393 protein-coding genes, 2 tRNA genes, 2 other RNA genes and 2 riboswitches (1 of these 399 only partly in view) are annotated in these 461,373 nt (G+C 58.2%); of the genes, 180 read left to right on the top strand and 217 right to left on the bottom strand.

All coding sequences use genetic code 11. From position 1 onward, the window contains the following. The 4 genes in view from G5193_RS01985 to G5193_RS01970 are tightly spaced (at most 18 nt apart) and all read right to left on the bottom strand, a layout consistent with a single transcriptional unit that may run on beyond the window. Positions 1 to 583 carry the 5' portion of a tyrosine-protein kinase family protein gene (locus G5193_RS01985; RefSeq protein ID WP_005360129.1) on the bottom strand. It extends 86 nt beyond the left edge of the window, so only the first 583 of its 669 coding nucleotides appear in the window; its start codon is at positions 581 to 583; its stop codon lies beyond the left edge, outside the window. 1 nt (position 584) lies between these two features. Beyond that, the gene (locus G5193_RS01980; protein WP_042052831.1) at positions 585 to 2,690 is read right to left on the bottom strand and encodes an SLBB domain-containing protein; all 2,106 of its coding nucleotides are present in this window, start codon (positions 2,688 to 2,690) and stop codon (positions 585 to 587) included. Positions 2,691 to 2,708: 18 nt separating this feature from the next. Next, on the bottom strand, positions 2,709 to 3,125 hold the full coding sequence (locus G5193_RS01975) for a hypothetical protein (protein WP_005351415.1): 417 nt from the start codon (positions 3,123 to 3,125) through the stop codon (positions 2,709 to 2,711). Continuing rightward, positions 3,122 to 3,472, bottom strand: coding sequence for an STAS domain-containing protein (locus tag G5193_RS01970; RefSeq protein ID WP_005333409.1), 351 nt, complete (start codon positions 3,470 to 3,472; stop codon positions 3,122 to 3,124). Before G5193_RS01970 ends, G5193_RS01975 begins: the two co-directional genes overlap by 4 nt. Positions 3,473 to 3,810: 338 nt before the next feature. Here G5193_RS01970 and G5193_RS01965 point away from each other — a divergent pair, with 338 nt between their 5' ends. Together G5193_RS01965 and G5193_RS01960 are read left to right on the top strand one after the other, a co-directional pair. Beyond that, on the top strand, positions 3,811 to 4,302 hold the full coding sequence (locus G5193_RS01965) for a molybdopterin-dependent oxidoreductase (protein ID WP_164536933.1): 492 nt from the start codon (positions 3,811 to 3,813) through the stop codon (positions 4,300 to 4,302). Between the two features lie 8 nt (positions 4,303 to 4,310). Further along, positions 4,311 to 6,137, top strand: a complete 1,827-nt coding sequence (locus G5193_RS01960; protein ID WP_100653888.1) for an ATP-binding protein — start codon at positions 4,311 to 4,313, stop codon at positions 6,135 to 6,137. A gap of 419 nt (positions 6,138 to 6,556) precedes the next feature. Here G5193_RS01960 and G5193_RS01955 read toward each other — a convergent pair whose 3' ends face one another. The 23 genes from G5193_RS01955 to G5193_RS01845 form a co-directional block, all read right to left on the bottom strand. Further along, positions 6,557 to 6,952 (bottom strand): DUF2513 domain-containing protein, encoded by a 396-nt coding sequence (locus tag G5193_RS01955; RefSeq protein ID WP_421204817.1) that lies wholly within the window; start codon positions 6,950 to 6,952, stop codon positions 6,557 to 6,559. Positions 6,953 to 6,998: 46 nt separating this feature from the next. Then, a complete protein-coding gene (locus tag G5193_RS01950; RefSeq protein ID WP_421204816.1) occupies positions 6,999 to 7,232 on the bottom strand; it encodes a hypothetical protein in 234 nt (77 codons plus the stop codon). Between the two features lie 1,041 nt (positions 7,233 to 8,273). Beyond that, positions 8,274 to 8,753 carry a hypothetical protein gene (locus tag G5193_RS01945; protein WP_376901131.1) on the bottom strand — a complete coding sequence of 160 codons (480 nt, stop codon included), beginning with the start codon at positions 8,751 to 8,753 and terminating at the stop codon, positions 8,274 to 8,276. Between the two features lie 648 nt (positions 8,754 to 9,401). Next, a complete protein-coding gene (locus G5193_RS01940) occupies positions 9,402 to 10,427 on the bottom strand; it encodes a major capsid protein (RefSeq protein WP_421204815.1) in 1,026 nt (341 codons plus the stop codon). Positions 10,428 to 10,628: 201 nt separating this feature from the next. Then, positions 10,629 to 10,820 (bottom strand): hypothetical protein, encoded by a 192-nt coding sequence (locus G5193_RS01935; RefSeq protein ID WP_421204814.1) that lies wholly within the window; start codon positions 10,818 to 10,820, stop codon positions 10,629 to 10,631. Next, a complete protein-coding gene (locus tag G5193_RS01930) occupies positions 10,817 to 11,179 on the bottom strand; it encodes a hypothetical protein (protein ID WP_323583709.1) in 363 nt (120 codons plus the stop codon). The genes G5193_RS01935 and G5193_RS01930 overlap by 4 nt, the downstream gene beginning before the upstream one ends. Before the next feature lie 479 nt (positions 11,180 to 11,658). Beyond that, positions 11,659 to 13,443, bottom strand: a complete 1,785-nt coding sequence (locus G5193_RS01925) for a hypothetical protein (RefSeq protein WP_421204813.1) — start codon at positions 13,441 to 13,443, stop codon at positions 11,659 to 11,661. A gap of 287 nt (positions 13,444 to 13,730) precedes the next feature. Further along, positions 13,731 to 14,117, bottom strand: a complete 387-nt coding sequence (locus G5193_RS01920) for a hypothetical protein (protein ID WP_376901137.1) — start codon at positions 14,115 to 14,117, stop codon at positions 13,731 to 13,733. 205 nt (positions 14,118 to 14,322) lie between these two features. Then, on the bottom strand, positions 14,323 to 14,694 hold the full coding sequence (locus tag G5193_RS01915) for a GIY-YIG nuclease family protein (protein WP_376901138.1): 372 nt from the start codon (positions 14,692 to 14,694) through the stop codon (positions 14,323 to 14,325). An 8-nt stretch (positions 14,695 to 14,702) separates the two neighbouring features. Then, a complete protein-coding gene (locus tag G5193_RS01910) occupies positions 14,703 to 14,918 on the bottom strand; it encodes a hypothetical protein (protein ID WP_376901139.1) in 216 nt (71 codons plus the stop codon). A gap of 76 nt (positions 14,919 to 14,994) precedes the next feature. Next, a complete protein-coding gene (locus tag G5193_RS01905; protein ID WP_421204812.1) occupies positions 14,995 to 15,753 on the bottom strand; it encodes a winged helix-turn-helix transcriptional regulator in 759 nt (252 codons plus the stop codon). Beyond that, positions 15,731 to 15,895, bottom strand: a complete 165-nt coding sequence (locus tag G5193_RS01900; RefSeq protein ID WP_214003556.1) for a hypothetical protein — start codon at positions 15,893 to 15,895, stop codon at positions 15,731 to 15,733. Before G5193_RS01900 ends, G5193_RS01905 begins: the two co-directional genes overlap by 23 nt. Positions 15,896 to 15,898: 3 nt before the next feature. After that, positions 15,899 to 16,099 (bottom strand): hypothetical protein, encoded by a 201-nt coding sequence (locus G5193_RS01895; RefSeq protein WP_421204811.1) that lies wholly within the window; start codon positions 16,097 to 16,099, stop codon positions 15,899 to 15,901. A gap of 888 nt (positions 16,100 to 16,987) precedes the next feature. Further along, positions 16,988 to 17,512, bottom strand: a complete 525-nt coding sequence (locus tag G5193_RS01890; protein ID WP_421204810.1) for a hypothetical protein — start codon at positions 17,510 to 17,512, stop codon at positions 16,988 to 16,990. A gap of 368 nt (positions 17,513 to 17,880) precedes the next feature. Further along, a complete protein-coding gene (locus tag G5193_RS01885; protein WP_421204809.1) occupies positions 17,881 to 19,110 on the bottom strand; it encodes a tyrosine-type recombinase/integrase in 1,230 nt (409 codons plus the stop codon). Positions 19,111 to 19,223: 113 nt separating this feature from the next. Beyond that, positions 19,224 to 19,320: signal recognition particle sRNA small type (gene ffs / locus G5193_RS01880), an RNA gene on the bottom strand. A 102-nt stretch (positions 19,321 to 19,422) separates the two neighbouring features. Further along, positions 19,423 to 20,211, bottom strand: coding sequence for a sulfite exporter TauE/SafE family protein (locus G5193_RS01875; protein ID WP_421204808.1), 789 nt, complete (start codon positions 20,209 to 20,211; stop codon positions 19,423 to 19,425). 105 nt (positions 20,212 to 20,316) lie between these two features. Next, the gene (gene arcD / locus G5193_RS01870) at positions 20,317 to 21,753 is read right to left on the bottom strand and encodes an arginine-ornithine antiporter (RefSeq protein ID WP_005336921.1); all 1,437 of its coding nucleotides are present in this window, start codon (positions 21,751 to 21,753) and stop codon (positions 20,317 to 20,319) included. Positions 21,754 to 22,111: 358 nt separating this feature from the next. Then, positions 22,112 to 22,891, bottom strand: a complete 780-nt coding sequence (locus G5193_RS01865) for an SDR family oxidoreductase (RefSeq protein ID WP_421204807.1) — start codon at positions 22,889 to 22,891, stop codon at positions 22,112 to 22,114. 52 nt (positions 22,892 to 22,943) lie between these two features. Beyond that, positions 22,944 to 23,864, bottom strand: a complete 921-nt coding sequence (mmsB, locus tag G5193_RS01860) for a 3-hydroxyisobutyrate dehydrogenase (RefSeq protein ID WP_421204806.1) — start codon at positions 23,862 to 23,864, stop codon at positions 22,944 to 22,946. A 51-nt stretch (positions 23,865 to 23,915) separates the two neighbouring features. Next, the gene (locus G5193_RS01855) at positions 23,916 to 25,028 is read right to left on the bottom strand and encodes an enoyl-CoA hydratase/isomerase family protein (protein ID WP_421204805.1); all 1,113 of its coding nucleotides are present in this window, start codon (positions 25,026 to 25,028) and stop codon (positions 23,916 to 23,918) included. Positions 25,029 to 25,046: 18 nt separating this feature from the next. After that, positions 25,047 to 25,829, bottom strand: a complete 783-nt coding sequence (locus G5193_RS01850) for an enoyl-CoA hydratase (RefSeq protein WP_159163453.1) — start codon at positions 25,827 to 25,829, stop codon at positions 25,047 to 25,049. Positions 25,830 to 25,964: 135 nt separating this feature from the next. Next, positions 25,965 to 27,122 (bottom strand): acyl-CoA dehydrogenase family protein, encoded by a 1,158-nt coding sequence (locus G5193_RS01845; RefSeq protein ID WP_421204804.1) that lies wholly within the window; start codon positions 27,120 to 27,122, stop codon positions 25,965 to 25,967. A gap of 305 nt (positions 27,123 to 27,427) precedes the next feature. Between G5193_RS01845 and G5193_RS01840 the strand changes: the two genes are divergently transcribed. The 9 genes from G5193_RS01840 to G5193_RS01800 all read left to right on the top strand — a co-directional run bounded on the left by G5193_RS01840 (position 27,428) and on the right by G5193_RS01800 (position 39,148). After that, entirely contained in the window at positions 27,428 to 28,570 is a 1,143-nt protein-coding gene (locus G5193_RS01840; protein ID WP_421204803.1) for an isovaleryl-CoA dehydrogenase, read from the top strand. Further along, a complete protein-coding gene (locus tag G5193_RS01835; protein WP_421204802.1) occupies positions 28,567 to 30,168 on the top strand; it encodes a carboxyl transferase domain-containing protein in 1,602 nt (533 codons plus the stop codon). Before G5193_RS01840 ends, G5193_RS01835 begins: the two co-directional genes overlap by 4 nt. An 11-nt stretch (positions 30,169 to 30,179) precedes the next feature. Further along, positions 30,180 to 31,016 (top strand): enoyl-CoA hydratase-related protein, encoded by an 837-nt coding sequence (locus tag G5193_RS01830; protein ID WP_421204801.1) that lies wholly within the window; start codon positions 30,180 to 30,182, stop codon positions 31,014 to 31,016. 109 nt (positions 31,017 to 31,125) lie between these two features. Further along, positions 31,126 to 33,096 carry an acetyl/propionyl/methylcrotonyl-CoA carboxylase subunit alpha gene (locus G5193_RS01825; RefSeq protein ID WP_421204800.1) on the top strand — a complete coding sequence of 657 codons (1,971 nt, stop codon included), beginning with the start codon at positions 31,126 to 31,128 and terminating at the stop codon, positions 33,094 to 33,096. Continuing rightward, positions 33,093 to 34,061, top strand: a complete 969-nt coding sequence (locus G5193_RS01820) for a hydroxymethylglutaryl-CoA lyase (protein WP_421204799.1) — start codon at positions 33,093 to 33,095, stop codon at positions 34,059 to 34,061. Before G5193_RS01825 ends, G5193_RS01820 begins: the two co-directional genes overlap by 4 nt. A gap of 2 nt (positions 34,062 to 34,063) precedes the next feature. After that, positions 34,064 to 34,474, top strand: coding sequence for a MerR family transcriptional regulator (locus tag G5193_RS01815; RefSeq protein WP_157160929.1), 411 nt, complete (start codon positions 34,064 to 34,066; stop codon positions 34,472 to 34,474). A gap of 36 nt (positions 34,475 to 34,510) precedes the next feature. Further along, positions 34,511 to 35,272: a substrate-binding periplasmic protein gene (locus tag G5193_RS01810; RefSeq protein ID WP_421204798.1), complete on the top strand. Its 762-nt coding sequence runs from the start codon at positions 34,511 to 34,513 to the stop codon at positions 35,270 to 35,272. Between the two features lie 52 nt (positions 35,273 to 35,324). After that, positions 35,325 to 38,327, top strand: a complete 3,003-nt coding sequence (locus G5193_RS01805) for a DUF748 domain-containing protein (RefSeq protein ID WP_421204797.1) — start codon at positions 35,325 to 35,327, stop codon at positions 38,325 to 38,327. A gap of 224 nt (positions 38,328 to 38,551) precedes the next feature. Then, entirely contained in the window at positions 38,552 to 39,148 is a 597-nt protein-coding gene (locus G5193_RS01800; RefSeq protein WP_005336948.1) for an acetate uptake transporter, read from the top strand. Positions 39,149 to 39,229: 81 nt separating this feature from the next. Here G5193_RS01800 and G5193_RS01795 read toward each other — a convergent pair whose 3' ends face one another. Both G5193_RS01795 and G5193_RS01790 read right to left on the bottom strand, forming a co-directional pair. Next, positions 39,230 to 39,994 (bottom strand): zinc-dependent peptidase, encoded by a 765-nt coding sequence (locus tag G5193_RS01795; protein ID WP_421204984.1) that lies wholly within the window; start codon positions 39,992 to 39,994, stop codon positions 39,230 to 39,232. 76 nt (positions 39,995 to 40,070) lie between these two features. Further along, positions 40,071 to 40,508, bottom strand: a complete 438-nt coding sequence (locus tag G5193_RS01790; protein WP_421204796.1) for a GNAT family N-acetyltransferase — start codon at positions 40,506 to 40,508, stop codon at positions 40,071 to 40,073. Between the two features lie 348 nt (positions 40,509 to 40,856). On the opposite strand from G5193_RS01790, the gene G5193_RS01785 reads away from it, so the two are divergent. Next, positions 40,857 to 42,356, top strand: a complete 1,500-nt coding sequence (locus G5193_RS01785) for an alanine/glycine:cation symporter family protein (protein WP_266133921.1) — start codon at positions 40,857 to 40,859, stop codon at positions 42,354 to 42,356. 70 nt (positions 42,357 to 42,426) lie between these two features. On the opposite strand, the gene G5193_RS01780 is transcribed toward G5193_RS01785, so the two are convergent. Next, a complete protein-coding gene (locus G5193_RS01780; RefSeq protein ID WP_216953774.1) occupies positions 42,427 to 43,233 on the bottom strand; it encodes a crotonase/enoyl-CoA hydratase family protein in 807 nt (268 codons plus the stop codon). A gap of 168 nt (positions 43,234 to 43,401) precedes the next feature. On the opposite strand from G5193_RS01780, the gene G5193_RS01775 reads away from it, so the two are divergent. The 5 genes from G5193_RS01775 (at position 43,402) to G5193_RS01755 (ending at position 49,644) form a co-directional block, all read left to right on the top strand. Further along, positions 43,402 to 45,189, top strand: coding sequence for a putative nucleotidyltransferase substrate binding domain-containing protein (locus tag G5193_RS01775; protein ID WP_421204795.1), 1,788 nt, complete (start codon positions 43,402 to 43,404; stop codon positions 45,187 to 45,189). Positions 45,190 to 45,191: 2 nt separating this feature from the next. Beyond that, entirely contained in the window at positions 45,192 to 45,818 is a 627-nt protein-coding gene (locus G5193_RS01770) for a 3'-5' exonuclease (protein WP_421204794.1), read from the top strand. A 105-nt stretch (positions 45,819 to 45,923) separates the two neighbouring features. After that, positions 45,924 to 46,235 (top strand): DUF485 domain-containing protein, encoded by a 312-nt coding sequence (locus G5193_RS01765; protein WP_040068110.1) that lies wholly within the window; start codon positions 45,924 to 45,926, stop codon positions 46,233 to 46,235. Continuing rightward, positions 46,232 to 47,884 (top strand): cation acetate symporter, encoded by a 1,653-nt coding sequence (locus G5193_RS01760; RefSeq protein ID WP_421204793.1) that lies wholly within the window; start codon positions 46,232 to 46,234, stop codon positions 47,882 to 47,884. The genes G5193_RS01765 and G5193_RS01760 overlap by 4 nt, the downstream gene beginning before the upstream one ends. 167 nt (positions 47,885 to 48,051) lie before the next feature. Continuing rightward, positions 48,052 to 49,644, top strand: a complete 1,593-nt coding sequence (locus G5193_RS01755) for an ABC-F family ATPase (protein WP_058057478.1) — start codon at positions 48,052 to 48,054, stop codon at positions 49,642 to 49,644. A 228-nt stretch (positions 49,645 to 49,872) separates the two neighbouring features. Here the strand turns inward: G5193_RS01755 and ppiD are convergent, their stop codons facing one another. The 6 genes from ppiD to tig all read right to left on the bottom strand — a co-directional run bounded on the left by ppiD (position 49,873) and on the right by tig (position 58,311). Beyond that, entirely contained in the window at positions 49,873 to 51,786 is a 1,914-nt protein-coding gene (ppiD, locus tag G5193_RS01750; RefSeq protein ID WP_202005989.1) for a peptidylprolyl isomerase, read from the bottom strand. A 150-nt stretch (positions 51,787 to 51,936) separates the two neighbouring features. Beyond that, positions 51,937 to 52,209 carry a nucleoid-associated protein HU-beta gene (gene hupB, locus G5193_RS01745; RefSeq protein WP_005315375.1) on the bottom strand — a complete coding sequence of 91 codons (273 nt, stop codon included), beginning with the start codon at positions 52,207 to 52,209 and terminating at the stop codon, positions 51,937 to 51,939. Positions 52,210 to 52,449: 240 nt separating this feature from the next. Next, entirely contained in the window at positions 52,450 to 54,804 is a 2,355-nt protein-coding gene (gene lon, locus G5193_RS01740) for an endopeptidase La (protein WP_421204792.1), read from the bottom strand. Positions 54,805 to 54,945: 141 nt separating this feature from the next. After that, positions 54,946 to 56,220 (bottom strand): ATP-dependent protease ATP-binding subunit ClpX, encoded by a 1,275-nt coding sequence (gene clpX, locus G5193_RS01735; RefSeq protein ID WP_005336977.1) that lies wholly within the window; start codon positions 56,218 to 56,220, stop codon positions 54,946 to 54,948. Positions 56,221 to 56,290: 70 nt separating this feature from the next. Next, positions 56,291 to 56,914 carry an ATP-dependent Clp endopeptidase proteolytic subunit ClpP gene (gene clpP, locus G5193_RS01730; RefSeq protein ID WP_005336979.1) on the bottom strand — a complete coding sequence of 208 codons (624 nt, stop codon included), beginning with the start codon at positions 56,912 to 56,914 and terminating at the stop codon, positions 56,291 to 56,293. Positions 56,915 to 57,000: 86 nt separating this feature from the next. Continuing rightward, on the bottom strand, positions 57,001 to 58,311 hold the full coding sequence (gene tig, locus G5193_RS01725; protein ID WP_005345092.1) for a trigger factor: 1,311 nt from the start codon (positions 58,309 to 58,311) through the stop codon (positions 57,001 to 57,003). Between the two features lie 441 nt (positions 58,312 to 58,752). Here tig and G5193_RS01720 point away from each other — a divergent pair, with 441 nt between their 5' ends. After that, positions 58,753 to 59,187 carry a YccF domain-containing protein gene (locus tag G5193_RS01720; protein WP_076495751.1) on the top strand — a complete coding sequence of 145 codons (435 nt, stop codon included), beginning with the start codon at positions 58,753 to 58,755 and terminating at the stop codon, positions 59,185 to 59,187. A 92-nt stretch (positions 59,188 to 59,279) separates the two neighbouring features. Continuing rightward, positions 59,280 to 59,870: a 5'-deoxynucleotidase gene (gene yfbR, locus G5193_RS01715; RefSeq protein WP_421172170.1), complete on the top strand. Its 591-nt coding sequence runs from the start codon at positions 59,280 to 59,282 to the stop codon at positions 59,868 to 59,870. 88 nt (positions 59,871 to 59,958) lie between these two features. Here the strand turns inward: yfbR and lolE are convergent, their stop codons facing one another. The 3 genes from lolE to G5193_RS01700 all read right to left on the bottom strand — a co-directional run bounded on the left by lolE (position 59,959) and on the right by G5193_RS01700 (position 63,222). Next, complete coding sequence (gene lolE, locus G5193_RS01710) at positions 59,959 to 61,200, bottom strand: lipoprotein-releasing ABC transporter permease subunit LolE (RefSeq protein ID WP_421172171.1); 1,242 nt, start codon at positions 61,198 to 61,200, stop codon at positions 59,959 to 59,961. Continuing rightward, positions 61,200 to 61,898 (bottom strand): lipoprotein-releasing ABC transporter ATP-binding protein LolD, encoded by a 699-nt coding sequence (lolD, locus tag G5193_RS01705; RefSeq protein WP_005336988.1) that lies wholly within the window; start codon positions 61,896 to 61,898, stop codon positions 61,200 to 61,202. The genes lolE and lolD overlap by 1 nt, the downstream gene beginning before the upstream one ends. Before the next feature lie 88 nt (positions 61,899 to 61,986). Then, complete coding sequence (locus G5193_RS01700) at positions 61,987 to 63,222, bottom strand: lipoprotein-releasing ABC transporter permease subunit (RefSeq protein ID WP_421204791.1); 1,236 nt, start codon at positions 63,220 to 63,222, stop codon at positions 61,987 to 61,989. A gap of 76 nt (positions 63,223 to 63,298) precedes the next feature. Here G5193_RS01700 and G5193_RS01695 point away from each other — a divergent pair, with 76 nt between their 5' ends. Next, complete coding sequence (locus tag G5193_RS01695) at positions 63,299 to 63,874, top strand: hypothetical protein (protein ID WP_064336238.1); 576 nt, start codon at positions 63,299 to 63,301, stop codon at positions 63,872 to 63,874. Positions 63,875 to 63,930: 56 nt separating this feature from the next. Further along, a complete protein-coding gene (mfd, locus tag G5193_RS01690) occupies positions 63,931 to 67,413 on the top strand; it encodes a transcription-repair coupling factor (protein ID WP_227343063.1) in 3,483 nt (1,160 codons plus the stop codon). Between the two features lie 245 nt (positions 67,414 to 67,658). Here mfd and fbp read toward each other — a convergent pair whose 3' ends face one another. Next, positions 67,659 to 68,693, bottom strand: a complete 1,035-nt coding sequence (fbp, locus tag G5193_RS01685) for a class 1 fructose-bisphosphatase (RefSeq protein WP_236341877.1) — start codon at positions 68,691 to 68,693, stop codon at positions 67,659 to 67,661. A 382-nt stretch (positions 68,694 to 69,075) separates the two neighbouring features. On the opposite strand from fbp, the gene G5193_RS01680 reads away from it, so the two are divergent. Then, entirely contained in the window at positions 69,076 to 70,692 is a 1,617-nt protein-coding gene (locus G5193_RS01680; protein ID WP_064336240.1) for a peptide ABC transporter substrate-binding protein, read from the top strand. A 104-nt stretch (positions 70,693 to 70,796) separates the two neighbouring features. On the opposite strand, the gene G5193_RS01675 is transcribed toward G5193_RS01680, so the two are convergent. From G5193_RS01675 to sixA, 3 genes are all read right to left on the bottom strand, one after another. Continuing rightward, complete coding sequence (locus G5193_RS01675) at positions 70,797 to 71,714, bottom strand: DMT family transporter (protein WP_421204790.1); 918 nt, start codon at positions 71,712 to 71,714, stop codon at positions 70,797 to 70,799. Between the two features lie 164 nt (positions 71,715 to 71,878). Then, a complete protein-coding gene (locus tag G5193_RS01670) occupies positions 71,879 to 72,085 on the bottom strand; it encodes a DUF1107 domain-containing protein (RefSeq protein ID WP_421204789.1) in 207 nt (68 codons plus the stop codon). 133 nt (positions 72,086 to 72,218) lie between these two features. Continuing rightward, a complete protein-coding gene (gene sixA, locus G5193_RS01665; RefSeq protein WP_021230584.1) occupies positions 72,219 to 72,686 on the bottom strand; it encodes a phosphohistidine phosphatase SixA in 468 nt (155 codons plus the stop codon). A gap of 162 nt (positions 72,687 to 72,848) precedes the next feature. On the opposite strand from sixA, the gene G5193_RS01660 reads away from it, so the two are divergent. Beyond that, the gene (locus G5193_RS01660) at positions 72,849 to 75,635 is read left to right on the top strand and encodes an insulinase family protein (protein ID WP_421204788.1); all 2,787 of its coding nucleotides are present in this window, start codon (positions 72,849 to 72,851) and stop codon (positions 75,633 to 75,635) included. Between the two features lie 332 nt (positions 75,636 to 75,967). On the opposite strand, the gene G5193_RS01655 is transcribed toward G5193_RS01660, so the two are convergent. The 3 genes from G5193_RS01655 to G5193_RS01645 all read right to left on the bottom strand — a co-directional run bounded on the left by G5193_RS01655 (position 75,968) and on the right by G5193_RS01645 (position 79,227). Then, complete coding sequence (locus G5193_RS01655) at positions 75,968 to 76,615, bottom strand: thiopurine S-methyltransferase (RefSeq protein ID WP_421204787.1); 648 nt, start codon at positions 76,613 to 76,615, stop codon at positions 75,968 to 75,970. Between the two features lie 198 nt (positions 76,616 to 76,813). After that, positions 76,814 to 78,184 carry a leucine-rich repeat-containing protein kinase family protein gene (locus G5193_RS01650; RefSeq protein WP_421204786.1) on the bottom strand — a complete coding sequence of 457 codons (1,371 nt, stop codon included), beginning with the start codon at positions 78,182 to 78,184 and terminating at the stop codon, positions 76,814 to 76,816. A gap of 251 nt (positions 78,185 to 78,435) precedes the next feature. Further along, complete coding sequence (locus G5193_RS01645) at positions 78,436 to 79,227, bottom strand: alpha/beta fold hydrolase (protein ID WP_005333728.1); 792 nt, start codon at positions 79,225 to 79,227, stop codon at positions 78,436 to 78,438. Between the two features lie 118 nt (positions 79,228 to 79,345). Here G5193_RS01645 and G5193_RS01640 point away from each other — a divergent pair, with 118 nt between their 5' ends. The 3 genes from G5193_RS01640 to G5193_RS01630 are packed head-to-tail and all read left to right on the top strand — an operon-like array spanning position 79,346 to position 80,607. Continuing rightward, on the top strand, positions 79,346 to 79,729 hold the full coding sequence (locus G5193_RS01640) for an MmcQ/YjbR family DNA-binding protein (RefSeq protein WP_201983749.1): 384 nt from the start codon (positions 79,346 to 79,348) through the stop codon (positions 79,727 to 79,729). Further along, the gene (locus G5193_RS01635; RefSeq protein WP_216953801.1) at positions 79,726 to 80,214 is read left to right on the top strand and encodes a GNAT family N-acetyltransferase; all 489 of its coding nucleotides are present in this window, start codon (positions 79,726 to 79,728) and stop codon (positions 80,212 to 80,214) included. The genes G5193_RS01640 and G5193_RS01635 overlap by 4 nt, the downstream gene beginning before the upstream one ends. Before the next feature lie 57 nt (positions 80,215 to 80,271). Further along, a complete protein-coding gene (locus tag G5193_RS01630; RefSeq protein WP_411240392.1) occupies positions 80,272 to 80,607 on the top strand; it encodes a DUF3802 family protein in 336 nt (111 codons plus the stop codon). A gap of 261 nt (positions 80,608 to 80,868) precedes the next feature. On the opposite strand, the gene msrA is transcribed toward G5193_RS01630, so the two are convergent. Then, on the bottom strand, positions 80,869 to 81,501 hold the full coding sequence (gene msrA, locus G5193_RS01625) for a peptide-methionine (S)-S-oxide reductase MsrA (RefSeq protein ID WP_421204785.1): 633 nt from the start codon (positions 81,499 to 81,501) through the stop codon (positions 80,869 to 80,871). A 268-nt stretch (positions 81,502 to 81,769) separates the two neighbouring features. Here msrA and argA point away from each other — a divergent pair, with 268 nt between their 5' ends. Further along, a complete protein-coding gene (gene argA, locus G5193_RS01620; protein ID WP_005345063.1) occupies positions 81,770 to 83,098 on the top strand; it encodes an amino-acid N-acetyltransferase in 1,329 nt (442 codons plus the stop codon). 107 nt (positions 83,099 to 83,205) lie between these two features. Further along, positions 83,206 to 83,429: riboswitch (Lysine riboswitch) on the top strand. Between the two features lie 90 nt (positions 83,430 to 83,519). Then, positions 83,520 to 84,872, top strand: coding sequence for a lysine-sensitive aspartokinase 3 (gene lysC, locus G5193_RS01615; RefSeq protein WP_216953808.1), 1,353 nt, complete (start codon positions 83,520 to 83,522; stop codon positions 84,870 to 84,872). Positions 84,873 to 84,954: 82 nt separating this feature from the next. On the opposite strand, the gene G5193_RS01610 is transcribed toward lysC, so the two are convergent. Then, positions 84,955 to 86,040 carry a hypothetical protein gene (locus G5193_RS01610; protein WP_266133911.1) on the bottom strand — a complete coding sequence of 362 codons (1,086 nt, stop codon included), beginning with the start codon at positions 86,038 to 86,040 and terminating at the stop codon, positions 84,955 to 84,957. A 255-nt stretch (positions 86,041 to 86,295) separates the two neighbouring features. Here G5193_RS01610 and G5193_RS01605 point away from each other — a divergent pair, with 255 nt between their 5' ends. Beyond that, the gene (locus G5193_RS01605) at positions 86,296 to 88,551 is read left to right on the top strand and encodes an LTA synthase family protein (protein WP_421204784.1); all 2,256 of its coding nucleotides are present in this window, start codon (positions 86,296 to 86,298) and stop codon (positions 88,549 to 88,551) included. Between the two features lie 92 nt (positions 88,552 to 88,643). Here G5193_RS01605 and aroG read toward each other — a convergent pair whose 3' ends face one another. The 5 genes from aroG to G5193_RS01580 form a co-directional block, all read right to left on the bottom strand. Further along, entirely contained in the window at positions 88,644 to 89,699 is a 1,056-nt protein-coding gene (gene aroG, locus G5193_RS01600) for a 3-deoxy-7-phosphoheptulonate synthase AroG (RefSeq protein WP_144713523.1), read from the bottom strand. A 220-nt stretch (positions 89,700 to 89,919) separates the two neighbouring features. After that, positions 89,920 to 91,203: a 3-phosphoshikimate 1-carboxyvinyltransferase gene (gene aroA / locus G5193_RS01595; protein ID WP_005351267.1), complete on the bottom strand. Its 1,284-nt coding sequence runs from the start codon at positions 91,201 to 91,203 to the stop codon at positions 89,920 to 89,922. 227 nt (positions 91,204 to 91,430) lie between these two features. After that, on the bottom strand, positions 91,431 to 92,519 hold the full coding sequence (serC, locus tag G5193_RS01590) for a 3-phosphoserine/phosphohydroxythreonine transaminase (protein ID WP_120414429.1): 1,089 nt from the start codon (positions 92,517 to 92,519) through the stop codon (positions 91,431 to 91,433). A 225-nt stretch (positions 92,520 to 92,744) separates the two neighbouring features. Then, positions 92,745 to 93,671 (bottom strand): electron transfer flavoprotein subunit alpha/FixB family protein, encoded by a 927-nt coding sequence (locus G5193_RS01585; RefSeq protein ID WP_421204783.1) that lies wholly within the window; start codon positions 93,669 to 93,671, stop codon positions 92,745 to 92,747. Beyond that, positions 93,668 to 94,420, bottom strand: a complete 753-nt coding sequence (locus tag G5193_RS01580) for an electron transfer flavoprotein subunit beta/FixA family protein (RefSeq protein ID WP_421204782.1) — start codon at positions 94,418 to 94,420, stop codon at positions 93,668 to 93,670. The genes G5193_RS01585 and G5193_RS01580 overlap by 4 nt, the downstream gene beginning before the upstream one ends. A gap of 169 nt (positions 94,421 to 94,589) precedes the next feature. Between G5193_RS01580 and G5193_RS01575 the strand changes: the two genes are divergently transcribed. The 11 genes from G5193_RS01575 to G5193_RS01525 all read left to right on the top strand — a co-directional run bounded on the left by G5193_RS01575 (position 94,590) and on the right by G5193_RS01525 (position 109,543). Beyond that, positions 94,590 to 96,233 (top strand): electron transfer flavoprotein-ubiquinone oxidoreductase, encoded by a 1,644-nt coding sequence (locus G5193_RS01575; protein ID WP_421204781.1) that lies wholly within the window; start codon positions 94,590 to 94,592, stop codon positions 96,231 to 96,233. Positions 96,234 to 96,737: 504 nt separating this feature from the next. Continuing rightward, the gene (gene corA, locus G5193_RS01570; protein ID WP_266133904.1) at positions 96,738 to 97,685 is read left to right on the top strand and encodes a magnesium/cobalt transporter CorA; all 948 of its coding nucleotides are present in this window, start codon (positions 96,738 to 96,740) and stop codon (positions 97,683 to 97,685) included. Between the two features lie 150 nt (positions 97,686 to 97,835). Then, a complete protein-coding gene (locus G5193_RS01565; RefSeq protein ID WP_216953818.1) occupies positions 97,836 to 98,312 on the top strand; it encodes a DUF2919 domain-containing protein in 477 nt (158 codons plus the stop codon). Between the two features lie 310 nt (positions 98,313 to 98,622). Next, positions 98,623 to 99,072: a hypothetical protein gene (locus G5193_RS01560; RefSeq protein WP_421204780.1), complete on the top strand. Its 450-nt coding sequence runs from the start codon at positions 98,623 to 98,625 to the stop codon at positions 99,070 to 99,072. Between the two features lie 4 nt (positions 99,073 to 99,076). Then, positions 99,077 to 102,067 (top strand): YncE family protein, encoded by a 2,991-nt coding sequence (locus G5193_RS01555; RefSeq protein WP_421204779.1) that lies wholly within the window; start codon positions 99,077 to 99,079, stop codon positions 102,065 to 102,067. Beyond that, positions 102,067 to 102,906: an FTR1 family iron permease gene (locus tag G5193_RS01550; RefSeq protein WP_421204778.1), complete on the top strand. Its 840-nt coding sequence runs from the start codon at positions 102,067 to 102,069 to the stop codon at positions 102,904 to 102,906. Before G5193_RS01555 ends, G5193_RS01550 begins: the two co-directional genes overlap by 1 nt. Before the next feature lie 102 nt (positions 102,907 to 103,008). Then, positions 103,009 to 104,433 (top strand): NAD(P)/FAD-dependent oxidoreductase, encoded by a 1,425-nt coding sequence (locus tag G5193_RS01545; RefSeq protein WP_270656758.1) that lies wholly within the window; start codon positions 103,009 to 103,011, stop codon positions 104,431 to 104,433. Between the two features lie 34 nt (positions 104,434 to 104,467). Further along, a complete protein-coding gene (locus G5193_RS01540; RefSeq protein WP_421204777.1) occupies positions 104,468 to 105,028 on the top strand; it encodes a hypothetical protein in 561 nt (186 codons plus the stop codon). 13 nt (positions 105,029 to 105,041) lie between these two features. Next, positions 105,042 to 106,463 (top strand): hypothetical protein, encoded by a 1,422-nt coding sequence (locus G5193_RS01535; protein ID WP_421204776.1) that lies wholly within the window; start codon positions 105,042 to 105,044, stop codon positions 106,461 to 106,463. 58 nt (positions 106,464 to 106,521) lie between these two features. Then, positions 106,522 to 108,216 carry a hypothetical protein gene (locus G5193_RS01530; protein WP_421204775.1) on the top strand — a complete coding sequence of 565 codons (1,695 nt, stop codon included), beginning with the start codon at positions 106,522 to 106,524 and terminating at the stop codon, positions 108,214 to 108,216. A 115-nt stretch (positions 108,217 to 108,331) separates the two neighbouring features. Continuing rightward, positions 108,332 to 109,543, top strand: coding sequence for a Bcr/CflA family multidrug efflux MFS transporter (locus G5193_RS01525; RefSeq protein ID WP_421204774.1), 1,212 nt, complete (start codon positions 108,332 to 108,334; stop codon positions 109,541 to 109,543). A gap of 80 nt (positions 109,544 to 109,623) precedes the next feature. Here G5193_RS01525 and nhaD read toward each other — a convergent pair whose 3' ends face one another. Further along, positions 109,624 to 111,048, bottom strand: coding sequence for a sodium:proton antiporter NhaD (gene nhaD / locus G5193_RS01520; protein ID WP_421204773.1), 1,425 nt, complete (start codon positions 111,046 to 111,048; stop codon positions 109,624 to 109,626). Positions 111,049 to 111,155: 107 nt separating this feature from the next. Continuing rightward, the gene (locus G5193_RS01515; RefSeq protein ID WP_005333716.1) at positions 111,156 to 111,623 is read right to left on the bottom strand and encodes a DUF4357 domain-containing protein; all 468 of its coding nucleotides are present in this window, start codon (positions 111,621 to 111,623) and stop codon (positions 111,156 to 111,158) included. A gap of 197 nt (positions 111,624 to 111,820) precedes the next feature. Between G5193_RS01515 and G5193_RS01510 the strand changes: the two genes are divergently transcribed. From G5193_RS01510 to G5193_RS01490, 5 genes are all read left to right on the top strand, one after another. After that, complete coding sequence (locus G5193_RS01510; protein ID WP_421204772.1) at positions 111,821 to 112,501, top strand: ABC transporter ATP-binding protein; 681 nt, start codon at positions 111,821 to 111,823, stop codon at positions 112,499 to 112,501. A gap of 30 nt (positions 112,502 to 112,531) precedes the next feature. Continuing rightward, positions 112,532 to 114,961, top strand: coding sequence for an FtsX-like permease family protein (locus tag G5193_RS01505; RefSeq protein WP_421204771.1), 2,430 nt, complete (start codon positions 112,532 to 112,534; stop codon positions 114,959 to 114,961). After that, positions 114,958 to 116,043 carry a lipocalin-like domain-containing protein gene (locus tag G5193_RS01500; protein ID WP_421204770.1) on the top strand — a complete coding sequence of 362 codons (1,086 nt, stop codon included), beginning with the start codon at positions 114,958 to 114,960 and terminating at the stop codon, positions 116,041 to 116,043. The genes G5193_RS01505 and G5193_RS01500 overlap by 4 nt, the downstream gene beginning before the upstream one ends. Positions 116,044 to 116,428: 385 nt before the next feature. After that, positions 116,429 to 117,193, top strand: a complete 765-nt coding sequence (locus tag G5193_RS01495) for an SDR family oxidoreductase (RefSeq protein WP_421204769.1) — start codon at positions 116,429 to 116,431, stop codon at positions 117,191 to 117,193. A 51-nt stretch (positions 117,194 to 117,244) separates the two neighbouring features. Next, positions 117,245 to 118,072, top strand: coding sequence for a bifunctional transcriptional activator/DNA repair enzyme AdaA (locus G5193_RS01490; RefSeq protein WP_216978599.1), 828 nt, complete (start codon positions 117,245 to 117,247; stop codon positions 118,070 to 118,072). Between the two features lie 282 nt (positions 118,073 to 118,354). On the opposite strand, the gene G5193_RS01485 is transcribed toward G5193_RS01490, so the two are convergent. The 7 genes from G5193_RS01485 to G5193_RS01455 form a co-directional block, all read right to left on the bottom strand. Beyond that, entirely contained in the window at positions 118,355 to 118,828 is a 474-nt protein-coding gene (locus G5193_RS01485) for a hypothetical protein (protein ID WP_216978598.1), read from the bottom strand. Next, positions 118,807 to 119,628: a hypothetical protein gene (locus G5193_RS01480; protein ID WP_216978597.1), complete on the bottom strand. Its 822-nt coding sequence runs from the start codon at positions 119,626 to 119,628 to the stop codon at positions 118,807 to 118,809. Before G5193_RS01480 ends, G5193_RS01485 begins: the two co-directional genes overlap by 22 nt. A gap of 350 nt (positions 119,629 to 119,978) precedes the next feature. Continuing rightward, on the bottom strand, positions 119,979 to 120,251 hold the full coding sequence (locus G5193_RS01475) for a hypothetical protein (RefSeq protein WP_421204768.1): 273 nt from the start codon (positions 120,249 to 120,251) through the stop codon (positions 119,979 to 119,981). A gap of 380 nt (positions 120,252 to 120,631) precedes the next feature. Further along, positions 120,632 to 122,221: a glutamine-hydrolyzing GMP synthase gene (gene guaA, locus G5193_RS01470; protein WP_421204767.1), complete on the bottom strand. Its 1,590-nt coding sequence runs from the start codon at positions 122,219 to 122,221 to the stop codon at positions 120,632 to 120,634. Between the two features lie 84 nt (positions 122,222 to 122,305). Then, a complete protein-coding gene (gene guaB / locus G5193_RS01465) occupies positions 122,306 to 123,769 on the bottom strand; it encodes an IMP dehydrogenase (RefSeq protein ID WP_005360033.1) in 1,464 nt (487 codons plus the stop codon). 264 nt (positions 123,770 to 124,033) lie between these two features. Then, entirely contained in the window at positions 124,034 to 124,669 is a 636-nt protein-coding gene (locus tag G5193_RS01460) for a YitT family protein (protein WP_216953846.1), read from the bottom strand. 610 nt (positions 124,670 to 125,279) lie between these two features. Then, positions 125,280 to 128,486, bottom strand: a complete 3,207-nt coding sequence (locus G5193_RS01455) for an alpha-amylase family glycosyl hydrolase (protein WP_421204766.1) — start codon at positions 128,484 to 128,486, stop codon at positions 125,280 to 125,282. Positions 128,487 to 128,816: 330 nt separating this feature from the next. Between G5193_RS01455 and xseA the strand changes: the two genes are divergently transcribed. Continuing rightward, on the top strand, positions 128,817 to 130,187 hold the full coding sequence (gene xseA / locus G5193_RS01450; RefSeq protein WP_421204983.1) for an exodeoxyribonuclease VII large subunit: 1,371 nt from the start codon (positions 128,817 to 128,819) through the stop codon (positions 130,185 to 130,187). Positions 130,188 to 130,306: 119 nt separating this feature from the next. Here xseA and G5193_RS01445 read toward each other — a convergent pair whose 3' ends face one another. After that, positions 130,307 to 131,026 (bottom strand): GntR family transcriptional regulator, encoded by a 720-nt coding sequence (locus tag G5193_RS01445; RefSeq protein WP_058057460.1) that lies wholly within the window; start codon positions 131,024 to 131,026, stop codon positions 130,307 to 130,309. Between the two features lie 247 nt (positions 131,027 to 131,273). On the opposite strand from G5193_RS01445, the gene mngA reads away from it, so the two are divergent. Next, positions 131,274 to 133,220, top strand: coding sequence for a PTS 2-O-a-mannosyl-D-glycerate transporter subunit IIABC (gene mngA / locus G5193_RS01440; protein ID WP_421204765.1), 1,947 nt, complete (start codon positions 131,274 to 131,276; stop codon positions 133,218 to 133,220). 86 nt (positions 133,221 to 133,306) lie between these two features. Then, complete coding sequence (gene mngB, locus G5193_RS01435; RefSeq protein WP_421204764.1) at positions 133,307 to 135,961, top strand: mannosylglycerate hydrolase; 2,655 nt, start codon at positions 133,307 to 133,309, stop codon at positions 135,959 to 135,961. Between the two features lie 171 nt (positions 135,962 to 136,132). Here the strand turns inward: mngB and G5193_RS01430 are convergent, their stop codons facing one another. Next, positions 136,133 to 137,122, bottom strand: coding sequence for a D-alanine--D-alanine ligase (locus G5193_RS01430; protein ID WP_421204763.1), 990 nt, complete (start codon positions 137,120 to 137,122; stop codon positions 136,133 to 136,135). 204 nt (positions 137,123 to 137,326) lie between these two features. Beyond that, positions 137,327 to 137,935, bottom strand: a complete 609-nt coding sequence (locus G5193_RS01425) for a 2OG-Fe(II) oxygenase (RefSeq protein WP_265783640.1) — start codon at positions 137,933 to 137,935, stop codon at positions 137,327 to 137,329. A gap of 338 nt (positions 137,936 to 138,273) precedes the next feature. On the opposite strand from G5193_RS01425, the gene G5193_RS01420 reads away from it, so the two are divergent. Beyond that, positions 138,274 to 138,750: a glutathione peroxidase gene (locus G5193_RS01420; RefSeq protein ID WP_040066373.1), complete on the top strand. Its 477-nt coding sequence runs from the start codon at positions 138,274 to 138,276 to the stop codon at positions 138,748 to 138,750. A gap of 161 nt (positions 138,751 to 138,911) precedes the next feature. Next, the gene (locus G5193_RS01415; protein ID WP_421204762.1) at positions 138,912 to 140,315 is read left to right on the top strand and encodes a DEAD/DEAH box helicase; all 1,404 of its coding nucleotides are present in this window, start codon (positions 138,912 to 138,914) and stop codon (positions 140,313 to 140,315) included. Between the two features lie 111 nt (positions 140,316 to 140,426). On the opposite strand, the gene hutW is transcribed toward G5193_RS01415, so the two are convergent. Continuing rightward, positions 140,427 to 141,788: a heme anaerobic degradation radical SAM methyltransferase ChuW/HutW gene (gene hutW / locus G5193_RS01410; RefSeq protein ID WP_227340727.1), complete on the bottom strand. Its 1,362-nt coding sequence runs from the start codon at positions 141,786 to 141,788 to the stop codon at positions 140,427 to 140,429. A 253-nt stretch (positions 141,789 to 142,041) separates the two neighbouring features. On the opposite strand from hutW, the gene G5193_RS01405 reads away from it, so the two are divergent. Continuing rightward, positions 142,042 to 143,637, top strand: a complete 1,596-nt coding sequence (locus tag G5193_RS01405) for a methyl-accepting chemotaxis protein (protein ID WP_421204761.1) — start codon at positions 142,042 to 142,044, stop codon at positions 143,635 to 143,637. A 134-nt stretch (positions 143,638 to 143,771) separates the two neighbouring features. On the opposite strand, the gene G5193_RS01400 is transcribed toward G5193_RS01405, so the two are convergent. After that, positions 143,772 to 144,788, bottom strand: coding sequence for a S66 family peptidase (locus G5193_RS01400; RefSeq protein WP_421204760.1), 1,017 nt, complete (start codon positions 144,786 to 144,788; stop codon positions 143,772 to 143,774). A 265-nt stretch (positions 144,789 to 145,053) separates the two neighbouring features. Here G5193_RS01400 and G5193_RS01395 point away from each other — a divergent pair, with 265 nt between their 5' ends. The 5 genes from G5193_RS01395 (at position 145,054) to cysG (ending at position 150,595) form a co-directional block, all read left to right on the top strand. Next, complete coding sequence (locus G5193_RS01395) at positions 145,054 to 145,896, top strand: patatin-like phospholipase family protein (RefSeq protein WP_193860433.1); 843 nt, start codon at positions 145,054 to 145,056, stop codon at positions 145,894 to 145,896. 200 nt (positions 145,897 to 146,096) lie between these two features. Continuing rightward, on the top strand, positions 146,097 to 147,155 hold the full coding sequence (gene asrA / locus G5193_RS01390) for an anaerobic sulfite reductase subunit AsrA (protein ID WP_421204759.1): 1,059 nt from the start codon (positions 146,097 to 146,099) through the stop codon (positions 147,153 to 147,155). 1 nt (position 147,156) lies between these two features. Beyond that, positions 147,157 to 147,996 carry an anaerobic sulfite reductase subunit AsrB gene (asrB, locus tag G5193_RS01385; RefSeq protein WP_021229668.1) on the top strand — a complete coding sequence of 280 codons (840 nt, stop codon included), beginning with the start codon at positions 147,157 to 147,159 and terminating at the stop codon, positions 147,994 to 147,996. Between the two features lie 11 nt (positions 147,997 to 148,007). Then, the gene (gene asrC / locus G5193_RS01380; protein WP_040066440.1) at positions 148,008 to 149,018 is read left to right on the top strand and encodes a sulfite reductase subunit C; all 1,011 of its coding nucleotides are present in this window, start codon (positions 148,008 to 148,010) and stop codon (positions 149,016 to 149,018) included. Between the two features lie 197 nt (positions 149,019 to 149,215). Beyond that, positions 149,216 to 150,595 (top strand): siroheme synthase CysG, encoded by a 1,380-nt coding sequence (cysG, locus tag G5193_RS01375; RefSeq protein ID WP_421204758.1) that lies wholly within the window; start codon positions 149,216 to 149,218, stop codon positions 150,593 to 150,595. A 116-nt stretch (positions 150,596 to 150,711) separates the two neighbouring features. Here cysG and G5193_RS01370 read toward each other — a convergent pair whose 3' ends face one another. The 8 genes from G5193_RS01370 to G5193_RS01335 form a co-directional block, all read right to left on the bottom strand. Continuing rightward, positions 150,712 to 151,029 (bottom strand): heavy metal-binding domain-containing protein, encoded by a 318-nt coding sequence (locus G5193_RS01370; RefSeq protein WP_216953896.1) that lies wholly within the window; start codon positions 151,027 to 151,029, stop codon positions 150,712 to 150,714. A gap of 171 nt (positions 151,030 to 151,200) precedes the next feature. After that, positions 151,201 to 151,989 (bottom strand): cell division protein DedD, encoded by a 789-nt coding sequence (gene dedD, locus G5193_RS01365; RefSeq protein WP_421204757.1) that lies wholly within the window; start codon positions 151,987 to 151,989, stop codon positions 151,201 to 151,203. 74 nt (positions 151,990 to 152,063) lie between these two features. Continuing rightward, on the bottom strand, positions 152,064 to 153,323 hold the full coding sequence (gene folC, locus G5193_RS01360) for a bifunctional tetrahydrofolate synthase/dihydrofolate synthase (RefSeq protein WP_421204756.1): 1,260 nt from the start codon (positions 153,321 to 153,323) through the stop codon (positions 152,064 to 152,066). A 2-nt stretch (positions 153,324 to 153,325) separates the two neighbouring features. Then, positions 153,326 to 154,189: an acetyl-CoA carboxylase, carboxyltransferase subunit beta gene (gene accD / locus G5193_RS01355; RefSeq protein ID WP_005344944.1), complete on the bottom strand. Its 864-nt coding sequence runs from the start codon at positions 154,187 to 154,189 to the stop codon at positions 153,326 to 153,328. A 119-nt stretch (positions 154,190 to 154,308) separates the two neighbouring features. Next, positions 154,309 to 155,118: a tRNA pseudouridine(38-40) synthase TruA gene (gene truA / locus G5193_RS01350; protein WP_421204755.1), complete on the bottom strand. Its 810-nt coding sequence runs from the start codon at positions 155,116 to 155,118 to the stop codon at positions 154,309 to 154,311. 188 nt (positions 155,119 to 155,306) lie between these two features. Then, on the bottom strand, positions 155,307 to 157,505 hold the full coding sequence (locus G5193_RS01345; RefSeq protein WP_421204754.1) for a FimV/HubP family polar landmark protein: 2,199 nt from the start codon (positions 157,503 to 157,505) through the stop codon (positions 155,307 to 155,309). A gap of 271 nt (positions 157,506 to 157,776) precedes the next feature. Next, entirely contained in the window at positions 157,777 to 158,793 is a 1,017-nt protein-coding gene (locus G5193_RS01340) for an aspartate-semialdehyde dehydrogenase (RefSeq protein ID WP_421204753.1), read from the bottom strand. A 193-nt stretch (positions 158,794 to 158,986) separates the two neighbouring features. Beyond that, complete coding sequence (locus G5193_RS01335; protein ID WP_421204752.1) at positions 158,987 to 160,108, bottom strand: 4-phosphoerythronate dehydrogenase; 1,122 nt, start codon at positions 160,106 to 160,108, stop codon at positions 158,987 to 158,989. A 247-nt stretch (positions 160,109 to 160,355) separates the two neighbouring features. On the opposite strand from G5193_RS01335, the gene G5193_RS01330 reads away from it, so the two are divergent. The 27 genes from G5193_RS01330 to G5193_RS01200 all read left to right on the top strand — a co-directional run bounded on the left by G5193_RS01330 (position 160,356) and on the right by G5193_RS01200 (position 194,007). Beyond that, positions 160,356 to 161,099, top strand: coding sequence for a phosphatase PAP2 family protein (locus G5193_RS01330; protein WP_421204751.1), 744 nt, complete (start codon positions 160,356 to 160,358; stop codon positions 161,097 to 161,099). A 99-nt stretch (positions 161,100 to 161,198) separates the two neighbouring features. Then, positions 161,199 to 161,876, top strand: coding sequence for a ribonuclease T (gene rnt, locus G5193_RS01325; protein ID WP_005333780.1), 678 nt, complete (start codon positions 161,199 to 161,201; stop codon positions 161,874 to 161,876). A 272-nt stretch (positions 161,877 to 162,148) separates the two neighbouring features. Next, positions 162,149 to 163,471 (top strand): Na+/H+ antiporter family protein, encoded by a 1,323-nt coding sequence (locus G5193_RS01320; protein ID WP_421204750.1) that lies wholly within the window; start codon positions 162,149 to 162,151, stop codon positions 163,469 to 163,471. A gap of 364 nt (positions 163,472 to 163,835) precedes the next feature. After that, positions 163,836 to 164,594, top strand: coding sequence for a flagellar motor protein (locus tag G5193_RS01315; protein ID WP_335843154.1), 759 nt, complete (start codon positions 163,836 to 163,838; stop codon positions 164,592 to 164,594). Then, the gene (locus tag G5193_RS01310) at positions 164,569 to 165,447 is read left to right on the top strand and encodes a flagellar motor protein MotB (protein WP_421204749.1); all 879 of its coding nucleotides are present in this window, start codon (positions 164,569 to 164,571) and stop codon (positions 165,445 to 165,447) included. The genes G5193_RS01315 and G5193_RS01310 overlap by 26 nt, the downstream gene beginning before the upstream one ends. Before the next feature lie 162 nt (positions 165,448 to 165,609). Further along, positions 165,610 to 167,748 carry a TonB-dependent hemoglobin/transferrin/lactoferrin family receptor gene (locus G5193_RS01305; RefSeq protein ID WP_421204748.1) on the top strand — a complete coding sequence of 713 codons (2,139 nt, stop codon included), beginning with the start codon at positions 165,610 to 165,612 and terminating at the stop codon, positions 167,746 to 167,748. Then, entirely contained in the window at positions 167,748 to 169,754 is a 2,007-nt protein-coding gene (locus G5193_RS01300) for a prolyl oligopeptidase family serine peptidase (RefSeq protein ID WP_421204747.1), read from the top strand. The genes G5193_RS01305 and G5193_RS01300 overlap by 1 nt, the downstream gene beginning before the upstream one ends. Beyond that, a complete protein-coding gene (locus G5193_RS01295; protein ID WP_421204746.1) occupies positions 169,751 to 172,198 on the top strand; it encodes a proprotein convertase P-domain-containing protein in 2,448 nt (815 codons plus the stop codon). The genes G5193_RS01300 and G5193_RS01295 overlap by 4 nt, the downstream gene beginning before the upstream one ends. A gap of 59 nt (positions 172,199 to 172,257) precedes the next feature. Next, the gene (locus tag G5193_RS01290; RefSeq protein WP_421204745.1) at positions 172,258 to 173,697 is read left to right on the top strand and encodes a DUF1566 domain-containing protein; all 1,440 of its coding nucleotides are present in this window, start codon (positions 172,258 to 172,260) and stop codon (positions 173,695 to 173,697) included. 13 nt (positions 173,698 to 173,710) lie between these two features. Continuing rightward, entirely contained in the window at positions 173,711 to 174,280 is a 570-nt protein-coding gene (locus G5193_RS01285) for a DUF1566 domain-containing protein (protein WP_421204744.1), read from the top strand. 41 nt (positions 174,281 to 174,321) lie between these two features. Then, positions 174,322 to 174,558: a hypothetical protein gene (locus tag G5193_RS01280; RefSeq protein WP_421204743.1), complete on the top strand. Its 237-nt coding sequence runs from the start codon at positions 174,322 to 174,324 to the stop codon at positions 174,556 to 174,558. Positions 174,559 to 174,658: 100 nt separating this feature from the next. Further along, positions 174,659 to 175,063 carry an NADH-quinone oxidoreductase subunit A gene (locus G5193_RS01275; RefSeq protein WP_005344919.1) on the top strand — a complete coding sequence of 135 codons (405 nt, stop codon included), beginning with the start codon at positions 174,659 to 174,661 and terminating at the stop codon, positions 175,061 to 175,063. Positions 175,064 to 175,092: 29 nt separating this feature from the next. Continuing rightward, positions 175,093 to 175,767: a NuoB/complex I 20 kDa subunit family protein gene (locus G5193_RS01270; protein ID WP_005344917.1), complete on the top strand. Its 675-nt coding sequence runs from the start codon at positions 175,093 to 175,095 to the stop codon at positions 175,765 to 175,767. Positions 175,768 to 175,769: 2 nt separating this feature from the next. Then, on the top strand, positions 175,770 to 177,575 hold the full coding sequence (nuoC, locus tag G5193_RS01265; protein ID WP_421204742.1) for an NADH-quinone oxidoreductase subunit C/D: 1,806 nt from the start codon (positions 175,770 to 175,772) through the stop codon (positions 177,573 to 177,575). Positions 177,576 to 177,655: 80 nt separating this feature from the next. Beyond that, the gene (nuoE, locus tag G5193_RS01260) at positions 177,656 to 178,198 is read left to right on the top strand and encodes an NADH-quinone oxidoreductase subunit NuoE (protein WP_108612019.1); all 543 of its coding nucleotides are present in this window, start codon (positions 177,656 to 177,658) and stop codon (positions 178,196 to 178,198) included. Next, positions 178,195 to 179,580 (top strand): NADH-quinone oxidoreductase subunit NuoF, encoded by a 1,386-nt coding sequence (nuoF, locus tag G5193_RS01255; protein WP_204483752.1) that lies wholly within the window; start codon positions 178,195 to 178,197, stop codon positions 179,578 to 179,580. Before nuoE ends, nuoF begins: the two co-directional genes overlap by 4 nt. Positions 179,581 to 179,621: 41 nt before the next feature. After that, a complete protein-coding gene (nuoG, locus tag G5193_RS01250) occupies positions 179,622 to 182,378 on the top strand; it encodes an NADH-quinone oxidoreductase subunit NuoG (RefSeq protein WP_421204741.1) in 2,757 nt (918 codons plus the stop codon). Further along, positions 182,375 to 183,343: an NADH-quinone oxidoreductase subunit NuoH gene (gene nuoH / locus G5193_RS01245; protein ID WP_042019045.1), complete on the top strand. Its 969-nt coding sequence runs from the start codon at positions 182,375 to 182,377 to the stop codon at positions 183,341 to 183,343. Before nuoG ends, nuoH begins: the two co-directional genes overlap by 4 nt. A gap of 10 nt (positions 183,344 to 183,353) precedes the next feature. Beyond that, positions 183,354 to 183,896 (top strand): NADH-quinone oxidoreductase subunit NuoI, encoded by a 543-nt coding sequence (gene nuoI / locus G5193_RS01240; RefSeq protein ID WP_058053340.1) that lies wholly within the window; start codon positions 183,354 to 183,356, stop codon positions 183,894 to 183,896. Positions 183,897 to 183,906: 10 nt separating this feature from the next. Continuing rightward, positions 183,907 to 184,458 carry an NADH-quinone oxidoreductase subunit J gene (gene nuoJ / locus G5193_RS01235; protein WP_245130678.1) on the top strand — a complete coding sequence of 184 codons (552 nt, stop codon included), beginning with the start codon at positions 183,907 to 183,909 and terminating at the stop codon, positions 184,456 to 184,458. Continuing rightward, positions 184,455 to 184,763 carry an NADH-quinone oxidoreductase subunit NuoK gene (nuoK, locus tag G5193_RS01230; RefSeq protein ID WP_005337247.1) on the top strand — a complete coding sequence of 103 codons (309 nt, stop codon included), beginning with the start codon at positions 184,455 to 184,457 and terminating at the stop codon, positions 184,761 to 184,763. Before nuoJ ends, nuoK begins: the two co-directional genes overlap by 4 nt. Further along, positions 184,760 to 186,607 carry an NADH-quinone oxidoreductase subunit L gene (gene nuoL, locus G5193_RS01225; RefSeq protein WP_421204740.1) on the top strand — a complete coding sequence of 616 codons (1,848 nt, stop codon included), beginning with the start codon at positions 184,760 to 184,762 and terminating at the stop codon, positions 186,605 to 186,607. The genes nuoK and nuoL overlap by 4 nt, the downstream gene beginning before the upstream one ends. A gap of 98 nt (positions 186,608 to 186,705) precedes the next feature. Beyond that, entirely contained in the window at positions 186,706 to 188,250 is a 1,545-nt protein-coding gene (nuoM, locus tag G5193_RS01220) for an NADH-quinone oxidoreductase subunit M (protein ID WP_421204739.1), read from the top strand. Then, on the top strand, positions 188,247 to 189,710 hold the full coding sequence (gene nuoN / locus G5193_RS01215; protein ID WP_421204738.1) for an NADH-quinone oxidoreductase subunit NuoN: 1,464 nt from the start codon (positions 188,247 to 188,249) through the stop codon (positions 189,708 to 189,710). Before nuoM ends, nuoN begins: the two co-directional genes overlap by 4 nt. 181 nt (positions 189,711 to 189,891) lie before the next feature. Next, positions 189,892 to 191,016 (top strand): FIST signal transduction protein, encoded by a 1,125-nt coding sequence (locus tag G5193_RS01210; RefSeq protein WP_421204737.1) that lies wholly within the window; start codon positions 189,892 to 189,894, stop codon positions 191,014 to 191,016. 2 nt (positions 191,017 to 191,018) lie between these two features. Continuing rightward, entirely contained in the window at positions 191,019 to 192,449 is a 1,431-nt protein-coding gene (locus G5193_RS01205; protein ID WP_421204736.1) for an HD domain-containing phosphohydrolase, read from the top strand. A 16-nt stretch (positions 192,450 to 192,465) separates the two neighbouring features. Next, positions 192,466 to 194,007: an HD domain-containing phosphohydrolase gene (locus tag G5193_RS01200; protein WP_421204735.1), complete on the top strand. Its 1,542-nt coding sequence runs from the start codon at positions 192,466 to 192,468 to the stop codon at positions 194,005 to 194,007. Positions 194,008 to 194,079: 72 nt separating this feature from the next. Here G5193_RS01200 and purL read toward each other — a convergent pair whose 3' ends face one another. Continuing rightward, a complete protein-coding gene (purL, locus tag G5193_RS01195; RefSeq protein WP_421204734.1) occupies positions 194,080 to 197,991 on the bottom strand; it encodes a phosphoribosylformylglycinamidine synthase in 3,912 nt (1,303 codons plus the stop codon). Between the two features lie 149 nt (positions 197,992 to 198,140). Between purL and mltF the strand changes: the two genes are divergently transcribed. Then, positions 198,141 to 199,625 carry a membrane-bound lytic murein transglycosylase MltF gene (mltF, locus tag G5193_RS01190; protein ID WP_421204733.1) on the top strand — a complete coding sequence of 495 codons (1,485 nt, stop codon included), beginning with the start codon at positions 198,141 to 198,143 and terminating at the stop codon, positions 199,623 to 199,625. A gap of 373 nt (positions 199,626 to 199,998) precedes the next feature. Here mltF and G5193_RS01185 read toward each other — a convergent pair whose 3' ends face one another. The 11 genes from G5193_RS01185 to G5193_RS01135 form a co-directional block, all read right to left on the bottom strand. Then, entirely contained in the window at positions 199,999 to 200,223 is a 225-nt protein-coding gene (locus G5193_RS01185; protein WP_005344872.1) for a zinc ribbon domain-containing protein, read from the bottom strand. A gap of 123 nt (positions 200,224 to 200,346) precedes the next feature. Further along, complete coding sequence (gene der / locus G5193_RS01180) at positions 200,347 to 201,843, bottom strand: ribosome biogenesis GTPase Der (RefSeq protein WP_043823902.1); 1,497 nt, start codon at positions 201,841 to 201,843, stop codon at positions 200,347 to 200,349. Positions 201,844 to 201,917: 74 nt separating this feature from the next. Next, positions 201,918 to 203,102 carry an outer membrane protein assembly factor BamB gene (gene bamB / locus G5193_RS01175; protein ID WP_005333796.1) on the bottom strand — a complete coding sequence of 395 codons (1,185 nt, stop codon included), beginning with the start codon at positions 203,100 to 203,102 and terminating at the stop codon, positions 201,918 to 201,920. Next, on the bottom strand, positions 203,095 to 203,745 hold the full coding sequence (locus G5193_RS01170; RefSeq protein WP_021229680.1) for a YfgM family protein: 651 nt from the start codon (positions 203,743 to 203,745) through the stop codon (positions 203,095 to 203,097). Before G5193_RS01170 ends, bamB begins: the two co-directional genes overlap by 8 nt. Positions 203,746 to 203,748: 3 nt before the next feature. Continuing rightward, positions 203,749 to 205,026 carry a histidine--tRNA ligase gene (gene hisS, locus G5193_RS01165; RefSeq protein WP_005351051.1) on the bottom strand — a complete coding sequence of 426 codons (1,278 nt, stop codon included), beginning with the start codon at positions 205,024 to 205,026 and terminating at the stop codon, positions 203,749 to 203,751. 138 nt (positions 205,027 to 205,164) lie between these two features. Further along, positions 205,165 to 206,280, bottom strand: a complete 1,116-nt coding sequence (ispG, locus tag G5193_RS01160) for a flavodoxin-dependent (E)-4-hydroxy-3-methylbut-2-enyl-diphosphate synthase (RefSeq protein ID WP_005333801.1) — start codon at positions 206,278 to 206,280, stop codon at positions 205,165 to 205,167. Positions 206,281 to 206,290: 10 nt separating this feature from the next. Then, on the bottom strand, positions 206,291 to 207,262 hold the full coding sequence (rodZ, locus tag G5193_RS01155) for a cytoskeleton protein RodZ (protein WP_227340755.1): 972 nt from the start codon (positions 207,260 to 207,262) through the stop codon (positions 206,291 to 206,293). Beyond that, the gene (gene tapF, locus G5193_RS01150; RefSeq protein ID WP_216953941.1) at positions 207,252 to 208,043 is read right to left on the bottom strand and encodes a type IV pilus biogenesis/stability protein PilW; all 792 of its coding nucleotides are present in this window, start codon (positions 208,041 to 208,043) and stop codon (positions 207,252 to 207,254) included. The genes rodZ and tapF overlap by 11 nt, the downstream gene beginning before the upstream one ends. An 11-nt stretch (positions 208,044 to 208,054) precedes the next feature. Continuing rightward, a complete protein-coding gene (locus G5193_RS01145; RefSeq protein WP_005344856.1) occupies positions 208,055 to 209,158 on the bottom strand; it encodes a bifunctional tRNA (adenosine(37)-C2)-methyltransferase TrmG/ribosomal RNA large subunit methyltransferase RlmN in 1,104 nt (367 codons plus the stop codon). A gap of 167 nt (positions 209,159 to 209,325) precedes the next feature. Next, positions 209,326 to 209,754 (bottom strand): nucleoside-diphosphate kinase, encoded by a 429-nt coding sequence (ndk, locus tag G5193_RS01140; RefSeq protein ID WP_005333805.1) that lies wholly within the window; start codon positions 209,752 to 209,754, stop codon positions 209,326 to 209,328. A gap of 365 nt (positions 209,755 to 210,119) precedes the next feature. Then, positions 210,120 to 211,106: a phage integrase gene (locus G5193_RS01135; RefSeq protein ID WP_421204732.1), complete on the bottom strand. Its 987-nt coding sequence runs from the start codon at positions 211,104 to 211,106 to the stop codon at positions 210,120 to 210,122. Between the two features lie 482 nt (positions 211,107 to 211,588). Between G5193_RS01135 and G5193_RS01130 the strand changes: the two genes are divergently transcribed. The 11 genes from G5193_RS01130 (at position 211,589) to G5193_RS01080 (ending at position 220,253) form a co-directional block, all read left to right on the top strand. Further along, a complete protein-coding gene (locus tag G5193_RS01130) occupies positions 211,589 to 211,918 on the top strand; it encodes a Cox family DNA-binding protein (protein WP_206665087.1) in 330 nt (109 codons plus the stop codon). After that, positions 211,915 to 212,160, top strand: a complete 246-nt coding sequence (locus G5193_RS01125; RefSeq protein WP_139463340.1) for a hypothetical protein — start codon at positions 211,915 to 211,917, stop codon at positions 212,158 to 212,160. The genes G5193_RS01130 and G5193_RS01125 overlap by 4 nt, the downstream gene beginning before the upstream one ends. Continuing rightward, positions 212,157 to 212,357 carry a hypothetical protein gene (locus tag G5193_RS01120; RefSeq protein ID WP_058057189.1) on the top strand — a complete coding sequence of 67 codons (201 nt, stop codon included), beginning with the start codon at positions 212,157 to 212,159 and terminating at the stop codon, positions 212,355 to 212,357. Before G5193_RS01125 ends, G5193_RS01120 begins: the two co-directional genes overlap by 4 nt. Further along, complete coding sequence (locus G5193_RS01115; RefSeq protein WP_421204731.1) at positions 212,348 to 212,668, top strand: ogr/Delta-like zinc finger family protein; 321 nt, start codon at positions 212,348 to 212,350, stop codon at positions 212,666 to 212,668. The genes G5193_RS01120 and G5193_RS01115 overlap by 10 nt, the downstream gene beginning before the upstream one ends. Next, positions 212,665 to 213,294, top strand: a complete 630-nt coding sequence (locus G5193_RS01110) for a GPO family capsid scaffolding protein (RefSeq protein WP_421204730.1) — start codon at positions 212,665 to 212,667, stop codon at positions 213,292 to 213,294. Before G5193_RS01115 ends, G5193_RS01110 begins: the two co-directional genes overlap by 4 nt. Positions 213,295 to 213,306: 12 nt before the next feature. Continuing rightward, positions 213,307 to 214,272 carry a P2 family phage major capsid protein gene (locus tag G5193_RS01105; RefSeq protein WP_421204729.1) on the top strand — a complete coding sequence of 322 codons (966 nt, stop codon included), beginning with the start codon at positions 213,307 to 213,309 and terminating at the stop codon, positions 214,270 to 214,272. Positions 214,273 to 214,276: 4 nt separating this feature from the next. After that, positions 214,277 to 214,990, top strand: a complete 714-nt coding sequence (locus G5193_RS01100) for a hypothetical protein (RefSeq protein ID WP_421204728.1) — start codon at positions 214,277 to 214,279, stop codon at positions 214,988 to 214,990. 245 nt (positions 214,991 to 215,235) lie between these two features. Continuing rightward, positions 215,236 to 215,499 carry a hypothetical protein gene (locus G5193_RS01095; protein WP_421204727.1) on the top strand — a complete coding sequence of 88 codons (264 nt, stop codon included), beginning with the start codon at positions 215,236 to 215,238 and terminating at the stop codon, positions 215,497 to 215,499. After that, positions 215,496 to 217,529: a replication endonuclease gene (locus tag G5193_RS01090; RefSeq protein ID WP_421204726.1), complete on the top strand. Its 2,034-nt coding sequence runs from the start codon at positions 215,496 to 215,498 to the stop codon at positions 217,527 to 217,529. The genes G5193_RS01095 and G5193_RS01090 overlap by 4 nt, the downstream gene beginning before the upstream one ends. A gap of 331 nt (positions 217,530 to 217,860) precedes the next feature. Continuing rightward, on the top strand, positions 217,861 to 219,141 hold the full coding sequence (locus G5193_RS01085) for a hypothetical protein (protein WP_408831729.1): 1,281 nt from the start codon (positions 217,861 to 217,863) through the stop codon (positions 219,139 to 219,141). 2 nt (positions 219,142 to 219,143) lie between these two features. Then, complete coding sequence (locus G5193_RS01080) at positions 219,144 to 220,253, top strand: hypothetical protein (RefSeq protein WP_421204725.1); 1,110 nt, start codon at positions 219,144 to 219,146, stop codon at positions 220,251 to 220,253. 1,006 nt (positions 220,254 to 221,259) lie between these two features. Here the strand turns inward: G5193_RS01080 and G5193_RS01075 are convergent. Beyond that, positions 221,260 to 221,667, bottom strand: a complete 408-nt coding sequence (locus G5193_RS01075) for an H-NS family nucleoid-associated regulatory protein (RefSeq protein WP_421204724.1) — start codon at positions 221,665 to 221,667, stop codon at positions 221,260 to 221,262. A 282-nt stretch (positions 221,668 to 221,949) separates the two neighbouring features. On the opposite strand from G5193_RS01075, the gene G5193_RS01070 reads away from it, so the two are divergent. Next, positions 221,950 to 222,141: a YegP family protein gene (locus tag G5193_RS01070; protein ID WP_139433608.1), complete on the top strand. Its 192-nt coding sequence runs from the start codon at positions 221,950 to 221,952 to the stop codon at positions 222,139 to 222,141. 145 nt (positions 222,142 to 222,286) lie between these two features. Here G5193_RS01070 and pepB (G5193_RS01065) read toward each other — a convergent pair whose 3' ends face one another. From pepB (G5193_RS01065) to trmJ, 10 genes are all read right to left on the bottom strand, one after another. Then, on the bottom strand, positions 222,287 to 223,570 hold the full coding sequence (gene pepB / locus G5193_RS01065; protein WP_421204723.1) for an aminopeptidase PepB: 1,284 nt from the start codon (positions 223,568 to 223,570) through the stop codon (positions 222,287 to 222,289). Then, a complete protein-coding gene (pepB, locus tag G5193_RS01060; RefSeq protein ID WP_421204722.1) occupies positions 223,567 to 224,871 on the bottom strand; it encodes an aminopeptidase PepB in 1,305 nt (434 codons plus the stop codon). Before pepB (G5193_RS01060) ends, pepB (G5193_RS01065) begins: the two co-directional genes overlap by 4 nt. A 173-nt stretch (positions 224,872 to 225,044) precedes the next feature. Beyond that, a complete protein-coding gene (gene fdx / locus G5193_RS01055) occupies positions 225,045 to 225,383 on the bottom strand; it encodes an ISC system 2Fe-2S type ferredoxin (RefSeq protein WP_005333808.1) in 339 nt (112 codons plus the stop codon). A 1-nt stretch (position 225,384) separates the two neighbouring features. Continuing rightward, positions 225,385 to 227,232, bottom strand: a complete 1,848-nt coding sequence (gene hscA, locus G5193_RS01050) for a Fe-S protein assembly chaperone HscA (protein WP_149153151.1) — start codon at positions 227,230 to 227,232, stop codon at positions 225,385 to 225,387. A gap of 28 nt (positions 227,233 to 227,260) precedes the next feature. Further along, positions 227,261 to 227,779, bottom strand: coding sequence for a co-chaperone HscB (gene hscB / locus G5193_RS01045; RefSeq protein WP_005351031.1), 519 nt, complete (start codon positions 227,777 to 227,779; stop codon positions 227,261 to 227,263). 236 nt (positions 227,780 to 228,015) lie between these two features. Further along, a complete protein-coding gene (gene iscA / locus G5193_RS01040; RefSeq protein WP_005333812.1) occupies positions 228,016 to 228,339 on the bottom strand; it encodes an iron-sulfur cluster assembly protein IscA in 324 nt (107 codons plus the stop codon). A gap of 15 nt (positions 228,340 to 228,354) precedes the next feature. After that, positions 228,355 to 228,738 carry a Fe-S cluster assembly scaffold IscU gene (gene iscU / locus G5193_RS01035; RefSeq protein ID WP_005333813.1) on the bottom strand — a complete coding sequence of 128 codons (384 nt, stop codon included), beginning with the start codon at positions 228,736 to 228,738 and terminating at the stop codon, positions 228,355 to 228,357. Positions 228,739 to 228,779: 41 nt separating this feature from the next. Beyond that, positions 228,780 to 229,994 (bottom strand): IscS subfamily cysteine desulfurase, encoded by a 1,215-nt coding sequence (locus G5193_RS01030; RefSeq protein ID WP_013723838.1) that lies wholly within the window; start codon positions 229,992 to 229,994, stop codon positions 228,780 to 228,782. A gap of 53 nt (positions 229,995 to 230,047) precedes the next feature. Continuing rightward, complete coding sequence (gene iscR / locus G5193_RS01025; protein WP_026035025.1) at positions 230,048 to 230,551, bottom strand: Fe-S cluster assembly transcriptional regulator IscR; 504 nt, start codon at positions 230,549 to 230,551, stop codon at positions 230,048 to 230,050. Positions 230,552 to 230,643: 92 nt separating this feature from the next. Further along, positions 230,644 to 231,366 (bottom strand): tRNA (cytosine(32)/uridine(32)-2'-O)-methyltransferase TrmJ, encoded by a 723-nt coding sequence (trmJ, locus tag G5193_RS01020; RefSeq protein ID WP_421204721.1) that lies wholly within the window; start codon positions 231,364 to 231,366, stop codon positions 230,644 to 230,646. Between the two features lie 187 nt (positions 231,367 to 231,553). Here trmJ and G5193_RS01015 point away from each other — a divergent pair, with 187 nt between their 5' ends. Further along, on the top strand, positions 231,554 to 231,970 hold the full coding sequence (locus tag G5193_RS01015; protein ID WP_236289354.1) for a hypothetical protein: 417 nt from the start codon (positions 231,554 to 231,556) through the stop codon (positions 231,968 to 231,970). Here the strand turns inward: G5193_RS01015 and ubiT are convergent. Next, positions 231,923 to 232,456 carry a ubiquinone anaerobic biosynthesis accessory factor UbiT gene (gene ubiT / locus G5193_RS01010; RefSeq protein WP_421204720.1) on the bottom strand — a complete coding sequence of 178 codons (534 nt, stop codon included), beginning with the start codon at positions 232,454 to 232,456 and terminating at the stop codon, positions 231,923 to 231,925. The genes G5193_RS01015 and ubiT overlap by 48 nt on opposite strands. A 189-nt stretch (positions 232,457 to 232,645) precedes the next feature. On the opposite strand from ubiT, the gene ubiU reads away from it, so the two are divergent. Next, the gene (gene ubiU, locus G5193_RS01005) at positions 232,646 to 233,641 is read left to right on the top strand and encodes a ubiquinone anaerobic biosynthesis protein UbiU (protein ID WP_005344835.1); all 996 of its coding nucleotides are present in this window, start codon (positions 232,646 to 232,648) and stop codon (positions 233,639 to 233,641) included. A gap of 11 nt (positions 233,642 to 233,652) precedes the next feature. Next, positions 233,653 to 234,525, top strand: a complete 873-nt coding sequence (locus G5193_RS01000; protein WP_421204719.1) for a U32 family peptidase — start codon at positions 233,653 to 233,655, stop codon at positions 234,523 to 234,525. Between the two features lie 82 nt (positions 234,526 to 234,607). On the opposite strand, the gene ppsA is transcribed toward G5193_RS01000, so the two are convergent. Next, a complete protein-coding gene (gene ppsA / locus G5193_RS00995) occupies positions 234,608 to 236,980 on the bottom strand; it encodes a phosphoenolpyruvate synthase (RefSeq protein WP_421204718.1) in 2,373 nt (790 codons plus the stop codon). A 347-nt stretch (positions 236,981 to 237,327) separates the two neighbouring features. Here ppsA and ppsR point away from each other — a divergent pair, with 347 nt between their 5' ends. Further along, a complete protein-coding gene (gene ppsR, locus G5193_RS00990) occupies positions 237,328 to 238,140 on the top strand; it encodes a posphoenolpyruvate synthetase regulatory kinase/phosphorylase PpsR (RefSeq protein ID WP_005333888.1) in 813 nt (270 codons plus the stop codon). Positions 238,141 to 238,379: 239 nt separating this feature from the next. Here ppsR and G5193_RS00985 read toward each other — a convergent pair whose 3' ends face one another. Further along, positions 238,380 to 238,718 (bottom strand): hypothetical protein, encoded by a 339-nt coding sequence (locus G5193_RS00985; RefSeq protein WP_235671494.1) that lies wholly within the window; start codon positions 238,716 to 238,718, stop codon positions 238,380 to 238,382. 344 nt (positions 238,719 to 239,062) lie between these two features. On the opposite strand from G5193_RS00985, the gene G5193_RS00980 reads away from it, so the two are divergent. Continuing rightward, entirely contained in the window at positions 239,063 to 240,445 is a 1,383-nt protein-coding gene (locus G5193_RS00980; protein WP_421204717.1) for an amino acid permease, read from the top strand. Between the two features lie 88 nt (positions 240,446 to 240,533). On the opposite strand, the gene G5193_RS00975 is transcribed toward G5193_RS00980, so the two are convergent. Further along, positions 240,534 to 240,860, bottom strand: coding sequence for an ArsR/SmtB family transcription factor (locus G5193_RS00975; protein WP_128815807.1), 327 nt, complete (start codon positions 240,858 to 240,860; stop codon positions 240,534 to 240,536). Positions 240,861 to 240,966: 106 nt separating this feature from the next. Between G5193_RS00975 and G5193_RS00970 the strand changes: the two genes are divergently transcribed. Further along, a complete protein-coding gene (locus G5193_RS00970; RefSeq protein ID WP_323905664.1) occupies positions 240,967 to 242,037 on the top strand; it encodes a permease in 1,071 nt (356 codons plus the stop codon). A gap of 97 nt (positions 242,038 to 242,134) precedes the next feature. Here the strand turns inward: G5193_RS00970 and G5193_RS00965 are convergent, their stop codons facing one another. Both G5193_RS00965 and G5193_RS00960 read right to left on the bottom strand, forming a co-directional pair. Then, complete coding sequence (locus G5193_RS00965; RefSeq protein WP_421204716.1) at positions 242,135 to 242,326, bottom strand: hypothetical protein; 192 nt, start codon at positions 242,324 to 242,326, stop codon at positions 242,135 to 242,137. A 291-nt stretch (positions 242,327 to 242,617) separates the two neighbouring features. Then, complete coding sequence (locus G5193_RS00960; protein ID WP_216953957.1) at positions 242,618 to 242,860, bottom strand: HAD family hydrolase; 243 nt, start codon at positions 242,858 to 242,860, stop codon at positions 242,618 to 242,620. A 204-nt stretch (positions 242,861 to 243,064) separates the two neighbouring features. Here G5193_RS00960 and G5193_RS00955 point away from each other — a divergent pair, with 204 nt between their 5' ends. Further along, the gene (locus G5193_RS00955; protein ID WP_421204715.1) at positions 243,065 to 244,618 is read left to right on the top strand and encodes a methyl-accepting chemotaxis protein; all 1,554 of its coding nucleotides are present in this window, start codon (positions 243,065 to 243,067) and stop codon (positions 244,616 to 244,618) included. A 91-nt stretch (positions 244,619 to 244,709) separates the two neighbouring features. On the opposite strand, the gene gcvP is transcribed toward G5193_RS00955, so the two are convergent. The 6 genes from gcvP to G5193_RS00925 form a co-directional block, all read right to left on the bottom strand. Continuing rightward, positions 244,710 to 247,586 (bottom strand): aminomethyl-transferring glycine dehydrogenase, encoded by a 2,877-nt coding sequence (gene gcvP / locus G5193_RS00950; RefSeq protein ID WP_421204714.1) that lies wholly within the window; start codon positions 247,584 to 247,586, stop codon positions 244,710 to 244,712. Between the two features lie 298 nt (positions 247,587 to 247,884). Further along, positions 247,885 to 248,274, bottom strand: a complete 390-nt coding sequence (gene gcvH / locus G5193_RS00945; RefSeq protein WP_005333898.1) for a glycine cleavage system protein GcvH — start codon at positions 248,272 to 248,274, stop codon at positions 247,885 to 247,887. A gap of 86 nt (positions 248,275 to 248,360) precedes the next feature. After that, positions 248,361 to 249,458 carry a glycine cleavage system aminomethyltransferase GcvT gene (gcvT, locus tag G5193_RS00940; protein ID WP_005346577.1) on the bottom strand — a complete coding sequence of 366 codons (1,098 nt, stop codon included), beginning with the start codon at positions 249,456 to 249,458 and terminating at the stop codon, positions 248,361 to 248,363. A gap of 417 nt (positions 249,459 to 249,875) precedes the next feature. After that, positions 249,876 to 251,144, bottom strand: coding sequence for an FAD-dependent 2-octaprenylphenol hydroxylase (locus G5193_RS00935; RefSeq protein WP_421204982.1), 1,269 nt, complete (start codon positions 251,142 to 251,144; stop codon positions 249,876 to 249,878). A 136-nt stretch (positions 251,145 to 251,280) separates the two neighbouring features. Continuing rightward, on the bottom strand, positions 251,281 to 252,504 hold the full coding sequence (gene ubiH, locus G5193_RS00930; RefSeq protein WP_421204713.1) for a 2-octaprenyl-6-methoxyphenyl hydroxylase: 1,224 nt from the start codon (positions 252,502 to 252,504) through the stop codon (positions 251,281 to 251,283). Between the two features lie 177 nt (positions 252,505 to 252,681). Beyond that, positions 252,682 to 253,251 (bottom strand): UPF0149 family protein, encoded by a 570-nt coding sequence (locus G5193_RS00925; protein WP_005346580.1) that lies wholly within the window; start codon positions 253,249 to 253,251, stop codon positions 252,682 to 252,684. Between the two features lie 173 nt (positions 253,252 to 253,424). Between G5193_RS00925 and zapA the strand changes: the two genes are divergently transcribed. Both zapA and ssrS read left to right on the top strand, forming a co-directional pair. Further along, entirely contained in the window at positions 253,425 to 253,757 is a 333-nt protein-coding gene (gene zapA, locus G5193_RS00920; RefSeq protein WP_005333910.1) for a cell division protein ZapA, read from the top strand. A 16-nt stretch (positions 253,758 to 253,773) separates the two neighbouring features. Next, a non-coding RNA gene (ssrS, locus tag G5193_RS00915) (6S RNA) lies at positions 253,774 to 253,955 on the top strand. A 165-nt stretch (positions 253,956 to 254,120) separates the two neighbouring features. Here ssrS and emrD read toward each other — a convergent pair. From emrD to G5193_RS00900, 3 genes are all read right to left on the bottom strand, one after another. Then, a complete protein-coding gene (emrD, locus tag G5193_RS00910; protein ID WP_076492248.1) occupies positions 254,121 to 255,317 on the bottom strand; it encodes a multidrug efflux MFS transporter EmrD in 1,197 nt (398 codons plus the stop codon). Positions 255,318 to 255,580: 263 nt separating this feature from the next. Next, positions 255,581 to 256,243 carry a glutathione S-transferase family protein gene (locus G5193_RS00905; protein WP_319920559.1) on the bottom strand — a complete coding sequence of 221 codons (663 nt, stop codon included), beginning with the start codon at positions 256,241 to 256,243 and terminating at the stop codon, positions 255,581 to 255,583. 168 nt (positions 256,244 to 256,411) lie between these two features. Next, positions 256,412 to 256,867: a hypothetical protein gene (locus G5193_RS00900; RefSeq protein ID WP_005352991.1), complete on the bottom strand. Its 456-nt coding sequence runs from the start codon at positions 256,865 to 256,867 to the stop codon at positions 256,412 to 256,414. Positions 256,868 to 257,066: 199 nt separating this feature from the next. Here G5193_RS00900 and suhB point away from each other — a divergent pair, with 199 nt between their 5' ends. From suhB to pseC, 7 genes are all read left to right on the top strand, one after another. Further along, complete coding sequence (suhB, locus tag G5193_RS00895) at positions 257,067 to 257,870, top strand: inositol-1-monophosphatase (RefSeq protein ID WP_005352992.1); 804 nt, start codon at positions 257,067 to 257,069, stop codon at positions 257,868 to 257,870. Between the two features lie 322 nt (positions 257,871 to 258,192). Then, a complete protein-coding gene (locus tag G5193_RS00890; RefSeq protein WP_005361496.1) occupies positions 258,193 to 259,125 on the top strand; it encodes a ZIP family metal transporter in 933 nt (310 codons plus the stop codon). Positions 259,126 to 259,293: 168 nt separating this feature from the next. After that, on the top strand, positions 259,294 to 259,986 hold the full coding sequence (mtnN, locus tag G5193_RS00885; protein WP_021230869.1) for a 5'-methylthioadenosine/S-adenosylhomocysteine nucleosidase: 693 nt from the start codon (positions 259,294 to 259,296) through the stop codon (positions 259,984 to 259,986). Continuing rightward, complete coding sequence (locus tag G5193_RS00880; protein WP_421204712.1) at positions 259,983 to 260,945, top strand: cobalamin biosynthesis protein CobD/CbiB; 963 nt, start codon at positions 259,983 to 259,985, stop codon at positions 260,943 to 260,945. The genes mtnN and G5193_RS00880 overlap by 4 nt, the downstream gene beginning before the upstream one ends. Next, positions 260,938 to 261,783, top strand: coding sequence for a cobalamin-binding protein (locus tag G5193_RS00875; protein ID WP_421204711.1), 846 nt, complete (start codon positions 260,938 to 260,940; stop codon positions 261,781 to 261,783). The genes G5193_RS00880 and G5193_RS00875 overlap by 8 nt, the downstream gene beginning before the upstream one ends. A 156-nt stretch (positions 261,784 to 261,939) precedes the next feature. After that, positions 261,940 to 262,944 carry a UDP-N-acetylglucosamine 4,6-dehydratase (inverting) gene (gene pseB, locus G5193_RS00870; RefSeq protein WP_227340774.1) on the top strand — a complete coding sequence of 335 codons (1,005 nt, stop codon included), beginning with the start codon at positions 261,940 to 261,942 and terminating at the stop codon, positions 262,942 to 262,944. After that, positions 262,941 to 264,062: a UDP-4-amino-4,6-dideoxy-N-acetyl-beta-L-altrosamine transaminase gene (gene pseC, locus G5193_RS00865; protein WP_421204710.1), complete on the top strand. Its 1,122-nt coding sequence runs from the start codon at positions 262,941 to 262,943 to the stop codon at positions 264,060 to 264,062. Before pseB ends, pseC begins: the two co-directional genes overlap by 4 nt. Here pseC and G5193_RS00860 read toward each other — a convergent pair. The 19 genes from G5193_RS00860 to G5193_RS00770 all read right to left on the bottom strand — a co-directional run bounded on the left by G5193_RS00860 (position 264,059) and on the right by G5193_RS00770 (position 286,870). After that, positions 264,059 to 265,225 (bottom strand): nucleotide sugar dehydrogenase, encoded by a 1,167-nt coding sequence (locus G5193_RS00860; protein WP_216953971.1) that lies wholly within the window; start codon positions 265,223 to 265,225, stop codon positions 264,059 to 264,061. The two genes, pseC and G5193_RS00860, sit on opposite strands and share 4 nt — an antisense overlap. Further along, positions 265,225 to 266,250, bottom strand: a complete 1,026-nt coding sequence (locus G5193_RS00855) for an NAD-dependent epimerase (RefSeq protein ID WP_421204709.1) — start codon at positions 266,248 to 266,250, stop codon at positions 265,225 to 265,227. The genes G5193_RS00860 and G5193_RS00855 overlap by 1 nt, the downstream gene beginning before the upstream one ends. A gap of 161 nt (positions 266,251 to 266,411) precedes the next feature. After that, on the bottom strand, positions 266,412 to 267,551 hold the full coding sequence (gene rffA / locus G5193_RS00850; protein ID WP_421204708.1) for a dTDP-4-amino-4,6-dideoxygalactose transaminase: 1,140 nt from the start codon (positions 267,549 to 267,551) through the stop codon (positions 266,412 to 266,414). Continuing rightward, positions 267,548 to 268,501, bottom strand: coding sequence for a radical SAM/SPASM domain-containing protein (locus G5193_RS00845; RefSeq protein WP_421204707.1), 954 nt, complete (start codon positions 268,499 to 268,501; stop codon positions 267,548 to 267,550). The genes rffA and G5193_RS00845 overlap by 4 nt, the downstream gene beginning before the upstream one ends. Positions 268,502 to 268,512: 11 nt before the next feature. After that, positions 268,513 to 269,214 (bottom strand): WbqC family protein, encoded by a 702-nt coding sequence (locus G5193_RS00840; protein ID WP_421204706.1) that lies wholly within the window; start codon positions 269,212 to 269,214, stop codon positions 268,513 to 268,515. 1 nt (position 269,215) lies between these two features. Then, positions 269,216 to 270,805 (bottom strand): glycosyltransferase, encoded by a 1,590-nt coding sequence (locus G5193_RS00835; protein ID WP_129503724.1) that lies wholly within the window; start codon positions 270,803 to 270,805, stop codon positions 269,216 to 269,218. 257 nt (positions 270,806 to 271,062) lie between these two features. Further along, positions 271,063 to 272,058 carry a hypothetical protein gene (locus tag G5193_RS00830; RefSeq protein WP_216953979.1) on the bottom strand — a complete coding sequence of 332 codons (996 nt, stop codon included), beginning with the start codon at positions 272,056 to 272,058 and terminating at the stop codon, positions 271,063 to 271,065. A 223-nt stretch (positions 272,059 to 272,281) separates the two neighbouring features. Then, the gene (asnB, locus tag G5193_RS00825) at positions 272,282 to 274,090 is read right to left on the bottom strand and encodes an asparagine synthase (glutamine-hydrolyzing) (RefSeq protein WP_421204705.1); all 1,809 of its coding nucleotides are present in this window, start codon (positions 274,088 to 274,090) and stop codon (positions 272,282 to 272,284) included. A gap of 60 nt (positions 274,091 to 274,150) precedes the next feature. Beyond that, positions 274,151 to 275,314 (bottom strand): hypothetical protein, encoded by a 1,164-nt coding sequence (locus tag G5193_RS00820; RefSeq protein WP_421204704.1) that lies wholly within the window; start codon positions 275,312 to 275,314, stop codon positions 274,151 to 274,153. 14 nt (positions 275,315 to 275,328) lie between these two features. Continuing rightward, the gene (locus G5193_RS00815) at positions 275,329 to 276,951 is read right to left on the bottom strand and encodes a glycosyltransferase (RefSeq protein WP_421204703.1); all 1,623 of its coding nucleotides are present in this window, start codon (positions 276,949 to 276,951) and stop codon (positions 275,329 to 275,331) included. Between the two features lie 19 nt (positions 276,952 to 276,970). Continuing rightward, entirely contained in the window at positions 276,971 to 279,331 is a 2,361-nt protein-coding gene (locus G5193_RS00810) for an HAD family hydrolase (protein WP_421204702.1), read from the bottom strand. A 113-nt stretch (positions 279,332 to 279,444) separates the two neighbouring features. Next, entirely contained in the window at positions 279,445 to 280,626 is a 1,182-nt protein-coding gene (glf, locus tag G5193_RS00805) for a UDP-galactopyranose mutase (protein ID WP_227340782.1), read from the bottom strand. Further along, positions 280,623 to 281,594, bottom strand: coding sequence for a glycosyltransferase family 2 protein (locus G5193_RS00800; protein ID WP_421173049.1), 972 nt, complete (start codon positions 281,592 to 281,594; stop codon positions 280,623 to 280,625). Before G5193_RS00800 ends, glf begins: the two co-directional genes overlap by 4 nt. 169 nt (positions 281,595 to 281,763) lie before the next feature. Next, positions 281,764 to 282,969 (bottom strand): acyl-CoA reductase, encoded by a 1,206-nt coding sequence (locus G5193_RS00795; RefSeq protein WP_323912156.1) that lies wholly within the window; start codon positions 282,967 to 282,969, stop codon positions 281,764 to 281,766. After that, on the bottom strand, positions 282,948 to 284,003 hold the full coding sequence (locus tag G5193_RS00790) for an acyl-protein synthetase (protein ID WP_421204701.1): 1,056 nt from the start codon (positions 284,001 to 284,003) through the stop codon (positions 282,948 to 282,950). Before G5193_RS00790 ends, G5193_RS00795 begins: the two co-directional genes overlap by 22 nt. Continuing rightward, positions 284,000 to 285,358, bottom strand: a complete 1,359-nt coding sequence (locus tag G5193_RS00785; RefSeq protein WP_421204700.1) for an AMP-binding protein — start codon at positions 285,356 to 285,358, stop codon at positions 284,000 to 284,002. The genes G5193_RS00790 and G5193_RS00785 overlap by 4 nt, the downstream gene beginning before the upstream one ends. Further along, positions 285,355 to 286,104 carry an SDR family NAD(P)-dependent oxidoreductase gene (locus tag G5193_RS00780; RefSeq protein ID WP_227340787.1) on the bottom strand — a complete coding sequence of 250 codons (750 nt, stop codon included), beginning with the start codon at positions 286,102 to 286,104 and terminating at the stop codon, positions 285,355 to 285,357. The genes G5193_RS00785 and G5193_RS00780 overlap by 4 nt, the downstream gene beginning before the upstream one ends. Next, complete coding sequence (locus G5193_RS00775) at positions 286,104 to 286,337, bottom strand: acyl carrier protein (RefSeq protein WP_144715547.1); 234 nt, start codon at positions 286,335 to 286,337, stop codon at positions 286,104 to 286,106. Before G5193_RS00775 ends, G5193_RS00780 begins: the two co-directional genes overlap by 1 nt. Continuing rightward, positions 286,334 to 286,870, bottom strand: a complete 537-nt coding sequence (locus G5193_RS00770; protein ID WP_421204699.1) for a GNAT family N-acetyltransferase — start codon at positions 286,868 to 286,870, stop codon at positions 286,334 to 286,336. Before G5193_RS00770 ends, G5193_RS00775 begins: the two co-directional genes overlap by 4 nt. Before the next feature lie 164 nt (positions 286,871 to 287,034). Here G5193_RS00770 and pseF point away from each other — a divergent pair, with 164 nt between their 5' ends. From pseF to G5193_RS00740, 6 genes are read left to right on the top strand one after another with little or no spacing between them, the layout of a single operon-like run. After that, positions 287,035 to 287,730, top strand: coding sequence for a pseudaminic acid cytidylyltransferase (gene pseF, locus G5193_RS00765; RefSeq protein WP_421204698.1), 696 nt, complete (start codon positions 287,035 to 287,037; stop codon positions 287,728 to 287,730). Continuing rightward, a complete protein-coding gene (gene pseG / locus G5193_RS00760; RefSeq protein WP_216954003.1) occupies positions 287,720 to 288,976 on the top strand; it encodes a UDP-2,4-diacetamido-2,4,6-trideoxy-beta-L-altropyranose hydrolase in 1,257 nt (418 codons plus the stop codon). The genes pseF and pseG overlap by 11 nt, the downstream gene beginning before the upstream one ends. Positions 288,977 to 288,982: 6 nt before the next feature. Beyond that, a complete protein-coding gene (pseI, locus tag G5193_RS00755; protein ID WP_421204697.1) occupies positions 288,983 to 290,029 on the top strand; it encodes a pseudaminic acid synthase in 1,047 nt (348 codons plus the stop codon). Next, positions 290,022 to 291,317: a motility associated factor glycosyltransferase family protein gene (locus G5193_RS00750; RefSeq protein WP_421204696.1), complete on the top strand. Its 1,296-nt coding sequence runs from the start codon at positions 290,022 to 290,024 to the stop codon at positions 291,315 to 291,317. Before pseI ends, G5193_RS00750 begins: the two co-directional genes overlap by 8 nt. Continuing rightward, complete coding sequence (locus G5193_RS00745) at positions 291,314 to 291,574, top strand: hypothetical protein (RefSeq protein ID WP_010635733.1); 261 nt, start codon at positions 291,314 to 291,316, stop codon at positions 291,572 to 291,574. Before G5193_RS00750 ends, G5193_RS00745 begins: the two co-directional genes overlap by 4 nt. After that, the gene (locus G5193_RS00740) at positions 291,574 to 292,320 is read left to right on the top strand and encodes a class I SAM-dependent methyltransferase (protein WP_421204695.1); all 747 of its coding nucleotides are present in this window, start codon (positions 291,574 to 291,576) and stop codon (positions 292,318 to 292,320) included. The genes G5193_RS00745 and G5193_RS00740 overlap by 1 nt, the downstream gene beginning before the upstream one ends. Here G5193_RS00740 and G5193_RS00735 read toward each other — a convergent pair. The 12 genes from G5193_RS00735 to flaA all read right to left on the bottom strand — a co-directional run bounded on the left by G5193_RS00735 (position 292,302) and on the right by flaA (position 303,903). After that, on the bottom strand, positions 292,302 to 293,663 hold the full coding sequence (locus tag G5193_RS00735; protein WP_421204694.1) for a DUF4910 domain-containing protein: 1,362 nt from the start codon (positions 293,661 to 293,663) through the stop codon (positions 292,302 to 292,304). The two genes, G5193_RS00740 and G5193_RS00735, sit on opposite strands and share 19 nt — an antisense overlap. Continuing rightward, on the bottom strand, positions 293,660 to 294,064 hold the full coding sequence (locus G5193_RS00730) for a VOC family protein (RefSeq protein ID WP_005346679.1): 405 nt from the start codon (positions 294,062 to 294,064) through the stop codon (positions 293,660 to 293,662). Before G5193_RS00730 ends, G5193_RS00735 begins: the two co-directional genes overlap by 4 nt. Next, positions 294,061 to 294,816: an AAC(3) family N-acetyltransferase gene (locus tag G5193_RS00725; RefSeq protein ID WP_408082949.1), complete on the bottom strand. Its 756-nt coding sequence runs from the start codon at positions 294,814 to 294,816 to the stop codon at positions 294,061 to 294,063. The genes G5193_RS00730 and G5193_RS00725 overlap by 4 nt, the downstream gene beginning before the upstream one ends. Then, positions 294,813 to 295,046 (bottom strand): acyl carrier protein, encoded by a 234-nt coding sequence (locus tag G5193_RS00720; RefSeq protein ID WP_227340795.1) that lies wholly within the window; start codon positions 295,044 to 295,046, stop codon positions 294,813 to 294,815. The genes G5193_RS00725 and G5193_RS00720 overlap by 4 nt, the downstream gene beginning before the upstream one ends. Then, the gene (locus tag G5193_RS00715) at positions 295,039 to 296,658 is read right to left on the bottom strand and encodes an HAD-IIIC family phosphatase (RefSeq protein ID WP_227340796.1); all 1,620 of its coding nucleotides are present in this window, start codon (positions 296,656 to 296,658) and stop codon (positions 295,039 to 295,041) included. The genes G5193_RS00720 and G5193_RS00715 overlap by 8 nt, the downstream gene beginning before the upstream one ends. Before the next feature lie 85 nt (positions 296,659 to 296,743). Next, positions 296,744 to 298,828: a 6-hydroxymethylpterin diphosphokinase MptE-like protein gene (locus G5193_RS00710; RefSeq protein ID WP_421173043.1), complete on the bottom strand. Its 2,085-nt coding sequence runs from the start codon at positions 298,826 to 298,828 to the stop codon at positions 296,744 to 296,746. Positions 298,829 to 298,834: 6 nt separating this feature from the next. Further along, positions 298,835 to 299,143, bottom strand: a complete 309-nt coding sequence (locus G5193_RS00705; RefSeq protein ID WP_129503714.1) for a hypothetical protein — start codon at positions 299,141 to 299,143, stop codon at positions 298,835 to 298,837. Further along, positions 299,140 to 299,562 carry a flagellar export chaperone FliS gene (fliS, locus tag G5193_RS00700; protein WP_005346697.1) on the bottom strand — a complete coding sequence of 141 codons (423 nt, stop codon included), beginning with the start codon at positions 299,560 to 299,562 and terminating at the stop codon, positions 299,140 to 299,142. Before fliS ends, G5193_RS00705 begins: the two co-directional genes overlap by 4 nt. 25 nt (positions 299,563 to 299,587) lie before the next feature. Further along, the gene (fliD, locus tag G5193_RS00695; protein WP_216954022.1) at positions 299,588 to 301,006 is read right to left on the bottom strand and encodes a flagellar filament capping protein FliD; all 1,419 of its coding nucleotides are present in this window, start codon (positions 301,004 to 301,006) and stop codon (positions 299,588 to 299,590) included. A 26-nt stretch (positions 301,007 to 301,032) separates the two neighbouring features. Continuing rightward, positions 301,033 to 301,473, bottom strand: a complete 441-nt coding sequence (locus G5193_RS00690) for a flagellar protein FlaG (RefSeq protein ID WP_129503712.1) — start codon at positions 301,471 to 301,473, stop codon at positions 301,033 to 301,035. Between the two features lie 33 nt (positions 301,474 to 301,506). Then, positions 301,507 to 302,412: a flagellin B gene (gene flaB, locus G5193_RS00685; protein WP_129503711.1), complete on the bottom strand. Its 906-nt coding sequence runs from the start codon at positions 302,410 to 302,412 to the stop codon at positions 301,507 to 301,509. 579 nt (positions 302,413 to 302,991) lie between these two features. Further along, positions 302,992 to 303,903 carry a flagellin A gene (flaA, locus tag G5193_RS00680; protein WP_129503710.1) on the bottom strand — a complete coding sequence of 304 codons (912 nt, stop codon included), beginning with the start codon at positions 303,901 to 303,903 and terminating at the stop codon, positions 302,992 to 302,994. Positions 303,904 to 304,276: 373 nt separating this feature from the next. Between flaA and G5193_RS00675 the strand changes: the two genes are divergently transcribed. Both G5193_RS00675 and G5193_RS00670 read left to right on the top strand, forming a co-directional pair. Next, the gene (locus tag G5193_RS00675) at positions 304,277 to 304,909 is read left to right on the top strand and encodes a trimeric intracellular cation channel family protein (protein WP_129503709.1); all 633 of its coding nucleotides are present in this window, start codon (positions 304,277 to 304,279) and stop codon (positions 304,907 to 304,909) included. Positions 304,910 to 305,008: 99 nt separating this feature from the next. After that, entirely contained in the window at positions 305,009 to 305,401 is a 393-nt protein-coding gene (locus G5193_RS00670; RefSeq protein ID WP_042053183.1) for a hypothetical protein, read from the top strand. A 72-nt stretch (positions 305,402 to 305,473) separates the two neighbouring features. Here the strand turns inward: G5193_RS00670 and thiI are convergent, their stop codons facing one another. Continuing rightward, a complete protein-coding gene (gene thiI, locus G5193_RS00665; protein ID WP_421204693.1) occupies positions 305,474 to 306,922 on the bottom strand; it encodes a tRNA uracil 4-sulfurtransferase ThiI in 1,449 nt (482 codons plus the stop codon). Positions 306,923 to 307,099: 177 nt separating this feature from the next. Between thiI and G5193_RS00660 the strand changes: the two genes are divergently transcribed. After that, positions 307,100 to 308,065, top strand: coding sequence for a hypothetical protein (locus G5193_RS00660; protein ID WP_421204692.1), 966 nt, complete (start codon positions 307,100 to 307,102; stop codon positions 308,063 to 308,065). Between the two features lie 426 nt (positions 308,066 to 308,491). Here G5193_RS00660 and pbpC read toward each other — a convergent pair whose 3' ends face one another. The 4 genes from pbpC to G5193_RS00640 form a co-directional block, all read right to left on the bottom strand. Continuing rightward, positions 308,492 to 310,915 (bottom strand): penicillin-binding protein 1C, encoded by a 2,424-nt coding sequence (gene pbpC / locus G5193_RS00655; RefSeq protein WP_421204691.1) that lies wholly within the window; start codon positions 310,913 to 310,915, stop codon positions 308,492 to 308,494. Between the two features lie 10 nt (positions 310,916 to 310,925). Continuing rightward, positions 310,926 to 315,815: an alpha-2-macroglobulin family protein gene (locus tag G5193_RS00650; RefSeq protein ID WP_421204690.1), complete on the bottom strand. Its 4,890-nt coding sequence runs from the start codon at positions 315,813 to 315,815 to the stop codon at positions 310,926 to 310,928. A 165-nt stretch (positions 315,816 to 315,980) separates the two neighbouring features. Further along, positions 315,981 to 316,640: a DedA family protein gene (locus G5193_RS00645; RefSeq protein ID WP_005333990.1), complete on the bottom strand. Its 660-nt coding sequence runs from the start codon at positions 316,638 to 316,640 to the stop codon at positions 315,981 to 315,983. A gap of 214 nt (positions 316,641 to 316,854) precedes the next feature. Next, complete coding sequence (locus G5193_RS00640) at positions 316,855 to 318,543, bottom strand: FAD-dependent oxidoreductase (RefSeq protein WP_421204689.1); 1,689 nt, start codon at positions 318,541 to 318,543, stop codon at positions 316,855 to 316,857. Positions 318,544 to 318,678: 135 nt separating this feature from the next. Here G5193_RS00640 and G5193_RS00635 point away from each other — a divergent pair, with 135 nt between their 5' ends. The 3 genes from G5193_RS00635 (at position 318,679) to G5193_RS00625 (ending at position 323,207) form a co-directional block, all read left to right on the top strand. Next, positions 318,679 to 321,615 (top strand): sensor domain-containing phosphodiesterase, encoded by a 2,937-nt coding sequence (locus G5193_RS00635; protein ID WP_245133507.1) that lies wholly within the window; start codon positions 318,679 to 318,681, stop codon positions 321,613 to 321,615. A 65-nt stretch (positions 321,616 to 321,680) separates the two neighbouring features. Further along, positions 321,681 to 322,478, top strand: coding sequence for a pyruvate formate lyase 1-activating protein (gene pflA / locus G5193_RS00630; RefSeq protein ID WP_005333994.1), 798 nt, complete (start codon positions 321,681 to 321,683; stop codon positions 322,476 to 322,478). Positions 322,479 to 322,565: 87 nt separating this feature from the next. Beyond that, on the top strand, positions 322,566 to 323,207 hold the full coding sequence (locus G5193_RS00625) for an energy-coupling factor ABC transporter permease (protein ID WP_257699128.1): 642 nt from the start codon (positions 322,566 to 322,568) through the stop codon (positions 323,205 to 323,207). Positions 323,208 to 323,291: 84 nt separating this feature from the next. On the opposite strand, the gene G5193_RS00620 is transcribed toward G5193_RS00625, so the two are convergent. Together G5193_RS00620 and ycfP are read right to left on the bottom strand one after the other, a co-directional pair. Further along, the gene (locus G5193_RS00620; RefSeq protein ID WP_421173037.1) at positions 323,292 to 324,584 is read right to left on the bottom strand and encodes an NAD(P)/FAD-dependent oxidoreductase; all 1,293 of its coding nucleotides are present in this window, start codon (positions 324,582 to 324,584) and stop codon (positions 323,292 to 323,294) included. A 74-nt stretch (positions 324,585 to 324,658) separates the two neighbouring features. Then, a complete protein-coding gene (gene ycfP, locus G5193_RS00615) occupies positions 324,659 to 325,198 on the bottom strand; it encodes an alpha/beta hydrolase YcfP (protein ID WP_005334000.1) in 540 nt (179 codons plus the stop codon). A 504-nt stretch (positions 325,199 to 325,702) separates the two neighbouring features. Here ycfP and G5193_RS00610 point away from each other — a divergent pair. Then, positions 325,703 to 327,109: a nucleobase:cation symporter-2 family protein gene (locus tag G5193_RS00610; protein WP_421204688.1), complete on the top strand. Its 1,407-nt coding sequence runs from the start codon at positions 325,703 to 325,705 to the stop codon at positions 327,107 to 327,109. A gap of 63 nt (positions 327,110 to 327,172) precedes the next feature. On the opposite strand, the gene G5193_RS00605 is transcribed toward G5193_RS00610, so the two are convergent. The 3 genes from G5193_RS00605 to G5193_RS00595 all read right to left on the bottom strand — a co-directional run bounded on the left by G5193_RS00605 (position 327,173) and on the right by G5193_RS00595 (position 330,154). Continuing rightward, positions 327,173 to 328,969, bottom strand: coding sequence for a M3 family oligoendopeptidase (locus G5193_RS00605; RefSeq protein ID WP_421204687.1), 1,797 nt, complete (start codon positions 328,967 to 328,969; stop codon positions 327,173 to 327,175). 122 nt (positions 328,970 to 329,091) lie between these two features. Then, positions 329,092 to 330,012, bottom strand: a complete 921-nt coding sequence (locus G5193_RS00600) for a DUF808 domain-containing protein (RefSeq protein WP_421204686.1) — start codon at positions 330,010 to 330,012, stop codon at positions 329,092 to 329,094. A gap of 1 nt (position 330,013) precedes the next feature. Continuing rightward, positions 330,014 to 330,154 (bottom strand): hypothetical protein, encoded by a 141-nt coding sequence (locus G5193_RS00595; protein ID WP_216979039.1) that lies wholly within the window; start codon positions 330,152 to 330,154, stop codon positions 330,014 to 330,016. A gap of 251 nt (positions 330,155 to 330,405) precedes the next feature. Between G5193_RS00595 and G5193_RS00590 the strand changes: the two genes are divergently transcribed. Next, complete coding sequence (locus G5193_RS00590) at positions 330,406 to 331,008, top strand: DUF924 family protein (protein ID WP_421204685.1); 603 nt, start codon at positions 330,406 to 330,408, stop codon at positions 331,006 to 331,008. 63 nt (positions 331,009 to 331,071) lie between these two features. On the opposite strand, the gene G5193_RS00585 is transcribed toward G5193_RS00590, so the two are convergent. The 5 genes from G5193_RS00585 to G5193_RS00565 form a co-directional block, all read right to left on the bottom strand. Beyond that, entirely contained in the window at positions 331,072 to 332,691 is a 1,620-nt protein-coding gene (locus G5193_RS00585; protein ID WP_421204684.1) for a methyl-accepting chemotaxis protein, read from the bottom strand. Between the two features lie 104 nt (positions 332,692 to 332,795). After that, the gene (locus tag G5193_RS00580) at positions 332,796 to 334,055 is read right to left on the bottom strand and encodes a dicarboxylate/amino acid:cation symporter (RefSeq protein WP_005334018.1); all 1,260 of its coding nucleotides are present in this window, start codon (positions 334,053 to 334,055) and stop codon (positions 332,796 to 332,798) included. Positions 334,056 to 334,259: 204 nt separating this feature from the next. Further along, positions 334,260 to 334,691 (bottom strand): CC0125/CC1285 family lipoprotein, encoded by a 432-nt coding sequence (locus tag G5193_RS00575; RefSeq protein WP_216980324.1) that lies wholly within the window; start codon positions 334,689 to 334,691, stop codon positions 334,260 to 334,262. A 216-nt stretch (positions 334,692 to 334,907) separates the two neighbouring features. Beyond that, positions 334,908 to 334,984, bottom strand: a tRNA-Pro gene (locus G5193_RS00570). 112 nt (positions 334,985 to 335,096) lie between these two features. Continuing rightward, on the bottom strand, positions 335,097 to 336,440 hold the full coding sequence (locus G5193_RS00565) for a dihydroorotase (RefSeq protein ID WP_075115531.1): 1,344 nt from the start codon (positions 336,438 to 336,440) through the stop codon (positions 335,097 to 335,099). A gap of 80 nt (positions 336,441 to 336,520) precedes the next feature. Between G5193_RS00565 and G5193_RS00560 the strand changes: the two genes are divergently transcribed. After that, positions 336,521 to 337,396 carry a 6-pyruvoyl trahydropterin synthase family protein gene (locus tag G5193_RS00560; protein WP_421204683.1) on the top strand — a complete coding sequence of 292 codons (876 nt, stop codon included), beginning with the start codon at positions 336,521 to 336,523 and terminating at the stop codon, positions 337,394 to 337,396. 71 nt (positions 337,397 to 337,467) lie between these two features. Here the strand turns inward: G5193_RS00560 and G5193_RS00555 are convergent, their stop codons facing one another. Next, the gene (locus tag G5193_RS00555) at positions 337,468 to 339,480 is read right to left on the bottom strand and encodes a methyl-accepting chemotaxis protein (protein WP_421204682.1); all 2,013 of its coding nucleotides are present in this window, start codon (positions 339,478 to 339,480) and stop codon (positions 337,468 to 337,470) included. A 249-nt stretch (positions 339,481 to 339,729) separates the two neighbouring features. Here G5193_RS00555 and hinT point away from each other — a divergent pair, with 249 nt between their 5' ends. The 12 genes from hinT (at position 339,730) to tyrA (ending at position 352,139) form a co-directional block, all read left to right on the top strand. Further along, a complete protein-coding gene (gene hinT / locus G5193_RS00550; RefSeq protein WP_167558071.1) occupies positions 339,730 to 340,080 on the top strand; it encodes a purine nucleoside phosphoramidase in 351 nt (116 codons plus the stop codon). Then, entirely contained in the window at positions 340,080 to 341,516 is a 1,437-nt protein-coding gene (locus G5193_RS00545; RefSeq protein WP_421204681.1) for a COG3014 family protein, read from the top strand. Before hinT ends, G5193_RS00545 begins: the two co-directional genes overlap by 1 nt. 83 nt (positions 341,517 to 341,599) lie before the next feature. Then, complete coding sequence (locus G5193_RS00540) at positions 341,600 to 341,998, top strand: YcfL family protein (RefSeq protein ID WP_231719680.1); 399 nt, start codon at positions 341,600 to 341,602, stop codon at positions 341,996 to 341,998. Further along, positions 341,998 to 342,594 (top strand): penicillin-binding protein activator LpoB, encoded by a 597-nt coding sequence (lpoB, locus tag G5193_RS00535; protein WP_005334041.1) that lies wholly within the window; start codon positions 341,998 to 342,000, stop codon positions 342,592 to 342,594. The genes G5193_RS00540 and lpoB overlap by 1 nt, the downstream gene beginning before the upstream one ends. A gap of 10 nt (positions 342,595 to 342,604) precedes the next feature. Continuing rightward, positions 342,605 to 343,429: a phosphotransferase gene (locus G5193_RS00530; RefSeq protein WP_421204680.1), complete on the top strand. Its 825-nt coding sequence runs from the start codon at positions 342,605 to 342,607 to the stop codon at positions 343,427 to 343,429. 3 nt (positions 343,430 to 343,432) lie between these two features. Continuing rightward, positions 343,433 to 344,290: a DUF6279 family lipoprotein gene (locus G5193_RS00525; RefSeq protein WP_005361577.1), complete on the top strand. Its 858-nt coding sequence runs from the start codon at positions 343,433 to 343,435 to the stop codon at positions 344,288 to 344,290. 96 nt (positions 344,291 to 344,386) lie between these two features. Continuing rightward, on the top strand, positions 344,387 to 344,821 hold the full coding sequence (locus tag G5193_RS00520; protein ID WP_005334044.1) for a hypothetical protein: 435 nt from the start codon (positions 344,387 to 344,389) through the stop codon (positions 344,819 to 344,821). A 158-nt stretch (positions 344,822 to 344,979) separates the two neighbouring features. Continuing rightward, positions 344,980 to 346,782 (top strand): protein translocase subunit SecD, encoded by a 1,803-nt coding sequence (secD, locus tag G5193_RS00515; protein ID WP_421204679.1) that lies wholly within the window; start codon positions 344,980 to 344,982, stop codon positions 346,780 to 346,782. A 150-nt stretch (positions 346,783 to 346,932) separates the two neighbouring features. After that, positions 346,933 to 347,850: a protein translocase subunit SecF gene (secF, locus tag G5193_RS00510; RefSeq protein WP_257690224.1), complete on the top strand. Its 918-nt coding sequence runs from the start codon at positions 346,933 to 346,935 to the stop codon at positions 347,848 to 347,850. Between the two features lie 289 nt (positions 347,851 to 348,139). Further along, positions 348,140 to 349,456 carry a glucose-1-phosphate adenylyltransferase gene (gene glgC / locus G5193_RS00505; RefSeq protein WP_216954048.1) on the top strand — a complete coding sequence of 439 codons (1,317 nt, stop codon included), beginning with the start codon at positions 348,140 to 348,142 and terminating at the stop codon, positions 349,454 to 349,456. 346 nt (positions 349,457 to 349,802) lie between these two features. After that, complete coding sequence (locus G5193_RS00500; RefSeq protein WP_421204678.1) at positions 349,803 to 350,876, top strand: 3-deoxy-7-phosphoheptulonate synthase; 1,074 nt, start codon at positions 349,803 to 349,805, stop codon at positions 350,874 to 350,876. Positions 350,877 to 351,011: 135 nt separating this feature from the next. Further along, positions 351,012 to 352,139, top strand: a complete 1,128-nt coding sequence (gene tyrA / locus G5193_RS00495; RefSeq protein WP_421204677.1) for a bifunctional chorismate mutase/prephenate dehydrogenase — start codon at positions 351,012 to 351,014, stop codon at positions 352,137 to 352,139. Between the two features lie 546 nt (positions 352,140 to 352,685). On the opposite strand, the gene G5193_RS00490 is transcribed toward tyrA, so the two are convergent. After that, positions 352,686 to 353,735, bottom strand: coding sequence for a porin (locus G5193_RS00490; RefSeq protein ID WP_088869706.1), 1,050 nt, complete (start codon positions 353,733 to 353,735; stop codon positions 352,686 to 352,688). A 395-nt stretch (positions 353,736 to 354,130) separates the two neighbouring features. On the opposite strand from G5193_RS00490, the gene dinG reads away from it, so the two are divergent. The 3 genes from dinG (at position 354,131) to G5193_RS00475 (ending at position 358,001) form a co-directional block, all read left to right on the top strand. Beyond that, positions 354,131 to 356,203 carry an ATP-dependent DNA helicase DinG gene (gene dinG / locus G5193_RS00485; RefSeq protein WP_421204676.1) on the top strand — a complete coding sequence of 691 codons (2,073 nt, stop codon included), beginning with the start codon at positions 354,131 to 354,133 and terminating at the stop codon, positions 356,201 to 356,203. Between the two features lie 142 nt (positions 356,204 to 356,345). Further along, a complete protein-coding gene (locus G5193_RS00480; RefSeq protein WP_216954052.1) occupies positions 356,346 to 357,005 on the top strand; it encodes a DUF2057 domain-containing protein in 660 nt (219 codons plus the stop codon). 99 nt (positions 357,006 to 357,104) lie between these two features. Beyond that, the gene (locus G5193_RS00475) at positions 357,105 to 358,001 is read left to right on the top strand and encodes a histone deacetylase (protein ID WP_227340820.1); all 897 of its coding nucleotides are present in this window, start codon (positions 357,105 to 357,107) and stop codon (positions 357,999 to 358,001) included. 159 nt (positions 358,002 to 358,160) lie between these two features. On the opposite strand, the gene ylqF is transcribed toward G5193_RS00475, so the two are convergent. Beyond that, positions 358,161 to 359,111 (bottom strand): ribosome biogenesis GTPase YlqF, encoded by a 951-nt coding sequence (gene ylqF, locus G5193_RS00470; protein ID WP_005334061.1) that lies wholly within the window; start codon positions 359,109 to 359,111, stop codon positions 358,161 to 358,163. A 323-nt stretch (positions 359,112 to 359,434) separates the two neighbouring features. Here ylqF and G5193_RS00465 point away from each other — a divergent pair, with 323 nt between their 5' ends. The 8 genes from G5193_RS00465 (at position 359,435) to G5193_RS00430 (ending at position 368,117) form a co-directional block, all read left to right on the top strand. Beyond that, positions 359,435 to 360,832, top strand: a complete 1,398-nt coding sequence (locus tag G5193_RS00465; protein ID WP_005334065.1) for an alkaline phosphatase — start codon at positions 359,435 to 359,437, stop codon at positions 360,830 to 360,832. Positions 360,833 to 360,843: 11 nt separating this feature from the next. After that, a complete protein-coding gene (locus G5193_RS00460; RefSeq protein ID WP_421204675.1) occupies positions 360,844 to 362,235 on the top strand; it encodes an alkaline phosphatase in 1,392 nt (463 codons plus the stop codon). 72 nt (positions 362,236 to 362,307) lie between these two features. Further along, on the top strand, positions 362,308 to 362,994 hold the full coding sequence (locus tag G5193_RS00455) for a hypothetical protein (RefSeq protein WP_201906334.1): 687 nt from the start codon (positions 362,308 to 362,310) through the stop codon (positions 362,992 to 362,994). 82 nt (positions 362,995 to 363,076) lie between these two features. After that, positions 363,077 to 363,814, top strand: coding sequence for a substrate-binding periplasmic protein (locus tag G5193_RS00450; RefSeq protein ID WP_421204674.1), 738 nt, complete (start codon positions 363,077 to 363,079; stop codon positions 363,812 to 363,814). A gap of 245 nt (positions 363,815 to 364,059) precedes the next feature. Next, a complete protein-coding gene (gene rnk, locus G5193_RS00445; protein WP_005334070.1) occupies positions 364,060 to 364,455 on the top strand; it encodes a nucleoside diphosphate kinase regulator in 396 nt (131 codons plus the stop codon). A 192-nt stretch (positions 364,456 to 364,647) separates the two neighbouring features. Beyond that, positions 364,648 to 365,238, top strand: a complete 591-nt coding sequence (gene uhpA / locus G5193_RS00440; RefSeq protein ID WP_005334071.1) for a transcriptional regulator UhpA — start codon at positions 364,648 to 364,650, stop codon at positions 365,236 to 365,238. Then, a complete protein-coding gene (gene uhpB / locus G5193_RS00435) occupies positions 365,235 to 366,755 on the top strand; it encodes a signal transduction histidine-protein kinase/phosphatase UhpB (protein WP_227340821.1) in 1,521 nt (506 codons plus the stop codon). Before uhpA ends, uhpB begins: the two co-directional genes overlap by 4 nt. Positions 366,756 to 366,782: 27 nt before the next feature. Further along, on the top strand, positions 366,783 to 368,117 hold the full coding sequence (locus tag G5193_RS00430) for an MFS transporter (RefSeq protein ID WP_421204673.1): 1,335 nt from the start codon (positions 366,783 to 366,785) through the stop codon (positions 368,115 to 368,117). A gap of 92 nt (positions 368,118 to 368,209) precedes the next feature. Here the strand turns inward: G5193_RS00430 and G5193_RS00425 are convergent, their stop codons facing one another. Further along, positions 368,210 to 369,343, bottom strand: coding sequence for a GGDEF domain-containing protein (locus G5193_RS00425; protein ID WP_421204672.1), 1,134 nt, complete (start codon positions 369,341 to 369,343; stop codon positions 368,210 to 368,212). Between the two features lie 521 nt (positions 369,344 to 369,864). Here G5193_RS00425 and G5193_RS00420 point away from each other — a divergent pair. The 5 genes from G5193_RS00420 (at position 369,865) to G5193_RS00400 (ending at position 372,663) form a co-directional block, all read left to right on the top strand. Beyond that, on the top strand, positions 369,865 to 370,665 hold the full coding sequence (locus tag G5193_RS00420; RefSeq protein WP_005334079.1) for a transporter substrate-binding domain-containing protein: 801 nt from the start codon (positions 369,865 to 369,867) through the stop codon (positions 370,663 to 370,665). A gap of 99 nt (positions 370,666 to 370,764) precedes the next feature. Beyond that, on the top strand, positions 370,765 to 371,724 hold the full coding sequence (locus G5193_RS00415) for an amino acid ABC transporter permease (protein ID WP_019445267.1): 960 nt from the start codon (positions 370,765 to 370,767) through the stop codon (positions 371,722 to 371,724). Further along, a complete protein-coding gene (locus G5193_RS00410; protein ID WP_005334083.1) occupies positions 371,708 to 371,830 on the top strand; it encodes a hypothetical protein in 123 nt (40 codons plus the stop codon). Before G5193_RS00415 ends, G5193_RS00410 begins: the two co-directional genes overlap by 17 nt. Beyond that, the gene (locus tag G5193_RS00405; RefSeq protein WP_421204671.1) at positions 371,814 to 371,936 is read left to right on the top strand and encodes a hypothetical protein; all 123 of its coding nucleotides are present in this window, start codon (positions 371,814 to 371,816) and stop codon (positions 371,934 to 371,936) included. Before G5193_RS00410 ends, G5193_RS00405 begins: the two co-directional genes overlap by 17 nt. Beyond that, on the top strand, positions 371,920 to 372,663 hold the full coding sequence (locus G5193_RS00400) for an amino acid ABC transporter ATP-binding protein (RefSeq protein ID WP_005350722.1): 744 nt from the start codon (positions 371,920 to 371,922) through the stop codon (positions 372,661 to 372,663). The genes G5193_RS00405 and G5193_RS00400 overlap by 17 nt, the downstream gene beginning before the upstream one ends. Positions 372,664 to 372,770: 107 nt before the next feature. Here the strand turns inward: G5193_RS00400 and G5193_RS00395 are convergent, their stop codons facing one another. Then, the gene (locus G5193_RS00395; RefSeq protein WP_421204670.1) at positions 372,771 to 373,562 is read right to left on the bottom strand and encodes a substrate-binding periplasmic protein; all 792 of its coding nucleotides are present in this window, start codon (positions 373,560 to 373,562) and stop codon (positions 372,771 to 372,773) included. A gap of 168 nt (positions 373,563 to 373,730) precedes the next feature. Between G5193_RS00395 and G5193_RS00390 the strand changes: the two genes are divergently transcribed. Continuing rightward, positions 373,731 to 374,570: a sterol desaturase family protein gene (locus tag G5193_RS00390; protein ID WP_421204669.1), complete on the top strand. Its 840-nt coding sequence runs from the start codon at positions 373,731 to 373,733 to the stop codon at positions 374,568 to 374,570. A gap of 111 nt (positions 374,571 to 374,681) precedes the next feature. Here G5193_RS00390 and G5193_RS00385 read toward each other — a convergent pair whose 3' ends face one another. The 9 genes from G5193_RS00385 to tadA all read right to left on the bottom strand — a co-directional run bounded on the left by G5193_RS00385 (position 374,682) and on the right by tadA (position 385,799). After that, positions 374,682 to 376,097, bottom strand: a complete 1,416-nt coding sequence (locus G5193_RS00385) for a basic amino acid/polyamine antiporter (protein ID WP_421204668.1) — start codon at positions 376,095 to 376,097, stop codon at positions 374,682 to 374,684. A 9-nt stretch (positions 376,098 to 376,106) separates the two neighbouring features. Beyond that, on the bottom strand, positions 376,107 to 377,009 hold the full coding sequence (locus G5193_RS00380; protein WP_421204667.1) for a homocysteine S-methyltransferase family protein: 903 nt from the start codon (positions 377,007 to 377,009) through the stop codon (positions 376,107 to 376,109). Between the two features lie 293 nt (positions 377,010 to 377,302). Further along, positions 377,303 to 377,845, bottom strand: a complete 543-nt coding sequence (locus G5193_RS00375) for a hypothetical protein (protein WP_041202118.1) — start codon at positions 377,843 to 377,845, stop codon at positions 377,303 to 377,305. Positions 377,846 to 377,864: 19 nt separating this feature from the next. Then, positions 377,865 to 379,184 (bottom strand): hemolysin family protein, encoded by a 1,320-nt coding sequence (locus G5193_RS00370; protein WP_270904540.1) that lies wholly within the window; start codon positions 379,182 to 379,184, stop codon positions 377,865 to 377,867. A 191-nt stretch (positions 379,185 to 379,375) separates the two neighbouring features. After that, a complete protein-coding gene (phoU, locus tag G5193_RS00365) occupies positions 379,376 to 380,086 on the bottom strand; it encodes a phosphate signaling complex protein PhoU (RefSeq protein ID WP_236346667.1) in 711 nt (236 codons plus the stop codon). A gap of 85 nt (positions 380,087 to 380,171) precedes the next feature. Then, positions 380,172 to 380,990 carry a phosphate ABC transporter ATP-binding protein PstB gene (gene pstB, locus G5193_RS00360; protein WP_005334102.1) on the bottom strand — a complete coding sequence of 273 codons (819 nt, stop codon included), beginning with the start codon at positions 380,988 to 380,990 and terminating at the stop codon, positions 380,172 to 380,174. Positions 380,991 to 381,123: 133 nt separating this feature from the next. Then, complete coding sequence (pstA, locus tag G5193_RS00355; RefSeq protein ID WP_042012620.1) at positions 381,124 to 382,773, bottom strand: phosphate ABC transporter permease PstA; 1,650 nt, start codon at positions 382,771 to 382,773, stop codon at positions 381,124 to 381,126. A 32-nt stretch (positions 382,774 to 382,805) separates the two neighbouring features. Continuing rightward, positions 382,806 to 385,043 carry an ABC transporter permease subunit gene (locus G5193_RS00350; RefSeq protein WP_266133795.1) on the bottom strand — a complete coding sequence of 746 codons (2,238 nt, stop codon included), beginning with the start codon at positions 385,041 to 385,043 and terminating at the stop codon, positions 382,806 to 382,808. A gap of 204 nt (positions 385,044 to 385,247) precedes the next feature. Further along, positions 385,248 to 385,799 (bottom strand): tRNA adenosine(34) deaminase TadA, encoded by a 552-nt coding sequence (gene tadA, locus G5193_RS00345; protein ID WP_421204666.1) that lies wholly within the window; start codon positions 385,797 to 385,799, stop codon positions 385,248 to 385,250. A 255-nt stretch (positions 385,800 to 386,054) separates the two neighbouring features. Between tadA and G5193_RS00340 the strand changes: the two genes are divergently transcribed. The 4 genes from G5193_RS00340 (at position 386,055) to aceA (ending at position 390,178) form a co-directional block, all read left to right on the top strand. Next, positions 386,055 to 386,131, top strand: a tRNA-Pro gene (locus G5193_RS00340). A gap of 223 nt (positions 386,132 to 386,354) precedes the next feature. Then, positions 386,355 to 386,495: a hypothetical protein gene (locus tag G5193_RS00335; protein WP_421204665.1), complete on the top strand. Its 141-nt coding sequence runs from the start codon at positions 386,355 to 386,357 to the stop codon at positions 386,493 to 386,495. Between the two features lie 688 nt (positions 386,496 to 387,183). After that, complete coding sequence (aceB, locus tag G5193_RS00330) at positions 387,184 to 388,791, top strand: malate synthase A (protein ID WP_421204664.1); 1,608 nt, start codon at positions 387,184 to 387,186, stop codon at positions 388,789 to 388,791. Between the two features lie 73 nt (positions 388,792 to 388,864). Further along, on the top strand, positions 388,865 to 390,178 hold the full coding sequence (gene aceA, locus G5193_RS00325; protein ID WP_421204663.1) for an isocitrate lyase: 1,314 nt from the start codon (positions 388,865 to 388,867) through the stop codon (positions 390,176 to 390,178). A gap of 204 nt (positions 390,179 to 390,382) precedes the next feature. Here aceA and hda read toward each other — a convergent pair whose 3' ends face one another. From hda to upp, 3 genes are all read right to left on the bottom strand, one after another. Then, positions 390,383 to 391,084, bottom strand: coding sequence for a DnaA inactivator Hda (gene hda / locus G5193_RS00320; protein WP_021231044.1), 702 nt, complete (start codon positions 391,082 to 391,084; stop codon positions 390,383 to 390,385). A 102-nt stretch (positions 391,085 to 391,186) separates the two neighbouring features. Further along, positions 391,187 to 392,206, bottom strand: coding sequence for a DUF2066 domain-containing protein (locus tag G5193_RS00315; protein ID WP_421204662.1), 1,020 nt, complete (start codon positions 392,204 to 392,206; stop codon positions 391,187 to 391,189). Between the two features lie 150 nt (positions 392,207 to 392,356). Next, positions 392,357 to 392,983 (bottom strand): uracil phosphoribosyltransferase, encoded by a 627-nt coding sequence (gene upp, locus G5193_RS00310; protein ID WP_005334115.1) that lies wholly within the window; start codon positions 392,981 to 392,983, stop codon positions 392,357 to 392,359. 176 nt (positions 392,984 to 393,159) lie between these two features. Between upp and purM the strand changes: the two genes are divergently transcribed. After that, entirely contained in the window at positions 393,160 to 394,197 is a 1,038-nt protein-coding gene (gene purM / locus G5193_RS00305; protein ID WP_335836776.1) for a phosphoribosylformylglycinamidine cyclo-ligase, read from the top strand. Beyond that, positions 394,194 to 394,832 (top strand): phosphoribosylglycinamide formyltransferase, encoded by a 639-nt coding sequence (purN, locus tag G5193_RS00300; RefSeq protein WP_421204661.1) that lies wholly within the window; start codon positions 394,194 to 394,196, stop codon positions 394,830 to 394,832. The genes purM and purN overlap by 4 nt, the downstream gene beginning before the upstream one ends. 109 nt (positions 394,833 to 394,941) lie before the next feature. Here the strand turns inward: purN and G5193_RS00295 are convergent, their stop codons facing one another. From G5193_RS00295 to G5193_RS00275, 5 genes are all read right to left on the bottom strand, one after another. Beyond that, positions 394,942 to 395,703: a Nif3-like dinuclear metal center hexameric protein gene (locus tag G5193_RS00295; protein ID WP_216954095.1), complete on the bottom strand. Its 762-nt coding sequence runs from the start codon at positions 395,701 to 395,703 to the stop codon at positions 394,942 to 394,944. Between the two features lie 141 nt (positions 395,704 to 395,844). After that, positions 395,845 to 397,188 (bottom strand): sigma-54-dependent transcriptional regulator, encoded by a 1,344-nt coding sequence (locus tag G5193_RS00290; RefSeq protein ID WP_108614389.1) that lies wholly within the window; start codon positions 397,186 to 397,188, stop codon positions 395,845 to 395,847. 76 nt (positions 397,189 to 397,264) lie between these two features. Further along, positions 397,265 to 398,299 carry a sensor histidine kinase gene (locus tag G5193_RS00285; protein WP_216954098.1) on the bottom strand — a complete coding sequence of 345 codons (1,035 nt, stop codon included), beginning with the start codon at positions 398,297 to 398,299 and terminating at the stop codon, positions 397,265 to 397,267. Between the two features lie 106 nt (positions 398,300 to 398,405). Beyond that, entirely contained in the window at positions 398,406 to 399,827 is a 1,422-nt protein-coding gene (locus tag G5193_RS00280; RefSeq protein ID WP_266133996.1) for a sigma-54 dependent transcriptional regulator, read from the bottom strand. 268 nt (positions 399,828 to 400,095) lie between these two features. After that, complete coding sequence (locus tag G5193_RS00275) at positions 400,096 to 400,974, bottom strand: DUF2726 domain-containing protein (RefSeq protein ID WP_421204660.1); 879 nt, start codon at positions 400,972 to 400,974, stop codon at positions 400,096 to 400,098. 196 nt (positions 400,975 to 401,170) lie between these two features. On the opposite strand from G5193_RS00275, the gene G5193_RS00270 reads away from it, so the two are divergent. From G5193_RS00270 to ppx, 3 genes are all read left to right on the top strand, one after another. Next, positions 401,171 to 401,686, top strand: coding sequence for a glycine cleavage system protein R (locus G5193_RS00270; RefSeq protein ID WP_047437655.1), 516 nt, complete (start codon positions 401,171 to 401,173; stop codon positions 401,684 to 401,686). A 74-nt stretch (positions 401,687 to 401,760) separates the two neighbouring features. Further along, on the top strand, positions 401,761 to 403,830 hold the full coding sequence (gene ppk1, locus G5193_RS00265) for a polyphosphate kinase 1 (protein WP_005350671.1): 2,070 nt from the start codon (positions 401,761 to 401,763) through the stop codon (positions 403,828 to 403,830). Beyond that, positions 403,820 to 405,310, top strand: a complete 1,491-nt coding sequence (gene ppx, locus G5193_RS00260; RefSeq protein WP_042052939.1) for an exopolyphosphatase — start codon at positions 403,820 to 403,822, stop codon at positions 405,308 to 405,310. The genes ppk1 and ppx overlap by 11 nt, the downstream gene beginning before the upstream one ends. 60 nt (positions 405,311 to 405,370) lie before the next feature. On the opposite strand, the gene mgtE is transcribed toward ppx, so the two are convergent. From mgtE to G5193_RS00190, 14 genes are all read right to left on the bottom strand, one after another. Continuing rightward, positions 405,371 to 406,714 carry a magnesium transporter gene (gene mgtE, locus G5193_RS00255; RefSeq protein WP_421204981.1) on the bottom strand — a complete coding sequence of 448 codons (1,344 nt, stop codon included), beginning with the start codon at positions 406,712 to 406,714 and terminating at the stop codon, positions 405,371 to 405,373. Between the two features lie 120 nt (positions 406,715 to 406,834). Further along, positions 406,835 to 407,004: riboswitch (M-box (ykoK) riboswitch) on the bottom strand. 176 nt (positions 407,005 to 407,180) lie between these two features. Then, positions 407,181 to 408,389, bottom strand: coding sequence for a flagellar hook-associated protein FlgL (gene flgL / locus G5193_RS00250; RefSeq protein ID WP_216954104.1), 1,209 nt, complete (start codon positions 408,387 to 408,389; stop codon positions 407,181 to 407,183). Between the two features lie 4 nt (positions 408,390 to 408,393). Further along, positions 408,394 to 410,397: a FlgK family flagellar hook-associated protein gene (locus G5193_RS00245; RefSeq protein ID WP_421204659.1), complete on the bottom strand. Its 2,004-nt coding sequence runs from the start codon at positions 410,395 to 410,397 to the stop codon at positions 408,394 to 408,396. 3 nt (positions 410,398 to 410,400) lie between these two features. Further along, complete coding sequence (flgJ, locus tag G5193_RS00240) at positions 410,401 to 411,474, bottom strand: flagellar assembly peptidoglycan hydrolase FlgJ (protein ID WP_421204658.1); 1,074 nt, start codon at positions 411,472 to 411,474, stop codon at positions 410,401 to 410,403. Between the two features lie 43 nt (positions 411,475 to 411,517). Further along, positions 411,518 to 412,615: a flagellar basal body P-ring protein FlgI gene (locus G5193_RS00235; protein ID WP_421204657.1), complete on the bottom strand. Its 1,098-nt coding sequence runs from the start codon at positions 412,613 to 412,615 to the stop codon at positions 411,518 to 411,520. Between the two features lie 8 nt (positions 412,616 to 412,623). Continuing rightward, positions 412,624 to 413,295, bottom strand: coding sequence for a flagellar basal body L-ring protein FlgH (gene flgH / locus G5193_RS00230; protein WP_216954403.1), 672 nt, complete (start codon positions 413,293 to 413,295; stop codon positions 412,624 to 412,626). 14 nt (positions 413,296 to 413,309) lie between these two features. Then, on the bottom strand, positions 413,310 to 414,098 hold the full coding sequence (gene flgG, locus G5193_RS00225) for a flagellar basal-body rod protein FlgG (RefSeq protein WP_216954109.1): 789 nt from the start codon (positions 414,096 to 414,098) through the stop codon (positions 413,310 to 413,312). A 14-nt stretch (positions 414,099 to 414,112) separates the two neighbouring features. Next, complete coding sequence (gene flgF / locus G5193_RS00220; protein WP_005344530.1) at positions 414,113 to 414,859, bottom strand: flagellar basal-body rod protein FlgF; 747 nt, start codon at positions 414,857 to 414,859, stop codon at positions 414,113 to 414,115. Positions 414,860 to 414,996: 137 nt separating this feature from the next. Then, positions 414,997 to 416,355 carry a flagellar hook protein FlgE gene (gene flgE / locus G5193_RS00215; protein ID WP_227340839.1) on the bottom strand — a complete coding sequence of 453 codons (1,359 nt, stop codon included), beginning with the start codon at positions 416,353 to 416,355 and terminating at the stop codon, positions 414,997 to 414,999. 10 nt (positions 416,356 to 416,365) lie between these two features. After that, positions 416,366 to 417,106: a flagellar hook assembly protein FlgD gene (locus G5193_RS00210; RefSeq protein ID WP_216954111.1), complete on the bottom strand. Its 741-nt coding sequence runs from the start codon at positions 417,104 to 417,106 to the stop codon at positions 416,366 to 416,368. Between the two features lie 15 nt (positions 417,107 to 417,121). Continuing rightward, a complete protein-coding gene (gene flgC / locus G5193_RS00205) occupies positions 417,122 to 417,541 on the bottom strand; it encodes a flagellar basal body rod protein FlgC (protein ID WP_005344527.1) in 420 nt (139 codons plus the stop codon). After that, on the bottom strand, positions 417,541 to 417,939 hold the full coding sequence (gene flgB, locus G5193_RS00200) for a flagellar basal body rod protein FlgB (protein ID WP_005344526.1): 399 nt from the start codon (positions 417,937 to 417,939) through the stop codon (positions 417,541 to 417,543). Before flgB ends, flgC begins: the two co-directional genes overlap by 1 nt. A gap of 262 nt (positions 417,940 to 418,201) precedes the next feature. Beyond that, the gene (locus G5193_RS00195) at positions 418,202 to 419,026 is read right to left on the bottom strand and encodes a CheR family methyltransferase (protein WP_005344525.1); all 825 of its coding nucleotides are present in this window, start codon (positions 419,024 to 419,026) and stop codon (positions 418,202 to 418,204) included. Between the two features lie 19 nt (positions 419,027 to 419,045). After that, positions 419,046 to 419,957, bottom strand: a complete 912-nt coding sequence (locus G5193_RS00190) for a chemotaxis protein CheV (protein ID WP_005344523.1) — start codon at positions 419,955 to 419,957, stop codon at positions 419,046 to 419,048. Between the two features lie 144 nt (positions 419,958 to 420,101). On the opposite strand from G5193_RS00190, the gene flgA reads away from it, so the two are divergent. The 3 genes from flgA (at position 420,102) to G5193_RS00175 (ending at position 421,612) form a co-directional block, all read left to right on the top strand. Further along, positions 420,102 to 420,785: a flagellar basal body P-ring formation chaperone FlgA gene (gene flgA / locus G5193_RS00185; RefSeq protein WP_421204980.1), complete on the top strand. Its 684-nt coding sequence runs from the start codon at positions 420,102 to 420,104 to the stop codon at positions 420,783 to 420,785. Positions 420,786 to 420,878: 93 nt separating this feature from the next. After that, positions 420,879 to 421,199, top strand: a complete 321-nt coding sequence (gene flgM, locus G5193_RS00180; RefSeq protein ID WP_005344518.1) for a flagellar biosynthesis anti-sigma factor FlgM — start codon at positions 420,879 to 420,881, stop codon at positions 421,197 to 421,199. Beyond that, on the top strand, positions 421,196 to 421,612 hold the full coding sequence (locus tag G5193_RS00175) for a flagella synthesis protein FlgN (RefSeq protein WP_040066163.1): 417 nt from the start codon (positions 421,196 to 421,198) through the stop codon (positions 421,610 to 421,612). Before flgM ends, G5193_RS00175 begins: the two co-directional genes overlap by 4 nt. 36 nt (positions 421,613 to 421,648) lie before the next feature. On the opposite strand, the gene yfcE is transcribed toward G5193_RS00175, so the two are convergent. Beyond that, positions 421,649 to 422,191, bottom strand: coding sequence for a phosphodiesterase (gene yfcE / locus G5193_RS00170; protein ID WP_227340840.1), 543 nt, complete (start codon positions 422,189 to 422,191; stop codon positions 421,649 to 421,651). A 10-nt stretch (positions 422,192 to 422,201) separates the two neighbouring features. Further along, positions 422,202 to 423,839 carry a peptide ABC transporter substrate-binding protein gene (locus G5193_RS00165; protein ID WP_421204656.1) on the bottom strand — a complete coding sequence of 546 codons (1,638 nt, stop codon included), beginning with the start codon at positions 423,837 to 423,839 and terminating at the stop codon, positions 422,202 to 422,204. A 156-nt stretch (positions 423,840 to 423,995) separates the two neighbouring features. Between G5193_RS00165 and G5193_RS00160 the strand changes: the two genes are divergently transcribed. Then, positions 423,996 to 424,895, top strand: a complete 900-nt coding sequence (locus G5193_RS00160) for a DMT family transporter (RefSeq protein ID WP_421204655.1) — start codon at positions 423,996 to 423,998, stop codon at positions 424,893 to 424,895. Between the two features lie 19 nt (positions 424,896 to 424,914). On the opposite strand, the gene rsuA is transcribed toward G5193_RS00160, so the two are convergent. Continuing rightward, positions 424,915 to 425,607 (bottom strand): 16S rRNA pseudouridine(516) synthase RsuA, encoded by a 693-nt coding sequence (gene rsuA, locus G5193_RS00155; RefSeq protein WP_108542280.1) that lies wholly within the window; start codon positions 425,605 to 425,607, stop codon positions 424,915 to 424,917. A gap of 168 nt (positions 425,608 to 425,775) precedes the next feature. On the opposite strand from rsuA, the gene G5193_RS00150 reads away from it, so the two are divergent. Continuing rightward, entirely contained in the window at positions 425,776 to 426,975 is a 1,200-nt protein-coding gene (locus G5193_RS00150) for an HD-GYP domain-containing protein (protein WP_421204654.1), read from the top strand. A gap of 8 nt (positions 426,976 to 426,983) precedes the next feature. On the opposite strand, the gene G5193_RS00145 is transcribed toward G5193_RS00150, so the two are convergent. Both G5193_RS00145 and fsa read right to left on the bottom strand, forming a co-directional pair. Beyond that, complete coding sequence (locus G5193_RS00145; RefSeq protein WP_227340845.1) at positions 426,984 to 427,163, bottom strand: hypothetical protein; 180 nt, start codon at positions 427,161 to 427,163, stop codon at positions 426,984 to 426,986. 125 nt (positions 427,164 to 427,288) lie between these two features. After that, positions 427,289 to 427,942, bottom strand: a complete 654-nt coding sequence (fsa, locus tag G5193_RS00140; protein WP_421204653.1) for a fructose-6-phosphate aldolase — start codon at positions 427,940 to 427,942, stop codon at positions 427,289 to 427,291. 128 nt (positions 427,943 to 428,070) lie between these two features. On the opposite strand from fsa, the gene G5193_RS00135 reads away from it, so the two are divergent. The 5 genes from G5193_RS00135 (at position 428,071) to G5193_RS00115 (ending at position 435,257) form a co-directional block, all read left to right on the top strand. After that, the gene (locus G5193_RS00135) at positions 428,071 to 428,967 is read left to right on the top strand and encodes a glycyl-radical enzyme activating protein (protein WP_421204652.1); all 897 of its coding nucleotides are present in this window, start codon (positions 428,071 to 428,073) and stop codon (positions 428,965 to 428,967) included. Between the two features lie 4 nt (positions 428,968 to 428,971). Then, positions 428,972 to 431,416, top strand: coding sequence for a formate C-acetyltransferase/glycerol dehydratase family glycyl radical enzyme (locus G5193_RS00130; protein WP_421204651.1), 2,445 nt, complete (start codon positions 428,972 to 428,974; stop codon positions 431,414 to 431,416). A 94-nt stretch (positions 431,417 to 431,510) separates the two neighbouring features. Then, entirely contained in the window at positions 431,511 to 432,257 is a 747-nt protein-coding gene (locus tag G5193_RS00125; RefSeq protein ID WP_421204650.1) for a DNA-binding transcriptional regulator YciT, read from the top strand. Between the two features lie 126 nt (positions 432,258 to 432,383). Further along, a complete protein-coding gene (locus G5193_RS00120; protein WP_216954125.1) occupies positions 432,384 to 433,277 on the top strand; it encodes an EamA family transporter in 894 nt (297 codons plus the stop codon). Between the two features lie 129 nt (positions 433,278 to 433,406). Continuing rightward, complete coding sequence (locus G5193_RS00115; RefSeq protein ID WP_216979081.1) at positions 433,407 to 435,257, top strand: extracellular solute-binding protein; 1,851 nt, start codon at positions 433,407 to 433,409, stop codon at positions 435,255 to 435,257. Positions 435,258 to 435,351: 94 nt separating this feature from the next. Here the strand turns inward: G5193_RS00115 and G5193_RS00110 are convergent, their stop codons facing one another. Continuing rightward, complete coding sequence (locus G5193_RS00110; protein ID WP_227340849.1) at positions 435,352 to 435,744, bottom strand: DUF2750 domain-containing protein; 393 nt, start codon at positions 435,742 to 435,744, stop codon at positions 435,352 to 435,354. 156 nt (positions 435,745 to 435,900) lie between these two features. Further along, on the bottom strand, positions 435,901 to 436,455 hold the full coding sequence (locus tag G5193_RS00105) for a hypothetical protein (protein ID WP_227340850.1): 555 nt from the start codon (positions 436,453 to 436,455) through the stop codon (positions 435,901 to 435,903). Here G5193_RS00105 and G5193_RS00100 point away from each other — a divergent pair. Both G5193_RS00100 and G5193_RS00095 read left to right on the top strand, forming a co-directional pair. Next, positions 436,454 to 436,627 carry a hypothetical protein gene (locus tag G5193_RS00100; RefSeq protein ID WP_421204649.1) on the top strand — a complete coding sequence of 58 codons (174 nt, stop codon included), beginning with the start codon at positions 436,454 to 436,456 and terminating at the stop codon, positions 436,625 to 436,627. The genes G5193_RS00105 and G5193_RS00100 overlap by 2 nt on opposite strands. Before the next feature lie 73 nt (positions 436,628 to 436,700). Next, positions 436,701 to 436,949: a TIGR02647 family protein gene (locus G5193_RS00095; protein WP_005334209.1), complete on the top strand. Its 249-nt coding sequence runs from the start codon at positions 436,701 to 436,703 to the stop codon at positions 436,947 to 436,949. On the opposite strand, the gene G5193_RS00090 is transcribed toward G5193_RS00095, so the two are convergent. The 11 genes from G5193_RS00090 to G5193_RS00040 all read right to left on the bottom strand — a co-directional run bounded on the left by G5193_RS00090 (position 436,936) and on the right by G5193_RS00040 (position 450,678). Then, positions 436,936 to 437,241: a hypothetical protein gene (locus G5193_RS00090; protein ID WP_421204648.1), complete on the bottom strand. Its 306-nt coding sequence runs from the start codon at positions 437,239 to 437,241 to the stop codon at positions 436,936 to 436,938. The two genes, G5193_RS00095 and G5193_RS00090, sit on opposite strands and share 14 nt — an antisense overlap. Positions 437,242 to 437,331: 90 nt before the next feature. Further along, entirely contained in the window at positions 437,332 to 437,541 is a 210-nt protein-coding gene (locus G5193_RS00085) for a cold-shock protein (RefSeq protein WP_005302803.1), read from the bottom strand. 208 nt (positions 437,542 to 437,749) lie between these two features. Beyond that, positions 437,750 to 438,850, bottom strand: coding sequence for a dihydrolipoamide acetyltransferase family protein (locus tag G5193_RS00080; protein ID WP_421204647.1), 1,101 nt, complete (start codon positions 438,848 to 438,850; stop codon positions 437,750 to 437,752). Beyond that, on the bottom strand, positions 438,847 to 439,833 hold the full coding sequence (locus G5193_RS00075; RefSeq protein ID WP_021231077.1) for an alpha-ketoacid dehydrogenase subunit beta: 987 nt from the start codon (positions 439,831 to 439,833) through the stop codon (positions 438,847 to 438,849). Before G5193_RS00075 ends, G5193_RS00080 begins: the two co-directional genes overlap by 4 nt. After that, positions 439,826 to 440,914 carry a pyruvate dehydrogenase (acetyl-transferring) E1 component subunit alpha gene (gene pdhA / locus G5193_RS00070; RefSeq protein ID WP_064338306.1) on the bottom strand — a complete coding sequence of 363 codons (1,089 nt, stop codon included), beginning with the start codon at positions 440,912 to 440,914 and terminating at the stop codon, positions 439,826 to 439,828. The genes G5193_RS00075 and pdhA overlap by 8 nt, the downstream gene beginning before the upstream one ends. A 267-nt stretch (positions 440,915 to 441,181) precedes the next feature. Continuing rightward, on the bottom strand, positions 441,182 to 442,051 hold the full coding sequence (locus G5193_RS00065; protein ID WP_421204646.1) for a hypothetical protein: 870 nt from the start codon (positions 442,049 to 442,051) through the stop codon (positions 441,182 to 441,184). Further along, a complete protein-coding gene (locus G5193_RS00060) occupies positions 442,048 to 446,037 on the bottom strand; it encodes an amino acid adenylation domain-containing protein (RefSeq protein ID WP_421204645.1) in 3,990 nt (1,329 codons plus the stop codon). Before G5193_RS00060 ends, G5193_RS00065 begins: the two co-directional genes overlap by 4 nt. Before the next feature lie 126 nt (positions 446,038 to 446,163). Then, the gene (gene dhbA, locus G5193_RS00055; RefSeq protein ID WP_421204644.1) at positions 446,164 to 446,931 is read right to left on the bottom strand and encodes a 2,3-dihydro-2,3-dihydroxybenzoate dehydrogenase; all 768 of its coding nucleotides are present in this window, start codon (positions 446,929 to 446,931) and stop codon (positions 446,164 to 446,166) included. Then, positions 446,928 to 447,890, bottom strand: coding sequence for an isochorismatase family protein (locus G5193_RS00050; protein ID WP_421204643.1), 963 nt, complete (start codon positions 447,888 to 447,890; stop codon positions 446,928 to 446,930). The genes dhbA and G5193_RS00050 overlap by 4 nt, the downstream gene beginning before the upstream one ends. Beyond that, positions 447,887 to 449,533: a (2,3-dihydroxybenzoyl)adenylate synthase gene (locus tag G5193_RS00045; protein ID WP_421204642.1), complete on the bottom strand. Its 1,647-nt coding sequence runs from the start codon at positions 449,531 to 449,533 to the stop codon at positions 447,887 to 447,889. The genes G5193_RS00050 and G5193_RS00045 overlap by 4 nt, the downstream gene beginning before the upstream one ends. Continuing rightward, positions 449,530 to 450,678 (bottom strand): isochorismate synthase, encoded by a 1,149-nt coding sequence (locus tag G5193_RS00040; RefSeq protein ID WP_160881811.1) that lies wholly within the window; start codon positions 450,676 to 450,678, stop codon positions 449,530 to 449,532. The genes G5193_RS00045 and G5193_RS00040 overlap by 4 nt, the downstream gene beginning before the upstream one ends. A gap of 266 nt (positions 450,679 to 450,944) precedes the next feature. Here G5193_RS00040 and G5193_RS00035 point away from each other — a divergent pair, with 266 nt between their 5' ends. Further along, entirely contained in the window at positions 450,945 to 452,897 is a 1,953-nt protein-coding gene (locus G5193_RS00035; RefSeq protein ID WP_337072978.1) for a TonB-dependent receptor domain-containing protein, read from the top strand. 125 nt (positions 452,898 to 453,022) lie between these two features. Continuing rightward, the gene (locus G5193_RS00030) at positions 453,023 to 454,087 is read left to right on the top strand and encodes a 3-deoxy-7-phosphoheptulonate synthase (protein ID WP_163128275.1); all 1,065 of its coding nucleotides are present in this window, start codon (positions 453,023 to 453,025) and stop codon (positions 454,085 to 454,087) included. Positions 454,088 to 454,164: 77 nt separating this feature from the next. Here the strand turns inward: G5193_RS00030 and G5193_RS00025 are convergent, their stop codons facing one another. The 3 genes from G5193_RS00025 to G5193_RS00015 form a co-directional block, all read right to left on the bottom strand. Continuing rightward, on the bottom strand, positions 454,165 to 455,163 hold the full coding sequence (locus G5193_RS00025) for a LacI family DNA-binding transcriptional regulator (RefSeq protein ID WP_040066127.1): 999 nt from the start codon (positions 455,161 to 455,163) through the stop codon (positions 454,165 to 454,167). A gap of 177 nt (positions 455,164 to 455,340) precedes the next feature. Continuing rightward, the gene (locus tag G5193_RS00020; RefSeq protein ID WP_040066126.1) at positions 455,341 to 457,242 is read right to left on the bottom strand and encodes a transglycosylase SLT domain-containing protein; all 1,902 of its coding nucleotides are present in this window, start codon (positions 457,240 to 457,242) and stop codon (positions 455,341 to 455,343) included. 99 nt (positions 457,243 to 457,341) lie between these two features. After that, on the bottom strand, positions 457,342 to 459,846 hold the full coding sequence (locus G5193_RS00015; RefSeq protein WP_421204641.1) for a putative bifunctional diguanylate cyclase/phosphodiesterase: 2,505 nt from the start codon (positions 459,844 to 459,846) through the stop codon (positions 457,342 to 457,344). Between the two features lie 368 nt (positions 459,847 to 460,214). On the opposite strand from G5193_RS00015, the gene hpf reads away from it, so the two are divergent. Beyond that, positions 460,215 to 460,553, top strand: a complete 339-nt coding sequence (gene hpf / locus G5193_RS00010; RefSeq protein ID WP_005334257.1) for a ribosome hibernation-promoting factor, HPF/YfiA family — start codon at positions 460,215 to 460,217, stop codon at positions 460,551 to 460,553. A 111-nt stretch (positions 460,554 to 460,664) separates the two neighbouring features. Here the strand turns inward: hpf and G5193_RS00005 are convergent, their stop codons facing one another. Continuing rightward, entirely contained in the window at positions 460,665 to 461,174 is a 510-nt protein-coding gene (locus G5193_RS00005; RefSeq protein WP_216977409.1) for a VC2046/SO_2500 family protein, read from the bottom strand. Between the last annotated feature and the right edge of the window lie 199 nt (positions 461,175 to 461,373).

Raw genomic sequence — 461,373 nt, 5'->3', positions numbered from 1 at the left:
CGCGCAGGATCTCGCTGGCCAGCCCCGGGTTGAGTTTGTCGTTATAGACAGCGCCAATCAGATTGGCCTCGGCACGGGTCAGTTTATCCACCGCACTTTGTACCACCGTCGTCGGCGTCACTCCCGCCAGCACCACCAGCAGTGCCCCTTCACAGGCCCCACACACCTGATCGGCCGGAATATTACCCCGATTGAGGGCAGTGAGCGGTGAGGTATCGAAGATCACCACGTCGTAATGCTCCAGCCAGCGAACCAGCAGCTGACGCAAGGTATCCTTGTTACGAAAAGCCATCAGATCCTTGCCCGGAGCCGGGAGCAGCGACAACGACCGACCAGTGGCCACCGGCTCGGGCACATCATTGGGCCCCCAGGCAACCGCCGTGGCGCGGCCGGGATGATAGAGGTTGAGATCCACCAGCAGGGTGCGCAGCCCATCCGCCTCCGAGCGCCTTGCCAGCGCATCGCAGATGGAGCTCACCCCCTCCCCCCCTTCCGACGAGGTGACCGCCAGAGAGCGGATCCCCCGGGCGACCGTCGCCGCGTAGAGGGATTCGAGCTCCAGATATTGAATGGGGATGCTCATATCAAAGCGTCCCGACCAGGGCCACCACCGAGATCGTGGTCAGGATGTCGCGCATGCCATCCATGAAGATGGCCCAGTTGCTGCTTTTGCTGTCAGGGATAAAGACGGTGTCCCCTGCACGCAGCACCGGCAACTGGCTAAAGTCGGGCTCTTTGGCAAAGCCGTCGAGATCGAAGCTGCGGGCCTGATCCCCCTGACCACTGGTGGCCATGTTGATCACCACAATCTTCTTGATATAGGCGCTGCTGGTCGGGCCCCCCGCCTCGGCCAGCAGATCCAGCAGGGTCATGGAGGAGTCAAAGCGGTAGCGCCCAGGGCGGGCAATCGCCCCCAACACCCGAATGGTGTTCTCCTTGGGCTCATCGAGCCAGGGACGATTCTTCTCCGGCAGGTAGATGGAGTCGCCGGGCAGCACCTTGGGCAGCAAGGTTTCATCGCCGGTTTCAAAGTAGAGGGCAAGGTCGAGCTTGCTGACCCGCGCCGTGCTGCCACTGCGATGGGCGATGCGCACATTGCGCAGATCCGCCGCCGCAGTCGGACCATCGGCGGCCGACAGGATGTCGATAAAGCCCATCTGCTCATTGAAGGCATAGCGACCGGGGGCCCCGACCTGACCGAAGATATAGATGGAACTGTCCGGTGACTGGCGCACCCACTGGGATTTGTTGTCACTGGGATCGGTGGGCAGCTCGGGGATCATGATGGTGAATCCGGCCCGGATCTTCGGCAGGCTGGCCAGCGCCCCGCCCTGATGAAGGAACTTGTCGAGATCAAACAGGGTTGGCGTGGCCTGCCCCCCTTCGGCGGTCAGGATCTGCACCTTGGCGATATCGGCCCGCTCGCTGGGGCCACCGGCGTGGGCGATCAGATCCAGCAGCGACATTTCGTCAGACCATTCATAACGGCCCGGGATCCGCACCGCCCCCATCACCATCACCGCCCGCCCGGGGGCCACCTTCAACCAGGACTTCTCGTTGATATCGGTCTTTTCCGGCACAAAGATGGCATCACCGGGTTTGACTTGGGGCAGCGCCTTTTGCATCCCCTCGGTATAGGCCTGCAAGTCGATGGGTTCGATCGTGCCATCGGTGCGCAGCAAACGGATCTGGCGACTCTCGGCATAGCGGGTCGGGCCGCCGGCATTGGCCAGAATATCGAGGAAGGAGTCCCCTTCCCGCCCCTCATAGGCGCCGGGTTTGAACACCTCGCCCATGATGTAGATGGTACGTGCCCCCCGTTTTATCTGCTCTTCATCCTTGGGCACGAAGATGGTGGCGCCCGGCGCCAGATTGGGCAGCAGCTTGTTGTTGCCGGAGTCGAGATAGGCTTTGAGATCGAACAGTTCGGGGGCATCACCATTGATCACCCGGATCCGCTCCACCCCGGCAAAACGGGTCACCCCACCGGCTCGCATCAGCAGATCCACGATGGAGTTGCCACTCTTGAAACTGAAGGCGCCGGGGCTGTTGACCTCGCCAAACACCTTGATCGCCTTGCCGGTATCCCCATCCCCGCCTGCCGCCAGGGTTGCCGCATCAAAATCAATCTGCACGTTGCCGATCAAAGGGGATGCTGGCACGAACACCACATCGAGGGATTGCAATGGCGGCAACACGCTGGCATCGCCGGTATCGAGATAACGCTTGTAGTCGAAGCTAGATACCGTGCTGCCGCGCCGCACCTGCATGTTGTTGAGCTGGGCACCGGGCACCAGACCGCCAGCGGCATCGAGGGCCATCTGCACGTTGCCATCGGGCGCCAGATCATAACTGCCGGGTTTTTTGACATAGCCCATCACGCTGATCAGCAGCCGCTTCTCCAGCAAGGTGACGGTCAATTGAGAGAGGTTGTTGTAAACAGGTTTGAGGGCGGTGCGGATCAGCTCATCCGCCTGTTGCAGGGTCTTCCCCCCCACCACGACGTTGCCAACTTCAGGCAGTGCAATCTCCCCCTGCTTGTTGATCTGGAAAGGCTGATCAAAAGCAGGCTCACCGGGTTGCACTATGGCCAACCGATCACCGGGAGCCAACAAGGTGGAGGCCAGTAACGGGCAGGTGAACAACAGCAAGAGAACACAGATCAATCCTTCGAGAGCGCCCCGTTTCATAGACATCCTTTTCGTCTGTTACGTCTGCCCCCATTGGCGTAAGGGGAGCCCTGACCAATCAGCACGACAGCCATCCGCTGTTGTCTGTTGCAGCCGCAAACGTACTTGTTGTAGTGATTGTGCCAACACGGTCTGACGCCAGGCTACATCCGACCAGAGCCGTCCGTGCATATCCCGTTCGATATCAATACGTTGAGATTGTAGTCGTTTCAACTCGGCAGGCATACACCCCTGCAGACTCGCTTGCTTTAATTCCGTCAGCTGCAAGTCGAGTTCCTTCTGACGCTCATCATAACGAGACCAGACCCGCCGTTCATCCTCATTGACCGGAATACGGGTGGGTCTTGCCTCGGCCATGCCGCCATATCCCTCCGGCGGCCACTGCGCGCAACCCGACAGCAGAATGGACGAGAGCAGGATACCAAAGCGTTTCATGATGCAGCGGCCATCATGCCACGGGAACGCATATAGGCCTTGATGCTCTCATGGCAGGGGATCACCCGGTCGATATGCAGCATTTCCAGCAGGTCATGGGGTTGACCGGGTCCGCAGACAAGGGCCATCTGATGCCCGTTCATAATCAATCTTTTATAGAGAAATACCAAGGCTCCGATCCCCGATGAGTCGATAAAATGAACATCGCTGATATCGGCCAGGATATCTCCCGGGTGGGTCGAGAGGGTTTCAAACAACGGGCGGAGCTCACTGACGGCCATCGCGTCAAACTCGTTTTCCAGTACCACTACCTGGATATCATTAAGGGTGTAAGTCATGCTTTCCATCGCTAGCTCCTTGTCGATTCTCAGACTATTTGCTGTCACGGCATTCAGCACGTTGCAAATGTTATGCCGGGCAGTGCCACGGCTCTTGTTCTCCAAATGATACTCTTTGCGCCTTATTCACCGACACCCACTCCTCGTTTTGATTGCCAAATTGCAATTAACCTCCCCCGCACGTTGCAAACTGCAATTCACCTGGGCCGAGATCGCCCGATAACAGGCTAAATGACTGATAATTCAAGCCCATTACACCGGGCCCGATTATTGCTTGCCCTTAGACACAGCTCACAAGCCACCGTTGGCCCGGCACCCATGCCGCCATTTTCCAGGAAGGAGAGATCATGAAAGCAGGCCTTTACATCGCACCACTGCTGGTAGCCCTTTGCGGCACCGCATACGCAGCCCCCACCCCTGACAGTGCCGTATTGAAGGTTGAAGGCGCCATCAGCAGCCCCACTCATCAGGCTCTGGCCCTGTGGGACAGCGCCATGCTGGATCAACTACCGGTACACGAAATCAAAACCCATACCCCCTGGTATGACGAAGCCAAGACCTTTCGCGGCCCGCTGCTGCAAGATGTATTGGCCAAGGTCGGGGCAACCGGCAAACAGCTCACCATTACCGCGCTCAATGACTACTCGGTACAGGTGCCGACAAGCGATGCCGAGCAGTATCGGGTCATCCTCGCCCGCACGATCAATGGCAAGCCACTGTCGGTGCGTGACAAAGGGCCGCTGTTCCTTGTCTATCCGTTCGATCAATATCCCGAACTGCAAAACAAGCTCTATTACGGTCGGGCTATCTGGCAGATCAGTGCGATAAAAGTGGAGTAGATCCCATCATGCGTTCCATGGCGGCCAGTCAACGTTTCTTGTTTGTGGTGCTTTGTGTGCTGCTCCTAGCCTTTGCCGGTATTGGTACCATTCAGTACCGGCAATTTCAGGATCTGCAGCGCAGTACCAGCCAGGGCGAAGACAACGTGATGTGGAACTATTTCCAGCTCTATAACGAAGCGCTGCGTTTTCAAAGCTCGCTGCTCCATGAGTCGCAACCGACCTTCCAGCTCAGATACGATATTCTGGTCAGCCGCATGGATCTGGTGCTGGAGAGCAAGGATCGCAGCCTGCTTCAGCAAACAGAGATCTACCAGCAGGCAAGCAAAGCCATTCGATCCTACATCTCTCTGGCGGATATCTGGCTCGGCCCGGAAGCCACCAAGCCGCTCGACAATCTTGCCCATCAGGAGCTGCGCCAACAGCTTGCCTCCCTGCTCCCCCTGCTCCATCAGCTGACTCTGGAGGTGAACCAGCAGGCGACCCTGTTTGATGTGGCGCGTCGCGACAGCGTGAGGGAGCAGATCATCACGACGACACTCATCGCGACCCTGCAATTTGCGCTGCTCTTTGTGCTCGCCCTGCTGATCTGGCGGCAAATGAATATCTCGTTTCTGCAACACAAACTGATGCAGCAGCTCAATGACAAACTGCTGCGGGCAAATCAGGCGGCAGAGGCAGGCACAAGAGCCAAAAGCAGCTTTTTGGCCAACATGAGCCATGAAATTCGCACCCCCATGAATGGCATTCTCGGCATGCTCTCACTGCTGGCCGACCGGGATATGGATCCGAGGGAGCGAGACTATCTGGAGACGGCGCGCGAATCGGCAAACCATCTGCTCGGTCTGCTTAACGACATTCTGGATGTATCCAAGCTGGAAGAGGGCAAGATCGAGCTGCAACTGGCCCCCCATCACTTGCCCCAGTTGCTGGAGGATATCCGGGCCCTGATGCAGAGCAACTGCGATGCAAAAGGGATCAAACTGACCCTGGCTGTTGCCCCCGATACGCCGGAGTGGTTGATGATCGACCCGCTGAGGGTGCGCCAAATTCTCTTCAACCTGGTGAGCAATGCCATCAAGTTCACCCATCAGGGGGAAGTAAAGATCCATGTTGATAGCACCCTGTTGGAGCAGGATCGCCACTCGATACGCATCTCGATCCAGGACACCGGTATCGGCATGAGCAAAAGTCAGCTAAAGAACCTGTTTCAACGTTTCGCCCAGGCGGATGTCTCGATCACCCGCCAATATGGCGGATCGGGCCTGGGACTTGAAATATCCCGTAACCTCGCACGCCTGATGGGCGGCGATATCTCGGTAGAGAGCAGCGAGGGACATGGTAGTACCTTTACCTATATCTGGCCCGCCAGAGCCACGACCCCCTCGATTGTTTGCCTGCCGTCCAAGCCGCTGGATCAGGAGAGCTATCGCATCTTGCTGGTTGATGACAATGCCACCAACCGCAAGGTGATCGGCGCCATGCTCGACTCCGTGGGCCATCAGGTCACACTGGCCGTTCAGGGAGAAGAGGCGCTGGAGAAACTGGGTCACACCGAATTTGATCTGGTGTTGATGGATGTCCAGATGCCAGTGATGGATGGCCTGGTGGCCACCACCCGGATCCGCACCTCCCAGATGCCTTGGGCAGATATCCCCATCATCGCCCTGACGGCGGATGCGATGCCGGAATCCAAGCAATACTATCTTTCCCATGGCATGAACGGGTATATCACCAAGCCCATCAATAAAGAGACGCTGCTAAGCGAGATAAACAGACATATTTCCCATGGGCGGCTCAAATACAACGCAGCCATGCGTGTCACCAAACAATAAAACCTTGGATTCCGGGCTATTGATTGCTCATGTGGGGCAACATTGACGCCTGCAGGCAACTGAATGGGCTTGGGTCTGGAACCCACGCAGGCAAGCCGCTTCGCAACAGCTGCACGGGCCGTCGGCTTGTCTCGGGTATGCAGGGATTTTTGGATCTCTTTGCGGCGACCACAGGGGAGCATGGTGACTTTCCGGTAATACCGGATGCCGTGGGGACTGAGCCAGAGATTCATCGATGAGCTCCTCGTCGTCCACACAAAGTGGATGACCAAGGGCTTTAGGAAGCTAACTTATTGAATTGCAGAAACAAGTGGTGGCCCTACCAGCTTGCTTATTCCACTATAAGACGAACTTAGTGCCTTCAACATGGATAAAATCAACACGTTACAGAGCCACTATACCACATTGTGTGACAGTTTTCAGGCTAAAACTGAGCCAACAAAGGCACCAAAAACAGCCTTTATAGTATCAATCGTTAACTCTACACCACGTTCATTAGCAAACTTAGTCAGCTTTTGTGGCATCCCAACAGGTCTGAGAGTGTCGAGTAGGTCGTGCCCTTGCATGGTTAGCATTGGCCTCTTACAGCTATACAACCAATGCCCATGCGAATGTGATACAGATACCCCCTCAATCAAGTCTGCATCAATTAGCAATTTAATGTGTCCACATAGCAGATCGTCACTAAGCAATTGGCCTTGAGATGTCTGTATTCTCTGTTCATTTGCTCCTCTACCTGAAATGAGTGCAAGTAGATCCTTTTCCTCTTCTACTGCCAATAAAACAGACCTGATTACGTCCCAATCTCGCTTCATGCAACTCCCCTTGTAAAAGTGCCCCGCCGAAGCGGGACATAGTTCTTCACTTTTTGCTCTGAGACAGTACCGAACCTGCAAGGATCTTAGTCAGCTCACTGTACTTATCACTTTCAAGTACCTTCGCTGCCTTTGTCTCCATAGTAGAACCAGTATCTTTGCTAGTCCCTGTCTGAGACAACGCTGACCCAGCAAGCTGTTTCTGAACCTTTGACGCATTAGGATCACGCAAGACACTAGCGGCCAATGAGCCTACATCAGGAGAAGTTTTCTTCGTCATGTTTAAATCCTCAAAAAATCCAGACAAACCACTACATATTGTGCCAATAATCGACACAAGCACAACATATAGCATCCAGATGCATTTAGCAAACGTTTTGCTGGTGGTTTTATCATCAGCGCCATCACACCCCTGCAAGCCTTACGTGGTGCGACTTGAGCCAACAATGGCTAAACACGGTCAATTTATGTGGTGTTAGACAATATCCACTTTTCAACCCCCTAATGGTTTCACAAGTTACAAAAGTACCCTCTCATGGGGGAATTGACGTGCCACAAGCGAGCTACAGACGTGCTACAAAACCGAATAGTTATTGAATGAACAATATGGTTGTACCCCACAACTTTATGAGGTATTCACTTGTTAGAGATAACAAGAAGAAGCAAGGACATTGCTGGATGTATAGTGGCTCATTGAGCCACCCTGATTGCACTGTGTCACACATAGACAGACAAACAGCAATAACAACAATGGTTTACAGTATGTTTAGTGGCACACATGGATTGATAGAGGGATCGTGCAGGAGAAGAAGCAGGACAGAACAGGCTGAAAGCCATGAATGATGGGTGATTGTGGATAAGTCTGTTGTTGTGGATAACAATTGCCGTAAGGCGCTATTGCATAATTTATTGATTATTTATGCTTATGATATTTTAAAGTCATTCGAGCAAATTGTTTTGGGGAGGGTTCCACTGTCAAATAGATAAAATCAATAGCTGAATTAAAATCTTTTTTTCGGTATATAAAAGGCTTACAGAGGCCATATTTAACACCAATTTATAATTTGCTGTATCGCCAGAAGGATATTTATTGTTACAACCATATTTGGCTCAAGCCTTATATATCAAGGGTTACAGAGGGGTTTGGGGTGTATTGTGTAAATATGGTATGTGCTAAATCAACACAAACAGACTCAATTGGAAATTTCATAATAAATCGAATTTAATTGATAATATTGGCTTTTTAAAGTTTTAATAGACATAAACCATAATAATAAAAAGCCATCCAAGCGAATGGCTCTAACACAAAAACCTAGCTGCATCACTGCATGAAACTGTAGTGTTGGCTATTTTGAATTACCATGGCGTTATATTTTTCAAGCACGGAAATATAATTTAAAAACAAAGTGTCTTTAGGGAGAAGTTTAGTCTCTGATTCAAGACTCAAAGTAAACATAGGCTGATACTCTGATTCGTAAACTATATTTGATGTCAGTTTTAGTTCCATGTCCTTCGTAAAGGATAATTTTTCCAAAGTTAATTTTTTATTTTCATCCGTTATGGATTTGTTTTCCTTATCAATCATCCCCTGAACTTTTTCTTTTACTAAAGAAACGATATCAGATGTAGACCCCTCGACTTGGAAAAATGTTTCTCCATCAGAAACTACAGTAAAAATAACAGTTGTTCGTTCTGAGTTCACTTGTCCCAGCCGTACAAATCCCTTACTTGTTCCAAGAACATTTGTACTTTGTATTAATGAATTTATGTCTTTAGCATTCAGTATTACTGAGGCTAACACTATGCATCCACCTATAACATAACTCGATCTCATAAATCCCCCTATAAAAGTGATACAATAATATCATTGCTCCAAAAGGTGTCAATTGGGTTTAAAAGTAAAAGGCCACCTTTCGGCAGCCTTTAAGAGAGATTTTGTTACTGATTATTTTTCGTATTTATATCTGAACTGGCCTCGTGTTAAGCCGAGAAGTTTAGCTAGAGCTGACAGACTTAGAACATTCTTTATGTCATCTAACCGTGTGGTTTTCTGCCTTACTTCCCAACCCGTTGGACCCAACTCTTCAATTGTGACTCTTATCATCCTGACCCCACATAAAATTTAGATAGATAAGGGAGGCCAGCAACTCCCTATTTATTAATGATCATTGTTACTTTAGCCATAAAGGCACATAGACTTAGGTCTCAATTATCACTAACCCACATACTATAAATTATCCATATTGTTACAGGTGGCAATATAAAACCAAATATCTTAAAGATACCTAACCACAACCATATGCAGAATAAAATTGTTGTGACATAAAGGGAAAGCTTGAATAAAAGCAATAACCCTCCCTTTAAATTTTGTTAGTGAATAATGGAAACGATTGTGCCGACTGCACAGAGGGCTTTACGCCCTCAATAACCATGCAGATATCAATAGATATTAGGCTTTATTCTCGGAGTGAACAATAACAGAAGGCAACGCGTTGATTGCAAGAGCACACCATTCAGTAATAGCAAATAGATCACCAAACTTACTATCCTTGATTTGATAGTGATGAACGGGTGCACCACTACTACGCGCAGCCAGTTCTTGGTGCTTACTAACAGGGCCACAATGCCACTTAAACACACCAGAACCTTTAAATAGCAGTGGCAGGAATACCGCCTTATTAGCTGCAATACCAATGTCCGCATCATCGACCATAATAAATGTTACGTTATTATAGAAGAATGTTTGAATAGATGGATACTCGTTCTTATAGTCAATCAGGTTTTCAATGTTATATGCGCTTTGACCCTGAGAATATTTGAAAGTGTCACGTACAGACTGATTGCTCTTAACCGCTCGGAAGTATTCAGGAGAGCACAGGGCAACAAAACCTTTCAGATAATCAACCTTGCTACCAAGATTTTTGCGAATGGTTGTTTGAATGCTATCAAGTTCAATGTCTACAAGAGTAGCAGCATTGTTTAGATCAATGTTTTTAGTAACAGCAGCAGAACCAAACTCATCGGCCATTACAATATTTTGTTGAGAACCATGTTTGTTAAATTGCAGACCACGAACAATACAATCAGCAAGCTGTTTATTCATTGTGCGGTCATATTTCTTGCGTTGCTCAAAAAGAAGGTCGGTCACGACATCTTCAGCAGTCATAGGAGCGTCTTTGCTTCCTGGCTTACGAAGACCTTTCCAATCTTGTGTTGTAACAGCATCTTCAAGGGCATAGCCAATCAGCTCGTATTGCATATTGGATGCTTTTGGCTTGATAGTGCCGCCGAATTCACGAGCATTGATTGCTACTTGTTCAGCTAGGTCTTGATCGCCAGAAACCAGATAATCAAAGTTGACCTTAAATTCACTGGTGGGGGCAATATCGAAGATGCCAAGAGACAGCATCAGACGATTCAGAGGGAAGGCATGTTGTTCAAACGCTTCAGTATAATTGATGTAATTAAAATCCATTGTGTTCCTCGTTATTATTGTTAATTGAGCCATGGGGCTCGGTGCTTTGCACTATTTGTTATTTAGAGAATTGAATAAAGGGATCAGCTTCAATCAGTTCAATAGCTTTGGTGACACCTGCCCCACTGGCAGCAGTCAGGGAGTTTTTAAAGAGAATTACGTGCTTATTGAAGACTACTACAGTCTTAGAGCCCTTCAATGTCAGGTCTCAACTACGGCAACATCGGTTGCAGTGCCAGTAAGCAAAGCACCAGTTGCAGGGTCGATACAGTCGCCTGCTTTAAGATCAGCAGTCAGTGCGCTGGGGAGTTCAATTGTTTTGACAGCAAACTGACCATCAATGCAGTATTGCATTACATCATTGCGGGTTTTCTGTTGTGTTCCGAGTTTCATTTGCTTTTACCTTTTTCCATAATTTTAGTAAGGAGTGTGTGTTGCTGAGATTGCATTATCTGAAAGAGTTCAAGGAGGATAACAGGATCAGTCATTCCCTTTGTAAACATTTCAAAATTACAGTCAGCAGTCCCTTGTTTAGTAATCTCTACTTGATTTTCAATCGGTATACTTTTGGTTTTCAATAGCAATGAAGTATGTCGATTATTAGCACTGGGATTGCTGTTGTGGCACAAGGCCAAATGCGGTGTCTTCTCAGACTTTTTTGTAATCTCTGGTTTAACAGAGTTATTGTTGCTTTGAATGCCCTGAGATTTTCGCTCAGTCTCCATAGCTTCAATTATTTTATTTTTATTCATTTTTGATTCCTGAATTATTAAAATAAATATGTGTGCTAGACCCTTGTGTATCAAGGATTCAGCCAGATAATAAATTTAATTACATATTTAATTGATAATTAACTATTGAAATTAGCCAACATTGGTTGTTAGCAAATAAAAATAAAGCCGAGGTTTTACGCTCGGCCTTACAGAGGCTAATTACTAAAATCGCAACTCGCAATCACAACAAAAGCAATTAGTTTTATCGGAGGAACAAAGGGACTCAATCTCTATTCTTCTTTAAATATTCTAAAACTAAAACATTTAAAGAAACATATGGCTATCTTGCTGAAGGATAGCCACTATTAATTATTTCGGAGTTATAAATGAATCGTAAGATAATGGCGTCTTGAGTTCCATTACTTAATTCACTTTACAATATACATATTACCATAAAAATATAAAAAATTCAATACTCAACAGCCAAATTTGGCTTATTTTTTAAATTATTATATAATTTATTGGCTGAGTAAATTTAATTGCATCACATTATTATCATGAATCTTAAAATCAACAAAATTATTAAATTCGTCTTTATTGACCTGAGCGTCGATTTTAAGATTTAATTTCCCTGAAAAATTAGATGAAATACCACCACCATTAATCCCTGCACTCCGAGCATTGAAAGATATAGCACTTTGTGGAATAGTAGGTTGTGGGATCTTTAGTGCTTGTTGCAATGCAAATTGTTCTGCTTGTCTTGCTGCAATGCTGGGCTCAAGACCACTATTCAATAGCTCTTTTTCCTTCTGCACATAAAGCTTACCATACTTATCAGCATCATAATTTTTACGTTGGGATTCAGGTACAGATGTAGATTGTTTGTTGGAAACAAAGCGATCAGGTAAAACGTCATTAATGAATGCAGCTAATGATTTAAGCGCCTGCAAAAACTCAGAGACACTTGACTTCATATCTTTAAAATAGTTTTTAATATCTTCCGCTGTCAGCTCTTGAAGCCACTTAGAAAGATCTTCAAAACCCTGCTTGCTTAACTCACCAACAATATTATATAAATTGCCGAATATTTCTCCAATTTTTGAGGCATTTGACTCTAATAGTTTTGCCCAATCTGAAACAATTTTAGCTCCTGCTTGCAGGGCAGTTTTAAAACCTGAAGATTCAAAGATTCTGTAAATAGCAATGCTTAGCTCATTTCCAACTCGTGCATCATTAGCCATGCTTGAAGATTTAAATTTGGCTGACATCTGTGCGTATTTTGGTGCTGTAGCTTCAACAAACTTTAGCCAAATATCTTTAAAATTATATTTTCCGTTTGTGAGGTTTCCCATGAACTCTTTTTGTGAAATTCCCATGGTATCTTTTACAAACCTCAACAGATCGGCTTTTATTTGCGGTGTCCAGTCCATAGCCTGTTTAAAATCTTCAAGGGTATTAGATGCCAGTGTTTGCATAAGGCCATACTGGAAACCAGCAACCTGATCTTTCGACATGCCATAAGAGGCTGTCATATTACTTTGTTTTTTATACAGTTCGATGGCCCGATCTGTCTCTATCCCTAACGATTTAACAATGCTGACATAGTTCGTTAGAGCTTTACCAGTCTCTAAAATATCGGCGCCAGCGTCATCAGCGATCTTGCGAGCAATCGAGCTAATTTCGATCCAGCGGTCTCCGAATGTATTTTGAAAACTAATTTTCATCCCTTCAAAATCTTGGCCTTGTTCCTTGATTTTGTTGTACTGGTTCTGTGCAACGAATCCACCGCCGACGACCCCAGCAGCCGTAGCAGCTACGCCGAGGCGGGTCACGGCACCTAGGCCCCTGCTAACCCCTTTGATCGCGCCCATGCTTCGACTGTGCTTGTTGTACTGGCCTGCGGCGCTATTAAGTTGCCTATATTGTTTCGTCAACTGCCTGATAGTTGCAACCTGCTCTTTGGTGCTGAGATTGCCTTTCAAAAAATCCATATTGATCTTCTGGAGTTGCTTGCGAAAATCAATGTTATTTTTAATTTGTTCTTGGAATCTAATATTATCCGCTTTTAATGTGTTCTTGCGGGTACGATATGCTCGCAACTCTGCCCGTGTTTGTTGTTGAGTGGATTTGGCCTGCAATGAGCTGGCGCGTCTCCCTTGCTCCATCGCTTTACTAAATTGATTGGATGATTTATGCCACATACCAGCTAGGCGCTTGATCTTATTCTGTGCGTCTTTATATGACTTATTATCAACCTTGAATTGCACAAGGTTTACTAATTTTGAAATTACTTGGTCTGTCATTTATTCCTCTTGTTAAATTCTAATTTCTTTTAATTTTTTTATAATGCTTGCAGACCGTCCAAGATAAGCAGCCTTTCCCGAGAGAAGCCGAAACAAACTAATCTTTAGTTTTTGGCGTTGTTGTTTTTAATCGTCTATCGAATGCCATGCATCCCAACAGTGATCATAAAATTCATCCATTGACGCTAACATCAAATCATTCCCAAACCATTTAGTCCCGAACTCGATAAGCATAACAAAGGTCGGGGATAACATATCCTGTTCACGTTTAGTTAATTCTTTATCACTCATTTATTCTTAGCTCTGCTTTTGCGTTTATTATTAATTTTCTCTTGAAGTGCTGAATCTAAGGGTTTATACGAACCGAGATAATAGGAATTGAAATTCAGCTTTCCAGAACTAACAAGACGTTTAGCGATCAAGCTATATTTATGGTGTGCTGGTAACACAATCCCTGTTTCTAAACATATAACTTCACACGCTAAATAAGTGTTGACACTCCTATTCTTATTAACTGTATAACTATAAATTCCTATAACGATTGGTAACTCTCGGTGTACGTAGTAATCCAAGGGTTTATCAAGGTGCCCCGATTGTCGAGGGATTACCGCCTTGCCACCTGACTTTGTTGTAACCTCTGGCAAACCGTCGTTTTCTTGGTAAAATGTTGTCATATTGTTTCTCTTTAATTGAGCCTTGGGGCTCCAGCACCTTCGATGCTATAATTAATAGGATTTATAAAACCTCCTAGAATGCGTTATTTTAAATAGTTCACCATAAGCAATAGGGTTGCTTTGGCAATATCAAAGAAATGCAATATAGAGCGATACAGGAGGTTTTAAGGCTATATTTAAGGGGGATTTGAGACTGTATTGGATTTTAGGATTCGATTATAATTTTTGTATTCTTGTAGACCCGAGAAAAACCAGAATGCAACATGTATTCTTGAAGAGAGCGGTAAGCGCCACGCCTAAAACTCTCACGCTTCCAATAACCACCGACAAGAGAATATTCTTTAAGAGCTTGATGGATTTCATATTCCATAGCTTTAGCAGCTTGTTGGCTTTGTGCTTCCCAAACGTCCAATAACTTGCAGGATAGCTTGGAGTTTGATTCTAGTTGCTCGGCTCGCTGGTCAGGCTGACAGGAATAACCAATCTTGAGATATGGGGCTGATTCTGATGGAGACACTAAACAGCAGTACACATAACCTTTATTATTTTTATGGAATTCTTTAGTTTTAAATGACATTACACCTCTTATTTAAATACAAATTTGCGACATTCTAAACCCATCTCTTGCATGTCGTTTTGATCGAACATGGTTGCCAAAGTCAGAATAAAGTGATCTTTATGCTTTTCTGCATGAATCAAATTATCAAGAAATTCCAATATTTCATATTTAGATTCTTGATTGATATCACTGTGGGTAATCATACTTCCGAGATGTGTTAATTGTTCAGTTGTGATGCTCATTGTTTATTCTTCCTCTTTGTTTTTCTTGTTTATAAAGAACCATAGGCGCAGTCGATTTTTCATATGTTCAATCCTTTTAAAATGGTATGCAATTATCACAATAACTATCACGACAATCCCAATCGCCCTTGGAGTCCTTAAAGCATTTATCACACAATCTTCCAGGTTCGTGATGGGGTGATTGCTTGACGGATTTTATGGGTTTGGGCTGGGTGTGCTCCTCGAATGCGGAATCATGGGACACAATGCAATCATCAAGAAATGGATCAGGCAAGTCGTCTTGTTTATTTTTCGGCTTTACATCAACAACTTGAGTTTGGTTATCTCGATATCCTTGTGCATTTTCATTATTTGCAACTTCAACAGAATAAACCTTAGCTTCATATCCAGATTCATAACCCCAACCTTTATTTTTTTGTTTTTCTGCTCTGTATTCTTTGCGGTTCTCCATGAACTGATCAACTTTGATTGCTACGTTTGTTGATTCAACATCTGAGAATTTACGCACATCATATTCATTAGAAAAACCAAAACCACCGTTTTTAATAACTATGAGGCCCATTTTCTCAAGAGTTTTTAGACTGGTCTCGATGGTGCCCTTGCTAACACCAAGCTCTTGCTGTAATTCACGAACGGAGCTATTAACCTTGGTTACTTTCTTGTTGTTGGGGTCGTCTTTGGAGACTTGCCATCCAAGTAGATAGCTATATAAAAGTTTGTCAATTGCCTTGAATTGAAGTCCGTTTACTGTCTTTGCACGGCGGACTGAATCCCAAACTGTGGTAAAATTTTCTACTTGTTTTTCATTGTTATTATTGTTTGCTTTGTTGCTCATGTTGTTCCTCATTATCATTAATATCATTGGATTTTTTGTGTTGGTCAATCATTCGGATGATTACTGTCTGTGCGCTAACTTGTTGCTTTTGGCTTTCTGTCATAACATATCGCAATAGTTCACGCGGGATATTTAGTTGCATGCCTTATTCCTCTTTGTATCGTGTTTTGAGTTGTTTGATGGGCTTTAGCTCTTTCAATGCGAGCTCGACAGATAACCAGAAATCAGAGCGTTTCTTTGTTCGTGAAGTTAGTTTAAGTGTCTGAGCTCTTTGAATCGCGGTCTTCAAATCTTTATATTTTTCGATGTATTCCTGAACGGCTTCATCGACTATCCAATATGCCATAAATATCCTCTTGTAAAATTTAAACGCAAAAAGGCCAAGCCTGTCGATAAGGTGACAGGAGGCCAGTAATAAAGTTTGGATATAAAGTGATAGAAGTAACTTAATATTTCACTTTATAATATACAGTTTATCATTATTTCCCAAATTATTCAATACTTTTTAAAAATAAATTTGACTTTTGTTTGTTTGTGTGAAACGCCATGTAAATATATGCGACACAAACCAACACAATACAACAATTGTTTTCATGTTGGGTTATGAGTTTAGTATTATCATATAGGCAAGTGTGATTGTTTGGCACACGAAGCATATAGGTAGACTGTCATAATAAGTGAGCATTAGCAAACGTTTATGACTGTCTATTAATCTACATAAACACATATAATAATATTAGACACAACCCAATCATTCATGTTCATTCATTTTTAGTGCTGGTCTTTAAACACATACAGTTAATGAACGAATGTGAATGGGCTGTTTGTGTTCATAGTTTTATATATACATATGTTATATTAATAACCAATACATAAATTTCATATTCATTCAATTTATATACTGGTTGTGTTAAGAGCGACCACAGGCGAAGCGGTGACGACATTGGATGTTGTGTAGCGTAAGCGACAACAGACAAGGGCGAGCCCTAATTTAAAGAATAGTTTTATATATTATTATCTATTCTAATATAATATTATAAGTCCCAGTTTCTAGGACACCCCCTCCCTAATTATTAGGACACCCTGTCTTAAACTCTAGGACACCCCTACCTAGAAATTAGGACACCTACTGTCCCAGTTTCTAGGACACCCTATTTATTATAAGGGGGCGAGTCACCCCTTTTTATTTGTGTTGGAAGATAGGCGACCATTGAGACCGCCCTGTTAAAATTGCTTAGGCTAATCTGTAAATTTCTCCCTGGGTGTACTCGCCTCGTTCAAAATTATCCCTCAGTGCACTTTCTATTTCGTGCAGGTTTTTGCCCATAGAGAAGGTTGAGACCAAATGGAACTCGTAGTTTTTAGATTTGAATATAAATACCCGAACCCCCTCCTTCTTAAAGGTTTCAAATTTCTCATTGAATACACGCTCAAACATGGGGCGGTAATCTATATCTAATGTGCCTGAAATATCGATCCCTAGGGCATACTCACCACATACTTTCGTAAAAACATAAACATTTTCTTCGTTTATATTGATATTGCGCATTGCACCGTCAATTCTATTTTCGATGGGGATGCTTTTATCTGAAAAATTAATTGGACTAATAAAACAGGCGTCAAATCTAAACAACTTATCTTTACCTGTTAGTATGAAGTATTCATGTGAATTATGCACTGACACTACCGTATCTTCTTTAATGATGTTGTCAATGTGGGCTTTAATATCTGATATTACTTTATCAATATTCTCGTACATCTATTACCTCTTGTGTTGTGTTCCCTATCTCACATGAAATAAGGAGCCCCGAAGGACACCAGCAGAATATTAAAGAGATAATCGTTTGTCAAAGTCCGGGGGAAATATATTTTTTACCTATATAAACAGGGAGTTACCAGAATTAATTTTTAATATTTAAAATAATTAGTCTCTATCTGTGTTGATGTACTTTGCACACTGCTTTTTAGGTTTGTGTGTTCTGGTGATGATCTGCCCACGTGCATTCTCATACGTACAGACAGTTTGATTGTTGATCACCTCCTGTTTTATGAGCCTGTATTGTGAATATGCAGAGGCAAAGGCTACAGAACAGAATGTGAGAGATAACAACAAAAGTGATTTTGTGTTCATAGTGCAATCTCCAAGGCTTCTTTGAGTTTGTCTAAGGGAACATCACCGCCGTACCTGTCGTAACTGATGGCCTTGTTTGTGTGTCCGAGTATGGCAGCCGCATACTGCAACGGAATGCCAGCAGCTTTTAGCTTGCTTGCTACTGTGTGGCGTAGGCTATGGAAATCTTTGTTAACTGGTCTGTTGCGGCTAAACCACTGCCCAAACAGATGGCTATAGCAGTTGCTCCGATAGGGTAGCTCCTTGAACAACCTACCCCCTTTCCTGCTTGCTACAAAGTCCAGGAATCCACCATCGATCAACTTGCTGTGTATGGGCACAAGCCGTTGGCTTGCCTCTGTCTTGAGGCTCTGATCATCACGTGTAGCTCTGATGTTGAAGCACCAGACAGCATTAACTTGCTCTATATCATCGCTGTAGAGCTGGCAGGCTTCATTAGAACGCAATCCATGGTATCGCCCTATCATAGCGATGAACATGCGCCATGGCTCTTGCTCCTTGGCCCATGAATCGAACAGTTTCAACTCTGGATCTGTGTAGCCAGTTCTAACATTGACCTCTTTGACCCGCTTGAGCTTCAGCCCCTTGAATATGTCCGTTGTTTGCTCAGTGTGATCTGATAGCCAACTAAACAACAAACTCAGTTTCTGAATATATTTATTGATCGTGGTCGGTGACTTGCCAGAACCCAACAGCCAAGTTTTGAACGATACAGCATCGGCCTTTGTGTACTCAGACAGACACTTATCGCCAACGTGTTCAATAAAAGTGTTGATGTAGTTTTGTTGGTTCTTGGTCTCTTTAGGAGCCCATGACAATTGCTTTTCAGCAATGTATGACTCGACGTGACCGGAAAGCTTTTCTTCTTGGTCTGGTGATGTGTTTTCGGAAGGTACAGCGGGGGGCTCGACCCCAGAGGGGCATACAGCTTCGCTGCTGGTGCTTGTAGGGGTGTGAACGTGCCCGTTTAGCGGGGGATGTTGTGTCGTTAAGGCTTCAGCTTCAAACCCTACGGGTTTAGACATGACATCACGGCAAGCAGCATCGGAGATGCATACAGCTTGCTGCACATCAGGGCTGGAATGATTGAAGTGAATTTGTAGTGCCAAGAGCTGGGCTTGTGCCTTGTCTCTTGTTTTGAGGGATTTACGGAAGGTCTGACGACGACCATTGCACATGGTCACTCGTTGGTAGTAGTAAATTCCGTTTCTATTCAGTAAGTACATGGCACCTCCTATGAGGATTGTGTGCCAGTTTGTGTGACAGTGATACACAAACAGCTTGCCTTCAACAAGCTAAGTTACTGATCTTAAACGGGAATGGCAGAAACAAGTGGTGGCCCTACCAGCCACATCCCGGCACTCGAGTCCCCCGCCTTGGCTGCTACCTTCCGGTCCTGACCAGGTCGACGGGTTATCAATGCGAGAGGACCAATAGGACCACCGGCGAGGAGAATAGGCAAACTGGGCGTTCAATGCAACGGCTTTCTACCCTCCAACAGATCGTTTGCCTTATTTTTCAACAAACTGGCCAAGGGTTCAGCTAAACAGCATAAATTTCGCCCCCACCAGCAGCATCAGCAGAGCAAATGCCTGCTTGAGGCGTCTTGGTGACAATCGGTGTGCCAGCTTGGCACCAAGGCGGGCAAACTGGGTACTGGTCAGCACAATGCCCAGCAGGGCGGGCAGATAGATGTAGCCCACACTCCACTCGGGCAGATCGGCATGATCCCAACCCGCATAGAGGTAGCTGAGGCTCCCCGCCAGCGCGATGGGCATGCTGCAGGCTGCAGAGGCCGCTACCGCATTGCGCATCGGCACCGAGTTCCAGCTCAGGTAAGGGACGGTGAGCGAGCCACCGCCAATGCCAAACAGCGCGGACATCCAGCCTATCACTGTGCCAGCAATGCCGGTGCCGAACGCTCCTGGCAGGTGTCTTTCCGCCTTGGGCTTGAGGTTAAGCCCCATCTGCAGCGCCATAGTCCAGGCGAAGCAGCCGATAATGATATTGAGGGTGCTGGTACTGAGCAGATTGGCCGTCATACCACCGAGCCAGGCACCAACCAGCATGCCCGCCCCCAATCTGCGGATCATCACCCAGTCGACGGCGCCCGCCTCCCGGTGGGCCCGCAGCGAGCTGAATCCGGTAAAGATCATGGTGGGTAACGAGGTGCCGAGGGCCAGATGGGTAATGATTTCAGGGTCGATGCCCTGGGCGCGAAAGGTCATGACCAGCACGGGGACAATGATAAGACCGCCGCCGATCCCGAACAGTCCCGCCAGCATACCGGCAAAGGCGCCCAGCAGGAGGTAACCCATAAACAGCATAAAAATTCCTGTGTTAAACAAAAACTGGCCAACACGGCCGGGCAACAGTGGATATCTGCATGAAAAAAAAGAGATGGCGCGAGGGCCATCTCTTCATTGTGCCGGTTAGTGCAGTGGAATGGTACCGTCCATCACCTTGTAGAAGGCCAGCACGGCGCAGCCGAGCAGGGCCGCCGTCATCCCCTGCTCCAATCGGTTAAGGCCGCGCAGACCGTGATGCTGACGCGCCTTCCAGTAGATGAAGATGCCCGGGCTGTAGAGCAGCGCCACCAGCAACAGGTACTCCACACCGGCTGCGTAGACCAGCCAGCAGCCGTAAACCGTCGCCACCAGGGCCAGCAGCAGGTCACGCTTTCGCTGATGGGGTTGACCCTGATAGGTCTCCCCTTTCAATGCCAGCTTCAGACCATAAGCGCCAGAGAAGACATACGGCACCAGCGCCGCCGAGGTGGCGATGTTGACCAGCGCCAGATAGGTGCTGCTCTGGAAGTAGATGATGATCAGGAAGATCTGCACCAGACAGGTAGAGCACCAGAGGGACACCTGCGGCGAGCCGTTCTTGTTCTCCTTGGCAAACCAGCCCGGGAACACACCGGTCTTGCCCGCGATATAGGGCACTTCAGCGGCCAGCACGGTCCAGCTGAGCAGAGCTCCCATCACCGACACCACCAGACCGATGTTGATAAGCCAGGCCCCCCAGGGGCCGACTACGGCTTCAAGGATCATGGCGGTAGAAGGGTTCTTGAGCGCCGCCAGTTGCGGCTGGCTCATGACACCCAGCGAGAACAGTGTCACCATCACGTAAAGCGTCAGGGCGCCGAGCAGCGCCAGCACTGTGGCACGGCCCACATCCTTGCGATGACGGGCACGGGCAGAGACCACCACGGCCCCTTCAATCCCGATAAAGACCCAAAGGGTCACCTTCATGGTGGACTTGACCTGATCCATCACGGAGCCCAGCTCCATGTTGTTCTGGCCCCAGATATCCAGAGTGAAGGTATCCATGTTGAAGGCCAGCAGGATCGCGACACAGAAGACGATGAGCGGCACCATCTTGGCGATGGTGGTGACGATATTCACCAGCGCAGCGACCTGCACCCCGCGCAGCACCAGCGCATGCACCGACCAGATCAGGATGGAGGCCAGAGTGATGGCCACCGGCGTATTGCCGTCACCGAAGATGACGTTGTCAGGCGTATCGAAGAAGTAGCTCAGGGCGCTGAACACTACGATGGCGTAAGAGACGTTGGCCAGCAGTTGGCAGAGCCAGTAACCCCAGGCGGCGTTGAAACCGATGAAATCGCCGAAACCGGCCTTGGCATAGCTGAAGATACCGCCATCGAGATCGGGGCGGCGCATGGAGAGGTTCTGATAGACCAGCGCGAGACAGATCATGCCAAGACCGGTGATGGCCCAACCCAGGGCGACCGCCCCGGCACTGGCATGCGCAGCAATGTTTTGTGGCAGACTGAAGACCCCGGCGCCGACCATGGAGCCGATCACCAGCGAAATGAGGGCGCCCAGCCCTAGTTTCTTGTCCATTTCAATCCTGTTTATTTAGGCGGCGGCAGAGCGTCCGTATTCATACTGCGCGCAATATGGGAGGGGCTGGGAATCCTGACCCCGTGAAAAAGGCGGCAACTATATTGCATGACTATTCCGACCGCAATCCCTCGTCCCGTCAATCATGCACCGCCTTGACCGCGCGCAATTTTACAGCACTGACCCATATGGCCTGTGAGCTGGCTCAAATTAACCAAGACCCATTGATATTTCTCATTTTTCTGCCAACACAACATGACTCGCATGGTTCCTATGCATCGCCATTCAGGCACTCTCTGTATAAATAATCTGCATAAAAAAGCCCCGGTGGAAACACCGGGGCCCATTATGTAAATCCCTATAAACGCAAACCGCCATCCAGTTCTATCATCCTTCCCGACAGATAGTCGTTGGCAAAAATAAAGCTCACCGTCTCGGCCAGCTGTTGCGCCTCGCCAAGGGTGCCGACCGGAATGGCCTGCTGCATCCGCGCCATCGCCTCCGGCTTCATCGCCGCCGTCATGTCGGTGGCAAACACCCCGGGGGCAATCCCCATCACCCGAATGCCATGGCGCGCCAGCTCCCGCGCCCAGCTCACCACCAGCGAGGCGACCCCCGCCTTGCTGGCGGCATAGTTGCTCTGGCCAATATTGCCGGCGCGGGCGATAGAGGAGATGTTGATGATGACGCCCCCCAGCCCCCCTTGGGCCATCAGCGCCGCCCCCTCGCGACCGCAGAGGAAGGTACCTGTGAGGTTGACGTCAATCACGCTCTGCCACTGGGCCAGCGTCATCTTCTCCACCAGCTCACCCTCTTTCACCTTGATCAGCATGCCATCGCGCAGAATGCCGGCGCAGTTGATAAGACCGTGCAGCACGCCAAAACGCTCCTTGATGCCAGCAAAAACCGACTCAACCTCGGCTTCGCTCGCCACATTGCAGACAAACAGCTCGCACTGGCTATCTTGATCGCACTGATCATTCTGACTGCTCACCAGGGCTGCGGTCGCCTCCAGATCGGCGCGATTGATGTCGAGCAGCGCCAGCGTCGCCCCCTGTGCGCCCAGGGCCAGCGCAATGGCACGTCCCAAGCCACGTCCGGCACCGGTAATAACGATGACCTTATCTTTGATATCCATCAATGCTCCTTGTAGCTGGTCGAAGAGAGATGCCGTGAAGAGAGGTGGCCCGTCAGGCGGGATCCTGTTTATCCAGATAGAGTTCGACGATGCTGGAGAAATCGCGGCTCCCCTGCCCCTGAGCGGCATGCAGGTTGAACAGGTTACGGGCGAGCGCCCCCATCGGCACAGCGCTGTGGCCATGCTCGGCCAGCGCCATGGCCAATCCCAAATCTTTCACCATCAAACGGGTCATAAAGCCCCCCTGATAGTTGCGGGCGGCAGGGACATTCTCCATCACTCCGGGCCAGGGGTTGTAGCGCTCCAGACTCCAGTTGTTGCCGGAGCTCTTGCCCATGATGGTGGAGAGCACGGCGGGATCCAGCCCCTCCTTCACCCCGAGGGCCAGCGCTTCGGCAGTACCCGCCATATGGATCGCAAGCAGCATGTTATTGCACATCTTGGCGATCTGCCCGGCACCCAGCGCCCCGGCGTGAAACAGGTTCTGCCCCATGCAGACGAGCAAGGGTTTTGCCGCCTCGAAATCTGCCGCGTCGCCGCCAACGATAAAGGTGAGCGTCCCGGCGGCCGCACCGGCGACACCGCCCGAGACAGGGGCATCGATAAAGCGCAAACCGCGTGCGCGGGCCGCCTCCCCGACCTGACGGGCAGAGTCGACATCGATAGTGGAGCAGTCGATCACCAGTGCACCAACCGGCAGGGCCGCCAGCAGATCCTGCCCGCCTCGCTCACCGGCGCTCTCGCCCAGCCAAAGATCGCGCACATGTTCCCCCGCAGGCAACATGCTAATCACCACCTCGCAGCCGGTCACCGCCTCACGGGCATCCCCCGCGGCTATGCAGCCAGCGGCGATAGCGCGCTCAATGTTTTGGGCAACCAGATCAAACACCTGCACCGTGTGCCCGGCCCTGGCCAGATTGGCCGCCATGGGCCCCCCCATGTTGCCGAGCCCGATAAATCCTATCCTTGTCATCCCGCTTGCTCCTTGCGTTGCTGATGGCGGCGTGCGCCGGTTGCCAAGATGTTATTCCTTGCAGGCCAACGGATTGCTCCCCTGCGGCCAGCGATAGAACTCGTCCAGCCACTCCCCCTCCGATGGCAACTGTTGCCAGCGGGGATTTTTATCCTTGTCGATCAGCAGTGCCCGCACCCCTTCCACAAAATCCCCCTTGAGTACGCAGTTGACCGAGAGGGTCAGCTCCTCGGCAAATACCTCGGCCAGGGAGTAGCGGCGAGCCTGCCAATATTGACGCCACAAAATGGCGCGGCTGATGGGGCTGCCGGTGCGGCAGAGCTGCTGCGCCTGCCGGAGTACCGTCTCCTGTTCATCGAACTGAGCCTCGAACAACCGCGCCAATACCCCTTGCAACGTGCGCCCCGCCAGCAGGGTATCGATCCTCTGTTGATGGGGTAGCAGCACAGGCGCAGGCAAGCGGGCCACCACCTCACGGTGCAACCCCCTGAACAACTGATCGATCTGCTCACGGGGATCACCACTAGCAGCCCAGTCGAGTACGGCGAGGCGTGACAACAGCGCACTGCGCTCGCCACTGGCGATGGCGTGATCCGCCAACCCCACCCCAAGGGCATCTGCGCCATTAAAGCGGGCGCCAGTCAGACCGAGCCAGAGCCCCAACCGCCCCGGCATCCGGCTTAAAAACCAGCTTGCCCCCACGTCGGGGTAGAGTCCTATAGTCACCTCCGGCATGGCGAACAGGCTTCTTTCAGTGACAACCCGAAAATCGGCTCCGGCAAACAGGCCAATGCCGCCCCCCATACAAATACCGTCCGCCACGCAAATAAGGGGCTTGCGGTAAGAGTGGATGTGGTGGTCGAGCCGGTATTCCTGCTCGAAAAAGTCGCGGGCATATTCGAACAGTTCCGATCCGCTCGCCTCCTGCTTGCGGTAATAGAAGGAGCGAATATCACCACCGGCACAGAACGCCTTCTCGCCAGCCCCCAGCAGCAGCACGCAAGCGATGGCGGGATCCTGCTCCCAACGGGTCAGCGTCTGTTGCAGGATCTGGATCATCGGCAGGCTCAATGCGTTGAGAGACGCAGGGCTATCAAGGGTCAACACCCCGATCTGATGGCCATCTTCGGTGGGATAACAGCTAACCTTGACCGGCTCACTCATAAACGGCTCCGTATGGATTTATTCTGTTGGGCCATATTGCCAGCGCGGTAAGCGTTTCTCCAGGAAGGCGGCCACCCCTTCACGCTGATTGGCATCGCTAAAGAGATCGAGAAACAGCGACCGCTCAAGGGGCAAGGCGGCATCCCGCGGGCCACTGCGGCCCTGATTGATCAGGGTTTTGCAGGCGCGCAGGGCGCTCGGGCTCTGGCGCTCCACCAGATGGGCCATCTGGTGCGCCGCCTCCCACGCCTGACCGGTTTTCACCACCTCCTCCACCAGCCCCATCTCGTAGGCCAGCGAGGCACTCACCTTCTCACCGCAGAGGATCATCCGCTTGGCCCAGCCCGGCCCCACCAGCTCGGTCAGACGCTGGGTGCCACCGGCACAGGGAAGCAAGCCCACCGAGGCTTCCGGCAGTCCCAGCAACGCCTGCTGCTCGGCGATGCGGATATCACAAGCCAGCGCCACTTCCAGGCCACCGCCCATGGCATAACCATTGATGGCGGCGATACTGACGCCGTGAAAACGGGCCAGCGCCTCGAAGGCCTTGCCAAAGGCCTCGGCTACTTCGCGGGCCAGCTCGATATTCCCCTCGACAAACATATTGAGGTCGGCACCAGCGCAGAAAAATTTGTCGCCCGCACCACGGATCACCAGCGCCACCACATCGGGACGACTGTCGAGCTCCACCATCATCTGCAAAAAGGCCTGCAGGCTGGCGAGGGTCCAGGTGTTGGCAGGGGGATGGTCGAGGGTGATATAGGCCACGTGGCCATGATATTCGAGTCTGATCCTTGTCATAACATTGTCCTTGTCGATGAAGCTGCCGCCATGATGACAGGCTTGAATGACACCAACCTGTGGCTGGCTCACAAAGCCGAAACCGGCATGGTGCAAATCGGGTGGCAGGCAACACACCCTTGATGCGACCACCGGTTAGCCCAGCGACAAACCGGGATCGGCCAGCAGGCGGCGCGCGATGATGAGTCGCATCACCTCGTTGGTGCCCTCCAGAATGCGGTGTACCCGGGTATCGCGCAGATAGCGCTCGAGCGGATACTCGCGGATATAACCATAGCCGCCAAAGAGTTGCAGAGCCTCATCACAAATTCGATAACCCACATCGGTAGCATAACGTTTGGCCATGGCACACCAGGCACTCTTGTCGGGTGCCCCGCGATCCAGCTTGTCGGCGGCCTGACGTACAAGCAGGCGGGCGGCAGCCAGCTCGGTCGCCATATCGGCCAGGCGAAACTGCACGCTCTGGAATTCGCTGATCGGGTGACCAAATTGCTGGCGCTGCTGCACATAAGCCAGCGCATCGTCCAGCGCCTGCTGGGCGGTGCCCACCGAACAGGTGGCAATATTGATGCGCCCACCATCGAGGGCCTGCATGGCGAACTTGAATCCTTCCCCCTCTTCGCCCAACCGATAACAGGCAGGAATGCGCACCCCGTTGAAAACAACCTCCCGGGTCGGCTGGCTGTTCCAGCCCATCTTCTCTTCTGCCTTGCCATAGCTCACGCCGGGGGCATTAGCCGGCACCATAAAGGCAGAGATCCCCTTCGCCCCTTCACCACCGGTACGGGCCATCACCACCAGCACATCGCTGCTGCCTGCTCCCGAGATAAAGACCTTGGTCCCCTCGATGAGGTAGCTGTCACCCTCGCGCACCGCCCGGGTCTTGAGTGCCGCCGCATCGGAGCCCGCCCCCGGCTCGGTGAGGCAATAGGAGCCCAGCAATTCGCCGCTGGCCAGTTTGGGCACCCACTCTTTGGCAACCTCGGTGGGCAACCAGCTGCCCAGCATCCAGCTCACCATGTTGTGAATGGTCAGATACGCCGTGGTCGAGGTACACCCCATGGCGAGGCGCTCGAAGATGAGGCTCGCATCGAGGCGAGGTAGCCCCAATCCGCCAAACTGCTCCGGGGTATAGAGGCCACAAAAACCTAGCCCGGCCGCCTGCTTGATGGTCGGGATCGGAAACTCATGCTCCTTGTCCCAGCGCGCGGCATGGGGTTTGAGCGCCTCATCGGCAAAGGCGGCGGCCGCCTCCACATACGCCTGTTGATCATCGGTCAGGGTAAAATCCATCTTGTCGTTCGCTCCCTTGTTGCCCCGCGCTTCTTTTCCTGAGTTAGTGCTTTATAACGCGGCGCCCACACGCTGCGTCTGTCGGATCTGCCACTATGGCGCTGTTGTCGTGGCAGCTGATGACTCTTTCACTACCACCGCTTTATCAACACACAACAGATTAACAATTGATTTACGTTTACGCTAACGTAAACTTGTGGCAGAAGTGAAGTACAAAATGGACCGACCACTGCCAGCCGTAACGCCGAGTCAGCCGGTCGAACCAACCTTCCTACCCGACTGTCATATCCGCAAGGAGAGCATGGATGCAGATGGATGAGACCCTGAATGCCCTGACCGAACAAGTTGCGGCCTTCTGCCAGAAAGTGATCGCCCCGCGCGCCAGCGAGATCGATCAAAGCAACGCCTTTCCCCGTGATCTCTGGCCCCGGATGGGTGAACTGGGGCTGCACGGCATCACGGTAGCGGAGGAGTATGATGGGGTGAACCTCGGCTATCTGGCCCACGTGCTGGTGATGGAACAGGTAAGCCGCGCCAGCGCCTCGGTCGGCCTCTCCTATGGCGCCCACTCCAATCTCTGCATCAACCAGATCCACCGCCACGGCACGGCGGAACAGAAAGCGCGCTACCTGCCACCACTGGTGAGTGGCGAGCATGTGGGGGCGCTGGCCATGAGCGAGCCGAGTGCCGGCTCCGATGTGGTCAGCATGCGCCTCACCGCGGAGCGCGAGGGCGATCACTTCGTGCTGAACGGCAACAAGATGTGGATCACCAACGGTCCGGATGCCGACACCTTCGTCATTTATGCCAAGACGGATGCCAGTGCGGGCCCCAAAGGGATTTCCGCTTTTATCGTCGAGACGGGCACTCCCGGTTTTTCTACCGCCCAGAAGCTCGACAAGTTGGGGATGCGCGGCTCCAGCACTTGCGAGCTGGTGTTCGACAACTGCCGAGTGCCGCAGGAAAACCTGCTAGGCACCCTGCACGGCGGGGTCAAGGTGCTGATGAGCGGGCTCGATTACGAGCGGGTGGTGCTGGCTGCGGGCCCCCTTGGCATCATGCAGGCCTGTATGGATGTAGTGCTGCCCTATGTGCGTGAGCGCAAGCAGTTTGGTCAAGCCATCGGCGAGTTCCAGCTGGTGCAGGGCAAGCTCGCTGACATGTATACCCGCCAAGCCAGCAGCCGGGCGCTGGTCTACTCGGTGGCGAGCGCCTGCGATCAGGGTCGCACCAGCCGTAAAGATTGCGCCGCAGCCATCCTGTTTGCCGCCGAAAACGCCACCCAGATGGCCCTCGACGCTATCCAGCTGCTCGGCGGCAACGGTTACATCAACGAATACCCCACTGGCCGCCTACTGCGGGACGCCAAACTCTACGAGATCGGCGCCGGTACCTCGGAGATCCGCCGCTGGCTCATCGGCCGCGAGCTGATGGGAGAAAATGCATGAGTCGTATCCACTCCCACCTTGACACGGCGAGCCCGGAATATGCGGCTAATCGGACCGCCATGCAGGGGCTGGTCGACGATCTCCATATCCGCATTGCCGAGATCGCGCAAGGGGGCGGCGCGGCCAACAACGCCCGCCATCAGGCCCGTGGCAAGCTGCTGCCCCGCGAGCGCATCAATCAGCTGCTGGACCCGGGCTCCCCGTTTCTCGAACTGTCGGCGCTGGCTGGCTGGCAGGTCTATGACGAGCCGGTGCCCGCCGCCGGCATCATCACCGGCATCGGCCGGGTTTCGGGCCGGCTCTGCATGCTGGTGGTGAACGACGCCACCGTGAAGGGCGGCACCTACTACCCGCTCACGGTGAAAAAGCACCTGCGCGCCCAGGCCATCGCCGAGCGGCTGCGCCTCCCCTGCCTCTATCTGGTGGATTCCGGCGGCGCCTTTCTGCCGATGCAGGATGAGGTGTTCCCCGACCGGGATCACTTTGGCCGCATCTTCTACAACCAGGCCCGCATGTCGGCCCAGAACATTCCCCAGCTGGCAGTGGTGATGGGGCTCTGCACAGCTGGCGGCGCCTACGTGCCCGCCATGGCTGATGAATCCATCATGGTCAGGGAGCAAGCCACCATCTTTCTGGCGGGCCCACCGCTGGTCAAGGCCGCCACCGGCGAGGAGATCAGCGCCGAGGCCCTGGGCGGCGCCGAAGTACACTGCGCCCACTCGGGCGTTGCTGATCATATGGCCCGTGACGATGCCCATGCGCTGGCCATCGCCCGCACGCTGGTTACTCATCTGGGTAACGAGCCGATAGAGAGCAGCCCCGGCTACGAACCCCCCTGCTACCCGATCGAGGAGCTCTACGGTCTGGTGGGCACCAGCCTCAAACGCCCTTACGATGCCCGCGAACTGATTGCACGACTGGTGGATGGTTCTGACTTTGACGAATTCAAGGCGCTGTTCGGCACCACTCTGGTGACCGGCTTTGCCCGTATTTGCGGCATGGAAGTGGGGATCCTCGCCAACAACGGCGTGCTGCACAGCGACAGTGCCCAGAAGGGGGCCCACTTTATCCAGCTCTGTAACCGGCGTGCCATCCCGCTGCTCTTTTTGCAGAACATCACCGGCTTTATGGTGGGGAGTAGTGCAGAAAAGGAGGGGATCGCCAAGCACGGCGCCAAGCTGGTGACCGCAGTGGCCTGCAGCCGGGTGCCAAAGATCACCCTGATCGTCGGCGGCAGCTTTGGTGCCGGCAACTACGGCATGTGTGGCCGCGCCTATGAACCCGATTTTCTCTTTAGCTGGCCCAACAGCCGCATCTCGGTCATGGGAGGCGAACAAGCTGCCGGAGTGCTGGTGCAGGTGCGTCGGGACAAGCTGACTGCCGAGGGCAAAGATTTGAGTGAGCAGGAGGCGGCCGCCATCCGCGCACCGGTGATCGAGCAGTATGAGCGGCAGGGTCACCCCTACTACGCCAGCGCTCGCCTGTGGGATGACGGCGTCATCGACCCGGCCCAGAGCCGCACCGTGCTGGCGCTGGCGCTCGCCGCTTGTCAGGGTGCGCGTATTGAACCCGAGCAGTACGGCATCTTTCGGATGTAAGGAGCAAAACGATGTCAGATCCGCTTACTTCCTCCCAGAACCCGTTTCGGCTGGAGCGGCACGGCCCACTGGCCGAGCTGGTGCTGTCGCGTCCGGCCCGCCACAACGCCTTTGATGCCGACCTGATGCTGGGGCTGCTCGACTGCCTCGATGATCTGGCCCATCTCCATGGTCATGATCTTGCCGAGCGCCCCCACGCCCTGCTGCTGCGGGCAGAGGGCAAACACTTTTGCGCGGGCGCCGATCTCAACTGGATGCGCAATCTGGCCCACGCCGATTTCGAGCACAATCGCGAAGACGCCCGGGTATTGGCGCGGCTGATGCAGACCCTCGACGAGCTCCCCTTCCCCACGGTGGCACTGGTACAAGGGGCCGCCTATGGCGGGGCGCTGGGGCTCATCTGCGCCTGCGATCTGGTGCTGGCCAGCGATGATGCCCGCTTCTGCCTCTCCGAGGTGAGCCTGGGTCTGGTGGCTGCGGTGATCAGCCCCTACGTGGTGCGCACCATGGGAATGCGTCAGGCGCGCCGCTACATGCTCAGTGCCGAGCCGTTCGATGCCATCACCGCCTGTCGGCTCAATGTGGCACATCAACTCTGCAAGCCGGATCAACTGCTGGCGGAGGGACGGGCACAGGCCCTTCGTCTGTGCCGCAACGGGCCAGAGGCAATGAAAGAGACCAAACGGCTGCTGGCGGCGATAGAAGCCCATCCTTCCCGCCTGCACGAAGAAAAAACCGTCGAGACCATCGCCCGGGTTCGGGTGGGGCTCGAAGCCCAGGAGGGGATGCAAGCCTTCTTCGACAAACGTCCTCCCGCCTGGCGTCCCCGTTTCAAGGATGAGACATGAACTATCACACCCCGATTAAACGTCTGCTGATCGCCAACTGTGGTGAATATCACTGTCGTGTGGCTCAACACGCTTCGTACTTGTGCGCCTTGAGCAGCAGGGAGCCCAAATGACCCATCACACTCAAATTAAGCGCCTGCTGATCGCCAATCGCGGCGAAATCGCCGTGCGTATCATCAAGACGGCGAAACGCCTCGGCATCCACACCATCGCCCTCTACTCCGATGCCGACGCCCATGCCATGCACACCCGTCTGGCCGATGAGGCCTGGCATCTAGGGCCCGCACCGGCCAGAGAGAGCTATCTCGACACCAGCAAGGTGCTGAAGATTGCCAAAGAGGCGCGTGCCGATGCCATCCATCCCGGTTACGGCTTTCTGTCGGAAAACAGCGATTTTGCCACCGCCTGCGAACAGCGCGGCCTGCGCTTTGTCGGCCCAAGCGGCGCCGCCATTCTCGCCATGGGCGACAAATCAGGCGCCAAGGCGCTGATGCAGGCTGCCGGCGTACCTGTGCTGCCCGGCTATCACGGCACGGATCAGCGGCCGGACTTCTTGCGCGATCAGGCGAGCCAGATTGGCTTCCCGCTACTTATCAAGGCCGCCAGTGGCGGCGGTGGCAAGGGGATGCGCCGGGTCGATCAGCTGGCCGACTTTGACGAGTCGCTGGCGGCAGTCAAACGGGAAGCCAAGGCTGCCTTTGGTGACGATCTGGTACTGCTCGAGCGCTATCTGCCCCTGGCTCGCCACGTGGAAGTACAGGTCTTTGCCGATAGCCTCGGCAACGCCATCTATCTGGGGGACAGGGACTGCTCCTTGCAGCGACGCCATCAGAAGGTGATCGAAGAGGCACCCGCCCCCGACATCCCTCCGGCTCTGCGCCGCGCCATGGGGGAGGCAGCCGTGGCCGCAGCCAAGGCCATCCATTATCAGGGGGCTGGCACCATCGAGTTCCTGCTCTGCAAGGATGAGTTCTTCTTTATGGAGATGAACACCCGGCTGCAGGTAGAGCATCCGGTCACCGAAGCGGTGACCGGGCAGGATCTGGTGGCCTGGCAGCTGGCCGTGGCCGAAGGCAAGCCACTGCCACTCTCTCAGGAGGAAGTGGTGCTGCGCGGCCATGCGGTGGAGGCGCGCCTCTACGCCGAGGATGTTGCGGCCGGTTTTCTGCCTGCCAGCGGGCCTATCCACTGGCTCCACTGGCCCGTTGGCGTGCGCATCGACACCGGCGTGACCGCTGGCGATGAGGTCAGCCCCTATTACGATCCCATGATCGCCAAGCTGATCGCCCACGGCCAGAACCGCGCCGAGGCGTTCGCCAAACTGGCCGATGCGCTGGCGGCACTGGAGCTCGGCCCACTGGTGCATAACGGCCCGCTACTGCTGCGCCTGTGTGAAGAGCCCGACGTCTTGGCTATGCGCCACCATACCCAGTGGCCCATACCCACCACAGCACGGCCCATTCCTGAGCTCGCCTGGCCGCTGGCCGCCTTCTGGCTGGCGAGCCGCCCTGCGGGCACCTCCCCCTGGCAGCAAGCCTGCGGATTTCGGCTGGGGCCGGATCGCTGCTGGGCAGCGGCGGTGCGCATCGGTGATGAGCACCGGGTATTGACCCTTAACGATCATGGCGGCCAGTTTGAGTGGCAAGCGGAGACTCATTGCTACCAGAGAGGTGACGATAATATCCGGCTGCAGCAGGGTGGCTGCTGGCAACAGATCCCAATTCAGACGGTCACAGGCCCGGAGGCAACCTTCATCATGACCCTGGAGGGCCAGCGCATCCGCTTCGCGGCCGATGATCAGCAGCACAGCCACCACCATGAGCAAGCAAACGAGAAGGTGCAGGGCGCCATCGCCCCCATGCACGGCATAGTGGTAGCCGTGCTGATCGAGCAGGGGCAAACAGTCAGCAAGGGGCAACCCCTGCTGGTGCTGGAGGCGATGAAGATGGAACACCAGTTGCGCGCAGAGCGGGACGGGGTAATTGAAGCCCTGCAGTGCAAGCAGGGTGAGCAGGTGAGCCAGGGGGCCGTGCTGGTGCGCTTTGCCGAAGAGACTGCTTCACAGGAGGAACATCCATGAACCGATCACAGGACGTCCGTGACGACAGGGTCAGTTTGGTGGAGATGGGGCCGCGAGATGGCCTGCAAAATGAAGCTGCGCCCCTCTCTCTGGTACAGCGGCTGGAGCTGATCCAGCGCCTTACCGACAGCGGCCTGCAACGCATCGAGGTGGGTGCCTTTGTCTCTGCCAAAAAAGTGCCGCAGATGGCGGACTCCGCAGCGCTGTTCGAGGCACTGCCGCGCAAGGGCTCAACCCGTTACGGCGCACTGGTGCCCAATCTGCAAGGCTTGCAGGCAGCCATTGCCGCCCGCGCCGACGAGATTGGCCTCTTCACCGCCTGCTCTGACGGTTTTAACCGCGCCAATATCGGCATCAGCGTGGAGGAGTCGCTGGTGCGCTTCGCCCCGCTGGTGCAGGAGGCGCGCCGCCTCGGCATCAAGGTGCGTGGCTACCTCTCCACCGTCATCGCCTGCCCGTTCGATGGCCCGACCCGCCCGAAACGGGTCGCCGCCATGGCCGAACAGTTGCTGGATCTTGGCTGCCACGAAATTTCGCTGGGGGACACCATAGGCGTTGGCACCCCGGGCACGGTGGCGCCCATGCTGGATGCGGTGCTGCACGAGATCCCGGCGGGTCGACTCGCGGTCCATTTTCACGACACCTACGGCCAGGGCTTGGCCAACCTGCTACCCGCGCTGGAGCGCGGCATTCGCACCATCGACTGCTCGGTGGCGGGGCTTGGCGGCTGCCCCTATGCCCCGGGCGCCTCCGGCAATGTGGCGTCAGAAGAGGTGGTCTACCTGCTGCACGGCCTTGGCATGACGACCGGGGTGGATCTCGACAAACTGGCGGCCACCGGCCAGTGGGTCAGCGAGCAGCTCGCTCGCCCCAACGGCTCGCGGGTCGGTCAGGCCCTGCACGCCAATGCCGAGCGGCTGCGTGCCCGCCTCTGCCAGCCACACGCCCAGCAACAGGAGTCATGACCATGCCCCGTTCCCTGCCCGGCAAGGAGATCACCTACAGCATTTCGGAGCTGGCCCACGAGTTCGATGTCACGCCGCGCACCATCCGCTACTACGAGGATGAGGGGCTGCTCACCCCGCTGCGGGAGGGGCAAACCCGCATCTACAGCCATCGGGACAAGATCCGGCTCAAGTTGACCCTGCGCGGCAAACGGCTGGGGTTTAGCCTGGCCGAGATCCGCGAGCTGTTCGATATGTACGACACCGACAAATCGAGCAAAACCCAGCTCCACTCCATGATCCAGCTGATCGAGGCAAAACGCGGCGCCCTGCGCCAGCAACTGGAGGATATCCAGATGGTGATGGCCGAGCTGGAAGCCGCCGAACAGCGCTGTGTTAATTCCCTTAACAGCTTGAAAACTGGCGCAGATTAACCGAATCTGGGAGCAAGCTATTGCCCTGGGGATCCCATGAGATATTGGTGCTGGTTTTTGCTCTTGTTCAGCCTCTCTGGCTGGAGCCATCCCCTCATCAAGGTTGGCGGATACCCCTATGCCCCCTTTGTGGTCAAACTCCCCGATTCCCGCTATGAAGGGCTGACGCTGGACCTCATCGCCAAGCTAAACGAGATCCAGCAAGAGGTAAGATTCGTGTTTGTTCCCACCTCGGCCGCCAACCGTTACAAGGCGCTCGATCTGGGCCGTTTCTCGCTGATGCTGTTTGAAGACACCAAGTGGGGCTGGGACACAGATAAATTCAAGATGACAGCACCCTTCCTCGGTGGTGGCGAGGTCTATGTGGCCCTGAACAAAACGGGTCGGGATCAGCGCTTTTTCGATGACCCCTCTCGGCATCATCTTATCGGGGTGACCGGCTACCACTACGGCGTCGGCCAGTTCAATGCTGATCCCCTCTACCTGCAGCGCAAGCTCAATATCACCCTGGTCAAGGACAACATCAGCGCCCTGCAAGCCCTGCTCAAAGGGCGTGGCGAGGTAGCCATTCTCAACGTTTCCTACCTTAACCAGTATCTGCTGGCCCATCCCGACACCGCCGACCAGCTGCTGATCTCGCAAAAATGGGATCAACAGTATCAGCACCGCGCCATCCTTCACCCTGCGGCCCCCATTACCCCTGCCCAGCTGGAACAGTGGCTCGCAGCGCTGCAAAAAAAGGGGGAACTGGATCGCCTTTGGACAAAGTACGGCGTACAACAGCACGCAACCCCATGATTACTATCCAGCTTTTCTGTACCATGGTGGGAACCAAATGGGAGTGCACCAAATGAACACCACCGAGCCCGCGTCCCCCAAGCTCCGCTTGCTGCGCTACCTTGCCTACGCTTTCCTGCTGCTTCTTATCCTGATCACCCTGCTGCTGTGGCAAACCCCCCGTCTGGTCCAGCGCTATCTGCCCGGCTGGCTGGCCGAGCACTACGGCCTGCAACTGACGCTGGGTGAGATTGACGTAGGGCTGCGCAACCCTTCTCTCACCCTCGGCGCGACTGCCCTGCTCGATGCCAAACAGCAGCCTATCATCCGTTTTGAGCAGCTCTTTATCACCCCAAACCTGCAAGCCAGCTGGCAGCAGAAAGGGGTCGTGCTTTCCGCCGTCACCCTGACCAACCCCGTGGCGCTGCTGCAACGGCTGACAGACAAAAAAGGGGAGGTTCGACTCAATCTGACCGATGCGCTGGCGCCCCTGCTCGCCCCTGCGCCCTCCCCCGAGCCCGAAACAGCCAGCGCCCCGCTGCTGGTCGATATTGCCAGCGTCAATGTCACTGACGGGCATGTGCGCTATCAGGATCAACGCAAGGAGAGCGAACCCGGCTGGTTGCCGCCTCTCAATCTGGAGAAAGTGACCCTCAAACTCGATAACCTGCGTACCGAGGCAAACCATCCGACCGCCTATCAGCTGAGCGCCGCCATCAACGGCAAAAGCAGCCTCGCCGCTCACGGCAAACTCGATGTGATGAGCGGCATGGGTCAGGGTAAGGTGAGCCTCAAGCAGGTCGAGCTGAAACCCTTCGCCCCGCTCTGGGCACCCTATCTCAAGCTGGATCTGGCCAAGGGCCACGCCAATACAGAGGTGGAGTACCAGCTTAAAGAGGGCAAGCAAGGGGTACTGTGGCAATTGTCCAAAGGCAAGCTGACGCTGGACAACTGGCAGCTTAAAAAACACAAGGGCGACGAATTTGCCCGCTTCGGCCAGCTGGCCCTGAGCGAATTGGCTGTTGATGGCCAGAAACAGTCGCTCCAGATCGGCAAGGTGACCCTGCAACAGCCCCTGCTCAAGGCCACCCTCAACCCACAGCAGGAGCTTGATCTGGCTGGCTTGCTGATTGAACAGGCCCCCGCCAAACCCGCCAAAGGGGCCCACGCCGCAAACGAGGTGGCCAACAATGCGGCGCCCAAGTCGGCACAACAAGCAAAGACAGCCGGTAACGGCAAGAAACATACGCCAGACAAACCCTGGCAGTGGCAGATCAAGCAGATCCTTATCGACAAGGGCGATCTCACCCTCACCGAATCGAGCAGCGGCAAACCGCAGGCGCGCCAGTTCTCCGGCCTCAAGCTGGCGCTGGGGCCACTGGGCAGCAAGGGGGAGCAACCGAGCAAACTGACTCTGGCCACCCAGTTCAACCAGAGCAGCCCCCTCGCCTTTGATGGCCAACTGACCCTGACTCCTTTCACCTTAAGCGGCGACATCAACCAGCAGGGGCTGCCCCTGACACTGGCACAGCCCTATCTGGCCGATCTGGTACGCATTAAGGTGCAAAACGGGCTGCTGAGCAGCAAGACCCGCCTCGATCTCGCCACCACCGCCCAAGGAGATCTGAGCAAGCTGACCCTGCAGGGGGGGCTCGATGTCAACGGGCTCAAAGTAGTCGATCGGGCAGACAATCAGCGGCTGCTGGAGTTCAACACCCTGGCTCTCACCGGTCTGACGTACGACGGCATTAGCCAGCAGATGCGGATCAAGGAGATTGCCCTGAACAAGCCCTTCGCCCGCATCGAGATCAACGAAGATGGCACCACCAACCTGCAACAGCTGCTGTTGCCGCAACCGGCGGCAACCAAAAGTACTCAAGCGGCGGCAGGCAGCAAGACTCCCGACTTTCGTTTTACCATTGACCAACTGCGCACAGAGCAGGGCAACCTGCGCTTTGCCGACCGCAGCCTGAGTCAGGATTTTGTGGCCGATATCGCCTCGCTGGGCGGCCAGAGTCGCCATATCAGCAATATTCCGGGGCAACGCTCCGATCTCGCCTTCAACGGCAAGGTGGATCGCTATGCGCCAGTGACCATTCGCGGCGGTACCAACTTGCTGGTGGCCAACCCAATCCTCGACATCGCGGTCGCTTTCCACAATCTGGAGCTCACCACCTTCACCCCCTATTCGGGCACCTATGCCGGTTATGCCATCGACAAGGGGCAGCTCTCCATGAAGCTGCACTACAAGCTGGAGGGCAATCGGCTGGAGGGGGATAACGACATCACAATCAAGAAGCTGCAACTGGGCGAGAAGATCAAGAGCGATCAGGCCAAGGATCTGCCGCTGGGGCTGGCCATCGCCCTGCTAAGCGATGCCAACGGGGTGATACAGATGAACCTCAAGGTGAAGGGGGATCTCGATCAACCGGACTTCAGCATCGGCAATATCTTCTGGGATGTGCTGGGCAACACCCTGAGCAAGGCGATCACCTCCCCCTTCTCCCTGCTCGCCTCGCTGGCCGATGGCACCGAAGATCTCGACGAACTTCCCTTCCTGCCGGGGGATCCCGATCTCACCCCCACCCAGCAGGAGAAACTGGTCAAGCTGGCGCAGGCCCTCAAGGATAGACCCAAGCTCAGCATGAACATTCGCGGCAAGGTCAACTTCAACGAGGAGCGCCCCATCCTGCAACGGCAAAAGCTGGAGCGGGTACTGGCCAAGCTCACCGGCAATCAGGCGGATCTCGACCTGCTGGAACAGGACCCCGCCCTGCAAGAGGCGCTGGCCCAAGCCTATGAAGAGCGCTTTGGCGAAGATCTGGATGATCTGGCCGATCGCCTCCATCTGGATGAAGAGAACGCAGCACTGCGGGCCCAGGCGGTGATCCTGCTGCGGGATCAGCAGCTCATCACCGCCAAATCCCTGCGCAATCTTGCCATGCGCCGGGCGCAAAATACCAAGGAGTTTCTGGTCGACAGCCAGGGGATCGCCCCGGAGCGGCTGTTCGTGCTCGACAGCCAGGTCAAGGAAGAGGACAAGGAAGCCAAAGTGATCCTGACACTGGATCAGTAAGGCCGCCGCACTGCGCAAATGCGTAATAAAAATACAACCCCTCAACTATTTTGACACCTTTTGCTCACCAAACAGCCTGTCTTGGTGAGCATTTGGCCTCTGATGCAAATAATCACGTAGTTTTTTTACGATTTATCCCCCTTGCCCCCTTGCGGGCGCGCCGCAGCCTGCCTAAAATCGCGCGTCTTTTGTTAACCCCCACCTCTATTTTTGGAGAACGCCACGTGAGCGAAAAATTGGCCAACCCTGCCCCTCTGGGTCTGATGGGTTTCGGTATGACCACAATCCTGCTGAACATCCATAACGCAGGTTTCTTCCCCATCAGCGCCATGATCCTGGCCATGGGCCTGTGCTACGGCGGCATCGCCCAGATCATCGCTGGCATCATGGAGTACAAGCGTGGCAACACCTTCGGTGTGACCGCGTTCACCTCCTACGGCCTGTTCTGGCTGAGCCTGGTGTTCCTGCTGATCATGCCGACCATGGGTCTGGCCGAAGCCACTCCGCACGCCTACATGGGCTGGTATCTGCTGATGTGGGGCATGTTCACCCTGTTCATGCTGGTTGGCACCATCAACTACCCGCGCGCCAAGCAGTTCGTGTTCGCCTCCCTGACCGTGCTGTTCTTCCTGCTGGCCGCCCGTGACTTCACCGGCAGCACCCTGATCGGCACCATCGCCGGTTTCGAAGGCATCATCTGTGGCGCCAGCGCCATCTACCTGGCCATGGCCACCGTGATCAACGAGCAGTTCGGCCGCACCGTGATGCCGATCGGCGATCACAAGAAAGCCGCCGCCGTACAGCTGAAAGCCGCTGCCTGATAGGCAAGCCACTCAGATTGTGAAAAAGGCACCCTCGGGTGCCTTTTTGCTATTTCGAATAACCATTCAACCGATCGGTTATCAGGTAAGTGACCCGGCGTCCGCTTCTCCCGCCAGCAAGCGGGTCGCGGGAAAACGCTGCGCGGGATCCTGGCTAAAGAACTGGCTTAGTTGCCGGTATACCGCGGAATAGACCTGCTGCAGCCGCAGCGGATCGGTAAAGAAACATTCGCAGCTGACGGCAAAAAATTCGGCGGGATGTTCGGCCGCATAGGGATCGATATCGGTCACTTCGTCCCGGTCGAGTTGTTGGCAGAGCGCATCGAAGGCAGCCTGAAAGGCCTGTTGCCACAGCTGGCTGCTCATCTGCCCCGGCAACGGCGGCGCACCGTCCGCCTCACCACCCAGCATATCGAGTTTGTGGGCCAGCTCGTGGATCACCAGATTAAAGCCGTCCCAGTCACCATCCTGCTGCAGCTCGCTCCAGGCCAGCACCAGCGGCCCTTGCGGCCAGGATTCACCGGCGTTCTCCTCTTCAAACTCGCTCACCAGCCCGAACTCATCCTGCACCTCCTGGCGCCGGGTGACGGGTTCGGGAATGATGATGATTTCGTGAAAGCCGCGATACCAGTCAAGGCCGAGATGAAGAATGGGCAACGCCGCCTGCAGCGCCAGCACCGCCTGTTGACGGCGGCTGAGCTCGACCCCGATCAGGGTCAGGGTCTTGCGCTTGAGTAGCTGTTGCCCCAAGCCGATAAGCGTTGTCTGCTCGGTGTCGCTGAGCCCTTGCAAGATGGGCACAGCCGCCAGCGCCTGACGCCACAATGCCAACTCATCCTCACTCATGGACGTTTGCGGGCGACCACCCAGCCATTTGAACCATCCCAGCACGCCTACTCCTTCTTTTGATGCAAAAAACAGGTTACAGCAGTTTGACGAACCGTTTCGGCCGCTCCTGATAATCCTGCGCCAGATAGAAACGGTGGGCCGCCTCGCGCTTGAGACTGCTGGATAGCTCCAGCTGGGCGCAACCTGCGGCCCGCGCCATCGCTTCTGCTCCTTTGAGCAAGGCTGCGCCCACTCCCGCCCCTCTTGCCCCTTCATCGACAACCAGCGCCGAGATCAGGCCCCAAGCTGGTGCAACATGCAGCGGTGCCAGCTTGTGCCACACCAGCACGCCGACCACCTTGTCGGCCAGGGATGCGAGCAGCACAACGCTCGCGGGATCCGGCGCCAACAGGCGCGCCGTGACGTCAGCGTCTTCGGCAGGATACCCCAATTGGGTGAACAGGTGGGCGATGGCGCTCCCGTCGTCGGCCTCGGGGGGACGGATCGTCAACGGCTCAGGGTCATTTTTCATTGTTGGCCTCATGTTTGCTTTCCATTGTGTTACGCCCGTCACATTGTCTGGCGCAGATCAACAAGGAGGATCTCATCTTTACTCATAGAAAACGCTGCATGCCATTATCCCCCCACCCTTGTCAATTCACAAATTTGCAACAAGGCAACATTTTTCGCTGGGAAGCACCGATACAACTCGATATGTTACAAGCCATGCATGGCGCGTGTTTGCGCTCTGCTTAACCCCTCAACCTCGCGCTCATTTGTTAACTGGATTGTTAACAAACAGAGCCGAAAACAGTGACAGAGAGCGAGGCCAAGATCTCGCCAAGACAGCGCCACAAACACAACAAAGGAGTTGTTGTACATGAATGAAATCGTCAATGCCATCAATGGTGTAATCTGGAGCCCTGCGCTCATCTACCTGTGTCTGGGGGTCGGTCTTTACTTCTCCCTGCGCACCCGTTTTTTGCAACTGCGTCATATCAAAGAGATGGTGCGCCTGATGTTTGATGGCAAGAGCACCGATGCCGGTGTCTCCTCCTTCCAGGCGCTGGCCATGACCCTGGCCGGTCGCGTGGGTACCGGTAACATCGCCGGTGTGGCCACCGCCATCACCTTCGGTGGCCCGGGCGCCCTGTTCTGGATGTGGATGGTTGCCTTCCTCGGCGCCAGCTCCGCCTTCGTGGAGTCCACTCTGGGTCAAGTTTACAAAGAGAAGATCAACGGTGAATACCGCGGCGGCCCGGCCTTCTACATCGAGAAAGGGCTTGGCATGAAGTGGTACGCCTGGACCTTCGCCATCGCGACCGTCTTCGCCTGCGGCGTGCTGCTGCCGGGCGTGCAGGCCAACTCCATCGGTTCAAGCCTGCAGACCGCCTTTAATATCGATCCGAACGTCACAGCCGCCGGTCTGGCGCTGCTGCTCGGCTTTATTATCTTCGGTGGCGTCAAGCGCATCGCCAACTTCGCCAGTACCGTAGTACCCTTTATGGCGCTGGGCTACATCATCGTGGCTTGCGTCATCATCGCCCTCAATATCGGCCAGCTGCCGGGCGTGATCCTGCTGATCTGGAAGAGCGCCTTCGGTCTGGATGCCGGTTTCGGTGCCATTCTGGGTCTGGCCATCATGTGGGGGGTAAAACGCGGGGTCTACTCCAACGAAGCGGGTCAGGGTACCGGGCCGCATGCCTCCTCTGCTGCGGCAGTGAGTCACCCGGCGAAGCAGGGTCTGGTGCAGGCGTTCTCCGTCTATATCGACACCCTGTTCGTCTGCTCCGCCACCGGCTTTATGCTGCTGATCACCGGCCTCTATAACGTACAAGGGCCGGACGGCGCCGCCATCTACACGGGTATTGCCGGTATCGCAGCAGGCCCGGGCTATGTGCAGACCGCCATGGAGAGCATGATGCCGGGCTTTGGCAGCATTTTCGTGGCCATCGCGCTGTTCTTCTTCGCGTTCACCACCATCGTTGCCTACTACTACATCGCCGAAACCAACATCGCCTACATCAACCGCAAGATAAATCGCCCCTGGCTCACCTTCTTGCTGAAGATTGCGCTGATGGCTGCCACTGTCTACGGCACCGTCAAGACGGCAGATCTGGCGTGGGGCATGGGTGATATCGGGGTCGGCCTGATGGCATGGCTCAACATCATCGCCATCCTGCTGCTGCAAAAAACCGCCTTCACCTGTCTGAAGGATTATGAAGCGCAGCAGGCACAAGGGATTGACCCCGTATTCCACCCGGAGAAGCTCGGCATCAAGAACGCCGATTACTGGGTGGGCAAACGCTCCGAAGAGAACTTGGAGCGGGAGAAATCGGGCCATCAGTTCGAGCCGGATCAGGATCGCAAGATCTCCTAAACCGACACGAAATAACCGTTCGATAAAAATGGCAGCCTCGGCTGCCATTTCTTTTTCCTGTCACCTCATCTCAGAGCGGATTGCGGCGCGGCCCGAAGGGCAGGCGCCAGCGAAACAGGCTGTTAAGGGTGGCCCGCCACTGATTGGGTCGCCCCAGGATCTGCTTTTGCAAGCGGGTCTCTTCCTTCAGCATCGCCTCATCGCTGCGGGCCCAGGCCTGACTGTAGAGCTGCTTGATCCCCGCCAGTGCATCCGGCGACTTGGTGATAAGAGTGCGGGCAAACTCCCGCGCCTCCACCAGCGGATCGGCGCAGACCCGACTCACCAGCCCGAGGGATTTGGCCTCGATGGCATCCAGCTCGCGCCCGCTCATGGCCAGCTCCATGGCGGTATCCACTCCCATCAGGTTGCGCATGGTGACGCTACCGCTCATATCGGGAATGATGCCCCACTTGATCTCCATCACCGAGAAGCGGCAATCGGGGGTGCTGAAGCGAAAATCGGCGCCGAGCGCAATCTGCAAGCCACCGCCAAAACAGACTCCCTGGGTCACCGCAATCACCGGCACCGGCAGCTGGTGCCAGCCATAGGCAACCCGCTGGGCCAGATTGGTCGCCTCGTCTGCTTCACGCTTGAGAATATCGAGCGCCGCTACCGGCTGTCTCAGCATGGATTTCACATCCAGCCCGGCGCAGAAGGCTCGCCCCTCGCCATGCAGGATCACCGCCCGCAGCCCCTTGTGCCGGGCGAGCTGCGTCAATGTCTCATCGATGGCGCTGAACATGGCGCGGTCCAGCGCATTGAGTTTGTCCCCCCGCGTCAGCATCACTTCGGCAATCCCGTCGTGGATCTCGCACTTGATCCTTGGTTTTTCCATCTCCCTTGTCCTCCCCTTGATCCCTGAAACTGACTCACTGGTCATACCACCACGTTATCAGAGTGTGAACAGGCGGTACAGCTGAGACTAAAGTCGGCTGGTCGCCTCCCCCTCCCTTTGTCACACTGGGAGCTGCATGAGTGCCGCAAGCCAGCAGAGGACGCTGTCATGTCAACCCTGTTCAATTTTGCCAGACCACCGTTCGACCGACTGGGCGAGGAGGCGCGCGAGCGGCTCTCCCGTCACCTCTCGCTCTGCTATTTTCGGGCTGGGGATCTGCTGCTCCAGGAGGGGAACGAGCCTCCCGGCCTCTATCTCATCATCAAGGGGGCGGTGGAAGAGTCGGCCCCTCACCACCAGTTTGGTGATTACGGGGTCGATGACCTGTTCGATGTGCGCGCCCAGTTTGATGGCCGCTGCCGCCACCGCTTCACCGCGCTGGAAGATAGCCTCTGTCAGCTCATTCCTCGCCACACCTTTCTGTCGCTCTGTGAGCAGGATCCGCAGTTTGCCAGCTACTTCACCGCCAATCTGGCCGAGCGTCAGCGCCAGCAAGAGCAGCGCGAACAGCTGGGTCAGAAGAATCTGGCGGAATTTATCCTGACCCGCATCGAACCCGGCCACCTGCAGGCACCGCTTATCGTCGACAGCAAACTGTCACTGCTGGCGGCGACCGAAACCATGGTGAGCAAGGGAACCGATTGCCTGCTCTACCCGGCCCACGACGGCTCCCTCACGCTGGCAACCCGCAAGACCTTGCTCCACGCCCTGACCCTCAAGGGATTGCCGCTGACGGCGCCCCTCTCGGTGCTGACCCCCACGCCCCTGATTGGTCTGCCGCTGGAGAGTTATCTGTTTGATGCCCTGCTGCTGATGACCCGCCATCGCATCAAGCGACTGGTGGTGTGGCGCGGCAACGAGGTGACGGGGATCCTGCAACTGACTCAGGTGCTGGGGCTCTTCTCTACCCACTCCCACGTGTTGACGTTGCGTATCGCACGTGCCGACAGCCTGCCCGCGCTGGAGGCGGTGGCCCGCGAACAGCAACAATTGACCCGCTCGCTGTTTGCCCAAGGGATCCACACCGCCTTTTTGATGAAACTGATCGCCACCATCAACGAACAGCTGATCGCCAAAGCCTTTGCGCTGGTGCTTCCCCCCGAGGTGCAGGATAAGGTCTGCCTGCTGATGCTGGGCTCGGAGGGGCGCGGCGAGCAGATCCTCAAAACCGATCAGGACAACGCCCTGATCCTGCCAGAAGGGCTGGCATGGCCCACCCAGGCAGCCGATCTGGCCGAATTCAGCGCCCTGCTGGAGCGACTCGGCTACCCGCTGTGCCCCGGGCAGGTGATGGTGAACAATCCGGCCTGGGTAAAAACAGGCAGCGAGTGGCAAAGCGCCATTGCCAGCGCCTGCACCACGGCCAGTGAGGAGGAGCTGCTCTGGCTGGCTACTCTCGCGGATGCTCACCCCATATCAGGGGATCGTCAGCTCCATCTGCCGATTGCCAGAGCGCTGCGCGAGCAGCTGGCCGACAGGCGGGATCTGCTGGCGGAGATGGTGCGACCGGCAGTGGCCTTTCATGCCCCCCTCACCCTGTTTGGCCGGCTGGAGCAGCCACCGGAAGGGCTGGATCTGAAGCGGGGCGGCTTGTTCCCGCTGGTGCACGGTATCCGCATGCTGGCCATTGAGGCAGGCATTCTGGAGACCTCGACCCTGGGACGCATCGATGCGCTGGTGGCTGCCGAGCGGCTCAGTGCCGACTATGGCAGCAATCTGGCAGAGGCGTTTCGGCTCTTTATCCGGCTGAGGCTGCGCAGCCAGCTCAAGGGGGGCAATAGTCGGGTGCTGACAAGCGAGCTTAGCCACAGTGAGCGGGATCTGTTGCGTCAGGCGCTGCATCAGGTTAAGAAGTTCCAGCAGTGGCTCACCTTGCACTTTCGTCTGAGACAATAGTCATGTTGAGCCGCGCTCGACGCTACTGGTATGGCCGCGGGTTCCGAACGGGCGAGTTCGCGCCGCTCTTTGCCACCACACCGAAAGATGAACGGATCGCTCTCGATTTCGAGACCACCAGTCTCGATCCCGAGCAGGCCGAGATCGTCTCCATCGGGGCGGTGCGCATTCAGGGGAACCGGCTGCTGACCGGCGAGGCCCTCGCCATCAAAGTACAGCCACCGGCCAGCCTGACCGGCCAATCTGTGGTGATCCATGGTCTGCGCCATCAGGATCTGCAACAGGGGATGACGCTGGAAGCCGCGCTGCACCTGCTGCTCGACTTTATCGGCCCGCGTGAACTGGTGGGCTATCACATCGCCTACGACCTGCGCATTCTCAATCTTGCCTGCCAGAAATTGTGGGGATTGACCCTGCCCCAGCGAGGGATCGAGGTGAGCCAGCTCTATCACGACCACCTCTATCGCCGCTATCCCGATGCGGCCATTGACCTCCACTTAAGTGCCATCTGCAGCCACCTTGAACTCCCATCCCTGCCCGCCCACGACGCCCTTGCCGATGCCACCACGGCCGCGCTCATCTACCTGCGCCTGACCTGCGGCTCGCCGCTCACTTATCCCAAAGTCTAATTGTCGAGAAATAACATTTAATTCACATTTTGCTTACATGAGCAGATTACCTGCTCGTCGGGGTTACCCCATCCACCGCTGACACTCATGTCATGGAGAACTGCAATGGAACAGCAAAGCTATCTGAGGATCCAGCAAGATCCCAACTTCCAGGAGCTGGTCGCCAAGCGCCAGCGTTTTGCCTGGGCCCTCTCGGCTCTGATGCTGGGACTCTACCTGGCGTTTATTCTGCTCATCGCCTTTGCCCCCGGTTGGCTCGGCACCCCCTTGAGCGAAGGGTCGACCATTACTCGCGGCATTCCTGTCGGGGTAGGATTGATCCTCTCCTCCTTCGTGTTGACCGGCGTCTATGTGTTTCGCGCCAACGGCGAGTTTGATGAACTGAACCAGAAGATCCTCAAAGGGGTGCAATCATGAAAGGCAAGTTGCTGCTGTTGACCTCACTGGCCTCCTCTCCCCTGCTGGCGGCCGATGCAATCTCTGGCGCCGTGGAGCGTCAGCCCCTTAATGTCGCCGCCATCGTGATGTTTCTGGTGTTTGTGGCCGCTACCCTGTTCATCACCTACTGGGCCTCCAAGCGCAACCGCTCGGCTTCCGACTACTATGCTGCCGGTGGCCGTATCACCGGCTTCCAGAACGGTCTGGCCATCGCCGGTGACTATATGTCCGCCGCCTCTTTCCTCGGGATCTCCGCGCTGGTCTACACCTCCGGCTATGACGGCCTCATCTACTCCATCGGCTTTCTGGTGGGCTGGCCCATCATTCTGTTCCTGATCGCCGAACGGCTGCGCAATCTCGGCAAATACACCTTCGCCGATGTTGCCTCCTATCGTCTGAAGCAGACTGAAGTGCGTACCCTCTCCGCCTGCGGCTCGCTGGTGGTGGTCGCCCTCTACCTGATCGCCCAGATGGTCGGTGCCGGCAAACTGATCGAGCTGCTGTTTGGCCTGCAATACCATGTGGCCGTGGTGCTGGTCGGTATCCTGATGGTGCTCTACGTGCTGTTTGGCGGCATGCTGGCCACTACCTGGGTGCAGATCATCAAGGCAGTGATGCTGCTCTCCGGTGCCAGCTTCATGGCCATCATGGTCATGAAATCGGTCAACTTCGATATCGGTGCCCTGTTTAGCGAAGCGGTCAAGGTGCACGAGAAAGGGATCGCCATCATGAGCCCGGGTGGCCTGGTTGCTGACCCCATCTCCGCCATCTCGCTCGGGCTGGCATTGATGTTCGGTACCGCCGGTCTGCCACATATCCTGATGCGTTTCTTCACCGTGAGCGATGCCAAGGAAGCGCGTAAATCTGTGTTCTACGCCACCGGCTTTATCGGCTACTTCTACATCCTCACTTTTATCATCGGCTTTGGCGCCATCTTGCTGGTGAGCACCAACCCGGCCTTCAAGGACGCCACCGGCGCCCTGCTGGGCGGCACCAACATGGCGGCAGTCCATCTGGCCAATGCGGTCGGTGGCAGCCTGTTCCTCGGCTTCATCTCCGCCGTGGCATTTGCCACCATTCTGGCGGTAGTTGCCGGATTGACCCTGGCCGGAGCCTCTGCGGTCTCCCATGACCTCTATGCCAGTGTGCTGAAGAAGGGCAAGGCCAACGAGAGCGATGAACTGCGTGTCTCCAAGATGACGACTCTGGTGCTGGGTGTGGTTGCCATTGGTCTGGGGATCCTGTTCGAGAAGCAGAACATCGCCTTCATGGTCGGTCTGGCCTTCTCCATCGCCGCCAGCTGCAACTTCCCGGTGCTGTTCCTCTCCATGTTCTGGTCACGCCTGACCACCCGTGGCGCCGTCTATGGTGGCTGGCTGGGGCTGGTGAGCGCAGTGACCCTGATGATCCTGGGCCCGACCGTGTGGGTGAAAGTACTGGGCCATGCCCAGGCTATCTTCCCCTACGAATACCCTGCCCTCTTCTCCATGGGTTTGGCCTTCATCGGGATCTGGTTCTTCTCCATCACCGACAGCTCCCAGAACGCCGCCGACGAGCATGCCAAGTTCCTGCCGCAGTTCGTTCGCTCCCAAACTGGGCTGGGTGCCTCTGGCGCCACCTCCCACTAACAGATCAAGTTCATCCTTCCAAGCCGGCTTCGCGCCGGCTTTTTTTATTGCCCATCAATCGGCTGCACGCCCCGCTTGCCCCGATCAAGATCACACTTCTCGCTAAAACTTTCGGGGGATCTGTGCCATAATGCGCGCCATTTGACAGACCAATCGGGACACATACCTTGTTAAGCAGCAACAACATCACCATGCAGTTCGGCGCCAAGCCGCTGTTTGAGAACATCAACGTCAAGTTTGGCGGCGGCAACCGCTATGGCCTTATCGGCGCCAACGGCTGTGGCAAGTCCACCTTTATGAAGATCCTCGGTGGTGATCTGGAGCCCACTGGCGGTAATGTGAGCCTGGATGTCAACGAGCGCATCGGTAAGCTGCGTCAGGATCAGTTCGCCTACGAAGATATGCGCGTACTGGACGTGGTCATGATGGGTCACACCGAGCTGTGGGCGGCTATCGCCGAGCGCGATGCCATCTACGCCAACCTCGAAGCCACCGACGAAGACTATATGAAGGCCGCCGAGCTGGAAGGTCTGGTTGCCGAGTATGACGGCTACACCGCCGAAGCGCGCGCAGGCGAGCTGCTGCTGGGTGTCGGCATTCCGCTCGAGCAGCACAACGGCCCGATGAGCGAAGTGGCGCCGGGCTGGAAACTGCGGGTGCTGCTGGCACAGGCGCTGTTCTCCAACCCCGATATCCTGCTGCTGGACGAACCGACCAACAACCTGGATATCAACACCATTCGCTGGCTGGAGCAGGTGCTCAACGATCGTGAAAGCACCATGATCATCATCTCTCACGACCGTCACTTCCTGAACTCCGTCTGTACCCACATGGCGGATCTGGACTACGGCGAGCTGCGCGTTTACCCGGGCAACTACGACGACTACATGCTGGCCGCCACCCAGGCGCGCGAGCGTCTGCTGGCCGACAACGCCAAGAAGAAGGCCCAGATCGCCGATCTGCAATCCTTCGTCTCCCGTTTCAGCGCCAACGCCTCCAAGTCCCGTCAGGCGACCTCCCGTCTCAAGCAGATCGACAAGATCAAGATTGAGGACGTCAAGGTCTCCAGCCGCCAGAACCCCTTCATCCGCTTCGAGCAGGACAAAAAGCTCTATCGCAACATCCTGGAAGTGGAAGGTGTATCCAAGGGTTATGGCGACGGTCCCCTGTTCAAGGGCCTCAACATGATGATGGAAGTGGGCGAGAAGGTCGCCATTCTGGGTACCAACGGTATCGGTAAATCGACTCTGATCAAGACCCTGGTCGGCGCACTGGCTCCGGATACCGGCACCATCAAGTGGTCCGAGAACGCCCAGATCGGTTACTACGCTCAGGATCACGCCGAAGACTTCGACACTGATCTCAACGTGTTCGACTGGATGGCCCAGTGGAAACAGGAGAACGAAGACGAGCAGGCTGTACGCTCCATACTGGGCCGTCTGCTGTTCTCTCAGGACGACATCAAGAAGCCGGTCAAGGTGCTCTCCGGTGGTGAACAGGGTCGCATGCTGTTCGGCAAGCTGATGATGCAGCGCCCCAACATCCTGATCATGGATGAGCCGACCAACCACCTGGACATGGAATCCATCGAATCCTTGAACATGGCGCTGGAGCTCTACCAGGGGACCCTGATCTTCGTCTCCCACGACCGCGAATTCGTCTCCTCTCTGGCGACCCGCATCCTGGAGCTGACTGAAGATGGTATCCGCGACTTCGGCGGCACCTACGAGGATTACCTGCGCACCCAGGGCGTGGTGTAACCCCCGCCTTGCAAGCTCGCAATGAAAAACCGGCACACACGTGCCGGTTTTTTTATATTCCGTATTTAGACGACTGAGATGGCGTATAGCAGTGGTGTGACTACACGCCACAGAGCAGAGGGCAGAGAGCAGAGAGCAGAGAGCAGAGCTTGAATATCCCCCCTCTTGCCCACAGATAAAAAAACGGCTCCATCACGGAGCCGTTTTCAATGGGTTGCGCAGTGCCGATTACTCGACGGTCGCTTCCACACTGGTGAAGTACTCGATCTTGGCCGCTTTGCGCAACTCGTCGATCAGAGACTTGTAATCCACTTGGGCTTTGCCCTGACCCAGCTGAGCTTGCAGCATGGCGGCCATGCCGGATGCGGCGGCAGGTACGTTGACCTTGTCCAGCGCAACTACAACGCGGTCACCATTGGTCTCGGCAACCAGAGCAACGCTCGGCTTGCCGTCGATCGGATGGGGCAGCGTGAACGCCTGGGCAATCAGGTTCTGATCCAGCTCGCGATCGAAACGGGCAACCCCTTTGTGGGTCTCCACTTTCAGACCGAGTGCAGTCAGATCGGCGGTGATGCTCTCACCGACTTTCAGCTTGTCCAGCAGACCCTGGGCCTTGCCACGGGCCACTTCGCTAGCCTTGTCATGCTTGATGGCGGCAATCACCTGCTCTTTCACCTCGGCCAGCGGCTTGACCGCTTTGGGCTTGTGACCAGTGATGTGCAGCACCAGCGCCTTGCCGTCAGCCAGCTCGATCACGTCGGAGTTTGTGTTGTCATCGCGCAGCTGTTCGGAGAACGCAACAGAGAGTACCTTGGGATCGTTCAGCGGAGCCGGAGCAGTCGCCTGGGTGAAGAAATCGGAAGATTGAACCTTCATTCCCATGGCGTCAGCGGTCAGATCCAGCGAGTCCGGGTTTTCGAAGCTGTTGTCAGCCATCTTCTGCTGCTCGGCGAAGAACTTCTCCTTGGCCTTGTCAGCTTGCAGACGAGTGATGGTCTCTTCTTTCACATCGGCAAACGGCTTGGTCTGGGCTGCTTCAACCCCCAGCAGCTTGATGATGTGGAAACCGAACGGGCTCTTCACCACGCCGGAGAGATCGCCAGCCTTGTTCAGGGCGAACGCGGCTTTCTCGAAGGCCGGATCCATCACCCCTTTCTCGAACCAGTCCAGCTCGCCGCCTTTTTTGGCAGAGAAGGTATCGGAAGAGTCAGCCTTGGCCAGCGCAGCGAAATCATCGCCCGCCTTGGCTTTGGCCAGCACGGCTTCTGCTTTCTGCTCGGCCGCTTTCTCATCCTTGCCAAACGGGATCAGGATGTGAGCCACGTGGCGACGCTCGGCACGCTGGAACAGATCCTGGTGCTGATCGTAGTAATCCTGGGCATCCTGCTCGGTGACCTTGATATCCTTGGCGAGGTTGGCAGCGTCCAGCAGCAGATAGTCGACCTTGACCTGCTCGTCGTTCATGAAACGGGCGCCATTGGTCTTGTAGTACTGCTCGAGCTCGTTGTCGGAGACCTGAACGTCAGCCATGTAGTTGGCGGCAGCCAGACGCACCAGACGCAGATCGCGAGTCTGGTTGTAGAGCTTGTCGAGCTGCTCCGCTTCGCCCTTGAGGGAGAATTCGGTGCCCAGCAGGGCGCTCATCAACTGTTGACGCACCATGTCCTGACGCAGGGAGTCACGGAACATTTCGGGAGTCATGCCGGCACGACGGATCAGCTGCAGATAACGGTCATTGTTGAACTTGCCGTTCTCGGCAAATTCCGGCATGGCCACGATGGCTTGCTTGATCTGCTCATCGCTGACGCGCAGACCCAGTTCACGGGCCTTGCTGTCCAGCAGCGCCTGATCGATCAGGCGATCCAGCACACCGCGGCGGAACTGTTTCATGTAATCGGGGTTCGCGGCCAGCTGGCTGAATGCCTCTCCCATCTGGGATTCCATGCGGGCGCGCTCGTTACGGTAGGCATTTTCCAGTGCGGTTGCACTGATTTCTGTGCCGTTGACAGTGGCGGGGGCGGTACGGGCCGGGCCGTTCAGGTAACTACCTACACCAGCCAAGGCAAAGGAGAGGATGATCAGGCCCAAGATAACCTTGGCTACCTTGCCCTGCGCCCCTTCGCGTAGTTTATCCAACATCATGTTTGTACTTATGCTCCCGAACTCGATGGGCGTAAACAATAAAAAGGCGCACCGATTGCGATGCGCCTTGGTCAATCAGTATGAGAGAAGACTCTCTAACTTGTCTGGTCTGCGACCAAGGACGGTAGCCGACGGATATCAGCGACCGACTTAGTTAACAGCGTCTTTCAGGGCCTTACCGGCTTTGAAGGCAGGAACTTTACCAGCAGCGATTTCGATGGTCGCGCCAGTCTGCGGGTTACGGCCTGAACGGGCAGCACGCTCGCGTACAGCGAAAGTACCGAAACCAACCAGAGCAACCTGGTCACCCTCTTTCAGCGCTTCACCAACAGCATCAATGAAGGCATCCAACGCACGGCCAGCGGCAGCTTTGGAGATATCGGCACCGTCTGCAATCTTGTCAATCAGTTGAGATTTATTCACTCTTATATTCCCCTTTTATCGAACACCGCTGCGGCGCTGATTTCCCTGGCCACAACAAGTGGAGGTTTTATAGCAAGCCTCCTGATCAGTTGCAAGTGACAATCTGGCGCAAACCCGCGCCACACAACGCATTGCGACTCATCACGAGTACCCGATCGGTGGTCAAGGCTACTTCCGTTATCGGGCGCATGCAAGCCTTAACCACCCGTCGAATGCGCCAAATTTGCGGCGCATCAACATTTACACGACAGAAACGCGCTCAAACCCCTGCGGATTGTCCTGCAACGCCAATTCCAGCACCTCGTCAATCCAGCGAACCGGATAAATTTCAAGGTCTTGTTTGACGTTTGCCGGGATCTCCTCAAGGTCACGCTCGTTCTCTTTCGGAATAAGCACTCGCTTGATGCCGCCACGATGGGCTGCCAGCAACTTCTCCTTGAGACCGCCGATGGGCAGCACTTCGCCGCGCAAGGTGATCTCCCCTGTCATCGCCACATCAGCACGAACCGGATTACCGGTCAAGCTGGAGACCAGGGCAGTACACATGGCGATACCGGCGCTCGGACCATCTTTGGGGGTGGCCCCTTCCGGTACGTGCACGTGGATATCGCGCTTCTCGTAGAAGTCAGCATTGATCCGCAACTTCTCGGCACGGGTACGCACCACCGTCATGGCCGCCTGAATGGACTCCTGCATCACTTCACCGAGAGAACCGGTATAAGTGAGCTTGCCTTTGCCCGGCATGTTGGTGGTCTCGATGGTAAGCAGATCGCCCCCCACTTCGGTCCACGCCAGACCACATACCTGACCAATCTGGTTCTGGTCGGTGGCTTTGCCGTAATCGAAACGCTGTACCCCGAGGAACTCCTTGAGGTTGGCCTGATTGACCTGAACATGCTTGATGCTCTTGTCCAGCAGGATGCGCTTGACCGCTTTGCGACAAATCTTGGAGATCTCGCGCTCCAGACCACGAACCCCCGCCTCGCGGGTGTAGTAACGGATCACCCCGACCAAAGCAGAATCCTCGATGGTGATCTCGGACTCTTTCAGGCCGTTGCGCTGGATCTGCTTGGCAACCAGATGCTGCTTGGCAATGTTGAGCTTCTCATCTTCGGTGTAACCGGAGAGACGGATCACCTCCATCCGGTCCAGCAAGGGGCCCGGGATGTTCATGGAGTTGGAGGTAGCCACGAACATAACGTCCGACAGGTCATAATCCACTTCCAGATAGTGATCGTTGAAGCTGTTGTTCTGCTCCGGATCCAGCACTTCCAGCAAGGCAGAGGCGGGATCGCCGCGCATGTCCGAGCTCATCTTGTCGATCTCGTCGAGCAGGAACAGCGGGTTCTTCACGCCGACTTTCGCCATCTTCTGGATGAGTTTGCCGGGCATGGAACCGATATAAGTACGGCGGTGACCGCGGATCTCCGCTTCGTCACGCACCCCACCCAGAGCCATCCGCACATATTTGCGGCCTGTCGCCTTGGCGATGGATTGGCCCAACGAGGTCTTGCCCACACCGGGAGGCCCAACCAGACAGAGGATAGGGCCCTTGAGCTTGTTAACCCGTGCCTGTACCGCCAGATATTCGAGGATGCGATCCTTGACCTTCTCGAGGCCATAGTGATCGGCATCCAGCACCTCTTGCGCCTTGCCAAGGTCTTTCTTGACCTTGGATCGCGCCTTCCACGGCACCTGTACCATCCAGTCCACATAGCTGCGCACCACGGTAGCCTCGGCGGACATGGGAGACATCATCTTCAACTTGGAAAGCTCGGCCTGGGCCTTTTCACGGGCATCTTCCGGCATGCCAGCCTCTTCAATCTTGCGATTGAGGGCTTCAAACTCATCCGGGCTATCTTCCAGCTCACCCAGCTCTTTCTGGATGGCCTTCATCTGCTCGTTGAGGTAATACTCGCGCTGACTCTTTTCCATCTGCTTCTTGACGCGAGTACGGATGCGCTTCTCGACCTGCAGCAGGTCAATTTCCGACTCCATCATCGCCATCAGGAATTCGATGCGCTCGGAAACCGAGACGATCTCCAGCACCTTCTGCTTGTCTTCCAGCTTGAGCGGCATGTGGGCCGCCATGGTATCTGCCAGACGCGCAGCATCGTCGATCGCCGAGATCGAGGTCAGTACCTCGGGCGGGATCTTCTTGTTGAGCTTGATATAGCCTTCAAACTGGCCGATGGCGGAGCGAACCAGCACTTCCTGATCCTTCTCCTCAATGGCTTGGGAGGGGATGTATTGGGCCTCGCAGACAAAGAAATCCTTGTCGTCGATCATCCGCTCCAGGCGGGCACGCTGTCCCCCCTCTACCAGCACCTTGACGGTGCCGTCCGGCAGCTTGAGCATCTGCAGAATATTGGCCACTGTCCCGACGGTGAAGATCTCCTCCACAGTCGGCTCATCGGTTGACGCATCCTTCTGGGCCACCAGCAGAACTTTCTTGTCCTGCTCCATGGCCGCTTCCAGACAGCGAATGGATTTTTCCCGCCCCACAAAGAGTGGAATGACCATGTGGGGATAAACCACCACGTCACGAAGAGGCAGGACGGGAATCTCGATGCGTTCTGAACGCTCTAGGTTCATATATGTCCTCTCGGCTTGTTATACCGTTGGCAAAGCGCTTGGCTGAGTATATGGGGGCGCTGAGATGAGATTCAATCGCCGAAACCGCAAAAAGCATGAAAGGGGCAAAAAGCCCCTTCCATTCGATTAAAAATCAGACATTTACTCTGATGCAGCAGCCTGGGTTTCGGGATTTTCGTAGATCATCAAGGGCGCGGAGTCCCCTTTGATCACGGTCTCGTCGATCACCACCTTGCTGACCCCTTCCAGAGAAGGCAGGTCATACATGGTATCCAGCAGCACGGCTTCCACGATGGAACGCAGACCACGAGCACCGGTTTTACGCTCCATCGCCTTGCGAGCAATGGCGTTGAGTGCGTCGTCACGGAACTCCAGCTCGACCCCTTCCAGGTCGAACAACGCAGCGTACTGTTTGGTCAGCGCGTTTTTCGGCTCTTTCAGGATCTGGATAAGGGCTGACTCGTCCAGCTCGGTCAGGGTCGCGACCACCGGCAAACGGCCGATGAACTCGGGGATCAGACCATACTTGATCAGATCTTCCGGCTCTACCTTGGCGAAGGTCTCGCTCAGGGTGGCCTTGGCATCCTTGGATTTCACCTCGGCGCCAAAACCGATACCGGTTCCCTTCACGGAACGCTGCTCGATCACCTTGTCCAGACCGGCAAAGGCACCGCCACAGATGAAGAGGATCTTGGAGGTATCAACCTGCAAGAACTCCTGCTGCGGATGCTTGCGACCACCTTGCGGCGGCACGGAAGCGATGGTCCCTTCGATCAGCTTGAGCAGTGCCTGCTGTACCCCTTCCCCGGAGACATCGCGGGTGATGGAGGGGTTGTCCGACTTGCGGGAGATCTTGTCGATCTCGTCGATATAGACGATGCCACGCTGGGCTTTCTCTACGTCGTAGTCGCACTTTTGCAGCAGCTTCTGGATGATGTTCTCCACGTCCTCGCCCACATAACCGGCTTCGGTCAGGGTGGTCGCATCGGCCATGGTGAACGGCACATCCAGCAGACGAGCCAGAGTCTCGGCCAGCAGGGTTTTACCGCTACCGGTCGGGCCAATCAGCAGGATGTTGGATTTGCCGAGCTCCACACCACTGTTTTCGCCGCTGTTGCGCAGACGCTTGTAGTGGTTGTAGACGGCAACGGCCAACACCTTCTTGGCGTACTCCTGCCCGATCACATAGTCATCGAGATGAGCGCGGATCTGATGAGGGGTCGGCAGCTCGTTACCATCGCGCTTGGGCGAGATCTCGCGGATCTCTTCGCGGATGATGTCGTTGCACAGCTCGACGCACTCATCACATATGTAGACGGAAGGGCCAGCGATCAGCTTGCGCACTTCATGCTGGCTTTTGCCGCAAAAAGAGCAGTAGAGCAGCTTATCACCCTCACCCTTGCGTTTCTCTGTCATTCAGCAACCTCGTTTTATCAATAGAGGATGGATCGGCCTGTTGAGTTTACAACAGACCGGGACACCCTGCTCAGCTACGCTGGCTCAGGACACCGTCTACCAGACCATAGGCCACGGCCTGCTCGGCGGACATGAAGTTGTCACGATCGGTGTCACGCTCGATGGTAGCCATGTCCTGACCGGTGTGGAACGCCAGGCGCTCGTTCAGGGTATTTTTAATCTTCAGGATCTCCTGGGCGTGGATCTGGATATCAGATGCCTGACCCTGGAAGCCACCCAGCGGCTGGTGGATCATCACACGGGCATTAGGCAGGCAGAAACGCTTGCCCTTGGCGCCACCGGCCAGCAGGAAGGCACCCATGGAGCAGGCCTGCCCCATGCAGACGGTGCTGACATCCGGCTTGATGAACTGCATGGTGTCGTAGATGGACATGCCCGCAGTCACCGAACCACCCGGCGAGTTGATGTAGATATAGATGTCCTTGTCCGGATTCTCGGACTCGAGGAACAGCAGCTGGGCAACCACCAGATTAGCCATGTGATCTTCAACCTGACCAGTCAGGAAGATCACCCGCTCTTTCAGCAGACGGGAGTAAATATCGTAGGAACGTTCACCCTTGGCAGTCTGTTCGACCACGATGGGGACCAGCGCATTGCTGGGAGAATCGGTCATATCGTTATAGTTCTTGTACATAAGGCATTGTCCCTAAAATAAAATGGCCCGAGTGGAGATCACACGAGCCATTATACTTAACAGTCTTGACCTTAAGTCAAATGTTCTTAGGCAGCGGCGCCAGACTTGTTGATCACTTCGTCAAAGGCAACTTCTTTTTCGGTCACTTGCGCTTTGGACAGGATCAGGTCGATGGCTTGATCTTCTACTGCCAGGTTACGAACGCCGTTCAGCATCTGTTCGTTCTTCTGATAGTACTCGATCACTTCCTTCGGATCTTCGTAGGCAGTCGCCATGGACTCGATGATGCTGTTTACACGGGCATCGTCAGCCTTGATCTCGTTGGTGCGGATCACGTCTCCCAGCAGCAGGCCTACGCGTACACGACGCTCGGCTTGAGCCTGGAACAGTTCAGCCGGCAGCTCGGGAGCGTTACCGCCCTGGAAACCACCGAAGCGCTGCAGAGCCTGCTGACGCAGAGCATCGATCTCTTGAGCAACAGCTGCTTTCGGCAGGTCGATTTGGTTGGCTTCAACCAGACCGTTCAGAACCTGCTCTTTCACGCTGTTTTTCAGGGCTTGAGCCAGTTCGCGCTCCATGTTCTTGCGCACTTCGGCTTTCAGCTCTTCAACAGAACCGCTCTCGATACCGAAACGCTTGACGAACTCTTCGGTCAGCTCAGGCAGGATCTGCTCTTCAACCTTGATCAGCTTGGAAGCGAACTTGGCTTCTTTGCCTTTCAGGTTTTCAGCGTGGTAGTCAGCCGGGAAGGTCACTTCAATGGTGAACTCGTCGCCCGCTTTCTTGCCCAGGATGGCGTCTTCAAAGCCCGGGATCATGCGGCCAGCGCCCAGCACCAGGTTGAAGCCTTCAGCTTTGCCGCCGTCGAACTCTTCACCGTCGATGGAACCGACGAAGTCCATGGTCACACGCATGCCATTGGCAGCGGCAACATCGGCATCAGCCCAGGTAGCGTGCTGCTTGCGCAGGGTGTCGATCATGTTGGCCAGATCTTCATCCTTCACGGTCGCAACCGGCTTCTCGACCTTGATGGTCTCGAGACCTGCAACTTCGAACTCCGGGTACACTTCGAAAGTGGCGGTGAACTCGAAATCCTGACCTTCTTTGATCTCTTTCGGATCCATGGTCGGGGCACCGGCCGGGCTCAGTTTGTTTTCGATGATGGCTTTGATGAAGTTGCTCTGCATCATTTCATCAGCAACGCGGGCGTGAGCCATGGCGCCGAACATCTTCTTGATGATGGCAACCGGAGCCTTGCCAGGACGGAAACCGTCGATGCGACGAGTTTTGGCCAGGCCATTCAATTCTTTACGCACAGCGGCGTCTACGGTAGCAGCCGGTACAGTGATGGTAAGACGGCGTTCCAGACCCTGGGTTGTCTCTACAGAAACTTGCATTCTTCTACCTCGTTCAACTCAGCACTGTGTGCTGACCCTTTATTGCCCCTGGGCAAAGCCCGGAGTCTTCCTGTTTATAAAGACAACGATATGTCTTTGTGATGAGAAAATATGACGCGGCATTATAGCGGCGCACTTTGGTCGAGTCGAGCCACACATCCCCCACATTGAGCGGCGTGCAAGCACAATTCGTGCAAAACTGCCCTTTATATGGGGAGAGAGGTGCCCGACTTCAACTATCCGATGGCAATAATTTTGCGTTTGTTCACCTTTTTTCATCCGAACGCCGCTTTATTGCCCATTTTTCACCGAAAAACAGCCCACCGTTGCGGGCGGCGACTCAATTTGTCCAGCCAAATGGCGATTGGGCCAATCAACCATTGCGTCCCTACCCCTCCCTCGTTATGGTGGCAACCAAATTGATGATCTGGAGTCACTCACATGGCCTTTTTCCGCTTCTTGTTCAATCTGCTCTGGTTTGTACTGGGAGGTGTCTTTATGGGCCTGGCCTGGTGGCTGGCCGGTCTTATCTGCTTTATCTCGCTGGTCGGCATCCCCTGGGGACGTGCCTGCTTCGTGATCGGCACCTTTACCTTCTTCCCGTTTGGCAAGCAGGCCGTCAATCGCAAGACCATGACTGGCCAGAGCGATATCGGCACCGGCACTCTGGGGCTGATTGGCAATATCCTCTGGTTCGTGCTGATCGGTGTCTGGCTCGCCATCGGCCACATCGCTTCCGCGCTGGCCTGCTTCGTGACCATTATCGGTATCCCGTTCGGTATCCAGCATCTCAAGCTGGCACTCATCAGTCTGGCGCCTATCGGCCAGATGATTGTGACCAATCAGGAGGCTGAATCGGGCCGCTATATCCGCTAAACACGGGAAATGCGCGGGCAGACGCTGCCCTGCAACGAAAAAAAGGGCAGACTAGGGTCTGCCCTTTTCTATTCTCTTTTGTTGAGGCCGTCATGTTACCCAGCCACTTTTTCGCCAATCTCGCCCGCATGAAACTCATCTACCGCTGGCCCCTGATGCGCAACATCCAGCCGGAAAACATTGCCGAGCACAGCCTTCAAGTGGCCATGGTGGCCCATGCCCTCGGCATCATCAAAAATCGACTGTTTGGCGGCAGCGTGAATGCCGACCGCGCCGCCGTGATGGCCCTCTACCACGATAGCAGCGAGGTGCTGACCGGCGATCTGCCCACCCCGGTCAAATACTTCAACCCCGAAATTGCCCGCGAGTACAAGAAGATAGAGCTGGCCGCCGAGCAGCGTCTGCTTGGCATGCTGCCGCCGGAACTGGTAGAGGATTTTCGCCCGCTGCTCGATTCGGCAGCCCAAGATGGCGAGCTGGTCAGGCTGGTCAAGGATGCCGATACCCTCTGCGCCTATACCAAGTGCCTCGAAGAGATTAATGCTGGCAACCGGGAGTTCGAACCGGCTCGCAAGCGCCTTGAAGCCATGCTGGCAGCCCGGATGAGCAATGAGATGCGCTACTTTATCGACACCTTTGTGGCCAGCTTCTCCCTGCCGCTCGATGAGCTGAACGCTCACTAAGCCAGTCTACATGACCTGAAAACAGAAGAGCCCGCCGGTTTAACACCGGCGGGCTCTTCGTCTTTATCAGCGGATTAGATGCAACCCATCAGTGACCCAGCTCGCGGGACGGTACCAGACCGCTCGCCCGCCAGGCGGGATAGAGGGTCGCCACCAGACTCATCAGGATGGCGGCACCCGTCACGATGAGCAGATCCTGCATATGCAACTCAGTCGGCAAAAAGTCGATGAAATAGATATCCGGATTGAGGAAGCGATGGCCGATGAGCTTTTCGACAACGCTCAGGATCTGGGTCAGCTTGCTCGAAAGCAGCCCACCCAGCAGGGCGCCGAGCAGGGCACCGGCCATGCCGTTGACCATCCCCTGAATGACGAAGGTGAGCCGGATCTGGCCGGGGCTCGCCCCCATGGTTTTCAGGATGGCGATTTCGCTGCGCTTCTCGTTCACCGCCATCACCAGGGTGGAGACAATGTTGAAGCAGGCGACGGCCACCACCATCAGCATCACCACATACATGACGGTACGCACCATCTGGATGTCCTGATAGAGATAACCCTGGCTGTTCATCCAGCTGCGGATGTAAACATGATGAGGGAACTGCTGCGCGGCGGCGATCGTAATATTTTGTGCATTAAGCACATCGCTCACCCGCAGGCTGAAGCCCTCCACGCCGCTGCCCATGCCGGTGATCGCTTGCGCATCGGCCAGATGCATAAAGCCGAGCAGACCGTCGAGCTGACCACCGATCTCCAGCAGCCCCACCACGGTCAGGGCTTCGCGCCGAGGATTCTTGATCCCCGCCTGATCACCCCCTTGCGGCAGCAGCAGGGCGACCGAATCCCCCACCTTGACCCCCAGCTTGTCGGCGATGGTCTTGCCAAGGATCACCCCACGTTCACCCGGTTGCAGCTCACGCAGACCACGGCCCGTCATGTATTTGCCGGCATCCGACAGATTGGCTTCCAGATCGGGCAGCACGGCGCGCAGTTGCACCCCCTTGAGGGCAGAGCCATGCTCCAGCAGGCCATTGAGGCGAATGACCGGCGCGGCCGCCTCAACGCCCGGCTGGGCCAGCAGGTAGTCGCGCAGACGCGGCCAATCCGGCAGCGGCCGCTCGACGGCGTCCAGCTCACCTTGCGGCACGACCGAGAGCACCCGATCTTTAAGCTCCCGCTCGAAACCGTTCATGGCGGAGAGGCCCAGGATCAGCGCCATCACCCCGAGGGCAATACCGATCAGGGAAGAGGCAGAGATAAAGGCGATAAACCCGTTGCGACGGCGGGAGCGGCTGTAACGCAGGCCCAGAAAGAGGGGCAGCGGTTTGAACATCAGGCAACCTCCGCCATCACGCCGCTCACCAGGGTCACCCGGCGATGGAGCTTGGCCGCGAGGCTCAAGTCGTGAGTCACTACCACAAACGCAGTGCCCAGTTCACGATTCAGTTCACACAGCAGTTCGTACACCGCCGTGGCACTGGCGTGATCCAGATTGCCGGTAGGCTCATCCGCCAGCACCAAGCTCGGTTCGTTGACCAGCGCCCGGGCGATCGCCACCCGCTGACGTTCGCCACCAGAAAGCTCGGAGGGACGGTGGTTCAAGCGATGGGAGAGCCCTACCCTACCCAACATTTTGGTCGCCTTTTCGGTGGCAACCGCCACCGACTCACCGGCGATCAGCAGCGGCATGGCCGCATTTTCCAGCGCACTAAACTCGGAGAGCAGGTGGTGGAACTGGTAGACAAAGCCCAGCTCGCGGTTGCGAAAACGGGCTTGGGTACGGCTGTCCCAATGGTGGATATCCTCCCCTTTGAACAGCACGGCGCCGCTGGAGGGGTTGTCCAGCGCCCCCATCAGATGCAGCAGAGTGGTCTTGCCGGAGCCGGAGCTCCCCACCACCGCCAGCATTTCACCGGGCGCGACGCAGAGATCGATCCCCTTGAGCACCTGAGTCTCCAGCTCCCCCTCTTTATAGACATGATTGAGCGCCTGGCAGCGCAGCAGAGGTTCACGGGATACGGCTTCATTCATAACAGGGGCTCCACTTGCCTCGGTAACAACGCTGGCACCCGCAACTACGGGGGCACCAGTCACAACAGAAGATGCATTATTCACGGCATTACTCATAACGCAGCGCCTCGGCCGGTTTCACCCGTGCGGCGCGTGCCGCCGGGTAAAGGGTGGCACTGAAGCTCAGCAGCACGGCGCCCAGCAAGATGGTGATGACCTGAGCCGGCTCGACAATCACCGGCAGGCCACTGCCGCCCGCCGCCATATAGAGGTTGAGCCCCACCGCATTGAGCAGAGGGTTGAGACCCAGGGAGAGCGCCAGGCCCGTCAGTCCGCCAAACAGGGCGCCAATCACCCCGCTGGAGGCGCCAAGCACCATGAAGATTTTGACGATCCCCGATTCACTCATGCCCATGGTGCGCAGGATGGCCACTTCACCCTCCTTGTCCGTCACCACCATCACCAGCGCGGAGAGGATGTTGAAAGTAGCGACGGCGATGATCAGCACCAGCATCAGCCCCATCATCCGTTTTTCCATGGCGACCGCCTGGAACAGCTCGCCCCGCTCGCGGCGCCAATCCTGCCATAGCAAGCCATCCGGCAGCGGCGTCTTGATCACTTCGTCAGCCGCAAAGGGATCATCGAGCCAGAGGCGAATGCCACCGACGGTTTCTGTCGGCAGACGCAGCAAGCGCTGGGCATCTCCCAGTGCGATCAGCGCAATCTGGTTATCCACATCGGCGCCGACCCCGAAGATACCGGAGACGGTAAAGAGGCGCTGGGCCGGTACCCGACCAAAGGGAGTGAAGCGGGTCCCCTCGGTCAGGATCAGGCGAACCTGATCGCCGATGGAGACATTGAGGCGACGTGCCACCCCCTGCCCCAGCACGATGCGGTAGTGGCCGGCCTGCAGGGTATCGAGGCGCCCCCCCAGCATCTGGCTGTGGAGGATGTCATCCTTGGGCCACTTTGCAGGGTCGATCCCCTGCACACTCACCCCGGTCAGCTGGCCGGGGCTTTGCAGCATCCCTTCGCTGTCGAGCATGGGGGCCGAGGCGACCACATGGGGTAATTTGGCCAGATCCGGCAAGCCTTGCGGGTCTGCATCAATACGGCCAGCCTGATTGGTCACCACCACATGGGGGATCACCCCGAGGATGCGCCCTTTGAGCTGCCCTTCGAAACCGTTCATCACCGAAATGACCACCATCAGGGCGGCGACCCCGATGGCGATGCCAAAGGTAGAGAACAGGGAGATAAATGAGACGAAGCGATTGCTGCGCTTCGAGCCTGCATAACGCAGGCCGATGGCCAGCGAAAGGGGCTGAAAAAGTCCGGTCTTCAAGGATATGTACGTTGCCAACAAAATAAGATACCGGATAATAAAGGGAAACCGTCCATGACAACAAGGGATAGCCTCCATGCAGGAACAGTTCTTCAGCGTCACTCATGCCACGCCGGTCAATGTGATCCCCATGCCGGCCGACTTCCACCTCCCCTCGCTGGAGGAGCTGGACGCTGAGCTGCCGGAGCCCTTTCGGATCTCTTCGGCCATTACCTCCATCGATCTGGTGACCACTCGCCTGCTGCGCAACCAGAACGAGTCGATGCACGATCTGATCGAGATCGTCAATCAGCAGTCCCGCAAGATCGACATGATCATGGGCTATGTGCTCTCCCTGCAGGACCATCCGGAGCAGCGCTTTCACACCCTGCGCTTCGGGGCTGGCCAACTCACCTACCTGCACCCCTATCATGGTCACGGGGATGCGCCGCACCTGCACCAGATCGTGCGCCTCAAGATTTTCCTGCGGGAAGAGGCGGCCGCCATCTACTGCTATGGCCAGGTCAAACAGCTTGACGGCGGTGAACATGGCACCCATGTGCAGCTCGACTATGTGCGGATCCGCGAAGATGACCGTGAACTGCTGGTTCGTGCCAGCCTCCACGTGCAATCGAAGCAGCTCAAGCTGCGCGCCCAAGAACGTCAGCGCTAACCAGAGCGAACGTCAGCGATAGATAACGTCAACGTTAAAAGAATCGAACCATGCCAATGACACTCCCCGCCTTGCCCGCCAAAGCGGGCCAAAAGATCACGCTCGGCCAGCTGGTCGGCAGCAGCCTCTCGCTGATTGCAGCTCGTCTCACCAATGAAGCCAAAGGGCCGGTACTGCTTATCACCGCCGATACCCCGAGCGCCCTGCGCCTGGAGCAGGAGCTACAGTATTTGCTGACAGGCAAGCTGCTGGCAGACAAGCAGCTAGCCGATCAGTCCGCCCCCGTATTGCTGTTCCCCGATTGGGAGACCCTGCCCTACGACACCTTCTCCCCCCATCAGGACATCATCTCCCAGCGGCTCGAGACTCTCTACAAGCTGCCGCAGATGAGCAAGGGGGTACTCATTGTCCCCATCTCCACCCTGATGTTGCGCTGCGCCCCCCGGGTCTATCTCGACAAATACAGCCTGATGGTTAAGGCCGGCCAGCGCCTCAATCTGCAACAGTTGCGCGGCCGCCTGGCCGAGGCGGGTTACGTGGCGGTGGATCAGGTGCTGGAGCACGGCGAGTTTGCCGCCCGCGGCTCCCTGCTCGATCTCTTCCCCATGGGCAGCAGCAGCCCCTATCGCATCGACTTCTTCGACGATGAAGTGGACTCCATCCGCCCATTCGATCCCGAGACTCAGCGCTCCAGCGAACCGGTCAAGACGGTCAGCCTGCTGCCCGCCCGGGAATACCCTACCGACGAGGCGGCCATCGAACTGTTTCGCGGCCAGTTCCGCGAGCAGTTCGAGCTGTCGCGGGCCGAGGGTTCCGTCTATCAGGAGGTGAGCAAGGGACGCTGGCCCGCCGGCATCGAGTATTATCTGCCGCTCTTCTTCAACCAGACCGCCAGCCTGTTTGACTATCTGCCGGAAGAGACCCTGCTGCTCACCGTGGGGGATATCTACCCCGCCGCCCAGCGCTTCTGGAACGACATCGGCCAGCGCTATGAAGACAGACGCTGGGACAACACCCGCCCACTGCTGCCACCGGCCCAGCTCTATCTGCCGGTGGAGCAGCTCTTTGCCTCCCTCGGCCAATATGGCGCGGTGCGGCTGCAAGAGGCCGCCACCGCCGGTGATGCCGGTCAGCACGATCTGCCCATCTCCGCGCTGCCCGATCTGCAACTCGATCACAGCAAGGAGCAACCTCTGCTGGCGCTTAACCAGTTCCTGCAAGGCTTTGCCGGGCGCACCCTGTTTGCGGTGGAATCCGAAGGGCGACGGGAGGTGCTCGGCGATCTGCTGGCGCGTATCTCGCTGCAACCTAAAGAGTTCCCCTCCCTCGACGCCTTTATGGCAAGCCAGGATCGCCACGGCCTCTTGGTTGCACCGCTTGAGCGTGGCTTCCTGTGGCAGGAGGTCGGTCAGGATCCACTGGCGCTGATCACCGAGACCGAACTGCTGGGCGGCAAAGTGCGCAGCAAGCGGGCGCGGGAGAAGAGCAAAAACTTAAGCTCCGATGCGGTGATCAGAAACCTGGGCGAGCTGACCCAGGGTCAGCCGGTGGTCCATCTGGATCATGGGGTCGGCCGCTATCTGGGGCTCGAAACCATCGACGCCGGTGGTCTGCCCACCGAGTTTTTGACCCTCGAATATGCCGGCGGCGACAAGCTGTTCGTGCCGGTCACCAGTTTGCACCTTATCAGCCGCTACACCGGCTCTGATAACCCGCCCAGCCACAAGCTGGGTGGCGAGGCCTGGAGCAAGGCGCGGCGCAAGGCGGCGGAGAAGGTGCGCGACGTGGCAGCCGAGTTGCTGGATGTCTACGCTCATCGCGCCGCTCGCGCCGGCTTTGCCTTCAAGCACGACAAAGAGGCCTATCGCCAATTTGCTGCAAGCTTCCCGTTCGAGGAGACCGACGATCAGCTCAACGCCATCAATGCGGTGCTGGGGGACATGTGTCAGGCCAAGAGCATGGACCGACTGGTGTGCGGCGACGTGGGTTTCGGCAAGACCGAAGTGGCGATGCGGGCGGCATTTGTGGCGGTGCACGGCGGCAAGCAGGTTGCCGTGCTGGTGCCCACCACCCTGCTGGCGCAACAGCACTACGACAACTTCCGCGACCGCTTCGCCAACTGGCCGGTGCGGGTCGAGGTACTGAGCCGCTTCCGCTCCGCCAAGGAGCAGAGCGCTGTGATGAAGGAATTGGCTGAAGGCAAGGTGGACATCATCATCGGCACCCACAAGCTGCTCGGCTCCGAACTCACCTTCAAGGATCTGGGACTGCTCATCGTCGATGAGGAGCACAGATTCGGGGTACGCCAGAAGGAGAAGATCAAGGCGCTGCGGGCCGATGTGGATATCCTCACCCTCACCGCCACTCCTATTCCACGCACTCTCAATATGGCGATGTCCGGCATGCGGGATCTCTCCATCATCGCCACCCCGCCCGCCAAGCGGCTCGCCATCAAAACCTTTGTCCGCCAGCACGAACCGGCGGTGGTGCGCGAGGCGGTGCTGCGGGAACTCAAGCGCGGCGGTCAGGTCTACTACCTGCACAACGACGTCGAGAGCATCGAGAAGTGCGCCGCCGATCTGGCGGAACTGGTGCCGGAGGCCCGCATCGGCATCGCCCACGGCCAGATGCGCGAACGTGACCTTGAGCGGATCATGTCCGACTTCTACCACCAGCGCTTCAACCTCTTGGTCTGCACCACCATCATCGAGACCGGCATCGATGTGCCAAGCGCCAACACCATCATCATGGATCGGGCGGATCACCTCGGTCTGGCCCAGCTGCACCAGTTGCGGGGCCGGGTTGGCCGCTCCCACCATCAGGCCTATGCCTATCTGCTCACCCCCCATCCCAAGCTGATGACCAAGGATGCAGCCAAGCGGCTGGAGGCGATTGCCTCGCTGGAAGATCTCGGTGCCGGCTTTGCGCTGGCGACCCACGATCTGGAGATCCGTGGCGCGGGCGAACTGCTCGGCGACGATCAGAGCGGCCAGATCGAATCGGTCGGCTTCACCCTCTACATGGAAATGCTGGAGCAGGCGGTCGAGGCACTGAAAAATGGCAAGGAGCCGTCGCTGGAGCAACTGATGAGCCAGCACACCGAGGTGGAGCTGCGCCTGCCTGCGCTGCTGCCGGATGACTACATCCCGGACGTCAATATGCGTCTCTCCATGTACAAGCGGATTGCCAGTGCGGCGGACGAGCAGGAGCTTCGCGAGCTAAAAGTGGAGCTGATCGACCGGTTCGGCCTCTTGCCGGAGGCGACCAAAACCCTGCTGGAGCTGGCTGCCTTCCGTCAGCGTGCCACTGCCCTTGGCATTCGCCGGGTGGAGATGAGCGAGCGCGGCGGCTATCTCGACTTCACGCAAGAGACCAAGGTCAATCCGGCCTATCTGGTCAAACTGCTCTCCAGCCAGCCACGGGTCTACAAGATGGACGGGCCGACCCGGCTGCGCTTCCAGGTGCCGACCCAGGATCGCGCCATGCGCCTGAAACTGGTAGATGGTTTGCTGGCTGATCTGGCCAGCAACAGCCTGTGAGTCTCTGCAACGCTGGCGGCGAGCCAGAAAGAGAATGCCAACAAAAACGGGAGCCAAATTGGCTCCCGTTTTGCTTATGTTGGCTGGCTACTAGCGTCTCCCTTCTCCCCTTGTGGGAGAAGGGTCGGGGATGAGGGGGGCAGTGAAAACCATTCCTCTCACCCTGCCCTATCCCTGGGGAGAGGGAATCGCATCGGTAAATGTTGGGCTTCGCTGCGCTCAGCACCAACCTACACCTCTGACGATCAGCCCTGGTTGGCTGGATCCTCATGGGCGGAGAACTCGCGCATAAAGGCCTCGGCCCGCTCCACCATCTTGGTCGAGCCAACAAAGTAAGGGGTACGCTGGTGCAACGCGGTGGGCTGGATATCCATGATGCGGCCAAAGCCATCGGATGCCTTGCCACCGGCCTGCTCCACCAGAAACGCCATCGGGTTGCACTCATAGAGCAGGCGCAGCTTGCCGTTCGGCGAGTTGGTGCCGGACGGATAGATGTAGATGCCACCCTTGAGCAGGTTGCGATGGAAATCGGAAACCAAGGAGCCGATATAACGTGAGGTGTAAGGTCTGTGGGTCGCCTCGTCGCGCTCCTGACAATATTTGAGGTACTTCTTCACCCCATCCGGGAACTTGATGTAGTTGCCCTCGTTGATGGAGTAGATCTTGCCCTCGTCCGGAATGCGGATGTTCTCGTGGGAGAGGCAGAAACAACCGATGGAGGGGTCGTAGGTAAAGCCGTTGACGCCAAAGCCGGTGGTGTAGACCAGCATGGTGGAGGAGCCGTAGACCACATAACCGGCGGCGACCTGACGGTTGCCCGGTTGCAGGAAGTCCTCCAGCGTCACCGGCGAACCTTGCGGGCTCAAACGGCGGTAGATGGAGAAGATGGTTCCGACCGAGACGTTGACGTCGATATTGGAGGAGCCATCGAGCGGGTCGATCAGCACCACATACTTGGAGTTTTTGGAGAGCGGTGAGTCAAAGGCGACAAAGTCCTCTTCCTCTTCCGAAGCCATGCCGCACACCTCGCCGCGCGCTTCCAACGCCGCCTTGAAGCGTTCGTTGGCGTAGACATCCAGCTTCTGCTGCACCTCGCCCTGTACGTTTTCAGCGCCCATGGAACCGATGATATCCGCCAGTCCCGCCTTGTTGATCTCCCGGTTCACCACCTTGGCAGCAAGGCGGATCGAGCTCAGCAACGAGGTCAGCTCGCCGGTCGCGGTAGGATAATCCGCCTGCTTTTTGACGATGAACTCACCCATGGTGATCATGTTTCGCATTTTTGTTCCTTTAGATCGCATCCGTTGGCATTGAAAACGTTTGCAGGCATCGGCAAAAAAAATGCCGATCACCGGCGGCCTTGATTTGTAACCTAATGTAACGTCTGTTTTTTGTTTTTGCAGCGAATTAAGCGGCCTATTAAATAGGCTATTTCGCCTCACGTTATGGTAAAAGGCGCTTTTTATTCGGTTTCAATCGATAACTTTTCGCCTCTTAATTCGTGGCAATAACCTGCGGCAAGCCATGAGCTGACTGGCCTTTGGCCATTAAAAATGGAGTCTGATGGGCCTGCCGTTCCCTCAGCCATTACCTCTTGAGATCCGATCGCCAATCCAGCACACTGATTTCGCTTTGGAAGCAAATAAAACTCAAGGATTATCAATGAACAAGACTCTCATTGCCGGCATGGTAGCCGGACTGTTTGCCCTTCCCGCCTGGGCTGCCCAGGTGCCTGCCGGTACCAAGCTGCTGCCGGATGCCCAACAAATCTACGTGACCAATATCGGCACCGAACCCACCACCATCGACCCCCAGCTGGTAGAAGAGACCGCCGGTAGTGCCATCGTCAACGATCTGTTTGAAGGGCTCTATGAGCTGGATAATACCGGCAAGATCAAACCAGCAGGCGCCGTCAGCTACGACGTCGACAAGACAGGTACCGTCTACACCTTCAAGCTGAGGCCCGAGGCCAAGTGGTCAAACGGTGAACCGGTCACCGCCGCCGATTATGTCTACGGCTGGCAACGGGCGGCCGATCCCAAGACGGCCTCCAACTACGCCTGGTTTATCGAGTTGACCGGAGTGGTCAATGCAAGCGAGGTGACACAGGGCAAGAAGAGCCCGTCAGAGCTCGGGATCAAGGCGCTCGATGACCACACCCTGCAGGTCACCCTGAAAAATCCGGTTCCCTTCTTCCTAAAAACGCTGGCCCACTACACCACGTTCCCGGCCCCCAAGGCCACCATTGAAAAATTCGGCAAGGATTGGGTCAAACCGGGCAATATCGTCTCCAACGGCGCCTTTGTACTCAAGGAGTGGACCCCCAACGAGCGGCTGAGCGCCGAGCGCAATACCCACTACTGGAACAACCAGCACACCGTCCTGAACAAGGTGATCTATCTGGAGATCGTCTCGGAAACCGCCGCCTACAACCGCTATCGCACCGGTGAACTGCACTACACCACTTATCCGCTGGAGCAATACAAACAGCTCAAGAGCAAGAGCCCGGAAGAACTGGTCAGCGTCCCCACGCTGGCCAGCTATTACTATGTCTTCAATACCCAGCGCAAACCGTTCGATGACCCGAAAGTACGCAAGGCGCTCTCGCTCGCCATCGACCGGGAGACTATCACCGACAAGATCCTGGGGCAGGGACAAATTGCCGCATATAGCTTCACGCCCCCCATTGTGGACGGTTTTGAATTGAAAAAACCGGCCAGCCAGCTGCAGAGCAAAGAGGAGCGGATCAAGCAAGCCAAAGCCCTGTTGGCCGAAGCGGGTTATGGTCCGGACAAGCCACTCACAGTGGACATTCTCTACAACACCAACGAGAGCCACAAAAAGATTGCGCTGGCCGTCTCCTCCATGTGGAAACACAACCTAGGGGTCACTGCCACCCTCAACAACATGGAGTGGAAGACCATGGTCTCGGCGCTGAACGAGGGGGATTTCGGGGTTAGCCGCTATGGCTGGAACGGGGATTATAACGACGCCTCCACCTTTCTCGACATCATGACCTCCAGCAGCAGCGCCAACAGCGGCAAGTGGTTCAACAAGGAGTACGACGCCCTGCTGGCCAAGGCCCACGACTCGCTGGATCCCGCTGAACGCAATGCCCTGTATCAGCAGGCAGAGGCTCTCATTGATGCGGATGCCCCCATCGCCCCCATCTATTTCTCGGTCAAATCAAGGTTGCTCAAACCTTTCGTGAAAGGCTATCCCCACCTTAACCCGCAGGATGTGGTCTACAGCAAGGAGCTCTATCTGGTTGCCCAGTAACCGGCTCGGCAAGATGTGACCATAAAAAAGCGCCTGCATTGCTGCAGGCGCTTTTCATTGGCGGCCAAGCGGGCCATTGGGCCCATCTACGCTTTCACGCAAGATTACTCTTCGGGACAAGGAGCCAACACCTCCCGGCGACGACCCATCACCACCGGACGCACCAGCAACTGAGCCAGCAAAACCCCCAGCAGAGTCAGACCGCCCCCGATCAGGTGATAGCTGGTCAGCCGCTCTCCCAGCAGGGTGATGGCAAGGCCAGCCGTCATCACTGGCAGCAGATTCATAAAGATGGCGGTACGATTGGCACCAAGCAGGGTGATCCCCTGCATCCAGAGCCAGGGACAGAGGGCCGACGCGGGGATCCCCGCATAGAAGATCAGCCAGATCGCACGCCCCTCTGGCAGCTGACCATCCACCAGCAGAAAGAAGGGGGTCAGGATCAGCACACTGCAGAGCACCTGACCGTAGAGCAGCGACCAGTTGTCGAGCCCCAAATCCCACTTCTTGAGCAGCACGCTATAAAGGGCATAAGTGCCCGCCGAGAGCTGCATGTAGACAGAGCCGATATGAATACCCTGGGTAAACAGTCGGGTCGGATCCCCCTGCCCCAGCAAGATAGACAAGCCAAAGATGGAGAGCAGCGCCCCCAGCACGGCGCCCCAGGTGGGCCGCTCGCGCAGCAGCCAGATACTGAACAGCACGGTCAGCAGCGGCGTCAGTCCCATCATCAACCCCATCTCGGTAGCCCCCAGCGTTTGCGCCGCGTAGTACCCAAAAGTCTGGTTGAGCACCATGCCCAGCGAGGCCAGCATGGCGATCTGCCAAAGGCCGGCACGAATGCGGGCACGCGCACGCCATACTCGACGGGCCAGAAACGGGCTTAATACCAGCGCAGCCACCACCCAGCGCGACCAGGCCAAGGCTGTCGGGGACAACACACCAACCGCCAGTTTGCTGACGATGCCATTGCCAGCCCAGATGGCAATGCAGGAGAAAGGAAACAGAAAGGCAAAGGGCATGAGAGGATCCAGACCGAAGAGACAACAGCGGGCCAGTATAGGGGGCGATGGAAGATAAACAAAGGTGTGGGCCTGAACAGCCACATGGTGAACGCCAGTAGCCAGAAACAAATATGCCCGCAAAAGTGCGGGCATATCAGTGCAGAAACAGGTTCAGAAGCGCATCACGCGGCATTCATGTGCAGTCTGGAGATCAGCTCGTTGACCTCGGTGACTGTCTGGCGATGGGGAATATCCGCCGGATTCGGCATCAGCAACAAACCGGATTGGAAATCAAACCGCCCCCGACCATGAATGTAAATCCGACCTTTAAAGAAGGTTTTGACATGCTTTGCCACCATCAGTGGCAGGTACTTCTTGAACACTCTCATCGTTTGCAACCTCTTGCAGTTGTATCCGTATGACAGCAGCTTCTGCGAATTAATTCCGTAAAATATTTATAAAAATCCGGAAAACTCGCCCATCTCTTCCCAAAAAATTCAATCTATAACTTTTTATTAACTTTTAGCCTATTGTATGCGGCCCTTCGAGCCAGAGCAAGGCTCCTTTGCCATCGTGCCACTCGATACAGGCGATCCCCGAGGTGGCAAACATGGGTGCTCCTGCGGCCGGACAGAGGCTTTGCACCAGATAACCCACTAGCGGCAGATGGCTGACCATCAGGATCTGGTCATGTTGTTCAGCCAAAGTGGTAAGGTAGCTGGCCACGAAAGCGGGATCACCGTAAGGGGTAATGTCGCCACTCTCTTCAACGGCTGCTGCGTCAGGCAATTCACTGCATATGGCTTGCCAGGTCTGGCGTGCCCGCAGATAGTTGCTGTGGATCACCCGATCCAGCGGGCCAATCAGCTGAGGCGCCAGCCAGCGAGCCATCTGGATAGACTCTTCAATACCCTGCTCGGTCAATGGACGCTGTTCATCTGTTTTCGCATTCATGCCAGCCTGGCCATGACGCATGATATAGATCTTCATTACAACCTCGCCCAAAGGGCCTGTTTTGATAGCCGGGGGATCTTACCCCGCTACGGGTGTGGAAACAATTGCGCTACCTCTCAGAAAAGGGTTTGCCTGACGGGATAGCGGGGTCGATAATCATGTTTAAATTCAAATAAATCCAACGTGAGTCACACGCCAATGAGCCCATATGCCAGTCCCAATGACCATCGGCAATACCATTTTCTGGAGCTGGCCAACCGGCTCAGGGTCTTGTTGATTTGTGATCCCGACACCGACAAATCGGCCGCCTCGCTGGCGGTCAATACCGGCCATTTTGACGATCCTGTCGACCGGCAGGGGATGGCCCATTTTCTGGAACACATGCTGTTTCTCGGCACCGCCACTTACCCCAAGCCTGGTGAGTACCAGCAATTTATGAGCCGTCATGGCGGCAGCAACAACGCCTGGACCGGCACCGAATTCACCAACTTCTTCTTCGAGATCGACAACGGCTTCTTCGAAGCAGGGCTGGATCGCTTCTCCCAGTTCTTTATCTGCCCCACCTTTGATCCGGAGTGGGTGGACAAGGAGCGCAATGCGGTCGACTCCGAGTATCGCCTCAAGCTGCAGGACGACATGCGCCGCAGCTATCAGGTGCATAAAGAGACGGTCAACCCGGCGCACCCCTTCGCCAAGTTCTCGGTGGGCAACCTTGATACCCTGGCCGATCTGCCGGGACGGGATCTGCGCTCCGACCTTATCCGTTTTTACGAAAGCCACTACAGCGCGGATCGCATGGCGCTGGTGATGATCTCGCCGGAATCCATCGATACCCAGTTGCAGTGGTGCTGTCGCTACTTTGCTCCCATTTTGAATCGCAATTTGGGAACCCCGACTCTCACCATGCCGCTCTACCGGCTCGACGATCTCGGCGTGCGCATCCACATCAATCCGGTCAAGGAGACCCGCAAGCTGTCGCTCTGCTTCCCCCTGCCCAATGTGGACGAGTTTTACGACAAAAAGCCCCTCACCTTCCTGAGCCATCTGATTGGCTACGAGGGGGATGGCAGCCTGCTCTCCCTGCTCAAGGCGAAAGGCTGGGTCAATCAGCTCTCGGCGGGCGGTGGCATAAGCGGCGTCAACTTCAAGGATTTTGGCGTCAACTTCGGCCTCACACCTCTGGGCCTTGAGCATGTGGACGACATCCTCGCCGCCCTGTTTGGCTATCTGAAACTGATTGGCCGCGAAGGGCTGCAGAGCTGGCGCTACGACGAAAAACGGACCGTGCTCGAATCGGCGTTCCGTTTTCAGGAGCGCGGCCGCCCCCTCGATACGGTGTCGGGGCTGGTGCTCAACCTCTTTAGCTACAAACCTGAGGATCTGCTCTACGGCGACTACATGATGCGCGAATATGACGAGGGGCTGATCCGCCGCTTCCTCGCCAAGCTCACCCCGCACAACCTGCGTATCACCATCACTGCGCCGGAAGTGGCAACCGATCGGCTGGCCCGCTGGTATCAGACCCCCTACAGCGTGGCAACCATTACCGAGGCCGAGAAAATTCGCTGGCAGCAGAGCGAACCGGATCCGGCGCTGGCGCTACCCAAGCCCAACCCCTTTATCAGCAGTAGGCTCGATCCGCGCACGCCAGAGCTTGCCGCCGACATGCCCGCCTGCCTTATCGATCGCCCCGGTTTTCGCCTCTGGCACCTCCATGAGCACCTGTTCAGCGTGCCCAAGGGCAATCTCTATATCTCCATCGACAGCGAACATGCGGTCAAAAATCCGCGTAATATCGCCATGGCGCGCCTCGCCGTGGAGCTGTTGGCAGACCACCTCAACGCCCTCACCTATCCGGCGGAGCTGGCGGGGCTGGGCTACCAGATCTATGCCCATCAGGGGGGCTTTACCATCAACCTGAGCGGTTTTGCCGACAAGCAGCCGCTGTTGCTCGACATGATCCTCGGCAACCGCACGCTGGGGTATCCGGATCCGGGCCGCTTCGCCGAGATCAAAGAGCAGCTCATCCGCAACTGGGACAACCAGTCCAAGGCGCGCCCCATCTCCCAGCTCTTTAACCAGCTCACCAGTTTGCTGCAACCGAACAACCCGCCGTTCGAGCAGTTGCTGCGCCACCTGCGCACCGTCGAGCTGGAGGAGATGCCCGGCTTCGTGGCCCAGCTGTTTGGCGAGGTGCATGTCGAGGCATTGGTGCATGGCGACTGGACTGCCGCCGAAGCGCTGGAGCTGGCCGCCCTGATGGAGCGCCACCTGAGCGATATCAATGGCACCAGCAGCAAGCCGAGCGGCGAGACCCGTCGTCCGCTCATCTCCATTCAGGACAGGGGCACCCTTATTCGCGAGCAGGGTTGCGATCACGAAGACTCGGCACTGCTGGTCTACTACCAGTCCCGTACCACCCGGGCGCGGGATCTCGCCTGCTTTACCCTGGCGAACCACATCATGTCCTCTACTTTCTTCCACGAGCTGCGCACCCGCCAGCAACTGGGGTATGTGGTGGGTGCCGGCAACCTGCCCCTCAATCGCCATCCGGGGCTGATCTTCTATATCCAGTCGCCGGTGGCGGGGCCGCAGATCCTGCTCGATGCGGTGGAGGAGTTTATCGACCTCTTCCCGCTGGCCATGCTCGAATTTACCGAGCAGCAGTGGCAAGAGAGCAAGGCGGGGCTGCAAGCCCAGCTGAGCGAGCGGGATGCCAACCTGCGCAGTCGCGGCCAGCGGTTGTGGGTCAGCATCGGCAACAAGGACCTGGGGTTCGATCAGCGGGAACGGGTCTGCGATGAGGTGGGCAAGTTGAGCCGCGCCGATCTGGTGCGCTTTATCACCCAGCTGCGCTCGCGCACCTCCGATCGGCTGATCCTCTGCAGCTATGGTCAGGGGCACGAACATGACGAGCGGATCACCGGCCAGTTTATCGATGATCCACGGGCATTTCGGCTCAATGCCGCCACCTTCGAGGCCTGATCAGGCCTCGCACGCCCCCGTTTTTCCATTCCCACGGCAAATCACAGGCAATAAAAAGCCGACCCATCAGGGTCGGCTGGAAAAACCATAACAATTGCGACCAAAGCCGCCAAAAGTGAACATGAGCGTGAAAATCAGACACTGAGTTGCTGATCAGCAAGCGGGAAAGACCCGATACTCGCTTTGCAATGCCAACAGTGATTGAGAAACAGCCTCATATTAGGCACTCCCCCCGCCAGTCACGTTGATCTACGTCAAAGGAGGTAGCAAAGAGCGCATAGCCCGATGATTTGTCGGCGCAGATCACCCTTTGCTCGCCCGTTAGCTGCCCGTTAACCCCGGCGAACCAGCCGGTAGGCTACCTCATCGAAGTAGGAGAGCTGGCCCGACAACACCCGCGGGTGATCCACCTCGGCGGCGCGCCCCAGCACCTCGATACGAAAATCGCGCTCAAACAGGGCTCGCACCCCCATCTCACCCACCGAGAAGGGGGGCTGACTCTGCTGCTCCGGCTGATATTCAAGGGTCACCAGCAGGATCTGGCCGCCGGTCTCGACCAGCGAACTGATCAGGGCTGCATACTGGCGGCGCATCGCGGTCGGCAGGGCGATCAGCGCCGCGCGATCATAGACCAGCCGGTAACGGCGACCCAGACTGGGGGCGGCGAAAAAATCCCCCTGAAAAATGCGCAGGCTGTCCACCTGATGACACTGATAAGGGCCTACTTCGCTCACGGTCGCGGCGAGCTGGTTTTCACTGAAGAACTGGCTGACGGCAAGGCTCGATAGCTCGAAACCGTCGACCGGATGGCCCTGAGCGCTCAGCCAGAGCATGTCACGGGACTTGCCGCACAGGGGAACCAGCACCGGCTCGTCCGCTTGCTGGGCTGACCACCAGGATTGCAGCCAGTGGTTGAAGTCCGCCTGATGAAAGCCAATCCGGTTCTCTTCCCAACGCTGATGCCAAAACGCAGCTTCCATCGTTATTACCCTTCTGTACTAAAGATGCCTCAATATCACAACTTAACCGGCACCGCGCAACCCTCTGCCCTCCCCTTTTTGCCGCGCAGCCTCGGCGTGTTATCGGGAGAATGGCGGGACGTCACCTTGCCGTGCGCCTCGCTGTCGCAATGAGCGCTATTGGCTGCGTTTATAACGTGCCTGCCAACGTCAATTAGATCACGACAGCGTGGCGCGAGCGGCCGCCAGCTGACGCTCTATATAAGCAAAATCGGGGCGTTCGGCGGGGAGTTCCGAGAGGCAGGCCGCTTTGAGCTGATGCAACCCATCAAGCGGTGAGTCTTGCGTATCGCAATGGGCCAGCAGCTCCTCCAGCAGGCAACCAAAGGCGTGCACTTCCAGTCGCTCAAGGCCCATGGCCCGCTCGCGGTCGCAGCGGTCATATAAGGAAGCGGCGCCAAAATCCCCCAGCAGGGCGCGAGCCGGGGCGTCAGGCCCGCGGGCAAACAGAATATTGTGGCCGTAGAGATCCCCGTGCATGATGCCCGCGCGATGCAGATGGCCCTCCACCGAGGCGATGCCGTGGGCCATCGCCAGCGCATCCGGCACACTCAGATGCAGCCCCTCTGGATAGACATCCCGGGTGCAGGAGTCCAGGCTCGGCGGCCCGGCCAGATTGACAAAGGCCGGGTCGATCAGCTCCATCACCAGCGCCGGAATACCGGAGGGGTGATCAGCCACCTTGCCTATCACCTTGATAAGGTTGGGATGAGTGCCCGCCGCCAGCGATGCCGCCATCTCGCAGCGGGGCAACCCGTCGCTGGTCACCGCCCCCTTGAACAGCTTGACCGCCACCTGACTGGCATCGGCTCCGCCGCTGGCCTGAGTCACTTCATCAGCAGGATTACCCACAAGGGTGGCGCGATGGATAACGCCGGATGCTCCCTGCCCCAGCAGCTCGCCCAGCGCCAGCGTCTCCCAAGCAATCGGCGTGACATGGGCATCATCGATGGCCCGCGCCTCCGCCCCTTCGCTAAAGGGGTTGCCGGAGTAGGCGAGCCATGCAAGGCGCGGCAGCGACAGCAGCCACTCGGGGAAGCGTTCGATGCGGTTGGCGGCGATGCGCAGCAACTCCAGATTGCGGCAGTTGGCAAGGCTCCTCGGCAGCTCGCGCAGGCGGTTGCCCGCCAGCATCAACTTTTGCAGGGCGTCGCACTGGCCCAGCTCATCAGGCAGCTGCTCAATTGCGTTATCGGTCAGGATCAGCCAGCGCAAACCGGCGGGCAACGCCCTGGCCGAGACGGTAACAATCCGGTTGGCCTTAAAACCCACCATGGTGAGCGCCGGACAACGTCCCAGCACCTCGGGCAGCTCGGTAAAGCGGTTCTCAGAGCAGAAGATAATGCGCAGTTTGCCAAACCCGGCCAGCTCGTCCGGCAGCGTGCTCAGCTGGTTGCCGGTCAAATCCAGCACCTCCAACGTCTCTTTCAGGCTCAAAATCTCGGTGGGGAACTCCGTCAGGTTTTCACAAAGCTTCAGATGGCGGGCACCGCACAGTTCACCCGCACGCAGCTGTTCCAGAGTATGCATAACCGTTTCTCAATCCTGATGACCTGCATGATGACATAGCAAGCCATCTGCGCGCGCCGAACCTGGGTCCAGCGGTTTTAAAGGGGGGCATTATAAAGAATCAGGGGGGCAGATCACCCCTGGTAGCTTGAAAGTATGCGGCTTATACGATCGCCAAGACAGCGACATCTATTGCACGTTGGCAGCGCTTTGCTCGCGGCCAGCTTGCAATGCCGCTGTAGCATGACCTGAATGCACAGCGTAATGAATCCTTATTTCCGTCCGCCCCCCAGCGATTGAATGAACGCCAGCGTACGACGATTAAACTGTTCCGGCTGCTCCACATTGCAGACATGGCCGCACTGTTCGATCACCGCTAATGAGGAGCTGGCATCGCGGGCCACCTGTTCGCGCACCGGTGCCAGAAACATATGATCCTCCTCTCCCATCACATAGAGGGTGGGAATGGGCAGGGAGCGTTCGCGGAAGTAACGCATCAGCGGGTTCACCTCGGTGGCGAGGCGGAACCAGCGTTTGAACTCTTTCTGGCAGAGCTTGCGGGCCTCGCGCACAAAGAGGTTGCGCGACTCCTGATGGTGCTGGCGCGGCATGATGATGAAGGCAAACAGCCGGTAGAGCCACATATAGGGCAGGAAGTGCTGGCCGAGTCGGCCCAGCTGCACCAGCACCCGCGAGCGGATATCGAGCCGCAAAATGGCGCCCCCCAGTACCATGCTTTTCACCCGCTCCGGGCAGAGCTCGGCCAGATGACGAATCAGGATGGTACCAAGGGAGATGCCGACAAAGTGGGCGCGGCGGATATCGAGATGATCGAGCAGCCGAACGATATCTTCGGTCACTTCCCGAAAGCTGTAGTGACCCTTGACCACCTGTTGCAGCTGGTGGGACTGGCCGTGGCCGCGCAAGTCCAGCAGCAGCACATTGAAGTGCTCGCGATAGGCGCGCAGCTGTTTGAACCAGATGGAGGAGCTGCCACCGGCGCCGTGGACAAACACCACCCAATCCCGCTCGGGACCCAGTTCGAAAGTCTTGTGATACAACATCCAATAGGCTCCCTTGGTGATGGGGGGTATACTCGGCTGCGCGCATATTAACAGAACAGGCCCGCCGATAGATATGCGCCTGACATGACCCGGATCACCCCTTGCGCGAGAACTTTCCATGGATTTGACCCGTTTGCGCCACTTTCTGCTGACCCTGCCGGGCGCCACCGAAGATACCCCGTTTGGCCCGGAGACCCTGGTCTACCGCATCGCGGGCAAGATGTTCGCGCTGGTGGATTGGCAGGCCGAGCCGCTTACCATCAACCTCAAATGCGAGCCCGAGCTGGCGTTGCTGCTGCGCGAGATCCACCCCGAGGTCAAACCGGGTTGGCATATGAACAAGCAACACTGGAACACAGTGACCCTGAACAGCACCTTGCCAGATGATCTGTGGCAGGGCTGGGTGCATCACTCCTATGAGCGGGTTGTCGCGGGTCTGCCCAAAGCCAAACGGCCACAGGCGCCGCGTCCCCTCTCCCCCACTGACGACCCAACCTTATGACCCCAGCACTTAGTCCAGCACTTTGCATTGTCCCCCTTGGTGAGGCACATATCCCCGCCCTCGTGAGCCTGTTTGAGCAGGCGGTGCGACGCTGCGGCCCCGAGCACTACAGCGCCGAACAGGTGGAGCAGTGGGCCCTCGGTTCACAACATCCGGGCTTTGTCAGCCAGCTGCGCGAACACCACGGCTGGGTGGCGGAGCTGGCAAATGTGCCCCTCGGTTTTGTCACCCTGAGCCCCGATGGCCATCTCAGTCTGCTCTATGTCAGCGCCGACCATCAGCGCCAGGGACTGGGCAATCTGCTGCTCACCACGGCGCTCGCGGGGGCCAGAGGGCTCGGTATGACCCTCATCACCACCGAGGCCAGCGCCTTCAGTTATGAGCTATTTTTACGACATGGCTTTACGTTGACCGGGCTGGAGTCCGTGGAGCGGGGCGGAGTCAGTTTTACTCGCCATCGCATGCACTGCTGCTTGCCAAGCTAGGGCAAGCCACTAAAATACGCTTAATTTTCGTATTGTTACTGTATTGAGGCAGCAACCATGGTGGTAGAAAGTGAAGGCTATATCTCGCTGATCGAGTATCTGGTGGAGAGTTTGGGATTGTTTGAATCCCAGCAGCAGAACGATGGTGAAGATACCATCGAAGATCTGGTCAGTGGCCGAGTTGCCAGCAACCTGATGGCCATTTGCGAGCAAAACCCCCAGCTCGATCCCAAGGTGCGTTTCGCCATCATGCAGGAGGCCGACGCCGTGGTCGCCGATCTGGAAGAGGTGCTCTCTGCCGTCTGGCTGCGCGCCCCGACCCCTGAACAGAAAACCTTCCTCATCGAGTTTATCGATCTCATCAAGAACCTGTTCGACAGCGCCATCGGCTGATCTGCCGTCCGGTTTTCCCGCCCAACGCAAAATTTCAGAACAGCAGATAAGGAAAAGGGCCGCCTTGGTGGGCAGCCCTGCTTGCTATCATTTTCAACCCGCCAGTGCGTTCATTCATCAGGCGGTTATCAAGGCAAGAAATGTGTCTGGACTTTGCATCCGATCCCTGGACGCTACCTAGTTAGTCCCGACTGGTCGCAATAAGTTCCCTCCTCCGACCATTTATTTTCACTTTTATTAAGAAATCGACTACAAACCTGTTCAGCGGTTCAGGCTTGGCGGCAAACAGACTCCAATGCCACCCAATCCGCAGTAACCATCCGGGTTTTTCTCCAGATATTGCTGATGGTAATCCTCGGCGTAGTAGAAGGGCGCCAGCGGCAGAATGCGGGTGGTAATGGCACGGCTGTCGCCGCTTGCCGCCATCGCCTGCTGATAGGCCGCCATGCTCTGCTGGGCAATGATCTGCTGACTCTCGTCGCCATAGAAGATCACCGAGCGGTACTGGGTGCCAATGTCCCCGCCCTGACGCATCCCCTGCGCCGGATCGTGCTGCTCCCAGAACAGTCTGAGCAGATCGCCGTAGCTGATCATTGCCGGATCAAACACCACCTGCACCGTCTCGGCATGACCGGTCAGGCCGCTGCACACCTCTTTGTAGGTGGGATTCTGGGTCACGCCGCCCTGATATCCGGCCGCGGTGGAGTAGACGCCCGGCTGCTGCCAGAACAGGCGCTCCACGCCCCAGAAGCAACCCATGCCAAACCAGGCGATCTCCATGTTCTCGGGCCAGGGACCCTGAGTCGGGTTGCCATTCACCGCATGCTGCTGACCAATCACCATCGCTTCGCGTCGTCCCGGCAGGGCATCTGCCGGTGAAATAATCTGTTCCATGAATTCTGTCCTTGTATAAAACCCTGTGAAATCACACAGCTGACGAAAAGGAGCATCGAAGATAGCAGTTTATCGCGCCGGATCAACCGGCGGGCCCCTCCCCGCTCGCCCCGGCGGCCGTCTGCACCGTCCGTCACCCTTTCCCGATCCGCACGGCCAACCCGCCCCTCGTAGACCAGAAACGGCCAAAATCAATATTTAGTCTTGATTTGTGAATTAATTTTCATATATTGAGCCAATCGCTGTTTTTTTATGGAAGAAATATCAAGTGCGTGAACGCGAACCCAGTCTGGTCAATGCCTTCCGGCAATCCACCCCCTATGTCAATGTGCATCGGGGTGCCACCTTTGTGCTGATGATGGGGGGAGAAGCCATCTGCCACCCCAACTTCGCCAATATCGTCAGCGATATCGCCCTGCTGCAGACACTGGGCATACGCCTGGTGCTGGTGTTTGGTTCACGTCCGCAAAACGATGAAGCGCTGGCCCGCGCCGGTATCGAGGCCCAGTATCACAAGCGGATCCGGGTCACCGATGACGAGAGTTTCACCATCATCAAACAGGTGTGTGGCGGCCTGCAATACGACATAACCGCCCAGCTCTCCATGGGGCTCGCCAACACCCCCATGCAGGGAGCGCGGATCAGCGTGGTGAGCGGCAACTTCGTCACCGCCCAGCCGCTGGGTGTGGATGATGGCATCGACTTTTGCCACAGCGGCCGGGTGCGCCGCATCGACGTGGAGGGGATCACCCGCCAGCTCGATCAGAAGAGTCTGGTGCTGATCTCCCCCATCGGCTGCTCGGTCACCGGCGAGAGCTTTAACCTGAGCTCGGAAGAGGTGGCCCGCCGGGTGGCGGTCGACCTCAAGGCGGACAAGCTCATCTGCTTTAGCAGCACCCAGGGGGTAATGGACAGACGCGGCGAAGCCATCTCAGAGCTCTTCCCCGAACAGGCCGAAGAGCTGCTGGTGGAGCTGGAGCAGGCGGGCGAAGAGATGTCCGGCACCGCCCGCTATCTGCGCGCGGCCATTGCCTCTTGCCGTGGCGGCGTGCCCCGCTCCCATCTGGTGAGCTATCAGGATGATGGCGCCATGCTGCAGGAGCTGTTCAGTCGCGACGGCCTCGGCACCCAGATCGTGCGGGAAAGTGCCGAGCAGGCCCGCGCCGCTACCATCGAGGATATCGGCGGCATTCTTGATTTGATCCGCCCGCTGGAGGAGGAAGGCATTCTGGTGCGCCGCTCCCGCGAGCAGCTGGAGATGGAGATCGACAAGTTCACCATCATCGAGCGCGATGGCCTCATCATCGGCTGCGCGGCACTCTACTGCTTTATGGAAGAGGCGATGGCGGAGATGGCCTGCGTCGCCATCCACCCCGACTATCGCAACTCAAACCGGGGGGATCAGCTGGTGGCCAAGGTGGCCGAGCGGGCCAAACGGCTCGGCATTCGCCGCCTGTTCGTGCTCACCACCCGCTCCATCCACTGGTTCCGGGAGCGGGGCTTCGATCCGCTGGAAGTGGAAGATCTGCCGGTGGCGCGCCAGCGTCTCTACAACTGGCAGCGCCGTTCCAAGGTTTTGTCAAAGACCATTGCCTAAGCCATTGATTCTGTGTTGAGTTAGCTGACAATTTGAACTTTTTCACAAACTCGATTGACAGTGCAATCCAACGCAGGGTATTTCTAAATGCACTCCACCGCCCTGGTGGAGCCAGAAGAGGAGCGCTGCCCAGGCAGCCCAAGGGAGGACGCCAGCGTCCGGTGAACTTGGGTCAGGGGGAGCAGCGCCGAGACGAGTGAGGAGACTGGTGACCTCAACGTCGGCTGCGGGGGCTGAATCCCCCGGGTTGTCATCGGTAGTGATCATCCCCCACCGCGCCCTGTCAGGGGCGGTACGGGATGGGCTCTGCAGGTGGAGTGCTTCTGGCCGGGATAGTTTCGTTCATTCCTGCCATTTTCAGCCTCCTCCTCTCTTTTTTGCCCGATGGAACCGGAATCTTAAAATAAGACAGGAGTAAGCAATGAGCCCGATCAATGTCGCCAAGTTTGGCGGAACCAGTGTCGCCAACTTCCCGGCCATGAATCACTGCGCCGATATCGTGCTGGCCAATCCCGCCACCCGGGTGGTGGTACTGAGCGCCAGCGCCGGTGTCACCAACCTGCTGGTCGCCCTGGCACAAGGGGAGCTGGACGAAGCGGGCCGCGACGAGCAGCTGGCCAAACTGGCCGGGATCCAGCAGGCCATTCTGGCAGATCTCGGCAACCCCGTTGATGTGAGCGCCCTCATTCATGGCCAGCTGGACGAAATTCGCCTCATGGCCCAGCAAGCTCACCAGCATACCGATGCGGAGCTGGCCGATCGCCTCATTGCCTGCGGCGAGCTGATGTCTACCCGCCTCTTTACCGAGCTGCTGCGCCAGCGCGGCGTCAAGGCCCACTGGCAGGATGTGCGCCAGCTGATGCGCACCGACAGCCGCTTTGGCAAGGCCACCGTCGATCTGGCCACCACCCGTACCCTCTGCCAGCAGACGCTGGGCCCGCAGCTTGGCGACAGCCTCATCATCACCCAGGGCTTTATCGGTGCCGATGGCGATGGCCGCACCACCACGCTGGGGCGCGGCGGCTCTGACTACAGTGCGGCCCTGCTCGCCGAAGCGCTCGATGCCGCCAGTATCGAGATTTGGACCGATGTGCCCGGCATCTACACCACGGATCCGCGCCTCGTCACCCGCGCCCGCCCCATTCCTGAAATCAGCTTTGTCGAAGCAGCCGAGATGGCCACTTTCGGCGCCAAGGTGCTGCACCCCGCCACCCTGCAACCGGCGGTGCGCCAGAACATTCCGGTGTTTGTCGGCTCCGCCAAGGATCCTGCCGCCGGTGGTACCTGGATCCGCGCCAGCACAGATTCAAGCCCGCTGTTTCGCGCCATCGCCCTGCGCCGCCAGCAGGTGCTGGTGACCCTGCACAGCCTCAACATGTTCCACGCCTACGGCTTTCTGGCCGAAGTGTTCGGCATTCTGGCCCGTCACCGCATCTCGGTCGATCTCATCACCACATCGGAGGTGAGCGTGTCACTGACGCTGGATCACACCGGCAGCCAGAGTAACGGCGAACCGATCCTGAGCGACAAGGTACTGGCCGAGCTGGGCCAGCTCTGCAAGGTGGAGGTGGAAACCGGTCTGGCACTGGTGGCGCTCATCGGCAACCGGATGAGCGAAGTGAACGGGGTGGGCAGTCAGGTCTTTGACGCCCTGCGCGAGCACAACATCCGGATGATCTGCTACGGCGCCAGCGCCCACAACCTCTGCTTCCTGGTCAAGGAGAGCGAGGCGGGCAATATCGTCAACCGCCTCCATCAGGAGTTGCTGGACTGACCCTCACCGCGAGGCAATTCCGGCCATGCAACAGGGCGCCAACACGGCGCCCTGTTCATTTGTACTCCGCAAAGGTATTGGCTCAGGCAAGGCTGGTGGCTGGCAACTGACAGGCGACGGCTTCCCGGCGCAGCTGCTGTAAGCGGGCCAGCAGCCCGGTCTGGCCCAGCTCCGTCTCCTGAGGCGAGAGATTGTCCACCAGCAGCGAATAGTGATCCGTCACCGCCTGCATCAGCCAGTCGAGGCGACGCAGGGTGAGCGGGCCGCAGCTCTGGCCGCTCAGATCATCGGCCACATCGAGCCGGTGGCTGCGATACATGTCCCGCCACCAGTTGGCAACCAGCGCCTCGTCGCTCACCAGCGCGGCGCTCCACTCCCCCTGCAGGGCGTGCAGGCGGGCCAGCACGGGCGCGCTGGCCCCTTCGCGGATCAGGTGGTGGATCTCCCGTTTGACCCACTTGAGGCAGAGTTCACGCCAGTAGCGAAATTGCGGCAGAGGATCGGCCTCATCGAGCCAGAGTCCAGAGAGGGTGCGGGTCTCCAGCCGCTCCGGTACATGGAACTGCGGATCGACCAGACCGTTGGAGTTGTATTCAAAGCGGGGATCGAAGGTCCACATATAGCCAAAGTCGAACACGCAGATCTGCTCGCCATCATCGAGCAGGTTGCCCGGACTCGGGTCCCAGTCAAACCAGCCCCAGCGGGCCAGCTCACCCTGCACCTCCAGCATCTGGGCCAGATTGCGTTCGTTGAGCTGATGGACCGGCACACCCCGCAACCAGGGGGAGACCAGTACCCCGGCCCGCGCCGAGCCGAAACTGGTGCAAACCACGTGGGAGAGGACGGTGGGATGCAGCTCGCGCAGCGCCTCGATTTCACGCCGCCGCTCCAGCTCGGTCAGAAAGGCGGTCTTGCCATCGAGGTTGGCCACCAGTGAATCCTGACGTCGCCGCTTGAGGCACCAGTGATGCCCCTCCACCTTGAGGTGAAACACCTCGGCGGTGAGACCGTGGCGATAGACCTTGACCACTGCGGGATGAGTATCCTTCAGCTTGACCAGTTGGGCCAGCGGCAGCGGGCAGTCGCGCTCGCGTCCGATCCGGATCTCTTCCTTGCTCTCCAGCATGCGCAGCAATCTGGCCTGACGTGCCATCACTTTGGGATTCATACATGTACCTCCAGTCGCTATCGAGAGACTAAACAGCAGCTCCCTCCCAAGCCAGTGGCAAAACCCCATGATGACGCTTTCATCACATATTCCGAACAACCCCTCGATCGGGATCACAATTTGCAAGGTTGAGCTGTAACCAAATATTCATTAAGTGGTCATTAAATTGACAAGCTGAAACAAGGCCCGCACCATCGGGTCAAACTCTATACGGATGAACGATCTCTCCCTTACTCGCTCAAAGGATGAGCTTATATGAATCGCCCCTCCTCAGGCCGCCCCCGTGCCCTGAGTCTGCCCTCTGGGCTACTGGCCCTGCTGGGCGGATTGCTGCTGCTGACTCTGTTATTACCGCTGATCAATCCCGGCAGCTGGCTGGGCCGTGCCCAGCCGCTGGTGCTGGGCCCCGCCGACAATCCGCTGGCCACCCTCACCCGCCACGCCCTGCTCTATAAAAGCGACAGCCGCGGCCTCTATCTGGTGGTGCGCAGCCAGTGGCTGTTGCGGGGGCCGCTGCAAGCAGGGGACAAGGTGCGAGTGGAGCTGCTCAACGACAAGGGGGAGCGGATTGACCAGCTGAGTCAAGCGGTGGATAAGCGTCAGGTGTGCCGCAATAACCGCTGCTCGCTGGATCTCAACAGTACCCTGCGGGCCCCGGACGATGCGCTGGCCAGCCGTTATCAGCTGCGCATCGGTCTGCTGCTCAAAGATCGCCCCGAGAGCGGCGACTTCAGCCAGATCCTGCAAACCCTGCCGGAGCAGGGCTTCAACCTCACCTATCTGGTGGTGAGCCTGACCCTGGTGCTGGCCCTGAGCGCCGCCGTGCTCAAAACGGTGCTGCCAAAGCTGCGCCGCAGCCTGCGCTGGCGGATCATCGGCAGCCTGCTGCTCGGCAACCTCACCTTCGTGCTGCTGCACGGCTTCGTGGTGTTCAAGCTGGGGGAGTTTCTGCTCTGGTCAGGCTTTCGCCCGGAGCACTACTATCTCGCCTGGGGCAGCATGGTGCTGGGCTGGAGCCTCTGCGCGCTGGCGGGCTTCAACCTCTATATGGGGCTGGTCTTTACCGCGCTGTCAGGCATAGGGCTGCTGGCCAACTTTATGAAGATCGCCATCTACGGCGTGCCGCTCGGCGGGGACGATTTTGGCAACCTGCTGGCGCTGCTGCGGATCCTGCTCGACCAGCACCCCATCCTGCCCATCTTCACCGTGTTGCTGGCACTGTTTCTCTGCTGGCGCTTTGCCCTGTCGCGCTGGGTGTTGCGCACAGCCGCCGCCACCGTCGCCTTCTTTGCCCTGTGCGTCTTTGCCACCCAGACCGGCAACAAGCTGCTGGGGGCCAACATTCGCTACGTGGACCGTGCGGTCAACTACCACAGGGACATCATCCGCTCAGGTCCTGGCCTCTATCTGTTCAATCTGGTGGACGAGATGCTGCAAAGCGGCAGCGTGTTTCGCTACCCCTTGCAGATCAACGAGCTGGCCCCGCAGCTGAGCTATCCGCCCCAGGGCATAGCGCCGCGCTGGGATCTGGTGATCGTACTGCAATATGAGTCGCTCTGGCTCGACTGGAAGGGGCGGATCTGCGCCCCGGCTCCCACCCTCTCCCTGCCCGCCAGCGTGCAGCAGTGGCAAAAAACCATCCACTCCCCCACCACCGGCGGCATGACGGTGCTGGCGGAGTTCGAGATGAACACCGGCCTGCCGGTGGGCTTGCTCAAGCAAGGGGTGGTGCCCTACTACTACCTCTCGCAGCAGGTGCCGGGGCTGGCCCAGAGCGCCAGACAGAGCGGCTACCAGACCCTGTTCGCCCACCCTTATGTGGAAAAATTCTGGGGCCGCGCCAAGGCGATCCCGGCGCTCGGCTATGAGGAGCGCTGGTTCGACACACGCTTCACCACCCTTGAGCACAAGGGACTCTATATCTCCGATGATGCGCTGATCGACCACCTGCTCAAGCGCAGCGAACAGGATGACAAACCGCTGTTTGCCTATGCGGTCACCATGCAGGGGCACGGCCCCTTCGATGGCCCCCGCTATCAGGGGCAGGAGCGCAGCGGCGCCTGCCCGAACCAGAGCGAGAGTGACACCCAGCTGCTCAACACCTACTACACCGGGGTGGTGGATGCCATGGCCTCGCTGGAGCGGCTGCTCAAGACCCTCGACCAGTCGGACAAGCACTATCTGGTGGTGGCCTTTGGCGATCACCAGCCGTTTTTGATGTCCGCCGGCAAGGGGATTCACGGTGACAAGCCGGCACGCGATGCCACCTACCAGATCCCCATGATGGCCTTCACCCGCGCCGATGATCCCCTCAATCTGGCGACCCAGTTTGCGCCGGTGCGCCAGCTCTACCAGATGGGTCAGGCCACCCGCCAGCTGCTGGCGGGGGATATCACCCCCATCGAAGAGAAGCCCCTGCTCCATCCGGTGCTGGGCGAGGAGAAAGGGTTCGACCCATCAAGCCTGGTGCCGCAGATCCGCGCCAGCTTCCGGCCCGATGCCCTGCCCTGAGCCTTAAGCCCCGCAACACGAATAGATGAGGCCGCAATAGCGGCCTCTGGTTATCACTTTCTCTTTGTCACTGCGACTGCGAAATCCGGTCTTTAGCGGGCGTTACGGGTTGCAACGGCATCCGCCAGGTTGCGCAGCAGCACTTCGGTATCGGCCCAACCGATGCAGGCATCGGTGATGCTCTGGCCGACGGTGAGTTCACACCCTTCCACCAGATCCTGACGGCCTTCCACCAGATGGCTCTCCACCATTACACCAAACACCGCCTTGCTGCCGGCACGCAGTTGGCCGGCCACATCCTCGGCCACCAGCATCTGGTTCTTGAACTGCTTGCTGCTGTTGGCATGACTAAAGTCGATCATCACCTTCTGGGGCAGACCGGCCTTCTCCAGCCCCTTCACCACCTCGTCCACGTGGGCGGCGCTGTAGTTCGGCTCACGACCACCACGCAGAATGATGTGACAGTCCGGGTTGCCGCGGGTCGCCACGATGGCGGAGTGACCGTATTTGGTGACCGACAGGAAGTGGTGCGGCGCACTGGCGGCACCGATGGCATCGATGGCAACCTTGATGGTGCCGTCAGTGCCGTTCTTGAAGCCCACCGGACAGGAGAGACCGGAGGCCAGCTCGCGGTGTACCTGGGATTCGGTAGTACGGGCACCGATCGCGCCCCAGCTCATCAGATCCGCCACATATTGCGGGGTGATCATGTCAAGGAACTCGGAGGCAGTCGGCAGCCCCATGTCGTTGAGATCCAGCAACAGCTTGCGACCAATGCGCAGACCGTCGTTGATCTTGCAGCTGTTATCGAGGTACGGATCGTTGATCAGCCCCTTCCAGCCCACTGTGGTGCGCGGTTTTTCGAAGTAGACCCGCATCACGATCTCCAGCTGACCTTTCAGCTCGTCGCGCAACGCCTTGAGGCGCTTGCCGTACTCCAGCGCGGCAACCGGATCATGGATGGAGCAAGGACCAATCACCACCAGCAGACGATCATCTTCGCCAGCCAGGATATTGTGAATGGCCTGACGGGATTCAAAAACGGTGGACGAGGCCACCTCGGTAGCCGGAAACTTCTCAAGCACCGCAACCGGAGGTAATAACTCTTTGATTTCACTGATACGAACGTCGTCGGTTTGATGCTGCATGACAAGGCTTCCTGCTAGATGACTGCGATTAGGAAATCTCAACATAGCCCGCGACAGGGCATGTGTAAATAGGAAATTACAGCAATCACAAAACTATTTTATATGGCAATCTTGCAAGTTATTGAAATGATGCTAGGAGAAATGACGATGCTGGTGAGGAAGGCAAAAAGGCCCGCTCAGCGCGGGCCCGAAGCGTCGGTGATGACGGGTTTGTCAGTGATCAGCCACGCTGGCTGATACTGGCCAGCTTGTCGAAGTAATCCGGGAAGGTCTTCGAGGTGCACTTGGGATCATTGATGGTGACCGGGGTATCCGACAGCGCCACCAGCGAGAAGCACATGGCGATACGGTGATCGTTGTAGGTATCGATCTCGGCATGCTTGAGCTGGGTCGGCGGGGTCACGGTGATAAAGTCATGCCCCTCCTCCACTTCGACGCCCAGCTTGCGCAGCTCGGTCGCCATGGCGTGCAGACGATCGGTCTCCTTCACCCGCCAGTTGTAGATATTGCGAATGGAGGTCGGCCCCTCGGCAAACAGCGCGGCAACCGCGATGGTCATGGCCGCATCGGGAATATGGTTCATATCCATATCCACTCCGTGCAGCGGCGCCTGCTCCGCCTCGATGAAATCATCACCCCAGGTGATGCGCGCGCCCATCTTCTCCAGCACATCGGCAAAGTGAATATCACCCTGAATGCTGTGCTTGCCGATACCGGTGACCCGTACCTTGCCCTTGATGGCACCCGCCGCGAGGAAGTAGGAGGCGCTGGAGGCATCTCCTTCCACCAGAAAGTCACCCGGGCTGATGTAGGTCTGGTTGCCCTTGATGTAGAACAGCTTGTAGTTGTCGTGCTCGATGACCACCCCGAACTGCTTCATGATGTGCAGAGTGATGTCGATGTAAGGCTTGGAGACCAGCTCCCCCTTGATGTGGATCCGGGTATCACCGGCCGCCATCGGCGCCGCCATCAAAAACGCGGTCAGGAACTGGCTGGAGACGGAGCCATCGACGTGCACATCGCCGCCCCACAGCCCCTTGGCATCCACCACCAGCGGCGGATAACCATCGTGTTTCAGGTACTGGATATGGGCACCCGCTTCACGCAGGGCATCCACCAGATGGCCGATGGGACGCTCTTCCATGCGCGGCTCGCCGCCCAGAGTATATTCACCGGAGCCCAAGCACAGCGCGGCGCAGAGCGGTCGCATGGCGGTACCGGCGTTGCCAAGGAACAGATTGACCGGCTCTTTTACCGCAAAGCTGCGGCCCAGACCCTGCACGGTACACTCGGTCTTGTCGGCGGAGAGCTTGTACTTGACCCCGAGCTGGGTCAGCGCAGCCAGCATATGACGAATGTCATCGCTGTCGAGCAGGTTGGTCAGACGGGTGGTGCCACGAGCCAGCGCCGCCAGCAGCAGCGCACGGTTAGAGACACTCTTGGAGCCGGGCAGATTGACCTCTCCGGCCACACGAGAAATGGGTTCCAAACGCAACGAATTCATAGACTTCCTGTGCTATCTCAAAAATAAACGCCTGTCCGGACGTTAACAGCCTGCGTCCCGCTCGGCAAGGGCACTTTCAGCGGAAATCACACGGCAAACGCCAGCGCGCTGGTTCTGTTGAAAAAAAGACGCCGGGGTATCCCCGGCGTCTTGAATCACTGCAATAGCTGGAAGCGGCTCACGGGTTGTCACGAGAGGCCACCAGCAAACACATAGGGGCACTGTTCTCAGCCGTTGCGCTTGGCAAAGCCATCCATAAAGCTCACCAGGGCCTTCACCCCCTCCAGCGGCATGGCGTTGTAGATGCTGGCGCGCATGCCACCAACAATGCGGTGTCCTTTGAGGGCCAGCAGGCCAGCGGCTTCCGATTCGGCAAGGAACTGCTTGTCCAGCTCGGCATTTTTCAGCTGGAACGGGATGTTCATGCGCGAACGGCAGCTGACATCCACCTGATTGCCGTAGAAGCTCGACTGATCGAGATAGTCATAGAGGAAGTCGGCCTTCTCCTTGTTACGCGCTTCCATCGCCTCGAGGCCACCCTGTTCTTTCAGCCACTCGAACACCAGACCGGCCAGATACCAGGCGTAGGTGGGCGGCGTGTTGAACATGGAGTCGTTCTTGGCAGTGAGTTTGTAGTCGAAAATCGAGGGGACATCGGCTCTGGCCTGATCCAGCAGATCATCGCGCACGATGGCGATGGCGAGCCCGGACGGCCCGATATTTTTCTGTGCACCGGCATAGATGATGCCAAAGCGGCTCACGTCGAGAGGACGGGAGAGAATGGTGGAGGAGAGATCTGCTACCAGCGGCACCTCGCCGGTGGCCGGGATGTCGAACATCTCGATGCCATCAATGGTTTCGTTCGGGCAGTAGTGAACATAAGCCGCATCGGCGCGAAACGCCGGGGTCGGCAGCAGGTGAGAGATCCCCTGCTCGTTCTTGGCAACCCCCTGGAAGGTCTGGATATCGCCATACTTTTTGGCTTCATCCACCGCGCTCTGGGACCAGACGCCGGTCAGCAGGAAGTCCGCCTTCTTGTTGGCGCCGCCCAGCAGGTTCATGGGCACGGCGGAGAACTGACCGCGGCCGCCACCATGCATGAAGAGCACCTTGTAGTTGTCCGGCACCGCCAGCAGCTCGCGCAGATCCGCTTCGGCCTTCTCGGCAACCGCCATGTAGGGCTTGCCGCGATGGGAAAGCTCCATGACCGAGGCTCCCAGCCCCTGAAAATTACAAAATTCGCGCTGGGCGCGCTCCATGACTTCAACCGGCAGCATGGCGGGGCCGGCGCAGAAGTTGTAAATCTGTTTGCTCATGACGCTTTCCGTGAGTGGATGAGAGTAATCGATGACTTGTCAGGTTTTACACAAGAGCAGCCAGCGGATCAAAGGCTTTTTGGGCGCTGGCTCAACCTTTTACCGTCACTCTGCCTCCCACTTGCAGTAGAAAAAGCCCTGAACGGGTCAGGGCTTGCAGGGAACATGCACAGAAATGGCGGGCAGAGCGCATAAACGACCACAGCTCAGCCATTTCTGACAAATTTACAGTTTGGCGGTGAGCTCCGGCAGCAGGGTGAAGAGATCCCCCACCAGCCCGTAGTCCGCCACCTGAAAGATGGGGGCATCGCTGTCCTTGTTGATGGCCACGATCACCTTCGACTCCTTCATCCCCGCCAGATGCTGGATGGCCCCCGAAATGCCGACCGCGATATAGAGCTCGGGCGCCACCACCTTGCCGGTCTGACCCACCTGCAGATCGTTGGCGACATATCCTGCATCAACGGCGGCCCGCGATGCCCCCACAGCACCGCCCAGCTTGTCGGCCAGCGCCTCAATCAGGGCAAATTCCGCCTTGGAACCAAGGGCTCGGCCACCGGAGACCACCACCCGAGCGGCGGTCAGTTCGGGCCTGCTGGAGCGCACCGCGCGGCGCTCGACCAGCCGGGTACGACCAGCGAATTCGGGCACGGCCAAGTGCTCGATGGGAGCCTGCCCGCCTGTCGCCGCCTTGGCAAACGCGGTGGCCCGCACTGTCATCACCTTGACGGGTGCCGAGCTTGCCACTCTGGCGATGGCATTGCCTGCATAGATGGGGCGCAGGAAGGTGTCGCTACTCTCGATAGCCGTCACCTCGGAGAGCATCTCCACCCCGAGCCGAGCCGCTACTTGTGGCAGCAGCGCCTTGCCCATGGCACTCGCCGCCATCAGGCAGTGGCTGTAACCTTCGCACCAGCTGGCCAGCAGCTTGTCCACCCCATCCAGCAGCCCGTCGGCCAGCAGGGGATGTTCGGCAAGCAACACCTTGTCGACGCCGCTGAGGGCTGCCGCCTGTTCACCCGCCTCGGTCAGCCCCTGACCCAGCAACAGCAGGTCAACCTGACCGCCGATGGCTCCGGCGGCGGTGACCAGTTGTGCCACGTTGTCGGCCAGATGGCCCTGATGATGTTCGGCAATGATCAGCACGCTCATGGCAGCACCTTCGCTTCGTGTTTGAGTTTGTCCACCAGCTCGTCCACCGAGCCCACCTTGATCCCGGCGCTGCGGGCTGGCGGCGCCATCACCCCGAGCAAACGGGTCTGGTTGGCCGCCTCAACGGCGAGTGTCGAGAACGGAGCGCTATCAAGCGGCTTGCGCTTGGCCTTCATGATGTTCGGCAGCGAGGCAAAACGCGGTTCATTCAAACGCAGATCGGCGCTTACCACCGCAGGCAACGGCATGCCCAGGGTCTCGAGGCCACCGTCGATTTCGCGGGTCACCAGCAGTTCTCCCGCTTCCACCTTGAGGGCTGACGCGCAGGTCGCCAGCGGCCAATCATTGAGGGCAGCCAGCATCTGGGCCACCTGATTGTTGTCTGAATCGATGGATTGCTTGCCGAGCAGCACCAGATCTGGCTGTTCCTGCTCACACACCTTGTGCAAGGCGCGGGCGACAGTCAGCGGGGCGAGCGTCTCATCGGTGACATAATGCAGCGCCCGATCCGCCCCCAGCGCCAGCCCATGGCGCAGTTGCTCGGCGGCAGCGTCAGGGCCAAAGGTCACCACCACCAGCTCGCTGGCAACCCCGGCTTCCCGCAGCCTGACCCCCTCCTCCACCGCAATTTCACAAAAGGGGTTGATCCCCATCTTCACATTGGCGAGCTCCACGTCGGAGCCGTCTCCCTTCACCCGGATCTTGACGTTGTAGTCGACTACCCGTTTGATTGCGACCAGCAGCTTCATGGGGTCATGCCTCGTCTCTTTGGATTGAATTCATTAGTGTGCCTCTGCGTTTGTTGCAGTACGCTCTTCCCTGATTTTTTGCTTTTTCTTGCTCAGTTTTGCTTACAACTGCTTTACGTTTACGTAAACTACCAGCATTACCCTAGGCCAACCAGAGCGCAGAGGCAAGATGGAACGGGAAGCAATGGAATTTGATGTCGTCATCGTCGGCGGCGGTCCGGCGGGGCTCAGTGCAGCCATCGCCCTGAAACAGCAGGATGCCACTCTCTCTGTCTGTCTGCTGGAGAAGGGGGCCGAAATTGGCGCCCATCTGCTCTCCGGCGCCCTGTTTGATCCCGTCGCCTTGCAAGAGCTGCTGCCGGATGGCTGGCAGCAAGCGCCGCTCGGCGTGCCGGTCAGCGACGATCAGGTTCATCTGCTGCAAAGCGAGCAACGCTCCCTGCAACTCCCCGCTTGGGCGGTGCCACCCCGGATGCACAATGAGGGTTGCCATGTGGTCAGTCTGGGCAATCTCTGCCGCTGGCTTGGCCAACAGGCGGAAAAACTGGGAGTCGAAATATACCCGGGATTTACCGCCAGCGAACTTATCATGGACGCGGGCCGGGTCAAGGGGGTCATCACCGGCGATCTGGGGCTGGATCGCGCGGGCAATCCAAAAGCTGATCATGTGCCCGGCATGGCGCTGCTCGGCCGCTACACCCTCTTTGCCGAGGGTGCCCGCGGTCATCTCGGCAAGCAGCTGATCGCCGACTTCAACCTGGCAAGCCCTGCCCAGCCCCAGCACTATGCCATCGGCTTCAAGGAGCTGTGGCAACTGCCTGCAGGGCAAGGCAAAACGGGACAGGTGCTGCACGGTAGTGGCTGGCCCCTTGGCAAGCAGGGGGGCGGCAATAGCCACGGTGGCTTCTATCTCTATCACATGGAGGGGGATCAGGTGGCAGTCGGGCTGATTGTCGATCTCAACTACCAGAATCCCTGGCTCAGCCCGTTCGACGAATTCCAGCGCCTCAAGCATCACCCGCTTATCGCCGACGTGTTGCAAGGGAGTGAGCGCATCAGTTACGGCGCCCGCGCCATCACCAAGGGGGGCTGGCACGCCCTGCCCCGCATGCACTTCCCGGGTGGACTGCTGATCGGTTGTGATGCGGGCACCCTCGACTTTTCCCGCATCAAGGGGATCCACACCGCAATGAAATCGGGGATGCTGGCGGCAAAAACCGTCGCGATGGCGCTGCGGGGGTGCGATGAAGGGGGCCGGGATCTGGCCCAGTATGGTGACGAGCTGCACCAGAGCTGGCTGGCCCGCGAGCTCAAGGCGGCGCGCAACTTCGGCGCGGCGCTTCACCGCTATGGTCCCTGGTTGGGCGGTGCCTTCAACTGGCTGGAGCAACGGCTGTTTGGCGCAAACTCGCCCTTCAGGCTGCTCGATAAGGCTCACGACTACCGTCAGCTGCGCGTGGCCAGCCGCTGCGAGCCCATCCATTATCCCAAACCCGATGGCAAGCTGAGCTTTGACAAGCTCTCGTCTGTGTATCTGGCCAACACCAGTCACGACGAGGATCAACCTTGCCACCTCAAGCTGCAGGACGAGCGCATTCCGGTCGAGGTCAATCTGCCCACCTGGGCCGAACCTGCCCAACGCTACTGCCCGGCCGGGGTATTTGAAGTGCTGGAAATGGAAGGCGCGGCCAAACTGCAGATCAACGCCGCCAACTGCATCCACTGCAAAACCTGCGATATCAAGGACCCCAGTCAAAACATTATCTGGACGCCGCCACAGGGGGGCTCCGGGCCCAATTATCCGAATATGTGATGGAATGGCGATGCCAAGATGCGGTGACATCAAAGATACCCAGTCCCAAAACATCGTCTGGACACCACCACAGGGGGCTCCGGGCCCAACTATCCGAATATGTGATCGAACGGCGATGCCAAGATGCGGTGACATCAAAGATACTCAGTCCCAAAACATCGTCTGGACGCCGCCACAGGGGGGCTCCGGGCCCAATTATCCGAATATGTGATGAAGCGGGGCAGCGGCAACAAGCAGCCCCAGCTAGCCCTCCCCCAGCCAAAGGCTGGGTTCTACCCCGCATAGCCGCTCAGGTGATCCGACCTCGCTGTTTTTTTGAACAAACAGGCTGAATCCCTGATGAATAGCCCCTGACAAGCGGGGCCCACCCCTGTATAGTTCGCCGCATTCAGGTTTTCCATCGGCCCGATCTGCTTATCCACGGGATCGCCTTCTGCAGCGATCTAAGGCCGCATGACCTGTGCAACCATCCCTGATTACCCATGACTTTTTAAGGGGGGACAGATGATCACCGCCTACATTCTCAATAACAAGGTGCTGGACATAGTCACGCTCGGGCCTGACGACATAGTACCTGACAACACGGTCTGGCTGGATGCCTACAAGCCGGACACGGCAGAGCGAGAATGGTTGACGGGCCTGTTCCTGGAAGAGGTTCCCGACAAGGAAGAGCTCGACGACATCGAAGCATCCGCCCGTTTTTACTGGGATACCGATGGTCTGCACATTCACTCCCTGTTTCCCCAACGGATCGGTCGTGACACCAAGGGTGTCCACGTCTCTTTTACCCTGCGCAACAACCTGCTGATCAGCATTCGTGAAGATGACATCGGGCTGGTGCGCCTGCTGCGCCACTATATGCGCCAGGATCGGCTGGAGGTGGAGGATGCCCTCGATATCCTGCTGGAGGTACAAAACCTCAAGGTGGAGTACCTCTCCGATCTTATCGAAGATGGTTACAAGACGTTGGAAAACACCGCCGATCAGATCTTCGAGCCGGATCAGATCAACCCTATGCTCAAGGAGCTGTTGGCACAGGAAGAGGCCAACGGCCAGATCCGTCTCTCCCTGCACGATACCCGCCGCGCCCTGCGTTTCCTCAAACGCAGCCTGCGCCAGCGCATGAGCCTGGAGCAGAACAAGTGGATCGACGAGATGCTGCACGACGTGGAGTCACTACTGCCTCACACCCAGTTCCTGTTCGACAAGATCAACTTCCAGCTGGAGGCCTCCATGGGGGTGACCAATCTGGAGCAGAACAAGGTGATCAAGATCTTCTCGGTTGCCGCCGTGATCTTCCTGCCGCCGACCCTGATCGCCAGTATTTATGGCATGAACTTTGGCCGCATGCCTGAGCTCGCCTGGGAGTATGGCTATCCCCTCTCGCTGGTGCTGATGGTGATGTCATCGCTGGGCACCGGGCTCTTCTTCAAGCGCAAGGGGTGGCTGTAACGCCAGCCGCTCGGCACAAGACAACTTTTCGCGGATTGGGGGGCATGGCCCCCCGATTAATTCCCGCTCTCTCCCGCGCCTTGCAAAGGGCTCGCCTTCGCCCCATATCCCTTGCATCACTTGCACTCTATGAATGGATATCGGGCAACCATGACCCTCTACCCCGAACATCGATATGACGATCACGGCCAGTTGCGCCCTCCCCTCTGGTTCTGGCCCATCGCCCTGTTGCTGACCCGCTCGGTCTGGCTGTTTCTGATGGCCGGCGTCACCCGCGAGAGCGGCAGCGAGATCCTGACCCTCTTTTATCCGGACAAAATCACCCTCTACATCAGCCTGCTGACCGACGTACCCGCCATGCTGGCGTTGCTCGCCTGCGGGGGCACCTATCAGCAGACCCAGAGCATTCGCGCCAGACTCCGGCGCCACAGCCCGCTGCTGCTGCTCTGCTCTGCCGTCAGCGGCCTGCTGATGCAGTTGCACAGCCTCAATCTGCAGAAGTGGTCATTCAGCTGGCCCACCGCACTGGTGCTGGTCGCCAGCCTCTGGTCACTCTGGTATCTGCTGCGCAGTCGCCAGCTACGGGAATATGCTGCTGATGATCCTCATCAGGAGTCGAACATCTAGCCAAGCTTTAGCTGCAATCAATTGAAATAAATATAAAAAGCCTCTTGGTGAGCTGAACACCCACAACAAGCCAGACGCGCGATCATAACCCCGAGCCGCAAGCGGCCCCGTTGTCGAGGAACGGCTGCGCCCGCACTCTCGCCCCATAGGTGGCGGCCAAGCGGATAAGGGATTATCAATAGCCGTGTTCGGTCACCCCGTTCATTCAGGCTTGATTCATTATCAATGGAATTGATAACACTTTTCATTACTCTTACTGCGTTATAAACTTGCTCCCCCCGGGCGGCCCCGCCCGGGTGCTGGAGCCTTTATGACAAGCCTTTCTCTCTCACCCCGACAATTCTGGCAGTGGCTGGCCTACCACCATCAGGCCGCCGAGGGCACCCTCTATCTGATGTTCTTCTCCGGCCTGCTGCTGTGGGAACCGCTGACCCCGCTCTGGTCGCTGGCACGCTGGAATCTGTTTTTCCATGTGATGCTCTCGCTCACCCTGTTCCCGCTGCTGTTTGGCGCCTTCTGGCTCTCCCATCGCAGCTTGTTGAACCGCAGCAACAAACCCTTTTTACGCGCCACGGGGCGGATTATTGAAGCCCTGCTGCTGATCTGTCTGGCCAGCGGCCTGCTGCTGGTGCTGCACGGCACTCCGGGCGATGCCACGGGCAACCTCGCCAGCTGGGCCCACTGGCTGAGCGCATTGGCGTTAACTCCTCTGGTGCTGCGCCACGCCTGGCGCTGGACCATCTTGAAATGGCGCTCCTGATCCCATGTTGAAGTCATCTCTTTGTGCATGTTTGTCACCCCTGTTGACACTCGTCCTGCTGCTGGCCAGCCCTTTCGCGTTTGCCCAGCAGATGAGTTCAGGGATGATCGCCTATGAGGAGGGGCAAAGCCCGCGCCTCGTCACCGCCAACCTGAGCGCAGGTTCCGTCACCCTGCTTGAGCGCGATAGCGGCAAGCGGCTCAAAGAGGTGCAGCTGGGGGGCGATCTACGCCAGCTTGCCCGCGCCGATGACGCCACCCTGCTGGTCACCGACTACAGCGGTGATCGCCTGTTGCTGCTGGATGATGATCTCGATCTGGAAAAGGCGATCCCCACCGGCCATAGACCCTATGGGGTCATCTTCGATGCCAAACGGCAGTGGTTCTGGGTCACGCTGTTCGAATCCGCTCGCCTGCAAGCCTACGACACCGCGGGCAACCTCAAGCTGGATGCAGAAACCGCCGAGACACCCCGCGGGCTGGCATTGACCGACGATGATCGCCTGCTGCTGACCCACGCCATGACCGGCCAGCTCGCCATCTATGATCTCGCCAAACTTGGCCATGGCGCCAAGGGAGCTTCGCTTCCCAAGCCCAGGCTCATCACCCTGGCCGAGACCCACAGCGATACGCCGAGCGACTCGCAAGGGTTGCCACGCCTGCTCGACGGCATCGCCCTCTCCCCTGATGGCAGCGAGGCCTGGTTGCCCCACGTGCTGTGGAGCTTCGATCACCCCTTCCAGTTTCAGAGCACCGTCTTTCCGGCCGTCTCCATCATCGATCTCGATGAGGAGAAAGAGCGGGTCGATGAAAGAAAGCAGCTCTTTTTGCAGATCAACCTACCAAGCGTCGGCAATCGCAGCCAGATCGTCTCCAACCCGTTTGCTGCGCGCTTCGCCGCCGACGGCAAGCGGGTCTACCTGACCCTGGCCGGCTCGGAAGATCTGCTGGTGTTCGACCTGTCGCGCAGCGGCAAATCCAACAACAACCGCCACCGCCGCAAGAAATTTCAGGGGGGCGCCAAAGCAACCCAGCTCTTGCGTCACCTGCCGGGCCAGAATCCGCGGGACCTGCTGATCGACGGTGACCATATTCTGGTGCACAACGCCATGGGGCAGGATCTCACCCGCCTCAATAGCGGCGGCAGCGGCCCGTTTGCCCGGGTCACGGTTGATGCGCCCCACTTCGCCAAGCTGGTGGAGATGGATCCCCGCCCCAAGTCGCTTCAGCGCGGCGAGCGGCTGTTCAACTTGGGCAACACTGCGGCTAATAGCCGCTTCCCCATGGCGGGGGACAACTGGATGAGCTGCAACTCCTGCCATCTGGACGGGTTCAACTTCACCAACCGCTATCTGATGGCGGCCCATCGCCAGAAGAGCAGCGACAACGCCATCAACGGCCACGCCAACCTTGCCAATATGGTGGCCGGGGACTTTATCGGCGAATACCTGCGCATGACCCAGCAGACCCAAGGCGGCATGGGCCATGACATCCGCGATGGGGCCGAGGCGGTTGACCCCGCGAGGCCCCAACCGGAAGTGAAAGCGATGATGGAGGACTTGCACGCCTTCGTCACCGCCGATGACAACCTCCCCTATCTCGCCAACTGGCTGCGACTCGATGCTCCACGCACGGATCCCGCCAAGGCGCCAACCACTCATCCGAAGGCGTGGCTCAACTCCGCCTCCTGCCAGAACTGCCACCAACAGGCCTTCAAGGATTGGAGCGAGAGCAACCACCGGCTGATGGGCAACTCCCACCCCTACTACAAGGTGGTGCAGGCATTGGCCCGCGAAACCGAAGGGGAAGCGTTCGGTCAATGGTGTCAGGGCTGCCATATGCCCCAGCAGGTGATGACAGGCCAGCTGGATCTGCCCAAGGGCTCCCATATGTTCGAGCAGGGCGGCGCCTCGCTGATTGCCGCCCACAAGGCGGGCGAACCTGTGGTTGAGGAAGGGACCGGCTGCGTGCTCTGTCATCGCATCACCAAGGTGGAAGATGCGGGCGGCAACAGCGCCTTTACCGTGAATTTGAAAGACCGCGAGAGCTATGTGTTCGAGGATGCCCCGGGCGGCAGCCTCAAGCACTGGCTGGCCGAGCGGCAGATCAACGCCCGTCCGGCGGCCCACAAAGCCTCCTATCAGAAGGATTTCTACCGCGATGCGGCTCTGTGCAAGTCGTGCCACAACGAGTTTGCCCCGGGCACCGGCGCCAATATCGTCAACACCTGGGACGAGTGGGAAAAATCCAGCTTCGCAAACGCGGAGGAGCCCGCCAAGCGGCGCACCTGCATCGACTGCCATATGAACCCGGAGCCGGGTAACGGCGGTGCGCCGGTCGCGGGCCAATCCACCGAAAACGGCACCATGAAGGCGCGGCTCTATCGCCACAACTTTACCGGTGCCCAGCACCAGCTGGTGGGGCTGCGCAATCCCGACCTTGAGCAGGAGAGTCTGGCGCTCTTGCGCTCCAGCGCTACCCTTTCGGCCCGTATCGAACAGGCTGCCGATAGTCAGCATCTGGTGGTGCGGGTCGCCAATACCGGCGCAGGCCATGCCCTGCCCACCGGAGTGGCCGATTTCCGTGAACTCTGGCTGGAGCTGACCGTCACCGACGCCGCTGGCAAGGTGGTGCTTGCCAGCGGCCAGCCGGTGGATGGTGCGGTCCCAGAAGATGCGCGACTGTTCAGAAAAGTGTTCGGCGATGCCGAGGGCAAGCCGGTGGGGCTCAAGTTCTGGCGCTACGCCAAACTGCTGGAAGATACCCGCATTCCGGCCGATGGCTGGCGGGATGAAGTCTGGCCGCTGCCCGCAAAAGCCCAAGGGCCCTTCAAGGCCGATATCAAACTCAATTTCCGCACCTACCCCAAGTGGGTCAATGATGCGGTGCGCGCCGCCGAGCCGAGCTTACCGGAGCCACCCATAGTGCAGCTAAATCGGTTGCAACTTACATTGCAGCCTCTCCCCGTCACGCCCGCTACGGAGCCTCAATCCTGATGTTTGCAAGTTTTCTCATTACCCTGCGCGAGGGGCTGGAAGCCTTCCTGCTGGTCGGCATCTGCCTCTCCTACCTCGCCAAGCTGGGGGCGAGTCGCTACAACAAGTTCATCTATCTGGGTGTCGGGCTTGGCCTTGTCGCTTCCCTGATCGTCGCCTTCCTGTTCCAGGTGGTGGTGAGCCAGTTCGAGAGCGAGCGTTACAACCACCTCTTGATGGCGGGGATCCTCATCTTCGCCACTCTGGTGCTCACCTATATGGCGATCTGGATGCAAAAACAGGCCAAATCCCAGGTGGGAGCCATGACAGCGCGCATCGATGCGGCCATCGATGGCGGCAACCTGTTTGGTCTGGTGCTGCTCGCCTTCCTTGCTGTGATGCGCGAGGGGTTTGAAACCGTGCTCTTCTTCTCCGCCCTGCTCTACTCCGGGCAAGGGGTCGATCTGCAATCTGGCCTGATGGGCGCGCTGGCGGGGCTGCTGGTCTCCATCGCGCTGGTGTGGGGGCTGCTGCGCTCCACCCGCAAGGTGGCGCTGGCTCCCTTCTTCCGCTGGACTGGCCTGCTTATCATCATCATCGCCGCGGGTCTGCTGTCGTCTGCCGTCAACATGCTGCAGGCGGCAGATATCATCACCTTCTGGACCACGCCGGTGTTCGACATCAGCCACATTCTCGACGATCAGGGGGTATTTGGCACCTTCCTGCGCGCCCTGTTTGGCTACAATGCCTCACCCGCTGGCTTGCAGCTGCTGACCTGGGCCCTCTATCTGGCGATCTTCGTTACCCTCTGGCAGCGCAGCTATCACCCGCAGGTAAGTGCCGCGACTGGCAAGGGCTGAGCCAACACGCCCTGTGGCAACAAGGCCACGGGGTAACAACACTATTCGGGGGCCGCGCCTTGGCGCGGTTTCCTGATCTATCAAGTAGTTTTGGAATAGGTCATGAGCGATAACAACAAGAAAAGCATTGCAGTGCTGGGCGCTGGCCCCGCCGGTTTGATGGCGGCCTGGCGCCTGCGCTGCGCCGGTTTTGCAGTCACCCTGTTCGAGCAGGAGCCGGTGGTCGGCGGCATGTGCGCCACCCAGACCTTCAAGGGGCGCGACGGCGAGTATCGCTTCGACTACGGCGGGCACCGCTTTATCACCAAGAACCCCGAGCTGCTCGCCTTTATCGACGAGCTGATGGGGGACGACCTGCTCCACGCCGAGCGCAAGAGCGTTATCCGCTTTGGCGGGCGCACCTATGACTACCCATTGAACCTGCCCAACCTGCTCAAGACGGCGCCGCTCGCCCTGATGGCCGGGGCGGTAAAAGACTTGCTGCTGTTGCCCTTTAGCAAGAAGCCGGATGATTTTGCCAAGGCGAGCTTTGCCGAGTGGATCCAGAGTCACTTCGGCCGCACCCTCTATCGCCAGTTCTTCGAGGGCTACACCGGCAAGCTGTGGGGTATCAACCCGGACAAGCTCTCCGCCGACTGGGCCGGTCAGCGCATCAGCCTCATCGATTTGAAAGACGTGGCGCGCCGCCTGCTGCCAAGACGCAACGGCAGTATCTCGGTGCGCACCTATGCCCGCAAATACCGCTACCCCAAATATGGCTTCGGCCAGATCTTCACCACTCTGGGGGAGCGGCTGGTGGCAGAGGGCGTTGAGCTCAAAACCGGCGCAACCATCACCCGCCTTGAGCAGGCTGATGACCGCATCGAGCGGGTGTATTGGAAACAAGATGACATTGAGCAGAGCGAGCGCTTTGATCAGGTGATCTCCACCCTGCCGCTGCCGCTCACCTGCCAGCATCTGGGCTTACCGTGCGATCTGCACTACCGGTCGCTTCGCTTCGTCAATATGCCGTTGAAACAGGAGAACCTGTCGGACAACACCTGGCAGTACCTCTCCGACCCCCATATTCTGGCCACCCGCCTGCAGGAGCCGCGCCGCCGCAGCCCCTTTATGGCGCCCCAGGGCCAGACCTCGGTGATGCTGGAGATCCCCTGCAATCCGGGGGATGCCACCTGGCAGGCGCCGCTCTCTGATCTGCGCGGTCGGGTTACCGCTGATCTCGCGAGCCTCGGCGTCGATACCGCCAAGCTTGGCGATGAAACTTTTGAAGCGCGTAGCGAATACGCCTATCCGCTGATGGATCTCGGCTATCAGGCGCGCCGCAACGAAGCCATCAAGGCGCTGATGCCCATCACAAACCTCATCATGACCGGCCGTCAGGGGACATTCCGCTACATCTTCACCGACACCGCCATGGAGATGGGTATGATGGCCGCCGACATGGTGATCGACGGGGTGGACAGACGTCACGCCATCTTTAACCATCGCAACGAAAATACCGTGATCGAAACCCAGAGCGTGGCCTGAGTGCCGCGCCATTGGCATAAGTAAGGAGAACAGGATGACCATCCGCCCGGGTTTACTCGCCCTCACCCTGCTGCTGACACTCAGCGGGCAGGCGCAGGCTTACTCCTACGCCGCCGCCGGCAAGGAGCCACTGATCGACGCCCGCGAAGCGCTGCTGGGCGCCGCCACTGACGGCAAGGATGCCAGCGCTACCTTGAGCGAGATTGCCGAGGAGCTGACCTATCTGGAACAGCACCACAAGGTGGAATTGCAAGCACCGCTGGCCGCCGCCATCAAGGCCAAAGACGCCGCGGCTACCGCGGCCCTGCTCAACCGGGCCTACAAGGCGGAGATCGAGCGCCGCCTCGAAGGGGCCAGCCAGAATCTTGGCGACTACCAGACCGCCAAGGTGCTGGTGGTCAAGAGCAAGCGCTTCCTCGATCTGATCCTCCCCTCCCTTAGCGAGGGGGATCGCAAGGCGGCCGAACAGGCGTTGGCCAAGGTGCTGGATGCCATCGGCAACCCGGGGGTATTCGGGGTGGGCGCCAAGCCCGCCGACGCCGCCGCCTTTGCCGCAGCGGAAAAAGCGCTGATGGCCGTGCTGGCGCCGCTTTGATGGCCTCTCATCGATGATGACAGCCCCCCTCATCCCCAACCCTTCTCCCGCAAGGGGAGAAGGGGGGCGTCACCACGGCCGATTACGCTTCGCTAATCGACCCTACTTGCTGATCCTGCTGCAACTGGCCTGGCTCGGCTGGCTGCTAGCCTTCCCTGTGGCGCTCGATTCCGATGATGCCCTCAATTTCGCCCACGGGGTGACGCGCTTTAGCGTACTGGAATTCTCCCCCCACTTTCCGGGCTACCCCGCCTTTATCTGGCTGGCGCGGCTGATCAATCTGCTGGTGGACGATCCGGCCCGTGCGGTGCAGTGGGCAAGCCTGCTCGGTAGCAGTTTGCTGGCGCCGCTCGCCGCCTTGCTGGCGGTAAGGCTGTGGCAACGGCCAAACCTTTTGGCACCCGTCTGGCTACTGGTGCTGGCACTGCCGCTCACCCCGACGCTGGCGCTCTCCGGCCTTTCGGACGGGCCAGCGCTCGCCGCCTGGCTCGGGTCGCTGCTGGCCTTGCAGCAGCGCAGAATTGCGCTGGCGGGTCTGCTGCTGGGCCTTATGCTGGCACTGCGCCCCTCCTATTTTGTGCTGGCGCTGCTGCCGCTGTGGCTCGGGCTGGCGCAGCAGGGCACGCGCGTCAGGTTTGTGCTCCCCATCGCACTGGTTGGACTTATCAGCCTGCTGTTTGTCTGGCAGGCCGATGGCTGGGCCTACTTCAGCGAAGGGCGGCGCTTTACCGATGGCCACTTTACCCTGTGGGGCAACACGGCGGCGGCCCATGGCGATCGGCTGCTGAGCTGGGCGCGCACCTTCAACGATCAGCTCACCCCGCTTTGGCCCTTGGCTGTTGGGGCGCTGCTGGTACTGCCGCTTTGGCAAAGATCAAAAAACCACACTGCCGCCCTCTCGCCGCTCTGGACGATCTACTGGCTCGCCCTGCTGCTCTGGACCCTGTTTGGCCAGAACCCTGACAATCCCCGCCATCTGGCCCCCGTCACCCTGCTCGGTATCGTGCTGCTGGCAGGTTGGCTGCCGCGCCGTGGCGAGGGGGTGGTCGCGGTGGCCGGATTGCTGCTGCTCGGCGTAACCTTTACCCTGCCCCGTCCACCCGCCATGGTGCAGGCAGCAAGGCTCGCAGAAAAAGCGTGTCCGGCATTGGTGACCCAGTGGGGAGTGCGGCTGCTGCGGGAGACCACAGCCTTGGCCGTCACCGATGGCTGGTACAAGGGGGATGCGGCGCTGGCACTCTCTCAGGGAGCCTGCCGCCTCAGTCGCCGCCCCATCGCCGCGAACGAAATGCCCAGCGCGGTGCGCCAGCACTGGTTTGCCCCACGCTTTGCCGCCGAGCCCGGACTCTGGCTCGCCATTCCCTCGCTGCAGACACCCCATAGGAAAAGTGACAAGAGACATATAAAGAGCACAAAAATCCACCAAGGCAACTAAAAAAGAGGGGAACAACTCGGGTACACTCACAGCGAATCCATAACAGACGAGTCTCCTTATGCGTGTAACCAGAGAGTGGCTGTGGGTTTTGTCGGTGCTGACCGGGGCCTGTGCCCTCCTGTTGCTACCATTCTGGCTGCGCGGCGGCAGTCAGGGCCATGATCTGTTTCACCACCTGCTCTCCGGTCACTTCTTTGCCGTGCAACTGTGGCAAGGTGAACTCTATCCGCGCTGGTTGATGGAGATGAACGGCGCCTTCGGCAGCCCGGTCTTTTTCTTCTATCCCCCCCTGCCCTACTATGTGAGCGCACTGTTCGCCGGCCCCACCCCACTGGCCCACGAGGCGATGACGCCGCTGCTCTGGAGCAGCAGCGTGGCACTCTGGCTCTCCGGCCTGTTTGCCTATCTCTGGTTGCGCCCCTTTGCCGGCCACGGACGGGCGCTGGCCGCCAGTCTGCTCTATATGGCGCTGCCCTATCATCTGGCCATCGATATCTACGCCCGCTTTGCCCTGGCGGAGAGCTGGGCCTTCGTCTGGGCGCCGCTGGCACTACTGGCGCAGGATCGCCTCTGCCGCGGCGCCCCCTTTGCACTACTGCTGCTCGCACTGGCCGTCTCCATGCTGACGCTTTCCCATCTACCAAGCACCCTGCTCATTCTGGGCTTGCTCACCCTGCGCAGCCTGCTGCTGGTCTGGCGCTACAAGGGGAGCACAGCGCTTGTCAGTGTCCCTGTCACCGCCTCCCCGCTTATCGGCACCCTGCTGGGCCAGCTCTGGGGGTTGGCGATGGCCAGCCTGTTGCTGCTGCCCGCTCTGCTGGATCAGGGGGGGATCTCCATGGAGCAGATGCGCACCGGCATGTTCGAGTTTCAGCGCAACTTTCTCGATCGTTTGCCCCAAAGCCGTGATGACTGGCGCTTTCGCGGCCATCTCGCCTGGCTGACGCTGCTCACCCTGGCTCTGCTGCTGGTAGCTTGGGCGGCCGCCCGCGAGCCGCGCCATCCCGAGTTGCTGCTCTGGGGGGGCATTGGCACCCTGAGCTTTCTGATGATGCTGCCACCAAGCGAGCCCCTGTGGCGCCTGCTCACTCCGTTGCAACTGGTGCAATTTCCCTGGCGCCTCAATCTGCTGCTGGTCATCGCTACCGTCGCCGTAGTGGCGCTGGGTACCCCCACCTATCGCCCGTGGCAGTGGGTCTGGTGGCTACTACTTGCCCTCACCCTGCTCTCGCAGGGACTCTATGTACGCGAGGCGCCGCTCACCCAGGCTCCCGTAAAGAGTCAGCTCGACGGGGAGTTCGACAGCAAGCGCAGCGCCCGCGAATACCGACCAAAGCAGGTGCCACGCGGCATGTTTGCCCCCACCCTGCTGGCCTGGAAAGAGGAATTCCAGCCCGCCATCACCAGCGACCATCAGGGGGTGAACTGGCAGATCCAGCGCTGGCAGCCTCGTCATATCGAATTGACGGTGGATGCCCCGGCACCCGCCAAGCTGGTCCTGCACCAGTTTGATTACCCGGGCTGGCAGGCAAGGCTCGACCAGCGCCTGCCGCTGAACGTCAGCAGCACCCGCAACGGGTTGGTGCAGGTCTGGGTGCCCGCCGGACAACACAGCCTCACCTTCACCCTCACCGCCCGCTGGCCGGAGCGGCTCGGTTACGCCATCTCGTTGCTGGCCTGGCTGCTCTGGCTGGGGGGAGTGATCCGCGCAGCGCGCCGACATGACCGCAAGCGTGATCCCCAAGGTGCCTGAGCGATCGGACCCCCCCCCCCCTTTTGAGGGGGTAGGAACGTCATGCCGAGCGGGGGCAAACCTGATAGACTCGCCCTTCTCCCTTTTTCAACCAAGGTTCACCAGCGGATACCCTATGCCCCACGCACAGTCCCCCCAGGCCACCATGCTCTCTCCCCGTTTCCTGTTTATCCTGCTCGGCGCTCTGGCGGGTCTGACCCCGCTGGCGGTGGATATGTATCTGCCCGCCATTCCGGCCATCGCTCGGGATCTAGCCACCAGCATCGACGGTGCCCAGCTCACCATCAGCGCCTTTCTGGGCGGTTTTGCCATCGGCCAACTCTTCTACGGCCCGCTGGCCGACAGCTATGGCCGCAAGCCGGTGATCTTGGCGGGGCTGGTGATGTTTGCCATCGCCTCGGTGGGCTGCGCCATGGCGGACTCCCTGCCCGAATTGCTGGCCTATCGGATGTTGCAGGCAGCGGGCGGTGCGGCGGGCTCGGTGGTGGTCAATGCCCTGCTGCGCGATCTGTTCGAGAAGGATGCGTTTTCTCGCGCCATGTCGTTCGTCATTCTGGTGATGACCTTGGCGCCGCTGGTAGCCCCTGTGGTGGGCGGCTATATCAGCGCCCACGCCGATTGGCGGGTGATCTTCTGGCTGCTGGTGGGGATCAGCCTGCTGATCTGTCTGGTGATGCAGTGGAAAATTCAGGAGACCCTGAAACCCGAGCACCGTCAGCCCCTTAATCTGGGCCAGATCCTCAAGAACTACTGGGGGGTACTCTCCCATCGCGGCGCCATGGGCTACGTGCTGTGCGGCTCCCTCTCCAGCTCCGGCATGTTCGCCTTCCTGAGTGGCTCCCCTTATGTCTATATCGAGTATTTCAAGGTGCCGACCGAGCACTACGGCTGGCTGTTTGGTCTCAATATTTTGCTGATGATGGTGGTCACTTTCGTCAATAGCCGACTGGTAAAAGGGGTGGGTGCCGAGCGGATGCTGCAATACGGCCTGCTGGTGCTGCCCTGCGCTGGCGCCCTGCTGATCTACAACGCCTGGAGCCAGACCGGCGGTCTGTGGGGCATCGTCATTCCGGTGGTACTCTTTATCGGCCATATCAGTCTGGTGGGGGCCAACGCCATGACCGGTCTGATGGGCCACTTCCCGCAATCTGCGGGTACCGCCTCGGCACTGGCGGGTACCCTGCGCTTTGGCATCGGCGCCCTGGTCGGGATTCTGGTCAACCTCAATCCGCCCCAATCGCCGCTGCCCATGGCCATCGCCATCACATGCTGTGGCGTGGGTTCCACCCTGAGTTACTGGCTGCTGGCGGGCAAGCGGGGCGATTGACCCCCCCTATCCCCCTCGGCCAGGAAAACGAAAGAGGCTTCCATCAACGGAAGCCTCTTTTCGTACTTGCGGGCAGACGTTCAGAACTGGGCACTGTTGAGCCAGAGGTGCGCCCCTATGCTCACCAGATAGCCGAGCAAGATAGCCGGCGACCATTTCAGGTGGCCAAAGAAGGTATACATGCCATGGGCCTGCCCCATCAGGGCAACACCGGCGGCAGAGCCGATGGAGAGCAGGCTGCCGCCCACTCCGGCGGTCAGGGTCACCAGCAGCCACTGCCCCAGCGCCATATCCGGGTTCATCGACAGCACGGCAAACATCACGGGAATGTTGTCGATGACAGAGGACAAGACCCCGATGAAGACGTTGGCCATGGTGGGATCCCCAGCGTCATACAACCAGTGTGACACCAGCTCCAGATAGCCCATAAAGCCCAGCCCACCGACACACATCACCACCCCGTAGAAGAAGAGCAGGGTATCCCACTCCGCCTTGGCCACCTTGTTGAACACGTCAAATGGCACCACAGAACCCAGACTGCGCAACCGCACCTCATCACCATTGCGTTCATAGAGCGCCCGTTTGCGTGCCAGCGAGCGCGGTAACGACTTGCGCAGATAAAACCCGAAAAACTGCAGATAACCGAGCCCCAGCATCATGCCCAGTACGGGTGGCAGATGGAGGAAACTGTGGCATAGCACCGCCGTGATGATGGTCAGCAAGAACAGCGCGACGATGCGGCGGGCCCCCCGCTTGAGATCGACCACCTCGTTATCAGCCTCCGGCACATGACGCGGCACCATCTGGCTCATCAGGATGGCTGGCACCAGAAAATTGAGCAGAGAGGGAATAAGCAGGGTGAAGAACTGGCCAAATTGCACCTTGCCCGCCTGCCACACCATCAGGGTGGTGATATCGCCAAAGGGACTGAACGCCCCTCCGGCGTTGGCGGCGATCACTATGTTGATGCAGGCAAGATTGACAAAACGCCGATCACCGTTGGCCACCTTCAACACCACGGCGCACATCAAGAGCGCAGTGGTCAGGTTGTCTGCCACCGGCGAAATACAAAAAGCAAGCCCGCCGGTCAACCAGAACAGGGTGCGCAAGTGAAAGCCGGATCGCACCAGCCAGGCGCGCAGGGCATCGAACAGCCGCCGATCCTCCATGGCGTTGATATAGGTCATCGCCACCAGCAGGAACAGCATCAACTCGGCATATTCCAGCAAGGTATGGCGGAAGGCCTGCTCGGCGACAGGGCTCATCCCTTGCTGTGCATAGGCGATACCAATCAGGATCCAGATCACCCCGGCGGCCACCAGCACGGGTTTGGACTTGCGCAGTTGCAGATACTCTTCAGCCATCACCAGGGCGTAGGCCAACACAAACAATCCGACACAAAAAAGACCGATTGAGGAGGATGTCAACAGAACAGGGCCACTACTGGCATGGGCGGGAAGGATAAACAGGGACAGCAGCAAAATAACTGGGGTAAGCGCAGACATGGTCTCTTCCTTTTAGAACCATCTGGCAATGATGCTAACACCTGGATGAAAAGAAAAATTCATCCAGGTCAATTAACGCTTAATTGGTTTGCTGTCGAAACGCGGGATTATTTCTTGCCGAAACCCGACTGCTTGAGGGTATAGCCTGCGCTGTTCTGCCAGGCATCCAGACCGCTGCGGTTATTGCCCGCCACCAGACTGGCGGCCAGACTCGGGCTGTTGAACAGCTGATCGGCGGTAAAGACAAAGCCGCCCTGACTGCGGGGCACTATGACCCCCTTTTCCAGCAGCTCGTGACGCAGCTCGATCACCGCTTCACGCAAAGAGGCGGCATCCTCGCCATTGGCGGTGGAACCGGCCAGCACCATAAAGCCCGGATTTTGCCGCTTGCCCACCGGATAACCGTGGGCCTCGGCCCCCTTGCCGTTGAAGTGGTAGAGCTCGCGCTCCCCCGGCCGGTTGTCGGAGAGTGCCTTTTGCAGGGTCATCAGCTCGTTGTAGATCTCGATGGGGACGACGGCAGCCTGCTTGTTGCCCTTGCTATCGATGATAAAACTGACTTGCTTGTGTAACATCCTTGCTCATCCTGTGACCCATGGAAGCCCCTATTCTAACCACCTCGGGCAAGCGGGATCCAGCGAGGATCCACTGCTCTTTTGCCGCCTTGATCACTAACTGGCACTCTTGATCAACCGTAAGGGGTGTTGATCAATGCTGGCCGTGCTAGCGTACCAAGCATGATGAAAGCCATTGACCATCAAACGGTTATCCCATGCTGACCCTGCGCAACCTCTGCAAGAGCTTCGATAACGGCAGTGAACGACTGCCGCTGTTCCACCATCTCGATCTCGCCCTCCCCGCTGGCGAGATCACCCTGCTGCTGGGCCAAAGCGGCTGCGGCAAGTCCACCCTGCTCAATCTGATCGCCGGCCTGATTGCACCGGACGAAGGGGAAATCTGGCTGGGGGAGACCCGGATCGACACCCGCTCCCCCGACGAGCGGGCGCGCCTGCGGGGCCGCCATTTCGGCATCGTCTATCAGGATTTCAACCTGCTGCCGACCCTCAACGTGGCCGAGAATCTGGCCCTGCCGCTGGCCATCAACGCTCTGCCACCGGATGAGGCCAGGATTGACCAGTTGCTGCAACGGCTCGATATGAGCCACAAGCGCCATGCCTGGCCGGAGCAACTCTCCGGCGGTCAGCGACAGCGGGTGGCGCTGGCCCGCGCCCTTATCCATCAGCCCGGTTGGCTGCTCGCCGACGAGCCCACCGGCAGCCTCGATGAGCACAATGCCGAACAGGTGATGGCGTTGATGGTGGCGGCGATACGCGATACCGGTGCTGGCTTGCTGCTGGTGAGCCACAACCCGGCCTATGCCGCCCTGGCCGACAGGGTGCTGCGCCTCGAAGGGGGGCAACTTATCGAGCTCAAGGGGCCCCGCCATGACTAAACAGCGACTGCGCCTGCCGGAGTCACGCTGATGCTGCCACTCAAAGCGCTGCTGCGCCTCTATCGCAGCCACCCCTGGTTGCTGCTGATGAGTCTGGCCGGGCTGGTATTGGGGGTGTCGCTGGTGGTGGCCATCGAGCTGCTCAATCACAGTGCCCGCACCAATTTTGTCGCTGCCCGCAGCCAGCTGGCGGGGGAAGCCAACTACCGGCTGGCCCCTGCTGGCGGGCTGGATGAGCAGCTTTATGTGCAGCTGGTGACCAGCCAGCCCGCCCTCGATGCCATGCCCCAGCTCCATGGCTGGCTCAAGGATGAAGAGGGGCGCAGCTTTCAACTGCTGGGAATGGATCTCTTCAACCCCGGCCCGCTGCGCCAGCTGTTTGGCGCCACTCGGGAGAGCGAGCCCGCGTTCTCCTTAAACCGCGCCGACAGCATCTGGCTGGCTACCCCCGAGGCAGAGCGCCTTGGCTGGCAAGCGGGCCAGAGCCGACGCTTTGTGCTGGGCGGCAGCGATGGCGCCAGCGCCCGCCCCCTGACCCTGACGCTGGCAGGCACCTTTGAACCGGGCGCCGTGCCCATGGAGCGGCTGCTGATAACCGATATCGGCCTCGCCCAGCCGCTGCTGGGCAAAGCGGGTCGGCTCGATCGCATCGTTTTCAAGCTAAGCGACGCCGAGGCTCGCACCCTGCAGGCCACCCTGCAGACCCGTTACCCCAACCAGCCCTTGTGGCTTGAGCCCATCAGCCCGGCGCTCGATGCCAGCCAGCTTGGCGATGCACTGGCCCTCAATCTGACGGCGCTCTCATTGCTCGCCATGGCGGTGGGATTGTTTCTGGTGTTCAACGCCCAGCGATTTGTCCAGAGCGTACGCCGCCCCCAGCTGGCCCAGTTGATCATACTGGGGATGGGGCCGAGTCGGGTGCTGCGCTGGCTCATTCTGGAGCTACTTATTCTCGCCACCATCGGCACCCTGCTCGGGGTGCTGCTCGGCAGCCTGTTGGCGCTCGCCTTGATGGGGCAACTGACCCAGGCGCTGGCCGATCTCTATGGGCCCAACCCCATCGACCTGTTGCGCCTCTCCCCTGTGAGCCTGCTCAAGGCACTGTTGATCGGGCTGCTCGGCACACTGGCCGCCAACCTGCCCGGCTGGTGGCAACTGCTGCGCCAATCCCCCCTCGAACTGCGGGCGGGAAGCAGCCGCCCCCCCGATCACCCGTGGCGACGGCGCGTGCTGGCCATCGCCATCCTGCTGCTGTGCGCCCTCTGCCTGTGGCTGCCACAAACAGGTCTGAGTGGCGCCCTCTTTATCGCCGGCGGCTGGCTGCTGGCCATGGCACTCTGGCTGCCCGATGCCCTGCGCGGCCTGCTTGGCTGGTTGCGACGGCGTGCGGGCGGCCCCCTCACCGCACGGCTCGGGGTGGCCGAGACCCTCTATCACCTCGATCGCACCGCCATCGCGGTGATGGCGTTGCAGCTGGCCATCGCGGCGGCCATCGGCATCGGGGTCATGGTGTCGAGCTTTCGCTCCAGCGTGGAGATCTGGCTCGGCCAGCGTCTGGCCGCCGATCTCTATGTCACCGCCCCCAAGGGGGTGGCGGGCAACAAGGGCACCTTGAGCGACGCCACCCTTAAGACTCTGCTCGCCAATCCGCTGGTGAGCGCGGCCTCGCGCCGCTCGGTTCACCCCGCCCGCTGGCAGGGGCAGCCCATCGAGTGGGCGCAGATGGACTTTATCCCCCAGCTTAAAGCGGCCTATCCGCTGCTGGCCGGACGCTGGCCGACCCGCCCTGACGAGGTACTGGCGAGCGAACCGCTGACGGTGCGCCTCGGGGTCAAGGTAGGCCAGACATTGGCGATCAGCGGCGAGCAGGGGCCACGGCAGTTCACCGTCACCGGCGTCTATCAGGATTACGGCAGCGACAAGGGACAGATCCTGCACGCCTTCGAGGCGGGAGCGGTGCAATCCCTCGCCCTCTTTAGCAACGACCCCGAACAGCTGGCCGACCGCCTGCGCGAGCGCTTTGGCGAGCAGCTCAATCTGCTCTCCGCCCCCGCCATTCACAGCGCGGCGCTCAAGGTGTTTGACCAGACCTTTGTGGTGACCGAGCTATTGAAACTGCTGATCCTCGGCATCGCCTTTGTCGGGATCGACTCGGCCTTTATGGTGCTGGGTCTGGCACGCCGTGGCGAGCTGCAGACCTTGCAGAGTCTGGGTTTGAGCCCCCGCCACTGCCGCCAGCTGCTGGTGTGGCAAGGAGCGGGATTGGGGCTGCTCACCGCCCTGCTGGCCATGCCGGTGGGGTATGGCCTCGCCTGGGTGCTGATCGAGGTGGTCAACCCACGCGCCTTTGGCTGGCGCCTCGCCTTCGAGGCCGCCCCTCTTCATGCGGTCACCGCCCTGTTGCTGGCACCGGTGTGTGGGGCACTGGCCTCCTGGTATGCGGCAAGGAGAGTGGTATGAAACAGATCAAAGGGTGGCCGCTGGCGCTGGGTATGCTCTGGACGCTCTATAGCGGGGCTATCGCTGCCAGCGATCTGGGCGCCCTGCTCGGCGGTGGCAGCGACAGCTTTAAAAAGGTGCTGCCGGGGCAAACCATCCAATTGCCGGAGGATCACGCGGCCCACCCCGATTACCGCTCAGAGTGGTGGTATCTCACCGGCAACCTCAAGGATGAGCAGGGGCGCGAATATGGCATGCAGTGGACCCTGTTTCGCCAAGGGATCGAACAAGCACTCCGCACCAGCAACCCCTGGCTCACCCCCCAGCTCTGGCTGGCCCAGTTTGCCATCACGGATCTCGACCGTGGCAGCCACCAGCAAGATGAACGGGCCAGTCGGCAGGGGCCGGGGCTGGCGGGGGCCAGCGGCGGCCAATATTGGCTCAGGGAGTGGCGGCTTGCCTCGCAAGGGGCGGCGCTCTTCCCCGCCACCCTCAAGGTGCAGAGCAAGATTGGCGAGCTGAACCTCACCGTCACTGCCGCCAAGCCGCTGGTGCTGCAAGGCAAGGCCGGTTACAGCGAGAAGAGCCCGGGCAACGCCTCCTTTTACTACTCCTACCCGCGCCTGCATTTAAGCGGCACGCTGATCCGCGATGGCGAAACCCGCACCGTCAGCGGACAAGGGTGGTTTGATCACGAGTGGAGCAGCTCGGTATTGGCCGAATGGCAATCGGGCTGGGACTGGTTTTCGCTCCAGTTGAACGATGGCCGCGAGCTGATGCTGTTTCGCCTGCGCACCAAGGCGGGCCGCGCTAATCCCGAAAACCAGCCAGAAAACCGCTACGGTATTTTGATTGAGCGGGACGGCAGCAGCCGGGTGCTCGCCCCCGACGCGCTTCGCCTCACCCCGGGCAACACCTGGCGCGGCCCCAAGGGGCAGTCCTACCCCGTCGAGTGGCAGCTAAACGCCGCCGGTATGAGCCTCACCATCAAAGCCCGTCAGCCCAATCAGGCCATGACAGGTCGCTTTGACTACTGGGAGGGAGCTGTCTCTGTCTCGGGAGATGCTCAAGGTGTCGGCTATCTGGAGATGACGGGCTATTGATCCAGGAGCGTGGCTGTTGATTGCAACGGCCATAAGCCGCCGTCAATGCCCTGCCAGACGGATTTGATGATGCACGCAGCCACCATGACGCCGGGGCTCTCGCCCCTCACTGCGGCACACAGGGCGCGCCGAACCTAGGTCCGGCGATTTTAAAGGGGGGCATGATAAAGAATTCGGGGCGCAGTTCTCCCCTTTTGTTGCCGCAAAGGACTGTTTCGACATGTAGCAAAACGAGTTGGAGAGAAAGAGAGCAAGATTCGGGTCGTCCCGGCGAGGAGTGGTTGCCATAGTGGGGACCAAACCCAAGTCGGTTGGAACCTCCAACCCACAGCCAACCCTGTGTACCACTGATTTGGCGCACAACACACTCAGCGAGGGAACTGCCATGTCATTACTGTCCAACAAGGTCGCCATCATCACCGGCGCCAGCTCCGGCATCGGTCGCGCCAGCGCCATCCTGTTTGCCCGCGAAGGAGCCAGAGTCGTCGTCGGCGCCCGCCGCCAGCCCGAACTGGATCTGCTGGTGGAGGAGATCCGCCACAAGGGGGGCCAGGCGGTGAGTCTGGCGGGAGATGTGAAAAGCGAGAGTTACGCCCGCGACCTTGTTGATCTCGCGCTAACCCGTTTCGGCGGGCTCGATATCGCCTTCAACAACGCAGGTACCACTGGCACGCCGGGCAGCGTAGAGCAGCTTGAGCTGACGCAGTGGCAAGAAACGCTGGATACCAACCTCACCAGCGCCTATGTGGGAGCCAAGTACCAGATCCCCGCCATGCTGGCGCGTGGCGGCGGCTCGCTTATTTTTACCTCTACCTTCGTCGGCCATACCCTGGGGCTGCCCGGCATGGCGGCCTATGCCGCGAGCAAGGCAGGCCTCATTGGCCTGACCCGGGTGCTGGCCGCCGAGTATGGGGCACAAGGGGTGCGGGTCAACGCCCTGCTGCCGGGGGGTACCGACACACCCATGGGGCGGACTTTTGCCAATACGCCAGAGAGCCTCGCCTTTGTGCAGAATATGCATGCCCTCAAACGGCTGGCCCAACCGGAGGAGATCGCCCGCTCGGCCCTTTATCTCGCGTCCGATGCATCCAGCTTTACCACCGGCATTGCCCTGCTGGCCGATGGTGGGGTATCAATTTGTCGTACATGACCTTGTCGCCCCCAAGATCCTGCGACCGAAACCTTATCGTGAGAGCGCCTTATGTCTGATTACGCCCGCATCGCCGATGCCATCCGTTTTATCGCAAGTCAGGTGGAGCGCCAGCCCACTCTGGACGAGATAGCGGCGCACGTGCACTTAAGTCCCTTTCACTTCCAGCGGCTGTTCAGCCGCTGGGCCGGGGTGACGCCCAAACGCTATCTGCAGGTGCTGACCCTGGAGCGGGCCAAGGCACTGCTGCAGGAGTCGCGCCCGCTGCTGGAGGTGGCCGATACCCTGGGCCTTAGCAGCGGCTCGCGGCTCTATGATCACTTCGTGCAACTCGAAGCGGTGACGCCGGGCGAGTACAAGCAGCGCGGGGCCGGGCTGGTTATCGATCACGGGGTGCACGACACCCCCTTTGGTCAGGCATTCGTCGCCCTGACCCCGCGGGGGGTGTGCAACTTCTCGTTTCTCGATGACAAGGCCCCAGAGGCGCCGCTGGCCACCCTCGCCCGCAGCTGGCCTGAGGCAAGGCTGCAAGAAGCCCCATCACGCACCCAAGGGGTCATCAACACCATGTTCGATGGCAGCAAGGCACCGGATCGCCCCATATCCTTGTACGTGAGCGGCACCAACTTTCAGATCAGCGTCTGGCGGGCGCTGCTGCATATCCCGCCCGCCAAGGTGGTGAGCTACGCCCAGGTGGCGAGCGCCATCGGCAATCCCAAGGCCGCCCGCGCCGTGGGTCTGGCGGTGGGCGCCAACCCCGTCGCCTTGATGATCCCCTGCCACAGAGTCATCCAGCAAAACGGCAGACTCGGCGGCTATCACTGGGGCGAGACCCGCAAACAGGCGATACACGCCTGGGAAGCGGCGAGGTATGAGTGAAGGTGGCCTTTTTCTGTCCGGCCTAATGAGGAAAACAGGCATCTTGGTAGTGAGTCAGCAGACAATCAGGCCGCGCCGAACGAGCATTCACGGTCTAAAGCGAGGGCATTAGCAGAGTAGGGGCGCAGATCGCCCCTTTTGTTGCTTTGGCGAGGCTCAGCACTCAGCCGCCCCACCTCAGCGAATTGACGAAACAGGTAGGGTGCAATAAGCGCAGCGCATTGCACCGCTTGCCGAGCGGCTTTTGTGCAAAACAGCAGAAACCAAATTAGCGGTGCAATTTCATTGCACCCTACGGCACTTGTCTTCAAAGTCGTAAATAGAACTCCCGATACAAATAAAACTATCTTTATAATCAGTTAAATATGCTATTTGGTCTTCGATATACTCTTTTGTTAAATACAGGCAAGATAGTATTTCTTCATAGGCAAGACGCTTAGTATCCCAAACTTGCTGCTTTACCCAGTATTTTTCATCAAACTGCCTTTTTATGCTTTCCACCGCTTCCGTATTCTTTTTTAGCTGTTCAATAGCTTTCAAAAAGTCATTGCTATGCGCAAGATTTTTTAACCGTGTTTGTAGATAAATACCGATAGGAACAACAATTAACGTTGTAATCAAAGTCGGCAAATATGGCAAAAATTCTTTCGAATTTACTCCTAGATTTAACTTATTCGCAAAAGCACGTAACTCCAAGCTTCTGACGACCGTAGGAAGTGAATTTAATGGCATTGTTACATGAACAATGACAGCCATTCCAAAATCTTACCTAGATCAATCCACACCGGTGACTTAATTAAGCCAGACTGAAAGGCAGCAAAAAATGCTAATATAGCCGTAAGTCTAAGCATCCAAGAGTTTGCGGACTTGGCAGATTTCGCCCTTGCAGTCTCAATTTGATATTGCTCTAAAGTGGCTATAGCTTTACCTGTGATTATAAACTCGAAGCTACTACCATTATTTTTCAACTCTCCTGATGCTACGAATGATGATAAATACAGATCCATTTTTTTACGCAATTCTGTTTTCTGTGGATGCAAATACCACCTAATTGAATATATGTAACTCATTAGGTCAAGCGACGAAAATGATTTGTGAGGCTCTTCTGATTGCCTGGAAACTATACTTTCTAGAATCTTCATTCTCTTTGGTAGTTGTAAGTTTCTCTTGTTGAAAAAATATTGTGGGACAGAATGTTTTGCTAAAATATATATTGACTGTAGCTTATATAACCCAGTCCATTCATGAAGGATATAATCTAGCACGCCGTTATATGTATGTGTCACCAGCCCATGATAATGATCAACTCGTAAACTCAAGCCAGAATAAAGCGAAAAAGGAATTACAGCCTCTGTACAGAATCCCCCACCTTCAAAATGATTGCCATTTAACCCATTTTCTTCAATAGAGTTAACGAGCATGATTGGGACATCGCCATTATAAATACTTATGGAATAGCAGTTAACCTGCTTTCCTAACTCTCCACTTCGAGGAATTTGAATAGGGCATGGCTGATTTAACAACTTGCTCAAAATATATTTAGTGATTTTATTCATGCCACCTCAAAAAAATAATTTTAAATCATTGCATTACTATTACTGGGATCTGAAAGTGTTTGCTTGATTTCTCCCCTACGCAATATATCTGTTCTGATTCATTGGTAACTCCAAAGAGGTCATATCCAGACGGATATCCTAGCGAGCAAGACAGATAAGCAAAAGCAGATGATGATAGTTTCCTGAGCAAGATCAACAAATTAATCAATAAGTACAAATACTGTACCATGCATCAGAGATAACTGGTGGTGGAAATAAGAAAGACGCCCTAAGGCGTCTTTCTTATTTTAAGGACTTTGAGCAAAAAGGTTGGAGGTTATTCCCCCTCCCCACCTTGCCCCACCACCCAATCAGATCGGGGTGATGGAGGTGATATGGGCCGAGCCATCCAGAGACTGGAAGATCTGCACCACGGCTTCGCCATGGATCGGCTGGGCGAGCGGCACAGTGCTCTTGCACTTGAAGCGGTAGTTGGTGCCAGCCACCACCTGGGTGGAGACTTCAAAGGGGGTGTACTGTACCCCGACAAATCCTTTCAGCGCCTGATCAAATACCGCCTGATCCTCGGCGGTCAGCTTGTGATATGCGGTCCATCCACCCACCAACACTGCTTGTTCTGACATATCAAACTCTCCGTGCTCTATGATCCCGACTCGTTTGGCCGTTCGGGCTGCGCCCCGTTGATTCAAGTGGTTTCTGGTCTCCACCGGGGGGTCATCACTGCCGGTTGGCGCGATAACGATGGGCAAATTTGCGCAGCTATCTGCAACTGGATCAGCCCTCCCCCCCAGCCACAAGCCGCTGTTGACAGCGGGCTCAATTGGCATGAGAGAGCCTAGTGCGGGATGGCAAAAATGCCCCTGTCACATATGACAGGGGCAAGGTGGCGAAAAAGCTGCTCGAAAAAAGAAGATGTGTTGCGCAAACGATTGAGAAAAGAAAAGACGCCTCAAGGGCGTCTTTTTGCATTTTTATGCTCGAAGGGTAGAAGGGCGCGAGCCGCTTATTCCCATTCGATAGTTGCGGGCGGCTTGCCGGAGACGTCGTACACCACACGGGAGATACCATTGATCTCGTTGATGATGCGGTTCGATACGTGACCGAGGAAGTCGTACGGCAGGTGAGCCCAGTGGGCGGTCATAAAGTCGATGGTTTCGACGGCGCGAAGCGCAATGACCCAGTCATATTTGCGACCATCGCCCATCACGCCAACGGAGCGCACCGGCAGGAACACGGCGAACGCCTGGCTGACCTGGTTGTAGAGGTCGGCTTTGCGCAGCTCTTCGATAAAGACCGCATCGGCGCGGCGCAAGATATCGCAGTACTCTTTCTTCACTTCGCCAAGGACGCGCACACCCAGACCCGGGCCCGGGAACGGGTGACGGTAGAGCATGTCGTAGGGCAGACCCAGCTCGAGGCCAACGCGGCGCACTTCGTCTTTGAACAGCTCGCGCAGCGGCTCGACCAGACCCATCTTCATCTCTTCCGGCAGGCCGCCGACGTTGTGGTGAGACTTGATGACGTGGGCCTTGCCGGTCTTGCTGGCAGCGGATTCGATAACGTCCGGATAGATGGTGCCTTGCGCCAGCCATTTGGCGTTTTTCAGCTTTTTCGCTTCATCATCAAACACTTCGACGAAGACGCGGCCGATGATCTTGCGCTTGGCTTCCGGCTCGTCAACACCGGCCAGGGCAGAGAGGAAGCGATCTTCGGCTTCAACCTTGATGATGTTCAGACCAAAGTGGTCACCAAACATCTCCATCACCTGCTCGCCTTCGTTCAGACGCAGCAGACCGTTGTCCACGAAGACGCAGGTCAGGCGATCGCCGATGGCGCGATGTACCAGCATGGCGACCACGGAGGAGTCGACACCGCCGGAGAGACCGAGGATCACTTCATCGTCACCTACCTGCTCGCGGATGCGGGCAACGGCGTCGTCGATGATAGTGGCCGGCGTCCAGAGGCACTCGCAGCCGCAGATGTCTTTGACGAAGTGCTCCAGCATGCGGGCACCCTGACGGGTGTGGGTCACTTCCGGGTGGAACTGCACGCCGTAGAAACGCTTGGCCTCACACGCCATGGCCGCGTGGGGGCAGGTCGGGGTCCGGGCGATGGTGGTGAAGTCGGCCGGAATGGTAGTGACCTTGTCACCGTGGCTCATCCAGACATCCAGCAGGGCATTGCCGTTGTCGGCGATGGCATCTTCGATGTTGCGCAAGAGGGCGCTGCTCTTGCCAGCTTCGCCGAGCACTTCCACCTTGGCGTAACCGAATTCACGCTCGGTGGAGGATTGCACCTTGCCACCCAGCTGCTCGGCCATGGTCTGCATGCCGTAGCAGATACCGAACACAGGGACACCGGCGTTGAACACATACTCGGGGGCACGCGGGCTGCCCGCTTCGGTGACAGACTCGGGGCCGCCGGAGAGGATGATGCCGCTCGGATTGAATTCGCGGATCTGCTCTTCGGTTACGTCCCAGGCCCACAGTTCGCAGTAAACGCCGATTTCGCGCACGCGGCGGGCGATCAGCTGGGTGTACTGGGAACCGAAGTCGAGGATAAGGATACGGTGCTGGTGAATGTCTTTAGTCATTTTATTCCTGCATCAGGCTGATGTTGTCACAAAGGGCACGGGATAAAAAAAGGGTGGAAAAACGGGGCGCAGGGCCCCGTTTTATCAGCCCATCCGATAGTTGGGGGCTTCTTTGGTAATGGTCACATCGTGGACGTGGGACTCTTTCATCCCGGCGCCGGAGATGCGCACGAATTCAGCTTTGGTGCGCATATCGTCGATGGTGGCGCTGCCGGTCAGGCCCATGGAGGAGCGCAGGCCGCCCATCTGCTGATGGATGATCTCTTTAAGGCGCCCCTTGTACGGCACGCGGCCTTCGATGCCTTCCGGCACCAGCTTGTCGGCGGCGTTGTCGGTCTGGAAGTAGCGGTCGCTGGAGCCTTTGGACATGGCGCCCAGGGAACCCATACCACGGTAGGATTTGAAGGAGCGACCCTGATAGAGCTCGATCTCGCCCGGCGCTTCTTCAGTACCTGCGAACATGGAACCTACCATGACGCAGCTGGCGCCCGCGGCAATGGCCTTGGCGATGTCGCCGGAGAAGCGGATACCACCATCGGCAATCACCGGAATACCGGTGCCTTCCAGCGCGTCAACGGCGTCGGAGATGGCGGTGATCTGGGGCACGCCCACGCCGGTCACGATACGGGTAGTACAGATGGAGCCCGGGCCGATACCGACCTTGACGGCGTTGACACCGGCAGCAGCCAGCGCCTTGGCGCCCGCGGCGGTCGCGACGTTGCCACCGATGATCTGAAGATCCGGATAGGCGTCACGAGTGGCCTTGATGCGATCCAGCACGCCCTGGGAGTGGCCGTGGGAGGAGTCGATCAGCAGCACGTCAACACCGGCTTCCACCAGCGCGGCGACGCGCTCTTCGTTGCCGGCACCGGCACCAACGGCAGCACCGACCCGCAGACGACCCTTGTCATCCTTACAGGCGTGGGGCTTACGCTCGGCTTTCTGGAAATCTTTAACGGTGATCATGCCCTTGAGTTTGAAGTCGGCGTTCACCACCAGCACTTTTTCGATACGGTGCTTTTGCATCAGGGCAACCACCTCTTCACGAGGGGCCCCTTCACGCACGGTGACCAGACGATCTTTCTGGGTCATGATCTGTTCAACGGTCTGGGAGAGGTCAATCACGAAGCGCACGTCACGGCCGGTGATGATACCGACCAGCTGATTGCCGTCAGTCACCACAGGGTAACCGGCGAAGCCATTCTTGTGGCTCAGCTCCTTGATTTGGGCGATGGTCATGTCAGGGCGCACGGTGACGGGGTCGGTGACCACGCCGCTCTCGTACTTCTTGACCTTGCGCACTTCGGCAGCCTGCTGCTCGATGGACATGTTCTTGTGGATAAAGCCGATACCGCCTTCCTGGGCCAGTGCGATAGCCAGACGGGCTTCGGTCACTGTGTCCATGGCAGCGGAGATCATCGGGATGTTCAAGCTGATGGCGGAGGTCAGCTTGGTACGCAGATCGGCAGTATTGGGAAGAACTTCGGAGTGGGCGGGAACCAACAGTACATCGTCGAAGGTTAACGCTTCTTTGGCAATCCTGAGCATGGCAATATCTCACCGTTGAGGAAGTGGGGGTGTAAAATATTGCCGACGAAGTTTACTCACGCATTGGTCACTGGTAAAGAAGTTTTTTGAATTTTTTATGGCGTAGCCCGATTTAACGCGGCCAACGGCGCAAAAAACTAATAAATTCAGCTGTAATCATGCCTTTTTTCACGACAAGATGATCTTTTTTGTCGTTGAGCCCCTTTCTCCCTCCAACCTCCCGGAACAGCATTTTCCATGATCCAATTATGTGCAGCCGGGTGTTCAGTTTCCCTGATAGCGACCTGGCTTGTGCCAATTCATCAGCATGGCGTTCATCGCCAGCGCACTCAGGGTGGACCAGAGCAGCAAGGGCAGTGGCAAGGTGAGCAGGGAGAGTGCAAACACCAGCACATCAAGCACCATCTGGCTCTTTCCCGCGTTGATGCCAACGCGCCGTTGCAGCCAGAGCGTTACCACCCCGGTGCCACCTACGGAGGCATTGTGGCGCGCCAGAGACAACACCCCCATGCCGAGAAAGGTCCCCCCTACCAAGGCGGCAAACAGTGGGTGGACATAGCTCACCGTCAGCAGCAGCGGTACCGCCTGGGTGGCCGCCGAGAGGGTAACGTTGACGATCAGCGTCTTGATGGTGAAGGCGCGCCCCATGGTGTAGTAACAAAACACCATGAAGGGCATGTTGACCATGAAGAACAGAACCCCGATGGGCAAACTGCTGACATGGGCGAGCAACAGGGCGATGCCCGCGATGCCACCGGTGATCATGCCGGAACACTTGAGCAAGTTGAGACCGACCGCGATAAACATGACCCCGAGCACCATGCCGTAAACATCGTCCTTGAGGGTGTGGGCCAGGGCTTTGGTCGCCGGCACGGGCGACATGGTCATTTCACCTTCCATATGACTCCTTTCCATGTTTGCTGTGACATCAGGGCACCAGTCACTGGGCCGAAGGGGTCGGCATACTCGGGCGCCCTGGCCATTTCCCCTGCCGGTCCCCCTGCCGACATCACAAGACTCAGCAAAAAAAGCGCCAATCAACACAAGCATCCAGGATAAGCTGAAAAATCAAATTTAAATTCCGACATTCTGCCTATGACAGGAGCAACACACCCATTCATGGGACAAACATCAGGCTGCATCAGCATGTTTGACCAGCCACACTGAAGGCAGCTCACCATCTCCCCTTTTAAAGCCCGTTATTAAGTGGATCATGTTGATATGCTGCCACATGGCAGCATGAATCATGCTCGTCACAGGAGGGGCATAGGGTGGATACGGCATATTTCTCCAAGGTGGGTTCCTGCTGCCAATGTCGATGATGCGCACCACTTTGGGGCGAAAGCACCATAACAGAGCAAGCCACCCTCGGATGCCGCTTGCTCCCAAGCGATGTCGACGCTACTGCTTATTGCCTTCCCCGTCTGGTCCATCTCCCTCGATCCCTTGATATGCGGCATAAAAAAGTCGGCCCCAAGGCCGACTCGCTGCACACTGTGACAGACTTTCCTTATTTGAGATATTTACCGTCAACGCCCACCTTGCCCGGGCCGTTCAGTACCCAGACCCGTGCCGAATAGGCGGGCACCGCAAAGCTCAGACTGCCGTTGCTGACGTTCTGACTCGCGCCGGTCACCGCATCCGTATAGGTGCCGTTCTTCAGGCCACTCAGGTTTATTTGCTGGGCCGAACTGGCCGCGAGGCCCACGGCAGCGTAGCTGCCTTGAGCGCTCAGGTCACGCACGAAGCTGATGCCGCTGCTCCACTCGTTCACCTGGCTCATGGGCGCCTTCTGCAGGGCGGGCACCGCCTTGCGGATCTGGTTCAGGCGCTTGATGTGCTGGTAGAGCGGGTGGCTCGGAGTGGCCGGGTTGTCCAGCACCTCCCCGTAGTAGGCACGACCAGTCTGATCCACCGTCATGGTGGCCCCGTCGATATCCTGAGGCTTGCCCGCCTGGAACATCACCTCCTCCCCGTAGTAGAGGGTCGGGATGCCCCGCGCCGTCCAGAGCAGGTTGTAGGTCATGGCCGCATTGCCCTCTTCCCCGCCGTAGCGGTACTTGAAGTCGTTGTCCGGCCCCACGTCATGGTTCTGGAAGAAGGTGATGAGCTTGGTGGCATCCCCATAGACCCAGTCCATGGCAAAGATCCCGCCCACCCCGCCAAAGCTCCCCCGGGTAACGTTGTCACGGAAGGTGGAGAAGAGGGAGAAGTCCAGCACAGAGAGGCCGGAATCGCCCCCTGCCCGGGGATCCGCCGGGTTCGGCGTGGTGCGGGTATACCACCAGGGACGGATCACCGCCGAGGCATTGTCGTTGGCCAGCTCAGAGCCCCAGCCGGTGCCCTTGACCAGGTTCTCGCCAAAGACGAACAACCCCGGCTTGTGGGCCTGCCAGTCGTGGACATAGGTCAGCAGCTCGTCCCGCTCGATGTGCTTCAAGGTATCGATGCGAATGGCGTCAACCCCCATGTCGAGGTACTGGCGGATGGCGCCGTTGAGGTAGTCCTTGACGTTCTGGTTGCCGGTGGCGAGATCGATGCAATCCCCCGCCATGTGTTTGCGCTGCAGGGCGAGCGGGCTCTCCCAGTCACCGCCTGACATGAAACCGTCTAGGTGATACCAGGCGGGATCCAGGGTCTGGGCGTCGATGCCGAAGAAGCGGTTGGGGTTGTAGCCAGCACTCGGCACGGTGGCGCCTGTCTTGGGGTCCACCAGAGGCTGGGTGCCCGCCGGATCGGACTGGCAGCGGGCCTTGTACCAGTCGGGAGCAACCGGGTTGTCGTCGTCACAGCGGTTGGCGCTGGCGTAGTCCCCGAGGTTGCCCTGATAGGGGCCGTTGTTGATGAGCCCCTGGCTCGACCCCGCCGGTACGTAGTATTTGACGGGCAGGCGATCGATCCAGGTCTTGCCGCGCAGGCCGTACTGGCTCGAGTGGTTGAGCACCACATCCTGGATCACCTTGAGCCCCTTGGCGTGGGCCGCCTGGATGAACTCCCGGTAACCCGCCCCCGGCGACTCCAGACGGGGATCGACCCGGTAGAAGTCGTAGGCGTGGTAGCCGTGGTAGTCGAGGCCGGAGCGGTTCTCCACCGGTGGCGTCACCCAGATGGCGGTGAAGCCGAGATCCTTGATGTAGTCGATCTTGGCGATCAAGCCCTTGAAGTCGCCGCGCCAATGGGGATCCCCCGCCTTGTAGCGATCCCGGTTATGGTAGTTGTTGCTGGGATCGCCATCATAGAAGCGGGCGGTCAGCAGGAAGTAGATGCTCTCGGCACGAAAATCGCCGCTCGCCACACCCTGCTCGCCGATACGGTACTCGAAGCGCTGCTCGCGCTGATTGCCGCTGGCGTCAATGGCAAGGGTGCGGATCACCAGATCGGTGCCGCTCCCCTTGTCGCTCGCCACCAAGGGCTGGCCTGTATAGCGGGCCGACGCAGTGGTGGGCTGGCTGCCGTCCGTGGTGAAATGCACGGCGGGGGCGCTGTCCTGATCGTCGCTCACCCCCAGGGTGATGGACTGGCTGTCCAGATAACTCCCCGGGGCCGGGGTGGCCGTCACCGTGGGGGCCTGCAGATCGGCCCCGGCCAGCGTCTCCACCTCGATGGCCTTGCGCAGGCTGTCAAAGCAGATGCGATAGCGGGTGTTGGCGCTAACCAGGTAATCCTGGGCCGGATACGCCTCGGTCCAGTCCCCCTTGTGGTCAATCTTGAAGCGGGGGTTGTTACTGCCAAAGGCCTGCTCGGTGCAGAAGGTGGTACCATCCTCGATGGTCATGGGGGTGAGCCCCCAGTTGTTGGTCGTGCCCCGGAAGTACCAGCTGTCGCTGCTCTGTCCTGCCCCAACCACCACGCTCACGCTGCTGCTGCCCTTGGCGCCCTGATCGTCGGTGACCGTGAGGCCATAGGTGAAGGTGCCGGTCTGGGTGGTGCTGACGACGATGCTCTCCGTGGTCTCGCCGCTGCTCCACAGATAGCTCGTGATCTGGCCGTCGGGATCCGTAGAGTCGCTGCCGCTCAAGGTCAGTGACGCCCCCTGGGTCACATTCACCGTGCTCCCCGGGGTGATGACCGCGAGCGGCGGCTGGTTGTCATCCCCAAGGGGGGTGATGCTGTAGACCAGGGTCTGGTCGTTGACCTGGATGCGCACCGTACCCACGGCGTTCCAGAAGATGTCGCCGCCACTTTTCTCCAGCACGCCGTCGCCGTTGCTGTCGCCAAAGTTGACGGCCCAGTCGCCAGCCTGATCAAACTTGAGGCGCTGGCTCGCCTTGCCATCCATGTAGGCTTCCACCTGCCACAGGTGATCCCCTACCAGAGTCATGGGGAGGCTTGCCCAGCCGTTGAAGGTGCCGCGTACGTTGAGTTGCGGCAAGGTGCTGGCAAACCCCGAGGCCTCGCAACTGGCCACCGCTGTCGCGCTCACCGCCTGAGTGCTGGCGTTGATGCGGATCTGGTACGCCGTGTTGGCATTGACCCCGTAGTCGGCCGCCGGGTAGCTCTGCTGCCAGTTGCCGTACCTGTCTATCTTGAAGCGCGGTCCGCCGCTGGCATCCCCGCTCACGAAGCGCTGGCAGGTATCAAAATTGACGCCGTCCGTCGACGTCATGGCGGTCGCCGCCCATCCATTCGCGGTGCCCCGGAAGAACCACTCCGCCGCCGACGTCGGCGCCGTGATCAGGGTTCCCAACAATCCGGCCGCGAGTATCCATCTAGCCATTGATAGTCCTTTATTTTCATTGTTTTGTGTGTGATGCCGGTGTGCCCCGGCATTCCCCCATCCGCTACAGTCCCGCCTTCGGATGAGCCCGATCAGTCTAGAGTTCCCCATAACCAATTCATGGCGAATACGCGCAAAATGTGACCACCATCGACTTCGCTATTGGCTGTATGTGATTGATAGCGCTTTCATTTCCATGCAACACCGATTTGCAGGGAGGAGTGACCAACCTGATCCATTGACTCGGCGGACGAGGTGAAGTGGGGTAAGATGGCGACATTGTTTCTCTCCTCCGCCTTCGCTGGCGAGGAACCGTGCGCAGGAACCGCCTTGAACTATCGCAACGAATCCGGCCAAAACAGGCAACAGCAGGTCTTTACTGTCACCCGCCTCAACAGCGCCGTGCGCATGATCCTGGAGCAGGATCTGGGGCTGGTGTGGCTGACCGGCGAGCTCTCCAATCTGGCGATGCCAAGCTCCGGCCACTGGTATTTCTCGCTTAAGGACATGTCGGCGCAGGTACGCTGCGCCATGTTCAAGGGCAACAACCGGCGGGTGGCCTTCCGCCCGCAGGATGGCATGCAGGTGCTGGTGCAGGCGCGGGTCTCCCTCTATGAGCCGCGCGGCGACTACCAGCTGATCATCGAATCGATGCAACCCGCAGGCGATGGCGTGCTGGCGCTGCGTTTTGAAGAGCTCAAGCGCCGCCTCGGCGCCGAGGGGCTGTTTGACGAGAGCCGCAAGCGGCCGCTGCCCCGTGAGCCGCGCGCGGTAGGTCTTATCACCTCCGCCACCGGCGCCGCCCTGCACGATATGCTGACGGTGCTTAAACGGCGCGCGCCGGATCTGCCGGTCTTTATCTACCCGACTCAGGTACAGGGGAGCGCCGCCATCAGCCAGATCGTCGCGGCGATCGCCAAAGCGAACCAGCGCGCCGAGGTGGATGTGCTGATCGTTGGCCGTGGTGGCGGATCCCTCGAAGATCTCTGGTGCTTTAACGAAGAGGCGGTAGCCCGCGCCATTGCCCACTCCGCCATACCTGTGGTGAGCGCGGTGGGCCACGAGGTGGATGTCACCATCAGCGACTTTGCCGCCGACTTGCGCGCACCTACCCCATCGGCCGCCGCCGAGCTGGTGGCGCCGGATCAGAGCGCCCGTGCCCAGCGTCTGGTTCACCTCAAGCAGCGACTGCTGCAGGCGATGAGCCGCCAGCAGAGCGCCGCCCGCCACGATTTCATCCTGCTGCAAAAGCGGCTCGACCATCAGGATCCGAAGCGGCGGCTGGAGCAGCAGTCCCAGCGCCTCGACGAACTCTCCACCCGTTTGCAACAGCTATTGCGCCAACGGCTGCATCAGGGTGAGCGGCGCCTCACCAACCTTGAGCTACGCCTGCAAGGCAAGAGCCCGGAGCGCCTCTTGGCAGCTGGCAAGCGCCGCCATCAGCTGGCCGAGGAGCGACTCTATGCCCTGATTGCCAAGCGGCAAGACCTTGCGAGCCACCGCCTCGCCATGCTCAGCGCCCGCCTCGACGGGGTGAGCCCGCTCGCCACCCTGGGGCGCGGCTACTCCATCACCCGCACTCCACGCGGCAAAGTCATCAGCCGCGCCGATCAGGTCAACAGTGGCGACCAGCTCCTCACCACCCTGGCGCAAGGTAGCCTGCAGGTGCGGGTCGAGGAAGTTATCAAAGACTCTGCGTAGTAGATCGGCTGCATCAAACCACCAGCCAATCTGCCATTCAGCCCGGCAATCTGCCAAAAACAAAGGCCACCACCGCATACAGGGTCGTGGCCTTTTTAATCTCGGGTGCTTGCGCCTGCTCACCCCTTGGCGCGGCGGGCGACCAGGGTGAACTTGTAATCATCGCTCTTGAAGAAGTTGCGACTGAACTCGAACACAGTGCCATCTTGCAAAAAGCCGCGGGAGACCTTCTCGATAATGGGCTTGGCAGGATCGATACCGAGCGCCTCCACCACCTGCGCCGAGGGGAGTACGGGAATGATCTCCTGCTCGCTGCGGTCAATCACCAACTTTTTCACCTCTTCGATGTAGTGGTACTTGGAGCCCTGCATCACCGCATAGCTGAGGTCAGGGAAGAGGGCGAGCGGCATCCAGGTCTCCTCCAGCGTTACCGCGATCTGGCGAATAAAACGCACCCGCTTGACGTAGTAGACCAGCGCCCCTTCCAGCAGATTAAGTCGCTCGGCCAGCTCGCTGCTTGCCTTGATCACCTCGAAAGCGAGAATGTCGCTGTGGGTCTCGGCCGCCGGATCAGTCACCTTCTCATAGAGGCTGGTGAGCTGATAGATGTCGTAGTTCACCTTCTCCTGCCGCACATAGCTGCCGCTGCCCTGAATGCTCTCGATAACATTGAGTTCGGTCAGCTGCTTGAGGGCCTGGCGCACCGTCACCCGGCTCACCCCGAACTGCTCGCGCAGCTCGGCTTCGGTGGGCAGGGCATCGCCGGGGGCCAGCTCCCCTTGCGCAATCCACTGCTGGATGGTGTCGGCTATCTGGCGATACATGGGTTTTTTCGACACGAAAGGCCACCTCGTCGGCTCTGCGCCATGATAAATGGAAGAGGCGCCATTCTACCCCAGTTGCCCGGCAGACAAAACGGCTCGGCCTCATTTGACCTAACAAATCACCTTGAACAAACAATACAAAAACAATACAAATAATGAATTGTATGATACCACTCACAAAAATCAGTCGGCCGGTTTGTTAGCATCGCTGTCACTTTCACCATGACGGCTTGCTGGCAAGCCAACCTGACAGAGGATCATCATGAATCTGACCAGTCTTACCGGCCCCCATCTCATCACGTTGCAAACCCGGTTTGCCGATCGGGATGCGGCCATTCATGCCCTGGCTGATCGGCTCGATCAGGCCGGCAAGCTGCACGACAAGGCTGCCTTTCTGGCTGCGGTCATGGCCCGCGAGGCACAGGGCCCCACCGCCCTTGGCGAAGGGCTGGCGGTGCCACACGGCAAGTGCGATGCGGTGCGTGAAGCAGCCTTTGCCGTCGCTACCCTGAGCGAGGAGCTGGGCTGGGAGGGGATCGACGGCCCCGAGCCGGTCAACCTGATCTTCATGCTGGCGATCCCGACCGATCAGGCGGGCTCCACCCATATGCAGCTGCTCACCACCCTCACCACAGCCCTGGTGGATGACGATACCCGCGAGGCGGTGCTGGCGGCCCAGAGTGCCGAGCAACTGATGGCACTGCTCGATGGTGAGGGGGATAGTGGCAAGAAACCAGAAAAAGAAGACAACTTAAATACAAATAAACCCACTGTGGTCTGTGTCACCGCCTGTCCGGCGGGGATCGCCCACACCTATATGGCTGCCGAGTATCTGGAAAAGGCGGGGCGCAAGCTGGGTATTCGGGTACTGGTCGAGAAGCAGGGTGCCAACGGCATCGAGGATCGCCTGCCGCAAGAGGCGCTCGATGCTGCGGTGGCCTGCATCTTCGCCGCCGAGGTGGCCATCAAGGAGCAGGAACGTTTTGCTGGCATCCCCCGGATCGAGACGCCGGTGGCCGAGCCCATCCGCCATGCCGAGCGGATCCTGAATGAGGCGCTGGAAGCGGCCAAGGCCGGTCGCACCGCCCCGACGCCAAACCCCAGCCAGAGCGACGCGCCGACCGGCAAGAAGGTGAGCCTCAAGACCGAGCTCAAACAGGCGCTGCTGAGCGGCATCTCCTTTGCCGTACCGCTCATCGTGGCAGGCGGTACCGTGCTTGCCGTCTCTGTGCTGCTGGCCCAGATCTTCGGCCTGCAACATCTGTTTGATACCGAGAACTCCTGGCTCTGGATGTACCGAAAACTCGGCGGTGGCATGCTGGGCACCCTGATGGTGCCGGTGCTGGCGGCCTATACCGCCTATTCGCTGGCGGACAAACCGGCGCTGGGCCCGGGCTTTGCGGCGGGACTGGCCGCCAACATGATTGGCTCCGGTTTTCTCGGCGGCGTGGTCGGTGGTCTTATCGCCGGTTACCTGATGCGCTGGGTCAAGCAGCATGTGCGCCTTAGCCCCAACTTCAACGGCTTTCTCACCTTTTACCTCTATCCGGTGATCGGCACTCTGGTGGCGGGCAGCCTGATGCTGTTTGTCATCGGCCAGCCGGTGGCCTGGCTCAACAACAGCCTCACCGAGTGGCTCAACGGCCTCTCCGGCACCAATGCGCTGGTGCTGGGTGCCCTGCTCGGCTTTATGTGTTCGTTTGACCTGGGTGGCCCGGTCAACAAGGCGGCCTACGCCTTCTGCCTCGGCGCCATGGCCAACGGGGTCTACGGCCCTTACGCCATCTTCGGCGCGGTCAAGATGGTCTCGGCCTTTACCGTCACCTTCTCCACCCTGCTGGCGCCACGCCTGTTCCAGACCTTCGAGATCGAGACCGGCAAATCGACCTGGCTGCTGGGGCTGGCGGGGATCACAGAGGGCGCCATTCCGATGGCCATCGAAGATCCGATCCGGGTGATCGGCTCCTTCCTCGCAGGCTCTGTCGTTACCGGCGCCATGGTGGGTGCCATGGGGATTGGTCTCTCCACCCCGGGGGCCGGCATCTTCTCCCTGTTCCTGCTCCACGATGGCGGCCACGGTGCCCTGATGGCTGCCGCCCTCTGGCTCGGTGCGGCGCTGGTGGGCACCCTTATCTCCACTGTGGTGCTGATCGGCTGGCGCCGTCACGCCATGCAGCGCGGCACCTATCAGGTGGTTGCCGCTGAGTAAGGCTCATCTTCACAACCGATTTTTCAACAGACTATTTTTCCGCACGGCAGGCAAGGGCCGCCGTGCGTCAGCAAAGGATCATTGTCATGACAGTTTCACGAGTTCACATCACGCCGCACATGCACTGGGATCGGGAGTGGTACTTCACCACTGAGGAGTCCCGCATCCTGCTGGTCAACAACATGGCGGAGATCCTGGCGCGTCTTGAATCCGACCCTGACTACAAGTTCTATGTGCTGGACGGCCAGACCGCAGTGCTGGAGGATTACTTCGCCATCCAGCCCGAGAACAAGGCCCGGGTGAAGGCGCTGGTGGAGGCGGGCAAGCTCATCATCGGCCCCTGGTACACCCAGACCGACACCATGCAGGTGAGCGGCGAATCTATCCTGCGCAACCTGCTCTACGGGATGCGCGACTGCCTCAGCCTTGGCGAGCCGATGAAGATCGGTTACCTGCCCGACTCGTTCGGTATGTCCTCCCAACTGCCCCACATCTTCAACGGCTTCGGGATCGATCGTGCCATGTTCTGGCGCGGCTGCTCCGAGCGCCACGGTACCGACAAGACCGAGTTCCTCTGGCAGAGCAACGATGGCAGCGAGGTGACCGCCCAGGTACTGCCGCTCGGCTACGCCATCGGCAAGTACCTGCCGGAAGATGAGGCGGGCCTGCGCAAGCGGCTCGAATCCTACTTCGAGGTGCTGGAGAAGGCCTCGGTGACCAAGGATATCCTGCTGCCCAACGGCCACGATCAGATGCCGCTGCAACAGAACATCTTCGCCATCATCGACAAGCTGCGGGAGATCTACCCCCAGCGTGAATTCCACATGAGCCGCTTCGAGCAGGTATTCGAGCGCATTGAAGAATGCCGCGACCAGCTGGCCACCCTCAAGGGGGAGTTCAACGACGGCAAATACATGCGGGTACACCGCACCATCTCGTCCACCCGGATGGACATCAAGCTGGCCCACGCCGCCATCGAGAACAAGATCGTCAACATCCTCGAGCCGCTGGCAAGCATCGCCTGGGCACTCGGCTTCGAGTACCACCATGGGCTGCTTGAGAAGATGTGGAAGGAGATCATGAAGAACCACGCCCACGACAGCATCGGCTGCTGCTGCAGCGACAAGGTGCATCAGGAGGTGATGACCCGCTTCATTCTGGCCGACGACATGGCCGAGAACCTGATCCGCTTCTACATGCGCAAGATTGTCGACAACATGCCGGTGGCGCTCTGTGAAGACGGGGTACAGGTGGCTGACAAGCTCTGCCTGTTCAACCTGATGCCCTTCCCTCGTCAGGAGGTGATCAACACCAGCATCCGCATTCGCGCCCAATCCTTTGCCCTGCGCGATGAAGCGGGCCAGCCGGTCCCCTACTTCATCCGCGCCAAACGCGAGATTGATCCGGGACTGGTGGACAGGCAGATCGTGCACTATGGCAACTACGACCCCTTTATGGAGTACGACATCCAGCTCTGTCATCCGCTGCCGGCCATGGGCTACTGCACTCTCCATATCGAGGGCAACCAGCCGGGACTGGAGCAGCCGGTGACGGCCAGCGGCGAGCTGCTGGAGAACGATTTTTACCGCATCGCCCTCAACGACAACGGCACCTTGCAGATCCTGGACAAGCTGCGCGGCACTCGCTTTGATCAGGTGCTCACGCTGGAAGAGGGCTCCGATGATGGCGACGAGTATGACTACTCGCCGTCGCGGGACGAGTGGCTGCGCTACTCCACCGAGTTTGCGGTGACCCGCGAGGTCACCCATCAGGCGTGGCAGAGCATTGCGACCCTCAAACTGCGTATGGCCTTGCCTGCCAACCTCGCCGAGCGTGCCAACCGCCAGTGCAGCGGCCACCTCGATGTCACCTGCCGCATCACCCTAGCGCATCAGAGCCCGCGTATCGATATCGAGCTGGAGCTCGACAATCAGGCCGATGATCACCGGGTGCGGGTGCTGATCCCCACCCCCTTCCCGAGCGACACTGTGGTCTCTGACAACCAGTTTGGCTGCATCACCCGCCCCACACGCGACAGCGCCATGGCCGACTGGGAAGCGGAGGGGTGGAAAGAGGCTCCCATTCCGGTCTGGCAGCTGATGAACTTCGTCGCCCTGCAAGATGGCAAGCAGGGGCTGGCGGTGCTGAGTGACGGTCTGCGCGAGTTTGAAGTGATCGGTGAGCAGTGCGACACCCTGGCACTCACCCTGCTGCGCGGGGTCGGCGTACTCGGCAAAGAGGAGCTGCTGCTGCGCCCGGGTCGCCCCTCCGGCATCAAGCTGCCCACCCCGGACTCCCAGGTGCGTGGCAAACTCAGCTGCCGTTTCAGCCTGCTGGCGTTTGCTGGCGATCACATCAGCGCCAACGTGATGCAGGCGGCGCGCAGCTACCTCACCCCGGTGCGCTGCTACAACAAGATCCCGTTCGATGCCATGAAGCTCAACAAGGCAAGCTTCACCACCCCGCTCCACTTCAGCCTGCTCACCATGGACCCCTCCGGTCCGGTGCTGAGCGCCCTGAAAAAGGCAGAGGATGAAGAGGCGCTGGTGATCCGGGTCTACAACCCGAGCGAGCAGGTGGTACTAAAGGGTGGCAAAGTGAGCTGCGAACACGCCCTGAACGACTGGCAAGCGGTGCGGATGGACGAGCAGTCCTTGCCCCTTGAACTGGCCGCTGGCGAATTTGGCGAGCTGGCGCCGTGCCACTCCCGCAGCGTACGCTTTCGGGTGGCTCGCGGCTAACCGCCGGTAACCCCCACAGCTAGCAACAGGCGGGGAAGAGTCATCCCCTCCCCGCCTGTTTATCCCTTCAAGCTGGCCTGCCCCGCTTGATAAAGGCATAAAAAAATCCCCGCCGATTGGCGGGGATTTTTTTATTGGGTTCTGCTTCATCCCGCGAGCGGGAGAGCACGCTTAGCTGGCCTTGCGCAGGATCTGCTCAAGGTAGTCGGCGAAGCGGTGACCGTGATGCTCCAGCAGTTTCGGGAACATGGAGATGGAGGTCATACCCGGGAAGGTATTGATTTCATTCAGCAGGATCTCCCCCTCCTCAGTCAGGAAGAAGTCGATGCGCGAGAGATGGGTCAGTTTCAGCTGACGGAACGCCTTGAGGGCATACTCGTGGATCGCATCGGCCTGCGCCTGGGTCAACCCCTCGGCACGCAGTGCAGTCTCGGTATGGCTGGCGCTGCTGTACTTCTCTTCATAGGTGTAGAACTTGTCCTGCGGCACGCAGATCTCGCCCGGATAAGTCGCCACCAGCTCGTCACCATACTGGTAAACCGCCACTTCCAGCTCGCGCGGCTTGACCGCTTTCTCGATCAGAACCTGTTCGGAGTAACCGAAAGCATCGGCAATGCCCTTCACCAGATCCGCTTCGTTGCTGGCGGAGTAGCAGCCAACGGAAGAGCCCTGGGAGGCGGCCTTGATAAAGACCTTGCCCCACTTGGCCAGTGCCACTTTCGCCTCAGCCAGAGCCGCATCGCCCTGCTCGGTCAGGAACAGATAAGGGGTGTTGGGGATACCGATGGCGGAGAGCCACAGCTTGGTGGTGATCTTGTTGAAGCAGATCTTGCTCGCTTCGGCGTCGCAGCCCAGATAAGGCAGGCCAGCCAGCTCGAGGAAGGATTGCAGATCGCCGGTCTCACCCGGGTAACCGTGGATGCAGGGCACCACGTAGTCTACCGGACGGGCCACGCTGTCAAACGAGAGCAGCTTGTCCAGCCCCAGTTTGCACTCGCGACCATCGGCGCTGAGCCAGCGGTCGGCAAACATCTCGACGCGGGTCACTTCGACGCCGGGCAGGAGAGCGAGTTGTTTTTCGAGGAAATTGGCGCTGCGCAGAGAAACCTCGTGCTCGGAGCCACCGCCGCCGCACAGCAGCAAGACATGCATGTTCTTCATTAGATGTGATCCCTTGGGAAAAGCGGCCTCGTCATGACCATTTGATAAGCCAACCACCATAAAAACCGGACGAAGCCAGATACGAACATAAGTGCGCGCCAGTGTAGCAAGGGAGATCAACCCTTGTCAGCTGATGGGAGACCCATGACCCCACTTCTTGCAGTGAAAAGTCTCCCCGGTGTCAAAATCGGGACACATTGCCCCTCAGCGCGGGGGATCGACCCTTCCCATGCCGTTGCCATTGACCCGAAACCAGCCGGCAATGCTGTAGCGCTCCTGATTGGCAGGCAGCACCTCGTGGGGAAACTCCTCGGAGAGAAACATGACCAGCCGCCCCCCCTTGGGGCTGACATCCATCAGAAACTGCTCCTTGTCGTCATACATGCGCAGCACTCCACCCGCTTCGGGCAGCCAGTCGTTGTTGAGGTAAAATACGGTGGTAAGACGGCGGTTGGAGCGACCGGCAAAGGCATCCCGATGGGTGGCGTAAAAATCCCCGCTGCGATAGCGGGCGAAGTGTGCCTCGTAGTCGAACAATCCCAGCATCAGCATCCGGTTGGCGGCAAGACGCAGGGACTCCATCCGGGCGAGGTAGTCAGCCACCGGCGCACCGAGGGAGGGCTCCAGCCAGTGGATCTGGTCACGGCGAATGTCGGGATTGCCCTGGTGCAGGGCGTCACGGCCGATCCCGGCCGGTTGCCATTCGCTTGGCAAACAGGCTTTGAGGGCATCCACCTCGGTGGCGGTCAAAAAATCATCCACTATCACCCATCCCCGGGTGTAAATGGCATCCATGGCAGCTTGATAGTCCAAGATTGGCTCACAATGAGTAGAAAGAGGGCGCTTTGTAGCGACTTACCGGCAAAGTCACAAACCGGTTTGCTTCTCTTGAGAAGTCCCAACATCAATACGCGAGTTGCTGCCCGCCGCCCCGCGTTTTTGTCGACAGTTGTGATCCCGCTCTGCCAAGGATCGTATTGGCTGTCGAAACTGTGATGGCCCTTGCAATCAAGGGGACGGATCCTTGCTCTCACCTTGCCGTTAAAAGAGCCAACCGATACCGTAGCCACATCACCATCATGTCGTTAGGCCGGCGCTCATCGCCACAACCGACCTGACACCCCACGGATAACCACGAGAAGGATCTGCTTATGCCTCTGCCCGACCTTATTTTGCAACAACTGGATGGAAGCCCCTACCCGCTGACTCAACTGGCGGGCAAGGTGGTACTGGTGGTCAATGTGGCTAGCCGATGTGGCTTTACTCCTCAATACGAGGGGCTGGAAGCCCTCTATCGCGAGCTGGGGCCAGAGGGGTTGGTGATCCTGGGCTTCCCCTGCAACCAGTTCGGCAATCAGGAGCCGGGGGATGCGGACGAGATCGCTCGCTTCTGCTCTCTCGATTATCCGGTCAGCTTCCCCATCATGGCCAAGTGCGATGTCAACGGTGAACAGGCCCACCCCCTCTATCAATGGCTCAAGAAAGAGAAACCGGGGCTGCTGGGGCTCGAAAACGTCAAGTGGAACTTCACCAAGTTCCTGATCGACCGTGATGGCAAGGTGGTTGACCGCTTTGCTCCCACCACCAAGCCGGAGAGTCTGGTCACCCCCATCCGCGACCTGCTCTGATTGCTTTTCGCGATACAAAAGAGCGGCCGGTACAACAGCTACTGCGCAGCGGCCGCTCTTTTGCTATATTACGCCCCCGTTATCATTTCCATATCGTGGCTGGCCCCAACGCGCTGGCCACCGGTTGAGCCAAAGGCTCATCTCAGGAGTTTCTCTCGAACATGTCATTCAACGAACTGGGTCTGTCCCCGCACATCCTGCGGGCCGTCAAGGAGCTGGGTTACGAACAGCCAACCCCCATCCAGCAGCAAGCCATTCCGGCTATTCTGGCTGGTCAGGATGTGCTCGGCGGTGCCCAGACAGGCACAGGCAAAACGGCCGGTTTCACCCTGCCGATGTTGCAGCGTCTGCTGGCCAACCACGGTCGTGGCCGTCGTCAGGTACGCGCACTGGTACTGACCCCGACCCGCGAACTGGCGGCACAGGTGGGAGAGAGCATCATCAAGTATGCCCACCACCTGCCGTTCAAGACTCTGATCGCCTATGGCGGTGTCAGCATCAAGCCCAATCTGGACGCCATCAAGCTGGGGGTGGACATTCTGGTCGCCACCCCGGGCCGTCTGCTGGATCTGCTGACCCAGGGCGCCCTGACCCTGAGCCAGCTGGAAGTGCTGGTGCTGGATGAAGCGGATCGCATGCTCGACATGGGCTTTATCGTCGACATCCGCCGCATCATGAAGGCGCTGCCTGCAGAGCGGCAAACCCTGCTCTTCTCTGCCACCTTCTCAAACGACATCAAGGCGCTGGCGGATGATCTGCTGAACGACCCCACCCTGATCGAGGTTGACCCCAGCAATACTGCTGCCGAGCAGGTAACCCAACGCATCATTCAGGTGGATCGGGAACGCCGCCGCGAGCTGCTCTCCCACATGATTGGCCGTGGCAACTGGCAGCGGGTGCTGGTGTTTGTTCGCACCAAGCAGATCGCCGACCGCCTCGCACAGCAGATGCAAAAAGATGGTCTCAATACCGTGGCGATCCATGGTGACAAGAGCCAGGGTGCCCGCAACCGGGCGCTGGCCGATTTTCGCAGTGGCGAGGTGCGGGTGCTGGTAGCGACCGATATCGCCGCCCGCGGTCTCGATATCGATCAACTGCCCTACGTGATCAACTTTGAACTGCCCCAGATGGCGGAGGATTACATCCACCGTATCGGCCGTACCGGCCGCGCCGGTCGTGGCGGCGAGGCCATCTCGCTGGTCAGTCAGGACGAGCTGGGTCAGCTCAAGGCGATCGAAGCCCTGATCGGCCAATCCCTGTCCGTGGAGATCTTGGAAGGGTATGAGCCAAGCGGCAAGCCGAGTCGCCAGACTCTGCCGGGCAGCAAGCCGGTGCAGAACCCGCCTCGGGCTCGCGGTCATGCCAACGCCAAGAGCAGCAATGCCAAGGGCAAGCCAGCCGCGGGCAAGGGCAAAGCCAAGGGTGACGCCAGCAAAAAACCCGCCCAGTCTGCTCAAAACAAGTCCCGCAAGCGGGAAGTAGTGGGCGAGGATATCGGCTTTGCGCCAATGCGCCGCTTGCCCAAAGCAATGCGCGACAGCTATCAGGAGAGCAGCGACGAGTAAGCTCGCGCGACGCTAACTGCCAAGCCAAAAGAGGGAGCCACTAAGGCTCCCTCTTTCGTTATGGATCGCACGGAGTCGTGCAAGTGCTCCGTGCAAATGCTCCGCTCGGGCTCAAACCAGCGAATGGCGCACCGCGGCGGTACCATGGCTGGGCGGCGCTGAACCATCGAGCGGATTGTGCTGCAAGAACTCGAACAAGCCAGCCTGCATATTGACGTTCCAGAAGCGTCCGGCAAGGGTGAGTTGCAGTCGCTCATGGCTTATCTCGGCCAAGCCATGCTGCTGCCAGGCCGAGAAGAGCGACATCAGATGAGCACGCAAGGAGACCGGCAGACGATCCAGCGCCAGCACGCCACTGTCGAGGGCACCGCGCAGCAGACCGTCCATCCTTGCATTGGGATTGCGCCCCATCACCATCCCGGGCGCCCGCTTGCCGCTGGCCAGCGCGTCGTGCCAGGGGGCCAGATCCCGTCCATACATCAAGCCGTGGCCAAGAATGCTGCCCCCCGCACCGGCGCCAAAGGGGAGGATCTCCGCACCGCGCTTGGCCATCTGGTTATAACGACTCTGCTCGGCCGGACTGCGCCGCCAGTGACTGCAAGAGAGACGCTCCCAGCCGTGGGCTTCCAGTTGCGCCCCGCCATAGGCATACATGGCCGCCCGCTGCTGGCCATCGGCGAGCCAATCCAGGGTGCCCTTCTCCTGCGCCCGCTCCAGATTGGTGCCCTGCATGGCGATGAGCTGATAGAGATCGACCCCATGTACACCGCTCGCCATCACATCGCGGATATCCTGCTGCCACACGGCATCATCCTGACCGGGCAGACCAAAGATGAGATCCGCCACGATCACAGCCGCATCATCCCGGGTCAGCTCACCCAGACGGGTCAGCAGCGTCTCCCTGTCATCGAAACGGGCCGCCTGCTGACGCACCCGGGTATCAAAGCTCTGCACCCCGAATGAGAAGCGGTTGAAGCCCCCGGCCAGCGCCACCTGCCATTTCTCATCATCAAAGCCGTTGAGCCGCCCCTCCAGCGTCACCTCGGCATCGGCCAACAACGGAAAACGGCGGATCACGGCGGCCAGCATGGCCAGCTCGTCGGCGCTCATGTCGGTCGGCGTACCGCCCCCCACATAGACGGCTGAAAATGGCAGGCTCTGCGCCAGCGGGGTGTCAGCCGCCTGCGCAAGGGAGGCGCACAGAGCGTTGACATAGCGGTTGATCCGCGCCGGGTTGGCGCCATTTTCAAAGAAATTGCAGAAGCTGCAGCGCTTGCGGCAAAACGGAATATGGATGTAGAGGGCGCGCTCCTCAGCTTCACTCTCTCGCTGCCACCAGCTCTGCCAGCCAGCCTCATCCAGCGGGAAGGGGCGCATCCCTCCCCGACTGGCGTGGGCCGAGGTCTTGGCGCTAAAGGCAAACTTGAGGGGATCCGGCGAGGAGATACCGGTCATGGAAGGGGTCAGATTCATGGTGGTCACTATTTAGCAAATAATGACAATGATAACGATTATCGTTACCAGCATTTTGTTCTGGATCAACCCGCAGAGCCGTGCAGCTCGTCGAAGTCATTTTGGCAACCAGCATTACCGATCTGCTTAACAGATTATTTACTAAAGAGCGGTTATGGTGTGCCGATAGAGAACCATCATTCTTGCTCTCCTCGCCTACGCTCAGATGAAGCTGGAACAGATAAAACACAACAACGCATGGAACGCCCCGACTATGCATAACCTCTCCCTGAACTGGAAAATCTTTCTCCCTCTTGCGCTGGTCATCAGCACCACCTTTGGCCTCAGCTTCGAGCTCTCTGCCTGGCTGCAACGGGATCTCGCCATCCGGCTGGCAGAGGAGAAGGTTGAGAGCATGGCCAACACCTATATGGATCAGGTCAACGTGCTGATGATGACAGGTGGCATGGCCAACCGGCAGATAGTGCAGACCAAACTCAAGAGTGAAGCGGGCATTGTCGAGGCTCGTCTGGTTCGAGCCCCGGCCGTCAGCAACCTGTTTGGCCTGGGTTTCCCGGACCAGAAAGCCCAGGACAGCTTCGACGAACGCGCCATCAATCAGGGGGAAACCATCCTGCAGCAACAGGGTAACCAGCTCACCCTGATCAAACCGTTCAAAGCCTACAAGGAGTATCGCGGCACCCAATGTCTCACCTGTCACCAGGTCAATGAAGGGACCGTAATGGGGGCAGTGCGGATCAGTTATGACCTCAGCCACACCTTCGGCGAGATCCGCCACAACAACCTGATCCTGAGCGGCAGTCTGGCCCTTGTCTTCAGCCTCGGTTTCGGCCTGCTGTGGTGGGTATTGCAACGCTATGTAAAACACCCGCTGCGGCAACTGCAACGTACCATGCTCCAGATGGCCAAAGAGCGTAACCTCGCTATCCCCCTGCTCAACCAGAGTCAGGATGAGCTGGGCCAGATGACCCGTGCCGTCAATGAGATGGTGCAGGGCTTCAGGCACAGCCTGCAGGAAGTAGAAGGGGCGACCCATCAGCTCTATCAGGAGTCGAGCCAGATCCGTCAGGTGGCGACCCAGACAGAAAACTCGGCCCGTCAGCAAGAGTCGATGACCACTCAGGTTGCCGCCGCTGTAAGCGAGCTTGCGGCAAGCTCCCACGAAGTGCGCGAACATGCCCGCAAGAGCGCCGAGCTCTCCGCCCTAACCAATCAGGATGCCGCCAATACCAGCCGCCTCGCCCAGCACTCCATCATAGATATGGGCGAGATGTCGGCAGAAATTGATCGGGTGGATCAGGTGATCCAGCAACTCGATAGCCGCTGCCTCGCCGTTGACGGTGTGCTTGAGGTGATCAAGGGGATTGCCGATCAGACCAACCTGCTGGCCCTCAACGCCGCCATTGAAGCGGCCAGGGCCGGCGAGCAAGGCCGTGGCTTTGCGGTGGTAGCCGATGAAGTGCGGGCCCTCTCCAACCGTAGCCGCGCCGCCAGCGAGGAGATCTCCCTGATGATCGCCGCCCTGCAAAACGAGGCCCAAAGCGCCGTTGTGGTGATCGGGGATGCAAAAAGCAAAGCCGGTGAGAGCATCAGCAAGACAGAGGCAACCCTGGCGGCCATGCAAAACATCATTGGACGCATCGCCAGCATCAATGACCTCAACGCCCAGATGGCACAATCAGCAGAAGAGCAGGACAGGGTCTGCAGCGAAGTGGATCACGCGGTCAGCGACATTCGCAATACGTCCAATGACACTCTGGGTCAGGCCCATGCCGCCAACCTCGCCAGTATCCAGCTGGTCGAGCAGTGTCAAAAACTGGAGGCCTTGCTGAAAACCTACCGCTGGTAATCCAGCCAATGGCAACAAGCGCGCTCCCGAGTCGCGCTTGTTGCCGCAAACTACCCTTGATGGGCGGTGTCGAGCATTCATCAATCCTCTTCAGCACATAGCATGTGTGCTTCATCTCCCTTGGCAACATAGCCTCAACAGTCATCCCACCAGGGATCCAGCAAGGTGAGCTGCTGGCGGTCGAGATCGAGCGCCACCTCGATACCCAGCGGCAACGTCAGCATGGGGTGGGTATGGGCGCAGTCAAACTCCGCCAGAATGGGGAAGTTCGGCTCCCCCACCACCTCCAGCAGGATATCGAGGGGGCGCTTGCCGCTGCCCTGATCGTTGAACAACTCGTGCTTGCCGAGGATAAGCGCGCCGATCCGCTCAAACACCCCGCACAGCTTGAGGTGGGCGAAGGAGCGCTCCAGCGTCTCGGCAGATTTCAGGCTGTCTTCCAGCAGCAGAATGTCACCAGACTCGATGGCTGGCATATAGGGGGAGCCCCAGATCCCCGCCATGGTGTTGAGGTTGCCACCCATCAGCCGCCCCTCAACCCGGCCAGAACCCACCGAGCTCAGCCGATTGGGCTGGCAGCGCTTGGCCCGGGTCTGATTCTCCCAGTCCAGCCGTTCATCGCTCCACTGCGCTGGCGTAGGCAGCGTGCAGGGGACGCCAGCTTCATCGGCCAACGCAATCTGTAAAAAACTGGCCAGCGTCTCATCCACCAGCGGCGGCAACTCGCCAAAGGAGGCCACCAGCGCCGGGCCATAAAAGGTAACCAGGCCAGTTTGGGCGTGGATGCCGAGCAGCAGGGCCGTCACATCGGAGTAGCCAACGATGATCTTGGGATCGCGCCTCAGCGCATCAAAATCGAGGTAGGGCAGCAGGGAGTTGGAGTTGCTGCCGCCAATCACCGACATGATGCAGCGCACTTCTGGGTCGCGAATAAGGGCGTTGAGCTCCTCGGCCCGCGCGGCAATGGAGCCGGATCGCCAGTGATCCTGCTGGCCGGTGAGGCTGCCCGCCTTGAGCCTAAAGCCCTGCCCCTCAAGAAAGGCTTTTGCGCGGGCAAAACGGTTGGGTGCCCAAGCGGTCGCCGCGCTGGAGGGGGAGAAAAAAGCGATGGTATCGCCACGTTTAAGCAGCGGGGGAACCAATAACGTCATGACACACTCATCCTTGCCAATATCCAGCCATCACAGAGTCGTTGAGACTCCTACACAACCCCTTTGATCACAACGGGTTTATCACCATCGTTTAGAAATACAAAACACTTGATTCATTATTAACAGATATTCTAAACACCATCCCCTTCCTAGAATGACCTCATTGCGATGGCCAACCCCGGTTGGTTGTCAGAACGGTCGGCCTGACAGCCCGGACGTTCTCTTTCCCACTTTTTCTCTCTGACTTATCAATGAGGTGCCTGTCATGAACAAAAACGCATCCCCCAGCGCATTGGTTGTAGAAGGCGGCGCCATGCGCGGCATATTTGCCAGCGGCGTACTGGATGCGTTTATCGAGCATGACTATCGCCCCTTTGACTTCGCCATCGGCGTCTCGGCGGGGGCCACCAACTTGCTGGCTTATCTCGCCAGCCAGCATGGCCGCAGCCACGACATCCTGACCAAACTGGCGTGCAGCCAGCAGTTTATGGATCCCCTGCGCTTTGCCAAGGGGGGCAATCTGGTGGATATCCACTGGCTGTGGAACACCAGCTGCCGCAAGTATCCCCTCGACATTCACGCCTACCGGGAGACCGGCATCCCCTTCTATGCGGTGGTGACCAATACCCTGACCGGCAAGGCGGAGTACATCCGGGTCAAGCCGGAGAACATGAACGAAGTACTGCCCGCCAGCTGCGCCATTCCCCTCGCCTCCCACGAATACCCGGAGGTGCACGGGGTGCCGATGACAGATGGCGGGGTGGCCGACTCCATCCCGGTGATCGAGGCCTACCGCCGCGGTGCCCGTCACCTGACGGTGATCCTCTCCGAGCCCCTTGGCTATCGGCTCAAGCCGATGCCTTTCCCCTGGATGATCCGCACTCTGCTCAAGACCCGCCCCGCGCTGGCACAGGCACTGGAGCAGCGGGATCGCAGCTACAACGAGGCGCTCGATTTTATCGCCAATCCGCCGGAGGACTGCCAGATCGAGGTGATCGCCCCGGCCGACTACTTCCCCGTTTCCCGTTTCACCCGCGATATCAACAAGCTGGAGATGGGATACGTGATGGGCAAGTGCGCAGGCTATCAGGCCGCCCTGCTCAATTGATAAGGGTTTTACAGGCATGACCCGACCTGCCGCGACGCACGCGCCGCCAACACAATAACAATCGGGTCAGTTGAGCAACATGAGTCATAAAAACAGACCGTGGCGAGGCAAGCGCGGCCAGAACCGGTGTCAGACACCCAGACCGGCCCGCGCCTCATCCCTATGCCAGGGCATCTCACCCTCATACAAGGTGTTTATTTATGTCGTTTCTTCTCACCCATCCCGCGCTGGCGCAGCTGTTCGAGCGGCTGCTGCCCGATTACCGGATCATGGCGCCCGCGGCCGAATATCGGGGCGGCCGCTTCTCCGACACCGACAACGTCACCTATCACAGCATCCGTCATCCGGCCGATCTGGTATGGCAGGAGAAGTCCCACTTCTCCCCAAAAGAGGTGGTGCTCCCCATCACCCAGACCCTGTTCTACTTCGACAATCTGGAGCTGCGCGAATCAAAGGTGGAGGCCAAGCCCACCCTGCTGTTCTTGCGCAGCTGTGATATCCACGCTCTGCGCCGGCTGGATCAGGTCTACCTGAAAAACGGCCAGAACAGCGACGTCTACTACGCCCGGCTGCGCAGCAAGCTCAAGCTGGTGCTGCTGGAGTGCCGCGAGAGCTTCGAGAACTGCTTCTGCGTCTCCATGGGCAGCAACGAGACCCGGGACTACGCCGCCGCCATTCGTCTGAGCGATGAGGGTGCCCGCATCGAGGTGAAGGATCCCGAGCTACTCGGCTACTTTGCCGAGCTCGGTGAATCCGATGACTTCACCCCGGAGTTTGTCCAGAGCAATCCGGTCAAGGTTCGCACCCCGGACAGCGTCTGTGACGACCCCCAGCGGATCCGCCAGATCCTCACCGCCCATCCGGTCTGGGCCGAGTACGACAGCCGCTGCATCGGCTGCGGCCGCTGTACCACCTCCTGCCCGACCTGCAGCTGCTACAGCGTGCATGACCTCACCTATGCGGAGAACCCCCAGCAGGGCGAGCGCCGTCGCCAGTGGGCCAGCTGCATGGTGGATGGCTTCAGCGACATGGCCGGTGGCCACGGTTTTCGCGCAAAGCATGGCGAGCGCCTGCGTTATCGCGCCCTGCACAAGGTCAACGACTACAAGGCCCGTCAGGGAGAGGAGCACATGTGCGTCGGCTGTGGCCGCTGCGACGATCGCTGCCCTCACTACATCTCCTTTAGCAACATCATCAACAAGATGACCGATGTGGTCGAACAGACCATCGCAGCCGACAACGCGCAGGGGGCGAACTGATATGTGCCAGTGCCAGCAAACCGCAACAGCAGAACCGCAGCAGGACGTGGTCGAAAACCGCCTGCTGCCCAAGGCCTACACCATTCTGGCCATCGAGCGCCACACCGAGCTGGAGTGGAACTTTCGGGTCTCCCGCGACTTTGATGTCCACTACGGCCAGTTTGTGGAGATCTCCCTGCCCACCGTCGGCGAAGCGCCCATCTCGGTCTCCGACTATGGCGATGGCTATGTGGATCTGTTGATCCGCAAGGTCGGCAAGGTAACCGATGCGCTGTTTGCCCTCGATGTGGGCGACAAGGTGTGGATGCGCGGCGTCCACGGCAACGGCTACCCGCTGGAAACCTACCGCAACCAGCACCTCATCGTGGTGGCGGGCGGTACCGGCGTCGCCCCGGTCAAGGGGCTGCTGCGCCGCTTCAGCAAACATCCGGAAGAGGTGAAATCCCTCGACATGATCCTCGGCTTCAAGAACGAGCAGGCGGTGCTCTATCGCCACGAGATGCCGCTCTGGGCCGAGCAGCAGAACCTCATCGTCACCCTGGACGAGGGCAAGGAGAGCGAGCAGTTTCGCATCGGCCGGGTCACCGACTACATCGACCAGCTGGATCTCGCTGACAAGGAGGATATCCAGGTGATCGTGGTCGGCCCCCCCATCATGATCCGCTTCGTGGTGCTCGCCTTCCTCGAGCGGGGCATCCCCAAGGATCGCATCTGGGTCGACTACGAACGCCGCATGGCCTGCGCCGTGGGCAAGTGTGGCCACTGCCGGATGGGCGACACCTATATCTGCGTGGATGGACCGGTCTTTCGTTTTGACCAGGCCCAGCATCTGATCGACTGAGGGAGAACACCATGAGTCTCGATATCGACATCATCAAAGCCCGCGCCAAGAACGAATACCGCCTCTCCAAGGTGCGCGGCGAAGCGATGATCAGCGTACGCATTCCCGGCGGGATCATGCCCGCCCACCTGCTGGCGGTGGCCCAGCAGATCGCCGAACAGTATGGCAACGGCCTGATCCACCTCACCACCCGCCAGAAGCTGGCGATGCCCGGCATCAAGTATCAGGACATGGACAAGGTCAACGCCGCCCTCGAGCCCTTTATCAAGGAGATCGAGGTGGAGACCTGCGGCATCGAGGTTGAGGACACCACAGCCGGTTACCAGACCATCGGCGGGCGTAACATCGTCGCCTGTCAAGGCAACACCATCTGCCAGAAGGGCAATATCGACTGCACCGGGCTGGCCCAGCGGATGGAGAAACACCTCTACCCCAATCCCTATCACCTCAAGATGGTGATCGCTGGCTGCCCCAACGACTGCGCCAAGGCCAACATGGCCGACTTCGGCATCCTCGGCATCGCCAAGATCCACTTCAATGCCGAGCGCTGCATCGGCTGCGGCGCCTGCGTCAAGGCGTGCAGCCACCACGCTGTGGATTGCCTCGCCATCAAGCATGGCAAGGCGGTCAAGGAGGAGAGCAAGTGCATCGGCTGTGGCGAGTGCGTGCTGGCCTGCCCGACCCTCGCCTGGCAGCGGGATCCCAAGCAGCTCTACATGGTCAAGCTGGGGGGACGCACCAGCAAGAAGACCCCCCGTACCGGCAAGCTGTTCCTCAACTGGGTGACCGAAGAGGTGCTGCATGCGGTGATCAAGAACCTGTTCGAGTTCGAAGCCGAGATGCTGGATGGCAAGCCCATCTACCTGCACATGGGCCATCTCATCGACCGGGCCGGTTATCACAAGTTCAAGGAGCGGGTGCTGCGCGGCGTCACCCTCAACCCGGAAGCCATGGTCGCTGACCGCATCTTCTGGGCCGAAGATCAGTACGTCGCCAACATGCACGTCAAAGCGGTGCAATAGGAAAAACCTCGTTTGGGGAAGCGTGATCAAGTGGCCGACACCGGTGGGGATCTGTCGTTGGCCCGGGCGTAGATCACCCTTCCCCTTTTTTATTCCCGTCGGGGGATCTTTCCCCCGACCATCCGGGGTGCGTCACGGCGCGCCCTGCTATCTCGCCCGGCGCGGCATTGCGAGCGGGCCAGCATCCGGAGCCTGTTATGGACTTTCTCCCTCTCTTCTGTCAGCTGCAAAACAAGCCGGTCCTGATCGTCGGCGGCGGTGAGGTGGCGGTGCGCAAGGCGCGCCTGCTGCTCGATGCCAAGGCGAAGATCACCATCAATGCCCCGCACCTGGAACCCCAGCTGATGAGCTGGGCCGAGCAGGGTCGCCTGACCGTCTGCGCCGCCGGCTTTCATCCCGAACTGCTCGATGGCAAGTGGCTGGTGATCGCCGCCACCAACCAGCAAGAGGTCAACCAGCAGGTCTTCAACGAAGCAAACCTGCGCCAGATCTTCTGCAATGTGGTTGACTCTCCGGCCCACTGCAGCGCCATCATGCCCGCCATCATCGACCGCTCGCCGCTGATGGTGGCCATCTCCAGCGCAGGCGCGGCCCCGGTTCTAAGCCGCCAGCTGCGGGAAAAACTTGAAGCCATGCTGCCGCAACACCTCGGCCAGCTCGCGGCGCTGGCAGGCAAGCTGCGCGAGCGGGTCAAACTCATTCCGGACAAGCTGGCCCGCCGCCGCTTCTGGGAGCGACTCTTTAGCCATGAGCGACTGGCATGCCAGCTGGCCCGCGGCCAGCAGCAAGCTGCCGAGCAGAGCGTCGCAGAGCTATTGAATGAGCCACTGCAGAGCAAGGGAAGCGTAACCCTGGTGGGCGCCGGCCCTGGCGATGCGGGACTGCTTACCCTAAGCGGTCTGCAGCAGTTGCAGCAGGCGGATGTAGTGGTCTATGACCGGCTGGTGTCGCAGGAGGTGCTGGCACTTGTGCGCCGGGATGCCGAGCGGATCTTTGTTGGCAAGGAGGCGGGCCGCCACTGTGTGCCCCAGCAGGCGATCAACCAGCTATTGCTGGAGCAGGCCCGCCTCGGCAAACAGGTGGTGCGGCTCAAGGGGGGCGATCCCTTTATCTTTGGCCGGGGTGGCGAGGAGCTGGAAACCCTGGCCGAGGCGGGCATCCCCTTCTCGGTAGTACCGGGCATTACGGCTGCGTCGGGCTGCGCCGCCTACAGCGGCATTCCCCTCACCCACCGCGATCATGCCCAGCGGGTGCAGTTCATCACCGGCCACGACAAGGAGGGCAATATCGCCCAGGAGTGGTCGGCGCTGGCGGCCCGCCGCCAGACTCTGGTCTTCTACATGGGGCTGGCCCACGCCGCCCGCATTCAGGATGAGCTGCAAACCCACGGCATGCCCGGTCATACCCCGGTGGCGCTGGTGGAGCAAGGCACCCAGCTCAGTCAGCGGGTGGTGCGCGGCGAGCTGCAGCAGTTGGCCGAACTGGCCCGTCAGGTGAAGAGCCCGAGCCTCATCATCATCGGCTCGGTGGTCACTCTGGCCGACCAGCTCGACTGGTATGGCAACGACAGAAATTGATCAATAAACGAGAAGGGCCGACAACCGGGTTGTCGGCCCTTGGGCAGCCAGCAGTTATCCACTTTATCCGTGACCCTGCCTGCGACGGCAGTTGTCGGCAACCCTTGCGTGGCGCATCACACCAGCACGGCAGTACCACTGATGCTGACCATCAGCATGCTGCCGTTTTGCCCCACCACTTCGTAGTCGATATCGATACCGACCACCGCATTGGCGCCAAGGGCGGCAGCGCGCTCTTTCAGCTCATCGAAGGCGATGTCGCGGGCACGGGCCAGCTCTTTTTCATAGGCGCCGGAGCGGCCGCCGATGATGTCGCGGATCCCGGCAAAGAGATCCTTGAAAATGTTGGCGCCGAGAATGGCTTCGCCAACCACGATGCCGCGGTATTCACGAATGGTTTTGCCTTCCAGCGTGGGGGTCGTCGAGAGGATCATCTTGAACTCCTGTGAGTAGCAGAAGGCCCCAGACTACCCCAACTGACAGCAAATCCCAACCGGGTGGTGGCCTGTACGACGCCGTCATTAAAAATCACGACGGTCAGATAAAAAACACCGCGCACGGGGCGCGGTGTTTGTTTCAGAGGGCCATTGCAAACGGCAACGCCATTACGGGTTGTAGGAGACCACCGAGCCACTGAGGCCGGTCATCTGGGAGATCCGTCCCTGCATCCCCTGCAGTTTGGCCTTGGAGACATCCGGCCCGATAAAGACACGGTTGAGCTGACCCTGCACCGGTGTGCGCGGCGAGGTGTGGGCAGAGTAGCCCGCCGCCCGCAGCTTGCTCACCAGCGCGTTGACGCTGTCGACGTTCTTGAAGGCACCAAGCTGGAGGATCCAGCTACCCTGCGCGGCCGCGGGTGCAGGTGTGGTCGACTGATTCATCTTGCTTTCAATCAGATCATCGAGGGACTTGATCTGACCCGCCTGTGGTTTGGCTGGCGCAGGTGCCTTGGCCACTTCAACCGGTTTGGCTGGCGTCGGCTTGGGTGCTGGCTTGGGCGGTTCGACCGGTTTTTTGGCCACCACTTCTGGCTTGGGCTGTGGCTTGGGTTGGGCATTCTGTTGCGACTGGACCGGTGCGGCAGGGGTTGTCGCCGGCTGCGCGCCGTTGCCCTGACCGGCGAGGGTCATGGGGTCAGCCACCTCTTCCACTTGCCACTGCTGGGCCGCAGAGGCCTGTTGCTGGCTGGCCAGATGATCGGCGGGCAGGCTGCTGGCTGCCGAGACCTGCAGCGCAGGCTTGGCAGGCTCCAGCTCGGGGCGCAGCGGGATCTTGGCAAAGGCCTCCTCCTTTTGTGCCAGCTTGTGACCATCCAGCAAGTCCGGCAGGAAAATAACAACCAGGGCCACCAGGATGACGGTGCCCACCAGACGGTTTTGAAACTTCGAGGCCAAGTTGAATCCTACCTTTACGTAACTCAATATGCGATTTGGCTCCCCGCCAAAGGGCTGGGGAGCCGGGGTGTGGCCTAGACGGCGACACCCGCCAGAATGTCGGCGACAGTGTAAAACGAACCAAACACAATGACCATATCGTCCGGACTCGATGCGGCCAACGCTGCCTGATAAGCGGCGCTGACATCATCAAACTCCCTGGCAGGCCCCTTGCCCTCTCCCAACGCCGCAGCCAGTTGCGCAGCGGTGGCGGCGCGCGGGCCGGTGAGGCTGGCCAGATACCACTCGCCGATCAGACCGTCGAGCTCAGCAAGTGACCCCGTCATGTCCTTGTCTTTGAGCATGCCGACCACGGCACGGCGCACACCCGTGCAGGGCATCTTGCGCAATTGCGCGGCCAGATAGGCTGCCGAATGGGGGTTATGGGCCACATCGACGATCACCAGCGGCGCACTTTGCAACTGCTGCATCCGGCCAGCCAGCCGGGCATTGGCAAGCCCGTCACGAATGGCGGACTCCGGCAGCGGCAAGCCGAGGGATTCCAGCGCCGCCAGCACGGTCACCGCGTTCATCAGCGGCAGCGCCGGTTTTGGCAGATCCCGCCACTGGTTGAGGCCGTGATAATCCCAACCGCTCTCGTGCTCATCGCCACGAAAATCGAGACCGACCTGACGCAGGTTGGCGCCAAGACGCTGTGCTTCGCTCGCGATAGTCGCAGGTGGATTGGGCTCACCGCTGATGGCGGGTTTGCCGGCGCGATAGACCCCAGCCTTCTCCACCGCCACGGCTTCACGGGTATCACCCAGCCAGTCGCAGTGATCGAGGGCAATGGAGGTGATCATCGCCACATCGGACTCCACCACATTGGTGGCGTCGAGCCGACCACCCAGCCCCACCTCCAGCAGCAGCACATCGGGCGCGGCGCGGCGAAACAGCCACAGCCCAGCCAGTGTCGCGAACTCGAAGAAAGTGAGGGCAATCTCGCCGCGAGCCGCTTCCACCTCGGCAAAAGCGGCGCAGTGATCGCTGTCGGCCAGTTCGGCCCCGTTGATCCGCACCCGCTCGGTAAAGCGCAGCAGATGGGGCGAGGAGTAAACGCCGACCTTATAGCCTGCGGCCATCAGAATGCTGGCCGCCATGGCACAGCTGGAGCCCTTGCCGTTGGTGCCCGCCACCGTGACCACCTTGAACGGCAGTTGGGTCAGCCCCATACGCCGGGCAACGGCACCGACCCGATCCAGACCCATGTCGATATTGACCGGATGGATCTGCTCCAAATAAGAAAGCCAGTCGACAAGCGACCGGCTTTGGGATTGTTGCATGTTTGAACTCATCTTCACTCTTCGATGACGTGAGTATTCAGCATTTTGGCGAGCAGGCTGGCCAGACGGTTACGCATGTCGCGACGATCGATAATCAGGTCGATGGCCCCCTTCTCCAGCAGGAATTCGGAGCGCTGGAAGCCTTCCGGCAGTTTCTCGCGTACGGTCTGCTCGATAACGCGCGGGCCGGCAAAACCGATCAGCGCCTTGGGCTCGCCCACGTTGATGTCACCCAGCATCGCCAGACTGGCGGAAACGCCCCCCATGGTGGGGTCGGTCAGCACAGAGATAAAGGGCAGGCCAGCCTTGGAGAGTCGGTCTAGCGCCGCGCTGGTCTTGGCCATCTGCATCAGGGAGAAGAGGGCCTCCTGCATGCGGGCACCACCAGAAGTGGAGAAACAGACCAGACCGCGGCCCTCCTTGATGCACTCCTCGACGGCGCGCACGAAGCGGGCACCGACCACGGAGGACATGGAGCCACCAATAAAGGAGAACTCAAAGGAACAGGCGACAACCGGCACCCCTTTGAGGGTCCCTTTCATGACCACCAGCGCATCTTTTTCTCCTGTCGCTTTCTGGGCGGCAGACAAACGATCCTTGTAGCGCTTGGAATCCTTGAATTTCAGTACATCCTGCGGCTCCAGCTCGGCACCGATCTCGGTACGACCCTGCTCGTCGAGGAAACTCTCGAGACGGGCGCGAGCGCTGATGCGCATATGATGATCACACTTGGGGCACACTTCGAGGTTGCGCTCCAACTCTGCCCGGTAGAGCACCTGTTCACAAGCACTGCACTTGGTCCACACCCCTTCCGGAATGTTGTGACGACGGGGTGCAGTGATCTTGCTCTTGGGAAGAATCTTCTCAAGCCAGCTCATGGAATTCCTTAATGCTTTTGTGCCTGACAAAACGCATCGAGCCTAGATTGTTCAATGACTTAATAGCTCGATGGCAACAAATGACGGGTCATTAAACCACAATTTTTCGGGCGCAGTTACTAAAAACTGGTCGTACCCGGTGCCGAGTCCGGCAGCCACAGCGGGCCGAGCGGCAACTGCGGCAGAGCAAACTCGGCCGGGTAATCCACGTCGACCAGATAGAGGCCACCGGCCTTGGCGGTCGGCCCGGCCAGATTGCGATCCTTGGCCGCCAGCACCTCGGCAATCCACTCCACCGGTTTGAGCCCCTGGCCCACCAGCAGCAGGGAGCCGGTGATATTGCGCACCATGTGGTGCAGGAAGGCGTTGGCCTTGATGTCGAGCACGATGTAGGGCCCCTGACGACTGACGCACAGATGGGTCACATTGCGCCACGGGGTGTTGGATTGGCAGGCAACGGCACGGAAGGTGCTGAAGTCGTGCTCCCCCAGCAGGCTCTGGCCCGCCTGGTGCATCAACTCGGCATCGATGGTCTCGTGGTAGTGACTGACGCCACTGCCGAGGATCGCCGGACGGAAGTTGTGGTTGTAGATGACGTAGCGGTAGCGACGGGCGGTGGCGCTGAAGCGGGCGTGGAACGTTTCGTCCACCTCCTTGACCCAGCGCACGGCGATATCCGGCGGCAGGTTGGAGTTGAGACCCAGGGTCCAGGCCCCTTCGGCACGGTTCGCCTCGGTATCGAAGTGGATCACCTGGCCGGTCGCATGGACGCCGGCATCGGTGCGCCCGGCACACTGGATGGAGACAGGGTGGTTGGCGATCCGGCTGATGGCCTTCTCCAACTCCTCCTGCACGCTGATCACTTCACGCTGACGCTGCCAACCGAAATACCGGCTGCCGTCATATTCAATACCTAGGGCAATTCGCATGGATAAACTTGTCTTGTTGTGAAACGCAGTGAAAGAAACGGGGCGGATTATACGCGCTCAACTCGAAAAGTCCCACAAACCGCCTGATTGGCTTGCATGGGCGGAGAATTCACCCTGTGCAAATTGCCATGAAGAAGGGGGCAGCCAATGGCTGCCCCCTTCTTGCTGATCCCGCGACAGGGACAATTTTACCCCAACCGCTTGAGCAGTTTTTCTGCCTCGGCACGCTGATGCTCAGTGCCCTGCTCTGCCGCTTCTTGCAGCAGCTCGCGGGCGCTATCCTTGTCGTCGATCTCGAGGTAAGCGCGGGCCAGATCCAGCTTGGCCCCCACACCGCCGTCATCGGCATCCACATCAAAGCCGGTGGATTCAGGCAACACCTCGGGGAAGCCATCGAGCCCCACATCCAGCGAGAAGCCCTGATAAGGCTCCTGCTCTGGCGCGGTGGCATCTGCTTCGGCCAGCAGCTTGTCGATCTCGACGTAACCGCTTGCCTGGGCCTGTTCCCTTGGCTGCAATTCTGCCGGATGAGACTCCACTTCGGTAAAGGCATCCTCGAAATCGGAGAGCGCCAGTTCGTTGGGATCCCACTCAAGATCGAGCTCGGTCTCCTTGCCTTTGGTTGGCTCAAGCCCCAACTCGGCCAACATATCATCAGCCGAACCATCCACGCTCAAGTCGATGGCATTATTGCCCTCGCCCGCAGCCGGTTTATCCAGCTCATTTTCAAAATCACCCAGATCAAAACTGGCCAGATCATCAGCAGCCGTACTCTTGCTGCTTGCACTCAACTCCGGTTCCAGATCAGCCGAAAGATCCGCATCCAGTTCGGCAAACAGGGCTGCCTGCAGCTCCTCTTCGCTCATGAGCTCATCAGCATCCCTGGACTTGGGATTGAACTCGCTGGCCAGATCCATGTCGGGTTCATTGGCCAACGCGACAGGCTCATCCAGCGAGAGATCGAGATCCGGCACCAGATCCGGGTCACGACTGGCTGACTGGGCAGCCATTCGCTCCGGCTCGAAACCTTGCAGATCGATCTCGCCATCGTCGCTGAAAACCAGATCAACATCCGGCTTTTTAGCCGATTCATCTGGCTCGACCGGCATAAAGCCATCAGGGGTATTGAGATCCGGCACCGGGCGTACCGGCTCGTTGTCGGTCACATCGACACTCAGCAGATCGTCAAACTCGCTCTGCTCCTGATCCATCATCATGGCGGTGGACTCGGAGAGGCTCTTCTCCTGCTCCTCCAGCTCGCGACGGGCACGGGCCCGCAGCCACAGGGTCACCAGCGCCAATACCAGCAGCACCGGCAGCAGGATGATCATGGCAAGGTTGAGCGGTGAGGAGAGCAGCTCCATCAGCCAGTGCTGCTTGGGTTCAGGCTCTGCCACCACGGGGGGGACAGGTCTGGCCTTCAGCTCGGCGAGCTCTTTTTGCAGCGCGGTCTGATCCTGCAACTGGGCCTTGAGGGTCTCGACCTCTTCGGTGAGAGATTGCAGGCGCAGTTTGAGCCTGTGGTTCATCTCGGTCACCTGACCGAGCTGGGCATTGGCATCTTCCAGTGCCAGCGCCATCTCGGTGGCCGGTTTGCCCACCGGTTTTTCCAGATCGGAAGGCAGAGGCGCCGGTGTGGTGCTTGCTGCGGCGCTCGTCGCTGGGACTGGGACTGGGGCCACCGCCTCTTTTGGCGCAGGCTCGCTCGCCTTGACAACATCTTTGGTTTCAGCAGACGGTTGCGGTGCTACGACAGGAGCAGGAATGGGTGCCGCTTTTGCCGCAGGCAAGGGAGCTGGCGCGGTTTTCACCGGTTCGGCTTTGGCAGTCTCAACCTTCACGGGCTTGGCCGCCGGTTTGGCGCCATGGGCCTGCTTCTCGGCGAGATACTTGGGACTCAGCCCCTTCCAGCTGGCGTTGTCACTGCGGAATCTGGCTCGCGCCTGGGCATCGGTGATGACGCTCGCCTCGGCCACGGTCGGCAGCAGGATGCGTGACCCCACCAGAATGTGGTTGATATTGCCATCGGCAAAACTGCGGGGGTTTTTCTCGTAGATCGCCACCATGGTCTGGTAGACGCTGACACTACTGGAGGGACGGTATTTGCTCGCCAGACTCCAGAGAGTATCGGTTGGACGAACAGGGCCATAACTACCGGCATTGGCCGTGACCTGACGTACCACCGGCTGGGCGGTTGCACGTACCGGTTGCGCCACGGGTCTGGCGACCGGTTGCGCCAGCGGCTGGGAATTGACGGCTGGAGGTGCGGGCTCGTCAGGGCCTTTTAGCTCGACAAAAAAAGGCTCCCGCGCAGCGTCTTCAGCCTGGACGGAGCCCAGCAGACCCAATGCGAGTAGCGTTGCCAATGTTATGCGGGAATGTCCCATATTCGTTCCTTCGTATGACGGCCCTATCACATTGAAAAATCTGGATAGTTACCCCAAAACAGTCGGTTCAATATAAATCAGGCTCGCGTCGCAAGCCAGTAGTCCGACACATTTAGCACCCGACTTGACTCTGAGTGTAGGAAAAAACTTAATCAGTTGATATCGCAACAGAATCTTGAAGTGACGGAGTGCGGCATGGGTCACACCCCCGATTTATCACAGGCCGGATGCGCAGCACTCCCTGCTGCCCATCTGTGGCATCTGACCAGCCTTACAGATAGTCGCGAACCAGCAGCTCGGCAATCTGTACACTGTTGGTTGCCGCGCCCTTACGAACGTTATCGGCCACGATCCACATATTGATACCACTCGGGTGAGAAATATCCTGGCGCACCCGACCCACCAGCACCTCATCCTTGCCGGTTGCGTCACGCACCGGGGTCGGATAGTCCCCTTCGTCATCAAACAGGGTCACACCCGGCGCATTGCGCAGCAGGTCCTTGACCTGTTCGGCATCGAGCGGCTGGTGCAGCTCGACGTGTACCGCCTCGGCGTGGCCGTAGAAGACCGGCACCCGCACGCAGGTGGGGTTCACGGCAATGTTGGCATCGCCGAGGATCTTCTGGGTTTCCCACACCATCTTCATCTCTTCACGGGTGTAGCCGTTGTCGGTGAAGCTGTCGATCTGCGGGATCAGGTTAAAGGCGATCTGTTGCGGATAGAGGGTCGGTTCCACCGGACGACCGTTGAGCAGATGAGCGGTCTGACCCGCCAGCTCGCTGACCCCCTCTTTGCCGGAGCCTGACACGGATTGATAGGTGGCCACGTTGATGCGGGCAATGCCCACTTCGTCGTGCAGCGGCTTCAGGGCCACCAGCATCTGGATGGTGGAGCAGTTGGGATTGGCGATGATGTTGCGATTGCGAAAATCGGCCAGCGCATCCGGGTTCACTTCCGGGATCACCAGCGGGATATCTTCGTCGTAACGGAAGCAGGAGGTGTTGTCGATGACGATACAACCGTGCTCGGCAGCAATCGGCGCCCACTTGGCAGATACCTCGGCACCGGCGGAGAAGAGTGCGATCTGCACCTGGCTCCAGTCAAACTCCTCCACATCGAGGATCTCGAGGTTCTTGCCGCCAAAGCGCACTGTATCACCGGCGCTGCGGCTGGAAGCCAGCGGATAGAGGGTCGCTACCGGAAATTCGCGCTCTTCCAGGATCTCGATCATCGCCTGACCCACGGCGCCGCTGGCACCCAATACCGCTACGTTAAACTGCTGGCTCATTCTGTTCTCCTCTGATAATGCTGCAATGGCGCCGGGTGGCACCATGGTCGGCAGGCTCCCGCACGGCGAGATGACGCTGCCTGATATGGCTGAGCTGGCGCAGTAGCATCTGCGCCAGCTCAGTAAAAAATGGGTTCGAGGTAGCCAGTACGGCTCACCCCTTCCGGTTATCTTCCAACTCCTAGTCCCCAACTCAGGGGCGTGACAGCGCAAATCCCAGCTCGCCCAGCGCCTGGTCGGCAAACGCCCCCTCAACCTGCAGGGAGGATAGTTCACGGCGCTCTGGATAGTGTTTGCGCTGCTCGTCAAAGCTGCCGGGCAAGCCGAGTCGGGCCCGGAAACGGGCATCATCGCGGCGCACATCATAGACCAGATGCACCAGCTGCTTGATCAGCGCCTGATCCGGTGCGCGGCCCGGCACCAGCGCCTGCACATCGGGGGCAGGCAACAGCTGACTCAAATCCTGACGAGGCTGGCGTCCCAACTGCTGGCAGAGCGCCTGATAGAGCATCCAGGTACCGCGGGCCTTCCCCTCCAGGCTGTAACCAGCGATATGGGGGGTGGCAATCTCGGTATGGGGCACCAGCGCAGACAGTGGCTCGGGCTCGTTCTCCCACACATCCATCACCAGTCGCAATGGCTTATCGCTCAACTGGCGCGCCAGCAGGGCCCGGTTATCCCACACCTCGCCACGGGATGCGTTGATCAGGATCTGTCCGGCAGGGCGCGCGGCAATCTGTTCGGCATCGAGCAGATGGTAGGTGGCATCCACTCCTTCGCGTGTGATGGGCACGTGGAAGCTGACAATATCGGCGCCAAGGGCGGCCTGATAATCGACAAAGCCCGCATCGGGGGTATTACGCGCCTTGGGCGGATCGCAGCGCAGCACCCGCATGCCGAGCGCTTTGGCCTTGCCAGCCACACACTCGCCAGTATTGCCCGCGCCAATCACCGCCAGCGTCATGGCCGAGAGGTCAAGTTCGTAGCGCTCCGCCAGCACCAGCAGGGCTGAGAGTACATAGTCCCCCACCGAATACTTGTTGCAACCGGGGGCGCTGAAGAAGGGAATATTGCGGCTTGCCAGCAACGCCTTGTCCACATGGTCGGTGCCTATGGTGGCGGTGCCGACAAACCCGAGTTTGGGGCTGGTCGCCAGCAAATCGCCGTTGACGCGGGTGACCGAACGCACCAGCAGCACATCGGCATCGAGCAGATCGCGGGCCTGCATCTGCCGTCCGGGCAAGGGGATCACCTCGCCAAATTCGGCAAACAGCTCCACGGCATGGGGCATATTCTCATCAACGACTATCTTCATCGGGCTCTCTTTGGTCACAACCGCCACGGGGGCGCCATTCTAGCGCAAAGCCGCCCGAGATTTCAGCCTGTGATGCAATCCGGCGCGAAACGGGCCCACATTGCGCGGCAGCCGCTCCATCCGCCCGCTCAAACAGAGGATGTCGCCACAAATGTGTAAGCAGAGGTAACAAACGTGCTGCTCGGCTTTGTCCGGGCATATCACGGTGGCACAATGCCCCTCTTTTTCGCGATCGCCCATACCCACCATGCCGCCACACGCTCCATCGCACTCAGCGTCAACCGCTTCACTCACCCGCAGTCAGGTGCTTGGCTTCACTGCCCTGTTGATCCTGCCCCTGCTGATGCTCGCCACCCTGCCCTGGCAGCCTTTTCTGACCGGTTCACTGCAGTCAGGCTGGCTATGGTGGTTATACGCCCTTACCCGCATGGTCGATATTCCCGGGATCGGGGTCAGTGGCGCCCTCTTGCTGCTACTGACCCGCTACAAACTCAAACTGGAGCTGGCGCCCTTCATTGCGCTGGGGTGTGTACTGGCTGCCCTGCTTGCCAGCGACTGGGTGATCAAGAGCCTGGTCAAACACCTGACCGAAGAGCCCAGACCCTACCTGCTCTGGCTGGAGAGTCAGGGGCTGATCCCGGCCATCAAGCACTTCTACGCCAGTAGCATCAATGTGCGCAGTGAACAGGTTCATGCCGCCAGCCAGTTGCTGGCCCTTCCAGAATGGCTCGGCCACCACTGGCAGGCCGAGGTGAACTACGCCTTCCCCTCCGGCCACAGCATCGCCGCCATCAGCCTGGCCCAGTTCTTTGGCCTTATCTGGCTGGCCCGAGCCCCCACAGGCGCCTGGCTGCTACCGTTGTGGGCGCTGGGGATTGGTCTGTCGCGCATGGTGATGGGTATGCACTGGCCGGTGGATGTGCTGGCCAGCGCCCTGTTGGGCACGCTCACGGCGCTGATTGCCGCCCGCTGGTGGCTGCACAGATATTAAATCGAGCGCCACCTTGCCGCAGCCGACTGCGTGGGATGGGGGGACAAGCCTGTGCTTTTTTGCCATAATGCCGCCTCATTTTATCCCGACCGAGATCCCATGACCGACGCAGTTCATACCCTCAAGGGCCGTTTCCGTGGTTTTTACCCTGTCGTCATCGATGTTGAAACTGCCGGGTTCAACGCCAAGACCGATGCCCTGCTCGAAATCGCGGCCTACACCCTGAAAATGGATGAGCAGGGCTGGCTCGTTCCCGATCAGGTATTCCACTTTCATGTCGAGCCCTTCGAAGGGGCCAACCTGGAAAAGGCCGCGCTGGAGTTCACCGGCATCGACCCCTACAACCCGTTGCGTGGCGCTGTCTCGGAAAAAGAGGCGCTGACCGAGATCTTCAAGGGGATCCGCAAGGGGATGAAGGAGCAGGATTGCGGCCGCGCCATCATAGTGGCCCACAACGCCACCTTCGATCACGGCTTCGTGATGGCTGCCGCCGAGCGCGCTGGCCTCAAGCGCAATCCGTTCCACCCGTTTGCGACCTTCGACACCGCTGCTCTCTCCGGATTGGCGCTGGGTCAGACCGTGCTGGCCAAAGCGTGCCAGAGTGCCCGCATCCCGTTTGACAATAAAGAGGCGCACTCTGCCCTCTATGACACCGAACGCACCACAGAGCTGTTCTGTCATATCGTTAACCGCTGGAAGAGCATGGGGGGTTGGCCGCCAGCGCATCCGGATGATGACACAACCGATGCTCCTGCCGATGATGAGGGGCAAGAATAAACGGACGAAGGCTGCCAGTGGCAGCCTTCGCTTTTTGGGGAAATGATTGATTGCACGGCGCACCGGAATCTCCATCAATGTCACTATCAACCGCTGCACACGCGATGAACGGAGACAAACAGGTCACAAGCCCTCATGTTGAGCAACCTTGTGCCACATGCTGCTGCGATATGAGAGGTTTGACTGATTTTTTACTCGACATTTGTCACATTTTTCGCAAACTAACTCCCCTTCACATGACAGACAGCAATAACAAACTATAAGGAAATCAAATGAATCCAGTTGTTATCGCAGTCGGGCTGATGCTGGTGCTCAGTCTGCTGCGGATCAATGTGGTGGTCTCGCTGGCGCTGGGGGCCATTGCTGGCGGCCTGGTCGGTGGGCTGTCGTTGACCGATACCCTCACCACCTTCAGCGGTGGCCTGGGCGGTGGCGCCGAGATTGCTCTCTCCTACGCCATGCTGGGCGCCTTTGCGGTTGCCATCTCCCGCTCCGGGATCACCGACCTGCTGGCCCGCAAGGTGATCAACCAATTGGGCAAGGATGCCAGCTCGACCCGCATCATGTGGGTCAAAACCCTGCTGCTCTCTTCCGTGCTGGCCGTGGCTATCTCCTCCCAGAACCTGATCCCGGTTCACATCGCCTTTATTCCCATCCTGATCCCGCCGCTGCTGCATGTGATGGCGCAGATGCAGATCGACCGTCGTCAGGTGGCCTGTGTCATCACCTTTGGTCTGACAGCTACCTATATGGTGCTGCCGGTCGGCTTTGGTGGCATCTTCCTGAACAATATTCTGGCCAAGAACCTGATCGATAACGGCGTGCCCATCACCACCAGCCAGATCCCGCTGGCGATGGCCATTCCGGTTGCCGGTATGGTACTGGGCCTGCTGATTGCGGTATTCATCAGCTATCGCAAACCGCGCCAGTACGATCTGGCCAAGATCCTGGATGCCGAGCCCGAAGCGGTCGAGCTCAACCTCACCCACATCTGGGTGGCTCTGCTGGCCATTGGCGTAGCGCTGGGGCTGCAACTGATGACCAACAGCATCGTACTGGGTGCGCTGGCCGGTTTTGTCATCTTCACCTGCGGCGGCGTCATCAAGTTTCGCGAAAGCCAGGATGCCTTCACTCAGGGGGTGCGGATGATGTCGCTGATCGGCTTCATCATGATCTCCGCCGCCGGTTTTGCCGCGGTGATGAAGGCAACCCACGGGGTCGACTCTCTGGTACAGGTGGTCGCCTCCGGCATCGGCCAGCACAAGGGGATCGCCGCCTTCCTGATGCTGCTGGTGGGCCTGCTCATCACCATGGGGATCGGCTCTTCCTTCTCCACCGTGCCCATCATCGCCACCATCTATGTGCCGCTCTGTCTGCAGCTCGGCTTCTCACCGATGGCGATCATCGCGCTGGTCGGTACCGCTGGCGCGCTGGGGGATGCGGGGTCACCGGCCTCCGACTCTACCCTGGGCCCGACATCCGGCCTCAACACCGATGGCCAGCACGACCATATCTGGGACAGCGTGGTGCCCACCTTTATTCACTACAACATCCCGCTAGTGATCTTCGGCTGGATTGCAGCCATGGTGCTCTGATCGCCCCTCTGACATCGAGCCATATACTGCAAAATACGAAACAAGAAGGCGACCTGATGGTCGCCTTCTTGATGATGACGTCACCTAATCACCAGGATATGGTCCCGAGAGGAGAAGATCTTTATTGTGCTTCATGGATTCCCGGCTCTGGATGATTGCGCACTATAGTAGCCGCAGACTGTTTCGCTCTTAGTCAGTCTCTCGCCACTGATGCCATAACAACGTTTGCCTCTCCCCGCTTTGTGCGCGACACCCGCTGCCACATACCACGCCGATTAATTGCTCAGCGATTGGATATCATTTTGAAAAACTGATACTTAACTAGCTACACTAGCCATTATCAACATACAGGGACGTGTAAAAAATGAGCTTGATTGGCTTGGTGCTGGCGTTGATCGCCATCCTTGGCGGCAACATGATCGAGGGTGGTCACCCCAGTGCACTGCTCGATCTGCCCGCATTCCTCATCGTGATCGGCGGCACCATAGGCGCTGCGCTGACCCAGTTCCCCTTCTCTGTCGTCGGCAGCACCATGAAGCGTTTCAAATGGCTGCTCTCTCCCCTCAAACTCGACATGCTGGAACAGGCCCAGTTGCTGGAGACCCTGGCAGGCAATGCTCGCCGCAGCGGCATGCTGGCGCTGGAAGGGATGATCGAGGAGATCAAGGATCCCTTCCTGAAGAAGGGGGTGCAGATGATGGTCGATGGCTACGAGAAGAACAAAATCCACGAGGTGCTGGAGAACGAGATCGAATTTGAACAGGAAGATCTCGAACAGACGGTCAAATTCTATGAAGCCATGGGCGGCTACTGCCCGACCATGGGGATCGTCGGCGCGGTATTTGGCCTGATCCACGCCATGGGTCTGCTGGATGCCCCCGACAAGCTGGGTGGCGCCATTGCGGTGGCTTTTATCGCCACCATCTACGGGGTATCCGCCGCCAACCTGATCTTCTTGCCGTTCGGCAACCGCTACAAGGGGTTTGCCCACCAGATCCGCCACTACAAGGAGATGACTCTGACCGGCATTCTCTGCATCGTGGATGGCGAGTCCCAAGCACGCCTGCAAGTGACCCTCGAACCTTATCTGGGAGGCCATGGTGGCGAAAAAGAAAAAGGCTGAAGCGCCGGAGAACCACGAACGCTGGCTGGTCTCCTATGCCGACTTCATGACATTGCTGTTCGCCCTGTTTGTGGTGCTCTACTCCTTTGCCATGGCCAAGCAGTCCGAAACCCGGGTGCTTATCCAGGGCTTTATCGAGTCGCTGGGTAAAATCGGCCTCATCTCCCCGCCTGCCGGCTCACCCTTGATGCAGGGGGGCACAGGGATTCTTGAACCGGAATCGAAGACCACGCCAAGCAGCCCGAAAGAAGAGACTGTGCTGGAGAAAGATGCCCCCATGGCGGCATCGGATCCCTTCAACGAGACCATAGGTGCCTCGGAAAAGCCGAGCGCCACCGAATCCTGGCCCCATAAGACCCAGGAGCAGGAGTGGGTGCAGGTGACCAAGCAGAAGCTTGAGCAACAGCTCAAGGCCCAGATTGAATCGAAAGATCTCGAGGTCGAGCAACTCGGCAGTCAATTGGTGATCCGCATCGGCGAGAAGGCGCTGTTCCCCTCCGATTCGGCGTTCCTGCAACCCCAGTTCATCCCGCTGGTCCATAAGATCGCCGGCATTCTGGCCAATATCCCGGGGCAGGTAGTGGTCACCGGTCATACCGACAACTCCCAAGCGCCGGTGGAGCTTTATCGCAATAACTGGGAGCTCTCGGTGCTGCGGGCCTCTTCCATCGTGCAAACCATGCTGGCTAACCCCCAGCTGGATGCCAGACGAGTCATCGCTCAGGGTGTTGCCGACACCCAACCCCGCTTTGCCAATGACACCCCCGAACATCGCCAGGCGAATCGCCGGGTCGATATAACCCTCTCTCAAGGCAAGGCAGCAGAAGAGTCGCTGCAACTGCTCAAGCCCTGATCCCCCTGCTCCCGCCTCGCGCGGGAGCCTCTTTTTAAAAACAAATAACTCAATAATATCAACACCATAAGATCTTAATGATAATGATTTCTATTTATTGTCAAGTGGTCAGGCCTCTGCAATAATGCCGCCCTTCAGGCTTAAATAAAAACAATTATCATTATGAACAAACTGCTTCAGGCATGGCCGGCACTCCTTTGTGCCTCCGCAGGCGCGGCCGATCTTCCCCCTGTGGAGAAGGCTCGCAGCGACGACACCATCATTGTCACCGGGCAACGGGTACCACAGAAACTCTCCGATGTTTCCGGCTCCATCACCGTCATCACCCAGGAAGAGCTGGACCGTCAGGTCGCCAGCGAGCTGACTCATGTGTTTCGCAAGATCCCCGGTGTCTCGGTCACCGGCTCTGCCGGGCGACCGCAAAACATCAGCGTGCGCGGCATCGGGGGCAACCGCATCCTGCTGATCAAGGATGGGGTGCGCGTCAGCGACGGCTTTGGCGCCGACAACATCAATGACAAGGTGGGTCGCTTCAACTTCGACCTTGATGACATCAAGCAGATTGAGGTGGCCAAGGGGGCCGGATCCTCCTTGCATGGCTCCGATGCCATCGGCGGCACCGTGGTGATGAATACCAAGCAGCCGGAAGATTATCTGCAACAGCAAGATAGCTATCTGGCGGCCAAGACTCTCTACGGTGGCGACAGCAACAAGAAGAAGCTCAGCATGACCGGCGCGGTGCGGGCACTGGAGAGCGAACATCTGTTGCGTCTCTCCGGCTGGCGCGGCAACGAAACCGCCAACTTTGAGGAGAACCGCATTCCGGCTGATTTGGATGGCATGAGTGCCTCCACCAGCAGCCGCCTCCCCCTCAATGCCCATCACGCTCTGCGGCTGGAGCTGGACTACTACGAGGATCACGCCAAACGCCAGATGGGGCCCAAAGCGGTGCCCCAACCCGATGGCAGCTGGGACGTGGTCGGTTTTCAGGAAGATGGCGATCAGCGCACCCAGGGCGGCAAGTTCAGTTGGGAAACCAACGATCTGGGCATGGTCGATACCCTCAACTGGAGCCTGTTTGGCAACCAGTCACGCAACGAAGCCAACCAGCGCCAGCTGCTGCGCAACGATGCCCTGAGCGGCTATCCCAGATATCGCAGCCAGCGCACCCTCTCCACGTTCGAGGAGCTGCGCCTTGGCAGCGAGCTGGAGCTGCAGAGCAAGCTGAGCACCGGCTCGCTGGATCACACCTTCAGCTACGGTGTGGAGCTGGAGCAGGCCAACCACGAGCGGCCGGTCAGCAATCTGACCCTGGAAGATGGCATCACCACCCAGGGACAGAAAGCCCCCTTCAGCAAGGCCGAGACCCGCCGCGATGGCATCTGGCTGAGCGATGTGATCGATCTGGGCAGCTGGCAGTTTACCCCGACCCTGCGCTTTGACCGCCAGCGCCTGCGCGCACCGGACAGTAATCTGGCCGAGAACCACAGCGACCACATCTCCCCCAGTGTGGCGGCCAGTTACCGCTTCAACGAAACATGGCGCAGCTGGCTCAGCTATGCCAACGGCTTCCGCGCCCCCGCTTACGATCAGGTTTACGGCAACATTCCTCACTACTTTGCCATGCCGCCGTTCGAGATCATTGCCAACCCCAACCTCAAGGAGGAGACCAGCCACAGTCTGGAGTGGGGAGTGAATGGGCAAAGCGACAACTGGAGCGTCAAACCGGCCGTTTTCTACAACCGCTACTACAACTTCATCGACTGGCGCCAGACCGGTTTTCGCCTCGATGACGGTGTCTTCCTGCGCCAATATCGCAACGTTGCCAAAGCAGAAACCTGGGGCGCCGAGCTGGCCGCCAGCCTCTGGCTGAGCGACAAGTGGGAGCTTTCGACCAATCTGGCCTGGATGGATGGCAAGGATCACCGCGGTGAGCCGCTGCGAACCCAGACACCGCTGGAAGGCAACACCACCCTGCGCTGGCAACAGCTCGACTGGGGGGTTGAGCTCAGTGGCAACTATGCCGCCGCCATGACCAAGGTGCCCCAGTGCGCCAATGCGCAGACTGGCTACAACGGTGCCTGCCAGAGCAGCGCAGGCTGGTTCAGTCTGGATCTCACCGGCGACTGGCAGATCACCGAGGCGCTCAAGGTCAATGCCACCATCGGCAACCTGCTCGATACCCGCTACGTCCGCTATCAGGATGTGGCCGGACTTCCGGCTGGCAGCGATACCTCCCTCTACAGCCAGAGCGGCCGCTACCTGTCAGCCAGCCTCAGCTACCGTTTCGTGGGGATGTGATGAAACATCATGCAATCATGGCGGCCCTGTTGGCCGCCCCGTTGGCGTGGGCGCAAGAGACTCTGCCACCGCCGATCCCGTCCCAATCGCACCTGATTTCAGGCAATCCCGTACGCCAGGATCCCTACTTCTGGTTGCGGGACGAGAGCCGTAGCAACCCGGCCATTCTCGCCCTGCTCAAGCAGCAAAATCGCTGGAGCGAGCAGCAACTCGCCGCGCAGCAGCCGCTGGAAGCAACCTTGCGCGCCGAGTTTGCCCGCCATCCGGCGGGGGAACCCGTACCGGACAACTGGCTTGTCCGCGGCGATCAGGCATGGCAGCTGCGCCCGGATGGCTCACTCTGGCAACGCCACGGGGGCAAGGTGCTGCAGCGGCTTCCCGCCAGAGCGGGTGAGGGCTATTACGAAGCGGGCGGCTGGGCACTGAGCCCGGATAACCTCACACTGGCCATCGCCGAAGACAGGCGCGGCGATCTCGACTATCAGGTCACCCTGCTCGATCTCCAGAGCGGCAAGGTGCTGGCCAGTTTGGCGCAGCGCAGCGCTGATCTCGCCTGGTCACAAGATGGTCGCACCCTCTACACCATCGCCAACGAGCGCTACACCCTGCGCCCCTGGCAGCTGCGCGGCTGGCAGGATGGCCAGGAGCAGACTCTCTATGAGGAGCAGGATCCCGCCTGGCTGCTCAGCCTCTATCGCACCACGGATGGCCAGCATCTGGTGTTGCAGGGCAACAACCACGACAGCTCGGAGCAATACCTGCTCGACTCGGGCAAGCCGCAGCAGATAAAACCCCGCCAGCGCGGGGTGGAATACTATCTGGACAGTCAATCCGGCTGGGTGATCAAGAGCAACCGGGAAGGGGCGTTTGCCCTCTATTCAGCCAGCACGCCGCTCGATGAGTGGCAGCGCCTGTGGCCCGCCAAAGGGGAAGATCTCGGCGATCCCGAGAAGTGGCGACTGTTTGATCGCCATCTGGTGGTGCAGTTTCGCCAGCAGGGGGAGGATTGGCTCGCCCTGCTCGATCGCAACGGCTATGAACGCCAGCGCCTGCCGCTGGCCAGTGGCGCAGGAACCGGCTGGCTGCAAGGAGAACATGACCCGGCCAGCGACCGCATTCTGGTGCGCAGTCAGGGCTTGAGCCAGCCCCCCGGCCAGCGCTGGCTGGATTTGACCAGCGGCCAGTGGATCAACGACCAGCACACCGCAGGCAATAAAGCATTGCCCTATCAGAGCGAGCGGCGCTGGATCACCTCTGCCGATGGCACCCGGGTGCCTGTCTCGCTGGTGTGGCGCAAGGATCTGGCCCCCCGCGCTGTACTGCTCTACGGCTATGGCGCCTATGGCACGCCGATGCGCCCCTACTACCAGAAAGAGCTGTTGAGCCTGCTGGATCGGGGTTTTGTCTACGCCATCGCCCATGTGCGCGGCGGCGGCATGCTGGGGGAGCAGTGGACCCGCGACGGGCGGGGCATCCACAAGCAGAACGGCATCAGCGACTTTATCGCTGCCGGCAACACCCTGCGCCACTGGTCGCCCGACTCAGCCCCTCTGCCCCTGTTTGCCATGGGGGGCAGCGCGGGGGGCACGCTGGTTGCTGCGGCCCTCAACCAGCAACCGACACTCTTTAGCGGCGCCGTGTTGCAGGTTCCCTTCGTCGATATGCTCGGCACCATGAGCGATCCTGCCCTCCCCTTGACCCGTCAGGAGTACCAGGAGTGGGGCAACCCGGCCAAGCCCGCAGAGTATCAGGCGATGCGCCGCATCAGCCCCTACGACAACCTGCACCGCGCCCCCTACCCGCCCCTGCTGGTCACTACCGCCCTGCACGATAGCCAGGTCCCCTACTGGGAGCCGGTCAAGTGGCTGGCCCGCCTGCGGGAGCACAGCACGGGCTCCGGCCCCTACCTGCTGCTGACCGAACTGGAGGGAGGCCACCGCGCCGGTGGTGGCGATCGGGCTCGTGAATTTGCCTTCTTGTTGCATCTGGCGGGGATCAATCAATGACCCTGCCGCTGATTGGGAGTACCACTATGAAACCCCTGTTGCCCGCCCTCTTGCTGGGGCTGGCTGGCTTTTCCACTCAGGCCGCCGAACTGCGTTTTGTCGAACAGGACGCCCCGGCCGATACCCACCTCTGGCTCGAACAGCAGCTCGGCGTCACCCTGAGTGATGCCCCGGCCTATCAGCGCCAAGGCAAGCTGGGCCACTATCTGCATTATCGCCAGCAGCTCAATGGCGCACCGATCGCCGGCCTGATGGCCGCCGTCAGTCTCGATGAGCAGGGTCGCCCGTGGCGCCTTTATCACAATACCCGGCTGATGCAGGCACAGGCGACGCCATGTGATGAAGCAAGCCGCGCCGGGGTGGATGCCTATACCGCCACGCTGGATGGTACGGTGTGGCAATTCGCTAGCCGTGACGAGGCCCAGCTCTGGTACTGGCAGGATGGCAACACACTGACCCCCGCTTGGCGCCTGCTGGCGGTGGAAAGCCAGCCGGGCAACAGCAAAAGCAGCCACTGGCAACTGTTTGTCACCTGCGATGGCAGCGCCCTGCTGGGGCGCACGCTGCAAGAGGCCAGCACCCGTGCCGAAGCGGCCCCGCTGGCAGGGGAAGCGGCCACGGTGCAGGCCCGCATCTTTGCCCTCGACCCACGCACCCAACTGCAAGATGGCAATTTGCTATGGCGCCACGATCTGGTGCTGGACAACGGGGCCTATCGCACCGTCCCGCTCACGGTACAAAAGGTGGATGACACCTACCAGCTGAGTGGCCCACGCGCCCGGGTCGTGGATGGCACGGAACCGGAAACTGCCCCCTTTAGCAGCCCTGATGCCGATGGCTTCCAGCTGGATCACCAGCAGCCCGCCTTCCTCGATATCAATGGCTACTACCATCTGGATCTGGCCCAGCGCCATGTGGAATCCCTTGGCTACCCGACGCTGATGGGCGGCCCCCTGGCCATCGATACCGATGCCGGGGAGCAGGACAACTCCCTCTATGACCCCTTCCTGCGCCGGTTGGAAATTGGCCGGATCGGGGTACCCGATGCGGAAGATCCCATGGTGATCTGGCACGAGTTTGGCCATGCGGTGCAGCACCATATCCTGCCCGACATGGGAGAAGAGGGTGACTGGGGCGCCATCGGCGAGGGCTTTAGCGACTATCTGGCCGCCAGCTGGCGCCAGCGTAGTCCAGAGGCTCGCCAGTTCGAGCCTTTCATGGTCTTCAACTGGGATGCCAGGATCATCGGCCGGACACCCCGTCAGCTCGACGATCTGCGGGCGCGCTATCATCCGGGCTTCCTCTATCCGGCTCACCTCACCATCAACGGCAGCAACGGCGACCAGCTGTGGGGCACTCCGCTCTTCACCGCGCTGCGCCAGGCCGTTGAACAGTATGGCGAGGTAGCCCGTGACGAGTTCGATACCCTGCTGATTGAATCCCACTTCGGCCTCGGCCCGCAGGTGCGGATGCCCCAGCTGGCGCGGGTCACCGTGGATACCGCCAACCGCCTCTATCCGGATCGCAGTTATGGCAAGCTGCTGGAGCAGGCCTTCCGCCACCACGCCCTGCTGCCCACCCCCATCGCGGCCCGCCTTGCCGATGACAGCTACCTGTTGCCCGGGGAGAAAAAGAGCCTCGCCATCGAATTGACCAACCAGAGCGGCCGCCCCCTGACCGTGGCTGACGCCAGCCTGCTCCCGAGCAAGGGGCTCATGGGTGACGATCACTGGCAAGGAGAGCTCAACGCCGATGGCACCGCCCGCTGGACCCTGCCGCTGGAAGCGGCGAGCAACTTGACCTGTGGCGAGGCAGTCACCTTGCCGCTGCAGTTCCAGCTCACCCTGCCCAGCCCCACCGAGCGCCAGACCCGCCTTGACCTGCAACTGCCGATCGGTGAACCGCTCTGGCAGCGGGCCATCGGCCAGGGTGGCCAGATCAAGGATGCGGTGAGCGATGAACGGCACGGCCTGTCCCGCTTCACTCTCACCCTGCCCGAGAGCAAGGCCCGCATCGAAAGCGGATTCGTGGTTGCCCTCGATCTGGAGCACAGCAAGCTGGAGCAGCTGGAGATCTGGCTCACCTCCCCTTACGGTACCCGGATCAGCCTGTGGAACAAGGGTTACGCCAGCCATACCCGGCTCAAGGGGGAGTTCCCCCGTGAACTGGTACCGTTCGAATCGCTGGATAAGCTGCACGGCGAACCGCTCGCTGGCCGCTGGCTGCTGGAGATCAACGACACCAGCGCCGGTGACACCGGTCAGTTGCGCAACTGGCGTGTAGCCCAGCAAGTCGGCGCCCGCTGCGACAAGGATGAAGCCCTGCCCAACACCGGCATCATTCCCCTTGAGCAGGATGAAGGGGGTGGCGGCACGGCTTCCCCCCTGCTGCTGTTGCTGGCCCTCTGGCCCCGCCTCTGGCGCCGGAGCACCCCGCGCCGTTGAATCCTGTACCACGGGGGTTACCGCCCCCGTGAACCTGTGACCGAATCAAGGAATGTGAAGTGAAACCATCCGTACTGGTTATTGCAACCCTCTCAGCCCTGCTCAGCGCCTGTGGCGGCGGGGAAGATAACGCACCACTGGCGATCCCGGACTACCGGGTCGATGTCGCTCTGCCGACTGCCGGTACCCTGTGCGCCGATCTGGATCAGAACTGGCAATGTGATCCCGCCGATCCTGCCGTCAGCGGCGAAGGAGCTGTGGCCCTGGTCAGCCGTTCGGCCAACATCGTCAACTCGCCCCTGCTGTTCGTACCGAGGAGCGGAGGCCTGCTACTGGCACATCCGGCCGCCAAAGGGGATCCACAACGGCTGCAACCGACCCTGCTCAGTACCCTGTGGCAGAGCCGCATTGCCGAAGGGGTGGCCGCCGATCGCGCACTGGCGCAGCTGCTGGCCGATCTCGCGCCGCTGCAACCGGGCAGCGATCGCGCGGCCCTCGCGGGTCTCGGCCAGTTTGATCAGGCGCTGCAGCAGGTGGCGATCAGCTTGCAACAACAGGCCCGCACACACCTTGCCACCGCCAAGGAGACCCAGTTGCTTACCACCAGCTATCGCGCCATCAGCCTGATGCTGGCGCAATTGGCTCAGGAGTGGCAACGCAACGGCCAGTTCGCTGAAGATACCCAAAGCAAGCTGCTGACCCTGCTGGTGCAGCAGCAGCCACGCAACCTGCTAACCGTCACCGGCGTCACCACCTTCAGCGATGGCAACGACCCGCTGCTGGAGCAGGAACCCGCCGACTATCCGGGACAAGATGCCAGCTGGAATCGCACTCGTCCCCAGCTTGCCTATCGCAAACTCGATGATCGCGGTCAGGTGCTCCCCGACAACGCGCCGAGCTGGCAGTGCGTCAAGGATCTCAATACCGGTCTGGTGTGGGAGGTCAAATCGGACGATCCCTTGAGCCCGGCCTGGAAAAGCAGACCCTTTGCCTATGAGGATGAGCAGTTCAAGGCGACCGCAGGCGAGCAGCAAGAGGCCTACCAGCATATTCATAAGAGGATCGAACAGCTCACCGCCGAAGGAGATCTGGCGGCCCTAGCCCGGGCACAGGCGCTGACCACCATGCTGACCACACGCGCGTATCAGCAGTGGCTCAATGGCAAGCAACGCTGCGGCATCAGCCAGTGGCGGCTGCCCACCATGGGTGAGCTGATGTCACTGATGCACTACGGCAGCCTGGCCAAGGACCCGCTGGGTCAACGCATCATCGTGGATACCCGTTACTTCCCGGATATCGCCCCCTCGGAAGATGACACCTACCATGGCTACTACTGGAGCGCCACCAGCAACACAGCTCAGCGCTTCTCCGGTGGCCCCATCAGCAAACGCACAGTCCTGCTCCTGGGAGAAGATGCGGGCACCACCTATCCCGCGCTGGTGCAGCAAGATACCTATATCGAGCTGATGCAGGTACGACTGGTCGCCACTCCCCAATAACCCGAGGAATATCATGAGCCTTTATCGCTTTTCGTTCGCCATGCTGGCACTGCTGGCCCCCCTGGCCCACTGTGCTGCCATTTGTGATGACACCATGGATCGCACCGCCCCCTCTGCCCGTTTTCTTGACCATGGCAACGGCACCGTCACGGATCAACACACCGGCCTCACCTGGATGCGCTGCAAACTGGGGCAGACATGGAGTGGCAGCAGTTGCCTGGGGGAACCGACCGTTTACTACTGGCAGCAGGGGCTGCAAGTGGCGGAGCGGATCCGCAGTGACAGCAGCCATGCTCTCTATCACTTCGGCGGTATCAGCCAGTGGCGCCTGCCCGACATCAAGGAGCTGGCGACCCTGGTCGAGCATGCCTGCTACAAGCCCTCTCTCAATGAAGCCATTTTCCCGCGCGCCATGGCGGGGGGCGGTAAAGAGGTCAATGAGGGCTATGTCTATCTGATGAGCAGCACGGTAACCTCCGCCAATGGTCAGCGGGCGTATCTGGATATTACCTCGGGAGATATCGGTCTTCGCGCCATTGGCGCCTACCCGGATCAGGTCTTGCTGGTCGCCAATAAACCCTGACCGCCCCACGCTCGAAACCGGAACGCGATGACAGGAGAGGCTTGAAAGCCTCTCTTTTTAATGCTCTTGCCACCCCCTATCTCACCCGCCATCACGCTCTTCTCCCACCTGTGCCCCCTGCCCGCGATACCGACCTGATCCGGCTTCGCCCGCGGCATTTACCCCTTTCAGGTGATAACGAGGAGCAGCTCTCTGCGCTTTACAGGCCTTTCCCGCCCGCCATAACCAACAAAAAAGTGCGCTTCTTAACAAAATTTAATTACCGGTTAACCGATTAATAATTAACCCGTAAAAATGACATGTAAATCAGTGCGAAAGTGTCATAATGCGTAACATTAATGTTAAGTCGCTTGATTAATTTGGTTAGGAAAAACCTCTATGTTTGCTGATATTTCTGCTCAACATTGGGCTTTTGCCATTTATGTCATCGGTGCCATCACCATCTGTCTGGTGATGATAGGCCTCGCCGCCCTGCTGGGAGGTCGCGCCTACGGCCGCACCAAGAACAAGCCATTTGAATCTGGTGTCGACTCGGTCGGCAGTGCCCGCCTGCGTTTTTCCGCCAAGTTCTATCTGGTCGCCATGTTCTTCGTCATCTTCGACGTCGAGGCGCTCTACCTGTTTGCCTGGTCTGTCTCCGTGCGGGAGAGCGGCTGGGTCGGCTTTATTGAAGCCACCATTTTCATCGGACTGCTGCTTATCGGCCTGATCTACCTCTGGCGCATCGGCGCACTGGACTGGTCACCGCGCAAACCGCAGCTGAACAACAAAAACAGTGATTGAACCACAGACCCTTTCCTTGAGGTTGCACCATGAAGTACACCCTGACCCGGATTGACCCGGATGCCCCCGTTGAGCGCTACCCCCAGGAGCAGCGCCAGACCGTCGATGACCCACTGGCGCAAGAAGCGACGCGCGGCATCATGATGGGCCGTCTCGAGGAGGTGCTGCAAGACACAGTCAACTGGGGCCGCAAAAACTCCCTCTGGCCTTACAACTTCGGCATCTCCTGCTGCTACGTGGAGATGTGTACCGCCTTCACCTCCCCCCACGATGTGGCCCGCTTCGGCGCCGAAGTTATCCGCGCTTCGCCCCGTCAGGCCGACTTCATGGTGATTGCAGGGACCCCCTTCATCAAGATGGCGCCAGTCATCCAGCGCCTGTATGAACAGCTGCTCGAACCCAAGTGGGTGATCTCCATGGGGGCCTGTGCCAACTCAGGCGGCATGTATGACATCTATTCAGTGGTGCAGGGGGTAGACAAGTTCCTGCCGGTCGACGTCTACATTCCGGGTTGCCCGCCCCGTCCCGAAGCCTTTTTGCAAGCCCTGATGCTGCTGCAGGACTCCATCGGCAAAGAGCGCCGTCCCCTCTCCTGGGTAGTGGGCGATCAGGGGATCTACCGTCCCCAGATGCAGGCCGAAAAAGAGCGCAAGCGCGGCGAACGGATCAATGTGACCAACCTGCGCACGCCGGATGAGATCTGACCATGAAACTGACTCGTGATTTTCCCAGCAATTACGCCATGGCCCAGTGGCAGCCCAGCGACCACAAGGATGCCAAAGTCATTGGCGAACTGTTTGCCCACTTCGGGGCCGAGCACTTCACCGTGCAGACCACGCGTACCGGCGTACCGGTGGTCTGGCTTCCCCGCGAACTGCTGCAGGATGTGATGAGCTTCTTGCGCAAGGTGCCCTCCCCGTTTGTGATGCTGTTTGATCTCAGCGCCACCGATGAGCGGCTGCGCAGCCATCGCGACGGTCTGCCCCAGAGCGATTTCACCGTCTTCTATCACCTCATCTCCATCGACCGTAACGCCGATGTGATGTTGAAAGTGGCGCTGGCCGAAAGTGACCTGCATCTGCCCACCATCACCAACCACTTCCCCAATGCCAACTGGTACGAGCGGGAAGTGTGGGATCTGATGGGCATCACCTTCGATGGCCATCCCCATCTGACCCGCATCATGATGCCCAAGAGCTGGCAGGGTCACCCGCTGCGCAAGGATTACCCGGCGCGCGCCACCGAATTCGATCCCTTCATGCTCGATGCCGCCAAACAGGACATGGAGCAGGAGAACCTGCTGTTCAAACCGGAAGAGTGGGGGCTGGCCCGCGGCAACGAGAATGAGGACTACATGTTCTTGAACCTCGGCCCCAACCACCCCTCGGCTCACGGCGCCTTCCGGTTGGTGTTGCAGCTCGATGGCGAAGAGATCCGCAACTGTGTGCCCGATATCGGCTATCACCATCGCGGTGCCGAGAAGATGGGCGAGCGCCAATCCTGGCACAGCTACATCCCCTATACCGACCGGGTCGAGTATCTGGGCGGGGTGATGAACAACCTCCCCTATGTGCTGGCGGTCGAGAAGCTGGCTGGCATCAAGGTGCCGCAGCGGGTCGATATGATCCGGGTGATGATGGCGGAGCTGTTCCGCATCCAGAGCCATCTCTTGTTCCTCGGTACCTATATCCAGGACGTGGGGGCCATGACCCCGGTCTTCTTCACCTTCACCGACCGGCAGAAGATCTACACCATCATCGAAGCGATCACCGGTGCCCGCATGCACCCGGCCTGGTTCCGTATCGGCGGTGTGGCCCACGACCTGCCGAAGGGATGGCAACGGCTGGTGCAGGACAACCTGCTGAGCTGGCTGCCCAAACGTCTGATGGATTACGAAAAAGCGGCGATGCGTAACAGCATTCTGCGCGGTCGAACCATAGGCGTATCTGCCTACACCACCGAGCAGGCGTTGTCCTGGGGCACCACGGGGGCCGGATTGCGCGCCACCGGCCTTAACTTCGACATACGCAAGTGGCGCCCCTACTCCGGTTACGATCAGTTCGACTTTGAAGTGCCGGTCGGCAGCAATGGCGATGCCTACGACAGAGCTACCGTGCGGATCGAGGAGATCCGCCAGAGCATGTCGATCATCGAGCAGTGCATGAAGAACATGCCGGAGGGTCCCTTCAAGGCGGATCACCCCCTCACCACGCCGCCGCCCAAAGAGCGCACGCTGCAGCACATCGAGACCCTGATCAACCACTTCCTGCAAGTGTCGTGGGGCCCGGTCATGCCGGCAGCCGAGTCGTTCCAGATGATTGAGGCGACCAAGGGCGTCAACAGTTACTACCTGACCAGCGATGGCTCCACCATGAGCTACCGGACCCGGATCCGCACCCCGAGCTTTGCTCACCTGCAGCAGATCCCCTCGGTGATCAAAGGCAGCATGGTGTCGGACCTCATCGTCTATCTGGGCAGTATCGATTTTGTTATGTCGGATGTGGACCGTTAAGTGATCCGCCCTCCCGGCCATGGCCGGGAATCGGGATCGCCGGACGAGCAGTAAAAGGACAAGCCACCAAAGGTCAAGTCATGAGCCAGCAATGTCAGTGTCACAATAATCAGACCCCACAGGGGCAAGGGGCATGCAGCAGCAAACAGGACGACTTCGTTCTGAGCCAGGCTGAACGCGATGCCATCGAACACGAGAAACACCACTACGAAGATCCCCGCGCCGCCAGCATCGAAGCGCTCAAGATCGTGCAGCAGGCCAGAGGCTGGGTACCCGACGGCGCCATTCACGCCATCGCGGCCGAGCTCGGCATTCCCGCCAGCGACGTGGAGGGGGTTGCCACCTTCTATAGCCAGATCTTCCGCCAGCCGGTGGGACGTCACATCATCCGCGTCTGCGACAGCATGGTCTGCTACATCAATGGCCATGAAGATCTGCTGGCCGGTCTCAAGGAGGTGATAAACCTCGGCCCCGGTCAAACCACCCCGGATGGCCGCTTCACCCTGCTGCCGGTCTGCTGCCTTGGCAACTGCGACAAGGGGCCAGCCATCATGATCGATGACGACACCTATGGCGGCCTCGATCCGGTGACCTTGCTGAAAACGCTGGAGGCTTACCCATGAGCCTGCCGCAGAACAAAATCCTCGCCTCTCTTGGCACCGCCAATCGCACCCCGCGTGCCCCCGAGACCCACCCGCTCACCTGGCGGCTACGTGATGACGGCCAGCCGGTGTGGCTGGAGGAGTATCAGGCCAAGCAGGGTTATGAAGCGGTGCGTAAAGCACTCAGCCAGATGAGTCCGGACGAGATCGTCAGTACCGTCAAGGATGCCGGTCTCAAGGGGCGTGGCGGCGCGGGCTTCCCCACTGGTGTGAAGTGGGGGCTGATGCCCAAAGACGAGAGCATGAACACCCGTTACCTGCTCTGCAACGCCGACGAGATGGAACCCAACACCTGGAAAGATCGCCTGCTGATGGAGCAACTGCCCCACCTGCTGATCGAGGGGATGATCATCTCGGCCCGAGCGCTCAAAGCCTATCGCGGCTATATCTTCCTGCGCGGCGAGTATGTAGATGCTGCCATCCACCTGCGCCGTGCGGTGGAAGAGGCCAAGGCCGCCGGTCTACTGGGCAAGAACATTCTGGGATCCGGTTTTGACTTCGAGCTGTTCGTCCACACCGGCGCCGGCCGCTACATCTGTGGTGAAGAGACGGCGTTGATCAATTCGCTGGAAGGGCGCCGCGCCAACCCGCGTGCCAAACCCCCCTTCCCCGCCGTTTCCGGCGTCTGGGGCAAACCCACCTGCGTCAACAACGTCGAGACCCTCTGCAACGTCCCCGCCATTATCGGCAACGGGGTCGCCTGGTATCACGGGCTGGCGCTGCCGGGCTCGGAAGATCACGGCACCAAGCTGATGGGCTTCTCCGGCAAGGTGAACAACCCCGGGGTCTGGGAGCTGCCCTTTGGCATCACCGCCCGCGAGCTGTTTGAAAATTACGCCGGCGGGATGAAGAGCGGCTATCGCCTGAAAGCCTGGCAACCGGGCGGCGCGGGCACCGGCTTCCTGCTGCCGGAGCACCTCGATGCCCAGATGTATACCGCCGGTATCGGCAAGGTAGGTACCCGGATGGGGACTGGCCTCGCCATGGCGGTGGATGACTCCATCAGCATGGTCTCCCTGCTGCGCAACATGGAGGAGTTCTTCGCCCGCGAGTCGTGTGGCTGGTGCACGCCCTGCCGCGACGGCCTGCCCTGGAGCGTCAAGCTGCTGCGGGCCTTGGAGCGTGGCGAAGGGCAATCCGGCGATCTGGCGACCCTGGAGCAACTCTGCGGTTTCCTTGGCCCGGGCAAGACCTTCTGCGCCCACGCTCCGGGCGCCGTCGAGCCGCTGGCCAGCGCCATCAAATATTTCCGCTCCGAATTCGAGGCCGGGATCAAAGGCAGCGGCGACAACCGCAAGCCGGTCAAAGGGATCCAGCCCAATCTGCTGGGCGAGCGCTGGTAACGACACCACAGATTTCACAAAACAGGTTTCAGGGAAGTTGTATGGCAACCATTTATGTAGACGGCAAAGAGTACGAGGTAGACGGAGCAGATAACCTGCTGCAAGCCTGTCTGTCGCTGGGTCTGGACGTCCCCTATTTCTGCTGGCATCCGGCGCTGGGTAGCGTTGGCGCCTGCCGCCAGTGTGCGGTCAAACAGTATCAGAATGCCGATGACAAACGCGGTCGTCTGGTCATGTCCTGCATGACCCCGGCCACCGATGGCAGCTACATCGCCATCGAGGATGAAGAGGCTAAAGAATTTCGCAAGAGCGTGGTGGAATGGCTGATGACCAACCACCCCCACGACTGCCCGGTGTGTGAAGAGGGCGGCGCCTGCCACCTGCAGGACATGACGGTGATGACCGGCCACAACAGCCGTCGCTACCGCTTTACCAAGCGCACCCACCAGAATCAGGAGCTGGGCCCCTTCATCGGTCACGAGATGAACCGCTGCATCGCCTGCTACCGCTGCGTCCGTTACTACAAGGATTATGCCGGTGGCGAGGATCTCGGGGTCTACGGTGCCCACGACAACGTCTATTTCGGGCGGGTCGAGGATGGCACCCTGGAGAGCGAATTTTCCGGCAACCTGGTGGAGGTCTGCCCCACCGGCGTATTCACCGACAAGACCCACTCCGAACGTTACAACCGCAAGTGGGACATGCAATTTGCCCCCAGCATCTGCCAGCAATGCTCCGTGGGCTGCAACATCAGTCCGGGTGAGCGTTATGGCGAGCTGCGCCGCATCGAAAACCGCTTCCACGGCAGCGTCAACCACTACTTCCTCTGTGACCGTGGCCGCTTTGGCTATGGCTACGTCAATCTGGCGGACCGCCCGCGCCAACCGCTGCTCAAAGATGGCAACGACCAGCTGACCATCACAGTCGATGGCGCCCTCAACCGAGCCGCCGATGCGCTGCGCACGGCCCGCGGCCTCATCGGCATCGGCTCGCCCCGCGCCTCGCTGGAGAGCAACTTTGCCCTGCGCGAGCTGGTGGGTGCAGACAACTTCTACGCAGGCGTCGAGCAGGCCGAGTGGGCCTGTCAGCTGAAGATGCTGCAGATCCTGCAACAGGGCGGCGTGCCGACTCCGAGCCTGCGGGACATGGAAGAGGCTGACGCCATTCTGCTGCTCGGCGAAGATGTCACCATGAGCGCCGCCCGTATCGCGTTGGCGCTGCGTCAAGCCGTCAAGGGCAAGGCTCGCGAGCTGGCCCGCAAGATGAAGGTGGATCTGTGGCAAGTCGCCGCCGTACAGACCCTGGGTCAGAACGAACGCTACCCGCTGCTCATCACCAGCCTCGACACCACCCGTCTGGACGATGTGGCGGCCGACAAGCTGCACGCCCCCTATGCCGATCAGGCGCGCCTTGGCTTTGCCATCGCCAACCTGCTCGACCCGAGTGCACCGGCCGTGGCCGATCTCGGCCCCGAGCTGCAGGCACAAGCGACTCGCTGGGCCGAGCTGCTCGGCAACGCCAGGAAGCCGCTCATCATTGCTGGCTCCAGTGCCCGCGATGTGGCGCTGCTTGAGGCGGCCAGCAACATTGCCCGCGCCCTGAAAGGTCGAGGACTGGAAGCCAGCATCGCGCTGGTTGGCCAGGAGGCCAACTCGCAGGGTCTGGCCATGCTGGGCGCTCAAACCTTGTCAGACAAGCCACTCGAAGCAGCCCTTGCGCGTATCGAGTCCGAAGAGGGGTTGGCGCTGATCACCCTGGAGAACGATCTCTACCGCCGCGCGCCGCGCAACCGGGTGGATGCTGCACTGGCACGGCTGCAGCACCTGCTGGTCATCGACCATCAGGCGACCCCGACCGCCAACAAGGCTGATCTGGTGCTGCCAGCGGCCAGTTTTGCCGAAGCCGATGGCACGCTGGTGAACATGGAAGGGCGCGCCCAGCGCTTCTTCCAGGTCTATGCACCCGCCTTCTACAACGCCGATATTCAGGTGCGTGAAGGGTGGCGCTGGCTGACGGCGCTGCAAGGGGCGATCGAACGCAAGCCGCTGCGCTGGCAGAACTTCGACCAGGTCAACCATGACTGCGCCACCAGCAATCCGCTGCTGGCTACCATGCTGGAAGCGGCGCCCAACGCAGGCTTGCGGATCCATGGCATGCGACTGGCCCGTGAGCCGCATCGTTACAGCGGTCGTACCTCCATGCTGGCGGATCAGAACGTCAGCGAACCGCGGGTAGCGCAAGATCCCGACTCCCCCTTCAACTTCTCCATGGAAGGGTATGCCGGAGCCCGTCAGCCGCTGCCGCAAGTGCCCTTTGCCTGGGCGCCCGGCTGGAACTCCCCCTCCGCCTGGAACAAGTTCCAGGATGAAGTGGGTGGCAAACTGCGTGCTGGCGATCCGGGTCGCCGTCTGCTGGAAGCAACAGACCCGCAGGCAGAAGGCAAGGAGCTGCTCGGCTGGTTCACCACCATCCCCGCCCCCTTCAAGGCCGCAGAGGCGCTGCAAGTGGTCAATTATGCCCAGCTGTTTGGCGGCGAGGAGCTCTCCGCTCGCAGCCCGGTCATTCAGGCCCGGATGAACGAACCCGAGCTGGTGCTCAATCCCCTTGATGCGCAGCGTCTGGCCCTCCATGCAGGCAATCAGGTCTCCTTCTCCTGGGGCGGTAGCCACTGGCAACTGCGCCTGCGCCTGAGCGAACAGCTGAGCGCCGGTCTGGTGGGGCTGCCCCTTGGGGTGAACGGCCTGCCGACGGCCATGCAACAAGCCTCAATCACTAACCTGCAGGAGGTGATCGCATGAGCGAGTCGCTGATCGATCTGTTGCTGGAGGTGGGCAAGGCACTGATCGTGCTGGTGGGGATCGTGGGGGCTGGCGCCTTCATGAGCTTCATCGAGCGCCGTCTGCTGGCCCTGTGGCAGGATCGCTACGGCCCCAACCGGGTGGGGCCGTTTGGTCTGCTCCAGCTGGCCGCCGACATGATCAAGATGTTCTTCAAGGAGGACTGGATCCCGCCGTTCGCCGATCGGCGGATCTTTATCCTGGCCCCCATCATCGCCTTCACCGCCTTTATTCTGGCGTTTGCGGTGGTGCCCATCACCCCCACCTGGGGCGTGGCGGATCTCAATGTGGGGCTGCTCTACATCCTGGCCATCGCGGGGCTGGCGGTCTATGCGGTGCTGTTCGCCGGCTGGTCGAGCAACAACAAATACTCATTGCTCGGCAGCTTGCGCGCCTCGGCCCAGACCCTCTCCTACGAGGTGTTTCTCGGGCTATCCCTGATGGGGATTGTGATCCAGACCGGCAGTTTCAACCTGCGGGATATCGTCGAGGCACAGGCAGACTTGTGGAACGTGGTGCCCCAGATCCTGGGCTTTGTCACCTTCCTGTTTGCCGGCGTTGCCGTCACCCACCGTCACCCGTTTGACCAGCCGGAGGCCGAGCAGGAGCTCGCCGATGGCTATCACATCGAGTATGCGGGGATGAAGTGGGGTCTCTTCTTCGTGGGCGAATATATCGGCATCGTGCTGATCTCCTCGCTCATCGTGACCCTCTTCTTCGGTGGCTGGCACGGCCCTTGGCTGCCCCCCTTCATCTGGTTTGCCCTGAAGACCGCCTGTTTCATGGTGTTCTTCATCCTGCTGCGGGCTTCCCTGCCTCGCCCGCGCTTTGACCAGGTAATGTCGTTTGGCTGGAAAGTCTGCTTGCCGCTGACCCTGATCAATATGCTGATCACCGCGGCAGTTGTACTGATAAGTACGCAGTGAGGCACTCATTATGAAAATTGTTAGCATCATTAAGGGTGTCGGCACCCAGTTACGCAGCCTGGCCATGGTCTTCTCCCATGCCTGGCGGCCCCGTGAAACCCTCAACTATCCGGAGCAGGCGGTCTATGCGGCCCCCCGCTACCGCGGTCGCATCGTGCTGACCCGTGACCCCGACGGGGACGAGCGCTGCGTGGCCTGCAACCTCTGCGCGGTCGCCTGCCCGGTCGGCTGCATCTCGCTGCAAAAATCCGAGCGGGAAGATGGTCGCTGGTATCCGGAGTTCTTTCGCATCAACTTCTCTCGCTGCATCTTCTGCGGCCTGTGTGAAGAGGCTTGCCCCACCACCGCCATACAGCTGACACCGGATTTCGAGATGGGTGAGTATCGCCGCCAGGATCTGGTGTACGAGAAGGAAGATCTGCTGATCAGCGGGCCCGGCAAATACCCGGACTACAACTTCTATCGCATGAGCGGGATGGCTATCGACGGCAAGCCGAAAGGGGATGCCGAAAACGAAGCCAAGCCCATCGATGTCAAGAGCCTGCTGCCCTGAGGAGTCAATCATGGAACTGGCATTTTATGCCTCGGCCCTGGTGGCCATTTACAGCACGCTGCGGGTGATCAGCACCAGCAATCCCATGCATGCGCTGCTCAATCTCATCATCTCCCTCATCGCCGTGGCCATGATCTTCTTCTGCCTGGGTGCCGCCTTTGCGGGCGCCCTGCAGGTGATCGTCTACGCCGGCGCCATCATGGTGCTGTTCGTGTTCGTGGTGATGATGCTGAACCTGGGGAGTGCCCAGGCACAGGAGAAAAAGTGGCTCACCCCCATGACCTGGGGGGGCCCAGCCCTGCTCTCGCTGATCCTGCTGGGCTTTCTGGCCCACGGCATTCTCGGAGTGACCGGGGGCCTGACCGGAGTGACCGAGGTGACCGCCAAGCAGGTGGGTGTCGAGCTCTTTGGCCCCTATGTGCTGGCGGTGGAGCTTGCCTCCATCCTGCTGCTGGCGGGTCTGGTAACCGCCTATCACCTGGGTCGGGAAGAGAAGAGCGGTGAAGTGCTCTCCGTCCCCCGCACAGCATCCCGCTCTGCACAAGAAGGAGGTCAGCAATGAATGGAATCCCTATGGAGCACGGCCTCCTGCTGGCCGCGGTGCTCTTCTGCATCGGCTTGTGCGGTCTGCTGATCCGCCGCAACCTGCTCTACATCCTGATGAGTATCGAGATCATGATGAATGCCTCGGCACTGGCGTTTGTGGTGGCGGGTAGCCGCTGGGCCCAAGCCGATGGCCAGATCATGTATATCCTGGTGATTTCTCTGGCGGCAGCGGAGGCCAGTATCGGCCTTGCCCTGTTACTGCTGCTCTATCGTCGTTACCACACCCTGAACGTGGACACTGTGAGCGAGATGCGCGGATGAGCCTCTTATATCTGACTTTTCTATTTCCGCTGCTGGGATGGCTGGTGTTGGCCTTCTCCCTCGGCCGGTTTGGCGAGCGTACCTCTGCGCTGATCGGGGTAGGCTCCATTGGCCTGTCGGCCCTCACTACCCTGTGGGTGGGCATCGACTTTCTGGGCAACCCGCCAGAGGGGGGCGTCTATATCCAGCGCCTGTGGCAATGGATGGCGGTGGGCAACTTTACCCCGAGCTTCTCGCTGGCACTGGATGGCCTGTCGCTGACCATGCTGGGGGTGGTGACCGGAGTCGGTTTCTTTATCCACCTGTTCGCCTCCTGGTATATGCGCGGTGAAGAGGGCTACTCCCGCTTCTTTACCTACACCAACCTCTTTATCGCCAGCATGCTGTTTCTGGTGCTGGCTGATGACCTGCTGTTTGTCTACCTCGGCTGGGAAGGGGTAGGGCTGTGCAGCTATCTGCTGATCGGCTTCTACTACAAGGATCGCAAGAACGGCGCGGCGGCCCTCAAGGCATTTGTCGTGACCCGGGTGGGTGATGTCTTCCTCGCCATCGGCCTGTTTATCCTCTATCGGGAGCTGGGCACCCTCAATATCCACGAGCTGCTGGTTCGTGCCCCGACCCTGTTTGCCGAGGGCTCCCCTGCCCTGTCGCTGGCCTGCCTGATGCTCCTGGGTGGCGCGGTCGGCAAATCGGCACAGCTGCCGCTGCAAACCTGGCTGGCGGATGCGATGGCAGGCCCGACCCCTGTCTCAGCGCTGATCCACGCCGCCACCATGGTGACCGCCGGTGTCTACCTGATTGCCCGTACCCACGGCCTGTTCCTGCTGGCGCCAGAGATCCTCCATCTGGTCGGGCTGGTTGGCGCCATCACGCTAGTGCTGGCAGGCTTTGCGGCGCTGGTTCAGACCGATATCAAGCGGATCCTCGCCTACTCCACCATGAGCCAGATTGGCTACATGTTTCTGGCTCTCGGTGTCGGCGCATGGGAAGGGGCCATCTTCCACCTGATGACCCACGCCTTCTTCAAGGCGCTGCTGTTCCTCTCCGCCGGTGCCGTTATCGTTGCCTGCCACCATGAGCAGAACATTTTCAAGATGGGCGGCCTGCGCAAGAGCCTGCCGCTGGTCTACGCCTGCTTCCTGGTAGGTGGCTCGGCGCTGGCGGCGTTGCCGCTGGTCACTTCCGGTTTCTACAGTAAGGATGCCATCCTGTGGCAAGTGGAAGCATCGGGCCAAAGCACGCTGCTGTGGGCAGGTCTGGCGGGGGCATTCCTCACGTCGCTTTATACCTTCCGGCTGATCTTTATCGCCTTCCATGGCAAAGAGCAGACCAAAGCCCATGCGGGCCACGGTCTGGCTCACCATCTGCCGCTGCTGGTGCTGCTGGTGCTTTCTACCGGCATCGGCGCGCTGATCTCCCCGCCACTGGCAGGTGTACTGCCCGCAGGCCCGGGAGACCATATCGAAGAGGGTCGCCATGCACTGGAGGTAGCCTCCGGCATCATCGCCATTGCTGGCATCGCGCTGGCCGCGTTTCTGTTCCTTGGTGAGCGCCGTCTGGCCACCTCCATTGCCAACAGCGCGCCAGGCCGGCTGCTCAGCACCCTCTGGTTCAACGCCTGGGGCTTTGACTGGCTCTATGACCAGCTGTGGGTCAAACCCTATCTGCTGGCGACCCGTCTGGTCGGGCAGGATCCGCTGGACTGGATGATGGGCCTGCCCGCCTGGCTTGCCCTGCGTGGCAACCAGCTGCTGGCCTGGACCGTGACCGGCAAGTTGCGCTGGTATGCCGCCTCCATGGGGATCGGCGCCGTGCTGGTGCTGGCGCTGTTGCTGCTGGGATAACGCGATGAACAACACGAAGATCGTACAGCCGGGCTGTTTGCTCTCCCTGATGGAACAGGGAGCGCAATCTCATATGAACTTGAACGAGAGCTGATACCGTGACCTTACTCTGGATCTTGCTAATTCCTTTTATCGGCGGCTTGCTCTGCTGGCAGATGGAGCGTCTCGGCGGGCAGTTTGTCCGCTGGGTAGCCCTGCTCTCCATGAGCGCCAGCCTGCTGCTCTCCTGTGCCATCTGGCTAAGTGGTGACTTCTCCCTTGCCACCACGGGTCTCGACAGCGCGGGCGTCTCCGGTGCTGCCTCAGCCTGGGCCGCCGAGTGGCGCCTGCCGTGGATCCCCCGCTTCGGCATCTCTTTGCATCTGGCGGTGGATGGCCTGTCGCTCTTGATGGTGATCCTCACCAGCTTTATCGGGGTACTGGCCATTCTCTGTTCGTGGAAAGAGATCGTGCAGCGCATCGGCTTCTTCCATCTGAACCTGCTCTGGATCCTGGGTGGCGTGCTCGGGGTCTTTATGGCGCTGGACCTGTTCCTCTTCTTCTTCTTCTGGGAGATGATGCTGGTTCCCATGTACTTCCTGATTGCGCTCTGGGGCCATTCGGTCACTGACGGCAAATCACGGATCAACGCGGCGACCAAGTTCTTCATCTACACCCAGGTGAGCGGCCTGATCATGCTGGTGGCTATCATCGGGCTGGTGCTGACCCACCAGCATGCTACCGGTGTCTTCACCTTCAACTATCTGGATCTGCTCAATACCCCGATGAGCAAGGGTGTACAGTGGCTGCTGATGCTGGGCTTCTTCATCGCCTTCGCGGTCAAGATGCCGCTGGTGCCGCTGCACGGCTGGCTGCCGGATGCCCATAGTCAGGCGCCGACCGCAGGCTCCGTGGACCTCGCCGGTATTTTGCTCAAAACCGCGGCCTACGGTCTGCTGCGCTTCGCCCTGCCGCTCTTCCCGGAGGCCTCAGCCGAATTTGCCCCCTACGCCATGGTGCTGGGTCTTGTCGGCATCGTGTATGGCGCCATCGTGGCCTTTGCCCAGACTGACATCAAACGGCTGGTGGCCTACACCAGCATCTCCCACATGGGTTTTGTGATGATCGCCATCTACTCGGGTAGCGAAGTGGCCCTGCAGGGTGCCGTTGTGCAGATGATCGCCCACGGTCTCTCCGCCGCCGGCCTCTTCATCCTCTGCGGTCAGCTCTATGAGCGGCTGCACACCCGCGACCTGCGCCAGATGGGTGGTCTGTGGGGACGCCTGCGCTATCTGCCGGGTGTGATGCTCTTCTTCTCGGTGGCGTCGCTCGGCATGCCGGGCACCGGCAACTTTGTCGGCGAGTTCCTGATCCTGGTTGGCAGCTTCCAGGTTGCCCCTGTCATCACGGCGGTCGCCACCTTCGGTCTGGTACTGGCCTCGGTCTACTCCCTCATCATGTTGCAGCGCGCCTGCTTTGGCCCCGCCAAAGATGAGCGCGTGCTCAAGGGACTGGATCGCCGCGAGCTGACCATGATGATGGTGATTGCGGGCCTGCTGGTTCTGCTTGGCCTCTATCCCCAACCCGTGATTGACACCGCCAGCAGCAGTCTTATCAACGTGCTGCACTGGTATCTGCTGCCGACTGCTGGAGCCCTGCAATGACTTTCTCCGCTTCCCAACTGCTGGCACTGCTTCCCCTGCTGCTGACCACCGGGGCCATGGCGGCCCTGATGCTGGCCATCGCGTGGCGCCGCTGTGTCACCACCGCCTTTACCGTCACCATCATTGGTCTCAACCTGGCGCTCTTCTCCCTGCCCATCGTCATGGCGCAAGGAGATCAGGGGGTCACCCCGCTGCTGCAAGTGGACAGTTACGCCGTCTTCTACATGGGACTGGTGCTCATCGGCGCCCTGGCCACCTGCACCTTCGGTCAATTGTGGCTGAAAGCCTACCCGGACAACCGGGAGGAGTTCTTCCTGCTGCTGCTGATCGCCACCGCTGGTGGTCTGGTGCTGGCCTGCTCCCGTCACCTCGCCTCTCTCTTTATCGGGATCGAGATGCTGACCCTGCCGATGTTCGGTCTGGTGGGTTACGCCTACCGCGAGCGCCACTCGCTGGAAGCCGCGGTGAAATACATGGTGCTCTCTGCCGCAGCCACCGCCTTCCTGCTGTTTGGCATGGCGCTGCTCTATGCACAGGCAGGCAACCTGAGCTTTGCCGCCCTGGGGCAGACCCTGGCCGAGAGCCCGGCTCACCACCCGCTGCTGATGGGCGGTTTGGGGCTGATGCTGGTCGGCTTTGCCTTTAAACTCTCCCTGGCCCCCTTCCACCTCTGGACCCCGGATGTCTACGAAGGTGCCCCGGCACCGGTCGCCACCTTCCTCGCCACCGTCAGCAAGGTGGCGGTCTTTGCCGTGCTGCTGCGCTTCTATCTGGCGGTACCGGCGGCGAGCGATCCCATGATCCACTGGCTGCTGGCAGCCATGGCGGTCATCTCCATCATGGTCGGCAACCTGCTGGCCCTGGTGCAGACCAACGTCAAACGGATGCTGGGTTACTCCTCCATCTCCCACTTCGGTTACCTGCTGGCGGTGATCGTGGCGAGCCGATTCGGCCAGATGCCGGTGGAAGCAGCCGGGGTCTACCTGCTGATGTATCTGTTCACCAGCCTCGGCGCCTTTGGCGTCGTCAGCATGATGTCGAGCCCCTATCGCGGCAAGGATGCCGACTCCCTGCACAGCTATCGCGGTCTGTTCTGGAAGCGTCCTTACCTCACAGCAGTGCTGACGGTGATGATGTTGTCACTCGCGGGCATCCCGATGACCCTCGGCTTTATCGGCAAGTTCTACCTCATCGGCGTCACCGTCGAGGCGCAGCTTTGGTGGCTCTCCGGTGCCATCGTGCTCGGCAGCGCACTGGGTCTCTACTACTACCTCAAGGTGATGGTGACCCTCTATCTGCGCGAACCGGGCATGCAGCAGCGCGATGCCAGCGCCGACTGGGCGCTCTCCTCCGGTGGTGTGGTGGTGCTGCTCTCTGCAGCGCTGGTGGTGTTGCTGGGGCTCTATCCCCAGCCGGTCATCAGTCTGGTACAAGGGTTCCAGCAGGTGGTGTTGCAGTAACCCGGCTCATTTCCCTTCAAAACCGGCCCATGTGGCCGGTTTCTTTTTTATGTGGATTGCCTGCTGGCAGAGACCCTTTTGTGTTGGCATCTCACACCCCGTGCAGCCGTTGGTCTCGTCCGGTATTCATCCAACCCCCTTGCTGATATATTGATGACTGGCAGGAATGGAGTTCCGAGCGATGATGCAGCCTACTTTTCATCAATTTGATGCGCATCCACTGGCCGATGCATTGCTTCCCTATGAGGGGCAACGACTCGATGTGTTGCTAGCCGAGCGGGATGCCGCACGCGTTGCCGATCTGCAGCAGCAGTGTCAGCGCCTCAACATTCAACTCTGCGGCGCCATCTTTCCACGCCTTGTCAGTCGGCACGGTTTCCACGAAAGGGGGGCTTGGCTGTTGCCCCGACCAGCATCCCACAATCCTCTGCTGCTCTCGCTCTCCCCTACAGCCAGTGCCGATACACTGGCCGATATCATCTGCGATCAGTTGGCGTCCCGACTGGCAGAATGGCCGGACACCGAGAAGGTTCCCACCCTCTTTCTCACCTTTGACGCCATGCTCCCCAATATTGCAACCCTGCTCGAGGGGATCTATCTAAGGCTGGCGGACAGGGTCAACTATGCGGGTGTCAATGCAGGTAGCGGCCAGTTCACAGCCATGCCCTGCCTGTTTGACACCCAGAGATTGCTGGGGCATGGGGTCAGCTGTGCACTGCTCTCCCCCCACAGTCCCCCCTTGCTGGAGCACGGCTATCAACTCACTGCCCAGCCCATGCTCGCCACCAGCAGTGAAGGCAACAAGATCTCCTTTATCGACTGGGAGCCGGCTTTTAGCCGCTATCAATCCCTGATCCGGCAACAGTTCCAGCAAAACCTCACACCAGAGCAGTTCTATCGGTACGGTGTACATTTGCCCTTGGGGTTGCTGCGAGCCAATGGCGATGTGATCGTGCGGATCCCGGTCGCCGTTACCGACGACGGTGCCCTGCTCTGCGTCGGAGAGGTGCCTGACCACAGTATTCTCACCCTGCTGAAAGCCCCGGAAAGCCCCACAGAGCACGCTGTCGAACTGGCCGAAAAGCTCGGCCGGCACGGTACACCCGAGCGCCTCGAGATCTATTACTGCGCCGGCCGTCAGCAGCACTTCGGCGAACAGAGCACCCTGGAGCTGGAGACCCTCTTTAGCCACAGCGGAGCCCACGAGCTGGTCGGGGCCCTCTCTCTTGGCGAGATAGGAAGTGTAAGGCCGGGGGATTACCCGCTCTTTCACAACGGTGCCATCCTCTGTCTCAGCGAGGGTTAGCAATGAATAACGATCACGCCATGGCCATTGTCTGCGATCTCGCCCTCTGCATCGGTCGGGAGGTCACACTCGATGCCCTGCTCACCAAGGTGGTGCAGCGCTTTATGTTTCACTGTGCCACACCGGTTGGTGTGGTATTGCAGCAGCAACGGGAAGGATATGAGCTGCTCAAGGTCATTGGTGATGATCAGCTATCCCGGCACAGTGGCTCGCTGCTCTCCTTGCCTGCCTGGATTGTTGAAGGTGACCAATGTGCGCTGCAAACGACCTTGCCTCTCCCCGGTGGCCGACCGTACCACTTTGCCTATCGGCTCAGGGTTGACGGGGGATATCTCATCTTGCTGCTGGCCCCCCAACCCCAGCAGCACACAGTGCCGGTCTGCCATCTGTTCAGCCCGGTGCTCGGTAATCTGGCGCGCGCCATCCAGTTGTGCAAGGACAGCGAACAGCTCGCTAGGCGCCAGCAAGCCGAGCTGGTCGACATGCAGCGCCTCAACGAATCCCTGCTCAAGGCCATTCCCATCCCGGTGTTCTACAAGGATGTCGAAGGGCGCTTTCTCAGCTGCAACCCGGCCTTTACCCAGGTCACCGGGATCAGCAAGGCCGAGCTGCAGGGGAAGCGGGTGGACGAAATCCTGCCCCCGGAGATGGCGGACGAATATACCCAAAGGGACATGGAGGTGCTGCGCAGCAGGCAGCCGCAATATTTTGAACACACGCTGTTTGATCGCAGCGGCCACCGCTACCAGGTGCTCAACTTCAAGGATCTCTTCTATGACCATCAGGGCGAGGTGGCCGGAATCATAGGGGCACTGGTCGACATCACCCATATCAAGGAAAGCGAGCAGCGCCAGCGCACCCTGCTGTTTCAGACCATCGCGGCCCTCTCCTCCGCGATTGCCCACAAAGATCCGGTCACGGCAGGACACGAACGGCGCGTGCATGATCTCGCGCTGGCTATAGGTCAACAGCTGCAACTGCCGCAAGAGCAGCTGGATGGATTGGGTCTTGCGGCCATGGTGCATAACATCGGCCTACTGCAGATCCCGGCGGAGATCCTCACACGCCCGCGGGAACTGAGGCCGGTTGAGTTCGAACTGATCAAACAGCATCCGGACACTGGCCGCGAGATCCTGCAACAGATTGACTTCCCCTGGCCCATCACCACCATAGTGATGCAGCACCATGAAAATCTCGATGGTAGCGGCTACCCACAAGGGCTACAGGGGGATGCGATCTCGCTGGAGGCGAGGATTATACGGGTCGCCGACTCCCTGGCCGCCATGACGGCCCACCGTCCGTTCCGGCGCGCCCTCTCTCTCACCGATGCGTTCGCCGAGCTGACGCGCTATGCCGGTGTGCATTACGACGAACAGGTGGTCGATGCCTGTTTCGCCGTCTGGCAAGCGGGCTACCGCTTTACTACCACCTGACTCTGGTTGCACCAAGATGATGTTAAAAGATCTACCGCCATCCATTCAGCCACCGGGCGTCAGCTCTCACCCCACCGCAGCCCTGCTCCATCAGGTGATGGAACAGCTGCCCTATCGCGTCCTGTTGAAAGATACCCGTTCACACTTCATCGCCTGCAACCGACTGCTGGCCGACGATCTGGCCCTCACCCCGGCCGAACTGGTTGGCAAGTGCGATGCCGATTTTTTCCCGGCCGAGCTGGCCCAACGCTACCGGGATGACGATCTCCAGGTCATGGCCAGCGGCACAACCCGGCATCACGAAGAACCCTATCTGAAAGGGGGTGAAGACCGCTGGCTCAGTACCACCAAGTTTCCCCTGTACGATGAGCTGGGCAAGGTGATCGGTGTCGCTGTCTTTTTCGAAGATATCACCGACCAGAAACAGCAGCAGGAGCGTCTCCAGCAATATACCTGGACGCTGGAAGCAATAACCCGCGCCCACCATGCCATGCTCAAGCAGGGGGATGAACAGACACTACTGCAGGAGATCTGTGATGCCATCACTTTCGATGGCCGTTTTCCCCTGGTGACCGTACTGCAGACCGCTGATCAGAACAGAGTACAGATCCTGGCGCAGGCAGGTCAGGCCGTCTGGTTTGCCAGCGATAACTGGCTCACCCGGGACGCAGCCCTGACCAGTGCAATCAGTTCAGGCGAGATGCGCAACGAAGCACTTGGCACCGAACTGGTCCACCACTCCGCCACCTTGAGGGGACGGCTGCTGCTGCCATTGCAGTGGCAAGCCACTGTGCCAGGCGGACTGCTTATTCACAGCACGCAGGCCAGAGCCTTCACCGATGAGGAGGTGCATCTCTTCAACGGACTGGCCGACTACCTGACCTATGGCCTGCAGGCACGTCGAACCCAGCAGGCCTATCTTGCCGCCCAGCGTGAAAAAGCCATGCATGCCCGCCAACTGGAGCTGGCCCTGGAGGATGCGCTGGGAGCCATCGCTGCCGTGCTGGAACAACGCGATCCCTACACCGCCGGACACCAGAAGCATGTCGCTACCCTGGCGCTGGCCATCGGCCGAGAACTGGGGTTGGGTGATAAACCGCTACGCGGTCTCTATCTGGGCGCCATGGTGCACGATATCGGCAAAATCCAGGTCCCTGTCGAGATCCTCACCAAACCGGGCAAACTGACCCCCCAGGAGTTCAATCTGGTCAAGGAGCATCCGACAGCGGGTTATCTGGTGCTCAAGGATATCGCCCTGCCCTGGCCCATAGCCCGGATGATCCACCAGCACCACGAGTATCTCGACGGTTCCGGCTATCCATCAGGGTTAAAAGGCGAGCAGATCCTGCTGGAAGCGCGCATTCTCACGGTCGCCGATATAGTGGAGTCCATGTCATCGGATCGTCCCTACCGTGCTGCCCTGGGGATTGCGCAGGCCCGAACCCATATCATGGCCATGCGGGGAGTCCAGCTGGATGAAGCCGTGGTCGATGCCTGTCTGCGTATTCTGGATCGGGGAGAGTTTACCCCTCATGAACTTGGCCACGGCCAAACCTGATCGACAGAGCCCATATTGAAAAACCGGCCAAATTTGGCCGGTTTCTGTTTTTATGCGCTGGCGCAGTCGCGATTAACCCAGACGAACCCGGGCGTTGCGGAACATCCGCATCCAGGCCCCATCCTCGCCCCAGTTGTCGGGGTGCCAGGAGTTGGCCACGGTGCGGAACACCCGCTCCGGGTGCGGCATCATGATGGTGGCGCGGCCATCGGTGGTGGTCACGGCGGTGATACCATCCTGCGAGCCGTTCGGGTTGGCCGGGTACTGCTCGGTCACGCTGCCGCGGTTGTCGACAAAGCGCAGTCCTACCAGACCGCTCTGCTGCAGTGCGTTCAGGTGAGCGGCATCGCGCACCTCGACACGCCCTTCCCCGTGGGAAACGGCAATCGGCATCACCGAGCCTGCCATGCCGGCGAAGAAGGCCGACGGGGACTCCTGTACCTGCACCAGACTGAAGCGGGCCTCGAAGCGCTCGGAGCGGTTGCGTACAAAGCGCGGCCAGAGATCGGCACCCGGGATGAGTTCTCGCAGGTTGGACATCATCTGACAACCGTTGCAGACGCCCAGCGACAAGGTGTCACCACGCTCGAAGAAGCGCTGGAACTGCTCGCGGGCGTTGTCGTTGAACAGGATGGACTTGGCCCAGCCTTCCCCCGCCCCCAAAACGTCACCGTAGGAGAAACCGCCACAGGCCACCAGGGTCTGGAACTCCTCCAGCTTGATGCGACCGGAGAGAATGTCGCTCATATGGACGTCCACAGCGGCGAAACCGGCACGATCGAACGCCGCCGCCATCTCTACATGAGAGTTGACCCCCTGCTCGCGCAGCACCGCCAGACGGGGGGAGACCCCGCGGGCAATGTAAGGTGCAGCCACATCCTCGGACGGGTTGTAAGTCAGCTTGGCATGCAGACCCGGATCGGTGGCGTCCTGACGGGCCGCGTGCTCACTGTCGGCGCACTCGGGGTTGTCGCGCAGGCGCTGCATCTGCCAGCTGGTCTCGCCCCAGATGGTGCGAAGGGCGGTGCGGCTGGCACGATAGACCTCCTGACCGCCCCGCTGCAGGGTGATGAGGTCCCCTTCGCGCACGGTGCCGAGCACATGGGAGCAGGCTGCCAGACCGTGACCGGCCAGCAGGGTCATCACCGCCTCTTTATCTTCACGACGCACCTGAATGACGGCGCCCAGCTCTTCGTTGAACAGTGCAGGCAGCAGCTCGCCGCCGATGCGATCGAGCTGGATGTCGAGGCCGCAGTGACCGGCAAACGCCATCTCGGTCAGGGTGACGAACAGGCCACCGTCAGAGCGGTCGTGATAGGCGATCAGTTTGCGATCGGCCACCAGCGTCTGAATGGCGTTGAAGAAGCCCTTGAGCTGGACCGGGTTGTCGAGATCCGGCGCCTTGTCACCCAACTGGCGATAGACCTGCGCCAGTGCGGAGGCACCGAGGCGCTGCTTGCCATTGCCAAGGTCGATGAGGATAAGGTCGGTTTCACCGAGATCGGTACGCAGTTGCGGAGTAACCGTGTTGCGCACATCCTCGACCCGGGCAAAGGCGGAGATGAGTAGGGAGAGCGGCGAGGTGACGCTGTGCTCCTTGCCATCCTGCTGCCAGCGGGTCTTCATGGACATGGAGTCCTTGCCCACCGGAATGGTGATGCCCAAGGCCGGGCAGAGCTCCTCACCTACCGCTTTGACCGCCTCATAGAGACCGGCATCTTCACCCGGGTGACCGGCAGCGGCCATCCAGTTGGCGGAGAGCTTGACCCGCTTCAGCGACCCGATATGAGCCGGAGCCAGGTTGGTGAGCGCTTCCGCTACCGCCATGCGAGCGGAGGCGGCGTGGGAGAGCAGCGCCACCGGGGTACGCTCGCCCATGGACATGGCTTCGCCGTGATAGCTGTCGTAGGTGGCAGCGGTGACGGCGCAATCGGCCACCGGGATCTGCCAGGGGCCAACCATCTGGTCGCGATTGACCAGACCGGTCACGCTGCGATCGCCGATGGTGATAAGGAAGGACTTCTCCGCCACGGTCGGCAGGCGCAGTACCCGCTCGGCCGCGTCACTCAAAGTGATGCCATCGAGCTGGAGCGCTTTGCCTTGCGCAGGCAGAGTCACCACGTCGCGGTGCATCTTGGGCGCCTTGCCGAGCAGCACGTCCAGCGGCAGATCGATGGGCTGATTGTCAAAGTGGCTGTCAGAGAGGGTCAGATGCTTCTCTTCGGTCGCGGTGCCGATGACGGCATAGGGTGCGCGCTCACGCTCGCACAGGGCCTTGAACAGCGGCAGCTTATCTTGTGCTACCGCCAGCACGTAACGCTCCTGGGATTCGTTGCACCAGATCTCCAGCGGGCTCATGCCCGGCTCGTCGTTCGGGATGGCGCGCAGATCGAAACGGCCGCCACGCTCACCGTCGTTGACCAGCTCCGGCATGGCGTTGGAGAGACCGCCCGCCCCCACGTCATGGATAAAGACGATAGGGTTGTCGTCACCCAGCTGCCAGCAGCGATCGATCACCTCCTGGCAACGGCGCTCCATCTCGGGGTTGTCACGCTGCACCGAGGCAAAGTCGAGATCTTCGGCCGACTGGCCGGAGGCCATGGAGGATGCGGCACCACCGCCCAGACCGATGTTCATCGCCGGGCCGCCCAGCACGATCAGCGCCGCGCCGACCGGGATATCCCCTTTCTGGACATGTTCGGTGCGGATGTTGCCGATGCCGCCAGCCAGCATGATGGGCTTGTGGTAGCCACGCACCTCGACGCCATTGTGGCTCGGCACCTCCTCTTCGAAGGTACGGAAGTAACCCAGAATAGCCGGACGGCCGAACTCGTTGTTAAACGCGGCGCCGCCGAGCGGCCCCTCCTGCATGATGTCGAAGGCACTGACGATACGGCTCGGCTTGCCGAAATCCTGCTCCCAGGGCTGTTCGAAACCTGGGATGCGCAGGTTGGAGACGGAGAAACCGACCAGACCCGCCTTGGGCTTGGCACCGCGACCGGTGGCTCCCTCATCGCGGATTTCGCCGCCGGAGCCGGTGGCTGCGCCCGGGAATGGGGAGATGGCGGTCGGGTGGTTGTGGGTCTCCACCTTCATCAGGATGTCGACCTGTTCCTGGTGATACTGGTATTCGCCGTTGGCCGGGCTCGGGAAGAAGCGGCCACCCTGGCTCCCTTCCATCACGGCGGCGTTGTCTTTATAGGCAGAGAGGACATGATCCGGCGTCTGCTCGAAGGTGTTCTTGATCATCTTGAACAGCGACTTGGGCTGCTGTTCGCCATCGATGGTCCAGTCGGCATTGAAGATCTTGTGACGGCAGTGTTCGGAGTTCGCCTGGGCGAACATGTAGAGCTCGATGTCGTTGGGGTTGCGACCCAACTTGGTGAAGTTCTCCACCAGATAGTCGATTTCGTCGTCGGCCAGCGCCAGACCGAGCGCCACGTTGGCTTCGGCCAGGGCTGCGCGACCACCGCCCAGCACATCCACCTGGGTGAAGGGGCGCGGCTCGTGGTTAGCAAACAGGGCGGCAGCTTCGCTCATCTCGGCAAACACCACTTCCATCATCCGATCATGGAGCACGGCGGCAATGGCGCTGCGCTGGGCGGCACTCAACTCACCCTGCCCCTTGATGGTCAGGTAATAGGCAATACCACGCTCCAGCCGCTTGACCTGTTTCAGGCCGCAGTTGTGGGCGATGTCGGTTGCTTTGGAAGACCAGGGGGAGATAGTGCCGGGGCGGGGGGTAACAAGAAACAGCTGACCGCTGGGGGTGTGTTCGGGGATGGTCGGGCCGTAGCGCAAGAGCTGGCCCAAGGTCGCTCGCTCGGGGGGAGAGAGGGGGCTTGTCAGCTCGGCAAAGTGCACATACTCGGCATAGACATCCTCTATCTCTACTCCACTCTCGTTTCTCATCTGTGCGAAGCGTTGCAGCAGTTTTTGGACACGAAAATCAGACAGTGCTGGGGCACCACGCAAGATATCCATATGACCTTTCTCACCAAGTTTTAAAGTGGGGGGGAATTGAGACGCGCGTATTATAGGGATCTGGCTCACAGCGGACAAACGTTTTTCTCACTTCGAGCAGTGTGACTCTGCGCACACTCTCTGGTATAAAGGTGCCTCTTTTTTGACAAATGCCGATTTTTTCAACAAAGGTACTCACCTACTTGCGCTGCATTTTTCGACTGTTTATCGGGCTGTTGTTGACGCTGACGCTGGTTGGCTGCGACTTCTATAGCCCCTCCAGCCAGCTGGAGCAGATCCGCCAGCGAGGCGAGATCCGGGTTGGCACCATCTATGGTCCCACCTCTTATTACCAGCGTGACGACCTCGCCCAGGGGTTCGATTACGAGCTGGCACAAAATTATGCCGACTGGCTGGGGGTGACACTCACCATCATCCCGGTCAACACCACTGACGAACTGGTCACCCTGCTGAAAAAGGGCAAAGTCGATCTGGCGGCAGCCGCCATCATGGTCACCCCCGAACGGCGCGAGCTGTTTCGCTTCGGTCCGGGCTTCTACCAGGTCTCCCCCAAGCTGGTCTACCGTAACGGCAAGCCCAAGCCGGCCTCGTTGAACGACATAAAAGGCAAGCTGATGGTGGCCGCAGGCTCCACCGGGGAAGACCTACTCAAAGAGATGAGCAAAGAGAATCCGAAACTAGCCTGGAGCACCAGCCACAACGCCGATGTGGAGGAGCTGCTCAAGCAGGTGGTGGATGGCAAGATTGACTACACGGTGGTGCAGGATACCGTGCTGGCCCGTACCCAGCGCTACTACCCGGAGCTCACCGAGGGGCTGACCCTGGCCCAGAAGCAGACCGTTGCCTGGGCCATGAGCAAGCTGCCCGATGACAGCCTCTATGCCAGCGTGATCGACTTCTTCGGTCAGCGCTTTATGGATGGTGCCATCGCCAAGCTGGACGAGAAGTACTTCGGCCACGTGCAGAACTTCGACTTTGTCGATACCCGCACCTTCCTCAAGCGCGCCAAGAGCCTGCTGCCCAAGTACCAGCCGCTGTTCCAGACTCACGCTAAGAATATCGACTGGCGTCTGCTCGCCGCCATCAGCTATCAGGAGTCCCATTGGGACCCGCAGGCCCGCTCCTACACCGGCGTGCGCGGCATGATGATGCTGACCGAGCCCACCGCCAAGGCGATGGGAGTCAACGACCGGCTTCATCCGGAAGAGAGCATCAAAGGTGGCTCCCTCTATCTGCAACAGATGATGGAGAAGGTGCCGGATTCTGTGCCCGATGACGAGAAGGTGTGGTTTGCCCTCACCGCCTACAACATCGGTTACGGCCACATGATGGACGCCCGCCGCCTGACCAAAGAGCTCGGCAAGAATCCCGACGCCTGGAGCGACGTGAAAGAGGTGCTGCCGCTGCTGCAGCAAGCGCGCTGGCACCGCAAGGTGCGTTATGGCTATGCCCGTGGCAGCGAGGCGCGCAACTATGTTAACAACGTGCGCCAGTATTACCAGAGTCTGCTCTGGCTCGACAACGAGCAGCAGAAGGCACATCAGCGGGAGAGTCTCGACAACGACAGCGAGCCCGAGCTGGCCGAGCGCCCCACCGCCATCGCCGAAGTGGTCAATCAGATCACCATGCGCTAACCAGCCATTATTCGGCTGTTTTCACACAAACTTCTCTGTTACCATCGATTCACATCGGAGCCTATCCGAAATCGCATTGTTTTCATTATGTTGAGAGATTAAATAACAGCAATTTCGGATGGGCTCCATCAATGACCCAAGGCCGGGATGGCCACCTGAGTTGGGAGGAGACCAAGATGCAAAAACGTAGAAAAATCAGTCTGGTCAGAAAAGCGAAGTGCAGCTGGAGCCCCAGACGCAAACTCAAGCTTAATGACATCAAGCGCAACCTGTGGCGCAGAAATCGATCCTATACCCTGCTTATTGCAGAGCACACAGCATAAACCCGGCATTCGCCGGGTTTTTTTATCTTCTTTCTCACCTGATTATCGTCTTACACCAGCGCCGCCTTGAACTGTACCGTCCGCTTGGAGATCAGCGAGTTGCAGTGGTTGCAGAAGTAATCCACCGCGCCGCACGCCTTGAGACGCTCCAGCTCCTGCTGGCAGGTGGGGCAAATGGCAGTAACCCGAACAGGGGCCTGGCACTGGCCACAGGTTTGCTCCTTGCTGCGGGTATCCAGTTCAGCCTGGCATGATGGACAAAGCAGGGCTTCCATAATCAACTCCTCGAAAGTGGATCTGCCATGGTCTTGTTCCATGGCAGATCCCCCTCCCCTTATTCCTCACCTTAACATGGCGAGGATAACAAAGCGGCTGCCGGTGAGGGCAGCCGCAAGGGCTTATTTCTTCTTCATCTTCAGCAGGCGTTTGCGCTGACGTTCCTGACTCAGGGTCATGGTGTTCTTCTTCCCTTCAAACGGGTTGACCGACTCCTGGAACTCGACTCGGATCGGCGAGCCCATGATCTTGAGGGACTTGCGGAAATAATTGATCAGATACCGCTTGTAGGAGTCCGGCAAGTCGTTCAGCTGGTTGCCGTGGATCACGATGCGCGGCGGGTTGTAGCCACCGGCGTGAGCATACTTGAGCTTGACGCGGCGACCGTTGACCATCGGCGGCTGGTGATCTTCCTGCGCCATCTGCATGATGCGGGTCAGCATGGCCGTGCTGGTACGACGGGTGGCGGACTGGTAAGCCTCCTGAATGGATTCAAACAGGTGGCCGACGCCGCTACCGTGCAGGGCGGAGATGAAGTGGACGCGAGCGAAGTCGATGAAGCCCAAGCGACGATCCAGCTCGTTCTTCACATCCTCTTTCACCTTCTGATCCAGACCATCCCACTTGTTCACCACCAGCACCACGGAGCGACCGGCGTGAAGCACATAGCCAAGGATGCTCAAGTCCTGATCGGTGATGGTCTCCTGGGCGTCGATCACCAGCAGGCAGACGTTGGCATCTTCGATGGCTTTCAGGGTCTTGATAACGGAGAACTTCTCCACCGTCTCGTGCACCTTGCCACGACGACGTACACCGGCGGTGTCGATGACCACATACTTCTGCTCGTCACGCTCCATTGGAATGTAAACGGAGTCACGGGTGGTGCCGGGCATGTCATAGACGATGACCCGATCTTCACCCAGCATGCGGTTGGTCAGGGTAGATTTACCGACGTTGGGACGACCAACGATGGCGAACTTGATAGGCAGGTCGGCGAACGGGGTCTCCTTGGTGTCCTCTTTGGTATCGAGTTCACCGGCAGCCACCATGCGCAGCAGGGCTTCTTCGTCGAAGTCCTCCTCTTCCTCATCCTGCGCATCTTCATCGGTAGCGGCGTCGACCAGGGTCTCCAGATGGGGAGCCAGGGCCAGTTCCAGCAGGCTCAGCACGCCACGACCGTGGGCGGCCGCGATCTGGTAGACCTCACCCAGCGCCAGACCGTAGAACTCGGAGACCGCGGAATCACCGTCGATACCGTCGGTCTTGTTGGCCACCAGAAATACCTTCTTGTGGGCCTTGCGCAGGTGCTCGGCAATGGCTTGATCCGCCGCGGTCAGACCGGCACGGGCATCCACCATGAACAGCACGACGTCCGCTTCTTCGATGGCCAGCAGGGATTGCTCGGCCATCTTCAGCTCGATCCCCTCTTCGGTGCCATCGATACCGCCGGTATCGACCACGATAAATTCCAGCTCGCCCAACTTCGCCTGACCGTATTTACGGTCCCGGGTCAGACCGGGAAAATCGGCAACCAGGGCATCCCGAGTACGGGTCAAGCGGTTAAACAGGGTGGATTTCCCCACGTTGGGGCGGCCCACCAGGGCTACTACAGGAGTCATAAAAGCCTCATTCTCAAGACGACAAAGGCTCCGGGTCCGAAGACCAGGAGCCGGATATTCACATTATCGGACGATCAAGGACGCTTGAGGGCGTACAACTTGCCGTCACGGCTCTGCACATACAGGGTCTCGCCATCCACCAGCGGGGCGGCATAGAGACCACTGCTATCGAGCTGCTGCATCGCCTTGATGGTACCGTCGGTACGATCAAGCCAATACAGGTATCCTTCCACATCACCCACCACCACATAGTCACCGAAGATGACAGGTGCAGTGACGGTACGATTTTCCAGCTGGGTGTTTGACCACAGCTCCAGACCGTTGCGACGGTCGATGGCAAACAGATGGCTGCGACTGTCGGTCAGCACGATGGCATTGCCGGTCATAGCCAGATCGCGATAGCCGGAATACTTGCGCTTCCACACTTCATCGCCGGTCATCAGTTTGCGCGCCATCAGCTGACCGTTGTAGGCGATGGCGTAGAGCTCATCACCGGCAATCAGCGGGCTGGCATCGACGTCAACCATACGGTCCAGCTCGGTGGCACCGCGCGGATCAGCCACCTTGGACTGGCGCACAGGCTGGCCGTTGCTCAGCAGGGCGATGCCCACCTTGCCATCGGCACGACCGTAAATCACGGCGCCGTTGGTGATCACCGGTGCACCGGCACTGCGCAGGGTCAGCGGCGGCTGCTCTTCGGAGAGCGACCACTGCATCTTGCCTTCATCAGTGTCGAGGGCGATCAGGCGACCGGAGGTGGTCAACACCACCACGCGGCCATCTTCCACCGCGGGGCTTGCCACCACTTCGCCGGGCACATTGGTCTGCCACAGCACTTCACCATTCTCTTCGTTCAGGGCGTAGACCACCCCGTTCTCGGAGCCGAGGAACAGCTTGCCGTAACGGGAGACCAGGCCACCGGAGAGGCGGGCACTGCGTTTGTCGGCGTTGACCGGCAGGTCGGCCAGATCGACGGTCCAGAGGCGATCGCCACTGGCACGGTCAAAGGCGCTGACATCGCCGTCGCGGGCCGCCGCGTAGATGCGATCCTCTTCCACCACCGGCTTGAGCTGGGAGTAGAAGTCACCGATACCATCACCCACAGTAGATGACCATGCGGTGTCGGCAGTGAAGGCAGATTCAACCTTGGGCAGCGGCGCCATCGGGTTGAGATCCTCTTCGGAACTGAACAGGGAGCACCCCTGCAGAGCGAAGGAGACCGCAGCCCCCAGCGCCACCATCTTGAATAGATTACGCATCCGGTGCCTCACCAGTCGCAACGGCCGGCAGGGCCAGATCGTCCATTTTCAGCTTGAGCTCGGCGCTACCCTGCAGGCCGCCAGCATCCGCCGCCGCCTGATAGGCATCACGAGCCTCTTCGGTCTTGCCCTGCTTTTGCAGCACATCACCACGGGCTTCTGCTACCTGCGCCTTGAAGGCCTCATTCTGGATGGTCGCCAGCTTGGCCAGCGCTTCATCTGCCTTGCCCTGATCATTCAACACACGGGCCAGACGCAGCGCCGCGATGGGACGAATGCTCTCGTCACCCGTGGTCGCCACCAGCTCCAGCTGCTCGGCAGCCAGATCCAGCTTGCCCGCCTTGACGGCAGCGGCAGCCAGTTGCAACGCGGCCAGTTCACCGTAGGAGTCACCCTTGTTGGCAGTGACAAACTGCTGTGCCTGCTCGAAACCGGCGGCATCGCCCTTGGCCAGCTGCTCAATCACCTGGTTGTAAGAGTGGGAGGAGGCCTCCATGGTCTCTTGCTGGTGCTGGTTGTAATAGCGCCAACCGAACAGACCGACCAGACCGATCACGGTCCCGGCAATCACCGAGGTTCCGTTCTCTTTCCACCACTCCTTGATAACCTCAACCTGTTGTTCTTCGGTGGTATAGACTTCCACAGCTTACTCTCCTTTGGCTGCCAGCAGGGCAATGGCGGCGTCAACCTTGACGGTCTGTTGCTCGGCCTGACCACGCAGATATTTGATAGTGATCTCCCCGTTTTGCACCTCGGTCTCACCAAGGATCAGGGCGATTGCCGCGCCGCTCTTGTCGGCACGTTTGAGTTGTTTCTTGAAGTTGCCACCACCGCAGTGGCTCATCAGACGCAGGTCCGGCAGGGCATCGCGCAGACGCTCGGCCAGCTGGAAGCCAGCCTGTTCGGTCCCCTCGCCCACCATCGCCAGATAGACATCCACCGCCGGGCGGATATCGGCGTTGAGCTCGAGAGTTTCCAGCATCAGCACCAGACGCTCCATGCCCATGGCAAAGCCCACGGCCGGGGTCGGTTGACCGCCCAGCTGCTCTACCAGACCATCGTAGCGGCCACCGGCACAGACGGTGCCCTGGGCACCCAGACTGCTGGTGACCCACTCGAACACGGTCAGGTTGTAGTAGTCAAGACCACGCACCAGACGCTCGTTCACTTCGTATTTGATACCGGCAGACTCGAGCAGGCGCTTGAGCCCCTCGAAGTGGGCCAGGCTCTCTTCGCCCAGATGGTCGAACAGACGCGGGGCACCCGCCAAAATGGCCTGCACCTTTTCATCCTTGGAGTCGAGCACCCGCAGCGGGTTACTGTACATGCGGCGCTGGCTCTCTTCGTCCAGCTGCTCCTTGTACTGCTCCAGATAGGCCACCAGCGCATCGCGGTAAGCGGCGCGCTCGGCGCTCTGACCCAGGGTGTTGAGCTGCAGGGTGACATGCTCGCTGATGCCAAACAGACGCCACAGACGGTGGGTCAGCATGATCAGCTCAGCGTCGATGTCCGGCCCGTTGATGCCAAACAGCTCGACACCGAACTGGTGGAACTGGCGATAACGGCCCTTCTGGGGACGCTCGTGACGGAACATGGGGCCCATGTACCACATCCGGCGTTCCTGGTTGTAGAGCAGACCGTGTTCGATACCGGCACGGACGCAGCTGGCGGTCCCTTCCGGACGCAGGCTCAGGCTGTCGCCGTTACGGTCTTCAAAGGTGTACATCTCTTTTTCGACCACGTCGGTCACTTCACCGATGGCGCGCTTGAACAGATGAGTCTGCTCGACAATCGGCATGCGCACTTCGCTGTAGCCATAGCTGGCAACGACCTGGCGCAGGATCTGTTCAACCTTCTGCCATACCGGGCTCTGCTCCGGCAGGCAATCATTCATACCGCGAATAGCTTGGATCTGTTTTGCCACGTTGATACTCGAGAAAAAGAGGTAAAATTTGGCCGCATTATAGGGATTTTCCCCCCCAAGGTAAAATCAGGGAATCCGGATGCGGGATTTAAAATCAGTCACCTGGAAAAAGGGCCACCCAATGTGGCCCTGTTTCGCTCACTCCTTGTCCATCGGGATCCGGTTGGCGGGATCCAGCATGGCGGCGCGGGCGCGAATGCGGCGCTCCAAAGTTGGAATGAGATCCTTGTTGTCGAGCCGATCGACCCGCTGGCCCCCCTCATAGAAGGCACTCTTGTTGGCGGCACCCGCCAGACCAAGGTCGGAGACCAGCGCTTCACCCGGGCCGTTCACCACACAGCCGATGATGGAAACATCCATCGGTGTGATGATGTCTTCGAGCCGCTCTTCCAGTGCATTGACGGTAGCGATCACATCGAACTCCTGCCGTGAGCAGGATGGGCAAGCGATAAAGTTGATGCCACGGGAGCGAATACGGAGGGATTTGAGGATATCGAAACCGACCTTCACCTCCTCCACAGGATCCGCCGCCAGCGAGATACGCAGGGTATCGCCGATGCCGTCGGTAAGCAGCATACCCAGACCGATGGCAGACTTCACCGCACCGGCACGGAAACCGCCCGCTTCGGTGATGCCAAGGTGCAGCGGCTGTTCAATCTGCTTGGCCAGCAGGCGATAGGCACCGACTGCCAGGAACACATCGGAAGCCTTGACGCTCACCTTGAAATCCTGGAAATCGAGGCGATCGAGATAGTCCACGTGACGCATGGCGGACTCTACCAGCGCTTCTGGGGTCGGCTCGCCGTACTTCTCCTGGATATCTTTCTCCAGCGACCCGCCATTGACCCCGATACGGATCGGGATATTGAGGTCGCGCGCGCAATCGACCACCGAGCGCACCCGCTGCTCATTGCCGATGTTGCCCGGGTTGATACGCAGGCAGTCGGCACCGTACTCGGCCACTTTCAGGGCGATGCGATAGTCGAAGTGGATATCGGCAACGATGGGGATGCGGGTCTGCTGCTTGATCAGCCGGAAGGCTTCCGCCGCTTCCATGGTGGGCACGGAGACACGGACGATATCGGCGCCGACCCGCTCGATCCGCTGGATCTGCTCGATGGTGGCGGCGACATCTGTGGTCTTGGTGTTGGTCATGGTCTGCACGGTAATGGGGGCATCGCCCCCAACCGGTACATTACCAACCATGATCTGTCTGGATTTACGACGAATGATGGGTGATTCGTGAGAAGACATGGGAAACAGATTACTCCTGCGGCAGTGAGAAGCGGGCTGTACGACCGTTGTTGTAACGGCTCATATCAAACGACTGACCCTTGTAGTCAAGCTTGACGGCCATGGGCGCGCCAATGATGAACTTCAGGGGCTCGGCGCCTTCCAGCACCAGCTCGTCGTTGGCCTTCTTCAGACCACTGAACAGGGTCTTGCCGTTGGCATCCTTCACATCCAGCCAGCAATCGGCGGTGAAGCTCATCTTCAGTTGCGGCGCAGTCGCCGGATCAACGACAGCCTCTTCAGATTCGGTGCCATTGGCGCCGGATACCGCAGCATCGGTCGCAGTGCCGACAGCCGCGCTGACATCGGTCGGGGCAACAGCCGCAGAAGCAGGCGCCAGGGTAGCAGTCGCATCGGAGACCACCGCGGGGGCAGTCACGTCAGTGGCGGCAGGTGCGATGGCAGCGCCTTCCACCGGGGCGGTGTTGATCGCATCGGGCTGCGTGATAGCCGGTTCAGCCGGAGTCGAACCGGTTGCACTCATCTCGGTAGCTGCCAGGGCTTCATCACCGGCGGAGCGGCGTGAAGTACTCTGCCACCACCAGGCGACCGAGAGCGCAATCAACACCAGAATAACCAGCCAGGTGGCTACCTTGAGCCGATTGTCGTTGGCTTGCTGGCGAGAGCGACGGGAGAAGCTCTGCATGTCGATATTGTCGGGAGGAGTCAGACCCAGCTTGTCGTAAGCGGCCAGAATGGTCTCTTCCGGGATCCCGACCAACTTGGCATAGGTACGCAGATAGCCCCGAATAAAGGTATGGGACGTATGTTTGTCGTAGGTATCCGATTCGATGGCGGCGATCAGGGTCAGACGAAGGTGAATGCGGGACGCAACCTGTTCTCGTGTCCAGCCAAGCTGTTCACGGGCATTGCGCAGCAGCTGGCCTGGACCTGCTGCCTGGGAATCGTCTTGTTGGAAATCGTGTGGCTGTTCAATAGTCATTGGCTAAATAACGCTTGGCTTGTTGCGAAGTGGGATATTGCCTTACCAGCTCAGTCCCGAATTGGTGAAGTAATGCCGGCTTGTCCATTGCCTGTGCCAATCTGAGTCTCAACCAGAGACTCTCCTCATTCTCGTCTGACACATCGGCAAAACGGGCGAGGTAGGACTGCACATCAGGCAGCTTGCCATCTTTCATGGAAAGCTCGGCCAAGTCCAGCAATAACCTTGGATTGCCCGGATTATACCCCAAGGCCAGGAGATAGTACTCGGTTGCTTTATCATTTCTGCGATTTTGCAGGGCACAAAGTGCCGCATTTTCATAGGTATCGGCAATCTTCACATAGCCTGGTTGAATAACAGCCTGGTTGAATGCCTTGTCTGCCTCATCATAACGGCCACGATCACAGAGGAAGGCGCCATAGTTGTTCATTGCGTCAGCATTGGACGGATCCATGGCAAGGGCGTTCTTGTAATGCTCTTCAGCCGCCTTGAAATCCCCCACCCTCTGGTAGAAGTAGGCAAAACCGATCTGCACTTGAGGATTGGAGGGGTCATACTGGAGGGCGCGATCAAGATTGAACTTGGCCTGCTCGGCATTGCCCTGACGCAGGTACTGGATACCCAGGTCGAGGCGGGTTTGGGCAGCCGCCTTGAGGTCAGGACCCACTTCACGCTGGGTCGAGTTCTGGCCAGCGTAAGTGGTCTCGGTCACACAGCCTGGCAGCGCGCAGAGCGCTGCCACTACGATCAATGTACGTGTATCCATTCCCTGTCTATACAATGGCTTAGCATTTAAACCATTTTGACGGAAATCCCATCCTGTTGCATCCGATTTTTGATAGTTCGCTTGGTACGGTCAATCACGTCACCCACCAGCTGACCACAGGCGGCATCAATGTCATCACCACGGGTCTTGCGGACAATCACGGTGAAACCGTACTCCATCAGCACCTTGGAGAAGCGATCGATACGGCTATTGCTCGGCTTGCCATAAGGGTTGCCCGGGAAGGGGTTGAACGGGATCAGGTTGATCTTGCTCGGGGTATCCTTGAGCACCTTGGCCAGCTCGTGAGCATGCTGCATATCGTCATTGATATGATCGAGCAGCACATATTCGACGGTCACCCGACCACCGTTGGCATTGGATTTGGCCAGGTAACGACGGACACCGGCGAGGAACTCCTCGATGTTGTACTTGTCGTTGATCGGCATGATCTCTGAACGCAACTTGTCGTTCGGGGCGTGCAGGGAGATAGCCAGCGCCACGTCGATCTGGTCACCCAGCTTGTCCAGCGCAGGTACCACGCCAGAGGTGGAGATGGTCACCCGGCGCTTGGAGATGCCAAAGCCGTAGTCATCCATCATCAGACGCATGGCGGGCACCACGTTGGCGAGGTTGAGCAGCGGCTCGCCCATCCCCATCATCACCACGTTGGTGATGGGACGCTTGCCACCGACCACGCGGGCCGCACGCCACACCTGACCGATGATCTCGGAGACTTTCAGATTGCGGTTGAAGCCTTGTTGAGCCGTGGAGCAGAACTTGCACTCCAGCGCACAGCCAACTTGAGAGGAGACGCAGAGGGTCGCGCGGTCATCTTCCGGGATGTAGACGGTCTCTACCTCCTGATCGCCCACCTGCAGAGCCCACTTGATGGTGCCATCCGCGGAGCGCTGCTCGCGGCTGATCTCGGGCGCCTTGATCTCGGCGATCGCCTTGAGGCGCTCTTTGAGCACCTTGTTGACGTTGGTCATCTGATCGAAATCATCACACCCAAAGTGATAGATCCACTTCATGACCTGATCTGCCCGGAATGGCTTCTCGCCCAGTTCGACGAAAAAGGCACGCATGGCATCCCGATCAAGATCCAGCAGGTTGATTTTTGTTTCGCTCATCAATGGCCTCAGTTCAAACACTTCATCAATTATTGGCTGACGACGTCAGGGGGCGGCATTGTACAAATAATGGGTCTGGCTTTCCACCTGGAGAATAGAGGGATATTGCGTAAACGGCGAAAACAACAAAGGGAGCCGAGGCTCCCTTGGGTCATCATCCACAAAAATCAGCCGCGCGGGCAGATCTCGTTGTCAGAGAAGAAGTAGGCAATTTCGCGGGCAGCGGATGCAGGTGCATCAGAGCCATGCACTGCGTTGCGATCGATGCTCTCGGCATAACAGGCACGCAAGGTACCAGCCAGCGCCTCTTTCGGGTTGGTAGCACCCATGATCTCGCGATTGCGACGGATGGCGTCTTCCCCTTCCAGCACCTGCACCATGACAGGGCCAGAGGTCATGAAGCTGACCAGATTGTCATAAAAAGGCTTGCCCTGATGCTCGGCATAGAAACCGGCAGCCTGTTCACTGCTCATGTGCAGCATTTTGGATGCCACCACTTTCAAGCCTGCGCTTTCGAAACGGCTATAGATGGCACCGATCAGGTTCTTGCTGACAGCATCCGGTTTAACGATAGAGAAGGTACGTTCGATGGCCATTGATATCTTTCCTTAACTACAGAGTTTTATTGTTAGAATCCATGTTCGCTGGCGATTATACGTAAACAAAAACCGGAAAAACACACAAACAAGCAACTTTTTATTAAACATCACTCCCTTGCAATCAACATCCACACTCATCTTGACCGAGCAGAGCCGGAAAATATGTGCGCTTGCGCACGATAGTTACCTTAAGCCGCCAAAACCCCATCTTTTGTTCACAATTCGAACAGCATGAAAAAGGCACCCGAAGGTGATTTGGTCGCCCCCGCGCCGCTTGGCGTGCGCGGGGGAATCAATCACTTAGGTGCTACTGAGACAAGCTCAAGGCATTCAAAACAAACCTAGGTGTGGACACTCTGTGGTCAATCAATTCCAGCCCCTCCTCGCAATGGGTTGAAAGTAATAGCATCCTGCAAATAGTCCGGCGCAAAGTGCGCGTAAGCCATTGTTTGCTGTATGGTGCTATGCCCCAAAATGCGCTGTAGGGTAATGATGTTTCCTCCATTGATCATGAAGTGAGTAGCAAAACTGTGCCTAAGAACATGCGATGCTTGCCCTTGTGGCAAGTCAGGTTTTATTTCTCTCAGTACTTGGCGGACAGCTAGGTAATCTGCGTTTGGAAAGAGACGCCCTGACTTTTTGTTCACCAGCCTTTCCGACACCTCCTCAGAGATTGGCACGACCCGAGTTTTGCCATTCTTAGTTGCCACAAACATGACTCGTTGGTTGATGACATGTTCCGCCCTCAGTTCTGCGGCCTCACTCCACCTTGCTCCAGTGCTCAAACACAAAACGGCCAATTCTCTGTTATCGCCATCCAGTCTTTTCAACAGTGCTTTAATCTCACTTTGGGAGAGATAGCTCATAGCTGTTGGCTGAGCTTTGAGCTTTTTCATACCCTTGAGTGGATTTGCGGCGTAATACATACCTGCATCAATCAAGAAACTGAACATGCCACTGAGTGACATGAGACGCCGATTAATGGTTGATGCTTTGATGCCTTCACTGAGTGAGCGAGACTTAAAAACGGTGAGTGCATGGTTATCAATCTGGAACGCACATGGATAACCCATCTTCCGATCAACTAGCTCCAGCGCCTTGAGAGTGGGAGCCCCCCATTTCATGTTTTGTCCATGGTACAGCCACCACAGGTTGATAAGTTCAGTTAGTGGTCGAGCATCCTTTGGTTTTTCCAACCAAGCCTTGTCATGCTGATTTGCCAGCACATAGCGCTCAAACGCTGTTGCTTCATGCTTCTTGTCAAACTTCCGCCGGATACGCTTTCCGTTGCGCCCCTGCGGTCTCATGTCCACTTCATAACGACCATCATCGAGCTTCTTAATCGACATTGCGAAGCCCTCCGATGTAACCCAAACAAGACCTTTCTATTTCGTTAAGAAATGCCTCATGCAGCGTTAGCCAATTTTCTGGTCGGAGAGGGATGAGTCCCCGTTTTCTTGCCCAAAGTGTGCGAGCGCCGGTGCTATTTGACCGGATTCGGGAGCGACCCTGTCAGACATAAACCAAAGCATGTATTTGGCAAATTGAGGCTGATTTAGCATTTTCATTGAGACGTCTGTAGGGGGTACCGAACGCCCTGTTTCATAGAAACGAAGAGTCCCCAAAGGAACCCCTGTCACATCTGAAAACTGCTGCCTCGTCATATATTCAGACTTCCTAATTAACACCAACTTCTCACCAATGCTCATTGACATGTTGCGTAAATCTCCAATAGCATAACGTCTAGATGTAGCCACCAAGCGGTCTACATTAAGCCACTGACCACTATGAGCCACTGTGGCCCATTGGGGCCAACAAGGGAGAATATCAGATGACAGCAACAAGCCAAACCAAGCAGCCATTTGAAGCAGACCCGCGCGTCTCGCTGGTGCTCGAACCCATCATTAACTCCTCCGATGCGGTGCCCGTGGAGGTCTTCGCCAAGATGATAGGCAAGACCAAGGGCGCAGTGCGGGGGATGATTGAGAAAGGCAAGGTGCCCGTGGTGCCGATGCGCAATCCCCTTAACCCCACCGCCCCCGCCGAGTACTGGATCTATCTGCCTGCATGGAATGAGGGCATGAAACTGGCCTTCGAGAGTCGCCCCCGTGAAATCCGTGACGGCTGGTTGTCATGGCTGGGGCTGGGGAATCCGGCATGAGCCAGAAATGGGATGAACAGGCGGCCCTGAACATGGCGGGCGCGCAATTGCTGCGCGAGACCGTTGAGCAGGTCAACAGCCGCCAACAACAGGCCAGCCATGACCTGCGGGCGCAACGCCTGTCACGCAGGCTGGCCCTCTTGCAAACCCTTGGCAACGGGCAAAGAAAAACCCCGCTTAACGGTGCTGTCACACCAAGCGGGGTTAGTGAATTCGCTTTTAGGAAAGGAAGAATTCAATGAGCATCTTATCTATCCCCTGCGCATTGCGCAATCTGCGGCTCCAGCGCCGCAAGCTGGCCAGCCCTGCCTGCCAGCGTTTCCTGCACCTGCCTGATTATCTCGTTGCCGTTGAGCAGCCCAACGCCTTGGCGTGGGCCGCCCTCTGGCAGCACCTGCCACAACCCGTCCAGCCACTTCGGGGGAACCTATGCGCGTGATGTGCACCGAGTGCGGCCAGCTGGGCCGCATTACCAAGACCAACCGCCTGACGGCGGGTGTCGCCAATCTCTATTGCCAGTGTACCGATGCCGAGTGTGGTCACTCTTGGGTGTCCACGCTGGCCTATAGCCACACCTTGAGCCCCTCGGCCAAGAAAGCCACTACGATGGCCATCACGCTGGCGCAAGGACTGTCGCCCGAGGCGCACGGCTCCCTTTGCAAGAGCGTGAACGAGCGGCAGCAGCAACTCGACATACTGGCCGCGCAAGAGCGCGAAAAGCCGGTGGTTACACTGCGGAGGGTGGTATGAGTAGCCAAGTCAAAACTGGCTGGGTGTGCATCGCCACGGCGGGGCCAACACTGGATGGCCGCACCATTACCCCCGAGTGTCTGCGCCAGATGGCCGAGGTATACGACCCGCGTTTCTATACCGCGAGGCTCTGGCCGGAGGGGGTGCGCACTCGCCCGCTTGGGTCAGTGGATGCGTTGAAGGTGCAGGAAGAAGCGGGCCAGCTCAAGCTGATGGCGATACTTTGCCCGACCCTTGAGCTGATTGACCTCAACATCAGCGGCAGTCACGGCTTTTGTACCATTGAGGCGGCCAAGAACTTTGCAGGCACCAGCCAGTGGTATCTGGCGGGGGTCTCTGTCACCGACCAGCCGACCATCACAGGGCTGACCCAACTGCAATTTAGTGCCAAGCGGCCCGAGGCGCGCCCGCTCTTGGTGCCTGCCTCTTTGCCTGTGCCCGTCCCCACCAAGCAGGTGAACCGGACACCCGACCCTGACCGCATGTTCAAGCAGATGGAAACCTTGGCGTCAGGGCTTGAGCGCCTAAACCAAAAGCTAGACAGCATGATGCCCTGCCCACCAGACCCGCCCACTGCTGGCCGCCGTGATAACCCCGACTCTGCCAACACCTACCGCCTCTACTAAGGAGCCTTTCTGATGACCTTATCTGACCTGCTGCGCGATGTGCGCATGAGCTTTGCCCCCGCGCCGCAACCCAGTTTCGGCAACCTTGACAACGTCACCAGTATGGCCCTGACGGCGGCCATTTTGCAGGCCGTCCCGTTCCTGTGGATGGTCTCTATCTTGGGGGTGGATGACCCGCACGCCCCGCGCTTTGACCCGCTCAAGCCAACCCTGCGCAGTGGCCGCAAGGCGCAAGCGCGTTTCATGGTTCCGGCCAAGCCGAGCAAACGGGCTCACCAATACGAAGAGATGGACAGCAGCGTTATCTGGACATGGCAACAGCTGGCCCAGATGCTGGAAGGGCTCGACCAGCGCCAAGCCAACAACCTGCTCGAAGAGCTGGCCTTGGCGGCCTTTGGTGATGACCTGATACGGGTCGGTTTCCATGGCCAGTCTGCTGCCGTCAATACCGACCCTGTCGCCAACCCCAACGGGGAGGATGTGATGGTGGGCTGGCCCTCCTTGGCCAAGGCGGCTGACCCCGAGGGGCTGCGGGTGCTGCGCGATGCGGTCACCTTCTCAACCAGCGGCAAGGGCGATTTCTCCGACCTCGACAGCATGGTCTATGCCCTGATTAAGAAGCTGCCCGAGGCGTACCGCCAAGACCCGCGCTTGGTAGTGATGGTCGGCGGCGACCTGCTGCGCGCTCACCAGAAAGCCCACCTCAAGGCCGGACAGGTGCGAGATAAAACCCAGCGCATGAAGATTGCGGACTTGGGCTTTGTCTCGCATCAACACATGCCGAGCACCTATCTGGCCATCACGCTGGTCGAGAACCTGCAAGTGCTCACCGTCAACCACACCCACCGACTCACGGCGGGCGACATTGACGACTTGGCCAGCTGGGGCATTCGCTACAACCGCGCCCAGACCTACGCCTTGGGCGAGCCGACCGCCTACGCCGCTTTTGATGCCATCACCCTTGCTACCGAGGAGTAACCCCATGCAACAGACCCCCACCTTGCAGGCCGTGCCGACTGCCCCCGCTGCGACCCGAGCCAGCCGACTGGATGAACACGTGGCCCTGTTTCAAAGCGAACACCGCAAGCTGATGGAGCTCGACCAAGAGATATTGACCTTGCGCGAGCAGCGCAAAAACCTGATGGCGCAAATCCCGCCCGCCAAGGCGCGCCGCGAGGAGCTGCGCCAAGGGCGGATTAACCAGCTGATGGGCGGGGTGGTGTCACTGGAAGCAGCGCGAGAGTACCGCGAGCTGACCGAACTGCTGGAGGATGCCAAGGCGGCAGCCAGCTTGTCGGAGTGTCAGGAGAAGCGCTTGGCATTACCGCTCTATCAGACCCAGCTGGCGGTGAACAGCGCCCAGAGCATGGTCGCCGGATGTTATGAAAGCTACCTCGACCACAAACTGGCCCCCGCCATCTTGCCCAACCTAAAGCAGCAGCTGGCCGAACTGGCGGCCCTGACCCACGCCAAGGGCTGCATCATCGGGCTGGAAGGTGCGCGCCGCTGGGCGCTGAACGAATTGGGTTCGGCCCTCAAAGAGGCAATGAACGGCGAGCAGGTGGCGCTGGAGGGTGACAGCCCCGCCGCCCGTCAGGCGCTCGTCACCTCAACCCGCCCCCAGTGCGCCGACCTGCTGGCCCTGTGTGACAGTCCGGGCAAACGCCAATGCCTGCAACGGGAGCTGGAGGAGTAACCCCGCCAAATGAAGAAGGGAGCCGATTCCGGCTCCCCCCTGTGCTCACACGCTTATCACAACAGAGCGAGCGGGCGCACTGTAGCAAAGCCGAACACGCCGGACAAATAGCCAGATAGCGCCGTCAGGCGAGACAAGGAGACGCGAAGGGAAAAACAGAGGAGGACTAAACGCCAGAAAAGACAAAGGGAGCCGTGGAGGGCTCCCCTTAGCTAACCCATATCAAGCACGACAAGAGATAGCCTATGAACACTATCAAATTCAATGCCGCCCAGCAAGCGGAGGGACTCGCTTTTTCCGCATTCTGGGCCGAGTCCCAACGCCAAGATTATCTTCGCCTCTATCGCCTGCAAGCCCGCCTTGCCCGCCTGCGCATCGTGCGCCGCGTCAGTGGCACCCATGACCGCCACCTTGCGCGGACGCTGTTGGCACAATGCCGCTTGGCCCGCGCCACCTTGCACCATGCCCACACGCACGCCCAGCAGACATACGCAGGGGGTCAGGCATGAAAACCCCCTCCCCATTTGCCAGCAAGGGCCAGCGCCGCCGCCAGCCCTCTGCCGCCCTCCTGCGCGCCAACCTCAAACGGATGGTCGCCATCCTTCGCCAGCAGCGCCAGCCCTTCTATCCCCTCGACATGGCCCGCACACCCGCCAGCCAGCGCACCATCACCACGCCCGCCGATGAAGAGTGCATCCGCTCCTACTTCAAGACGGGGCGCGGTGTGTACGACCTTGATTGGTCGCTCGACCTCTTGATGTTCTCTATCCAGCGCGGCCAAGGTGGCGCGGTACAGCTGCCCGATGAACTGATTAGCGAGCTGTTCGCGGGGTACTGCGCCCGCCGTGTCCCCGATGTGCTCAAGGGGGTCAGCTGCAAAGCGGCCAACCTCTGGCTCTCGGACAGGGTAAAAGTCTTTCGGCAGGTACAAGCCGACCTGCCCGAGCGGCTGGAACTGTTGCAGCGCAAAGAGCGCCGCGAGCAGCTGGCCATGAACTACGTGGAGCGGGTGCAGCGCCTGCTCGACATCGCTACCAACGGCAATACAAACCAAGTCCCCGCGACCTACCTCTGGCGGGTCTGTGGTCAGCCCCTCAAGCCGTGGGGCTTCCTGCCCCTCCTGCCCAGCTTCAAAAGCGCCGAGCGGCGCGACACCTTCATCGCGGCCCACCTTATCCGCTGGTTAGACCCGCAGTGGTGGGAGCGCAAACTGCGCAAGCTCTGGGAGCAGTATCGGGAGCACTGCGCCATCCTGCTGGGCAAGGTGCGGCGCGGGGTCTCGCCCTACGTCTCCAGCTTTGCCCTGCGCGCCTTCAATGAGCGGCTGCGGGCTGCCGAACAGTGGCTTAACAGCATGGAGGTTTACAACGAAGAGCACGATATCACCCTGTCATTGGCCGATGCCGTGGCCAGCTCCATCGCCAACCCCGCCAACCGCCGTGATGAACTGGTGGTCAGGGCGCGGGGCTTTTCCGATGCAGCGGACGAAATGGGTTATATCGGCCTCTTTTTCACATGGACGGCCCCAAGCCAATACCATCCATGGAAAACCACCCCGCAAGGCCACGGCAAAGCAGCCCGCACTACGGAAAATCCCAAGTACCTTGGCCACACCCCACGCGATACCAACAACTATTTAGGCACCCTCTGGAAGCGCTGCCGCGCCGCTCTGGCGCGCCGTGATATCGAGTATTTCGGCTTTCGGGTGGTCGAGCCCCATCACGATGGCACCCCGCACTGGCACCTGTTGCTGTTTGTGCGCCCTGACCAGCAGCATGAGCTGATAAGCACCATGCAACGCTATGCCCTGAGCCATGACCGAGCAGACCTTGAGCGCAAGCGCCACCCCCAGACCAAACGACCCTATAGCGACATCACGCCCCGCTTTGACTGGAAAGTGATGGATCCAGCCAAAGGGGGCGCGGTGGGCTACATCGTGAAATACATCGCCAAGAACATTGACGGCCACCAGATAGGTGATGAAGGCGACCTAGAGGCCGAGACCACGGCCAGCGAAGGGGCAAGACGTGTCAGGGCGTGGGCCTCGCTGTGGGGCATTCGCCAGTTTCAGCAGTTGGGCGGGCCGCCAGTCAGTGTGTGGCGGGAACTGCGCCGACTGCCCGGGCGAGCACAAGAGCAGGAAGGCCGGACGGTTTCACCGCTGGCCAGCGAGATCATGGAAGAGTGCCGCCGCTATGCCGATGCCGCGAACTGGAAAGAGTTTACCTACTCCATGGGCGGCCCAGTCTGTCCACGGGATGCGCGGCCTGTGCGGCTGCATCACCTGATAGACCACGCAAAGAACAAGTACGGGGAAGATGTGATCCGGCTGGTCGGTGTGGCCGCTGGCGAGACCATCAAGGCAACCCGACTTGATGGTTGGGTGCTGCGCCGCAAGGTGGCAGAGACGCCCGCTGCGGGCACGGTGGAGGGGTTGAGCGAGCGCAGCGAAGCAGGGTTAGGCGAGCCTAGCGAGTTGCCCTCAAGCAGCGCCAGCTGCGCTCCTTGGAGCTCTGGCAATAACTGTACGGGCACTTAAGATATGCACAGAGTGAAACAAAACATGAGTACTTTTCTAGATTAAAGGATGATGCATCCCATCTGGGATTCGAAGCATCATTATCATTAGTCATGACGGTAGCTTTATACAGTTAAAATACATAATACACAGCATATAAAACAGCACCTCTCACCTACATAGCCAACACAAATGACTTGCTTATGTGCATGCAAAACAATATTAATAACTATCGAGAGTGAAGGATTCTCATGACAACACACATGAGCTTTGTGATCTCAATCACAACATTTATGCAGTGTAAATAGAATCCTTTTCATATTTATGAAATTGGGCTGGGATGTGGATAAAAATGAATAAAACCAAGATCGCTGAATTTTCCTATGATTTACATAGTGCTTTAGGTGATTATGAAACTCCAGAACTTGACTTCCTTAAAACTCTTGGCATGGCAGCCACACTAGCAGTTCATATTAGAGGGCTTGGAGAAATACCATATGAAACGTTAAAGCTTGCATCGTTTCATTATTTTAAAGTTCCATCCATGGCCTTAGACAAGGTAATAGATATTTTGGACGAATTGGGTTTTATTGATGTCATGGGAACAAAACGAAGAATAAAATCAATAATCCCTAAAATACCCCACTTTGGAAGCATATATGAAAGAATTGGTGAATTCGCAGATAATGATGATTTAAATGAAAGTGAAATGGCAATGTTAGGTATTTTAAATCAGGTCTACAACAAACCAGAAAGTAAACAAAAAATCATAAATGAAATTTCAGCTGACAAATCTATAATTGAGCATTGTTTTAAATACAGTGAGGTCGGTGGGTTAATTAGAACTCACAAGGCCAGAGGAAAAGAAATAATATTAAGCCCATACTATTTTGCTGACAATTTAGATGGGTTAGCAGACTTAACGGCTAAATCAGGTTCGGGAAACATATCAAAGGTTTTAAAAAAGTTAAAAGCAAACCAAGGATGGCCACTCTCTATGGTTGTTAAAAACCAAGAAATAGGTGGTCAGAAATTGGATTTAGTTGAACTATCCCTTATTGATGCAATGGCATCTGAAGGTATATTAAAACCGCCATCAATTAACTTTGGAAAAAATCGATCAGAACAGTTTATTTTCACTCCTAACCCCGGGTCGGTCAGATTAAATGCCACAAATAGAGAAATTTATGAGAGGGCTATGGCTTTGGTATCCTGTGTTCGAAAAGGACAATTAATGCCCGAGCAATTCAGAATTCATTCTCCTTTAGCAATATTGAGGAGTCTGAGAGGAAAGGGCTATCTAAATAGTAACTCAGAAGCAAGTGAACAGTATAAAAATCTTGTGTTCATGAAAGTTGCCTTCCTTGACCCAACCGGTAATGGTCGATGTAAACTAGTTTTAATTCAATCAGCAGAAAACATCCAAGCTTTAGACATTGCAATTAAACTATTAGAAACTGGTGAACTTGCCAACCTAGAGGTTAATAAAGAAGCGAAAATTGCTTTCTCAAAAGATGAAACATATGTTCAATCTATAATTTCCGCTGCTGAAATGAGGAAGAGGAAACAAGTTCAAATAGCAGAAGAGGCAAAACATGATATGGATCAACTTCTCTTGAACCTGGATTTTTAAATATGGCAGCTTTAGATAAAGACACAGTTCAGAAAGAAAAAGCTATTCGATATTGCATGTCAAATGGAATACTCCCTTATCTTGAAGTCATTGTAAATAATGTCAGAGAAATAACAGACATTAAAACCGTTATAACTGACCTTGATGTTCTTGGTGTGGAAGTTTCACGTCGTGGGGTAATTAGGAAAACACTGTTTGACTGTAAAACTGTAGGAAAAATGAGTGCTATAAACCGCGCATTCTGGGCTGCCGGCGTCATGGCATTTACTGGATGTGATGAAGCATATGTAATACTAGGTAAAAAGGCATCTGAAGCTCATCGAGTTAGCGCAAAATCGCTAAAGGTTCATTTGTTTCAAGAGCAAGATTTTGATTCATACGCGCAAACATCCAACATCAATTACTTGGATACCCTATCATATTCCTCAAAAATTTCAACTTGGCATCTTCTTTATTCATCCTTTGAAAAAAATGATAATTTAAAAAACTTAGGTGAATATATTAACTCCAAACTTCCCTTAGAAAAGGATAACGCGAAGTCTCTTAGAGAGTTAATTGGCATTATAAGAGCACATAAAGGTGAGATCGACCCTGCTAAAGCAGAACATATGGCAATTTATTTCTCTCTCATCCTAAGTTTTATTTTAGTCATGAGCCCAGTGTCATCCCAAATGTCAGATGTGTATGATCAAGACATGTCTTTAGCATCTTACGAAAAAACTCTCCGTTATTATATATGGGGTGGACGCGAAAGCTATATTCAGAGAAGGGATTTAAAAAATGCTGTCTTAGATATATCAGGGGTCAAAAGAGGTGAGTTAGAGTTACCCGGTTGGACTGACTTTGTTCAGGTATCAAGAGGCTTTATTGATGCACACTCTGAGTTAAGAGAAGCATTGCTTCCATGTAGAGAGCTTTCACTACGCTGTCTCTCTACAATAGAATATGAAATTGATGTTCGTTTGCGACAAAAAATAAATCAATCGAATAGAATCAAACAGTTTATAATCGCATCATCAAATTATCTTCACCGAGCTACAGGTTTGCCAAAAGATTTACATGAAAATGTGAAGGAAATATTGATGACAATTGATGACTCAGTTACTGAGTAAACTAAAGCAGGTGCCAGATTAATCTAGCACCTGCTTTATAATTTCTAGTTATCACCTGCATGCCTTCATCTTGCCTACCCTAAGCAACATTCAACGACACAGTACCATCACGAAATCCGCGCTCATCCGCTCCCGCCTACGTGTTGTAAAAATCATCCATTTTGCAAAGACCTAGCTCTTGAAAAATAGGGCGGTATGAATGTGCGAAGTAGTTGAATCTGTATCATCAACAACACCCTGCAGAGCTACTCAGAGACCCCACAGCCGAACCCAGAGCATACATACCTCCACACAGCGTCTAGGCCAGCAGTAAGAGCCACGGACGGAGTTACGTCACGGAATCCGCGCTCATCCGCTCCCGCCTGCGGGCCTCGTGTAGCAAATTTTTTGCAAAAATAGAGTACAGCAAAACCATAGGCCCAGAGCCCGCCAGCTCTGGGCCTTACGGTTAAAAATCAAACTGAAATTAGTGAAATTTTTTTCAGTGAATTACAGTTTTTAGCTCACCCGAATGAGCAACACAAAACTCGCAACGCATTGTTTTAAAAGACTTTTGTCAGTTTTCCGTGGGAATCTCACTGTGGTGATGTGCTTAGGGCATGGTTTTTCAAACCGAAAATTTCACTTAGCTTTCAATGCATTGCAAGCAATCAAAGCAAAATGAAAAACTGTAAAATTGAAACACTCATGTCGATAGAGGTAGTATCGAATCTATAGAATTCAAACACTGGAAGGCATCATGATGACTCGTGCGCTTATCACCTTAGCTCTGTTTGGCATGGTGGTTTCGCTAGCAATAATCACAGTTGCAAAACCATTATTTTCAATATATTCAGAGTATATCTTAGCAGGAAGCTATGTAGGTGAAACCTATGCGGCGCACTTTATCGACTTCATTCTCTATTGCCTATCACCCTGTTGCATGGTTCTATCAATAATGTTTGTGACGCTATATTATAAACACCGACGAAATAGATAGAAAAAAACCGCCTTTCGGCGGTTTCTTTTAGATGGCGAACTGTTCTAGGCTTTTGCCTTGTGCTATCTGCTCGGCGATTGCTTTAGGCATGCGCCCCTGACCAGTCCAAGTCTTTTCCTGCCCATCTTCTTGATACTTGTACTTTGGTGGGCGTGGTGCTCGCTTGCTCTTACCCTTCTCCGCACTGGTAGATTGGGCTGCATTACCTACCAAGTCACGAGGGTCTATTCCTGCGACCTTCAACATTTCAGAAAATTCTGCCAACTTACGTTGATGCTCCGCTTGTGCAGCTCGCTCTTGTTCAGTTGCGGCAAAAAACTCCGCATATACTTGGTCAAATTTACCTTTAACTTCCTCCAGCTGCTCAAATGACAAGTCACGTAAAGCTACACGGAGGCTACGGATGTTCAGTAATGTTTTAAGAAATTCGTTCATGGCGTCCTCATTAAATGACAGGTATGGAACATCAACTCCACGAGGAACATATCACAAAGAGATCTGAGGTATAAAACTAATTCATTCGGATAAATAAATGGCCCAAAGAATAGGAAAGATGATGACTTTCCATCTTGCCTATTCGTTGGGAGGCAAGCGAAGCGCGGCAGTAGGCATACCTTTGAACCTCAACTGGCGCCCATTTCTTGTTGAATAATCAACCAGCAAGAGTATGTTATTTAGCAACCATGTAATCCCGCATGGTAATCAAAGGAGTTGAGCATGGGTTATTACGTAATTCACAAATCTAAAAAAGCGACAGATCAACCATTTTACTTTGTGCTGCATGCTGCGAATGGCGAGCCTATCGCTACAAGTGAAATGTATGCTTCCAAAGATGGCGCCAAGAACGGCATCAAGTCCGTGCAAACCAATGGCACCACTACGGATATTCGCGATAAAACGGATGTCTGAGCTTGCAAGATATGAACGTGAAAGCCCCAGCAAGCTGGGGCTTTTTAGTCGATGTGGTCAACGTGTGGACACTGAATGAAACAAATCCTTTTGTTTCATATGCTTACATCATTTTTTAAACGCACCCGAAGGTGCCTTGTCTCGCCTATTTGGCTTCCGCCAGCAAGGCCCGCGCTATTGTGCGCATCCCCAGAGTATTGGCTCCCGGCGCCCAGAGGGCATCGCCGTTGTCACTGAAGCAGGCGGCCAGATCGATATGCAACCAGCCCATCCCTTCGTTGGCAACGAAACGGGAGAGGAAACCCGCCGCGTTGGAGGCGCCACCCGGCCCGCCCCCCTTCACCGGACGGCTGTTGGCCGTGTCGGCGTAATGGGAAGGGCACTGCTGGCGGTGCCAGGGCTCCAGCGGCAGCGGCCAGGCTGGCTCATGCTCGGCATCGGCATAGGTCATGGCCCGGCTTACCAGCCCTTTGTCGAGGCCAAACAGGGCATTGTAGCGCCCACCCAGCGCCATCACGGCTGCGCCGGTCAGGGTCGCGGCATCGATGATCAGCGGTGCACCGGACTCGCTCGCCAGTTGCAGGCCGTCGGCCAGCACCAGCCGTCCCTCGGCATCGGTATTCACAATCTCGACCGTGGTGCCGTTCTTGTAGGTGAGGATGTCGCCCAGCTTGTAGGCGTGGCCGGAGACCAGGTTCTCGGCGCAGCAGAGGATCAGCTTCACCCGCTTGTCGAGCCCGCGCAGCATGGCCAGCGCCAGCGCACCGGTGACAATCGCCGCCCCCCCCATGTCGCACTTCATGGTGAGCATCCCCTCGGAGCTCTTCATGGAGTAGCCGCCGGAGTCAAAGGTGATCCCCTTGCCCACCAGCGCTGCCGCTACCGGCGCCTTGGGGTCACGCACCGGGTTGAAGTCGAGCTCCAGCAATACCGGTTCGCGCGCACTGCCGCGGCCCACCTGATAGAGGCCGACCCAGCCCGCCTGTTGCAGCGCTTCGCCTTTCAAAATGCGATGACTCACCTTGTCCGGCGCCAGCTCGGTAATAAAGGAGGCCGCTTCCACCGCCAGCTCCAGCGGGCCCAACTGCTCCGGGGTGGCATTGGTCATCTCGCGCACCCAGCGGCCGCAGAGCCAACGCGCTTCCAGCTCCTCTCTGTCCTCTTCCGAGGACATGGCCCACTGCAGTTGCACCTCCGCCTTGGGGGTTTGCAGCCCTTGGGCAAAAGCCCACTGCTGTTCACGCTCCCAGTGACCAGCCAGGGTCACTTTCTGGATCCCCTGCTGGCAGAGGCGACGGGCCGCCTGCTGGATATCGAGCAGCGGATTGGCCGTCACCAGATGGATCACCATGCCGTCGGCGCGGTGAGAGAGCAGCGCCCCCTCCCCCCACTCGGCCGGTGCAAATTCACGACTCAGCCAGACATTCATGCGGTCACCTCCTGCAGCCAGCGGGCGATGGTACGCAGACCGTGCCCCTTGGCGCCGGTCGCCCAGAGATCATTGCCCGATTTCTGATAGGAGGCCGCCAGATCCAGGTGCACCCAACCCCTGCCCTCATCACGTACGAAACGGGAGAGAAACGCAGCAGCCGTGGTGGCACCGGCCGTGCCTTCTGCCGAGGCGACGTTGCCCAGATCGGCAAAGGCCGAGGTGAGCTGGCTGGCATGCCAGGGTTCCAGCGGCAGCGCCCACGCCTGTTCGTTTTCCACCTTGGCGGCGGCCAGCGCACGCAGTTGTTCGGTCTCATCGAGGGCAAACACCGCATTGTAGTCGCGCCCCAGCGCCATCTTGGCGGCGCCGGTCAGGGTGGCTGCGTCAAGGATATAAGCCGCACCGCTGTCGGAGGCCGCCATCAGGCCATCGGCCAGCACCAGACGCCCTTCCGCATCGGTGTTCTGGATCTCGACCGAAACCCCGTTCTTGTAGGTAAGGATGTCGCCCAGCTTGAAGGCGTGGCCGGAGACCAGGTTCTCGGCGCAGCAGAGAATGAGCTTCACCCGCTGGTTCAGACCGCGGCTGATAGCCAGCGCCAGCGCACCGGTCACCATGGCCGCGCCGCCCATGTCGGACTTCATCGGCAGCATGTTGTCAGAGGACTTCATGGAGTAGCCGCCAGAATCAAAAGTGATCCCCTTGCCCACCAGCGCCGCCACCACGGGCGCATTGCGATCACCGGTCGGGTTGTAGTCAAGCTCAAGCAGCACCGGCTCGCGCTCGCTACCACGGCCAACCGACCAGATCCCGATATGGCCGGACTCGCGCAGCGCTTCACCGGCGGTGATGCGGGCTGTAACCTGATCCCCGGCCAGACCACGAATGAGCAACAGGGCCGATTCCGCCAGACTCATGGGGTAGATCTCTTCCGGACAGCCATTGGTGATGTCACGTACCCAGCGAGCCGCCTTGAGCAGCGCATCCAGTTCACGGGCTTCCGCGTCGCTCTGCTGGCCAAAATCCAGTTCACGCGCTCCCTTGGCGGCGTAGAACCCCTGGGCGAACGCATAGCGACGCTCCAGATCCCAGCCTTTACCGACCAGCGTCACCCGCTTGATCCCGCTCGATTCGAGGCGACGGGCGGCACGCTGAACGGTGCGCAGAACATCCTTCTCCTGACCGGCGGCACCGAGATGGATCAGTGCCTCGTCGCCATTGAAACTGAGCTGGGCGCCCTCGCCCCAATAGGTGGCCGCAGCCTGGGTGGATAACGCTACCTTCATCATGTCAGCCATCGTGTTTGCTTCCTTTTTACTGGCACTATGTATAAGCACTCTTTATGGGAAAGAGCTTATTGGCAAAGAGAGAATAACGAATACAAAAAAGGCCGTGCCCCCGAGGGTCACGGCCTTCCACCATATCACTGAAGCACCACAGGATGCTGCACGTGCAATTCACTCATGTGTAATTAATGGCGTTCAGAGGCAAGGTTCAGGGTGTACTTGGGCAGTTCCACCACCAGATCCTCGTCCGCCAGTTTTGCCTGGCAGCTGAGGCGCGATTCCGGCTCCAACCCCCACGCCTTGTCCAGCATGTCGTCTTCCAGCTCGTCACTTGGCTCGAGCGAGTCAAAGCCCTCGCGCACCACGCAGTGGCAGGTGGTGCAGGCACAGGATTTCTCGCAGGCGTGCTCGATTTCGATACCGTTGCGCAGCGCCACATCCAGAATGGTCTCGCCGCTTTGCCCCTCGAGGGCGGCGCCATCCGGACAGAGTACGGGATGAGGAAGAATGATCAGTTTTGGCATATTACACCTTGTTGACGTTTTGTCCGGTCAGCACCTTGCGGATGGAGGCGTCCATCCGGCGGGCTGCAAACTCGCCACTGACAGCATCGGCTGCCTCAATGGCTTCTTTGATTTGATGGGTTGCGCCGCTGTTGCGCATGGTCAGCAGATGGGCGATGGCGGCATCAATCTCGGCACGCTCGGCAGCATTGAGCAGGGCATCGCCATCGGCGGCCAGCGCGGCATTGAGACTCTCGACCACCCGGTCGGCTTCAACCTGCTGCTCGGCCAGCATGCGGGCATCCATATCCTGCTGGGCGTTCTCGATGGAGGCGCTCAGCATGTTGAGGATATCCTGCTCCGCCAGCCCGTAAGAGGGCTTAACCTGGATCTCGGCCTGCACGCCGGAGGATTTCTCCATGGCGCTGACCGAGAGCAGACCATCCGCATCCACCTGGAAGGTGACGCGAATATGGGCGGCGCCGGCGGCCATCGGCGGAATGCCGGTCAGGGTAAAGCGGGCCAGGGAGCGGCAATCGGCCACCAGTTCGCGTTCACCCTGTACCACGTGAATGGCCATGGCGGTCTGACCATCCTTGAAGGTGGTGAACTCCTGGGCACGGGCCACCGGAATGGTGGTGTTGCGCGGGATCACTTTCTCGGCGAGGCCACCCATGGTCTCCAGACCCAGCGACAAGGGGATAACGTCCAGCAGCAGCATCTCGGCATCAGGCTTGTTGCCCACCAGAATGTCGGCCTGGATGGCGGCGCCGATGGCGACCACTTTATCCGGATCGATGCTGGTCAGCGGCGTACGTTGGAAGAACTCGCCCACCAGTTCACGCACCAACGGCACCCGGGTGGAGCCACCGACCATCACCACTTCCAGCACTTCCACCTGCTCAAGGCCCGCATCGCGCAGGGCGCGGCGACAGGCCAGCAAGGTCCGTTTCACCAGCGGGGTGATGAGTTCATCAAACTGGCTGCGGCTCACTGAACCCTGCCAGCCGGCAAAAGTGCAGGGAACGCTGTCGGTATCGGTGAGGCCGTGCTTGACGGCCGCGGCCACATCCAGCAATTCGCGCTGCAGATGGGCATCCAGCTCACCGGAGAGGCCCGCCTGCTCCTTGATCCAGTCTGCCAGCAGGTGATCGAAGTCATCGCCGCCGAGAGCGGAATCGCCGCCGGTCGCCATCACTTCAAATACACCGCGGTGCAGACGCAGGATGGAGATATCGAAGGTGCCGCCCCCCAGATCGTAAACCGCGATCACCCCTTCCTGACCGGAGTCGAGGCCATAGGCAATCGCGGCCGCAGTCGGCTCGTTGAGCAGGCGCAACACGTGCAGACCGGCCAGACGGGCCGCGTCCTTGGTGCCCTGACGCTGGGCATCATCGAAATAGGCGGGCACGGTAATGACCACGCCATCGAGATCGCCCCCGAGAGTCTGGGCGCCACGCTCGGCCAGCTTTTTGAGAATTTCGGCCGAGACCTGCACCGGATTGACCAGCCCCTGACGGGTTTGCAGTTGCGGCATGCCATTGTCGGCGGCAACAAACTGGTAAGGTTGCTGGCGGGTATCGATATCGGCCAGCGCCTTGCCCATCATCCGTTTGACCGAGACGATGGTGTTGTGAGGATCGAGCGCCGCTTCGCGCTTGGCATCAATCCCGACCCGAATGGTGTCGCTCTGATAGTGCACCACTGACGGAAGCAGGTCGCGCCCTTGCTCATCGCAAAGGGTATCGGCGTGACCACTGCGAACCGCAGCGACGAGAGAGTTGGTGGTGCCGAGATCGATGCCGACGGCACGTTTGTGCTGATGAGGAACAGCGCTCTGGCCGGGTTCGGCGATTTGCAGTAATGCCATGGGTAATGAAACTTCCAGCGTTAAAGGATCAAGACTCGAGAAGCGAGTCTTCGAATCGTTCCAGCTCTTCGAGGAGCTTGTCGACAAACTTGAGTTTGCGAACGCAATCAGCGGCAACGAGATCTCTGCCGGCGGCAAGAGACTCGGTCAGCTGCTGCATCAACATCTGGTGATCATGCCTGATCTCGCTGCGAAAATCCTTGATGGCGCGCTCAGGGTCTGCGTCATCTTTCAGATCGGCTAGACGCTCGCGCCACTCCAGCTGCTGCATCAGAAACGCGGTATCTTGCAGGGTCTGCTGTTCACCACGGATATCGGTGCCACGCAGGGAGAGCAGATATTCGGCACGGCGCAGCGGCGCCTTGAGGGTGGTGAATGCTTCGTTGATCTGGGCGGCACGTTGCACCGCAGCCAGCTGCTCCCGTTCGGGGGCGGTGGCAAAACGATCAGGATGGAATTGGGTTTGCAGCTGGCGGTAGGTATCAGCCAACTGACGGGTATCGAGCTCGAAGCCTTCAACCAGCCCAAACAGCTCGAAATGATTCATGCAAACCTCTTGGAAACGTTCGCCACAACCTCACTCGCCCTTGGCAAATGAGATGTGGTTGAACGGGTCATGGACAACCCGCTCAACCACAGACGAAGGATCATTGACGTCAAAAAACTCAGACACTGAAGCTTTCGCCGCAACCACACTCGCCTTTGGCGCATGAGAAGGTATTGTTGAACTACGCATATCTGACCCGTTCAACAACAGACGAAAGATCATTCACGTCAAACATCTCAGACACTGAAGCTTTCGCCACAACCACACTCGCCTTTGGCATTGGGATTGTTGAATTGGAAGCCCTCGTTGAGGCCCTCCTTGACGAAATCCAGCTCGGTGCCATCCAGATGGATCAGGCTCTTGGCATCAACAATGATCTTGACGCCCTGCTGCTCGAACACCTGATCCTCATCGGTCAGTTCATCAACGAACTCAAGCACGTAGGCCAGACCGGAGCAGCCGGTGGTTTTGACGCCGAGGCGCAGGCCAATGCCCTTGCCCCGGTTAGCCAGAAAAGAGGAAACCCGTGCCGCGGCGGCATCTGTCATGGTAATAGCCATACTGCTCTCCGGCGCTTAGAGACCTTTCTTCTGCTTGTAATCGGCGATGGCGGCCTTGATGGCGTCCTCAGCCAGAATGGAGCAGTGGATCTTCACCGGTGGCAGGGCCAGCTCTTCAGCGATATCGGTGTTCTTGATGCCAGCCGCTTCGTCCAGGGTCTTGCCCTTGACCCATTCGGTCACCAAGGAGCTGGAGGCGATGGCAGAACCGCAACCGTAGGTCTTGAACTTGGCATCTTCGATGATGCCTTCGTCGCTGATCTTCAATTGCAGCTTCATCACGTCACCACAGGCGGGCGCACCGACCATGCCGGTTGCAACGCTGGGATCATTCTTGTCGAAACCACCGACGTTGCGAGGATTCTCGTAGTGGTCGATTACTTTTTCACTGTAAGCCATATCTCACTCCTGCTAATTCTGTTGCTCACTGACCCGGTGGATCAGTGATGAGCCCATTCGACCGTGTTCAGATCGACGCCGTCTTTGTACATCTCCCACAGTGGGGACATCTCGCGCAGACGACCGATGGAGTCACGAATAAGCTTGACCGCGTAGTCAATCTCTTCCTCGGTGGTGAAGCGACCCATGCTGAAACGGATGGAGCTGTGTGCCAGCTCGTCGTTCAGACCCAGTGCGCGCAGCACATAGGAGGGTTCCAGGCTGGCGGAGGTACAGGCCGAACCGGAAGAGACCGCCAAATCTTTCAGCGCCATGATGAGGGATTCCCCTTCCACATAGGCAAAGCTGACGTTGAGGTTGCCCGGAACACGTTGCTCCAGATCGCCATTGATGTAGACGGCTTCAATATCCTTGATGCCATTCCACAGACGCTGGCGCAGAGCCAAGATGCGCTCGCCTTCACTCACCATCTCTTCTTTGGCGATGCGGAAAGCTTCGCCCATCCCGACGATCTGGTGGGTCGGCAGAGTACCGGAACGCATGCCGCGCTCGTGGCCGCCACCGTGCATCTGGGCTTCCAGACGAACGCGGGGTTTACGGCGAACAAACAGTGCACCGATCCCTTTCGGACCATACACCTTGTGCGCAGAGACGGAGAGCAGATCCACTTTCAGTGCCTCCACATCTACCGGGATCTTGCCCACACTCTGAACGGCATCCACGTGCAGCAGGATCTTGCGGGAACGGCACAACTCGCCGATGGCGGCAATGTTCTGAACCACGCCGATTTCGTTGTTCACATGCATGATGCTGACCAGGATGGTGTCATCACGCATGGCATTCTCAATCATCTCGATAGTGAACAGGCCGTTGGGCATCGGCTCAAGATAGGTCACCTCGAACCCTTCACGCTCCAGCTGGCGACAGGTATCGAGCACCGCCTTGTGTTCGGTCTTGGAAGTGATGATGTGCTTGCCCTTGCTGGCATAGAAGTGGGCAACACCCTTGATGGCCAGGTTATTGGATTCGGTCGCACCGGAAGTGAAGACGATCTCGCGGGGATCGGCACCGATCAGATCTGCCACTTGATTACGGGCCAGATCCACCGCCTCTTCGGCTTGCCAGCCAAAGCGGTGAGAACGGGAAGCCGGATTGCCGAACAGGCCATCCATGGTGAGACACTGCATCATTTTTTCTGCGACACGCGGGTCCACCGGACAGGTTGCCGAATAATCAAGGTAAATAGGCAGTTTCATGTTTTTCTCCGTCACAGTCCGGGTCATACAGAGTCCCGCTGTGGAAAGCACGTTTATAGTTGGACTTTCAAGCTCACATCGCCGTGTTCTGCCCGATCAACCAGGGACAACACGGTCTTCATTTGTTCATCTTGCTTGCCGGCAATGCGGCGCACATCGGCCTGGCGTACCAGCTCGGCCAGGGTGATATCCCCGAGGAAGCTGGAGATCCGCTCACTCAGGTCACGCCACAGGGAGTGAGTCAGGCACTGGGTACCGCCGTGGCAGCCGCCCTTGCCGAGGCACTTGGTAGCATCGACCGACTCATCGACCGCAGTGATCACCTGACCAACCGAAATCTCGCCTGGGGCCAAACCGAGGCGATAACCACCGCCCGGGCCACGTACACTGCTCACCAGACCATGTTTGCGCAGGCGGGCAAAGAGCTGCTCGAGATAGGACAACGAGATGCCCTGGCGCTCGGAAATATCGGCAAGGGGGACGGGCCCCTGCTCTGCATGCAGCGCCACGTCGAGCATGGCGGTTACAGCGTAACGTCCTTTTGAAGTCAGTCTCATGTGCCTTACCGTCTTGCGAAGCAATTTAATGGGGCACATGGTCACATACCCGACCAAATCAGTCAAGTATATGGTTGAGTAAATCAGTCGGATTAATCCGGTACGCGCGCTTTCTGCACCGAGGTCAGAATACCGCGCAGAATGTTGAGCTCAGCCGCTTCCGGCCGAGCCCGATTGAACAGGCGACGCAGCTTGCTCATCACATGACCCGGATGGTCATCGGCAATAAAACCGGTCTTCATCAGGGTTTGTTCCAAGTGCTTATAAAACCCTTCCAGCTGGGCGGCACTCGGATAGGCCATCTCCTCTTCAGGCTCGGCGGCCTGCCCCTGCAGCCAGCGCATCCGCACTTCGTAACAGAGGGTCTGCACCGCCATGGCCAGATTGAGAGAGCTGTAATCAGGATTGGCCGGAATGGCCACGTGGTAGTGGCACTTTTGCAATTCGTCGTTGGTGAGACCGGCGCGCTCACGACCAAACACCAACGCAACCGGGTGCTGCATCCCCTCAACCACCGACTTTTCGCCGGCCTCACGGGGATCGAGCATGGGCCAGCTCAGGGTTCGAGAGCGGGCGCTGGAGCCAATCACCAGACCACAATCGGCGATCGCGTCGTCCAGTGTCGGGACGATACGGGCATTGGCAAGCACATCGCTGGCACCAGCCGCCAGGGCGAAGGCATTGTCATCCGGCAAGGCTTGCGGATCAACCAATACCAGCTGGGTCAAACCCATGGTCTTCATGGCACGCGCCGCAGACCCCATGTTGCCGGTATGAGAGGTGTTTACCAAAACGATACGAATCTGATCCAACATGCCCAGTCAATCTTCAGTCAAAAATGGCGCGCAATTGTAACATAAGAGAACACGATGTTGGCACCGTAAAAGCCGAGCCATTTCAGAACAAAACTACCCGTTTGTATAACAAACCAGCATGAGGGAAGTGAGAGGGGGGGGCTAAACTTGATGGATATCCGATAAACGGCACAGGAGACACCGCGCCATGCTTCCTCCCTTTATCTATGAGAGATTGCCCAGCCTCTACCTGCTGGCAGCCATTGCCATTATTACGTTGAGTGAACAGCCCCTGCTCTGGTTTGCAGGCGCCCTGCTGTTTATCGCCGGAGCGGTGACCTGGATGATGCGCTCCAGCTACCGGCGTACCGATCTGATTATCTTTCCGAGCAAACGCTGGCTGCAGCCGGAGTGGCTGTATGAAGCGCAGCCCTTCATCTGGCTGGCTGCGGGGCTGGCCATGTCACAGCTGCCCGCCCCTGCGGCACTCATCGCCTTGGTGCCCTGTCTGTGGGCCTGTCGTTGCCTCTGGGCACGGCACCATTATCGTCGCCATGCCCATGGGGTGATTCTCCACCTAAGACGGGATCCCGCCCGGCGCCGTCTGCACCGGAGCCTGCGCTGACGCGGTACGGGCGCGTTCGATAAACGTCGCCAGATCCATCAGGGGATACTTCATCAGGCTTGGCAAGCCATCGAGATCCAGACTGTCCATCAGGTTTTTCACCTCAAGACCCAGTTCGGTATCCCCTTCTATCTTCAGCTTGCGCTGGAAAAAGAGCGAATCAGGATCCTCTTTGCGACCGGCAATCAGGATCAGGTCGTTGGCGGTACCGCTGAAGCAGACATCGGCCTTGTTACACTCGCGAGCCACCACCAGCTGGCCATTCTGCTCACTGATAAACCAGCACAGCTCCAGATCAGAGACTTCGACTTTCAGCCACTTGTCTGCCAGAAACTCGAAATCGCCATCTTCGATAGCCTCTTTGAAAACCCGGGCCAGCAAACTCTCCATCAGCTGCTTTTGCAGATTGAAGGGAACCAGCTTGAGGGGATGGCGCAAGAAGCGCGGAGCCTGTTCGACCAGGCGGCGTTGCAGTTGTTGAAACACGATAGACTCCCTTTTTTGCGCATTCAAACACAGGGAGAGTGGCAAGATCCTGTTGGAAATCAAACTTGTGCAGGGTTACCTCAAGAAGGGTAAAGCCACACAAAGCTGCCTCAGGTCAAAAAGCGGGAGTGCATGGCTGCATACAATCAGGGCTCGTTTGCCCTTCATATGCACTCTCGGAGCGTACCAATGGAATTACTCTGTCCGGCAGGCAGTTTGCCGGCACTGAAAACCGCCGTGGATAACGGGGCCGATGCCGTTTATATCGGTTTCAAGGATGACACCAATGCCCGCCACTTTGCCGGTCTCAACTTTACCGACAGCAAACTGGAGAAGGCGGTAGATTATGTGCATCAACATGGTCGCAAGCTGCATATTGCCATCAATACCTTTGCCCATCCCGGGGCCGATGCGCGTTGGAAACAGGCGGTTGATCGCGGGGTGGCCCTCGGCGCCGATGCGTTAATCATCGCCGATCTCGCCGTGCTGGAATATGCCAGCCGCCACTACCCCGAGATGGAACTCCATGTCTCGGTGCAGGCCAGCGCCACCAATGCCGCCGCCATTCGCTTCTATCAGCAGCAATTCAATGTCACACGGGTGGTGCTGCCCCGGGTGCTCTCCATGCATCAGGTCAAGCAGCTGGCCCGCGAGACCGATGTTGGCCTTGAGGTATTCGCTTTTGGCAGCCTCTGCATCATGGCCGAGGGGCGCTGCTATCTCTCCTCCTACATGACTGGCGAGAGTCCCAACACCGTCGGCGCCTGCTCACCGGCCAAGTTCGTCCGTTGGGAAGAGACCCCGAACGGTCTCGAGTCGCGGCTCAACGAGGTGCTGATCGACCGCTATGGCCCGGGCGAAAATGCTGGCTATCCGACCCTGTGCAAGGGGCGTTTCGACGTGGATGGGCAGACCTACCACGCGCTGGAAGAGCCCACCAGTCTCAATACCCTGGGTCTGTTGCCCGAGCTGTTCAAGACCGGGATCCAGTCGGTCAAGATTGAAGGACGCCAACGCAGCCCAGCTTATGTGGAGCAAGTGACCCGGGTCTGGCGTGCGGCCATCGATGCCTATCAGGCCAATCCCGAGGCCTATCAGGTTAAAGCTGAGTGGGATGCCCAGCTCGCCCGCGTCTCCGAAGGTAGCCAGACTACCCTCGGCGCCTATCATCGTCAGTGGCAATAAGGAGTCCACCCATGCAATTCTCTCTCGGGCCTCTGCTCTTCTACTGGCCCAAAGCCGATACCGAGGCCTTTTACCATGCCGCGGCCGACAGTCAGGCCGACATCATCTATCTGGGGGAGACCGTCTGCAGCAAGCGGCGCGAACTCAAAGTCGATGACTGGATTGCGCTGGCCCGTCAGGTCGCAAACTCCGGCAAGCAGGTAGTGCTCTCGACCCTCGCCCTTATCTCCGCCCCTTCCGAGCTCAAGGAGGTGAAGCGGCTGGTCGACAATGGCGATCTTATGGTCGAAGCCAACGATCTCGGTACGGTACAACTCGCCTGGGAGGCAGGGATCCCCTTCGTCTGTGGTCCCGCCATCAACGCCTATAACGCCGATGTGCTGCGCATGTTGCTCAAACAGGGGATGAAACGCTGGGTCATGCCGGTGGAGCTCTCCCGTGACTGGCTGATCCAGCTCAATCAGGATCTGGGCTCCCTGCGCAACCAATTTGAGGTGGAGGTGTTTGCCTACGGCCATCTGCCGCTCGCCTACTCGGCGCGCTGCTTCACCGCCCGCTCCCTCGACAAACCGAAAGACAACTGCGAGCTCGCCTGCATCAACTACCCCACCGGACGACTGGCCAACAGCCGCGAGGGGCAGCGGGTGTTCAATCTCAACGGGATCCAGACCCAGTCCGGTTACTGCTACAACCTGGGTAACGAGCTGGCTGGTATGGAAGGTCTGGTAGATGTGGTCAGGCTTTCGCCGCAAGGGATGGAGACGCTGGAGATGCTGGCCCGCTTCAAAGCCAACCGGCAGGGCAATCAGCCCCTCGTTCTGCAGCAGGATCGCGATTGCAACGGCTACTGGCGCCAGATCCCCGGTATGAGCCTGGTGGAATAAGCCCAAGGGCAAAACATAAGATAATAGCGATCAAAAGGGGGCCATTAGGCCCCCCTTTCTAATCACTCATGTCGATAGTGACTTACTTGGCGCCATGCTGCTCCGCCAGATAGAGCCAGGTATCGACCACTGTATCGGGGTTGAGCGACACCGAGTCAATCCCCTGCTCCACCAGCCAGGCGGCAAAGTCAGGGTGATCGGATGGCCCCTGACCGCAGATCCCCACGTACTTGCCCGCCTTGCGCGCGGCCTGAATCGCCATCGACAGCAGTGCCTTGACCGCCTCGTTGCGCTCGTCGAACAGGTGGGCAATCAGCCCCGAGTCCCGATCCAGCCCAAGGGTGAGCTGGGTCATGTCATTGGAGCCGATGGAGAAGCCATCCACGTGCTCGAGGAACTTGTTTGCCAAGAGGGCATTGCTCGGGATCTCGCACATCATGATCACCTTGAGCCCCCGCTCGCCGCGGCGCAGACCGTTCTCGGCCAGGATGTCGATCACCTGCTCCGCCTCGCCCACGGTGCGCACGAAGGGGATCATCACCTCGACGTTGGTCAACCCCATCACATCGCGTACCCGCTTGATCGCCTCGCACTCGAGGGCAAAGCAGGGGCGGAAGCTGTCGGCGATGTAGCGGGATGCGCCACGAAAACCGATCATCGGGTTCTCCTCGTGGGGCTCGTAGCCACGACCGCCCACCAGATTGGCGTACTCGTTGGACTTGAAGTCCGACATCCGCACGATCACCCGCTCCGGCCAGAAGGCGGCCCCCAGAGTGGCGATCCCCTCGGTCAGCTTGGCCACATAGAACTCCCGCGGGCTGTCGTAACCGGCGATCATCTTGCCGATGGTGGCCTGCAGCTCTGGGGTTTGCAGGTCAAACTCCAGCAAGGCCTTGGGGTGCACGCCGATCATCCGGTTGATGATGAATTCAAGGCGCGCCAGCCCTACCCCGGCATTGGGCAACTGGGCAAAGTCGAAAGCGCGGTCCGGGTTGCCGACGTTCATCATGATCTTGATGGGCAGGCGCGGCATATTGCCCACCTCGGTCACCGCCACGTCGAAGTCCAGCTCGCCGTCATAGATAAAACCGGTATCCCCTTCCGCACAGGAGACGGTGATCCGCTGGCCCGGCTGAATATGATCGGTAGCGTTGCCACAGCCTACCACTGCCGGAATGCCCAGCTCGCGGGCGATAATGGCGGCGTGACAGGTGCGGCCACCCCGGTTGGTGACGATGGCGGAAGCCCGCTTCATGATGGGCTCCCAGTCCGGGTCGGTCATGTCGGTGACCAGCACATCGCCGGGCTGCACTTCGTCCATCTGGCTGATGCAGGAGATGACCCGCGCCGGGCCCGCGCCAATCTTGTGACCGATAGCACGCCCCTCGATCAACACCTTGCCCGCTTGCTTGAGGGCAAAACGCTCGAGGGTGTTGGCCTCCTGACGGCTGCGCACGGTTTCCGGGCGGGCCTGCACGATATAGAGCTGGCCATCCTGACCATCCTTGGCCCACTCGATATCCATCGGGCGGCCATAGTGCTGCTCAATGATGAGGGCCTGTTTCGCCAGCGCCATCACCTCCTCATCGCTGATGCAGAAGCGGCTACGCTCGGCCTCATTGGTGTCGACAATCTTCACCTGACGGCCGTGACCGGCATCGTCCGAGTAGGTCATCTTGATAAGCTTGGAGCCGAGGGTCTTGCGCACCACCGCCGGGCGGCCCCCCTTGAGGGTCGGCTTGTGCACATAGAATTCATCCGGGTTGACCGCGCCCTGCACCACCATCTCGCCAAGACCATGGGCACCGGTGATAAAGACCACGTCGTTGAAACCGGACTCGGTATCCAGGGTAAACATGACGCCGGAGGCGGCGAGATCCGAGCGCACCATCCGCTGTACCCCGGCCGAGAGGGCAACGCCCTTGTGGTCGTAGCCCTGATGCACCCGATAGGAGATGGCGCGATCGTTGAACAGGGAAGCAAACACATGCTTGACCGCCGTCATGACGGCATCGATGCCACGTACGTTGAGGAAGGTCTCCTGCTGACCGGCAAAGGAGGCGTCTGGCATATCCTCGGCGGTGGCGGAGGAGCGCACCGCAAACGAGGCCTCGACACCGGCACTCAACTTTTCATAGGCAACCCGGATAGCCTGCTCCAGTTCGGGCTGGAACGGGGCTTCGATCACCCAGTCGCGGATCTGCTGACCGGCCCGGTTGAGGGCGGCGATATCGTCCACGTCCAGATTGTCGAGCAGATGGTGGATCTTGCCGTTGAGGCCGCTTGACTCCAGAAACTCGTTAAACGCAAAGGCGGTGGTGGCAAAGCCCCCCGGCACGGATACGCCGGCGCCAGAGAGGTTGCTGATCATCTCGCCAAGGGATGCGTTCTTGCCGCCAACTCGTTCTACGTCCTGCATTCCGAGTTGTTCGTACCAGAGCACGTACTGTTGCACTTGGATGTCTCCAGGTTGGTGGGCACCGATGCCATAGCACCTCGTGCGCCCGATTTAATCGATGAGGTTATGGGTAAGTCAGGTGCGTTATTGTCTGTTTCTTTTGTTGCCAACGACAATGAAAACGTTTTCTACTGATTTTCAAAAAAATCCCCGGGCAAGCGTTGGGGATGGTCGAATGACCGGAACATTCTACAATGGCGACACAAAAAGATAACGATTCAGGTTTGCAAGCCACTTCACAACTTGGGCACAGCAGACCGGTTGACAAAACTGGTATGGTTTCGGGAGATACTTCTCACCCCTTACCCCATGCGACCCCACCCGCGGTATCACAGGAGCCCTACGTGCACACCGTATTTTATGTTTCAGACGGAACCGCCATCACCGCCGAAGTGTTCGGCCACGCGGTACTGAGCCAGTTTCCGCTGGCCTTCGAGCAGATCACTATCCCCTTTGTGGAGACACTGGAGAAAGCCCGTCAGGTACGGATGCGGATCGACGAGCAGTTTCGCCAGACCGGGGTACGCCCCATTCTGTTTCACACCATCGTCGACCCGCTGGTACGGGAAGAGGTACTGAAATCGGAGGCGTGCGGCCACGACTTTCTCAATACCTTCGTCAGCCCGCTGGAGCAGGAGCTGGGGGTCAAAGCCGAGCCCCGCCTCCACCGCACCCACGGCATGGAGAACCGCAAGCTCTATGACGATCGCATCGAGGCGGTCAACTTCGCACTTGCCAACGACGATGGCATCACCACCAGGGAGTACGATGAGGCGGACATCATCCTGATCGGGGTCTCCCGCTGCGGCAAGACCCCCACCAGCCTCTATCTGGCGCTGCAGTTTGGCATTCGCGCCGCCAACTACCCCTTTATCGAGCAGGACATGGGGATGCTGGAGCTGCCCGCCCCCCTCAAGGCCAACCGTCACAAGCTGTTTGGCCTCACCATAGCGCCGCAGCGGCTGCACGAGATCCGTAACCAGCGCCGTGCCAACAGCCGCTACTCCTCCATCGAACAGTGCGAGCAGGAGCTGGCCTGCGTGGAGCGACTGTTTCGCCAGGAGGCGATCCGCTTCCTGGATACCAGCTCCCACTCGGTGGAGGAGATCAGCGCCAAGGTCCTCGAGGCGACCGGTCTGCGCCGCCAGCTCTGTTAAGCCAGCTTGACAGCTATCGGCATCAACAAAAGATAAAAATTACAGTGTCGCGGCGAAAGTCAGCTGTGGCGAACTGCAATTCACATCGATGACAGTGAAAAGCGTGGATAAAAAAGGGATAAGCACCACAAATGCTTATCCCTCTTCTTGTCGACCTTGGCGTTGTGCCCTTGTCACCCGCTGCCAGTTAGCCGCTATTCGATTCCGTTCTGCTGCGCTCGGCAAACAGCCAGCGTTCACTAACGATTGAGTTCAGGGTTGTTCATCAACCGGGCATAGAAGGCCAGCAAACCGTGGCGCAGGCGAACCCGCTCCGCCAACCAGCCGCCAACGAGCGCCCCCGTTACCCCACCAACCAGCAACAGCGGCTGCCAGTAGTGCAGCAACTCCTGATCACCGAGTAACAGCCAACCCAGCAACATAATCGCGGCCACCAGCAACAACAGCGGACTGGCGGCAATCCCTAACCAGAGCGCCACCAGCACACTCCGGGCAACCCCTTGTTGCAGCACGCTTTCGCGTTCCCTGTGCTCCAACTCCCTGCACTCTTCCTTGCACTCCCGCTTGTTTGGCATCATTTGCATCCATTTGTGGCTCGGCACCACAAAAGCACACCAACAAGACAAAATGTCAACAAAACAGAATTCGATTGCACAAACATCAACCAAAAACTACCAGCGTGCCTCTTCAGATCATGAAAAAGCTGCCATTGGTACAAAATACGGCCATTCGAGATGGAAAACAGGTGCATTCATGGCGGATTATCACTATTCTGCTTCGGTTGCCAGCCAACACTAAAAATTGAAAACGGCATGTCGTAACGAAATAAATACAGATTTCGTCAGGTTTTGGCTACGCACTGCGGCCTGCTCAGGATGAGCCCAACACCGACCAGAGACAACAGAGACGTAAGGACAGACCCATGGATTTGAAACAAGACTGTGAGGAGCTGAAGCGCGGCCTTAAAAACCGCCACATTCAGTTGATTGCTTTAGGCGGCGCCATCGGCACCGGCCTCTTTCTGGGCATTGCCCAAACCATCAAGATGGCAGGCCCCTCGGTCCTGCTGGGGTATGCCATCGGCGGCTTTATCGCCTTCCTGATCATGCGCCAGCTCGGTGAAATGGTGGTGGAAGAGCCGGTAGCCGGTTCATTCAGCCACTTTGCCTACAAATACTGGGGCGAGTTTGCCGGTTTTGCATCCGGCTGGAACTACTGGGTGCTCTACGTGCTGGTGAGCATGGCCGAGTTAACCGCAGTGGGCATTTATGTCCAATACTGGTGGCCCGAGATCCCGACCTGGATGTCGGCCGCCTTCTTCTTCGTGCTGATCAACGCCATCAACCTCTCCAACGTCAAAGCGTTTGGCGAGATGGAGTTCTGGTTCGCCATTATCAAGGTGGTTGCCATCATCGGCATGATTGGCTTTGGCGGCTATCTGCTCCTCTCCGGTGCCGGCGGACCCGAGGCCAGCGTCACCAACCTGTGGGCTCATGGCGGCTTCTTCCCCAACGGCATCAGCGGTCTGGTGATGGCGATGGCGGTGATCATGTTCTCCTTCGGCGGTCTGGAGCTGGTGGGCATTACCGCCGCGGAAGCGGACAACCCCGAGAAGAGCATTCCCAAGGCCACCAATCAGGTGATCTACCGCATCCTCATCTTCTACATCGGCGCCCTGGCTATCCTGATGTCCCTCTATCCCTGGGGTAAAGTGGTGGAAGGCGGCAGCCCGTTCGTGATGATTTTCCACGCTCTGGACAGCAATCTCGTCGCCACCGTACTCAACATCGTGGTACTGACGGCAGCACTCTCGGTCTACAACAGTTGCGTCTACTGCAACAGCCGGATGCTGTTCGGGCTGGCCAAACAGGGCAACGGCCCGAAAGCCCTGCTCAAGACCAACAAGAGCGGCGTGCCACTGGTGGCCCTCTCGGTCTCGGCCATCGCCACCCTGCTCTGCGTGCTGATCAACTACCTGATGCCGGGCAAGGCGTTCGGCCTGCTGATGGCGCTGGTGGTCTCCGCACTGGTGATCAACTGGGCGATGATCAGCCTCGCGCACCTCAAGTTCCGCAAGGCCAAGGTCGCAGAGGGTGTCCAGCCCAAGTTCAAGGCGTTCTGGTACCCCTTCGGCAACTATCTCTGCCTCGCGTTCATGGCCGGTATTCTGGTGATCATGTATATGACCCCCGATTTCCGCATCTCGGTCGAACTGATCCCCGCCTGGCTGGTGGTACTGGGCATTGGCTTTGTCATCAAGCGCAAGGGACAAGCTCAAAGCAAGGTTGCAGCCAATCTGGGTTAATGCCCGCAGTTGAGAAAAACAATGCAAAACGCCGATCGCATGATCGGCGTTTTTTTATTACGCGCAGCACTACTAGCAGCCATAGCCCTCAGGAAGGCAGCTCTTGCCTTTGATCTTGCCGATGCTCCGGGCTGTTGACGCAACACTCATCGCGGAAAAAGGCGATGATCTCCTCCAGCACCGCGTATTGAGAGACGCACAGCAGGGTGCGACTCTCCCGGTTTTGCTTCACCAGCCCCACCGAGACCAGCGCCGCGATATGGTGGCTGAGGGTGGAAGCGGGGATCACCAGCTGCTTTTGCAGCTCCCCCACCGGCAACCCCTGCTCTCCCGCCTTGACCAGATGCTTGAAGATAAACAGCCGGGTCGGATGACCCAGCTCTTTCAATGCCTTGGCGACCTCTTCCAGTTGCATCTCTGCGCCCTCCACGAATTTGATATTTCGATAATACCAGAAATATCTTGATCGACCATTAATTTCGATTATTTTGGAAATATAGAAACCAAGTGAGGATACGACAATGAATGAGTGGTTAACCATGCTGACCGATGCAGCCCAGATGTTCCTGTTTCTGGCTGTCGAGCTGTCGGTGCTGTTTCTGGTCATTAGCGCCGGGGTCAGCCTGATCCGTCAGAAGATCCCCGACGAGAAGATCCAGCGGATGCTGGGGGCCCGCCACGGCAAGGGCTATCTGCTCTCTGCCCTGCTCGGCGCCGTCACCCCCTTTTGCAGCTGCTCCACCATCCCCATGCTGAGAGGGCTGCTCTCGGCCAAGGCTGGCTTTGGCCCCACCCTCACCTTCCTGTTTATCTCGCCACTGCTGAACCCCATCATCGTCGGCTTGATGTGGGCCACCTTTGGCTGGAAAGTGACCCTGCTCTACGCCGTGATCGCTGCCAGCGTCTCCGTCATGGCGAGCATGCTGCTCGACAGATTGGGGTTCGAGCGCCATGTCATCGACCCCAAAGAGGCCACCCCCTCTTGCGGTAGCGGCTGTGGCCCGGCGACCCGCACCACCACTCAAGCACATTGCAGTGACAACCAACGCGGCGTCATTCGCGCAATCAAACCCCTCAACGGGGCAGCGTGCTGCCCGGCACCTCAACCAGAGATGGCAGAACAGGCCACCCTCTCCTGCTGCGGCGATGGCACGGCAGTCCTGACCAGAGCACCACAGCTCCCCACCGCCTGGGGCAAAGCTCGCATTGATGCCTGGCAGCAGTTCAAAGCGGTATTGCCCTTCCTGCTGCTGGGGGTGCTCATCGGCTCGTTTATTTACGGTTTTATTCCGGCCGAGTGGATCGCCGCCCATGCTGGCGCCGACAACCCGCTGGCCATCCCCTTCAGCGCCATCGTCGGGATCCCGCTCTACATCCGTGCCGAGGCCGTGATCCCGCTGGCATCGGTACTGCTGGGCAAAGGGATGGGAATGGGCGCCGTCATGGCGCTGATCATCGGCAGTGCCGGTGCCAGCCTGACCGAGGTGATCCTGCTCAAATCGATGTTCAAAACCCCGATGATTGCGGCCTTCCTTACCGTGATCCTCGGCATGGCGATCCTGATGGGCTACCTGACGCAACTGCTGTTTTAAGTCGCCCATCATTAAACAGACAGGGTGTTAAGCCAGCTGAGTGTGAAACCATCAGGCTTCCCATAGACAAAACGCCGATCAACTGATCGGCGTTTGTCTATTCCGTACGGCAATCTGCAACCGGCGTTACAGATATTGCCCGACGATGGAGCAGATCCTCGACGTCACGGGCGATATGGTCGGGTTGGTGTTCCCAGCGCTCCGGGGTCGCGCGGCTATAGGCGACAGCCACCGAGATCACACGGCTCTGCTCGCCAAGCGCCCCTTGCAAATGACGAGCAAACTGCACATCCGCTTCATGATCACCGATATAGATGAGCGACGGACACCTGGATGGGCCGAAGATAGACTCCAGACATTTGAGGCCGCCGAAAGGGTGTTTTTTGCTACTGTGCGGGCACGTCATCGTAGCCAGCCACGGCCTTGAACTGGCTGTTCACACCATGCAGTTCAAGCACACGGAGAAGGGTTTTTAGGCGTTTTTCGAACAAATGCCATGGGAAATGGCAGAGAAATGGTCAATCACCACCTCCAGCTCCTAAAAAATGCACCTAAGTCCCTGTCTCTCCTGATGTTTGGCTCACAGACTGCCAGCCTGCACCATCTCGTCCCGCGACAAACCGTAGTAATCCCTATAGAGATCCTGCCAGTTCTTGGCGGCGTGATTGGCATGGTGATACTCCGCTTCGCTGCGCAGATAACGAGGTAACTGATCGCCGGTCAGATGGGGGGCGACCTCAGCCAGGATCTGCTTGGCGATATCGATATTCTGCGGCACCGAATTGACCAGGGTGCCGTCATAATTCCATAAAATCGCCCCCAACTTAATTGCCTTACCTGTATCGCTGCGTGGCTATAAGTCATGCGATGTTACTTGGCTTGCGTCCCCCGCCAAACCGTTGCGATGGAAGATGTGTAGATGCCCCTGCTAGGCGCAGAACAGTTAATGAGCAACAACACAATAAAATGAGCAGCCTCTGCCATACTCAGACGATGCATTCCGTTATGGCAAAACCGGAGCCTGATCATGGTAACCAACACACCTCACACTACAGATACCGAAGTTGAATTTACCGACAACGTCCAGTTGGTATCGACCACCGATCTCAAAGGGGACATCACCTACGCCAATCCGGCGTTTTGTCAGGTGGCAGGCTATCGCCTTGAAGAGATGCTGGGACAACATCACAACCTGGTACGCCACCCAGACATGCCCAAGGCGGCATTCGCCGATCTCTGGGCCCATCTAAAAGCGGGCAAGCCGTGGCGGGGCATAGTCAAAAACCGCTGCAAGGATGGTAGCTATTACTGGGTTGATGCCTATGTCACCCCGATCTATGAAGATGGCAAGATGGTGGGTTACCAATCCGTTCGTTGCCGACCCTCCGCAGAGCACAAAGCGCGTGCCAACAAGATGTACAAAACCCTTAAGGCACGCGAAACCGGCTCCGCCATTCACATGGGGCAGCGCCTGCTCACTCCGGCCATCATGACCATCCCCCTGCTGCTGCTCAGCGTGATCAGCGCGCTCTGGCTGCTCACACCACTGCAGGCGCTCTGGATCATCATTCCCCTATTGGCCACCCTCTGGTTCAACCGTAATGCGCTCTTCCTCACACCGCGATTCTTGCAACAGCTTGAGCAGGACTACGACAGCATCAGCCGCCTGATCTTCTCGGGGGATGCCCCCCACAGCATTGCCGATTTCCATATCAAGCTCTGGCAAGCCAGAATCCGTACCGTGCTGGGAAGAGTCGATGACACCACACTCTCGCTCAATGCCATGGCCAACAATTTGAGTGGTTCGGCCGCACTGGCCAGCAGGGATATCTCCTCACAGGATATGCAAATTCAGCAAGTCGCCACCGCAGTTACCCAGATGGCATCAGCTGCCGAAGAGATCAGCCGCAATATTCAGGACAGCAACCAGCAGATCGAAGAGGCGCGCAACCATTGCATCACCACCAGCAATCAGCTTTCCGATGCGGGAGAAGAGATGTCGGCACTGGCTACCCAGGCAGAGCAGGCCTTCCAGTCAGCCGTCGAGCTGGCAAGCGAGTCCGAACGGATCGGCAGCATCATGAGTGAAATTCGCGGGATTGCGGATCAAACCAACCTGCTGGCACTCAATGCCTCCATTGAAGCAGCGCGGGCGGGCGATCAGGGACGCGGCTTTGCAGTGGTGGCTGACGAGGTACGCAGCCTGTCGACCAGAACCCATAGAGCAACAGAGCAGATCCAGAGCAGCATTGGTCATATCCAGCAAACCCTCGGGGGATGGAAAGAGATGATGCATCTCAATGTGACCAGAACCAATGATTGCCTCGCAACCACTCGGGCAAGCACCGGCAACCTGAATCAGGTCGTGATCGAAATAGACAAGGTCTCTGATTTTTCCAATCAAGTTTCCGCTGCAGCGACCCAGCAGCAAGCGGTGATCGAGGAGATCTGTCGTAATATCAATCAGATATCCTCACTTTCTCACGATAACAGCCTCAAAATCGATCAGGTCAGTAAAACCAGTGCCAACTTGCAGAGCAAAGCGAGCCAGCTCAAGGACCTAAGCCGGACATTCGGATAGCAGCATGCAGATAAAGTCCATGTAAACGAAGGGCCACCCGTCTGGGTGGCCCTGTTGTTTATACGGCTTAACTGTTGCTCCTAAACGCCACTTACTTGGCGTAATCCTCAGTCGGGATACAGGAGCAGAACAGGTTGCGATCGCCGTAGACGTCGTCGATGCGGTTCACAGAGGGCCACAACTTGGCGGCGCGCACGGCGTCGGACGGGAAGACCGCCTCGGCGCGGCTGTAGCCACGGGACCACTCTGCATCCATCACATCATCCTGCGTGTGCGGCGCATGGACCAGCGGGTTGTCGGCGAGGCTCCACTGCCCCTCCTGCACCTTGGCAATCTCGGCGCGGATGGACGTCATCGCCTCGACGAAGCGATCCAGTTCGCGCTTGGATTCCGACTCGGTCGGCTCGACCATCAGGGTGCCCGCTACCGGGAAGCTCATGGTCGGCGCGTGGAAGCCGTAGTCCATCAGCCGCTTGGCCACGTCCATCTCGCTAATGCCGGAAGCTTCTTTGAGCGGGCGGATATCCAGAATGCACTCGTGGGCCACCCGACCGTTGCGGCCAGAGTAGAGCACCGGGAAGGATTCACCCAGCTTCTTGGCCAGATAGTTGGCGTTGAGGATGGCGACCTGAGTGGATCTCTTTAGCCCCTCGTCACCCAGCATGGCGATATACATCCAGCTGATGGGCAGGATGCTGGCCGAACCGAATGGTGCAGCCGACACGGCGCCATTGTCACGGCTCTCCTTGTCGGTCTTGACCACGGCATGACCAGCCACGAACGGTGCCAGATGTTTCTTCACGCCGATGGGGCCCATGCCCGGGCCGCCACCGCCGTGAGGAATGGCGAAGGTCTTGTGCAGGTTGAGGTGAGAGACGTCTGCCCCGATAAAGCCCGGTGCCGTCAATCCAACTTGCGCGTTCATGTTGGCGCCGTCCAGATAGACCTGACCACCGTGCTGGTGAACGATGTCGCACACCTCCTTGATGGTCTCCTCATACACCCCGTGGGTGGAGGGGTAGGTCACCATCAGACAGGAGAGTTGATCCCCCGCCTCGGCCGCCTTGGCGCGCAGGTCGTCGAGATCCACGTTGCCGGACTTGTCACAGGCGGTGACGATCACCTTGAGCCCCGCCATCTGGGCAGAGGCCGGGTTGGTACCGTGGGCAGAAGCTGGGATCAGGCAGATGTCGCGATGCCCCTCGCCGCGGGATTCGTGGTACTTCTTGATGGCGAGCAGACCTGCGTATTCACCCTGCGCACCTGAGTTGGGCTGCATGCAGACCGCATCGTAACCGGTCACTTTCACCAGCCAGTTTTCGAGGTCGGCCAGCAGCAGTTGGTAGCCCTTGGCCTGTGCCAGCGGGGCGAACGGGTGCAACTTGCCGAACTCGGGCCAGGTCACCGGGATCATCTCGGCGGTGGCGTTGAGCTTCATGGTGCAGGAGCCGAGTGAAATCATGGCGTAGTTGAGCGCCAGATCTTTGGCTTCGAGACGGTGGATATAACGCAGCATCTCGGTTTCGGAGTGGTACTTGTTGAACACCTCGTGGGTCAACACGGCATCGGTGCGCAGCAGATCCTGCGGGATGGCGTGATGGGTCTGCGCCGCCTTGTCGAGGGCCTCGATGTCGAGGCCATGGCCTTGGCCGAGGAAGAGATCGAACAGCTCGGCCACATCGCCGCGAGTGGTGGTTTCAGAGAGGGAGATCCCTACCGCACCGTCGAGGTCTGCACGCAGGTTGATGCCATTAGCTTCAGCCTTGGCAATAAGTGCTGCTTTATCTGCCGTCAGCACGGTCAGGGTATCGAACCAGCTGGCATGCTTGAGGGCAACCCCCTTAGCCTTGAGGCCAAGCGCCAGAATGGTAGTGAGACGGTGCACGCGGGAGGCGATGGTTTTCAGTCCTACCGGGCCGTGATAGACGGCGTAGAAGCTCGCCATGTTGGCCAGCAGCACCTGAGCGGTACAGATGTTGGAGTTGGCCTTTTCGCGGCGGATATGCTGCTCGCGGGTCTGCATCGCCATACGCAGCGCGGCCTTGCCACGGGCATCCTTGGAGACGCCGATAATGCGGCCCGGCATCGAACGCTTGTAGGCATCGCGGGTGGCGAAGAAGGCGGCGTGGGGGCCACCGTAACCCATGGGCACACCAAAGCGCTGGGCGGAGCCCAACACCACGTCGGCACCCAGCTCGCCCGGGGATTTGAGCAGCAGCAGGGAGAGCAGATCGGCGCTGACGCAGGCCAGCCCTTTCTGGGCCTGTACCGCGGCGATGAGGGCACGCAGATCTTTCACCTCACCTGTGGTGGTGGGGTACTGGAACAGGGCCCCGAACACCTCTTCGCTCACTGCATCGCTCGCAGCGCCAACCGCCACGTCGAAACCGAAGTGAACCGCGCGCTCCTTGACCACGTCGATCACCTGCGGGTGCACGTCATCGGCAACAAAGAAGAGGTTGGATTTGGACTTGGCCATCCGTTTGGCCAGCGCCATCGCCTCGGCGGCGGCGGTCGCTTCATCCAGCAGGGAGGCGCTTGCCAGATCCATGCCTGTGAGATCCAGCGTCAGCTGCTGGAAGTTGAGCAGGGCTTCGAGACGGCCCTGTGCCAGCTCGGGCTGATAGGGGGTGTAGGCGGTATACCAGCCCGGATTTTCCAGCACATTGCGCAAAATGACGTGGGGCACATGGGTATCGTGATAACCCATGCCGATATAGCTCTTGGCAATCTTGTTCTGGGCGGCATAGCCCTTGAGCTTTGCCAGCGCCTCCACTTCGGTCATGCCGGCACCGATCCCCAGCGGACCCGGCAGGCGAATGGCGGCGGGCACGGTCTGTTCAATCAAATCGTCCAGGCTTTCGGCCCCAACGGTCGCCAGCAGCAGGCGCAGCTCTTCCTCGCATGGGCCGATATGGCGGCGGACAAAATCGGTTTTTTGCTCGAGTTCAAACAGTGACTGGGTCATTTCCCTATTTCCTGATAAATAAGTCCTGGCATGACATCCTGATAACCAAGACCTGATGTTCCTGATCGTCGGCTGATACCGACTCCACTCATGTTCTGGGTCCCGCAGACAGGGCGCGGCACCGGATGCTGCGGCAGCATCGAGAGGGGATCGCCTTGTTGCGAACCGGCCTGTTTGCCCCTAGGCTCCCAGGCTGGCAAACGGCAGGCGCGGACGACTTCACCCTTCCACCGGCCGGTGCTTGCCCGGCTGGCGGTCATACAAAGGGGCCCTGCTGTGTTGGCAGGGCCCGGGGGCATTACTCTTCGTCCACTACGTTCTGGTAGCCTTCGGCATCCAGCAGGTTGGCCAGCTCGCTCTCGTCATCGAGCTTGATGCGGAACAGCCAGCCAGCGCTGTAGGGGTCGGAGTTGACCAGCTCGGGGCTCCCTTCCAGCTCTTCGTTAACGGCAATGATCTCGCCGCTCACCGGGCTGTAGATGTCGGAGGCCGCCTTGACCGACTCGGCCACGGCGCAGTCGTCACCGGCACTGACCTGCTTGCCCACTTCCGGCAGCTCGACAAACACCATGTCACCCAGCAGCTCCTGGGCGTGCTCGGTGATACCGACCACGGCCTCGCCGTTGGCTTCAACACGGATCCACTCGTGGGAAGTGGCATATTTCAGTTCGCTCGGGATATGGCTCATTTGTGCTTCCTTTGATCTTTGAGTCGCGTTTAAAAACGAATATGAAAAGGGATGGGGGGGAGGCACAGCCCTCCCCCAAGACGATGTTAAACCAGCTTCTGGCCGTTACGGACGAAAGCGGGCTTGGTGACCTTCACGGTGACCAGCTTTTTGCGGATCTCCACCTCGGCCAATTCACCGATATCGCGGGGCACCCGTGCCAGGGCAATACTGTAGCCCAGGGTGGGGGAGAATGAGCCGGAGGTGATCACACCTTCCCGCTTCTCACCGTTTGCCGCGGTGAAGGTGACCGGCATACCGGCACGCAGCACCCCTTTCTCTTCCATCACCAGACCCACCAGCTTGGGCTGGTTGCCCGCCGCTTTCTGTGCTTCCAGCACGTCGCGGCCGATGAAGTTGCGATCGCTCGGCTCCCAGGCGATGGTCCAGGCCATGTTGGCGGCCAGCGGAGAGACTGACTCGTCCATATCCTGACCGTAGAGGTTCATCCCCGCTTCGAGGCGCAGGGTATCGCGGGCACCGAGGCCGCAGGGGGCGACGCCGTTATCCAGCAGTGCCTGCCACAGCTCGCAGGCTTTCTCTTGCGGCACCACGATTTCATAACCATCTTCGCCGGTGTAGCCGGTAGTGGCGATAAAGAGATCGCCAGCCTGCACGCCGAAGAAGGGTTTCATCCCCACCACGGCGGTACGCTGAGCGGCGCTCAGCACAGCAGCAGCCTTGACCTTGGCGTTGGGGCCCTGCACCGCAATCATCGCAAGCTCGGGACGCTCGGTCACTGTGATGTCGAAATCGATGGCGTGATGGCGGATCCAGGCCAGATCCTTCTCGCGGGTAGCGGAGTTGACCACCAGCCGGTAGAAGGTATCGGTCAGGTAATAGGTGATGAGGTCATCGATCACGCCGCCTTCCGGATTGAGCATGCCGCTGTAGAGGGCCTTGCCGGGGGCAGTGAGTTTGGCCACATCGTTGGCCAGCAGGTGTTGCAGAAAGGCTTTGACCCGTTCGCCGGTCAAATCGACGATGGTCATGTGGGAGACATCGAACATACCGGCATCGCTGCGCACCGCGTGGTGCTCTTCCAGCTGGGAGCCGTAGTTGATGGGCATTTCCCAACCGTGGAAGTCCACCATCTTGGCGCCGGCTTCCAGGTGTTTGGGATGCAGTACAGTAGTCTGGATCATCGCATTCTTTCCTTAGCAAAAAGCCTTTTCGCTTTGGCGACCACCCTTGCGACCCGCGCCACCGCTCTGACTGCACTTCGTGCAACAAAAAGCGACCGGATCCAAAAGTGTGTGCTCGCTCCTGCCCTTGCCAGGCAAGAGGGATTCCTTGAACGGAGCGGATTATATGACAAGCAGGCGAGCGTGCCGCTCAAAAAAAACTAATCCCCCTCCCGTAAAACTGACTCCAGACACTAAGATAAATGCAGTGATAAAAACAGCCATAAGCCGACTCAGGCGAGATTAAATTTTAATTTTTACCGTTTCGTCACAATTTGCAGAAAAACGTTTCGCTCCAGAGCAAAATTAAAGGCTGACACCCAAAACGGGTCATCAGCCTTGTCGGATTACTTTTGTTGTCAAAAACGGCAAGTAATATTAGTTTTTTTCACCCTTGGCCTGCATGGCACTGCCCTTGGTCGCAGCAACAGCCCAGTCAGGACGGGCCAATGCGGGTAACTCGCCCTCCAGCCCCATGGCGGCGCGGATCACCCCCTCCTTGAAGGGCGTCAGCAGGTTGGCCGCGCGCAATCCCACGCCCCGCACCAGCTTCTTGAGCGGGTTGGCCCCGCTGAACAGCCGCTTGAGCCCTTCCATCGCCGCCAGCATGCGAGCCGCCTCGCTCTTGCGCCAGCGCTCGTAGCTGCGCAGGTTGGCGAGCAGGCCGATATCCTCGCCCGCGGCATGATTTTGCAAGATCTGCTCCGCCAGCGCGGCAGCATCCAGCAGGCCAAGGTTGACCCCCTGCCCCGCCAGGGGGTGGATGGTGTGGGCGGCATCTCCCACCAGCACCAGCCGCTCGCGAGCAAAGTCGCGGGCATAGCGGGCAGTGAGGGGAATGGCGCTGCGCGCCCCCTCCACCTTGCACAGACCGAGCCGGGCATCGAAGGCGGCGGTAAGCTGGCGATTGAACTGCTCGTCATCGCAGGCGCAGAGCGCCTCGGCGCGGGCCGCAGGCAGCGACCAGACGATGGAACAGAGGTTCTCCTGCCACAGCGGCAAAAAGGCGAGCGGGCCATCCGGGGTGAAGATCTGGCGAGCAACAGCTTCATGGGGTTCGGCGCAGCGCACCGTCGCCACCAGCGCGTGGTGGCCATAATCCCAGCTGGTGAGCGGGATATCAGCCTGACGGCGCACCCAGGAGTGGGCGCCATCGGCAGCCACCACCAATTTGGCCGAGATGGCCTGACCATCTTCAAGGAGCAGCAGGGCGCCCGCCGGGCCGCTCTGCAGGCTCTTGGCTCTGGCGGGGGTCAGCAGCTGGATATTGCTGGCACCTTCAATCGCCTCAAGCAGCGCCAGCTGGATCACCCGATTCTCGACGATGTGGCCGAGGTTGGCCTGACGCAGGCTGGCGGCATCAAAGTCGATATGGCCAAAACTGTCCTGCTCCCACACCGCCATCTTGGCGTAGGCCTGCAGGCGGCGCGCTTCAATGCCGTCCCAGGCGCCGACATGACGCAGGATCTGCTGGCTGGCCAGACTCAGGGCGCTGACCCGGTTATCGGCCACCTCCCCCAGCTGCGGGTCGGGCAGTTGCCCCTCCACCACCAGCACCTTGAGGGCGCTATGTTTCAGGGCCGCAGCGAGCCCCAGCCCCACCATGCCGCCACCGACAATCACCACATCCACATTTTGCATCTGCATCATCTCATCCTTTCTGGGCTGACCGGCTGGCCAGCGAGGGGACGCCCGCAGGCATCACCTCTTTATTCAATAGGTTTTGATCAACGAATGGCGGTCACCATCTTCCGGTCAACAGGTTCCACTCAACAAGTGCTGGCTAGTTGCCGCACACATCAGCGACAAAGCCCAGGGTGCGCGAGGCAAGCGGCGCCTTGAGGCACGGGAATCGCCCCATCAGGGTGAGCGCCAGATTGCGCCCCGCCACCAGCGGATCGTGACCATTGGAGAAGAGCTGGGCCAGCGAAGAGGTGAGCCAGACGGTCTGATCCTGATCGCGCTGACGCTGCTGCCAGTAACCGTTCAGCACCTTGAAGCTGCCGATATCCTCCCCCTCTGCCAACGCCTTGGCTACGGCGCCGGTAAGCAGGTCCAGATCCCGCATCCCGAGGTTGAAGCCCTGCCCGGCGATAGGGTGCAGGGCATGAGCAGCATTGCCCACCAGCACGGTACGCTGGGCCAGCGGGTAGTCGCAGGCGGTCAGAATGAGCGGATAGACGTGACGCACGCCACATCGCTCGAAGCGGCCGAGCCGCCAGCCAAAGGCCTGCTGCAGACGAGCAAGAAACGCCACCTCATCGAGGGCCATCAGCTCATCCACCTCATGCTGCCCGACGCTCCATACCAGCGAGGAGAGCCCATCCTGCATCGGCAGCAGGGCCAGCGGCCCCCCTTCGGTAAAACGCTCGAAGGCGCGTCCCTCAGGGTCTTGCGCCGTTTTGACCGTGGCGATGATGGCGTGCTGCTCAAAGTCGTGGCGGGTCACCGGCAACTTGAAGTGCTGACGCACAAAGGAGTTGCCGCCGTCTGCCGCCACCAGCAGGCGGGTCTCAATCTGTTCACCGCTCTCGAGGGTGAGGGTCACCTTCTCCTCATCGGGCACAATCTCGCTCACCCGTGCCGGACAACAGACCCGGATATTGGGAGAGGCCGCCATCGCCCGTTGCAGTTCCTTGCCGGCGGATGCAAGCTCAATCACTTGGCCCAGCGCGGGCAGGTCGTATTCGGCAGCCGACAGGCGAGCCTGACCGAAGTGGCCCCGATCCGAGACATGGATCTGGGTAATGGGGGCGCAATGGGGGGCAAACAGCGGCCAGAGTCCGCGTCGCAACAGCGCATCGCAGGTACCGGCCGAGAGCGCAATGGCGCGTGCGTCGAACCCTGAATGGGTGTGCTGTTTGGGGACGCTTGCCTCCAGCAGCAGGATCTCGAGGGGGGAGCCATCGGATCGAAGCAGGGCTGCCAGCGAGAGGGCCAGCACGGCGCCGCTCATTCCACCGCCGACTAGGGTGACATCGACCTGTCGCACATCAGATTGAGACATAAGCAGAGAGGAAGAAGTGAAAAAGGTGGCCTCATGCTATCACAAAGCCGCAGGCCGAATGCGAGGTCACCGGCAAAAAACCGGTTGTGCCTCACAGGGTTAGCCACAACAGCGCCATAAAAAAGAGCGCCATCAGGCGCTCTTGCAGATTCAGTAAGGGTCGCATTGACCCGCACCTCAATGAAGGGTCGGCGGCGCGCTCGGGGTATCGGGGCGCTTGCCAAACTCTTCGAAGGCCATCATGACCCCCAGCTTGACGTGTTCGTAGAGCACCAGGAAGGAGGCTTCGTTCTCGTCATCTTCCTGATCGAACTCGGCAGAGACCTGAGTGATGCTGGCGATATCCTGGATCATCTCCTGCAGCTCTTCCGACGCGCGGGAGAGCTCCTGCTGCACCACGCCGAAACCGGCCAGAAACGCCTGTGACCAGTCCACCAGCGAATCGATGCGCTCGTCGAGGGGGGCATCATCACTTGGCAGCAGCAGCTCGACGCCTTTCTGGGCCATCAAGCTCTCGACTACATTGTGATAAAGATCGGTCATCACCTGGCGCACCGGGGCCGGCAGGCCGAAACCGTCGTTCACCAGATCGTTGAAATGGGGCACCCAACTCTTGTCGTCCAGTGCCACACCGCCGCACACCAGACCGCAGATCACACCATGGGCCTCTACTGCGCTGGCCATCAGCTCATGTTGTTCCATGATGTCGGCCACTGCCGCATATTTAAGGGGGTTCGTTTTGCTCATCGAGGATCCGCTCAAAGTTCAGTCAAATTTGCAGAATTAATGGTCAGGATCCTAGCATTCTCCCTCTTGCAGAGCCAGCAAGGCCTTGAAACTTATGCATCTGCGCTATATAGTCCCGCCCAGTTGTCCACGTGGATAAAGGCGGAAATCAGCTCCGCCGTATTGAGGAAGGCATGAGCACAGAGGCCGTAGAAATCGTCATTTTGGGACGTCCCTACAAGGTATCCTGTCCCTTGGGACAGCAGGATGCCCTGCGCCAGGCCGCCGAGCAGCTGACCGACAAGTTGATCGACCTGCGTCAACGCTCCAAAGTCTCCAGCAACGAGCAATTGGCTATCATGGCAGCGCTCAATTTCTGTCATGAGCTCTGCCTTGAAAAAGAGAAGAACCACCAATACTCTGAGACCATGGACAAGCGGATCAAGATGCTGCAACGCACCATCGAAGCAGCCCTGATCGAGCACGGACAATATGGTGATTCCAGCGAAGAGGGGCAGCAGCCCTAATCGCAAACCGTTTTAAAATTCCCTGGGATGTTTGTCAGCCGGTTCAAGTCCCCGAGCCGATATTCATACCAAACAGGGGATCTGCCTTCTGGCTATTGCGCATGCTCGGCACGACCGAGAAGCCTGCGGTCAGATCCGATCCCCGCCTTGAACCGACGGTTCAAGGGCCCAAACCGGCAACGGCATCTCGGGGTACCAACAGCAAAAGCCCGTCACCAGCGTGACGGGTTTTTTCTTTTCCGGAATTAACCTCACAACATCGATCACTACATCAAGCTAATGCGATCTCCTAGCCCGTTCTCCGGATAAAACAAAGCCCACCGCTGAGGGTGGGCTTGCTCCAGATGCAAAGAGAGCGGCAGATCAAATTGCCATCTGCTCGTGGGGGGAGCCATGGTGGCGTAACCAGACAAAACTCAGCGCCACGATCAGCACCATCAGGGTCATGATGGCACCCAGAGTCACCTGACCGGTCATCGGGAAACCGGCCGCCAGCAGGGTCACCACACCGGCACCCAGATTCTGCATCCCGCCGAGAATGGCACCCGCGGTACCGGCCTGACCCGGGAAGGGCTCGATGGCACAGGAAGTGGCGGTCGGGTAGAGAATACCGCTACCGATGAAGTAGACAGCCGCACCACCGACCAGCGAGGCGGCACTCACCACCCCGAACAGCCCCGGCACCAGAATGATGAGGGAGCCGAGCGCCAGAAAGGCGATGCCAAGGCGCATCAGCTTGCCCTGGCTCAGGCGAAAGCTCAGCTTGGCAGAAAGCCAGGCCCCGAACAGATAGCCGGGCAGCGGCAGCACGAACAGCACGCTCACGGTGCGGGCGCTCAGTTTCAGCACATCGCCGAGCAGCACACCGGCCGCAGCCTCGAACACTGCCAAACCGGCAAAGGTCGCCATCAGGCAGAGCAGGTTGCCCTGAAACTTGGGGTTGCCCAGCACATGGCGATAGGCAGCACCGACGCGCAGTGGCTGACGGGCAGCAGCAGGCAGGGTCTCGCCAAACCAGGCCATGATCGCCAGGGTGGCTACGGCACCAAAACCGAACAGGAACCAGTAACCGGCGCGCCAGTTGAACAGCTCGGTCAGCCATCCCCCCAGCACCGGTGCCAGCAGCGGGGAGAAGATCACCCCCATGCTCACCAGACTGTTGGCGCGGTTGAGCTCGGCGCCGTTGTAGCGATCGCGCATCACGGTACGGCTCATGGCGCCACCGGCACCGGTACCCAGCCCCTGAATAAAGCTGCCCACCAGCAGGGCGGCAAAATGGGGGATGACCTGAATGATCAGGGTGCCTACCAGAAACACCATCATGCCGACGATCAGCACCGGGCGACGGCCGATGCGATCCGACAACGGCCCGTAGACAAACTGGGAGAGGCCATAGGGGATCAGGTAACAGGCCATCACCGCCTGTAACTGGCCCGAGGCCACATTGAAGTCCCCCGCCATCATGGGAATGGAGGGAACATAAAGGGTCTGGGTCATCTGGCCCACAGCGACCATCAGAATGGTCAATAAAAACAACGGATAAAAACTGTGCCGATCCATATCAGTCCCAAAAAAATCGAAAAAATGCTGCCGCACCTCTGGCACAAAATGGCCCAGAGGAATCTGATCACAGAGGCTGTGATGCAATCAAAAACAGTGTTGGAAACAGTAGGCGGGGAGCCCGCCAAGCCACCGCACAGGACGCTTGGTGGTATGGGGGCATCATAGTGATTCAGCTCACAAAAAACGAACGAATCTTTATAATCGGCTTGCCTTAGTTTTTCTAATATTACGGGGCAACACGCCCCGTCAGCAGTTAAAAATCAACGTGTTACCATCTGCTGCGCCTGCTTGATCAGCTCATCGGGCTGCTCCTTGCGTGGCGGTATGGTGATCCCCTTCTGGCAGGCAGGTTTCTCTGCCATGCGACCCATCCAGGCTTGCAGATGGGGCAATCCCTCGATGGAGATGCCGCTCCAGTCATAAATACGCACCCAGGGCCAGGTGGCAATGTCGGCGATGCTGTACTCGTCCGCCAGATATTCGTGATGGGCCAGATGGCTGTCGAGTACCTCGAACAGGCGGCGCCCCTCCTTCTGGTAGCGTTCGATGGCGGCGGGGATCTTCTCGGGGAAATAGCGGTAGAAGACATTGGCCTGCCCCATCATGGGTCCTACCCCGCCCATCTGGAACATCAGCCACTGGATGGCCTGAGAGCGGCGTTTGGGATCAACGGGCAGCAACTTGCCCGCTTTCTCCGCCAGATAAATGAGGATGGCGCCCGACTCGAATACGGCGAAATCGTCGTTATCCCGATCGACGATAGCCGGAATACGGCCATTTGGGTTGATGGCGAGAAACTCGGGCTTCTTCTGATCCAGTGCAGACAAATCGAGAGGAATGACCCGATAGGGCAAACCCAGCTCTTCGAGGGCGATCGCCACTTTGAAACCATTGGGGGTCGCGGCGGTGTAAAAGTCGATCATGATTCACTCCTTGTTGGTCATAGCCAGATTGCACGGTTGGAACAGGGTGCAACACCATAGCCGCCTCATCTTGCAACAAGTGACCGGCTCCAGACCATTAAAAAGCGGCGCACCGTAGGCCAAACAAGGCCACGGTGCGCCGCTGGTGCTCTCTGGCAATAGTAGATATTAGTTAATCACGGCGACCGGCTTGCGCTGGCGCAGCATGATCAGGCGGGAAAGCAGCGGGAAGTAGGACTCCAGCTTGCGCAACAGCACCCGGCTGCAGGCAGGCTCGGCCAGCTCCGACTCATCCAGCACGATGCCGTTTGAGACAAAATAGAAACGGGGGTCACGCACATCCGGCCCGCAGACCGTCAGCTCCTTGTCTCCCTTACGGATCAGCAGCGGCAAGACCGGCAAACCGATCGTCTCATCCTCTCCCCGGGCAAATCCGGCATCCTGCCAGGGCGCATCGCCGTCGATCAGCAGGATCGCCGCCTCCGTCTTGGCCGGTTGCCACTGGGCCAGGGGGGTCACGGTGATGTGGGCAAAGTGATCACCATACTCGGGTGATGACCGCAAGATGGCCAACAGTCCCTCGCTGGCTGCTGACACGTTCTGACTCACTAATGACAAATTCATGGCTCATATCCCTATGCTCATGACAGCCTGTATCCGGCTGCTGGGATAAGACTAGCGCAGATCTGGTCTATATTGGAGCCGTCAGATCTGGCAGTCGCAATCAATTAGTCGTAGGGGGATAACAGTTGCCATCGCACAAAATACTGGTATCATACAGCGTCCTGTTATCCCCCGTTCTTTAACATCCAGTGGTGAACCTATGCATCCGATGCTGAATATCGCCGTGCGCGCTGCGCGCAACGCCGGTCAAGTTGTAGTAAAAGCCTTCTCCCAGCCCGAGAACATTGAGGCTATCCAAAAAGGCAGCAATGACTTCGTGACCAACGTTGACCGTGAAGCCGAAGCGGCCATCATTCACACCATCAAAAAATCTTACCCGGAGCACAGCATTGTTGCTGAAGAGTCTGGTGAGATTGCCGGTACCAATCCGGACTATCAATGGATCATTGACCCACTGGATGGCACGACCAACCTGGTCAAAGGCATTCCGCACTTTGCCGTCTCCATCGCCCTGCGTGTCAAGGGCAAGACTGAACAAGCCGTTGTTTACGATCCCATCCGTGACGAGCTGTTTACTGCTACCCGTGGTAGCGGCGCCCAGCTGAACGGCTACCGCATTCGTGTCGGCAAAGCCAAAGAGCTGGCTGGCACCGTGCTGGCGACCGGTTTCCCCTACAAGCAAAAGCACCACATCGAGTCCTACCTGAAGATGTTCCAGAGCATGTTCATCGAATGTGCCGACATCCGTCGCTCCGGCTCTGCCGCACTGGATCTGGCCTACGTGGCTGCCGGTCGCGTCGACGGTTTCTGGGAAATCGGCCTCAAGCCCTGGGACACCGCTGCCGGTGAACTGCTGGCCAAAGAAGCTGGCGCCATCGTCACCGACTTCGTAGGTGGTCACAACTACGAAAACTCCGGCAACATCGTGGTTGCCAACCCGCGTGTCCTGAAAGAGATGCTCGGCAAGATCCGTGAAGAGCTGCCGGAGTCCCTGGCGAAATAAGCCAGCCTTCGAGCAGACAGATAACAAAACCGGCGCAAGCCGGTTTTCTTGTATCTGTTATCCGAACACCAAGGCAGACATCTACAGCTGATTTAAAAGAGTTCGCGATGCATCCCCACTTGCCTCTCAACATCCACTTCAGCCATTTGCAGACAACCCCTCTTGCCCCCCGCCTTTGGCTACCGATAAGAGTTCCCATGTGGTTGCCTGGATAAACTCTTTCCAGATTTTCAGATAGCGGCAATCGCCCTGCAGACATGGACAAGGGGCGGCCGAATCGATGTAATGCCACCATCCACTTTGCACACCTTGAGGTCATGCCATGGACCATCTCTCAGCTCTTCCTCCGTTATCCTGGTCACAGCAACTGCGCAGCCAGATGCAAAGCCGCCCGCTCACCGCTCTCGGCCTCTTTATCGCGCTGGCTGCCGTCTTGTTGCTGCTGTTGCAGAGTCTCATCATGCTCGCTACCGGCGAGGTGACCAGCGGCGTGCGCTATGGCCTGATAGGTGGTGCCGCCGGGTTTGCCGCCACCGCCATCGGCGCCCTGCCCGCTCTGTTTCTACGCTCGGTACCGCAAAAAGTGGAGGACACCATGCTCGGCTTTGCCGCAGGCATGATGCTGGCGGCCAGCGCCTTCTCCCTGCTGCTGCCGGGGCTAGAGGCTGCCGAGGGGATCACCGGCAACGGCTTTAGCGCCGCCGCCGTGGTGGTTGTCGGCATGACCCTCGGGGTGCTGTTGATGCTGGGGCTGGATCAGTTCACCCCGCACGAGCATGACAAAACCGGCCCCTGCGGCCCCGGCCACGAGAGCTGCTCCCGGGTCTGGCTGTTCGTCTTTGCCATCGCCCTGCACAACCTGCCGGAGGGGATGGCCATCGGGGTGAGCTTCTCGCAGGGGGATATGTCGGTGGGGCTGCCGCTTACCACTGCCATCGCACTACAGGATATTCCGGAAGGATTGGCGGTGGCGCTGGCCATGTGCGCCGCCGGTTTTCGCCCCTCTGTCGCGGTGCTGGTTGCCATCGCCAGCGGCCTGCTCGAACCGGTTGGCGCCCTGCTCGGAGTGGGGCTCTCCAGTGGCCTTGCCATCGCCTACCCCATCGGACTTGGGCTCGCCGCCGGCGCCATGCTGTTTGTGGTCTCGCACGAGGTGATCCCGGAGACTCACCGCAACGGTCACCAGACCTATGCCACCCTCGGTCTGATGGCAGGCTTTGCCCTGATGATGACCCTCGATACTGCGCTCGGCTAAAGGCACTCTCCCCTCCTCATCAATGCTTTTTGTCACCTGCGGCGCTCCCATATGGAGCGCCGCGCTTCATCTCTCCTTTCGCTTGTGCCTCTCGGCGCCGACGCCATCTTTTGTTATGATCTACAGCAACTTAAATTCAGCCACACGGCTATCAAGACGAGGTCAGCAATGAAAGTAGGTATTATCGGCGCCATGGAGCAAGAAGTGGCCCTGCTGCGCAGCCAGATGAGCAACCCCACCACCCTGCAACTGGGCGGCTGCGAGTTCTATCAAGGGGAGCTGGCAGGCAAAGAGGTGATCCTGACCCGCTCCGGTATCGGTAAGGTCGCCGCCAGCGTGGCCACCAGCCTGCTGCTGGAAAAGTTTGCCCCCGACTGCGTCATCAATACCGGCTCTGCGGGCGGCTTTGCCCAGGACCTGCATATCGGTGATGTGGTGATCGCCAGCGAGATGCGTTTCCACGATGTCGACGTGACCGCCTTTGGTTACGAGATGGGCCAGATGGCGCAACAACCCGCCGCCTTCCCCTGCGACGAGAAGCTCATCGCGGTCGCTCAGGATTGCATCGCCGAGCAGGGCAAGCACCAGACCAAGGTCGGCCTAATCTGCACCGGCGATCAGTTCATGTGCAAACCGGACGCCATCGCCAAGGCTCGCGCCGACTTCCCGCAGATGCTGGCGGTCGAGATGGAAGGTGCCGCCATCGGTCAGGTGTGCCACATGTTCAAAGTGCCCTATCTGGTGGTGCGCGCCATGTCCGATATCGCTGGCAAGGAACAGGTTGAATCCTTCGATGCCTTTATCGAAGTGGCCGGCAAGCACTCCGCCGAAGTGATCATCAAGATGCTCGGCAAGCTGTGATCGAGACCGGCTCGCTTGATTTGATGGCCGACGCCCTCCTCTCGACGACGGCGGCCATTCTGGTAGGCGCTGCCCTGCTGGAGGCGGTGATCCCGTGGCCATCCCATCTGCGTCTTTCGGCCGTCACGCCCCTGCTGACCCGGCTGGGGCACAAGGTACACAGACCCGATGGCTCACCCGGCCAGCAAATGCAGGCCGGCCTGCTGGCAATGCTGGTAGTCTGGCTCCCCTGCGCAACCGGGCTCTGGTCGCTTCGCAATCTGGCCCTGAGCGAGCCGCTCTTCGACCTGCTGTTCTTGCTGCTGATGCTCGAATCCCGTCCGCTGCGCGAACTCTCCCATGCCACCCGCTCGCTCGCCACCCAGGAGACCCTGCCGCTGGCGAGATTGCAGTCTGCCCCCTGGCTTAAGCGGGAGACCGGCAAACTCTCGACCATGGGGCTCGCCAAAGCAGTGACGGAGAGCTGCGCCCTGCGTCTGGTCGGCCAATGGGCTGGCCCGCTGCTGGGATTTGCCTTGGCTGGCGTACAGGGCGCCTTGCTCTGGCGGCTGGTGCAGCTGATGAGCCAGGGCTGGAGCATGAAGGATCCCGCGTTTGGCTATTTTGGCCGAGCCTCCAGTACCCTCTATAAGGGGCTCAATGCTCCCACCATCCTGCTACTGGGGCTACCGCTCCTGCTACCGCGGCTCAAACAGGCCGCACAGCTGGTGCGAAGTGGCGCGCTCTGGCCCTATCCAGTCATGGGGATGCTGCTCACCCTGCTGGTAGACAAGTGCCGGATCCGCCTTGGTGGCCCTCGCTACTATCAGGGGGCTCTCCAGCGCTGGCCAGTCATCGGCACAGGTGCTGAGCCAGATAGCGAGACTCCGCGCAAGGTGCTCAACATTCTGCAAGGATGCGGCTGGGGCTGGTTGATACTGGCGCTGGTTGTCACGATAGCGGGGTTATTTCATGGATAGATGGCTGCGATTGCCGACTTGGCTGCCCTGCGCGCTGCTGGCCTGGTTGCCCGGCGTACTGTTTGCCGCGACTCCGAGCCGGGTGGTGAGCGTGGTACCCCATCTTACCGAACTGCTTTACGACATCGGTGCCGGTGACAAACTGGTGGCCGTTGATGATGCCTCAGACTATCCCGCCGAGGTGAAAAACAAACCCAAGGTGGCCAATTATCGCAGCATCAATGTCGAGGCCCTGCTGGCACAAAAACCGGACCTGATCCTGGGCTGGCGCTCGGCCCAGTCACGAATGCTGGCACCGCTGGAACAGCTGGGTATCTCGGTGTTCTACTCTGAACCCACCGATTTTGCCTCGCTGGCGACCGAGATGCGGGCGCTGGGCAAATTGCTGGGTGTTGAGAAAAGTGCCAACGAAGCCGCCGATCGCTATCTGGCGCGCCTGCATGAGCTGCAACAGCGTTATGGACAATCAACCGGCGTCAAGGTGTTCTACCAGCTCTGGTACCCACCGCTCACCAGCGTCAGTGGCAATGCCTGGCCGGCTCAGGCCATCGAACTCTGCGGCGGGGTCAACGTCATGGCAAATGCCAAGACCCCCTACCCTCAAGTGGACATGGAACAGGTGATCAAAGCGAACCCCGCGCTGATCCTGGCGGGGAGTCAAGATCCTGACGCCCTGAATCACTGGCAAAAGTGGCCCAATCTCGATGCGGTGCAGCACCAGCGACTCGATTTGATCAACTCGGATGAACTACACCGCTTCACCCCGAGAGCCCTCAATGGGGTTGAAGAGGTTTGCCAGGCTATTCAGCTAAGCGCGCAGAGCTCCAGCACATCTTGATAAAGCTCTACTGATGCGAGCCAATCCGAGGTGGTCTGGGTGCGCCCAAATCTTTAAAACTGTTTTTGTGAATGGATCACACTCTTTGCCAAAAAAGCTGGTACTTTATTTGCTAGCATATGATTCATCTACTGTTTTTATGACGAGATGCCCACAATGTTCAACGATAAAACGCTACTGATCACAGGTGGCACCGGCTCGTTTGGCCAACGATTGGTCAAGACAGTACTGGAACGTTATAAGCCGAAACGGCTCATCATCTATTCTCGTGACGAACTGAAACAGTTCGAGATGCAGCAGGAGTTTAACGACCCCTGCATGCGCTATTTTATCGGTGATGTCCGAGACGCCAACCGGCTTACCATGGCAATGCGTGGCGTCGATTACGTGGTTCATGCAGCAGCACTGAAACAGGTTCCAGCCGCTGAATACAACCCCATGGAGTGTATTAAAACCAATATCCATGGTGCAGAGAACGTGATCCAGGCCGCTTTGCTCAATCAAGTCAAAAAAGTTATTGCCCTCTCCACTGACAAAGCTGCCAATCCAATCAATCTCTACGGTGCCACCAAACTGGCATCAGACAAGCTCTTCGTGGCAGCAAACAACATCGCGGGGCAGGATCCCACCCGTTTTGCAGTGGTTCGTTACGGTAACGTGGTGGGTTCTCGCGGCTCTGTCGTCCCCTTCTTCCAAAAGCTGATTGACCAGGGGGCGGATGCGTTACCCATCACCCATGAGGAGATGACGCGTTTCTGGATCACCTTGCAGCAAGGGGTTGATTTTGTCCTGGACAATTTTGGGCGGATGAAGGGGGGGGAAATATTTGTTCCCAAGTTGCCATCCGTCCGAATTACCGAGCTCGCCAGCGCCATGGCCCCTCACCTGCCACACAAGATCATCGGCATTCGCCCGGGAGAAAAGCTCCATGAAGTGATGTGTCCTGCCGATGACTCTTATCACACCTTCGAGTTTGATGACTTCTTCGTGATTGGCCCAACCATCAACTTCAATAATCGCAACAACGATTTCTCCAAAACAGCGGCGGGCGAAAAAGGAAAAATGGTAGAACAGGGCTTCGAATATAACTCTCGCAGCAACCCTCACTTTTTTACCATTGAACAGCTTTTGAAAATGAACCAAAAGGGGAGAACTGAATGATCCCTTATGGCCGCCAATCCATCAGCCAGGCAGATATCGATGCTGTTGTGGACGTTCTCAAGTCCGACTTCCTGACCCAGGGACCCGTAGTCCCCCGCTTCGAGCAAGCAGTAGCCGATTACTGTGGAGCCAAATTCGGGGTGGCAGTCAATTCAGGTACCGCAGCACTCCATGTAGCCTGTCTGGCACTTGGCGTTGGCCCCGGCGACTGGGTCTGGACATCCCCCATCAGCTTTGTTGCATCCGCCAACTGTGCTCTCTACTGCGGTGCACAAGTCGATTTTGTCGATATTGAACCAGATACCGGTAACATGTGCGCTTTGGAGCTGGAGAGGAAGCTGATTGCAGCCAAGGCGGAAGGAAAGCTACCCAAAGTAGTCATACCGGTGCACTTTGCCGGCCTCCCCTGCGACATGCAGGAGATCCACCGCCTGGGACAAAAGTACGGTTTCAAGATCATCGAAGATGCCTGCCACGCCCTTGGTGCCCGTTATCATGGTGAGCCTACCGGCAATGGCCGCTATAGCGACATCACAGTATTCAGCTTCCACCCGGTGAAGATCATCACCACTGGCGAGGGTGGCATGGCCATGACCAACGACCCTGCGCTTGCCAAGACGATGCGCGTGCTCCGCAGCCATGGCATCACCCGTGAACCGGAAGACTTTATCAATGAGCCGGACGGCCCTTGGTACTATGAGCAGCAGATGCTCGGCTTCAACTACCGCATGACCGACATTCAGGCTGCGCTGGGGTTGAGCCAGATGGCCAATCTGGAGACATGGATTCACACGCGTAACGAGATTGCCCAGTACTACTTCGAAAGACTGGCACCACACCAGCTACCTCGTCATTTCAACACCGAGCGGCGTAGTGCCTTCCATCTCTATGTTCACCATGTAGCCCCTGAACAACGCAGTGCGCTCTTCCAAAAAGTACGTGCACAGGATATCGGCGCCAACGTGCACTATATACCTATTTACAAACAACCTTGGCATCAAAAGCGGACTCATACTAACCTGCCCTCTACTGAGCAATTTTACGCAGGCGCAATGACCTTGCCACTCTTTCCTGGTTTGACAAAAGCACAGCAATTGAAAATATGCAGTCTGCTTTAGTCGTAGCCAAAAATGTCTCGTGTATAGACCTTATCAATCACATCGGCTAAATCAGGACTCATTCGGTTGGCAAGTATAATGTCACACATACCTTTAAATACGGATACTTCAGTGATGACTTTTGACCTAAAGAAATAAGGTTCCATTAAGGATGGCTCATAAACAACAACCTCAATACCCTTCGCCTTGATTCTTTTCATGACTCCCTGTATTGCCGATGCTCTAAAATTATCCGAACCAGCCTTCATAACTAGTCGATAAATACCTACTCGTTTAGGATTAGTCGCGATAACTGTATCGGCAATAAAATCTTTTCTCGTTGTATTAGCATCAACAATAGCTCTAATCAGGTTGCTGGGCACTTGGTTGAAATTTGCCAGAAGCTGCTTGGTGTCTTTTGGCAGACAATAACCTCCATAACCAAAAGATGGATTGTTGTAATAGTGGCCAATACGAGGGTCCAGGCAAACACCATCAATAATATCCTTTGTTTCTAGATTATTTTTTTGGGCATATGTATCCAACTCATTAAAAAATGCGATTCGCATCGCCAGATATGTGTTAGCAAATAATTTTACAGCCTCTGCTTCCGTACTTTCAGTAAAAATGACTGGCACATTTTTTTCTATTGCCCCATCAATCATAAGTCTAGAAAATGTTCGTGCATATTCACTTGTTGCCCCGACTATAACACGTGATGGATAAAGGTTATCATATAATGCTCTCCCTTCACGTAAAAACTCGGGGGAAAAGAAAATATTCTCGTAATTATGAGTCATCCGCATTTTAGAGGTAAAACCAACAGGAACAGTAGACTTGATTACAATTACTGCCTCAGGATTAATTTCCATAATATCAAAAATAACTGACTCTACCGACGCAGTATCAAAGCAATTTGTATCAGGATCATAATTAGTGGGCGTCGCAATTATAATATAGTCAGCATGTTGGTAAGCGGTTGATTTATTCAAGGTTGCGGTAAGATCCAAAGTCCGTTGTTTAAAGAACAGATCGATATCAGAATCAATAATTGGAGATTGTCGCCTGTTAATCATGGACACTTTTTCTGGATTAACATCAAATGCAACAACATGATGGTTCTGAGCTAACAATATTGCATTAGACAAACCTACGTAACCTATACCGACAACGGCAATTTTCATTATTGAACCTTCACATCCAAAAATTGATAATAAGAGCGATACCATTCAACAAAATTCTGTATGCCCTGTTCTATCTTCATTGATGGGCGATATGAAATAGTAGCAAATAAATCCTCAGTATCCGCCCATGTCGCATAAACATCACCCGACTGCATGGGCATCATATTTTTTATAGCTTTAACCCCCAGCGCTTGCTCGAGAGATTGAATAAAATCAACTATTTTAATCGGCCTACCATTACCAATGTTAAATAGACGATAAGGGGCACTGCTATCAGCTGGAGAACCAGTTGCGCAACGCCAGGCAGAATTTTCAACCGGTATCACGTCCGCTACCCGGATCACACCTTCAGCAATGTCATCTATATATGTGAAATCTCGGCTTAACAGACCATTGTTATATACATCTATTGGCTGTCCAGACAGCATACATTTAGTAAATTTAAATAATGCCATATCCGGCCGTCCCCACGGGCCATAAACTGTGAAAAAACGCAATCCTGTGGTTGGGATACCATACAAATGAGAATATGTGTGCGCCATCAGCTCATTCATTTTTTTTGTCGCTGCATATAACGAAATAGGATGGTCAGTGGGTTCACTCACTCTAAATGGCATTTCCTCATTCATTCCATATACGGAGCTAGAAGATGCATAAACAAGATGCTCAATATGATGATGACGACAACCTTCCAGAATTGTCAAAAATCCGTCTACGTTGCTATCAATATAAGAAAAGGGAGATTCCATTGAATGGCGAACACCGGCTTGAGCGGCAAGATGAATTACTCTGTCAAACTTCTCTTTGGAAAAAAGAGTCAGGATAGATTTTCTATCAGAGACATCCATTTTTACAAACTTGAAGTTAGAAAATGGAGTTAACTGTTCAAGTCTACTTAATTTAAGAGATACCTCATAGTAATCATTTAGGTTATCAATACCTATAACCTGATACCCTTTCAAGCACAGTAGTTCGCACACCTTCGCACCGATAAATCCCGCTGCACCAGTTACAAAATATTTCATACGACATACCTGTTAAAAATTGCTTTTGGTTATACGCTAAGGTGAAATCATTATCTTACTGAGTGCCAATATCCATATGTATATTACAAATATTATAGCTTATGAATATTTATAAGATCATTAATAAAATGCATCTAATTCATTTAAATTTATGATTAGCTTTAATTATTGACTACAAAAAAGTGTCTGACCGCATCAATAATGAATACTTGCTCCGACTCAGTCAGGCTTGCATGTAAAGGTAAACGTAACAGCATTCTAGAAACCGCTGTGGTATTTATATCATCGCCATGAAATCTACCATATCGAATACCAGCCGGACTAGAATGCAGAGGTACAAAGTGTGAGGTAACTTCCACATTAAGATTGCGCATGAATTTAAATAATCCCTGTTGTTCGTCAGGGGATCTTGTTCTTATATGATATATATGAGCATTATGCTCAACATGTGCCGGAACGGCAGGAAGTGTGAGCACTCCAGTATTAGCCAACTCAGATAAACATGTATGATAAAAAAGCCATTTTTTTAATCTAGCATTCGTAATTTCTCTCGCGTTTTGTAATTGCTGCAACAAGACTACAGCTTGAACCTCTGACATTACATAACTAGATGATAAAATTTGCCATGTATATCTATCAACCTCTCCACGCAAAAACATTGAACGATCAGTTCCTTTCTCCTGAATGATTTCACATATACCATGGTACTTATCTTCGTTTACTAAAAAAGCCCCGCCCTCACCACCGGCATGAATATTTTTAGTATGATGAAAGCTGACGCAGCCAAATTGACCAATTGAACCAAGTGGCCGTCCTTTATATGTTGACATGATACTTTGTGCAGCATCTTCAACCAATACAAGATTATAGCGATTGCATATATCGACTATAGAAGACATTTCTGATGCAACACCGGCATAGTGAACAACCACTACGGCTTTCGTTCTAACTGTAATAGCCTCTTCAATAAGCTGCTCATTTATATTCAAAGTGTCTGGCCTGATATCGACAAATACTAATTTTGCGCCCCTTAAGGCAAAAGCACTTGCAGAGGTAACAAATGTAAAGCTTGGCAGTATTACCTCATCCCCTGGCTGCAAATCCATAGCTAAAGCTGCCATCTCCAAAGATGCACTACAGGATGGCGTTAAAAAAACTCGCCTTGCATTATATATATCGTGTAATAGTTCCTCACATTTTTTTTTATTAACACCGATACCTAAACATTCTCCATCACTTTCAGTGATATGGCCAATATTATTGGGGCGATTATATGGTATCCAATTGTGATATGATTTCATTTCATAATAACCTTAATGTCACTGACAAGATTTGCATAACTTCTTCCTGAATCAGGCCATGTTGTCAGCCTCCAATCAGGACATTGCCCACAAAAAGTATGGCATTTGAAATCGTTATTAAGATGAGCCTCTCGCAGTTCGTTTAAAAATGCTCCCTGCCAAGCAGTTTTTAGCGTTGTCTTCCTGTAATCAATGAAACTGGATGCATACGCCCAATCTGTCGGGCAAAAAGAAAGCTCACCTTTTGGATCCAGGGTCAAACGCTCCCATGGATATAAGCATGGGCGCCTTGACTCATGGGAATGAGCTTCCCCTTGAGCCAACATACCTGCCGCCGAATGTAAATTCCTGATCAGCACTTCATCAGCTCCCTGATTTTTCCAAAAAAGAGAAAAATCATCTACCTCATCTTCATTTCCTGCCTGACGAATAAAACTCACAACAATACGAGTTCTGTATTGCCCTGTCTTGATATGTTCGATCATTCTAATTATATTACGTCGCACTTGCTCAAGACGCCCGCCACGAATATTCGCATAAGTCTCATCTTTAAAGGCATCAATGCTGACATCAATCATATGAAGGCCACTTTCTAATAACTGTTTTAGTTTTTTCTCATTAAGAACTGTACCATTAGTGGTTAACGTGACAAACGTGCCACTATGCTCGACAGCATACTGGATCATTTCATGTGCATGTGGATGCATAAGTGGCTCACCATTGCTGGTATATCGTATATACTGGCAATGTCCGTCGCTATTGTCTCTTATATCATCGATCAGCTTCTTGTTTAGTTCAGGGTCTAACAATCTTGCGGAATAATGTTCAGACTCTTTAAATTGAGGGTGTGGACAATGTATGCATCTTAAATTACAAATTTCAGCAATATCTACAATGACCTGTGATGGAAACTCCGATGACAGTCGATCATAGAAACCATATTTAGCCATGAGTCCTCCTACTAATAATTTAGTTCGCTATGAACAAAATCACCGCCAGCACATAATAAAGCATCGATAATACTGACGCGGCAATCAAAACCAGGTCCGTTCTGGGGATAGCGAGCATATTCAGGATATTCCATCCAGGCAACACCGATACCCCTTTCTTCAAAGCGCCCGATATCTAAATAATTTTTTGCCGCCGGCCCAGAAAAATAAATACTTGCATCAGCTCTTTCAGCAATGACGATCAGTCTTTCCGTTGCATCGCTAACCCCCCCCCCATTCAAGTAATGACTATCCGTAAAGATGGGGGTGGTGATCCCTAATAAATGCATGATTTTTTTAATAAACATGATATTTATATCAGAGATATACTCAAATTCACGTGCATCTTCATACCATGATTTAATTTCATCTATATATCTATCAAAAAAAAGCGCCTTTTTGTATCGCTCTTTAATTATAGCAAAATGCTTCTGACACCATAGATTATCGACAACTTTTGTGGATGATATTTTCTGATTTCTATCAACATGACATACGGGTATTGTTAACCATACAGCACCCTGTGTGGTCATAATCCTATTGCGGTTACGCCAATCTCTTGTTGTATACTGGACAGAATCAAGAAATATAAATTCGTCCACCCTGTTTATAATATCAAAGTAGCCTATCCAAGGAATATAATTAGATTGAATGATTGCTATCTTTTTATGCAAGTTAGTATGCTCTTAATATTTTTGAACGTGTTAAACCACATGAAATCATCTGTGCTTTAATCTCGGGCCAGTAATCAGAAGCAATAATAACCACATCAAGTTCATTGGTGGCCTCCAGTGTAAACTTTTCTATTGGGGCATTACAAAATATAGCGCCAAATTTACTATCGTCATTATCAAAAAAACACTTCACCTTTATTTCCCTGTCAGAAAAAACAAGATCAGAATGAAGTTTTCCATAGAATTTTTTTGCGCCAGAGCCAGTGCCAAAAATAGCTATTTTAATATTTCTTTTTCTTCCAAATCGATAGTAAAACTCATCTGGCAAATTTCGTTTAAATCGATACGTGAATTTCTCTGAAAATGAACTTTCAAGTAAAAAACCTCTGATTTTCGGCAAAATAACGTCAATATTATGAAACTGTTCAACATAGTTGCAGCAGCTTCTTGATTTATTTTCGAGAAAACCATATTGGAATACATCTTCAAGCATAACATGAATATCATTTCGCTGTGGGGAAGGCTCCCCAATTAGCGAGAGATAAAGACTTGAGCCTTCATCAAACTCGTCTGAAGCTTCATCAAGCCACACCCCTTTCACTAGACGACGGTATCCTTTAACACAAGAGTCTATGGCAATCACAGGTAATCCGATCATTGCAAGATGATATGCTGAGGAGCCCATTGCAACACCGAAATGATATTTTTCAGATTCAATTAGGCTGTATATATCAGATTCATTTCTCTTTCCTAAGATACGAATTTCAAGGCGTTCATGCGCAAGCTTTTTATATGATTCAACTTCATCCTCATAGAGAGCATATCCATATCCTATCAAATCAAAAAGTATATGCAGCTGAGGTTTATTGTTAAGAACAACATTCAAGCTGTCAATAAAACTCAAGATGCTTTCATTCTTGAAAAAGTCAAATCTCCCGAGCCAGAGCACCTTCATAAACTCTTCTGGAGCAGAAATATTGTACCGTATCTTTTGTGTTACGGGCTCAACAGGAACAGTGGCAGATGAGTGATGATTAAGTGGAACAGAAAAATACTCAGAATTATATTTACGATATATGTCATTGGGATACCAGATTGCATGTGCTCGATCCAACTTTAATAATAATTGGCGCTGGTAGTGCCAAGTTTCATTAATTAACTTTGGTTTGAATGCACGAGATGCGTTAAATCCAATCCCTGGCTCCCAGATACTCCAAGCTTCTGGATGCAACATCCCAGTCAATATATGAACTCTTTTATTTCCATTGAAGACATGCATAGCCCTATGCAAAACTTCAAAATATGAAGCGAGAACATATATATCTTCCCCAAAAAAATCATCAATAATTTTCTGTCCAAGTGCCCCCAGATACGATTGATTTGAAATAGAAACAAAGAAATCATCCATTTCTGGAATGATATACTTTTTTATCTTTACACTCTTGTTATCCAATAGCCCAAAAAGTGCAGAATCCTCGTATCCAACTACGGCAACGGAATCACCTAATCCAACAAGATAGTCAATAAATCTACAGTTAAATGTCTCCGCACCACCGACACTCTTATTGAAATCAAAAACAACAATGTTCACGCCGCCCCCACAACCCTGTGTTAATAATACGCCGAATAAAATTACCAGCCTTAAATAATAACTGATGCGATTAATACCATTTTTTCAAAAAATGAACAATCTATAACATATAGGAATCTCTAAAAATCAATACACTAGCTCGAACTGGTTCGTCAAGGAAGAATCAAAGGATAAATTTAAAGAGTAATTCATAAAAAATTGGAGACTAAAAACAAAAGGAAAGTAATAAAATAACTTATAATTTCTATAGCTATTTATCAGTTTAAAAAAACAACTCTCCCATCAAATTTCATCAATAAAGCACGTCTAATTTCCTCTCGATAGAAATCCGATGCTATATAGACTGGTGAATTAATAGCATCTAAATCCCCCAACGTGTTAACCTTGAAGTCATTCATAGCATGCGAGTGTTCATCAACAATAATATTAATTTTTTTCCTGTGCTTGGAAAATTTTAAAATGGCCTGTCCGATATGACCAGCACCATATAGAAGTACTTCAGAATAACTATTGCTTACCTCATCGAAGATGAGCGTATGATTTAGAACATTATCCGTGAAAGGATATTGAACAACTTGGCTCAACAAATAGATGTCATCAGAGCACAACGCTATCACTTTATCAATAGAAATCAAAGGGTTATATATTATCTGCTGCGGAGAAACAAATTTATCTTCCAGACATTTTCTAGCCACTAGGAAAGCATATTGTTCAGTTGTCTGATGCTCAACGACGTCTGACAATGAGCCAAATGTATACTCACCATCAGTACCTCTCCAACCAAATACTAACTCAACGACTTCATAGTTGTTTGAAAAACAAAGTGAAATGAAAAAATCAACATTATATGTAAAAAGTCCATGTGGGGAATGCTTCATAGGCAAACAATGAATCATTAATCCATTTTTCTTTGTAATGTTATGTATTGACGCAAAAACATTATATTGATTAAAAACATGTTCACTAGTTCCAAGATTAGTTACCACATCATACTGATGAGATAACTCGAGCATCTGACTATTAAAATCGCAAAATATTGTCCCATCATAAACATCCACAGAATCATATTTTAAACCTAGGTTTTCATACATAGATTTTGTAAAATCACCATCCTGATAATTCTTTAATTCTTCATCAATTATCTCTGCCGAGTTTAATGAATAAAACTGCTGGCACCCTAACTCAATTATCGAATTAAAGTTTTCAGGAAAGTGATTCTTCATTTTATTAAACATAGCTGGCGTCATACCCATCACAGAACTCCCGTAACATATAATATGAAGTTATAAGAAAGACTTATCAATTCACGAATGAATTATATTTCACAAACAATGTAAACAAGGCTATAATTTCAACCGCAGTTATAAACTTCAAAAATTCTTCGCCTTTATTATATAGCCATAAAATATATTCATAATAGTGGGCTCGGTCATTATAATTAATATTATTTAATAACTTTTAGCCCAAAGCGTTATCTCACAAATTGAACTCATGGGACTGCAACCAGATCTCAAGCACCAATAAACCCCAAACATGATAGAAGGTCATACCGTCAAACTGGTTATCCAGCAACATCCGCAACCGGTCGGGAGCGATAAACTGATGCAGACAGAGCTGGCCTGAAGAGGCCTGCTGACGCAGTTGCGTAATCGCACTCTGTTTGGCCTGTTGATTGAACGGATCTATGCTGAAACCCTTTTTCGGCCTGTCGATCCATTCCGCCGGCAAGTAGCGTTTGGCCAACTGGCGCAACAGGAACTTACCCTGTCCTTGTGCAATCAGCTCTGACTGTGCCAAACCTGCGGCAAACTGAGCTACTTCGGTCGACAGGTAGGGCGTGCGGCACTCAAGGCTGTGCAGCATGCTCATTCGATCTACCTTGGCCAATACCAACGGCAGATAATTGGCAATATCGGCCTCACGGAGGCGATTAAGATACGGGCGGCTATCCATATCGATACGCCTGCGCAGCGCCATCAAGTGATCACCAGTACCGGACGGAATGCGACCGAACAACTGTTCCAACTGGCGATCGGCATACAGCAAGATGCGACCAGAGTAGTACTCCCGCCCAAGATGCCAGCTACGCGCCTGCATCTGTTGCTCTCTGCCCTCGGCGGCGACCAGTGTCTGCAGGTAACGGCCATAACCGCCAAACAGCTCATCCCCCCCGTCACCCGTAATCGCGACGGTGACCTGCTGACGAGCAAGCTGCGAGACCATATAGGTCGGTACACAGGAGGTGTCGGCATTGGGCTCATCCATGCGCCGCGCCAGATCACCAACCTGTTCAACAAAAGCCTCGGGACGCAGCAGTTGCTCAGTGTGTTCGGTTCCGAGAAAGTCGGCAAAAGCCCGAGCCTCCTCATGTTCGCTCTCCGGCGCCTGTTCAAAACCGATGGAGAAGGTGCGGATCGGCCGTTGCAAACGACGGGTGATCAGGGCCACCGCCGTCGAGGAGTCGACACCACCGGAGAGAAAAGCCCCCACCGGCACATCGGCGACCAAGCGGCGCGATAACGAACACAGCAACAGATCCTCAAGCTGGTCAACCTGCTCCTCCAGCGGGCGTGACGGCATATGGTCACCGGCACAGATAAAGTGGAAGTAACGCTCTGCCTGTGAGACCGCTCCTGTCACGGCACGCATCAAGTGCCCCGGCAGCAACTTTCTGGCGTGTTGATACAGGGTGCGTTCCCCGACGGGGTGCTGGAAAGCCAGATAATGGGCGACTGTATCAACCGTAATGCGGGCAGGGAATCCTGGCACCAGGGTCAAAGCCGCCAGCTCGGAGGCAAAGACCAACAAACCGTCAAACTCGGCATAATAGAGTGGCTTCTCGCCAAACGGATCACGCGCCAGCAGCAACTCCCTGCGCTCACGATCATAGTAGGCAAGTGCAAACATCCCCTCGAGCCGGGTCAGAAAGTCAGCACCTTCCCGTACCAGGCCATTGACCAATACCTCGGTATCAGAATGGCCAGTAAATGATATGCCGGCGTCTTTAAGACGCCCCCCCAACTGAAGATGGTTGTAGATCTCCCCATTAAATACGATACAGGCTCGTTGCTGTGCATCATGCATTGGTTGATGCCCGGCAGGCGATACATCCAGAATACTCAATCGACAATGTGCCAGAACACAGCGTCCGTCATCCGACTCCCAAAGACCCCGGTCGTCAGGCCCTCGATAGGTCATCGCCTCCGCCATTCTATTAGCCTGCTGTTTCAACCACGCAGGATCATGTTGACCATGAATACTCATTATTCCGGCTATACCGCACATTTTATAACTCCCTAAAGGTAAGCCAACACATGATGTCACGCATGAGACATCATAGAATAATCAACTATCATGCGATGGCTTTTCCAGAACGAATAGCACACCAGCGACTTCCAAATCCTCCCATCCCAGTGATGCATACTCATCTGCGAAATCGACAGAGACTTCCTGAATATGCTCTCTATCATTCTTCATATATTTATCTTCAGCAACAATCCTGAAGCCACATTGTAAAAATATCTGTCGATAATCACTATAACGCAGCTGATTACCATGTAAAAAGTGGCCAGCATCACCATAATGGTCACGCCACTCTGACTTGCCTATTGTCAGGAAATCAAGTGGTCGTGAAAAATCCCGGTGGTCTCGGAGGTCAATCCAGTGAAAAGCAAAACCACCTGATGCTAATAGCTCAAATGTCTTGGCTACGAATGAATGAATATCTACAACATGCTCCATTACGGCACACGAATAGCATACATCATATTTTTCATCATCATTGAAATCTTCAAGCTTTATCTCAGGAAAGTAATTTAGTCTAGTGCCATGATGATCATGAAGATGGAATGATTCAACATCATCATTAAATACAATGTCATCATTTACCTTACATGGGACATTGAAAAGCCCCATTAAATCTTTAATCATTGAAACATGATCATTGAAAGGATATTTCCCGCTTAGTCCCGGGAATGGCTCGATCGCGGTCCACTCCCCTCCCCATCGTAATAGACTATATATCTCCACCCCAAGGGAATGACCAGAACCTATATGTAAAAATCGATTTACCGGCTTTGAAATATATTGTTTACGGCATTTCTCGAAATGATTACCAAGTGATATGTGATAAAAAACACTGCCACTGGTGTTTTTACTTCCTATTATCTCATCCACGAGCTCACGTCCAATTAGCCCTTTCACTTCCTGCTTCTCTCGATCTTTTTTTTCACTTTCCTCATCATAAGGAAAGGGTAAATATAAATCATCCAACCCCAATTTGACGAGTTGAGCACAGATATCTGAGACATGCCTCTGAAGACAAGAGAGAATAATAAAACTTGGCTTATATAGATGAATTTCATCAGGAGAGATAATAGGAAGCTCACCCTTAAACTGACCATGTAAATTTTCGTTATTATCAGCAATAGCCAATATTGAAAATCGTTTAGGAAGTCTTTTTATAAATGAATCACAAACTTCACCAGCACCGAACAAGATAACATCCATATTCCGTCTCCGATTTATTTTTTAATAGTCAGTGCCAGTGTTTTTTCAGCAAGTATACGTGGTGAATAATGCTCACTCATCTTTTCCACCAAACCAACTGGTGTTTTCTCTCCACTCCCCATTAATAATGACACTATCTTTTCAACCATCAAACCCCATTCCCCATAGGGAATCAAGTCACAAGAAAACTCTGTCAGTACAGTTTCTCTATTTCCTGGAATATCTGTCGCTACAACAGGACAACCAAGTGCCTGTGCTTCCAAAATAACATTAGACATTCCCTCATGACTGGAGGTGGAAATGAGCAGGCTGGCACAACTTAACCATTCAAAAATATTATCTTTCACACCCACGACATGAATGTTATCGCGGCACGGCTGCTGCGCAATGCAAGCAAGGACCTCTGAGCGCAATGGTCCATCACCGATTAAAATTGCATGGGTTTGAGGAAGTTTGGCAATGACAGAAGCGACAACCTCTATAAAGCGACATGGGGACTTTTCCGGAGACAGTCGCATTATCCCCATCAATATTGGGGCCGATAAATGAATATCTAACAGCTGTAAAGGCTCTTGTCCCTCAACCCGCTTGGCCATGACCGCATTTTTCACTACGGGGATGCTCGATTCAGGCAAATTTAGCCAGCGAGCATACGACTGCGCCCCTGCCATGGAGTTAACACTCAAAACGATTCCTGGCAACTCGGTCATCAGACGATAGTAAGCTGCCAACCTCGACTCATCATAAACGGCCAGGTATTCAGGAAACTCTGAGGGTGCAACACTCCTTCCAGAGATAATGATCTGTTCTACTCCCGCGAAAATTGCGGCCATAGAAGCAATGACATTACCGTCTTCTAGATAGGCGATAACCAGTTTGGGCTGAACACGTTGCATATAGTCATAGGCAGTGAGAATGCCGTGAAGCAGTCCGGGCTCAAAGAAGGGGGCCAATTGATTAGCCAACTGGTAGCTATTTTCCTCCTGCTCCAAGTTCGGCCAGCACTCACGGGCAGAAGGCACGAAGTAGAGCTCTACACCATGAGTACGCAAAAGCGCCTCCCAGTTATTAACCTCCAACCCCTTATTCTTCACCGAGATCAAATGCACTTCCCATCCCTGCTGGCGCAATCCGATGGCCAGCAATACCATCTGCCGCTCAGCACCGCCTTTGACCAAGGAGTGGATATATAGCACGACACGCTGCACTACTTGGGGCAGCCGATGTGCTCGACGCTCGCGGATCAACCGCTCAAGCTTTTGCTGCAACATCGCCGATGGCTGGCAGGTTGCCTCAACATAGGGAGTGATATAGGGATAGTCGCCATAATGACCTAGTTGCTCGATAATCTGCCCACCGAATTGCTGTAAATCTGAAAAGATGACAATGACCACCTCCTCTGCTGGGTAATTATTAAGCAGTTCTGGCCCTACAATCGGAATGCCACAGGCGAACTGACCGACTTGAGGACCGTTAAGACCATCGATGATGGCGACGAATGGATAAGGGGATTGGAGCACATGATAATAAAGATTTCCCGCTACCCCCCAGGCAATCGCCTTGCGTTTCCCGGACAGCAGTTCCTGATGCAATAACGCATCAAAAGGCAGGGCATGTTTCATCGACAGATCCAGCATGTGTCGGTTTCCTTGGAATTCAATTCAATGACAATATGGTCACATCTTGGCTGGATATAGTCGCAAAGATGTCTCGTTTTATTTCGTCCACAAAGGAGGCGGACGCGACAATCAGTACAGAACCAGATGGAATTGAGCACTCGGATAATGATATAACGTCATATCCCATCACTTGGTAGTGTCCAAAGTTGGCTTTTTTATCGATCACGGTACGGATACGGATGCTTTTTTTAATCAGTTCAGGTGCCAGACACTCAAAGAATTCTCCCGCCCCATACACTATGACTTCGGTGGCATGTTGACTTTGCATCAATTCCAGAAGTCTATCGATCGCTTGGGCATGCTTATAACGTGCATCGCGTAAGCCGACAAAATCCATCATCAAATCAGGATCCAGCCGACTCAGGGAACCTTGTGGCCAAGCCAACCAACGCTCACCATAAGACATGTTTTTACTGAACTTGCGATAGAAGGTTTCTATTCCTTCTGAGTGGATCCGCGCCAACCCGGAGGAATTAATAACCTTGTAACTACGCTCCGAGCCAAAGTTGTCTTCATGAACCAGATTACCAAGATAGTGCACCTCGCTCGATACCGGACACTCGACCAGACGCTCCATCATGCGTAAAAAAGAGATGCGCTCACTCAAATCGGATTCGGCGATGCCCAGCGACTGGTCCCATAACTGATAGGCATTAACTCCAGCCTCAAAACTCCGGATATTTTGCTGATGCTGGACACTGTAGCGAACCTCTGCCTGTCGCGGCACAACTTTCCCTTCCGCTGTGCGCCGATACCCCAGTGTGCTCCCTTCCAAACCAACGAGAACAATTTCAAAAATCTCTGGTGAACGGGCAATCTTCTTGATCCCCTTTATGGTATCGTTACGCACCGGAATAAAGGCACTGATCGGCGTGATAACGGAGTTTTTGCTGCCTCTATGGTTACAGTAGAGCAACAGACTGCTCATTGGCTGTTGCAACATGGCCTTGCTAATTTGAGAGGGAATCGTCCCACCGCCACCCAAGTCGACTAGCAGATAGGGAGCATCTCCCGTCAAGCCAACAAAATAATCTCGCATGTCCAGCCTGCTTTGCTGAATACTGCTCTTGATCTGCTCGATATTTTGCTCAAACACTTCAGCCATCAGTTGCAGACCATCTTGCCCATCGATGGCAATTTGATCCAAAAGCGCCAGTGGCGTGTCAAGAAAGGATGCCAACCTGACATCCTGAACACCAAATTCATTGAAAAAGTCACGAACGGTGTAATTGCGGCGCATCAAGGTCTGGGAAACAGCCTCTTCCACTTGGCTATCATCTATCGCGGGCAAATAGGTTGCCTTGCGTGAGGCATAACAGGTCTGACAGCGTATATCTGGGTACTGCTGTGATTGAAAATCGACCTGGCGGTTGATACAGGCAGCAAAGATCCCGCCCTCTCGCATCAGCGACAAAATGTTTTTTACCTGCAGTCGTTTGGCTGACTGCAGAACCCACTTGGCAAATGCCGTCAGGACGGGTCCAAGGATGAAGGCGCCATATGTGTAGAAAAATTGCTCCTCCTCGGAAAGCTGTTGTGGCATCGACAGGACGGCCAGCTTCCTGGCATGTTGCATGGTCGATGGCACATTTACCCGATAAACTTTCTCGTTTTCCAACACCTCAGACAGATTCTCTGGGATATCAAAATGCAATGAAGCCAAACCATGTTGCCGTGCCGACTGCACATCAGCCCTGGGATTGTCACCGATATGCAAAACTTGCTCTGGTTTCAGCTTTATCTGAGTAATTACATGGCTAAAGAGAGCGCCACTCTGCTTGGTCAACCCAACACTTGATGAAACAAACAGATAATTATAAGAAATTTCAGGGCATTTTTCTGAAATACAGTCGCGCAAAAAAACTTCTGGCAAATACATGTCGGAAATAAAAACAATCAGTTTATTTTTACGTTGTGCACGTACCAAAACTTCTTGAATAATCGGGTCTGGATAAAGAACTTCTCGTTCTACTTTCAGCTCTTCAACTTTAAGCACCGCCTTAATTTCATCACTAAAAGGCAGCTGTTCAAAAATATCGTCAAAACTAATTTCTTCACCTGAAATTAGTTTGCGAGCACGAGCTTCAGCCTCGAGGCGGCAAAATCTATAATCTTCTGCCTCTATTGGCAGATTAAGACCTCTATTTAGCAACCGTCTCGCTGCTTCCTCAAAAACCCACGAGGGTTCATCACATGCACGACGCAATAATGTATCAAAAACATCCAATGAAATATGTGTTATTTTATCAATGCAAAGATACTGATCAAGAGCAGTTAGAAACTGGCTATTTTCTAGTAAATCACGCAACTCGGGAGACATCACCGCATAATGACTCATATATACCTACACATGCATCAAAATAAAAGAAATCACATAAAAAACATTCACACTCAAAAACTCGAATACTTTTGCGGAATGAAAATATCTATCTCTGCAATAGATTATATTCATTACTTATTTAAAACGGCAAAACAGGCATCGGAAACCAATCGAGAGAAATTGTTCAGCGCGTTATCCACTGCATCATCCATATCGAAATAGCGATACTCGGCAAGGCGGCCCAAAGCAATCAGTTGCGGGAACTCGGCCAATTCATCGCGGCAAGTCTGATAATGCTGTTTGGCTGCATCGGTAAACAGCGGGTAGTAAGGCTCCAGCCCCTGCCCGGCCACATAGGTGCAGGGGTATTCATAAACGATGCTGGTGCCGGGATGTTGCTGCCCCGTCAGATGCTTGAATTCAGTGATGCGGGTATAGGCCTCTTCATTCGGATAATTGACCGTGGTCACCGGCTGAAATTGAGCTTGCGGCAGATGACAGTGCTCAAAGCGCAGTGAACGGTACGGCAAGCCGTCGTGCCCCGCCGGCATCAGCTGATCCAGCATCCCCGTATAGACCAAGGGCCCGGCAAAGGGCACGCCATCCAGCAGTATCCGTTTCTGTTGCCAATCCAGACAGACGCGGGACCCCATGGGAATGGATAGCCTCACCTCAATCAAGGGGTTCGCCAAGATGCGCTCGAACATGGCGGTATAACCCTGCGCGGGCACCGCCTGCCAGGGATCAATAAAGTAACGGTCATCACGATTGACGACAACCGGCACGCGCGCAGTGACCTCGGGCGAGACCTGCTCTGGCGATACACCCCACTGCTTGCTGGTGTAGTTGACGAAGGCTCGCTCATAGATGAACTGGGCCAGCTCAGCCAGCAGAGGCTCAGCTTCCTGCCGCAGTGCCATGATGGGCACTCTGGCCCCCTCACCAAATCTGGCCTGAAGGGCCTCAATCATGGCCGCTGCCTTCTCCGCCGGAAAGCAGCGTTCAATGCTGGTCAGGTTGAACGGGATGGGCACCAACTGACCATCTATCCGTGACAGCACGCGATGCTCATAAGACAACCACTCGGTGAACTGCGACAGGTAATCCCAGACTTCCTGCTTGTCGGTATGGAACAGGTGTGGCCCATAACGATGGATCAGCACGCCGTGCTCGTCATACGCGTCGAAGCAGTTGCCACCGATATGATCGCGCTGTTCCAGCACCAGCACCTTCCAGCCAAGCTGGCTGGCCATTCGTTCAGCCATGACGGCACCCGAAAGCCCAGCGCCGATGACGATCGCCTGATAGCTCACGCTCTATCTCCAAACAGTTGCTGCATGACACGCGCGGGATGGGCCCGCTCTGCCCATGCCAACTGATGTCGTTCGTCGAAGAACCAACCCGGGGCTAGCCTTGCCACAGCATCGACCGACTGCTCGATAAGCTGAGTGAAGCGCACGACATCATCCTGCCGCAAAAAGTAGAGCGCGGCAGAGTAGTAGTGATGGGCACGCCCCTGAGCAATGATCACGGGATCAGCACCGAATGCCGCCGCATTGTCACAGGCACGCAGCAAATCGCGCAGCGACTGTTCACGACGTTCAGCCGATTTGCGGGTTTGCCCGCCAAAGCTCTGGGTATGGAAGCGATAGCGGCCCAATAATTCGGGGATAAAATCCAGCGTCCCCGGATTGTGGGAGAGGTTCAAGATATGCCAGGGATAATCGAGGATGATCTTGCACCCCTCATCGATGGCGTTCTCCATCCCTTCATAACGGCGAAACATAATGGAACTGGCATTGACGAACACCCCGAAGCGGATTAATGCCTCCCGCGTCATCACTAGTTCGAGATAGCGAGCATTGTAATAATCGCGGGTGAAGAGCTTGATCCGAGCATCGGTCTCATCATCAAACATCTCCGCTTCGTGGTAGCAAAGGGTGCAACCGGAATGCGCGTCCAGATAATCGGCCTGACGCTGCAGCTTGCCCGGCAGGGCCAGATCATCCCCGTCGACATAGGCGATATATTCGCCGTTCGCCTCTCTCAACAAGCGTTTCTGGGTTTTAGCCAACCCCATATTTTGCGCGTTCTGTAGTGCCCGTAGCCGAGGCCACTGTGACGCCAACCGCTGCATAATGGCCCAGGAGTCATCGCTCGAGCCGTCATCAATGGCGATCACCTCGAATTCGAAATCCGTTTTTTGTTCCAGCAGGCTAAGCAGGCAAGGTTCAATGAAGCGCCCGAGGTTGTATACCGGCACCAGTATGCTGATTTTCATAAGGAAACCCAGGGTTTGAGTAAAAAAGAAGCAAAACAAAGAAAATGGACAAGGCTACCGCACGGTCTCTGTCAACCTTTCCTGCCCTTCATCACAATAATTACTGCAAGAGCTGTGCCTGACCAAGCTAATTGATTGATATGACTTGATTTATGTGACCTGGCATCCACTATTCAATGCGGGCAAGCCGACGGCTACAGGCGGCTAGCATGTCGATGCCGTCCCAGAGCCATTCGAATGCCAGCGCCTGTCCCGGACTTGCCACCCTATCGATACGACAACCTGGCGATACCAGGAGCGCATGCTCAAGCTGCGTTTTATCCGGGCCAGCCCAGACAGAGGTCTGCATATCCCAAGGCTGTAGCAGCAACTCATCAAGGTTATCGGCAACAAATTCGGCGACTGTACCTCCTCCGATGTGTGCAAGCCGCAAAGAGGCGGTGGGAGTCAATAAGGTGACGCCAGAAAAGGTGTCCAGCTGCATCTGGCCATCATGGGCGGCATTTTGTTGACTATTGATAAGGCGTTCCATCATCAGGGAGGGATTATCTGCAAATGGGGCGAAGATCCCTTCGAGCAGACGACGGCGCAACGTGCTGGCGGGAGTGCCCAACCAGCAAATCGTAGTGGGTGAGGCGCAGGCTTGTTGATTGAAACGGGTAAAGTCTTGTTGCAAAGCCGCGACCACTTGCCGCCACGCAGCAGCATCCAGGTTGGCGAGCCATTGGCTATCCAACACCGCCATGGAGCGGCGATCCGGAAACACGATTTCCTGAGCGCGGGGTGAGAGCGGAATAGCCCGTACCCGGCTGATGGTTTCATCACCTCCCCAGATAATGCGAAGCCGACACCGGGCCGACAGCCAGGCGGTGATGCCCTCGTCGTGGTCATAGCGGATAAAACGGGTACGGGAGGCAATCTCTTGCCACTCGGGCAGAGAGAAGAGCTCGTTCAGGATGGCCAGCATGGCCTCTTGCACCGGGTCGATGCGCGATGAGAGACGTACCACGGACCCATTGCCCATCAGCAGCGCCATGATCCAGGAGTAGAACGCGACGGTCGGCACGTTGGAGGGGACCAGATGAAAAACCATCCCCAAGGGTGCACGCCCTGCCATGCGTTTGCGCTGTACCTCAATCTGGCGCGGCCGCAACAAAAAGCCAAAGGCGGCCAGATCAGGGTTCTCTCGCCCCTCCTTCAGCAGACGTGCAGAGAGCGCAGCCACAAAGTCGCAGATGACGGGCGCAAAGCTTGGCAACGGGCGAATGACAAAACCTTGCCAACCGCTGACGGGAGCTACGAAAGCGACTTCTGGCCCCGCTTGCCAGATGGCATCTTCTACATCTGATCGGCTCACTGGAAAGTGTCGCTGCATCCCCTCACCTCGGCGCCTTGCTGACGTCCTGATACATGGAAATAACGGCCACGACGGCCGCAGGGGCAATCATCCTCCCCCAGCAGCACGCCGAGATCCTCGGTCAGCAGGCTGTGGCCAGGATAACTTTGGGGAATGGCAGAGATCACCTGCAGCAAGCCGGGTTGGCCGACCCCGAGCGGTCGATGAGTCAGCGGATCCCGCACCAGCAGATCGGCAAAGAGGGGAGCATGAAGATGGCCATGCTCACACTCGACAAATACCGACCCCACCTGCTCCACCATGCCATAGAAGTTGTGCACCCGACTCAGCCCCAGCTGTTCATGGCAACGTTGCTTGAAAGCCGGATTATCCACCGCGAGGTGTTGCAGCTTCTTCCAGCCACCGCTGTGAAAAAGCGTGCCGTGCGTCAACGGCAGTTGCAGACCTCGCTCACGCAGCGGCTCCAGCAAACATTGCCAGACCATGAAGGTGAAGCCGAACAGCAGGACCGGCTGGCCCGCATATTTGTCACAAAACGCCTCGATGACAGGCCAGTTGGGCCGCATCTGCTCATCGAGGGCATAGGTATGGTCACGGCCAAGGAAGGAGAGCCCCAGCGCACCGGCTCCCCGAGCGGAAAAACCGCTGCGGTTTTGAATCAGGGCGGGTTGCTCCACCAGCAGCATAGGCAGCCGTTGCTTGCCGACGAACTCTTGCAGGATCTTCACCAGCACCTTGCTCTGCAACGCGGCGGTCTCCCTGTCCAGCACGATCCGTGACGGCGTTCCGGTAGTGCCAGAGGAGGTGAGCACCTTGAACACTTCTTCTTGCGGCACACTCTGCCATTGGGCCAATTTGAACAGGCGAGCGGCCAGATAGGGAAGCTCTTGATAGGTCGAGGCCTGACCCCAGCCAAACGCCGTCAGAATATTGGCAAAGGCTGGGCACCCCTGCCCATGCCGCTGCGTCAATTTATTCAGACGAGCAAGGAGCAGCCCACTTTTTTCCTGTTGGGACAGCCCGAAAACCGGCGCATCAAACAGCCTGTTCATAGCTGCTCCAGCTCTGTTAACAGGGCCGGATAATCAATCTTCATATTGCTGCGTCGTGGCAAATGATGTTGGTAGATACGCACGCTTGATGGTGGCACCATCAGCCAGCGGGCCACCTCCAGCTGTAGTGCGTCACAGGGGCACGCGTCTGCCTCGATGGCTACCAGCAGGCGATCATCGCAGCCGGTCGCGGCGCAGGAATAGCCCCTCCCCTGCAACCAGGTTTCCACTTCAGCCAAGCTCACCCGCTTGCCAAACAGCTTCAGGAAACGGTTGAGTCGCCCGGTCAGATAGAAGCGGCCCGCCTCATCACAACGAGCCAGATCTCCGGTAAAGAGCGCATCCATATCACGCCCACGCGCCAGATCTTCAGGGCACTCGGCATAGCCAAGCATCACGTTTGGCCCTTCGTAGACCAGCTCCCCCTCCCCGTCAGGAAAGCCGGGCTCATGACGCAGAGAGAGATGCCCGCCCGGTACAGCACGGCCGATGGCATCGGGGGCAATCATCACTTCATCGTGCGCCAACCAGGCGATGCGCGGCGCCGCTTCGGTCTGGCCATACATCACGAAAAAACGACGTCCCAGTGCAGTTGCCTGCTCGGCAAACTGTCTTGCCAGTGCCGGCTCAAGTCGTCCTCCGGCCTGGGTCAGTGTCATCAGGCTGGGATAACGCGCCCAGTCAAAACGCAAGCGGTTTAGCATCTGAAAGGTAAAGGGTACCCCCGCCACGCTGGTGACCTGATAGCGATTGACCTCATCCCAGAATTGGCGCTCAAGGGGGCTGGCAGTGCATGAAACCAGAGAGGCGCCAGCCAAAAGATGGCTGTTGAGCACCGACATACCGAAGGAGTAAAAAAGTGGCAACGAGGTGATGGCACGCTCACCCCCGTTCAGCGCCAGGTATTCGGCGATGGCCGCGGCATTGGCATCAAGATTGGTTCGCGACAATCGCACCCATTTGCTGGAACCGGTGCTGCCCGATGTCGGCAGCAGCATGGCCAGCTCAGGGTGAAGTGAAGGCGCATCGCCAAGATGCGCAACTGCCCCATCCTCTAATACCCGCAGACTAACACCAAAGCGCTGGCACTGTTCACTGTGCAACCGGGCATCCTGTGCAGGATCGGCCAGCATGATGGCGTGGCCATCACGCAGGGCCAGCAAGTAGTGCAGCAGATGCAGGGTAGACGTCACAAATGGCAGGTAGACCAAATGGCGGCCAGCAGGATAGGTGGTGGCCAACTGCGCCACACGCCGAGCCAGCTCACCATAACTGAGCCACCCCTCTTGCGGGTCTCGCCAGGCGGGCTCGTCATTGTCGTCAACCAGATGGGTCAGCAAATCAGGCCGGTTCAAATCACCATCCCCCCATCGACCCCAATCACCTGCCCGGTCACATAGCTCGACAAGTCGGACGCGAGAAACAGGGCCACTTTGGCCACTTCATCTGGCGTGCCAATCCGTCCCATGGCGATGCTGGCCACCCGCTCGGCAAACTTCTCTTGCGGGATGGCATGCGCCATATCGGTATCAATAAAACCGGGAGCAATGGCATTGACACGGATCTGGCTGGCAGCCAGCTCCTTGGCCAGTGACTGGGTAATACCGATCACCGCCGCCTTGCTGCCGGCATAGCAACTGAGCCCGGCTGCCCCCACCAGCCCCATCAGGGAGGCGAGATTGATGATGCTACCGCCACCACTGCGCTGCATCATGCGGGCGGCATACTGGCTGCAGTAGATCACGCTAAAGGTATTGTTGCTGAATGTCTTTTGCAGATGGGTCTGGTTCGCCATTCCCAATAACGCCTCTTCCAGCATGCCGGCATTGTTGACCAACACGTCCAGCTGACGAGTCTGAGCAAACAGCTGCTGAAAAGCCTGCTTGACCGCCGACGGATCAGCCACATCAAAACAGAGAGGCTGGCAAGGCACGCCAAACTCGGTACCAATCGCGGTCACCAGCTGGCTCATGGTCACCTCATCACGGCCTCCCAGCCACAGTTCAGCCCCCTGAGAGGCAAACTGGCGGGCGATGGCAAGACCGATGCCACGCCCGGCACCGGTGATCAACACCCGCTTGCCCTGCAACAGCCCCAGCATCAGAAAGCGACCCCGTACTTGGCTAGGATCTCGCGCGCCTTGCCGACCGAACTCATGTCGATAATGTCATCGGTGTCGAGCAGCACGCCGTAGTTATCCTCCAACTGGGCAATCAGCCCCATGTGGGCGACAGAATCCCACTGCGGGATACTGTTGTAGGCCAGCTCATCGCTGACGCTGCCGATATCGAGACCCAGCGCCTCGGCAAAAACCTGTTCCAATGCGATTGTCATCTGAAAAATCTCCGTAGCCGCTCACGGGCGGCATAGTAATTCGCCGGCAGCAGTTCCAATGCAAAAAATCCGTTCTCTTGTCTTATCTGGCTATAACCCAGTTGTTCATTCAAGCGCAGGGCAGAGCGATTGTTCTCCCGAACCAGGGTGCGGATACAACCGATGTGCAACTCATCAAAACCCTGATCAAGCTGAGATAAGGCAGCAGCGACAGCCAGCATGGGATGCCGCACGGTTGAGTTGCCCAGATAGAGTCCCGCATCGGCGATCGCCTGACCCAGCAACTCGCCCTGAGACTCACCTTTAAGATTGACGTAGCCCGCTCGCACGTCTTTGCACCAGAGCACCCAGTGCTGCTGATCCCGCCGCTCACTGGTGGCGGTGAACCATTGGCGCTGTTGCCGTGGCGAAATACGCGTCTGGGATACCATCTGCATTCGCACCTCATCCTTATTGCGCCAACGTCGCAAGGCAGGAAGATCCCACGGCTCTATCGGGCGTAACTCAACGCCATAGCTCATCTTAAACGCCATCCACTTTTCATGACCTGTCTCTCTTATCGACCACACTGCTGCCATTCCGTAGCAAAAATCGATAATACAAGGAGAAAAACCAGTATAATATCAAAAATAATCAAAGAGTTGTCATCGATTATCCTGGCTTTGGCCAGTCATTAATCCAGCAGAGAGAACCCATCATGGCCATCGCCATTATCCCGGCCCGGGGTGGCAGCAAACGCATTCCACGCAAGAATATCCGTCCCTTCTGCGGCCAGCCCATGCTCGCCTATGCCATCCTAGCGGCGCAAAAATCTGGCTGTTTCAGCAAGGTGGTGGTCTCCACCGATGATGAGGAGATTGCCGAAGTTGCTCGTCAACTGGGCGCGGAAGTACCATTTCTGCGGCCAGCCAACCTCGCCGATGATCACACAGGTACCACCCCTGTGGTGATCGACACCATCCAGCGGCTCGACCAGCTCGGCATCCAGGCAGAGCACTACTGCTGCATCTATGCCACGGTCCCGCTTATTCAAGCCGATGACTTGAAGGCCGCCCATCAGCGACTGATCGCAAGTAATGCTCCCTTTGTCTATACCGTGGCCGAGTTTGGCTTCCCTATTCAGCGCGCCGTGCGCATGGACGAGCAGGGCCGGGTCACCCCCTTCTGGCCGGAGCAGATGGCGAAACGCTCTCAGGATCTGGAGCCTGCCTATCAGGATGCCGGCCAGTTCTACTGGGGCAGCCGTGCGGCCTGGCTGGGAGGGATCAGCCCGGTAGGGGGAGAAGGGATTGGCCATATTCTGCCAAGACACAGGGTGGTCGACATCGACACGCCGGAAGATTGGCACCTGGCCGAACTGCTCTATCAAGTGCTGGCCCAAGATGACGTTTAAGGTTGCCTTCCGGCTCGACGCCGGCACCGAGATTGGGCTGGGTCATCTGATGCGCTGTCTGGCCATCGCCGATCGGCTGAAAACGGCTGGCGCCGAGTGCCACTTCCTCTGCCATCAGCTACCTATGCACCTGTTGCCACTGCTGCACTCCCACCAGCATCACGCTCTCTGTGATCTGGACGATGCAGGCCCCTTGCCCACCTTGCGCCCGGAGTGGCTGGTGTGTGATCACTACCAGATTGATCGGCAAATCGAGCAGACACTGGCAAGTCACTGTGGTCAGTTGCTGGTGATCGACGATCTGGCCGATCGCCCTCATCATGGTCAGTTGCTGCTGGATCAGGGGCCACAGCGCAGCACAGCCGATTACCAGTCACTCGTCCCTGCCGACTGTCGGCTGCTGCTGGGCACCGACTATGCCCTGCTGCGCCCTGCCTATCGCCAGCTAGCACGCCAAAAGGCCAGCCGGTGGCGACATGGCCTCATCTGCTTTGGTGGTGCCGATCCGGCCGGAGCCTGCCTCATCACCCTCAATACGCTGGCTCGACTGCCATGGGCTAAAACCGTCAGCTGGACTCTGGTAGCCGGTGGGGCCAATCCTTTCTGGCCCGAGCTGCAACAAAGGGTTGCCGAACTGCCCGATCTGCCGCTCACCTTGCTGCGTCAGAGCGACCAGATGGCCGACCTGATGAGCCGACACGACTTCGCCATTGGCGCTGCGGGCGGCATGACCTGGGAGCGAGCCTGTCTCGGCCTGCCGACCCTGGCGGTGCCCATCGTCGACAACCAACAGTTTAACGATGAGGTGATCGCCCGCTTCCAGTTGGCAGAGCGGCTGACCCTGAGCGAACTGGATGAGCCTGAGCGGCTGATGCATGCCCTGCAACAACTTGAATTGCAAGCAGATGACTATCGCCGCCGTGGCCAGCTGCAGGTGGACGGGCTGGGGCTGGATCGGCTCACCGCCCGGTTGCTGCAACAATCGGATTATCAGCTGTTACCAGATGGCCAACTGTGGCAACTACGCCATGATGGCAAACTGCTGCTCACCCTGACGCTGGACGGTCAGCACCTGACATGGCAGGCCACCCGGTCACTTCAGCCCACGGAGTGGCAAGAGCTGGCACATCGCTTGCAGACAATTTTCTCCCAATTTCCCCTCTATCTTGCCGAGCCACCGCAGATAGCGCCCCCTGCCCCTTGGCAGCCGGCGCCGCAAGGCTGGCAACTTGGCACAGGAATCTGAACACAGATGCAGATCGATCATCGCCCCATCAACCAGGAACAGGCCCCCTATGTGATTGCCGAACTGTCGGCCAACCACAATGGCAATCTGGACCGCGCCCTGGCCATTATGACCGCCGCCAAAGCAGCGGGTGCCAGCGCCGTCAAACTGCAAACCTACCGCCCGGATACCATCACCCTCAAAAGTGATCGACCGGAATTTCAGATCCACGGCGGTTTGTGGGATGGCCACAGCCTCTACGATCTTTATGAGTGGGCACATACCCCGTGGGAGTGGCACCAGGCGCTGTTTGCCAAGGGGCGCGAGCTGGGCCTAACGGTCTTTAGCAGTCCGTTCGACTTCAGCGCGGTAGATCTGCTGGAATCCCTCGACTGTCCTGCCTACAAGATCGCCTCCTTCGAGCTGGTGGATCTTCCCCTGATTCGCTACGCCGCCCAGACCGGCAAGCCGCTTATCATGTCCACCGGCATGGCGAACGAGGCAGAGATCGCCGCCGCGGTCGATATTGCGCTCAAGCATGGCAACGGCCAGCCGGCCCTGCTGCACTGTGTCAGCGGCTATCCGGCGCCGGCAGCCGAGTACAACCTGCGTACCATCCCCATGTTGCGCCAGCGCTTCGGGGTCGAGGTGGGGCTCTCCGATCACACCCTCGGCTCTGTCACCGCCATCGCCGCCACCGCGCTCGGGGCCACCCTGATCGAGAAACACTTCACCCTGGCCCGCGCCGACGGCGGACCGGATTGCGCCTTCTCCATGGAACCGGCCGAGCTCACCGAGCTGGTGGCCTCGGTCAATACCGCCCATGCCGCCCTTGGGGTGGCTGACTACCAGCTCACCGCCAGTGAACAGGGTAACCGTGCATTTCGCCGCTCCCTCTATCTGGTCAAGGAGATAGCCGCCGGCGAGCAGCTCACCGCAGAGCATATCAAGTCGGTGCGCCCCGCCCTCGGCCTGCCCCCGGCCGATTACGATCGGCTCATCGGCAAGCGGGTCAACCGCAGCCTGAGTGCCAATCAACCGCTGAGCTGGGAGTGGATAGACAACGATGAGTGATGATCTCTTCAACCAGCACGGTAGGCTCATCAGCCAGCGCTGGCCCGCCCTCTGGCCCCGCTTGCTGGCACAGGACGTTGAAAGCCTGCCGGCCGAGCTGACCGAGGGGCTCGGCTCCACCCTAAGCCTCCACGGCATACAGCTCACCAGCCGGCACGACCGGGTGAAGGAAGCCGAGCTGCAGGCCGCCAGCCTGCCCGAGCAGCCGGTGCTGCACCTCTACGGCACCGGGCTCGGCGATCTGCCGCGCACCCTGCTGGGGCGCAGCAGCCTCAAGCGGCTGGAAGTGAAGATCATGAATGGCGCCCTGTTTGCCCTGGTGCTGCGGCTGCTAGACCAGCAGGACTGGCTGACGGACCCCAGGGTCGAGCTGATGATGGCCGGCGACGAGGGGGAGGTGCGGCTGCCTTTCTTCGCCCTGCCGCCCGAGCTGCTGCTGGTGGAAGATGCTGCCGCCCGCATCCGCGACCGGCTGGTGAGTGAAATCGATTTGCCGTTCGCCCGGGCCAGGTTCGACGCCGAGCACCCCGACATCACCCGGCGGCTGGCGGAAAACCGCGATCTGCTGGCCGGCGACGGCGATGTGGCCTCCCTGTTCGGTCTGGCTCAGGGCAAGCAGGCGCTGATCGTGGCGAGTGGCCCAACCCTGCAGCACAACCTGGCCACCCTGCAGGCCCAGTTGCAGCGCCGTCGGCAGGACTATCTTCTGATTAGCGTCGATACCGCGCTGGCGTTTTTGCTCAGCCACGGTATCCGGCCCGACATCGTCGTCACCATAGATGACGCCATCCACGGCAACCGGCTGCCCGCCGCCCAGTCGGCCCAGACCACCCTGGTCTATTACCCCACGGTTCCCACGGCAGCCCTGCTGGCCTGGCAGGGGCCACGCATGACCGCCTACTCCAGCAGCCCCATGTATCAGCAGCTGCGACAGACGCTCCCCAAGGGCGTGCTGCACTCGGGCGGCAGCGTCATTCATCCCGCCGTGGATCTCGCCGTGCAGATGGGTTGCCGCCAGGTCATCCTGCTGGGCACTGACTTCGCCTTTCCCGGCGAGCTCACCCACTCGGGCTGGGCCGACGGTGCGCTCGGCCCCAGCGCCGCGCTGGCCCTCAGCTGGGCCCTCGACGGCCATGGCCGGCGGGTCAAGACCAATCCAAACTTTTCCGCCTACCGCACCGAGCTCGAGCGCTACATAGCGCTCCACACCGATGTGCAGTTCTGGAACTGCAGCCGGGAAGGGGCGGAAATCGCCGGCTGCCGCTATCACCCGGAGTACGTGCAATGAAAAACGGCCAGATCACCCGCCTCACCGCCCTGGCGCACCAGTTTCGGCTGGGGCAGTCGGTTGCAGCGAGTCAGGCATTGCCGGAACTGCTGCAAGAGGTGCTCACCGAGCAGGGCAACCTGCCACCCGGACTGGTAGCCGCACTGCTGCAGTGCCAGGAGCGCCAGGACTGGCTGGGGCTGGCCGACTACCTCGAATATGAAGTGGTGCACTGCCTGTCGACCCCGGCCGGCGACACCACCACAGGAGACCACTGATGATCAAGGCCATTTCCAACGCCTCCGAGCAGGAGCTGTCACGCCGCCAGACCTTCAGCGAGTTGCTGCACGCCAGCCCGCTGCCCGCGGCCGAGCTGCAGAACAACCTGGGCCTCTACCTCAAGCGCCAGTCGCTCTCCCGCATCCTGTTCATGCACGAGCTGTATCAGAAGATCGTGCCGGTCCACGGCGTCATCATGGATTTCGGTACCCGCTGGGGTCAGAACCTGGCGCTTTTCTCCTCGTTTCGCGGCATGTATGAGCCCTACAACTACAACCGCAAGTTGGTGGGATTCGATACCTTCAGCGGCTTCCCTTCCCACGCTCCGCAAGATGGCAGTGATGCCGCAATCCAGCCCGGTGCCTACGGGGTGACGCCGGGCTATGAGCAGCATCTGGCCCAACTGCTCGCCGCCCATGAGGCGGAAAGCCCGCTGGACCATATCGTCAAGCATGAGCTGGTGAAGGGGGATGTGACCGAGACGCTGCCGGCCTATCTGGCTCGTCAGCCGGAAACAATGATAGCGCTGGCCTATTTTGACTTTGATCTCTACGAGCCGACCCGCCGCTGTCTCGAGCTCATCAAGCCGCACCTGACCAAGGGATCGGTGCTGGCATTCGATGAGCTCAACTGGCCCGCCTTTCCGGGGGAGACCCTGGCCCTCAAGGAGATGCTGGGGCTGGATCGCTACGCCATCCGTCGCACCCCGCACAACCCGGGACCAGCCTATCTGGTGATCGAGTAGTCCGGTTGCGGGCTGAGGCGACGCAGCAGCCCGGCATCCAGCAGCATCCGCGCCAGCGGCTCCACCCGCCAGAACGGCGCCCCTATGGTCTCGGCAATCTCGAACAGGGTCAGCTTGCCGTCGCTGTAGGCCAGCAGATTCATCATCTCCCGTACCTGCCAGCCCGAATAGCGGGTCGACAAATCCGGGTAGAGCCCCCGCTTGCCGAGCTGGGGTTCGCCCAGCACAGTGACCTCGCAGCGCTCGTCCAGCTCCAGACACTCGATGGCACGGCGCAGCGCCATGAAGCCGCCGGCCAGACCGGCCGACGTCACCAGCGAGAGGTCATCGAGCGAGGTGTGGTACTCGGCATAACAGCCGTATCGACTGCGCATCACAGAAGTGACCGGCAGATCGATGCCGGGCGCGCACAGCTGCCGCTCGTTGGATCCCCGCTCCAGGAAGCTGTAAGCCTTGTAGCCCGGCGCCAGATGACCCAGCACATGGCGACCGATGCGATCCGCCAACGTGTTGCCCTGGCGTGAGGGCAGGAAGGAGTAGCTGCGGTCATCGCCAAGACAGGTCAGGTTGAAGCCGGCCAAGGTGCGCTGCTTGAGCTGGTCCAGATGACGGGAGAGATAGACGATGGCCCCCAGGGTTTCAGGCACCAGCATCAGCCGGTAGCTGTAGCGACGTGTGGGCAGTGACGCAAGCCAGGCCATCAGGAATACACCGACACAGGGGCCGGAGAGCTCGTTGTTGGCCATGGAGGGGTGGCAGGTGTAGCTCGACAGCAGGATCTCCTGCTCGCTCTCCCCCGGCAGCACCCAGTCACCATAGGTGAGCGAGCCCGGGGCCAGGGTGGCATCGATCACCACCTGATATTCTCCCTCCGGCAGCGCTTCACGCAGCCGATGGGGCAGACAGAAGCCCCAGCGGCGCTTGTAGTAGGAGGTCACATAGGGAATGGCATCCGGCTGCTCGGGCAGAGAGTGGAGATGGGGCTGCAGCTCGGCAAGCGAGAGGGTGCAGCGCACCGGCTCCGAGTAACCGACCAGATGCAGGTTGTGATCCTGGAAGTCCACCACTCTGCGTCCATCCGGCCCCACTATGTAGGCTTCCCGCACGTTCCACTCGTCAGGCACTGTCCAGTCGAAGCACTCGGTGCCGCTGGCCACTTCATGGATCCGCAGCTCGGGCAGGCAGTGCTCGCGCCACAGGGCCAGCGACTGCCGAACCCCGTCCCCGGTCAGGCTGCGATTGAGCGGAAACAGCAGGGTGAGCAGCCGATGCAGCTGTTCACCGACTTGTGCCTGGTCGTCCCAGTCGGTGGGCAGATAGCCGCTCTTGGGTGAAAAACTCATGGGGTGGGTGCCTCGATCAATTCGACAATGTGGCCAAGGGGGCTCAGGAAAAACTGGACGTGGGCGCCGCCAAACGCGATGGCTGGCTGGCTGGGCCCGAGGGGAAGATGACGCTGGGCCCGCAGTTTTTCGGCAGCCATTGCCAGGTCTGCCACCTCATAGGCCAGATGATTGAGCAGGTTATGACGGGTTCGTAGCGCCTGACTGACGGGGCTATCATCACTGGCAGGTGCAATCAGTTCATAGCAAATCCCCGCATCATCATAGGCAAAACAGATATGCACCCGCTGCAACGGATCGAGCACCGGCTCGCTAAAGCGGGAAAGCCCGAGGGTCTCGCAACAATAACGTACGCCAAGATCCAGTTCGGCCACCACCAGTCCAATATGGTGCAGTTTCATCTCCCCTCCCTGATGAGCGCATGGGGATGGACAGCGATCAGCTCTTTTGCCACCGCGGCAAAGTCGGCGCAGCGAACGGCCCAGACTGGTAAACGGCCAAATAACCCCTGGTGCCATTTGTCCTGATTTTTAAGGGCTTCAACCAGACGGGAAAGATCTATCTCGCTGGCCAGATCGAGTCTTCGCACAAAGTAGTCACAATGCCAGGGGCGCACCATTCCCTGCTCGCGGACATCACCCTCAAAGCGTTTCATAAAGCGATAATCGACACCTAGTTGCTGCTCGACATAGTGGGTGAAGGTAATGCGATCGGGATGACAGGCAAAACCGGCAATCCAGCCATCGTGAGCCGCCAACCAGGCGAAGGGGCTCTCTTCACCAAAGCAGTCATGACCCCCTGCTGCAACCACCTGGTCACGCCCCGCGCCCCATACCGCAACGCTGAAGATGGGATCGCGGGTCCGCGCAACCCCTGGCAGAGTGCGAAACTGCTCCGTCATCAACCCGACTTCACTGGGGGATGTCGCCCTGTCGAAACAGCTCTGGCGAGTCAGGCTATACGTGAATGTTGGCACCAGCAGAGTGCCCTCGTTTCCAAGCCACTCCTGCATCCCCAACCAAAAAGCATGCATGCCGGCTTCATTGCCCCGCCCAGGAAACTGGGCCACAGCCATGGCGTCAGTGTGAACCATGATAGCGCTCCCTCGTGCGATCCCAAGGGAGCCAAGAACATGAGAGAGAGCTTCAATCACAGCACAAGACCACGCCGCAACAGCGCATCACGAATGTCCTGAAGTTGCTTCATCTTCGCCAGCTCTTCAGGCTCGAAGCGTACCGAGAACGTCTGCTCAACCAGCAGCAGAAAATTGAAATGACCAAGCGAATCCCATTCCGGAAAGGCCCCAAGTCCCAACTGATAGTCGCCTCGCGTGACGGTTGCAGAAGGAAACTGCTGTTCCAACAAAGTGAAGAGATCAGTCATGGTGATAAAACTCCAAAAAAGGCAAATTCAGCTGTTCGAGCGCCAGACTATGGTAATGCTCATGGGAAAAACGGGCGGGATCCGGATTATCACAGGGGGTCAACGGCAGGGATGCCAACCATGTCAGCGCAGGTTCATTACGTGCACAACGATTCGAGCCAATAACCAGACGCTCGATCCCCGCCTCGCGCAATGCAGCCGAGACGCTATCCAGTAACCAATATTCGAGTCCTCTGGACAACACTCTGCAACTCAGAGCCAGCGTATCGAGCAATGCCAGTTTGGGCGTGATGTTTATGATCAGCACCAAGCCAACCAAGCCATGATCGGCAAAGCGATCCTGCAACGACACTAGCCAGCACCAGCCAGACTGCGCCAGCCGTTTGAGCTCGCTCGCCTCATATCGCAGACAGGAGAGATTAAACTGGTTGGTTTTATGGATGATCTGCTCGGCACGAGCAAGGTTATCCACCGCCAACGGCTGTATCGCCGCACGCAACGACAAGGAGGCGAGAAAATGTTGTTCACTGCCAACCTCGCTACGTAACCGGGCGGCGTCTGCCAATGCCAGATAGGAGGCTTGACGAAGAGCATCATCACCACTGAATATGCGCGAGAACCCCCCATAAGTGAGCAAGGTTGTAGGCCATGCCCAAATATCTACTGGTGGTTCAATGACATCGACTTGTGGCAGGGCATGGCGAACTTCAGCCCTTTCCAGGGGGGAATCATCCCAGAAGACCAAGGCCTCAAGCCCCAGATTGAGGCTGGCAGCAATATGTCGCAAACCTTGAGATTTAGAGCCCCAACCAATGGCAGATGCTGCAATATTTCGCCTTTTGAGTCTCATGGCGCCATGCTGCTCAAACACCAGCCAAACATCTGCAGGCTCGTTTTTAGAGCACAATGCCAACAACACGCCGCGCTGATACCAGTAGAGCGCCGCATCCTGAAACGACTGATAGAGTTTGCCGAGACCGTCCTGACCAAGGTAAAGGCCAGTCAACCCCTCTTCACCCACTACCCCCCCCCACAGGGTATTGTCACAATCGAGCACCAGCACCTTGCGTATTGGCGCCTGATCAAGCATCCAACGCGCGGCAATCCAGTCGGCAAGGCTGGTCAAGCCGTGCATCGAGAGAGGACAAGAAAGAAGGTAACGATTACGCTCGTCCACACAATGGGCTCGCCCCTGCTCAGAGAGCCAGCGACCCAGCCCCAAATCCCTAATGTGGTGACGTGCAAGCGCTCGGGTAAAGCAGACATCCAGCTGCATCATCCAGGGATGAAGAGCGCTACTCACACCACCGCCTTGCAGTGAACAGGCACCAAGATAAAGATGAGGGAGCCCCCGCAGTGGCGAGAGCAATGCTTCCAACCAGGTGTCGATGGTCTCGGACAATGCGGGTTCAGCCAAGGTGTACCAATGCTGGCATTCGCTGTCGGTCAGCAGTTGCTCCCAAAACCAGAGCACCAGATGTCCGTCACAAGCGGCCATCGGCTGCCATTGACCTTGAGGGCAAAATTGCAACTGTGCATGTCGGGCCAAAGGAGCCCATGCCACATTACCGGGCATGAGAAATGCGGTGGATGCCAGGGAAAGGGTGGCCATATATGCACCTGAAAGGATTAAATACTTCTATATCATACTGTTAGGGAATGGAGATGAACAGAGTCATCCCCATCCGATTCAAGGACTAGCGCTTGAACACATCCAGGCCGGTAAAATAGGTGGTATCATGGCCATCGAACGCATCGGCATACATCACTTTGCTATCCTCGAAGAATAACTCCAGAATTGCCTGCGCCTCTTTTATCTTGCCCGCCAGCACCTCGGGTTCTGCTGTCACCTGCGCCATCATTAGGCTGATGATATTGGCGTAGAAATAGTTAATTGAACCAATCAACACACGATAGAGATGTGATTCGCGGCTCATCAGCAGATAGAGCAGATAGTCGTGATGGCGTTGCATCATGGCCAATACCGCATTGTGTTCACAGGCTACCTGGCGCCAGTCATCGCGCAACTTGTCTACCAGCTCAACGAACAGCGGCACCTGCAATGCAGCAGCGAAATCAACGCTGCTCATGTCAAAGGACTGGAAACAAGTGGCCATCACTTCATCCATGAGCGGGATTTTGTCGAGTACCGGCCATTCAGGTTGCAACGATTCAACACGACGAGGGATTGCCCCTTCTATATAAGCGCCGTCACTACTGTTGACGCACTGCATCTCGGGATAATCACGCAATACACTGGCCATATTGTGAATGGCTAGCCCAAACAGATGATTGATACGCACTTCGTCGCCAAAGTTACCCGGTGCCGGGAAAGTATCCTTTAAATTTTCCTCGTATTTCGCCTCTTGCTTGTCGTTGTAATAGAGACTCAGGCTGGAGTGATGCTGTCCGGCTGTTTTATAGCCATTGTCGATACCAAACAAATACACCTGCTTGAAACCAAGCAAGGCCGCATAATTGAGGCCGGTATTGCCGACGAACGGGTTGGAAAATTCAATGGTATCGTACTCAAATGCCTGACCAAACGCGCTAATCAGCATGGAGAACATCGGCTCGTTGGGCTTGAACGCCAACCCTGTTTTACGAAAGAAGCGCTTGCATTCAGGGTGAATGACATCAACGCTCAGAAACACGGTGTCCTTGATAAAGTCATCGGCATTGAGAATGCTCAGAAAATCGGCTGAGCTCTTGGTGCGCTCCACTGCAACGTAGATATCCGGTTTTACGCCAGCTTTGTAGAGTGCACTGACCGCAGTACCGCAGGCGATAATGATTGCCTGCTGCTGATGCTGCCGGATGAACTCGATGCTCTGATCCAGCGAGGGGCCATTGCCAACCACAAAGACAGGGATCTGCTCGAAGGCACGGCTATCGCGCCACCGTTTCAGAAAGGGGGTGCCGTCTTGCAGATGGGTGTGGCTATGGGCAAGTGCATAGATGTTGTCATCAAAGAACCCCCACCCCGTTTTGAGCAGATAGAACTCCCTTTCCACCTGTGTTATCAAGGCGTGCAGCTTGGGGGAATGGTAATGACAGAACGAGAAATAGCTTGCCGACCAGAATGCCCCCTTGCGATGCAGCGCCTCCATCATGTCAGCGACCAGCAATCGCTCGTCAACACCGATAAAGAGGTGCAGACTGATCGACTCCTCCTCCATGTAGGCGAGCAGCTGATGCCAATCAAAACAGAAGAGCGAGGCGTAAAACATGTCAAGATCAGGCTCGAAAGCAAACAGATTCTTGATCTTGCACTGTTCATACAAGCAACCGAGCTGGTAGCCCAAACCAATGCCATACATCAGTGCCAGAGGAATATCGGTATGTAATGCTGCCTTTAGACGCAACCCTTCCAGAGCTGACTTCTCTTTTAATTTGGAGATTTCATTGTTGTATTTGATATGGATTTGGCCATCGATATACCACTGGGGCACAAAATCGATGCACTGCAAGACACTGTGTTCAATGACCTCGGCAATCTGCGACTGAACCTCGCTAAATGGATCATCCCCATAAAGCGAGATACCCTCGTCGAGCCACAGAATATTGGGAACGCCGTTTTCATTACAGAAGAAACGAAAAGGCCTGGCAGGCTGGTACTCCTTGAAAAAGTCATGAATGGCGGGCATGTATTTGGCAAACGCAGCCATATTGAGTTCATAACGAACGGGGAGTACTTCCAGCATGGCGGCCTCCTGCTGCTTTTGCAGAGCCAGGCGTGCCAGTTCACTTTCTACATCATGAATCTTGTGATGGATATCCATGTCAGACTAACCTGCATTCAGCTTGTAAAGACCGGATGCACGTCCGGCCTGGGAGAATTGTCGTAATTGTGCTTCAGCCTGCTGCTTTTCCTGACCCACCCAATCATAAATAAGCTGGAACTGCATCAGTGCCTGCCGCTGTTCCACATTGAGAGTCTCTCCCCAAGGCAGTGACCCGAATACCTCTTCCAGAGCATGCAGATAAAGTTCAGCCAGCTGTTCTGCTGCAACCAGCTCACCTTGCACCAGTAGAGACTGCAACTGCTCGCCCTGTCTCATCAAGGCAGACACAGAAGTACTATTGACCTCATTCATGCCGGTCTGCCTACCTTTTGCTGTGCCAGCGCCTTGTCTCGCTCATCGACAGGGATGGCATCCCAACCGCTCTTGACCGTCAGCATCAGGTTCATCACTTCATCAATGGCGCCTACATCCATGTCACGGCTGGCATCCATCATGCGCACTTTCATATAGTCATAAAGTGCGAACAGGTCTTCGGGGACCTTGCCATAAGAGAGATCAAGTGAATCTTGCAGACCATTGATAATGGCCAGCGTCTTGGAGATAGATTGGGACTTACCCTCGAAATCGCGACGCTCGACTGCACCGCGAGCCTGAGCGAGACGTTCGAGACACCCTTGCATCAATAACTGGATCACGCGATAGGGATCCGCCACTGCCAGCTCAGACTGCAAACTCTGGGTTGTATAGGCCTTGATCGTTTTTCGATACATACGAGACTCAGCTCCTGACTACAAATTAACTGGTTTTGTTGTTGGTATTGAGCAGGTTGAGATAGGAGGCAGATTTGTTCATCTTGGCCAGCAAGGTATCCAGACTGCCGTAGCGTGCCCTCAACGTCTCTTCATACTTGGTGAGCTGCGCCGCGACATCTGCTTGTTTGCGGTTGACATCACGCAGATCAGAATTGAGTGTCTCTTCCCGCTTGGCAAGCAGTCCCCCTGTCTTGGAGTAGGTCTCAAGCTGGCTGGCCAACTTGCCAGCAACACCGTCCTTGCCACCAAATACAGCCACTACCTGGTCGAAGTTCTTCTCGACCGCTTCATCGAATTTCGTCGAATCAAGTGAGAGCACTCCCTTGTTGTCCATCTTGACCCCCAACTGAAAGATGGTAGAGAAGGTCGAAGAGTTGTTAGAAGGCTCGGTGACGGTGCCACTCATCAGGTTGGTCACAGCCTTGGTCGTCGCATCCCCCGCCAGGGCTCCACCATCATTCTGGCTGACACCGGCCACGATAGAGCTGCGTTTGCCCAGATCGGTGCTCTTCTTCACCAGAGCGTTATAGCCATCGATGAAGCTCTGCACCATGGTCTTGATGCCAGCCTTGTCTGTCGTCACATCCACTCTGTTTGGCTTGTAAGTGGTCGTCACGGTACCATCACTCGGGTTCGTGGTAGTGGTGCTCTCCGACTCTTTCAACACCGTAATCTTGAGACCCACAATGGTGCCATCAAAGGTGTTGGTCGCACTGGTCAATTTATTGCCATCCACGCTTATCTCGGCATCACGGGCTTGTTGCTTCTGGGTCAGCTTGGAGATGAAATTGTCAGTCAGTTCAGGTGTACTGCCGGTTATCTGCAGATCTTTACCTGTTCCACTGACACCGGAGTCAATCACAAGGGCCGCCTTGCCATCGGAGGTATTCATGATATTGACGCTAAGACCAAAGTTGTCACTATCATTGTTGATCCGCTTGCGAATGGACTGGAGTGAATCCCCTGCTTTAACATCCACATCAAAGGTCTTGTCACCTGCCTTGAATGTCAGGGTGCCATCTTGAGTGATCATGGGCGTGGTCGAAGAGGCGAAACTACCTTCAAATTTGCTGGTCTTCGCCAATTTTTCGACACTGATGTCATATTGCCCGTTGGAAGCGCCACTCTTGCTCTCCACCTTGAGAACCGGATTATCTTTATCCTGGGTGATGTTTATCGCACGTTTGTTAAACGCGTCATCCTTTGACATAGCCTGCAGAGTGGTGACAAAAGTCGCGATCGCTGACTTCAGCTGGCCTACCCCTGAGAGAGTGATCTGGGCGTTGGTCTTTTTGGTGGTAATTGGCTGCAACAGCTGCGCCTTCTTGGCATCAACACTTGCAGCAATGACAGACTCCAAGTCCAGTCCAGAGCCCGCACCAGCAGACGTAATTGTGGCCATACTCACTCTCCTCGCAAACGTAACTATTAAATCTCTTTATCAAGCAATAACCCGACTCGAGAGCCACCGCCAATCACATCACCTTCGCGCAGAGCCTGGATTCGTTTGCTGATAGCCAGCAACTCTTCGCTTGGTATCTGACGGATCATTGATTTGGTATCGGCATCCATTACCTTGATAACAACCTGCTCCAGTTCCTTTTCAACACTGAAATTGACGGTCCATCCTTGCAACTGACTGAACTCTTGCAAGTTTTGTACCCCTTTCTCAATTTCCTTGTCTGAAATCTTCGGCTTGCCAGCCCTCTCCTGCTCAGGCAGCCCCTGTTGCTTTTCCATGTCCTTTGCCGTCCCCCGCTGCTCTTCTGCTGTGCCAGATAGCACTTGAGCGGCCGACTGGCCGCTCTTGCTACTTGACTGAAGAGAAGAAGGAGTGACCGATGACGGAATTCCAATTTCATTGGCCATATCGTCGCTCCTTTTTTATCTCATCACAGCCTGTTAACCCAGCAGGGACAGGGCTGATTGCGGTCTTTGGTTGGCTTGAGCCAGGATGCTGGAAGCAGCCTGTTGCAGAATGTTCTGCTTGGTCAGATTAGCGGTCTCGGTTGCAAAGTCTGCGTCACGGATACGAGAACGTGCTGCGCTCAGGTTTTCAGAGACGTTGGACTGGTTGCGAATGGTGGAGTCAAACCGGTTCTGCACCGCACCCAGCTCTGCCCGCTTGCTGTCGACCGCCTTGATCATGAAATCAAGGTTGGCCATGGCCAGCTGGGCGGCACTGGCAGAGCTGATGCTGCTGACGCTGGTAGAGGTTACTGCAGATGTTCCCTTGGTCACGGTATAGGGCTCGCCAGAGGCACTGGTAGCAACGGTCGCGCTTCCCTTGGTTGATGCCGCAATCCCACTGATGGTAAAGGCGGAAGTCATCTTGAAGGTGATAGTCTGACCAGCATCCGCCCCCACCTGGAACGACCCCTTGTAGTTGCCATCCAGCAGCTTCTGGCCACCGAAAGTGGTGTCGTTGGAGATACGGTTGATCTCTGTAGTCAGTTGGTCAAACTCTTGCTGCAATGCAGTACGGTCATCGGTGTTGTTGGAACCGTTAGCAGATTGCTGTGCCAGCGTGCGCATACGCTGCAGCATACTGGTCACTTCATCCATGGCCCCTTCAGCCGTTTGAGCAACCGAGATACCATCGTTGGCGTTGCGGTTACCTTGATCCAAACCGTTGATCTGGGAAGTCAAACGGTTGGAGATCTGCAAACCGGCAGCATCATCTTTGGCAGTGTTGATACGAAGTCCCGATGCCAGTCTGGTGTAAGAGGTATCCAGAGACTTGTTGGTATTCATCAGGTTACGCTGGGCGTTCAGTGATGAAGTATTCGTGTTGATATACATGGCCATAAAATATTCTCCCGAAGAACATGCGACTGCGGGTTGCGCCGTCAAAGCGGCGTCCCACCGTTAGAAGAACAGGTTGAACGAGCCTGAGTCTTCTGGCGGGTGTCTGTTTGAACGGACAGGTCACCCGCAGTAGTGCAAACGTTGGATTCCGAACACCCCTCGATTGCTTCACCTTGTTTAACGGCAGTGCAGAGGCAAGCTTTAGGAAAATTGTTGCCTAACGCGGCAATTTTTCTCCGGTACATGGCAAGGAAAGCCAGATGGCAAACATAGTGCAAGACGTAATAGAGGGGTTGCAAGATGGTGTAACAGGATTATTTTTGTGGCACGGTTTGTGCTTAGATTGGGTAGAGTGACGTCGATTTGACGACACAATAAAAAGAGGCCGGTAAACCGGCCTAAAGATGAGCATATGCTCAGGAGAATATGACCAAGCGTGACAGAACTGAACAGCTGGACAACACTTGGCATTACTAGTAGAGAATTATATCTCTCCCGATAGAACAGAGTGCGAACCGAACACCCCTTTGTTCCATCTCTTGACCAGGGCGGCCTGAACAACCGCCCTGTTTTCTTTTGTTAGCCTTGCAGCAGCGAAAGAGCTGACTGGGGGCGCTGGTTCGCCTGGGCCAGTATGGTTGATGCGGCCTGTTGCAAGATATTCTGCTTGGTCAAGTTTGCAGTCTCGGTGGCGAAGTCTGCATCACGGATACGTGAGCGTGCAGCACTAACGTTTTCGGAGACGTTCGCCTGGTTGCGAATGGTCGAGTCAAACCGGTTTTGTACCGCCCCCAATTCAGCACGCTTGCTGTCCACCACCTTTATCATGTAATCCAGGTTGGCCATAGCCGACTGGGCCGAGCTTGCAGCTGTAATGGTCGACATACTGGTAGATGTGACCGGCGTTCCTGCTGTCTTCGTGATGTTATACGGCTCGCCCGAGGTCGTGGTTGCCACTGTCGCACTACCACTGGTGGCAGAGGCCATGCCCGAGATAGTAAAGGCGGTCGTCATCCGGAAGGTGATGGTCTGCCCTGCGTCTGCCCCCACCTGGAAGGTGCCCACATAGCCGCCATTGAGCAGGTTCTGGCCACCGAAGGTGGTATCTTTGGCTACCCGGTCGATCTCAGTCATCAGCTGAGTGTACTCTTGCTGCAGCGCGGTACGGTCATCTGTGTTGTTGGAGCCGTTGGCTGACTGTTGAGCCAGCGTACGCATCCGTTGCAGCATGGAAGTAATTTCATCCATTGCCCCTTCGGCAGTTTGGGCAACAGAGATACCGTCATTGGCATTACGATTACCTTGATCCAGACCGTTGATCTGGGAGGTCAAACGGTTGGCAATTTGCAGGCCGGCGGCATCGTCTTTGGCGCTGTTGATACGCAGACCGGATGCCAGTCGAGTGTAGGATGTATCCAGTGATTTGGTCGTGTTCATCAGGTTACGCTGAGCGTTGAGTGATGAAACGTTAGTGTTGATATAAAGGCCCATGACTATTCTCCTAAGCTATTAAATTTACTCTTCTATTTGCTCTGGCTTTATTATTTTCTGTGCCCGATGCGTCTTATTTAACGGCCCGTTTTTCGATGTCTTTAGCATTTTTTTCAACGCTTCATCGCATTAACGCCGCTTACCTTATATATCGGCGGGTCGGGGGGATACTTAAGGAAAAAATCGGGCCAAAACCAGTGACAAACTCAACATTCTGAAGCTCGCCAACGGCAGGGGGCAAACGAGACACTACCGTTCGTGCTGCGAGAAAAAATCCGTCCCGACTCTCAATTTTGTCGAGCACAGTTGGCGATTGGGCTCTCCAGCCCCTAAAATCGCGGCCCCATCAACAATTTGGCGTGAGTTGTTTTCCATGCAGACACTGGTTGAGCAGATTGTTTACATCAGCGATATGTTTGGTACTGCGGTATTCGCGTTTTCAGGGGTTCTGGTGGCGGGCCGGCTCAGAATGGACGGATTTGGCGTCATGGTTTTGGCGGCAGTCACCGCCATCGGCGGTGGTACCATCCGCGACATGATCCTGGGAGCAACCCCGGTGTTCTGGGTTCGCGATCCTCTCTATATCTGGGTGGTCATTGCAACGGCGCTGATCGGTATGTGGATGGTCAAACTGCCCCGCAGGATGCCCTGGTATGTACTGCCCGTCGCGGATGCCTTCGGGTTGGCCCTCTTTACGGTGATTGGGGCGCAAAAAGCCCTCAACTTCGGTACCCCGGGACTGATCGCCGTGCTGATGGGGACCATGACCGGGGTAGCAGGCGGTATGATCCGTGATGTACTGGCTAGGGAAGTGCCTATGGTGTTGCAAAAAGAGATCTATGCAACAGCCTGCATTTTGGGCGGAATCCTCTACACCCTGGCACTGGAGGCGAACATGGACAGAGTAACCGCCATGCTCATCTGTATGACAGCCGTGTTCGGTTTGCGGGTAGCTGCTATCTACTGGCACCTGTCGCTACCAACCTTCTCGCTGCAACGCAACTGAAAGCACACCCGCAGTGGAATATGGCTCTGTGGGTTGTGCGTTGAACCAAATGGGCTTTTCTGTTGTCATAGAAGCAGTCGTTGTTAGCCGGATATTCTCATGCACAAAATCGGTATGCTTACCACTCTCCTCCTTGCGAACGTGACAGCAGCACATGCCGAAGCACAAGCCGTTTTTGGACGACTGGCATCGGCGCCAGTGCAGCAGTTCAACCAGCAGATACGTCAGGCGAACGAGCTACATCAGAAATGGGTCAATGACTACCGTGAGGTAGCACTTCGTTTTGTCGGTCATAGCGACATCCCCAGTCGCATCCATGCACAGCAACTGGATAATGATCTGGTACTCTCGGTTGCCCTCGATGGCAGCAAGAACGACATGCTCTATATCCTGACTCTCTATCGCAGCGATAACCTTTGGCAAATGAGGGGAGCGGAAATGGGTTGGCGTTGCCTGGGGGAGCACTCCTTCACTCCCGTTCCCTGTCCATAAATCCAAGCTCCGAGCTATAAAACAAAAATCCGGCACATTGGCCGGATTTTTTATGGGAGATTGAGCGTCAAATTACGGACGGTAAACTTTGACGTTGGCAAAGCCTTTCTCTTTCAGGTAAAGCGCCTGCAGCTTGCTCATCACGCCGCGATCGCAGTAGAGCAGGTAGGTCTTCTCCTTGGGCAGATCGCCAAAGGCGGTAGCCAGCTTGAAGAAGGGGATATGCAGTACTTCACGACCTTCCACCACCAGCGGCTTCTCGTCGTGTTCGTCGGCAGAGCGGATATCCAGGATCACCTCGTCAGCGCCCAGCACCTGAGTCGTTTCCACCTCTTGCACTTCAGCGGCAGTCTCTTCACCGATACGGCGGATATCGAGGTAACGGGCCTCGGAGACCACCTTGTCCAGAATGGAGAAGTCAAAATTGGCCTCTTCCTCTTCAATGCGGGAGAGCTCGGCCTTCACAGTCGGCTTTTTGGAGATGACCCCACAATACTCCGGCATGGTCTCGGCGAACTCCAGGGTGCCGATGCGGCGGGCTTCACTGATGATATCCGGCTTGTCCCAGGTGATAAGCGGGCGCAGGATCACCTTGTCGGTCACCCGGTCGATCACGTTCAGGTTGGTGAGAGTCTGGCTGGATACCTGACCCACACACTCACCGGTCACCAGCGCCGGGATCTGGAATTCATCGGCCACCTTGGCGGCAGCACGCATCATCATCCGCTTGAGCACCACGCCCATCTGACCGTTGTCGATCTTCTCGAGGATCTCGGCGACCACCGGCTCGAAGTCCACAGCAGTGAAACGTACCCGGTGGGATGAACCGAAGCGGTTCCACAGGTGATAGGCCACCTGCTTGACGCCGATCTCGTGGGCCGCACCGCCCAGATTGAAGAAGCAGTAGTGCACCCGGCAGCCGCGCTTGATGAACTGGAACGAAGCCACACCGGAGTCAAAACCGCCGGAGAGCAGACTCAGCACATCTTCCTGGGTCGCGATGGGCATGCCGCTCAGGCCCTGATGAATAGCACTGACGATAAAGAGCTCCTCGCCGTCGATCTCGAGGTTGATCTTCACATCCGGGTTCTTGAGGCGCACACCATTGCTTTCGCAGTGCTGGTTCAGTCCACCGCCCACATAGCGCTCAACCTCGAGGGAGGAGAACTCATGCTTGCCGTGGCGCTTGGCGCGCACGCAGAAGGTTTTGCCCTTGAGCTGGTCGCCCCAAACGGCTTTCACCTGCTCGAAGATGTCGTGCAGATCGGTAAACTTGCTGGCTTGTACCTCGAGGAAGGCCTGAATGCCGGGAATACAGGCCAAAGCTTCGATTGCCTGCTCGCGGAACTGGTCATTGCGGGAGCTCACGATCAGCTTGTCCCAATCCATCCGTACGCGGGCATCGTCGTCGAAGCGGCGCAGGACATTGCGGATATTGCCCTGCAGGATCTTGATAAAGCGCTGGCGAACCGACTTGCTCTTGATGGTGATTTCCGGGAACAGCTTGATAATGAACTTCATGGTAATGACTCGGGTGACCTTGATTTAAGGGCGCGAATTATATCAGAACTTTGTGGCCAGCGCCTACTGGATGAGCGTTTGCTCACATTACCCCACGCAGTGTTTGCCGTGCAGCGCGAATCTTGCGTATATTCCCGACCCTGCGCCTCGCCAGATTTTTGACAACAGACTGATCCGATGAAGACCTATATCTACTACCCCGGCATGGAGGTACGCGACGAGCTCTGGCTCAAATTTGCCCTGCTCTATCTGGAGCGGCTTGCCTTTGTCTTCACCGTCAGCGAAAAGAGCGGGCTCACCGCCCTGCTCGATACCCTTCAACAGCAGACCGACCTGCTGGCCGAGCGGCCCGATGCCGCCTTCTTTGCCGCCATTACCCCGCAACTGGAGTGCCAGATAAGCGGCCTGGTGGCCCCCGATTTCGTCCGCCACAAGGTGTTTGGCAACAAGGAGCTGATTGGTCGCTGGCGTCAGGAGGCCAACCACGACTGCTTCTGCCCGGAACAGGCGGGGCTGGAGCGGCTGCACGGCTTTTGCCTGACTCACAGCTTTGCGACCCGGGATGAAGGGGGGATCAGAATGGCGCGGCGCTTTGCCAACCTGCTCTCCATGCGTCTTGCCCGTGAGTGGGCACTCGCCAATGACGGGGCGCTTATTACCGATCACGACTATCTGGACCGCCTGCTCCACCTGCTCGAATCCCGCTACCACAATCGCGGCGGCCAGGATTGCTTCCACCTCGAGATCCCGTTGCAAGTGCCCACTCACCTGGCCGACATTCCGTTGGCAGAGCTGATTGCACTGCGCGGGCGCAGCGGCTTTCGCCAACAGCTGGCCGAATTTCATCTGGCCATCGACAACCTGCTCGCCATGCTGGGTAGCGGCTATGCCGACCCGGCGGCCCTGACCCGCTTTGAGCAGGCTCAGCAAGGGCTCAATCAACTGCTGGGGCCCGAGACCCTCAGCATACCACTCACCACCCTGGTCAGCACCAGCCTGCCCGCCGTAGCCATGCTCCACCAGTTAAAAGCGAGCCACCCCGAAAGCAACCTTATCTTCCATCCCATCAAGAAGAGCCACTTTCACCAGCGCAAGAGCCAGCACTTCTTCACCCGGCTCGGTCATCTGCGCCAACCGGGCTGAATGGGCGGAATGAGAAAGGGGTTGGCATCTGCCAACCCCTCTCGTTTTCTGCGGCCTACCAATCATCACCCCGGTGATTGGCCCGCTCTTGCGCCTGCCTGCGCGCCTCCATCGCCCTGTCACGGCGGATATTGGCAGGGGTACAGGCAAACTGTTTCTGATAGCAACGCGCAAAACTCTCGGAAGCAGGTTCGAAAGGTGAATAGAACCCGGTTCGTTCAGGAGAAACATGGTGATCACCATGATTGGTTGTGGCACAACCCGAACTAATCAGCACCAGCAAGGGACACAGAACACGCAGCAAAAGAGAACTCCCGATTGGATTTGAATGAACTCGTAATTATTCACAAATTAATTCATCCAATCAAATATTGATGCATTTCAAATGGTTAATTACATTCACCTCAATGGCTGTCGGCAAAACGATCAACGGGTGATGGTGCTGGCATCACTGTCAGGATGCACCACACGAAACTCGATGCGATCGCTGTTGCCCGCCTCATCCACTACCACCAGCTGATAACGACCCGCCTCGCTCAGCACCTGATCGCCATCCCAACGCAGCCGCTGGCCGTTGAGAAACCAGGCCGGCTTGCCGACACCGCCCAGCACTTTGGGCTGCAGCCGATAGCGCTGGCTGCGGATAAGGTTGCCCTCCCCCAGCGCCACGATGCGAATGGGGGCCTGCAGCTCGGCGCTCTGCCCCTCTCCTGCACAACCGCTGGCGAGCAGCGCCTGGCGCCGCTCGCCGGGCACCCGCCAAGGCTCCAGCGACAATGGCCAGAGCGCCCTAAAACCGGATTGCGCCGCATCGGGACAACGGGTCAGCGTCGGCTTGCCCCCGACAGTGAGAGCAACCTGTCGTAGCGGCGAGGGCCAATCCATGGGATCCGGCAAGGTGGGAGGATCACGCCCTTCCAGCAACCAGGCACTCTGGTGCTGCAAACAGGCCTCAGGCAGGGTCGTGTTGGCCTTGCGCCCCAGCGGCCAGCAAACTTCGGCCTCGCTCACCGTGTTGGGTTGTATCGGCAGAGGGCTGTTGTCAGCCAACCGCGAGTAGACCGAGAGCAGCAGCGGCACCGCCGCACTCTGGCCGTAGAAACCGGGCATGGGGGTGCCGTCGGGGCGCCCCAGCCAGACGCCGATGGTCCAGCGACCGGAGACCCCCATCGCCCAGCTGTCGCGATAGCCATAGCTGGTGCCGGTCTTCCAGGCCAGCCGGTTGACCCGGCCGGTCGCCTCGCTAGCAAAGGGCTGATCCGCCCGTCCCTGCGCGCTCAATATCTGCCAGATGATCCAGGCTGCCCCCGGGCTCAGCAAGGGACGTGACACCGCCTGCTGCCCTGCCAGCCAGACCGGCATCGCCACCTGCCCCTGCCGGGTCAGTGCGCTGTAGAGCGCCACCAACTGCTCGAGCCGAATGCCTGCCGCCCCCAGCGCGATGGCCGGATTGGGCTTGTCGGAAAGGGCCAGCCTCACCCCGGCGTTGTCGAGGCGGCTGACCAGCTTGTCCGGCCCAAGCGCCTCCAACACCTGCACCGCCGGCACGTTGAGGGATTGCTGCAGCGCTTGGGCGAGGGTCACCGGCCCCTGAAAGGCGCCGGAGAAGTTGGCGGGGCGATAGTCAGATCCCAGCCTTGGCGCATCGGAGAGCAGGGAGGCCGAGTGCACCAATCCTTCGTCCATCGCCAGACCGTAGATAAAGGGCTTGAGCGTAGAGCCGGGGGAGCGGATCGCTTGCACCATGTCGAGATAACCGTGGCGGCGCAAATTGCCATACTCGGCGCTGCCCACATAGGCGCGTACCGCCATGGTTTTGTTGTCTACCAAGAGCAACGCCGCTGAGGTCTGCTCGGGGAAGCGACGGATATAACTCGCCACCCGCCCCTCCAGCCAGCGCTGCAGATCGCCGTCTATGGTGGTGTGCACCAGCGCCCCCGCCTGATTGTCGGCGGCGAGGCGGGCAAAGAGCGGCGCCTCCATCGGCGTGAAGTGACCGCGAGCCAGCACCGGCTCGATGCGCCCCTCCAGCCACGCCTGTTCGGGCCAGACCCCCTGCGCCACCAGCCGCTGCATCACCTTGTCGCGAGCCGCGCGAGCCCGCTCGGGATGCCGGTCCGGCCGGTTGCGGCTGGGGGCCTGCGGCAGCACCGCCAACAGCGCAGCCTCGGCATGGGTCAGCCTGGCGGCGCTCTTGCCAAGGTAGGCAAAACTTGCCGCCTGCACCCCCTCCAGATTGCCGCCAAACGGCGCCCGGTTCAGATAGACCGTGAGCAGGGTGCGCTTGTCATAGTGCCACTCCAGCTGCAGCGCGCGCGCCATCTGGCGCAGCTTGCCGGGCACGCTCCTGTGGTAGGGCTCGATAAGACGCGCCACCTGCATGGTGAGGGTCGAGCCCCCCGACACAGCCCGCCCGTAGCGCAGCCACTGCCAGACCCCGCGCACCATGGCCACCGGATTGACCCCGGGATGACGCCAGAAGTAGCGATCCTCGTAGCCCAGCAACGCCTCGATATAGCGGGGGGAGACCTGCTCCAGAGTCACGGGGTAGCGCCACACCCCGCTGGTATCGGCAAAGGCGCGCAGCGGCCGCCCCTTCATGTCGAGCACCACCCGTGCGTAGGCAGGGTCGAGTGGCGGCGGCGGAAAGAGTCGATCCAGCGCTAGTAGCGACAGGCATAGGGTGATGACGCCCAATACCGAGAAACGCAGCCAGCGTGGCAAACGACCAAGCCAGCGCCAGCCAGCGCGGCCACTGCAACCTAATTTCAGCCAACCACGCTGCCAGAAAGTGAGCGGGCGAACCCGCTCACTGGAAGGAACGTTGCTCAGAGAGCGTCTGCGACCCATCAAGCGCCAGCTACTCAGAGATAGTTACCTCGTGGATATCCTCACCCACAGCCCGCAGCTCGGGCCGGTACATATCCTCCACCTGGGTCGGCGGCACCTGATAGCGACCCGGCGTCACCGCCCGCATCAGGTAGACCAGTTGCTGGTTGCTCCCCTCGCTCAGATCCAGCGCCGCCGTGTAGCGGTCGTCGCGAAACTCCTGATGCTTGAGGTAGTCATTCCATTCGCTCTGCCACGCCGGTTTCCCCTCGATGGAGAGCTCTTCGAGCTTGATGCTGTTGCCAAGAGCCGGGTTCTCCAGCTCGAAGCCAGCGGGCACCATCTCCACCAGCAGGGCATCGGGCACCGCCGATTCACTGCTGACGTTGAGCCGCACCACCACCAGATCACCCACCTTCACTTTGGCGGGATCAAACGGCTGACCATCGCTGTTGAACCAGCTGCGGGTCACGCTCATCCCCTTGCTGACCCGTGCCGGTGCCTGTTCGGGGTAGCCAATCAGGGTACGCTGCACATAGAGGGAGCCCTTGCCCTCGTTGGTGATGGTGCTCGCGGCCAGTGCCTCGGGGGTGCCCTGCTGCAACGGGGCCGAACCGCTCAGGGATCCGCTGCCAAGAGAGGAGGTCACCTTGGCCTGCCAGTCGACGGCCGGATCGAAGCGGGCAAGTCGCAACAGGGCGAGCCGCTCCTGGGTGCTGAGCCACTGACTGTGAGCCAGGGTATCGGCCACCTTGGCACTGAGGGCTGGCCAGCGATCCGCAGCCAGCTTGTGCTGGCGCAGCAGGGAGAGCTCAAGGGCTTCATCACGCAGCGGTGAGCCGTAATCCCCCAGATAGTCGTCCCCGCGCTCGGTCGCCAACGCCCGATTGAGGGCCTTGGCGGCGTTCTGCTCATCCCCCATGGCCGAGAGGGCCAGCGAGAGGTGGAGCAGCGGCAAACCGGAGCGAGCGTGATCGGCCTGCTGCTCCCAGATAAGGCGCAGGGTAGCGAGCGGTGCCTTGCCCACCCGGGCCAGCACATAGGCACTGTAGGCCTGATAGGCCAGCCGGCTGTGCTCGGGTGCACTGCTCCAGCGCTCGCCATACTGACTGTCGGTGAGATAGCTTTGCAACCGGTTCAGCGCCTGATTGAGCATTGCCTCCGGCACTGCGTCGCCCGCCTCCTTGCGCGCCAGCAGGTAGTCGGCAGCATAGGCGGTGAGCCACTGCTCCTCGTCGGAGCGGCCATCCCAGAGGCCAAAGCCACCGCTTGGCAGTTGCAACCGCTGCAGCCGTTGCAGCAGGGCGCGTTGCACATCCGCCTCACTCGCCGCCTTCTTGCCCTCTGCGGTTTTGCGCCAGGCGGCCCGCTCATCCGCCGTGGTCAGCAAGTAAGGCCAGGCACGGGACAGGGTCTGCTCCAGACAGGCGTAGGGGTAGTCGGCCAGCGCCTGCCACTGGGCAGCCGGATCCCAGGGCGGGGTGCCGGAGAGGCTGAGCAGCCCCTGCAGGTTAGCGCGATCCAGCCCAGCCAGCTCAGCTGGCGCAAAGCTCATCTGCTGGCCGGGGGCCAGCATCTGGTAGCGCTGGCGCGTCTCGGCCGGCCAGGGGGAGCGTAGCGGCAGATACCAGTCGCGGCTGATGGCAAAATCCTTGCCGCTGGCCGCCAACTGCAGGCTTGCCACGCCGCTTGCTCCGGTCACGGTGAGCGGCAGGGTCAGCCACTGCTCCTCGCCGTTTTTCAGGGCCAGGGTGCCGGGCAGTTCGCCATTTGCCTTGAGCCCACCGTTGAGGGTCCAGACAAGGGAGAGGGTCTGATCCTCACCGCTCATGTTGCGCAGCTGTACCAGCGCCCGGGTCTCATCCCCTCTGGCGCCAAAGCGCGGCCAGCCAATTTCGGCCACCAAGGGCGCTACTACCTTGACGGCGCGCTCAGCCTCACCCACTTGCTGTTCGTTCCAGGCAAGCGCCATCAGCGCCAGCTCGCCGTTGAAGTTGGGCAGATCGAGCGGGATCATCGCCTTGCCGCTCTCATCAAAACTCACCTCGCCGCTCCAGAGTGCGGCGATCTCGACCCGGCTCTCCAGCGCGCCGCCCTTTTTCAGCGGCGCCCGGTCACCCCCGTAGTTGAGGCGGGCCAGCTTGCCATCCTGCGGCGGGATCACCTGACCGTAGTTGTCGAACAAATCCTGGGCGAAGCGCTTGCGACCAAAGAAGATCTCGAACGGGTCGAGCGGCTGGTAGTCGCTGATGTTGAGCACGCCCCGATCCACCGCGGCCAGCACCACGCGGCCCTGACTGTTGGGGGTGGAGGTGGCGGTCACTTCCAGCCGGGTGAGCGGCACCGCTTTGTCCGGCGCACTCAGGGTGAGCGGCAGACGGCGCGCTTCCCGATCCAGGGTGAGCGGCACCAGACCGACCGAGCGCAGGCTCTGCCCCTGTTGCTTGCCGGACGGTTTGGAGGCACTGTCTGGCGCGGCGATCTGGGCCGAGATATGCAGGTCATGACGCTCCCACTCGGGGCTGACCGGGATCTCGAACTCGCCGCGGGCATCCTTGGCATCGCCACCGGCGCCCTTGAGCTCGATGCGCTGCCACCAGCGCAGGCCGTCGCCATCTTCCACCAGCAGCAAGCCCTTGCCGGGGCGCGGCGCCACCAGGGTCACTTTGGCCTTGTCACCCGCCTGATAGGCACGCTTGTCGAGGGTGATGGCAATCTTGTCAGGCCGTGCCTGCTCGCCACCGCCGCCCCAGGCGTAACTGCCGATCTCCACCCGCAGGCTCGATTGATGGCCCTGACTGTTCTCCACCTCCAACCGATACCAGCCCGCCGCCAGTTGCAGCGTGAGCGGGGTCGGCCCCTTGCCATCCAGCTGCAGGGTCTGCTCCTGCTCCAGATAGGGCTGGCTGTTGAACTCGTACTTCCACCCCTCCCCATCGGCGTAGTGCCAGTAGTAGTCGCGGTACTCGTTGATGAGCCGCACCTTCACCGCCCCCGCCACCGGCTGGCCCTTGTCATCGAGGTTGAGGATCTGGAAGGGGAGCGGCTTGCCCCCCTCTACCCGATCCGCCACGAAGTCGGCCTTGAGTGCCGGCCACTGGCTGCCTGCAGGCCAGCCATACTGGGTGCGGCTGCGATTGACGGCGCGGCCACCAGGCTCGGCGAGCGACACCCGATAGGCCACCTCCAGCGGCCCAAGACCGCGCACCCCATCGAGTTCATCAGCCAGCGAAAAAGCCCCCCGCCCCTGCGCATCGAGGGTGAGACTCCGCGCCTCGAGATCCTTGGCCTGCTCGGCGAGCAGCACATCCCCCAGGGTGAACTCCTGCCACTGGGTAAAGGGCATGGTGGCGCGGCTTAACTTCACCTCCGCCTTCGCCTTGGTGGCACTGGCCGGCGCGCCATAGAGATAGTCCCCTTGCAGCGGCAGAGTGAGGGCCGCGTCCAAATCAGTGACTTCGCCATCCGGCCCCTTGCCAAGCTGCAGTTTCAGCCGCTCCGGCAAGAACTCCTCCACCAGAAAGGGCCACTCGAAGCGACTGCCGGCGGCGGTCTTGAGGTTGATGGTCCAGCGCCCCAGCGGCGCATCATCCGGCAATCGCAGACCGTAGTGGGCGGCGCCAAGGCTATCCGGTAGCAGCCGCTTCTGTTCGAGCAGCTGACCGTCCGGTTGTTTCACCTCCAGCTCCACCGCCATGCCGGGCAACAGCTGGCCATCCTGCCCCTTGAGCAGGATCTCGCTGTCGAGCCGCTCGCCGGGGCGATAGAGGTCGCGCCCGCTGAACAGATAGAGCTGCTGGGCCTGCCAGGGCTGGGTGCCGAGATCGAAGGTGGAAAGATCGAGCGCCGCCCCGTCGAGGCGCAGCACCGCCAGATGGTTGCCCTGCTCGGCCAGCAGCAGGCGGGCTCCCTGCACCTGATCGAAGCGGCGATGGCCCTGCGGATCGGTGGTTTGCACCTGCAACCTGTTGCCCTTCTCATCGAGCAGAGAGAGCTGCACATCCTTGAGCGGCTCGGCGCTGGCCAGGGAGCTGACGAATACCTCCAGCTGATCGCGGTAGCGGCGGGCGCTGAGCCCCATGTCGCTCACCGCAAAATAGGTGGTCTCCTTGCGCCAGTCGTAGTTGCCAAGGGGCGACATCACCGCAAAGTAGACGCCAGCTTCGGCCAGCTGCGGCTCCTTCACATTGATGAGGCGGGTCTCGCGCCGGTTGGCATCGAGCTCCAGCGCATAGCGGCCGCTGAACACCCGCTTGGCCCGCTTGGTGATCTGCTCGAGCTCCCAGTTGCCCATGCCGGCGCCGGGGCGATATTCCGCCAGGAAACGGGGCAGATATTCCGCATCGACCCGGAAGAAGTCGATATTGACCTCATCCACGTTGACCGCGCTGATGGGCAGGCGAAGTTCCTGACGCAGCGGCAATACCATACCGCTGGCGGTAAAAGAGGCTCCCGCCTCCAGCGGCCGGGTCTTGAGGGTCCAACTCTGGGGGGATGGGCCCAGCCCCGCCTTGAGACTCACCTCATAGCTCTTGTCGGGCTGCACGTTCGGGAAGTAGAGGGTGCGGCCATCGTCGGCGAGGATCCACTCCCCCTGCACCTGCTTGCCCCCTTCACTGACCCCGAGCCAGCTCTGCCAGTTTGCCTTGGGCGCCAATTGGCCGGAGAAGACCAGCGCCAGCGCCGGCGCATCCCGATATTGACGGGCATTCGCCTGCACCACGGCGCTTGGGGCGCCCGCTTCCTGCTGCGCGGCAGCCGCTTGCGTGGTCGGCTCATTGGCGACAGGCTTGTCGGGGCCACAGCCGCTCAGCAGCAGCGCAGTGAGCCCCGCCAGCAGCAGGGCCGGCCAGCGGCGGCGCAGAGCGCCGGTTCCGGCGGTAGAGCGGTGAGAAGCAGAGGGAGAGTCGAAGAGGCGCATAGGTTCCATCCCGAGTTGGAGCGCTGCAAACGCAGCGTGGCTGGAAACAGGATAAGGCATCCTGCTCACCCGACACAAAGCTCATTACCCGAATGGGCACAATTCCGCGCCCCTGCAGCACGAGAACCCCCTTGCCCACTGATCCAGTGCGGCAAGGGTTGTCATCTAGTCGTGGCTGGTCTCGTTTTTTGCTCCGCCTTTGAACCAGCGAAACAGGATGGCCATGACGGCCGCCAGAAACAGCACCAGCGAGGTAATCAGCAGGGCCCGGGTCAACAGTTCGCTGTGGTGGAGGAAGAAGGGGGTATTCATCGCCAGCTTGCCCACCAAACTGAGGCAGAGCGCCCACATAAAGGCACTGGCAAAGCTGGCCACGCACATCCGCAGCACGCTCAGGCGGCCAATCCCCATCAGCATGGGGGTCAGCACCCGCACGAACGGGATAAAACGGGAGGAGAACATCGCCAGAAAACCGTACTTTTTCAGCAGCCGGGTCGCCTTGGGCAGGCTGTCGGGAGGCAGCATCCGCTCGATATGATCCATAAAGCGGGTACGCTGCAGGGCCCGTCCCTGCCAATAGGCGAGCACAGAACCTATGCCAGCAGCCAACGGCAGATAAATAAGTGTTACTTCAGGGCCAAACACCCCCATGCCCACCAATCCACCGGCCAGCAGTACCAGGCTGTCCCCCGGCAGGGGCAGGAAGACGAATGCGGACTCCAGCAGCAGTACCAGCATCAGGCAACTGATCAGCAGGGGTACCGCCTGCATCTGAACCAGGGCGTCAAAATCCTGATGCCAAATGGCCATCAGCATATCCAGCATGTCACTCTCCCTACTACACGGTTCATCATGAACGAGGCAGGGGTTATAGCACCCATCCCCTGAACAAAACGTTAATTTTGTCCGGCACAGGAAATAAAGTGTGTCGAAATATTGCTGCAATTAGGGGATGCAAGGAGGGCAAACAGCAGAGATAAAAAGCCCCTCATCTTGCACGCACAAGGGAGAGGGGCAAACAGGCACAGAAATAAAACGGTTACTCGGCGGTGGCCATCAGCCAGGTTTTGAAGCCGCCGGAGAGGTTTTTCACCTTGAAGCCGTGCTGGCTCAGCAAGCGGCAGGCGACATGGCCGCGCAGCCCGACCTGACAGCTGATCAGCAGCTCTTTCTCTTTGGGCAACTCATGGAGGCGGCTGCGCAACTCGTCGAGGGGAATATGCAGCGCCCCCGGAATGCGGCCCAGCTTGTCGAGCTCCGGGCCATTGCGCACATCCACCACCAGCTGATGGGGGTTACGAGCCTGCACCTCGGCCACGTGGCAGAGTAGGGTGTCCCCCTTCAGGTGGTTGCTCGCCACAAAGCCCGCCATGTTGATCACATCCTTGGCTGAGCCGAACGGCGGCGCATAGGTGAGCTCCAGATCCTGCAGGTCAAACACGGTGAGACCGGCGCGCTGGGCCACCGCCAGCACGTCGATGCGCTTGTCGATGCCATCCTTGCCGATGGCCTGGGCACCGTAAATCTTGCCATCCGGGGCAAACAGCAGCTTGAGGCTGACCGGATGTGCGCCCGGGTAGTAACCGGCGTGGCTGCCCGGATGGACATAAACCTTCTCGAACGGCAATCCCAGTTGCACCAGTCGCTTCTCGTTGAGGCCAGTGCTGGCCACCGCCAGATCGAACAGCTTGCAGATGGCGGTCCCTTGCGTCTTCTTGTAGGTTTCGCTTCGGCCCAGCATGTTGTCGGCGGCGATGCGCCCCTGCCGGTTGGCCGGGCCCGCCAGCGGGATCAGCACAGATTCGCCGGTGACGAAGTCTATCTCTTCCACCGCATCCCCCACCGCGTAGATGAAGGGATCCGAGGTACGCATCCCGGCATCGACCTTGATGCCGCCGCGTGGGCCCAGCTCCAGCCCTGCCTTGGCGGCGAGCAGGGTTTCCGGCTTGACGCCGATGGCGAGGATCAAAAGACCGGTATCAAGATGGGAACCGTCATTGAGGGTCAGGCGCAGGCCACCGCTTTTGGCGGTCGGCACGGCGGAGGTCTTCTCGGCAGGCAGATCCAGACTCTCGATGGCGGTGAGGCCGGTGCGCAGGCGAAGGTCGATCCCCTCTTCCCGGATGCGGGCATGGAGCATGTTGGCCATCTCCTTGTCCACCGGCGCCATCACCTGATCGGCCAGCTCCAGCAATGTGACATCCAGCTTGCGCTGGTGCAGCGCCTCCATCATCTCCAGCCCGATAAAGCCGGCGCCCACCACGGTGACGTGGCGTGGCTGATCGTGATGCAGGGCCGCCAGAATGCGATCCATGTCCGAGATGTTGCGCAGGGTATAGACATGGGGGCTGTCGATACCGGGGAAGGGAGGACGGATCGGCGCCGCCCCCGGGCTCAGCAGCAGCACATCGTAATGCTCGCGCTGCTCTTCACCGGTTTGCAGGTTGCGCACCAGCAAGGTCTTGCCCGCCTTGTCGATCTCAATCACATCGTGGAAGACCCGCACATCGACGTTGAAACGGCGCTTGAAACTCTGGGGAGTCTGCAGCAGCAAGGCATCCCGGTCGGGGATATCGCCCCCGATGTGATAGGGCAGACCGCAGTTGGCGAAGCTGACAAACTCGCCCCGCTCGAACATCACGATCTCTGCCTCTTCACTCAAACGACGAGCACGAGCCGCCGCCGATGCGCCCCCCGCGACACCACCGATAATCAGGATCCGTTTCATCTGCAAGACTCCTCATACATGATAATGGGCAATAAATTAGACTTTTCTAATTTAGAATTCAATGAAATTTTGTTTCACACCATTTTGCAGTATTCTTGCAACCCCGACGGTTGCTTAACAGGATGTTGTTTGTTCATGTCGTCTACCGCACTCAGTCATCTTCCTCCTGCCCTCCAGACGCCGCTCTTTTTCCGTCTGGACCTGCGCAGTCAACGGCTGGTCGCCCTGACCGACGTGATGCAAACCCCGCTCTACTGGCTCGACGAGCCGCGTGCTCCCTGGCCTGCCCAGCTGCCCGATGCCCTGCGCCTGCCCATCGAACAACTGCTGGCCAACGGCCATGGCGGCAAGATCACCGTGCGCTTTGCCAGCCAGCTCTGGCACATCGCCCTCGCTCACGAGCAGGATGGCTTCTGGCTCATCTGTCTGCAGAACCTTCGTCAGGAGCCCATCGCCGATCTGGCATTGCAACTGCCGCGCCTCAGCCAGATGGCGAGCCAGCAACAGTATGCGCCCCTGCTCGAGGCCCTTAAAGAGAGTTTGGGGGCCGATCGGCTCATCCTCTGGCACTATCAGGCCAACGGCGATCTCGGCAGCGAGCAACTCACCCCGGTGTTCACCCTGGGGGTCGAAGCGCTCTACCCCATTCGTGGTGACAGCCGCTATATCCGCGCCCTGCGTACCCGCAAAGCGTTGAGTTTCTCGGAGGCCGCCCACCAGCCGATGCTGAGCAATCACCTCTATCTGACCAGTGCCGGTGTGCGCTCACGCCTTGATGGTGCCCTGCTGGAGCAGGACAAGCTGTTCGGGGTGCTGAGTCTGGAGTATCTCGATCCCACCCCGCTTAGCGAGGAGATGTTGCAACTGGTGCGCAGCAGCGCCCAGCTGCTCGGCCACTGGCAACCGCAACCGGAAGAGCACCGCGCCGAGCTGGCCCTCCCGCCCGAACTGCACCAGCAGACCGGCATCGACTACTGCAAGACGCTGGTAAGCTGGGCCATGAGCGCCAGCGGTGCCCGGGTGGGCTGGATCGGCGAGTTCCAACCCCGCGGTCAGGATCTCTGGATCATCCCCCGCTGCGTCATCAACGAGGAGATCTGCTCCACCCTCAAGCCCATCCAGCTCGACCCCGGCCCCGCTCAGGAGCTGTTCCAGCATGGTCAGGCCATCTATGTGGAAGATCTGCCCGTGCGCTATCCCAAGGCGACCCGGCTGCTGGCCCTCAACGCCAGCGCCTACATCGGCATTCCACTCCATGGCCAGAGCGGCGCCCCCATTGGCCAGATCACCCTGCTGCTCGATACCCCCCTCGAGGAGCCCGAACAGCTTCTGGATCTATTGAGCAGCCAGCACGAGCGGGCCGCCATCGAGCTCAAGCGCCTCGCCACCGACGATGCCCTGCGGCTGGCTGAGGTAGCCTTTAATACCCACGATGGGCTGATCGTGATGGATCACAACGGCATCATCCTCAAGGTCAACCACTCCTTCAGCCGGATCACCGGATTTGGCGAGGTAGAGGTGATCGGTCACTCCATTCGCAAGCTGCGCCCCACCTACTACGGGGATCATCTCAAGGAAGATGTCAGCCGCACCGTCAACGAGCAGGAGTTCTGGCTCGGGGAAGAGCGCTGCCTGCACAAGGATGGTCACCTCTTTCCGGTGCGCTTGATGGTGAACGGCGTCAAGGATGAGCAGGGGGAGCTCAGCCACTTTATCTGCAGCTTCTACGACATCACCCAGGAACAAGAGGCAGCCAGACATATCGAGCAGCTCGCCTACTACGACGATCTCTGCGGTCTGCACAACCGCCGCAGCCTCAACCATATTTTGCAGCAGACCCTGAGCGCCCCCAACGGCCAGTGGGGCGCCCTGCTGCTGGTGGATCTCGACAACTTCAAGTCGATCAACGACTCCCTCGGTCATGCCTGCGGCGATCTGCTGCTGCAGGCCGTGGTGCAGCGTTTCAGGGAGCTGCCCCAGGACAATCTGGTGCAGGCGCGCATCTCGGGGGATGAGTTTGCCCTGCTCTTTACCCAGCTCGGACAAGGCGAGGTCACCGCCAAAATTCTGGCAGAGCACTTCGCCCGCGAGCTGATGGGGCTGTTTCGCACCCCGTTCGACATCGGTGATCACAAACTGCACTGCAGCGCCTCGGTGGGGATCAGCCTCTTCTCCGGCAACGAGACGGATCATCTGGTCCTGATGCAACAGGCCGACACCGCGACCCACATGGCCAAGCGCGCCGGTCAGGGCCACTACGTCTTCTTTACCGAGGCGATGGCCCAGCACGAGAAAAATCGGCTGACCCTCACCAATGAGCTGCGCGATGCCCTGCGTCATCACGAGCTGCAGCTCCACTATCAACCTCAATACCGGGTCGACAATGGCTCGCTGTCGGGTATCGAGGCGCTGCTGCGCTGGCAGCGCAGCGACGGCACCATGGTGCCACCCGGGGAGTTTATCCCCATCGCCGAAGAGACCAGCCTGATCCTCGAAATCGGTTACTGGGTGATGAAGACCGCCTGCGCCCAATACAGCTTCTGGCTCAACCGTGGCCTGCAGATCCCCCATCTGTCGGTCAACGTCAGTGCCCGCCAGTTCCACACCCAGGGCTTCGTACAACAGGTGGAGTACATCTTGCGCGACACCGGTGTGCCCCCTTCCCGCCTGCTGCTGGAGGTGACCGAATCGGTAGTCTTGGAGAATCGGCAGGAGAGTATCGCCAGAATGCGCCAGCTCAAGGAGCTCGGCATCCTCATCTCCATCGACGACTTCGGCACAGGCTACTCGTCGCTGGCCTATCTGCGGGATCTGCCCGCCGATGAGGTAAAGCTGGACAGAAGCTTCATTCAGACCCTGGTACACAGCGAACAGGACAGAGCCATCGTCAAGGCGATACTCGATCTGGCCCAGGTCTTTCGTTTTACCGTCACCGCCGAAGGGGTGGAAGAGGAGGCGCAGCTGGCCATCCTCAAAGCGCTGGGATGCCAGCATTATCAAGGGTTTCTCACCAGTCGGCCGCTCACCGTCAAGGGGCTGGAGCAGCTGCTTGGCAGCCGGGCGCCGGACTAAAGGTGTAGGATCAATAGGGGTTTATGTAATAAAATAACGGCCTGCTCGAATCGTTGGAGTTGTTTATGTCTGTCATTAATCGGATCCCTGCCGTTGAAATCAGCCAGCCAGCCGGAGCTCACGGCACCGTTGGCCGGATCCATTCCGTCGAAACCTGCGGCACTGTCGATGGCCCGGGAATACGCTTTATCGTATTCATGCAAGGCTGCCTGATGCGCTGCAAGTACTGCCACAACCGCGATACCTGGGATACCGAAGGTGGCCGCGAAGTGACCGTACCGGAGTTGATGAGTGACATCACCAGCTATCGCCACTTCATGAATGCCTCCGGCGGTGGCGTGACAGCGTCCGGCGGTGAAGCCATGCTGCAACCGGCTTTCATTACCGAACTTTTTACCGCCTGCAAAGAGAAAGGGATCCACACCTGTCTCGACACCAACGGCTTCGTCCGTCATCTCGACGAACAGGTGGACAAGCTGCTCGACCAGACCGATCTGGTGCTGCTCGACATCAAACAGATCAATGACGAGAAACACATTCCGCTGACTCACGTCAGCAACAGATACACCCTGGAGTTTGCCCGCTATCTGGCGGCCAAAGGCAAGACCATGTGGATCCGCTACGTGGTGGTACCGACCTGGAGCGATGACGACGAGAGCGCCGAAGGGCTGGGCCAGTTCATCGCCGAGCTGGGCGAGAGCGTGGAGAAGGTGGAGCTGCTCCCCTACCATGAGCTGGGCAAACACAAGTGGGACGTGCTGGGCGATCCGTACGAGCTGAGCGGGATCAAGCCCCCCAGCAAGGAGACCATGGAACGGGTCAAGGGCATCCTCGGCAAGTACCACAACAACGTCAAATATTGATGGTAAAAGCAGGCTGACTCGTCAGCCTGCTCTGCTATGGGCGGTCGGGAAGACCGCCCGGACTCTACTGCATAAATGGACGACAAGATGAGTGAAGGACAACTCGCCGCCCTCCTGATCTGGCTGGTACTGCTGGCCTTCAGCCTGCGCCGCTCCCTGTGGCAAACCCTCTATGACAACCCCCTCTATCAGCACCTGCTGCTGGGGAGTGCCATCGCGCTGGTGCCGCTCTGGTATCTAAGGGCCGGTCTGCATGAGGGGCTGGAGGTCCATTTTCTCGGGCTCACCTCCCTCACCCTGCTGCTGGGCTGGCGACTGGCGTTGCTCGCCCCCTGCCTGACCCTGCTGGTGCTCGGTTACTTCGGTGTCACCAATCTGGCCGATTTTGGCTGGCAGGCACTGGTTGGCATCGCCCTGCCGGTAGCCACCAGCTGGCTGCTGTTTCTGGCCAGCTGGGCCTGGCTGCCGCGCCATCTCTTTGTCTATATCTTCGTGGCCGCCTTTCTCGGCGGCGCCATCACCATCTCGGTCAAGGTGGCCGCCAGTGCGTTGCTGATGGGGCTGAGTGACAGCTACCCCTGGCACACCATCACGGCGGATTACCTCTCCATCTGGCCACTGCTGTTGTTCCCCGAAGCCCTGCTCAACGGCATGGCGATGACGGTGCTGGCCATCTACCGCCCTCACTGGGTCAATACCTTCTTCGACCGTACCTATCTGGGCAAGTAACGCTCTCTTTCCTGATCTGCGCCCATAAAAAAGGAGAGGCCATCGCCTCTCCTTTTGGTATTCCGAATTCTGTCAAACCTTGGCTTAGTGCAGCTTCAGGGTCGGACGCAGCACACGGTTGATGCGACCCACCAGCATGATGAGGCCGGTCTTGACATAGCCGTGCAGGGCGATCTGGTGCATCCGGTAGAGGGAGATGTAGACCAGACGGGCAATGTAGCCCTCGACCATCATGGATCCACGCATCAGGTTGCCCATCAGGCTGCCCACGGTGGAGAAGCGGCTGAGGGAGACCAGCGAACCGTGGTCGTGGTAGAGGTAGGGCTTCATCTCGCCGCCGTTCATCTTGGCCAGAATGTTCTTGAACGCCTGGCTGGCCATCTGGTGGGCAGACTGGGCGCGCGGCGGCACAAACTTGCCATCCGGCTGCGGGCAGGCAGCGCAGTCACCGATAACGAAGATGCTCTCGTCACGGGTAGTCTGCAGGGTCTCTTTCACCACCAGCTGGTTGATGCGGTTCGTCTCAAGACCAGCGATATCCTTCATGAAGTCAGGTGCCTTGATACCGGCCGCCCACACCATCAGATCCGCTTCAATCAGCTCGCCATCCTTGGTGTGCAGACCGTCGCTGGTCGCTTCGGTGATCATGGTGGCGGTACGCACGTCCACACCCAGCTTGACCAGCTCCTGATGGGCGGCGCCGCTGATGCGCTCCGGCAGAGCCGGCAGAATGCGCGGGCCCGCTTCCACCAGGGTCACCTTCAGGCTGTCGGTGGTGAGGTTCTTGAAGCCGTAGGCGTAGAGCTGCTCGACCGCATTGTAGAGCTCGGCAGAGAGCTCGACGCCGGTTGCGCCGCCGCCGACGATGGCAATCTTCACCTTGTCGCCCGGCTTATATTCGGTGGCGAACTGCAGGAAGCGGTTCATCATGCTGTTGTGGAAACGGTGCGCCTGGGAGGGGCTATCGAGGAAAATACAGTGATCCTTGATGCCCTTGGTGTTGAAGTCGTTGGAGACAGAACCGATGGCCATCACCAGATAGTCGTAGGGCAGTTCGCGCTCGTTGACCACGATGTCGCCATTGTCGTCGTGGATCGGGGCCAGCACGATGCGTTTATCGTCACGCTTGATGTCGGTCAGGGTGCCGAGCTGGAAGTCGAAACCGTGGTTCTTGGCGTGAGACTGGTAGCTCAGGGCATCGATGCCCGCGTCCATGGAGCCGGTGGCCACTTCGTGCAGCAGGGGTTTCCACAGGTGGGTGCGGTTGCGATCGACCAGAGTGATCTTGGCCTTGTTCTTCTTGCCAAGCTTGCGACCCAGACTGGTGGCCAGCTCCAGGCCACCGGCGCCGCCGCCTACAACGACAATATTCATCATGATGATTTTCCTCGGTTCCTCAAAACGAAAGGGAGCCATTGGCTCCCTAAAACGAAATCGGTCGACGTGATGGATCAGGCTTCTTTGAAGGCCTTCATCCGCTGCAGATGATGCGAGATATTTTTGAACTTATGAGTCTCGCGCTCATCCCACACGATGTCGTAATAGTTCTTCAATTCACGTTCAGTGTCCCGATTATCGCGCACTTCATCCTGAACGGAAAGGATACACAGGCAGTTTCCTGAATTTTTCTTACGAAATTCAGTTACACACTTGGTACCGATATCGTCATATTCTTCCGGCCGGTCGATCTTGCCCTGCATGTTCTCTTCAGGATGGAGGTTGGGGTTGAAGATCACCTGGCGAATGCCGCACAGAAAGCCGATCCGCTCGCTCCAGTAGCCACCAAGACCCACGCCGCAGATCAGCGGTTTGGGATCGGTACTCATATCGAGCTGTTTTTTCACTTCTTTGAGCAGATGGCTCATATCATGACGGGGGTGAACCGTGCTGTAGTGCACGAAACGCACATCATCATCAATAAACTGCAACTGCAGCACTTTCTCGTGATTGCCTGGGCTGGTGGCATCAAAGCCATGCAGATAGATGATCATGGATAAGACCTCAGGATCTGTGTCGGTTTTATCGAAACTACCCCAGCGGCGGCCCCGTGCGCCACCAAAACATCCAACTTTCTTGCTTTGGATCACGCCCCGCCCCTGTTTGCGCCCAGCAGCCCGCGAGCGCCGTCACATGCAGAGAGGCGCATTGCGAGCAACCCTCTGGTGCCCGGCTATCAAAGTGAGATCGCCAGACCGATAATGATAAATCCCTTACCAATCTGAGATGCCCCCACCTCCTTCCCCTGCCAGCAGCCGGGCACTTATCTGGCCGGTATGTGACTCATCCCGCAAAAACAAGGCGTTATCGCCAAACGTTTTCGCTCGTGAGCGGCGTTGTGCATGTTTTGTGCACTGACCCGTGCTGCACCGGCTCCCTCTCACTACTGCCGAGGGATCTGGCTCCTCTGTCAATACACGAGATCAATGACCGGGAAAGCTGCGGCTTTCACTATCTTGCCTGTAGCAGTTGCGCGGGCTTCAAGGAGTGATCTGTTCATGAACGAGACCAATCCCCCCTCCCCCCGACCGGGTGCGCGCAAGCGCCCGGTGAATGAAGTGGAGCGCATGCTCCCCATGGGCCAACTATTTACCCTGGGCCTGCAACATGTGCTGGTGATGTACGCCGGCGCCGTGGCGGTGCCACTGGTGATTGGCGGCAGTCTGGGGCTGCCCAAGGAGCAGATCTCCTACCTCATCAGTTCGGATCTCTTCTGCTGCGGCATCGTCACCCTGCTGCAATGTGTCGGGATTGGCCGCTTTGCCGGGATCCGGCTGCCGGTCATCATGTCGGTCACCTTTGCCGCCGTGATGCCCATGCTGGCCATCGGAGCCAACCCGGATCTGGGGCTGACGGGCATCTTCGGCGCCACCATAGCCGCTGGCATCATCTCGACCCTGCTGGTGCCCCTGATAGGCCGGCTGATGCCGCTCTTCCCCACCGTCGTCACCGGGGTGGTTATCACCTCCATCGGGATCAGCATCATGCAGGTGGGGATCGACTGGATGGCGGGGGGCAAGGGTAATCCGGAATATGGCAGCCTGCGCTATATCGGCACCAGCTTTCTGGTGCTCGTCTTTATCCTGCTGGTGACCCGCTTCACCAAGGGCTTTTTCAGCAATATCTCGGTGCTGCTCGGGATCATCTTCGGTTTCGCGGTGGCCATCGCCATGGGCGAAGTAAGCCTCGATGGCCTCGGCGAGGCAGCCTGGTTTGCCCCCATAGTGCCGTTTGCGTTTGGTTGGCCCACCTTCGATCCCATCTCCATCGCCACCCTGACGGTGATCATGCTGATCACCTTTATCGAGTCGATGGGGATGTTTCTGGCCCTTGGCGACATCGTCGGCCATCCGGCCAGGCGCGGTGATATCGTGCGCGGGCTGCGGGTGGATGGCATCGGCACCATTATTGGTGGGATATTCAACAGCTTCCCCCACACCTCCTTCTCCCAGAATATCGGTCTGGTGAGCGTGACCGGAGTATCTAGTCGCTGGGTCTGCGTGATGTCGGGGGGGATCCTGCTCGCCTTTGGCCTCATCCCCAAGATGTCGGTGCTGGTCGCCTCCATCCCGCCCTTCGTGCTGGGGGGCGCCGGTATCGTGATGTTCGGTATGGTGCTGGCCACCGGCATTCGCATCCTGGCGCGCACCGATTACAACAGCAACCGTCACAACCTCTATATCGTCGCCATCAGTCTCGGAATTGGCATGATCCCGACGGTCTCCGGGAATTTTTTCCAGCAGCTTCCGGCGCAGCTACAACCGCTTTTTCATAGCGGTATCCTGCTGGCCACCATCAGCTCGGTGCTGCTCAACCTCTTCTTCAACGGCTATCAGCCGGATCTGACTCACCAGACCCGCCCCCTGTTCGTTGGCCCCATCAAACCGCAGCAAGAGCAGGCATAACAAACAGGCCCCCGGACAGCGAGACTGTCCGGGGGCCTGTTGTTCATATCACCGCTGACCCAATCAGGCAGGCAACTGCGTGAAGCGCTCTACCGCCTGCGCTACTTGTGCCAGACTCCCCTGCCAGAAGGCGGCCTCACGGATATCCTGCCCCAGATGCTTGGCTACCAGATCTTCGGCGCTCATCCGGCCGGTATCGCGCAGCAAGGCGCGATACGCCTCGGCCACTCCCGCTTCCCCCGCCGCTTTGCGGCTCGTCAACTGCTGATAGACCCCGAGGCTGAACAGGTAACCGAACAGATAGGGGTAGTTGTAAAAACCCAGCCCCGCGATGGAGAAGTGCGCCTTGGCCGCCCAGAACATGGGGTGATAGCGGCAGAGGCTCTTCTCATACCAGCGTCCCCACGCCTCATCGGTCAGCTCCTTGAGGCGGGCCGGCGCAACATAGCCATGCTCCCGCTCGGCCACCAGCGCCCGCTCGAAGTCGAAACGGGCTGGGATATTGACCAGGAAGGTAGCTGCGCCATCGGCCTCGGCCCAAGCGATCGCCAACTGCTCTTCGGGACTTTCTGCCTGCTCGAACAGGGCGCTGCGCACCAGAGTCTCGGCAAAGATGGAGGCCGTTTCGGCCAGCGTCATGGGATAGCTGCGCTGACTCATCGGCAGATCGCGGATCAACCAGTTGTGCCAGGCGTGGCCCAGCTCATGGGCCAGCGTAATGACGTTGTCCATGGTGCCGGCATAGGTGACGAAGACCCGCGGCTCGACCGGTTCGGCAAACTTGGTGCAATAGGCGCCGGTGCGGCGATTTTGCGTGGGCGCCGCATCAATCCACCCCTTCTCGGCCATCATACGGGCAAATGCACCCATCTCGTGATCGAATCGGCTAAAGGCATCGGCAATCAGCGCGATCGCCTCATCAAAAGGAATGTCGCGGCTGCTGGAAGCCGGCGGCGGCGCAAAGAGATCCTCCGGCCCCAGATCGTCGAGACCAAGGCGCTCGGCCATCAGCCCCAGGGCGCGCTGACCCAACCCACGGGCTCGCCAGGTTTCGCTCATCAGGGCATCGAGGGTGGCACGCTCGATATGGCTCTGGTGGCAAGAGAGATCCAGCGCATCGAGCAACCGGGTGTTGCCACGCTGGCGGGCCAGCTCCAGCCGCCAGCCGTTGAGGGCATTGAGGATGGCGGCCACCGTCTCCTGCTCTCCCTCCCAGCCAGCACTGATGGCATCAAAGGCTTCTAAACGCAGCGCACGTATCGGGCTGGAGAGCAGATTGCTCGCCTCGGCCAGCCCCATCTCGCGGCCATCAATGGTCAAACGGATCTTGCCCACCAGATCGTTATAGAGGTTGCCCCAGGCGTGCAGACCATCGGTGCCCAGACCGATCACCAGCTGCTCCGCCGCCACCGGCAAGCGCTGATCCTGCAAACGACGCTCATGGCCCAAGCGGTACGCCTCCTCACCGAGCAGCGGATCACTCATCAGCGCGGCGAATTTCTCTTCCGGCAACGCCAGCATCAGATCTTCCACCGGCGCCAGCGTCTTGAACAGATCGGCATTAAGGGCGCGGGCACGGGACGCCAGCTGTTTGGCCTGCGGATCCCGCGCATCCTGACTGCCGCGGCACGCGGCCAGAATGGCGACGTTCCAGCCGATATGGCGAATATCACGGGCGCGCAACCGCACTTCCCGCAAGAAATCCAGCAGCGCTGCGTCATCATCGCGCACCCCGTCCAGACCCACCATATAGCTGGCCAGCTCTTCCAGCGCGTGGCGGGCTGCGCGCATGTCCGCTTCCAGCTCGGTGCTGTCGAGGCCCGGGTAGATATGGTCGTTATTCCACTGTTGTTGATACATAGCTTCTCGCAAAGGCCTTTATCGGGAGGCGCAACAGACCTGCGGGCAGCAAGTCAGAGACCGGGCAACCCGAAGGCCAAAAAATGAAGAGAGGAAAAAGAGAACATGGCCCGCAAGCTCGCTTATCCCTTGGCCGGGGCAAGACGGCTCACCAGCGTCATCAAGACAACCAGCAGCAGACCCGCCACCACACCGGCCACGGCGTTGAGCAGGGTCGGCGTCACCGCCGCCAGTACGGCCCCTACTGTGGGCAGGGTGGCGACAACAGCGGCTGCGCCTTCAATCAGGTGATGGGCAAAAGGCCAGCCATGCACCAGAATGCCACCACCCACCATAAACATGGCAATGGTGCCGACCAGTGCCAGCAGGTGCATCAGACGAGGAGCCGTCACCAACAGTCCCTGCCCCACCGCGCGGCGCAGGACGCTGCCATCGGGCTTTTGCAGCAGATGCAGACCGATGTCATCGAGCTTGACGATCAGCCCCACCAACCCGTAGACCCCGATGGTCATCAGCAGGGCGATGCCCGCCACTACCGAGAGCTGCAGCGCGAGGCTTGCTCCCTGTACCGTGCCAAGGGCGATGACGATGATCTCGGCAGAGAGAATAAAATCGGTGCGGATCGCCCCTTTTACCTTCTGCTGCTCGAAGGCGACCAGATCATCGGGAATGGGGGCTGTATGTGCCTCACCCTCGCTCACTTCATGAGGCAGGAACTTGTGGGCCAGCTTCTCGCCCCCCTCAAAGCAGAGGTAGGCACCTCCCAACATCAAGAGCGGCGTGATAAGCCAGGGCACCAGCGCACTGATGGCGATGGCGGCGGGCACCAGAATCAGCTTGTTGCGAAATGACCCCTTGGCCACCGCCCACACCACCGGCAGCTCCCGCTCGGCACGCACCCCGGAGACCTGCTCCGCGTTGAGGGCCAGATCATCCCCCAACACCCCGGCGGTCTTCTTCGCCGCCATCTTGGTCATCAGCGCCACGTCATCAAGCACGCTGGCGATATCGTCGAGCAGGGCCAACAAACTGGTTCCAGCCATATCAAAGATCCCTTATATCAGTGAGAAACGTCTTCCCGAAAAATGTCTCGCGCTCGTTCACCACGACCTTGGTCATCAGCGTCACGTCATCTAGCACGCTGGCGATATCATCGAGCAGGGCCAACAAACTGGTTCCGGCCATATCAAAGATTCCTTATATCAGTGAGAACACCCCCGGGAGAGAGGTGTACGTCCCGATAACCACCAGGGTCAAGAGGGCCACCTCATGGCGATCGCAGGCCATCATCGGCCGCGCCAAGAATTCGGCGCTCGCCATCGGGGGGTTACGTCTTTCGGGCAAAAGATGGCACAGTGTAACGAGAAGCCGCCGTTTCGGCAGCCCCCCTGAGCCATTTGTTCCTGGTTCCCTCTGAATCACCTCAAGGAGTTCCCATGCAACCCTGGCAACCTCTGCTCGATCTCTGGTTTGGCGACGAAGCCGATGATGACCTGCGGGCCACACGGCAAGCCCCCCTCTGGTGGGGGAAAAGCAGCGAAACGGATGCCCTGCTGGCCAAGCAGTTTGGCGCGCAAGCAGAGGCGGCCGCCAACGGGGAGCTGGCCGACTGGGCCGATACTCCCAGCGGTCGGCTGGCGCTGATCCTGCTGCTCGACCAACTGCCCCGCAATATCCATCGCGGCACGCCTGCGGCCTTTGCCCAGGATCCGCTGGCAAGGGATCTCTGCCTGAAAGGGCTGTCCATCGGGGCTGACAAATCCCTCTCGCCACTGGAGCGGGTCTTCTTCTATCTGCCGCTGGAACATGCCGAATCCCGCGAACAACAGGCCAGAAGTGTGGCGCTGTTCGAGGCACTCGCTGCCGAGCAGGCTGGCACACCGGCGCAGGCGACCTTTGCCGGATTTGCCGACTTTGCCCGCCGCCATCAGGTGATCATCGAACGCTTTGGCCGCTTCCCCCACCGCAACGACATACTCGGTCGCACCAGCACACCGGAAGAGGCGGCATTTTTGCAGCAACCGGGCTCAGGTTTCTAAGCAGGCCATATAAAAAATCCCCGCCAGCTGGCGGGGATAGCAGATGGATAACAACCGTCGGCGTTACTGAATGCGGTAGCGGGATATTTGCTGGTGGATGCTCTCGGTGGTGACATTGAGCTCCTCGGCGGCGGCTGAGGTCTCCTCCGCTGTGCTGCTGGTTTGCTGCACGACCTGAGCAATCTGCTCTACCTGATGAGCGATCGACTCGGCGGCCGAACTCTGCTCGCGGATGGCATTGGTGATCTCGCCCACCTGCTCCATCACCCGGTGCGACGCACTGCGGATCTCGGCAATAATGGCGCCACTCTCGGTCGCCATGGTGACCCCCTGGCTCACCTTCTCCTCCACCAGATGCATGCGTGAGACCGTATTGTTCGACTCCTGCTGGATCGCCTCTACAGTGGCAGATATCTCCTGAGTGGATTGGGCTGTGCGCTCCGCCAGTTTGCGCACCTCATCCGCCACCACCGCAAAGCCACGGCCGGACTCCCCGGCCCTCGCCGCTTCAATGGCCGCGTTCAAGGCCAGCAAGTTGGTCTGCCCCGCCACATCACGGATCACGTTGACCACACCGCCAATGCGCGAAATGCCCTCACCCAGCGCAATGACCTCGGCCGAGGCCTGCCGAATGGAGTCGGCGATCTCGTTGATGGCATGAACGGTACGATCTATGGTTCTGCTTCCTTCGCTAGCCAGCTGCCCTGACTCATTGGTGATACGGCTCGTCTCCTGGGTACGCTGGGAGATATCTGTGATGCTGACCGTCATCTCTTCCACACCGGCGGCGATCAGACTGGTAGCATCATTGGCCTGACTGGCCGAGCTGGCGAGGTGCTGCGCCGCTTGAGAGAGGGATTCGGCAGTGCTCTTGATCTGCAAGCTGCCGACGGAAAATTCGGTAAATGTCTGTTGCAGCGTATCGAGCAACCGGTTGACCGCATTGAGGGTCAGACCAATCTCATCCTGCTGTTTCACATCCGCTCTGAGGGTAAAGTTGAGGTCGCGCTGGATCCGGGTCAGGGTATCCATGGCGGTGCGAAGAGGATTGGCCACCTGATTGAACAACCAGACAAACAGCCCCATCGTCAGCACAATGGTGCCACCGGCGATAAACAGCAGGGTTTGCAGGCTGTTGTCGTAGTTCTCCTGGCCCTGCTTCTTGAGCGCCAGTCCCAAATCCATATTGAAGTTGACGTGAAGCTCGATTGCCTTGGCAAACTGCTGGAACACTCTGGTGGCTTCTCCCGCCAGCATGTCTCGCGCTTCATCGTTCTTGTTTTGTCTGGAGAGCTGCAGAACCTTGTCTATCTCCTGATAATATTGCGCGACAATACGTTGATCATCGTCGGTCAGGCGCCGATCTTCATCATTGGAGAGCATCTCAGCTTTGTATTTGTCGAGCAGTGAAGTGATCTGTCCCTGTATCTCGGTGATACCCGTTTCGATCTGCTGCATCTTGCCGGTGTCGGTATTGAGCACATGTGTCTGCACCAGCGAGTGCAATTCATAGAAATCGGCCTGCACTTGCTTAATCAGCGAAATACTGGGCACCGTATTGTCCGTCACATAGCCTAAATCCCGGTTGGCCGAATCGAGGCGGTTGATACTGAACCAACTGAGAAAAATGAGCGTCAGCATCACCAGCAGCGCGATCAGTTGCAGTCGACGAGCAATATTCATAACCGTACACTCCAGATGAAAACTATCTAGCAGTGTAGACGAGCCATAAACAACAACGGCCCGCATTGGCGGGCCGTTGTTGTTTATTTTTCATGGCGTTGTGATCAGGCTTTGGCTGGCTCACTCTCGCCCAGCGCGACGGTTTCACCCAGACTGTCTTCGGTCTTGGCCACCACGCTGGCGGCGATGGCGTTGCCCAGCACGTTGGTGGCAGAGCGGCCCATGTCGAGGAAGTGATCGATCCCCAGCAGCAGCAGGATGCCCGCTTCCGGAATATGGAATTGGTTCAGGGTGGCGGCAATCACCACCAGAGAGGCGCGCGGTACCCCGGCCATCCCCTTGGAGGTGACCATCAGCAGCAGCAGCATGGTGATCTGCTGGGCCATGGAGAGCTCGATTCCATACGCTTGGGCAATGAACATCACCGCGAAGGTGCAGTACATCATGGAGCCGTCGAGGTTGAAGGAGTAACCCATCGGCAGCACGAAGCTGGCAATGCGCTTGTCACAACCGAACTTCTCCAGACGATCCAGGGTCTTCGGATAGGCGGCTTCAGAGCTGGCGGTCGAGAAGGCGAGCAGGATGGGTTCGCGGATCATCGCCAGCAGCTTGATGACACGACCACGCAGGAAGACGCTGCCCATGGCGATCAGCAGCAGCCAGAGGCAGGCCAGCGCGATGTAGAACTGGGCCATAAAGCTGCCGTAGGTAACCAGAATACCCAGCCCCTCTTTGGCCACCATGGCGGCGATGGCGCCAAATACCGCGAACGGCGCAAAGTTCATCACGTAACCGGTCACTTTCAGCATGATCTCGGCAGCGCTGGCCATCAGCACCACCACCGGCTTGGCCAGATCGCCGAGCGCAGCGGCGGCCAGACCGAAGAAGAGTGAGAAGACCACGATCTGCAGGATCTCGTTGGTGGCCATTGCCTCTACCACGCTTTTGGGGATGGCGTGGGTCACGAAATCTTTCAGGGTAATGGCACCGGCAGCAATGCCCGAGCTGGCGGTGTCATTGGGCAGGGAGAGCGAAAGCCCCACACCCGGCTGCATCAGGGTCACCATCACCAGACCCAGGCTCAGGGACATCAGGGAGGCCAGCATAAACCAGCCGAGGGTCTTGGCACCGATACGCCCCACGGTGCGGGTGTCGCCCATCTTGGCGATACCGACCACCAGGGTGGTGAAGACCAGGGGAGCGATGATCATCTTGATCAGTCGCAGGAAGATATCGGTCAGGATCGTGATGTTATTGGCAAAATCCGCAGCCTGATCTGCGGCAAACATGCGATAGCCCTGGCCGGTGAGGATGCCAAACATCATGGAGATGAGGATGGCGACCGTCAGTTTATTCATTTTCATGGGGGAGTCCCGGTTTTGATTGGTGCAAGCCGTAAACGGTGGCATGGGAGCCACAACAGTCCGTTTTTGTGATCCGAGCCGTTGATTCCTGGCGGCTGGTATGCTGGGAGAATGCCTAAAAGCAGGGGGTAAATCTAGAGGCTTTCTCCAGAATTTTATCCTGCCATTAGGTGTATGTGATATAGATCTTGCAAACCACCAATATTAATCACTGTTTATTTTGATTTCAGCGAGATATTTCGCATCCAGAGTTCGCTCATCGAGTGCCCGTGGCAACAGGCGAAAAGTGAGCAGCGCCGAGATGGTATGCTGCACCTGCATCTGGGCCATAAAGAGATCCGGCTCATCCTCGTCAAAGCCGAAGATCGGCCGTGATGGGGTCACCCTGACGGCATCGCGGTTAATGGTCAGCTCATCGACCTTGAGCCAGGAGTAACCCTCTGCCAGTGCCAGCTCCCCTGCCCGCTTGAGCACATATTTGCGGGCGGTCTCCCTGTCCACCAGATCGTTGCCGACAAACTCCAGCTGCCACTTGTCCGGGCCAAGCCGGGTCTGGGAAAAACCGGTCTGGCCGTTCCAGAATGACTTTTCACTCTGGTAAGGGGTGGCGCAGCCCACCAGCAGCAGGGTGAGCATCAGCAGACAACAGGGTTTAGATACGGATGCAGACACGAGAGGCCTCGCCAGGCAAATGAGCAACAGAGTTGTTACTACACCATAAAGCGCGGTGACTGCACAATCTGCTCACGCCAGCAGCGACCAGCGTGCATCACCACAGGCTTCACGCCTGTGCGGCGAATCGCAGGCAAAAGAAAAGGCCTTGTCGTTTGACAAGGCCTTTACCGGGGAATTTGGTCGGTGTGAGAGGATTCGAACCTCCGACCCTCTACACCCCATGCAGATGCGCTACCTGGCTGCGCTACACACCGACGGAGTCAGCTCGGCTGACGGGGGCAGAGTTTATGGAGATGACCCCGCCCTGTCAACAGGGAAACGCCGCCAATTCCTCGGCCACGGTGCGTTCGCCTGCTTTGCGAACAATCAGCGGTTAAAGGTCAGCCGCTTGCCCAGGATCTGGTCAGTCACCTGCCCGTTTTGCCAGGCGATCTGGCCATTCACCAGCGTCATCTCCACCGTGCTGTGGAAGCGGTAGCCGTTGAAGGGTGACCAGCCACAGTGGTAGAGGATGTTGTCGTCGTTGACCACATAGGGCTTGCCCAGATCCAACAGCACCAGATCGGCGAAGTAGCCCTCGCGGATATAACCGCGATCCTGCACCTGGAAGCGCTCGGCTACCGCGTGGGAGGTCTTCTTGACGATAGTCTCCAGGGTAAACACGCCGTTGTGGTAGAGCTCCAGCAGCGCCTGCAAAGAGTGCTGCACCAGCGGTACGCCGGACGGCGCCTTGAAGTAGCTGTTCTGCTTCTCTTCCCAGGTGTGGGGCGCGTGGTCGGTGGCGATGATGTCGAGCACGTCGTTGCGTACCGCATCCAGCAGTGCCTGCTGGTCGGCGGCACTCTTCACCGCAGGGTTGCACTTGATCAGGCTGCCCTGGGTCTCGTAATCGGCTTCATTGAAGAAGAGGTGGTGAACGCACACCTCGGCGGTGATGTTCTTGTCCTTCAGCTCGCTCAGGTCGTGGCTGGCGGTAAACAGCGACAGCTCCTTGGCCGAGGTCAGATGCAGCACATGCAGCTTGGCACCGTATTTTTTCGCCAGCGCCACCGCCATGCTGGAGGATTTGTAGCACGCCTCGTCACTGCGAATGCGACCGTGCTCGCCCATCGGCACATTCTCGCCCCACTTGGCTCGCGCCGCCTCTTCGGCCTTGGCGATGGTCGGGGTGTCTTCGCAGTGGGTGACGATCATCACCGGACTTTCGCGGAAGATGGCCGCCAGGGTCTCCTGATTGTCCACCAGCATGTTGCCGGTCGAGGAGCCCATAAACACCTTGACCCCGCAGGACTGCTTGGGGTCGAGACGCTTGATCTCTGCAAGGTTGTCGTTGGTGGCGCCGAGATAGAAGCTGTAGTTGGCGACGGAGGAGTTGGCGGCGATCTGGTATTTGGCTTCGAGGGCGTCGAGGGTGGTGGTCTGGGGATTGACGTTGGGCATTTCCATGAAACTGGTGGTGCCACCGGCGACGGCGGCGCGGGATTCGCTGGCGATGGTCCCCTTGTGGGTCAATCCCGGCTCCCGGAAGTGGACCTGATCATCGATCATTCCGGGGATGAGGTGGCGACCTGCCGCATCGATAACCAGCGCATCGGGCGCCTCGATATCCGGGGCAATGCGGGCAATCCGTTCCCCCTCGATCAACACATCGGAGGCATAGATGCGGCCTTCGTTGACCAGGGTGGCATTTTTGATAAGCAGTTTGTTCATGGGGGGTTCCAGTTCCTTTGCCGATAATCGCGGGTCATAATAGCGCAAAACTGCCCTTTCTCTGTAGCAAGGCCTGACTGATGAAGTTATTTGTAAGAGATTTGACCGTGATCGACTCCAGCTACCTCTGCGAACGCCGCGGCATGGTGGGCGAGAGCTGGCTGGTAGATATCGAAATGAGCGGTGAGCTCAACGAAATGAGCATGCTGCTGGACTTTGGCCGGGTAAAGAAGCTGATCAAGTCGATCATCGATGAAGAGGTGGACCACAAGCTGCTGGTGCCGACCGAGTGCCCGCTGATCCACGTCGAGACACTGGATGGTGACGAAAGCACAGTGGATCTGCTGCGCCCGGGTCGCTCCATCCATCTGCGCTGCCCATCCCAGGGCTTTGCCTTTATCCCTGCCCCGCAAGTTGATAAAGAGTCGGTGACCCGCTACCTGCTGGCGGTGCTGGCCAAACGGCTGCCGGGCAACATCAAGGATCTGTCGCTGACCCTGCGTCAGGAGGCGATCACCGGTGCCTTCTACCACTACAGCCACGGCCTGAAAAAGCACGATGGCAACTGCCAGCGCATCGCCCACGGCCACCGCTCTCCCATCGAGATCCACATCGATGGCGAGCGCGACCAGGAGCTTGAGCTCAACTGGGCCGAGCGCTGGGGCGATATCTACCTCGGCACCGAGGAGGACAAGGTGGCGCTGACCGAGCTCGCTTTGAGCCCTCGCGCCAATGCCCAGCTTGGCGAGCATCACACCGGCTTCAAATATATGGCGCCGCAAGGGCTGTTCCAGCTGGCCATCCCCACCGCCGAGGTAGAGATGATCGACACCGACACCACAGTCGAGCTGCTGGCCTGCTACATCGCCCGCGAAGTGAAGAAGATGGTGGGCGACAAGTTCGTCAAGATTGTCGCCTATGAAGGGGTCGGCAAGGGCGCCATTGCCTACGCCTGATCCCCTTGTCACGGCCGCAATAAAGAGAAGGCCCCGCATCTGCGGGGCCTTGTTGTTTCAACTCTCGACCATCAGGCGCTCAGGCGGAAGCGCTTGACCAGGCTCTCCTGCTGCTCGGCAAGGGAGTCCAGCTGCTGGCTGGTCTCGGCTACCCGCTCAATCCCCTGATAGTTGAGATCCGAGATATCGGAGATGCGGTTGAGGTTGGTGGCGATATCGGCGCTGGTGGCCTGCTGCTGCTCGGCGGCGGAGGCGATCTGGCTCGACATGTCGCTGATCAGCACCACAATCCCCTGCACTTCCTCCATGGCGTTGTTGGCGTGAGAGCTCTGATCCACGCAACTGTCCATCTCGCGAGAGCACTCCTGCATCACGGTCACCGCCTTGGCTACCCCCTGCTGCAGGTTCTCGATCATGGTCTGGATTTCGCTGGTGGACTGGGCGGTGCGGCCCGCCAGACTGCGCACCTCATCCGCCACCACCGCAAATCCGCGCCCCTGCTCGCCGGCCCGCGCCGCTTCGATGGCGGCGTTGAGGGCCAGCAGATTGGTCTGCTCGGCGATGCCGCGAATGACATCGAGGATATTGCCGATCTGGCTGCTCATGGCGCTCACATCACCAATCACCTTGCCGGTCTGTTGCAGTTTGCCCGCCAGTTGATGAGTGGTGGTGATATTGCCTGCCATCACCTTGCGTCCCATCTCGGAGGCCTTCTCCACATCCTGCACCCGCTCCAGTGTCTGGTTGGCAGCCTGCGCCACCTCCCGCACCGAGGCCTCCATCTGGGTCATGGCGGCGGCGACCGAGGCGGTCTCCTGCCGCTGTTTCTCCAGATCCGCCCGCACCGATTCGGTGGTGCGACGGTTGCCGTGGGCGGCATCGTTAAGCTGGGCCGATGCTTGTGAAAGCTGCGCCAGTACCTCCCCCATCTGGGCGATCAGCAGGTTGATCTGGCTGCCCAGCTGACCAAATTCATTCTTGCTCTGAAAACCGATGCGCTGAGTCATGTCACCCTGGGTTACTTCGGTCAGCACCAGCAGCAACTCCCTGAGCGGACGGCGAATGGCCTTGCCCAGGGTATAAGCCACCAGCATGGCAATCAGGATGGCGACGACGATGCTGGCTCCCTGAGTCAGGGTGCTCTGGCTCTGTGCGGCTTTGGCATGCTGAATGCTCTGGTTCATCAGTTGCTGGCTCTGAGAGGTGACCCGCTCAAGCCGATCCTGAATTGCCACGATGAGCGCACTCGCCTGCTTGCTCTTCTCCCGCATCTGCTCCTGCTGTTGCATCAGCGTCAGATACTGGGCGAGTACACCTTCATTACCGGTCGTATCGCGCACGAAACCGTGGACGTAGTGACCCATGTTGTTGTCGAAATCCTTGAGCTCACCCTGCAGATCCTTGATGGTGCTGTTGAACCCCTCCATCTGCATCCTGTTGCGCTTGAGCGCGGCTTCAATGGGGGCCGGAATGCTCTGATTGAGGGCATCCATGGTGGAGAGTTCGATAGCGGAGAGCTTGGTGGTCAGGGTCTCGGAGAGCATCTTGATGAAGCTGTCGTCGATGGTGATCATCATGTCCCCCAGACTCTTCTTGAACTGGGGCAAGCTGACCTGAAACTGCCCCTTGGCCAGATTGACCTTGTGCAATCGGGTGAGCAGCGCCTCGTGTTCGCCCGGCAGGGTATCGGTCAGTTGCAGGTAGCTGTCGACCTGCTGGCTCAGAGTGCCCATCTCCCCTTGCAGTTCGGGGTGGTGGGCGACCTGCTGGCGCAAGGCATCGAGGCTCTTGCCCACCGCGGCCTTGGCCTGTTTCAGTTCGGCCACTTCGGCAGGCAGCTGTTTGGGGTCCTGCTCGGTGAGCACATCCCCCAGCCACTTGTTGGCACTGAGCAGGGTGATCTGGGTCTGGCTGCTGGCAATCACCAGCGGCATAGACTGCCGGGTCACCTGTTCCAGCGCTCCCCCCAGAGTATTCTGACTACGAAATGTGAGTAGTGAACTGGCCACCATCACGGCCACCAGGATCGCGAAGCCAAGGTAGACTCGCTGCAAGATGGAGAGATCCGACATTGTTTGTTTCATTATTGTCCCGCTGTATATGCAAAAGTCCCTTGCCTGAGTACCCCGTCCTTTTGATACCCTGCAGACCCCTGAACAGGCGCTGCAGATGACGTCCCTCTGGCTATCGGTATTCTTAACAATAACTGAAGGGAATGGGACATCAGCTGTGTCAAATCTCGGCTTGTGTCACACTTGACGCGCTGCTCGCCTTCTTTCGGGAGCCGCTTGGGATGCAAGTTCAATTTTCTTTTTCATATAAGGGAGTTAGCCATGGCGCAAGAAACCATTTTCAGCAAAATCATCCGTAAAGAGATCCCTGCCGACATCCTTTATCAAGACGATCTGGTCACCGCATTCCGGGATATCCAGCCCAAGGCCAAGACCCATATCCTGATCATCCCGAATGTGCTGATCCCCACCGTCAATGACGTGGAAGCCGAACATGAACTGGCCCTTGGCCGGATGTTCACCGTGGCCCGCAAGCTGGCAAGCGATGCGGGCATCGCCGAAGATGGCTACCGCCTCATTATGAACTGCAACCGCCACGGCGGGCAGGAGGTCTACCACATCCACATGCATCTGGTCGGCGGCGAGCCGTTGGGACCGCTGCTCAGCCTGTAATGAATCGCAACGCCTCAACCTGCCGCAGCGCCCTGTTGCTCTGCGGCGCCCTGCTGTTGCTGGGGGGCTGCGCCTCCCGCTGGCAAGACATGTTCGTCTCCTACTCCGATCAGATGGTGCCGCTGCGCAACCAGCTGCTGCTGGGCCATGCCGCCGAAGCGCTGCCCGAGGTGCGCGACTCCACCCTAGGCGATGACACCTTTATCCTCGATCGCCTTGAAGAGGGGCGCATCGCCTGGCTGGCGGGTCAGGATGCGGGCAGCAAGCAGGCGTTCACCGCCGCCGACAGCCGCCTTCAGTGGGAAGACAATCAGGCCGAATACCGGCTGAGCCACGGTCTGGATCAGGTGGGCAGTCTGCTCACTAACGATCAGTCGATGGCCTATCGTACTCCCGATTACGAACGCACCATGCTGCATCACTATCTGGCACTCAACTATCTGCAACGGGGTGATGCCAATGGCGCCCTGGTGGAGGTGCGTCGGGCCAATCAGGTGCAGGAACAGGCCCTGAAACGGCGAGCCGATGAGGTGCGCAAGGCGAAGGATGAGAGCGAAGAGGTCGAAGCAGAAGGCGAGATGCGCCAGCTGATGTCGCGCGGCGCACCGGATCTCGACCGGTTGATCGGCAAGGTCAAAAACGGTTTTCAGAACGCCTACACCTTCTATTTTTCCGCCGTGCTCTATGAGGCGGCCGGGGATCTCAACGATGCCTGGGTCGACTATCAGCGCGGCTACCAGATAGCACCGGACAACCGCAGCCTGCAAGATGCCTTGCTGCGTCTGGCGCGGCTGCGTGGCTCACCGGACGAGATCCGCGAGACCGAGAAAAAGATAGGCCGCAAAGCGCCGCCGCTTGCAAAAGATCAAGGCCAGCTGGTGGTGCTGTTTGAAGATGGTTTGATCCCGGCACGGCGCGAACTGTTCCTGCCGCTCCCCATCTCCACCTCCCGCGGCGATTTTCGCACCTTTACCGTCGCCATCCCCTATTACGATAATCGGGCCAGCGACACCGGCCCGCTGACGGTGGAAGTCGGCAAGCGGGTCGAGCAGACCAGCGAGCTGGTCAGGCTGGAAGCGCTGGCCGCCAAAGATCTGCAGGAGCGGCTGCCCGGCATGCTGACCCGCCAGGCGCTGCGACTGGTGGCCAAGGAGCAGATGCGCCGCACCGCCGCCAAAGAGGGAGGGGATGTGGGCAATATTCTGGTGGGGATCTTCAACACCCTCTCGGAGCGGGCCGATACCCGCAGTTGGCTGACGCTGCCAGCGCAGGCATCGAGCTGGCAGGGGATGGTGCCGGCAGGTGAAATCAATCTCACCCTGGGCGCGGGGGCAGCGCAGCGGCAATTGCCGCTCACCATCCACAAGGGCCGCACAACCCTGGTCTGGGTACAGCGCCTCGGCGCCGGTCTGACCACCAGGGTGATGCCGCTCTGAGCAGACGGCGAAGAGAGATGAGCAAGACAATTAACCGGGCAGGCACACTCGCGGCCCCACTCACCCCGATTAAGGAGAGCAAGATGAAAGCATACGGGTTGGCCCTCGGGCTCGCGCTGCTGCTGACCGGCTGCGCCACCAACACCTCCGGCGTGGCGCTCTATGGCCCGGCGGGCGGTGCACCAGTGGCAGAGCAGCATCAAAACGTCAACGTCACCCTGACCGAGCTGAGCCGCCGCCAGCAAAATGGCCTGCTGCAGGTCAATGTGGCCGCTGCCAGCACCCAGCGCAGCGATAACAAGCTGCAATATATCTTCTATTGGTATGATGAGGCCGGTCAGGAGGTCGCCAGCGATGGCCGCGGCTGGACCCCCATCAAGCTGCATGGCTATCAGACCCGCACCCTCTCGGCCCTGGCGCCCAGCCCGGCGGCGCAAGGTTACCGGATTTACGTACGCGAAGTGATTGAGGAATCCTACTGATGAAAATGAATCATGCCCTGCTGATCCTGACCTCTGCATTGCTCTTGGGCGGCTGCTCCAGCACTACCGTCAGCTATGGCGATCCCACTGAAACCGAAACCGTCACCGTCGATTACGGCTCAAGCGACCTGCAGGCCATCGCCGACAAGATGGCGGACTCCATGCTCGCCTCCCCTGCCACCAGCGAGATCACCGCAGGCGGTCGTCCGGTGATGTTTATGGACTCTATCCGCAACAAGACCTCCGAGCACATCGATACCGAAGCCATCACCGACACCATCCGCACCAAGCTGCTGCGGGCCGGCAAGTTCCGCTTCGTCGACATGAGCAAGGTGGCCGCCGTCAAGCAGCAGCTCGAATACCAGCAGAGCAGCGGCATGGTGGATCCTGCCTCCATGGTGCGGCTTGGCAAGCAGACTGGTGCCCGCTACATGGTCTATGGCAACCTCGCCAGCATCGTCAAGGACAATGGCAAGGTGAAGGATGTCTACTACCAGATGACCATGAACCTGATGGACCTGCAAAACGGCGAACTGCTATGGGCCGATCAGAAAGAGATCCGCAAACAGGCGAAGAAATCCACCTTTGGCTGGTAACAGGCTCCTGGTGACAGGCAACTGTGATCCGCTACTGGCCAGCCTGCCCGCCCCCTGGCGGGAGGGGCAGTTGGAACCACTCGGGTTAGGCCTGACCAACTGCAACTATCGACTGCGCCTCCCCTCGGGGCGCAGTTACTTTTTGCGTCAAGGGCACCCCGATCCGCTGCGCCTTGGCATCGACCGCTCCACCGAGTGGCAGCTTTATCAGGGGGCAATGGCCGAAGGGCTGGCGCTGCCTTGCCACTATGGCGATCCCGCCAGCGGTCTGATGCTGCTCGAATGGTGCGATGAGCCAAACTGGGTGCTCGCGGCACCACCGGAAGCCGATCAGCCCCGTCTGCTGGCTGAGGTGCTGCGCAAGCTCCATCGCCTGCCGCTGCCTGAGGTGGTGATGGCGGTGCGAGCCCACGCCGCGGGCTATCGCGCCCGACTGGCCCACATTCCCTCCTGGCTGCCCGCCCTGGAGCGGGGCTTGCTCGCCAGCAGTGAGCCAAATGATTGCTGGCGCCCTTGCCACCATGATCTCAATCCGGCTAACTTGTTGGGAAGCAAACCCTGGGTCATCGACTGGGAGTATGGCGCGGCAGGTCACCCCGGCTTTGAGCTCGCCAGCATCCAGCGCACCCATGAGTGGCCCGCCGAGCGGCGCGACGAGCTGGAAGCGCACTATCTGCAGGCCCTGCCGCGCCACCAGTGGCCCGATTTTCAGAGCGAGGCATTTTTACCCTGGGTCGACTATATCGGCCTGCTCTGGGCCCTGCTGATGACAGAGCAACAGCCCTCACTCGACTATGACACCCTGATCGCCATCAACCGGCAACGACTGGAGTAACAGATGATAAACAAGGTGCGCTGGCACAAGCCGAAAACCTGGGGTCTGCTGCTGATCGGCCTGCTGCTGACCGGCTGCTCCACCCGGGTGATCTACTACTGGCTCGATACCGCCATCATCTGGCAGCTGGATGACTACTTTGCCCTCTCCTATTCGCAGAAGGATCTGCTCAGCCGCGAAGTGAAGGGGCTGATGGCTTGGCACCGCCAGCACGAGCTGCCGCGCTACGCCAGGGATCTCGATGCACTGGCCAAGGCGGTGGCCAGCCCCATGACGCCGGAGCAGATCTCGACCAACCTAGATGCGGTGCAGCAGAGCCTGACCCGCACGCTGGAAAACACTATCCCCCGTGCCGTCAGGCTGGCGCGCACCCTGACCGACGAGCAGGTGGCCCGCTTTATGACCGATCGGGTCAAGCGGCAACAGGAACGGCAAAAGGACTTTGCCACTGAGCCCAAAGAGCAGATGCTGGCGGAGTTTCGCGACAAGATGAACAAGCGGCTCGAGTTCTGGATTGGTGAGGTGAAACCGGCACAGGCGCCACTGGTGGCCCAGTGGGCCGAATGGCAATACGAGCTAATGCCCCCCTGGCTCGAGTTTCAGGAGTCCTGGACCCAGGAGCTGGACAGGCTGATGAAGCAGCGCCAGAGTCCCGACTTTACCCGCGAGCTGACTGACCTGCTGGCCGAAGGGGATGGGCTGATGGATGGCCGCTTTACCGGCTATACCGAACAGTCGCGCCAGCGTACCGTCAACTGGCTGAGCGCCATGAGCCAGTCGCTGGATATCTCCCAGCGGGCCCATCTCTACTCCCTGCTCAAGGGTTATGCCCGCGACTTCAAGCAGATGAGCGGCAGCTGACAGCCAGCACCGAATGGTGCCATGTGCCCGGGGCAACCTTGTTCAAACCGGGCGCTTATGGTAGTTTGCCCTTCCTATTTATCGGGAATTAACTTTTTGCGCCTTATCGACAAAGTAAAACTGGTGCTGGTCACTCTGGTTATCGCCCTCACCCTGCTTTGTTCCATCGCCCGAATGGAAGGCCCGCTGCTACCCGCATCTCCCCAGAGTGAACAGCAGCAGACTCAGGTGTTCAATCAGCTTAGCGACAGCGATGATGGCATCATCAAGTTTGTTGGCAGCCATCAGAATCACCTGCTGCGTCTCGAACAATCCCTGCGCAGTGACAACCAGCCCAAGAGTGTGGTCTACGAGCTGATCCAGAGCTGGTCGGCCCAGGCCATCCTGCTGTTGCTGCTTGGCTGGCTGATGCTGGCCCCCGAGCTCTATCACAAACAGAGTTTTCGCGATCGCTTTGGCGCGATCCACCGGCGCCATCTACAGCGCCAACATCTGCAATACCGCTTCACCCAGAGCTATCTGAGCGCCTGACCCCGGAGGGGCTGGCACATCCACTGTTTGCTCATCTCCTCTTCCTTACGGATCCGGCAACTGCCTGATCCGCATTTGATGCATCCCATTTTTTGCGCCTTGCCGAGCCTTGTTGCTATCGGCCCGGGCACCATTCTCCTGACAGAGGCTTGTTTGCCATGAGAAAGAGCAATCGCACCGTTCTCAACCACATGAGCAAGTGGCAGTACGCACTGCTGCTGTTGATGCTGTTGACCTTTACCTTTTACTCCCTGCCCACCTTTTTTGGTGAGCAGCCCTCCCTCGGCCTGCACGGACAGCAGCGCCTGACCCCCCAGCAACAGATGTTGCTGAGCGACAAGCACCTGACCCCGCTCAAGGTCATTGAGCAACCTGAGCGGGTCGAGCTGGTCTTTGCCAGCCAGGGCGAGCAGCAGCGCGCAAAGCAGTTGCTGGAGCAGCAAGGGGTCGACAGTGCCGCCCTGACCCTGGAGTTTCACTCCAACGCGCCGACCTGGATCACCCGCCTCGGCGCCGATCCCATCAAGCTGGGACTGGACCTGCGTGGCGGCTCCCAGCTGCTTATCGGGGTGGACGTGGACTTTGTCATCGACAATCAGACCAAGAATCTGGTGGATACCCTGCGCACCCGCTTCCGTGAAGCCAACCTGCGCGGCGCCAGCGTCACGCGCAGCGCACAGGGCGCCGTAGCCGTCACCCTGCCGGAGGTGGCCGAACAGGAGAGCTGGCTCGCCATCATCAAGGAGAGTGCCGGTACCCGTCAGGATCAGTGGAAGCTGACCCGCTCCGGCAATGATCTGAAACTGGTGCTGAGCGAGGCGGAGCGTACCCTGCTGGTCAACAACGCCGTGACCCAGAACCTGTCGATCCTGAAAAAACGGATCAACGAGCTCGGCATCGTCGAGGCCTCGGTGGTGCGTCAGGGGCAGGATGGTATCCGTATCGAACTGCCCGGGGTACATAACCCCAAACAGGCGAAAGAGGTGATCGGGGCCACCGCCTCGCTGGCCTTCTACGAGGCCAAAGCCGACAGCCACTTCTACATCGCCGATCGCAACGGTCAGGCCGTCGGCATGGCGCGCAAGCCGGTACTCACCGGCGAGCACATCGTCGATGCCCGCGCCAATATGGGCGAGATGGGCCAGCCCCAGGTCAATATCGTGCTTGACACCCTGGGTGGCAGCAAGATGAACCAGTTCAGCCGCCTGCATGTGGGCAAGCCGATGGCGACCGTCTTCACCGAGTACAAGACCAATGCCCAGGGCAAACTGCGCGCCCAGAGCGAGGTGATCAACGTCGCCACCATCCAGACCGCCCTTGGCAACCAGTTCCGCATCACCGGCATTGGCAGTCTGCCGGAAGCACAAGAGCTGGCCATGCTGCTGCGCGCCGGTGCCCTCACCGCCCCTCTCAAGATCCTGGAAGAACGCAGCATAGGCCCGACGCTGGGGATGCAGAATATCGAGGCGGGTTTCACCGCGCTGGCCTTCGGCATGGCAGGCATGATGCTGTTTATGATGGCCTGGTACCGCAAATTCGGCTGGGTTGCCATCACGGCGCTGGTCGCCAACCTGTTGATGCAGGTCGGCATGCTGGCAGTGCTGCCGGGCGCCGTGCTGACCCTGCCGGGGATCGCCGGTCTGGTGCTGACGGTGGGCATGGCGGTGGATACCCATGTGCTGATCTTCGAGCGGATCAGGGACCGTCTGCGAGAAGGGGGCTCATTGGCCAACGCCATCGACTTTGGCTATCGCTCGGCCTTCCACACCATTTTCGATGCCAACATCACCACCCTCATCTGCGCCGTGGTGCTCTACTCCATCGGCTCCGGGCCGCTGCAGGGCTTCTCCATCACCCTCATTCTGGGTCTGCTCTCCAGCATGATCACCGGGATCTGGGGAACGCGCGCCATCATCAATCCCCTGTGGGGACGCAGCAACGAGCGCACGCTGAAGGTGTAACGGGACAGCAATCCCTCTGATGAGCGGCTTTGGCTGCGCCATCGGCCATGGATATGGCCGGAGCGGCCAAAGCAGAACACTATTTCCCGGCGTGTCGCGACACGTCGTGATGGGCCAACAGCCTGATGCTGGCTGGCCAAGGAGAGAATTATGTTGAGAATGATCGTTGCCATGGGGCTGACCCGTTGGCGTTATATCGGCCTGTGGGCTTCCATCCTGCTGACCGTGGCCAGCGTCGCCATCTTGCTGGTGAACGGCCTGACACTGGGGCTCGATTTTACCGGCGGGATCCTGCTGGAGTTTCATATCCAGACCCTGAAAGAGGCCCATGAGCTCAATGCCATGCTGGTCTCCCCGCTGGCGGGAGCCGTTGAGCTGAGCTCGGCCGGTATTCCCGGCGAGTGGCTGATCAAGTTGCCTCCCCACGAACTGCCCTGGCCCGCGGCAGATCTCGCCACCATGCTGACCCAGCAGTTGGGGATGCCGGTCGAGTTGCTGCGCACCACCATCGTCGGTCCTCAGGTGGGTGCCGAGCTGTTCCAGCAGGGTATGCTGGCCGTGCTGGTCGCTTCGCTGGCGATGTCGGCCTATCTGGCGTTTCGCTTCGAGTGGCGTCAGGCCATCGGCATCCTGCTCTCGGTGGTCCATGACGCTATCGTAGCGCTGGGGCTGCTGTCACTCTTTCAGATCGAATTCGATCTGAACATCATCGCCGGTCTGATGGCGGTGATCGGCTACTCCCTCAACGACAGCATCGTCATCTCGGACAGGTTGCGGGATCTGCTGAGCTCGCGTACCCAGATGGGCATCCACGAATGCTCCGATGTGGCCATCAGGGCAACCTTCAGTCGCACCATGATCACCTCGGGCACCACCCTGTTTACCGTGGGCGCGCTGCTGCTGTTTGGCGGTGACGCTCTCTACGGCTTCTCCTTCACCCTGTTTGCCGGGATCCTGGTAGGCACCGTCTCCTCTATTACCGTTGCCTCGACCGTGCAGGAGCTGCTGGGCCTCACCCCGCAGGCCTATCAGAAAAAGAGCGAGGAGCCAGTGGCCAACGCAGCCTGACCCTTGCTATCCAGAGTCGGCTAATCGAGCCTCTACCAACTATGCCCTTGCCAACCATTGGCAGGGGCTTTTTCTACCCTCCCCCGCCAATCCCCGTCGCTCCTGTTACTGGCCAAGTCGCCTCAATTGACAACTGACCATATTGAAAGCAATGACGGATCAATCCGTCATTTTTAATAACAAAAAGGTCATTTTATTACGTCAAAAACCCTGAAATGTGACTGAAAGCACTTTCTTGAGGGTTCAAAGGAGGCAACATTGTAGTGATTTATCTACAAAGGGATATGAGATGTTGTTACAACCTGCCAATACAGCAAAAGCCAGACAGTTGCTGAACGAGACCATGGCTCTGGTACTCGCAGGAGGGCGGGGTAGTCGCCTCAAACAGTTAACCGACAACCGTGCCAAGCCTGCCGTCCATTTCGGCGGCAAATTCCGCATTATCGATTTCGTGCTCTCCAACTGCATCAACTCCGGCATTCGTCGGGTCGGTGTCGTGACCCAGTACAAATCCCACAGCCTGTTGCGCCATCTCCAGTCCGGCTGGTCTTTCCTGCGCTACCAGATGAACGAATTTATCGATCTGCTCCCTGCCCAGCAGCGAGTGGATGAGGTGAACTGGTATCGAGGTACCGCCGATGCGGTCTACCAGAATCTGGATATCATCCGCGATCACGCCCCCAAATATGTGGTGGTGCTGGCAGGCGATCACATCTACAAGATGGATTACGCCGCCATGCTGCTCGACCACGTCAATATGGGTGCCAAGGTGACTGTAGCCTGCATCGAGGTGCCACGCAGTGAAGCAAGCGCCTTCGGGGTAATGGCTGTGGATGATGATCGCAAGATCAACGCCTTCGTCGAAAAGCCCGCCAACCCGCCAGCCATGCCGGGCAAGGCCGACACCGCGCTGGCCTCCATGGGCGTCTATATTTTTGATGCCGAATATCTCTACCAACTGCTGGAAGAGGACATTGCCAACGCACAGTCCCATCACGATTTCGGCATGGACGTGATCCCCCGCGTGGTGAAAGAGGGTACTGCATTCGCTCACCCGTTTGGCATGTCCTGTGTCGGTTGCTGTCCGGATCGCCGTCCCTACTGGCGCGACGTGGGCACCGTGGACTCCTTCTGGGAAGCCAACATGGATCTCGCCTCCGTCACGCCGGAGCTGGATATCTACGATCAGGAGTGGCCCATCTGGACCAGCCAGAACATGACCCCTCCCGCCAAGTTCGTGCAGGACAGAAACGGTCAGCACGGCATGACCATCAACTCGATGTTTTCGGGCGGCACCATCGTCAGCGGCTCCTTCATCCTGAGCTCGGTGCTCTTCACCAATGTACGAGTCGACTCCTTCTGCACTCTGGATCAAGCCGTGATCTTCCCGGGTGTGGAGATCGGTGCCGGCTGCCGGCTGCGTCGGGTAGTGATCGACAAGGGGTGCAAGCTGCCGGAAGGGATGGTGATCGGTGAGAACGCCGATGAAGATGCCCGCCGCTTCCACCGATCCGAACAGGGGATCGTACTGGTCACCAAGCCCATGCTGGATGCACTGGCAAAAACGGCGCGCAAGCAGGCTGTAGAGCAGGCCGTACCGGCATAACTCTCCGACCAGCACTGTTATCGCGACAAAAAACGGGAGCCCTTGCAGGCTCCCGTTTTTTATAGCCACTTGCCCCCCGCCATTCGACCTCCCCTTTTTAGGCTGTAAATATATAATTACAGCAGTAGCTTTTCATGGACAAATTTGGCAGTTAATCCAAACCTTTGGCGATGAGCAGTACTTTCATATTGCCAAAAGGCTATTAAATTCCATATTCACACTTGAAAGTTGGCATTTACTTGGTATTGTGATGACCATTCGTAACGAAAGCGGTACTTTCGTAAACTTAAAATTACAGCTGGTAGTATCAAAACCAGTGTGCTGACTCTGACGAGGCGAAGAGGCTATGCAACGAGATCCCCTGAACAATATACATATCCAGTCCGAACAAGTGATGATCACGCCTGCCCAGCTCAAGGAGAAACTGCCCATCTCCGATCGTGCGCTGGCATTCGTGCAAGGGGCCCGCAACACCATCGCCGACATCATCCACCGTCGCGATCACCGTCTGCTGGTGATCTGTGGTCCCTGCTCCATCCACGACATGGACGCCGCCAAAGAGTACGCAACCAGACTCAAAGCGCTGCATGATGCCTATCAGGATTCTCTCTACATTGTCATGCGGGTCTACTTTGAGAAGCCGCGCACCACGGTCGGCTGGAAGGGTTTTATCAACGACCCGAACCTGGACGGCACCTTCGATGTGGAGCTGGGGCTGCACCGGGCCCGCGAGCTGCTCTGCTGGCTCGCCGAGCTGGAGCTGCCCCTGGCCACCGAGGCGCTGGATCCCATCAGCCCCCAATACCTGGCGGAGCTCTTCTCCTGGTCGGCCATCGGTGCCCGCACCACCGAATCCCAGACCCACAGGGAGATGGCGTCCGGCCTCTCCATGCCGGTCGGCTTCAAGAACGGCACCGACGGCAACCTGGGCACCGCCATCAATGCGTTGCAGGCGGCCTCCAGCCCCCACGCCTTCATGGGGATCAACCAGCAGGGCCAGGTCGCGCTGCTGCAGACCCAGGGCAACCCGGATGGCCACGTGATCCTGCGCGGCGGCAAGCACCCGAACTACGATTCGGTCAACGTGTCGCTGGCGGAAGAGGCGCTGGAGAAAGCGGGCCTGCTGCCCGGCCTGGTGGTGGATTGCAGCCACGGCAACTCCAGCAAGGATCACCGTCTGCAGCCCAAGGTGGCGGACAACGTGATCCACCAGATCCAGGAGGGCAACCGCTCCATCATAGGGGTGATGCTCGAATCCAACCTGTTCGAGGGCAACCAGTCCAGCGAACAGCCCAAGTGCGACATGCGCTACGGCGTCTCCATCACAGATGCCTGCATCGACTGGGAGACCACGGACGCGCTGCTGGCCCGCTGCCACAGCCAGCTGGCTGGGCCTCTCAAGGGCAGAACTGCACGGTAAGCCGTGGTATCTTGTCGTAACCTATTGAACAATCGAGGTATCACTAGTGGTGGCATCAAACCGCTCACGCCGTGATACCTTGTTGCATCTTGAATTTCAGGGCGCCGCCGCTCGCGGCGCCAGCAGGGACTGGATATGGCTGAAGAGTTGAATGTACTCAGGGACAAGATAGATGCGGTGGACAAGCAGCTGATCGATCTGCTGGCCGCCCGTCTGGCCCTGGTGGGAGAAGTGGGTGAGGTAAAGAGCCGCCACGGCCTGCCCATCTATGCACCGGAGCGGGAAGCGAGCATGCTGGCCCGCCGCCGCGCCGAGGCCGAGCAGTTGGGGGTGCCCGGCGATCTCATCGAAGACGTGCTGCGCCGGGTGATGCGCGAATCTTATGCTAGCGAGAAAGATACAGGCTTCAAATGCATAAAGCCGGATCTTGGCAAGGTGGTCATCATCGGTGGTCAGGGCCAGCTTGGCCGCTTGTTCGGCCATATGTTCAGCCTCTCAGGCTATCGGGTCGAGACGCTGGAACAAGCCGACTGGCCGCGCGCTGACGAGATCCTCACCGGAGCCGGTCTGGTGATGGTGGCGGTGCCCATCGATATCACCTGCCAGATCATCGATCGCCTCGGCAACCTGCCCGCCCACTGCCTGCTGGTCGATGTCACCAGCGTGAAGGCGGCGCCGCTCGAACATATGCTGGCGGTACATCAGGGGCCGGTACTGGGACTGCACCCCATGTTCGGGCCGGATGTGGCGAGTCTCGCCAAGCAGGTGATCGTCTGCTGCCAGGGTCGTGACCCCGCCGCCAGCCAATGGCTGCTGGAGCAGATGACCATCTGGGGCGCCCGCTTGCAACAGGTGGAAGCCAAGGCCCACGATGAGGCGATGACCCTCATTCAGGCACTGCGTCACTTCGCCACCTTTGCCTATGGCTGGCACCTCTCCCGGGAGCAGGCCAATCTGGATCGCCTGCTGAGTTTGAGCTCCCCCATCTACCGGCTGGAGCTCGCCATGGTGGGGCGGCTGTTTGCCCAGGATCCCCACCTCTATGCCGACATCATTTTGTCGTCACCGCAGAACCTGGCGATGATCCGTCGCTACTACCAAAACTTCGGCGAAGCACTGGGGCTGCTGGAGCGAGGAGACAGGGACGGTTTCATCAACGCATTCTCGCAAGTTTCCGGTTTCTTCGGCGAGCATGCCGACCAGTTCCTGCGTGAAAGCCGCATGCTGCTCGCCCAGGCCAACGACCGCCGCCAACACGGCTGATCCTGCAAAAGCAGCTACCTCATATCGCCAGAATGGGAAGATGCCTGGGCATCTTCCCATTTTATTTGTTACCGATTTAAACACTGACGTCAGTCACGCTCGGCCCTACGTCGAGCCCCCACAGCTGACTGGCCTCAATACCCTCCCCTGGCGCTGCCTCACATCCAGCAAGTATGCCCCCTCAATATCCACGCAATCCGCGCAAATAGCACCGCCCCTTGCAAGGGCTGCCAGACTCTAACGGTCAAACCAAACTGCTGCGAGCAAGGCTATACGACGCAAAGGAGAACGGTGCACTCCCCATCAAAGAGATAAACAGGAAGCAGGAAGCAGGAAGCAGGAAGCAGGAAGCAGGAAGCAGGAAGCAGGAAGCAGGAGAGATTAACCGAGACAAATGGTTTGCCAAAGATCACTTAACACAGCAATCCGGCGATTTATCATGGCGCCAATCCGCTGTCGCCAAAAAAGAAAATGGCCGAGAAATTATCTCGGCCATTTGTAGCCTGGTCAAAGACTCAAGCCTGGATATTACTCTTGTTCAACTTATTAGAAGTTGTACTGCAGAGCAACAGTCCACTCGTCGTCATGCTTCTCGATACCCTGGATCTTGTACTCGGTGTAAGCTTTCAGCTTCGGAGTGAAAGCGTACTGAACACCCAGCAGGGTCTCGTCAACCAGATCCTTGTAAGTAGAACCGGCAGCTTGAGCGTTGGCCTTGCCTTCTTTGAAGTTGTAACCAGCCAGGAAGGTCCAAGCATCTACGTTGTAAGAAGCAGCCAGCTCGTAACCACGGCCGTCATCTTTCAGACCCAGGCTCTTGTTCTTCACTTCGCCTTCAGTGTAAACACCGGCAAAATAGAAGCCATTGATAGCGTAGTGCGCGCCAATAGCCCACTCGTCTTTCTTACCAGTCTGACCATTAACTTTGTTTTGCAGGTCGGAGTAGGCATAACCGGCGTTGAAGCCCAGGCCGAAGTCAAAATCGTAACCGGCGGCAACGGCATAAGCTTTCTTACGCTTAACGTCGGAACCAAAGATGGCATCTTCTTTGACCTTCTGACCAACGTCAGTGATCTTGACCGCTACGTCGTCATTGGTTTGGTAGGAAACTTTACCTTTGAAACCACCGAAGGTGTTGGAGTAGATAACCTGGCCTTCCTGACGACCGTCATAGAAGTTACCCGCATCGCCCCACTCGTTGAAAATATCGGTCGGCTCGAGTACGTCGTAGAAAGCAGTGTCGGTCTGACCGAAGATGATTTTACCGTACTGGGTGCCGTCAAAGCCTGCATAGATATGACGAGCATCGAACTTGCTAGACTTACCGTCACTGCCCTTGTCGGAGTTTTCAGCAGCAACTTGCCACTCGGTCTTGGCGATACCGGACCAAGTGTTGTTCAGAGCAACTTTACCGGACCAGCCCAGACGGGAAGAACCAATCAGCTCGCCATCGGTATCATCGTGCTCACCGTAGTAGTTAGCCTGTACACGGCCGTATACGTCGAAAGTGGTACCGTCTTTGTCATAGATCACTGCGGCGTTAGCGGCGGATGCAAACAGAGCCGGAATAGCAATAGCCAGAATTGTCTTTTTCATAGTTTCCAATGCCTACTGTAATTAAACACTAAGTTGTTGTTATTCCCTGTGTTAGCGATGTTCTTTGCATCACTATGCCGCCGAGACTAGCACCGGATTTTTTGAACCGCAATGAAAAAACTTGGAACTTTTTACGCAAACCATAGTCATGGAGGCAAAAATGTGAGCCAAGTCTCACCTGACGGCAAGGCAAAAGGAAAACGTTTACAATGAATCCTGCTGATTATTTGGACTCAAATAGTCTATTTTGCATGCAAATAACGCTAAATACCTGATAAACAACCAAAGTGGTCTGATCAGCGTAAAACTGCCGTGATAATGGCTGTTGCCTCGACCTCACCGAGGGGTTGCGGGTATCCTTGTCCTTCTATTAACCCCTAACTGGCCTTCTCTTCATGCTCTCTACTCGCCTCAAAGCAACCATTCGTCAAACCTATCGCCAGATTTCGGATGGATTACCCGGTTTTGTACCGCGCAAAGAGCAGAACTTTCTGGTGGCCGAGATAGCCAAAACCCTGACCGGCGAGTACGACAAACAACGCCGTATTCTGGTTGCCGAAGCGGGCACCGGTATCGGCAAATCCCTCTCCTATGCGCAGGGCGCCATTCCGGTGGCGCGACTCACCCAGAAGAAGCTAGTGATCTCCACCGCCACAGTGGCCCTGCAAGAGCAGCTGATCCACAAAGACCTTCCTTTTTACCACCGCCACAGCGAGCTGCCGTTTCGCTTTATGCTGGTCAAGGGGCGTCAACGCTACTGTTGCGAGCATCTGCTGGAGCAGGCAGCCAGTGGCGCCGAGATGGCCAACTTCGAGCTCGACTTTGGCAGTCTGAGCAAATCCAAACCATCGGACAGCGACAAGGATCGCTACCAGGCGCTGTGGCAGACCTACACCAATGGCAAGTGGGACGGGGATCGGGACAACTGGCCGGAGCCCATTCCCGACACTTGCTGGGATCGCATCGCTGCAGACCGCCACACCTGCAACAAGGCGCTAAGCCATCACCAGCACTGCCCCTTTCATCGCGCCCGCAACGACATGGAGAGCGCCGATGTGCTGGTCGTCAACCATGCACTCCTGCTCTCCGATCTCACCATGGGCGGCGGCATCATTCTGCCGCCCCCTGATGAGTGCATCTATGTGCTGGATGAGGCCCATCACCTGCCCACCATCGCCCGGGATCACGGCGCGGCATCGGCCAGCGTCAAAGGCTCGCGCCGCTGGCTGGAGAAGCTGGTACAAAGTGCAGGCAAGCTGGCGCGGACGCTTAATAAGGAGAGCCTGCTCGACCCCCAACTCAAACTGCAGGATGCGCTGGCCACCATCCAGCCCGATCTGAAGGCGGTCGAGCAGTGGCTCAGCGCCAACGATCGGCTGTTTGGCACGGAACCCCACTACCGCTTCGTCGAAGGGGTATTGCCGGATCCCCTACCCATGCTGGCGGAGAATCTCAAGGAGTCGAGCAAGAAGGCGCTGCGGGCGCTGGATCGGATGCAGGGGGCCATAGGTGAAGCGCTGAAAGATGGCGAGATCCGCCGCAAGGAGGCCGAACCCCTGCTGGCCGAGAGCGGTTTTCATCTGCAACGGCTGGAGAGTTTCTGCGCCCTGTGGGAGATGCTGGGGCGCCATGTGCCGACTGGCAAAACCCCGCTCGCCCGCTGGATAGCCAAGAGCGATGACGGCGATATCTGGCTGCACGCCTCACCGATTGAGGTAGGCTATCTGCTGGAGGAGTGGCTCTGGTCGAAATGTCTAGGTGCCGTACTGGTCTCAGCGACCCTCACCGCCCTCTCTTCCTTTAGCTATTTTCGCCATCAGGTGGGGCTCAAGGAGCACGACGGTACCCGCTATCTGCGCCTGCGCTCCCCCTTTGACTACCAGAAAGCCGAGCTCTATCTGCCCAAGATGGAGCACGAACCCAACTCACCAGCCTTTACCAATGAACTCATCAGCGTGCTGCCACGTATTCTGGCGGGCAAGGAGGCGAGTCTGGTGCTCTTCTCCTCCTACCGCCAGATGAATGAGGTGGCCGTTGGCTTGCGAGCCAAGGGACTGTCACTGCTGGTGCAGGGGGAAGCCTCCCGCAATGCCCTGCTCACCCTGCACAAGCAGAAATGCGATGGCGGTCAAGCCAGCATCCTGTTTGGTACCGGCAGCTTCTCGGAGGGGCTGGATCTGCCGGGTCACTACCTCACCAATCTGGTGATCACCAAACTCCCCTTTGCGGTGCCCAACTCACCGGTCGAGGAGGCTACCGCCGAGTGGGTGGAGCAGCGAGGAGGCAACCCCTTTCTGCAACTGACGGTGCCGGAGGCATCGCGCAAACTGATCCAGGCCTGTGGCCGCCTCATCCGCAAAGAGGCCGATCGGGGACGGGTCACCATTCTGGACCGGCGTCTACTGACCAAACGTTATGGCAAGGGGTTACTTGATGCCCTCCCCCCGTTTACACGGCGGTTCGAATAAATAAGCATGCCGTTATTGATAAATGAACTGACAACTGCACGAACATACACCTCCAGAAAGAGCCATTGCCGCAGTAGACCAAACCTGTAAAAATGAGCCCCTGTTTTCAGTGGGCAATCGCCTGACTGTTCAAGGAGATGAAATGAAACTGACTGTTCTGGTACCGGCGCTGGCTGGTCTGTTGTGGGCCGGTAGCGCCTTGGCTGATGCCAAACTGGAAGTATCCACCCCTTACATCGTGCAGTTGATTGATGGCCAATCCATCAACCCCCAGCTGCTCGACAAAACCAGCACCTTCCCCCTCTCTGCCGGCAAGCACCAGTTGGTCGTCGCCTTTGAAGGCAACTACTCCAGCCGTAACGAAATCAAGCTGGTGACCGCCGAGCCGCTGGTGCTGAACTTCACTGCAGCCGACAATCAGCAGCTGGTGCTGGACTATAAAAAGCCCCGCAATGAAGCAGAAGCCAAACAGTTCCTGAAAGATCAGAAAGTGGCGCTGAAAGACAAGGTCACAGGACAGCAAGTGAGCAGTGAACAGTTCGTAATGCCGAAAGTAGAGGGCTTCCAGCTGACCCGTGACTATCAGCAAGAGCTGATCAACATGGGCAAAGCTTTCAACCAGCCCAAAACCGTTGCCGTCTCCTCTGCTGCCGTGATGGCTGCCGCCAGCGCACCGGCCCAAGCCGCGCCCAGCAAGGCGCAAAGCAATCCGGAAGCCCTGACCCAACTGCAAAACTGGTACAACAAGGCCGATGCGGAAACCCGCAAAGCCTTCCAGATCTGGGTTATCCAGCAGCAGTAATCCGGAAACATCATCCTGACCCGTCGGGAATGACAAGGGGAGCTTGGCTCCCCTTTTTCATATCCAGGTTCATCTCTGCATCGATGGAACAATGCCCTGATGTCACTGCATATTTTCTATCACCCCCTCTACTCCTCCCTGGCCCTGCCCGAACGCCATCGCTTCCCGCTGGCCAAGTATCAGGGGCTGTTTGAGCGCTTGCAGGTGCAGGGTTACCCCCTTGGCGAAGCGCCGTCGGCCACCCGGGAGCAAATCTGTCGCATTCACGATGCTGATTATGTCGCGGCGGCCCTGAGCGGCCAGCTGGAAGATCGCGCCATCCGCAAGATCGGTTTTCCCTGGTCACCCATTCTGATAGAGCGCACCTTGCGCTCGGTGGGTGCCACCGTTGCCGCCAGCCGCCATGCTCTTGAGCAGGGATGCGGCTTGCAGATCTCCGGCGGCTATCACCACGCCCATCGCGATCACGGCAGCGGTTTTTGCCTGTTCAACGATCTGGTGATTGCGGCGCAGGCTTGCCTCGACGAGGGGCGCTGCGAACAGGTGCTGATCGTCGATCTCGATGTGCATCAAGGAGATGGCAGTGCAGCCCTGTGCGCCGGACGGCGCGATATCATCACCCTATCCCTTCATGGGGAGCACAACTTTCCCCATCACAAAGCCGCCTCTCACCTCGACTTTCCGCTGCCAAGCGGCATGACGGACGATGCCTATCTCACCACACTGCAACAGGCACTCTCGCTGGCACTGCGGCTCTATTCGCCGGATCTCATCCTCTATCAGGCGGGCGTCGATGTGCATCATGCCGACGAGCTTGGTTATCTCTCCTTGAGCGATGCAGGGGTTCGCCTGCGCGATGCCATGGTATTTGGCTGTGCAATCAAGCATGGGTTGCCCATCGCGGCGGTGCCCGGTGGCGGCTATCGCCGCGACTGGCGACAGCTGATCCCGCTTCATATGTCGCTGTTTGAGACGGCGCGCCATCGTTTTGGCTGATGGCATGGCTTTATATGGCGCGGACACGCCATCAGAGTGGGAGGAGATTTCTCTAGATAAAACAGAAGAGGCGACCCCTGGGGTCGCCTCTTCGTGTTCCGTCATCTCGGTCACACAAGCTCGCTCGTTGTCAGGCAAGCTCGGGACATCTGAGGATAATTATTTCTGACGCTTGCGGGCGTACTTGCGACGGGCGCGGGCCTGACGCTCCTCTTCCCGCTCGGCCTTCTCTTTGGCTTTTTGCTCGGCTTCTGCCGCGGCTTCGACAATCTCGACGCTCACCATCTCCGGCGTCTCCAGCGAGATGCGGCCAAGCAAGCCGGAGCGGAACTCGTTGATCAGGATCTCGGACGCCTTGTGCAGGTCGGCCAGCCCCCCTTTGCGCATAAACGCCCGCTGGCGGGCGATCATCTCCAGCAGCTCGATCTCGGTCTCGGGCAACTCGTCAATCTGGTAGCGCGCCTTGATCCGCTCCGGATAGGCCTTGATGAAGTAGTCAGCTGCGAACATGGCGATATCGGCATAGTCGAACACCGTGTCCTTGATGGCCGCTGTGATGGCCAGACGATAACCGCAGGAGGGCGGATTGAGCTTGGGCCAGAGGAAACCCGGGGTATCGGTCAGGATGACGTTGTTATCCAGCTTGATCCGCTGCTGGGACTTGGTCACCCCCGCCTCGTTGCCAGTACGGGCGATGATGCGCCCCGCCAGGGTATTGATCAGGGTGGACTTGCCCACGTTGGGGATCCCCATGATCATCGCCCGCACGCCGCGCAGCTCAAAATTGCGCTCCGGCAGCATCTCGTGGCAGAGAGTCAGCAGTTGCTTGATCTTCTCCGGCTCTTGTTGCGTCAGCGGCAGCGCCTTGATCCCCTTCTCTTTTTCCATGTGCGCCACCCACAGATCGGTGATCGCCGGATCGGCCAGGTCCGCCTTGTTCAGCACCTTGATCACAGGGGTATCACCACGCAGCTCGGGCACCAGCGGGTTTTCGCTGGAGAAGGGGATGCGGGCATCGAGCATCTCGATGATCACATCGACCTGGGGCATGACCTCGGCAATCTCTTTGCGGGCCTTGTGCATGTGACCGGGGAACCAGTTGATGGACATATCCGTTACTCTCTGTGGGGGCTGCGGGCGCGCGCATGGAACAACAGGCGCTCTGCCGCGGGCATCGAACGAAGGGGGCGCATTTTACCTGCTGCGGGCTCATTTTGACAGGTCATTCTAGCTATCACCTCAGCAAATCAGCAAACCGTCGAGACGAAACAAAGCAGCCGGAAACGACCGGACCAATCAGCTCAACTGATAGATAACACATTGATATAATGTAACATTCTTATCATTTGTTCACACAACCGTCACCGATAGTCAGTAAAAGTGTCATCTGCCCCCTCTAGGCTGCGCTCAGGTTTTACAAGGAGCGAACCCCAATGAGAAAAATGGCAGGACTTGCAGTGATGATCGGCGCCGCCCTGGCTGCCGGCTGCAAATCAGACAATGACACGGTGGCGACCAAGCCCGCAGCCCAACCCACCAACGTCATCTTCTTCCTCGGTGACGGCATGGGCCTCAACACCCTGACGGCGGCCCGCATCTACGGTGTCGGCGAAGAGGGTGATCTCACCATCGATACCCTGCCAGAGACGGCCTTTATCAAGACCTTCTCCCACGATGCCCAGGTCACTGACTCGGCCCCCTCCATGGCGGCCTACATGACCGGGGTCAAGAGCAACAACGGCGTCATCAGCATGGACGGCGACGCCACCTATGAGAGCGACTGCAGCAAGAGCGCCGGCAAGCCGGTGACTACCCTGCTGGAGCTGGCCAAAGCCGATGGCCGCGGTACCGGCGTGGTAACCAGTACCCGGGTGACCCACGCCACCCCGGCAGCTACCTATGCCCATATCTGCAACCGGGATCTGGAAGCGGATATCGCCGTCCAGCTGGTACCGGGCGGCAAAGGCTACAACAGCGCCCTCAAGGAGGGGCTGGATGTGGTGCTCGGTGGCGGCAGCAGTTTCTTCCTGCCCAAAGCTGACAAGGGCAAGCGGGAGGATGGCCGCAACCTCATCAGCGAAATGCAGGCCAAGGGCTACCAGTTTGCCAGCAATCTGGATGAGCTGAACAAGGCCGATGCGGGTAAGCCGCTGCTGGGCCTGTTTGGTTCGAGCCACATGAAATATGACCTAGACCGCCCCGCCAGCGAGCCGTCACTGGCCCAGATGACCCTGGCCGCTATCAAGCAGCTCAAGGGTAAGGAGAAGGGTTACTTCCTGATGGTGGAAGGGGGTCGCATCGACCACGCCCTGCACGACACCAACGCCAAGCGGGCGCTGCAGGACACCATCGCCTTCGACAACGCCATCAAGGCCGCCATCGACGAGGTGAAAAAGAGCGACCCCGAGCTGAAAAACACCCTGATCGTGGTTACCGCCGACCACGACCATACGCTCGTGCTCAACGGCTATGCCAAGCGCACCGGCAAGACCACCGCCGACAACCCCGGCGTACTCGGGCTGGTGAAGAACTACGAGACTGGCGAGCCAAGCAAGGATAGCGAGGGCATGCCCTACACCATCATAGGTTTTGGCAACGGCTACAACCGGGTGGATGGCCCGCGCAGCAGCGTCGCCCCGCTCGACGATGCCACCGTCTCCGCCAATGACTACCACCAGGAAGTGGTGGTCAAGGTGGGCGAGATCGGCAACGAGACCCACGGCGGCACAGATGTCTTCCTCGGCGCCATCGGCAAGGGGGCTGACAGCTTCCATGGCTCACTCGACAACACCGCCGTGTTCGGCAAGATCAAGGCTGCGGCCAAGCTGTAAGGAGCACTTTCATGAGCAAACAGATGAACACATCCATCAAGCACACGCTGGTCTGCGCCGCCCTGTTCAGTGCACTGGGCGCAACCTCCCAGGCACAGGCCGGTGATGCCAAAAACGTCATTCTCTTTATCGGTGATGGCATGGGGCCTACCGTGCTCACCGCCACCCGCCTGTTCAAGGTGGGAGAAGAGGGCAATCTGGAGATGATGAAACTGCCGCGCAGTGCCCGCATCAAGACCTTCTCCAACGATGCCCAGACCACCGACTCGGCCCCCTCCATGGCGGCCTACACCACCGGGGTCAAGATGAACAACGAGGTGATCGCCATGAGCAGCGACACCAAAGCCGTCGCCCCCGGCAAAGACGTCAATGGCAACAAAACCGTCAACAATTGCAGCAGCGATAATGGCAAGCCGGTGCCCACCATCCTGGAGCTGGCCAAGGCGGCAGGCAAATCGGTCGGGGCCGTCACCACCACCGAGCTGACCCACGCGACCCCGGCGGCTACCTACGCCCACATCTGCCATCGGGATGCCGCTTATGACATCGCCGCACAGGCCGTCCCGGGGGGCGCTGGTTTCAACCAGGCGCTGGGGGATGGGGTCGATGTGCTGATGGGCGGTGGTGCCAACCACTGGACCCCCTACAGCGCCAGCAACAAGGGCGGTCGCAATGACAACCGCGACCTGACCGCCGAGATGAAGGCGCAGGGATACAGCTATGTCACCACCCAAAGTGAACTGGCCAAGGTCACCAGCGGCAAGGTGCTCGGTCTGTTCAGCAGCAAATCCCACCTCGACTACGAGCTGGATCGGGTCGCCAAGGGGGCTGCCAATACCCAGCCGTCCCTCTCCGAAATGACAGCCAAGGCGATCGACCTGCTGAGCCAGAACAGTCAGGGTTATTTCCTGATGGTAGAAGGCGGCCGGATCGATCATGCCCTGCACGGCACCAACGCCAAGCGCTCGCTCACCGACGCGGTGGCACTGGATGAGGCGGTCAAGACGGCGCTGGGTAAAGTGGATCTCAGCAATACCCTGATCGTGGTCACCGCCGACCATGACCACACCATGACCATTAACGGCTACTCCGCCAAGGGCAATCCGGTGCTGGATCTGGTGAAAAATGGCGATGGCTCGACCCAGAACGACGTAGATGGCAAACCCTTCACCACTCTGGTGTTCGGTAACGGCCCCAACCGTCCCGATGTACGCCCCGTCCTCACCAGCGATCAGGTGATGGCCAATGATTACCTGCAGGAGACCGGCGTCAAACTGACATCGGAAACCCATGGCGGCGGCGATGTTATGCTGTTTGCCGATGGCGCCGGCAGCAACCGCTTCAAAGGCACACTGGATAACACCAAGGTGTTTGGCAAACTGCGGGAGGCGCTCGGCCTGTAAGCAGCAGGGGCCCGGGTGCATCTGAGCAATTGACTCAGCGGCCCGGGCCCCGGCTCTTTCGAGCGACAGATGATGATGCGACTTTTGCTTTCGTTATGGCTGCTTGGCAGCACCCTCGCCTTCCCCCTGCATGCTGACGACACGCCCCCGGATCTCGCCGCCCGGATCAGCTATCACGACCGGAACACCGGCAGCGATGGCATCGCCAGAGAGAGTGTCTGGCAAGAGAAGTGGCTGCGGGTGGGCAATCAGGTGTGGAGCCAGCGGCTCATTCCCCTCCCCCTTGCCCGAGCCTATCACGCCACTCACGACGCCACCCCCGGCCACAAGCACTTTACCCACCAGATGGCGGCCCGCTGGGTCAGCCGCAGTGATGAGGGTGAGCTGCAGCTACGCTATGCCGACAGCTGGCACAACCAGCTGGTTGAGGTGCCGGTGGAAGAGTATGGCCAGGTGGCCTTCAAGCCCGACTGGCTGCGGATCCGCCATCTCGTCAACCCCGCGCTGATCGAGGGGATGACACCGCTGGATGAGGCCGCCCCCGAGCAGGCCCGCTGGTATGAAAAGCGCGAAGGGCAGCAACGAACCCGCATTCTCTGGTCGAGTCAGTGGCAGATCCCGCTGGTGGTCGAATCGGCCAGTCTCGATGGCTATCGCAGCTACCGGATGGAGGTGACCCTGCGCAAGCTGCCTGCTCAGCTCCCCTGGCAGCAACTCGCTGATTACGAAGTGCGCGATCTGCGGGATTTCTTCGACTGAGATCCCAACCCCTCAGCGGGCACAACGACAACGCAGGCAGGAATGTTACACTCTGCATATTCGACTCTGGCTCACGACCTTGATGCGCGCTCTCTGCCTGCCCTTTTTAACCCTGCTGTTGTTGCTGGTGAACACCGGTGCCCAGGCTATTGTGCTGGTGGCGGCCGAGCTGCCCCCTTACGTCATTCGCTCCTCTCACGGCAAACCAAGCGGTGTCGCCATCGAGATCATGGAGGAGGCCGCCCGGCGCCTCAAAGAGCCGCTCACCATCGAGCTGATGCCGCTGGCCCGAGCCCTCACCCAAACCGCCCATCGCAAGGATGTACTGCTGATACCGCCAGTACGCAGCTCTCAACGGGAGCATCTCTACTACTGGGTTTCCCCCATCCTTGATGAAGAGTTCCTCATTGTCAGCAATCGCCACAAGCATCCTACCCCGCTCATGATAAACGCGCTTCCTTCACTCAAGGTGGGCACCTTGCGTCACTCCTTCGGCCAGTATCTGCTCAAGCAGAGGCTGAATCTCGCCAGCCAAACCGTCGCCACCGAAGACCTCAATGCCCTCAAACTGCAACGAGGACGCATCGATGCCTGGGTCGCAGCCTGGAACGTCATCCTCTACAACCAGCAGACGGGCGGATTTTCCATCGATGAGATAGTAAAAGGCGAATCCTTGATGCGTACCCAGTTATTTATCGCGGCCAGCAAGGATTTTCCCTTCACCGAAGGGCGTCGCTGGCAAGCCGTGATTGACGAGATGCGCCGTGATGGCTCGCTCACGCGGATCATCCGTCAGTACAACTATCAGGTTCCTGAGTAGTCACTCAATCACGGTTGCCAAGGCCGGCCAGAATGGTTATGGTAGCCCCATGAAAATACTCGCTATTTCCTCGCATTTGCTCACACCCTGCTGAGCCCCCGCCTCGCTCCTTCGGCCGCGAGTCGCTTGGGGGCATGGCATTTTCAATCGATTGAACCTGTTGAATCCATTTTTGTAACACTTTGCGTGATGGCCAACCTGCACCCGCCGGTATGGGCCTATCCGCTATTGATAAGGAATATCTTATGAAACAACCTCATCTGGTTATCTCCAGCCTTGATCTGGACCGTATCGAACAACTGCTCGGCAACCACCCGCAGCATCTCGCCCTGCAAGAGGAGCTGGACCGCGCCGAGATCCGCGAACCGGCCGACATGCCGCCGGACGTGGTCACCATGAACAGCAAGGTACGCTTCAAGATGCAGAGCAGCGGCAACGAGTTCTGCCTCACCCTGGTCTACCCGCGCGATGCCAAGGGCGACGAGAGCAATATCTCGGTACTGGCGCCGGTGGGCAGCGCCCTGCTCGGTCTGAAAGTGGGCGACAGCATCGCCTGGCCGGGCCCGGCCGGTCGCACCATCGAGGTCGAAATTCTGGAAGTGGTCTATCAGCCGGAGCGCGCCGGCGAGCTGCACCGCTGAGTCCCACGGGCTGGTCATCCCCTGTTGATCAGCCCGCTTGCTCGCCCTTGCCAGCTGATCCCGATCAAGCTTTGTTCACCTTGCTCCCCGGTTTTTAGCCCCTTTTCCTGCTGCTGCTTGAGCCTGACTCGAGGGGCAGGTATCTTGTTGGCCGCGTCATGGTCATGACGCACCGAATTTCAGGCTGACATCATGATAAAAATTGCCCTTATCGACGATCACCAGATCGTCCGATCCGGTTTTGCCCAACTGCTCAATCTGGAGCCCGACCTGCAGGTGGTCGCCGAATTCGGCTCCGCCAGCGATGCCCTTGCCGGCCTGCCCGGCAGCGGGGCGCGCGTCTGCGTCTGCGACATCTCGATGCCCGACCAATCGGGGCTGGATCTGCTCAAGCAGCTCCCCTCCGGTCTGGCCGTGGTGATGCTCTCGGTGCACGACAGCCCGGCCCTCATCGAGCAGGCACTGCAAACCGGCGCCAAGGGATTTCTCTCCAAACGCTGCAGTCCGGACGAGCTGATCGCCGCGGTGCGTACCGCCGCCCAGGGGGGGTGTTATCTGACGCCGGACATCGCCCAGAAACTGGCCAGCAGCAGCCGGGATCCCCTCACCAATCGGGAGCGGGAGATTGCCCAGTTGCTGGCACAGGGGCTGGAGGTGAAGGCCATTGCCGAGCAGCTTGGACTCTCCCCCAAGACGGTTCACGTCCATCGCGCCAACCTGATGGACAAGCTCAAGGTCAGCAACAACGTCGAGCTGGCCCACCGCATGCTGGATAGCTGGTGATCTCCCGTTTTGCCAGCTATGTCGCCATCGCGCTGGCGGCCTGCTTCATCTTTGCCGCCGGCTGGTTTTGCCTGTGGAGCATCAGCCTGCATCTGGCGGGCGGCCCGGCACTGGCGGTGCTGCTGTTCCCCTTCGGCCTGCGTCTCGGCCTGCTGTTGCAAAGTCCCGGTCGCTACTGGCTGCCGCTGCTGCTCTGTGAAGGGGGGCTGCTCTACTGGATCAATCTGGAGGTTGGGCTGCCCCACTGGCAGTGGTTGCTGACCGGCAGCCTGCTCACCCTGCTCCCCCTGCTGATTGCCCGCCGCCAGCCGGTGCGCAACGACTGGCAGCAACTGCTGTTGCTGCTCGCCACCGTCTCGGTGGCAGCCCTGCTGCAATCCCTGCTCTGGCATCTGGCGGGAGAAGATGGCCTCTCGGCCCTGCTGCTCACCCTCACCGGCGGTCTGACGCTGACCTCCACCTGCATGCTGATCTGGCACTACCTTACCCGCGCCACCTGGGTGCCGCTCGGTCCTGCACTGGTGGATCAGCCGGTAGACTGGCGCTTTCGCCATCTGGTCTGGTATCTGCTGTTATTCGTGCTGAGCCTATGGCTTCAGCTGGGACTGCCCAACTCGCTGGTGCGATTTACCCCGTTTTGTCTGGCCATCCCTATCATCGCCATGGCGTGGCGCTACGGCTGGCAGGGGGCGCTGCTCGCAACCCTGATGAACACCATCGCCCTGCTGGCGAGCCAGGCCTGGCACGATCACCCCCTCGATCTGCTGCTCTCCCTGCTGGCCCAGAGTCTCACCGGCCTGCTGCTGGGCGCCGGGATCCAGCGCCAGCGCGAGCTCAATCAGGCGCTGACCCGCCAGCTTGCCCACAATCGCCAACTCACCGAGCGGCTGCTGGAGACCGAGGAGAGCATCCGCAAGGAGGTGGCGCGCGAGCTGCACGACGACATCGGCCAGACCATCACAGCCATTCGTACCCAGGCCGGTATTGTTCGCCGCCTCGCCCCCGACAATGCGGGTGTGGGCCAGAGCAGCGCCCTGATCGATACCCTCTCCCTTGGCATCTACGACGCGGTGCGCGGTCTGCTCGGTCGCCTGCGCCCGCGCCAGCTCGACGACATGACCCTGGAGCAAGCGGTACGGGCACTGCTCAGAGAGCTGGAGCTGGAGCGCCACGGCATCGTCACCCGGCTGGAGTGGCAGCTGGCGGACAGCGATCTCTCTGATGCCCAGCGGGTCACCCTGTTTCGGGTCTGTCAGGAGGGGCTCAACAACGTGGTCAAGCATGCCAACGCCCACTCGGTGACAATCCGGACGCGGCACGGTGAAGAACAGCTGCAGCTGGTGCTGGAGGATGATGGTCGCGGCTTGCCGCAAAGCCGCGCGGCGCAGGGCTATGGTCTGCTCGGTATTCGCGAGCGGGTGCAGGCGCTGGGAGGCACCTTGCAGCTCTCCTGCGTCCACGGCACCCAGTTGACGGTCAATCTCCCCTGCCGCAAGCGGGAGGAGAGCCATGAGTAACCTCGCCCTTCATCAGGGAGGAGCCCCATGCTGAGCTTTATGAGAAGCGCACCGGCGCAACCGCCGATCCGCGAGCAGGCCGAGATCGACGCCACCTATCGTCACTGGCGGCTGCATCTGCTGCTGACCATGTATCTGGGCTATGCGGTCTTCTACTTCACCCGCAAGAGTTTCAACTTCGCCATGCCGGACATGCTGGCGAGCGACATGCTGGACAAGTCAGACATCGGCATGCTCTGGACCCTGTTCTACATCACCTACGGCTGCTCCAAGTTCTTCTCCGGCATCATCAGCGACCGCGCCAACCCGCGCTACTTCATGGGGATCGGGCTGATGGCCACCGGCGTCATCAATATCCTGTTCGGCCTCTCGTCCGCTCTCTGGATGTTTGCCGCCCTCTGGGTGGCCAACGCCTTCTTTCAGGGCTGGGGTTGGCCACCCTGCTCCAAACTGCTCACCAGCTGGTATTCGCGCAGCGAGCGGGGCGTCTGGTGGTCGGCCTGGAACACAGCCCACAACGCCGGCGGGGCGCTCATCCCCCTTATCGTCAGCACCCTGGCCCTGCAGCATGGCTGGCGCTACGGCATGATAGTGCCCGGCCTTATCGCCATTGCAGCCGGTCTGCTGCTCTGCTGGCGGCTGCGGGATACCCCGGCGGCCATGGGACTGCCGTCGGTGGGCGAGTGGCGCAAGGATGCCATGGAGCTGGCCCAGCAGACCCAGGATGCGGGGCTCTCCCATCGCCAGATCCTGCGCAAATATGTGCTCGGCAACCCCTATATCTGGCTGCTGGCCTGCTGTTACGTGCTGGTCTATGTGGTGCGCACCGCCATCAACGACTGGGGCAACCTCTACATGACCGAGCAGCGCGGCTTCAATCTGATGAGCGCCAACTCGGCCATCTCCATGTTCGAGGTAGGGGGTTTTATCGGCGCCCTGGTGGCGGGCTGGGGATCGGACAAGCTGTTCAACGGCAACCGTGGCCCGATGAACCTCATCTTTGCGGTGGGGATCCTGCTGGCGGTGGGATCGCTCTGGCTGATGCCCTTCTTCAGCTACGTGATGCAGGCGGCCTGCTTCTTCACCATCGGCTTTTTCGTGTTCGGCCCCCAGATGCTGATCGGCATGGCGGCAGCGGAGTGCTCCCACAAAAACTCGGCGGGGGCCGCCACCGGCTTTGTCGGCCTGTTTGCCTACATGGGGGCGGCGCTGTCAGGCTATCCGCTGGCCAAGGTGATGGAGATCTGGCACTGGAACGGCTTCTTCGTGGTGATCTCGGTGGCAGCGGGCGTCTCGGCCCTGTTGCTGCTCCCCTTCCTCAAGGCGCAGGCACCGAGAACAGCTCAAGCTGCGTCAGAGTAATGGACGGCAGCTGACGAGCTATATCCGGCAAACAGAAACAATCAGGGCGCGGATCACCGCGCCCTGATTTTATTCCTGAACCTATTCCTGCATCAGGCAGCCTGACAGACCCGGTTCTTTCCTTCCCGCTTGGCCCGATAGAGAGCGTCATCCGCACGGCTGAACAGGCTGTCAAAGTGCCACTCCCCCTGCCAGTAAGCAATACCCATGCTGACGGTGATATGAATCCCCTCCACCTCGCTGGCCGCAAGCTGAACCAGCAGTGACTGGCAACGGGCGATGGCCTCGTCTGCGGCGACATGGCGAAACAGCAGCACAAACTCCTCACCCCCAAAGCGGCCCGCCAATACCCCCTCCAGCTCGCGCAGTACCAACCCGACCCGCTCCAGCACCCGATCACCCACCTCATGACCATGCCGATCGTTGATCTGCTTGAAGTCATCCAGATCGAGCACCACCAACGCCCCCTGTTGTGCAGGGCGTCCCCGGGCCAGACGCTCCATAAAACCACGGCGATTGAACAAGCCGGTCAGCGGGTCATGACTGGCCTGATAGCGCAGCTCCAGCGCCCGGTGCTGGTTGCAGAGCAGCAGCACCCCGAAGGTAAGCATGGAGCTGCCCACCAGCATGGAGACATAGGGCAACACGTTGAACAGCTGACGCTGGAACGGGCTTTCGATCACCTCGCCCCACACGGTAAACATCCGCATCAATGTCATGGCAATCAGTACCAGATTGAGGCCAATCAGTACCCAGACTGCCACCTGATAATCGGGTCGACCGTGCCGCCAGAGCTGCCAGATGATGAGCGAACTGAGCACGAGGAAGGTGGCGCTGCTGATCATCACCCGCACAGCAATCCGGCCATCGATGGCGACCGACCAGGTCATAATGGCGGCAAACAGCAGGATGAATCCCCAGCAGGCAGGCCAGCCTGGCGATTGACGGAAGAAACAGCGCTGGGCAACCAGCAGCAGCGACACATGAAAAATCAGAAAGACATTGCCAACCCAGGAGCCATAGGGGGTGGGGGTCAGCAGCAGACTGGCAAATCCCGCCTGACCCAGCATGGCAAACAGACTGGACCACCACCAGACCCCGACACCGGGAATATCGTTGTGGGTAACACGAATGATGGTAAGAGTGAGGAAACCGAGACAATAGCCACACAAGGCCATGATCATCAAGGTAAAAATATCCAGCTTAAGCAGTAGTGAGGCGTCCATACCAAAGCCATGCAGAGAGGGTAACTGAGTATATGAGAAGCGTTTGCCAAGACCCAGTGGGACTTGATGGTTTTCATAATAAAGCCCGTTCGTTTGCTGACAAACAGCGCAATGAGCGTGATATCCCATCAATACGTATTTGTCTCCGCCCCTGAAAAAAGTCTCTTATGGAGCTTATCGGCGCAATAAGAGCCGCAAGCGGCGCCCTGGCTTTGTAACAAAATGTCTTGGGCATAATTTGGGCTTGAACCCACCCCATTAGATAGATATGTTGTTTTCGTGTGATTTTATGAATGAAGTCATGAGCAATAAATGTCTCTAACCTGTTGAGTCTTCTGACACAATCTGTTTTTGGTACATTTTTCACTCAACCACTATTCATAGCATCTCATATGGGGCTTTTGTCCCGCTCAAGACATTCATCCTGTCTTGCCTGTTGCCGGATGCAGCAGTCTCTTGTGCCACGGAGTCGCACGGGATCAGGTTCAAGGCCGAACACAACATCGACAGAGACGTCACTTATGATCAAAAAACTGATTCTTTCTACCCTGCTGTTTTGCGGGATCGCCACGGCGGCCCCGACCCCAGCCCCTACCTCCACCCTGGATGCCGTGCTCGAACGCGGCGTGCTGCGAGTCGGCTTTGATGCCGGCTATCAACCCTTCGAGATGACCAACAAGCAGGGCCAGTACATCGGCTTTGATGTGGATCTCGCCAAGATGGTCGCCAAAGAGATGGGCGTGAAGGTCGAGTTCGTCAACACCGCCTGGGATGGCATCATTCCGGCGCTGCTGACCAACAAGTTCGACGTCATCATGGGCGGCATGACCGTCACTCCCCAGCGCAACCTGCGAGTCAACTTCGCCGATCCTTACATCGTGGTCGGCCAGACCATAGTCCTGCGCAAAGAGAAGGCGGGCGAAATCAAATCCTTCACCGATCTCAACGACCCGAAATACAAGATCGCGGTCAAGCTCGGCACCACCGGCGAGCAGGCAGTCAAGCGCCTGATCCCCAAAGCCACCCTGCTGCAGTTTGAAACCCAGGATGACGCCAAGCTGGAGGTGATCAACGGCAAGGTCGATGCGTTCGTCTATGACCTGCCCTACAACGCTATTTTCGCCTCCCAGAATCAGGGCGCCGTGGTGCACCTCGACAAGCCGTTCACCTTCGAGCCGCTGGCTTGGGCCATCCGCAAAGGAGATCAGGACACCCTCAACTGGTTCAACAACTACCTGCGCCAGATCAAGGGCGATGGCAGCTACGACCGTCTCTACAAGAAGTGGTTCGAATCCAACGCCTGGCTGAACCAGCTCAAATAACCTCTGGGGGGCGGCACATGCCGCCCCTGCACCACGCAGCTCCCCACACAATAACGAGAAGAGGTTGTGACTGTGCACACACCCAAACCGACAAGACAGATGGAAAAACAGCCCAATCAGCTACTCTGGCATGGGGTTTTCCTGCTGATGCTGCTGGTTGCCGTATTCGGCATCTATAAGGCTGTCCAGTCAGTGGATTACACCTGGCGCTGGGAACGCATTCCCCAATACATCGCCTATCAGGCGGAACAGAAGAATCTGGCCGAATTTGACGGCACCGTGATGGCGGGCACCAGCGAGGCCGAGAAGGGCAAGCTGTTCCTGCAAGACGATCTCGACCCCAATGTGCGGCAAGCCATTGCCAGTACCGGCGTACAAGTCGCCGAAGGGGATACCGTTTTTCGTGGCGATACCCTCGACACCCAACTGAGCTGGACCGCAGGCCCCATCGCTTGGGGCGTCTGGGTCACCGTCAAGCTCTCGCTGGTGGCGGGCATCTTCGCCATTTTGCTCGGTACTCTGGCCGGACTGGCCCGACTCTCCCCCAACCCGGCCCTGCGCAATCTGGCCGTCACCTATGTGGAGCTCATTCGCGGCACCCCGCTGCTGGTGCAGATCTTCATCGTCTACTTCTTTATCGGCACAGTGCTGAACCTCGATCGTTTTACTGCAGGGGTCGCCGCGCTGGCTGTCTTTACCGGCGCCTATGTGGCGGAGATCGTCCGCGCCGGTATCAGCTCTATCCACAAGGGGCAGATGGAGGCGGGCCGCAGCCTGGGAATGACCTCGGCACAGACCATGCGCTATGTCATTCTGCCGCAGGCGTTCAAGCGGGTGCTGCCACCGCTGGCGGGCCAATTCATCAACCTGATCAAGGACTCCTCGCTGGTCTCGGTCATCTCCATCACCGATCTGACCAAGGCGGGGCGCGAGGTGGTGAGCTCCACCTTCAGCCCGTTCGAGGTATGGTTCACCGTGGCCCTGCTCTATCTGGTGCTAACCGGCACCCTCTCTTTCCTGGTACGCCGTCTCGAGGTGAAATATGCACGCAGCAACTGATCCCATCATCAAGGTGCCACAGGCGTCGAGAAGTGCAGCCATCACCGACACCCCCTTCGCCTTCCCGGTTCGTTTTCTGGAGGTGAAATATGCACGCAGTAACTGATCCCATCATCAAGGTGCCACAGGCGTCGAGAAGTGCAGCCATCACCAGCACCCCCTTCGCCTTCCCGGTTCGTTTTCTGGAGGCGAAATATGCGCGCAGCAACTGATCCCATCATCAAAGCGACCGGCGTAGAGAAGTTCTACGGTAGCGAAGTGCACGCCCTGAAAAATGTCAGCACCCAGGTGGCCGAAGGGGAAGTGGTGGTGATCGTCGGCCCCAGCGGCTCGGGCAAGTCCACCTTCCTGCGCACCCTCAACCAGCTGGAGACCATCAACGACGGCAATATCGTGGTCGATGGCATCTGCCTGACCGAGCCGGGCGATGTCAACAAGCTGCGGGAAGAGGTGGGCATGGTGTTCCAGTCCTTCAACCTCTTCCCCCACCTGACGGTGCTGGATAATATCTGCCTCGCTCCGCAGAAGGTGCGTGGTCTGTCGCGCCGTGAGGCCGAAGACAGAGCCAAGGCGCTGCTGCTTAAAGTGGGGCTGTCGGTGAAAGCGGCCAGCTATCCCTCCCAACTCTCCGGCGGTCAGCAACAGCGGGTGGCCATTGCCCGGGCACTCGCCATGCAGCCGCGCATCATGCTGTTTGACGAGCCCACCAGTGCGCTGGACCCCGAGATGGTGGGGGAAGTGCTGGATGTGATGAAGGGACTCGCCCGCGAAGGGATGACCATGGTGGTGGTGACCCACGAGATGGGCTTTGCCCGCGAGGTAGCGGATCGGGTGCTCTTTATGGAGAGTGGCGAACTGCTGGTAGATGAAAAACCGGCCGATTTCTTCGACAATCCCCCCTCCCCGCGTCTGCGCCAGTTCCTGAGCCAGGTGCTGTAGCCAACATGCTCTGCTGGATAAACGAAGAGGGACCGCAAGGTCCCTCTTCTTGTGTGTCACGCTGAGCAGGCTTAACCCAGCTGAACCCGAGTGCCCATCTCATCGGCTCAGCGCGGGGACTTTCCCAGATAGCGCTCCACGATCACTTTCACCCCGTCACGTTTTTTGAGCTGATAGAGCTCCTTGTCAAACTGGTCGATAAAGGCCTGTTTGTAGGGGTACTCCCCCTTGCGGCTATAGCCGAGAAACCCCTGCTCCTTGCTGAGCACCGGCCCCTGTTTGAGCAGGGACATATCGGCCACCGCCAGCTGATCGGCCTTTATCATGTTGAGCAACTCATAGAGCAGGGAGAGGCGATCATTGATGGTGCAATCGACCCGGCCGCGGACAATCTTGAGCAAGTTCTCCCGATTGCTTTTCACCTCCTCCACGTCGATCTGCTTCTCTTTTACCGCCTGCCAGAAGGCATCGCCGCCGACGGCAAAACCGGCGTTCATGCCAAAGCGCAAACCGTGATAGTCGAGCGGAAACCTGGCCTGCGGGGTATTGGCCGCCACACTGGCGCCGCACATCACCACCAGCTCTTCATCCAGCATCGGCTGGGAGTAGGGCCACATATAAGGACGGGTATCGGGCATATAGTAAGGTGGAAAAATAGCGAAGGCGGCCCCCTGCTCCACCATGCTCAGACCGCGCCGCCACGGCATGGGCTTGAGCACCACCTCATAGTCAGGCATGGCAGAGGTCACCTCGCGGATGATGTCGGCATAGATCCCCCTGACCTCCTCCCCCTCCTGCCAGGAGTAGGGGGGATAGGCGGCATCCGCCAGGATCTCGACCCGGCTCTTGGCGTGCGCCATCATGCACAACCCCAGTAACAAGCAACACCAGACGCGCATAAGCCAGCACCTCCTGAAAAAGCCTGCATCAAGCATAGCCATCCGCCGCGCCTTCCTCTGCTGCCGAGCCATATTTCATGCCATCTCTTCGTTGGCTGAAAAATGTTAATGAAATATTAAAACCATCCTTTATGCTGGAGAGCAATTGCTCTGAATGGATGGCCGCATATGGATGTGCAACTGCTTCTGCTCTACCTCTCCCCGGTTTTTCTGGCCTTTATCGGCTGGGAGATGCTCTACCTGCGCAAACATGGCGCGGCCTTTCCCACCGCCACCTACCAGTGGCGGGATCTGTTCGCCAACGCCGCCTTGGCCCTGATGCACCAGGGGGGCGATGCGCTGGCGGCCATCGCCATTGCTTATCTGTATGACACCCTCTGGGGCTGGCGATTGTTCGACATCGACCTCACCTTCTGGAGCGTATTGCTGCTGTTCCTGTTGCAGGATCTCTGTTACTGGCTGTTCCACTTCACCAGCCACCATGTGCGCTGGCTGTGGGCCTCCCACGTGGTGCATCACAGCTCGGAGCGGCTCAATCTCTCCACCGCTTTTCGCCAGAGCTTGATGTATCCCATCTCCGGCATGTGGTTGTTCTGGATCCCGATGATTGTCATCGGCTTCCCGCCCGAGGCGGTGGTCGCCACCGTGCTGCTGAGCCTCGGTTTCCAGTTCTTCGTCCACACCCAGGTGGTGGGCAAACTCGGCTGGCTGGAGTGGATCTTCAACACCCCCTCCCACCACAGGGTGCACCACGCCAGCAACGCCAAGTACATAGACCGCAACTTCGCCGGAGTGCTGATCATCTGGGATCGGCTGTTTGGCACCTTTGTCGAGGAAGACCCGGCCGAGCCGTGTCGCTTTGGCATCACCAAGCCTATCCACAGCTTCAACCCCCTCACTCTCACCTTCCATGAGTGGCGCGACATGCTGCATGACGCCCGTGGCCTACCCTGGCGACAAAAACTCGCGGTGCTGTTTGGCAAACCGGCCGGGCCTGCCAGCCGCTGAGCCTTCGCATCGAATAGCAACTCCCGGATAGCAAGCCCCTGATAACCAGTCCCTGATAACAAGAGAGCGCCACAGTGGCGCTCTCTTTTATGATCAGTCACATCTTCGATGTCAGAGATGGGCGAACGACCAGATGGCGGGGATCAGGCTCAGCAAGGTCACACCGGCCAACAGCCGCTCGCGGCCGCTCAGACAAAGATCTGTGCCCAGCTGACGACGGCTGTAGAGAAACAGCAGCAAGCCCGGCCCGTAGAGCAACAACGACAGCAGCAGATACTCCACCCCGGCGGCATAAAGCAGCCAGAAGCCGTAACCGCTCGACACCAGCGCCACTGCCCGCATCAGGCCTCGGCCCTGCCCACACTCTCCCTCCTTGCTGAACGAAAGCTTGAGCAAAAACAGCCCGATCAGCAGGTAAGGCACCAAAATCATCGAGGTAGAGATAAGCAGCAGGCTGGTGTAGCCCTTGCCGAGCAGCCATACCAGCAGCAGGCAAGTCTGCACCGTCAGGCTGGTGAGCCAGAGCGATGCGATAGGCGTCCCGTTGCGGTTCTGGCGCCGGAAGATAGCAGGAAACGCACCGTGGCGGGCCGCGCTGAAGGGCACCTCGGCCGAGAAAAGGGTCCAGCTCACGTAGGAGGCAAGCACTGAGACGATAAGGCCGACGCTGATGAGCAGCTTGCCCCAGGAGCCGGTCATCTGGGCCATCAGCCCTGCCATGGAGGGGTTGGGCAGCGCCGCCAGCTCGGGCCGACTCAATATTCCGAGCGCCAGCACCGAGATAAGCACATAGAGCAGCAGCGCCAATAGCACCCCAAGCACGGTGGCCGTGCCCACATCTCGCCGGTTTCTGGCGCGGGCCGACAGCACCGCTGCCCCCTCGATACCGGTGAAGACCCAGAGAGTGATCAGCATGGTATTGCGCACCTGCTCGGAGACCGGCACCGCCAGGGTGCTGCCCTGCTGATCCGCCGCGAAGGTGACCGGATCGAACAAGTAGCAGGCAAACAGAATAAACAGCAGCAGCGGCAGGCTCTTGGCCAGGGTCGCCACCAGATTGAACAGCGCCGCCTGCTGCACGCCGCGGGCCACCAGCAGGTGCACAGCCCAGAGGATGCAGGACTCGCCGACAAACGCCGCCAGGGTATTGCCGTCACCAAACCAGATCTGCTCGGGGGTGTCGACAAAGCTGCCCAGCGCCGCAAAGGCAATGACCAGATAACCCACCACGCCGATGGTGGCACAGAGCCAGTATCCCCAGGCGGAGAAAAAGCCCACCAGATCGCCAAAACCGGCGCGGGCGTAGCTGTAGATACCGCCGTCGAGATCCGGTCTGAGTCGCGACAGATAGAGAAAACTCATGGCGAGCGCCAGTATGCCCACACCCGTCACGCCCCAGCCGATCAGCACGGCGCGGGCGCCTGCCACCTCGGCCATGTTCTGGGGCAGGCTGAAAATCCCCGCCCCCACCATGGAGCTGAACACCAGCGCGGTGAGAGACCAGAGCCCAATCTTGTTCTCTTTCATGGAAGCTCCTTAGCGCAACCGGCGGCTCAGCGCCTGAATATGCTCGGGACCGATACCGCAGCAACCGCCGATCAAATTCGCCCCGGCCGCGCGCCAGCGCTCGGCCCAGCCGAGATAATCCAGCGGCCCCAGATCGGCGCGGACCTCGTCCAACCCATCATTGGCAGTGGCCTCTTTGGGCTGCGGAGGGAAGGCGTTGGCATAGGCACCGAGGCGAATGTCTGCGCGGCCCAGCGCCTGCAATCGGGTGCGGGCAACCTCGAGAGACCCCTCGATCACCTCGGGCTGACAGCAGTTGAACAGGATGGCATCGACTCCAGCCGCCACCAGCGCGGTCACCGCATCAGCGACTCGCTCGCCGGAGCGCAGTCGCGGCTCGTTGCCCGGCGCCTCATCTTCCAGCGTGAAGGAGACCCAGAACGGCTTACCATCGTCAGGCAACAGCGCTTTCAGGGTCAGTGGCTCGGCAATCAGGCTCATGGTCTCGGCCAGCCAGATATCCACATAAGGGGATAGCGCCCGAATAAGCGGCGTTGCCAGCTCGCTCACCCTGTCCGCCTTGAACAGATCGGCACGGTAGGAGCCAAAGAGCGGCGGCAGAGAACCCGCCACCTGCACGGCACCCTTCTGCGCGTCAGCCACTTCGCGGGCCAGTTGACCAGCCAGCGCTGCCAGCCCCTCCCCTTCGGCAAAGAAACGCTCATCGCCGATATGAAACGGCACCAGCGCATAGCTGTTGGTGGTGATGACCCTGGCCCCGCTCGCCACATAGGCCTGATGCACATCACGCACCGTCTCTGGCGCCTCCATCAAGGCCAGCGCCGACCACTCGGGTTGACGAAACGGTGCCCCCCGCCTTGCCAACTCGCGCCCCATGCCCCCATCCAGCACCCACAATTCCCTGGTTTCCATCTGTCGTGTCTCTTTGTTATATGCGTTGTTTATTTGCGTATTTATCTGTTTGTTTTGTTGATCTGCGGTTTCGCATCGCATCGCTGCAGATCGTCCAGCTTCATCTTGGGAAGCTCTTTTATTATACAGCCATAAAAACATATGGATGTTTAGATGGCCAAAGCAAGATAAAACAAAGTGCCACGGGCGGCAATCAGTATCCGCAGAAATCAGCGTGCAAACGGCGAGGCAAACGCAGAAATGCAAGAGGCCACCCGAAGGTGGCCTCATCACTATCTTGATCCGCTGGCGACTTAACGCCCGGCCAGCACGCGTTTGATCTGCTTGACCCAGTCGGAGACCCGCCCCTGCTGTGGCAAACCGCGCCAGATCTGCTCCCATTGGGCAGGGCTGAGCGGACGACCGAGGCGACGCTGTACGCCTGCATAGAGGTAGTCATGGGCCGTGGTGGCCGCATGCTCGGAGGTGAGGAATTTGGAGACCGGATCGGTCAACCGCACATCCCGCATGCCGAGCAGCGGATAGTCGTTGTGCACCGCCGCCAGCATGGTCTCGCGCATGGCGGACTCGATGTAGCCACGGGCAAACAGGGCGGTCACCGACTCCAGCGATCCCTGATCCGGGCCGTGGTACTGCTCATCAAAGACCGGGCTCGGCTCGGCCATGCCACTTTGTACCACCGCATCGGGATCCGGCTGCGGCACGACCACGGCAGGCTTGGGGGTTACCGGCTTGGCTGCCACTGTGGCTTTGCGCGGCGCACTCTGACTACAGGCACCCAGTGCCAGGGCGAGCGCGACACAGGCCAGCGCACGGGAATGAGACTGCATCTTCATGACTCTTATGTCGCTCCTTTTACGATTCCTGAGCTGGCTTCTCGGCCACAGCCGGTTCGACCCGGGTAACCAGCAGCTGATCAATCTTGTAACTGTCGATATCGACCACTTCGAACTTGTAACCGGCGTATTTGACCGAGTCAGTGCGTTTGGGGATCTTGCGCAGCATATACATGATAAAGCCGGCGATGGTCTCGTAGTTCTGGTTCTCGGGGAACTCTTCGATATCGAAGGCGCGCATCACGTCGGAGATGGGGGTAACCCCGTCCACTAGCCAGGAGTTCTCGTCGCGCTGGACGATCTGCTCTTCCACCACGTGGGTCGCCCACTCGCCCATGACGGTGCTCATCAGGTCGTTCATGGTGACAATCCCCACCACCAGCGCGTACTCGTTCATCACCACGGCAAAGTCGCCACGATGATTCTTAAAGTACTCCATCGCTTCATAGAGGTTCAGGGTATCGGGGATGATGATGACGTTCTGCACCAGGTTGCCACCGATCAGGTCGATGCTCTGGCCGCCGATAACGCGGATCAGCAGCTCTTTGGCATCGACAAAGCCCTTGATGCTGTCGAGGTTGTGGTCACAGACCAGAAACTTGTTGTGGGGATGCTCGGCGATCTTCGCCTTGATGCTCTCTTCACTCTCTTGCAGGGTGAAATAGATCAGGCTCTCGCGGGCCGTCATGGCAGAGGTGACACCAAGGGACTGCAACTCGAACACGTTCTCGATGAGCTGATGCTCCTCGCGCTGGATAACCCCCGCCTCGGCACCGGCATCCATCACAGCATAGATATCATCGGAGGTGATCTCGTCGTTGCGCACCGTGGAGACGCGCATCAGACGGAACAGGGAGTTGGCCAACCCGTTGAAGATCCACACCAGCGGCATCAACACGGTGACGAAGAAGAGCATGGGGCGCACCACCACCACGGCAATCTGCTCGGGCATGGTCATGGCCAGACGCTTGGGCATCAGGTCAGCGATCAGGATAAACATGCCGGTGACGAACACAAAGGAGGCACCGGAGCTGATCTCGCCAAGCCAGGGGCCCTGGTAGAACTGGGAGACAATTCCCTTGATGGCGGGGTTGAGGGCAGACTCACCCAGGATACCGCCCAGAATGGCGACGGTATTGAGGCCAATCTGCACCACTGTGAAAAAGTTGCCCGGCTGGGCCTGCAGGGCCAGCACCTTTTCGGCCTGGCGATTACCTTCATCCGCCATCACCTGCAATTTGATTTTGCGAGACGCGGCGAGAGAGATCTCGGAGAGGGAGAAGAACACACTGCCGCCAACCAGCAGCATTAAAAAGAACAAACTATCGGCAAAACTCATGATTAACCTATTGCTACACCCGCCTTAGCACAAGACGGCAAACTGGGCCCGGGAGACCGGACCGTGAACCCATCCGGGACTCACACAGGGGGAGTATTCTATCAGAAAACAGCCAGTTGGGGGCTTTATCTTACTCCGACCAGTTATGCAACAAAAAAAGGCGCTTCACGCGCCTTTTTATTCACTTCCGGTTAGCCCTTGCCCAGCAAGGTGCCCAGATCGTCCGCCTTGGTGTGGCGCACATCCTTGCCTTTCACGTAGTAGACGATGTACTCGCAGATGTGCTGGCAGCGATCGCCGACCCGCTCGATGGCCCGCGCCGCCCACAGGACGTTGAGGACCTGGGGGATGGTGCGGGGGTCTTCCATCATGTAAGTCATCAGCTCGCGAATGATGGACTCGTACTCCCGGTCTACCTTGTCATCTTCCTTGTAGACCGCCAGCGCCGCATCCAGATCCATGCGGGCGAAGGCATCGAGCACATCGTGCAGCATCTTGATGGTTCGACGGCCCATGTTCTCCAGCGACACCAGTGGCGGCTGCGGCTTGTTGGCGTTGTCAGTCAGCATGCGGGCGATCTTGTCGGCCACGTCGCCAATACGCTCCAAATCGGTAATGGTCTTGATGATGGCCATCACCAGTCGCAGGTCGGAGGCAGTCGGCTGACGCTTGGCGATGATGCGGGTGCACTCCTCGTCGATCGCCACTTCCATCGCGTTGACCTTGTGGTCGTTGGCCACGATCTTGCGCGCAGCATCGAGATCCTGATCGTGGATCGCCGCGATGGCGTCGGTGAGCTGTTGCTCCACCATGCCGCCCATCACCAGCACCTGGTTGCGCACGCTCTCAAGCTCGGCATTGAACTGACCGGAGATGTGTTTATTGAGGTTCATATTGTCCATACAAATAATCCTTGATTGCTCCGATTATGCCTTAGCCGTGGAAGCGACTGCCAATCTGTTTGCTGAGATTCATCCTCTCCTCTCCTTAGCCGTAACGACCGGTAATGTAATCTTCGGTCTTTTTCTTGGCCGGGGTGGTGAAGATGGTGTTGGTATCCGAGTACTCGATAAGCTCGCCCATATACATGAAGGCGGTCTGATCCGACACGCGCGCAGCCTGTTGCATGTTGTGGGTCACGATCACCACGGTGAACTGGCTCTTGAGCTCGTTGATCAGCTCCTCGATGGTGAGGGTGGAGATGGGGTCGAGCGCCGAGGTCGGTTCATCGAGCAGCAACACTTCCGGCTCGATGGCGATGGCGCGGGCAATCACCAGACGCTGCTGCTGACCACCGGAGAGACCGAAGGCGTTGTCGTGCAGACGATCCTTCACCTCGTCCCACAGGGCCGCACCGCGCAGGGAGCGCTCGGCCGCTTCATCCAGAGTGCGACGATCGTTGATCCCCTGCAGGCGCAGACCATAGACCACGTTCTCGTAGATGGACTTGGGGAACGGGTTCGGGCGCTGGAACACCATGCCCACCTGACGGCGCAGGGCGGAAACATCGACGCTCTTGTCATAGATGTTGTGGCCGTGCAGTTGGATTTCCCCCTCGATGCGGCAGATCTCCACCAGATCGTTCATCCGGTTGATGCAGCGCAGCAGGGTCGATTTGCCACAGCCTGACGGGCCGATAAAGGCGGTAACCTGCCCTTTGGGGATCTTCATGTTGACGTTGAACAGCGCCTGCTTGCTGCCGTAGTACAGGTTGAGATCCTTCACCTCCAGCGCGGTCTGCTCCGGGGTCAGGTTGAGCAGGTCCAGCGCGGTGTGCTGGGTAGACGTGGTCGTTACGTTGATCATCTGTTACCTCAAAATCTATCTGGAGTGGCCGGACTGCTGCCGGCGCCCCTCACGTATTGGTGCAGAGAGATGGCGGCTCGCGCTCGGCCGCCCCTCTGTTATCTCACTCTTGTATCACTCATGCGGCGCCGGATTAATGCTCCAGCGACCGGAATTTCTCGCGCAAGTGGTTACGAATACCGATAGCGGTCAGGTTCAGGCCCACGATCACCGTCACCAGCAGGAAGGAGGTGGCGTAGACCAGCGGGCGGGCCGCCTCGACGTTGGGGCTCTGGAAGCCGACGTCATAGATGTGGAAGCCCAGGTGCATGAACTTGCGCTCCACATGCAGATACGGGAAGTTGCCATCCATCGGCAAGGTCGGTGCCAGTTTCACCACCCCCACCAGCATCAGCGGCGCAACTTCACCGGCTGCACGGGCAATCGCCAGAATAAGGCCGGTCATGATGGCCGGGCTCGCCATCGGCAGCACGATGCGCCACAAGGTCTCGGCCTGGGTGGCGCCCAGTGCCAACGAGCCCTGACGGATGGTGCTCGGGATCCGCGCCAGCCCCTCTTCGGTGGAGACAATCACCACCGGCAGGGTCAGGATAGCCAGGGTCAGCGCCGACCAAATCACGCCAGGTGAACCAAAGGTCGGGCTCGGCAGCGCTTCCGGGTAGAACAGCTGATCCAGCGAGCCACCGAGCGTGTAGACGAAGAAGCCCAGACCAAACACGCCGTAGACGATGGAGGGCACGCCCGCCAGATTGATCACCGCGATGCGGATGATCTTGGTCAGGCTGTTCTTGCCTGCGTACTCGTGCAGGTAGACCGCCGCCACCACGCCGAGCGGGGTCACGATGATCGCCATCAGGAACACCATGAAGACGGTGCCGAAGATGGCCGGGAAGACGCCGCCCTCGGTGTTCGCCTCACGGGGATCGTCGGATACAAACTTGCCGATCTGGTGGAACCAGTGACCCACCTTGGCCAGCAGGCTCATGTCGTTGGGCCATACCACATCCAGTACCCTGGACATGGGCATGGTCACCAGCTCGCCACGCATATCCTTGACGGTGATGCTGTCCCGGTCAGCCTGACTGCGCAGTGAGAAGAGCTCTTTTTCCAGCACCTGATAACGATCGTTAAGGGCCTGACGTTCACGCTCCAGCTGAGCTTTCAGCTGATCGGTCAGCTTCTCTTCCAGCTCGGCCTTGCGCTCTTTCAGGCGCAGCCGCTCCAGCTGATAGTTGATGCTGCCGATGTCCCCTTTTTGCAGATCGTTGGCCTGTTCGGAGAGGGCATTGGCTCTCGCCAGCACCCGCTGCAGGGCAGGATGCAGATCCGAAGTCAGCTCGCGGCCATCCTCTTTTACCCCGACGATATAACCGTAGAAGTTACCGTTGGTGGCACGCTCAACCATGGCCAGCTCGGCTGGCTGGCTCTGGGACTTGATGTCAGTCTCCAATACCCAGCGAAAATCGAGGTCGACGAACTCACGGTTGCCGGTCTTGACCAGATAGCGGGTCAGCAGCTCGCGCTCTTCCCCCTCCAGCGGCAGACCTGCGGCGCGCAGTCGCTCCACCGGCACCAGCTCGCGATCGTTGATCTCGCCGATCAGCACGCTCTTGTTGCCGCTGGCGTCCTCCAGCTGCCACTCATAGATGGGGTGCGGCCAGAAGTAGACCAGACCACGCCATCCGATCAGCAGCAGCAGACCCAGTACCGCCACCAGACTCAGGCTGACGGCTCCGCCGGTCATCCAGATCCAGGGGGCCCCTGATTTAAACCACTTACCCATTGTCGATTCCTTGTCCATTACAGAGCCGCCCCTTACATCGAGCTGTATTTTTCACGCAACCGCTGACGGACAAACTCGGCCAGGGTGTTGAACATAAAGGTGAACACAAACAGGACGAAGGCCGCGAGGAACAATACCCGATAGTGGGAGCTGCCCACTTCCGACTCCGGCATCTCCACCGCAATGTTGGCGGCCAGAGTACGCAGCCCCTGGAACATGGAGAAGTCCATGATGGGGGTGTTGCCGGTAGCCATCAGTACGATCATGGTTTCGCCCACGGCACGGCCAAGGCCCATCATCACCGCCGAGAAGATGCCCGGGCTGGCAGTGAGGATCACCACTCGGCTCAGGGTCTGCCACGGGGTAGCCCCCAACGCCAGCGAGCCCTGGGTCAGGTGCTTGGGCACCGAGAAGACCGCATCTTCGGCGATGGAGAAGATGGTGGGGATGACCGCAAAGCCCATGGCGATACCGACCACCAGCGAATTGCGCTGGTCAAACTTGATACCCATTTCGTGGGTCAGCCAGATGCGCGAATCACCGTGCATAAAGGCATTCTCGATGAGCGGGCTCAGGGCGAAGGCCCCCCAGCCAATCAGCAGCAGCACTGGAATAAGCAGGATGGCGTGCCATCCCTCCGGCAGCCAGGACTTGCCACGCTCCGGCAGGTAGTTCCAGACCAGTGCGGTCAACAGCATCCCCATCGGCAGCAGGATCAACAGCAGGATCACCCCGGGCAGCGCCCCCTCTATGATGGGCGCCAGCCACAGACCCGCCAGGAAGCCCAGGATAACGGTCGGCAACGCCGCCATGATCTCCACCGTCGGTTTGACGTATTTGCGCAGCCCCGCCGACATGAAGTAGGCGGTATAGATAGCACCGGCGACACCGAGCGGCACCGCAAACACCATGGCGTAGAAAGAGGCTTTCAGCGTACCGAATACCAGTGGCACCAGGCTCAGCTTGGCTTCAAAGTCGTTGCTGGCGGAGGTGGATTGCCACACATACTGGGGCTCCGGATACCCTTCATACCATACCTTCTGCCACAGGGCCGACCAGGTCACCTCGGGGTGATCGTTCTCCACCGAGAAAAGCTTGAAGGTCTCCCCTTGCTGCATCAGCAACAGGTTGTGACGGGGGGAGATGGCCAGGGCAGAGAGTTCACCCCCTTCCACCGTCTCGGTCAGCAGCTTGGTCTCGCCAGTGGCGTGGAAGAAGCTGATGATGCCGTCCTTGTCGGCACTGATGAAGGCTTTGCGATAGTGCTCGGGGGTCAGAAGATCCACCGCGCCATCGCCCTTGAAGTCACGGATCTGAGTGAACTGGCGTTTGCCATCTTTTGCCACTTCAAACCACTGGGAGATGATGCCGTTGTCGTTGCCCACCAGCAGGGAGGAGGCACCGGAGAGCAGCTCGACCCGGGTCACGTTGGCATCTGGCGCATTGATCTCCAGCACATTGCGCACGGATATATTGCTCAGGTCATGAATGTCATAGACAGAGAGACGATTGCCTTCCCGCACAAAGAGGATCCGCAGATTGGGGGTCAAAAGCATCTGATCCACATGGCGCGGCAGGGACGGAATGGTGTAGTTCTCACTGCTCCACTCAATCTCGCCGGAGAGGAAGTTCTCCTCACCGCTCATCACCATCAGTACGCCACGACCATCTTCGGTCACGGCGGCGGTCGCCATCTTGTCCTTGGTGGCCTCAAATACCATGGCACGCAGCGCTTTGCCCTGCGGATCGACCACTACCGGCTCCTCGCCAAAGGGATATTGCAGACTGGGTTCGATCACCCGCACATCGTTGGGATAGGAGACCTTGAACGCAGGCTGGACGACCTGCGCCTTGCCATCGGCGAAACCGTAGGCGATCAGCTTCTGACCAGGGGACGGTGGCGCCACTGCAGTGACATCACCGGTGACCTCAGCATGACCAAGGGATTGCCCGACCTTGATCTTGTCATCTCCCTGCACCGCGAAGAAGTTGACCAGTCCTTTATCGCTGAAGCGATAGCCGATCTCGTTCTGCTCTTCCACGCCGAGCCAGGCGGTCTTCCCTGCGGCAGGCAGGGTAAATGAGGCAGTTGGCTCCATGGAGGCGCCATTGAAGATGGGTTTCACCACATAGAGCAGATAAAAGAAGATAAGCAGCAGCGCCACCAGTACCAGGGCTCCGCCTGTGGTGACGCCATATTTGGCCAATTTATCCTTGATCCGGCGTTTTCTACTGCCCGCCATGACCAGGTTTAACGATTCCGATGACATGCAAGACCTCAATGTAAGCTAGGCTTGGCGGCATTATATGGCGGTTGCATGACAGTTTTGTTACATCGAGAGCGCTTTAACCGAGGTTGCTAGTGGAAAAATGGGCGGGGGTCCTTTCGAGGGAAAGTGAACACAATATATTGTTTATAAAGAGATATTTGTGAGAATAATCAGCAAGGGCAGCCTGTGCTGCCCCCAAATCATTCAGGAAAGGGCATCGTTTGATTGTTGCATCGCCAGTTTGACCGCCTTTTTCTCGGCGCGGCGACGCTTGAAGAAGGCCGACAACTGGGCCGAGCAGGCATCGGCCAGCACACCGCCGGTCAGCTCGACACTGTGGTTGTGGCGCGGGTCCTGCAAGATCTCGAACACCGACCCCGCAGCACCGGTCTTGAGATCACGTGCGCCGTAAACCACCCGCTTGACCCGGCTATGGATCAGCGCACCGGCACACATGCAGCAGGGTTCCAGCGTCACATAAAGTGTGGTGTCGAGCAGGCGGTAGTTCGCAAGCTGCTGGCCCGCTGCCCGAATTGCCATCACCTCGGCATGGGCACAGGCATCGTGTTCGCTGATGGAGCGGTTCCACCCCTCGCCCACCACCTGACCATCCAGCACCAGAACGGCACCGACCGGGATCTCGCCAATCCCTTCGGCCCGGGCGGCCAATGCCATAGCATGGCGCATCCACTGTTCATCCTGCGCGGTCTGACTCGGAGCCTGACCCAGTGTTTCTGGGACCTCTGATGGTTTCACGCCCATCCCCTCTTTATATTGTTCAATTGTGCTTTTTACATTCCAGCTATCCATACCTGTCAGATGATTCCATAGATAGCAGGCATGATAGCTAGCGGTGACAGGGCAGCGATTATGCCAAATCTGCACGTCAGACCCAAGCCGCATCCCGACTGAGCAATAAAGAAGCAATCGGCATCTCTATGATAAAAAAGGAGTTGCACCCGTTTGGCCATGCTATTAGACTTCCTCCCCGTCAGCCGAGTCTGACTCCGTCGGTGTGTAGCGCAGCCAGGTAGCGCATCTGCATGGGGTGTAGAGGGTCGGAGGTTCGAATCCTCTCACACCGACCATTTTCCCCGAGAATAGCCCAGTCAAACGACTGGGCTATTTTTTTGCTTCCGATTTATCCTTCTGACGATGCCAGCTCACCAAGAACAAAAAACACCCAGAACCACTTGAATCTTTTTGCCGAACTCATTAAGATGCGCAACTTTCCGCCGGTAGACAACACAGGGAGGTGGAAACACGAGTGAAGGGATCACTGTCCGGCTTGCGTGCAACACAGGACCAGGCATGAACCAGAACACCGATTTCGCACCCGCCATTACACTTTATTCCGTTCCTCATGACACCCCTTGCCACACCGAAAGCGAAGACGAACAGGTCATCCAGCTGGATGTGATCGATCTGGCCGAACCGGATGATGACTATTGAGCCCGGCCAGATGGCCGCTCAATCACCAGCACATCGCCTGTTCAACGCACTCAGTTTCAGGCCCTTGGCGAGAAATCTGCAAAAAACGACAAACTGCTAATTCTATCAAGGATGGCAGTATTATTGACTAATGTGTCTCCCCCTTCCCTCTCCGGCATTCCCCCCGACAACTGATACAAACCTACGTTATTGCGCTTCACTTTCTATCGCTGCAACCGCTGGTGCCAACAGAGCCTGCATCACCACACCAAGTTTAAAACGCACGTTCACCAATCAGGTCTAGCATTAGCAAAACATTCATTACCACATTCAAACGCGCTTTATACGGCTGTTTTGGCACAGCCTGGAGTTAGGTCGGGATTTGTTTTTGCATTTGTAATTTTATTACGTAATAAGTTACAAAATGAGGGGCAGGGTAACGGCCCAAATTAGCCGTTGTCCGATGGGAAAAAGCAGGAGCATAACCATCTGCGTAGAGCTTTTACACCAACCAAATAAAACAATAAAAAACATCAACTTAACCATATCCAAAAAACAGGTGTTTAAAAAAAACTGTTGACGTACTCAACAATATTTCGCACCTTATCAATCGTGTTACCCCGTTGTTGCGGGAACGTTTCAGGAACAGGGATTCGACTTTAGTCGTAGTTAGTAAGTTCAAAATGTAATTCTCAAAGGAGTGAACCTTATGTCGGCACCGGCTCAGACCCACTGCAGCGCCCGCCTTCGCATCCAGGGCGAGATGCTACCCGAATACGCGCAAATTCTGACGCCGGACGCGGTGGCTCTGGTCTCCGAACTGGTGGAACGTTTTGCTCCCCAAAGAGGGGAATTGCTGAAACAACGTGTGGCACGCCAGGCCCGTATCGATGGCGGCGAGCTGCCGGACTTCCTGCCGGAAACCGCCCACATCCGTGAAGGTGACTGGACCATTCGCGGTATTCCCACCGACCTGCAAGACCGCCGTGTGGAGATCACCGGCCCGGTCGAGCGCAAGATGGTGATCAACGCCCTCAACGCCAACGTCAAGGTGTTCATGGCGGATTTCGAGGATTCACTGGCTCCCGCCTGGAATAAGGTGATCGAGGGCCAAATCAACCTGCGAGATGCGGTCAACGGCACCATCTCTTACACCAGTCCGGAAGGAAAGGCCTACACCCTGAGCCACAATCCGGCGGTGCTCATCTGCCGGGTACGCGGTCTGCACCTGCCGGAAAAACATGTCACCTTCGATGGCGAGCCGATCCCCGGTGGCCTGTTCGATTTTGCTCTCTACTTCCTGCACAACTATCAGGCGCTGCTGGCCAAAGGCTCGGGCCCCTACTTCTACGTGCCCAAGTTGCAGAGCCATCTGGAAGGGCGCTGGTGGAGCGAAGTGTTCGCCTGGACCGAGGACAAGTTCGGTCTGCCCCGTGGCACCATCAAGGCCACCGTGCTGATTGAAACCCTGCCAGCCGTATTCGAGATGGATGAGCTGCTCTATCAGATGAAGGATCACATCGTTGCGCTGAACTGCGGCCGCTGGGACTACATCTTCAGCTATATCAAAACCTTGAAGAACCATCCGGATCGGGTACTGCCTGATCGTCAGGTGGTGACCATGGACAAGCCGTTCCTCTCCGCCTACTCGCGGCTGCTGATCAAGACCTGTCACAAGCGGGGTGCGCTGGCGATGGGTGGCATGGCCGCCTTTATTCCGGCCAAGGACGCTGCCGCCAACGAGCAGGTCTTCGCCAAGGTCAAGGCCGACAAGGAGCGCGAAGCCAACAACGGCCACGATGGTACCTGGGTCGCCCACCCTGGCCTAGCTGATACCGCCATGGCGGTGTTCAATGCCACCATTGCGGCTGGCGCCAAGAACCAGATCGGCGTGCTGCGCGAGCAGGATGCCCCCATCACCGCCACCGACCTGCTGGCCCCCTGTGAGGGCGAGCGCACCGAGGCGGGGATGCGCACCAATATCCGGGTTGCCCTGCAATATCTGGAGGCCTGGATCAACGGCAACGGCTGCGTCCCCATCTACGGTCTGATGGAAGATGCCGCCACCGCCGAGATCTCCCGCACCTCCATCTGGCAGTGGATACGCCACGGCAAGAGCCTGTCGAACGGCAAGGTGGTGACTAAGGAGCTGTTCCGCCAGATGCTGGCCGAGGAGCTGGAAGTGGTCAAAGCCGAGGTGGGCACAGCTCGCTGGCAGACAGGACGCTTTGCCGAGGCAAGAGATCTGATGGAAGAGATCACCTGCGCCGATACCCTGATCGATTTTCTGACGCTGCCCGGTTACGAGCGGCTCTGAATCACGGGCCCCCAGCGGGGCTCGCCAATAACAAGTCAATGGAAACGTGAAATCAATGAAAGAGGGAACTGATATGGCACTGACCCGTGAGCAACAGATCCAGGCTATCGAGAAAGACTGGGCGGAAAACCCCCGCTGGAAAGGGATCAAGCGCGGCTACAGCGCCGAAGATGTGGTGAACCTGCGCGGCAGCTTGCAGCCAGAGCACACCCTGGCCCAGCGCGGTGCCGACAAGCTGTGGGGTCTGATCCACGGCGACGCCAAGAAAGGCTACGTCAACTGCCTCGGCGCCCTGACCGGTGGTCAGGCAGTGCAGCAGGCCAAGGCGGGGATCGAGGCGATCTACCTCTCCGGCTGGCAGGTGGCGGCGGACAACAACTTGTCCTCCACCATGTATCCGGATCAGTCCCTCTACCCGGCCAACTCGGTACCGTCCGTGGTGGAGCGCATCAACAACTCCTTCGCCCGCGCCGACCAGATCCAGTGGGCCAACAAGGTAGGACCTCAGGATGAGGGCTTTATCGACTACTTCCTGCCGATCGTGGCTGATGCGGAAGCCGGTTTCGGCGGTGTGCTGAACGCCTTCGAACTGATGAAGGGGATGATTGAAGCGGGCGCCGCTGGCGTGCACTTCGAAGATCAGCTCGCTTCGGTCAAGAAGTGCGGTCATATGGGTGGCAAAGTGCTGGTACCGACTCAGGAAGCGGTGCAGAAGCTGGTTGCTGCCCGTCTGGCAGCCGATGTGTGCGGCACCACCACCCTGGTGATCGCCCGTACCGACGCCAACGCCGCTGACCTGTTGACCACCGACGCCGACCCGTACGATGCAGACTTCCTGACTGGTGAGCGCACTGCTGAAGGATTCTACAAGGTGCGTGCCGGTATCGATCAGGCCATCGCTCGCGGTCTGGCTTACGCCCCCTACGCCGACATGGTGTGGTGTGAAACCGCCAAGCCGGATCTGGACGAAGCGCGTAAATTTGCCGAAGCAATCAAGGCCAAGTTCCCGGATCGCATCCTGGCCTACAACTGCTCCCCGAGCTTCAACTGGAAGAAAAATCTGGACGATGCCACCATCGCCCGCTTCCAGCAGGAGCTCTCCGACATGGGCTACAAGTATCAGTTCATCACCCTCGCGGGTATCCACAACATGTGGTTCCACATGTACGAACTGGCCTACCAGTACGCCCGTGGCGAAGGGATGAAGCACTACGTCGAGATGGTGCAGGAGCCGGAATTTGCTGCCGCCAGCCGTGGCTACACCTTCGTGGCCCACCAGCAGGAGGTCGGTACCGGTTACTTCGACAAGGTGACTACCGTGATTCAGGGTGGCCAATCCTCGGTCACCGCGCTGACCGGCTCCACCGAAGAAGATCAGTTCCACTGATAGGCAGAACTCTTTGAGAGAGTCCTTGAGATAGCAAAACCCCGGCTTGATGCCGGGGTTTCTTTTTGAAAGGCCCTTCTCCCGAAGGGAGAAGGAACAAAGCTATAGAACCGGTTCACGGTTTGTGACGAGAGGTCGTCAGCAAGGTGAAGAGCAGCACATGAGCCTTGCTCACGGCCTCGCAGTAAGAACGTGGCCAGGTTCTCAGAGCTCGAGTATCTCTTTGACAAAGGGAATGGTCAGCTTGCGCTTGGCGCGAAATGAGGCGTTGTCGAGCTGATTGAGAGTGGTGAGCAGGGTTCGCATATCGCGGGAGAGTCGGTTGAGCAGGAAGCGGCCCACATCGATGGGCAATTTGAAGCCCCGCAGCTCGGCACGCAGCTGCAGGGCACTGAGCTTGCCTTCGTCATCCAGTTCTTCGAGATGGAAACTCACCCCCCAGTCAAGGCGCGAGGCGAGATCCGGCAGTTGCAGCCCCAGTTTGCGCGGTGCGCTGCAACCGGTGACCACCAACGTCCCCTCGCCCTTCTCCTGCCAGCGGTTGTAGAAATCGAATAGCGCCCGCTCCCACACGGCATTGCCGGCGATCGCCTCAAGGCTGTCGAGACAGACCAGCGGCAAGCTTTCGAGGGCATCGAGCATGCTGGGATCGAGCTGTTCAAATTGATCGAGGGAGAGATAGGCCGCCGCCGCATCGCGGGCGTTGACCTCGGCACAGGTGGCGTGGAGCAGATGAGAGCGTCCGGATCCCTTGGCTCCCCAGAAATAGAGGAAAGGTGATCCCTGACCGATGGCCGCGTTTTTGAGGGCGGTGATCAGATGAGCATTGGTGCCGGGATAAAAACTGACGAAGGTTTCATCATCCGGTAGTTGTACGGCTAAAGACAGTTGGGCCGGTTGCTTCACTCGTTGGGCTTTGACTGTGACATTTGTGGCTAAGTGTATCATCGCAAAGACAGATAGAGAACCGCCCGGGCAAGCCGGGCGGTCTACAAAAGCCTTATAAAATCAGGGCTGCGACCATTGGTAACGCAAACCGCTGCCATTATCGTCAACCTTGCGCAAACGACTCTCAAGCTGCAGCGCCCGTACCAGCTCGGCCAGATCTCCTTGCAGGGTAAAGTTGAAGGTGACCTGGTCCCCCTCCAGCTTGCCGATCGCCACCTTGCTGACGTTGGCCATCCCCTGCAGCATCTTCTGCACGGCGATCATGCTGTCCACTTCGGAGAGGCCATCTACCACCAGGGTCTGGCTGGTTGCCGGACCCGAGATACGGGCACCGTAGTTTTTCACCAGCCAGGCCGCTAGGGTATCAGCAAACCCTTGCGCCACTTCGGCCTGAGTGCCGGTGCTATTGCCACGGGTCAGCTCGGCCACTTCACCGGCCGCCTTGGGGCCGTAGAGTCCCCAATCGATGCTCCACTTGTCACCTTCTGGTGTCAGCTTGCCCAGCACCACCATCTCGGCGCCATAGCGCTGGCTTGCCTGCAAAATCGGGTCGGCAAAGCGTCCCCAGACGTCGGTGGCACTGACCGCCATGTTGTCATCGAGATCCATCAGCGGAATGCTGATGGGCAGCCCCAACGTCTGGGCCTGCTCGCGCAAGGCTTGCGCCCAACCATCGCTGGATTGATCCGCCAGCAGGCGACGCTCCCCCTGATCCACCACCAGCCAGATCGCCATCTGGGGACGCGCCGGGCCAAGCAGGGCAAACTGGCTCTCGGAGACCAGGCTGTTGACCTTGTCACTCTTGAACTCGGCTTTCAGATACTTGACGGAGTCCTGATCCTGATAGCCATAGCTTTTGACATAGTCGCCCGGGGCCGCCAGCGCCTTGACCACCACCGGCTGGGTGAGGATGTCGCGCTTGCCGGTCACCTTGATCAGCACCTGACCCAGTGCCTGCCCTTGAGCGGCCACCATATCGCCACTGGTCGGGGCCTTGCCCTGATAGAGGTCGGTCACCTGAGCGGCCGAAGCCATGAATGACAAGCCGCAGCAGAGGGCGGTCACAACACGTTTGAACATGAACAGAGTCTCGAAATGGGAGAGTGTGCTTATGGTAGCGGCAAGGCGCGTCCTGCGGCAAGGCTGGCACAAGCGGCCACAAACAGCAGAGCCGGCGATGCGCCGGCTCCGATCACCCCTTCCACATGGGAAGCAGGTCAAGGCATAAACTTATTTGGTACCGAAGATCTTGTCGCCTGCATCACCCAGACCCGGCACGATGTAGCCTTTCTCATTCAGCCCCTGGTCGACGGAAGCGCAGTAGAGCTCTACGTCAGGGTGAGCGGCTTCCAGCGCCTTGATCCCTTCCGGCGCGGCAACCAGTACCAGCACCTTGATGGATTGGCAGCCTTTCTTCTTCAGCAGATCGATGGTGGCGATCATGGAGCCGCCGGTGGCCAGCATCGGATCGATGACCAGCGCCAGACGCTCTTCGATGTTGCTGACGATCTTCTCGAAATAGGGAACCGGTTGCAGGGTCTCTTCATCGCGGTAGATACCGACCACGCTGACGCGGGCGCTCGGCATGTGCTCCAGCACGCCATCCATCATGCCAAGGCCGGCACGCAGGATGGGTACGACGGTTACCTTCTTGCCTTTGATCTGGTCAACTTCTACTGGCCCATTCCAGCCATCGATGATAACCTTCTCGGTTTCGAAGTCAGAGGTCGCTTCATAGGTCAACAAACTGCCCACTTCTTTGGCCAGTTCACGGAAACGCTTGGTGCTGATATCGCCTTCACGCATCAGACCGATCTTGTGTTTGACCAGGGGGTGTTTGACTTCAACGACTTTCATTATTATCTCCTCTAACCTGCCGCAAAAAAATCGCGGAATCATACAACAAAAGCCACCGCTTGTAGAGCATTTCCGCGCAAAAACGCGCAAACGATTTCCTTTCTGGTTTTTCACCGCCACTGTTAGAATACGCCCCGAATTTTACCCTCCACTTCTTTACATGACGGGGAATACTCGTGACTGACAAAACCTCACTGAGCTACAAGGATGCTGGCGTAGATATCGATGCCGGCAATGCACTGGTTGAACGTATCAAGGGCGTGTCAAAGCGCACTCGTCGTCCTGAAGTCCTTGGTGGTCTTGGCGGCTTTGGGGCCTTGTGTCAAATCCCTGCGGGCTACAAGGAGCCGGTACTGGTCTCCGGTACCGATGGTGTGGGCACCAAGCTGCGGCTGGCCATCGACCTGAAGAAGCACGACACCGTGGGCATCGATTTGGTGGCCATGTGCGTCAATGACCTGATCGTACAGGGCGCCGAGCCGCTGTTCTTCCTCGACTACTATGCAACCGGCAAGCTGGACGTGGACACCGCGGCCGCGGTGGTCACCGGGATCGGTGCCGGTTGCGAGCAGTCAGGCTGTGCCCTGGTGGGCGGCGAGACCGCCGAGATGCCGGGTATGTATGAAGGGGAAGACTACGACATCGCCGGTTTCTGCGTCGGTGTGGTGGAGAAGAGCGAAATCATCGACGGTAGCAAGGTCGGTGAAGGGGATGCCCTGATCGCCCTGGCCGCCAGCGGCCCTCACTCCAACGGCTTCTCCCTGATCCGTAAAATTCTGGAAGTCTCCAAAGCCGACGTGCATCAGCCGCTGGGTGACACCACCCTGGCCAACGCCCTGCTGGAGCCGACCCGCATCTATGTGAAACCTGTGCTCAAGCTCATCAAGGAGTGCGAGATCCACGCCCTCTCCCACATCACCGGCGGTGGCTTCTGGGAGAATATCCCCCGCGTATTGCCTGCCAATACTCAAGCGGTGATCGACGAGCAGAGCTGGCAGTGGCCGGCGGTGTTCAGCTGGCTGCAGCAGGCTGGCAACGTCACCCGTCACGAGATGTATCGCACCTTCAACTGCGGTGTCGGCATGATCATCGCCCTGCCTGCCAATCAGCTGGAGAAGGCGCTGACCCTGCTCAAAGCGGAAGGCGAGAACGCATGGCACATCGGTCATATCGCCAAGGCAACAGACGGTGAGGAGCAGGTCGTCATCAAATGATGCGGATCCTCGTCCTAATCTCTGGCAGCGGCAGCAACCTGCAGGCGATCCTCGACCACTGCGCCAGCGACAAGATTGCCGGTGAAGTGGTCGGCGTTATCAGCAACAAGGCCGATGCCTATGGTCTGGTTCGCGCCAAAGAAGCTGGCGTGGCGACCTCCATTCTGGCCCAGCAGCAGTTTGCCAGCCGGGAGGAGTATGACGCCGCCCTGCTGGCGCTGATGGCAGACTATCAGCCGGATCTGGTGGTGCTGGCCGGGTTTATGCGGATATTGAGCGGCGATCTGGTGCGCCATTTCGCCGGCAGGATGATCAATATCCACCCCTCCCTGCTGCCCAAGTATCAGGGCCTGCACACCCACCAGCGCGCCATAGATGCCGGTGACAGTGAACACGGCGCCAGTGTCCACTTCGTGACCGAAGAGCTGGACGGGGGCCCGGTGATCCTGCAGGCCCGCGTGCCCATCTTTGAAGGGGACACGGCGGAGGAGGTAGCGGCACGGGTACAGGCGCAGGAGCACAGCATCTACCCGCTGGTGGTACGCTGGTTCTGCGAAGGCAGGCTGCAAATGGTAGACGGCGCCGTGCAACTGGATGGCGCCCTGCTGGGCCCCGCGGGTTACGCCTGCGAGTAACCGCTAACAACTGCATGTCAGATACAACAAGGGAGGCTTAAGCCTCCCTTGTCATTTCTACCTACCGCACGATAGCAGCGGTTAGGTCGGATTACTCGGCCAAGCGACCCTACACCGGATTGTCGATATCAATAAAGGTCACATCCAGCCCGTGCACGGTCGCCAGCCACTCCCCCAGCGCCTTGACGCCGTAACGCTCGGTGGCGTGATGGCCCGCGGCGTAGAAGTGCATCCCCATCTCGCGAGCGGTGTGAATGGTCTGCTCGGAGGCTTCACCGGAGATAAAGGCATCGATGCCCTGCTCCGCCGCCAGATTGATGTAGCTCTGACCGCCACCGGTGCACCAGGCCACGGAACGGATAAGCTCGGGGCCGCTGTCGCCACAATAGAGTGGTTCGCGGCCAAGGCGTTCGGCAATCAGTTTGGCAAAGTCGGCGCCACTCATCGGCTCTTCCAGCTTGCCCACCATGGCGACACTCTTGCTGTTCCACGGCTCCAGACCGCGGCGTACCTTGATGTCGAGCAGCTTGGCTAGCTGGGCGTTGTTACCCACCTCGGGATGGACATCCAGCGGCAAATGGTAGGCAAACAGGTTGATATCGTGGGTCAGCAGGGTCTTGAGCCGACGCTGCTTCATGCCGGTGATCTGGGCCGGTTCACCGCTCCAGAAGTAACCGTGATGGACCAGGATGGCATCGGCTTCGGCAGCCACCGCCGCGTCGATAAGCGCCTGACTGGCGGTGACACCGGTCACTACCTTGCGAATACGTTCGCGCCCCTCCACTTGCAAGCCGTTGGGGCAGTAATCCTTGATAGAGTGCGGTTCGAGCAGATGGTTCAGTACGGTTTCGAGTTTTCGATGAGAGATCATAGGGGTCCCTTATTAAGGCTCGGTCCCCTGCTTTACCAATAAAAACAGGGCCCAGGCTCAAAGCGCCAAGGGCCCCATGATAATCGAGCCGGGCCGTCAAGACCATGACAGCCCCCACACAGTGCGGCTTCCCTACATGCCTCAGGCTGGCAGGTCGATCCCCGCCTCCCGCATCTGGGCCAGCTTGTAGCGCAGAGTGCGCGGGCTGATGCCGAGTCGGTCGGCCACCGCCTTGCGGCTGCCGTTACAATCTTGCAGGGTGTCGAGGATGATCTGGTGCTCCTGCTGCTTGAGCTCGCTGCCGAGGCGATCGCCGCCATAGCTGCGCTCCACGCTGACAAACTCCATCTCCTGCTCGTCCAGCTCCTCCAGAATGAGGTGGTCACAATCAATGATCCCGTCGGGGCTGAGGATGAGGGCGCGCTGTACCACGTTATCCAGCTCCCGCACATTGCCGGGCCAGGGGTGGGCCAGCAACCGCTCCCGCGAGGCATCTGTCAACTGTGGTGTCGGCAGCCCCTGCTGACTGGCATGAAGTGCCAGCAGGTGCTCCGCCAGCGGCAGAATGTCGCCGGGCCGCTCACAGAGGGCAGACCAGCGCAGCGGGAAGACGTTGAGGCGATAGTAGAGATCTTCGCGGAACAGGCCATCCTGCACCGCTTTTTTCAAATCCCGGTTGCTGGTAGCGATGACCCGCACATCCAGCGGGATCATCTTGCGACTGCCGAGCCGCTCCACCTCTTTCTCCTGCAACACCCGCAGCAATTTGGCTTGCAGCCCCTGATCCATCTCGGTGATCTCGTCAAGCAGCAGGGTGCCCCCCTGCGCCTGCTCGAACTTGCCCGGGCACCCCTGTACCGCACCAGTGAAGGCTCCCTTCTCGTAGCCAAACAGGGTTGCCTCCAGCATGTTTTCCGGAATGGCGGCGCAGTTGATGGCGACGAAAGGCTGCTCGGCGCGGCTGGAGTTGTCGTGAATGTAACGGGCCAGCACCTCTTTACCCGTCCCGCTCGGGCCGGTCACCATCACGGTCGCTTCGCTTCTGGCCACCCGGGTCGCCAGCTGGAACAGCTCGGCAGTTTTGGGATCCCCGTAGACCACGGCACGTTTTTCCACCTTCTGAGCAGGCACATAGCGGCTGACCTGATTGAGCAGCACCTCCGGCGAAAAGGGCTTGGCCAGATAGTCGATGGCCCCTTCGCGCATGGCGCGCACCGCGCCGTCGATATTGGCGTAGGCGGTCATCAGCAACACAGGTATCTGCGGATATTGCTGGCGGATGGTAGCCAGCAGGGTGAGGCCGTCCATTCCCCCCATCTGGATATCGGAGATCACCATGTCAAACGGCTGACGGGAGAGGGCCAGCAGAGCACGCTCGCCGCTGTCCGCTTCGCGGCACTCATAACCGCCGAGCAAAAGGGTATCCACCAGCGCTTCGCGCAGGCCATTGTCATCTTCTACAACCAGGATCCGGGCCTGAGTCATGCTACACCTCCCACGACAGCCAACCTGGCCGCATTGATATGGCTCCCTCTCGGCAGGCACAGCTCCTTAACAAGGCTCATGCTGCACCTCCAAGTTGCACCTGCTGCTGGTGCAGGGGGAACGACAGAGTAAAACAGGTGCCTTCACCGGGAACAGAGGCCACACCGACCTCCCCCTGATGGGCACGCACGACGGATTGCACCACCGCCAGCCCGAGGCCAGTGCCTTGGGAGCGGGTGGTAAAGAAGGGTTCGAATACCTGACCAAGCAGGTGAGAAGGGATCCCCTTGCCATTGTCGATGACACGCATCTCCACCCGGACACCACTGCGCACCGCGCTGACCAAGAGTGACGTGGCCCCCGCCTGCTGGGCATTGGCGATCAGGTTGTTGATGGCGCCCGCCAGTGCGCTGCTGTTGGCCAGCAGGCAGAGATCGGGCTCCGGCGCCTCTATGTGCAGTTCGCAGCCCTGTTGCTGACAGAAAGCCTCGGCACCAGCCTGCACTTCAGCCAGCAAGCCCTGTACCGAGATGGGGGTGACCACCTGATTGTCGCCATTGCGGGCAAACAGCAGGATGTCGTTGATCTGCTTCTCCAGATCCTGGAGGCGGGCCATCAGCTTTTGCTGAAACTGGCTGCGGGACTCCGGCTTGAGGGTACGGTTGGCCAGGTTGGCGGCATAGAGCATGGCGGCGGAGAGCGGAGTGCGGATCTGGTGGGCGAGCGAAGCCGCCATATTGCCCAGCGCCGACAGCCGCTTCATGTGGTTGATGCGATCCTGAAGCTTGCGGGTTTCAGTGAGGTCATTGATAAAGACCAGCTGGCCGCTCTGATCCGGCAGCGGCTGGGTAGAAAGCTGGACCCGTCGTCCATCGCGCAGGGAGATCTCGTGGCCATCATCCTCACGTGGTTCAAAACAGCGGGCAATGATGCGGCGCCAGAGCTCTCCTTCCAACGGCTCCCCCAGCAGGGAGATGGCTGCCGGATTCGCGCGGGTGACCACCCCAGCCCCGTCAAGCAGCAACACCCCGGTGGGGAGCGCCTTGAAGATGGCATAGAGCTGGCTCACTTCGTGGGACTGGAGTGGCATGTCCTGCTGCTGGATCGTCATAAACCTGACCTCAAACTGGCTATTGGGTCAGGTCATTCAATTTCCATGCCACTAAAATATGTTAATTAAAACAATAGATTGCATGTTAACGTCAAGGCTTTGACCCTTAAACGTCCTTGCTCATCCCGTACTTTTTCATCTTCTCTACCAGGGTGGTACGGCGCATGCCGAGCAGATCGGCGGCGCGGGCCACCACCCCGTCCTGCGACTCCAGCGCCTGGCGGATCAGCTCCACTTCAAGGTCGGCCAGCATCTCCTTGAGATTGACCCCCTCCTCCGGCAGTTGCATGGTGCGGGCAGAGGCGAGGGGGTGATCCAGCTCCGGCGGCTCCTGGAACACCGCCGCCAGCGCATCCCGCTCATCCATCTCGGTCAGCCGCTCATCCCGCGGCTCGCTCGGCAACAGACGATAACGACTCGGCAGATCCGCCACATCGACGATCTGTTGCGGGTAGAGGATAAGCAGCCGCTCCAGCAGGTTGGAAAGCTCGCGCACATTGCCCGGCCAGGGGTACTGCATCAGCGACTCCAGCGCCCGCTGGGTCAGACGGATCACACTGTGGTGCTGCTCCGCGTGACGGTTGAGCAACTCCTGCAGCAGCAGCGGAATGTCATCGATGCGATCCCGCAGTGGCGGGGTCTCAATGGGGAAGACGTTGAGGCGGTAGTAGAGATCTTCACGAAAACCCTGACTGCGGATCAATGCCTCCAGATCCCGATGGGTCGCCGCAATGATGCGCACATCGGCCTGAATGGGTTTGCCGCCACCGACCCTGTCGAACAGCCGCTCCTGCAATACCCGCAGCAGTTTGACCTGCATCGGCATCGGCATGTCGCCAATCTCGTCGAGGAACAGAGTGCCCCCCTGCGCCAGCTCGAAACGACCGCGACGAGCTGCGATGGCGCCGGTAAAGGCTCCCTTCTCGTGACCGAACAGTTCGCTCTCAAGCAACTCGGCAGGAATGGCACCACAGTTGATAGGCACAAAGGGGCCACTACTGCGGGCCGAGAGTTCGTGAATGGCACGGGCCACCACTTCTTTGCCGGTTCCCGATTCACCAAGGATCAGCACGTTGGCATCGGTCTCGGCCACCTGGCTGATGAGGCGGCGAACCTCCTGGATCCCCTTCCCTTTGCCCACCAGCAAACGCAGCAACGTCTGCCCCTTGTCGTGGGTCTGTTGACGGGGATGGAGAGAGACAAAAGCCTGACAGAAGTGCAGGTGACGAGTCAGCGACTCATAGGTAAAGGGGGCCTGGGCAACACCGATAAAGTTGCTGTTGGGCAGTTCCGCCTCAACCAGCGAGATAAAGGGGGTACGAGGGAAAGCGGCAAGTAACTCGGGCAAGGTGCGACCTGCCAGTTCACCCACCAGCACCCCTTGCAGTGGGCCAGAAGATTCGATGGCGACATCCAGGTCCCCTTCTGCGACATCCTGCCACAGGATCCCCATAAACGAGAGCACGGTTCCCAACTGTTGGCGCCGCTGCGCATCGGCATCAACAATCAACACGCCCATCTCCACCATATCCATTCCTCGCGATGTCCTGAACTAACTTATTGTTTTATTTAATGATAAAACAGCTACCGACTGTCTTTTTGCAGGCACACAAAGTGCCAAAATTCCGACACATTGTCAAAAGTTGTCGTATTCAGGCTAAGTGTATCGACAGAAACGAGAGATTAGATAAATTTTGCCGAGGAATTTTCTGCATTGGCGCCGTTAACAAACGCAGCCAAAAGCGGAAAGAAAACTGCCCTCGTCAGAGGGCAGCATGCAACACGGTGAAGCGCATTCAGTGGCGATTATGGTGGTGCGGCGCCGCGTAACGACACTCGGGAAAACGGCTGCAAGCAAGAAAGAGTCGACCGGCGTGGGGGCCTTTTTTCGCCTCCCGCTCCACCAGCGGCGCATCACAACGAGGGCAGTGCTGTACCTCGTGCTCCTCGTCATCCTCTACATCGGCGAACAAGCCATCGACCAGCTCCCCCTCACTCTGTGGCGTCTCCACCACCCCCTTGGCCTGGATGGTGGGCTCGCGGAGCGACGCAGGCGAGATGGCCTCGGCATGGGCAGTGCGACCACGCATCCCGGCACCGACATCCACGCCGTCCAGCAGCAGAGGGTTGAATGTGGGCTCGCGGCGCGCTCCGTGCGGCAAATCGTCGATCAATGGTTCGCTGGTTTTGACCAGCAGCGGCAGGATCTGTTCGCGCAGCTCTTCCACCAGATAGCTGGCACTTGCCGGGATCTGCAGCAACGGCAGACCGGCGCTGTCGCAGGCGGTTTTCAGAAAGAGATCCCGCGCCTTGCGCTTCTGGTAACGATGGGAGCTGTCATCGAGTTCGATGGCGCAGATAAAGGAGAGATCCGCAGGGTGGCAAAGCAGATAGTCGAAATGCTTGGCGCTGATCTTGTTGAAGTACTGCTGCCATTTGCTTTTGCCGATCCCGGCCTGCGGCGTCAGCACATCGGCCACCCGCACCTTGGCAAAGACCCGGGCCTTGTCACCCACCGCCAGATCCAGCACCCCGAGGAAGGATCGCTCGGCGGGACTGAACAGGGTCTCCTGCACATCATAGGGCAGGCGCTTTTGCTGTCTGCCTCTGCTCCAGAAGATCGCCAGCACAAGCAGCGCCAGCAACAACAATCCCGATAGGACGAGGGTATTCATGAGAGCACGATCCAGTTCACGACACGAAAGGGGAATTACTTTACCACAGCCGCCACGGAGCAAGGCAGCAGACCCGTGTATAGAAAGTGAAAAGTCCCGTCTTTTTATCTATTTGTCAGCAGGCGGGGGTTCATATGACCAGTCCCAGCAGGCACAATAGGGATAGAGCAAGAAATCCCATTTCAAGGAGAGCAGGATGCAAAAGCAATTGGTGGTCACCGTGATCGGTGCAGACAAACCCGGGATCGTCGAGAGTCTGGCAGCAGTCATCAGCCGCGAGCAGGGCAACTGGCTGGGCAGCGCCATGAGCGAACTGGCGGGCCAGTTTGCCGGTATCCTCCATGTCTCTGTCCCCGATGAGCACTATCGCAGCCTGTGCGAAGCACTGGCCCTGCTACCGGGTCTGACCATCAGCTTTGCCGAAGGGACACCTACCGCCGAGCCAGCCCATCAAGTCATGATGACGGTGACCGGCAACGACCGCCCCGGCATCGTCCATGAAGTAGCCAGCATCCTGCGTCAGCTCGAGATCAACGTGGCCGATCTCACCACTGGCTGTGAACCGGCTCCCCACTCCGGCGCCCCGCTCTTCTATGCCCATGCGCTGGTTGCCCTGCCCGACGGGCTCGCGATGGATACCCTCATCACCGCGCTGGAATCCCTCTCCGACGATCTGGTGGTCGACATCGACGAAGCGTTCAGCGAGCAGTAACAATACTGTCATTTATTTGTCATATATTAACGCCATAACTGCCGCGCAGACGCGACCTGAAACAGAGGCACAAGATGAGCACCGACAAGCAGTATGAAGAGAAAGAGCTGAGCTGGCTCTCATTCAATGAACGGGTGTTGCAAGAGGCAATGGACAAGACGGTGCCCCTCATCGAGCGGGTTCGTTTTCTGGGGATCTTCTCCTCCAACCAGGATGAGTTCTTCAAGGTACGGGTATCGGACGTCAAGCGTCGCATCCTCATCAATGAAGTACATGGTGGCGACGATGAAGCGAAAGTGCTGCTGCGCGCCATCCAGCAAAAAGTGATGGCGCTCGGTGAAGCGTTCGACAACACCTACAAGGAGCTGTTGATTGCGCTCGCTCGCCACAACATCTTCCTGGTCAACGAGAACCAGCTCTCCGATGCCATTCAGAAGTGGCTGCGGGTCTTCTTCAAGGAGAAGGTGCTGCGTCACATCATCCCGATCCTGCTCAACAAAGAGGTCAATCCGGTCAAATTCCTCAAGGATGAGTACACCTATCTGGCCATCGAGATGAAGAAGAACGGTCAGGTGATCCAGTACGCCCTGGTCGAAGTGCCGACCGATGACCTGCCCCGCTTCTTCCAGCTGCCGCCGGAAGGGACCCGCCGCAAGAAGCAAATCATCATTCTGGATAACGTCATCCGCTTCTGCCTCGACGAGATCTTCAAAGGCTTCTTCGACTACGACGAGATTGCCGCCTATGCGGTGAAGCTGACCCGGGATGCCGAATATGATCTCTCCGACCAGCTGGACTTGAGCCTGGTGGACAAGATGAGTGACGGCTTGAAGCAGCGCCTCACCGCCATGCCGGTGCGCTTCGTCTACGAGCGGGAGATGCCCGCTGCCATGATAAGCTTCCTCAAGCTCAAGCTGCAGATCAGCTCCTACGACGCCATCATGCCGGGCGGGCGCTATCACAACTTCAAGGATTTCATCGGGTTCCCCAACGTGGGCCGTGACTATCTGGAAAACCCCAAGCTGCCGGCGCTGGATTGTCGCGATTTTGACGGCTTCGTCAACGCCTTCGATGCGATTACCAAGCAGGATATCCTGCTCTACTACCCGTATCACAAGTTCCACCACTTCACCGAGCTGGTGCGCCAGGCGGCGTTCGATCCGGCGGTGAGCGCCATTCGCATCAATATCTACCGGGTGGCCAAGAAGTCGCGGATCATCCACTCCCTCATCGATGCCGCCAACAACGGCAAGAAGGTGACCGTGGTGGTCGAGCTGCGCGCCCGTTTCGACGAAGCGGCCAACATCGACTGGGCCAATATTCTCACCGATGCCGGGGTCAAGGTGGTGTTCGGGGTGCCGAGCCTCAAGATCCACTCCAAGCTCTGCCTCATAACCCGCCACGAAAATGGCGAGGCGGTACGCTATGCCCATATCGGCACCGGTAACTTCAACGAGAAGACCGCCAAGATCTACACCGACTTCTCGCTGCTGACCCGCAATCCGGACATCACCGCCGAAGTGGAAGGGGTGTTTGAATACATCGAGTACCCCTATAAGCGTTACAAATTCAATCACCTGCTGGTCTCCCCCATCAACAGCCGCCGTCAGCTCTATCGCCTCATCGACAACGAGCTCTCCAACGCCAAGGCGGGCCAGCCGAGCGGCATCATCCTCAAGATCAACAATCTGGTGGACAAGGATCTCATCAACCGCCTCTATGCCGCCGGGCAGGCCGGGGTGCCGATCCAGATGATCATCCGTGGCATGTGCGCCCTACGTCCGGGCGTACCGGGCCTCAGTGACAACATCAAGGTGATCAGCATCATCGACCGCTTCCTCGAGCACCCGCGGGTGATGGTGTTCCACAACAAGGGCAATCCCCAGCTCTATATCTCCAGCGCCGACTGGATGAGCCGCAATATCGACGGCCGTATTGAGGTGGGCACCCCCATTTATGACGAGCGCCTCAAGCAGCGCATCATGGACATTCTCGAACTACAACTGAGTGATACCTGCAAGGCGCGGGTCATTGATGCCGACCAGCAGAACGAATATGTGAAGCGGGGCAACCGCCGCAAGATCCGCTCTCAGGTGGCGATTTACGACTATCTCAAACGTATCGAGTCAAACAATGGACAATAGTCTCTATGCCGCCGTGGATCTCGGCTCCAACAGTTTTCATATGGTGATCGCCCATCTGAGCGAAGGGCGTTTTCGCATCGTCGATCGCATCAAGGAGCGGGTGCGGCTGGCGGAAGGGATGGATGAGCAAAAACGCATGAGCCCGGAGGCGATGGAACGCGGTCTCGCCTGCCTGTCGCTGTTTGCCGAGCGCCTCACCAATATCAAGCCGGATCAGATCCGCATCGCAGGTACCTATACCCTGCGCCGCGCCAGCAACGCCCGCGAATTTGTGAGTGAAGCAGCCAAGGTGCTCAACCACCCCATCGAGATCATCAGCGGGCAGGAGGAGGCACGGCTCATCTATCAGGGGGTTGCCCATACCCAGCATATCGAGGGCCAAGTACTGGTGATCGATATCGGCGGCGGCAGCACCGAACTCATCATCGGTGAAGGGTTTGAACACAAGGCCCTCACCAGTCGCAAGATGGGCTGCGTCAGCTTTACCCAAAGCTTCTTTGCCAGCGGCAAGCTGAGCGACAAGCACTTCACCAATGCCGTGCTGGAGGCGCAACACCAGCTCGCCCCCATCGTCAACCAGTACCGCAAGCTGGGCTGGCAGAGCTGCCTTGGCAGCTCAGGCTCCATTCGTACGGTACGGGATGTACTGCAAGGCGAAGGGCTGACTGACGGCAGCATTACGCTGGAGGGGCTGGAGCGGCTCAAGGCGCTGATGATTGAGCGCAAGCGAGTCGATAACCTCAAGCTGACAGGGCTTACCGAGGAGCGTCAGGAGGTGTTTGCCGCTGCGGTCGCCATCCTGCTCGGCCTGTTTACCTCGCTGCCCATCGAGCGGCTCGACTACTCCGATGGTGCTCTGCGCGAAGGGTTGCTTTATGAATTCGAGGAGCGCTTGCAGCACCACGATATTCGCGAGCGCACCGCACAAGCGCTCGGTACCCACTACCGGATGGACCGCAAACAAGCCGCCCGGGTGGAGCAGAGCGTGCTGACCCTGTTCGATGCCTTGCAAGAGCCCTGGCAGATGGAGATAGAACCCTATCGCGCCATCCTCGGCTGGGCGGCACGGCTGCACGAAATTGGCCTTGCCATCAACTACAGCGGCATTCATCGCCACTCAGCCTATATCCTGCAACACACCGACCTGCCCGGCTTCAACCAGGACGATCAGGCTCTGCTGGCGGCGCTGGTACGCTTTCAGCGCAAGGGGCTCAAGCTCTCCGAGCTGCCGCCCCTGCCCAACCACGACATGCAGACGGTGCTGCGCTGCATCCGCATCCTGCGCCTCGCTGTCGCCGCTCACCACAAGCGCCAGGACAACCTGCTGCCCGAGTGGAAAGTCGCGGTACAAGGGGATCAGCTGGTCGTGACCCTGCCGATCGACTGGTGCGAGGAGAACCGTCTCCTGATGCAAAATCTGGAGAAGGAGCATCGTTATTGTCAGGAGCAGGGCTGGCCACTGTTGTTCCAGCTCGGCTAAACCGGAAAGATAAATGAAAAAGGCAGCCCACTGGCTGCCTTTTGCATCTCAATCTCCCGGTTACTGCAACTCGGGCAACAACCACTTGGCCATCTCGAAGTAGATGATAAGGCCGGTACCATCCACCAGCGTCGCGATGAATGGCGCAGAGACCACCGCCGGATCGATGCGGAAACGACGCAGCACCATGGGAATAATGGATGCGACCGTGGCACTCCAGAGCACGATGGCGATGATGGTAAAAGTCACCACCATACCAATCTGGGGACCGACGCCAAGACTCCATGCCCGCACCCAGGCCGCCATGGCAATGGCCCCCGAGATGAGCAGACCGGTGGAGAGCTCCTTTTTCAGCACTGTGCCGAGATTGCGCAGACTCACCTCCCCGACCGCCATGGCACGTACTATTGTGGTGGTGATCTGGGTGCCGCTGTTACCACCAGTACCGATCAGCAAGGGGATAAAGAAGGCCAGCGCGATGGCGGCTTCCAGCTGCTCCTCGAATGCCCGCAGCACGGTGCCGGTGTAGGCTTCTGCCACAAACAGGATGAGCAGCCAGCCCACCCGTTTGCGCCACAACTGCCAGGGGGTCGCCTGCAAGTAAGGGGTATCGAGCGGTGATGAGCCACCCTGCATCTCGGCATCCTCGGTAGATTCAAGCTCCAGGATGTCGGCGGCATCATCGACGTGGAAAATACCGACCAGTCGTCCCTGATCCTCGACCGGCAATACCGACAGGTCGCGGTCGATCAGCAGGCGCGCCGCCAGCTCCTGATCAGCCCGAGCGTTGATCCGCACCGTCTCTCGGTCCATCAGGTTAGCGACACTGGCCTCGGGGTCAGCAATCAGCAAGCTCTTGAGCGAGATACTCCCCTGTAGACGGCCATCCACGTTGACCACATAGATGTGGCGGAACAGCTGGGCATTGTCCCAGGCATCGTGGATCAGCTGCTTGGCCTTGCCGACGGAATCCTGTTCGCTCACTGCCAGATACTCGTGGCGCATATTGGCCCCGACGGACTCAGGCGGCCAATCCAGCAGTGAGTAGTAGATGGCCTGCGCCTGGGTCGGGAAGCGAGCCAGCAACATGGTGCGATCCTGACGACTCAGTTTGCGCAGGATAGCCACCATTTCGCGACGGGGAATAGCCTCCTGCAACACGCTGACGATGCTGCCATGGAGCCGCAGCAAAAGGCGACCGGCACTCTCTGCGGAGAGAGAAGCGATCAGTTCTGCCCCTTCTGACGCAGGCAAGGTGTCAAAGATGCAGTTGAGCTCTTCCGGACGCAGGGTCAGCAGCTGATCGGCGCGCTGAACCGGATCCAGATTGTGTTCCAGCCAGCCTTGCAGGCTGGCGAGATCGAGCAGTTGATGACGGTTGAGAATGGTGTGTGTTTTCTTCATCACAAAGAGCCTCATGTGATTTCAGGCAAGCCTGAGCGCGAGCGGAGACCGTTCGCTGTCTGAAAGAAAACAGCAATTTGATTGACGAGTAATAGGCAGGAAATGACGCCGTTCGGCGTGTCATCATCCCCACGTACCAGCTTTAGCACTGCATAACGTATCCGGCATGCCGGAAGCCACTTGGGTTTACACCTTAATCCGATGAAAACTGTCCTGATCTTGGGCGTCTCTGGACGTCGTGAGATCAGTGGCCTGTGTTTATACAGGAGCCTCGCCTAACGAGATGCTGCAAATAATATGCACAACCCTCTGTTGTGCGGGCGGCATGATTATCCAATCCCACAGGGAGGTCAACCCCGCCTCAACCAGGAAACAGGGTATGGCAACAGCTTGTTACAATTGTCGGAACATATCAGGGGAACTCTGCCGGGGATGCATAGCAAAAAGGCCCCATAGGGGCCTTTTCTTAGCGAATATAGTCAAATAGCGTCAGACGACTTATTTTGCTGAACGAGAGCTGCGAGGCACTCAATGCCGCATCCTCTTTTGACAGTGCTGAAATTACCTCATAGAGATCGGCTTCCGACACCTTGGCTCTCGCCTCGGCATTGAGGGTGCTCAACCCCTCGTTGGAACCCATCACCTGCTCCAGACTGTTCATCCGGCCACCCAGTTCACCCAGCCCATGATCAATGTTCAAACGGGCATTTTTCATATGAACGGTGGCATCGGCCACTTTTTGCTCAAAACTCTCGGCTGAAATATTGGGATCACGCAGAGCCGTAATGAAGTCTGACATCCCGTTCAACACGTTGTCATTCTTAGGAGGATTGAGAGCAAACTGCTGTGCTGCACCACCTGCAGGCTGATCCAGTGTCAGTTCGAGACCATTGAACGGTATTTTGGTACCGGGAGTGTAATTACCTGTCTGCAGGGTATTGCCACCCGCATCCTTGATATCATAGGTATCGGGCGGGCCAATTGTGGTGGAGACTGTGTAGGTGTTGCTGGGCAGTGCCGGGTCGTAACTGGATTTATAGAAATTATCAAAATCCCCCTGATCCCCGACCCCGACCTTGATATTCGCACTGGTGGCACTGGCGGTTCTTCTGGTTGCTACGATTTCAAACAGATCTTGTCCGGAGTCATTGGCAGCAATTTGCACTGTGGGCGATACCTGAATATTTCGCTGGCCAGGATCTCCCTGATAAATGTATTTACCGTTGGCATCTTTCACATAGGGCTGGGTCTTGCTCTGATTGCCCCCGAAAATAAATTCACCCGATGAGTTCTTGCTGTTCATCAGGTCAAACATTTGCTGCTGCAACCCTTCCAGTTCGCTGGCAATGGCCTTTCGGTCATCCAGGCTAATGGCACCATTATTGGATTTCTGGATCAGGGTCTGAGCACTGAGCATCGCAGTATTGAGAGAGTCCAATACTGTCTCTTCATGCCCCAGACTGTTCTGCAGCAGACTGCCATTCACCCCGTACTGTTTAAACAGTTCAATCTCTTTGGTCAGCGCCATCTTCTGGCTCATGCCTGCCGGATCCTCACCGGCACTCTGAAACTTGTTGCCGGTTTGCAGCTGCTGATAGGCCTTGTCCAGTCGCTCGTTGGTATTTGTGAGTGAGTAAAGATTCCGATCGTAGATCATGTTTGTAGTGATGCGCATGACGTTACCTCACGGACGAAAGCAGTGTATCGAAGATGGTTTTGGCCGTACTGACCACCTGCGCGGATGCCGCGTAAGATTGCTGGAAACGGATCAGATTGGCCGCTTCCTCCTCCAGATTGACCCCGGAGACGCTCTCGTAGATCCCGGTACTCTGGATCAGCTTGGATTCATTAGCCTTGAGCAGGGTTTTTGCCTGACTGGTATTGTTACCCACTTCCATCACCAACCCGGAGTAAGCCTGGTTAAAGGTCATCTTGTCGTTGGTGGTACCACCATTGGTGCTTTTGCGTACCAGATCCTTGTTCTGCAACTCAGCCATTGCCAGACCATTGCTGTTATCAGCAAAACCATTGGTGTTGTAACTAAGCTGGAAGCTGTCGGTTTGTTCTACCGTGCCGGTAATGCTGAACTCGTAGCCCGGGCTCTGTTTCGGGTTGCTGTAGACCGCAGGCCCACCCGGAAAGGGGTTTACTATCGAGGCCATCAAATTCTGCCCTTTGCTGGCTGCCGGCGCGACACCGATCAAGGTAGTGCCATCACCGGCATACACCTCATAATTGCCGTTATTGCCGATCTTGACGATCTGGGGAGCGGCGGGATCCAGGCTGTTGGTACCAAAACCGGAACCCGTTCCGGTATTGAAGATGCCATCGAGCTTGATGTCTGCACTGCCGATGTTGTTGGTAGTTTTCTGTACTTTGAGAGGTGCAGCCAAGGCCAGGTCTTCCGGCCGGTTGATCTGCTGAGCCAGCCCGGCAGCAGCCCCCTTGGTTGGTTGCAGCAGCAGCTTGTCTCCTGCCGCTGGCGTACCGGTGAGATCGATCGAGATCCCGTGGCCAGCCAGTTCAAACGTTGCTGGCGGCGTGGTGCCCGTCGCCACAGAGGTGCGATTACCAGATTTGTCCAGCGAGAACACTTCATATCCGGTCGCACTGCTAAAGCGCACTTCATAGTCGAAGGGGGTTACAGAGCTTCCTTTGCCAGGTACAAAGCTGACATTCGCTCCGACCGACCCTGTGTTGTCGCCATAAGGCAATCCCTTGCTGGTTGGCAGGGTGAAAATATCGCTGCCCAACTCGTTGTCCAGATCCATCCCGAGACGGTTTTGCTGGTTCATGGCATCCGCCATTGCAATGGCCAGCTGGCCCAGTTCACGCTTGGTCGGCTCCAGGTCGGTACGCGCCTTGAACAGCCCTCCCATGGCCCCCCCGAAGGTATCGTGATCGATGAGAGCCTGATTGTCGCCAAGAGTCAGCTGCAACTCCTGATCACGGGAATCGGGATCGCCCGCCACCACCTTGAACTGGGCAACGCCCCCATCCAGGATCAGCGAATGACCAGTGCTCATATTGACCAATACGCTGCCGTTAGCCTGGGTTACGGTACGGATATCCATCTTCTCGGAGAGCTGCCTGATCGCCTCGTCACGCTGATCAAACAGCATCAGGTTCTCTTCGGGAGACCCCTGAGTACGGATGATCGCCTGGTTGAGATCATTGATGCTGGTGAGCAGACTGTTGACCTGCTTGGTCTCATCTTCAATACGGGTGTTGAGGGTATCGCTCTGCTTGTCGAGCTGGGCCGAGAGTGTGTGAAAGCGGTTCACCATACCGCTCAGCTCCGTCATCACTACCTTGCGGCCACCGATCTCGGCGGGTGATTCATTTGCCGAATGAAAGGACTTGAAATAAGAGGTGATGGTCTCCCCTACGCTATTGCTGCTGTCTCCCAGCAGGCGATCCACGCCGGCCAGCTGCTCGTAATGAGTCAGGGATGCGTAAAAGGCAGAGGTATCGCGACGCACTTCTCCCTGCATATAGCTGTTGATTACCCGCTCGGTCCTGATGTCACCGGTGCCAAGACCGATGGCATTGGTAAACACCAGCGTACGCTCACGCACATAGCCCTGGCTATTGACGTTTACGATATTGTTACTGGTGCTCTGCAGCAGGCGCTGCTGTGCCAGCACGCCCGATGTACCAATTCCAAGCAGATCGCTTGCCATATGTTACAGCTCCATCTCGTTGTATCGGGCAATGGCATCACTGCGCAATACCTGTTTCAGTTTTCTGGCATAGTGCGGGTCGGTGGCATAACCCGCCTGTTGCAGCGCCTCGAAGTAGCGATCCGGACTGTCCACTCTGGCCAGGGCCCCCTTGTAGCGGGAACCGGAGGTGAGAAAGTCCACATAGTCGTTGAAGCTCTCTTCAAACGAGCCATAGGAACGAAACGCCGCTTTCTGGCGGGACGCCACACCCTCTTCATATTCCAGGGTGCTGACTACCGCCTTGGGCCCTTCCCAGCGAGGATCGGCCTTGATGCCAAACAGGTTATGGGTCATCTGCCCTTCACCATCCTTGATCACCCGTTTGCCCCAGCCGCTCTCCAGTGCCGCCTGAGCGACCAGTACCGCCGGGCTTAACCCCAACTTGTCGGCCGCTTTCTTGGCCAGCGGCATCAGGCGATGAACGAACTCTTCCGGCGTATCGAACTCTTTGCCCCCACTACTGGCGGCACTGCCCTCTTCGCTGGCCATGCGTCCCATGGGCGGAATGCTGCGGTGCGGTCGACGGGGCATAGTGAGTGCGTGGCTCTCCTTGACCCCCTCGGTCATCTCTTTTTCAGCAAAATCTTTGCCAACTTTTGATGCCGAGATCAAATCAGTAGCAGCCGCCTTGGGTGGCTCGTAGGGTTTATAGACCCGTTCCGTCCGTTGCGGCATCTTGAGCACCCGGCCATCCTGATGGACAAATGTCGCCGGTGAGAGCTGCCTGGCAACCATGTCAGCCAATCCAAGCCCCCCCTTGCTGGACATGTCTGCCACTCGCTGTTCATCCAGCATCCCTTCATAGAACTGGGTATAGCTGCTGTTCATCGGGTTGTCCTGAGTCAACACCCCGTTGGCCTGACGCATGCTCTGAAACAACATCTGGGTAAAGATTGACTCGAACTGGCGCGCAGCCCCCTGCAGTGCCTCGGCCTGCCCCTCTTTGCTGTGGCTCATCTGGCGCAGACGGTCCAGGTTCTTGATATCCTGCACCACCCCGAGATTCATGCCGCTGTTGGTGTCAAACTCCGCCATTTTGCTTACCTCATTGCCACCCGTGGCAATCACTTGCCGCCAGTTACAATATGACCAGTTGCCCCTCGATGGCACCTGCCTGCTGCAGCGCCTCAAGGATAGCCATCAAATCACCGGGGGCGACCCCGACCTGATTGACCGCTCGGACCAGATCGTCCAGAGTCGCACCGGTATCAAACTTGAACATCCGCCCGGGCTCCTGCTGGACATTGATGGTCGAGTTGTTGGTGACCGTGGTCTCGCCCCCCGCCAGCGGGTTGGGTTGAGAAACCTGCTGGTTTTCGGCTATGGTCACCGTCAGGCCTCCGTGGCTGATGGCCGCCGGTTTGAGCTTCACCTGACTGCCGATAACGATGGTGCCGGTGCGGGAGTTGACGATGATCTTGGCCGCCTCGTTGGCCGGATCCACCTCCAGGTTCTCGATGGTCGCCAGATAGGAGACCCGTTGACCCGGATCTCGTGGGGCATAAACCTTGACCGAAGTGGCATCGAGTGCCTGCGCAGTATTGGGCCCCACCAGATCGTTGACCACATCGGCCAACCGACGCGCGGTGGTAAAATCGGGGCGATTGAGATTGAAGGTGATGGTGTCACCCTGGCTGAAGGCATTGGGCACCTCTCGCTCTACGGTGGCACCATTGGCAATGCGGCCGACGGTCGGAGTATTGACCACCACCTTGGAGCCATCAGCCCCCTCGGCCCCCAACCCGCCGACCACTAGGCTGCCCTGCGCGACCGCATAGACCCGCCCATCCAGCCCTTTCAGGAAACTCTGCAGCAGCGTACCACCGCGCAGGCTCTTGGCCTCACCGATGGCAGAAACAGTGACGTCTATGGTCTGGCCCGGCTTGGCAAACGGCGGCAAATCCGCATGGATTGCCACCGGCGCCACATCCTTGATCTTGGGTTTGATGTTGTCCGGTACCTTGATACCAAAGTTGTTGAGCATGGTGCGGAAGGTCTGTTCGGTAAAGGCGTTGTTCTTCTCGCCGGTACCGGGTAGACCCACGACCAGACCGTAGCCGATCAACTGGTTGCTACGCACCCCCTCTACTGAGCTGATGTCCTTTATCCGGGCGGCATTAGCCATCCCCAAAGGCAGCAGACAGCAGAGCAGAGTAACCAAATGGAGTGACTTCATAACATCTCCTAGAGCGGCCACCAGGGACCATTGAAAAAGCTGGTAAGCCATCCCTGTTCCTGGGTATTGGCAAGATCGCCGGTACCACCATAGTAGATACGGGCATTCGCCACTTTCTGGGATGACACGCTGTTATCCGAGGTGACATCCTCCGGTCTAATCAGACCTGTGATACGGATATACTCATTGCCATTGTTGAGCATGATCCACTTCTCGCCCCGTACCAGCAGATTGCCATTGGGCAGTACCTTGGCCACACTGACCGAAATATTGCCCTGCAGGCTGTTGCTCTGATCCGCCTTGGCCTGCCCCTTGAAGGCACTGTTTTGAGCGATGGATGCGGAGAGATCATAGGGGCTGGCAGTGACAGGCACGCCCCCCAGCGTCACCGGATCCAGATTGAACTTGTTATCCTTGCCACTCTGGGTATTTGCCTTCTTCGAGGCGGAAGTGGACTCGGCCAGCTCGATGGTGATGATGTCACCCACCTTGTGCGCCTTGATATCCGAATAGATGCCATTAACCTGATCCGGCTGAAAAATTGCACCCGTCGGTCTCACCGAGACTGGCTCCGACTCCCCGTATACGGGGGAAAACTCGGGGTCATCAGGCCTGGGTGTATTGGGAGTACTGCTACACCCCCCCAACACCAGCAACCCCAGCATCCATACGCTTTTCATCATGGCTCTCCCCATTAGGTCCGCTGGATCAGGAAGGACATCATGCCATCCACCGCAGAGAGGACTTTAGAGTTCATCTCGTAGACCCGCTGAGCCTGGATCAGATTCACCAGCTCTTCGGTGACGTTAACGTTTGAGCTTTCCAGCATCCCTTGCTTCAAGACCCCCATGCCATCCGCCCCGGCAGTTCCCTGAATGGCTGCACCGCTGGACTGGGTTTCCAGAAACATGTTCTCACCCATCGGCTGCAGACCACTGGCATTGACAAAGTCTGACAGGGTGATCTGTCCGACCACTTGAGAAGCACCATCTCCCTTCAACTGTACCGAGACCTGACCATCAGTGCCGACAGTGACACTCTGGGCATTTTCCGGGATCTGGATTTCTGGCTGCAGGGGATAACCGTTACCCGGCGTCACTATGGTGCCTTCACTGTTAAGGGTGAATTGCCCATTCCGGGTATAGGCCAGGCTGCCGTCGGGCAGTTGAATTTCAAAGTAGCCACGGCCACTGATCATCAGATCCAGCGAATTATCCGTAGTCTGTACGTTGCCCTGACTGTGGTTTTTCTGGGTAGCCACCACCTTGGCGCCCGCGCCAAGCATTAAGCCGGAGGGCAACTCGGTATCCGCCGACGAACGGCCGCCGGGCTGATTGATGTTTTGATAGAGCAGATCCTCGAAAATGGCCCGCGATTTCTTGAAACCAACGGTGCTGGCGTTCGCCAGGTTGTTCGAGGTGACCGAAATATTGGTCTGCTGAGCATCCAACCCGGTCTTGCTGATCCAGAGTGCAGGATTCATAGGTAACTCCTTGATTAGCTGATACGCAGCAACTGGGTTTGGGCCTCGTCATTCTCTTCGGCCGTTTTCATCATCTTGACCTGGGTTTCAAACTGTCGTTGTAACCGGATCAGGTTGGTCATCTCATCCACCACATTGACATTGCTCCCCTCCAGGGAGCCGGCGATCAGGCCAACGTTGGCAGAGGCAGGCTCATTCTGGCCATCTTTGCGCCGAAAAAGCCCATCCTGGCCCTTCTCTACCGCATCGGCGGCCGGGTTAACCAGTTTGATCCGCTGAAAATCTTCCGACAAATTCGCGGCGGCCCCTTCAGGACGGCCACTGATGGTGCCATCCCGGTTAATCTCCAGCTTCTCCATCGGCATTGGCAGCACGATGGGTTGACCACCGTCATCCACGACGTTCAAGCCGGTAGAGGTCTGCAGGTTGCCAGTCGCATTGACCTGCAGATTTCCCATACGGGTATAGGCCTCCCCCCCCTTCGGATCTTGCACCGCAATCCAGCCGGGACCATCCACCGCCACGTCAAGATCCCTCCCCGTGGTCATCAACATGCCATGCTGCAGGTTTTGGCCGGGACGTTCCGTCATGGCAAATACCCGACTGGGCAGCCCCTCACCAAAGGCCTGCATGCTGCGGGCCTGCTCGAAATCGGATTTAAAGCCGGTGGTATTGGCATTGGCGAGGTTATTACCGCGAACAGCCAGGCTGTTCATGTTCTCTTTGGCCCCGGACATGGCGATATAAAGCAGGTGATCCATGGGATTCTCCGTCAAACAGATGACTCTGACAGCAGAACTGCAATTTGGATGCCAACAGAAGGGGAATGCCACGCCATTCGACAGTAGAGAACGATAAAAAAACGGGGCACCCAAGGTGCCCCGTCGCCTGAGAGGAATTAACGGATCTGCAAGATGGTCTGCTGCAGCGAACTGTTGACCTCCAGAGATCGGGAGTTCGCCTGGAAGTTACGCTGGGCAGTGATCAGATCAACCAGTTCGGAGGTCAAATCTACGTTGGATTGCTCCAGCGCCGACGATTTGATGGTACCGAAGGTGCCTGAATTGGGCGTTCCCGGCAAAGCATCGCCGGAGAGCAGGGATTGCCGCCAGGAAGTATCACCCACCTGGGTCAGCCCTTGCGAGTTGGCAAATTTGGCCATGGCCACCATGGCTACCTTGATGGTGGTGGCATTGCTGTAGGTTGCAGAGACAATCCCATCCGGCGTGATCTCGACCTTGGTCAAACGGCCGACAGTGGAACCATCCTGTGACAACTTGTTGACTTCAAACGGTGAGGCATATTGGGTCACAGTGCCGAAAGTGATATCTACCTGCTGGGTAGGATCCGCACCATTGGTAATAATCCCCGCTCCTGCTGCACCCAACTGCTCCGTTTGGATGTTTGCCGGTGTGGTCGGAGTAATCATTTTACCATCGGCACCAAAGGTAATTCGGGCACCGGCAGGTGCAGGATTCAACCCTGTGGCCATTGTTGGCGTCACCCCTCCAACGATATCGACCGGCTTGTCACCTTGATAGAGATACATGCGCCAAGCTGTCGGGCTGGCTGGCTTGGTCAGGTCTGTTGGATCTGCCTCTTTGACAAAATACTGGGTGATAGTGTGAGGTTCACCGAGCGAGTCATAAATCACCACTGAGGTGGATGAGGAGTAGGTTTTGGAATCCTTAGGGTCAAAGGTGGAGGCATCCCCCGCACCATTACCTGCAGGCAGGGGCGATGCGGTGGAAGGCAAGTTGAAACTTGCATCAATCTTGCTGGTTTTGATCGGCTCACCCGCCCGATCAGGGATCTGGATCGGCTTGGTCGCATTGATACTGACCGCCTTGGGTGTGCCATCGGCGTTGATCTCGTAGCCTTGCAGATAGTGGCCCTGATTGTTGACCATATAGCTGTTTTCATTGAGCTTGAATGCACCGGCACGGGTGTAGGTGCGATCCAGGTTGGTCAAACCATCAGAGGTGACAAAGAAGCCGTTCCCCTGAATGGCCAAATCCAGTGCGTTATTGGTAAATTGCAGCGCACCCTGATGGAACTGCTGGGCAACAGCACCGGTCGCCACACCGTTACCGACCTGAGTCTTGGCATTGACAAAGATGGAGTTGGCGTAGACATCCGCAAACTCGGCACGGGACTCTTTAAAGCCCATTGTATTGACGTTCGCAATGTTGTTAGCGGTGACGTTCAAGTCTTTTTGTGCCGCGTTGACACCGCTCAAGGCATTGTTAAATGACATATCCAGCTCCTTAGATCGATGCTGTCGACGTGGTTTTTGACGGAGTAGCCGTCTGGTTTGGATTGGTGCCTGATATTTGCAGGACGGAACTCAGCAGGGTGCTCCCCAGTCCCTTCAAATTAAGCATTGTGGGATTTGTTGCATTCCCCAGGGCAACGCTGTCGACCTTGCCATAAGCGTATGTGGGAATAGTTTCTGCCTTGCCATCCACACTGCCACTGGCCTTGATCACGTATTTGCCTGGCTTGACCCGGTTGCCCGCCTTGTCAGTGCCATCCCAGGCGATCTCCACATTGCCCTTCTGTTCTCCTTCCAGGCTAAATTCCTTGATGACCTGACCCGCCTCGTCTTCAACGATAATCTTGACACCCGCGTATTGATTGGTCGTGCCAACCTGAACGACACCGGAAACAGGGCCCTCCTTGTCCAGATAGCCCACATTGCTGGGCAAGAGTACATTCTGGCCAACCAGAGAAGATGCTTGCAGAGCCTGGCTGGAGATCATCTGCTCATTGAGCTTGCCCATCTGGGTAGACAGACTGCTGATCCCCTCCGAGGTAGACATGGAAGCCATCTGGGAGAGCATCTGGGCATTGTCCACCGGCTTGAAGGGATCCTGATATGATAGTTGCATGGTCAGCAGTTTCATAAACGAAGCCTGATCCAGCTCTTTCTTCGGCGTCGTTGTGGTGCCTGTGGTCTGGGTCGTGGTACGGCCAATGCCGTTCACACTGTTTGTGGTGTCGACCATGTTGCATCCCTCCTATCAGGATTTGCCAAGCTGGAGCGTCTGCTGCAGCATCTTCTTGGCCGAATCTGCAACCTGTACATTGGTCTGGTAGCTGCGCGAGGCATTGATCATGTCAGCCATCTCTTCAACCATGTTGACGTTCGGTTTGAAGATAAAGCCATCCTTGTCCGCCATCGGGTGGTTAGGGTTGTACTCCTTGAGCAGTGGAGCCTTGCTCTCGACAATGCCCTTCACCTCAACGCCGACCGATCCCTGCTTATCTGACATGGCCTGATCGAGCTGAGCGGCAAAAATTGGCCGCCTTGCGTGGTAAGTGTTTTCCACGCTGGAGCTTACGCTGTCCGCGTTGGCCATATTGCTGGCAACCGTATTGAGACGCACGGACTGCGCACTCATGGCCGAGCCGGCAATATCAAAGACCTTGAACAAACTCATCACTGCTCTCCTTTCAGGGCTTTAAGCAGGCCACTGATCTTGCGATTCATAAATTCCAGGGAGGTTTGGTACTCCAGACTGTTGCGCAAGAACTCGCTCCGCTCCTGCTGCACATCCACCGTGTTGCCATCACCCGTATCAGGCTGCAACGGATTGCGGTATTGAACAGTACCGGGGGCATCCATATTCAAGGCAAAGTGCTTTTCACTGGTTGTTACCAGGCCAAAACCCTGTTTATGCTGGGCATCCTGCAATGCCTGTGCAAAGTTGATATCCCTTGCTTTAAAACCTGGCGTGTCCGCATTGGCAATATTGCTGGACAACACCTCGGCACGCTTGGCGCGAACACCCAGCGTGTATTGATGGATACCAAATGCCTTGTCGAATGAAAAAGCCATAGCACACCTCCTGCTTGGTATATTTTGCTTGCAAGAGATGTGCCAGACGATTTTCAAAATGTTGCCAGGTTGTCGAGCCTAGCTATGAAAGCCTTTAGACGGAGTGCAAGGATCTGCTGCGCGATAGATAGGAACATGGCGCAATGCCATCACGAATGGAGCTATAAGAATGGAGCCATAAAGAGAGAAGGAGGCACTGTGCCTCCTTCTCTTATAAACAATGTCACCAATCACAACTCATTGAATACCATGGGCTGCAACGTTATTTGACCTTGTAAACAATTCCGGGATTGCACCGAATCATCTCGAATCGGTCAGTCAAACCCGCCAGCGATTCCGACGCTCCCAGCATCAGGTATCCACCAGGATTGAGGCTGGATGCAAACTGGTTGAGGATTTTTGACTTCACTTCCGGTGCAAAGTAGATAAGCACGTTACGGCAAAAAATGATGTCAAATTTACCGAGCAGACTATAACTCTCCAGCAGATTGAGCGGCCGGAAGGTGGTCAATTTTCTGACTCGCTCTACCACCCGCATTTTGTTGTCACCATAGGGCTCAAAAAACATCTTCTTGCGCTCTGGCGACAATCCGCGTGCCAAAGCCAGACTGTCATATACCCCTTCCTTGCACTGATTCAGCATGGTAGTCGATATGTCTGTCCCGACAATCTGCACTCCACCGGGCAAGGTACCCGGCTTCTTCATCTGCTGCTCCAGCGCCGTCATGGCGATAGAATATGGCTCCTGTCCCGAAGATGAGGCAGCAGACCAAATCTTGACAGGGCGACCACTTTTGCCCAATTCAGGAAAAATCTTGTCGGTCAGCAGCTGGAACGGATATGTATCACGAAACCAGAGGGTCTCGTTAGTGGTCATCGCATCAACAACCGCCATTTTCAGGTCACGCTCTCGTACACTCATTGCACGGGTGACCAGTTCAGACAGACTCTCGATGCCAAACTGTGCCATCAAAGGTGAAAGACGGCTCTTCACCAGATACTGTTTGTTATCACCCAGCACGATCCCGCTCTGAACCGCAAGAAAGTTGCTGAACTGTTTGTATAAGTCATCCGAAAGTGTCTTCATGCAGCTGTTCTTCTTTAAATTAGAGTGCGTTTTGTACGGCTTTGGCCAATTCATCAGGCTGGAACTTGGCAATAAAGTTGTTTGCACCAACTTTTTGCACCATAGCCTGGTTAAATACACCACTGAGCGAGGTATGCAGAATAACATGCAAATCTTTGAGATTGGGATTATTCCGGATCTCGGCAGTGAATGTATAGCCATCCATCTCGGGCATTTCGATATCGGAAATCACCAGCGCAATCTGATCCTTGATAGGGCCATTTTTGGTCATCTCCAGCAGCATGTTCAATGCTTCGCGGCCATCTTTTGCCAGCACGCATTCAACTCCGATCGCCTCCAGCGCACGCTGTACCTGTTTGCGCGCAACCGAAGAGTCGTCAGCAACCAATACGGGACGTCCCAAGGTCGGATGCTCGACACTGGCCTCCACCAGCTCCTGGCTGACCTCAGTAGAAACCGGAGATATTTCGTTGAGAATACGTTCAACGTCGAGGATCTCGACCAACTCGCCATCAACCTCGGTAACCGCCGTCATATAGTTGATGCGACCAGCCCCCTTGGGGGGAGGAAGGATAGATTCCCAGTTCATATTGATGATGCGCTCGACCGAGTGCACCAAAAAACCCTGAATGGAGCGGTTGTACTCGGAGATGATAATGAAGCACTTGCTCAAATCTTCAATGGGGCGCTTGCCCATTGCCATGCTGAGATCGATGACCGAGATAGTCTGGCCACGAATATGAGCCACTCCGCGAATACAGGAGTTCAACTTGGGCATCACGGTCAAGGGGGGGCACTGCAACACTTCACGCACTTTGAATACGTTGATGCCAAATCTTTGACGTCCATTGAGACGAAACAACAACAATTCCAGCCGGTTTTGCCCCACTAGCTGGGTACGTTGGTTGACCGAGTCCAGGATACTGGCCATAAACACTCCCTAAAAACGCTTGGCATTAATCATGCATGCGTGATGGATTGCGTCAGACTATCGATGTGACAACAAACAGATTCTGAAGCAATCATAGTTAAATATGGTGATATGCGTGAACAACTTATCGACCGACGAGCGAAAATGATTAACCGACTTTTACTCATCAGCCTCTTTTTTGGCAGCATATCCTCGAGCCATGCCTCGGATGTCACAACCTATCTGAGAGAGCAGGCACAAGAGTTCGTTTATGGTCAACTCGATCTGCCGCTGGATGCCAGAGCAGAGGTCACTGCCGCGACCCTTGATGAGAGACTCCCGCTAACCCGTTGCGATGATCTGTTGACCATCAGCTTGCCAGCAAAAATGGAAATTCGTCGTAATACAACTGTTTACATGAAGTGTGAGGAAGAAAAACCCTGGGATGTCTACTTACCGGTAAGGGTCAGTATTCAAAAACCCTTTGTTACTGTCACCGACCCCATTACCAAAGGGGATCTGCTGAATGAAAGCAAGCTGGTAGTGGCGTTTCAGGATCAAACCCTGATCCGTGGTGACTATCTGACCAACCCGGCCCCTCTGATTGGGGTACGCAGCAAGCGGGAGATCAAACCGGGACAGCCCATCCGCTTGAGCCAGGTTTGCGTGATATGTAAAGGGGATCAGGTCACCCTGACAGCCGAAAACAGCAACTTCCAGATCAAAACCATGGCCCGAGCCTTGCAAGATGGCAGTTTCGGAGAGATCATCAAACTCGTCAATATTCGCTCCGGCAAAACGGTGGAAGGTAAAGTCACAGCAGTCGGTGCCGCATCGGTCACTTTTTGATATCCGGAGCCTGAACAATTTTTTTTCTAAAGTTTTGAGCTGCCGCACCGATAAACAGGTAAGCAAACCTTAAAGCAGACGAAGGTAACTAAAATGGCCATCAACAATATCAACAACTTGGCGAATAATCGGTTGCAAAATACCGCTAATAGCCAAGGGACAGGCAGCAAGTCAGTCACCTCATCGCCCGAAAACAAAGCGACCACTGTCAAGCTGGACTCCGTCTCCTTGACCAGTGAGGCGCAACAATTGCAAAAAATGCAACAGAACCTCAATACCGCCTCAACCGGCAACGAGAGCAAGGTTGAACGACTGAAAAAAGCCGTCGCGAGTGGCGAATATCAGGTTAACAGCGACGCTGTAGCCAAGAAGATGTTCAGTTTCGAGGCCAATCTGGACAAAGTTCTGGGATGATGGACTTACCTTCGTTACTGCACACCCAAGATGATTACCTCAGCCAGATGCAAGGCATTCTGGAAGAGGAGTTCAGCTTGCTCGAGCAGCATCAGGCACTGGCCCTGCCTGCACTGACCGAGCGCAAACAGCAGTTGCTTGCTGCGATAGAAACTCTGGACAAGACACTGGCAGAGATGCCGGAACTGGCACTGCAGCTGGCAGCCTATCCCGACGAGATGGCGCAGCTTCGTGCAAAACTGGATGCCTGCCAGGCACAAAATGATATCAACGGTCGCTTGCTTGAATTGAGCATCGTCTCCAACCGTCGTCTGGCAACCTTTCTGAGTCAGTTGCGTGATCGCAACAGCCTGACCTATGACGCCAAAGGCAATACTCGCTCTGGCACCCGCTCCTACGGTATCAAGGCCTGACATCTCTTATCAGGCCTTGCATTTTTGCTCTCCGTTTTAAAGCGCGAGGCGCAACAACTCCCGCCCATCCTCACACGCGTTGACGCGCAGTACCCCATCCTCATAGCTTCCATAACTGGCTGGCAGCTCGCCGCGCGGGAAACAGATTGACCCCGGGTTCATCAATATCCGTTCCCCCTGCCACTCCAGCACAGGTACATGGGTGTGGCCGCTCAGGAACAGACTACCCGCCGGTAGCTGTACCTCGTCCGGGCGATAAAGATGACCGTGGCTGACAAACCAGCGCCGCTCATCGATCAGCAACTGGTTGTAGGGGGCGGTGATGGGAAAGCGCAACAGCATCTGATCCACTTCGGAATCGCAATTGCCCCGCACCGCGATGATCTGTGGCGCAAGCTCGTTGAGCCTGTCAGCCACTGCCGCCGGGTTATACCCTTCCGGCAGAGGATTACGCGGGCCATGGTTGAGCAGATCGCCGAGCAGCAGATAGTGATCCGGCTGCCAGGAGTCAAGTCGGGTCAACACCCGCTCCAGCGCAATGATGCTGCCGTGGATGTCGGAAATGATGGCAAGTTTCATGAAATGCTCCTCACTGCGGGCTGAAATAGAGATCCTTGGTGGCAATCGTCCCTTTCAAATTCTGGCTGGGCAGTCCCCGCAGGGTGGGGTCAACCAGTCTCATCTGATTGTAATGATACACGGGGAGGATCGGCGCCTCTTCAAGCAGCAACTGTTCGGCATGCCGGTACAATTCAACCCGACTCGCACTGTCCAGCGTATTGGCAGCCTGCTCCAGCAGCAGATCAAAATCGGGATTGCAGTAGCCGCTCTCGTTGCGCAGATCCTGACAACGGAAGCTGCCCAATATGGCTGACGGCTCCACGTAATCGCCAAACAGGAAACTTCTGGCCACCTGGAAATCACCGCTATCCTTGGCCACCTGATAGGTGCCCCACTCCAGACTGTTGAGGGTGACCTGTACCCCCAGCTTCTGCCACATGGCAGCAATGGCCATTGCCATCTGCTTGTGGGTGTCGGCACTGTTGTAGGTAATGCTCAGCTTGAGTGGATTAGCGCTGTTATACCCGGCCGCTGACAGCAGTGCAGCCGCTTTGGCCTGACGGGTCGGCATATCTTCAAGCGCGACAGGCAATACCACCCGGGGGTAACCTGGCATCTCCGGCAACAGCGACCATGCCGCCTGTTCACCCTGCCCGCTCACCGATTCAATGAGCTGCAGTCGATCAATCGCCATGGAGAGCGCCTGACGCACCCGCACATCCTGCAGTTCCGGGCGTTTCAAATTGAATGCATAGAGATAGGTACCAAACAGCGGCAAGCCCCAGAGCCGCTCCGGGGATCCGCGCTTCATCTTCTGGTAATAGCCGAGGGAGACCTTGTTGGTCAGCTGGATTTCACCGGCCTCATAACGCAGCCGCTCCGCATGTTGCGAGGTGATCGGCAGGCAGGTGACTCGCCCGATGCGAGTGTGGCGATCGTCCCAGTAGTGGATATTGCGTTCGGCTTCGAGTCTCTCGTTAGGCACCCAACTAGCCAAACGATACGCCCCATTGCTCACCAGCTTGCCGGGCTCGGTCCACTGTTTGCCAAACTGGGCTATCACCTGCCGATTGACCGGTACAAAGGGACGCTGACTTATTAGCTGCAAAAAATAAGGAACCGGCCGCTCCAGGGTGACTTTCAGGATCTGATCGCTTTGCGCCTCAATGCCAAGATTGTCGAGCTCCAGTGCGCCGGCATAGATGGATTGCGCATTGTTGATCCCCATGGCCAACAGCAATCCGGCAGAAGGGGAGTTGATGGCCGGATCGAGCAGACGGCGCCAGGCATAGACGAAATCAGCGGCCACCAGCGGCTCGCCATTGGACCACTTCAGTTGGGGGCGCAGGAAAAATCGCCACTCCAGCCCATCTTCACTGACCTCCCAGCGCTGTGCCTGAGCAGGAACGATATGCCCCTGACCATCTTCGCTGACCAGCCCTTCAAACAGATCGACCAGCACGGCCTCCCCCGGAAAACCGGATCGCACCAGCGCCGGATCCAGTGACTCCGGCTCGGCACCGTTGCCCTTGACCAGGGTTTGCCGTTCGGCAAGCAGAGGCTGCTGCTCAACGGTGGTGGCATGGGCCAAGGGCCCTGCCAGCACGGCAAGCAATAGCGGGGAGAGCCAGCGTTGCGCCAGCTTGGGGAAGAAACCATACCTCATGACAAAACCTCGAATAAAACCACTGCAGGAGGGGAAGGCCGGCGGCGCGCCTGATGAATGCCTGATGCCGCTCTTGTTATCCCCGAAAACGCCCCGTATTGTATCGGGCTTGCCCGGGAGATGGAGTCTTTCGGGTTAATTTTTTCAGGAGTTTTTATGGGTTATGAGTGGCTGGCCCTCGCGTCGGCCAGTTTATGGGCAGTTGCAGCGCTAATTTCGGTCAAACCGGCCCGTCATCTCGGCGCATTTGCCTACAGCCGCTGGCGCATGTTTCTGGTCAGCCTGATGCTCGGCACCATGAGTCTGCTCACCGGTGGCTGGCAAACCCTCACCGCAAGCGCCCTGCCCCTGCTCGCCATCTCGGGGCTGGTCGGTATCTTCGTGGGCGATACCGCGCTGTTTGCCTGCATGAATCGGCTGGGGCCAAGACGCAGTGCCCTGCTCTTCTCCTGCCATGCGCTGTTTTCCGCCCTGCTTGGGCTCTGGCTCTTTAATGAACAGCTGACAGGCTGGCGACTGCTGGGGGCCGTGCTGGTCTTTGCCGGCGTGATGCTGGCGATTCTGTTTGGCAGACGCAGTAGCAGCAACGAGTGGGAGCAGATCCGTGGCAATCTGGCGCTGGGAATTGTCCTTGGCCTGACGGCAGCACTGTGTCAAAGCGTGGGAGCCATCATCGCCAAGCCGGTGATGATGAGTGGTGAGGTGGATGCGGTGAGTGCATCGGGTATCCGGATGGGCAGTGCCCTGCTGGCCCACTGCGTCCTTCGGCTGGGGCGTTTGCCACTGGCCATGCCGCTCAAACCGGTCAATCGCCAGATCCTCGCCATGATTGCCACCAACGGTTTTCTGGCGATGGGACTGGGGATGACGCTGATCCTGATGGCGCTGCGGCAGGGCGAGGTGGGCATGGTGGCCATTCTCTCCTCCACCACGCCGGTACTGCTGCTGCCGCTGTTGTGGTGGCACTCGGGGGAGCGGCCATCCGTTGCCGCCTGGGCGGGGGCACTGATTGCCACCCTGGGCACCGCACTGGTGCTGGGTTTCAGCACTCACTGACACCCGGCCCCCCCCCTGATCAGAACAGGGCAATCTCCTCAGCGGTCAGCTCGCGGTATTCACCGGGTGCCAGATCTTCATCCAGCGTCAAACCGCCCACCCGCTCGCGATGCAAGCCAACGACCTTGTTGCCGATGGAGGCAAACATCCGCTTGACCTGATGGTACTTGCCTTCGTGGATGGTCAGGCGGGCCTCGCACTCGCCGAGAATTTCCAGCTGGGCAGGACGGGTTTTATCGGTCTCGTTACGCAGGTAGACCCCTTCGGCGAACAGCTCGATTGCATCCGGGCTCACCGGATCGGCCAGCCAGACGTGATAGGTCTTGGCACACTCGTGGCGCGGCGAGGTGATGCGGTGGGACCATTGACCGTCATCGGTCACCAGCACCAGACCCGTGGTATCGAGGTCGAGGCGACCCACTACGTGCAGCTTGCCCATCGCCGGTTCATCCATCAGGAAGAAGACTGTCGGGTGATCCGGATCCTCGTTGGAGCAGACATACCCTTCCGGCTTGTGCAGCATGAAATAGCGGTTGCGCTGCTCCAGCGTCAGCAGCACGCCGTCAAACTCGATCTGGCTCTGCTCATTGATATGAAAGGCGGGCTGCTTGACCACAATACCATCCACCATGACCTCGCCCTGACGGATCAGTTTGCCTGCCAGCGAGCGGGTCAAATCGGAACAATCGCACAGAAATTTATCAAGCCGCATTCACAACCTCGGAGTCCAACAAGTAAAGGGGCGTCATTATATCGGGCGGGGGCGACAACGCCACTGTTAAGGGGTTGCCAATTATGACGAACTGGTCATCCGATGTTACACTTCTCCGGTGTGACCCATCCGAACGATACTCATAATAATAAAAGTCAGGAAGCCCTCATGAAGTCTCAAGCATCCTACCCCGTCATTCCCGTCAACCAGCTGAAACCCGGCATGTATGTCATTGCTATCGCCAGCCAGACAGGTGGGATGGAGATTGCCCGGATGGGCATGGTGACCAGTGTGGCGCAAATTGCCAATCTGGTGCGTCAGGGGGTGCTCACGGTACGCATCGATCTGGCCCGCAGCAAGCTGGGCAGTACCGAGAGTGACGCCATCACCTCCCCTGACCTCAATGCCAACAGTGCTCAGGCAGGACGCCGGGTCGGGGCCAACGGCGAAGGGCGGGAGCTGAAGATCCGCCGCCTCTATCAGGAGGCGCGCGAGCTGCAAGGCAAGTTCATTCGTCAGCTCAAGGCGGGTGAACCCATCAACATCACCCCGCTCGCCGAAGTCGCCGAGGAGATGGTGGACACCATGTTCACCCATGGCGATGCCATGCTCTGCCTGGCCCGTATTCGTGCCAAGGATGCCTATCTGATGGAGCACTCCATGAACGTGGCCATCCTGCTGGCCAACTTCGGCCGTTATCTGGGGCTGGAGCGCAGCGTGCTCAAGGAGTTGACTCTGGGAGGGCTGTTGCACGACGTGGGCAAGATCATGACGCCGGACGAGGTGCTCAACAAACCGGGCAAGCTGACCGACGAGGAGTTTGCCATCATGCGCCAGCATGTGGTGCATAGCTACGACATTCTCCGCAATACCCCCGGCATCACCCCAACCATGCTGGAAGTAGCCGCCAACCACCACGAGCGGCTCGATGGTACTGGCTACCCACTAAGGCTCAAAGGGGATGAACTCTCCCTCTATACCCGCATGAGCGGTATTGTCGATGTCTATGACGCAGTAACTGCCGACAGAGTCTACAAGGCTGGCATGCAACCCACCCAGGCCTTTCGCATTCTGCTAAAGGGAGTCAACCAGCACTTCGATGCCGAACTGGTCACCAAGTTCATCAAGTGCATGGGGGTCTATCCGGTGGGAACGCTGGTACAGCTTTCAAACCAGCGGTTGGCCATCGTGATGCAGCGCAACGAGCAGCAGCCGCTCAAGCCGGTGGTCAAGGTGATCTATCACGCTTCCCAGCGCCACTACCTCGATGTGCAGTGGCTGGATCTGGCCAGATCGAGTGTGAAGGAGAGCATCGAGTGCACGGTCGACCCCAAAGAGTTTGGCATCAACCTCACCAACTTCTTCTAACTCTGTCCTCACGACTGGCGCTGGCTATCGAGCCAGTGCCGGATCAGAAACTCCTCATCCAGCGGCGAGAGATCGAAACGCTGGCTGGCCTCTTCGATGGCGGCGATATCGTACTGGTGGTGCTCACTGAGCCAGCGCACCGCACGTCGCAGATCTTCACCATGGGGGAGCAGCAGATGGTCGCTCATGGGATACCTCCGGTAGATCGCAAGGCAGCCAGCGCATCTGACTGCCTATTACAAGTCTAGTCGGTCAATCCCAATCCCCTCCTGCGTCTCCTCACCCTCCCCCATCTGTCACTGCAATCAGGCAATCAGCGACCGAAAGCGCGCTGCCAATCCTGATCGAACTTCACCAGCGCCGCATCCACCGCTGGCACGTTCATCAGCTGCTCCGCCACATCGAGCGGCAGAGTGATGGACTCGCAACCCGCCAGCAGGCAGTCGAGCGCCTGGCGCGGGGTACGGAACGATGCCGCCAGCACCTTGCTGTTCGGCGCGTGCAGCGCAAGCAGCTGTTGCAGCTCCTGCACGGTGGCGATGCCGTCACCCCCCTGGGCATCCAGCCGGTTGACGTAGGGCGCCACGTACTCTGCCCCCGCCACCGCCGCCAGCCAACCCTGCAGCGGGGTATAGACAGCGGTGCCCAAAGTCGGCACACCGTTGGCGGTCAGGCTCTTGATGGCCGCCAGCCCCTCTGCGCATACCGGGATTTTGATCACCAGATCCGGGTCCAGCTCACGCAGAGCGAACGCCTCGCGCACCATCTCGGTTTCGGTTTTGGCCATCACCTGGGCAAACAGGCGCGCCTTGGGCCCCAGCACATCGCGCAAGGCGGGCAGCAGCTCACAGAGCGGCAATCCCCCGGCGGCGGTAATGGAAGGATTGGTGGTGACACCGGCCAACGGCAGGATCCGTGACCAGCGACGCACTGCCGCCACATCGGCGGTATCGAGATACAGCTCCATCTCTAACTCCTTAACGGGATGTTCAATATGTCGCCATTCTAGCGAGAAAACATCTGCAAACAGCTTGATCGAAATCAAATCAACTTTCGAATGAAAGCAAATAGAATGCAAATACAAAAGGAGGCGGTATGATTTTCGACCTGCAACGATATTCAACTCACGATGGCCCCGGCATTCGCACCCTGGTGTTTCTCAAGGGGTGCTCGCTGGCCTGTCGCTGGTGTCAAAACCCGGAAAGCCGCTCTCCCAAGCCGGACATACTACTCGACCGGCGCCAGTGCATCGAGGGATGCCAGCTCTGCAGCCAGGCTTGTCCGGCAATCTTGCGTGACAGCGAGGGCATCCAGCTCAGCCGTTCTGCCCTCAAGGCCGACGATATGGAACGGCTGCGCGGCCTCTGTCCGAGCGAAGCGCTGCAGGTGTGCGGCCGCGATGAAACGCTGGACACCCTGATGGACACCATACTGCGGGATCGCCCCTTCTTCGAGCGCAGCGGCGGTGGCGTCACCCTCTCCGGTGGCGAGCCGTTTATGCAGCCCGACTTTGCCGCCGCCCTGCTGGCCCGCTGCAAGGCAGAAGGGCTGCACACCGCGGTCGAGAGCTGCCTCCATGTGCCCTGGCACCAGATTGAGCCAAGCCTCCCCTCACTGGATCTGGTGCTGACGGATCTTAAACACGTGGACAAGGAGCGTTTCTTCAACTGGACCCGCGGCAAGGTGGAGTTGCCCATCGCGAACCTCAAACGCCTGGCCGAGCACGGCGTGCCGATGCAGATCCGGGTGCCGCTCATTCCCGGCTTCAATGCCGACCACGCGTCGATCGAAGCCATCACCGACACCGCTGCCAGCCTCGGCACGGTGCAGGAGATCCACTTCCTCCCCTACCACACGCTGGGGATGGGCAAATATGCCCTGCTGGATCTGCCCTATCAGGCGCCTGAGACACCGTTTGACGACCCCGATTTACTCCACTTTGCCCACGCATACGCCCAACGTCAGGGGCTGACCCCTGTGACCAGAGGATAAGATCATGACCCAGCTCGACCTCAATACCCTCAGCCCGCGGATCCGCGCCCACAAAGAGAGCCTGATCCACATCGTTCAGCCACCGGTTTGCACCGAGCGTGCCCGCCACTACACGCAGGCCTATCAGGCTCATCTCGCCCGGCCGCTGCCGGTGCGCCGCGCGCTGGCGCTGGCCCATCACCTCAAGGAACGCTCCATCTGGATCAAGCACGAGGAGCTTATCGTCGGCAATCAGGCCAGTCAGGTGCGGGCGGCGCCGCTGTTTCCCGAATACACAGTGAGCTGGATTGAGAAGGAAATAGACGAGCTGGCGGACAGACCCGGGGCCGGTTTTGCAGTCAGCGAAACCGACAAGGAGATCATCCACGCCCTCACCCCCTTCTGGCGCGGCCAGACGGTGCAGGATCGCTGCTTCGGCCTCTTTACTGACGAGCAGAAAGCGCTGCTGGAGAGCGGCATCATCAAGGCCGAGGGCAACATGACTTCGGGGGATGCCCACCTTGCGGTCAACTATGAGGAGCTGCTCACGCTGGGTCTCGATGGCTTCAAGGCCAAGGTGGCCGAGCGGCGCAGTCGGCTGGATCTGGCGGATTGGGCCGATCTGCAACGTGAGCAGTTCCTGCACGCCGTTGCCATCACCCTGGATGCGGTCAGCGATCACATCGCGCGCTACGCCACTCTTGCCCACGAGATGGCCAGCGACATGGCTGTGCAAGAACCGCGCCCCGAGCGCCGAAGCGAGCTTGAGACCATAGCGCTCAACTGCGCCCACATCGCCCACCAGCCTCCCGAGACCTTCTGGCAGGCGCTGCAACTCTGCTACTTCATCCAGCTCATCCTGCAGATCGAATCCAACGGCCACTCGGTGTCGTTTGGCCGGATGGATCAATACCTCTACCCCTGGTATCGCCGCGAGGTGGAGCTGTCAGAATCCCTGTCACGCCCTCGCGCCATCGAGCTGCTGCAAGGGTGCTGGCTCAAACTGCTGGAGGTAAACAAGATCCGCTCCGGCACCCACTCCAAGGCCTCCGCCGGCAGCCCCCTCTACCAGAACGTCACCATCGGCGGCCAGAACTGGCGCGATGGCGCAGCCCATGACGCGGTCAACGGCCTCTCCTACGCCATTCTGGAGTCCTGCGGCCAATTGCGTTCCACCCAGCCAAACCTCTCGGTGCGCTACCACGCCGGGATGAGCGAGGATTTCCTCGACGCCTGCATTCAGGTGATCCGCTGCGGCTTTGGCATGCCCGCCTTCAACAACGACGAGGTGGTGATCCCCGAGTTCATCAAGCTCGGGGTGAGCACGGAGGATGCACACCACTACGCCGCCATCGGCTGCATCGAGACCGCCGTGCCCGGCAAGTGGGGCTACCGCTGCACCGGCATGAGCTTTATCAACTTCGCCCGCATCCTGCTGGCCTCCCTCGATGGCGGTCGCGATGCCACCACAGGCCAGGTATTCCTGCCCCAAACCCAATCGCTGCGAGACGGGAGCTTTGGCAACTTTGACGAGGTGATGGTCCGCTGGGATGAGCAGGTGCGCTACTTCACCCGCAAATCCATCGAGATCGACTGCGTGGTCGACAGCGTGCTGGAAGCGCAGGCCCACGACATCCTCTGCAGCACCTTGGTGGATGACTGCATCGAGCGCGGCAAAACCATCAAGGAGGGGGGCGCCGTCTATGACTGGGTATCCGGTCTGCAGGTGGGGATTGCCAACCTCGGCAACAGTCTGGCGGCCCTGAAGAAATTGGTGTTCGAACAGGGTGTGGTGGGGCAGCAAGAGCTGGCTGCCGCGCTGGAGCAAGACTTTGCCGGGCTGGCGGGGGAGCAGTTGCGCCAGCGCCTCACCAATGCCGCCCCCAAATACGGCAACGATCTGGACGAGGTAGATCTGCTGCTGGTGCAGGCTTACCAGAGCTACATCGACGAGCTCAAGAGGCTGCACAACACCCGCTTCGGGCGCGGCCCCATCGGCGGCACCTACTACGCCGGCACCTCCTCCATCTCCGCCAACGTGCCGTTCGGTGCGGCCACCCTGGCCACCCCGGATGGGCGCCACGCCCGCACCCCGCTGGCGGAAGGGGCCAGCCCCTCCTCGGGCTCGGATCGTCTCGGCCCGACGGCGGTGTTCAACTCCATCGGCAAGCTGCCCACAGCGGCGATCCTCGGCGGGGTGCTGCTCAACCAGAAGCTGAGTCCGGCCAGCCTTGAGAACGAGCGGGACAAAGCCAAGCTGATGAGCCTGCTGCGCACCTTCTTCGAGGTACACAAGGGGTGGCACGTGCAGTACAACATCGTCTCGCGCGAAACCCTGCTGGCGGCCAAGGCCCATCCGGATCAATACCGGGATCTGGTGGTGCGGGTGGCGGGCTATTCGGCCTTCTTCACCGCCTTATCCCCGGATGCGCAAGATGATATCATCGCCCGCACCGAGCACAGTCTCTGACGGGGCGCACCCCATGGCGCCTGTGACGTCATATGATTGGCAAGCCACCCTTGGGTGGCTTGCCGCTATCTACCACCTTCTATGTGAGCGCACCATGAATCCACGCCACCAACTGATCCTCACTCTGGTCCATCAGTCTCGCAAGATGAGCGTGAGTGAGCTCGCCCAACACACAGGCGTGTCTGAGGTGACGGTGCGCAACGACCTCACCGCGCTGGAGAAACAGGGGCTGCTCAGACGGGTACACGGCTCGGCCATGGCGCTGGAGACTGATGACCCCGATGCCCGGATGAACATCAACTACCTGCTCAAGGAGCGCCTCGCCGAGCGGGCCGCCCAGCTGGTGGACGATGGCGAGACGGTCTTTATCGAAGGGGGCAGCGCCAACGCCATGCTGGCGCGCCATCTGGCCCTGCACAAACGGGTCACCATCATCACCATCAGCAGCTATATCGCCCATCTGCTCAAAGACACCCCGGCTCAGGTGGTACTGCTCGGTGGGCTGTTCCAGCATCAGAGCGAAAGCGTGGTGGGGCCGCTGACGCGCCTGTGTATCGAGCAGGTACACTTCTCCAAGGCCTTTATCGGGGTCGACGGTTTTCACCCCGAGGTGGGCTTTACCGGCCGCGACATGATGCGGGCCGACGTGGTCAACAGCGTGCTGGCCAAGGGGATGACCAATGTGGTGATCACCGACAGCAGCAAATTTGGCGCCATCCACCCGAGCCAGCTTGGCGCGCCGGGCCAGATCAACGTGCTGGTTACCGACGATGCCCTGCCCGCCCCCATGCGGGCCACCCTGGCCGCACGCGGCATCACAGTGCACTGCGTCTCTGCCTGAATCGCACCTGGCCCCCGTTGCCGGGTTGCTCCCCCGCCGGTCGGCTTGACGGCGCCCACCCTGGCGGGGGTATGCTCGTCCTCTTTTGGCCTCTCATGGCAGAGGCCACAGACCGAAGGACACCGCATGCACACCAAAGACAAGTTTCTGGCCGCTCTGGTCATCCTCTGCTGGGGGCTTAACTTCGTGGCCATCAAGTGGGGGCTGGAGGGGATCCCCCCACTGCTGCTGGGTGCGCTGCGCTTTATCGGCGTGGTCTTCCCCGCCATCTTGCTGGTACCCAAACCCGCCATGCCCTGGCGCTGGCTGCTGGCCTATGGCGGCGCCATCAGCCTCGGTCAATTCGCATTTTTGTTCAGTGCCATGAAATTCGGCATGCCCGCAGGTATGGCCTCGCTGGTGCTGCAATCCCAGGTGGTGTTCACCCTGCTTTTTGCAATGATCTGGCTGGGGGAGCGCTGGCAATCCCACCACTGGGTGGCGCTGCCCTTGGCGGGATTCGGCCTCTATCTCATCGCCACTCACGGTGAAGGCAACCTGACCTTGCTCGGGTTTATCCTGACGCTGTGTGCCGCCGCCTGTTGGGGCCTTGGCAACGTCATCAATCGCCAGATTGGTCTGCGCTACCAGACCACGCTGCCGAGCCTGATCGCCTGGGGCGGTCTGGTGCCCATCCTGCCATTTTTCGCCCTCTCCTGGCTGTTCGAAGGGCCGGAGCTGATGGCCAGCAGCCTGCGCGACTTCAGCTGGCAGGGATTGCTGTGCGTGCTCTATCTCTCGTATGTCGCGACCTGGCTGGGTTACGGCCTGTGGGGACGACTGCTGATGCGCTATCCGGTGGCGCAGGTGGCACCGCTCTCCCTGCTGATCCCCTGTGTCGGCATGGTCACGGCAGCGCTGCTGCTCGATGAACATCCAACACCCTTGCAGTGGCTGGGCTCAGCTCTGGTGCTGCTCGGCTTTGTGGTCCATCTGCTGGGTAGCCGACTGCGCTGGTTCAAACCACAGAGAGCGACATGATGAGCGCCTGCCCATTTACGCTATTTCATTGACCTGACAGGATAAAATTTTCATGATGAGCCAGTCCCCATCGGGACTGACATCACCAGTGTGTGATCTGCAGGAAGCAGACTTCAGGAGAGCAAGGACATGCCATCGACCATCACCGCCGGGGGGCGCCGCCTCCCCCCTATCATTCGCGCCACCGCCATCACCCTGACCCTGTGCTGGAGCCCGTTTGGCTGGAGTGCCACACTGCCCGCTGACTTGAAGTGGGAGAGCAACAACCAGGACCCTCTCTATGCCGATCCGGCCGCCAAACGCGGCGGCACCTTTCGCACCTTTATGACCAGCTTCCCCCTGACCCTGCGCAAATATGGCCCCGACTCCAACGGCGGCTTTGCCGGTTACGTGCGGGAAACCAACCTGCCACTGCTGAGCACTCATCCCGTCACCGGCAACCCCATGCCAATGCTGGCAAACGAGTGGGCCTTCGGCGCCGACAACAAGACCCTCTATTTTCGCATCAATCCCAAGGCACGCTGGTCAGACGGCCAGCCGGTCACCGCCGATGACTGGCTCTTTACCCTCAAGATGATGCGCAGCAAGGAGATCAACGACCCCTGGTACAACAACTACTACAGCACCCAGATAGCAGACATCACCAAGTTTGATGATCACACCCTGGCCATCACCAGCGGCACCGAAAAGAGCCGCCAGGATCTGCTCGAATCGCTGCCCATCAGCCCGGAGCCGAGCCATGCCATCAAGCTCACCGCCAACTGGGTCAAGGAGTACAACTGGAAGGTGTTGCCGGTCACCGGTCCCTATCAGATCGATCAGGTGAAAAAGGGCAAATCGGTCACCTTCAAGCGGATTGAAAACTGGTGGGGGGATGACGAGCGCTACTTCCAGCATCGCTTCAATCCTGCGCGGATCGAGATCAAGGTGCTCAGGGATCTGAACATCGCCTGGCAGCACTTCCTGCGCGGCGATCTCGACAGCTTCCCGCTGGTGATCCCCAACTGGTGGCACGACAAGACCAACACCGCCGAGTTCGAGAAGGGGTATATCGAGCGGCGCTGGTTCTACAACCAGACCCCGCAACCGCCGATGGGGCTCTATCTCAACACCGCCGATCCGCTGCTGCGCAATCTCGATGTTCGCCTCGGCATCCAGCATGCCCTCAATTTCGACAGAATGCTCGCTACCCTGCTGCGGGGGGATTACCAACGCCTCAACAGCTATGGCTCAGGTCAGGGGGAGTTTACCAACAGCGAGATCAAGGCCCGTCCGTTCGCTCCCAAACTGGCACGGGAATACTTTTCCAAGGCAGGCTTTAACAAAGTGGGGCCGCAGGGGATTTTTCAAAACGACAAGGGGCAGTCACTGACCCTCGCCATCACCTACACCACCGCAGAGCACGCCCAGCGGCTCACACTGCTGCGGGAAGAGGCCAAAAAGGCGGGGCTTAATCTGGAGCTCAACCTGATGGATGCATCGGCCGGTTTCAAATCGATGCTGGAGAAAAAGCACCAGAGCGCCTGGATGGCCTGGGCGGGTAGCCGCTATCCCGCCTATTGGGAGTTCTTCCACAAGGTCAACGCCAACAAGCCCCAGACCAACAACATCATGAACATCGATGACGACGCCATCACAGCCTTGGTGGAGCAGTATGACAAGGAGTTCGACTTTGCCAAAAAAGCGGCCCTGTCACGGCAGATCCAGCAGCGGCTCTATGAGCTGGCCAGCTTCGTGCCTGCGTATCAGGTGCCCTACACCCGGGAAGGGGCATGGCGCTGGATCAAACTGCCAAAAGTACCAGCAACGCCCAAGAGCGAGCAGCTCTATTGGCCACTCGGTGGCGACAACAGCGGTTACAGCTATGGCGGTCTGCTGTGGATCGATGAAGAGCTAAAATCCGAGACCAGGGCAGCCATCAAGAGTGGCAAGACTTTCCCGGCCGAGCCCATCATCGACACCACCTATCGCCAGCCCTGATAGCCACAACTCGTTTGGCAAACAGACCTAAAACAAAGACCCCGCCAGATAGCGGGGTCTTTGTTGGCAACCGGTGTTGCGAATAGCTCGGTGATCAGCCGCGTTTGGCCTGCTTCTCGGCAATGGCGTCAGCCACGTCAGCCGGCTCCAGTACGATGCCTTCCTGATCCGGGGTCGGGAACACGGCAACACACAGCTCGTCCTGCTCCATGCCGTCAATCCACCGCTCCAGCCACACCTTGAGGGTGATGGACTGTGGTTTGCAATCGGCCCACTCGCCTTCGGCCCACGCCTTGGCGTACTCCGGGTGCGGCCATACCGGGATGCAATCTTCATCGTCGGTGGTCAGCATCATGACGCCATGCTCGTCAGTCAGGACGAACAGCTCTTCATGCTCGACCAGCTTGCTGATGAAGTGATCGTAACGGTAGTCAGCGTTCAGTTGCAGCGCGGCATTGCGCTCGGTATCGCTCAGTTCATAGCTCATTGGCCAAGTCTCTCTCTCGATAAAGGGCGCCATGTTCACATCTTGTGGTCAGCTTGTCCAGCTTGCCGCCTCCTGACTCCCGTCGGGGAAACAGCAACGCTCATAAGGATAGAGCAGGGCGGCGAATAAAACGTCTCACCCACCTTCCAGACCTGATTAAAAGGTCGGGGTGATCAGCTCTACATCAGGTTGCTCGCTCAACTTCTGTCGCAGCCAGTAGGCAGACTCTACTTCGACGAAACAGAGTTGATCCCGACCGTCAGCCGCACTTTTCATCAACTGTTCAAATCGCTGCTGTTGTTGTTGCTCCCAGAGAGCGGCAAGCTTTTCGCCATGGGCCTCATCCACCACTTCGCGACGAAGTTCGAACAAATTATCTGTGATCGGGCTGTTGATCTTGCCCGCGCTATGCCAGTACATCTGCAGGTTATCCATCATCTCGGTGTCGTAGTTGGCCAACGCATCCAGCTCCGCAGTCGCTCCTTCCTGACCAGATATAAAATCGCACCAACCAGCATCGAGATTTGCCAGCTCGCGGGCGCGAGCCCCTTTAGCATGTTTGCGAAGATGGGTAATGTCGCCCCCCTTGCGGGCAGGTAGCCACACCTCTCCCTCATGGCCCTCCAACAAGGAGGTCAGCAAGGAGACTGGGTAAACAGGGAAAGTGGCGGTGTGTGAATGCAGCAGGGATACCAGCGTGATCTTGACCATGAGCAATACCTTGGACTGGGCGAACAGCCGCCAATGGACCGTCCGATATAAAGAATTCCCCTATCCTACCACGTTTGGCCCGGTTCGCCCCTTGACGAAGCTGTCAGCCAACCATCTGATTACGCCGAAAAAAACAGCATTTGAAACGCAGCATCCAGCCAAAGATCAATAATTTGAGCCAGCGCCCACTAAAGTGGATCCGGGGATGCTAGTTTGCATACATCTTTAGCGTAAGGAGTAAATCCATGATTGGGATCGACCAGGTTTCTAACGAATTCGTGAACGATTTGAAAATACTGGCATGCTTTGATCCGGCCAACATGAGCCTAGGGATTAAATTACGCAGCGATATGTCTGAAGAGTTGTGCCAGGCGGCAGCCCGTCTGCATCAACAGGGGCTCATCAGCGCAGAAGATGGCGGCTATCTCACCCCGTTTGGCATGACCATGGTTGAACACCTGCAACATCTACTGGTCGCACTCAAACCACTTTGATCGGCTGTGGTGCCCAAAGTGAAAAGTTGAGTAGCTCCCAGCGCTCCCCTTGGTGAAGATGACAGGCAAACAGCAAAGGACCTTCGGGTCCTTTTACTTTACCATCCACCAGCCACTCCCCCTCCCTTTCAGGGACCAGTCGCGCATTCACCTCATCAGGTTGCTGTGCAGTGCCCATCCGGATCTGGACAAATTGCTGGCAGATCACCTGCGCTTCCATCGCGGATTGAACCGGTACCGGCGTATCTGAAGTCGGAGTCAAGGTGGCAGCAAGCAAGAGCGATAGCAGCATGATTCAGCACATGGGAGTCAGTAGCAGAAGCCAGATAAACAAAAAGCCGTGGCACCAGAGGTACCACGGCTTTCTTAAATTCTGTAAGAATTACAGAGCGGTTACGTTCTCAGCCTGCGGGCCTTTCTGACCTTGGGTCACAGAGAACTGTACGCGCTGACCTTCAGCCAGGGTACGGAAACCGTTACCTTGAATGGCGCTGAAGTGAACGAAAACGTCCGGGCCGTTTTCTTGCTGGATGAAGCCAAAACCTTTGGTTTCGTTGAAAAACTTAACGGTACCGGTGATCATGTTAGACATATCTTTTAAACCTGTATTCAAAATAATTACTTATGCTTTTCAGCGGGTAAAGCTCAAAAAACGGGATTAACTTATGAACAACAGGACAAGATGTGAAACATCGTATTCATTGACATAACTATCGCCCTTTCAAGCTGGTTTGGATTATACGTGGCTTTGTAGATTACGCAAACAAATTTGTGCCCTGCCAACGGCAGGGCACAAACTGTTATAAGGTCGCTGCTTCCAACGCTTCGACCAGCGCTTTGAGAAAACGAGCCGCCTCCCCGCCAGTACAGGCTCTGTGGTCAAATGTCATCGACAGCGGCAATGCTCTGACGGGACGCGCTTCACCATGGATGAACACCACTTTTTCGAACAGTTTGCCTGCCCCTATGATGGCCACCTGCGGCGGCGTCACGATGGGGCTGGCATAGCGGCCTGCGATGGCGCCGAAGTTGGTGAGCGTAATGGTCGCCCCCTGCAACATCTCGCGCGGCACGGCGCGCGCCTTCACATCGGCGATCATCCGATCCAGCCCCTGCCGGATATCCGCCCCCTCCCGCTCGGCCACGTTCTCCATCACCGGCACATAAAGGCCATGCTTTGAATCCACCGCGATGGCTACATTGACCTCTTTGAACAGACGCCGTGAAAGGGTGTCGCCATCAAACCAGGCGTTCATCGAGGGCTCGGCGCGGCACGCCACGCCAATGGCCTTGATAAGGCGCACCGTCACATCCTCATCAGGCCGCCAGTGACGCAAATCCACCTCATCGGTGATGCTGACCGGCACCACAGTCTGATGAGAGAGCTCCATCGCCTTGGCCATGGCACGCCGCGACCCTTTGAGGAACTCGTTGCCGCTGCTCTGCTGTGACTCGAATGCCTGCTGCACATCCAGCTCGGTCACCATGCCGCCGCTGCCACTTCCCTTGATCCGGTCGATATCCAGACCCAGTTTTTGTGCCAGCAGGCGCACCACTGGCATGGCTTGTACCAGCGTGCCACCCGGGGCAATGGCCCCCACCACGAAGTGATCCTCGATATGTTGTTGATGGGCGCTCACCTTGCCCACCACGGTGCCATCATCTTCGCCCCCCTCGAACTCCACCAGCGGCGCACCGATATGGAGGATATCCCCCTCAGCGCCACAGAGACGGGCAATCACCCCGGCTACCGGAGAGGGTACATCCACCAGCGCCTTGGCCGTTTCCACCGACAAGAGCACCTGATCGACCGCAACGGTATCACCGGCACTCACCTTCCACTCGACGATCTCGGCTTCGGCCAACCCTTCACCCAGATCCGGTAATTTGAAAAATTTCATAGCCACTGGTTCTCCATCAGCTGATGAGCCGCATCTGCGATATCCTGCTCGGTGATGAGGTAATACGCTTCGTTGCGATAGTAGGGAACGGCTGCATCCACGCCGGTCAGCCGTTTGGGCGGCGCCTTGAGGCTGGGGAGTGCCTGCTCGGTCACCCGCGCCACAATCTCGGCCCCGACCCCGAAGCTGCCACACGCCTCGTGTACCACCAGCAACCGGCCGGTCTTGCGTACCGAGGTGAGGATGGTCTCCATATCCAGCGGCTTGATGGTGGCCAGATCCAGCACCTCACACTGGATATCCTGCTCGGCCAACAGGTTCGCCGCCCGCATCACCTCCTGAATGCAGGCTCCCCAGGCCACTACCGTGATATCCCGGCCCGGGCGCAGGGTAAAGCAGACATCCAGCGGCAGGCCGACACCGTCATCCACCACCTCGGATTTCATCGAGCGATAAATGCGGTCCGGTTCGAAAAACATCACGGGATCCGGATCGCGGATGGCCGATAGCAGCAGGCCATAGGCGCGTCTCGGGCTGGAGGGGATCACCACCCGCAGCCCGGGAATATGGGCAAACAGCGCCTCGACACTCTCGCTGTGATGCTCCGGCGAATGGATGCCCGCGCCATACGGGGAGCGATAGACGAGGGGACAGGAGAGGCGGCCACGGGTGCGGTTTCGCATCCGCGCCGCCTGACAGATGATCTGCTCCATCCCGGGGAAGATGAAACCCTGAAACTGGAACTCAGCCACCGGCTTGAGCCCCTGAGTGGCCATGCCAACCGCCACCCCGGCGATCAATCCCTCGGCCAGCGGCGTGTCGATCACCCGCTTGAAACCGAACTTATCGCGCAGTCCCACTGTGGCGCGAAACACCCCGCCGTTGACTCCCACATCCTCGCCGAGTACCACCACATCAGGGTCGTGCTCCATCTCGTAGTGAAGGGCCATGTTGACCGCTTCCAGCAAACTGATCTCACTCATGGCCAACCTCCTGCTTCATCCCCTTGGCAATGACTCGCTCGCGCTGGGGCAAGAGTTCGGCGGGCAGGCTGGCGTAGTGATAATCGAGCATCGCCTCCGGTGGCTGGGGTGCCATCGCCTCATAACGGGCGACCGCTTGCTCCACCTCTCGGGTGGCTTCCGCCAGCAGGCTCTGCTCCTGCTCTTCATCCCACCACCCTTTGCTATGCATAAACTGGCGCAGCCGCTTGACCGGCTCTTTCGCCCAGGCGGCCTCGACCTCGGCCCCGTCGCGATAGCGAGTGGCATCATCGGCCGTGGTGTGATCGCCTAGACGATAACTGACCGCTTCTATCAGGGTCGGCCCCTTGCCGCTGCGGGCCCGTTCGACGGCACTGCGCGCGGCATCGTAGACCGCCACCACATCGTTGCCATCCACCTGCAGGCTGCGCACCCCTGCACCAATCCCCTTTTGGGCCAGCGTAGGAGCGCTCGATTGCAGCTTGCGCGGCACCGAGATGGCCCACTGGTTGTTGTTGACGATGATGACCATCGGCAGATGCCAGACACCGGCGCAGTTCAGCCCCTCCAGAAAATCACCCTTGGAGGTACCGCCGTCGCCGATAGTGACTACGGCGACGCGCGGTTGATTACGCAGTTTGAAGGCCGAGGCAATACCGCAAGCGTGGGTGATCTGGGTGGCGATGGGGACGCAGATGGGGAGATCTTCAGAGGGGGTCCCATCGGGTTTGAGAAAATAACTGCCCCGCTCGTCACCGCCCCAATATTGCAGGTTTTTCTCCATCGGTACGCCCCGCACATAGAGGGTGGGCATGTCCCGATAGTAGGGGACGTAGACATCCTGCGGCTGCATGGCGAGACCAATGCCAATCCCCACGGCTTCTGCGCCGAGATGGGAGGGAAAAGTACCGAGTTTGCCGGTTCGTTGCAGCGCTATCGCTTTTTTGTCATAGCTGCGCACCATCACCATATTGCGGTAAAAGGTGTGCAGTATCGCCTTGTCCAGCCAGGTCGGTAAGGTGGCGACCGGGCACCCTTCCGCATCGAGGTAACGAAGGAAAGGGATGTCGACATGGGTCATAACTGGCTCCTTGCCGTTGTAGGCGTCACCGATGCTGGTGACACTTAGATGTAAATACCTTGTTAAATAAAAAGCAAAAGAATTTACTCAGGTAAGACCAGTAGAAACTTCTTTAAAGTAGCGAAGGAGCTGAATTTTCGGCGATGCGTGGCAAGGTATGCCGTAAATGGTGCAACTTTGCAGCACTGAATGCAGGATGCCAAATATTGAAAAGGGGAGCCTACTCCCCCTTCTGTTACTCAAGTTAGCGGTTACGCCAACCAGCAGTTACGCCAGCCAATGTTGCAGCTGGCGGGCCATGCCAGCTGGCAGCAAGTGAGCGCGACTCAACAAGCGGCTGCGCCAAGGCTCGGCCAGCAAGGTGGGGCAAATTCGCATCTCCCGTCCCCGGTCAGCCACGCGCACCAACCTGTCGACAAGAGTCTCCAGCGGCGGATGCGTCGGCCAGTGGGGATAGAGGTCGGCAGTCGCGATCCCGGCCAGCTCGCACACCCGCTCCTCTTCCTCATTTCCCTTTCCATCAGCCATTGGCCAGGGGTGAAGCACCTGCAGCCAACCCGGCCTTGCCGCCTCCAGCAACTGACCCAGCGTCGGCTGCGCAAAGTGGGGATCCCCTGCGGCTTTGAGCAGATGGCGCGCCCCAGCCAACACCACCACGCCGCGGGCGGGAAGTGCAAGAAGATAGTCGGCCAGCGCCTGATCCCGCCCCCTGTTGTGCTGCTGCCATCGCTCCGGGCTCATCTCCTGCCACTCGAACGAGGGCTCGCAGAGATGCACTCGCAGCCGCATATGTGCAGGGCGCGCCAGATTGCTCTGGCGCAGAGCGGAAAAGAGAGCCGGAAACTCGGGGGCCATCCAAGCGGGAAAGGCACAGGAGTCGAGCCAGACCGGATAGAGCCGCGCCAGCGTCAGCGGCTCCCCTTGCCAGCGCACCTCACCCGCCAGCCAGGCATCGAGCAAGCCTTGATGGCGGCGGTTGCCGCACTCCAGCACCAGATCGGTCATGATTCCCCAGAGCGCCGGATCACACAGCCAGGCGTGCTGGCGCCGGATAAAATCCGGGTGCCAGTGCGGCTCCCCCAGCCCCACCAGCTTGCCCGCCTGCAAGGCTTCCCGGATGGCGGCAACCGGGGTCATGCATCCCCTTCCTGCCGGATGTGCGGTTGTTGCCCGACCCCATCGACCCGCTCACAAATAAAAGCGCCGATCTTCGCCAACCAGTCGGGATGCACCATCTCCTGATGCAGACAGGGGAAGCGCTCATAGCGGATTTCGCCTTTTGTCAGCGGCTCCCAGCCACGTCCATCCAGCCAGGGCTGGCGGGAAGCTGACGCCTCGATAAAGATCACCTCCCCGTGGTAGCAGTAGTCGACCGGCTGACGGATCAGCCGGTTGTTGTGGCCCACCAGCTCAATCATGGCGCTCACCACCTGCTCGTCGAGCATGGCCAGCGCACTCCCCTCCGCTCCCAGCCTGGCCACCACGTCGCCCCGAGTAAGGGAGTCGAGCGCCTCGTCCGCAACCGCAATCCCCCCCATCCGCAGCAGCGCATCGAGCATCCGCTGCTCGTCGGGCAACGGCTGGGTCTGCCACTGCTGACAGGGGTAGGCATCGAGCAGCAGCACCATGGCCACCTCCTGTCCCTGCTCTTGCAACATGGCGGCCATCCGGTGCACCAGCATGCCCCCGAGCGACCAGCCGAGCAACCAGTAGGGCCCCTCGCTCTGCTGACGACGCAGCTCAGTCACATAGTCGAGGGCCAGCTCGTCAAAGCTGGCGGGCAGCGGTGCATCCGGCTGGCAGAGCGCCCGTGCCTGCAGGGCATAGACGGCCATGTCGGTCGGCAGATGGGGCACCAGTGGCGCATAACACCAGCCGAGCCCGCCGGCGGGATGGACGCAAAAGAGGGTGGGGCACGATGTGCCAGACTGCGCACCGGGCGCCCGCAAGGGCAACAGCATGGGCATGGCCTCCCGCTCGCCGCCAAGACGGCGCGCCAGCTGGGCAGGGCTCGGTGCTTCGAACAGGCTGGCCAGAGTGAGACCCTGTCCTATTGATTCCTCAATACGCACCACCAACTGCGCTGCCAGCAGGGAGTGGCCGCCGAGGGCAAAGAAGTTATCGTCGGCGCCGACCCGCGCCAGCCCCAGTACTTCGGCGAAGTGGCGACAGAGCCGCTCCTCCAGCAAGGTTTTCGGCAGTGACTGACCCACCGCCGACGCCATGTCGGGCAGCGGCAGCCCCTTGCGATCCAGCTTGCCATTGGGGGTAAGCGGCAGTTCGGCCAGGTTTACCAGGAGCCCCGGTACCATGTAGTCGGGCAAGGCAGCGCCAAGGGCGGGTGTAAGCTCGGCCAGCGTCAGATCTCTGCTATCTGCGGCCACCACATAGGCCACCAGACGGCGATCGCCGGGGGCAAATTCGGGGGCCAGCACCACCGCTTGCGCTACCCGGGGATGGCGCAGCAGCACCTGCTCGATCTCCTCCAGTTCGATGCGCTGGCCACGGATCTTCACCTGAAAATCGAGGCGCCCCAGATACTCGATGGCGCCATCCTCGCGCCAGGCGGCCAGATCGCCGCTGCGATAGAGCCGTCCCGCTCCGAAGGGGTTGGCAATAAAGCGCTCGGCGGTGAGCTCGGGCTGGCCAAAGTAGCCCTCTGCCACCTGCACGCCGCCGATCCAGAGCTCGCCTGCCACCCCGGGGGGCACCGGCTGCAACCAGGGGTCGAGAATGTGGATGCTGGTATTCCAGACCGGATAGCCGATGGGCACGCTGGTCACCGCCTCGTCTGCCCGGCAGGGATACCAGGTGACATCCACCGCCGCCTCGGTCGGGCCATAGAGGTTGTGCAGAGGGGCGGAGAATGTCCCATACCAGCGCTGCACCAGATCCGCGGACAGCGCCTCACCGGAGCAGAAGACCTGCCGCAGGGCGCAGCAACGGGCAGGCTCGGCTTGTGCGACGAAGATCTGCAGCATGGAGGGGACAAAGTGCAAGGTGGTGATCCCGGCCTGCTCAATCAGCTCGGCAAGGTAGGCGGGATCCTTGTGGCCGCCCGGTTTGGCGAGCACCAGCCGCGCCCCGGTCATAAAGGGCCAGAAAAACTCCCAGATGGAGACATCGAAACCGGCCGGGGTCTTTTGCAGCACCCGATCCGCCGGGCCGATGGGATACATGTGCTGCATCCAGAGCAGTCGGTTGACGATGGCGCCATGGCTCACCACCACCCCTTTGGGCCGACCGGTCGAGCCGGAGGTGTAGATGATGTAGGCCGCATCTTCCGGCTTGAGGGCTGGCAGCTCACAAGGTGCTATCACCGCCACGTCTAGCGTCGCCAGCTGCTCTGCCACACCGGGGGCATCGAGGCAGACAAGTGGCGCGACCACGTCGAGCGGCATCTGAAGCGTATGACTGGTCAGCACCAGCGCAGGATCGCTGCTGGCGAGAATGTAGCCAATCCGCTCCGCCGGATAGTCCGGATCAACGGGTACATAGACGGCCCCCGCCGCCATGATAGCCTGCTGGGCGAGAATAAGCTCGGGAGAGCGCGGGATCACCACCGCCACCCGGCAACCGGGGCCCACGCCCCTCCCCGCCAGATAGCTGGCCAGCTGGCGGGTACGCTGGCGCAGCTCGGCCACACTCCAGCGCTCGGCGCCACACTCCAGCGCGATGACGCTCTGATCTGCCGCCGCCAGCCCCTCGGCCAGTAGTGCGCTCAGGGTGGTGGTCGGCAACGGATGGTCGGTTTGGTTCCAGCGCGCCAGCTCAACCTGCTCACAGGGCAGCAGCAGCGGCAAGCGCACTGCCAGGGCCTCGTCACCCGCCTCACTCCAGGCCGCCAGATAGGCTACTAGCCGGGCCAGATGACGTTCGCTCTCCTGTTGGCTGAAGCGCCCCTGATGTGCTTCGAGGGTCAGGGTCATCGCGCCTGCCTCCTCGGCAAAATAGAAGGCGCACTCCTCCACCGGCCCCGCCGCCAGCACCTGCACCTCGCCACGAACCTGGTTGTGTCCTTCACCAAAGCTGAGGGTACGGGCAAAGGGCATCAGATTGACCTGAGGGCCAAACAGCGGCTGGCCCGGCTGACGCTGTTGCAACCACTCCTGACGGCAGCCCTGATGACGACGCAGGGCGGCAAATTGCCGCTCGACCTGTGCCTGCAACTCCCCTACCCGGCTGGTGCCGCTCAGCTCGATGCGCAGGGGCACCACATTGACCTTCATGCAAGGGGTATCGGCCGCCGCTGAGCCCAGCCGCCCCATCAGCGGAATACCCAGCACCACCTCGCCAGCGCCGCTCATTCGCTGCACATAGCTGGCCACTGCCGCCAGCAGCAAGCTGTAGGGGTGACAGGCCGAGCGACTCGCCCGCTCTACCAGTGCCTGCCACTGGCGGCCAGCCAGCCGCTGCTCAAGACGATATGTGGGGCCCGGCCCTTGCGCCGAGCGGCGGGAGAGCGACGCAGGATTCTCCACCCCAGCTAGCTGTTGGGTGAAGAAATCGCGATCCCGCGCGGCGCGCGGCGAATCCTGATAGGCCACCTCTTCGGCCAGCAGCTGCTGCTGGGTCGCATAACGGCAGGGTGCTGGCTGCTCGCCGGCACAGAGCGCCTCATACCAATTTGCCACCCGCTGGCAGAGCAGGCTCAGGCCAAAGCCGTCGATGGCGATATGGTGCACGGCGATAAACCAGGCCCACCGCCCCTCGCCAAGGCGATAGAGGGTGGTGGCAAACAGCGGCCCCTCGGCCAGATTGAAGGGGGCGGCCAACTGCGCACGCATCTCGGCCTTCGCGGCTGCGAGCGGGTCGGCTTCGCTGCGCATATCCCGCTCTGCCAGCTGCCAGCAAGCGGGATTGGCAACCATTTGCGGGCCATCGGCAGTGGCCACAAAAGCGCAGTGCAGACCGGGGATCTCGTCGATGGTCTGGCGCACCGCACGGGTGAAGTGATGGGGAGCCAACGCCCCCTCCAACAGCCAGTACTCGCCGGTATTGCAGGCGGGGCTCTGCGGGTATTTTTGCTGGGCAAACCAGATGCCCGCCTGAGCGGTGGTAAGTGGCCAGCGTGGGTGCTCACCACGCTGGTGGGTGGCGCGCATCGCCATTGTCTGTTCCATGGGAATGTCCTTGCGCAAACATCGAGCGGGCAGCGGCTTGCCCCTGCCCGCATGGCTGAAAAGCGAGGAGGCCAGGCCTCCTCCATAAAGTAGAGTGTCACGCCTGCCAGATCGGCGGTGCGCGGGCTAGCCCCCCAGGGTGGCACCGCCATCAACCACCAGATCCTGCAGGGTGATATGGCTGGCGGCATCGGAGGCGAGAAACAGCACGCAGGCGGCAACCTCGTCGGGGGTCCCAAGTTTGCCAAGGGGGATCCCCAGCTTGAACTGCCCGGGCAGACCCGCGATGGTGCGCAGCTCTCCCTTGCGCTGCTCCGCCTCCCCCTCCTGCCACATGCCGTACAGCATCGGGGTACGGGTCGAGCCCGGCGACACCAGATTGCAGCGCACCCCATAGGGGGCGAGTTCCAGCCCTGCCGTTTGGGTGAGGCTGGTCAGCGCCGCCTTGGAGGCGCCATAGATGCCCATCCCCACTCGCGGCACCCGACCGGCATTGGAGGAGACATTGACGATGGCTCCCCTGCGCCGTCCCTGAAACCAGGGGGTCAGGGCCCGCATCAGGTAGAAGGGGGCGAAGGTGTTGATGGCGAAGGTGCGCTGCAAGAGGGCGTCATCCACCTCATCGATCCTGCCGGTTGCCAGTACGCCGGCGACATTGACCAGCACATCGGGTCCCAGCCCCTCGTCCAGCAGCTGTTCGCAGCAGCGGGTCACGGCCTCGCTGTCACTCACGTCGAGAGTAACCCCCTTCACGTTGCCGGGCAGCACCTCGGCCAGTTGCAGATCGAACGCCACCACGCTGGCCCCCGCCTTGGCAAAGGTGCGCGCCACCGCATGGCCAATTCCCTGCGCCGCGCCGGTTACCCAGACGGTTCTGCCTTGCCACTCGCTCATGGGGTGCACTCCGGTTCGGTGACGTGCTCTTCGTTGACCTGATAAGCCTTGTCCTGACTGACATTGAACTGGCTGACATTGGGCTGACTGACGTGAATCTGACGGGAGAGGAGCCCCCACCAGTGAGCCAGAGTCGGCGTGCGTGCCAGCTCGGCCAGCTCCACCACCAGCCCCTGCTGACGCCACTCCTCCACCAGCCCCATCACCGCCAGCGAGTCGAGGCCGTAGTCGAGCAGGTTGTCATCCTCAGTGGGTTGTTCATGCTGCATCTCGACGGGCAGCCGCGCCAACACTTGAGCACGAAGCGACTCCCGAGTCAGGGGGAGTTTGCTGGCCGCCATCACCTCGGCCACGGTAATCACCCGACCGGCATTGCGGCTGACATAGGAGAGCGCCAGCAGATGATCCTCGCGGGAGAAGTCGGCGATGGCATCAGCCACCAGGAAGGGGCGGATATCACGCATAAAGGCATCGACCGCCGTCTGCATCACCCCGATATGGCCGTAGATGCCGCAGATCACCAGCTGATCCCGCCCCCATTCGGCCATCAGCTCTACCAGCGGTGAGCGGCAAAAAGCGCTGTAGCGCCACTTGGTCAGCACCGTATCCTGCGGCTCGGGCGCCAGCGCCGGGACGATCGGTTGACGCTCCGGCGCCCGGGTCAATCCGGGCCCCCACATGTCGTTGAGCAGCGCCCGATCGGCCTGACTCTGCTCGGCGGGCTGGGCGGTATAGACCACCGGCATGCCGAGAGCACGCGCCTGACGGATCAGGGTGGCGATATGGTCGATGACCTGATTGATCAGCGGATTGTCCGGCCCGTAGAAGTCGACGAAATAGTGCTGCATATCGTGGACCAGCAAGGCGGCGCGGCCCGGTTCGAAGGGCCAGTTCACCCGCCCGGTTGGCAGCGCCTCGGCGGTAGGCAGCGGGTAGGCGGCGAGGGATTGAATGGTCATGCACACTCCTTGGCGAGCTGCTCGCGCAGCCTCTGTTTGTCTATCTTGCCGACCGGGGTGTGGGGCAGTTGCTCCACCAGCACCAGGCGATCGGGTAGTTTGTAATCGGCCACCCCCTGCTCGCGCAGGAAACGGCGCAAGCGGGGCAGATTGAGGGGCTCGCGGCACATCAGAAAGGCGCAGCTGCGCTCCCCGAGCATGGGATCGGGCATGGCGACCAGCGCCGCCTGCCGCACATCTGGATGGGTAATCAGCAACTCTTCAATCTCGAGGGCGTCGATCTTCTCCCCGCCCCGGTTGATCTGATCCTTGTTACGCCCCACCACCATCAGGTGGCCCCCGGGCAAGCGGCAGACCAGATCGCCGGTGCAGTAGAAACCGTCCCGATCAAAAGCCCGCTGATTGTGGGCATCAGCCTTGAAATAGCCGCGAAAGGTGTAGGGGCCACGCGTCCAGAGCTCGCCACACTCACCATCAGGCAAGGGGTGCCCGTCGCTGTCTCGCACCTCCACCTCGTCGCCCGAGCTCATCGGGCGACCCTGGGTATTGACGATGTGCCACTGGTCATCCTCGATGCGGGTGTAGTTGACCAGCCCCTCGGCCATGCCAAACACCTGCTGCAAGCGGCAACCAAGGCGGCTCGCTACCGCATCGGCATGAGCCGGGCTGAGGCGTGCGCCCCCCACCTGCACACACTCCAGAGAGGTCTGCGGATAGTGGCTGGCCGCCTCCAGCCAGAGCGCCAGAGCCGGTGGCACCAGTGCCGCCCAGTTGACCTGATGGCGCTGCACCAGCGGCAGACAGGTTGCTGCGTAAGGATCCTTTGCCAGCACCACGCAGCCACCGGCATAAAACACCCCGAGTGCCCCGGGGGAGCTCAGGGGAAAATTGTGGGGCGCAGGCAGGGCACAGAGATAGATCACCCGCTCATCCCAGCCGCACACCGCTACGCTCTGGCGCACGCTGTAGCCATAGTCATCGTGGGTACGAGGGATCAGTTTGGGGGTGCCGGTGCTGCCGCCGGAGAGCTGGAAAAAAGCGACTTGATCGGCCGGGGTAGGAGTTGGCGCGATGGCCGTCAGCGGCGAACCATCAGCACGGGCTATGGGGTCAGGCTGACGCCATGCAAATCCTGACTGAAGATCGGAGCCTTCAGCCTGCTCGAACAGCAGTGTCTGGCAAGAAGGCGATACCCGCTCATCAAGGGCCGCGAGGCTTCCCGCTTCACCGACAAAGCCGGGATGGGAGGGGCTGAGTACCAGCAAGGCGGGCTCAATCTGGCGGGCAAAGGCCACCAGCTCGCGCCGCTGATGGCTGTAGAGGGCATGCACCGCCACTACGCCGCAGCGGATCAGGGCAAACCAGCAGATATAGAACTCTGCGCAGTTGGGCAACTGCACCAGCGCGGTATCGCCATGGCCGAGCCCGCGCACGGTCAGCCGCGCCGCCAGCGCATCGACCTCACGTTTTAACTGGCCATAACTGAGGGTGCGCTCGCCGCAGATCAGGGCCGTGCGCTCGGGATAACGTTCGGCGGAGTCATCGAGCAGGGCGGTGAGCGGTTGTCCGCGCCACCACCCTTGTGCCCGGTAGTGAGCGGCCAGCTCGGCGGGCCAGGGGGTAAAGGGCACCAACGGCTTCATGCGGTTACCTCCGGCTCCCGACTTTCGAGGCCAAACGCCCGCAACATGGTGCCGAGCTTGGCGGCGGTCTCCTGCCACTCCGCTTCCGGCGAGGAGCCCACCACGACCCCGGCGCCAGCATAAAGCCGCAGTTGCCTGCCAGCCAGCACGCCACAGCGAATGGTGACTACCCACTCGCCATTACCATCGGCATCCATCCAGCCGACGGCGCCGCAGTAGAAGCGGCGATCGTACCCCTCGAGCCGGGCGATGGCCTGACGTGCTGCCGAGAGCGGCGTGCCGCATACCGCTGGCGTCGGGTGCAGCGCCAGCGCCAGAGCCAGCACGGGAGAGGGCTCATGGAGCCGTCCGGCGATGCGGGTCGAGAGGTGCCACATGGTAGGAGTGGCGATCACCTGCGGCTCCAGGGGGACGTCCAGCTCGCGGCAGAAGGGAGCGAGGGCCGCAGCGACTGCATCGGCCACCAGCGCATGTTCATAGCGATCCTTCTGGGCCCCCAGCAGTTCGGCACTTGCCACCTGTTGATCGGAAAACGCGTGGCGCGGACGGGAGCCCGCCAGCGGATTGCTCACCACTTCCATCTCACTGCGTGATACCAGCAGCTCGGGGCTCGCGCCAAGCAGGGTCTCCCCCTCCGGCAGCGGGATCTGGAACACATAGGCGCCCGGATTCTGGGCCAGCAGAGAGCCATAGGCGTGTGCGGGGGAGGTCTGCTCTGCGCTCTGCACATCAATGGCGCGCGACAACACCACTTTCTCGAGTTGCCCCTCGCTGAACTGCTGCAACGCTGCCCGTACCGCCCCCTGATAGTGGGCAGAGCCGGTCACTTCGCTCACCTCGCCATGGAGCTGGCAACAGCGGGCGGGTAACAACGCATCCCGTTTGACCCACTGCGATTGCGCCGGGATCACCAGATGCCAGGGGGATTGGGTATCAAACGGAATGGCGCCGATGGCGATGGGATTGACCATCCCCTGCTGGCGCAGCTGACGCAGATGGGCAAGGAGCTTATCCGGTGGGATGCCGGTAAAACTGTCGTGGATACCGGAGGCGACCAGTACCCTGTCACCGCTGGCAAAACAGCACACTTTATCCAGCCCGACCGCTGTGGCGGGCCACTCTCCTTCCAGTGCATGGTCACACATGACGGTGCTACTCCTTGGAATGAATCACTGCCTGACACAACTTATAGTGAGTCATTTGACTCACCAGATATCAGGGTGAACGGCATCCTAACAAGGAGCGAAAAAACGATCAACACAAATGAGAATCAATTTCATTAACTTCTTTTTAGTCAAAAGCAGGTGACGAACGAAACTGAACTTCGCCGATAAAAAAGAGTTGCGATCGGAGCAAATTCAACTTGATAATGATAACGCTTATCATTTGTATATTATGGAAGATGTAAATAATGAAATCCTCAACCTCCCGTTTTATTGCTCCCAGCCTGCTGGCCACCACCATCGTCACTCTGCTGACCCAGCAAGCGATCGCCGCCAGCAACGCCCCTCAAGCCGATGAGGTGATCACCGTCACCACCACGGCGCACAATACCCGCTCGGCACCAGCTTCTATCTCTGTCATCACGGCCGAACAGATCGCCGCCGCGCCCGTCAATGATCTTGCCGACCTGCTGCGCCACGAAGTGGGCATTCAGGCTGAAGCTGACACCAATGGCCGCAGCGATATCGGCATTCGCGGCATGTCCGGCAAATACACGCTGGTACTGGTGGATGGCAAACGCCTCTCCTCCTCCAATGCCCTGTGGCGCGGCGGCAACTTCGACAACACTCCCGTGCCCCTTGGCATGATCCAGCGGGTCGAGGTGATCCGTGGCCCCATGTCGGCACTTTACGGCTCCGATGCCATCGGTGGTGTCATCAACATCATCACCAAGCAGCCGGGCAAAACCTGGCAAGGGGCGGCCGATGCCGACTTCAAGGCTATCGAAGGCAAGGATGGCGGCGATCAGCACAGAACCAACCTGGGCTTTACCGGCCCGCTGACCGACAACCTGCTGATCCGGATGAACGGCGAGGTGTATGACCGTCAAGCCTGGACCCCCACCGAAGCTGCTGACGGCATCCCCCTTATCGAAGCCAAACAGACCCGCAACTTCGCCTCCACCCTCAGCTGGCTGGTGGATGAGCAGCAGCGCTTCGAGCTGGATTACCTCTACAACCAGGATGAGCGGCCTCTCGATATCTTCCGCAAAACCGGCAACAAAGTGCACAGCCGCCAGCAGCAGAACGATCGCAACCTGTTTGGTCTGACCCACAAGGGGAACTGGAGTTGGGGTGACACCACCGTCATGGCCAACTACGAGAGCTCCCAGATCGACGACTTCAACACCAGCTACTCTGCCCCACAGCAGCGGGAGCTGGAAGAGAACACCTTGACCCTCAAGGGCTATACCAACCTGGCGCTGGCCAACCACTACCTGACCCTGGGTGGTGAATATCTGGACCGGGAGCTGGTGGATGCGGTGAGCTACAAGGATATCGGCGGCAAGGAGAGTCACTCTCAGGAGGCGCTGTTCGCCCAGGATGAAATTGGCCTGACCGACAGCCTGACCTTCACGCTGGGCGGCCGTTACGATCACCACGAGATCTACGGCAGCCACTTCACCCCGCGCGGCTATCTGGTCTATGAGATGAACGATGTGGTGACAGTGAAAGGCGGTGTCAGCCAGGCCTTCAAGGCACCGGCGCCGCACCAGTACTCCAACGGTTACAGCATCGAGAGCTGCGGCGGCAGCTGCCGCATCTATGGCAGCGACAAGGTCAAGCCGGAAACCAGCACCAACTACGAGCTGGGTGTCATCGCAGGAGAAGGGATCTGGGAAACCAGCGCCACCCTCTTCTACTCCGACATCGACGACATGCTCACCTTCAAGCAGTTGCCGAACTCCACTGACCGCACCTGGTACAACCTGGAGAAGGCCACCACCAAGGGGCTGGAGCTGACCGGCAAGCTCGATCTGACCGACGATATCAACCTTGGCGCCAACTACACCTACCTCAAGGCGGAAGGCGATCAGGGTCAGGCTCTGCCCGAGCGGCCGGAGCACAAGGCCAACGCCAAGATCACCTGGCAGGCCACCGAGCGGGTAAATGCCTTTGTCGGCACCACCTACACCGGCACCCAGTTTGCCGAGCAGACCGTCAACAAGGTTGTCGTACTGCACAAACTGCCCAGCTATCAAACCTTCGATCTCGGCACCGGCTTCAAGGTCACCGAGAACTTTGACCTGCGACTGGGGATCAACAACCTGACCGACGTGCGCCTGCAAGAGAAAGACACCCTCTTCCAGAACGTCGAACCGGGTCGCAGCTACTACGTCAGCGGCTCAGCCCGCTTCTAAAGTAGCCAAGGCCGATATAACAGAGCGCGGGCTCATGCCCGCGCTCTGTTAACCAAGAGAATAAGGGGAAGATCCCCACTGGACAGCAAAGAGCATGCAGATTTCCATTTTCATCAGGATCGCTCATGTTCACCTCACTTCTGAATGCTTCACCCCTTGCCACCCTGCCCACCCCTGACGAGATGTTAAAGGCCAGACCCTGTCCGGCACGGCTCGCTCGCCAGATCGCACGCAGCCGCCAGCAAGCCCGCCATATTCTGCAGGGAGAGGATGATCGCCTGCTGCTGGTGATCGGCCCCTGCTCCATTCACGATCCGGCAGCCGCCCGCGACTATGGTGGCCGGCTGGCTGAACTACAGGGCCAATACGGGGAGCAGCTGCAACTGGTGATGCGTACCTATTTCGAAAAGCCGCGCACGACGCTCGGCTGGAAAGGATTTATCTTCGATCCCGACCTCGATGGCAGCGATCGGCTGGAAAAGGGCCTATCGCTGGCCCGGGAGTTACTTCTGGCCCTTGGACAGGAAGGGCTCGCCTGTGCCACCGAATTTCTCGATCTCACCAGCATGCTCTATCTGGGGGATCTCATCAGCTGGGGCGCTATCGGTGCCCGCACCACCGAATCCCAGCTCCACCGCCAACTGGCCTCGGCCCTCCCCTGCCCCATTGGTTTTAAAAACGGCACCGACGGCAATATCCGGATCGCGGTCGAGGCGATCCTCGCCAGCCGGGCGGCCCACCTCTATACCCAACCTTCCGGTGATGGCCAGCTGGCACTGGTGCGCAGCCATGGCAACCCCGACTGCCACCTGATCCTGCGAGGTGGCCGCCAGCCCAACTATCAGAGCAATCATGTGACAGAGGCTGGCGAACTGCTGCGCCAGCATCATCTGTCACCCCGGCTGATGATCGATTGCAGCCACGGCAACAGCCAGAAGCAGCATGCCCGCCAGCTGCTGGTTGCCCGTGACATTGCCGACCAGCTGGGTGCTGGTAGCCATGCCATCGCCGCCATCATGGTGGAAAGTTTTATCTGCGAAGGGCGTCAGGATATCGGCAGCAAACCGCTGCGCTACGGCCAGTCGATCACCGATAGCTGTATCGGCTGGGAACAGACAAGGCGGCTGCTCGATATGGTGGCAGAAGGGGTGGAGGCACGCCGCCAGCAGCGGATCGCCCTGGCGGGATAAATGGCGGATTAGAGAGATAACTCAGAAAACAGTGTGGCCCCGATGGGGCCACACTGTTGTTCACTGTTTGACGCACGTCAGGCGACTGACTCACGCTCCACCAGCTGGGCTTCAAACTTGAGCGCCAGGCCGTCTACCGGCTTGTGATCGAGCAGGCGCAGCGCCAGTTCGGCAGCGCGGCTGCCCATCTCCTCGATGGGGTAGCGCACCGTGGTGAGCTTGGGATAGATGTAGCGGGCGTAGGGGATATCGTCGAACCCCACCACCGACACCTGCTGCGGGATCTTGTAACCCCGCTCCAGCAGGCAAGAGATCGCCCCCGCCACCATGCCGTCGTTGAAACCGAGCACGGCCGTGAACTCGACACCACGGGCCAGCAGTTCACTCATCGCCACATAGCCGCCATTTTCGTCGGCAAAGGCGCGGCTGACGAGTGCAGGATCAAAGGCGATCCCGGCTCTGGCCAGGGTCTGGGTGTAACCGGCCATCCGCTGCTGACCATCGACAAACTCTTCATCATCGGAGGTGATAAAGGCGATGTTGCGATGACCGGCATCCAGCAAGTGCTGGCACGCGGTGGTGATCCCCGCCTGGTTATCGAGCCAGACGCAGCGATCCTCAAAGCCCGGCACCTGACGGTTGATAAACACGATGGGGGTAGAGCCTGCCGCCAGCTCGCTCAGCTCCTCGTCCGGGAGCGCCTTGCTGTGGAGGATCAGCGCATCGCACTGGCGCTGCAGCAGCGCCTGAATGGCATGACGCTCGCGCGCGATATCGTGGTTGCCAGACATGACGATGGTGAACTTGTTGGCCTGATCGACCATGGTTTCGATGCCACGCATCATCTGGGCAAAGAAGGGGCCGCCGCAGAGGTCGCCAACCAGCACGCCAATGCAGTTGGAACGCTTGCTGACCAGTGCCTGGGCAAAACTGTTGGGTCGAAAATTCAGTTCCTTCATGGCCGCCAGTACGGCCTCACGCTTTTCCGGTGCTACCTGTGCCGTGTTATTGATAACCCGCGACACGGTGGAGATAGACACATTTGCCAGCTGAGAAACGTCTTTAATCGTTGCCACTATCCATTCCTTTATTGTGGGGGAACCTGTCGGTGCCGACGCCTGAGTATACCCTGCGGCCTGATGCAATTCCCGGAGCCAGGTCACCAGGCATGTTTCCTTTGGTAACAAAACCTTACCCGATGATACCCGGCAGCAAGGAAATTTGAAAACAGGGGCCGGCTGGCGGCCCCCGACTCAATAGGCGTGATTGAGCTCCCGCTCCGACATGAAGCGCAGCGGCTGCTGCAGCTTGTGCTGATAAATGAGATCGAACGACAACACGTTTTGTACGTAGTTGCGGGTCTCCTTGTAGGGGATACTCTCGACCCACACGTCCATCGGCTTGTTGTCACTCTGCTCTCGCCAGCGTTTTACCCGTCCCGGCCCGGCGTTGTAGGCGGCCGCCGCCAGGATCCGGTTGCCATCATAGACATCCAGCAAGCGCTTGAGATAAGCGCTCCCCAGACGAATATTCATCGTCGGATCAAACAGTTGCTGCTCGTTGCGATAGGGCACCCCCAGCTTGCCGGCAGTCTCTTTGGCAGTAGCAGGCATCAGTTGCATCAGACCGCGCGCCCCCACCGGCGACTGGGCCAGCGGATAGAGGGCACTCTCCTGACGGGAGATGGCATAGAGCAAACTGGTGTTCATGGTGCGCTCTTGCGCCATCTGGGAGAAGGTGCGTTTGAGCGGCAGCGGGAAGCGCAGGTCGAGGGCATCCCACGCTTCGGCGCGAATGCTGGCGAGAATGGCCAGCTCGTGCCACCCCTGATTGAGGGCGATATGACCAAACTCGATGCGCTGGGCCACCGGATTGCGATCCATGTTGTGGATCCACTCCGAGCGGGCCGCCGCAATCTCGTTCATCGAGAGCAATTCGCGCACCCGCAACAGGAAGGGCCAGCGCTGGCTGGCCGTGCGCCAGTCCGGTACATGCTTGACGCTCTGGTTCTTGATGCGATAGGGCACGCCGGTGCGCTGGGCGGCCATAAAGCCGTAGAAACCGCGCAGGTTGGCGGTCTCCAGATAGAGATCCCGCGCCGGTTTTTGCTGCCCCTGCACCTCAAGGGAGCGCGCCATCCAGTAGCGCCAGCGATCCTCTTTCTGACGGGCCATCGGCATCATCTTCACCCAGCCGGAGAGGCCACGCCAATCCTGCTCCCAGATGGCCAGTCGCGCCCGCAGCTCGGTAATGTCGGGATCCGCCAGCTTTTTCACCGTGCTGTCGACCCAGCTACGCTGGGCAATGGAGCGATCCAGCAGCAGGCGGCGGGCAATGGCACGTTCTACCGGTTTCACCTCGGCCTGGGTCAGGCCGAAACGGCTGCGAAACAGCGCAAGCTGGCGCAGCACCGACTCCGGCTCCTGATTGGCATAGCGGGTCAAACCGAGGGAGAGCAGCTTGCGAGAATAAGGATTGCTGCTGAAATAGGCCGGGTTCATCGCCTTGGCAGGCTGCTCGAACAGGGTCACCATCTGATCGCCATAGCTTTGCAAGCCGCTACCCAGGGTTGCGCCAAGGTGGCGGATCAGGTTGGGGTTTTCCGCCTCGAACGCCAGCGTCATCCGCTGCCAGATCTTCTCCTGGGTTCGCTGACCGGATGCCTGCCACAGCTGGAACAGCGGGGAGCAGGCATCGGGACGGGATTGACCGCTCATCCAGATCTTGCCCGCCCCCTGCAACGCCTCTTTCGGCTTGCCGGTGTAATAGAGCGCCTGATAGTGCATGCAGAGCAGATCGGTGGAGCTCGGCTTGGCCGGATAGAAGCGCAGGAACTGCGACCACTGCTGGCTCTGGGCCAGATAGGTCAGATAGCTGCGCTCCAGCCGGTTGGACTGGGGGGTATCTCCATGCTGGCGGATAAAGCGGGTCACATCGTTGTAATCCGCCGCCCCCGGACGAAAGGCGAGCTGATAGTAATCGAGGTAAGGGAGCAGGGGGTAATGGGTCAACCGGGCACGAATTTGCTGGAAACGGGCCTGATCATTGGCCCGTACGGCGTCATACGCCTGACGGTAGAGCGTCTGGTCGGCAGTCTGCGCCATCAGGGTCGGCACGAACAGCGCCGACAAAACAATTCCCCATACAGCTTTCACTGAGCATCTCCATTGAGGGCAATACACCGCCCGCTGGCGGTGGGTCTACTGCCTCTCATTCTACCCGTTGCCGGGCAGCGCTACAGCGGGGAGCAAGGACTATTTTTCTGCCTCGCTCAGCTGCATTTCACGCAGTTGCTCCGGTCTGGTCAGCCGCTGTACATATTTCTCCAGATAGGGCACCGGCAGCGGCTTGGAGGCGAGATAGCCCTGATAGAAACTGCACCCCTGCGCCTTGAGAAACTCCAGTTGCTGGCGGGATTCCACCCCTTCCGCCGTGACGTTGAACCCCATATGTCGAGCCATGGCGATCACCGCCTCGACGATTGCCATGTTGTCGCCATCTTTCGGGATGTCCTGAATGAAGGAGCGGTCGATCTTGAGCTCATCGGCAGGCAGCCGCTTGAGGTAGCTCAGGGAGGAGTAACCGGCGCCAAAATCGTCGATGGCAAAGCTGATGCCGAGCTCCTTGAGCTCGGTCATCTTGCTGATGGTGTCCTCGGCATGACCCAGCACCACGGACTCGGTGATCTCCAGATTGAGGCAGGCCGGATCCATGCCGGTTTGCGCCAACACATCGTGGATCCGCTCGACAAAATCGGTGGCATGGAACTGCTTGGCACTGACGTTGACCGAGATCTGCGGAATGTGGATGCCGTTTTCCTCCCACAGCACATACTGGGCGCACGCCTCGTGCAGCACCCAGTTGCCGATATCGACAATCAGGTCCGTCTCCTCGGCAATGGGAATAAATTCGGCCGGCGAGACCAGCGAGCGACCGGCTGGCTGCCAGCGAATGAGCGCCTCGACACCAATGATATCGCCGCCATCGACCATATGCTGGGGCTGATAGTAGAGGGTCAGCTCTTGCTGGCTGAGGGCGTTGCGCAATTCGTTGTGAATGAGCAGACGGCGATCCGCCTGCTGCTGCATCGAGGCATCGAAGAAGCGACGGGTCTTGCGGCCAGCGGACTTGGCCTGATACATGGCGGTATCCGCCTGCTTGAGCAGATCATCGACCCCCTGCTCCCGATCCGGAAACAGGGTAATGCCGACGCTGGCACCGATGTGCAGCACCTGCCCCACATAGGTATAAGGAGCGGCAATCTCGGTGATGAGCCGCTCGGCAATGATATCGGCCTGCATCTCCGCCTGGGGCGGGCTGGCCGAGAGCGATGGCAGCAACAGAACAAACTCGTCACCACCGAGGCGGGCCAGACAATCCCCCTGTCGCACCAACCGTTTGAGACGGGCGGCGACCTCCTTGAGCAGCCAGTCACCGGTGGCGTGGCCGAGGGAGTCGTTGATGGTCTTGAAGTGATCGAGATCGATAAAGAGCAGCGCGCCAATCAAGCCATCGCGGGTCGCCTCGTTGAAGGCCTGCACCAGAGTCTCGTGGAGCTGACGGCGATTGGGCAATCCGGTCAGCTCGTCGTAATAGGCGAGATCCTGAATGCGTCGCTCGGCCGCCTTGCGCTCGGAGATATCCTCGAAGCAGATGACAAAGTGGCTGATCACCCCCTTCTCGTCCTGCACCGGCGTCACTATCTCCCACTGGGGATAGGTGTGACCATCGACATGGCGACGCTGGGTCTCCCCCTGCCAGCGGCTGAGGGTATTGAGCTCGTAGCCGAGCCCCCCCAGATTTGGCCAGAGATCCTCTTCCAGATGCAGGCCCAGCACCGACTGGCTGTCAAAGCCGGTGATCTGACTGAAGGCGTTGTTGACCCGCAGGATCTTGAACCCCGGATCCGTGATGATGATCCCTTCGTGGGTCTCGAATGCAACGGCAGAGAGGCGCATCTGGGCATCGGATTGCAGACGCTCCAGCTCGGCCACCATCCGTACCGAGAAGGTATTGAGCACCGAGGTGAGATTGCTGGTATCTGCCGGGGCCGAATAGAGCAGCGCCAGATGGCCCAGAAGTTGGCCTCTGGCATCAAACAGCGGCTGACCGTAGTAAGTCTGCCCGGCCGCCAGCCAGGGTTGATACTCCTGCGACTCATCGATCACCTCGAAACAGATGGCCCCTTGCTTGTAGAGCTCCTGACAGGGGGAGCCCGCCAGCGGATAGTCCTTCTGCGCCAGCCCGTCGGCGGCCAGTACTTTGACCCGATCTGCACCGCACAACTCACCCACCCAGACCGCATCCACCTTGAGGATATGAGCCAGCTGGCTAACCAGGGTATTGAAGAAATCGAGCCCGGTGCGGGCAGAGAGCGCCTGCGCCAACTGGGTGAGCAGGGTGGTTTGCAGCAATGGCAAAGAGAGGTTGAGGGAGGAGACTGCACTGTTGGCGGTATCAAGAGGGGCCAGCCAGCCACAGCAGATCTGCTGGGTGGGCACAAACTGACCGCTCCAGAGCACATGGTTGAGCTGCCCCTGATCATCTTTCAGATGACCGATAAACTGTTCAGGCAGATGTGATTCATGAAGCCGGACGAGAAAGTCGGCAAAGCCTGCCTCGTCTTCCGGTAACAAGCTAGCGGCCCAGGGATGATTGCCCTCCCCTTGCCACTGCTGGTAGGCCCCCTGATCAGAGAGACTCCACTGATCATGTTGCCGATCGAAAAACCACATGACTTGCGTGGCCTGCTGCTTCATTTACCACTCCAACACAACAACCAACCACGTTTGATGTCCAATCAGGCATAGCAACGCCCCCTGCATCCGCTCATCAGATCAGAGGTTGCGAGGAAAGAGTACAAACATGCGATATCAAGCAGTGGAAACCGGACATGAGGTCGACACGAAGTGCTGCCAAGAAGGGACAGAAACGATCCTATTCCCGTCATACTGCCTGCCAGTTTCATGGAGCTCAAGCTGTTTTTGGCACGAAACCGGAAAAGATCACAATTTATAAGTTGCTGAATAGCCAAGGGAAGGTTATGTGACATGGATCACATTTCAATCTTTACCAATGAGTAATCTGAAGGTGAAGACACAAGCAAGACGACCCGAAGGGGGCCAATATGAAAATCGAAATTACCAGCAAAATCATCGACATCACCCCGGCTATCCGCGAGCGCATCGAATCCCGTTTTGAAAAGCTCGAACGTCTTCAGGTGCCTCTCATCACACCCCATGTGATTGTTTCCAAAGAGCGTCTGATGTTCACTGTCGAAGCCAGTGCTGGCATCCCCAACGGCAAACTGTTTGCCCAGGCAGAGCATGAGGATCTCTACGCCGCCATCAACGAACTGGGGCAAAAACTGGAGCGCCAACTCAACCGTCACACCGAAAAGCCGATTGCCCGTCGTGCCAATGCCGCGCTCAAAGAACAGCCGCAACCGGATGAAGCTGACGCTTGATAGCATGCCGCAAGGCTAAAAATTCCAAAGAGCATAAAGGCGGGGTTACCCGCCTTTTTGTTGCCTGTGATTTTCCGACAAGCATCGCGTTACACCAGTGAACAGGCGCCATCAACTGAGCCAGTGCAACCGGGTATCCACCCCCTCTTGCAAACGATCGAGGATCGGCAGCAATACCAGCGGATCCTCCTGCCTCGGCACATCGGCCAGCTTTCCTTGCAACCGCTCCCGCGCCAGCGGTGACAGGTTGTCGTAGACAGCCTCATCCAGCAAGGATTGCTTGACCGCCAGCGGCGGCGTTTGCAGCGCCAGCCAGAGCCGCACATCCACCATGCTTCCCCCCTGTTGCAACCGCTCATTGATGGCACTGCAGTCACTCCCAGCCCCTTCAGCCACCAGCACCTCTGCCGGTCTCAGGTCAAAGTGCATACGCCAGTCACGGCTCTGGGAAGTGGCCGCCGGTTTGGCATCAAACCAGGGCTGCTCCTCCACCGCGTCGGTCAGCAGGGCCAGATGCAACCGGAAATCCGCCCGATCGCCATGTTGCAGGTCACGGTTGAGGCGCTGCCCCAACTGGCCCTCATCGACGAGCAGGTGATTACGGATTGAACTGGGCAGCATGAGATAACTCTCGAAAATGGCGATTTCACTGGTTATCGGCCACAAATCCAATTCTTTTAATGGAAAAATCCTGCTTGGGGGTTCACAAAACCGGAAGATCTGTTAGTATGCGCCTCGCACTTGTGGAGGGGTTCCCGAGCGGCCAAAGGGATCAGACTGTAAATCTGACGGCTCTGCCTTCGAAGGTTCGAATCCTTCT

This window comes from Aeromonas sp. 601027, assembly GCF_049174455.1.
Lineage (GTDB): Bacteria > Pseudomonadota > Gammaproteobacteria > Enterobacterales > Aeromonadaceae > Aeromonas > Aeromonas veronii_A.
The sequence above is the reverse complement of the archived record's forward strand: the minus strand, read 5'-3'. Positions and strand labels throughout refer to the sequence as shown.

Bases quoted from the DNA above. Each gene is read 5' to 3' on its own strand.
- zapA (WP_005333910.1), top strand. From the start codon at position 253,425: ATGAGCACAGAGGCCGTAGAAATCGTCATTTTGGGACGTCCCTACAAG.
- G5193_RS01565 (WP_216953818.1), top strand. From the start codon at position 97,836: ATGACCCTCTACCCCGAACATCGATATGACGATCACGGCCAGTTGCGC.
- der (WP_043823902.1), bottom strand. From the start codon at position 201,843: ATGACTCCTGTAGTAGCCCTGGTGGGCCGCCCCAACGTGGGGAAATCC.
- G5193_RS00670 (WP_042053183.1), top strand. From the start codon at position 305,009: ATGCACAAAATCGGTATGCTTACCACTCTCCTCCTTGCGAACGTGACA.
- clpP (WP_005336979.1), bottom strand. From the start codon at position 56,914: ATGTACAAGAACTATAACGATATGACCGATTCTCCCAGCAATGCGCTG.
- G5193_RS00420 (WP_005334079.1), top strand. From the start codon at position 369,865: ATGATCAAAAAACTGATTCTTTCTACCCTGCTGTTTTGCGGGATCGCC.
- G5193_RS01640 (WP_201983749.1), top strand. From the start codon at position 79,346: ATGGATTTGACCCGTTTGCGCCACTTTCTGCTGACCCTGCCGGGCGCC.
- G5193_RS01345 (WP_421204754.1), bottom strand. From the start codon at position 157,505: ATGGGACATTCCCGCATAACATTGGCAACGCTACTCGCATTGGGTCTG.
- G5193_RS01540 (WP_421204777.1), top strand. From the start codon at position 104,468: ATGACCATCCGCCCGGGTTTACTCGCCCTCACCCTGCTGCTGACACTC.
- mngA (WP_421204765.1), top strand. From the start codon at position 131,274: ATGAATCTGACCAGTCTTACCGGCCCCCATCTCATCACGTTGCAAACC.
- G5193_RS00455 (WP_201906334.1), top strand. From the start codon at position 362,308: ATGATGCGACTTTTGCTTTCGTTATGGCTGCTTGGCAGCACCCTCGCC.
- G5193_RS01790 (WP_421204796.1), bottom strand. From the start codon at position 40,508: ATGAAAAATGACCCTGAGCCGTTGACGATCCGTCCCCCCGAGGCCGAC.
- G5193_RS01105 (WP_421204729.1), top strand. From the start codon at position 213,307: ATGACCTTATCTGACCTGCTGCGCGATGTGCGCATGAGCTTTGCCCCC.
- G5193_RS01270 (WP_005344917.1), top strand. From the start codon at position 175,093: ATGAAGTACACCCTGACCCGGATTGACCCGGATGCCCCCGTTGAGCGC.
- G5193_RS00100 (WP_421204649.1), top strand. From the start codon at position 436,454: ATGAGCAATACCTTGGACTGGGCGAACAGCCGCCAATGGACCGTCCGA.
- G5193_RS00245 (WP_421204659.1), bottom strand. From the start codon at position 410,397: ATGGCAAGCGATCTGCTTGGAATTGGTACATCGGGCGTGCTGGCACAG.
- G5193_RS01545 (WP_270656758.1), top strand. From the start codon at position 103,009: ATGAGCGATAACAACAAGAAAAGCATTGCAGTGCTGGGCGCTGGCCCC.
- nuoI (WP_058053340.1), top strand. From the start codon at position 183,354: ATGAAAATTGTTAGCATCATTAAGGGTGTCGGCACCCAGTTACGCAGC.
- G5193_RS00810 (WP_421204702.1), bottom strand. From the start codon at position 279,331: ATGAGTCATTATGCGGTGATGTCTCCCGAGTTGCGTGATTTACTAGAA.
- flgL (WP_216954104.1), bottom strand. From the start codon at position 408,389: ATGCGCATCACTACAAACATGATCTACGATCGGAATCTTTACTCACTC.
- G5193_RS00065 (WP_421204646.1), bottom strand. From the start codon at position 442,051: ATGACCCCGGTTGCCGCCATCCGGGAAGCCTTGCAGGCGGGCAAGCTG.
- G5193_RS00800 (WP_421173049.1), bottom strand. From the start codon at position 281,594: ATGAAAATCAGCATACTGGTGCCGGTATACAACCTCGGGCGCTTCATT.
- G5193_RS01820 (WP_421204799.1), top strand. From the start codon at position 33,093: ATGAACCGATCACAGGACGTCCGTGACGACAGGGTCAGTTTGGTGGAG.
- hutW (WP_227340727.1), bottom strand. From the start codon at position 141,788: ATGAATCTGACCCCTTCCATGACCGGTATCTCCTCGCCGGATCCCCTC.
- flgF (WP_005344530.1), bottom strand. From the start codon at position 414,859: ATGGATCACCTGCTTTATATCGCCATGTCCGGGGCCAAAGAGAACATG.
- G5193_RS01485 (WP_216978598.1), bottom strand. From the start codon at position 118,828: ATGGCTGTCATTGTTCATGTAACAATGCCATTAAATTCACTTCCTACG.
- G5193_RS01525 (WP_421204774.1), top strand. From the start codon at position 108,332: ATGCCCCACGCACAGTCCCCCCAGGCCACCATGCTCTCTCCCCGTTTC.
- G5193_RS00565 (WP_075115531.1), bottom strand. From the start codon at position 336,440: ATGAACAAACTGCTTATCAAAAATGCCACCCTGGTCAACGAAGGCCGC.
- G5193_RS01550 (WP_421204778.1), top strand. From the start codon at position 102,067: ATGTTTGCAAGTTTTCTCATTACCCTGCGCGAGGGGCTGGAAGCCTTC.
- pseF (WP_421204698.1), top strand. From the start codon at position 287,035: ATGGCCATCGCCATTATCCCGGCCCGGGGTGGCAGCAAACGCATTCCA.
- G5193_RS00080 (WP_421204647.1), bottom strand. From the start codon at position 438,850: ATGAAATTTTTCAAATTACCGGATCTGGGTGAAGGGTTGGCCGAAGCC.
- pepB (WP_421204723.1), bottom strand. From the start codon at position 223,570: ATGAATGTCTGGCTGAGTCGTGAATTTGCACCGGCCGAGTGGGGGGAG.
- G5193_RS00985 (WP_235671494.1), bottom strand. From the start codon at position 238,718: ATGATGCCAAACAAGCGGGAGTGCAAGGAAGAGTGCAGGGAGTTGGAG.
- guaA (WP_421204767.1), bottom strand. From the start codon at position 122,221: ATGACTAAAGACATTCACCAGCACCGTATCCTTATCCTCGACTTCGGT.
- G5193_RS00905 (WP_319920559.1), bottom strand. From the start codon at position 256,243: ATGATCGACTTTTACACCGCCGCGACCCCCAATGGTTTCAAAGTGGCG.
- fdx (WP_005333808.1), bottom strand. From the start codon at position 225,383: ATGCCAAAACTGATCATTCTTCCTCATCCCGTACTCTGTCCGGATGGC.
- flgE (WP_227340839.1), bottom strand. From the start codon at position 416,355: ATGTCATTTAACAATGCCTTGAGCGGTGTCAACGCGGCACAAAAAGAC.
- pflA (WP_005333994.1), top strand. From the start codon at position 321,681: ATGTCTGTCATTAATCGGATCCCTGCCGTTGAAATCAGCCAGCCAGCC.
- G5193_RS00820 (WP_421204704.1), bottom strand. From the start codon at position 275,314: ATGGATGTTATCTTGTTCGGTGCTGGTGAAGTTTGTGATTCATTTATA.
- G5193_RS00450 (WP_421204674.1), top strand. From the start codon at position 363,077: ATGCGCGCTCTCTGCCTGCCCTTTTTAACCCTGCTGTTGTTGCTGGTG.
- G5193_RS00210 (WP_216954111.1), bottom strand. From the start codon at position 417,106: ATGGTCGACACCACAAACAGTGTGAACGGCATTGGCCGTACCACGACC.
- G5193_RS01095 (WP_421204727.1), top strand. From the start codon at position 215,236: ATGAACACTATCAAATTCAATGCCGCCCAGCAAGCGGAGGGACTCGCT.
- G5193_RS01405 (WP_421204761.1), top strand. From the start codon at position 142,042: ATGCATAACCTCTCCCTGAACTGGAAAATCTTTCTCCCTCTTGCGCTG.
- iscR (WP_026035025.1), bottom strand. From the start codon at position 230,551: ATGAGACTGACTTCAAAAGGACGTTACGCTGTAACCGCCATGCTCGAC.
- G5193_RS00740 (WP_421204695.1), top strand. From the start codon at position 291,574: ATGATCAAGGCCATTTCCAACGCCTCCGAGCAGGAGCTGTCACGCCGC.
- glgC (WP_216954048.1), top strand. From the start codon at position 348,140: ATGTTGTTACAACCTGCCAATACAGCAAAAGCCAGACAGTTGCTGAAC.
- G5193_RS01560 (WP_421204780.1), top strand. From the start codon at position 98,623: ATGACAAGCCTTTCTCTCTCACCCCGACAATTCTGGCAGTGGCTGGCC.
- G5193_RS00270 (WP_047437655.1), top strand. From the start codon at position 401,171: ATGCAAAAGCAATTGGTGGTCACCGTGATCGGTGCAGACAAACCCGGG.
- G5193_RS00690 (WP_129503712.1), bottom strand. From the start codon at position 301,473: ATGGCCAATGAAATTGGAATTCCGTCATCGGTCACTCCTTCTTCTCTT.
- G5193_RS00710 (WP_421173043.1), bottom strand. From the start codon at position 298,828: ATGGATATCCATCACAAGATTCATGATGTAGAAAGTGAACTGGCACGC.
- G5193_RS00135 (WP_421204652.1), top strand. From the start codon at position 428,071: ATGATTTTCGACCTGCAACGATATTCAACTCACGATGGCCCCGGCATT.
- G5193_RS01370 (WP_216953896.1), bottom strand. From the start codon at position 151,029: ATGATCCTCTCGACGACCCCCACGCTGGAAGGCAAAACCATTCGTGAA.
- gcvH (WP_005333898.1), bottom strand. From the start codon at position 248,274: ATGAGCCATATCCCGAGCGAACTGAAATATGCCACTTCCCACGAGTGG.
- G5193_RS00285 (WP_216954098.1), bottom strand. From the start codon at position 398,299: ATGACGATCCAGCAGCAGGACATGCCACTCCAGTCCCACGAAGTGAGC.
- tig (WP_005345092.1), bottom strand. From the start codon at position 58,311: ATGCAAGTTTCTGTAGAGACAACCCAGGGTCTGGAACGCCGTCTTACC.
- mfd (WP_227343063.1), top strand. From the start codon at position 63,931: ATGACACTCCCCGCCTTGCCCGCCAAAGCGGGCCAAAAGATCACGCTC.
- G5193_RS00545 (WP_421204681.1), top strand. From the start codon at position 340,080: ATGAATCGCAACGCCTCAACCTGCCGCAGCGCCCTGTTGCTCTGCGGC.
- phoU (WP_236346667.1), bottom strand. From the start codon at position 380,086: ATGGACAATATGAACCTCAATAAACACATCTCCGGTCAGTTCAATGCC.
- pstB (WP_005334102.1), bottom strand. From the start codon at position 380,990: ATGATCAACGTAACGACCACGTCTACCCAGCACACCGCGCTGGACCTG.
- G5193_RS01000 (WP_421204719.1), top strand. From the start codon at position 233,653: ATGCAATTCTCTCTCGGGCCTCTGCTCTTCTACTGGCCCAAAGCCGAT.
- G5193_RS01660 (WP_421204788.1), top strand. From the start codon at position 72,849: ATGAGCCCATATGCCAGTCCCAATGACCATCGGCAATACCATTTTCTG.
- hinT (WP_167558071.1), top strand. From the start codon at position 339,730: ATGGCGCAAGAAACCATTTTCAGCAAAATCATCCGTAAAGAGATCCCT.
- G5193_RS01530 (WP_421204775.1), top strand. From the start codon at position 106,522: ATGCGTGTAACCAGAGAGTGGCTGTGGGTTTTGTCGGTGCTGACCGGG.
- secF (WP_257690224.1), top strand. From the start codon at position 346,933: ATGTTGAGAATGATCGTTGCCATGGGGCTGACCCGTTGGCGTTATATC.
- G5193_RS01770 (WP_421204794.1), top strand. From the start codon at position 45,192: ATGTTGAGCCGCGCTCGACGCTACTGGTATGGCCGCGGGTTCCGAACG.
- G5193_RS00480 (WP_216954052.1), top strand. From the start codon at position 356,346: ATGAAACTGACTGTTCTGGTACCGGCGCTGGCTGGTCTGTTGTGGGCC.
- G5193_RS00125 (WP_421204650.1), top strand. From the start codon at position 431,511: ATGAATCCACGCCACCAACTGATCCTCACTCTGGTCCATCAGTCTCGC.
- G5193_RS00860 (WP_216953971.1), bottom strand. From the start codon at position 265,225: ATGAAAATTGCCGTTGTCGGTATAGGTTACGTAGGTTTGTCTAATGCA.
- G5193_RS00040 (WP_160881811.1), bottom strand. From the start codon at position 450,678: ATGTGTGACCATGCACTGGAAGGAGAGTGGCCCGCCACAGCGGTCGGG.
- ylqF (WP_005334061.1), bottom strand. From the start codon at position 359,111: ATGTCCATCAACTGGTTCCCCGGTCACATGCACAAGGCCCGCAAAGAG.
- G5193_RS01115 (WP_421204731.1), top strand. From the start codon at position 212,348: ATGCGCGTGATGTGCACCGAGTGCGGCCAGCTGGGCCGCATTACCAAG.
- G5193_RS00465 (WP_005334065.1), top strand. From the start codon at position 359,435: ATGAGAAAAATGGCAGGACTTGCAGTGATGATCGGCGCCGCCCTGGCT.
- G5193_RS01670 (WP_421204789.1), bottom strand. From the start codon at position 72,085: ATGAGAGTGTTCAAGAAGTACCTGCCACTGATGGTGGCAAAGCATGTC.
- G5193_RS00585 (WP_421204684.1), bottom strand. From the start codon at position 332,691: ATGAATATTGCTCGTCGACTGCAACTGATCGCGCTGCTGGTGATGCTG.
- purN (WP_421204661.1), top strand. From the start codon at position 394,194: ATGATGCGGATCCTCGTCCTAATCTCTGGCAGCGGCAGCAACCTGCAG.
- pbpC (WP_421204691.1), bottom strand. From the start codon at position 310,915: ATGGGTCGCAGACGCTCTCTGAGCAACGTTCCTTCCAGTGAGCGGGTT.
- G5193_RS00730 (WP_005346679.1), bottom strand. From the start codon at position 294,064: ATGAAACTGCACCATATTGGACTGGTGGTGGCCGAACTGGATCTTGGC.
- G5193_RS00780 (WP_227340787.1), bottom strand. From the start codon at position 286,104: ATGCTGGGGCTGTTGCAGGGCAAGCGGGTGTTGATCACCGGTGCCGGG.
- pepB (WP_421204722.1), bottom strand. From the start codon at position 224,871: ATGGCTGACATGATGAAGGTAGCGTTATCCACCCAGGCTGCGGCCACC.
- purL (WP_421204734.1), bottom strand. From the start codon at position 197,991: ATGGATATCTTGCGTGGTGCCCCAGCACTGTCTGATTTTCGTGTCCAA.
- G5193_RS00640 (WP_421204689.1), bottom strand. From the start codon at position 318,543: ATGAAACGGATCCTGATTATCGGTGGTGTCGCGGGGGGCGCATCGGCG.
- G5193_RS00580 (WP_005334018.1), bottom strand. From the start codon at position 334,055: ATGAAAATGAATAAACTGACGGTCGCCATCCTCATCTCCATGATGTTT.
- flgB (WP_005344526.1), bottom strand. From the start codon at position 417,939: ATGGCTTTTTCATTCGACAAGGCATTTGGTATCCATCAATACACGCTG.
- G5193_RS00590 (WP_421204685.1), top strand. From the start codon at position 330,406: ATGCAACCCTGGCAACCTCTGCTCGATCTCTGGTTTGGCGACGAAGCC.
- aroG (WP_144713523.1), bottom strand. From the start codon at position 89,699: ATGCAGCATCAAACCGACGACGTTCGTATCAGTGAAATCAAAGAGTTA.
- aceB (WP_421204664.1), top strand. From the start codon at position 387,184: ATGTCGGCACCGGCTCAGACCCACTGCAGCGCCCGCCTTCGCATCCAG.
- G5193_RS01315 (WP_335843154.1), top strand. From the start codon at position 163,836: ATGAGCTTGATTGGCTTGGTGCTGGCGTTGATCGCCATCCTTGGCGGC.
- msrA (WP_421204785.1), bottom strand. From the start codon at position 81,501: ATGGAACAGATTATTTCACCGGCAGATGCCCTGCCGGGACGACGCGAA.
- G5193_RS00030 (WP_163128275.1), top strand. From the start codon at position 453,023: ATGTTCACCTCACTTCTGAATGCTTCACCCCTTGCCACCCTGCCCACC.
- mtnN (WP_021230869.1), top strand. From the start codon at position 259,294: ATGAAAGTAGGTATTATCGGCGCCATGGAGCAAGAAGTGGCCCTGCTG.
- G5193_RS00090 (WP_421204648.1), bottom strand. From the start codon at position 437,241: ATGCTGCTATCGCTCTTGCTTGCTGCCACCTTGACTCCGACTTCAGAT.
- G5193_RS01205 (WP_421204736.1), top strand. From the start codon at position 191,019: ATGAATAACGATCACGCCATGGCCATTGTCTGCGATCTCGCCCTCTGC.
- clpX (WP_005336977.1), bottom strand. From the start codon at position 56,220: ATGACAGAGAAACGCAAGGGTGAGGGTGATAAGCTGCTCTACTGCTCT.
- G5193_RS01865 (WP_421204807.1), bottom strand. From the start codon at position 22,891: ATGGATATCAAAGATAAGGTCATCGTTATTACCGGTGCCGGACGTGGC.
- G5193_RS00970 (WP_323905664.1), top strand. From the start codon at position 240,967: ATGAATGAGTGGTTAACCATGCTGACCGATGCAGCCCAGATGTTCCTG.
- folC (WP_421204756.1), bottom strand. From the start codon at position 153,323: ATGAGTTCAAACATGCAACAATCCCAAAGCCGGTCGCTTGTCGACTGG.
- G5193_RS00875 (WP_421204711.1), top strand. From the start codon at position 260,938: ATGGATAGATGGCTGCGATTGCCGACTTGGCTGCCCTGCGCGCTGCTG.
- nuoN (WP_421204738.1), top strand. From the start codon at position 188,247: ATGACTTTCTCCGCTTCCCAACTGCTGGCACTGCTTCCCCTGCTGCTG.
- G5193_RS00830 (WP_216953979.1), bottom strand. From the start codon at position 272,058: ATGGGTATGACGCCAGCTATGTTTAATAAAATGAAGAATCACTTTCCT.
- lysC (WP_216953808.1), top strand. From the start codon at position 83,520: ATGAGCCCGATCAATGTCGCCAAGTTTGGCGGAACCAGTGTCGCCAAC.
- G5193_RS00635 (WP_245133507.1), top strand. From the start codon at position 318,679: ATGTCGTCTACCGCACTCAGTCATCTTCCTCCTGCCCTCCAGACGCCG.
- G5193_RS00385 (WP_421204668.1), bottom strand. From the start codon at position 376,097: ATGAAAGAGAACAAGATTGGGCTCTGGTCTCTCACCGCGCTGGTGTTC.
- asnB (WP_421204705.1), bottom strand. From the start codon at position 274,090: ATGTGCGGTATAGCCGGAATAATGAGTATTCATGGTCAACATGATCCT.
- thiI (WP_421204693.1), bottom strand. From the start codon at position 306,922: ATGAAGTTCATTATCAAGCTGTTCCCGGAAATCACCATCAAGAGCAAG.
- flgA (WP_421204980.1), top strand. From the start codon at position 420,102: ATGATTAACCGACTTTTACTCATCAGCCTCTTTTTTGGCAGCATATCC.
- lon (WP_421204792.1), bottom strand. From the start codon at position 54,804: ATGAACCTAGAGCGTTCAGAACGCATCGAGATTCCCGTCCTGCCTCTT.
- G5193_RS00350 (WP_266133795.1), bottom strand. From the start codon at position 385,043: ATGTCATCGGAATCGTTAAACCTGGTCATGGCGGGCAGTAGAAAACGC.
- G5193_RS01110 (WP_421204730.1), top strand. From the start codon at position 212,665: ATGAGTAGCCAAGTCAAAACTGGCTGGGTGTGCATCGCCACGGCGGGG.
- accD (WP_005344944.1), bottom strand. From the start codon at position 154,189: ATGAGCTGGCTTGAGAAGATTCTTCCCAAGAGCAAGATCACTGCACCC.
- G5193_RS00015 (WP_421204641.1), bottom strand. From the start codon at position 459,846: ATGAAGCAGCAGGCCACGCAAGTCATGTGGTTTTTCGATCGGCAACAT.
- G5193_RS01955 (WP_421204817.1), bottom strand. From the start codon at position 6,952: ATGAAGCGAGATTGGGACGTAATCAGGTCTGTTTTATTGGCAGTAGAA.
- G5193_RS00195 (WP_005344525.1), bottom strand. From the start codon at position 419,026: ATGAAGACACTTTCGGATGACTTATACAAACAGTTCAGCAACTTTCTT.
- G5193_RS00145 (WP_227340845.1), bottom strand. From the start codon at position 427,163: ATGAGCGACCATCTGCTGCTCCCCCATGGTGAAGATCTGCGACGTGCG.
- G5193_RS00295 (WP_216954095.1), bottom strand. From the start codon at position 395,703: ATGATCTCTCATCGAAAACTCGAAACCGTACTGAACCATCTGCTCGAA.
- fliD (WP_216954022.1), bottom strand. From the start codon at position 301,006: ATGGCCACAATTACGTCTGCTGGTGCGGGCTCTGGACTGGACTTGGAG.
- G5193_RS01320 (WP_421204750.1), top strand. From the start codon at position 162,149: ATGAATCCAGTTGTTATCGCAGTCGGGCTGATGCTGGTGCTCAGTCTG.
- G5193_RS00900 (WP_005352991.1), bottom strand. From the start codon at position 256,867: ATGAATTTGTCATTAGTGAGTCAGAACGTGTCAGCAGCCAGCGAGGGA.
- G5193_RS00425 (WP_421204672.1), bottom strand. From the start codon at position 369,343: ATGGACGCCTCACTACTGCTTAAGCTGGATATTTTTACCTTGATGATC.
- G5193_RS01070 (WP_139433608.1), top strand. From the start codon at position 221,950: ATGGGTTATTACGTAATTCACAAATCTAAAAAAGCGACAGATCAACCA.
- G5193_RS00370 (WP_270904540.1), bottom strand. From the start codon at position 379,184: ATGAGTTTTGCCGATAGTTTGTTCTTTTTAATGCTGCTGGTTGGCGGC.
- G5193_RS00750 (WP_421204696.1), top strand. From the start codon at position 290,022: ATGAGTGATGATCTCTTCAACCAGCACGGTAGGCTCATCAGCCAGCGC.
- uhpA (WP_005334071.1), top strand. From the start codon at position 364,648: ATGATAAAAATTGCCCTTATCGACGATCACCAGATCGTCCGATCCGGT.
- G5193_RS01975 (WP_005351415.1), bottom strand. From the start codon at position 3,125: ATGAAACGCTTTGGTATCCTGCTCTCGTCCATTCTGCTGTCGGGTTGC.
- G5193_RS00980 (WP_421204717.1), top strand. From the start codon at position 239,063: ATGGATTTGAAACAAGACTGTGAGGAGCTGAAGCGCGGCCTTAAAAAC.
- G5193_RS00315 (WP_421204662.1), bottom strand. From the start codon at position 392,206: ATGTTCAAACGTGTTGTGACCGCCCTCTGCTGCGGCTTGTCATTCATG.
- G5193_RS01495 (WP_421204769.1), top strand. From the start codon at position 116,429: ATGTCATTACTGTCCAACAAGGTCGCCATCATCACCGGCGCCAGCTCC.
- mgtE (WP_421204981.1), bottom strand. From the start codon at position 406,714: ATGAAGAAAACACACACCATTCTCAACCGTCATCAACTGCTCGATCTC.
- G5193_RS00845 (WP_421204707.1), bottom strand. From the start codon at position 268,501: ATGGCTAAATATGGTTTCTATGATCGACTGTCATCGGAGTTTCCATCA.
- G5193_RS00620 (WP_421173037.1), bottom strand. From the start codon at position 324,584: ATGATGAATATTGTCGTTGTAGGCGGCGGCGCCGGTGGCCTGGAGCTG.
- G5193_RS00790 (WP_421204701.1), bottom strand. From the start codon at position 284,003: ATGAACAGGCTGTTTGATGCGCCGGTTTTCGGGCTGTCCCAACAGGAA.
- G5193_RS00715 (WP_227340796.1), bottom strand. From the start codon at position 296,658: ATGGCCACCCTTTCCCTGGCATCCACCGCATTTCTCATGCCCGGTAAT.
- G5193_RS01075 (WP_421204724.1), bottom strand. From the start codon at position 221,667: ATGAACGAATTTCTTAAAACATTACTGAACATCCGTAGCCTCCGTGTA.
- G5193_RS01420 (WP_040066373.1), top strand. From the start codon at position 138,274: ATGCCTCTGCCCGACCTTATTTTGCAACAACTGGATGGAAGCCCCTAC.
- G5193_RS01905 (WP_421204812.1), bottom strand. From the start codon at position 15,753: ATGAGCAACAAAGCAAACAATAATAACAATGAAAAACAAGTAGAAAAT.
- truA (WP_421204755.1), bottom strand. From the start codon at position 155,118: ATGCGAATTGCCCTAGGTATTGAATATGACGGCAGCCGGTATTTCGGT.
- G5193_RS01835 (WP_421204802.1), top strand. From the start codon at position 28,567: ATGAGTCGTATCCACTCCCACCTTGACACGGCGAGCCCGGAATATGCG.
- G5193_RS00280 (WP_266133996.1), bottom strand. From the start codon at position 399,827: ATGGTGGAGATGGGCGTGTTGATTGTTGATGCCGATGCGCAGCGGCGC.
- G5193_RS01900 (WP_214003556.1), bottom strand. From the start codon at position 15,895: ATGCAACTAAATATCCCGCGTGAACTATTGCGATATGTTATGACAGAA.
- nuoF (WP_204483752.1), top strand. From the start codon at position 178,195: ATGAGCCTGCCGCAGAACAAAATCCTCGCCTCTCTTGGCACCGCCAAT.
- G5193_RS01200 (WP_421204735.1), top strand. From the start codon at position 192,466: ATGATGTTAAAAGATCTACCGCCATCCATTCAGCCACCGGGCGTCAGC.
- G5193_RS01785 (WP_266133921.1), top strand. From the start codon at position 40,857: ATGAATGAAATCGTCAATGCCATCAATGGTGTAATCTGGAGCCCTGCG.
- G5193_RS00955 (WP_421204715.1), top strand. From the start codon at position 243,065: ATGGTAACCAACACACCTCACACTACAGATACCGAAGTTGAATTTACC.
- G5193_RS01185 (WP_005344872.1), bottom strand. From the start codon at position 200,223: ATGGAAGCCCTGCTTTGTCCATCATGCCAGGCTGAACTGGATACCCGC.
- mltF (WP_421204733.1), top strand. From the start codon at position 198,141: ATGCCGATTTTTTCAACAAAGGTACTCACCTACTTGCGCTGCATTTTT.
- pseG (WP_216954003.1), top strand. From the start codon at position 287,720: ATGACGTTTAAGGTTGCCTTCCGGCTCGACGCCGGCACCGAGATTGGG.
- G5193_RS00110 (WP_227340849.1), bottom strand. From the start codon at position 435,744: ATGAGCTATGAACTGAGCGATACCGAGCGCAATGCCGCGCTGCAACTG.
- G5193_RS00160 (WP_421204655.1), top strand. From the start codon at position 423,996: ATGGGTTATGAGTGGCTGGCCCTCGCGTCGGCCAGTTTATGGGCAGTT.
- G5193_RS01460 (WP_216953846.1), bottom strand. From the start codon at position 124,669: ATGGAAGGTGAAATGACCATGTCGCCCGTGCCGGCGACCAAAGCCCTG.
- flgH (WP_216954403.1), bottom strand. From the start codon at position 413,295: ATGAAAAGCGTATGGATGCTGGGGTTGCTGGTGTTGGGGGGGTGTAGC.
- G5193_RS00625 (WP_257699128.1), top strand. From the start codon at position 322,566: ATGAGTGAAGGACAACTCGCCGCCCTCCTGATCTGGCTGGTACTGCTG.
- G5193_RS00795 (WP_323912156.1), bottom strand. From the start codon at position 282,969: ATGCAGCGACACTTTCCAGTGAGCCGATCAGATGTAGAAGATGCCATC.
- G5193_RS00410 (WP_005334083.1), top strand. From the start codon at position 371,708: ATGCACGCAGCAACTGATCCCATCATCAAGGTGCCACAGGCGTCGAGA.
- G5193_RS01330 (WP_421204751.1), top strand. From the start codon at position 160,356: ATGCCGCCACACGCTCCATCGCACTCAGCGTCAACCGCTTCACTCACC.
- G5193_RS01305 (WP_421204748.1), top strand. From the start codon at position 165,610: ATGAACAAACTGCTTCAGGCATGGCCGGCACTCCTTTGTGCCTCCGCA.
- tyrA (WP_421204677.1), top strand. From the start codon at position 351,012: ATGGCTGAAGAGTTGAATGTACTCAGGGACAAGATAGATGCGGTGGAC.
- G5193_RS01335 (WP_421204752.1), bottom strand. From the start codon at position 160,108: ATGAAGATAGTCGTTGATGAGAATATGCCCCATGCCGTGGAGCTGTTT.
- suhB (WP_005352992.1), top strand. From the start codon at position 257,067: ATGCATCCGATGCTGAATATCGCCGTGCGCGCTGCGCGCAACGCCGGT.
- G5193_RS01965 (WP_164536933.1), top strand. From the start codon at position 3,811: ATGAAAGCAGGCCTTTACATCGCACCACTGCTGGTAGCCCTTTGCGGC.
- cysG (WP_421204758.1), top strand. From the start codon at position 149,216: ATGGACTTTCTCCCTCTCTTCTGTCAGCTGCAAAACAAGCCGGTCCTG.
- rsuA (WP_108542280.1), bottom strand. From the start codon at position 425,607: ATGCGGCTTGATAAATTTCTGTGCGATTGTTCCGATTTGACCCGCTCG.
- G5193_RS00375 (WP_041202118.1), bottom strand. From the start codon at position 377,845: ATGAAGATGCAGTCTCATTCCCGTGCGCTGGCCTGTGTCGCGCTCGCC.
- G5193_RS01935 (WP_421204814.1), bottom strand. From the start codon at position 10,820: ATGAAACTCGGAACACAACAGAAAACCCGCAATGATGTAATGCAATAC.
- G5193_RS01845 (WP_421204804.1), bottom strand. From the start codon at position 27,122: ATGGATTTTACCCTGACCGATGATCAACAGGCGTATGTGGAGGCGGCC.
- flgJ (WP_421204658.1), bottom strand. From the start codon at position 411,474: ATGGCGGAGTTTGACACCAACAGCGGCATGAATCTCGGGGTGGTGCAG.
- G5193_RS01915 (WP_376901138.1), bottom strand. From the start codon at position 14,694: ATGTCATTTAAAACTAAAGAATTCCATAAAAATAATAAAGGTTATGTG.
- G5193_RS01645 (WP_005333728.1), bottom strand. From the start codon at position 79,227: ATGTTGTATCACAAGACTTTCGAACTGGGTCCCGAGCGGGATTGGGTG.
- iscU (WP_005333813.1), bottom strand. From the start codon at position 228,738: ATGGCTTACAGTGAAAAAGTAATCGACCACTACGAGAATCCTCGCAAC.
- G5193_RS01840 (WP_421204803.1), top strand. From the start codon at position 27,428: ATGCAGATGGATGAGACCCTGAATGCCCTGACCGAACAAGTTGCGGCC.
- yfbR (WP_421172170.1), top strand. From the start codon at position 59,280: ATGTTACCCAGCCACTTTTTCGCCAATCTCGCCCGCATGAAACTCATC.
- sixA (WP_021230584.1), bottom strand. From the start codon at position 72,686: ATGAAGATCTATATCATGCGTCATGGCCAGGCTGGCATGAATGCGAAA.
- G5193_RS01940 (WP_421204815.1), bottom strand. From the start codon at position 10,427: ATGGATTTTAATTACATCAATTATACTGAAGCGTTTGAACAACATGCC.
- G5193_RS01765 (WP_040068110.1), top strand. From the start codon at position 45,924: ATGGAACAGCAAAGCTATCTGAGGATCCAGCAAGATCCCAACTTCCAG.
- G5193_RS01815 (WP_157160929.1), top strand. From the start codon at position 34,064: ATGCCCCGTTCCCTGCCCGGCAAGGAGATCACCTACAGCATTTCGGAG.
- G5193_RS00390 (WP_421204669.1), top strand. From the start codon at position 373,731: ATGGATGTGCAACTGCTTCTGCTCTACCTCTCCCCGGTTTTTCTGGCC.
- G5193_RS01310 (WP_421204749.1), top strand. From the start codon at position 164,569: ATGGTGGCGAAAAAGAAAAAGGCTGAAGCGCCGGAGAACCACGAACGC.
- nuoH (WP_042019045.1), top strand. From the start codon at position 182,375: ATGAGCGAGTCGCTGATCGATCTGTTGCTGGAGGTGGGCAAGGCACTG.
- G5193_RS01575 (WP_421204781.1), top strand. From the start codon at position 94,590: ATGGAACGGGAAGCAATGGAATTTGATGTCGTCATCGTCGGCGGCGGT.
- rodZ (WP_227340755.1), bottom strand. From the start codon at position 207,262: ATGACTATTGAACAGCCACACGATTTCCAACAAGACGATTCCCAGGCA.
- G5193_RS00005 (WP_216977409.1), bottom strand. From the start codon at position 461,174: ATGCTGCCCAGTTCAATCCGTAATCACCTGCTCGTCGATGAGGGCCAG.
- G5193_RS01085 (WP_408831729.1), top strand. From the start codon at position 217,861: ATGAATAAAACCAAGATCGCTGAATTTTCCTATGATTTACATAGTGCT.
- yfcE (WP_227340840.1), bottom strand. From the start codon at position 422,191: ATGAAACTTGCCATCATTTCCGACATCCACGGCAGCATCATTGCGCTG.
- G5193_RS00720 (WP_227340795.1), bottom strand. From the start codon at position 295,046: ATGACTGATCTCTTCACTTTGTTGGAACAGCAGTTTCCTTCTGCAACC.
- G5193_RS00745 (WP_010635733.1), top strand. From the start codon at position 291,314: ATGAAAAACGGCCAGATCACCCGCCTCACCGCCCTGGCGCACCAGTTT.
- lolE (WP_421172171.1), bottom strand. From the start codon at position 61,200: ATGTTCAAACCGCTGCCCCTCTTTCTGGGCCTGCGTTACAGCCGCTCC.
- flaA (WP_129503710.1), bottom strand. From the start codon at position 303,903: ATGGGCCTTTATATCAACACTAACGTTTCATCACTCAACGCTCAGCGT.
- G5193_RS00735 (WP_421204694.1), bottom strand. From the start codon at position 293,663: ATGAGTTTTTCACCCAAGAGCGGCTATCTGCCCACCGACTGGGACGAC.
- gcvP (WP_421204714.1), bottom strand. From the start codon at position 247,586: ATGACCCAGTCACTGTTTGAACTCGAGCAAAAAACCGATTTTGTCCGC.
- G5193_RS01585 (WP_421204783.1), bottom strand. From the start codon at position 93,671: ATGAGCGTGCTGATCATTGCCGAACATCATCAGGGCCATCTGGCCGAC.
- G5193_RS00675 (WP_129503709.1), top strand. From the start codon at position 304,277: ATGCAGACACTGGTTGAGCAGATTGTTTACATCAGCGATATGTTTGGT.
- corA (WP_266133904.1), top strand. From the start codon at position 96,738: ATGATCACCGCCTACATTCTCAATAACAAGGTGCTGGACATAGTCACG.
- G5193_RS01960 (WP_100653888.1), top strand. From the start codon at position 4,311: ATGCGTTCCATGGCGGCCAGTCAACGTTTCTTGTTTGTGGTGCTTTGT.
- G5193_RS00235 (WP_421204657.1), bottom strand. From the start codon at position 412,615: ATGAAGTCACTCCATTTGGTTACTCTGCTCTGCTGTCTGCTGCCTTTG.
- G5193_RS00085 (WP_005302803.1), bottom strand. From the start codon at position 437,541: ATGTCTAACATGATCACCGGTACCGTTAAGTTTTTCAACGAAACCAAA.
- flgM (WP_005344518.1), top strand. From the start codon at position 420,879: ATGGCCATCAACAATATCAACAACTTGGCGAATAATCGGTTGCAAAAT.
- G5193_RS01950 (WP_421204816.1), bottom strand. From the start codon at position 7,232: ATGACGAAGAAAACTTCTCCTGATGTAGGCTCATTGGCCGCTAGTGTC.
- G5193_RS00555 (WP_421204682.1), bottom strand. From the start codon at position 339,480: ATGAAACAAACAATGTCGGATCTCTCCATCTTGCAGCGAGTCTACCTT.
- G5193_RS01015 (WP_236289354.1), top strand. From the start codon at position 231,554: ATGCTTCCTCCCTTTATCTATGAGAGATTGCCCAGCCTCTACCTGCTG.
- G5193_RS01510 (WP_421204772.1), top strand. From the start codon at position 111,821: ATGCTGACCCTGCGCAACCTCTGCAAGAGCTTCGATAACGGCAGTGAA.
- asrC (WP_040066440.1), top strand. From the start codon at position 148,008: ATGAGTCTCGATATCGACATCATCAAAGCCCGCGCCAAGAACGAATAC.
- nhaD (WP_421204773.1), bottom strand. From the start codon at position 111,048: ATGTCTGCGCTTACCCCAGTTATTTTGCTGCTGTCCCTGTTTATCCTT.
- G5193_RS01125 (WP_139463340.1), top strand. From the start codon at position 211,915: ATGAGCCAGAAATGGGATGAACAGGCGGCCCTGAACATGGCGGGCGCG.
- G5193_RS01635 (WP_216953801.1), top strand. From the start codon at position 79,726: ATGACCCCAGCACTTAGTCCAGCACTTTGCATTGTCCCCCTTGGTGAG.
- G5193_RS00430 (WP_421204673.1), top strand. From the start codon at position 366,783: ATGCTGAGCTTTATGAGAAGCGCACCGGCGCAACCGCCGATCCGCGAG.
- secD (WP_421204679.1), top strand. From the start codon at position 344,980: ATGAGAAAGAGCAATCGCACCGTTCTCAACCACATGAGCAAGTGGCAG.
- G5193_RS01455 (WP_421204766.1), bottom strand. From the start codon at position 128,486: ATGGCTAGATGGATACTCGCGGCCGGATTGTTGGGAACCCTGATCACG.
- G5193_RS01780 (WP_216953774.1), bottom strand. From the start codon at position 43,233: ATGGAAAAACCAAGGATCAAGTGCGAGATCCACGACGGGATTGCCGAA.
- pseC (WP_421204710.1), top strand. From the start codon at position 262,941: ATGATCCCTTATGGCCGCCAATCCATCAGCCAGGCAGATATCGATGCT.
- G5193_RS01340 (WP_421204753.1), bottom strand. From the start codon at position 158,793: ATGAGCCAGCAGTTTAACGTAGCGGTATTGGGTGCCAGCGGCGCCGTG.
- hscB (WP_005351031.1), bottom strand. From the start codon at position 227,779: ATGAATCATTTCGAGCTGTTTGGGCTGGTTGAAGGCTTCGAGCTCGAT.
- fsa (WP_421204653.1), bottom strand. From the start codon at position 427,942: ATGGAGCTGTATCTCGATACCGCCGATGTGGCGGCAGTGCGTCGCTGG.
- G5193_RS00335 (WP_421204665.1), top strand. From the start codon at position 386,355: ATGAACCAGAACACCGATTTCGCACCCGCCATTACACTTTATTCCGTT.
- G5193_RS01295 (WP_421204746.1), top strand. From the start codon at position 169,751: ATGACCCTGCCGCTGATTGGGAGTACCACTATGAAACCCCTGTTGCCC.
- G5193_RS00525 (WP_005361577.1), top strand. From the start codon at position 343,433: ATGATAAACAAGGTGCGCTGGCACAAGCCGAAAACCTGGGGTCTGCTG.
- G5193_RS00050 (WP_421204643.1), bottom strand. From the start codon at position 447,890: ATGACCATTCAATCCCTCGCCGCCTACCCGCTGCCTACCGCCGAGGCG.
- G5193_RS01580 (WP_421204782.1), bottom strand. From the start codon at position 94,420: ATGAAGCTGCTGGTCGCAATCAAACGGGTAGTCGACTACAACGTCAAG.
- asrA (WP_421204759.1), top strand. From the start codon at position 146,097: ATGTCGTTTCTTCTCACCCATCCCGCGCTGGCGCAGCTGTTCGAGCGG.
- G5193_RS00060 (WP_421204645.1), bottom strand. From the start codon at position 446,037: ATGGAACAGACAATGGCGATGCGCGCCACCCACCAGCGTGGTGAGCAC.
- G5193_RS00490 (WP_088869706.1), bottom strand. From the start codon at position 353,735: ATGAAAAAGACAATTCTGGCTATTGCTATTCCGGCTCTGTTTGCATCC.
- G5193_RS01535 (WP_421204776.1), top strand. From the start codon at position 105,042: ATGATGACAGCCCCCCTCATCCCCAACCCTTCTCCCGCAAGGGGAGAA.
- aroA (WP_005351267.1), bottom strand. From the start codon at position 91,203: ATGAATTCGTTGCGTTTGGAACCCATTTCTCGTGTGGCCGGAGAGGTC.
- G5193_RS01720 (WP_076495751.1), top strand. From the start codon at position 58,753: ATGGCCTTTTTCCGCTTCTTGTTCAATCTGCTCTGGTTTGTACTGGGA.
- G5193_RS01655 (WP_421204787.1), bottom strand. From the start codon at position 76,615: ATGGAAGCTGCGTTTTGGCATCAGCGTTGGGAAGAGAACCGGATTGGC.
- trmJ (WP_421204721.1), bottom strand. From the start codon at position 231,366: ATGTTGGATCAGATTCGTATCGTTTTGGTAAACACCTCTCATACCGGC.
- G5193_RS01475 (WP_421204768.1), bottom strand. From the start codon at position 120,251: ATGTCAGAACAAGCAGTGTTGGTGGGTGGATGGACCGCATATCACAAG.
- mmsB (WP_421204806.1), bottom strand. From the start codon at position 23,864: ATGACAAGGATAGGATTTATCGGGCTCGGCAACATGGGGGGGCCCATG.
- G5193_RS01480 (WP_216978597.1), bottom strand. From the start codon at position 119,628: ATGAATAAAATCACTAAATATATTTTGAGCAAGTTGTTAAATCAGCCA.
- ppk1 (WP_005350671.1), top strand. From the start codon at position 401,761: ATGAGCACCGACAAGCAGTATGAAGAGAAAGAGCTGAGCTGGCTCTCA.
- G5193_RS00150 (WP_421204654.1), top strand. From the start codon at position 425,776: ATGAAGTCTCAAGCATCCTACCCCGTCATTCCCGTCAACCAGCTGAAA.
- hpf (WP_005334257.1), top strand. From the start codon at position 460,215: ATGAAAATCGAAATTACCAGCAAAATCATCGACATCACCCCGGCTATC.
- G5193_RS01285 (WP_421204744.1), top strand. From the start codon at position 173,711: ATGAGCCTTTATCGCTTTTCGTTCGCCATGCTGGCACTGCTGGCCCCC.
- G5193_RS00400 (WP_005350722.1), top strand. From the start codon at position 371,920: ATGCGCGCAGCAACTGATCCCATCATCAAAGCGACCGGCGTAGAGAAG.
- G5193_RS00645 (WP_005333990.1), bottom strand. From the start codon at position 316,640: ATGCTGGATATGCTGATGGCCATTTGGCATCAGGATTTTGACGCCCTG.
- hscA (WP_149153151.1), bottom strand. From the start codon at position 227,232: ATGGCATTACTGCAAATCGCCGAACCCGGCCAGAGCGCTGTTCCTCAT.
- serC (WP_120414429.1), bottom strand. From the start codon at position 92,519: ATGAGCAAACAGATTTACAACTTCTGCGCCGGCCCCGCCATGCTGCCG.
- G5193_RS01515 (WP_005333716.1), bottom strand. From the start codon at position 111,623: ATGTTACACAAGCAAGTCAGTTTTATCATCGATAGCAAGGGCAACAAG.
- asrB (WP_021229668.1), top strand. From the start codon at position 147,157: ATGTGCCAGTGCCAGCAAACCGCAACAGCAGAACCGCAGCAGGACGTG.
- dinG (WP_421204676.1), top strand. From the start codon at position 354,131: ATGCTCTCTACTCGCCTCAAAGCAACCATTCGTCAAACCTATCGCCAG.
- flaB (WP_129503711.1), bottom strand. From the start codon at position 302,412: ATGGCCATGTATATCAACACGAATACTTCATCACTGAACGCCCAGCGT.
- G5193_RS01650 (WP_421204786.1), bottom strand. From the start codon at position 78,184: ATGCATACTCTGGAACAGCTGCGTGCGGGTGAACTGTGCGGTGCCCGC.
- G5193_RS00075 (WP_021231077.1), bottom strand. From the start codon at position 439,833: ATGAGTGAGATCAGTTTGCTGGAAGCGGTCAACATGGCCCTTCACTAC.
- gcvT (WP_005346577.1), bottom strand. From the start codon at position 249,458: ATGATCCAGACTACTGTACTGCATCCCAAACACCTGGAAGCCGGCGCC.
- G5193_RS01855 (WP_421204805.1), bottom strand. From the start codon at position 25,028: ATGAGTGAGCCGGTCAAGGTTAGCTGTTATCCCACCGAAGATGGCCAT.
- fbp (WP_236341877.1), bottom strand. From the start codon at position 68,693: ATGCGAAACATGATCACCATGGGTGAGTTCATCGTCAAAAAGCAGGCG.
- nuoG (WP_421204741.1), top strand. From the start codon at position 179,622: ATGGCAACCATTTATGTAGACGGCAAAGAGTACGAGGTAGACGGAGCA.
- fliS (WP_005346697.1), bottom strand. From the start codon at position 299,562: ATGTATCGAAAAACGATCAAGGCCTATACAACCCAGAGTTTGCAGTCT.
- ppx (WP_042052939.1), top strand. From the start codon at position 403,820: ATGGACAATAGTCTCTATGCCGCCGTGGATCTCGGCTCCAACAGTTTT.
- G5193_RS00105 (WP_227340850.1), bottom strand. From the start codon at position 436,455: ATGGTCAAGATCACGCTGGTATCCCTGCTGCATTCACACACCGCCACT.
- iscA (WP_005333812.1), bottom strand. From the start codon at position 228,339: ATGGCTATTACCATGACAGATGCCGCCGCGGCACGGGTTTCCTCTTTT.
- pstA (WP_042012620.1), bottom strand. From the start codon at position 382,773: ATGGGTAAGTGGTTTAAATCAGGGGCCCCCTGGATCTGGATGACCGGC.
- G5193_RS00925 (WP_005346580.1), bottom strand. From the start codon at position 253,251: ATGAGCAAAACGAACCCCCTTAAATATGCGGCAGTGGCCGACATCATG.
- rnk (WP_005334070.1), top strand. From the start codon at position 364,060: ATGAAACAACCTCATCTGGTTATCTCCAGCCTTGATCTGGACCGTATC.
- G5193_RS01400 (WP_421204760.1), bottom strand. From the start codon at position 144,788: ATGACGTTATTGGTTCCCCCGCTGCTTAAACGTGGCGATACCATCGCT.
- G5193_RS01130 (WP_206665087.1), top strand. From the start codon at position 211,589: ATGACAGCAACAAGCCAAACCAAGCAGCCATTTGAAGCAGACCCGCGC.
- G5193_RS00770 (WP_421204699.1), bottom strand. From the start codon at position 286,870: ATGGCGTTTAAGATGAGCTATGGCGTTGAGTTACGCCCGATAGAGCCG.
- G5193_RS01210 (WP_421204737.1), top strand. From the start codon at position 189,892: ATGATGCAGCCTACTTTTCATCAATTTGATGCGCATCCACTGGCCGAT.
- G5193_RS00165 (WP_421204656.1), bottom strand. From the start codon at position 423,839: ATGAGGTATGGTTTCTTCCCCAAGCTGGCGCAACGCTGGCTCTCCCCG.
- G5193_RS01980 (WP_042052831.1), bottom strand. From the start codon at position 2,690: ATGAAACGGGGCGCTCTCGAAGGATTGATCTGTGTTCTCTTGCTGTTG.
- G5193_RS01825 (WP_421204800.1), top strand. From the start codon at position 31,126: ATGACCCATCACACTCAAATTAAGCGCCTGCTGATCGCCAATCGCGGC.
- G5193_RS00890 (WP_005361496.1), top strand. From the start codon at position 258,193: ATGGACCATCTCTCAGCTCTTCCTCCGTTATCCTGGTCACAGCAACTG.
- G5193_RS01100 (WP_421204728.1), top strand. From the start codon at position 214,277: ATGCAACAGACCCCCACCTTGCAGGCCGTGCCGACTGCCCCCGCTGCG.
- ubiH (WP_421204713.1), bottom strand. From the start codon at position 252,504: ATGTCTCAATCTGATGTGCGACAGGTCGATGTCACCCTAGTCGGCGGT.
- G5193_RS01890 (WP_421204810.1), bottom strand. From the start codon at position 17,512: ATGTACGAGAATATTGATAAAGTAATATCAGATATTAAAGCCCACATT.
- G5193_RS01920 (WP_376901137.1), bottom strand. From the start codon at position 14,117: ATGACAACATTTTACCAAGAAAACGACGGTTTGCCAGAGGTTACAACA.
- G5193_RS00600 (WP_421204686.1), bottom strand. From the start codon at position 330,012: ATGGCTGGAACCAGTTTGTTGGCCCTGCTCGACGATATCGCCAGCGTG.
- G5193_RS00190 (WP_005344523.1), bottom strand. From the start codon at position 419,957: ATGGCCAGTATCCTGGACTCGGTCAACCAACGTACCCAGCTAGTGGGG.
- G5193_RS01500 (WP_421204770.1), top strand. From the start codon at position 114,958: ATGAAACAGATCAAAGGGTGGCCGCTGGCGCTGGGTATGCTCTGGACG.
- G5193_RS01610 (WP_266133911.1), bottom strand. From the start codon at position 86,040: ATGAATCCCAAAGTGATGGCACGTCAGGCCAGATTGCTGCGCATGCTG.
- G5193_RS01885 (WP_421204809.1), bottom strand. From the start codon at position 19,110: ATGTACTTACTGAATAGAAACGGAATTTACTACTACCAACGAGTGACC.
- G5193_RS00415 (WP_019445267.1), top strand. From the start codon at position 370,765: ATGGAAAAACAGCCCAATCAGCTACTCTGGCATGGGGTTTTCCTGCTG.
- G5193_RS01930 (WP_323583709.1), bottom strand. From the start codon at position 11,179: ATGAATAAAAATAAAATAATTGAAGCTATGGAGACTGAGCGAAAATCT.
- G5193_RS00540 (WP_231719680.1), top strand. From the start codon at position 341,600: ATGAAAGCATACGGGTTGGCCCTCGGGCTCGCGCTGCTGCTGACCGGC.
- G5193_RS00815 (WP_421204703.1), bottom strand. From the start codon at position 276,951: ATGCTGGATCTGTCGATGAAACATGCCCTGCCTTTTGATGCGTTATTG.
- aceA (WP_421204663.1), top strand. From the start codon at position 388,865: ATGGCACTGACCCGTGAGCAACAGATCCAGGCTATCGAGAAAGACTGG.
- mngB (WP_421204764.1), top strand. From the start codon at position 133,307: ATGACAGTTTCACGAGTTCACATCACGCCGCACATGCACTGGGATCGG.
- G5193_RS01030 (WP_013723838.1), bottom strand. From the start codon at position 229,994: ATGAAACTGCCTATTTACCTTGATTATTCGGCAACCTGTCCGGTGGAC.
- G5193_RS00175 (WP_040066163.1), top strand. From the start codon at position 421,196: ATGATGGACTTACCTTCGTTACTGCACACCCAAGATGATTACCTCAGC.
- pseI (WP_421204697.1), top strand. From the start codon at position 288,983: ATGCAGATCGATCATCGCCCCATCAACCAGGAACAGGCCCCCTATGTG.
- G5193_RS01850 (WP_159163453.1), bottom strand. From the start codon at position 25,829: ATGACAAGGATCAGACTCGAATATCATGGCCACGTGGCCTATATCACC.
- ndk (WP_005333805.1), bottom strand. From the start codon at position 209,754: ATGGCCATCGAACGTACCTTCTCTATCGTTAAACCGGATGCTGTCAGC.
- G5193_RS01120 (WP_058057189.1), top strand. From the start codon at position 212,157: ATGAGCATCTTATCTATCCCCTGCGCATTGCGCAATCTGCGGCTCCAG.
- G5193_RS01630 (WP_411240392.1), top strand. From the start codon at position 80,272: ATGGTGGTAGAAAGTGAAGGCTATATCTCGCTGATCGAGTATCTGGTG.
- lpoB (WP_005334041.1), top strand. From the start codon at position 341,998: ATGAAAATGAATCATGCCCTGCTGATCCTGACCTCTGCATTGCTCTTG.
- G5193_RS01490 (WP_216978599.1), top strand. From the start codon at position 117,245: ATGTCTGATTACGCCCGCATCGCCGATGCCATCCGTTTTATCGCAAGT.
- G5193_RS01395 (WP_193860433.1), top strand. From the start codon at position 145,054: ATGAACAAAAACGCATCCCCCAGCGCATTGGTTGTAGAAGGCGGCGCC.
- dhbA (WP_421204644.1), bottom strand. From the start codon at position 446,931: ATGAGCGAGTGGCAAGGCAGAACCGTCTGGGTAACCGGCGCGGCGCAG.
- G5193_RS00650 (WP_421204690.1), bottom strand. From the start codon at position 315,815: ATGCGCCTCTTCGACTCTCCCTCTGCTTCTCACCGCTCTACCGCCGGA.
- G5193_RS01605 (WP_421204784.1), top strand. From the start codon at position 86,296: ATGAATCGCCCCTCCTCAGGCCGCCCCCGTGCCCTGAGTCTGCCCTCT.
- G5193_RS01805 (WP_421204797.1), top strand. From the start codon at position 35,325: ATGAACACCACCGAGCCCGCGTCCCCCAAGCTCCGCTTGCTGCGCTAC.
- lolD (WP_005336988.1), bottom strand. From the start codon at position 61,898: ATGAATGAAGCCGTATCCCGTGAACCTCTGCTGCGCTGCCAGGCGCTC.
- G5193_RS00975 (WP_128815807.1), bottom strand. From the start codon at position 240,860: ATGCAACTGGAAGAGGTCGCCAAGGCATTGAAAGAGCTGGGTCATCCG.
- upp (WP_005334115.1), bottom strand. From the start codon at position 392,983: ATGAAAGTCGTTGAAGTCAAACACCCCCTGGTCAAACACAAGATCGGT.
- ispG (WP_005333801.1), bottom strand. From the start codon at position 206,280: ATGTCTTCTCACGAATCACCCATCATTCGTCGTAAATCCAGACAGATC.
- G5193_RS01910 (WP_376901139.1), bottom strand. From the start codon at position 14,918: ATGAGCATCACAACTGAACAATTAACACATCTCGGAAGTATGATTACC.
- G5193_RS00660 (WP_421204692.1), top strand. From the start codon at position 307,100: ATGAAGACCTATATCTACTACCCCGGCATGGAGGTACGCGACGAGCTC.
- G5193_RS00605 (WP_421204687.1), bottom strand. From the start codon at position 328,969: ATGTATCAACAACAGTGGAATAACGACCATATCTACCCGGGCCTCGAC.
- G5193_RS01680 (WP_064336240.1), top strand. From the start codon at position 69,076: ATGAACAAGACTCTCATTGCCGGCATGGTAGCCGGACTGTTTGCCCTT.
- G5193_RS00120 (WP_216954125.1), top strand. From the start codon at position 432,384: ATGCACACCAAAGACAAGTTTCTGGCCGCTCTGGTCATCCTCTGCTGG.
- emrD (WP_076492248.1), bottom strand. From the start codon at position 255,317: ATGGATCGGCACAGTTTTTATCCGTTGTTTTTATTGACCATTCTGATG.
- G5193_RS01970 (WP_005333409.1), bottom strand. From the start codon at position 3,472: ATGGAAAGCATGACTTACACCCTTAATGATATCCAGGTAGTGGTACTG.
- G5193_RS01830 (WP_421204801.1), top strand. From the start codon at position 30,180: ATGTCAGATCCGCTTACTTCCTCCCAGAACCCGTTTCGGCTGGAGCGG.
- G5193_RS01135 (WP_421204732.1), bottom strand. From the start codon at position 211,106: ATGTCGATTAAGAAGCTCGATGATGGTCGTTATGAAGTGGACATGAGA.
- G5193_RS01275 (WP_005344919.1), top strand. From the start codon at position 174,659: ATGTTTGCTGATATTTCTGCTCAACATTGGGCTTTTGCCATTTATGTC.
- G5193_RS00475 (WP_227340820.1), top strand. From the start codon at position 357,105: ATGTCACTGCATATTTTCTATCACCCCCTCTACTCCTCCCTGGCCCTG.
- G5193_RS00405 (WP_421204671.1), top strand. From the start codon at position 371,814: ATGCACGCAGTAACTGATCCCATCATCAAGGTGCCACAGGCGTCGAGA.
- G5193_RS01505 (WP_421204771.1), top strand. From the start codon at position 112,532: ATGCTGCCACTCAAAGCGCTGCTGCGCCTCTATCGCAGCCACCCCTGG.
- G5193_RS01775 (WP_421204795.1), top strand. From the start codon at position 43,402: ATGTCAACCCTGTTCAATTTTGCCAGACCACCGTTCGACCGACTGGGC.
- nuoJ (WP_245130678.1), top strand. From the start codon at position 183,907: ATGGAACTGGCATTTTATGCCTCGGCCCTGGTGGCCATTTACAGCACG.
- G5193_RS01675 (WP_421204790.1), bottom strand. From the start codon at position 71,714: ATGCCCTTTGCCTTTCTGTTTCCTTTCTCCTGCATTGCCATCTGGGCT.
- G5193_RS00290 (WP_108614389.1), bottom strand. From the start codon at position 397,188: ATGACTCAGGCCCGGATCCTGGTTGTAGAAGATGACAATGGCCTGCGC.
- G5193_RS00775 (WP_144715547.1), bottom strand. From the start codon at position 286,337: ATGACAATCGCATTGGAACAGGTTTTTGCCGAGGCGCTGGGTCTCGAT.
- G5193_RS00595 (WP_216979039.1), bottom strand. From the start codon at position 330,154: ATGGCCGGAACCAGTTTGTTGGCCCTGCTCGATGATATCGCCAGCGTG.
- rffA (WP_421204708.1), bottom strand. From the start codon at position 267,551: ATGAAATCATATCACAATTGGATACCATATAATCGCCCCAATAATATT.
- G5193_RS01145 (WP_005344856.1), bottom strand. From the start codon at position 209,158: ATGAGCGAAACAAAAATCAACCTGCTGGATCTTGATCGGGATGCCATG.
- G5193_RS01080 (WP_421204725.1), top strand. From the start codon at position 219,144: ATGGCAGCTTTAGATAAAGACACAGTTCAGAAAGAAAAAGCTATTCGA.
- G5193_RS00380 (WP_421204667.1), bottom strand. From the start codon at position 377,009: ATGGAAACCAGGGAATTGTGGGTGCTGGATGGGGGCATGGGGCGCGAG.
- G5193_RS01695 (WP_064336238.1), top strand. From the start codon at position 63,299: ATGCAGGAACAGTTCTTCAGCGTCACTCATGCCACGCCGGTCAATGTG.
- G5193_RS00460 (WP_421204675.1), top strand. From the start codon at position 360,844: ATGAGCAAACAGATGAACACATCCATCAAGCACACGCTGGTCTGCGCC.
- G5193_RS01795 (WP_421204984.1), bottom strand. From the start codon at position 39,994: ATGAGTGAGGATGAGTTGGCATTGTGGCGTCAGGCGCTGGCGGCTGTG.
- G5193_RS01555 (WP_421204779.1), top strand. From the start codon at position 99,077: ATGTTGAAGTCATCTCTTTGTGCATGTTTGTCACCCCTGTTGACACTC.
- nuoK (WP_005337247.1), top strand. From the start codon at position 184,455: ATGAATGGAATCCCTATGGAGCACGGCCTCCTGCTGGCCGCGGTGCTC.
- bamB (WP_005333796.1), bottom strand. From the start codon at position 203,102: ATGCGTAATCTATTCAAGATGGTGGCGCTGGGGGCTGCGGTCTCCTTC.
- G5193_RS01875 (WP_421204808.1), bottom strand. From the start codon at position 20,211: ATGCTGTTTATGGGTTACCTCCTGCTGGGCGCCTTTGCCGGTATGCTG.
- G5193_RS00705 (WP_129503714.1), bottom strand. From the start codon at position 299,143: ATGAATGAGGTCAATAGTACTTCTGTGTCTGCCTTGATGAGACAGGGC.
- G5193_RS00275 (WP_421204660.1), bottom strand. From the start codon at position 400,974: ATGAATACCCTCGTCCTATCGGGATTGTTGTTGCTGGCGCTGCTTGTG.
- nuoL (WP_421204740.1), top strand. From the start codon at position 184,760: ATGAGCCTCTTATATCTGACTTTTCTATTTCCGCTGCTGGGATGGCTG.
- ubiU (WP_005344835.1), top strand. From the start codon at position 232,646: ATGGAATTACTCTGTCCGGCAGGCAGTTTGCCGGCACTGAAAACCGCC.
- G5193_RS00035 (WP_337072978.1), top strand. From the start codon at position 450,945: ATGAAATCCTCAACCTCCCGTTTTATTGCTCCCAGCCTGCTGGCCACC.
- ppiD (WP_202005989.1), bottom strand. From the start codon at position 51,786: ATGATGTTGGATAAACTACGCGAAGGGGCGCAGGGCAAGGTAGCCAAG.
- flgG (WP_216954109.1), bottom strand. From the start codon at position 414,098: ATGAATCCTGCACTCTGGATCAGCAAGACCGGGTTGGATGCTCAGCAG.
- G5193_RS00500 (WP_421204678.1), top strand. From the start codon at position 349,803: ATGCAACGAGATCCCCTGAACAATATACATATCCAGTCCGAACAAGTG.
- G5193_RS01430 (WP_421204763.1), bottom strand. From the start codon at position 137,122: ATGAAGAACATGCATGTCTTGCTGCTGTGCGGCGGCGGTGGCTCCGAG.
- flgC (WP_005344527.1), bottom strand. From the start codon at position 417,541: ATGAGTTTGTTCAAGGTCTTTGATATTGCCGGCTCGGCCATGAGTGCG.
- rnt (WP_005333780.1), top strand. From the start codon at position 161,199: ATGACCGACGCAGTTCATACCCTCAAGGGCCGTTTCCGTGGTTTTTAC.
- G5193_RS00575 (WP_216980324.1), bottom strand. From the start codon at position 334,691: ATGCTCACCCTGCTGCTGGTGGGCTGCGCCACCCCTTACCAGAGTGAA.
- G5193_RS00610 (WP_421204688.1), top strand. From the start codon at position 325,703: ATGAACGAGACCAATCCCCCCTCCCCCCGACCGGGTGCGCGCAAGCGC.
- G5193_RS00130 (WP_421204651.1), top strand. From the start codon at position 428,972: ATGACCCAGCTCGACCTCAATACCCTCAGCCCGCGGATCCGCGCCCAC.
- G5193_RS01300 (WP_421204747.1), top strand. From the start codon at position 167,748: ATGAAACATCATGCAATCATGGCGGCCCTGTTGGCCGCCCCGTTGGCG.
- G5193_RS00855 (WP_421204709.1), bottom strand. From the start codon at position 266,250: ATGAAATATTTTGTAACTGGTGCAGCGGGATTTATCGGTGCGAAGGTG.
- G5193_RS00395 (WP_421204670.1), bottom strand. From the start codon at position 373,562: ATGCGCGTCTGGTGTTGCTTGTTACTGGGGTTGTGCATGATGGCGCAC.
- G5193_RS01090 (WP_421204726.1), top strand. From the start codon at position 215,496: ATGAAAACCCCCTCCCCATTTGCCAGCAAGGGCCAGCGCCGCCGCCAG.
- guaB (WP_005360033.1), bottom strand. From the start codon at position 123,769: ATGCTCAGGATTGCCAAAGAAGCGTTAACCTTCGACGATGTACTGTTG.
- G5193_RS00560 (WP_421204683.1), top strand. From the start codon at position 336,521: ATGAAGTTATTTGTAAGAGATTTGACCGTGATCGACTCCAGCTACCTC.
- nuoC (WP_421204742.1), top strand. From the start codon at position 175,770: ATGAAACTGACTCGTGATTTTCCCAGCAATTACGCCATGGCCCAGTGG.
- G5193_RS00935 (WP_421204982.1), bottom strand. From the start codon at position 251,144: ATGCAGATGCAAAATGTGGATGTGGTGATTGTCGGTGGCGGCATGGTG.
- G5193_RS00095 (WP_005334209.1), top strand. From the start codon at position 436,701: ATGATTGGGATCGACCAGGTTTCTAACGAATTCGTGAACGATTTGAAA.
- G5193_RS00045 (WP_421204642.1), bottom strand. From the start codon at position 449,533: ATGAAGCCGTTGGTGCCCTTTACCCCCTGGCCCGCCGAGCTGGCCGCT.
- pdhA (WP_064338306.1), bottom strand. From the start codon at position 440,914: ATGACCCATGTCGACATCCCTTTCCTTCGTTACCTCGATGCGGAAGGG.
- G5193_RS01895 (WP_421204811.1), bottom strand. From the start codon at position 16,099: ATGGCATATTGGATAGTCGATGAAGCCGTTCAGGAATACATCGAAAAA.
- G5193_RS01810 (WP_421204798.1), top strand. From the start codon at position 34,511: ATGAGATATTGGTGCTGGTTTTTGCTCTTGTTCAGCCTCTCTGGCTGG.
- G5193_RS01415 (WP_421204762.1), top strand. From the start codon at position 138,912: ATGTCATTCAACGAACTGGGTCTGTCCCCGCACATCCTGCGGGCCGTC.
- G5193_RS01760 (WP_421204793.1), top strand. From the start codon at position 46,232: ATGAAAGGCAAGTTGCTGCTGTTGACCTCACTGGCCTCCTCTCCCCTG.
- pseB (WP_227340774.1), top strand. From the start codon at position 261,940: ATGTTCAACGATAAAACGCTACTGATCACAGGTGGCACCGGCTCGTTT.
- nuoE (WP_108612019.1), top strand. From the start codon at position 177,656: ATGAGCCAGCAATGTCAGTGTCACAATAATCAGACCCCACAGGGGCAA.
- ycfP (WP_005334000.1), bottom strand. From the start codon at position 325,198: ATGATCATCTATCTGCATGGCTTTGATGCCACCAGCCCAGGCAATCAC.
- arcD (WP_005336921.1), bottom strand. From the start codon at position 21,753: ATGGACAAGAAACTAGGGCTGGGCGCCCTCATTTCGCTGGTGATCGGC.
- G5193_RS01925 (WP_421204813.1), bottom strand. From the start codon at position 13,443: ATGACAGACCAAGTAATTTCAAAATTAGTAAACCTTGTGCAATTCAAG.
- G5193_RS00115 (WP_216979081.1), top strand. From the start codon at position 433,407: ATGCCATCGACCATCACCGCCGGGGGGCGCCGCCTCCCCCCTATCATT.